385 protein-coding genes, 2 tRNA genes, 1 pseudogene and 2 riboswitches (2 of these 390 only partly in view) are annotated in these 461,373 nt (G+C 71.3%); of the genes and pseudogenes, 223 read left to right on the top strand and 165 right to left on the bottom strand.

What is annotated here, in order from left to right; translation table 11 throughout:
* Positions 1-976: the 3' portion of an oxygenase MpaB family protein gene (locus tag C8K30_RS02420; protein WP_108491271.1), read on the top strand. It extends 206 nt beyond the left edge of the window; the window shows 976 of its 1,182 coding nt (coding positions 207-1,182); its start codon lies beyond the left edge, outside the window; its stop codon occupies positions 974-976.
* Positions 977-1,083: 107 nt separating this feature from the next.
* On the opposite strand, the gene C8K30_RS02415 is transcribed toward C8K30_RS02420, so the two are convergent.
* The 9 genes from C8K30_RS02415 to C8K30_RS02375 form a co-directional block, all read right to left on the bottom strand.
* On the bottom strand, positions 1,084-3,348 hold the full coding sequence (locus C8K30_RS02415; protein ID WP_108491270.1) for a xanthine dehydrogenase family protein molybdopterin-binding subunit: 2,265 nt from the start codon (positions 3,346-3,348) through the stop codon (positions 1,084-1,086).
* Between the two features lie 11 nt (positions 3,349-3,359).
* Complete coding sequence (locus C8K30_RS02410; RefSeq protein WP_108491269.1) at positions 3,360-4,535, bottom strand: XdhC/CoxI family protein; 1,176 nt, start codon at positions 4,533-4,535, stop codon at positions 3,360-3,362.
* Between the two features lie 66 nt (positions 4,536-4,601).
* Entirely contained in the window at positions 4,602-5,579 is a 978-nt protein-coding gene (locus tag C8K30_RS02405) for a xanthine dehydrogenase family protein subunit M (protein WP_108491268.1), read from the bottom strand.
* Positions 5,579-6,199 carry a (2Fe-2S)-binding protein gene (locus tag C8K30_RS02400; RefSeq protein ID WP_108491267.1) on the bottom strand — a complete coding sequence of 207 codons (621 nt, stop codon included), beginning with the start codon at positions 6,197-6,199 and terminating at the stop codon, positions 5,579-5,581. Before C8K30_RS02400 ends, C8K30_RS02405 begins: the two co-directional genes overlap by 1 nt.
* Positions 6,200-6,483: 284 nt before the next feature.
* Positions 6,484-7,992, bottom strand: a complete 1,509-nt coding sequence (locus tag C8K30_RS02395) for an aldehyde dehydrogenase family protein (protein WP_233256929.1) — start codon at positions 7,990-7,992, stop codon at positions 6,484-6,486.
* A gap of 113 nt (positions 7,993-8,105) precedes the next feature.
* On the bottom strand, positions 8,106-9,461 hold the full coding sequence (locus tag C8K30_RS02390) for an MFS transporter (protein ID WP_199230298.1): 1,356 nt from the start codon (positions 9,459-9,461) through the stop codon (positions 8,106-8,108).
* Positions 9,462-9,513: 52 nt separating this feature from the next.
* Complete coding sequence (locus C8K30_RS02385) at positions 9,514-10,458, bottom strand: SDR family oxidoreductase (protein ID WP_108491265.1); 945 nt, start codon at positions 10,456-10,458, stop codon at positions 9,514-9,516.
* A gap of 336 nt (positions 10,459-10,794) precedes the next feature.
* Entirely contained in the window at positions 10,795-12,900 is a 2,106-nt protein-coding gene (locus C8K30_RS02380; protein ID WP_108491264.1) for a translation factor GTPase family protein, read from the bottom strand.
* Between the two features lie 108 nt (positions 12,901-13,008).
* Complete coding sequence (locus C8K30_RS02375; RefSeq protein ID WP_108491263.1) at positions 13,009-13,815, bottom strand: LLM class flavin-dependent oxidoreductase; 807 nt, start codon at positions 13,813-13,815, stop codon at positions 13,009-13,011.
* 243 nt (positions 13,816-14,058) lie between these two features.
* Here C8K30_RS02375 and C8K30_RS02370 point away from each other — a divergent pair, with 243 nt between their 5' ends.
* A complete protein-coding gene (locus C8K30_RS02370; protein ID WP_233256928.1) occupies positions 14,059-14,880 on the top strand; it encodes an alpha/beta hydrolase in 822 nt (273 codons plus the stop codon).
* A gap of 164 nt (positions 14,881-15,044) precedes the next feature.
* On the opposite strand, the gene C8K30_RS02365 is transcribed toward C8K30_RS02370, so the two are convergent.
* The gene (locus tag C8K30_RS02365; protein ID WP_108491261.1) at positions 15,045-16,271 is read right to left on the bottom strand and encodes a tetratricopeptide repeat protein; all 1,227 of its coding nucleotides are present in this window, start codon (positions 16,269-16,271) and stop codon (positions 15,045-15,047) included.
* 113 nt (positions 16,272-16,384) lie between these two features.
* Between C8K30_RS02365 and C8K30_RS02360 the strand changes: the two genes are divergently transcribed.
* Positions 16,385-17,674: an AAA family ATPase gene (locus C8K30_RS02360; protein WP_108491260.1), complete on the top strand. Its 1,290-nt coding sequence runs from the start codon at positions 16,385-16,387 to the stop codon at positions 17,672-17,674.
* Positions 17,675-17,745: 71 nt separating this feature from the next.
* On the opposite strand, the gene C8K30_RS02355 is transcribed toward C8K30_RS02360, so the two are convergent.
* From C8K30_RS02355 to C8K30_RS02335, 5 genes are all read right to left on the bottom strand, one after another.
* Positions 17,746-18,453, bottom strand: a complete 708-nt coding sequence (locus C8K30_RS02355; protein WP_108491259.1) for a phosphatase PAP2 family protein — start codon at positions 18,451-18,453, stop codon at positions 17,746-17,748.
* On the bottom strand, positions 18,453-19,190 hold the full coding sequence (locus C8K30_RS02350; protein ID WP_108491258.1) for a phosphatase PAP2 family protein: 738 nt from the start codon (positions 19,188-19,190) through the stop codon (positions 18,453-18,455). Before C8K30_RS02350 ends, C8K30_RS02355 begins: the two co-directional genes overlap by 1 nt.
* Before the next feature lie 452 nt (positions 19,191-19,642).
* Entirely contained in the window at positions 19,643-20,182 is a 540-nt protein-coding gene (locus C8K30_RS02345) for a hypothetical protein (protein WP_108491257.1), read from the bottom strand.
* 217 nt (positions 20,183-20,399) lie between these two features.
* Positions 20,400-20,666 (bottom strand): DUF1990 family protein, encoded by a 267-nt coding sequence (locus C8K30_RS02340; RefSeq protein ID WP_108491256.1) that lies wholly within the window; start codon positions 20,664-20,666, stop codon positions 20,400-20,402.
* A gap of 127 nt (positions 20,667-20,793) precedes the next feature.
* Positions 20,794-21,804 carry an SGNH/GDSL hydrolase family protein gene (locus C8K30_RS02335; RefSeq protein ID WP_108491255.1) on the bottom strand — a complete coding sequence of 337 codons (1,011 nt, stop codon included), beginning with the start codon at positions 21,802-21,804 and terminating at the stop codon, positions 20,794-20,796.
* Between the two features lie 1,203 nt (positions 21,805-23,007).
* On the opposite strand from C8K30_RS02335, the gene C8K30_RS02330 reads away from it, so the two are divergent.
* On the top strand, positions 23,008-24,150 hold the full coding sequence (locus C8K30_RS02330) for a TIR domain-containing protein (RefSeq protein ID WP_108491254.1): 1,143 nt from the start codon (positions 23,008-23,010) through the stop codon (positions 24,148-24,150).
* Between the two features lie 1,373 nt (positions 24,151-25,523).
* Here the strand turns inward: C8K30_RS02330 and C8K30_RS30185 are convergent.
* The 3 genes from C8K30_RS30185 to C8K30_RS30180 form a co-directional block, all read right to left on the bottom strand.
* Positions 25,524-26,462 (bottom strand): hypothetical protein, encoded by a 939-nt coding sequence (locus C8K30_RS30185; protein WP_146197305.1) that lies wholly within the window; start codon positions 26,460-26,462, stop codon positions 25,524-25,526.
* Positions 26,456-27,757 carry an AAA family ATPase gene (locus C8K30_RS02325; RefSeq protein WP_108491253.1) on the bottom strand — a complete coding sequence of 434 codons (1,302 nt, stop codon included), beginning with the start codon at positions 27,755-27,757 and terminating at the stop codon, positions 26,456-26,458. Before C8K30_RS02325 ends, C8K30_RS30185 begins: the two co-directional genes overlap by 7 nt.
* Positions 27,758-28,099: 342 nt before the next feature.
* Positions 28,100-28,303: a hypothetical protein gene (locus C8K30_RS30180; protein WP_146197304.1), complete on the bottom strand. Its 204-nt coding sequence runs from the start codon at positions 28,301-28,303 to the stop codon at positions 28,100-28,102.
* Between the two features lie 150 nt (positions 28,304-28,453).
* Here C8K30_RS30180 and C8K30_RS02315 point away from each other — a divergent pair, with 150 nt between their 5' ends.
* The 4 genes from C8K30_RS02315 to C8K30_RS02300 are packed head-to-tail and all read left to right on the top strand — an operon-like array spanning position 28,454 to position 30,958.
* On the top strand, positions 28,454-28,684 hold the full coding sequence (locus tag C8K30_RS02315) for a hypothetical protein (protein ID WP_108491251.1): 231 nt from the start codon (positions 28,454-28,456) through the stop codon (positions 28,682-28,684).
* Entirely contained in the window at positions 28,681-29,205 is a 525-nt protein-coding gene (locus C8K30_RS02310; RefSeq protein ID WP_108491250.1) for a DUF6879 family protein, read from the top strand. Before C8K30_RS02315 ends, C8K30_RS02310 begins: the two co-directional genes overlap by 4 nt.
* Positions 29,183-30,067, top strand: coding sequence for a helix-turn-helix transcriptional regulator (locus C8K30_RS02305; protein ID WP_108491249.1), 885 nt, complete (start codon positions 29,183-29,185; stop codon positions 30,065-30,067). The genes C8K30_RS02310 and C8K30_RS02305 overlap by 23 nt, the downstream gene beginning before the upstream one ends.
* Positions 30,068-30,121: 54 nt before the next feature.
* Positions 30,122-30,958, top strand: coding sequence for an HAD family hydrolase (locus C8K30_RS02300; protein ID WP_108491248.1), 837 nt, complete (start codon positions 30,122-30,124; stop codon positions 30,956-30,958).
* 788 nt (positions 30,959-31,746) lie between these two features.
* Here the strand turns inward: C8K30_RS02300 and C8K30_RS02295 are convergent.
* The 3 genes from C8K30_RS02295 to C8K30_RS30605 form a co-directional block, all read right to left on the bottom strand.
* Positions 31,747-31,817: transfer RNA gene (locus C8K30_RS02295), tRNA-Gly, on the bottom strand.
* Between the two features lie 63 nt (positions 31,818-31,880).
* Positions 31,881-32,204, bottom strand: a complete 324-nt coding sequence (locus C8K30_RS02290; RefSeq protein WP_108491247.1) for a hypothetical protein — start codon at positions 32,202-32,204, stop codon at positions 31,881-31,883.
* Positions 32,201-32,377 (bottom strand): hypothetical protein, encoded by a 177-nt coding sequence (locus tag C8K30_RS30605; RefSeq protein ID WP_158280911.1) that lies wholly within the window; start codon positions 32,375-32,377, stop codon positions 32,201-32,203. The genes C8K30_RS02290 and C8K30_RS30605 overlap by 4 nt, the downstream gene beginning before the upstream one ends.
* 417 nt (positions 32,378-32,794) lie before the next feature.
* On the opposite strand from C8K30_RS30605, the gene C8K30_RS02285 reads away from it, so the two are divergent.
* On the top strand, positions 32,795-34,033 hold the full coding sequence (locus tag C8K30_RS02285) for a helix-turn-helix domain-containing protein (RefSeq protein ID WP_108491246.1): 1,239 nt from the start codon (positions 32,795-32,797) through the stop codon (positions 34,031-34,033).
* A 10-nt stretch (positions 34,034-34,043) separates the two neighbouring features.
* On the opposite strand, the gene C8K30_RS02280 is transcribed toward C8K30_RS02285, so the two are convergent.
* Genes C8K30_RS02280 through C8K30_RS02265 form a run of 4 tightly spaced genes read right to left on the bottom strand, consistent with a single transcriptional unit; the run spans position 34,044 to position 39,183 of the window.
* Positions 34,044-34,979, bottom strand: coding sequence for a carbohydrate ABC transporter permease (locus tag C8K30_RS02280; protein WP_233256927.1), 936 nt, complete (start codon positions 34,977-34,979; stop codon positions 34,044-34,046).
* 1 nt (position 34,980) lies between these two features.
* Positions 34,981-35,916, bottom strand: coding sequence for a carbohydrate ABC transporter permease (locus C8K30_RS02275; protein WP_108491245.1), 936 nt, complete (start codon positions 35,914-35,916; stop codon positions 34,981-34,983).
* Entirely contained in the window at positions 35,913-37,226 is a 1,314-nt protein-coding gene (locus tag C8K30_RS02270; protein ID WP_108491244.1) for a sugar ABC transporter substrate-binding protein, read from the bottom strand. The genes C8K30_RS02275 and C8K30_RS02270 overlap by 4 nt, the downstream gene beginning before the upstream one ends.
* Before the next feature lie 28 nt (positions 37,227-37,254).
* Complete coding sequence (locus C8K30_RS02265) at positions 37,255-39,183, bottom strand: glycoside hydrolase family 127 protein (RefSeq protein ID WP_108491243.1); 1,929 nt, start codon at positions 39,181-39,183, stop codon at positions 37,255-37,257.
* Positions 39,184-39,393: 210 nt separating this feature from the next.
* Here C8K30_RS02265 and C8K30_RS02260 point away from each other — a divergent pair, with 210 nt between their 5' ends.
* Entirely contained in the window at positions 39,394-40,482 is a 1,089-nt protein-coding gene (locus tag C8K30_RS02260) for a LacI family DNA-binding transcriptional regulator (protein WP_108491242.1), read from the top strand.
* Between the two features lie 37 nt (positions 40,483-40,519).
* Here the strand turns inward: C8K30_RS02260 and C8K30_RS02255 are convergent, their stop codons facing one another.
* From C8K30_RS02255 to C8K30_RS31650, 3 genes are all read right to left on the bottom strand, one after another.
* Positions 40,520-40,858, bottom strand: coding sequence for a hypothetical protein (locus tag C8K30_RS02255; RefSeq protein ID WP_108491241.1), 339 nt, complete (start codon positions 40,856-40,858; stop codon positions 40,520-40,522).
* A 103-nt stretch (positions 40,859-40,961) separates the two neighbouring features.
* On the bottom strand, positions 40,962-41,525 hold the full coding sequence (locus C8K30_RS02250; protein ID WP_233256926.1) for a hypothetical protein: 564 nt from the start codon (positions 41,523-41,525) through the stop codon (positions 40,962-40,964).
* Between the two features lie 58 nt (positions 41,526-41,583).
* The gene (locus C8K30_RS31650; protein ID WP_158280910.1) at positions 41,584-43,881 is read right to left on the bottom strand and encodes a proprotein convertase P-domain-containing protein; all 2,298 of its coding nucleotides are present in this window, start codon (positions 43,879-43,881) and stop codon (positions 41,584-41,586) included.
* A 256-nt stretch (positions 43,882-44,137) separates the two neighbouring features.
* On the opposite strand from C8K30_RS31650, the gene C8K30_RS02240 reads away from it, so the two are divergent.
* The 3 genes from C8K30_RS02240 (at position 44,138) to C8K30_RS02230 (ending at position 58,825) form a co-directional block, all read left to right on the top strand.
* Complete coding sequence (locus C8K30_RS02240; RefSeq protein ID WP_108491240.1) at positions 44,138-49,891, top strand: LamG domain-containing protein; 5,754 nt, start codon at positions 44,138-44,140, stop codon at positions 49,889-49,891.
* Positions 49,888-55,638, top strand: a complete 5,751-nt coding sequence (locus tag C8K30_RS02235; protein WP_108491239.1) for an RHS repeat-associated core domain-containing protein — start codon at positions 49,888-49,890, stop codon at positions 55,636-55,638. Before C8K30_RS02240 ends, C8K30_RS02235 begins: the two co-directional genes overlap by 4 nt.
* A gap of 391 nt (positions 55,639-56,029) precedes the next feature.
* The gene (locus tag C8K30_RS02230; RefSeq protein WP_108491238.1) at positions 56,030-58,825 is read left to right on the top strand and encodes a BTAD domain-containing putative transcriptional regulator; all 2,796 of its coding nucleotides are present in this window, start codon (positions 56,030-56,032) and stop codon (positions 58,823-58,825) included.
* Positions 58,826-58,846: 21 nt separating this feature from the next.
* Here the strand turns inward: C8K30_RS02230 and C8K30_RS02225 are convergent, their stop codons facing one another.
* From C8K30_RS02225 to C8K30_RS02215, 3 genes are all read right to left on the bottom strand, one after another.
* Entirely contained in the window at positions 58,847-59,305 is a 459-nt protein-coding gene (locus tag C8K30_RS02225) for a methylglyoxal synthase (RefSeq protein WP_108491237.1), read from the bottom strand.
* A gap of 101 nt (positions 59,306-59,406) precedes the next feature.
* Positions 59,407-60,069, bottom strand: a complete 663-nt coding sequence (locus C8K30_RS02220; RefSeq protein ID WP_108491236.1) for a response regulator transcription factor — start codon at positions 60,067-60,069, stop codon at positions 59,407-59,409.
* Positions 60,066-61,229 carry a sensor histidine kinase gene (locus C8K30_RS02215; protein ID WP_158280909.1) on the bottom strand — a complete coding sequence of 388 codons (1,164 nt, stop codon included), beginning with the start codon at positions 61,227-61,229 and terminating at the stop codon, positions 60,066-60,068. Before C8K30_RS02215 ends, C8K30_RS02220 begins: the two co-directional genes overlap by 4 nt.
* A 160-nt stretch (positions 61,230-61,389) precedes the next feature.
* On the opposite strand from C8K30_RS02215, the gene C8K30_RS02210 reads away from it, so the two are divergent.
* The 5 genes from C8K30_RS02210 (at position 61,390) to C8K30_RS02190 (ending at position 66,901) form a co-directional block, all read left to right on the top strand.
* Positions 61,390-63,024 carry a GMC oxidoreductase gene (locus tag C8K30_RS02210; RefSeq protein WP_108491235.1) on the top strand — a complete coding sequence of 545 codons (1,635 nt, stop codon included), beginning with the start codon at positions 61,390-61,392 and terminating at the stop codon, positions 63,022-63,024.
* A 162-nt stretch (positions 63,025-63,186) separates the two neighbouring features.
* Positions 63,187-63,260 (top strand) — tRNA-Pro (locus tag C8K30_RS02205).
* Positions 63,261-63,543: 283 nt separating this feature from the next.
* Positions 63,544-64,296: an IclR family transcriptional regulator gene (locus tag C8K30_RS02200; RefSeq protein ID WP_158280908.1), complete on the top strand. Its 753-nt coding sequence runs from the start codon at positions 63,544-63,546 to the stop codon at positions 64,294-64,296.
* A gap of 408 nt (positions 64,297-64,704) precedes the next feature.
* Positions 64,705-65,676, top strand: coding sequence for a hypothetical protein (locus tag C8K30_RS02195; RefSeq protein WP_108491233.1), 972 nt, complete (start codon positions 64,705-64,707; stop codon positions 65,674-65,676).
* 4 nt (positions 65,677-65,680) lie between these two features.
* Positions 65,681-66,901 (top strand): MFS transporter, encoded by a 1,221-nt coding sequence (locus tag C8K30_RS02190; RefSeq protein ID WP_108491232.1) that lies wholly within the window; start codon positions 65,681-65,683, stop codon positions 66,899-66,901.
* 14 nt (positions 66,902-66,915) lie between these two features.
* Here the strand turns inward: C8K30_RS02190 and C8K30_RS02185 are convergent, their stop codons facing one another.
* Positions 66,916-67,602, bottom strand: a complete 687-nt coding sequence (locus tag C8K30_RS02185) for an AraC family transcriptional regulator (RefSeq protein WP_233256925.1) — start codon at positions 67,600-67,602, stop codon at positions 66,916-66,918.
* Between C8K30_RS02185 and C8K30_RS02180 the strand changes: the two genes are divergently transcribed.
* From C8K30_RS02180 to C8K30_RS02165, 4 genes are all read left to right on the top strand, one after another.
* Positions 67,601-69,394, top strand: a complete 1,794-nt coding sequence (locus tag C8K30_RS02180) for an FAD-dependent oxidoreductase (protein WP_369939140.1) — start codon at positions 67,601-67,603, stop codon at positions 69,392-69,394. The two genes, C8K30_RS02185 and C8K30_RS02180, sit on opposite strands and share 2 nt — an antisense overlap.
* Positions 69,395-69,490: 96 nt before the next feature.
* Positions 69,491-70,813, top strand: a complete 1,323-nt coding sequence (locus tag C8K30_RS02175) for an ABC transporter substrate-binding protein (protein ID WP_158280906.1) — start codon at positions 69,491-69,493, stop codon at positions 70,811-70,813.
* Positions 70,814-70,994: 181 nt separating this feature from the next.
* Entirely contained in the window at positions 70,995-71,846 is an 852-nt protein-coding gene (locus tag C8K30_RS02170; protein ID WP_158280905.1) for a carbohydrate ABC transporter permease, read from the top strand.
* Positions 71,847-71,956: 110 nt separating this feature from the next.
* Positions 71,957-72,694, top strand: a complete 738-nt coding sequence (locus tag C8K30_RS02165; RefSeq protein ID WP_146197302.1) for a carbohydrate ABC transporter permease — start codon at positions 71,957-71,959, stop codon at positions 72,692-72,694.
* On the opposite strand, the gene C8K30_RS31140 is transcribed toward C8K30_RS02165, so the two are convergent.
* On the bottom strand, positions 72,687-73,760 hold the full coding sequence (locus C8K30_RS31140) for an AraC family transcriptional regulator (RefSeq protein WP_108491227.1): 1,074 nt from the start codon (positions 73,758-73,760) through the stop codon (positions 72,687-72,689). The genes C8K30_RS02165 and C8K30_RS31140 overlap by 8 nt on opposite strands.
* 228 nt (positions 73,761-73,988) lie before the next feature.
* Here C8K30_RS31140 and C8K30_RS02155 point away from each other — a divergent pair, with 228 nt between their 5' ends.
* From C8K30_RS02155 to C8K30_RS02140, 5 genes are all read left to right on the top strand, one after another.
* The gene (locus C8K30_RS02155) at positions 73,989-74,549 is read left to right on the top strand and encodes a hypothetical protein (protein WP_108491226.1); all 561 of its coding nucleotides are present in this window, start codon (positions 73,989-73,991) and stop codon (positions 74,547-74,549) included.
* A 25-nt stretch (positions 74,550-74,574) separates the two neighbouring features.
* Entirely contained in the window at positions 74,575-74,706 is a 132-nt protein-coding gene (locus C8K30_RS31585; RefSeq protein ID WP_255415695.1) for a hypothetical protein, read from the top strand.
* Between the two features lie 106 nt (positions 74,707-74,812).
* On the top strand, positions 74,813-75,997 hold the full coding sequence (locus tag C8K30_RS02150; RefSeq protein WP_146197301.1) for an alpha/beta hydrolase: 1,185 nt from the start codon (positions 74,813-74,815) through the stop codon (positions 75,995-75,997).
* Positions 75,998-76,170: 173 nt separating this feature from the next.
* On the top strand, positions 76,171-76,665 hold the full coding sequence (locus C8K30_RS02145) for a YbaK/EbsC family protein (protein ID WP_108491224.1): 495 nt from the start codon (positions 76,171-76,173) through the stop codon (positions 76,663-76,665).
* Positions 76,666-76,891: 226 nt separating this feature from the next.
* Positions 76,892-78,388 carry an FAD-dependent monooxygenase gene (locus C8K30_RS02140; RefSeq protein WP_108491223.1) on the top strand — a complete coding sequence of 499 codons (1,497 nt, stop codon included), beginning with the start codon at positions 76,892-76,894 and terminating at the stop codon, positions 78,386-78,388.
* Between the two features lie 194 nt (positions 78,389-78,582).
* Here the strand turns inward: C8K30_RS02140 and C8K30_RS02135 are convergent, their stop codons facing one another.
* The 6 genes from C8K30_RS02135 to C8K30_RS02110 all read right to left on the bottom strand — a co-directional run bounded on the left by C8K30_RS02135 (position 78,583) and on the right by C8K30_RS02110 (position 85,718).
* On the bottom strand, positions 78,583-79,491 hold the full coding sequence (locus C8K30_RS02135; RefSeq protein WP_108491222.1) for an SMP-30/gluconolactonase/LRE family protein: 909 nt from the start codon (positions 79,489-79,491) through the stop codon (positions 78,583-78,585).
* Between the two features lie 197 nt (positions 79,492-79,688).
* Positions 79,689-80,378: a cysteine hydrolase family protein gene (locus C8K30_RS02130; protein WP_255415694.1), complete on the bottom strand. Its 690-nt coding sequence runs from the start codon at positions 80,376-80,378 to the stop codon at positions 79,689-79,691.
* A complete protein-coding gene (locus C8K30_RS02125; protein WP_108491221.1) occupies positions 80,375-81,799 on the bottom strand; it encodes a cytosine permease in 1,425 nt (474 codons plus the stop codon). Before C8K30_RS02125 ends, C8K30_RS02130 begins: the two co-directional genes overlap by 4 nt.
* 228 nt (positions 81,800-82,027) lie before the next feature.
* Entirely contained in the window at positions 82,028-82,840 is an 813-nt protein-coding gene (locus C8K30_RS02120) for a C40 family peptidase (protein WP_108491220.1), read from the bottom strand.
* Between the two features lies 1 nt (position 82,841).
* Positions 82,842-82,996: riboswitch (cyclic di-AMP (ydaO/yuaA leader) on the bottom strand.
* Positions 82,997-83,200: 204 nt separating this feature from the next.
* Positions 83,201-84,541 carry an FAD-binding oxidoreductase gene (locus C8K30_RS02115; protein WP_108491219.1) on the bottom strand — a complete coding sequence of 447 codons (1,341 nt, stop codon included), beginning with the start codon at positions 84,539-84,541 and terminating at the stop codon, positions 83,201-83,203.
* A gap of 121 nt (positions 84,542-84,662) precedes the next feature.
* Positions 84,663-85,718, bottom strand: a complete 1,056-nt coding sequence (locus C8K30_RS02110; RefSeq protein ID WP_158280904.1) for a substrate-binding domain-containing protein — start codon at positions 85,716-85,718, stop codon at positions 84,663-84,665.
* 85 nt (positions 85,719-85,803) lie between these two features.
* Here C8K30_RS02110 and C8K30_RS02105 point away from each other — a divergent pair, with 85 nt between their 5' ends.
* On the top strand, positions 85,804-86,190 hold the full coding sequence (locus C8K30_RS02105; RefSeq protein ID WP_108491217.1) for a MarR family transcriptional regulator: 387 nt from the start codon (positions 85,804-85,806) through the stop codon (positions 86,188-86,190).
* 76 nt (positions 86,191-86,266) lie between these two features.
* Here the strand turns inward: C8K30_RS02105 and C8K30_RS02100 are convergent, their stop codons facing one another.
* The gene (locus tag C8K30_RS02100) at positions 86,267-86,689 is read right to left on the bottom strand and encodes a helix-turn-helix domain-containing protein (protein WP_108491216.1); all 423 of its coding nucleotides are present in this window, start codon (positions 86,687-86,689) and stop codon (positions 86,267-86,269) included.
* 88 nt (positions 86,690-86,777) lie between these two features.
* On the opposite strand from C8K30_RS02100, the gene C8K30_RS02095 reads away from it, so the two are divergent.
* The gene (locus C8K30_RS02095; RefSeq protein ID WP_108491869.1) at positions 86,778-87,644 is read left to right on the top strand and encodes an NAD(P)H-binding protein; all 867 of its coding nucleotides are present in this window, start codon (positions 86,778-86,780) and stop codon (positions 87,642-87,644) included.
* Between the two features lie 39 nt (positions 87,645-87,683).
* On the opposite strand, the gene C8K30_RS02090 is transcribed toward C8K30_RS02095, so the two are convergent.
* The 13 genes from C8K30_RS02090 to urtA form a co-directional block, all read right to left on the bottom strand.
* Complete coding sequence (locus C8K30_RS02090) at positions 87,684-88,808, bottom strand: high-affinity nickel-transport protein (RefSeq protein WP_108491215.1); 1,125 nt, start codon at positions 88,806-88,808, stop codon at positions 87,684-87,686.
* 87 nt (positions 88,809-88,895) lie between these two features.
* Complete coding sequence (locus tag C8K30_RS02085; protein ID WP_158280903.1) at positions 88,896-89,660, bottom strand: urease accessory protein UreD; 765 nt, start codon at positions 89,658-89,660, stop codon at positions 88,896-88,898.
* Between the two features lie 286 nt (positions 89,661-89,946).
* Positions 89,947-90,639 (bottom strand): urease accessory protein UreG, encoded by a 693-nt coding sequence (ureG, locus tag C8K30_RS02080; RefSeq protein WP_369939132.1) that lies wholly within the window; start codon positions 90,637-90,639, stop codon positions 89,947-89,949.
* Positions 90,621-90,803: a hypothetical protein gene (locus C8K30_RS30885; protein ID WP_199230366.1), complete on the bottom strand. Its 183-nt coding sequence runs from the start codon at positions 90,801-90,803 to the stop codon at positions 90,621-90,623. Before C8K30_RS30885 ends, ureG begins: the two co-directional genes overlap by 19 nt.
* Positions 90,804-90,853: 50 nt before the next feature.
* Entirely contained in the window at positions 90,854-91,624 is a 771-nt protein-coding gene (locus tag C8K30_RS02075; protein WP_233256924.1) for an urease accessory protein UreF, read from the bottom strand.
* A gap of 181 nt (positions 91,625-91,805) precedes the next feature.
* Complete coding sequence (locus C8K30_RS02070; protein ID WP_108491212.1) at positions 91,806-93,506, bottom strand: urease subunit alpha; 1,701 nt, start codon at positions 93,504-93,506, stop codon at positions 91,806-91,808.
* A 157-nt stretch (positions 93,507-93,663) separates the two neighbouring features.
* Positions 93,664-94,032, bottom strand: a complete 369-nt coding sequence (ureB, locus tag C8K30_RS02065) for an urease subunit beta (RefSeq protein ID WP_108491211.1) — start codon at positions 94,030-94,032, stop codon at positions 93,664-93,666.
* 9 nt (positions 94,033-94,041) lie between these two features.
* Positions 94,042-94,344 carry an urease subunit gamma gene (locus C8K30_RS02060; RefSeq protein WP_108491210.1) on the bottom strand — a complete coding sequence of 101 codons (303 nt, stop codon included), beginning with the start codon at positions 94,342-94,344 and terminating at the stop codon, positions 94,042-94,044.
* A 106-nt stretch (positions 94,345-94,450) separates the two neighbouring features.
* Positions 94,451-95,149: an ATP-binding cassette domain-containing protein gene (locus tag C8K30_RS02055; protein ID WP_108491209.1), complete on the bottom strand. Its 699-nt coding sequence runs from the start codon at positions 95,147-95,149 to the stop codon at positions 94,451-94,453.
* Entirely contained in the window at positions 95,149-96,003 is an 855-nt protein-coding gene (gene urtD / locus C8K30_RS02050; RefSeq protein ID WP_108491208.1) for an urea ABC transporter ATP-binding protein UrtD, read from the bottom strand. Before urtD ends, C8K30_RS02055 begins: the two co-directional genes overlap by 1 nt.
* Positions 96,000-97,136, bottom strand: coding sequence for an urea ABC transporter permease subunit UrtC (gene urtC, locus C8K30_RS02045; protein WP_108491207.1), 1,137 nt, complete (start codon positions 97,134-97,136; stop codon positions 96,000-96,002). The genes urtD and urtC overlap by 4 nt, the downstream gene beginning before the upstream one ends.
* Positions 97,133-98,014, bottom strand: a complete 882-nt coding sequence (gene urtB / locus C8K30_RS02040) for an urea ABC transporter permease subunit UrtB (RefSeq protein WP_108491206.1) — start codon at positions 98,012-98,014, stop codon at positions 97,133-97,135. Before urtB ends, urtC begins: the two co-directional genes overlap by 4 nt.
* 28 nt (positions 98,015-98,042) lie before the next feature.
* Positions 98,043-99,311 carry an urea ABC transporter substrate-binding protein gene (urtA, locus tag C8K30_RS02035; protein ID WP_108491205.1) on the bottom strand — a complete coding sequence of 423 codons (1,269 nt, stop codon included), beginning with the start codon at positions 99,309-99,311 and terminating at the stop codon, positions 98,043-98,045.
* 254 nt (positions 99,312-99,565) lie between these two features.
* Between urtA and C8K30_RS02030 the strand changes: the two genes are divergently transcribed.
* Positions 99,566-100,354 (top strand): GNAT family N-acetyltransferase, encoded by a 789-nt coding sequence (locus tag C8K30_RS02030; RefSeq protein WP_108491204.1) that lies wholly within the window; start codon positions 99,566-99,568, stop codon positions 100,352-100,354.
* The gene (menC, locus tag C8K30_RS02025; protein ID WP_108491203.1) at positions 100,351-101,490 is read left to right on the top strand and encodes an o-succinylbenzoate synthase; all 1,140 of its coding nucleotides are present in this window, start codon (positions 100,351-100,353) and stop codon (positions 101,488-101,490) included. Before C8K30_RS02030 ends, menC begins: the two co-directional genes overlap by 4 nt.
* A 247-nt stretch (positions 101,491-101,737) precedes the next feature.
* Here menC and C8K30_RS02020 read toward each other — a convergent pair whose 3' ends face one another.
* From C8K30_RS02020 to C8K30_RS02005, 4 genes are all read right to left on the bottom strand, one after another.
* The gene (locus C8K30_RS02020) at positions 101,738-102,253 is read right to left on the bottom strand and encodes a peptidoglycan-binding protein (protein WP_108491202.1); all 516 of its coding nucleotides are present in this window, start codon (positions 102,251-102,253) and stop codon (positions 101,738-101,740) included.
* A gap of 101 nt (positions 102,254-102,354) precedes the next feature.
* Positions 102,355-103,431 carry an ornithine cyclodeaminase family protein gene (locus tag C8K30_RS31135; protein WP_108491201.1) on the bottom strand — a complete coding sequence of 359 codons (1,077 nt, stop codon included), beginning with the start codon at positions 103,429-103,431 and terminating at the stop codon, positions 102,355-102,357.
* Positions 103,428-104,510, bottom strand: coding sequence for a proline racemase family protein (locus tag C8K30_RS02010; RefSeq protein ID WP_108491200.1), 1,083 nt, complete (start codon positions 104,508-104,510; stop codon positions 103,428-103,430). The genes C8K30_RS31135 and C8K30_RS02010 overlap by 4 nt, the downstream gene beginning before the upstream one ends.
* Complete coding sequence (locus C8K30_RS02005) at positions 104,507-105,046, bottom strand: hypothetical protein (protein ID WP_146197300.1); 540 nt, start codon at positions 105,044-105,046, stop codon at positions 104,507-104,509. Before C8K30_RS02005 ends, C8K30_RS02010 begins: the two co-directional genes overlap by 4 nt.
* Positions 105,047-105,130: 84 nt before the next feature.
* Between C8K30_RS02005 and C8K30_RS02000 the strand changes: the two genes are divergently transcribed.
* The 4 genes from C8K30_RS02000 to C8K30_RS01985 all read left to right on the top strand — a co-directional run bounded on the left by C8K30_RS02000 (position 105,131) and on the right by C8K30_RS01985 (position 111,164).
* The gene (locus tag C8K30_RS02000; protein WP_108491198.1) at positions 105,131-106,729 is read left to right on the top strand and encodes an RNA-guided endonuclease TnpB family protein; all 1,599 of its coding nucleotides are present in this window, start codon (positions 105,131-105,133) and stop codon (positions 106,727-106,729) included.
* A gap of 192 nt (positions 106,730-106,921) precedes the next feature.
* Entirely contained in the window at positions 106,922-109,069 is a 2,148-nt protein-coding gene (locus C8K30_RS01995) for a serine hydrolase domain-containing protein (protein ID WP_108491197.1), read from the top strand.
* A 2-nt stretch (positions 109,070-109,071) separates the two neighbouring features.
* On the top strand, positions 109,072-110,454 hold the full coding sequence (locus tag C8K30_RS01990) for a sensor histidine kinase (RefSeq protein ID WP_108491196.1): 1,383 nt from the start codon (positions 109,072-109,074) through the stop codon (positions 110,452-110,454).
* An 8-nt stretch (positions 110,455-110,462) separates the two neighbouring features.
* Complete coding sequence (locus C8K30_RS01985; RefSeq protein ID WP_233256923.1) at positions 110,463-111,164, top strand: response regulator transcription factor; 702 nt, start codon at positions 110,463-110,465, stop codon at positions 111,162-111,164.
* 69 nt (positions 111,165-111,233) lie between these two features.
* Here the strand turns inward: C8K30_RS01985 and C8K30_RS01980 are convergent, their stop codons facing one another.
* Entirely contained in the window at positions 111,234-112,682 is a 1,449-nt protein-coding gene (locus tag C8K30_RS01980) for an NAD(P)/FAD-dependent oxidoreductase (protein WP_108491867.1), read from the bottom strand.
* Between the two features lie 94 nt (positions 112,683-112,776).
* On the bottom strand, positions 112,777-115,365 hold the full coding sequence (gene cofG, locus C8K30_RS31130) for a 7,8-didemethyl-8-hydroxy-5-deazariboflavin synthase CofG (protein WP_233256922.1): 2,589 nt from the start codon (positions 115,363-115,365) through the stop codon (positions 112,777-112,779).
* A gap of 173 nt (positions 115,366-115,538) precedes the next feature.
* On the opposite strand from cofG, the gene C8K30_RS01965 reads away from it, so the two are divergent.
* A complete protein-coding gene (locus C8K30_RS01965) occupies positions 115,539-117,245 on the top strand; it encodes a WD40 repeat domain-containing protein (RefSeq protein ID WP_108491194.1) in 1,707 nt (568 codons plus the stop codon).
* A gap of 18 nt (positions 117,246-117,263) precedes the next feature.
* Here the strand turns inward: C8K30_RS01965 and C8K30_RS01960 are convergent, their stop codons facing one another.
* A complete protein-coding gene (locus C8K30_RS01960) occupies positions 117,264-117,689 on the bottom strand; it encodes a nuclear transport factor 2 family protein (RefSeq protein ID WP_199230297.1) in 426 nt (141 codons plus the stop codon).
* 58 nt (positions 117,690-117,747) lie between these two features.
* Here C8K30_RS01960 and C8K30_RS01955 point away from each other — a divergent pair, with 58 nt between their 5' ends.
* From C8K30_RS01955 to C8K30_RS01935, 5 genes are all read left to right on the top strand, one after another.
* Complete coding sequence (locus C8K30_RS01955) at positions 117,748-118,179, top strand: MarR family winged helix-turn-helix transcriptional regulator (protein ID WP_108491192.1); 432 nt, start codon at positions 117,748-117,750, stop codon at positions 118,177-118,179.
* A 371-nt stretch (positions 118,180-118,550) separates the two neighbouring features.
* On the top strand, positions 118,551-119,183 hold the full coding sequence (locus tag C8K30_RS01950) for a hypothetical protein (RefSeq protein ID WP_108491191.1): 633 nt from the start codon (positions 118,551-118,553) through the stop codon (positions 119,181-119,183).
* Between the two features lie 39 nt (positions 119,184-119,222).
* Entirely contained in the window at positions 119,223-119,612 is a 390-nt protein-coding gene (locus tag C8K30_RS01945; RefSeq protein ID WP_108491190.1) for a hypothetical protein, read from the top strand.
* A gap of 249 nt (positions 119,613-119,861) precedes the next feature.
* Complete coding sequence (locus C8K30_RS01940) at positions 119,862-121,010, top strand: NAD(P)/FAD-dependent oxidoreductase (RefSeq protein ID WP_108491866.1); 1,149 nt, start codon at positions 119,862-119,864, stop codon at positions 121,008-121,010.
* 159 nt (positions 121,011-121,169) lie between these two features.
* Positions 121,170-122,237, top strand: coding sequence for a glycoside hydrolase family 5 protein (locus tag C8K30_RS01935; protein ID WP_199230296.1), 1,068 nt, complete (start codon positions 121,170-121,172; stop codon positions 122,235-122,237).
* A gap of 78 nt (positions 122,238-122,315) precedes the next feature.
* Here C8K30_RS01935 and C8K30_RS01930 read toward each other — a convergent pair whose 3' ends face one another.
* Genes C8K30_RS01930 through C8K30_RS01915 form a run of 4 tightly spaced genes read right to left on the bottom strand, consistent with a single transcriptional unit; the run spans position 122,316 to position 126,759 of the window.
* The gene (locus tag C8K30_RS01930) at positions 122,316-123,017 is read right to left on the bottom strand and encodes an ABC transporter ATP-binding protein (RefSeq protein ID WP_369939337.1); all 702 of its coding nucleotides are present in this window, start codon (positions 123,015-123,017) and stop codon (positions 122,316-122,318) included.
* Positions 123,018-123,030: 13 nt separating this feature from the next.
* Positions 123,031-124,704 (bottom strand): ATP-binding cassette domain-containing protein, encoded by a 1,674-nt coding sequence (locus C8K30_RS01925; protein WP_108491188.1) that lies wholly within the window; start codon positions 124,702-124,704, stop codon positions 123,031-123,033.
* A complete protein-coding gene (locus tag C8K30_RS01920; RefSeq protein WP_108491187.1) occupies positions 124,704-125,579 on the bottom strand; it encodes a branched-chain amino acid ABC transporter permease in 876 nt (291 codons plus the stop codon). The genes C8K30_RS01925 and C8K30_RS01920 overlap by 1 nt, the downstream gene beginning before the upstream one ends.
* Before the next feature lie 13 nt (positions 125,580-125,592).
* Positions 125,593-126,759, bottom strand: a complete 1,167-nt coding sequence (locus tag C8K30_RS01915) for an ABC transporter substrate-binding protein (RefSeq protein ID WP_108491186.1) — start codon at positions 126,757-126,759, stop codon at positions 125,593-125,595.
* Between the two features lie 162 nt (positions 126,760-126,921).
* Between C8K30_RS01915 and C8K30_RS01910 the strand changes: the two genes are divergently transcribed.
* From C8K30_RS01910 to clpX, 7 genes are all read left to right on the top strand, one after another.
* Positions 126,922-128,226: an ABC transporter substrate-binding protein gene (locus tag C8K30_RS01910; protein ID WP_108491185.1), complete on the top strand. Its 1,305-nt coding sequence runs from the start codon at positions 126,922-126,924 to the stop codon at positions 128,224-128,226.
* Positions 128,223-129,143 (top strand): carbohydrate ABC transporter permease, encoded by a 921-nt coding sequence (locus C8K30_RS01905; RefSeq protein WP_233256921.1) that lies wholly within the window; start codon positions 128,223-128,225, stop codon positions 129,141-129,143. Before C8K30_RS01910 ends, C8K30_RS01905 begins: the two co-directional genes overlap by 4 nt.
* Positions 129,140-129,979: a carbohydrate ABC transporter permease gene (locus C8K30_RS01900; RefSeq protein WP_233256920.1), complete on the top strand. Its 840-nt coding sequence runs from the start codon at positions 129,140-129,142 to the stop codon at positions 129,977-129,979. Before C8K30_RS01905 ends, C8K30_RS01900 begins: the two co-directional genes overlap by 4 nt.
* Positions 129,980-130,225: 246 nt before the next feature.
* Positions 130,226-131,626, top strand: coding sequence for a trigger factor (gene tig / locus C8K30_RS01895; protein ID WP_108491183.1), 1,401 nt, complete (start codon positions 130,226-130,228; stop codon positions 131,624-131,626).
* A gap of 230 nt (positions 131,627-131,856) precedes the next feature.
* The gene (locus C8K30_RS01890) at positions 131,857-132,495 is read left to right on the top strand and encodes an ATP-dependent Clp protease proteolytic subunit (RefSeq protein WP_369939118.1); all 639 of its coding nucleotides are present in this window, start codon (positions 131,857-131,859) and stop codon (positions 132,493-132,495) included.
* A 42-nt stretch (positions 132,496-132,537) separates the two neighbouring features.
* On the top strand, positions 132,538-133,257 hold the full coding sequence (locus C8K30_RS01885; RefSeq protein WP_108491182.1) for an ATP-dependent Clp protease proteolytic subunit: 720 nt from the start codon (positions 132,538-132,540) through the stop codon (positions 133,255-133,257).
* Positions 133,258-133,547: 290 nt separating this feature from the next.
* Positions 133,548-134,837: an ATP-dependent Clp protease ATP-binding subunit ClpX gene (clpX, locus tag C8K30_RS01880; protein ID WP_108491181.1), complete on the top strand. Its 1,290-nt coding sequence runs from the start codon at positions 133,548-133,550 to the stop codon at positions 134,835-134,837.
* 108 nt (positions 134,838-134,945) lie between these two features.
* Here clpX and C8K30_RS01875 read toward each other — a convergent pair whose 3' ends face one another.
* Positions 134,946-136,778, bottom strand: coding sequence for a long-chain fatty acid--CoA ligase (locus C8K30_RS01875; protein ID WP_108491180.1), 1,833 nt, complete (start codon positions 136,776-136,778; stop codon positions 134,946-134,948).
* Between the two features lie 150 nt (positions 136,779-136,928).
* On the opposite strand from C8K30_RS01875, the gene C8K30_RS01870 reads away from it, so the two are divergent.
* The 3 genes from C8K30_RS01870 to C8K30_RS01860 all read left to right on the top strand — a co-directional run bounded on the left by C8K30_RS01870 (position 136,929) and on the right by C8K30_RS01860 (position 139,344).
* Positions 136,929-137,276 carry a chorismate mutase gene (locus tag C8K30_RS01870; RefSeq protein ID WP_233256919.1) on the top strand — a complete coding sequence of 116 codons (348 nt, stop codon included), beginning with the start codon at positions 136,929-136,931 and terminating at the stop codon, positions 137,274-137,276.
* A 204-nt stretch (positions 137,277-137,480) separates the two neighbouring features.
* A complete protein-coding gene (locus C8K30_RS01865; protein ID WP_108491178.1) occupies positions 137,481-138,662 on the top strand; it encodes a Vms1/Ankzf1 family peptidyl-tRNA hydrolase in 1,182 nt (393 codons plus the stop codon).
* Between the two features lie 175 nt (positions 138,663-138,837).
* Positions 138,838-139,344, top strand: a complete 507-nt coding sequence (locus tag C8K30_RS01860; RefSeq protein WP_108491177.1) for a DUF1877 family protein — start codon at positions 138,838-138,840, stop codon at positions 139,342-139,344.
* 216 nt (positions 139,345-139,560) lie between these two features.
* On the opposite strand, the gene valS is transcribed toward C8K30_RS01860, so the two are convergent.
* The 7 genes from valS to C8K30_RS01825 form a co-directional block, all read right to left on the bottom strand.
* The gene (gene valS / locus C8K30_RS01855) at positions 139,561-142,314 is read right to left on the bottom strand and encodes a valine--tRNA ligase (protein WP_233256918.1); all 2,754 of its coding nucleotides are present in this window, start codon (positions 142,312-142,314) and stop codon (positions 139,561-139,563) included.
* A gap of 165 nt (positions 142,315-142,479) precedes the next feature.
* Positions 142,480-143,046 carry a hypothetical protein gene (locus tag C8K30_RS01850; RefSeq protein WP_108491176.1) on the bottom strand — a complete coding sequence of 189 codons (567 nt, stop codon included), beginning with the start codon at positions 143,044-143,046 and terminating at the stop codon, positions 142,480-142,482.
* 276 nt (positions 143,047-143,322) lie between these two features.
* Positions 143,323-144,330 carry an NAD(P)H-binding protein gene (locus tag C8K30_RS01845; RefSeq protein ID WP_199230295.1) on the bottom strand — a complete coding sequence of 336 codons (1,008 nt, stop codon included), beginning with the start codon at positions 144,328-144,330 and terminating at the stop codon, positions 143,323-143,325.
* A gap of 47 nt (positions 144,331-144,377) precedes the next feature.
* Positions 144,378-145,322 (bottom strand): alpha/beta fold hydrolase, encoded by a 945-nt coding sequence (locus C8K30_RS01840; protein ID WP_108491175.1) that lies wholly within the window; start codon positions 145,320-145,322, stop codon positions 144,378-144,380.
* A 47-nt stretch (positions 145,323-145,369) separates the two neighbouring features.
* On the bottom strand, positions 145,370-146,383 hold the full coding sequence (locus C8K30_RS01835) for an NAD(P)/FAD-dependent oxidoreductase (protein WP_108491174.1): 1,014 nt from the start codon (positions 146,381-146,383) through the stop codon (positions 145,370-145,372).
* Between the two features lie 49 nt (positions 146,384-146,432).
* Entirely contained in the window at positions 146,433-147,332 is a 900-nt protein-coding gene (locus C8K30_RS01830) for an alpha/beta fold hydrolase (protein ID WP_108491173.1), read from the bottom strand.
* Positions 147,333-147,437: 105 nt separating this feature from the next.
* A complete protein-coding gene (locus tag C8K30_RS01825; RefSeq protein ID WP_108491172.1) occupies positions 147,438-148,253 on the bottom strand; it encodes an oxidoreductase in 816 nt (271 codons plus the stop codon).
* A gap of 140 nt (positions 148,254-148,393) precedes the next feature.
* On the opposite strand from C8K30_RS01825, the gene C8K30_RS01820 reads away from it, so the two are divergent.
* Positions 148,394-149,017 carry a TetR/AcrR family transcriptional regulator gene (locus C8K30_RS01820; protein WP_108491171.1) on the top strand — a complete coding sequence of 208 codons (624 nt, stop codon included), beginning with the start codon at positions 148,394-148,396 and terminating at the stop codon, positions 149,015-149,017.
* A gap of 46 nt (positions 149,018-149,063) precedes the next feature.
* Here the strand turns inward: C8K30_RS01820 and C8K30_RS30600 are convergent, their stop codons facing one another.
* Both C8K30_RS30600 and C8K30_RS01815 read right to left on the bottom strand, forming a co-directional pair.
* Positions 149,064-149,201: a hypothetical protein gene (locus tag C8K30_RS30600; protein ID WP_158280901.1), complete on the bottom strand. Its 138-nt coding sequence runs from the start codon at positions 149,199-149,201 to the stop codon at positions 149,064-149,066.
* A gap of 324 nt (positions 149,202-149,525) precedes the next feature.
* On the bottom strand, positions 149,526-153,251 hold the full coding sequence (locus tag C8K30_RS01815; protein WP_108491170.1) for an ABC transporter ATP-binding protein: 3,726 nt from the start codon (positions 153,249-153,251) through the stop codon (positions 149,526-149,528).
* Between the two features lie 124 nt (positions 153,252-153,375).
* On the opposite strand from C8K30_RS01815, the gene C8K30_RS01810 reads away from it, so the two are divergent.
* From C8K30_RS01810 to cofE, 4 genes are all read left to right on the top strand, one after another.
* Positions 153,376-154,104 carry a DUF6597 domain-containing transcriptional factor gene (locus tag C8K30_RS01810; RefSeq protein WP_108491860.1) on the top strand — a complete coding sequence of 243 codons (729 nt, stop codon included), beginning with the start codon at positions 153,376-153,378 and terminating at the stop codon, positions 154,102-154,104.
* 10 nt (positions 154,105-154,114) lie between these two features.
* On the top strand, positions 154,115-154,993 hold the full coding sequence (locus tag C8K30_RS01805; RefSeq protein ID WP_108491169.1) for a hypothetical protein: 879 nt from the start codon (positions 154,115-154,117) through the stop codon (positions 154,991-154,993).
* A 140-nt stretch (positions 154,994-155,133) separates the two neighbouring features.
* Positions 155,134-156,126, top strand: a complete 993-nt coding sequence (locus tag C8K30_RS01800; protein WP_255415693.1) for a TIGR03557 family F420-dependent LLM class oxidoreductase — start codon at positions 155,134-155,136, stop codon at positions 156,124-156,126.
* A gap of 42 nt (positions 156,127-156,168) precedes the next feature.
* On the top strand, positions 156,169-156,951 hold the full coding sequence (gene cofE / locus C8K30_RS01795) for a coenzyme F420-0:L-glutamate ligase (RefSeq protein ID WP_108491168.1): 783 nt from the start codon (positions 156,169-156,171) through the stop codon (positions 156,949-156,951).
* A gap of 144 nt (positions 156,952-157,095) precedes the next feature.
* Here the strand turns inward: cofE and C8K30_RS01790 are convergent, their stop codons facing one another.
* From C8K30_RS01790 to C8K30_RS01780, 3 genes are read right to left on the bottom strand one after another with little or no spacing between them, the layout of a single operon-like run.
* Entirely contained in the window at positions 157,096-161,499 is a 4,404-nt protein-coding gene (locus C8K30_RS01790; RefSeq protein ID WP_108491167.1) for an ATP-binding protein, read from the bottom strand.
* Entirely contained in the window at positions 161,496-162,221 is a 726-nt protein-coding gene (locus tag C8K30_RS01785; RefSeq protein WP_233256917.1) for a DUF4194 domain-containing protein, read from the bottom strand. The genes C8K30_RS01790 and C8K30_RS01785 overlap by 4 nt, the downstream gene beginning before the upstream one ends.
* Complete coding sequence (locus C8K30_RS01780; RefSeq protein WP_158280900.1) at positions 162,218-163,645, bottom strand: DUF3375 domain-containing protein; 1,428 nt, start codon at positions 163,643-163,645, stop codon at positions 162,218-162,220. Before C8K30_RS01780 ends, C8K30_RS01785 begins: the two co-directional genes overlap by 4 nt.
* A 269-nt stretch (positions 163,646-163,914) precedes the next feature.
* Here C8K30_RS01780 and C8K30_RS01775 point away from each other — a divergent pair, with 269 nt between their 5' ends.
* The 5 genes from C8K30_RS01775 to C8K30_RS01755 all read left to right on the top strand — a co-directional run bounded on the left by C8K30_RS01775 (position 163,915) and on the right by C8K30_RS01755 (position 167,520).
* Positions 163,915-164,232, top strand: coding sequence for a helix-turn-helix transcriptional regulator (locus tag C8K30_RS01775; RefSeq protein ID WP_108491165.1), 318 nt, complete (start codon positions 163,915-163,917; stop codon positions 164,230-164,232).
* Between the two features lie 190 nt (positions 164,233-164,422).
* Complete coding sequence (locus tag C8K30_RS01770) at positions 164,423-165,106, top strand: YdcF family protein (protein ID WP_108491164.1); 684 nt, start codon at positions 164,423-164,425, stop codon at positions 165,104-165,106.
* Positions 165,107-165,200: 94 nt separating this feature from the next.
* Positions 165,201-165,536 (top strand): DUF1232 domain-containing protein, encoded by a 336-nt coding sequence (locus tag C8K30_RS01765; RefSeq protein ID WP_108491163.1) that lies wholly within the window; start codon positions 165,201-165,203, stop codon positions 165,534-165,536.
* Positions 165,537-165,587: 51 nt separating this feature from the next.
* Complete coding sequence (locus C8K30_RS01760) at positions 165,588-166,856, top strand: NAD(P)/FAD-dependent oxidoreductase (RefSeq protein ID WP_158280898.1); 1,269 nt, start codon at positions 165,588-165,590, stop codon at positions 166,854-166,856.
* A gap of 82 nt (positions 166,857-166,938) precedes the next feature.
* The gene (locus C8K30_RS01755) at positions 166,939-167,520 is read left to right on the top strand and encodes a 1-acyl-sn-glycerol-3-phosphate acyltransferase (protein ID WP_199230293.1); all 582 of its coding nucleotides are present in this window, start codon (positions 166,939-166,941) and stop codon (positions 167,518-167,520) included.
* Between the two features lie 67 nt (positions 167,521-167,587).
* Here C8K30_RS01755 and C8K30_RS01750 read toward each other — a convergent pair whose 3' ends face one another.
* A complete protein-coding gene (locus C8K30_RS01750) occupies positions 167,588-168,301 on the bottom strand; it encodes a TetR/AcrR family transcriptional regulator (RefSeq protein ID WP_108491161.1) in 714 nt (237 codons plus the stop codon).
* Positions 168,302-168,404: 103 nt separating this feature from the next.
* On the opposite strand from C8K30_RS01750, the gene C8K30_RS01745 reads away from it, so the two are divergent.
* The gene (locus C8K30_RS01745) at positions 168,405-168,782 is read left to right on the top strand and encodes a glyoxalase/bleomycin resistance/extradiol dioxygenase family protein (protein WP_108491160.1); all 378 of its coding nucleotides are present in this window, start codon (positions 168,405-168,407) and stop codon (positions 168,780-168,782) included.
* Between the two features lie 65 nt (positions 168,783-168,847).
* On the opposite strand, the gene C8K30_RS01740 is transcribed toward C8K30_RS01745, so the two are convergent.
* The gene (locus C8K30_RS01740) at positions 168,848-169,438 is read right to left on the bottom strand and encodes a hypothetical protein (RefSeq protein ID WP_108491159.1); all 591 of its coding nucleotides are present in this window, start codon (positions 169,436-169,438) and stop codon (positions 168,848-168,850) included.
* A 92-nt stretch (positions 169,439-169,530) separates the two neighbouring features.
* Positions 169,531-170,007, bottom strand: coding sequence for a TIGR03668 family PPOX class F420-dependent oxidoreductase (locus tag C8K30_RS01735; RefSeq protein ID WP_108491158.1), 477 nt, complete (start codon positions 170,005-170,007; stop codon positions 169,531-169,533).
* Between the two features lie 191 nt (positions 170,008-170,198).
* Here C8K30_RS01735 and C8K30_RS01730 point away from each other — a divergent pair, with 191 nt between their 5' ends.
* From C8K30_RS01730 to C8K30_RS01720, 3 genes are read left to right on the top strand one after another with little or no spacing between them, the layout of a single operon-like run.
* Positions 170,199-170,582: a type II toxin-antitoxin system RelE/ParE family toxin gene (locus C8K30_RS01730; protein ID WP_108491157.1), complete on the top strand. Its 384-nt coding sequence runs from the start codon at positions 170,199-170,201 to the stop codon at positions 170,580-170,582.
* Positions 170,569-170,889, top strand: a complete 321-nt coding sequence (locus C8K30_RS01725; RefSeq protein ID WP_108491156.1) for a helix-turn-helix transcriptional regulator — start codon at positions 170,569-170,571, stop codon at positions 170,887-170,889. The genes C8K30_RS01730 and C8K30_RS01725 overlap by 14 nt, the downstream gene beginning before the upstream one ends.
* 35 nt (positions 170,890-170,924) lie before the next feature.
* A complete protein-coding gene (locus C8K30_RS01720) occupies positions 170,925-172,076 on the top strand; it encodes a P1 family peptidase (RefSeq protein ID WP_108491155.1) in 1,152 nt (383 codons plus the stop codon).
* On the opposite strand, the gene C8K30_RS01715 is transcribed toward C8K30_RS01720, so the two are convergent.
* The 3 genes from C8K30_RS01715 to C8K30_RS01705 are packed head-to-tail and all read right to left on the bottom strand — an operon-like array spanning position 172,046 to position 174,497.
* Positions 172,046-172,738 carry an SIMPL domain-containing protein gene (locus tag C8K30_RS01715; RefSeq protein ID WP_108491154.1) on the bottom strand — a complete coding sequence of 231 codons (693 nt, stop codon included), beginning with the start codon at positions 172,736-172,738 and terminating at the stop codon, positions 172,046-172,048. The genes C8K30_RS01720 and C8K30_RS01715 overlap by 31 nt on opposite strands.
* Before the next feature lie 51 nt (positions 172,739-172,789).
* A complete protein-coding gene (locus C8K30_RS01710; RefSeq protein ID WP_158280897.1) occupies positions 172,790-173,890 on the bottom strand; it encodes a winged helix DNA-binding domain-containing protein in 1,101 nt (366 codons plus the stop codon).
* A complete protein-coding gene (locus C8K30_RS01705) occupies positions 173,874-174,497 on the bottom strand; it encodes a DUF4126 domain-containing protein (RefSeq protein WP_108491152.1) in 624 nt (207 codons plus the stop codon). The genes C8K30_RS01710 and C8K30_RS01705 overlap by 17 nt, the downstream gene beginning before the upstream one ends.
* Positions 174,498-174,646: 149 nt before the next feature.
* Here C8K30_RS01705 and C8K30_RS01700 point away from each other — a divergent pair, with 149 nt between their 5' ends.
* The 3 genes from C8K30_RS01700 to C8K30_RS01690 are packed head-to-tail and all read left to right on the top strand — an operon-like array spanning position 174,647 to position 177,193.
* Positions 174,647-175,102, top strand: coding sequence for a DUF1772 domain-containing protein (locus C8K30_RS01700; RefSeq protein WP_108491151.1), 456 nt, complete (start codon positions 174,647-174,649; stop codon positions 175,100-175,102).
* Between the two features lie 41 nt (positions 175,103-175,143).
* Positions 175,144-176,199: a diaminopropionate ammonia-lyase gene (locus C8K30_RS01695; protein WP_108491150.1), complete on the top strand. Its 1,056-nt coding sequence runs from the start codon at positions 175,144-175,146 to the stop codon at positions 176,197-176,199.
* A 37-nt stretch (positions 176,200-176,236) separates the two neighbouring features.
* On the top strand, positions 176,237-177,193 hold the full coding sequence (locus C8K30_RS01690) for a methyltransferase domain-containing protein (protein ID WP_108491149.1): 957 nt from the start codon (positions 176,237-176,239) through the stop codon (positions 177,191-177,193).
* Between the two features lie 15 nt (positions 177,194-177,208).
* Here C8K30_RS01690 and C8K30_RS01685 read toward each other — a convergent pair whose 3' ends face one another.
* The 5 genes from C8K30_RS01685 to C8K30_RS01665 all read right to left on the bottom strand — a co-directional run bounded on the left by C8K30_RS01685 (position 177,209) and on the right by C8K30_RS01665 (position 181,131).
* Positions 177,209-177,988 (bottom strand): hypothetical protein, encoded by a 780-nt coding sequence (locus tag C8K30_RS01685; protein WP_108491148.1) that lies wholly within the window; start codon positions 177,986-177,988, stop codon positions 177,209-177,211.
* Positions 177,989-178,050: 62 nt separating this feature from the next.
* Positions 178,051-178,650, bottom strand: coding sequence for a PIN domain-containing protein (locus C8K30_RS01680; RefSeq protein WP_108491147.1), 600 nt, complete (start codon positions 178,648-178,650; stop codon positions 178,051-178,053).
* A complete protein-coding gene (locus C8K30_RS01675) occupies positions 178,647-179,027 on the bottom strand; it encodes a helix-turn-helix domain-containing protein (protein ID WP_108491146.1) in 381 nt (126 codons plus the stop codon). The genes C8K30_RS01680 and C8K30_RS01675 overlap by 4 nt, the downstream gene beginning before the upstream one ends.
* Positions 179,028-179,105: 78 nt before the next feature.
* Complete coding sequence (locus C8K30_RS01670; protein WP_108491145.1) at positions 179,106-180,392, bottom strand: glycosyltransferase; 1,287 nt, start codon at positions 180,390-180,392, stop codon at positions 179,106-179,108.
* A 79-nt stretch (positions 180,393-180,471) separates the two neighbouring features.
* Positions 180,472-181,131 (bottom strand): TetR/AcrR family transcriptional regulator, encoded by a 660-nt coding sequence (locus tag C8K30_RS01665; protein ID WP_108491144.1) that lies wholly within the window; start codon positions 181,129-181,131, stop codon positions 180,472-180,474.
* Positions 181,132-181,291: 160 nt separating this feature from the next.
* Between C8K30_RS01665 and C8K30_RS01660 the strand changes: the two genes are divergently transcribed.
* Positions 181,292-181,768: a DUF1801 domain-containing protein gene (locus C8K30_RS01660; protein ID WP_108491143.1), complete on the top strand. Its 477-nt coding sequence runs from the start codon at positions 181,292-181,294 to the stop codon at positions 181,766-181,768.
* A 19-nt stretch (positions 181,769-181,787) separates the two neighbouring features.
* Here C8K30_RS01660 and C8K30_RS01655 read toward each other — a convergent pair whose 3' ends face one another.
* Together C8K30_RS01655 and C8K30_RS01650 are read right to left on the bottom strand one after the other, a co-directional pair.
* Entirely contained in the window at positions 181,788-182,381 is a 594-nt protein-coding gene (locus tag C8K30_RS01655; protein ID WP_108491142.1) for an HhH-GPD-type base excision DNA repair protein, read from the bottom strand.
* Between the two features lie 296 nt (positions 182,382-182,677).
* A complete protein-coding gene (locus C8K30_RS01650) occupies positions 182,678-182,926 on the bottom strand; it encodes a hypothetical protein (RefSeq protein WP_108491141.1) in 249 nt (82 codons plus the stop codon).
* Between the two features lie 464 nt (positions 182,927-183,390).
* Here C8K30_RS01650 and C8K30_RS01645 point away from each other — a divergent pair, with 464 nt between their 5' ends.
* Positions 183,391-183,759 carry a helix-turn-helix domain-containing protein gene (locus tag C8K30_RS01645; RefSeq protein WP_108491140.1) on the top strand — a complete coding sequence of 123 codons (369 nt, stop codon included), beginning with the start codon at positions 183,391-183,393 and terminating at the stop codon, positions 183,757-183,759.
* Positions 183,760-183,831: 72 nt separating this feature from the next.
* Here C8K30_RS01645 and C8K30_RS01640 read toward each other — a convergent pair whose 3' ends face one another.
* Together C8K30_RS01640 and C8K30_RS01635 are read right to left on the bottom strand one after the other, a co-directional pair.
* Entirely contained in the window at positions 183,832-184,419 is a 588-nt protein-coding gene (locus C8K30_RS01640; protein ID WP_108491139.1) for a ClpP family protease, read from the bottom strand.
* Complete coding sequence (locus tag C8K30_RS01635; RefSeq protein ID WP_108491138.1) at positions 184,416-185,045, bottom strand: ClpP family protease; 630 nt, start codon at positions 185,043-185,045, stop codon at positions 184,416-184,418. Before C8K30_RS01635 ends, C8K30_RS01640 begins: the two co-directional genes overlap by 4 nt.
* A 99-nt stretch (positions 185,046-185,144) precedes the next feature.
* Between C8K30_RS01635 and C8K30_RS01630 the strand changes: the two genes are divergently transcribed.
* The 3 genes from C8K30_RS01630 to C8K30_RS01620 all read left to right on the top strand — a co-directional run bounded on the left by C8K30_RS01630 (position 185,145) and on the right by C8K30_RS01620 (position 195,462).
* The gene (locus C8K30_RS01630) at positions 185,145-188,330 is read left to right on the top strand and encodes a LamG-like jellyroll fold domain-containing protein (RefSeq protein ID WP_146197299.1); all 3,186 of its coding nucleotides are present in this window, start codon (positions 185,145-185,147) and stop codon (positions 188,328-188,330) included.
* An 80-nt stretch (positions 188,331-188,410) separates the two neighbouring features.
* Positions 188,411-195,082, top strand: coding sequence for an RHS repeat domain-containing protein (locus tag C8K30_RS01625; RefSeq protein WP_146197298.1), 6,672 nt, complete (start codon positions 188,411-188,413; stop codon positions 195,080-195,082).
* A 5-nt stretch (positions 195,083-195,087) separates the two neighbouring features.
* Positions 195,088-195,462 carry a hypothetical protein gene (locus C8K30_RS01620; protein WP_108491135.1) on the top strand — a complete coding sequence of 125 codons (375 nt, stop codon included), beginning with the start codon at positions 195,088-195,090 and terminating at the stop codon, positions 195,460-195,462.
* 297 nt (positions 195,463-195,759) lie between these two features.
* On the opposite strand, the gene C8K30_RS01615 is transcribed toward C8K30_RS01620, so the two are convergent.
* The 8 genes from C8K30_RS01615 to C8K30_RS01580 all read right to left on the bottom strand — a co-directional run bounded on the left by C8K30_RS01615 (position 195,760) and on the right by C8K30_RS01580 (position 202,049).
* Positions 195,760-196,281, bottom strand: a complete 522-nt coding sequence (locus tag C8K30_RS01615) for an alpha/beta hydrolase (RefSeq protein ID WP_108491134.1) — start codon at positions 196,279-196,281, stop codon at positions 195,760-195,762.
* Positions 196,281-197,228, bottom strand: a complete 948-nt coding sequence (locus tag C8K30_RS01610) for a GNAT family N-acetyltransferase (protein WP_158280896.1) — start codon at positions 197,226-197,228, stop codon at positions 196,281-196,283. The genes C8K30_RS01615 and C8K30_RS01610 overlap by 1 nt, the downstream gene beginning before the upstream one ends.
* Before the next feature lie 321 nt (positions 197,229-197,549).
* Positions 197,550-198,038 (bottom strand): GNAT family N-acetyltransferase, encoded by a 489-nt coding sequence (locus C8K30_RS01605; protein ID WP_108491132.1) that lies wholly within the window; start codon positions 198,036-198,038, stop codon positions 197,550-197,552.
* Between the two features lie 19 nt (positions 198,039-198,057).
* Positions 198,058-198,540, bottom strand: a complete 483-nt coding sequence (locus tag C8K30_RS01600; RefSeq protein WP_233256916.1) for a GNAT family N-acetyltransferase — start codon at positions 198,538-198,540, stop codon at positions 198,058-198,060.
* A gap of 81 nt (positions 198,541-198,621) precedes the next feature.
* Positions 198,622-199,017: a nitroreductase family deazaflavin-dependent oxidoreductase gene (locus C8K30_RS01595; protein WP_158280895.1), complete on the bottom strand. Its 396-nt coding sequence runs from the start codon at positions 199,015-199,017 to the stop codon at positions 198,622-198,624.
* 67 nt (positions 199,018-199,084) lie between these two features.
* Entirely contained in the window at positions 199,085-199,957 is an 873-nt protein-coding gene (locus C8K30_RS01590) for an ATP-binding cassette domain-containing protein (RefSeq protein WP_108491856.1), read from the bottom strand.
* 65 nt (positions 199,958-200,022) lie between these two features.
* Positions 200,023-201,048, bottom strand: coding sequence for a putative F420-0 ABC transporter permease subunit (locus C8K30_RS01585; protein WP_108491129.1), 1,026 nt, complete (start codon positions 201,046-201,048; stop codon positions 200,023-200,025).
* Positions 201,045-202,049: a putative F420-0 ABC transporter substrate-binding protein gene (locus tag C8K30_RS01580; RefSeq protein WP_108491128.1), complete on the bottom strand. Its 1,005-nt coding sequence runs from the start codon at positions 202,047-202,049 to the stop codon at positions 201,045-201,047. The genes C8K30_RS01585 and C8K30_RS01580 overlap by 4 nt, the downstream gene beginning before the upstream one ends.
* A 336-nt stretch (positions 202,050-202,385) precedes the next feature.
* Here C8K30_RS01580 and C8K30_RS01575 point away from each other — a divergent pair, with 336 nt between their 5' ends.
* The 15 genes from C8K30_RS01575 to C8K30_RS01500 all read left to right on the top strand — a co-directional run bounded on the left by C8K30_RS01575 (position 202,386) and on the right by C8K30_RS01500 (position 219,122).
* Positions 202,386-203,234 carry a nitrilase-related carbon-nitrogen hydrolase gene (locus tag C8K30_RS01575; protein ID WP_108491127.1) on the top strand — a complete coding sequence of 283 codons (849 nt, stop codon included), beginning with the start codon at positions 202,386-202,388 and terminating at the stop codon, positions 203,232-203,234.
* A gap of 56 nt (positions 203,235-203,290) precedes the next feature.
* A complete protein-coding gene (gene hydA / locus C8K30_RS01570; RefSeq protein WP_108491126.1) occupies positions 203,291-204,721 on the top strand; it encodes a dihydropyrimidinase in 1,431 nt (476 codons plus the stop codon).
* A 40-nt stretch (positions 204,722-204,761) separates the two neighbouring features.
* On the top strand, positions 204,762-205,790 hold the full coding sequence (locus C8K30_RS01565) for a TIGR03842 family LLM class F420-dependent oxidoreductase (RefSeq protein WP_108491125.1): 1,029 nt from the start codon (positions 204,762-204,764) through the stop codon (positions 205,788-205,790).
* Positions 205,787-206,710, top strand: a complete 924-nt coding sequence (locus C8K30_RS01560; protein ID WP_108491124.1) for an ABC transporter permease — start codon at positions 205,787-205,789, stop codon at positions 206,708-206,710. Before C8K30_RS01565 ends, C8K30_RS01560 begins: the two co-directional genes overlap by 4 nt.
* Positions 206,707-207,525 carry an ABC transporter ATP-binding protein gene (locus C8K30_RS01555; protein WP_108491123.1) on the top strand — a complete coding sequence of 273 codons (819 nt, stop codon included), beginning with the start codon at positions 206,707-206,709 and terminating at the stop codon, positions 207,523-207,525. The genes C8K30_RS01560 and C8K30_RS01555 overlap by 4 nt, the downstream gene beginning before the upstream one ends.
* Positions 207,526-207,619: 94 nt before the next feature.
* Entirely contained in the window at positions 207,620-209,488 is a 1,869-nt protein-coding gene (locus C8K30_RS31765) for an ABC transporter substrate-binding protein (RefSeq protein WP_369939099.1), read from the top strand.
* Positions 209,488-210,801 (top strand): aminotransferase class III-fold pyridoxal phosphate-dependent enzyme, encoded by a 1,314-nt coding sequence (locus tag C8K30_RS01540; RefSeq protein WP_108491122.1) that lies wholly within the window; start codon positions 209,488-209,490, stop codon positions 210,799-210,801. Before C8K30_RS31765 ends, C8K30_RS01540 begins: the two co-directional genes overlap by 1 nt.
* 132 nt (positions 210,802-210,933) lie before the next feature.
* Positions 210,934-211,788 carry an ABC transporter permease gene (locus C8K30_RS01535; RefSeq protein WP_233256915.1) on the top strand — a complete coding sequence of 285 codons (855 nt, stop codon included), beginning with the start codon at positions 210,934-210,936 and terminating at the stop codon, positions 211,786-211,788.
* 83 nt (positions 211,789-211,871) lie between these two features.
* A complete protein-coding gene (locus C8K30_RS01530) occupies positions 211,872-212,711 on the top strand; it encodes an ABC transporter ATP-binding protein (RefSeq protein WP_108491854.1) in 840 nt (279 codons plus the stop codon).
* Positions 212,712-212,735: 24 nt separating this feature from the next.
* On the top strand, positions 212,736-214,127 hold the full coding sequence (locus C8K30_RS30870) for an ABC transporter permease (RefSeq protein WP_199230292.1): 1,392 nt from the start codon (positions 212,736-212,738) through the stop codon (positions 214,125-214,127).
* Positions 214,127-215,419 (top strand): ABC transporter substrate-binding protein, encoded by a 1,293-nt coding sequence (locus C8K30_RS01520; RefSeq protein ID WP_108491120.1) that lies wholly within the window; start codon positions 214,127-214,129, stop codon positions 215,417-215,419. The genes C8K30_RS30870 and C8K30_RS01520 overlap by 1 nt, the downstream gene beginning before the upstream one ends.
* A gap of 17 nt (positions 215,420-215,436) precedes the next feature.
* The gene (locus C8K30_RS01515) at positions 215,437-216,309 is read left to right on the top strand and encodes an SDR family oxidoreductase (RefSeq protein ID WP_233256914.1); all 873 of its coding nucleotides are present in this window, start codon (positions 215,437-215,439) and stop codon (positions 216,307-216,309) included.
* A gap of 38 nt (positions 216,310-216,347) precedes the next feature.
* Positions 216,348-216,740 (top strand): hypothetical protein, encoded by a 393-nt coding sequence (locus C8K30_RS01510; protein WP_108491119.1) that lies wholly within the window; start codon positions 216,348-216,350, stop codon positions 216,738-216,740.
* A gap of 5 nt (positions 216,741-216,745) precedes the next feature.
* Positions 216,746-217,411 (top strand): nucleotidyl transferase AbiEii/AbiGii toxin family protein, encoded by a 666-nt coding sequence (locus C8K30_RS01505; RefSeq protein ID WP_233256981.1) that lies wholly within the window; start codon positions 216,746-216,748, stop codon positions 217,409-217,411.
* A gap of 94 nt (positions 217,412-217,505) precedes the next feature.
* A complete protein-coding gene (locus C8K30_RS01500) occupies positions 217,506-219,122 on the top strand; it encodes a molybdopterin-dependent oxidoreductase (RefSeq protein WP_108491117.1) in 1,617 nt (538 codons plus the stop codon).
* A gap of 3 nt (positions 219,123-219,125) precedes the next feature.
* On the opposite strand, the gene C8K30_RS01495 is transcribed toward C8K30_RS01500, so the two are convergent.
* Positions 219,126-219,959, bottom strand: a complete 834-nt coding sequence (locus C8K30_RS01495) for a class I SAM-dependent methyltransferase (protein WP_108491116.1) — start codon at positions 219,957-219,959, stop codon at positions 219,126-219,128.
* Between the two features lie 172 nt (positions 219,960-220,131).
* Here C8K30_RS01495 and C8K30_RS01490 point away from each other — a divergent pair, with 172 nt between their 5' ends.
* Positions 220,132-220,803: a helix-turn-helix domain-containing protein gene (locus C8K30_RS01490; protein ID WP_108491115.1), complete on the top strand. Its 672-nt coding sequence runs from the start codon at positions 220,132-220,134 to the stop codon at positions 220,801-220,803.
* A gap of 73 nt (positions 220,804-220,876) precedes the next feature.
* Here C8K30_RS01490 and C8K30_RS01485 read toward each other — a convergent pair whose 3' ends face one another.
* Positions 220,877-221,329, bottom strand: coding sequence for a MarR family winged helix-turn-helix transcriptional regulator (locus tag C8K30_RS01485; RefSeq protein WP_108491114.1), 453 nt, complete (start codon positions 221,327-221,329; stop codon positions 220,877-220,879).
* Between the two features lie 87 nt (positions 221,330-221,416).
* Positions 221,417-222,064: an FMN-dependent NADH-azoreductase gene (locus C8K30_RS01480; RefSeq protein ID WP_108491113.1), complete on the bottom strand. Its 648-nt coding sequence runs from the start codon at positions 222,062-222,064 to the stop codon at positions 221,417-221,419.
* Positions 222,065-222,298: 234 nt separating this feature from the next.
* Between C8K30_RS01480 and C8K30_RS01475 the strand changes: the two genes are divergently transcribed.
* Positions 222,299-223,705 (top strand): MFS transporter, encoded by a 1,407-nt coding sequence (locus C8K30_RS01475; RefSeq protein WP_108491112.1) that lies wholly within the window; start codon positions 222,299-222,301, stop codon positions 223,703-223,705.
* Here C8K30_RS01475 and C8K30_RS01470 read toward each other — a convergent pair.
* The 4 genes and pseudogenes from C8K30_RS01470 to C8K30_RS01460 all read right to left on the bottom strand — a co-directional run bounded on the left by C8K30_RS01470 (position 223,645) and on the right by C8K30_RS01460 (position 226,410).
* Positions 223,645-224,568, bottom strand: a complete 924-nt coding sequence (locus tag C8K30_RS01470) for a hypothetical protein (RefSeq protein WP_108491111.1) — start codon at positions 224,566-224,568, stop codon at positions 223,645-223,647. The genes C8K30_RS01475 and C8K30_RS01470 overlap by 61 nt on opposite strands.
* Before the next feature lie 54 nt (positions 224,569-224,622).
* A pseudogene (locus C8K30_RS31760) lies at positions 224,623-224,769 on the bottom strand (hypothetical protein); the annotation flags it as partial.
* Positions 224,770-224,914: 145 nt separating this feature from the next.
* Complete coding sequence (locus tag C8K30_RS30595; protein WP_108491110.1) at positions 224,915-225,844, bottom strand: hypothetical protein; 930 nt, start codon at positions 225,842-225,844, stop codon at positions 224,915-224,917.
* Complete coding sequence (locus C8K30_RS01460) at positions 225,841-226,410, bottom strand: SigE family RNA polymerase sigma factor (protein WP_233256913.1); 570 nt, start codon at positions 226,408-226,410, stop codon at positions 225,841-225,843. The genes C8K30_RS30595 and C8K30_RS01460 overlap by 4 nt, the downstream gene beginning before the upstream one ends.
* A 436-nt stretch (positions 226,411-226,846) precedes the next feature.
* Between C8K30_RS01460 and ileS the strand changes: the two genes are divergently transcribed.
* Positions 226,847-230,161: an isoleucine--tRNA ligase gene (ileS, locus tag C8K30_RS01455; RefSeq protein WP_108491108.1), complete on the top strand. Its 3,315-nt coding sequence runs from the start codon at positions 226,847-226,849 to the stop codon at positions 230,159-230,161.
* Between the two features lie 94 nt (positions 230,162-230,255).
* Here the strand turns inward: ileS and C8K30_RS01450 are convergent, their stop codons facing one another.
* The 3 genes from C8K30_RS01450 to C8K30_RS01440 all read right to left on the bottom strand — a co-directional run bounded on the left by C8K30_RS01450 (position 230,256) and on the right by C8K30_RS01440 (position 236,123).
* Positions 230,256-231,605, bottom strand: a complete 1,350-nt coding sequence (locus C8K30_RS01450; protein ID WP_146197297.1) for a hypothetical protein — start codon at positions 231,603-231,605, stop codon at positions 230,256-230,258.
* A 463-nt stretch (positions 231,606-232,068) separates the two neighbouring features.
* Positions 232,069-234,918, bottom strand: coding sequence for an AAA domain-containing protein (locus tag C8K30_RS01445; RefSeq protein ID WP_146197296.1), 2,850 nt, complete (start codon positions 234,916-234,918; stop codon positions 232,069-232,071).
* 239 nt (positions 234,919-235,157) lie between these two features.
* The gene (locus tag C8K30_RS01440) at positions 235,158-236,123 is read right to left on the bottom strand and encodes a hypothetical protein (protein WP_108491105.1); all 966 of its coding nucleotides are present in this window, start codon (positions 236,121-236,123) and stop codon (positions 235,158-235,160) included.
* A gap of 535 nt (positions 236,124-236,658) precedes the next feature.
* On the opposite strand from C8K30_RS01440, the gene C8K30_RS01435 reads away from it, so the two are divergent.
* The 10 genes from C8K30_RS01435 (at position 236,659) to C8K30_RS01390 (ending at position 248,874) form a co-directional block, all read left to right on the top strand.
* Positions 236,659-237,930, top strand: coding sequence for a folylpolyglutamate synthase/dihydrofolate synthase family protein (locus tag C8K30_RS01435; protein WP_199230347.1), 1,272 nt, complete (start codon positions 236,659-236,661; stop codon positions 237,928-237,930).
* A gap of 193 nt (positions 237,931-238,123) precedes the next feature.
* On the top strand, positions 238,124-239,119 hold the full coding sequence (dhaK, locus tag C8K30_RS01430) for a dihydroxyacetone kinase subunit DhaK (RefSeq protein WP_108491104.1): 996 nt from the start codon (positions 238,124-238,126) through the stop codon (positions 239,117-239,119).
* 19 nt (positions 239,120-239,138) lie between these two features.
* The gene (gene dhaL / locus C8K30_RS01425; protein ID WP_108491103.1) at positions 239,139-239,822 is read left to right on the top strand and encodes a dihydroxyacetone kinase subunit DhaL; all 684 of its coding nucleotides are present in this window, start codon (positions 239,139-239,141) and stop codon (positions 239,820-239,822) included.
* A complete protein-coding gene (locus tag C8K30_RS01420; RefSeq protein WP_108491102.1) occupies positions 239,819-240,589 on the top strand; it encodes an HPr family phosphocarrier protein in 771 nt (256 codons plus the stop codon). Before dhaL ends, C8K30_RS01420 begins: the two co-directional genes overlap by 4 nt.
* Positions 240,590-240,647: 58 nt before the next feature.
* The gene (locus tag C8K30_RS01415) at positions 240,648-241,346 is read left to right on the top strand and encodes a TetR/AcrR family transcriptional regulator (RefSeq protein WP_108491101.1); all 699 of its coding nucleotides are present in this window, start codon (positions 240,648-240,650) and stop codon (positions 241,344-241,346) included.
* Between the two features lie 64 nt (positions 241,347-241,410).
* The gene (locus tag C8K30_RS01410; RefSeq protein WP_199230291.1) at positions 241,411-243,102 is read left to right on the top strand and encodes an MDR family MFS transporter; all 1,692 of its coding nucleotides are present in this window, start codon (positions 241,411-241,413) and stop codon (positions 243,100-243,102) included.
* Positions 243,099-243,539 (top strand): DUF4233 domain-containing protein, encoded by a 441-nt coding sequence (locus tag C8K30_RS01405; protein WP_108491100.1) that lies wholly within the window; start codon positions 243,099-243,101, stop codon positions 243,537-243,539. The genes C8K30_RS01410 and C8K30_RS01405 overlap by 4 nt, the downstream gene beginning before the upstream one ends.
* 108 nt (positions 243,540-243,647) lie before the next feature.
* On the top strand, positions 243,648-244,121 hold the full coding sequence (ndk, locus tag C8K30_RS01400) for a nucleoside-diphosphate kinase (RefSeq protein WP_108491099.1): 474 nt from the start codon (positions 243,648-243,650) through the stop codon (positions 244,119-244,121).
* Between the two features lie 178 nt (positions 244,122-244,299).
* Entirely contained in the window at positions 244,300-248,139 is a 3,840-nt protein-coding gene (gene smc, locus C8K30_RS01395) for a chromosome segregation protein SMC (RefSeq protein WP_108491098.1), read from the top strand.
* 198 nt (positions 248,140-248,337) lie between these two features.
* Positions 248,338-248,874 (top strand): hypothetical protein, encoded by a 537-nt coding sequence (locus C8K30_RS01390; RefSeq protein WP_108491097.1) that lies wholly within the window; start codon positions 248,338-248,340, stop codon positions 248,872-248,874.
* Between the two features lie 39 nt (positions 248,875-248,913).
* Here C8K30_RS01390 and C8K30_RS01385 read toward each other — a convergent pair whose 3' ends face one another.
* Genes C8K30_RS01385 through C8K30_RS01370 form a run of 4 tightly spaced genes read right to left on the bottom strand, consistent with a single transcriptional unit; the run spans position 248,914 to position 252,837 of the window.
* Positions 248,914-249,723 carry an ABC transporter ATP-binding protein gene (locus C8K30_RS01385; RefSeq protein ID WP_108491096.1) on the bottom strand — a complete coding sequence of 270 codons (810 nt, stop codon included), beginning with the start codon at positions 249,721-249,723 and terminating at the stop codon, positions 248,914-248,916.
* Positions 249,723-250,775: an iron chelate uptake ABC transporter family permease subunit gene (locus C8K30_RS01380; RefSeq protein WP_108491095.1), complete on the bottom strand. Its 1,053-nt coding sequence runs from the start codon at positions 250,773-250,775 to the stop codon at positions 249,723-249,725. Before C8K30_RS01380 ends, C8K30_RS01385 begins: the two co-directional genes overlap by 1 nt.
* A complete protein-coding gene (locus C8K30_RS01375) occupies positions 250,772-251,791 on the bottom strand; it encodes an iron ABC transporter permease (RefSeq protein WP_108491094.1) in 1,020 nt (339 codons plus the stop codon). The genes C8K30_RS01380 and C8K30_RS01375 overlap by 4 nt, the downstream gene beginning before the upstream one ends.
* Entirely contained in the window at positions 251,788-252,837 is a 1,050-nt protein-coding gene (locus tag C8K30_RS01370) for an iron-siderophore ABC transporter substrate-binding protein (protein ID WP_108491093.1), read from the bottom strand. The genes C8K30_RS01375 and C8K30_RS01370 overlap by 4 nt, the downstream gene beginning before the upstream one ends.
* Positions 252,838-253,029: 192 nt before the next feature.
* Between C8K30_RS01370 and ftsY the strand changes: the two genes are divergently transcribed.
* The 18 genes from ftsY to C8K30_RS01275 all read left to right on the top strand — a co-directional run bounded on the left by ftsY (position 253,030) and on the right by C8K30_RS01275 (position 270,650).
* Entirely contained in the window at positions 253,030-254,190 is a 1,161-nt protein-coding gene (gene ftsY / locus C8K30_RS01365; protein WP_108491092.1) for a signal recognition particle-docking protein FtsY, read from the top strand.
* Positions 254,191-254,477: 287 nt separating this feature from the next.
* Positions 254,478-255,797, top strand: a complete 1,320-nt coding sequence (locus C8K30_RS01360; RefSeq protein ID WP_108491091.1) for an ammonium transporter — start codon at positions 254,478-254,480, stop codon at positions 255,795-255,797.
* A gap of 43 nt (positions 255,798-255,840) precedes the next feature.
* Positions 255,841-256,179 (top strand): P-II family nitrogen regulator, encoded by a 339-nt coding sequence (locus C8K30_RS01355; RefSeq protein WP_108491090.1) that lies wholly within the window; start codon positions 255,841-255,843, stop codon positions 256,177-256,179.
* Positions 256,180-256,199: 20 nt separating this feature from the next.
* Positions 256,200-258,005 carry an HD domain-containing protein gene (locus C8K30_RS01350; RefSeq protein ID WP_108491089.1) on the top strand — a complete coding sequence of 602 codons (1,806 nt, stop codon included), beginning with the start codon at positions 256,200-256,202 and terminating at the stop codon, positions 258,003-258,005.
* Positions 258,006-258,039: 34 nt separating this feature from the next.
* Positions 258,040-259,680 (top strand): signal recognition particle protein, encoded by a 1,641-nt coding sequence (gene ffh, locus C8K30_RS01345; RefSeq protein ID WP_108491850.1) that lies wholly within the window; start codon positions 258,040-258,042, stop codon positions 259,678-259,680.
* A 117-nt stretch (positions 259,681-259,797) separates the two neighbouring features.
* Positions 259,798-260,919, top strand: a complete 1,122-nt coding sequence (locus C8K30_RS01340; protein WP_108491088.1) for an amidohydrolase family protein — start codon at positions 259,798-259,800, stop codon at positions 260,917-260,919.
* Positions 260,920-261,111: 192 nt separating this feature from the next.
* On the top strand, positions 261,112-261,537 hold the full coding sequence (gene rpsP / locus C8K30_RS01335) for a 30S ribosomal protein S16 (RefSeq protein WP_108491087.1): 426 nt from the start codon (positions 261,112-261,114) through the stop codon (positions 261,535-261,537).
* A complete protein-coding gene (locus C8K30_RS01330; protein ID WP_108491086.1) occupies positions 261,537-261,776 on the top strand; it encodes an RNA-binding protein in 240 nt (79 codons plus the stop codon). Before rpsP ends, C8K30_RS01330 begins: the two co-directional genes overlap by 1 nt.
* A gap of 124 nt (positions 261,777-261,900) precedes the next feature.
* Positions 261,901-262,449, top strand: a complete 549-nt coding sequence (gene rimM, locus C8K30_RS01325; RefSeq protein ID WP_108491085.1) for a ribosome maturation factor RimM — start codon at positions 261,901-261,903, stop codon at positions 262,447-262,449.
* A 1-nt stretch (position 262,450) separates the two neighbouring features.
* Positions 262,451-263,239 (top strand): tRNA (guanosine(37)-N1)-methyltransferase TrmD, encoded by a 789-nt coding sequence (gene trmD / locus C8K30_RS01320; protein WP_108491849.1) that lies wholly within the window; start codon positions 262,451-262,453, stop codon positions 263,237-263,239.
* Positions 263,240-263,524: 285 nt separating this feature from the next.
* Positions 263,525-263,872, top strand: a complete 348-nt coding sequence (gene rplS / locus C8K30_RS01315; protein WP_108491084.1) for a 50S ribosomal protein L19 — start codon at positions 263,525-263,527, stop codon at positions 263,870-263,872.
* Between the two features lie 225 nt (positions 263,873-264,097).
* Positions 264,098-264,856, top strand: a complete 759-nt coding sequence (gene lepB, locus C8K30_RS01310) for a signal peptidase I (protein WP_369939334.1) — start codon at positions 264,098-264,100, stop codon at positions 264,854-264,856.
* 4 nt (positions 264,857-264,860) lie between these two features.
* Positions 264,861-265,553, top strand: coding sequence for a ribonuclease HII (locus C8K30_RS01305; protein WP_108491082.1), 693 nt, complete (start codon positions 264,861-264,863; stop codon positions 265,551-265,553).
* Positions 265,554-265,560: 7 nt separating this feature from the next.
* On the top strand, positions 265,561-265,860 hold the full coding sequence (locus tag C8K30_RS01300; RefSeq protein ID WP_020016858.1) for a DUF2469 domain-containing protein: 300 nt from the start codon (positions 265,561-265,563) through the stop codon (positions 265,858-265,860).
* A gap of 201 nt (positions 265,861-266,061) precedes the next feature.
* Entirely contained in the window at positions 266,062-266,493 is a 432-nt protein-coding gene (locus C8K30_RS01295; RefSeq protein WP_108491848.1) for a YraN family protein, read from the top strand.
* Positions 266,493-268,040 (top strand): YifB family Mg chelatase-like AAA ATPase, encoded by a 1,548-nt coding sequence (locus C8K30_RS01290; RefSeq protein ID WP_108491081.1) that lies wholly within the window; start codon positions 266,493-266,495, stop codon positions 268,038-268,040. The genes C8K30_RS01295 and C8K30_RS01290 overlap by 1 nt, the downstream gene beginning before the upstream one ends.
* Positions 268,033-269,493, top strand: coding sequence for a DNA-processing protein DprA (gene dprA, locus C8K30_RS01280; RefSeq protein ID WP_233256911.1), 1,461 nt, complete (start codon positions 268,033-268,035; stop codon positions 269,491-269,493). The genes C8K30_RS01290 and dprA overlap by 8 nt, the downstream gene beginning before the upstream one ends.
* 203 nt (positions 269,494-269,696) lie before the next feature.
* Positions 269,697-270,650 (top strand): tyrosine recombinase XerC, encoded by a 954-nt coding sequence (locus tag C8K30_RS01275; protein WP_233256910.1) that lies wholly within the window; start codon positions 269,697-269,699, stop codon positions 270,648-270,650.
* Between the two features lie 184 nt (positions 270,651-270,834).
* On the opposite strand, the gene C8K30_RS31120 is transcribed toward C8K30_RS01275, so the two are convergent.
* Positions 270,835-271,605, bottom strand: a complete 771-nt coding sequence (locus C8K30_RS31120) for a M23 family metallopeptidase (protein WP_233256909.1) — start codon at positions 271,603-271,605, stop codon at positions 270,835-270,837.
* Between the two features lie 479 nt (positions 271,606-272,084).
* Here C8K30_RS31120 and rpsB point away from each other — a divergent pair, with 479 nt between their 5' ends.
* The 7 genes from rpsB (at position 272,085) to C8K30_RS01235 (ending at position 278,320) form a co-directional block, all read left to right on the top strand.
* Positions 272,085-273,056 carry a 30S ribosomal protein S2 gene (rpsB, locus tag C8K30_RS01265; RefSeq protein ID WP_108491080.1) on the top strand — a complete coding sequence of 324 codons (972 nt, stop codon included), beginning with the start codon at positions 272,085-272,087 and terminating at the stop codon, positions 273,054-273,056.
* Between the two features lie 106 nt (positions 273,057-273,162).
* Positions 273,163-274,002, top strand: a complete 840-nt coding sequence (gene tsf / locus C8K30_RS01260) for a translation elongation factor Ts (RefSeq protein ID WP_108491079.1) — start codon at positions 273,163-273,165, stop codon at positions 274,000-274,002.
* Between the two features lie 285 nt (positions 274,003-274,287).
* Complete coding sequence (gene pyrH, locus C8K30_RS01255) at positions 274,288-275,043, top strand: UMP kinase (RefSeq protein ID WP_108491078.1); 756 nt, start codon at positions 274,288-274,290, stop codon at positions 275,041-275,043.
* Between the two features lie 124 nt (positions 275,044-275,167).
* Positions 275,168-275,725 carry a ribosome recycling factor gene (gene frr / locus C8K30_RS01250; RefSeq protein ID WP_108491844.1) on the top strand — a complete coding sequence of 186 codons (558 nt, stop codon included), beginning with the start codon at positions 275,168-275,170 and terminating at the stop codon, positions 275,723-275,725.
* A 50-nt stretch (positions 275,726-275,775) separates the two neighbouring features.
* Positions 275,776-276,612, top strand: a complete 837-nt coding sequence (locus C8K30_RS01245; RefSeq protein ID WP_233256908.1) for a phosphatidate cytidylyltransferase — start codon at positions 275,776-275,778, stop codon at positions 276,610-276,612.
* A 65-nt stretch (positions 276,613-276,677) separates the two neighbouring features.
* On the top strand, positions 276,678-277,772 hold the full coding sequence (rlmN, locus tag C8K30_RS01240) for a 23S rRNA (adenine(2503)-C(2))-methyltransferase RlmN (RefSeq protein WP_233256979.1): 1,095 nt from the start codon (positions 276,678-276,680) through the stop codon (positions 277,770-277,772).
* 5 nt (positions 277,773-277,777) lie between these two features.
* Positions 277,778-278,320, top strand: a complete 543-nt coding sequence (locus C8K30_RS01235) for a DivIVA domain-containing protein (protein WP_108491075.1) — start codon at positions 277,778-277,780, stop codon at positions 278,318-278,320.
* 106 nt (positions 278,321-278,426) lie between these two features.
* Here the strand turns inward: C8K30_RS01235 and C8K30_RS01230 are convergent, their stop codons facing one another.
* Complete coding sequence (locus C8K30_RS01230; protein WP_108491074.1) at positions 278,427-278,825, bottom strand: MerR family transcriptional regulator; 399 nt, start codon at positions 278,823-278,825, stop codon at positions 278,427-278,429.
* Positions 278,826-278,886: 61 nt separating this feature from the next.
* Here C8K30_RS01230 and C8K30_RS01225 point away from each other — a divergent pair, with 61 nt between their 5' ends.
* Positions 278,887-280,137 (top strand): MFS transporter, encoded by a 1,251-nt coding sequence (locus tag C8K30_RS01225; RefSeq protein ID WP_108491073.1) that lies wholly within the window; start codon positions 278,887-278,889, stop codon positions 280,135-280,137.
* A 99-nt stretch (positions 280,138-280,236) separates the two neighbouring features.
* Here the strand turns inward: C8K30_RS01225 and C8K30_RS01220 are convergent, their stop codons facing one another.
* Positions 280,237-281,550 (bottom strand): hypothetical protein, encoded by a 1,314-nt coding sequence (locus tag C8K30_RS01220; protein ID WP_199230290.1) that lies wholly within the window; start codon positions 281,548-281,550, stop codon positions 280,237-280,239.
* 142 nt (positions 281,551-281,692) lie between these two features.
* On the opposite strand from C8K30_RS01220, the gene C8K30_RS01215 reads away from it, so the two are divergent.
* Positions 281,693-281,965 carry a hypothetical protein gene (locus C8K30_RS01215; protein ID WP_199230289.1) on the top strand — a complete coding sequence of 91 codons (273 nt, stop codon included), beginning with the start codon at positions 281,693-281,695 and terminating at the stop codon, positions 281,963-281,965.
* Here the strand turns inward: C8K30_RS01215 and C8K30_RS01210 are convergent.
* Positions 281,962-283,245, bottom strand: coding sequence for a DUF418 domain-containing protein (locus tag C8K30_RS01210; RefSeq protein ID WP_108491072.1), 1,284 nt, complete (start codon positions 283,243-283,245; stop codon positions 281,962-281,964). The two genes, C8K30_RS01215 and C8K30_RS01210, sit on opposite strands and share 4 nt — an antisense overlap.
* Before the next feature lie 120 nt (positions 283,246-283,365).
* On the opposite strand from C8K30_RS01210, the gene C8K30_RS01205 reads away from it, so the two are divergent.
* Positions 283,366-284,022: a hypothetical protein gene (locus C8K30_RS01205; protein ID WP_108491071.1), complete on the top strand. Its 657-nt coding sequence runs from the start codon at positions 283,366-283,368 to the stop codon at positions 284,020-284,022.
* A gap of 75 nt (positions 284,023-284,097) precedes the next feature.
* On the opposite strand, the gene C8K30_RS01200 is transcribed toward C8K30_RS01205, so the two are convergent.
* On the bottom strand, positions 284,098-287,118 hold the full coding sequence (locus tag C8K30_RS01200; RefSeq protein ID WP_108491070.1) for a hypothetical protein: 3,021 nt from the start codon (positions 287,116-287,118) through the stop codon (positions 284,098-284,100).
* Positions 287,119-287,279: 161 nt separating this feature from the next.
* Here C8K30_RS01200 and C8K30_RS01195 point away from each other — a divergent pair, with 161 nt between their 5' ends.
* Complete coding sequence (locus C8K30_RS01195) at positions 287,280-289,079, top strand: RyR domain-containing protein (RefSeq protein ID WP_108491069.1); 1,800 nt, start codon at positions 287,280-287,282, stop codon at positions 289,077-289,079.
* Between the two features lie 36 nt (positions 289,080-289,115).
* The gene (gene dxr / locus C8K30_RS01190; RefSeq protein WP_108491068.1) at positions 289,116-290,282 is read left to right on the top strand and encodes a 1-deoxy-D-xylulose-5-phosphate reductoisomerase; all 1,167 of its coding nucleotides are present in this window, start codon (positions 289,116-289,118) and stop codon (positions 290,280-290,282) included.
* 130 nt (positions 290,283-290,412) lie between these two features.
* Here the strand turns inward: dxr and thiD are convergent, their stop codons facing one another.
* From thiD to thiM, 3 genes are all read right to left on the bottom strand, one after another.
* Positions 290,413-291,390, bottom strand: coding sequence for a bifunctional hydroxymethylpyrimidine kinase/phosphomethylpyrimidine kinase (gene thiD / locus C8K30_RS01185; protein WP_108491067.1), 978 nt, complete (start codon positions 291,388-291,390; stop codon positions 290,413-290,415).
* Positions 291,387-292,175, bottom strand: coding sequence for a thiamine phosphate synthase (thiE, locus tag C8K30_RS01180; protein WP_108491066.1), 789 nt, complete (start codon positions 292,173-292,175; stop codon positions 291,387-291,389). Before thiE ends, thiD begins: the two co-directional genes overlap by 4 nt.
* A complete protein-coding gene (thiM, locus tag C8K30_RS01175; RefSeq protein ID WP_233256906.1) occupies positions 292,172-293,083 on the bottom strand; it encodes a hydroxyethylthiazole kinase in 912 nt (303 codons plus the stop codon). The genes thiE and thiM overlap by 4 nt, the downstream gene beginning before the upstream one ends.
* Positions 293,073-293,171: riboswitch (TPP riboswitch) on the bottom strand. (Overlaps the previous gene by 11 nt.)
* A 25-nt stretch (positions 293,172-293,196) precedes the next feature.
* Here thiM and C8K30_RS01170 point away from each other — a divergent pair.
* A complete protein-coding gene (locus tag C8K30_RS01170) occupies positions 293,197-294,036 on the top strand; it encodes a DUF1963 domain-containing protein (protein WP_233256905.1) in 840 nt (279 codons plus the stop codon).
* On the opposite strand, the gene C8K30_RS01165 is transcribed toward C8K30_RS01170, so the two are convergent.
* Positions 293,999-294,604 carry a TetR/AcrR family transcriptional regulator gene (locus C8K30_RS01165; RefSeq protein WP_199230287.1) on the bottom strand — a complete coding sequence of 202 codons (606 nt, stop codon included), beginning with the start codon at positions 294,602-294,604 and terminating at the stop codon, positions 293,999-294,001. The two genes, C8K30_RS01170 and C8K30_RS01165, sit on opposite strands and share 38 nt — an antisense overlap.
* Positions 294,605-294,727: 123 nt before the next feature.
* Between C8K30_RS01165 and C8K30_RS01160 the strand changes: the two genes are divergently transcribed.
* Entirely contained in the window at positions 294,728-295,759 is a 1,032-nt protein-coding gene (locus tag C8K30_RS01160) for an aldo/keto reductase (protein WP_108491064.1), read from the top strand.
* Positions 295,760-295,811: 52 nt separating this feature from the next.
* Entirely contained in the window at positions 295,812-296,798 is a 987-nt protein-coding gene (locus tag C8K30_RS01155; RefSeq protein WP_108491063.1) for an SDR family NAD(P)-dependent oxidoreductase, read from the top strand.
* A gap of 185 nt (positions 296,799-296,983) precedes the next feature.
* Here C8K30_RS01155 and C8K30_RS01150 read toward each other — a convergent pair whose 3' ends face one another.
* The gene (locus C8K30_RS01150) at positions 296,984-298,402 is read right to left on the bottom strand and encodes an aspartate aminotransferase family protein (protein WP_108491062.1); all 1,419 of its coding nucleotides are present in this window, start codon (positions 298,400-298,402) and stop codon (positions 296,984-296,986) included.
* Positions 298,399-298,875, bottom strand: a complete 477-nt coding sequence (locus tag C8K30_RS01145) for an Lrp/AsnC family transcriptional regulator (RefSeq protein WP_108491061.1) — start codon at positions 298,873-298,875, stop codon at positions 298,399-298,401. The genes C8K30_RS01150 and C8K30_RS01145 overlap by 4 nt, the downstream gene beginning before the upstream one ends.
* A gap of 165 nt (positions 298,876-299,040) precedes the next feature.
* Here C8K30_RS01145 and C8K30_RS01140 point away from each other — a divergent pair, with 165 nt between their 5' ends.
* The 5 genes from C8K30_RS01140 to C8K30_RS01120 are packed head-to-tail and all read left to right on the top strand — an operon-like array spanning position 299,041 to position 304,734.
* Positions 299,041-300,489 carry a gamma-aminobutyraldehyde dehydrogenase gene (locus tag C8K30_RS01140; RefSeq protein ID WP_108491060.1) on the top strand — a complete coding sequence of 483 codons (1,449 nt, stop codon included), beginning with the start codon at positions 299,041-299,043 and terminating at the stop codon, positions 300,487-300,489.
* A gap of 51 nt (positions 300,490-300,540) precedes the next feature.
* Positions 300,541-301,812, top strand: a complete 1,272-nt coding sequence (locus C8K30_RS01135) for a PotD/PotF family extracellular solute-binding protein (protein ID WP_233256904.1) — start codon at positions 300,541-300,543, stop codon at positions 301,810-301,812.
* Entirely contained in the window at positions 301,809-302,930 is a 1,122-nt protein-coding gene (locus C8K30_RS01130; protein WP_108491058.1) for an ABC transporter ATP-binding protein, read from the top strand. Before C8K30_RS01135 ends, C8K30_RS01130 begins: the two co-directional genes overlap by 4 nt.
* Before the next feature lie 5 nt (positions 302,931-302,935).
* On the top strand, positions 302,936-303,874 hold the full coding sequence (locus C8K30_RS01125) for an ABC transporter permease (RefSeq protein WP_369939332.1): 939 nt from the start codon (positions 302,936-302,938) through the stop codon (positions 303,872-303,874).
* 20 nt (positions 303,875-303,894) lie between these two features.
* Complete coding sequence (locus C8K30_RS01120; RefSeq protein ID WP_108491057.1) at positions 303,895-304,734, top strand: ABC transporter permease; 840 nt, start codon at positions 303,895-303,897, stop codon at positions 304,732-304,734.
* Here C8K30_RS01120 and C8K30_RS01115 read toward each other — a convergent pair.
* Positions 304,712-307,018, bottom strand: a complete 2,307-nt coding sequence (locus C8K30_RS01115) for a hypothetical protein (protein WP_146197295.1) — start codon at positions 307,016-307,018, stop codon at positions 304,712-304,714. The genes C8K30_RS01120 and C8K30_RS01115 overlap by 23 nt on opposite strands.
* Positions 307,019-307,156: 138 nt before the next feature.
* On the opposite strand from C8K30_RS01115, the gene C8K30_RS01110 reads away from it, so the two are divergent.
* The 3 genes from C8K30_RS01110 to C8K30_RS01100 all read left to right on the top strand — a co-directional run bounded on the left by C8K30_RS01110 (position 307,157) and on the right by C8K30_RS01100 (position 310,671).
* On the top strand, positions 307,157-308,479 hold the full coding sequence (locus C8K30_RS01110; protein WP_255415692.1) for an RIP metalloprotease: 1,323 nt from the start codon (positions 307,157-307,159) through the stop codon (positions 308,477-308,479).
* A 72-nt stretch (positions 308,480-308,551) separates the two neighbouring features.
* Positions 308,552-309,694 (top strand): flavodoxin-dependent (E)-4-hydroxy-3-methylbut-2-enyl-diphosphate synthase, encoded by a 1,143-nt coding sequence (ispG, locus tag C8K30_RS01105; RefSeq protein ID WP_108491055.1) that lies wholly within the window; start codon positions 308,552-308,554, stop codon positions 309,692-309,694.
* A 17-nt stretch (positions 309,695-309,711) separates the two neighbouring features.
* A complete protein-coding gene (locus C8K30_RS01100) occupies positions 309,712-310,671 on the top strand; it encodes a DUF4081 domain-containing GNAT family N-acetyltransferase (RefSeq protein WP_108491054.1) in 960 nt (319 codons plus the stop codon).
* Between the two features lie 9 nt (positions 310,672-310,680).
* Here C8K30_RS01100 and C8K30_RS01095 read toward each other — a convergent pair whose 3' ends face one another.
* On the bottom strand, positions 310,681-311,607 hold the full coding sequence (locus C8K30_RS01095) for an Fpg/Nei family DNA glycosylase (RefSeq protein WP_108491053.1): 927 nt from the start codon (positions 311,605-311,607) through the stop codon (positions 310,681-310,683).
* A gap of 99 nt (positions 311,608-311,706) precedes the next feature.
* Between C8K30_RS01095 and C8K30_RS01090 the strand changes: the two genes are divergently transcribed.
* On the top strand, positions 311,707-313,533 hold the full coding sequence (locus C8K30_RS01090) for a proline--tRNA ligase (RefSeq protein WP_233256902.1): 1,827 nt from the start codon (positions 311,707-311,709) through the stop codon (positions 313,531-313,533).
* Positions 313,534-313,609: 76 nt separating this feature from the next.
* On the opposite strand, the gene C8K30_RS01085 is transcribed toward C8K30_RS01090, so the two are convergent.
* The gene (locus C8K30_RS01085; protein ID WP_108491051.1) at positions 313,610-314,575 is read right to left on the bottom strand and encodes a DUF4439 domain-containing protein; all 966 of its coding nucleotides are present in this window, start codon (positions 314,573-314,575) and stop codon (positions 313,610-313,612) included.
* A 290-nt stretch (positions 314,576-314,865) separates the two neighbouring features.
* Between C8K30_RS01085 and rimP the strand changes: the two genes are divergently transcribed.
* From rimP to truB, 6 genes are all read left to right on the top strand, one after another.
* On the top strand, positions 314,866-315,459 hold the full coding sequence (rimP, locus tag C8K30_RS01080; RefSeq protein WP_165919416.1) for a ribosome maturation factor RimP: 594 nt from the start codon (positions 314,866-314,868) through the stop codon (positions 315,457-315,459).
* 1 nt (position 315,460) lies between these two features.
* Entirely contained in the window at positions 315,461-316,510 is a 1,050-nt protein-coding gene (gene nusA, locus C8K30_RS01075; RefSeq protein ID WP_108491050.1) for a transcription termination factor NusA, read from the top strand.
* 90 nt (positions 316,511-316,600) lie between these two features.
* Complete coding sequence (locus C8K30_RS01070; RefSeq protein WP_108491049.1) at positions 316,601-316,873, top strand: YlxR family protein; 273 nt, start codon at positions 316,601-316,603, stop codon at positions 316,871-316,873.
* Positions 316,874-317,050: 177 nt separating this feature from the next.
* Positions 317,051-320,053 (top strand): translation initiation factor IF-2, encoded by a 3,003-nt coding sequence (gene infB, locus C8K30_RS01065; protein ID WP_108491048.1) that lies wholly within the window; start codon positions 317,051-317,053, stop codon positions 320,051-320,053.
* A 90-nt stretch (positions 320,054-320,143) separates the two neighbouring features.
* Complete coding sequence (gene rbfA, locus C8K30_RS01060; protein WP_108491047.1) at positions 320,144-320,584, top strand: 30S ribosome-binding factor RbfA; 441 nt, start codon at positions 320,144-320,146, stop codon at positions 320,582-320,584.
* A gap of 127 nt (positions 320,585-320,711) precedes the next feature.
* The gene (truB, locus tag C8K30_RS01055; RefSeq protein ID WP_108491046.1) at positions 320,712-321,821 is read left to right on the top strand and encodes a tRNA pseudouridine(55) synthase TruB; all 1,110 of its coding nucleotides are present in this window, start codon (positions 320,712-320,714) and stop codon (positions 321,819-321,821) included.
* A gap of 24 nt (positions 321,822-321,845) precedes the next feature.
* Here the strand turns inward: truB and C8K30_RS30175 are convergent, their stop codons facing one another.
* Positions 321,846-323,024 carry an ABC transporter permease gene (locus C8K30_RS30175; RefSeq protein ID WP_158280894.1) on the bottom strand — a complete coding sequence of 393 codons (1,179 nt, stop codon included), beginning with the start codon at positions 323,022-323,024 and terminating at the stop codon, positions 321,846-321,848.
* 118 nt (positions 323,025-323,142) lie between these two features.
* Here C8K30_RS30175 and C8K30_RS30590 point away from each other — a divergent pair, with 118 nt between their 5' ends.
* The 12 genes from C8K30_RS30590 (at position 323,143) to C8K30_RS01000 (ending at position 336,868) form a co-directional block, all read left to right on the top strand.
* Entirely contained in the window at positions 323,143-323,736 is a 594-nt protein-coding gene (locus tag C8K30_RS30590; protein ID WP_158280893.1) for a TetR/AcrR family transcriptional regulator, read from the top strand.
* A 130-nt stretch (positions 323,737-323,866) separates the two neighbouring features.
* On the top strand, positions 323,867-324,886 hold the full coding sequence (locus tag C8K30_RS01045; RefSeq protein ID WP_108491044.1) for a bifunctional riboflavin kinase/FAD synthetase: 1,020 nt from the start codon (positions 323,867-323,869) through the stop codon (positions 324,884-324,886).
* Between the two features lie 66 nt (positions 324,887-324,952).
* On the top strand, positions 324,953-326,386 hold the full coding sequence (locus C8K30_RS01040) for an ATP-binding protein (protein ID WP_108491043.1): 1,434 nt from the start codon (positions 324,953-324,955) through the stop codon (positions 326,384-326,386).
* A 48-nt stretch (positions 326,387-326,434) separates the two neighbouring features.
* Positions 326,435-327,115, top strand: a complete 681-nt coding sequence (locus tag C8K30_RS01035; protein ID WP_108491042.1) for an ABC transporter ATP-binding protein — start codon at positions 326,435-326,437, stop codon at positions 327,113-327,115.
* Positions 327,112-328,644: a DUF6297 family protein gene (locus C8K30_RS30170; RefSeq protein WP_146197293.1), complete on the top strand. Its 1,533-nt coding sequence runs from the start codon at positions 327,112-327,114 to the stop codon at positions 328,642-328,644. The genes C8K30_RS01035 and C8K30_RS30170 overlap by 4 nt, the downstream gene beginning before the upstream one ends.
* Before the next feature lie 98 nt (positions 328,645-328,742).
* Complete coding sequence (locus C8K30_RS01030; protein ID WP_158280892.1) at positions 328,743-330,626, top strand: heme peroxidase family protein; 1,884 nt, start codon at positions 328,743-328,745, stop codon at positions 330,624-330,626.
* 42 nt (positions 330,627-330,668) lie between these two features.
* Complete coding sequence (locus C8K30_RS01025) at positions 330,669-331,166, top strand: hypothetical protein (protein WP_108491040.1); 498 nt, start codon at positions 330,669-330,671, stop codon at positions 331,164-331,166.
* A 189-nt stretch (positions 331,167-331,355) separates the two neighbouring features.
* Positions 331,356-331,625, top strand: coding sequence for a 30S ribosomal protein S15 (rpsO, locus tag C8K30_RS01020; RefSeq protein WP_020016810.1), 270 nt, complete (start codon positions 331,356-331,358; stop codon positions 331,623-331,625).
* A 222-nt stretch (positions 331,626-331,847) separates the two neighbouring features.
* A complete protein-coding gene (locus tag C8K30_RS01015; protein WP_108491039.1) occupies positions 331,848-334,088 on the top strand; it encodes a polyribonucleotide nucleotidyltransferase in 2,241 nt (746 codons plus the stop codon).
* Between the two features lies 1 nt (position 334,089).
* On the top strand, positions 334,090-335,418 hold the full coding sequence (locus C8K30_RS01010; protein ID WP_108491038.1) for a pitrilysin family protein: 1,329 nt from the start codon (positions 334,090-334,092) through the stop codon (positions 335,416-335,418).
* 89 nt (positions 335,419-335,507) lie between these two features.
* The gene (gene dapB, locus C8K30_RS01005) at positions 335,508-336,281 is read left to right on the top strand and encodes a 4-hydroxy-tetrahydrodipicolinate reductase (RefSeq protein WP_108491037.1); all 774 of its coding nucleotides are present in this window, start codon (positions 335,508-335,510) and stop codon (positions 336,279-336,281) included.
* 119 nt (positions 336,282-336,400) lie between these two features.
* Entirely contained in the window at positions 336,401-336,868 is a 468-nt protein-coding gene (locus C8K30_RS01000) for a hypothetical protein (RefSeq protein ID WP_108491837.1), read from the top strand.
* On the opposite strand, the gene C8K30_RS00995 is transcribed toward C8K30_RS01000, so the two are convergent.
* The 7 genes from C8K30_RS00995 to C8K30_RS00965 all read right to left on the bottom strand — a co-directional run bounded on the left by C8K30_RS00995 (position 336,828) and on the right by C8K30_RS00965 (position 342,875).
* Positions 336,828-337,589 (bottom strand): class I SAM-dependent methyltransferase, encoded by a 762-nt coding sequence (locus tag C8K30_RS00995; RefSeq protein WP_108491036.1) that lies wholly within the window; start codon positions 337,587-337,589, stop codon positions 336,828-336,830. The genes C8K30_RS01000 and C8K30_RS00995 overlap by 41 nt on opposite strands.
* A 90-nt stretch (positions 337,590-337,679) precedes the next feature.
* Positions 337,680-338,978, bottom strand: coding sequence for an MFS transporter (locus tag C8K30_RS00990; protein ID WP_108491035.1), 1,299 nt, complete (start codon positions 338,976-338,978; stop codon positions 337,680-337,682).
* A 57-nt stretch (positions 338,979-339,035) separates the two neighbouring features.
* Positions 339,036-339,503, bottom strand: coding sequence for a hypothetical protein (locus C8K30_RS00985; RefSeq protein ID WP_108491034.1), 468 nt, complete (start codon positions 339,501-339,503; stop codon positions 339,036-339,038).
* 100 nt (positions 339,504-339,603) lie between these two features.
* Positions 339,604-340,107, bottom strand: coding sequence for a GNAT family N-acetyltransferase (locus tag C8K30_RS00980; RefSeq protein ID WP_108491033.1), 504 nt, complete (start codon positions 340,105-340,107; stop codon positions 339,604-339,606).
* Positions 340,108-340,135: 28 nt separating this feature from the next.
* Positions 340,136-340,456, bottom strand: a complete 321-nt coding sequence (locus C8K30_RS00975) for an AzlD domain-containing protein (RefSeq protein WP_108491032.1) — start codon at positions 340,454-340,456, stop codon at positions 340,136-340,138.
* The gene (locus C8K30_RS00970) at positions 340,453-341,238 is read right to left on the bottom strand and encodes an AzlC family ABC transporter permease (protein WP_233256901.1); all 786 of its coding nucleotides are present in this window, start codon (positions 341,236-341,238) and stop codon (positions 340,453-340,455) included. Before C8K30_RS00970 ends, C8K30_RS00975 begins: the two co-directional genes overlap by 4 nt.
* A gap of 164 nt (positions 341,239-341,402) precedes the next feature.
* Positions 341,403-342,875 carry an NAD-dependent succinate-semialdehyde dehydrogenase gene (locus C8K30_RS00965; protein WP_108491031.1) on the bottom strand — a complete coding sequence of 491 codons (1,473 nt, stop codon included), beginning with the start codon at positions 342,873-342,875 and terminating at the stop codon, positions 341,403-341,405.
* A 90-nt stretch (positions 342,876-342,965) separates the two neighbouring features.
* On the opposite strand from C8K30_RS00965, the gene rraA reads away from it, so the two are divergent.
* From rraA to C8K30_RS00940, 5 genes are all read left to right on the top strand, one after another.
* Complete coding sequence (rraA, locus tag C8K30_RS00960; RefSeq protein ID WP_108491030.1) at positions 342,966-343,430, top strand: ribonuclease E activity regulator RraA; 465 nt, start codon at positions 342,966-342,968, stop codon at positions 343,428-343,430.
* A gap of 37 nt (positions 343,431-343,467) precedes the next feature.
* Complete coding sequence (gene dapA, locus C8K30_RS00955; protein WP_108491029.1) at positions 343,468-344,439, top strand: 4-hydroxy-tetrahydrodipicolinate synthase; 972 nt, start codon at positions 343,468-343,470, stop codon at positions 344,437-344,439.
* A gap of 34 nt (positions 344,440-344,473) precedes the next feature.
* Positions 344,474-346,159 carry a ribonuclease J gene (locus C8K30_RS00950; protein ID WP_108491028.1) on the top strand — a complete coding sequence of 562 codons (1,686 nt, stop codon included), beginning with the start codon at positions 344,474-344,476 and terminating at the stop codon, positions 346,157-346,159.
* Positions 346,160-346,492: 333 nt separating this feature from the next.
* Positions 346,493-347,233: a DUF4328 domain-containing protein gene (locus C8K30_RS00945; RefSeq protein ID WP_108491027.1), complete on the top strand. Its 741-nt coding sequence runs from the start codon at positions 346,493-346,495 to the stop codon at positions 347,231-347,233.
* Positions 347,234-347,361: 128 nt separating this feature from the next.
* Entirely contained in the window at positions 347,362-348,018 is a 657-nt protein-coding gene (locus C8K30_RS00940) for a DUF998 domain-containing protein (RefSeq protein ID WP_108491026.1), read from the top strand.
* 112 nt (positions 348,019-348,130) lie between these two features.
* Here the strand turns inward: C8K30_RS00940 and C8K30_RS00935 are convergent, their stop codons facing one another.
* Together C8K30_RS00935 and C8K30_RS00930 are read right to left on the bottom strand one after the other, a co-directional pair.
* Positions 348,131-350,449: a hypothetical protein gene (locus tag C8K30_RS00935; RefSeq protein WP_108491025.1), complete on the bottom strand. Its 2,319-nt coding sequence runs from the start codon at positions 350,447-350,449 to the stop codon at positions 348,131-348,133.
* Entirely contained in the window at positions 350,446-352,296 is a 1,851-nt protein-coding gene (locus C8K30_RS00930) for an HSP90 family protein (RefSeq protein ID WP_108491024.1), read from the bottom strand. The genes C8K30_RS00935 and C8K30_RS00930 overlap by 4 nt, the downstream gene beginning before the upstream one ends.
* Positions 352,297-352,451: 155 nt before the next feature.
* On the opposite strand from C8K30_RS00930, the gene C8K30_RS00925 reads away from it, so the two are divergent.
* Together C8K30_RS00925 and add are read left to right on the top strand one after the other, a co-directional pair.
* Entirely contained in the window at positions 352,452-353,120 is a 669-nt protein-coding gene (locus C8K30_RS00925; protein WP_108491023.1) for a DUF4328 domain-containing protein, read from the top strand.
* 32 nt (positions 353,121-353,152) lie between these two features.
* On the top strand, positions 353,153-354,166 hold the full coding sequence (add, locus tag C8K30_RS00920) for an adenosine deaminase (RefSeq protein WP_108491022.1): 1,014 nt from the start codon (positions 353,153-353,155) through the stop codon (positions 354,164-354,166).
* 23 nt (positions 354,167-354,189) lie between these two features.
* Here the strand turns inward: add and C8K30_RS00915 are convergent, their stop codons facing one another.
* Positions 354,190-354,777, bottom strand: a complete 588-nt coding sequence (locus tag C8K30_RS00915; RefSeq protein WP_108491021.1) for a TetR/AcrR family transcriptional regulator — start codon at positions 354,775-354,777, stop codon at positions 354,190-354,192.
* Between the two features lie 92 nt (positions 354,778-354,869).
* Here C8K30_RS00915 and C8K30_RS00910 point away from each other — a divergent pair, with 92 nt between their 5' ends.
* Both C8K30_RS00910 and C8K30_RS00905 read left to right on the top strand, forming a co-directional pair.
* The gene (locus C8K30_RS00910; protein WP_108491020.1) at positions 354,870-355,280 is read left to right on the top strand and encodes a hypothetical protein; all 411 of its coding nucleotides are present in this window, start codon (positions 354,870-354,872) and stop codon (positions 355,278-355,280) included.
* 319 nt (positions 355,281-355,599) lie between these two features.
* Positions 355,600-358,221, top strand: a complete 2,622-nt coding sequence (locus C8K30_RS00905) for a DNA translocase FtsK (RefSeq protein WP_108491019.1) — start codon at positions 355,600-355,602, stop codon at positions 358,219-358,221.
* Between the two features lie 70 nt (positions 358,222-358,291).
* On the opposite strand, the gene C8K30_RS00900 is transcribed toward C8K30_RS00905, so the two are convergent.
* A complete protein-coding gene (locus C8K30_RS00900) occupies positions 358,292-359,554 on the bottom strand; it encodes a CapA family protein (RefSeq protein WP_108491018.1) in 1,263 nt (420 codons plus the stop codon).
* A 92-nt stretch (positions 359,555-359,646) separates the two neighbouring features.
* Here C8K30_RS00900 and pgsA point away from each other — a divergent pair, with 92 nt between their 5' ends.
* The 3 genes from pgsA (at position 359,647) to C8K30_RS00885 (ending at position 361,356) form a co-directional block, all read left to right on the top strand.
* On the top strand, positions 359,647-360,237 hold the full coding sequence (gene pgsA, locus C8K30_RS00895; RefSeq protein WP_108491017.1) for a CDP-diacylglycerol--glycerol-3-phosphate 3-phosphatidyltransferase: 591 nt from the start codon (positions 359,647-359,649) through the stop codon (positions 360,235-360,237).
* Entirely contained in the window at positions 360,234-360,755 is a 522-nt protein-coding gene (locus C8K30_RS00890) for a CinA family protein (RefSeq protein ID WP_108491016.1), read from the top strand. Before pgsA ends, C8K30_RS00890 begins: the two co-directional genes overlap by 4 nt.
* A gap of 247 nt (positions 360,756-361,002) precedes the next feature.
* On the top strand, positions 361,003-361,356 hold the full coding sequence (locus C8K30_RS00885) for a helix-turn-helix domain-containing protein (protein WP_108491015.1): 354 nt from the start codon (positions 361,003-361,005) through the stop codon (positions 361,354-361,356).
* 106 nt (positions 361,357-361,462) lie between these two features.
* On the opposite strand, the gene C8K30_RS00880 is transcribed toward C8K30_RS00885, so the two are convergent.
* Positions 361,463-362,260: a DNA-formamidopyrimidine glycosylase family protein gene (locus C8K30_RS00880; protein WP_108491014.1), complete on the bottom strand. Its 798-nt coding sequence runs from the start codon at positions 362,258-362,260 to the stop codon at positions 361,463-361,465.
* A 211-nt stretch (positions 362,261-362,471) separates the two neighbouring features.
* On the opposite strand from C8K30_RS00880, the gene C8K30_RS00875 reads away from it, so the two are divergent.
* Positions 362,472-363,209 carry a DUF998 domain-containing protein gene (locus C8K30_RS00875; RefSeq protein ID WP_108491013.1) on the top strand — a complete coding sequence of 246 codons (738 nt, stop codon included), beginning with the start codon at positions 362,472-362,474 and terminating at the stop codon, positions 363,207-363,209.
* Here C8K30_RS00875 and C8K30_RS00870 read toward each other — a convergent pair.
* Positions 363,175-368,325 carry a DEAD/DEAH box helicase gene (locus C8K30_RS00870; RefSeq protein ID WP_108491012.1) on the bottom strand — a complete coding sequence of 1,717 codons (5,151 nt, stop codon included), beginning with the start codon at positions 368,323-368,325 and terminating at the stop codon, positions 363,175-363,177. The genes C8K30_RS00875 and C8K30_RS00870 overlap by 35 nt on opposite strands.
* 77 nt (positions 368,326-368,402) lie before the next feature.
* Between C8K30_RS00870 and C8K30_RS00865 the strand changes: the two genes are divergently transcribed.
* The 3 genes from C8K30_RS00865 to C8K30_RS00855 all read left to right on the top strand — a co-directional run bounded on the left by C8K30_RS00865 (position 368,403) and on the right by C8K30_RS00855 (position 370,738).
* Positions 368,403-368,639 carry a DUF3046 domain-containing protein gene (locus C8K30_RS00865; RefSeq protein ID WP_108491011.1) on the top strand — a complete coding sequence of 79 codons (237 nt, stop codon included), beginning with the start codon at positions 368,403-368,405 and terminating at the stop codon, positions 368,637-368,639.
* Between the two features lie 223 nt (positions 368,640-368,862).
* Positions 368,863-370,080: a recombinase RecA gene (gene recA, locus C8K30_RS00860; RefSeq protein WP_108491010.1), complete on the top strand. Its 1,218-nt coding sequence runs from the start codon at positions 368,863-368,865 to the stop codon at positions 370,078-370,080.
* A 34-nt stretch (positions 370,081-370,114) separates the two neighbouring features.
* On the top strand, positions 370,115-370,738 hold the full coding sequence (locus tag C8K30_RS00855; RefSeq protein ID WP_108491009.1) for a regulatory protein RecX: 624 nt from the start codon (positions 370,115-370,117) through the stop codon (positions 370,736-370,738).
* A gap of 230 nt (positions 370,739-370,968) precedes the next feature.
* Here C8K30_RS00855 and C8K30_RS00850 read toward each other — a convergent pair whose 3' ends face one another.
* The 4 genes from C8K30_RS00850 to C8K30_RS00835 all read right to left on the bottom strand — a co-directional run bounded on the left by C8K30_RS00850 (position 370,969) and on the right by C8K30_RS00835 (position 374,439).
* Positions 370,969-371,880, bottom strand: a complete 912-nt coding sequence (locus C8K30_RS00850) for an amino acid ABC transporter permease (protein WP_108491008.1) — start codon at positions 371,878-371,880, stop codon at positions 370,969-370,971.
* Positions 371,877-372,566: an amino acid ABC transporter permease gene (locus tag C8K30_RS00845; RefSeq protein ID WP_108491836.1), complete on the bottom strand. Its 690-nt coding sequence runs from the start codon at positions 372,564-372,566 to the stop codon at positions 371,877-371,879. The genes C8K30_RS00850 and C8K30_RS00845 overlap by 4 nt, the downstream gene beginning before the upstream one ends.
* 136 nt (positions 372,567-372,702) lie before the next feature.
* A complete protein-coding gene (locus C8K30_RS00840; RefSeq protein WP_108491007.1) occupies positions 372,703-373,560 on the bottom strand; it encodes a glutamate ABC transporter substrate-binding protein in 858 nt (285 codons plus the stop codon).
* A gap of 63 nt (positions 373,561-373,623) precedes the next feature.
* Positions 373,624-374,439: an amino acid ABC transporter ATP-binding protein gene (locus C8K30_RS00835; protein WP_233256900.1), complete on the bottom strand. Its 816-nt coding sequence runs from the start codon at positions 374,437-374,439 to the stop codon at positions 373,624-373,626.
* A gap of 137 nt (positions 374,440-374,576) precedes the next feature.
* Between C8K30_RS00835 and miaB the strand changes: the two genes are divergently transcribed.
* The gene (miaB, locus tag C8K30_RS00830) at positions 374,577-376,250 is read left to right on the top strand and encodes a tRNA (N6-isopentenyl adenosine(37)-C2)-methylthiotransferase MiaB (RefSeq protein WP_108491006.1); all 1,674 of its coding nucleotides are present in this window, start codon (positions 374,577-374,579) and stop codon (positions 376,248-376,250) included.
* Positions 376,251-376,361: 111 nt separating this feature from the next.
* Here the strand turns inward: miaB and C8K30_RS00825 are convergent, their stop codons facing one another.
* The 5 genes from C8K30_RS00825 to C8K30_RS00805 all read right to left on the bottom strand — a co-directional run bounded on the left by C8K30_RS00825 (position 376,362) and on the right by C8K30_RS00805 (position 379,591).
* The gene (locus tag C8K30_RS00825; RefSeq protein ID WP_108491005.1) at positions 376,362-376,664 is read right to left on the bottom strand and encodes a hypothetical protein; all 303 of its coding nucleotides are present in this window, start codon (positions 376,662-376,664) and stop codon (positions 376,362-376,364) included.
* Complete coding sequence (locus tag C8K30_RS00820; protein WP_108491004.1) at positions 376,661-377,323, bottom strand: hypothetical protein; 663 nt, start codon at positions 377,321-377,323, stop codon at positions 376,661-376,663. Before C8K30_RS00820 ends, C8K30_RS00825 begins: the two co-directional genes overlap by 4 nt.
* A gap of 73 nt (positions 377,324-377,396) precedes the next feature.
* The gene (locus tag C8K30_RS00815; protein ID WP_108491003.1) at positions 377,397-378,302 is read right to left on the bottom strand and encodes a WXG100 family type VII secretion target; all 906 of its coding nucleotides are present in this window, start codon (positions 378,300-378,302) and stop codon (positions 377,397-377,399) included.
* Positions 378,303-378,416: 114 nt separating this feature from the next.
* Positions 378,417-378,995, bottom strand: coding sequence for a YbjN domain-containing protein (locus C8K30_RS00810; RefSeq protein WP_108491002.1), 579 nt, complete (start codon positions 378,993-378,995; stop codon positions 378,417-378,419).
* Positions 378,992-379,591, bottom strand: a complete 600-nt coding sequence (locus C8K30_RS00805; protein ID WP_233256899.1) for a YbjN domain-containing protein — start codon at positions 379,589-379,591, stop codon at positions 378,992-378,994. The genes C8K30_RS00810 and C8K30_RS00805 overlap by 4 nt, the downstream gene beginning before the upstream one ends.
* A gap of 110 nt (positions 379,592-379,701) precedes the next feature.
* Between C8K30_RS00805 and C8K30_RS00800 the strand changes: the two genes are divergently transcribed.
* From C8K30_RS00800 to dapF, 3 genes are all read left to right on the top strand, one after another.
* Positions 379,702-380,295 (top strand): hypothetical protein, encoded by a 594-nt coding sequence (locus tag C8K30_RS00800; RefSeq protein WP_108491001.1) that lies wholly within the window; start codon positions 379,702-379,704, stop codon positions 380,293-380,295.
* 74 nt (positions 380,296-380,369) lie between these two features.
* Complete coding sequence (miaA, locus tag C8K30_RS00795; RefSeq protein WP_108491000.1) at positions 380,370-381,374, top strand: tRNA (adenosine(37)-N6)-dimethylallyltransferase MiaA; 1,005 nt, start codon at positions 380,370-380,372, stop codon at positions 381,372-381,374.
* Positions 381,371-382,336, top strand: a complete 966-nt coding sequence (gene dapF / locus C8K30_RS00790; protein WP_108490999.1) for a diaminopimelate epimerase — start codon at positions 381,371-381,373, stop codon at positions 382,334-382,336. The genes miaA and dapF overlap by 4 nt, the downstream gene beginning before the upstream one ends.
* A gap of 15 nt (positions 382,337-382,351) precedes the next feature.
* Here dapF and C8K30_RS00785 read toward each other — a convergent pair whose 3' ends face one another.
* On the bottom strand, positions 382,352-382,951 hold the full coding sequence (locus tag C8K30_RS00785) for a class I SAM-dependent methyltransferase (RefSeq protein ID WP_108490998.1): 600 nt from the start codon (positions 382,949-382,951) through the stop codon (positions 382,352-382,354).
* Between the two features lie 53 nt (positions 382,952-383,004).
* Here C8K30_RS00785 and C8K30_RS00780 point away from each other — a divergent pair, with 53 nt between their 5' ends.
* From C8K30_RS00780 to C8K30_RS00740, 9 genes are all read left to right on the top strand, one after another.
* Positions 383,005-383,649, top strand: a complete 645-nt coding sequence (locus C8K30_RS00780; protein WP_108490997.1) for a GNAT family N-acetyltransferase — start codon at positions 383,005-383,007, stop codon at positions 383,647-383,649.
* A gap of 92 nt (positions 383,650-383,741) precedes the next feature.
* A complete protein-coding gene (hflX, locus tag C8K30_RS00775) occupies positions 383,742-385,283 on the top strand; it encodes a GTPase HflX (RefSeq protein ID WP_108490996.1) in 1,542 nt (513 codons plus the stop codon).
* 141 nt (positions 385,284-385,424) lie between these two features.
* Positions 385,425-386,444 carry a LacI family DNA-binding transcriptional regulator gene (locus C8K30_RS00770; protein WP_108490995.1) on the top strand — a complete coding sequence of 340 codons (1,020 nt, stop codon included), beginning with the start codon at positions 385,425-385,427 and terminating at the stop codon, positions 386,442-386,444.
* Positions 386,445-386,497: 53 nt separating this feature from the next.
* Positions 386,498-388,174: a glycoside hydrolase family 13 protein gene (locus C8K30_RS00765; RefSeq protein ID WP_108490994.1), complete on the top strand. Its 1,677-nt coding sequence runs from the start codon at positions 386,498-386,500 to the stop codon at positions 388,172-388,174.
* A gap of 75 nt (positions 388,175-388,249) precedes the next feature.
* Positions 388,250-389,623, top strand: coding sequence for an ABC transporter substrate-binding protein (locus tag C8K30_RS00760; protein ID WP_108490993.1), 1,374 nt, complete (start codon positions 388,250-388,252; stop codon positions 389,621-389,623).
* Between the two features lie 2 nt (positions 389,624-389,625).
* On the top strand, positions 389,626-390,597 hold the full coding sequence (locus C8K30_RS00755; protein ID WP_108490992.1) for a carbohydrate ABC transporter permease: 972 nt from the start codon (positions 389,626-389,628) through the stop codon (positions 390,595-390,597).
* 1 nt (position 390,598) lies between these two features.
* Complete coding sequence (locus C8K30_RS00750) at positions 390,599-391,528, top strand: carbohydrate ABC transporter permease (RefSeq protein ID WP_108490991.1); 930 nt, start codon at positions 390,599-390,601, stop codon at positions 391,526-391,528.
* A 41-nt stretch (positions 391,529-391,569) separates the two neighbouring features.
* Positions 391,570-393,675: an ATP-dependent DNA helicase gene (locus tag C8K30_RS00745; RefSeq protein ID WP_369939062.1), complete on the top strand. Its 2,106-nt coding sequence runs from the start codon at positions 391,570-391,572 to the stop codon at positions 393,673-393,675.
* Positions 393,676-393,752: 77 nt separating this feature from the next.
* A complete protein-coding gene (locus C8K30_RS00740; RefSeq protein ID WP_108490990.1) occupies positions 393,753-394,742 on the top strand; it encodes an L-lactate dehydrogenase in 990 nt (329 codons plus the stop codon).
* Between the two features lie 101 nt (positions 394,743-394,843).
* On the opposite strand, the gene lexA is transcribed toward C8K30_RS00740, so the two are convergent.
* The gene (gene lexA / locus C8K30_RS00735; RefSeq protein ID WP_369939060.1) at positions 394,844-395,659 is read right to left on the bottom strand and encodes a transcriptional repressor LexA; all 816 of its coding nucleotides are present in this window, start codon (positions 395,657-395,659) and stop codon (positions 394,844-394,846) included.
* A 186-nt stretch (positions 395,660-395,845) separates the two neighbouring features.
* Here lexA and C8K30_RS00730 point away from each other — a divergent pair, with 186 nt between their 5' ends.
* The 3 genes from C8K30_RS00730 (at position 395,846) to C8K30_RS30865 (ending at position 397,202) form a co-directional block, all read left to right on the top strand.
* A complete protein-coding gene (locus C8K30_RS00730; protein ID WP_108490989.1) occupies positions 395,846-396,268 on the top strand; it encodes a LysM peptidoglycan-binding domain-containing protein in 423 nt (140 codons plus the stop codon).
* 119 nt (positions 396,269-396,387) lie between these two features.
* On the top strand, positions 396,388-396,858 hold the full coding sequence (nrdR, locus tag C8K30_RS00725) for a transcriptional regulator NrdR (protein ID WP_108490988.1): 471 nt from the start codon (positions 396,388-396,390) through the stop codon (positions 396,856-396,858).
* Between the two features lie 116 nt (positions 396,859-396,974).
* On the top strand, positions 396,975-397,202 hold the full coding sequence (locus C8K30_RS30865; protein WP_233256898.1) for a DUF5302 domain-containing protein: 228 nt from the start codon (positions 396,975-396,977) through the stop codon (positions 397,200-397,202).
* A 213-nt stretch (positions 397,203-397,415) separates the two neighbouring features.
* Here the strand turns inward: C8K30_RS30865 and C8K30_RS00715 are convergent, their stop codons facing one another.
* On the bottom strand, positions 397,416-399,287 hold the full coding sequence (locus C8K30_RS00715; RefSeq protein ID WP_108490986.1) for a glycoside hydrolase family 76 protein: 1,872 nt from the start codon (positions 399,285-399,287) through the stop codon (positions 397,416-397,418).
* Positions 399,288-399,657: 370 nt separating this feature from the next.
* Between C8K30_RS00715 and C8K30_RS00710 the strand changes: the two genes are divergently transcribed.
* Positions 399,658-402,519, top strand: coding sequence for a family 78 glycoside hydrolase catalytic domain (locus C8K30_RS00710; RefSeq protein ID WP_108490985.1), 2,862 nt, complete (start codon positions 399,658-399,660; stop codon positions 402,517-402,519).
* Positions 402,520-402,673: 154 nt separating this feature from the next.
* Here the strand turns inward: C8K30_RS00710 and C8K30_RS00705 are convergent, their stop codons facing one another.
* Both C8K30_RS00705 and C8K30_RS00700 read right to left on the bottom strand, forming a co-directional pair.
* Entirely contained in the window at positions 402,674-405,574 is a 2,901-nt protein-coding gene (locus C8K30_RS00705) for a sugar-binding domain-containing protein (RefSeq protein WP_108490984.1), read from the bottom strand.
* A 44-nt stretch (positions 405,575-405,618) separates the two neighbouring features.
* Positions 405,619-406,236, bottom strand: coding sequence for a TetR/AcrR family transcriptional regulator (locus C8K30_RS00700; RefSeq protein WP_108490983.1), 618 nt, complete (start codon positions 406,234-406,236; stop codon positions 405,619-405,621).
* A 142-nt stretch (positions 406,237-406,378) separates the two neighbouring features.
* Between C8K30_RS00700 and C8K30_RS00695 the strand changes: the two genes are divergently transcribed.
* Positions 406,379-407,284: an SDR family oxidoreductase gene (locus tag C8K30_RS00695; protein WP_108490982.1), complete on the top strand. Its 906-nt coding sequence runs from the start codon at positions 406,379-406,381 to the stop codon at positions 407,282-407,284.
* A 4-nt stretch (positions 407,285-407,288) separates the two neighbouring features.
* Here the strand turns inward: C8K30_RS00695 and C8K30_RS00690 are convergent, their stop codons facing one another.
* Positions 407,289-407,912 (bottom strand): trimeric intracellular cation channel family protein, encoded by a 624-nt coding sequence (locus C8K30_RS00690; protein ID WP_108490981.1) that lies wholly within the window; start codon positions 407,910-407,912, stop codon positions 407,289-407,291.
* 78 nt (positions 407,913-407,990) lie between these two features.
* Complete coding sequence (locus C8K30_RS00685; protein ID WP_108490980.1) at positions 407,991-409,286, bottom strand: cytochrome P450; 1,296 nt, start codon at positions 409,284-409,286, stop codon at positions 407,991-407,993.
* Positions 409,287-409,475: 189 nt separating this feature from the next.
* Here C8K30_RS00685 and C8K30_RS00680 point away from each other — a divergent pair, with 189 nt between their 5' ends.
* The gene (locus C8K30_RS00680; protein WP_158280891.1) at positions 409,476-410,675 is read left to right on the top strand and encodes a sulfotransferase; all 1,200 of its coding nucleotides are present in this window, start codon (positions 409,476-409,478) and stop codon (positions 410,673-410,675) included.
* 108 nt (positions 410,676-410,783) lie between these two features.
* Here C8K30_RS00680 and serA read toward each other — a convergent pair whose 3' ends face one another.
* Both serA and C8K30_RS00670 read right to left on the bottom strand, forming a co-directional pair.
* The gene (serA, locus tag C8K30_RS00675; RefSeq protein ID WP_108490978.1) at positions 410,784-412,022 is read right to left on the bottom strand and encodes a phosphoglycerate dehydrogenase; all 1,239 of its coding nucleotides are present in this window, start codon (positions 412,020-412,022) and stop codon (positions 410,784-410,786) included.
* A gap of 94 nt (positions 412,023-412,116) precedes the next feature.
* Positions 412,117-414,387 carry an AAA family ATPase gene (locus C8K30_RS00670; RefSeq protein ID WP_108490977.1) on the bottom strand — a complete coding sequence of 757 codons (2,271 nt, stop codon included), beginning with the start codon at positions 414,385-414,387 and terminating at the stop codon, positions 412,117-412,119.
* A 121-nt stretch (positions 414,388-414,508) separates the two neighbouring features.
* Here C8K30_RS00670 and C8K30_RS00665 point away from each other — a divergent pair, with 121 nt between their 5' ends.
* The 5 genes from C8K30_RS00665 (at position 414,509) to C8K30_RS00645 (ending at position 419,531) form a co-directional block, all read left to right on the top strand.
* Positions 414,509-415,891 carry a PP2C family protein-serine/threonine phosphatase gene (locus C8K30_RS00665; RefSeq protein WP_233256897.1) on the top strand — a complete coding sequence of 461 codons (1,383 nt, stop codon included), beginning with the start codon at positions 414,509-414,511 and terminating at the stop codon, positions 415,889-415,891.
* On the top strand, positions 415,888-417,537 hold the full coding sequence (locus C8K30_RS00660; protein ID WP_199230286.1) for an ATP-binding protein: 1,650 nt from the start codon (positions 415,888-415,890) through the stop codon (positions 417,535-417,537). Before C8K30_RS00665 ends, C8K30_RS00660 begins: the two co-directional genes overlap by 4 nt.
* Before the next feature lie 106 nt (positions 417,538-417,643).
* A complete protein-coding gene (locus C8K30_RS00655; protein WP_108491829.1) occupies positions 417,644-418,063 on the top strand; it encodes a response regulator in 420 nt (139 codons plus the stop codon).
* A 125-nt stretch (positions 418,064-418,188) separates the two neighbouring features.
* Positions 418,189-419,118 carry a proteasome assembly chaperone family protein gene (locus C8K30_RS00650; protein ID WP_199230285.1) on the top strand — a complete coding sequence of 310 codons (930 nt, stop codon included), beginning with the start codon at positions 418,189-418,191 and terminating at the stop codon, positions 419,116-419,118.
* A gap of 209 nt (positions 419,119-419,327) precedes the next feature.
* Positions 419,328-419,531: a cold-shock protein gene (locus C8K30_RS00645; RefSeq protein WP_020016705.1), complete on the top strand. Its 204-nt coding sequence runs from the start codon at positions 419,328-419,330 to the stop codon at positions 419,529-419,531.
* Between the two features lie 75 nt (positions 419,532-419,606).
* On the opposite strand, the gene C8K30_RS00640 is transcribed toward C8K30_RS00645, so the two are convergent.
* The gene (locus C8K30_RS00640; RefSeq protein WP_233256896.1) at positions 419,607-420,572 is read right to left on the bottom strand and encodes a spermidine synthase; all 966 of its coding nucleotides are present in this window, start codon (positions 420,570-420,572) and stop codon (positions 419,607-419,609) included.
* Positions 420,573-420,673: 101 nt separating this feature from the next.
* Here C8K30_RS00640 and C8K30_RS00635 point away from each other — a divergent pair, with 101 nt between their 5' ends.
* From C8K30_RS00635 to C8K30_RS00625, 3 genes are all read left to right on the top strand, one after another.
* A complete protein-coding gene (locus C8K30_RS00635) occupies positions 420,674-421,144 on the top strand; it encodes an SAV_6107 family HEPN domain-containing protein (protein WP_233256895.1) in 471 nt (156 codons plus the stop codon).
* Positions 421,145-421,243: 99 nt separating this feature from the next.
* Positions 421,244-422,485: a DNA polymerase IV gene (dinB, locus tag C8K30_RS00630; RefSeq protein WP_108490974.1), complete on the top strand. Its 1,242-nt coding sequence runs from the start codon at positions 421,244-421,246 to the stop codon at positions 422,483-422,485.
* A 106-nt stretch (positions 422,486-422,591) separates the two neighbouring features.
* Positions 422,592-423,020, top strand: coding sequence for a DUF3040 domain-containing protein (locus C8K30_RS00625; protein WP_108490973.1), 429 nt, complete (start codon positions 422,592-422,594; stop codon positions 423,018-423,020).
* A gap of 132 nt (positions 423,021-423,152) precedes the next feature.
* On the opposite strand, the gene C8K30_RS00620 is transcribed toward C8K30_RS00625, so the two are convergent.
* Genes C8K30_RS00620 through C8K30_RS00610 form a run of 3 tightly spaced genes read right to left on the bottom strand, consistent with a single transcriptional unit; the run spans position 423,153 to position 427,824 of the window.
* Positions 423,153-425,444: a DUF3488 and transglutaminase-like domain-containing protein gene (locus C8K30_RS00620; RefSeq protein ID WP_108490972.1), complete on the bottom strand. Its 2,292-nt coding sequence runs from the start codon at positions 425,442-425,444 to the stop codon at positions 423,153-423,155.
* Positions 425,441-426,754 (bottom strand): DUF58 domain-containing protein, encoded by a 1,314-nt coding sequence (locus C8K30_RS00615; RefSeq protein ID WP_108490971.1) that lies wholly within the window; start codon positions 426,752-426,754, stop codon positions 425,441-425,443. Before C8K30_RS00615 ends, C8K30_RS00620 begins: the two co-directional genes overlap by 4 nt.
* A 20-nt stretch (positions 426,755-426,774) precedes the next feature.
* Positions 426,775-427,824 (bottom strand): MoxR family ATPase, encoded by a 1,050-nt coding sequence (locus tag C8K30_RS00610; protein ID WP_108490970.1) that lies wholly within the window; start codon positions 427,822-427,824, stop codon positions 426,775-426,777.
* Between the two features lie 400 nt (positions 427,825-428,224).
* Here C8K30_RS00610 and mraZ point away from each other — a divergent pair, with 400 nt between their 5' ends.
* From mraZ to C8K30_RS00590, 4 genes are all read left to right on the top strand, one after another.
* Positions 428,225-428,695: a division/cell wall cluster transcriptional repressor MraZ gene (gene mraZ, locus C8K30_RS00605; RefSeq protein ID WP_108490969.1), complete on the top strand. Its 471-nt coding sequence runs from the start codon at positions 428,225-428,227 to the stop codon at positions 428,693-428,695.
* 185 nt (positions 428,696-428,880) lie between these two features.
* Positions 428,881-429,924 (top strand): 16S rRNA (cytosine(1402)-N(4))-methyltransferase RsmH, encoded by a 1,044-nt coding sequence (gene rsmH / locus C8K30_RS00600; protein WP_108490968.1) that lies wholly within the window; start codon positions 428,881-428,883, stop codon positions 429,922-429,924.
* On the top strand, positions 429,921-430,349 hold the full coding sequence (locus C8K30_RS00595) for a hypothetical protein (protein ID WP_108490967.1): 429 nt from the start codon (positions 429,921-429,923) through the stop codon (positions 430,347-430,349). The genes rsmH and C8K30_RS00595 overlap by 4 nt, the downstream gene beginning before the upstream one ends.
* A complete protein-coding gene (locus tag C8K30_RS00590) occupies positions 430,346-432,445 on the top strand; it encodes a penicillin-binding protein 2 (RefSeq protein ID WP_108490966.1) in 2,100 nt (699 codons plus the stop codon). The genes C8K30_RS00595 and C8K30_RS00590 overlap by 4 nt, the downstream gene beginning before the upstream one ends.
* A 24-nt stretch (positions 432,446-432,469) precedes the next feature.
* Here the strand turns inward: C8K30_RS00590 and C8K30_RS00585 are convergent, their stop codons facing one another.
* A complete protein-coding gene (locus tag C8K30_RS00585; RefSeq protein WP_108490965.1) occupies positions 432,470-433,117 on the bottom strand; it encodes a TetR/AcrR family transcriptional regulator in 648 nt (215 codons plus the stop codon).
* A gap of 91 nt (positions 433,118-433,208) precedes the next feature.
* Here C8K30_RS00585 and C8K30_RS00580 point away from each other — a divergent pair, with 91 nt between their 5' ends.
* The 15 genes from C8K30_RS00580 to ftsW all read left to right on the top strand — a co-directional run.
* Positions 433,209-435,800 carry a beta-glucosidase gene (locus C8K30_RS00580; protein ID WP_108490964.1) on the top strand — a complete coding sequence of 864 codons (2,592 nt, stop codon included), beginning with the start codon at positions 433,209-433,211 and terminating at the stop codon, positions 435,798-435,800.
* Between the two features lie 51 nt (positions 435,801-435,851).
* Positions 435,852-437,525 (top strand): ABC transporter substrate-binding protein, encoded by a 1,674-nt coding sequence (locus C8K30_RS00575; protein ID WP_233256894.1) that lies wholly within the window; start codon positions 435,852-435,854, stop codon positions 437,523-437,525.
* A complete protein-coding gene (locus tag C8K30_RS00570; protein WP_233256893.1) occupies positions 437,525-438,634 on the top strand; it encodes an ABC transporter ATP-binding protein in 1,110 nt (369 codons plus the stop codon). The genes C8K30_RS00575 and C8K30_RS00570 overlap by 1 nt, the downstream gene beginning before the upstream one ends.
* Entirely contained in the window at positions 438,631-439,614 is a 984-nt protein-coding gene (locus C8K30_RS00565; RefSeq protein ID WP_108490963.1) for an ABC transporter permease, read from the top strand. The genes C8K30_RS00570 and C8K30_RS00565 overlap by 4 nt, the downstream gene beginning before the upstream one ends.
* Positions 439,611-440,528, top strand: a complete 918-nt coding sequence (locus C8K30_RS00560) for an ABC transporter permease (protein ID WP_108490962.1) — start codon at positions 439,611-439,613, stop codon at positions 440,526-440,528. The genes C8K30_RS00565 and C8K30_RS00560 overlap by 4 nt, the downstream gene beginning before the upstream one ends.
* Positions 440,525-441,604 (top strand): ABC transporter ATP-binding protein, encoded by a 1,080-nt coding sequence (locus C8K30_RS00555; RefSeq protein WP_108490961.1) that lies wholly within the window; start codon positions 440,525-440,527, stop codon positions 441,602-441,604. The genes C8K30_RS00560 and C8K30_RS00555 overlap by 4 nt, the downstream gene beginning before the upstream one ends.
* A gap of 150 nt (positions 441,605-441,754) precedes the next feature.
* The gene (locus C8K30_RS00550; RefSeq protein ID WP_146197289.1) at positions 441,755-442,096 is read left to right on the top strand and encodes a hypothetical protein; all 342 of its coding nucleotides are present in this window, start codon (positions 441,755-441,757) and stop codon (positions 442,094-442,096) included.
* Between the two features lie 170 nt (positions 442,097-442,266).
* Positions 442,267-445,524, top strand: a complete 3,258-nt coding sequence (locus C8K30_RS00545) for a LamG-like jellyroll fold domain-containing protein (RefSeq protein ID WP_146197288.1) — start codon at positions 442,267-442,269, stop codon at positions 445,522-445,524.
* A 113-nt stretch (positions 445,525-445,637) separates the two neighbouring features.
* The gene (locus C8K30_RS00540) at positions 445,638-454,193 is read left to right on the top strand and encodes an RHS repeat-associated core domain-containing protein (RefSeq protein WP_146197287.1); all 8,556 of its coding nucleotides are present in this window, start codon (positions 445,638-445,640) and stop codon (positions 454,191-454,193) included.
* Positions 454,194-454,268: 75 nt separating this feature from the next.
* Complete coding sequence (locus C8K30_RS00535) at positions 454,269-454,598, top strand: hypothetical protein (protein WP_108490957.1); 330 nt, start codon at positions 454,269-454,271, stop codon at positions 454,596-454,598.
* A gap of 251 nt (positions 454,599-454,849) precedes the next feature.
* Positions 454,850-456,469, top strand: coding sequence for a UDP-N-acetylmuramoyl-L-alanyl-D-glutamate--2,6-diaminopimelate ligase (locus C8K30_RS00530; RefSeq protein ID WP_108490956.1), 1,620 nt, complete (start codon positions 454,850-454,852; stop codon positions 456,467-456,469).
* Complete coding sequence (gene murF / locus C8K30_RS00525) at positions 456,466-457,944, top strand: UDP-N-acetylmuramoyl-tripeptide--D-alanyl-D-alanine ligase (protein ID WP_108490955.1); 1,479 nt, start codon at positions 456,466-456,468, stop codon at positions 457,942-457,944. Before C8K30_RS00530 ends, murF begins: the two co-directional genes overlap by 4 nt.
* Complete coding sequence (gene mraY, locus C8K30_RS00520; RefSeq protein ID WP_108490954.1) at positions 457,941-459,023, top strand: phospho-N-acetylmuramoyl-pentapeptide-transferase; 1,083 nt, start codon at positions 457,941-457,943, stop codon at positions 459,021-459,023. Before murF ends, mraY begins: the two co-directional genes overlap by 4 nt.
* Positions 459,020-460,522 carry a UDP-N-acetylmuramoyl-L-alanine--D-glutamate ligase gene (murD, locus tag C8K30_RS00515; protein ID WP_233256892.1) on the top strand — a complete coding sequence of 501 codons (1,503 nt, stop codon included), beginning with the start codon at positions 459,020-459,022 and terminating at the stop codon, positions 460,520-460,522. Before mraY ends, murD begins: the two co-directional genes overlap by 4 nt.
* Positions 460,523-460,564: 42 nt before the next feature.
* Positions 460,565-461,373: the 5' portion of a putative lipid II flippase FtsW gene (gene ftsW, locus C8K30_RS00510; RefSeq protein ID WP_108490953.1), read on the top strand. The gene runs 424 nt beyond the window's last position; the window shows 809 of its 1,233 coding nt (coding positions 1-809); the start codon lies at positions 460,565-460,567; the stop codon falls past the right edge of the window.

Here is a 461,373-nt window from a genome sequence, read left to right as displayed (position 1 = left end):
GAGCGTGCCGGACGCCCCGCCCGCCGTCGACGCGCTGCTCGCACACACCGAGACCGTGCCCGGCTGGGTCTCGGCGGATCTCCTGGACGAGGGCGACCGGACGGCGCTGGCCGTTCCGCCGCACTGGCGCGGCCTGGCGTTCGCCGGCGGCTCGCTGGCGCACACCTACCGGTCTCCGGCGATCGCCAGACTGCTCGTGGGAACCGGTCGGCTGACGTCGACGGCGCCGCGCCGCCTGGCCGAGACCGGGCTGTGGAACGCCTCGGTGGTCCTGCCTGGCGGCCTGCGCCACGGCGCTCCCGGCTACGTGCAGACCGTGCAGGTCCGGTTGCTGCACGCGCGCGTGCGGGCCTCGGCGATGTCGCACGGTTGGGACGCCGACCGGTGGGGGATCCCGATCAACCAGGCCGACATCGCCCGCACCTGGCTCGACTTCACCGTGGTGCCGTTCACGTTCCTGGAGGGCGTCGGCTACCGGCTCACCGACCAGGAGCAGTCCCGCCTGTACCGGTACTGGTGGTACGTCGGTCACCTGCTGGGCCTCGACGAGGAGCTCTTCCTCGGCATCGAGGACCATGCGCGGGCCGGCGAGCTGCTCGACCTGCTCGACTCGACGTCCGCCGCACCGGACGAGAACAGCCGGGCGCTGGTCGGGGCCCTGTTCGATGCTGCGACGGCCAACCTCGCGTCCGTGCCGCAGTCGCCGATGGACGCGGCGGGCTGGCGCGACCTGCTGAACGCCCTGGCCGGCCGGTACCACGGCGAGGCCGCGCCAGGCCTCGGCATCCCGGAGTCACCCGTCACGCCCGTGCTGCCGCTGCTGGCGGCAGCGGAGGCGAAGGCGCGTCGCTACCAGCTGCAGGTTCCCGGAGCCGTGCAAGAGGCCGTAGGGGAGGGCGCCCGCGCCTTCCGCGGCATCATCGCGGCCCTCGGCGATGGCAGCGCCGCCTACCAGGACCACGCCGCCGCTCGGTGAGCCGGCCGTGCAGGTGAGTCCGGGCGGTGCAGCGCCTCGGGCCGCGCGCGTCCCGCACCACCGAGGAGGGGCACCCGATCGTGATGATCGGGTGCCCCTCCGGATTCCTACAGATGATCGATCAGCTTGTCGAGGGTGATGGGCACGTCGCGTACGCGGATGCCGGTGGCGTTGTAGACGGCGTTCCCGATCGCGGCCGCCGAGCCCACCGTGCCGATCTCGCCGAGGCCGCGGGCGCCGAGGCTTCCGGTCCCGACGTCCTCGCTTCCGTCGCCCAGGGGCCCGGTGAGGACGGGGTCGGGCCGGTCGAGCATGACCACGTCGATGTCGGGGACGTCGGCGTTCACGGGCACGAGGTAGTCGGCCAGCGTGCTGCTCGCCAGGCGCCCGGTGTCGAGCTCCAGGTGGTTCTCCTCGAGCAGGGCGTGGCCGATGCCGAAGATGACGCCGCCGACCAGCTGGCTGCGAGCGGCCTTGGCGTTGATGACCCGGCCGACGTCGGCGACCGTGGTGAACCGGGTGACGCGGGTCTCGCCGGTGAACCGATTGACCCGTACCTCGCAGAAGTGGGCGCCGAAGCTGTGGTGCACGTACCCGGGGACGGGCTGGCCGCCCGGCGCGGACTCCTTGTAGATACCGGGTGACCCGATGGTGGTCAGCAGGCGGCCGAAGGTCAGTGAGTGGCCGAGCCCGTGGAGGATGCCGCGCTCGTAGCGGAGGTCCTCGACCGCCGCTCCGTGCCAGGGCGACCGGTCCGCGGTGACGGCGAGTCGCTTGAGCTCGGCGATGACGTTCCGGGCGGCGTCCACGACCATCGGCACGGTGGCATGCGTGCCGCTGGAGCCGACCGCGGGTGCGCCTGGGGGCAGGAGCGTGTCACCGATCTCCGGGGTGACCCGCTGTACGGGGATGCCGAGAGCGTCGGCGCCGGAGATCGCGACCATGGTCGCAGAGCCGGTGCCGAGGTCCGACGTCGCGGTGGACACCACGGCGGTGTCGTCGTCGAGCAGCCGGACCCGGGCGACGACCCCGGCCCGGCGGTGTGCCGGGTAGATGGCGGTGGCCATGCCGGTGCCGTACAGCCATTGCCCGTCGACGCGGGTGCGGGGCGTGGCGCTGCGGCCGGCCCAGCCGAAGCGTTCCGCTCCGAGGCGGTAGCACTCGTCCAGATGCTTGCTCGACCAGGGCAGGCCCGTGGCGGGGTGGGCGGTGGCCTGGTTGCGCAGGCGCAGCGTCACCGGGTCGACGCCGGTGGCGACGGCCAGCTCGTCCATCGCCGTCTCCAGGGCGAAGGCCCCGGGGGCCTCGTTGGGGCCACGCATCGCCCGGCTCCCGGGGATGTCGAGGACGGCTACCTGTGCGTCGACGTGCAGGTTCGGCGTGCGGTAGAGCGCGTCCGACGTGGAGTGGGCCGGAGTCATGGTGAAGGCGATTGTGGTCGGCCGCTCGGCGACGCTTCGGTGGCTGACCGCGTTGAGCACTCCCTGCCGGGAGGCGCCCAGCCGGACAGTCTGCGTGAGGTGCGAACGGTGGCCGGTCAGGGTGAACATCTGCTCGCGGGTCAGGACCAGCCTGACCGGTCGGCCGAGCTCGCGGGCCGCCGCGGCGGCGAGCGGAGTGTCGCTCCACAGGACGACGCGGGCGCCGAAGCCGCCGCCCACATACCTCGTGATCAGCCGGACGCTCTGCGGCAGGATGCCGAGGCGTTGGGCCATCGCGAGCGCGTACGGCCCGGGGATCTGTGCGCCGGCGTGGATGGTCACCTGGTCGCCGTCCCAGACAGCGAGGATCGCGTGGGGCTCCATCCCGACGTGGTGCTGCACGTTCTGGTGGAACTCGGCCTCCACGACGACGTCGCTTGCGGCCAGCGCCGCGTCGATCGACCCGACGCCGGGAGCCAGGATCTCGAGGCTGCTCGGCGCGCCGCTGATGGTGGGGCCGGCCGGCACGTGCGGCTCGTCCGCGATCGAGGTGCGCGGCGGCTGTGCGTCGTAGGTCACGGTGACCAGCGCCGCGGCGTCGCGTGCCTGCTCGGGGGTCTCGGCGACGACCATGGCTACGGCCTGGCCGTGAAAGCGGACCACGTCGCTCTTCAACGGGAGGTAGTTCTCGGTGAAGCCGGCGGCCTGTCCGGTGACCTCGTACAGTGCCAGGCGGCTCTCCGGCGCCGCGTACACGCGCAGGACACCGGGGGAGGCCAGAGCGGCCGCCGGGTCGATACTGGTGATGGTGCCTCGCGCGATGGTGCTGGTGACGAGGTGGGCGTGGGCGAGGTCGGCGGCGCGGTAGTCACCGGAGTACTCGGCCGCACCGGTGACCTTCAGTCTGCCGTCGACGCGGTCGGTGTCGCGTCCTACCTGGGAACGGGGCATCGTGACTCCTTCTAGCTGCTGTACGTGAGGGGGCGCGGCGACGGGACGCTGCGGTGGATGACGGCGTGGTGGGTGACGCTGTGGTGGATGGGGACCCCGGTGCTCAGTGGTGCGCCGGTGCCGCCGTGCCGGTGGGCGACGATCTCCGCGGCGATCGACAGGGCTGTCTCCTGTGGGGTGCGGGCGCCGAGGTCGAGCCCGATCGGGGAGTGCAGCCGAGCCAGCTCGTGGTCGGCCAGGCCTGCGTCGCGGAGCCGGGTCAGGCGTTCTTCGTGGGTGCGGCGTGAGCCCATGGCTCCGACGTAGGCCACTGGCATGCGCAGGGCGGCGGTCAGGAGCGGGAGATCGAACTTGGGGTCGTGGGTGAGCACGCACACGACGGCGCGGCCGTCCAGCGACCCGGCGTCGGCCTGGGCCTGAAGGTAGCGGTGGGGCCAGTCGACGACGACCTCGGTGCCGGGGAACCGGTCGGGGGTGGCGAACGTGGCTCGGGCGTCGCAGACGGTCACCCGGTACCCGAGGAAGGTGCCGAGCCGAGCAAGCGCGGCGGCGTGGTCGATGGCGCCGAAGACGAGCATCCGTGGGGGCGGTGTGCTGGACTCCACCAGCAGCGTCATGGGCTCCCGGCAGTAGCTGTCGGCCACCCCGATCTCGACGGTGCCCGTCTTCCCCGCGTGCAGCAGGTCGATCGTGTGCGCCTCGGCCACCCGGTCGAGCAGCTCGTCGCCGAGGGACCCCTGCGGCGGCCGGCCCGGGCGCACGACGACGGCCCGCCCGAGGTGGGCGTCCGGGCCGCGCACTACCGTGGCCACGGCCACCGCCTGGCCGCTCGCGGCGTCGGCCAGGGCCGGTTCCAGCTCCGGCTCGGCGTCCGGGTCGTGGTGACGTAGCAGCAGCTCGATGGTCCCGCCACAGGTCAGGCCCACGCCGATCGCGTCGGCGTCGGAGTAGCCGAACCGCAGCGCCTGGGGTTGACGGTCTCCGGCCAGCATCTCCTGGCACGCCTCGTGGACGGCGGCGTCGACGCAGCCGCCGGACACGTTGCCCAGCACCGCGCCGTCGGCGTCGACGACGAGCGACGAGCCGGGCTGTCGGGGCGCGCTGCCGGCCACGCCCGTGACGGTGGCGACCACGAACGGGGTGCGGCTGCGGGTGCGTTCGAGCAGGTCAGCGGCGAGCTCAAGCATGGGCGCCGCCTGACTTGACGCCGTGTGACTCGGCGCCGCCTGACTCGACGCCGTCGGCCCGGTCGCTCATCGGCTCTCCTGCAGCTCGGTCAGGGCCCGGACCAGGGTGCGGCGCAGCAGGGCGGGCTTGAACGCGTTGTGCTCGCGCGGCTGGGCGCCGTCCGCCGCGTGCGTGACGGCGGCCTCGAACGTGGCGGGGGTGGCGGGCCGGCCGGTCAGGGCGCGTTCGACGGCCGTCAGCCGCCAGGGCCTGGTCCCGACGCCGCCCGCGGCGATCCTGGCGTTCGTGATGGTGCGGCCCTGCAGCTCGAGGGCGACGGCCGCCGAGGTGAGCGCGAACTCGTACGACTGCCGGTCGCGCACCTTGAGGTAGAGGGAGCGCGCTGCCCAGGGGGAGCGGGGGACGGTGATGCCGGTGATGAGCTCGTCCGGTCGCAGGACGTTCTCGACGTCGGGCGTGCTGCCCGGCAGGGTGTAGAAGGTGTCCAGCGGCACGCTACGAGTGCCCCGTGGGGAGGCGAGGTGCACCGTCGTGCTCAGCGCCACGAGCGGGACGGCGAGGTCGCTGGGGTGGGTGGCGATGCAGGCGTCGCTCGTGCCGAGGACGGCGTGGCCGCGGTTGATGCCGTCCAGAGCGGAGCAGCCGGAGCCCGGCTCGCGCTTGTTGCACGGGGTCGTGACGTCGCGGAAGTACCCGCAGCGGGTGCGCTGCAGGAGGTTGCCGCCGATGCTCGCCATGTTGCGCAGCTGGGCCGAGGCGCTCAGCTCCAGGGCCTGCGCGATCATCGGGTAGTGCTGCCGCACGGCGGGATGGGCGGCCACGTCGCTCATTCGTTCGAGCGCGCCGATGTGCAGGCCCTTGTGGTCCAGGGTGACGCCGTCCAGCGGGAGCCGGTTGATGTCCACGACCCGTTCCGGGGTGACCACCTCGAGCTTCATCAGGTCGACCAGTGTGGTGCCGCCGGCCAGGAACGCGGTGTCCGGTCCGGCGCCCCGCAGGGCCTCGCGGACGGAGCGGGCCTGGGCGTAGGTGTAGGGCCGCATCAGCGCATCACCTGCTGCGCGTCACGGATCGCGTCGACGATGCGGGGGTAGGCGCTGCACCGGCAGATGTTGCCGGACATGCGCTCGCGGATCTCGTCGTCCGAGTCGGCTCCGCCCTCGTCGTCGACCATGGCGACCGCGGACATGATCTGCCCCGGCGTGCAGAAGCCGCACTGCAGGCCGTCGTGCTCGACGAACGCCTGCTGCATCGGGTGCAGCCGGTCACCGTCGGCGAGGCCCTCGATAGTGGTGACCTCCCGGCCGGTCGTGGTGGCGGCCAGGGTGAGGCAGGACAGCACGCGCCGGCCGTCGACGTGGACGGTGCAGGCCCCGCACTGTCCCCGGTCGCAGCCCTTCTTGGTGCCCTTGAGGTCCAGCCGCTCGCGCAGCGTGTCCAGCAGGGTCGCGCGCGGGTCCACCCGCACCGTGACGGGGCTGCCGTTGACGGCGGCGCGCACCGTCACCTGGGCCACGCCGTCCACGGTGGGCGCCGCGGCGGCTTTCGCCTCGGCCTGCCCGGTCAGCAGCGGCGTCACGGCGGCGGCGACCAGGCCACCGCCCAGGAAGTTCCGTCGGGACACACCCGAACGGCCGGGTCCCGCATCGTGTTCTTGGTTCATCGAGTCTCTCCTGGCTGGTCGCAACTTCGGGCAGGGAAGGACAGCGCCGCGACCATCCGTGTGGTCTCCGGGCTCGTGCTGGTCCCAGGTTGGACACTGGGGCGGGGGACATCCAGGACCTGTCGATCCGAGGCTGAGGCCTTGCCCGGGCGGCGACGCCTCAGGGCGGGCAGACGGCGATCGGGGTCTGGGCGGAGAAGTCGATGGCGGTGGTCACGTGATCGCTGGGCATGACGAGCGGAACCCTTTCGAGGTGTCTGCTGGGCTGGTCGACGGGCCTGGGGTCACGCGCCGTCGTCGGCGAAGACGAGGCCCTTGACCTGCTGGAACTCCTCCAGGCCGTAACGTCCGTGCTCTCGGCCGATGCCCGATCGCTTGTATCCGCCGAACGGGACGTCGGGGTTGAACCCGGCGCCGTTGACGAAGACCTGGCCGGCCTGGAGCTGCCGGGCCACCTCCACGGCTTCGGAGCGGGTGGCCCCCCACACCCCGGCGCACAGCCCGTAGGGCGTCCGGTTCGCCAGGTCGACGGCGTCCTGGACGGTGTCGTAGGCCTGGATCACCAGCACCGGCCCGAAGATCTCCTCGGTCACCAGGGCCGAGTGGGGCGGGACGTCGGAGAAGACCGTCAGCGGCAGGTAGTAGCCGCGGCTCAGCGCCGCCGGGCGGTCCGGACCGCCGGTCAGCAGTCGCAGCCCTTCCTGCTGCCCCTGACGGATGTAGGCCTCCACGTGCTCCTGCTGCGCCTTGGACACCAGCGGCCCGTAGTCGGTGTGCGGGTCGGTGGGATCGCCCACGACGAAGGCGGCCACCGCCTCCCGGACGACGGCCTCGGCCTCGGCCAGGCGGGTGCGGTCCACCAGGATCCGGGTCAGGGCCATGCAGGTCTGCCCGGAATTCAGGAAGCCCGAGCGCAGGGCCTGCTCCAGGGCCGGTTGCAGCACGGCGTCCGGCAGGATCACGGCGGGACTCTTGCCGCCCAGCTCCAGGGACACCTTCTTGACGGTGGCCGCCGCCGCGGTCGCGACCTGGATACCGGCTCGGGTGGAACCGGTGAACGACACCAGGTCGACGTCCGGATGACCGGCGATTCGCGCGCCGACGGCCGCCCCGTCGCCCATGACCATGTTGAACACACCGGGCGGCAGGCCGGCGGCGTCGATCGCCTCGGTCAGGGCGTAGGCCCCGAGCGGCGTGACCTCGCTGGGCTTGTAGACGACGGTGTTCCCGGCGGCCAGCGCCGGCGCGATCTTGGCCGCGCTCTGGTGCAGCGGGCAGTTCCACGGTGTGATCGCGCCGACCACGCCGTACGGCTCGCGCAGGACCGTCGCGCCCAGGATCGTCTCGTCCGGCTCGGACTGCTCGATCAGGTCGGCGGCGGAGGTGAAGAAGTAGATCGGGCTGCCGGCGTGCGCTCGGCGGGACAGGCCGATCGGAGAGCCGACCTCCGCCGTCTCGAGCTGCGCGATCTCCTCGTGCCGGGCGGTCAGCTCGGCCGCAATGGCACGCAGCAGAGCCGCGCGCTCGGACACTGGCGTCCGGGCCCAGCCCGGTGCGGCCAGGCGCGCGGCGTCGACCGCGGCCTCGACGTCGGTGACGTCACCCAGCGTGACCAGCGCCAGGCTCCCCTCGGTGGCCGGGTTGGTCACCACTACCTGCTGAGTGCTGTGCGAGCGCACCCAGCGTCCGTCCACGTAGAACGTGTCCCTGTGGACCGTGCTGCTGTGGACCGTGCTGCTGTGGACCGTGCCGTTGTGGTCGGTGCCCGTGTCGTGCTCGTTCGTCTGCATCATGTTCTCGCTTCCGCTTGCAGGCTGGGCCGCGCCCGGACGAGCGTGTGGTGTCCGGCGCGCCGGTTGCGCAACGCGCGACCGAGGGGGCTGGTGGGCACTGGTCTCTCCGGTGGTCAGGGTCGGCCGAGCAGGCGGTCCGACGGGGCGGGGGTGTCGTGGCCCTCGGCGACGCCGCTCAGCACCTCGGCGGCGGCGAGCTCGTCGCGAGCGGCGAGCTGGTCGAACCCGTTGATCGCGGGATAGACGTAGCGGCCCAGCGTCGCGATGAGGACCGCGCCGACCACGAGAACGCCCATCAGTACGGGGATGACCGGGTCGTAGGAGCCCAGCTCGTCGTAGCTCAGGCCGAGCAGCAGCGGCCCGAAGGCACTGCCGAGGATGAACATGGCCTGGACCGGGCCGATGATCTGGCCGAAGCTGCGGGTGCCGAGGTACCGCGTGACGAGCAGCGCGAGCAGGTCACCCTCGATGCCGAACGCGATGCCGATGAATCCGACCGCGACGGCGGCGGTGGAGAACGGCGGCTCCAGGAAGAACATGCCCGCGATCGGGGCGAGCATCACTATCGGTCCGACGACCGAGCCGTGGACGCGATCGATGATGAGGCCGCCGACGACCCGGCCCACGAGCGATGCGAGGCCGAAGATGACCAGCAGCTGCCCTGCCTGGTCGCTGCTCAGCCCGCGGTCGGTCATCATCGGCACGAGGTGGACCTGCAGGCCGACAACGACGACGCCGACCATGCCCAGCCCGAGCGCGATGCCCCAGAACTGGCGGGTGCGCAGCGCCTCGCCGAAGGTCAGGCCCGGGAGCTGGAGGCTGACGTCCCGGTCCCCGACGTGGGTCTCCTGGACGAGTCGTCCGCGCACGTGCTGCTCGGCGCGGGCCCGCACGAACCGGGTGACCATCGTGACGGAGACCAGGGCGGCGATCAGCGCCAGGTAGCCGTACGCCTGCCGCCACCCGACGCCGTTGATGAGCGCACCGGCCAGCACCGGACCCAGTGCCGCGCCAAGACCGATGATGCCCGTGACGACGCCGACGGCCAGCGCGCGGTTGTTGTCGAACCAGCTCACGACGGCGCGGGTGGCGGGGACCGCCGTCGCGCCCCCGAAGAGCCCGACGAAGAAGCACGGGATGAAGTAGATGGCCTCGACGGGCGGGACCAGGCCGATCGTGGCCATCGAGGCGGCGAACAGCACGAACCCCGGTACGAGGATGTAGCGGGCGGCGTACCGGTCCACGAGCCGGCTGACGATGACCAGGCCGATGACCATCCCGACGGCGGCGACCGAGTAGGCGCCTGTGACGGTCGTGCGGCTGAAGCCGGTGTCCTCGACGATCGGCAGCACGAACAGACCGGTGGTCGCCAGGTACATCTGCGGGCCGACGGCGTTCGCCGTGCCCGCGCCGACGACCACCCACCACGGGCTTCGTCGTCGGACGGCGGGCTGGGGGACAGAACTCATCTGGCTGCTCCTGCGGCTCGGTTCGTGGGGCTCGCGGTTCTCGGCTGCGCGGTCACGTGGTCGGGAAGGCGGTCTTGGTCAGCTCCTCGGAGACCTGCCAGATGTGCGCGGCCTCGGTGAGGCTGCGCAGCGGCCGGTGCATGCGCTGCTCGGCCGGCGCACCGCCCAGGGTGCCGGGGCCGCTCGGGCCGTACAGCGTGCCGGGCTTGGCTGCGGGGTCGGTCGCGGCCATGAGGGCGGGCAGCCCCGCGGTCTCGGCGGTGCCCATCAGGATGCCGTGCTCGGAGAGCCAGCGGATGCGGCGGATGTGGGGTGTGTCGTCGCTGCGGCCGAGTTCGGGGCGGGCGGCCAGCAGGCTGGTGGGCGCGACGCCGGGGTGGGAGAGGTTGCTGGTGATGCCCCACCCACGGGCCTTGCTGCGGCGCTCCAGCTCGAGGCCGAACAGCCCGAACGCGATCTTGGACTGACGGTAGGCGCGCATGACGTCGTACGAGCGCTCCCAGTTCAGGTCGGCCCAGTTGATGGAGCCGCTGGCCGAGGCGACGCTGACCTGGGAGGTCACCCGGGCGCGGCCGTCGCGCAGGAGCGGCAGCAGCTGGGCGACCAGGGCGAAGTGGCCCAGGTGGTTGGTGCCGAGCTGCACCTCGAACCCGTCGACGGTGGTCTGCCGCTGCGGCGGCCGCATGACGCCCGCGTTGTTGATCAGGAGGTGGATCGGGTCGCCCTCCGCGCGCAGCGTGTCGCCCAAGGCCTCCACCGACTCCAGCGACGCCAGGTCGAGGCTGCGCAGCGAGACCTTCGCGCCGGGTGCGACTCGGTTGATCCTGCTGATCGCGGCCTCGCCCTTGGCCGGGTTGCGCACGGGCATGACGACCTCTGCGCCGGCCGCGGCCAGGCGCGCGGCCATGCCCAGGCCCATGCCGTCGCTGGCGCCGGTGACCAGCGCGCGCTTACCGGACAGATCGGGGATGGTGATGTCGATCGGTGTACGTGGCATCGTTCTGCTCCTTGAGGTCGTGGTCTTGGGGTGGGCCGTCCGCGATCGCGGACGGACCCTGCTCCCTGTGCGATCGGGCTTCTGCCCGGGGCCAGCCACTCGGTTGGTGGCCATGGCATCGATCCTTGGCGGACGGCGCAGACCTATCCAGGACCTCCCGATCACAGGCTCGCCAGGTCACGGCTCGGCTCCGTAAGGGGGAACGCGAGGCCTGGACGCGACCGCGCCCCGTCGCACCACGATCACCATCCCTGCGAGCGTGCCCGACGGCGGCCGTGGTGACGCCGCGACGTCGGCCCGCGCCCGGTGGTCGGCCCGCGAGACGGCCGTCGGTGCCTACCTCGTCGGCGAGTCCGCCCGTGCGGCGCTCGGCGCCCGTTCGTAGCCGGCGTGCTCGACAGTGAGCTCGGCTCGGCCGCCGGTCAGGGATCGCAGGTCGAGGACGTACCGGCCGAGCTCCGCCTCCGGCACGGTCGCGACGACGCGCGCCCGGCCGTCGTCGGCCAGCTCGGTAGCGGAGACACGTCCGCGCCGCCCCGACAGGTCGGTGAGGACGGCGCCCTGGTGCTCGGGCTGGACGGTCACGGTCACGGTCGACACGGGCTCGAGCAGCACCGTCCCGGCCTCGGCCAGCGCCGTCCTGATGCCCGCGGCCGCCGCGGTGCGGAACGCCATGTCGGACGAGTCCACCGAGTGCGACTTGCCGTCGTACACCTCGACGCGCAGGTCCACGACGGGGTAGCCCTGTGGCCCTCCGGCGGCCATGGCGTCGTGCGCCCCCTTCTCGACGGCCGAGATGTACTGCCGGGGCACCGAGCCCCCCACCACCGAGTCGACGAACTCGAAGCTGCCCTCGCGCAGCGGCGTCACCCGCAGCTGTACGACGGCGAACTGGCCGTGCCCGCCGGACTGCTTCTTGACCTTGCCCTCCGCCTGCGTGGCCCGCGCGATCGTCTCCCGGTAGGCGACGGGCACGGGCGCGGTCTCGACGTGGACGCCGAACACGCGCGCGAGCCGGTCGACCGCGACGGTGAGGTGCGTGTCCCCGAGGCCGCGCAGCACTGTCGCGTCACCCACGCGGTCGACGACGAGCGTCAGGTCCTCGGCGACGAGCCGGGCCAGCGCCGTCGACATCCGCTCGTCGTCCGACTGCGACGCCGGCACGAGCGTCGCGGCGTACACCGGCTGCCGCCGCGGCGGCAGGGCGGGCCGGGCGCGGCCCGAGGGCCGCGACCAGAGCAGCGTGCCCGACGGCGAGCCGCCCAGCTTCGCGGCGGCACCCACCTCGCCCGCGGACAGGTGATCGACCGGGAGGTGCTCCTTGCCCTGCAGCCGGAACAGGCCGTGGATGCGCTCGTCGGCGCCGGTGGTCGCGTTGCGCAACCGGTCGGAGGTGCGCACGATGCCCGAGAGCACCTTGAGCATCGAGACCTGGCCCACGTAGACGTCGGCCACGGTACGGAAGACGTGCACGAGCGGCTCGCCGGACGGGTCGGCGGCCACCGCGACGGAGCTCCCCGGGGCGCCGTCGTCGTCGGCGGCGCTGTCGCCGTCGTCGCCCGAGCCGACGACGACGCGGCTGTCGCGCTCGGTCGGCGCGGGCGCCAGCTCGCACAGCAGGTCGGCAAGGCGGTCGACGCCGGTGGCGGTCACGCCGGAGGCAACCACCACGGGCACGGCCCTGCCCGCGGCGACCTCGCGCGCGAGGGTGCGCTCGAGGTCGGCCGCGGCCGGCTCCTGTCCCGACAGGTATGCGTCGAGCTGCTCGTCGTCGTGCGACACGAGCTCCTCGGTCACGTCGACGTGCATCCGGTGCTCCTCGTCGACGACGCCGGCCGGCAGGTCCTCGTCGTGGTGTCGCCCGGCGTCGTCGTAGACGAGGGCGTGCTCGCCGAGCACGTCCGCGATGGAGCTGAAGGACTGCTCCTCGCCGAGCGGCAGCTCGACGGGCCAGAGATGCTCGCCGAAGGCCTCGCGCAGCTCGGCGAGCACGCGCCGGAAGTCGGCGCGGGCCCGGTCCTCCTGGGTCACGACGACGAGGCGCGGCACGCCGAGCGCCTCGGCGACCGCCCACGCGCTCCGGGTGCCGGGCTGCACGCCGTCCACCGCGCTGACGACGACGAGCGCGAGGTCCGCGACCGACAGGGCCGTGTCCGCGGCGCCCGCGAAGTCCGGGTGGCCCGGCGCGTCGGCCAGGGTCAGGGTGTTCACGGCGCCGTCGGGACACGTCCAGGTGAGCGTCCCGAGCGCGAGGCCGAGCGAGATGCCTCGGGCGATCTCCTCGGGCTCGTGATCGCTCACCGTGCTGCCGTCCTCCACCCGGCCCGCGCGGGGGATCGCGCCGGCGCGGTGCAGCAGCGCCTCGGTGAGCGTCGTCTTGCCCGCGCCGGAGGCACCTACGATCGCGACGGTCCGGTGGGTGGTTGTTGCTGCCGCGTCCATGAGGCCTCCCGCCGGTGGGTGCTACTGGCCATGATTGCGCGTCGGCGGGCGGGTGGCCAGGTGCTGCACCAGACCGTCGCCAGGTTCACCGCTGCTTGCCCGGCTTGGCTACCGTCCGGAGAGCTCAGCGACGACCGGTGCGAGCCGTTCGGCGAAGTCGGCGCCGAAGACGAAGTAGGAGTAGCCGATCTCCTCTCGCCGCCGCTGGATCTCCTCGGCGGCCGCGTCCGGGTCATCGGGGAGGATGGCCAGCGAGTCCGCCTCGCGCAGCGCAGCCGTGTCGATGTCCGGGGGTGCCATGAACGGCGCGACGGCGTCGCCGACGACGGGCACGTGGAGCGCGAGCTCGATGTCCCGTGTGGCGTGGAACCCGCGTGCCATCGCCGTGACCTCGGCACGGGTGTCACTGGGCATCGCCGCGAAGGTGACGGTGTCGGCGACGTCGGCGGCCAGGGCTTGGGCCTTCGGTCCGCGAACGGCCATCACTACCGGCGTGTGCAGGTCGGGACCGTCCAGGTCTCGCAGCGTCGCCACCGTCTGCTGTACCTGGGCCAACCGCTCTCGCGGCGGGACCTCGGGCATCCCGAGGTCGCGGAGCTCGTTCTCGATCCCCGGCCGGCCGGTGCCGATGCCCATCTCGAAGCGGCCCTCGGTGAGTACTGACAGGGAGTGCGCCTCCCATGCGGTGCTCCAGGCCGGGCGCAGCGGGGAGGCGTACACCCAGGTGCCGACACGCAGGTCCGTCTGTGCCGCTGCGAAGGCGAGCGTCGGTGCGGGTGCGGGCTGCCAGTGCGGGACGTCGGGCATCAGCAGCGTCGAGTAGCCGCTGTCGGCGATCCGGCGCACCCGGTCGCGCCACGAGGGCAGGTCAGTCAGCAGCGGGGTCACGACTCCGAACCGGAACGGTCTGGTCATGCCTGGACTCCTTTGTCCGATTCCGACGGGACGCCTCGGTACGGCCAGGGTGAGCCAGGAGGTCCGCTGCAGGCAAGGCCTTGGGCATGGGCTCGGTCGGCGGACCGTGGGGAGGTACTGACCCTCGCGTCTCTCCGCCACGGCCTGCTCAGCCCAACTCCCGCCGCCCGCTCGCATCCCACCTCGACGTTGCGGGGGCAGACTGATGATGTTCGTGCTGGTCCCGTTTCTTGGGAGGTCGTCGTGCCTGATGAGTCGCGAGTGGAGTTCAAGTCCCTGGACGGCCTGCGGCTCTTCGGTGATGTCGTCGTCCCCGACGAGCCGGCAAGTCTTGGCGTGCTGCTCGTGCATGGGCGAGGGGTGACCCGGCACGAGTCGGGCTTCTTCGACCGAATTGCCGAAGGGCTTGCTGCCGCCGGGATCGCTTCGTTGCGGTTCGACCTGCGCGGTCACGGGGAGTCCGAGGGCACGCAGGAAGACGTCACCCTGGCCGGGTTGCTCAACGACATGCGGGCAGGGTTCGAGGTGCTGAGCGCCCAGACGGGCGTGACGACGACGTCGCTGGTGGGCCAGTCGTTCGCCGGCGGGATCTGCGCGTACTACGCCGCCAAGCGCCCGGCGCAGGTGCAGCGGCTGGTGATGCTGTGCCCGCGGATCGACTACAAGAAGCGCACGATCGACTCGCGCCCGTACTGGGTGGACGACCGTCTCGACGACGAGCACGGCGACAAGCTGACCCGGGACGGGTTCGTGCAGTACTCGGCCTCTTTTCGGCACGGGCGGGCTTTTCTCAACGAGGTGTTCTGGCTGCAGCCGCACACTGCGCTCGGCGAGATCGTTGCGCCGGTCCTGATCGTGCATGGGGACGCGGATACCCAGGTGCCGATCGGGCCGTCGTACGAGGCGATGGAACAGCTCAACGACCGGTCGCGACTCCTCGTGATCGAGGGTGCGGGGCATGGGTTCGCTGTCGCTGGGGACAAGGCCTATCGGCAGCCGCAGACCTTGGCCTGGCAAGGCGAGGTCATCGAGGCGATCACCGGGTGGGTCGCGCCGGGGTCCTGACATCATTTCGCCGGAACTGTCGCCGCGTTGGTGGCCGCAGTAGCTTGTCAGTGCATGGCGCGGAGTCATGCGCGCACACATATCGAGCTTGCGACCAACGCCTCGCCATCGGCCCCCCGGGTGACTGAACCTGTCGAGACCGGCAGGTTCGATCACCGCGTTCCTCAGGCGAAGGCGGTGAACCAGAGGGAAGCGATGCCACCCAGCAGCACTGTCATCACCGCGACGCCCAGGCCGCCGACCCCGGCCAGGGTGCCGGCGAACGCCACCGTGGCGAGGACCGCGGCCACCCCGGCCCCGATAGTCAGCACCTTGACACGTCCGGCTCGGACCGTATGGGCGGAGCCGATGGACATCGCCCACAGGCCCAGCCCGAGAGCAAGGGTCTGGAAGAGGGAAAAGCCCCCTGCCAGGCCCACGGTGAGCACTGCGAGGCCCGCCCCGGCGAAACCGAGGAAGGCATAGGTCGCCAACCGCTCCGGACGGCCCAGGACGTGCCGGTCGCGGCTGAGGAGCAGGACGGTGTTCATCAGCGGCTCGAGGCTCCAGCTGAGCACGACATACGCGAGCACGAGGACGAGCAGGGCGGTCGCCCACGGCTGGTCGTCGAAGGGGCGCAGCAGTCGGGTTAGGACCAGCGGCAAGATGACCATCCCCAGCCGCAGCGCCTTCGGTTGCGCCTGCAACCACATGCTGTACCGCAGCAGGAGGCCGTAGAGCGGGTTACGTGACTTGAGGGAGACGGCGAGCCCGTCGCGGGCGCCGGAGTCCGTGGGGGAGAGGCGCAGTGCGGTCCGGTGCGCCTGAATAGCGGGCGCACCGCCGCCACGACGCAGTGCCAGCAGGCCCTGGACGCGGTGCGCGACGACACTCTCCGGGTCCAGGCGCAAGGCCTCGTGGACCGCAGCCTGAGCCTCGCCGAACCGGTTCATGTCGTACAGCGCGGCGGCCTGCACCGCCGCGGCGTCTGCGTCCTCCGGGTGGAGAGCGCGTGCCCGTGCGACGCTCGCCAGTGCCTCGGCGGGCAGGTTCTGGGCCAGCAGAACGCGGGCCTCCTGGACGTGCAGCCCGGCGAAGTGCGGGGCCAGTCCGAGAGCTCGACGGACAGCCTCGCGCGCTTCGGGCAGGCGTTCGAGCCCAGCGAGGGACGCGGAGAGGATCGAGTAGGCCATCACGTGCTCAGGGGCTGCGCCCACGGCCGCGCGACTGACGTCGTGCGCCTCCTGGTGACGGTCCTGCTCCAGGAGCGCCTGTGCCAGCTGGGTCAGAAGGTCCGGATCATCAGGGGTCGCGGCCAGCGCGATACGGAACTGTTCCTCCGCCTCCCGGCCACGGCCAAGGTCTAGCAAAGCCTGGCCGCGTCGCTCTGCGGCAGCTGCAGTCTCGTTCATACCCACCCCGGCACACAGGTCGCGGCTCGGGTTCGAGCACGAATCAGGCACACGGTAGAGGTTCCGACATGACGGGTCAAAGTCGCCGAAAGCAATCCGGTACCGTTCGGCGAATGACGCATCCGGTGATCGACGCACTGCTCGTCGCGCTGACCGCAGATCCCGCCAATCACGCGGTGCGGGCACACGTCGCGAGACTGTTCGCGGAGGCCGGCCGGCCGGACAAGGCGCTCACGCACGCCACCACCGTGCTGGCAGCAGTACCAGATCACGTCGAGGCGCTGCGCACCGCAGCCGGCGCCGCACGGGCGCTCGGCGACGAGGCGAAGGCGGCGTCCTACGGCCGCCTTGCTGACGCGCTCGCACCGGTGGACCCGCCGATCACCCCGGCCGGCGCAGCGGCGCCGCCATCCCGGACCCCTCTTGCGGGCGCACCGCACACGGCTGCGGCCGCCGTCCCGGACACCGCTGACGAGATCCTCGAACAGTGGTCCGGCAGCGAGCCTGTCGCGGAGCCCGCCATCGGCACCCTAGGGCAGGCAGGGGTCACGCTGGCGGACGTCGGTGGCCTCGCGAGCGTGAAGAAGCGCCTCGATCAGTCGTTCCTCACGCCGCTGCGCAACCCGGAGCTGAGCAGGGAGTTCGGCAAGTCGCTGCGGGGCGGGCTCCTGCTGTGGGGACCGCCCGGGTGCGGCAAGACGTTCATTGCCCGCGCGCTCGCGGGCGAGCTCGGTGCGAGCTTCTACGAGATCGGCCTGAGTGACGTCCTCGACATGTGGATCGGCAGCAGCGAACGCAACCTGCGCGACATCTTCGACACAGCCCGCCGGAACCGGCCGTGTGTCCTGTTCTTCGACGAGATGGACGCGCTGGGCCAGAAGCGGTCGAACCTCCGCGGTGGAGGGTCGGCCATGCGCGGCGTCGTGAACCAGATGCTGTCCGAGCTGGACGGTGCGAGCACGGAGAACGAAGGGCTCTTCGTCCTCGGTGCGAGCAACCACCCGTGGGACATCGACTCAGCGCTGCTCCGGCCGGGACGGTTCGACCGGACCGTGCTGGTGCTGCCGCCGGACGTCGAGAGCCGCGAGGCGATCCTGCGACTGCACCTGCGTGGCCGCCCTGTCGAGCGGCTCGACCTCGCGAAGATCGCGCGGGCGTCGGATGGCATGTCGGGGGCCGACCTCGCGCTGGTGTGCGAGCAGGCGACGGAGACCGCGATGGAGGAGTCGATGGCCGCAGGCCGGGTAGTTCCGATCACGCAGCGTCACCTGCAGGAGGCGGCGAAGTCCGTGCGGCCGAGCATCGGAGAGTGGATGGAGACCGCCAAGAACTACGCGATGTACGGCAACGACGCCGGTGCGTACGACGAGCTCGCTGTTTATCTGAAGAAGCGTCGCCGGTGAGGCTGACCTGCGCGGGAGCGTCCCGATGAGTCGGCACAGCGTCGGCAGCAGAGCTCGCCGGGGACGGGTATTCAGACGCCGCCGTCCTCGACACGACGGGGCGTCCGCCGCAGCCAGTACCACCCGAGCACGACGCACACGAGGCCGTTGAGCACCCCGACGACGACGTCGCTCGGATAGTGCATCCCCCGGTACAGCCGGGAGTAGACGACGAGCAGGGGCAGCACGGACAGCACGATGGTCACGCTCACGCGCAGCCACGGTTGCCCGATCCGCTGGGCCATCAGCGCCAGCGAGACGTAGAGCGCTATCGAGGCGCCGGAGTGGCCGCTTGGGAAGCTCGAGGTAGGCGGCGCCGGGTCGAGCTGCTCCACCTCGGGGCGTTCGGCGCTCACGACAAGCGCCGCCAGCATGAAGACCGCCGCCTGGACGGCGACCGCGATAGCCGGGACCACCGCGTACCACCACTGCCTGGTTCGCCACCAGACGACGCCGGACACGACGACGCAGATCCCGATGATCGTCTCGGTGGTCCCCAACACGCTCCACACCTCCGTGAGGGTGTCGAGGGCCGCCGTGCGCTGCTGGACGAACCATTCGCTGACCGCGGTCTCCCGCTCTCTGAGCCCTGCCAGCGGGCCGGTGAGCAGGAGCCCGAGCCCGACGACGACCGCCCACCACACCGCTGCCGGGACCCCGACACGCAGGCCGAGGTCGCGCCGCACCTCGCGCCCTCCAGGTGCCGACGTGTCGTCCGCCCACCGATCGAGGTCGAGCATCAGGACGCCGTACCGCGCTCGCGGCGCGGCGTCGACCAGTGCCGGTAGGCGAGGTACGACGCCAGCACGAAACCGACCCCGAAGAGAATGCCGGCCAGCACGTCGGAGGGGTAGTGGACGCCGAGCATGACCCGGTCGACCGCTGTGGCGGCAGTGAGCACCGCCGCCCCCGCCACCGCAGCGACCCGCAGGACCCGCGATCTGAGCGACGGCCACACGAGCACCACCAGCGCCGTGGTCATCGCTGCCGTACTCGCGGCGTGCCCCGACGGGAACGAGAAGCCGTCCGCGCTCTCCACCGGGTGGTCCAGCACCGGCCGCGCGCGTCGCACGAGCTCCTTCAGCAGGTTGGACAGCCCCCAGGCCGTAAGGATCGTCGTGAGTGCCCACCACGTGCGCGTGGCATTGCCGGTGCGCCACCAGTAGACGAGGCACAGCGCAGCGACGGGCACCAGCAGGTGCGCCGCGAGGAAGACCCACTGCCAGACGACGAGCGCGCGCAGCAGCTCGGGGTGCGAAGCGGCGAGCGTCGTGCCCGCGGTCACGGCTTGCTCGTCGAGCTGGACGAGCGGCGGCCACTGTTCGCGCACGAGAAGGGCGATGACGACGACGGCGACGCCGGTCGCGACACCAGTCAGCGCAGCGCGTACGAGGGGGCGTGCGCGACCGGCGGTCGCTCGCGCTGCTCCGGCGGTCTGCGGACCGTGCCCGGGACTGCGGTGCAGTGCGGGCCTCATGCCGTCACGCTGCCACAGGGCGCCGCCACTGGCGCGTCGTGACGCGCGTGCCAGAGGCCCTCTGATGGCTGTGCTTCAACCACCTGGTCGAGCACTCAGGACTCTCGCGAGATGCAGCCGTCCCTTGCGCTCGGTGGGTGTGGCCCCGCCGGACGACGGCACCGGGCCTGCTCCGCCTCCGCCGGCCAGGCTGACCGCGATGCTGCTGAGCAGGTACGTCACGACAGCGAAGCCGGCGGACACGGGCAGCCGTGCTCTGCCGAACGATCTGGGATGCAGAGTCCGCCGCCACGACACAAGGCGTCATGTGTCGTAGAGGCCGTCCCACGGCTCGTGGAGCATTCCAGGCCTGGGCCGCATTGAAGGCCGTTGCGGCGGACGATGACTCACTGGAGTCCGCGATTGAGTCCCGACGGCCAGACGACGCCATGCCTTCTCGCCCTTACGACTGATCACGGGCTGAAGTGGCCGATCATGGTTTGTCCGCCGTCGGAGGCTCGCCGGAGGAAGGCAAGAAGCTCGGCATGCAGGGCATGGATCAGTTCCCAGACCTGGTCGACGGTTCCGCCCTGGACCGTGCCGATGGCCTGAAGGCCCTCCAACGGTGTCCAGGTGCCCACCATGTCGAGGTTGGCCCGAGCCAGAGAGTCGAGCCGTTCACGCACGTCGCCGGCCGGACGCGAGAGGGTGGCTGCGAGTGCTGTGACCTCGTCCGGCTGCTTCACGTAGTAGAACTCGCCGACCTGCTCACCCGCGAACCAGCTGTACGGCTCGATGTCGTACGCGGCCTCCAGGTACGGGTTGATCAGGTTCATGTAGTGGTGCTGGTAGCGCAGCATGACGTGCCCGCGCGGGTCGTCCACCGCTGCCGCCTGATCGTCCTTCCACTCCCAGAACTCTCGGTAGCGCGCGTCCGTGTACTCCTCAAGCCATTCCTCGTCCTGCTGAACGAGGTCGGAGTCGACAGGAAACAAAGCGAAGTAGATACCCATCGTCAGGCGCTACCTCCTGGCCGCTGGGCAGGCGTAGTAGGCACATGAAGCGCAGGTTGATTCACGAGCCCAGATCCTACGGTTGGCCACTGACACGGCCCTCGGCGGACACTGCGAGACCTACCGGTACACCGTCCAGGAGAACCCGGCGCAGACCGGATCGTCCGCTCCATCGTCTTCGCCGTCGTGGGTAGCGCTGAGGCCTCGTCGAGTGCGTTCATTGGCTGCTGCGCCGGAGTGCGCTTAAGTACTGGCGGCGATAGACGCGCTGGGCGATCAGGATCAACGGAAAGAGCCCACGCCATGGGCCCCACCCGGCACGCGTGAGAGAGCGCGGCGTGAGGTTCACGTTCCCGTCGTCGTCTCGGTGGACGATGAACGCTTCCTCTCCTGAGACCGGGTGTCCCTCCAAAGTGCCGTAAGCAAGTGCTGCCCGGTGGCCGGTTGAGATCGTTGCGATGATCTCGACATGCTCCGCCTGCACAGCAGAAACGACGCCTTCCGTCAGGCGATGATTCGACCCTCAACAAGCCGCATCATCTCGGGCGAAAGGCGTCGCTTCAGTTAAGCGAGCATCAGACCTCGTTGCTCACGGCGACAGTCAGTGCTGATCACCGCACTTCAGCCCACCAAGCGTCGAAGTCGATGCCCCTTTCCTTCGCCAGCTCTTCCAGACGGGCCTTGGTCGGGGGTTGGAAAAGCTTCGGCTTGATCTTGCGGTCGGTGTTGGCGTACTTCTGCTGGAGCTTCGCCTGCTCCGCAGCACTCGCCTCCGCCTCAGCGACCACTGCGCTGGTCGCCGTGACGCTCGCGCCGGTCAGTACGCCGCTGACCAGCGGCAGGTATCCGTTGGCGTGACCGAGGCGGTTGGGGTGGTAGGACTCCCGGACGGGGTCCGAGAAGCCGTTGATCCACTCGGTCGAGTCGCACACGGCGTGGCCCGTGAACCGACTGACCGGGTTGACGAAGGTGAATCCCTTGGCGGAGGCGGCCGTCGAGGTGACCGAGTTGATGAGCACAACGGCGTTGTTGAGCGCCGTCTCGTCCTCCGGGCTGAAGAAGGTCGCCAGGTTGCAGTCCTCTCCCATGAAGATCTTCGGGTAGCCGACGACGACCACCTTCGCGTTCGGCGCCCTCGTCCTGATGGAGGTGTAGAGCGTGTTGAGTCGGCCCGGGAGGGTGTTGGAGATGAACGTACGTGCCGCGGCGACCGTGCCGGCGCAGTCGCTGGCCCACGCCGGGAGGGCGCACTCGGTGAGCACGTCGGCGAATCCGGCGTCGTTGCCGCCCACCGAGATGGTGACATACCTCGTGCTCGAGCTCAGTGCGCTGAGCTGGCTGTTCGTTACGTCGGCCACGACCGCTCCCGAGCAGGCCCGGAAGTTGAGGCTGTAGCTCTTGGCCGCCGCGGTCAGGCTGGCGTAGGCGTAGGTCGAGCGCAGGCAGTCGGTGCCGTCAGCGATGTAGCTCCTGGTGCCAGTGCCTGACGAATAGGAGTCGCCGAGGGCGACGTAGGACTCGCCGACGGCGTACGACGGCAGGGCTGGCGTCGTCACCAGCCCGACCGTGGCAAGGCTCGTCGCCGCCATGGCGGCGACGATGCGCAAGAGACGTAGCTTCATTGGGCAGCTCCCCTGAAGGTCCGTCGAGCCACTTCAGTTGTGACCCGATCGCTACCTTTATAGGAGATTTCACCCATGTTGCACAATAGCTAGCAAATGAACACCTCAAGATTTCGTCAGCCAAGCGCCATGTCGGTCCCGGGCGCGGCAACCTGCCGCGGGTTCTCTGGTGGCAGCCGGCCGACGAGGACCCGACCCTGCACGAGCCAGAGCTCGCGCGGCCCGGACGGGCCGCAGCTCCTACTGCTCGGTGGCTGGTGGGGGACATGCTTCGAGGTGCGCGCGAAGCACCATGGCTGCGTGACTGCGGATCGGGTGAAGGGGACGTCTTGGCTCCAGGTCCTGACCCGACCTCGCGTGCGACCTAGGGTCAACAACGGCCACTCAGCGCTGCTTCCGGCCCCTCAGAACGCACGAAGCCCAGGTCAGACACACGCTCTGACCTGGGCTTCCGTACTCTGAGCGGGCGACGGTAATCGAACCCGCGTAATTAGTTTGGAAGCCTTGCCGGGTGGCGATCAGATGATGCGGGCCAATCGGCCAAAGGTGGCCGCTGACCTGGACCTATTGTAATGCTGAAGCGGGGTCGTGTGGGGTTGGGACTGGCCCTTATTGGGCCTAACTGGGGCCAGTTTGGCGGAAGTTAGGGCCAATAAGGGCCAGCCTTATGCCGCTCCAACGATGGTCGGCCGTGCATACCTGCCGACTGCCTGGCCAGTGTGTCAAAGGGCTTGTCAGGGCGAACCGGGACGGCCTGATTGAGGTCCCGTGCAGCAAAGGCGCCGCGACCGGATTCGCAGTAGGCGCGCGCACGGTCGCGGCAGCTGTGCAGGGCCCGTTGCCGCGTGCTCTTGGACCCACATGGCGTGTGCCCACCGGACCATCGTCGCTGCCAGCGTGCGGGCCACCTCTCGAGTCGCCGAGCCAGACGTCCAGCCCGAGCGCCGTCCTAGTCACTCCCGGCGCGAGCCGGACGCGGAGCACAGCGCAAATGGTGGCCACCAGCACTCCTCGTTCTCGGGCGAGCCTTGGGTGAAGGTGCGGACCCGACAATAGGATCATTTGTAGCAAGAGAAATAAATCGGCCAGGCCATGTTCGGCCAGTTCATCTGAATAAACCCGACACGCCGACGCATGTGACCGGCACGCCGATGCGTGGGGTGGTATCGCGCGGATACGGCGGATCCGGCGTACCGTCGCATCATGACCGGAAGGGCAAACCAGGGGGCGAAGCCCGCCAGCAAGAGGTCCCGCATCAGTCAATCGGACATTCCATCGATCAGCCTCGAACGTGCGGTTCGGGTTCCCCGCGCTCTGGCTGACAACTACGCTTCGCATGCCACGCGGCCGCTGGATGTCGCCTCGGCTGTCGACATGGCTCCCTCTTCCGGGTCGTTTCGCGTGATGTGTGGTGCCGCGATCGGTTACGGGCTGACGGAAGGCGGTCCGAACGCGCCGGCGATCTCGCTAACAAAGCTGGGTGCTCGTGTAGTGTCCCCGACTGAGGTGGGCGACGACCAGAAGGCACTCCGAGAGGCGGCGCTCCAGCCCACGATCGCGGCTCAGTTCTACACCAAGTACGACGGATCCCCTCTACCGCCCAAGAACATCGCGCAGAACGTTCTGGCCACCTTCTCTGTACCTATGGACCGCACAAACGACGTCTACGACCTCCTAATCGAGAACGCTGAGTTCGTCGGCTTTCTGAAGGCCATCAAGGACCGCCAGTACGTCGACATTGGCGGCTCGGCCCCGTCTCTGGCGTTGCCCGGCGATGAGGATGGCTCCGTAGAGCACCTGCACGACGAAATGGGCGCAACGACACCGACGTCCCCGGTCCAAGACGTGTCGGAGGACGGTACACCTGCTGCTCGGGCACAGACCTCGCCGTCTGTGCCCGATCCTAGAAGGAACGCGATCTTCGTGGGCCACGGCGGCAACAAGAAGCCGATGGAGCAGTTGGTCAAGATCCTTACGGAGTATGGCATCCCCCACAAGGTGGCTGTGGAGGAACCGAACCGTGCCCGCCCAATTCCGTCGAAGGTCGCTGAGACCATGCGGGAGTGCGGCGCGGCCATCCTCGTGTTCACGGCCGACAAGGAGTACTTCGACGCTCAGGGAAGTAGCATCTGGCGTCCGAGCGAGAACGTCTCACACGAACTCGGAGCTGCCTCGGTGCTCTACGGCGAGCGGATTGTCGTCTTTAAAGAAGGTGGGATCGAACTCCCGTCGAACTTCAGCAGCGTCGGCTATATCGAGTTCGAGAAGGATAAGCTCAACGACAAGGGGATTGAGCTCTTCCGTGAACTTGTCAGCATGAAGATTCTCAATATCTCAGTGGGCTGACGGAGACTCATTTCCGACGTCCCGGATCAGGTTTCCACCAAACTTGTGCAAATGGCCGAACGGTTTGAGACTCGCTCCTCGTCGGAGTCCACGCGAAGCGTCGGGAGGCCTCTGTTGCACTCGGCAAGCAAGAATGCGGCCTCGACCGCAGCCACCTGGCCGATGCTGATCAGAGGCTAGAGGAAGCTGCGGACCGCATGGATCGTGTCGGCCTCATCCGGTTCCTTGTTGTCGCGATCGCGCACGACTTGAGTGAAACGAAGCGCCGCCCTGATCGACGATGACCTAGCCGAGAGGGCGTCGGAGCCCTGAACTGCCATTGCCGCATCGGGTACATGAGCCAGCAGCTGCGCTCAGTTGGTTCGGGAAGCTAGTCGTTGACCTGGAACTGAGCTGGGCGCGTCGCCTCGCGATCTTCGGTCGGCGGCAGGGGATCGCTCCGGGTCGGTCTGTAGCCCAGCACCGCCACTCACCGGTCCAAGGCAACATCCCCGCATCGGGGAAGCCTGCCTCGTTCGCATGCCCAGGGGTCTGACCACGTTCACCCCCGGGAGACCAGCCCTGCGTTCCGGCCCCTGACAGCAGCGACACAGGCGGCGAGCAGCGACGACGACGCGCACGCGACGAACGGACACAGCGGCGCGGCTGAATGCGGCTGCGTGGCTGGGGCAGGTGATCAGCGGATCAGTGGACAGCGGGTCCCGCGGACCGCCACGACCAAGGCCACACACCTCTTGCACAAGCTGTGTGCGGTTACGTCCGTACGAAACTTTTGGGATGGACGAATGAGCGACGACAAGAGTTCAGCCGGGCTGGGGGGCGATGGGTTTCGCACGCTTACCGAGCCTCGGGCTGCCGGCTCTCGCGTGGGAACCTCTGGCGTGTGTCCTCGATGCGGGAACCCTATCCCAGTAAGGGCGACGGGACGGCCCGCGAGATGGTGCTCGCAACGGTGTCGGCGCGCCGCATACGAAGAACGTCGGGCAGCAGCCGCCGGAGCCATCGCCGTCGATGTCGTGGAAACCGTCACGACGACCGAACACGGGCTCGATGAGTGCGTCAGGCGGGTGCAGGCTTCTCCTGTAGCGGCACGCAAGGTACTGACTCACCTGGCCAAGCTGTTGGCAGAGGATGGTCTGCGTGACCCGAGGTGGGCATCGACGGTGGACTCTGCGGTAATCCTGGTGCGTGCAGTCGGGGCCAGCCGCCGGACCTCCGCTCGTTTCCGTCCGCGGGGATACGTCAAGCCAGGTTGGTAGAGAACATCACTGCGATCGGCGTCTCCGCATGGTGCTCAAGACCGGCACGGCACGTGTCATTCAAACGTGCAGCAGGCCCACATGCCCAACGGTTCGGGTAGACGTCGAGAGACTCTAGTTCAATGTACCGAAATCAACGTACTTTAGGCCAATGTGAATTCCACGGAGATGGAGCCGCTTAAGGACGTCCCACTCTTCGCTAGCAAATGAGGAACCAACCCGAATCGACCGAGCTATCTCCTGCTCGGAAATGCTAGTGCCAACTACAAGCGTCAGAATACTCGCGAGAAATGAGTGAAACGTGTGCCCGCCACTGTAGCGCCGTATCATGCATTTATCGCAACCCGTCTTGTGATGCATTCTGCACATCTTTGATTCACCCAGGGCGGCAATCTGGTGAACTTTCGTGATGTTGTCCTTGTTCCAGCTAAGTGCATCGGCGAGCTCGTCAATGATAGTTGCGACACTCGGTATCGATAAGTCGCTAACCCAACGACTAGAGCTCGTCAGATCGGACAGTTCAATCTTCCGCCGGTGTCCGTCGGTGACGGATAGGCGTAAAGGTAGATCGGGTATGGATCGAGCTGCATCCGCCGCAACGCCGAACGTCCCAGACAATCCCATGGCAAAGTCAATGAGGCGGGCAGTAAAAACTTCGGACTCGCGGCGTGATTCAAACATTGGGCCTACGTAGTCCAGTACTGCGTGTCGTAGCCCGCCGCCAAGGACTGCGGTATCAATGTCAAGATCACGGTGTTGTGAGATGACAATGTCCTCGCGCGTGCGCCATTTTGATTCGACCTCGCCGTCACAGTCGACAACGAACGTGCACGATGCTAGTTCCCGCGCATTGAGATGGTCGAGACTTCCTAGGATTATGTCCTTGCCGTGCGCCGGGACGACGCGGACGCTCGGGTCGATGTATCGCACTATCATCTGAATGTCCGACTTTCCCTCGACGACGAGGATGGGTGTCGGCTTGCGGAGCCCTCTGACACGCATCCGTATTGCTTGACCCAACTCGGCACCTGAACGGTACTTGAGAGCTACCATTCGGCATCAACAGCTTCGTCGAGGGATCGCTCAAGGTCCGGAGAGCCTGCCAGGATTGCTGGCGAGTGAGTGGCGAGTAGAAAGCGCGCGCCTGATGGCCTTCCAAGTTTGGTTAGGTCGCGCAATAGTGTGTCCTGCCACAGCACGTGAAGCGATATTTCGGGCTCATCCACTAGAACAAGAGTCTCTCGGTCGGTCTTGAAGAGAATCTCATAAGCCAACACCGTCATCTGCTGCTCGCCCGAACTAAGTTGGCGTGGAGTGACAATCTGGGCACCGGGAAGCTCGAACCTGAAACCACTGCGCCGGTCTATCGTTAGGATTTTCGGATAGAATCTCTCGTCCAAAAATTCCTTGAACGTAGAAAGCCTTGTCTCGAGATTGTCAAGGACGGCAAATTTTTCCATGTTGGATTCAAGTACTGCGTGGACGACTCGACGCGTGTTTGAATCCTCGAGAGCCTCGGCCGACACATTAAGCGGAAGGCTTCGACGATCGTCTAGAAGCCCCACTTGACTGAGAGCTAATCGCCGGTTTTCCGTGATTTCCAGCAACCGTTCGAGCGTTGCCCGTTCGATATCGCGACGACGCGTCATTGCCGTGATTAGGCGTTCAGGAAGTTCGCGGTCCAGGCGCTGTGAGTGGCTACCGTACTCTGACGAAGCTCTCCGGATCCGATCAGCAATATTTCGCGATGCTGCGTCGACGGCGAAGCGTGTACTGGTGCGTGCCTGTCGCGCTGAAGCGTATCGCTGATACTGAGACGCTTCGGCCGTGGACTCAGTGGATATGATGCGCTGATCGCTGACGAACAGAACCTTAATTCTGCTGAGTAGGTTACTAGCCCACTCTGGCTGTTTGTTGGTGATGGACTTTGGATTGCCGTGGATGAGCGCGTTACGGGCTCGCATGATCTCGTCGCGGTCGATGCCCATTTGCAGGCCCGCTTCAAGTATCTCATCAGCGGCAACCTGTATGGAGCCACCGGACTCATCGAGGATATCCAGCGCCCAGGTCGGGATATCGCCGTCGGCATCACTTGAGAAGCGGTAGTGACTGTCCCCCCAAGTGACTGTTCTGGTGTCGGACCCTCGCCGAGTAAGTAATACTAGATCCGCACCACCTTCAAATTCGAGACGAAATTCGCGAACCGGGGCCTGGCGTAGCTCATTAACTCGAAGCTGGGAGAGAGCCGCTGTTAAGCGAAGGATGGTTGATTTTCCGCTGCCATTGGCTCCGGTCAGGACCGTGGGACGCTCCGGGTCAAGGTCGATCACCCCATCCTTCGTTCCCATGAGGCCACGATAAACGATGCGGCGTATTCTCAACGGTACTGGCTTCTTGGCGTTGCTGGTCAATTTTTAACCGATCTGGCGCGTCGAATTTTGCTGTGGGCGTCTTATTTGGCGTCCGAGTTCCTGATAAATGCACGGACTGCTGGAGAGGTTGATGTGGTTAGTTCGACGATGTTAGAGGATCCTCGCGGTTTCATGTTGTGATGCCACGCGGGTTCACCCTTTGATCACCCTCAGGCGGTCGGGCCAGTACATGCATGCTCATGGGTATACGGGTTGGCTGTGATCTGAAGGTTGGTCGCTGGACCTTGCTCGTGCGCCCGGGTGACATACGCCGATGTCTCAGATCGGTCCGCAAGCCTCGCGGACAAGTTCGCCTTCCATACCGCCGACCTGCCGATCGACGGGATCGCCGGCAGATTGCTCAAGGCGTCCTTGAGGCACGGGTTTGAGTTCTTCCCCTGCAGCAGGGTCAGGTCCGAACTTGACCTGATCCTGCTCGACATCGGCCAGCCCGCGGGACCGGTTCTGCTCTTGGGCAGACACGGCGCAACGGTATGCCGGTCGACGCGGGACGGCTCGACGAGTGCGTGAACGGGGTTGCGTGACATCACAGGGAGCCTTGACGGGCCACTGTGAGCCGGGCGACCCTTGACGGGCAGTCCACCCCGTTTTCGAGCAAATGGAGATGCCACCATGCGCGCACGCTTCCTGGGCAAGGACCCGCAGTCAGGCAAGGACGGTTCGCCTACGCTGTTCGCCACCGACCGCACGGACCGTGAGACGTTCCTGGTGCAGGGCTGGAAGGTGACCGACAGCGCCGCCCTGTCCGACGTCGGTACGGTGCCGGGCCACGAGGACATCGTCGAGGTGCCCGTCGAGATCTTGGAGATGTACTTGGAGCACAAGGCGAAGCAGGCTCAGTGACGGACCTAATACCGATCGGTCCCGAGTGGCGAAATCTGTTCGAGACGTTCGAGCACACGGCATTTCGGCTGGAAGTGCGCGAGGCTTACAACGTCCCGAGCGAGCATGAACCAATGCGCCGATTCCTTGCGGGTGATGCAAATCCTGATTGGCTGAGCGATTGGCTGGTTGACATTCGCAAGGATACCGACGACGGCAAGGTGTACCGCCGTGTTCGCGTCGTATCGCTTCCGCTCTCGGATTACAGCCGGTTCGGTCTTGCCTTCTCCAATTACAACAACGACGCGGGCGAAGATATCCGCTATCTCCTCCGCGACAACGCCAACGAGCTACCCACGTTCGACTACTGGCTGTTCGATTCTCGGACGGCTGCCAAGATGCACTTTGGCGACCAGGACAACCTCCTGGGGTTCGAGCTGATTGAAGAGCCGGCTGTTGTGGTCGAACTTAACTACTGGCGTGACGCCGCATGGCATCGCGCGATGACGAGAGACGAATTTGCCTCGCAACACCTCAAGTAGCGGTGATGTCAACGACGCACGGAACGAGCTGGCCGGGCGTCTGCGAGAGCTGCGGCGAGCCTCTGGCCTGACTGGTCAGGGGCTCGCTGTCTCGCTGTCCTGGCAGCCGTCCAAGGTCTCCAAGATCGAGCACGCCAAGCAGACGCCGTCGGACGACGACATCCGCGCATGGTGTGGCGCCTGCGATGCTGAGCACGAGACAGAGGGTCTGCTGGCTGCCCTCCACACGCTTGAGACGCGGCACGCAGAGTGGCGCCGGGTGCTCAAGGGTGGGCTGGCGTCGTTCCAGGACAAGCATGCGCGCTCTGAGGAACAGGCCCGACTCTTCCGGGCGTTCTGCCCTGTGTACATTCCAGGATTGATGCAGACCCCGGAGTATGCCCGATCCCGATTCATCGAGAGTGCGCGACAGTTCGGGAACGTTCAGGACATCGGAGCTGCGGTAGAGGCCCGTATGCGGCGGCAGGAGATCCTGAGCGACACATCGAAGAAGTTCCGCTTCATTCTCACCGAGGCGACTCTGCTCTACACGCTGTGCCCTCCAGACGTCATGCTCGGGCAGATTGGCCGGATCATTTCGCTGTCAATGCTCCCCAACGTCCGCCTCGGCATCATCCCGTTTGAAACATTCTGCGCGGTAGCACCACAGCACGGGTTCTGGGTTCAAGACAAAGACCTGGTGACCATCGAGACCTTCTCGGCAGAGCTCAACCTTGCCCAGCCGCCCGAGGTGGAGTTCTACACGAAGGTGTTTGAGACCTTGGCCGTGTCGGCCGACTACGACCGGAAGGCGCGGGCGCTGCTCGACCGGGCGCTAGAGACCGTGGCCGAGCGGCTCGGGAGCGAGTCCGAGCAATTCTGAGCAAGTTGCTCGCGCGATGGCGTGACCGCCTCTAGCGTCCTGCGCGTGACTTCAATGACTGCACAGCAACTCTTGCGGGCCGCCGACGCCACTGCGCCGTTGCTCGTGGCGTGCGACATTGACGGGACGTTGGTCCGCACCGGATCACCGGCCACGCAAGCCGTGCGCGAAGCGGTATCGGCTGTGCGCGGCGCTGGTCATCACGTCGTGCTGTCTACCGGTCGCTCGCTCGCTGGTGCGCTCCCTGTCGCCCGGGAGCTCGGGCTCGATGATGCGTGGTTGGTGGCGTCGAACGGGGCCACGACGGCGCAACTGTCGGGCGGCTCCTACGCCGTGGTGGAGTGCCTGCCGGTACATGCCGAGAGTGCCGTACGCGTGGCAGCTCGACTGCAACCGAACGTGCGCATCGCGGCCGAGGCTGTGGGCGTCGGCTATCGCGTGAGCGGGGCATTCCCTAGGGGCGAACTCAACGGCAGACAGGAGGGCGTTGCCCGCCTGGCGGATCTCTGGGCCTCGCCAACGCCCCGGCTGGCGATCCTCGGGCCGGACGCGGCGCGGCTGGTACCCGCCCTGAGCGCGCTCGGTTTGACAGCACTACTGACACGGCCGGATTGGGTGGACGTCACCCCACCGAACGTCTCTAAGGCAACGGCGCTTGAGAAGGTGCGTGAACGCCTGGGCGTCGAGGACTGCCGCACTGTCGCAATTGGCGACGGTGAGAACGACATTGAGATGTTGGTGTGGGCGGGGGAGGGGTACGCGATGGGCCATGCTCCCGCGCCTGTGCTGGCTGTGGCCGATGTCGTTACCGGCACGATTGACGACGACGGCGCGGCAACCGCGCTCCGTGGGCTCCTGGTGTCGTCCGCACAGGCGGGGCCAACGGCATGAGTGCGCCTGGCCGGGAAGAGGACTTTGCTGCCGACGAGCCGTGTACTTGGGAGCCTGAGGCTGAGCCGACCAACTGTGAGCCCAAGCCCTGGGAGCTCCCGGGTGGGCGTGGCTTCACGTGGGAAGTGTCCTACGACGACGGCAGGAGCTGGCAACGCTAACGCACATGGTTCGTCAGAGGCGGCCGTGACGGGCTCCGTCGTGTCGAGGGTGATGTTCTGTACCCACCCCGCGATTCCGCCTCTGCGACGAGCGCTCGCTTGTACCGTTTCGTCATGACATCGACGGTGTGTGGCTGGTGCGGCGTCCACTCGAATATGACACCTCACGGACCTGAGGTGGTACAAACGTCGAGCTATGTCGATCACCAGAAGATCAATGCTGCTTTTATGTGCGACCACTGCCGTCAACTGAGCATTGGGGCCTGGGCCCGCGACGTGGAATTCGAGCGATCGGACTCGTGGCCGGAAGATGAAAGGATCCGATCGGACGGCGCACACCGTCGGGTCCGGTGTATCTGGCTTCCCAGCGGCCGGGCGTGCGCTGCCGGACGTTGCCGTAGGAGCGGCGGCTGTTACGACGGTTGCGTGGGGACATGCTTCGAGGTGCGCGCGAGGCTCCACGGGCGCGACCCTGAGGATCGGGTGAAGCGGACATCTTGGCTCCAGGTCCTGACCCCGTCGCGAGCGACTTAGGGTCAATAAGGGCCACTCGGCGCCGCTTCCAGCCCTCCAGAATGCACGAAGCCCAGGTCAGAAACTTATCCTGACCTGGGCTTCCGCACTCTGAGCGGGCGACGGGAATCGAACCCGCGTAATTAGTTTGGAAGACTAGAGCTCTACCATTGAGCTACGCCCGCACGGCCGTGCTCGACACACGGCGCAGGCCACACCTTAGCAAATGTCGGGCGGCGCTCACCCCGTCACCGACCCGGCGACCAGGAGGCGGAAGAAGTGGCTCCGAGCAGCACGCATCGGATGCCGTGCCGCCCGAGCTCGGCGGCCAGGCGTGCGTGGGCGCCGGCGAGCCGGGACCTGCCGAGGAGGACCACGACACCGGCGCCGAGCCGGCGGGCGGCGTCCGCGATCTGGCTGATCGTGAGCCGGTCACGGTAGTCGTGCAGCACGTCCGCCAGCGCCAGGCCCTCGGCCTCGACATACCGGGCCACCTCCGCATGCCGCCGCTGCACCACGAGGTCGTCGGCACCAGAGACGAGTCCGATGGCGACCGGCCGCGGCGCGTTCATCGGTCCGCGTCGACGGCACGAACCTCGAACTCGAAGCCCGCGCCGAAGAGGTAGCTGGCCGTGGTGCGTGCTTCGCGGCTGTTTCGGATGTCGTGCAACCGTGCGTTGAGGTAGACGGTCGGCAGCTCGTACTCGCCGTTCGGGGTGACGCGGCGTGCGGTGACTTCCCACATCGTTCCTGGTTCCCTTGCTCAGTGCGGATATCAGTGCGGATATCAGTGCGGATAGACGTTGCGCGCATGGCGCTTTGCCGTGGTGAGCTCGTGCTGCACGGCGCGCCACACCACGGCGCCCAGCGCCATCACGAGGGCCGCGAGGACGAGCGTTGTCATCGGAGTTCACCCGCGCGGGTCAGGTCGTCGGAGTCGCTGTGCTCCATCACGTCCGGCTCGTGGTCTCGAGGTCCCATCACATTTCCCTGGTGCAAGTGCGTCGGTGCTCTGGCTGGTCGGCGGGCCGCTAGTGGGTCACGGCCTGTCACGGCCCGCCGATGCGAAACGACGTTATGGGCCGGGCGCAGGTGGCGGCTGCTACAGCCGTAGCAGTTCTGGTCCCTGTTCGTTGCGCCACCGGCGGCCTATCGTGAAGTGATGACAGGGGATGCGGACCTGTTGCGTGGCGTGGGAGCGGCGATCGCCGCCCACCGTCGTGCCGTCGGCGTGACCCAGCTTTCGCTCGCCGAGCAGATCGGCAGGTCCGTCCAGTGGGTCTCCGCCGTCGAGCAGGGCCGCCGGCACGCCGAGCGGCTCACCGACCTGGTCCGGATCGCCTCGGTCATCGGCTGCACCGTCGACGACCTGATCGGCAGGCCGCTGGACACGCTGACACCTCGCACCGACCCGTCGCAGGACGAGACCGAGACCGCTGCCGCGCTCCGTCAGGTCATCATGCGCTCGGCCGGACCGGTCCCGGTCATCGACCCGGCGCCCGACCTGGCCGATGTGGCGGCACGCGTCGACCAGGCCTGGAAGGTCTGGCACGAGTCGCCGTCCGCGCACCGTGCGGTCGGCGCGATTCTCCCCGCGCTCGTGGCAGACGCTCACGCGGCCCGCGCGACGTCGTCGGACCGGGTGGGCGGTGCGCGCACCCTGGCGGGTGCCTACCAGATCGCGCGGCAGTGGCTGCACCACGTCCCGTCCGGAGACCTGGCCTGGGTCGTGTCCGACCGCGCGGCCCACCTGGCCCGCGAGGCGGACGACCCGTACCTCATCGCGTTGTCCGCCTGGGCGTTGTCGGGCACGTACCGGAGCGCCGGCCACCAGGACGAGGCGACCCGGATCTGCCTGGTCGCCGCCGACGAGCTCCGCGCCCGCATCGACCCGGCCAACCCGCGCAGGGACCTCCTGGGCGCGTACGGGATGCTGCACCTGGCGGCGGCGGTCGGCGCCGCACAGTCCGAGCAGGACGGCCGCGCCTGGGCGTTGCACCGCGTCGCCCAGGACACCGCCGACGCCCTCGGGCGCGACTACTACGACCCGTGGACGAAGTTCGGCTCCGGGAACGTCGACATCCACGCCGTGGCGATGAGCGCCGTGCTCGGGCGGCCGGACGACGTCGTCGAGCTGTCGGCCCGCCTCGACCTGAACAACGTGCCGAGCGTGGAGCGCAGGTCGGCCGCGCTGATCTCGGTGGCCCGCGGGTTTGTGCGGCGCGGCGAGGACGAGTCCGCCGCGCTGGTCCTGCTGGATGCCGAGCGGGTCTCCGCCGACGGCGTCCACGACTCCACGATCGTCCGTGAGCTGCTGCGCGAGCTGATCGTTCGCGACCGCGCCCGCGCCCGCCCGCACGTACGCGGCCTCGCCCGCCGCGGCGGCCTGCTCGCGACCTGACCCCGGGCCGTCACCCCTTCACCGACCCCGACGCGAGCCCCGCCACGTAGTACCGCTGGAGCGCCACGTACAGGATCACGCAGGGGATCATCGCGATGACCGCCCCCGCGGCCAGCAGCCCGAAGTTCACCTGCCCGTACGCCCCCTGCTGCAGGTTCACCAGCGACACCGGCAGCGTGTAGAGGTTCTGGTCGGTGAGGAACGTCAGCGCCCCGAGGAACTCCGTCCAGGACGCGAGGAACGCGTACAGCGCGGCGGTAGCAGTCCCGGGAATCACCAGAGGCCGCAGCACCGAGACGAGGATCCGGATGGTCCCCGCGCCGTCCACGTGGGCGGAGTCCTCCAGCTCGGCCGGCACCGCCGCGAACGTGTTGCGCATGACGAAGATGCCGAACGGCAGGTTCACCGTCGTGTAGAAGAGCACGAGGCCGAACAGGCTGTCCGTGAGCCCCATGACGTTCATCTGCAGGTAGAGCGGCGTGAGGATCGCCTGGAACGGGATCATCAGGGTGACCAGCACGAGCCCGAAGAGCACCGCGCGCCCCCGGAACGGGAACTTGGCGAACCCGTACCCGGCAAAGGTGGCGAGCACGGCAGTGAGCACGGCGGTGGACACGGAGACGATCGCCGAGTTCAGGATGCCGCGCCACACCTCCGGCTGGTCGACCACCGCCTGGAAGTTGACCCAGGACAGGTCGAAGAACCGCGAATCGGGGGCCGCGACGATGACGTCGCCCGGCTGCCCGGCCCGCACGAACGCGATCACGAGCGGCACCAGGAACACCAGCGCCGCGAGGGTCCCGCCGACCACGTAGAGCGTGCGCTTGGCGCGGGTGTCCCGCTCCGGCCCGCGGTGGTCCGGCCCCGGCGCGGCACCGGAAGCCCCGGAAGGACGCCGTCCGACGACGCCGCGACGCGGCACTGCGGGCTCCGTGACGGTAGCCATGTCAGCTCCTCTCCCGCAGCAGCCAGAACTGGGCCGCGGTGACCAGACCGGTGATGACGACGAGGACGAGCGACATGGCCGTCGCGGCCCCGAGCTGGAGCTGCACGAACGCCCGGCGGTAGATGGCCATCACTATCGTCGTCGTGTCCGAACCTGGCCCGCCCTGGGTCAGGATGTAGAACTGCGTGAACGCGAGGAACGAGCCGATCACCGACAGGATCACCGTCATGGCGATGGTCCGGCGCAGCATCGGCACCGTGATCGACCACTCGCGCTGCCACCACGAGGCGCCGTCGATCTCCGCCGACTCGTAGACCTCGCGCGGGATGCCCTGCATCCCGGACATGAGCAGCACCATGGTCAGGCCCGACGCGGCCCACACGACCATGACGCACAGCAGCCCGGTGGCGAGCGGCCCGTCGACGAGCCACGCCGTCGAACCGTCGGTGATCCCGAGCCACTTGAGCACCACGTTGACCATGCCGCTGTTGGGCTGCGCCTCCAGCAGCATGAGGAAGCTCAGCGTCGTCAGGCCGATGACGAACGGGACGAAGAAGATGGTGCGCAGCAGCGTCGCGCCCCGCCGGTTGGACCGGACGAGCACCGCCAGCCCGTACCCGAGCAGCAGGATCGGTAGCGTCACGATCGACGTGTACAGCAGCGTGTAGCCGAGGGCGTCCCAGAACGTCGGGTCGGCGAGGACCGACGCGTAGTTGTCGAGCCCGATGTAGCGGTACGGCCCGATGAGCGGGAAGTTCGTCAGCGAGATGTAGACCGCCACGACGAGCGGCACGAACACGAAGACGACGACGAGCGCGACCGCCGGCGTGACGAGCGCCAGCCCGGTGCGCGACGGATGGGTGAGGGTGCCGGCCCTTCGGCCCTCCCCGGACTGCCGGCCCCGCGCCGGCCGCGGGTCCTGCACCGCGGCGCTCATGCCTGGGCCTGCCTCAGGATGCGGTCGTACGTGGTCTGGGCCTCCTGCATCGCTGCATCGACCTCCCCGTCGAAGACTGCAGAGCGGAACATGCGCAACCACGGCCCGTCCTGCTGGTTGTAGATCAGGTTGTAGGCGAGCGTTGTCGGCGCGTAGCCACTGGTCAGCGACTCCAGCGGCGGCACCGCCAGCGGATAGCTCTCCGCGAACTCCGGCGTCGCGACGTCGGACCTCACGGGCGAGAAGAACCCCTCGGGCATACGCGCCTGCTGCTGCACGTCGAGCGCGAACCGGATGAACTCCCACGCCGCCGAGGCGTTCTCGGCGCCGTTGGGGATGCACAGGTTGTCGCCGCCGTCGAAGAAGCTGCGGCCGCCGTCGGGCCCGGGCAGGAGGACCACCTGGGAGCGGGCCAGCAGCTCCGGGTCCGCATTGGGCACGACGACGCCGTAGCCGGCGGGGAACATGCCGATCCGTCCGGCGACGTAGTCCGCGGACCAGCGCGAGGCGTCGTCGGCGAAGCTGCCGGGCGGCACGAGCTCCTCCGCCCACAGCGTGTGCTCCAGCTCGAGCGTGCGGCGCAGCGGGTCGTTGCCGACGATGTCGCCGCGCTGGTCGCCGACCTCGCCCGCGATCAGGTCGCGCCCCGTCGCCCAGACGTGGGGCTGGACGGTGAAGCCGAGCGCCCCCGAGGAGTTGCCCGGGTAGGTCCAGCCGTAGACGCCGTCGTCCAGGCCGGTGATGGCGCGGGCGGCCTCCAGGATGCCGTCGAAGTCCGCGGTGGACCGCTCCAGGTCGAGCCCGGCGCGCTCGAACAGCTCGGTGTTGCAGAACAGCACGGAGAAGTCCCCGATGAACGGCACCCCGTAGTAGCGGCCGTCCCGGGTGCTGAGCGCGAGGTGCCCGGGGCTCAGGGCGTCCCCGATGCCGAGCTCCTCGATGAGGGGCGTGAGGTCCGTGAACGCGTCGCGGTACGCGAACAGGGTCGAGTTGATGTCGTCGCAGTCGACGACGTCGGGCACGTGCCCGCCGCGGATCGCCGTGGCGAGCTTGGTGACGTACTGCCCGCCCGGGATGGGCGTGACCGTCACCCGGATGCGGTCCTGGGCCTGGTGGAACGCGTCGACGACGGCCTGCGTGCCGTTCACCGTCTCCGACCTGCACCACAGGTTCAGCGTGCCGGTCGCGTTCTCGCCGAACCCGGGGGCCGTGATGTCGGCCGGCCGCAGCGTGCCGCCGCAGCCGGCAAGCACGGCGGCCGCGGTCGCCGTGCCGGCCAGCGTGAGCAGCTGGCGTCTGGTGAGCTCCATTGCTCTCCTTCCCTGCGCTTTGTGGGTTTTAGAGCACCGGGACCCAGACCCGCATCGGCTGCGGGCCGCGGTTGGCCCAGGCGTAGTAGGGGATGGCGGTCAGCGCGACCTCGCGCGCCGGCCCGGGGGCCGACGTCGGCGTGGCCGGCGCGTAGGGCGACGTCGCGTCCGGATCGGGCCCGGGGACGACGGCGCCGCGTGCCCGCACGACCGTCACGCCGCCGAGCAGGTCCGGGCGGAACTCGTCGGACAGCGAGCCGGCGACGTCGAACCGCAGGTCGTCGACCACTGCGCCGTCCTCCTGGTCGGGCTGCTCCAGCGCGTACACCAGGGGGCCGCGCTCGATCGCGACGCTGCCGCGGACGGCGTCGACCCGGGGGTCGGCGACCGTGAGGCGCGGGGTGAGGGGCAGGTCGAGCACCACCGTGTCGCCGGGCGCGAACCGGCGGGTGACCCGGGCGTACGTGCCGGCTGCGACGGGGTCGCCGTCGAGCGTGGCGCCGTCCGCCCAGGCGGGGACCCGCAGGGCGAGGGTCGCCTCGCCTTCGGGCGCCTCCTCGAGGTGGAGCGCGATGCGGCCCTCGTCCGGGTAGCGGGTGTCGACGCGCAGCCGCAGGGTGCCGCCGGTCAGCGGGGCGGTCACGGTGCCCGGGGCGTACTGGTGCAGCTGCAGGCCGGAGGCGTCGGTGGTGGCCAGGTAGCCGGTGAGGCTGGAGACCGTGCGCATGATGTTGGGCGGGCAGCACGCGCAGTCGAACCAGCCGAGGCGGCCGTTCGCCGGGCTGCGGTCGCCCTCGGCGTGGGCGTCGCCGCGGAGCTGGAGCGGGTTCACGTAGAAGTACTCGGTGCCGCCGAGCGATACGCCGGCGAGGAACCCGTTGAGGAGCATCCGCTCGATCTGGTCGCCGTACCGGGCCTCGCCCGTGGCCAGCAGCATCCGCCACGCCCACTGCACGCCGCCGATCGCCGCGCACGTCTCGGCGTAGGCGCGGTCGGGCGGCAGCTCGAACGGGTCGCCGAACGACTCGCCCTCCCAGCGCGATCCGAGCCCGCCGGTCACGTACTGCTTCTCGCGCTCCATCGAGCGGTACTGGGTCTCCAGCGCGGCGAGCAGCTCGGCGTCGCCGGTCTCGATGGCGACGTCGGCGGCGCCCGCCCCCAGGTACACCGCGCGCACGGCGTGGCCCTCGACGGTGGTGGCGCCGCGCACCGGCACCCGGTCGGAGTAGTACGTTGGCCCGTGGCCGTGGGCCTCGATGATGCCGGTGCCGCGGGCCTCGACAAACCACCGCGCGAGGTCCAGGTAGGCCCGCGTGCCCGTCTCCCGGTACAGCTCGACCAGCCCCATCTCGACCACGGGGTGGCCGTCGACCTCGCGGAGCTGCCCGTCGCCGTCGCCGAACGTCGCCACCAGGTGGTCGGCGAGCCGGACGGCGACGTCGAGCAGGTCGTGGTGGCCGGTCCCGCGGACCTGGGCGACCGCTGCCTGGAAGAGGTGCCCGGCGCAGTACAGCTCGTGGCTCCAGGGCAGGTCGCTGTACCGGGGCACGTTCCGGAGCATCGGGACGGAGTCGAGGTAGCCGTCGTCCGCCTGCGCGGCCGCGAGCAGGGCCGTGACGCGCAGCTGGTCGGCGAGGAGCTGCTCGTCCGGCTCGCGGGCGTACTCCCAGGCGGCGGCCTCCAGCCACTTGTGCACGTCCGAGTCGGCGAAGATCGGGCCGATCGCCTCGCCCTCCGCCTGGCCCGCCGCGATCTCCAGGTTGCGCAGGTTGCCGGCCTTCCCGAGCTGTTCGAGGCCGACGGGAATCGCGGCGGACCGGTTGACGTCGGCGGTGCGGCGCCACAGGCCCGCGTCCACGGTGACCCGCCCGGGGGCGAGGGGCCGGAGCGTGATCCGGGCGTCACTGGTGGGCTCGGCAGGTCCGCGCGTCGTACCGCTGGGCGTCAGGGTCGTCATCGATCGCTCCTTCAGGACGGAAACAAGGAATCCGATTTCCCGATCGTACGGATCGGTGTCGCGAGCGTCAAAGGTCTGGGCGAAACTGTGCGGAAACTGAGTGATGAACTGGGGGAAGAGGTACGATGACGCTCGTTCCGCCGGGCGGGACATGGCGGTCGTGCCGGCGGAAACCGGCGTAGAAGGAAACGGAATCAGGGAGGTTGGCACGTGACGGACCGGGGAGCGGTAGTGCGGATCACGGACGTGGCCGCCCTCGCGGGCGTCTCGCCGAGCACGGTGTCCAAGGCGCTCAACGACACCGGCTCCCTGCGGGAGAGCACGCGCGCGCGGGTCCGGGAGGCGGCGGACCGGCTCGGCTTCGTACCCGACGCCACCGCGCGCTCCCTGTCGGCGCGGCGCAGCTTCACCGTGGGCCTCCTGAGCACGGACTCCGCCGGCCGGTTCTCGCTGCCCGTCGTCCTCGGCGCGGAGAACGCGCTGGTCGGCGGCGCCCTGTCGGCGCTGCTCGCCACCGCACGCCACGACCCGGTGCGCGAGCAGCACCACGTGCGCGCGCTCGTGGCCCGGCGGGTCGACGGGATCATCGTCACCGGCCGCACCACCGAGCCGCGCGAGCCCATCCGGGTCCCGATGCCCGTGGTCTACGCGTTCGCGCCGTCCACCGACTCCGACGACGCCTCGGTGGTGCCCGACGACGCCGCCGGGATGCGGCTCCTCGTCGAGCACCTCGCCGGGCTCGGCCGCCGTCGGATCGCCTACGTGGGCGGGCGCGCCGAGCAGGCGGCGTCGGTGGTGCGGCACGACACGCTGGTGGCGGAGCTCGCGGCCCGCGGCCTGGAGCTGGCGGCCCCGCCTCTGTACGGGGACTGGTCGGAGCAGTGGGGCCGCCGCGCGGTGGACGTTCTCCTGGGCCATCGTCGAGATCTGGTGGTGGCGCCCAGATCTGGTGGTGCGCCACCAGATCTCGACCCCGGACACCAGATCTCGACTGCTGGCCCGGGGGCGGTTGATGCCATTGTGTTTGCGTCCGATCAGGTCGCGCGGGGTGGGTGTGATCGGTTGCGGGAGCTCGGGCTGCGGGTGCCCGACGATGTTGCCGTGACCGGGTACGACGACTGGGAGGTCATGTCGCTGGCTAGCCGGCCGCCGCTGACCACCGTGGACATGCGGCTCGAGCGGCTCGGCCAGCGCGCCGCGGAGCTCCTGATCGCGGCGATCGACGGGGACCCCGCGCACGGCGTCGAGCGGCTCGCGCCGCGCCTGGTCGTCCGCGCCTCGACGCTCGGCGACGGGTAGGGCGGCTCGACCCCGGTCCCGTGCGAACGGCCGGGAGTCAGGCCGCTTGGCCGGCCGGTCGCGGCGGAGGTAGCGAGTCATGGTCCGGTGGCCGGTCATCCGGCCGGACGGCGCCCAGCGCGCGCATCAGTGCGGCGTGCGTGCAGCCCTCCTCGCGGTCGGCCTGCAGCGCGGTCATCACCTGGTCGGCCGCCAGGCGTACGGAGATGTTGGCCGTGCAGGCGGCGTCGAGCAGGATCTGCGCGGCCTGGTCGTCGTCGACGCGTCGTGCCACGACGATCACGCTCTTGGCCCGCTCGATCATTGCCTCGCCGATGAAGGCGCGGTCCACGGTGTGGTCTGCCCGACCGTTCTTGAACTGATCGACGGATGGCACACGAACCTCCCAGGCCCCCCGCGCGGACCTGGAGCCACTTCATGACTCCGCATCTTCCACGATAGGACGTATCGGGATACATGGACAGGCTCTAACGGGCGAACTAGTGCAGCGACAGCTTCAGCCCGATCATGGCGACCCCCAGCAGCCCGGCGATCGCTGTCGCTGCCAGACGCCTGCCGCCCGTCATCCCGCCGGTTGTGCTCATGCGCCAGCCCACGACCAGCAGCAGCACGAGGTTGACGACGAGGGCGACGTCGACCGCGACCGAGGTCGGTACCTGCAGCAGCGCTTCCGCCAGCAGCACCACAGCGGGGACCGCGCAGGCGGTGACGATCGGCAGCCCCTCGGCGGCCACGGCGCGACGCTCGGGCGCGCGCAGCGGTCGGCGCGCCAGGGTCCGAGCGGCGATCAGGTGCGCGTACGTCTCGGCGCACCAGTAGACGAGAAGGGTGCCGCCCAGCAGCAGCGCGATCCGGACGAGCCCGCCGTCCTCGGGGGCGGCGGCGAGGACCGAGCCGGTGATGACCAGCCCGTACAGGTATGCCGAGCGCTGCTCGTACGACTTGTCCGGCGCGTCGTCCGGGTCGATACGGCGTGGGTCCGGCTCGTCGGTCCGCACCGTGAGGGGCTCCGCTTCGTCGCGGCAGAACAGGGAACTGCTCACGTTACGAACGGCACGCACGTGGGCACCTCACCCGAAAGAGGTGAGGCCCGCGGCCGGGTCAGGGTCTGAGGGACCATCCGGTGAGGGTCCCGGTGTCGCCGGCCGCGGTGTCCTGGACGCGCAGGTTCCAGGTGCCGTCCACGGGTTCGGCGGCCAGGTCGACGACGAACGTCTGGTGCACGTCGTCGGCGGCGCCGCCGGTCTTGTCGAGGAGCGGGTAGGTGGTGCCGTCGGGCGCGATCAGGCGCACGACGAGGTCGCCGCGGTAGGTGTGGGTGATGTCGACCTGGACCTGCGCCGACGCCGAGGCGTTGCGGGGGCAGCTCGACAGCGTGATCGGGCTGTTGATCGTGGCGTTGTCCGGGATCGGGAGGTCGGCGGTGTTCTCGCCGTCGCACACCGGCGGCGGGCTGCTCGGCGGGTCGAGGTGGAGGGTCCACGAGTCGATGTACCCGGTGTCGCCGGTCTGGGTGTCGCGCACGCGCAGCCGCCAGGGGCCGTTGGCGGTCTCGTCCGAGAGGTCGACCGGGTAGGTGGTGTCGATGTTGTCGGCCCCGCCGCCGGTGCCGCCGTGGAGCCGGTAGCTCGCGCCGCCCGGGGCGATCAGGTCGACGTAGAGGTCGCCGACGTAGGTGTGGGCTATCGCGACGTCGACCTGGGCGGCAGCGCTGGGGATCGCGGCGCAGCCGGTGACGGACACGACCGACTCGACGGTTCCGTTGTCCCTGATGGGTACGTCGCTGCCGTTGGTCTGGGTGCAGCCCGGCGGGCCCGCCACGGTGAGGCGGTAGGTGGCGGCGTGCCACGTGGCACCGCGCGCGCGGACCTGGACCGAGTAGGTCCCCGGTGGAGCCGACGGCGCGGCGGTCAGGGTGAGCGTGGACACGTGGCCCGAGGTGATCGCGGCCGGCTCGAACGACGCCGTCACGCCGGACGGAAGGCCACGCGCGGTGAGGGCGACCTGCTGCGGGTCGCCGAGCGTCGTGCTGGTCGAGACTGTGGTCGTGGCCGACGATCCCGCCTGGACGATCCCCTCGGCGGGGTCGAGCGAGACCGCGAAGTCCCGCGTCGGCGGCGGCACGTTCCCCGTGTACAGCAGCAGGTTCGGCGAGCCGGCGCCGGCTCCGGAGACGACGCCGGGGGTGGCGGCGTCGAGCACGGCGGCCGAGACCTGGGCCGGGGTGCGGGCGGGATCCGCGGCGAGGTACAGGGCGGCGGCGCCGGTCACGTGGGGTGCGGCCATCGAGGTGCCGTTGATCGTGTTGGTGGCGGTGTCGGTGTCGTACCAGGCCGAGGTGATCGACGAGCCGGGCGCGAACAGGTCGAGGCAGGCGCCGATGTTCGAGTAGGTGGCCTTGGCGTCGGCGCTGGTGGTGGCGCCGACGGTGAGCGCGGCGGGCGTGGACGCGGGGGAGCGGGTGCAGGCGTCGGCGCTGGTCTCGTTGCCGGCCGCCACCGCGTAGGTGATCCCGTCGGCGATCGAGGCGGACACCGCATCGTTCACGGCCTGGGAGAAGCCGCCCCCGAGCGACACGTTGGCCACTGCCGGCTCGCCCGGCTGATGGTGGGCAGTTACCCAGTCGAGGCCCGCGATCACGTCCTCGGACGTGCCGTCGCCCGCGCAGTCCAGCACCCGGACCCCGACCAGGGCGACGTCCTTGGCGATGCCGTGGTCCTCCCCGCCGATCGTGCCGGCGACGTGGGTGCCGTGGCCGTTGCAGTCGGCGGCGTCGGCGTCGTCGTCCACGACGTCGGTCCCGGAGACCGCGCGGTCCTCGAAGTCCTGGTGGCTGACCCGGATCCCGGTGTCGACGACGTAGGCGGTGACCCCGGCGCCGGTGTTCGGGTAGCCGTAGGAGGAGTCCAGGGGCAGCGCGCGCTGGTCGGACCGGTCCAGGCCCCAGCTCGGGGTCGGCGACTGGGTGTCCGCGACGCGCATCCGCTGGTTGGCCTCGACGTAGGCGACCGAAGGATCCTGGCTGAGCCGGCGGGCGTCGGCGGGCGACATGGTCACGCTGAAGCCCAGGAGAGTGTGCTCGAACGTGCTCCGGAGCGTGCCGGAGAACTCCTTCGCCAGCCCTCTGGCCTCGGCGTTGAGGCTCGACCGGGCGGCGGCGGCGTCGAGCACGACTATGTACTCGCCTGGGATCGCACCTGGGCTCCGCTCACCGAGGATCGTCCCGGTTGGTGCGGCCTGCGCTGTCTGCGCGGGCACGGCCTGCGCGGGCGCGGCGCCCGGGTCCGCGAGCGCGGGCAGTGCGACGGACGCCAAGCAGACGACGGCGGTGGCGAGCCGCGACACCCGCCGCGACACCCGCCCCCAGGGATGGACCTGCTGTTCGACCGGCCGACTCATGGTTGCCTCCCAGATCGCGAAGTTGCCTCCCGGATCGCGGATCACCGTAGGTCGCCGGACCCCGGCTCGGGACGGTGCCGGCGCGCCTCGCGCGGGTGATTCGGCCGTCGTCGAAATGAGAGCGATCTGTTAGCCCTCCCGCCGATGCTCGCCTGTGTGGGTCCGGCTGAGGGGCCGGGCGACGACGAAGGGTTGGGCGATGCGTTCACGTACGGGCTCCGGGTCGAGCATGAGGGCTGCCGGTCGGTCGACGCCGATGTCACGCGCCCTGTCGCGCCGCGCGCTCGCGGCAGCGGTCTCGCTGGTCGTTGCCGTGCCGCTGGGCGCCGGCGCGCTCATCACCCCTGCTCAGGCCGAGGACCTGGGCGCCGGCGCGGCCGCGGAGACGGCTGCGGGGACGACGTCGGAGGCGCTGCCCGAGGTGTCCGCCGCGCCGTCCGCCCCCGATCTGACCGCGCCGACGCGCGAGGAGCGCGCGCAGCAGAAGGCGTCCGCCGCCGCGCAGGCCACCGGGCGGCGGGTCGAGGCGCCCGAGCTGCGGACCGAGGTGCAGACCGTCTTCGCGGAGCCCGACGGGCAGATGGTCGTGGAGATCAACTCGTCCCCGATCCGTACCAAGGCCGAGGACGGGACGTGGCAGAAGATCGACGCGGACGGGGGCGTCGGGATCCTTCGGGACCACACGGCGGACAAGTACGGCTGGGCGACGGTGCTCTCGGGACTGCCCGACTTCAAGGGGTGGAACACGAGCGGCGAGCCGCCGCTCGCGCAGGTCGGCAGGTGCTGGTCCGGGTGGGGCGCGTGCGGCATGCGGAACATCGGCGTCGCCTGGACGTACTGGCGGTTCGACACGAGCTTCCTGGCCGGCAAGGAGGTGGTCGACGCGGACCTGAACGCAGTGGTGGAGTACAGCCCCGACTGCAACGCGACCGCTCGGTACCACCACGTGCACAAGGCGACGTCGGACCCGGGGTCCGAGACGACGTGGGGCAACAAGCCCGGCTGGGAGCCCTCCTACGTCGACATGCTGGCGCCCAAGGTGAACGCGGACTACGGGTGCGGCGGGGCCAAGACGGCGGCGGCCGACGTCACGTCGCGGGTGAACCGCGGTGGGTACACCTCGTTCCTGGTGTCCCCGGCGAACGACGACGACAACATCGAGCACTCGCCGTGGTGGCGCAAGTACAACAACAACGCGAAGCTGATCGCCCGCTTCAACACGGTGCCGAGCGCCCCGACGGGGATGACCACCGACCCGCCGCTGCGGACGCCCTGCACCTGGTGCGCCGGGGTGCCGTACCTCAGCGACTCGAGCGTGAGCCTCAAGGCGACGCTGAGCGACCCGGACGGCGACGCGCTGCAGAGCGTCTGGCGGTACACGAGCAACGGGCAGACCACCGACTACGTCAGCCCGAACGCCGCCCAGTCGGGGGCCGTGCACTCGCGGCCGGTCACGACCGCCGAGAACGCCGTCAACACCGTGACCTGGCAGGTGAACGGCCGCGACTGGAACAACAACGGGCCGGTCGGGGTGGGGCCGAGGTTCGTGGTCGACCGCAAGGCGCCCACCGCTCCGGTGGTCGACGACTACCTGTACACCGACGAGAACCGGTGGCACGGCGGGGAGGGCGTCGAGGGCCGGTTCGACTTCAAGGCGTGCACCCCCGCGCTCCTGGCGGCGGGGCGCTGCTCGAACATCACCGGCGACGACGACGTCGACCACTACCTGTGGGGCTGGACCGACCCCCCGGCCAACAAGATCGACGCCGACGCGCTCGGCGGTGACGCCACGGTCTGGACGACGCCGCCCGGCGACGGCCCGCGGTCGTTCTTCGTGCAGGCTGTCGACCGCGCGGGGAACAAGAGCGCGACGGTGAGCCGGCACCTGCGGGTGCGGCCCGGCAACGGCGCCTACGCGGACTGGTCGCTGGACGGCACGGGCAAGGACCGCGCCTACCTGGGCGACCGCGACATGGTCCTGCACGACGGCGCCACGTACGACGACGGCGCGATCAACCAGGGTCTGTTGCTCGACGGGAGCAAGGGGCACGCCAGCGCACCGAACGCCGTCCGGACGGACGCGAGCTTCTCCGTGTCGGCCTGGGTCCGGCTCGACGACACGACCGGCGCACGCGCCGCGGTGAGCCAGGACGGCACCAGGTTCCCGGGCTTCGTGCTGTGGCAACGGCCGGACGAGGACGGCGACGCGGAGCAGGAGGGCGGCCGCTGGGCGTTCGGCATGGCGTGCTCGGACGCGGAGTACAAGGGCACGTCCATCGCCGACTCGACCGAACCGTCCGAGGCCGGCGTGCCGACCCACCTCACCGGGACCTACGACGCGCGCACGCGGAAGCTGACGCTCTACGTCGACGGCGAGAAGGCCGGCGAGGTGACCCGCGGCGCCGCGTGCCCGGACTGGGACGCGAACGGCGACGTCCAGATCGGCCGGACGATGTGGGACGGCGCCGCGGCGGCGGACCACTGGAAGGGCCTGGTGGACGAGGTCAAGCTCTACGAGCGCGTGCTGACGCCCGCCGAGGTCAAGGCGGCGGTGGCCGGCGCGAACGTGCAGGTGGCCCAGTGGAAGTTCGAGGACAAGCCCGGGAGCAGCACCACGCTGAACAGCGTTCCTGGCGGCCAGGCGGGTGTGCTGCACCAGGACGCGTACTTCTGCGGCGACTGCGACGCGGACGGGGCCGAGGACCCGAGCGTCGCCGAGGGCGCCGTCGGCCAGGCGGTGCACGTCGGCGGGGCCGACGGGGAGGTGGTCTCGTCCGACGGGCCGGTCGTGACCACCAACCGGAGCTACTCGGTGGGCGGCCACGTCCGGCTGGACCCGGCGGCGGTCGCGGACCTGGCGGTCGGCGACCGGGTGGTCGCCCTGTCGCAGGACGGCACCAACCGCAGCGGGTTCACCGTGTCGTACGTGAAGACCAGTGCGACGGCGGGGCAGTGGGAGTTCGCCACCTATGGCGAGGACGCGCAGGACGCGGCGGCCGACGCCGTGATCCGCGCGGACGCGGCGGAGCCCACTGCGTGGACGCACCTGTTCGCCGTGCACGACGGCGCGAACCGGGCGATCAGGCTGTACGTGAACGGGAGCCTGGCGGGGACGCCGAAGGACCGGCCGCACACGGAGTTCGCGGCGAGCGGCTCGTTCGTGATGGGCCGGGGGCTGAACGGGACGCCGTCGTCGCGGTGGAACGGCGCCGTCGACGAGGTCCGGGCGTTCACCAGGGCCCTGAGCGCCGACGAGGTCCAGGCGATAGTGGTGCGCGACGACGTCGCCGTCGGGCGCTGGCAGCTCGACGGGGACGCGACCAACGCGACCGGGCATGCCCTGGACGGGACGGCGCACTGCGACGGCACCACTGCCGCGGCCGACTGCTGGTGGGGTCCCGGGCAGACCGATCTGCCCGAGGACGGCGACGACCGGGCGCTGACCGGCGACGGGAACGACTGGGTCTCGGCGCCACACGCGGTGGACACGACCAAGAGCTTCGCGGTGACGGCGTGGGCACGCATCGACGACCTGAACGGCACCTCGACCATCGTGTCCCAGGACGGGCGGACCACCAGCGCGTTCCAGCTCGTCAAGCTGTCCAGCGGGAAGTGGGGGTTCCAGCGGCCGCCCACCGACGGCGCCGGTACGCCCTACCTGGTGGAGGGGCCGCTCGCGCAGGACAACGTGTGGACGCACCTGGCGGGCGTGTACGACGCGGCGGCCAGGACCATCACCCTCTACGTCAACGGGGAGGCCACCGGCACCGCCGCGGCCCCGGTGGCGTGGGATCACCCGGCGGGCGAGCTGCAGATCGGCGCGGCCCTAGGCTCGGGCAACCGGCAGAACCGGGTGCTCGGGTCGGTCGACGACGTCACCGCGTACGGCAGGGTGCTTTTCCCGGACGAGGTCCGCGACCTGGCCGGACGGGACCTGAGCCTGCGGCACAACTGGCGACTGGACGAGGGCCAGGGCACCAGCGCGGCGGACGCCGTGGGCGGCAGCGCGGCCGTCGCCCCGAGCACGGCGCAGGTCGGCTGGACCGACGGCGTGGTCGGGAACGCGCTCGAGCTGGACGGCGAGGACGACTACCTCTCGGCCTCCGACCTCGACCTTCGTACGGACGGGTCGTTCACCGTCTCCGCCGTCGTCCAGCTCGACCGTTCCGCGGCCTGCACGCCGGACGAGGGAGAGGAGGACGAGGACGCACCCGACCCGGGCGAGTGCGTCCGCACGGCGGTGAGCCTGGACGGCGTGTCGGGCGGTGACAGCCGCGTGCGGCTCGGCTACGACGGCGGACCCACCGCCGTGCATACCACCGGTGACTGGGTCTTCGAGATGTCCAACCAGGACGGGACTACTGTCGCCTCGGTCGGGCTGTTCCGGTGCGACCCGAACAACCCGGACCCCGACGCCCCGTGCGACTTCGACCGGCCGGTGCACCTGACGGGCATCTTCCATGCCCCGACGGGCCGGATCTGGCTCGTCGTCGACGCGGTGCGCATGAGCGAGGGGTTCGGGGTCGAGGCGTGGCAGTCACCCGGCGACCTCCAGATCGGCCGCGGCCGCGACGGGTCGGGCAACCCCGCGGAGTACTTCCCGGGTGTGGTCGACGACGTGCGGGCCTACACCGGCGCGTTCAACGACACGCGGGTCAAGGAGCTGCACGCGTTCTACGCCTCGGGCGGACTCCTGGACCCGGTGCCGACGGAGCCCCCGGAGCCGACCCACCAGTGGAAGCTCGACGAGGCGGACGGCACCGCGGTGGCGGTCGACGCCGTCGGGGAGCTGGACGCGACCATGCACGACGCCGCCGCCACCGACGTCATCGGCGGCAGGCACGGCCGGGCGCGCACCTTCGACGGCGTGGACGGCTACGCGACCGCCGAGGGGCCCGTGCCCGCCGCCGGGGAGGAGTACGCGGCGTCGGCCTGGGTCTATCCGCTGTCGGCGAGCGACAGCACCGGATGGGAGGCCGTCGTGAGCGCCGGGCACAACTTCGTGATCGCGCGGGCCGGCAACCGGTGGGGCGGCGTCATCGCGTCGCGGGGCGCCGACGGCGCGACCGTCACCAAGGCCGTCTACTCCGACGAGACCGTGCGGGTCGGTCACTGGACGCATCTCGCGCTGGTCTACGTCCCGAACCTGGGCCAGCTGCGCCTGTACGTGAACGGCCGCATGTCCGAGCTCGTGCCCGGCGTCGACTCCGTCGCGGCGTCCGGCGACTTCCGGATCGGAGCCCATCAGGGCGACGCGAGCCATGGGTTCACCCTGCCCTTCAAGGGCCACATCGACGACGTCCGCACCTTCGACGAGGTCCTGCCCGATCCCAAGGTGGCCGCCGTCTACAACGACGTCTGGGACCCGTCGCTCGGAAGGTGGACGTTCGACGACGACACGGTGACCGACACCTCCTGGCGCGCCAACCCGACCACCACCAACGGCGCCGTCGGGTTCGTCGACGGCCGGTTCGGCCGCGCGCTCTCCCTGAACGCCACCAGCCCCGGGTTCGCGCAGGCCACCTACCCCGGCGCGACGACGTACGGGAGCATCACGGTCGCCGCGCGCGTGCGGGTCACCGACAGCGCGGGCGTGCAGACGGTCGCGTCGCAGGACGGGGCCAGGATGAGCGACTTCACGCTGCAGTACGACGGCGACATCGGGCGCTGGTCGTTCGGCGGCTGGACCACCGACTCCGACGACGCCGTCTTCGCGCGGGCCTACTCGGGGCCGCCGGCGGCGATCGGCAAGTGGACGCACCTGGTGGGGGTGTACGACCACCCGGCCAGACAGCTGCGGCTGTACATGGACGGCGCCCTGGTCGGCATCCAGGACGGCGTGACCCTCTCCGCGGCGCAACGCCGCATGGCGATCGGCCGCGGCCAGCTGCGCGCGGCCAACACGGAGTTCTTCACGGGCGACATCGACCAGGTCGACACCTGGATGGGCGCCCTGTCCGCACAGGAGATCGCGGACCTCGCTGCACAGACCGAAGGAGACGAGTCATGACCTGGCACACCGGCCGCGAACAGCGGACCTCCCGTCGGCGATGGACCGCGACGATCCCGGTGGCGGCGCTGGTCGCCTCGCTCCTGGTGGTGACCCAGACGCCGCAGGAGGCGTTCGCGGACACACCGGGCGGCCTGGGCGGCATGCCCTCGGTACCGGTCGTAGCGGCGGACGCCATGGAAGCCCCGGCGTCCGACGACTCGACCGCCGATGCGCTGAGCGGGGCACAGGACCCCGGCAGCGAGGTGTCGGACGGCGGCGGGCGGCCGACGGCGACGCCCCTGTCGCCGTCCGCCACCTGGGACGTGTCGAAGCAGACCGGCGACTTCACGTGGTCCTACCCGCTGCGCGTCCCGCCCGTCCCCGGCGGCCTCGAGCCGAGCCTGGCGCTGGGCTACGCGTCGTCGGCCGTGGACGGCCGCACGAGCGCGACGAACAACCAGCCGTCCTGGGTGGGCGACGGCTGGGGCCTGGGGGAGAGCTTCGTCGAGCGCACGTACGGCGGGTGCATGCAGGACAAGGAGGGCAGCCGCGGGCCCAAGAACGGGTTCGACAACGTCGGCGACCTGTGCTGGCGCGGCGACAACGCCACCTCGGTGTTCGACGGCGGTGGCGGGCTGATGATTCGCGCCGGCGGCGACAGCTGGAAGCTAAAGAGCGACGACTACACCCGGGTGCAGCAGATCGGGACGCCGGACGCAGGCCAGCAGGACGGCGAGGGGTGGAAGATCACCGCCACCGACGGCACCCAGTACTTCTTCGGGTCGCGGCCGACGTCGAACTCCGTGTGGAAGGTCCGGGTGTACGGCGACGACAGCGGTGAGCCGTGCTACGACGCGGCGTCGTTCAAGGCGTCGCGGTGCGACCAGGCCTGGCGGTGGAACCTGGACAAGGTGGTGGACCGCAACGGGAACACGATGCTCTACGACTACACCAAGGAGACCAACCGATACGGCGACTTCAACGACGGCGACAAGGCGGTCACCTACGACCGTGGCGGGTGGCTGAACCAGATCCAGTACGGGCTGCACGCGACTGCGTCGAGCACCCCCGCCGCGACGGTGGAGTTCGGCACTGCCAACCGGTGCATCCCGGGTATCCCGGCGGCGGAGTGCAGCACCAGCAAGCACCAGAACTGGCCGGACACCCCGCTGGACCAGCTCTGCGAGGGCGCTACCTGCGCGGAGAAGTGGTCGCCCACGTTCTGGACCGGGCAGCGCCTGGACACGGTGACGACGAAGGTCCGCAAGGGCGGTGAGCTGGTTGCCGTCGACCGGTGGAAGCTCGAGCAGTCCTACCCCAGCCCGGGTGACGGCAGCGCGGGAGCCGCGCTCTGGCTCAAGTCGATCGAGCACACGGGCCTGATCGGCGGCGGTTCGGGCGCCACGCTGCCCAAGGTCACCTTCGAGGGCGCGCAGATGGCCAACCGGGTGGTGACCGACAACCAGACGCCGATCAACCGATACCGGATCACGAGCGTCGTCTCCGAGGCGGGCGGCGTCATCAGCGTCACCTATGCCCCCGCCAACTGCCTGGACGACGCCGGCCACGTCCCCGCGAACGCGCACACCAACGAGCGCCGGTGCTACCCGGCGACCTGGGCCGACGAGACGCACGCGGAGCAGACCGCCTGGTTCAACAAGTACGTGGTCTCCGGGCTGGTGATCGGCGACCTGATCAGCTCCAGCATCGAGCAGCAGATCCAGTACAGGTACGACGGCGCCGCGTGGCACTACGACACCAGCGAGTTCACGCCGCCGGACAAGAAGGACTGGAACGAGTTCCGCGGCTTCTCCCACGTCACCACGATCATGGGCGACTCGGGGGACGAGGCCGGGCCGCAGACGCGCACCGACACGTACTACTACCGGGGCATGGACCAGGACCGGCTGAACAAGGAGGGCGGCCGGCGCTCGGTCGTGTTCGACGACTCCGAGGGCGACCCCCACACCGACCACGACTGGTTGGTCGGGTTCGAGCGCGAGTCGGTCACCCGCAACGGCATCGAGGACGGCTCGCCGGTCGTGACCAAGTCGCTCACGGACCCGGTCTGGCGCGGGCCTACCGCCGAACGCGGCGAGCTCAAGGCGTACTTCGTCGGCACGGGCACGGAGCGCACGTTCACGCCGAAGGACTCCGGTGGAGAGGTCGAGACCAGGAAGGTCACCACCTACGGGCCGCATGGGCAGCCGGCAACGGTCGACGACCAGGGAGACCCGTCGACGGCGAGCGACGACCTGTGCACCACCACTGCTTACGGCGTCAACGAGAGCGCCTGGCTCGTGTCGTTCCCCGTGCGCGTCCAGACGGTCGCGGTGGGCTGCGGCACGACGCCGTCGTACCCCGAGCACGCCGTCTCGGACCTGCGCACCAGGTACGACGGGCAGGGTGACGGGGTAGCGCCGTCGAGCGGCAACCCCACCCTGGTGGAGAAGGCGGTCCGGTACGAGGCCGGCAGCCCGGTCTACGAGACCCAGTCGACGTCGTCGTACGACGTGCACGGGCGCGTGACGCAGACGGCGGACGCCCTGAACCGGGCGACCACCACCGCCTACACGCCCGTGACCGGCGGGCCGACGACGGCCACGGTGGTGACCAACGCCAAGGGTCATGCCACCACTACGAGCCTGGAGGTCAGCGACGGGCAGCCGGTCAAGGTGACCGACCCGAACGGTCTGGTGGCCGAGAACGCCTACGACGCTCTCGGGCGGCTGATCAAGGTGTGGGGCACCGACCGCCTCCGGACCAAGTACCCGAACGCGCCGTCGGCGACCTTCGACTACGCGATCAGCCGTGACGCGCCGACCGTGGTGACCGCACGACGTCTCGGCCCGAACTCCAACGACGCGCGACCCCAGTACATCGAGGCGCGCACCATCTACGACGGCAACTATCGCGTGCGGCAGGAGCAGGCCCCGGCGGCGGGCGGCGGGCGGCTGCTGACGGACCACCGGTACGACACTCAGGGCCGCCAGTACATCGTCACCAACCCGTTCTTCAACGACGAGCCGGTCGACTCGCGCCTGTGGCGTGCGGCCGACTCGGAGTCGCTGGGGCAGAACGTCACCAAGTACGACGCGGCCAGCCGGCCGGTCGAGGCGGCGTTCCAGGCCAACACCGAGACCGAGTGGAAGACCCTTACCCGGTATGGCGGCGACCGGACGTACGTCACGCCGCCCGAGGGCGGGACGCCCACCATGACCGTCACGGACGCGCGCGGCAGGGTCACGTCGCTGCACCAGTTCGAGGGCGACACGCCCACGGGTGACGCCGACATCACCCGGTACGAGTACACCCCCGTCGGGAAGCTGGAGACGGTGACCGACGAGGCCGGGAGCGAGTGGGGCTACGAGTACAACCTGGCAGGGCAGAAGGTGCGCAGCGACGACCCGTCAGCGGGCGTGACGGAGTCTGTGTTCGACGCGGCCGGCCAGCTCGTGCGGACCACCGACTCCCGCGGCCAGGTGCTCGACTACGAGTACGACGTGCTGGGCCGCAAGACGTACGTGCGCGACGGCAGCGATGCCGACGCGGTCCTGGCGAGGTGGACCTACGACAGCACGCGCCTGGTGCGGCCCGACGGCACGGCAACCGTCGCGAAGGGCAGGCCGACGTCGGCGATCCGGCCGGACTCCGAGGGCAACACCATCACCTCGAAGGTCAACTCCTACACCACGACCTATCAGACCAAGCAGACCCTGCTGACCATCCCGCAGTCCGAGGGCCTCCTCGGTGCCGGCAACGGCGGCCCCCGGACGTACGCCACCGAGTACACCTACAACCCGGACGGCAGCCTGAAGAGCGAGATCCTGCCCGCGATCGGTGACCTGGGGCAGGAGGAGATCTTCCACACCTACGACGACGCCGGCCGCCCTTCGATGACCTATGGCGGGGCCGACGGCGCCGGGGGGACCACCTACTACGCCTCCTGCTCCACGTACACGCGCCTGGGCGAGATGCAGCGCGTCCAGCTCGGCGGCGTGCCCAACTTCGACGACCAGCAGAACGACTGCGCCACCGAGTTCGACGAGTCCGAGCGGCGTGCCTGGATCACCACGTACTACGACGAGTACACCCGTCGCGTGGACCGCACGGTGGTCGACGGCGAGGTGCCTCGCCCCGAGCAGGCGGACCTGGCCTACGAGTACGACGACGCGGGCAACGTGCTCTCGATCACCGACACCCCGGGTGAGCTGGCGACCGACCGGCAGTGCTTCGAGTACGACCACTTGCGTCGGCTGACGGAGGCCTGGACCCCGGGTACGTCCTGCGACGACGAAGCCAGCGTGACTGACCTTTCGGGGCCGGCGGCGTACTGGCAGTCGTTCACGTACGACGCGTCCGGCAACCGCCTCACGAAGGTGGACCACGCCCTCAAGGGGGATGTCACCGAGCGGTACGAGTACCCGGAGGCGGGGGCCGAGCAGAGGAACGTGGTCGAGTCGGCCGAGACGATGTCGGCCGACGGGACCCAGATCTCGCTGGACGAGTACGCCTACGACGACGCCGGCAACACCATCCAGCGCGGTGACCAGCGGCTCGAGTGGGACCAGCTCGGCAAGGTCAAGTCCGTCACCGAGGGCGGCCAGGTCACCTCGTTCGTCTACGGGGCCGACGGCGACCGCCTGATCCGGCACGCGCCCGACGTCTCCACGCTGTACCTGCCGGGCCAGGAGCTGCGGGCGGACGAGGCAACGGGCGAGCTTACGGCGACGCGCTACTACACCCACGCCGGCCAGCCCGTCGCCGTGCGTACCGACAGCACCCTGACCTGGACCGCGAGCGACCATCACGGGACGGCGCAGGTCGCCATCAACGCGGTGACGATGGCGACGTCCGTGCGGCGGATGGACCCGTTCGGGATGCCGCGTGGTGAGCAGCCGGCCGAGTGGCCGAGCGAGAAGGGGTTCGTCGGAGGAACTCTCGATGCCGACATCGGGCTGACTCATCTCGGTGCCCGGGAGTACGACAACGAGCTCGGCCGTTTCATCTCGGTTGATCCGGTCATCGATCACAATGACATGCAGCAGATGAACGGATACGCGTACTCGAACAACAATCCGACGTCCGCGTCCGATTCCGATGGGCTGTTCTTCGGCTGGTTCGCGGCGATTCAGAAGATCATCAAGACGGTTAAGTCTGCCTTCAAGCCGAAGTCGTCCTGGAAGCCGCCGCTGGGCGGTCCGGGATTCGAGGGGAAGAATGGCCCTAAGAAGACGAAGGCTCCTAAGGTAGTGCGAGGGATCGAGCCAGAGCGTGTTGTGGGCAACGACTGCGGCCTTTTCACGTACATGTTCTTTGAGTCCAGTTGCTACTCGGTGCAGCCGGCTCGGCCGTACACAGATATCTCTCAGGGTGATCCGCGACTGGCATACGAGCAGGTCGGCGTAGGAGTCGTCATGTGGGACGAGCAGCAGAACACCTGGACTTTTGAGGAAAGCTCGAGTCGGTCCACCACTGTGGCCGTGACGGCTTCGGGTAAATTGCTCGGAAGCAACTTTGAGACTTCGGTATCTGCGACTCAGGAGCTCTCCTGGTCCAGCGGCAAGAATATTCCTAGTGAACCGTGCCCTGGAGAATGTTCCGGTCGGCAGCGATATGTCCCCGCTGTCGAGTACAGCGTGCAGACATATAAGCGCTACTACGAGAACGGAGAGGTTGTGACGTACGACGTTCGAGTGCCTCACAGCCTGATCTTCGTTCACGAGTCCACGTACAACAAGAGCCCTCTCAACGGGGGGAGATAGGTTCTGCTCACTACAGCAGCGTGCTCCGAAGCGCTGCCGTCAGTACCGATAGCCGAGCCGGTCCAGCCACCTCGCCACGCAGAGGTTGCTGGGCCGGCTCTGCCGGTTCACCACATCGTTCAGATCTGAGCCAGGCTGTCGTTGACGGCGACGGATCAGAGGGGCCAGGTGCAAAGTCCGTTTCAATCAAGCAGTTGTGCATGTTCCAGCGCCGTTGAGCATGCGCAACTGCTTGCTCGAAGCGGACCAACCCGGGCTGCTGGCCGAGCGCCGAGCGGGTGATTCCCACCGATGATGTTCGGGCCTGCGCGAATTAGGTGACCCTTGGTCAGCCACAGGGTCACACTTCCTGAAGGTCTCCTGAGCCGGAGACGGAAGGAGCGTGAGCCGGATGGACTTCGGAGTGCTGGGGGAGCTGGGCGTCGTCGCCGACACCGGTCCGATCACCATCGGCTCCCCCAAGTCGCGGACGGCGCTCGCGCTGCTCGTCCTCAGGCGCGGCGCCGTCGTGCAGGGAACCGAGATCGCTGATGCCCTCTGGGGCCGCACGGCGCCGTCGAACGCCCGGAAGTCGACGCACGTGGTGATGAACAGGCTGCGCAAGGCGCTCGGGCCGCTGGGCGACGTCGTCCGCACGCGCGCGGACGGCTACCTGCTCGACGTGCCCCACGACAGCACCGACGTCGGCCGGTTCACGAGCTGGCTGGACACGGCGGCGAACGCCCGGGACAAGGGGAGCGGCGATGAGCTCGCCGCGCTCGACCGTGCCCTCGACCAGTGGCGCGGCGACCCCCTCTCCGACGTGCCGAGCGACCTCCTGGATACCGAACGGACCCGCCTGACCGAACAGCGCCTGACGGCGATCGAGCGGCAGCACGACCTGCTGATCACGGCGGGCAGGCCCGCGGACATCGCCCTGCTCCAGGACCTGTGCGAGCGCTATCCCTTCCGGGAGGGCATCTGGTTCCAGCTCATCCGGGGCCTGAGCGAGTCCGGCCGCCGGTCGGAGGCGCTGAACGCCTTCGACCGGCTGCGAGTCCACCTCGCCGCCGAGCTGGGGGTGGAGCCCGGCGCGCGTCTGCGGGAGCTGCACTCGCTGGTCCTCGACGCCGAGGACCCGATGGGCGGCGCGGTGCGCCTGGGGGTGCTGCGGGCTCCGCCCGTCGTGCCCCGTCAGGTTCCGCACGTGGCCGGGTTCGTGGGGCGCGACGAGGAGCAGGAACGACTGGACGCCCTGGTGCCCGGGAGCGCCAGGACCGGCACGTCGGACACCGCGGTCGTCGTCATCTCGGGCCAGCCCGGCGTCGGCAAGACGGCGCTCACCGCGTGGTGGGCCCGCCGGACGGCGGACCGGTTCGCCGACGGTCAGCTCTGGCTCGACCTGCGGGGGAGCCGCCCGGGCGCGGTCATGTCGGCCGACGAGGCGCTGCAGCATCTCCTGGTCTCGCTCGGGGAGCAGCCGTCGGAGACGCCGGGCACGGCCGAGGAACGGGCCGCTCGCTACCAGACGCTGACCGATGGGCGCCGCCTGCTCGTCGTCCTGGACGACGCCGCGAACAGCGAGCAGGTGCGCCCGCTGCTGCCGGGTTCCCCGGGGTCGATGGTCCTGGTGACCAGCCGTTACCGCCTGGACGGCCTGGTGGCCCGCGAGGCGGCGACGGGCATCGGGCTCGACGTCCTGCCCGCCACCGACGCACGCCGGCTCCTGATGCGCCGCCTCGGGACCGCGCCGTCGGGCGACGAGGCGACGTTGCTGGACGAGATCGCCGGCCACTGCGGGCGGCTTCCGCTGGCTCTGGCCATCGTCGCGGCTCGGGCGGCCCGACGGCGCCAGGTCGACCTCGGCTCCGTGGTGACCGAGCTCCGGTCCGGCCGCCCCGGGCTGGACCAGTTCACCGTGGGGGAGGACACGTCCAACCTGCGCACCGTGTACTCCTGGTCGTACGAGTCCCTGTCGGTACCCGCGGCCCGGCTCTTCCGCCTGCTCGGGGTGCATCCGACGTCGGACCTGTCGATCGAGGCGGCCGCGAGCCTCGCGGGGCTGCCGATCGAGCACGCGAGCCGGCGAGTGTCGGAGCTGGAGTCCGCGCACCTGGTCGCGGTCCTGGACGGCGGCCGGATCGAGCTGCACGATCTGCTGCACGCCTACGCCGGGGAGCTCAACGCGGGTCTGGACAACAGGCAGGCGGTCCGCCGGCTGCTCGACCACTACGCCCGCACGGCGCGCACGAGCGTGGAGCGGCTGGGCGTGCGGCCCGCGACGCTGGCCGGAGCGTCCGACGGACCGCGCGACGTCCGGGGCGTCACCGTCCCGCCGATCGGCTCCGGCCCCGAGGCCCAACGCTGGTTCGCCGCGGAGCACGCCAACCTCGTCGCCGTCGTGCGGCAGGCTGGAGACCTGCGGCACGACGCCGAGTGCGTCCGGATCGGCGTGCTCGCCACGGAGCTCCAGGAGTGGAACGGGCAGTGGGGCGAAGTGACCCGCACCCAGGCCGTCGTCCTCGCGGCTGCCCTGCGGGGCGGGATGCGCGACGTCGCCGCACGAGCCGAGTTCCACCTGGGCAAGGCCGCCTACCGCCAGGGCGACCGCCGACGGGCCTACGCCCACTTCCTGCGTGCGGAGGTGCGGAACCGCGAGCTCGGGCACTCCGCGGGCAGCGCCGAGGTGCACCTCGGTCTCGGCGCCGTGGCCGAGTCCCAGGAGCGGTGGGACGAGGCGCTCGAGCACGACCGTCAGGCGCTCGAGCACGTCAGGACCATGGGCGACCGCATGGGCGAGACGCGCGCCCTGAACGCCATCGGCTGGGACCTCGCGCACCTCGGGGAGCTCGACACGGCGGTGGTCTGGTGCGAGGAGGCGCTCCGGCTGGCCGAGCGGATCGACGACCAGCGTGCCGCGGCGGCGTCCTGGGACAGCCTCGGCTACTGCAGGGCGCAGGCGGGTGATCGCAGAGGAGCGTTGCGCGCATACCAGCGCGCGGTGGGGATCAGGAACGGGATCGGCTACCGGAACGGGATCGCCAAGGGGTACCGGGCGATGGGCGACCTCCACGCGGAGCTCGGCGACAAGAACGCCGCCGAGCGCGCGTGGCGGGCATCCCTGCAGCTCCTCGACCGATCCGCGCCGCTCGCGGCCGACGCCGAGCGGGAGCGGCTGGTGCAGGTCTACGGGGTCACCGGCCTGTGAGGCGACCGGCGGCGCGGGGCCTCAGGCAGGGGTCTCGGCGGTCCGGTCCCAGTCGCGTGGCGTGAGGTCGGGACGGCGGTGCTCGTAGTCGCTCGCCAGGAGCGGGGACGAGATGATCATGTCCGCCGTGGCCACGTTGCAGGCCATCGGGACGTTCCAGACGGCGCCGATCCGCAGCAGCGCCTTGACGTCCGGGTCGTGCGGCTGGGCCTCCAGCGGGTCCCAGAAGAAGATCAGCATGTCGAGGGTGCCCTCGGCGATCCGGGCGCCGATCTGCTGGTCCCCGCCGACCGGGCCGGAGAGGAACCGGTGCACGGGCAGGCCGAGCTCGTACTCGAGCATCGTCCCGGTGGTGCCGGTCGCGTAGAGCTCGTGCTCGGCCAGCGTGTCCCGGTTGTACTCGGCCCAGCGCAGCAGCTCGACCTTCATGTTGTCGTGCGCGACCAGCGCGATGTGACGTGGCTTGACGGCCGGGTTCATGGGACAACCTCCGTTGCTGCGGGACCGGTACCCTGCCTGCCCCGTCACAAGCGTCCCCTCGAGTATCGGACGGCGCGGGTGCGATGTCACCGCCAGGCGCGTCACCCGGCCAGGCCCGCCTGGTAGGCGAAGACGACCAGCTGGGCCCGGTCCCGGGCCCCGAGCTTCATCATCGAGCGGTTCGCGTGCGTCTTGACCGTGAAGGGCGACAGGAAGAGCCGGGCCGCGATCTCGTCGTTGGTCAGGCCGGAAGCTATCGCGGCGACGATCTCTCGCTCACGGGGAGTGAGCGCGTCGAACCGTGCCACCATCGCCGGATCCACCGGTGCGGGTGGCGGCTCCTTCGCGACGTGCCCGATGAGCGCGGCGGCGGCAGCGGCGGACAGGGCGCCCCCGCCGGCCACGACCTCCCGGATGCCGGCCGCCAGCTCCTGCGGGCCGACGCCCTTGTTGAGGAAGCCGTTCGCGCCCGCCCGGAGTGCGGCGAGCACGTTCTCGTCCTGGTCGAAGGTGGTCAGCACCACTATCGGCAGGTCGGCGGCGGCGACCTGGCTCCTGATCCGCCGGGTCGCCTCGACCCCGTCGATGCCGGGCATGCGGATGTCCATCAGGACGACGTCGACCTCCAGACCGTCGAGCATCGACAGCACGGCCAGACCGTCCGGGGCCTCGGCCACCACCTCGAGGTCCGGGAAGCTGCCCAGGACCGCCTTGAGCCCGACCCGGATCATCTCCTGGTCGTCGACGACGAGAACACGAGTCATGCGACCGCACCCCCGCTCAGCCGCATCGTCGCGGTGATCCGGAAGCTCACGGTCTGTGCGTCCACGGTCAGCTTGCCGCCCACCGACTGCACACGCTCGCGCATGCCGACCAGGCCATACCCTCGCCCGGGCGAGCTCGCCCCTGCCTCGGCGACGCGGTTGGACACCTGGACGGTCAGGATCGGCCCGTCGATCGCCAGCTCGACGGTGGCAGGGCCGGCGCCGTGGCGCTGCGCGTTGGTCAGGGCCTCCTGCACGACCCGGAACGCGGCGGCGCTGACCGCGGGGTCCACGCCGGGCGGGACCGGGGCGAGGGTCGTCCGCACGTCGAGTCCGACGGCGCGGAACGAGTCGACGAGCTCGGGGACGCGGCCGATCCCCGGCGGGGGTTTGAGACTCTCCTCGTCCGGAGCCACCCGCAGCACGTCGAGGATGCGCTGGGTCTCCAGGAGGATGGACTGCACGCCCTGGCGCGCCGACGTCAGCGCCGTCCGGCTCCCGTCGGCGTCGTCCGGGAGGGCTACCTCGGCCATGCCCAGCTGCATGCTCAGCACCGCCACCTCGCTCCCGATCACGTCGTGCAGGTCTCTCGCGATGCGCATTCGCTCCTCCGCGACGCTCTGGCTCACCTCGATGTCCCGGGTCGCGATGGCGTCGATCGCCCGCTGCTCCATCGCCTCGAGGTAGCGCACCTGCCCCCGGGTCGCGCTCCCGGTCCCGGCGGCGGCCAGGGCGAGCGACCCGGCCACGAGCGCCTCCGGGTCCCCGAGGCCACCGCCGAACATGGCGACGGCGAGATAGTTCGCACCCGCCACTACCGGGGCCGCGATCCGTGCCGACAGACCCCGCAGCGTCAGATACAGCAGCGCGAACACCGTGATGGTCCAGGTCAGCAGCGGGGCCACCTGGAGGACGGTGGCCACTAGAGGCGAGGCGGCGATCACGAGCAGACCCGGAGTCGGCCTCCGCCGTCCGACAGCCACGCCGATCACCGCGACGAGCGGCCCCACCGCTACGGCGAGGGAGTAGCCCTGGACCAGAAGGACCACGACGCCGCACGCGGCGGCCACCCCGATCAGGATCAGCAGGGCCTGCTCCAACACGCCCACACGCCGAAACCACAACGGGCGGCGGGACGGGACGGTCGGTGTGGAAGTCACGCCCCATTGTCTCGGAGCCGGCTGCTTTCCACGTACTGCATCCGCAGTACAAGGACGAGTCCATCCGGACGATTCGGGGGAGCGGCAGACCTTGCGATCTTGGTGCCAGGACGAGCTGAGCCGGCCCGCCCGACCCGATACCAAGTCCCGAGGAGACACCATGTCCGAGACCACCGGAGCAGTTCCCCACACCACCCATCGCGAGCGGGCCGTCGTCGTCGGCTCAGGGTTCGGCGGCGGGGTGACCGCGCTTCGTCTCTGCGAGGCGGGGATCCCGACCCTGCTCATCGAGCGCGGCATGCGGTGGGAGACCGGCCCGAACGCGACCACCTTCGCCCGGTTCTCGAACATGGACAACCGGTCCGCCTGGCTGACCGACCACAGCGTCATCCGCAACATCGACAGGACCTGGGCGCCCTACGCCGGCGTGCTCGAGGAGGTCAAGGGCGACGGCATGACCGTCACCTGCGGCGCCGCGCTCGGCGGTGGCTCGGTCATGTACCACGGGATGACGCTGCAGCCGTCGCGTGCGGACTTCGCGGCCTCGATGCCGCTCGCCGCCCACCTCTACGACGAGCTCGACGAGTGGGCCTACCCCACCGTCGCACGCATGCTCGGCGTCTCCACCGTGCCCGACGACGTCCTCGCCTCCGACCCCTACGCCTCGTCGCGGGCCTTCCTCGACGCCGCACCCGACGCGGGCCTCGATCCGTTCCACGTGCCGCTGCCCGTCGACTGGGAGTACGTGCGCGGCGAGCTCGACGGCCGCTACGAACCGACCTACACCACCAGCGACCTCGCCTTCGGCGTCAACAACGGCGGCAAGAAGTCGATCGACGTCACGTACCTGAGCGCCGCGGAGGCGACAGGCAACCTCCGCATCGAGACCCTGCACGTCGTTCGCGACCTCGCCCGCAACGACGAGGGGCTCTGGGAGCTCTACATCGACCGGATCGACACCGACGGCACGGTCCTGGAGCACAAGACCATCGTCGCGGACGCGGTCTTCCTGAACGCCGGGTCGACCGGGACCACGAGGCTCCTGGTCAAGGCGAAGGCCAAGGGTCTCGTCCCCGACCTGCCCGACGCCGTCGGCACCCAGTGGGGCAACAACGGCGACCGCATCTACGCCTGGATCGGGATGGACGCCGACATCGGAACCGTGCAGGGCGGACCCGCCTGCGCCGGTGGCCGCGACACCAGCAGCCCCATCCCGTTCGCGGTCATCCACGCCGGATCCCCCGAGCAGCCGCCGGGGATGAAGATGATGACCGTCGTCGGGTTCGGGATCGTCGACGCCGCCGGCACCTGGACCTACGACGAGGCCGACGACGACGCCCACCTGACCTGGCCCGCCAGCGGCGACGCGGACCTGCAGGCGGTGATCGGCGACTACATGAACCGGATCGCCGAGGTGGGCGGAGGCAGGATGATCGACACCGACGCGAAGGCGCCGGGCACCTGGCACGCGCTCGGCGGCGTCCCGATGGGAGACGCCGTCGATCTCTACGGGCGGGTCCACGGAAACCCTGGGCTCTACGTGCTCGACGGCGCCCGCATCCCCGGCTCGACCGGTGCGTGCAACCCGTCGATGACTATCGCGGCGCTGGCGGAGCACAGCATGGCGGAGATCATCCGCACCGACCTGAGCACGTGGTCCGACTCGCGCGGTCCGTCTCGCTACCCCCGCGGAATCACCGTCGCGGACATCAAGGCTTGGCGAGCGGAGTGGTCGGAGCCCAGGCGGCAGGCCCGCGCCGCCGCGCGGGAGTTCGTCAGGTCCCGACTGGGCTGAGTCGCGGCCGGTGGGTTGAGGATCCTGGCTGGGACTCGACACACCCGTCCGTCAACGGTCCAGAAACGCCCGGCGTTCGGCTGCATCAATCGGATACACTCGGCAACGTCCATCCGGGAGGCCCCCGGCAAGACCTCGGAGACCTGGGGTTTCGCGGACCGACGGGCTGTGGCGCAGCTTGGTAGCGCATCTGCTTTGGGAGCAGAGGGTCGCTGGTTCGAATCCAGTCAGCCCGACGTTGTGATGTCGCAGGACATCGGAATGGCCTGAACCTACGGATCGTAGGTTCAGGCCATTCGTCATTTGCGGGCTGGTCCGGGTGAAATGGTTTCTCATGGCGGAAATCCGGAGGTGTGAAACCCTATGAAAAAATGCTCCGGGCGAACGACGATGAGGGGTTCGCAGCAACAACCCCATGAGTGACAATCCCCAGTGTTGCTACTGCTGTTGTCTGGAGCGATATCGTTGTCTGCCTCGGACCCGACCGGCGCCTCTCCCGGCCTCCGCAGCCCGGATCGGGTGCTGCGGCTGATCGAGCACCTCAGCCGCAGTCCCCAGGGGCTCACCGCCAAGCAGCTCGCCCGTCGCACGGGCATTCCGGTGAAGACGGTCTACCACCATCTGAAGACGATCATCGACCGCCGGTGGGCCTGGCGCGGCGAGGACGGCCGCCACTACTTCCTCCCGGACGTCCTTGGCCCCGTCACCGACGTGACCGTACGTCTCGACCAGGTCCAGCCGGTTCTCGAACGGCTGGCGGCCAACACCGGATGCGGGGTATTCCTGACCTCGCTCCGCGATGAGCGGCTGACCGTGGTCGCCTACAGCGAGATCGCCGGGGCCCCGCGCCTGGACGACTTCGCAGAGGGTCTGCCCGAGGCGGCCCATGCCACCGCCGGGGGGCAGGCGCTGCTTGCCGCGATGCCCTCCAGTCACCGCCACCGCTACCTGAAGGCGTCCGGGCTGCGGCCCTTCACCGGGCAGACCGTCCGCAGCGAGGACGAGCTCGACGACGAGCTCCGTCTCGCCGCTGAGACAGGGGTCTACACCGAGTACGGCCAGTGTCGCAGCGACGTCACATGCTCCGCGGTGATCGTGCGGGCCGGACCGCGCACGTCCGACAACCTCGCGCTGGCCATCGCGATGCGCATCGACCTGCCCAAGGACACGCGGCGCGGCGTCGACCGGCTCCTGCTGCTGGCCGTGGCCGACCTGGTACCGATTCTGGGACCTGCGCTCACGCCCGAGGAAATGTCGCGCACCTGGGATTGAGCGCCATGAAGAGGCTCCTTATCATGGCGGAAACGGTGTCGCCACCGGAATTTATAGGATTTATAAATGCCGCGTCCGTGCTCTGCCGCTGCAATTAACGGCCACAAGATCAGCGCGCAGCGTATAGGCGAGCGCACACTTCACCAATAACATTTCAAATATGCTGGCTCGCCCTGCAACCCGGCACGGCCTGTAACCAGGCGTACTGCGGGAGGCGGCCGGCGACAGCGGGGCCAATGCCCCCGCTTCCGAATCGGAAGCCCCATCCCGGCGGCCCCGGCCTGCCCATGAACGGAAGGTCTCAAAGTGTATGTGACGCGCGCCAGAAAACAGTTCGAGGAAGTATCTCTCGGCCTCGACGTCGGGGGCATCGGGTCCTCGTCCCAGCCTGCTGGAAAGAGCTCCTCGATGAGGAGCATCTCCGAGCTCACGGAACTTCTCAAGGACTCACCCGTCGTCGCGGTGTGCGAGAGCAACAGCATGCGCAACGTCGGTGACCACTGGTCCGCGGTGGGCCGGACGGTCGAGTGGGTCCAGCGTTTCGGCGAGACGATCAGCCTGTACGAGGCGGCCTCCCTTCAGGACCTGGGCAAGTACTCGCCCCTCCAGGGAAAGCTCGTCGTCGTCGGCGGGAGCGGCCTGGTCGGGCCCGGAAGGTTCGAGTCCTGTGTGGAGTCGATCTTCAGCCAGCGGCCGGCAGCGGTGGCGCTGTGGGGCATCGGCCACAACTTCCAGGAGGGCGTCCATCTCGATCCGACGACGGGGTGGCGCAGGCGCGTGCTGAAGGACGGCGTCACCAGGCTCTGGCCGGAGTGGCTCGCCAAGGCCGATGTGGTGGGTGTCCGTGACTGGGACGCGGGCATGCCGTGGGTGCCGTGCGCCAGCTGCATGCTGCCGGCGTTCGAGGTGCTGCGCGAGCGTGAACCCGAGCACGAGTTCGTTGTCCTCAACCACTACGAACGGGGCATAGACACGACCGAGGCGCTTGCCTCGGGAGTCGAGTTCGAGCACATCACGAACAACACCGAGGACATCTTCGAGACGCTGACGCGGCTCTCGTCGGCGAAGGTCGTGGTGTCGAACTCCTACCACGCCCTCTACTGGGCGATGATGCTCGGCCGCGGTGCGGTTGCGGTCGCGCCGAACTCCACCCGGTTCCACGGGTTCCGGTGGCCGATCTCGTACGCCGGCCAGGCCGACTGGCTCAGCGCGGTCGAGGACGCACAGCCGGCTCCCATGGCGCTCGAGCAGGCACGGGAAGCGAACGTCGAGTTCTCGCAGAGGGTGCTCCAGAAAGCACGCAGTCTTGGCCTCATCGACCCGCGGGAGGAGATCGATCCGGCCGCTGGGGTTCGGATCGAAGCGCTGACGGCTCTCTGAGTCCGTGTCCGAGTGGTTACGGCTGCTGGGCGACCGGACACTGCGGTGGTACTGGCTGGGACGGATCCTGTCCCTGGTCGCTGCTTCCGTGGTTCTGGTCGCCACGCCGACAGCCGTCTACCAGCTGACCTCCTCAGCGCTGTGGGTCTCGGCGCTGGTCGCCGTCCACGGCATTCCCTACCTGGTGCTCGGTCCGGTCGCCGGAGCCGTCGCCGACCGGAACGACCGGTCGCTCATACTCCGGACCTGCGAGCTGATCATCGCGCTGGCGATAGCCACCTTGCCGGTCGCGGCGGCATTCGACCGGCTCACGCCGGTGCACATCGTCATCGCGGTGGCCGTCGCGCGTACGGCCTTCGTCTTCGCGGATGCGGCCAACTTCGGACTGGTGCCGGCGTTGGCGCCTCCGGGCCGCCTCGCCGCGGTGACGGCGCTGCTGTTCGCGACGAGCAGCGTCGTGGAGATGGTGGGGCCCGGGCTCGTCGGCGCCATGTCGGCGTTCCTGCCCGGTTCGTTCACCATGGCCCTGGGCGCCTCGGCCTCGGTGCTGGCGTATCTCTGCTTCCGCTTCGGGCGCCTTCCGAGCGGAAGCGCGGTCCGGGAGGTGCCACCGGGCATGTACCGCGCCATTCTCGACGGCGCGCGCTGGCTGGTCTCGCATCCACGGGTGCGGTCGACCATCGCGCTCGGCGTGGCGGTCACGGTCAGCCAGGGCGTGTTCGTGTCCCAAGTGGTCCCCTGGGCCGTGCGACGGCTCGATGTTCCGGCCGACGGCGGCACCATCGGGCTGCTGTTCTCGGCCTGGGCCGTCGGCGGCTTGGTGGCCACCGTCGTCGTCCCCGCGCTGACGCGCACGAGGGGCGAGCGGTCCGTCGCGTTCGCGGGCATGTGGGTCGCGGCGGCCGGTGCGATCGGCTGCGCGTTCGCGACGGTGGTACCGCTGGCGCTGGCCATGACGGCCGTCTGGGGCTCGGGCTATCTCTCGGTCGTGCTGGCGACTGTCGTGTGGCGTCAGCTCAGCACTCCCGATCGGCTCAGGTCACGCGTGAACACGGCGGCCCGCATGGCCGCCTACGGCATCGGCTACCCGCTGGGCGGGCTGCTGGGAGGGTGGGTGACCACCCTCTTCGGGCCGCAGGTGGCGATGGGCGGGGTGGGGATCGTCGTCGTCGGTGTCGCCGTGCTCGCTCTGCGTGGGATGCGGGGGACGCGCGGACGGGCGTGAGCCGTCATGGATGGTCAGTTTCGTGAGGTGGACGTTCGCAGCTCCGTGGGCGACAGGCCGGTCATCTCCTTGACCTTCCGGGAGAAGTGGAAGCTGGTCTTGAACCCGCAGCGGGCGGCGACGGAACCGACCGGAAGGCCGGTGGAGGTCAGGAGCTCGATGCCGACGGAGATGCGGCGGTCCCAGAGATAGCGGATCGGCGTGGTGTCCATGTGGGCACGGAACATCCGAACGAGATGAGCTGGGGTGACCGACGCGAACTGAGCGATGTCGGTGAGCGTGATCGACTGGTCGAGGTGCTTGTGGATGTACAGGCGGGCGTCCTCCACCGATCCCGGCAGCGCGGCGGGAAGGTTCCTGAACTCGGCTATGAAGCGCCACAGCAGGGCCGTCGCGAGCGCGTCCACCAGCGCTCCGTCGGCGGTGAGCCGGGTCTGCTCCGTGGTGACGGCCTCGCGGGCCAGGTAGGTCAGGGCGGACGAGAGCGGCCTGGTGGGCCGGAGCGAGTCGAGCCAGGTGCGCATCTGTGCGGTCGAGTGCTCCATCTGCCCCCGGACCAGCGTCTCGCTGGTGTCGAGGTGCTCGTCGAACCGGATCTCCTCGGTGTGGCCCGGCAGGAGGAGGCATATCTCCCCGGCCGACACATGACGGGGAGCGGCGTCGTCGAGGCGCAGGTCCATCGAGCCCGAATGGATCAGCATGAGCTGGATCTCCTGCTGGCGGCGAGGCCCGATTCTGGAACCGGCGGGCTGCGTCAAATGTCTTGCGGTGGCGTCCGCGATACGAAGGCGGCGCGAGCTGGCATCAAACTGGGACACACGCCAGTGTATTGCAGTCATGTCATTAATGCGCAAATCCTGGTGTCATATTTGTATGCATGAAATTGAGACGCAGCTACTCGTGGTCGGTGGCGGTGTAGGCGGCGTCATGGCCGCCGTAACCGCGGCCCGCCGCGGTATTCGCGTGACACTCACCGAGACTACCGATTGGCTGGGCGGCGTCTTGACCGCTCAGGGGGTCCCACCCGACGAACATTTCTGGATCGAACAATTTGGCAGCACCGCGACATACCGCGACTATCGAAATTCCGTTCGCGAGTACTACCGACGGCATTACCCCCTGACCGACGCCGCGTCGCGACGGCGCGCGTTCAATCCCGGCGGTGCGAAGGTCTCCGATCTCTGCCACGAGCCTCGGGTCACGGTGGCCGTGCTCGAGAACCTGGTCGCGCCGCTGCGGGGCTCGGGGCAGCTGCGCCTCCTCATGGAGCACGAACCCGTCGCCGCCGAGACCGACGGCGACCGCATCACGGCGGTGACGGTGCGCAGCAGGCGAACCGGCGCGTCGACGACGATCTCGGCCGAGTGGGTGATCGACGCGAGCGAGACCGGCGAAGTGCTGCCGCTGGCCGGCGTCGAGTACGTGACCGGCACCGAGGCGCGAGCCGAGACCGGTGAACCGCATGCCGCCGAGGTCGCCGACCCGCTCAACATGCAGCCGGTGTCGGTGTGCTTCGTGCTCGACCACCAGCCCGAAGAGGATCACACCATCGACAGGCCGGAGGGCTACGGCCTGTACAAGGCGGACCGCACCGTCGACTGGCCGAACGGTCAGCTCTCGCTGACCGCGCCGCACCCGAAGACGCGCAAGCCGGTCCAGCATCAGTTCTGGCCGAATCCCGACGACGACCCGACGGCGATCCGACCTGACTACGCGGACCAGCGGGTGGGTTCGATGGACCGCAACCTCTGGACGTTCCGCCGGATCGCGGCCAGGGCGAACTTCCGGCCGGGGGCCTATCCGAGCGACCTCACCCTGGTCAACTGGCCGCAGATCGACTATTGGGGTGGGCCGGTCTTCGACCATCCGGACGCCGACGCGCACGTGCGCGCCGCACGGGAGCTGAGCCGCTCGTTCCTGTACTGGCTGCAGACCGAGGCGCCCCGACCAGACGGCGGCACCGGATGGCCGGGCCTGCGCCTGCGGGGCGACGTCCTCGGCGACGCCGACGACGGTCTGGCGAAGACGCCGTACATCAGGGAGTCCCGCCGCATCCGCGCCGAGCACACCATCGTGGAACAAGAGCTCTCCCTCGCGGTGCGGGGCGCCGCCGGCGCCGTCTCGTACCCGGACAGCGTCGGTGTGGGGATGTACCGGATCGACCTGCATCCCTCCACCGGGGGAGACCCGTACATCGACATCGGATGCTGCCCGTTCGAGCTGCCGCTGGGTGCACTGGTGCCGATCCGAGTCGAGAACCTGCTTCCGGGCGCGAAGAACATCGGCACCACGCACATCACGAACGGTGCCTACCGCATGCCGCTCATGGAATGGAACATCGGCGAGGTCACCGGCCACCTGATCGCGTTCTGCGCGCAGCACAAGGCGACGCCGCGTCAGGTCCGAGCCGACGAGGAGCTGCTGGCCGATTTCTTGCGGGAGATCGAAGAGGCCGGCGTCGAGCGGCACTGGCCGCGGATCGCAGGCTACTGACGGGAAGTGGCCGTCGTCGAAGGCGACGACGCCCTTCATCCACAAAGAGCGATCATCGAAGGAGATGATGTCATGGTCAAGGCCAGAAGGACGACAGTGGCAACCGTTTCGGCAGCCGCGATTCTCGCGGCGGTCGCGGGATGCAGCTCCGGTCCGGGCACGTCCGACTCGGACACGTCCGGCTCGGGTGAGGTAGTGGTGACCTGCGCGACGTGTCAGGAGAGCCCGACCGACCCGTTCCTGCAGTACAACTACGAGGCGGCGCAACGGTTCAACGAGGAGTTCGCTGGGGACTACCGGATCGAGACCATCGAGAACCCGAACGCGGGCTCCGGTGACGACCGGCTGCAGTACTACCAGCGGCTCGCCCTCGCCGATGATCTGCCTGATCTGTTCCAGCTCAACTCCGGCGAGATCAAGGCGATGCAGGAGACCGGCAAGCTCCACGACTTCACGTCGAGCCTGGACGCCGACGGCGACTGGGCGGCGAGCTTCCACGACCAGGCGTTCGACGCGCTGACGGGCTCTGAAGGCCAGATCTGGGCGATCCCGCAGCAGCGCGACGCGATCGGGATCTACTACAACTCGGCCCTGCTCGAGGCCGCCGGATACGACCAGTTCCCGGAGACCTGGGACGACTTCGAGGATCTGGCCGCAGAGCTGAAGCAGCAGGGCAAGATCGCCCTCGCGCTGGACGGCGACTGGGCGACGAAGCTGATGTGGGCCAACCTGATCGGGACCCAGCCCGGCGGAGCCGAGTTCCTCGGCGAGAAGATCGTCGAGCTGGACGACTGGGGGGACGACCCCACGGTGGTGCAGGCGACCGAGCGCCTCCGCGACTGGCACACCGAGGGTTACGTGAACAGTGACGCGTTCTCCGGCGACTTCCAGAGCGCGGCCGCCCCGTACCTGACCGAAGAGGCGGCGACGGTGCCCAACGGACCGTGGTTCGTCAATACCAACCTCAAGACGACCGGTGCGGCCGAGGGCCTGTACGAGAACACGGGCTACGCCCCGGCACCAGGCTGGACCGATGACGGCCAGGGCTCGGTCATCGTCTCTGGCGCAGGATGGGTCTCCGGTACGACTGACGAACGAGAGCTCGAAGCGGTCGACGCGTTCGTCAAGTTCATGACGTCCGAGGACGAGGTGCTCGCGCAGGCGCAGGAGACGGGCGCCAACCCGCCGGTGCAGGTCGATGCAACGGCGACCGCTGCCGCAGACCTGGAACCGCTGGCGACGGGACTGATCGAGCAGGCCGTCGACCTGAAGTACAGCTACCCGCACGCGCGCGTGCACGGACCAGCGGGACTCGACACGTCGTGGAAGAACCTGTGGCCCGCATACGTGAAGGGCGACATGGACACCGACGAGTTCCTGCAGCGCCTGACCGAAGACTCCGCGTCGAGTGCGCAGTAGGCGGCTGACGATGAGTGCTTTCACGAAGCACCGGCCGCCGCGCTCCGCCTCCAGGAAGAGGCGGGCCGCGGCGGCCGAGCCGGCGGGGCCCGGCGGGCAGGTGAGGGACGGCGGGCGGGCGAGGCGGCGAAACCACAGGCGGCCCGCCAAGCCGGTCGCGGGGACGAGGATCCCGCGGGGCATGCGCGGGCCGGTCGCAGTGTCGCTGCTGCCCGGGCTCCTGCTGTTCGGCACGTTCTTCCTGGTGCCGGTCTTCGTGCTGGTGGCAACGGCGTTCGCCCGTTGGGGCGGGCTGGACTTCGCGTGGGTGGGGCTCGACAACTACCGGCAGATGTTCGACGACCCGGTGTTCTTCAAGGCAATGGTCAACACGCTGTTCTACGCCGCGGCGTCGGTGTTCATCCAGGTCCCGTTGGGCGTCGGCGTCGGCATGGTGCTCGCGCTACGACCACGCGGGTGGAAGGCGCTGCGAACGATCATCTTCATACCGTTCGTGATCTCGGGCGCGGCCTACGCCCTCATCTTCTCCATGTTCTACAACCCGAGAGCGGGGCTGCTGAACAACGCCCTCGGCGCGCTGGGGCTTCCCGGCGACAGAGACTGGCTCTTCGACACGGCGACGGCCCGGTGGGCCGTGGCGGGGACCTTCGTGTTCGTCATCGGTTTTGTCGTGGTGCTGGTCATGGCCGAGATCGCGTCGATCCCGACGGAGATGTACGAGGCGGCCTCGGTCGACGGGGCCTCGACATGGCAGCAGCTCACGCGGATCACCCTGCCGCTGCTGCGCAACGTCATCGGGACGGCGATCCTCATCCGGCTGCTCGTGGACATCGGCATGTTCGACCTGGTGTACATCCTGACGGCCGGAGGGCCGGACGACGCGACGGCAACGCTGGCGCTGTACGCGTACCGGGCATATCTGAACGGCGAGTGGGGCTACGCCAACGCGGTGGGCTCGGTGATCATCGTCATCGGCCTCGTACTGATCGTCACCGTCCGGCGCACATTTCGAATCGGGGAGCGGGCACTGTGATCGATTCTGGAACTGTCACCATTCGGCGTCGGTCTGCGTGGACGAACACCCTCATCTATGGATTCCTGGGCATTGTTGCGCTGCTGGCTCTGACACCGACGGTGTGGGTCATGCTGTCGAGCTTCAAGACCGGGGAACAGATCTTTACCGGGAACGGGTTCTGGCCCTCGCCGTTCACGACGCAGGGCTTCGTCGATGCATTTACCCAGATCCATTTGCATGAGTACATGTTGAACACGCTCCTGTACGCGGGGCTCGGAACGGTCGGTGCTCTTGCGTCGGCGTTTCTGGCGGCCTATCCGCTGGCGCGGTTCTCGTTTCGCGGGCGCAACGCACTCGTGGCGTTGTTCTCCTTGGCGCTGGCGCTGCCCCTGGTCGGTCTGGCGACCCCGGTGTTCTTCGTGGTGCGGGCGCTGGGGCTGTTCGACTCGCAGATCGGGATGGTGATCGTCTACTCGGCGCTGCAGTTCCCGTTCACGTTCGTCGTGCTGCGGGCCTTCCTCCTCGCGACGCCGCCCGAGCTGGAGGAGGCCGCGATGATCGACGGCGCCGGATACTTCACGACGCTGTTCCGCGTGGTGCTGCCGTTGACGCGGCCCGCGCTGGCGACCGTGGCGGTCGTGGCGTTCGTGAACATCTGGAACGAGTTCTTCTTCGCCAACCTCCTGCTGGTGTCCGAGGAGAACCGGAACGTCCAGCTCGTGCTGGCCGGCTTCAAGTCGCAGTTCGGGTTCAACGTCACCGGGGCCGTGGCCGGGGCCACGCTGGTGATGCTGGTGCCGATCTGCCTCTTCCTGATCCTGCAGCGCCAGGTGATCGCCGGCCTCACCGCCGGAGCCGTCAAGTAGGGGGAGCCGCATCGGTCGGGCTGGCCTCACGGCAGCGCTGCAGCGTCATCGACGGTAGCTCGCCGAAGCGCTGTCGGTACCCGGCGGCGAACCGCCCCAGGTTGGTGAACCCGAGCCGGGAGGCGACCTCGGTGACCGTCGTGGTCTCCGCGTCGGGGTCGGCGGCCCGGAGCTCGATCCAGGCGCGTCGCAGCCGGATCTGCCGCTGATACTCCATGGGCGTGGTGCCCAGCCACCGGCGAAAGCCGTCGTACAGCGCCCGGGTACTCGTGTTGGCTGCTCGTGCCAGCTCGGGCGCCGTCCAGGTGCGGTGCGGAAGCCGTTCGATCAGATCGGTCGCGCGGATCAGCCATTCGGGGCCGATCGCCGGTGGCTTCTCCCACAGCTTGCTCGAATAGTTGTGCGGCATGGCGAGCAGCAGGCCGACTATCAGTCCTCGTTCGGCCGCGGAGGCCGCGGCGGGATGGCGGAGCATCGGCGTCGACGAGTCGAGGTCCTCGACAAGGTTGTCGACGGCGGACCACCAGCCGGCCGCCGGCATGTCCCAGACGTTGACGACGGGCTCGAAACGCAGGGGGACGCCCGGTTCGGTGTCGATCCACGTCTCAAGCTCCGCTTCCAGAGCGGTGCGGTCGACGGCGATCATCATCATGACGCTCCCCGACGGCCACCTGATGCGGATGGGCTTGCCGGGCGTGGACACCACTGCGGTCCCGGGCCGAACCGCTACCGACTGCGTGCCGATGGTGAAGGTCGCTCGTCCGACCAGTGAGTGGGCGACGATGAACGAGGCATCGGACCGCTCGGCGACGAGTTCGACGTCGGCCCCGTAGGCAAGGACGGTGATGCTCACCGCGCGAATCTGAGCATTGCGGATCGAGGCGTCGAAATGGCAAGCGTCACCTTCGAAGCGCAGTTCGTGCGGCAAGATGGCCCGGGATACCCCTTCACGAGCAATCTTGGGATCGGTGGTTCTGAAGATCTGGTGCTCGGCGAGCGGGATGGGGTATTTGGAAAATACTTCTTCCAATGTTCTTTCATCTTCTTGGGACTCGATTCCTGGCATAGGATCAATAGTCACCGGCCAATTGTCGGCCGTGCCGCTGCCCGGCGGCAATGATTACGCGGACGGAAATATCAAGATTGTGAGAACGATCAGGCCGGTTCCTGCGGTCTGTGCGGTGCCAGATCGCCCGTTGCGCCGCGTCTTCCGCCGATGTCGTGTCGGCCCGGTCCCGCGGCGGGTCGAAACCAGCGGCTCAGGGCAAAAGGTCCGTTATGGAATGCTTGCCGGATGGATGTACTGCTGGCCCAGCTTCCCGCGATGATGGGTGTCCTGATCGGTGTGGTCGGGACGCTCGCCACCACGGCTCTCACCGACGCGGCGCGCTGGCGGCGCGAGCAGCGGGTGCGGTTCGACGAGCGGCTCCTCGACGTGAGCGCGGAGTACGCCGCGGCGATCCGGGAGATAGTCCAGACCCTCGCCAGCGTGACGGCGTACGTGCGGCCGGGTGACAAGTCGCCGTCGCTCACCCCTGAAGAAGGCAAGTCGATCCTGGATGCCGCCAACCGCAGAAGGATGCTCGCGTGGGAGTCGCTGTGCCTGGTGGCGGACGACGCCACCGTCAAGGCCGGGGGCGAGCTGTGGTCGGCGGCGGGCCGGCTGGAGTACGCGGTCCGAGACCTCGCGGCGTTCAGCCCCGACGACTGGGAACCGCTCGACAGGGTCGTGCGGGCCCAGCAGCGGGAGTTCTACCAGGCAGTGCGGACGAACCTCGCCATCGGGCCGCTGGGCGTGCCGGTCAGCCGGTACGAGCACGCTGGGGCCAGGAAGAAGTCCGGCCCGACCGGGTAGGGCCGCGACGAGCCGATGGAGCGCGATGCGTGAGCTGGAGCAGGAGACGGTCGATGCGGCGCAAGGGCTGCGCGAGGGGCCGGTAAGCGCGCCTCCCGGGACCGAGGAGCTACTGGACCGGTTCCGCGAGCGGGCCTCCGGCCAGGAAAGCCGATGACAACCCCGGCTTTTCCGGCGGCCGCGGTCAGGGGCTTCCCGGGCTTGTCCCTGGAACCCTCCGAGATCCCTTGGCCTGCGGCTTTGCAGGGTGAAACATCCCAGCCATGAAGACACCCAGACGCGTGGCCCGGTCAGCTCTCGTCACGACGACGCTCCTGGCCTGCGCCGCAGTGGCAGTGCCCAGCACGGCAGTTGCCGGCCCCGCGGCAATCGGCCCGACGGCGTCCGCTCCGTCGTCGGCCGCCGACGACCCGATCCTCTCCCTGCCCGAGCCGACGGGCCCGTTCCCCGTCGGCCTGACCCCGATCCGCCTCGTCGACGAGGAGCGCGCGGATCCGTGGGTGCCCGAGGCGCGCCGCGAGCTCATGGTGTCCGTCTGGTACCCGGCGGTGCCGCACGGTGAGCCCGCGCCGTACACGACGGAGGCGGTCTCCGCGGCGGTCATCAACAGCGCGCGTCTTCCCGTGTCACCCGACATCCTGACGACCGTCGACACTCACTCCTACGACCGGGCCCCCGCGCTGCCCGGTCGGCGTTCGCTCGTAGTGCTTTCGCCCGGTGCCGGTCTCAGCCGCGAGTCGCTGACCGCGCTCGCCGAGGAGCTCGCCTCTCGGGGGTACGTCGTGGCCGGCGTCGACCACACGTACGAGGCCCGTGCGGTGGAGTTCCCGGACGGCCGGGTTGCCGGGTGCTTGCTCTGCGAGCGCGACCCCAGCGCGGAGCTCGGCGAGTGGGTCTCGCGGGGGCGCTCCGCCGACATCAGCTTCGTGCTCGACGAGCTCACCGAGGGCCGGCTCTGGCGGCACGCGCCGACGATCGACGCGCGGCACATCGCCGTCGTCGGCCACTCGCTCGGTGGCTCGTCCGCCGCGGCCACGATCGTCGGCGACCCCCGCGTGGACGCCGGGATCAACATGGACGGCACGTTCCAGGTGGACTTCCCCGAGGCCGGGATGGACCGGCCGTTCCTCATGCTGGGCAGCGGCTCGCACGAGCCGGGTGCCGGCGACGAGCCGGACTGGCCCGACAACTTCGCCCGTTTGGGGGCGACGAGCCAGTGGCTGCAGGTTCCGACCGCGAACCACGGGTCGTTCACGGACCAGCTGATGTTCCTCGACCAGCTCGGAGTGCCGCTGCCCGGTGGGCCGGGCACCGTTGGTGGCGCGCGCGGCGTCGAGATCACCAACGCCTACGTGGGCGCGTTCCTGGACCGGCACCTGCGGGGCATGGACGCGCCCCTGCTGGACGGCCCGTCCGACGCATACCCGGAGGTCGAGTTCCGGGGCTGAGCACGCGCCGGTCGGTCGCTCGCTGAGATCGGCCCGTTGCTCGACAGCGCTGCTGCCCAGTGACTCGGCCCATCCGTCCCGCACGTTCTGGGCCTGATCACTGGGCAGAAGCGCACTATCGTTCGCCACTAATAGTCCTGACTCGGGACCGTCGAACTGCCTAGGATCGCCGCATGTCGAACCAGGTCCCCGCAGCTAGCCACCCCGCCGTCGAGAAGGTCACCGCCGCGCTGGCGGAGGCGGGCGCCACCGGCCAGGTCCGCTGGCTGGACGACGCCGCGACCACCGCCGCGCTGGCCGCCGAACATCTCGGCATCGGCGTGGGCCAGATCGCGAACTCCCTGGTCTTCCTGTTCGACGGCACGCCCACCCTCGTCCTGACCTCCGGCGCGCACCGCGTGGACACGGCGTGGCTGGGGGAGCGGGTGGGCGCAACCATCACGCGGGCGTCGAAGGAGCAGGTCAAGGAGGCGACGGGCCAGGTGATCGGTGGCGTCGCACCCGTGGGGCACCCGGCACCCGTGCCGACCTACATCGACACCGCGCTCGCCGCGCACGACGAGGTGTGGGCTGCCGCCGGCCACGCCAAGACCGTGTTCCCGACGACGTTCGACGAGCTGGTCCGGATCACGGGCGGCACGCCGACGGCGGTGGCGCCGGAGGTTTGATCGGCCGCCGTTCGCAAACGCCGCGGCCAGCGCCTGAGCCGCTGCTGAACCCAGTTTGATCGATCGTCTCCGATCGGGCGCTGGAGTGGCACCGAGCTCGACGTTTCTCGACCACCTCCCGAGGCAGTGGGATCCAGACGTGGTGTCAACCAGGGTTGACATCGGGTTTACGTGTCAACCATAGTTGACGCGTCAGTGCGTTGGATCTCGGCCGCCCGGAGGCGTCATGAACACACCCGCCCGCAGCACCGACGTCGCGGTGATCGGGGCAGGCCCGACCGGGCTCTTCCTGGCCGGCGAGCTGGCCGCCAACGGCGTGAGCGTCACGGTGATCGAGCGCGCCCTCGAGCCGGACCGGCTGCCGCGCGCGAACGGCGTCGTCGGCGACGCGGTCCGCCTGCTCGACGAGCGCGGCCTCTACCGGGGGCTCGCCCGGAACGACCACAGCCTGCGCGGCATGCTGCACCGCATCGGCACGGGGAACTTCGGCAGGCATCCGCGCCCGGCGCCCGTGTTCAGCTACGCCGGCTTCCGCCTGCCGCTGCACCGCGTGCGGCGGGACAGCCCGGTGTACGTGCTGCCGGTGCCGCAGCGGGTGCTCGAGCTCGCTCTCGAACGCCGCGCCGTCGAGCAGGGCGCGGTGCTGCGGCGGGGGCAGGAGCTGCGGTCCTTCGTGCAGGACGACGACGGCGTGCACGTCGAGATCGCCGCCCCGGACGGCGCCGACCGGCTCTCCGCCGCGTACCTCGTGGGCTGCGACGGGGCGCACAGCACGGTGCGCAAGAGCGCCGGCATCGACCTTCCGGGTGCGACGCTCGACGGCGCGGTGTCGCGCCTCGCGCACGTGACGATCCCGCGGGAAGAGCTCACGCTGAACGGCGGCCTGCGCAGCCCTGACGGTCGAGCGCTGCGGCCGTTCGTGCCGCACCGCACGGCGCGGGGAGTGCTCACCTTCGGCTCGTTCGGCACGGGCCTGACGACGATGAGCACCCTGGAGTGGGGAGCCGACGTACCCGACGACGACGTCCCGCTGACCATCGAGGAGATGCGCGAGAGCGTCGGCCGGGTTGTCGGACGTCCTGTCGATCTCCGGCCGCCGCACGGCCCCGGCCCGCACCAGCTCCGCCGCATGAGCAGCAGGAACGCCCGCGTCGCCGCGACCTTCCGGGCCGGGCGAGTGTTTCTCGCGGGCGACGCCGCACATGTCTTCACCGGCTACGGTGCGTCGGCGCTCAACGCGGGACTGCTCGACGCCGCCGACCTGGCCGGGAGGCTCGTCGCCGCGGTCCGAGGCGCCGCCGGGACCGGGACGGCTACCGTCGGCGGTGGCGCCGCCAGCAGTGGCTCGGTTGGCGGCGGCTCGGTCGGGTGTGGCGCCGCTGGCAGCGGCGTGGTCGGCGGTGGCGCGGCCAGCAGTGGCGCCGCCAGCAGCGGCGTCGTCGGCAATGGCGTCGTCAGCAGCGGCACGGCCAGCAACGGCACGGCCGGCAGTGGCGTCACCGTCGACGAGGCCCTCGACGAGTACGACGCCGTCCGACGCCGCCAGGCGCTGCGGACGGTCCAGCACAGTGCGATCCAGGAGAGCCTGCTCGCGCCCGGCGACGAGGTCACTGCCTGGCGCGAGGAGTTCGCCGCCCGCCTGACCGATCGGCAGTTCCTCGCAACCCTGGCGGACGAGTTGGCCGGCCGGCCGACGGCACCGCGCCCCGCGAGTCACCCTTGAGCTGACGCCTGGCCGTTCAAAAGGTCCGCTACCACCAAGCAGTTGGGCATGCTTTCTCGCCGTCGAGCATGCCGAACTGCTTGGTCGAAGAGGACTTCCGTGAGATCGGCAGATTGCACCGGGGGCGTCACCGCGGAAGGCGGGAGTGTTACGTCGGAAGGGCCGGGGGCGTCGCCGCGGAAGGGCCGGGGGAGTCATCGCGGGAGGCTGGTCTTGGTCCCCGTCGTGGTGACCCGGATCGAGAGCAGCAGGTTGGTCGCCGTCACGAACAGGGTGTTGCGCTTCGGGCCGCCGAAGGTGAGGTTTGAGCAGACCTCGGGCAGCAGCAGCTTGCCGAGCAGGGTGCCGTCGGGGTCGAAGCAGTGCAGGCCGTCGCCGGCGGCGACCCAGAGCCGGCCCGCGTCGTCGACCCGCACGCCGTCGAAGGTGCCGGCGTCGCAGGTGGCGAGCACCTCGCCGCCGGACAGCAAGAGGTCGGGTCCGACGTCGAAGCGCCGCAGGTGCTTGCGCTCGCTGTCGGTGACGTAGAGGGTTCGCTCGTCGGCGGAGAAGGCCAGGCCGTTGGGGCCGGCGAAGTCGTCGGCGACCCGGGTGACGGATCCGTCCGGCGTCCAGCGGTAGACGTGGCAGCCGTCGATCTCGGGGGTGGCGCGGAACCCCTCGTAGTCGCTCTGGATGCCGTAGCTCGGGTCGGTGAACCACACGCTCCCGTCGCTGTGCTCGACCAGGTCGTTGGGGCTGTTGAACCGCTGGCCCCGCCAGTGGTCGGCCAGCGTGGTCAGGGTGCCGTCGGGCTCGGTGCGCGTCACCGACCGGGAGCCGTGCTCGCACTGGAGCATCCGGCCCGCGCGGTCGATCGTGCGGCCGTTGGCATAACCGCCCGGGCCACGCCAGACGCCGACACCGCCGGTGGCCTCGTCCCAGGCGAGGACCCGGTCGTTGGGGATGTCGCTGAACAGCACCGTGCGCCAGGCGGGCGAGTAGGCCGGCCCTTCGAGCCAGCTGCCCTCGTCGAAGAGCACCTCGGCGAACGTGTCCCCGCGGACGGGGGCGAACCGCTCGTCTTGGCGCTCCCACTGGGCGCGGATCCTGGTCACGGTCACGTCTGGCTCCTTCGGTCCGGCTGGTCACCCACGGGACATGGGCGGGGACATCAGCGCGCTTGATGCTGATCGTGGCGGACGGACCCGGGTCACCGGCGCGCGGGTGGTGCGGTTGCCGAGCGTCCAGGTGCTCGGGTGGGGGAGCGACCTATCGAAACGGCACTGCGCGCTCCGCCGAGGCGTTCACGACGCCGGGGTCAGCCGGCACCGAGCATCTCGGCGACCGTCGTCACCTCGATCAGCGGCGCGTAGAGGCGCATGATCTCCAGCGCGCGCTGGTGGTTCTCCGGGGTCGAGCCCGCGCAGGCGTCCTCGACCACGAGCACCCGCCGGCCGGCGTCGGCGGCGGCGAGCGTCGTCGAGATCACGCAGCAGTCGGTGGCCACGCCCGCGAGCACCAGCTCGCCGCTCCCGCGGGTGGCGGCGTCCAGCTCCGGGCCCCACTTGCCGAACGTCGTGCGCGTGACGACCGGTGCCCCGGAGGCCACGACGTCGGCGAGGTCTGTGATCTCGTACAGCGGGTCGTTCTCGGGTACGAGCGCGAACGGCCACTGGTCGAAGTAGGCGCGCCAGGCGCCGTCGGGCACGGCGGGGGCTACGTACCTGGTGAGGACCGTGCGGCCGGCGAAAGCGGGGAGCAGGCGGCAGGTCCCGGCGAGCGCGGTCGGGTAGTCGGGGGAGGCCCAAGGGCTCGGCGGGCGGGCGAAGACGTCCTGCATGTCGATCACGACGAGGGCGGCGTCCGGTCCGGGCGGCACGATGGCGGCCGCGCCCGGCGCGACATCCGGCCCGACGCCGGTGTCGCGCTGGACGGCGTCCGCGCCGCCGACCGTGGGCGGTACGTGGGCGGCCGCTCCGCCGTCGGCCCGTGTCCCGCCGTCGGTCATCGTTCCTCCTGGCGGCGCACCGCGCGGGCGCTCAGCAGGAGCGTCCCGGCGAAGCCGAGGACCAGGGCGACGAGCACGCCGAGGTTGGCGCCCGCCCAGGCGCCGTCGACCCCGCCGATCGGGCCCAGCAGGTAGCCCTGCCAACCCAGCCACGGCGCGTAGGTGTTGGTCACCAGTCCCCAGCCGACGGCGGTGCCGACCACGACGAGGAGCACGGCGGCCCAGTTCACCGATCCGTAGCGGCCGGACGCGGAGTACAGGTCGGCGTCGGTGTAGTCGCGGCGGCGCAGCAGGATGTCGGCGAGCAGGACGCCGCACCAGGCGGCGATCGGCACACCCAGCGTGATGAGGAAGCCCTGGAAGGGGCCGATGAAGGAGTCGGCTACGAACACGACGTAGATCGCGCCGACGACCATGAGCGCGCCGTCGATGGCGGCCGCGACCCAGCGCGGCGCGGGCAGCCCCAGGGACAGCAGCGCGAGCCCGGAGGAGTAGATGTCCAGGGCGGCGCCGCCGATCAGCCCGGCCAGCGCGACCACCACGAACGGGATGAGGAACCAGGTGGGCAGGATCGTGGACAGGGCCCCGATCGGGTCGGCGCCGATCGCCTCGTTCAGCACGGGGTCGGAGCCCGCGAGCAGCAGGCCGAACACGAGCAGGACGACCGGGGCCAGCGAGGCGCCCAGGGTGGTCCACCCGACGATGCCGCGCCCGGAGGCGGAGCGGGGCAGGTAGCGCGAGTAGTCGGCGGCCATGTTGACCCAGCCCAGCCCGAAGCCGGTCATCATGAAGACGAGCCCGCCGATCACCTGCGGGCTGCCGCCGGCGGGGATCGCGGCGACCGTGGCCCAGTCGATGTGGTCGAGCACCAGCACGATGTAGACGACGGTGAGCACGGCCGTCAGCACCGTGATGACGACCTGCAGCCGCATCACGAGGTCGAACCCGAAGACGCCGGCGGTGACCACGATGCCCGCGACCACCACCAGGGCAATGATCTTGGTGACCGTGCCGCCGCCCCAGCCCAGCTCCCCGAGCACGGTGGACGTCGCGAGCGTGGCCAGCGCGACGAGCACCGTCTCCCAGCCGACCGTGAGGATCCACGACAGCAGGGACGGCAGCTTGTTGCCCCGCACGCCGAACGCGGCCCGGGACAGCACCATGGTGGGCGCCGAGCCGCGCTTCCCGGCCAGCGAGATGAACCCGCAGAACAGGAACGACACCACGATGCCGATCGTGCCGACCACGACGGCCTGCCAGAACGACACGGCGAACCCCAGCAGGTAGGAGCCGTATCCCAGCCCGAGCACCGACACGTTGGCCCCGAACCACGGCCAGAACAGGTTGCGTGGCGACCCGCGACGCTCGGTCTCGTCGATGGTGTTCAGGGCATTGGTCTCGACGCTCGCGGGGGCGCTCATGGTGGCGATCCTGCCACTCGGACCCGCGTGGCGGCGAGGGCCGCGATTGGCTGCGCCTGCCCGGCCGTTCCTGATTCTGGTTCAGCAGGCGCCAGAGGGCCGGAACTGCGGGTGGCATGGACGCCTCGAGCCTGCTGAACCACAGTCAGTTCCCCCACGGCGGGCGAAGGGCCCCGCACCGGTAGTGGTGCGGGGCCCTTCGGGGTCGGGCGTGGTCCTGCGGGAGCGTCAGACGACGCGGATGAAGGTCGGGCTGTCCTGCCAGATCTCGTCGTAGCGCACGGTCTCGCCGGGGACCGGCGCCTCGACCTGCATGCCGTCGCCCGCGTAGATGGCGATGTGGCCGGGGGTCCAGATGAGGTCGCCCGGCTGGGCCTCGGCCGCGGAGACGACGGTACCGGCGTAGCGCTGCTCGGAGGAGGTGCGCGGCAGGTCGATGCCGACCTGCGCGTAGACGTAGGACGTGAACCCGGAGCAGTCGAACCCGGCGGGGGTCGAGCCGGCCCAGACGTAGGGCACGCCGAGGTACTGCATGGCGATGTCGACGATCGCGGAGCCGGAGGCGGACGCCGGGGCGGCCTCCTCCGCGGGCTCCTCGGCGACGGCCGTCGCCGTGACCTCCTCCTCGGCGGGCTCGGCCTCGACGACGGGCTCGGGCTCGGGCTCCGGCTCCGGCTCGGGTGCCGGCGTCACCTTGATGGTCCCGGTCTCGATGGTGAGCTTGGCGTCGGCGGCAACCTTCACGGCCGGTGCCGTGTCGACCTTTGCCGTGGTCAGCTCCGCCTTTGCCACCTCCTGCGTGGCCTTCTTCGCCGCGTCGAGCGTCACGGCGTCGAGCTCGGCAGTGGTGGCATCGGGTTCGGCAACCGGGGCGGCGCTCGCGGGACCGGCGAGCAGGGAGACGATCAGTCCCGAGCCGGCCGCGACGATCGCGCTGCGGCGGGCGGTGGTGGAGAGGCCGCGCGCGGCGGCGCGGGTGAGCGGGGTGAACGGGGTGATGGTGTGGGCAGCACGATGGCGCCCGGGCGTGCGAGTAGTCACGTCGGTTTCTCCCGACGCCTGCGAGGTGAGCTGTCGGATTCGGATCGGAGAATGACCCGGCCGCGTACTACCTGTGCGGCTTCACCCCAAGGGCACCGGATGGTGCCCAATTACTTGGTTCCCCCGTCCCTGTCATCTGTTCGGTGCAGTTCTCGCGGCGGTGACAGGGCTCGGCGTCCGCCTCGAGTGCCCACGGACTACCCGCGAGCGGGACCGACCGTAACCCGGATCGGCGAGAAAGTCACAATCGCATCACGGACGCAGAGTCGGCCGATGCGAGGCTTGACCGGATTGTCCGTCATGAGATAAGCGAAGCGGGCGCCGTCCCGGCAGCGGACGGCGCCCGCCTGCCAGGGCCGGCTACTCGGGCCGAACGTTGTGGTTGTGGGCGAACAGGTTGGTGGGGTCGTAGTGCCCCTTGACCGCCGCGAGCCGCCGGTACGTGTCCGCCGGGTAGACGGCGGCCACGTCCTCCTCGGTGGCCGTTGTGAGGAAGTTCGCATACGCGCCGTCGAGATGCGGCGCGAGCCTGCCCCAGATCGCGGCCAGGTGCGGCCGGACGGTCGCCAGGACCGGCTCCGGGCCCCCGGCGAACGTGGTGACCATCAGCTCCGCCCGGCGGTGGGCGTAGGCGGTGGCACCACTCGGGACCCGGGACACGGCTCCGCCGACGCTGCGGATCGAGATCGACGGCGAGCCCTGCGACGTCCCGGCCTCGGCCAGGATCCGCAGGACGTCGGGCACGGACTCCGTGTCGACGAACCCGGAGTGGGCGAGCACCCGGATTCCGGGCGGCGGGGTCGCGCCCTCCACGAGGACGTCCGCGTAGGCCGTCAGCGCGACGTCGTCGTCGACGACGGTCCCGAGCCGGCGGATCGGGTCGAGTGCCTGGGCCGCGAGCTCCGGGTCGTCGCCGTCGAACACGACGTGGATCTCGACCGGTGCCTCGGGGCCGCCCGCGAACGGGTTGGCGAGGTTCGCGATGGACGTGAGCTCCTCCGGGGCGGTGCGCAGGTGGTCCGCCCAGCCCCGCAGCACCTCGGGCGCCTGAGACGCCGGGAAGGTGACCTTGCCGAAGAAGACGTCGGTCGTCGGGTGCGCCACGAAGTCGAAGGCGGTCACGATCCCGAAGTTGCCGCCGCCACCGCGGATCGCCCAGAACAGCTCGGGGTTCTCGTCCGCGCTCGCGGCCACGACCCCGCCGTCGGCCGTGACCACCTCCGCCGCGACCACGTTGTCCAGGGCCAGGCCGTACTTCCTGACCTTCCAGCCGATGCCGCCGCTCAGCGTCAGCCCGCCGACGCCGACGCTCCTGGTGTCGCCCGAGGAGATCGCGAGGCCGTGCGGGGCCAGCGCCGCCGCGACCTCACCCCAGACGGCGCCGCCGCCGATCCGCACGACGTGCCGTTCGTCGTCGACGATCTCGACGCCGGCGAGCTGGCTCAGGTCGATCACAACGCCGCCGTCGTTGGTGCCGAAGCCCGGAAAGCTGTGGCCGCCGCCGCGGACGGACAGCGGGAGCTCCGAGCCGACGGCGAACCCGACGGCCGCCTGCACGTCCCCGACGGTCTTGGGGCGCAGGACGTAGGCAGGGCTGCCCGATACCAGCTTCGCGCGGCCGACCGACTCGTACTCGGCCCCGCCGGGTTCGATGATGTCGCCGCCGAAGTCGCGGCGCAGGGTTTCCAGAGCTGAAGACATGACGTTCCTTCCACAGGGGGTGGTGCTGCGTGCCGCACCGAACGAAGTCATGACTCCCCGGACCCGGCCGGTGTGACAGCGTGCCGATGTGACCGAGGCCATACGGCGGCGGAACGGGGACCTACAGCTCGCCCATGAGGTCGAAGTCGAATCCCTCGGCGCGCGCGAGGTAGAGGCGGTGCTCCGCGTGGTTGCCCTGGAACCGCATCGGTCCGCGCGGCCCCTCGTACACGACGCCGTCCACCGAGCGGTCGGTCGCGGCCACGGCCGCGCTCCCGGCCCGTTCGACGATCGTGCGCAGCGCGAAGATCCCCTCGTAGCAGGCCTCCGCCGCGGCCCCGACGGCGGGGGCATGCACGCCGTGGTGGGCGGTGTAGCGCCCGATCAGATCGAGCGCCTCGCCCGTCGCCAGGCTCCGGAACCAGCCGCCCGTCGAGAAGAGGTTGGCGGTTCCGCGCACGCCGCTGCCCATGAGCATGTTCTCCTCCATGAGCGTGCTCAGGCGGACCATCCGCTCGTCCAGGCCCTCCCGGGCGAACGCCCGGTTGAACCGGACCGCGTTCTGCCCGACCATCAGCATCAGCACGCCGTCGGCGCCCGAGGCCTCGATGTCGTGCACGACGCCGGCGAGCTGCGCTGCGCTCGCGCCCTGCTCGTTCAGGAACCGGGCGCCCGCGAACTGGACCCCGAGGGAGGCGACCTGCGTGGACAGCACCTGGAACGTGCGCCGCGGCCAGGCGTAGTCGTCCCCCACGACGTACCAGCTGCGCACGCCGAGCTCCGCCCGGAGCCGCGAGATGGCGGGGAAGAGCTGGGCCGAGGGGACCTCTCCCGTGACGTAGAGGCCGGGCCGGGTCTCCGCGCCCTCGTACGCGGCCGGGTAGACGTAGGGCACCCGCCGCTGCACCAGCGGCACGACGGCGTTGCGCACCGCCGAGGTGTGCCAGCCGGTCAGCGCGTGGATGCTGCCGGCGGTCAGCGCCCTGGCCACCTGACGCCGCAGGACCGGGAGCTGCTGGCCCGCGTCGAGGAACTCGGCGCGCACCGGGCGGCTGAGGATCCCGCCGGTCGCGTTCATCTCGGCCACGGCCAGCTCGGTGACGGCCTGGCACGACGGGCCGTAGATGCCGCCGGGGCCCTGGAAGTGCAGGAGGGCACCGATGACGAAGTCCGACATGACGCCCCGTCCCGGTGATGGGCCCTTTCTGGGCTCGGCCTGTGTTGGCGGGTAGTGTACGAGCACACAGGAAGGGCACGCGATCATGCGGACTGCTGGTGAGACGGTCACGGCCAAGCCCCACGACGACGTGGATGACGCGATGGCTGCTGTGCTGCTGCGCGAGTCCGTCCTGGCCGCCCGGCGGGCCGCCCGGAACGCGGCAGGGGCGCTCGGCCCGGAGGGCTACACGCTCGACGAGTGGCTGGTCCTGGACGTCCTGGGCGCGGGCGACGGCCTGACGATGTCGCAGCTGCGCGAGGCGGTGCTCGCCGACAAGGCGACGCTCGGCCGCCGGGTCGACGATCTCCTGACCAAGGCCCTCGTCTACCGCGAGGTCGACGGCCTGGACCGCCGCGTGATCCGCGTCTACCTCTCGTCCCGCGGCCGGGACGTCCTCGCACGCCTGACGGCGCGGCTGGCGCAGGGCTAGCTGCCGACGGCCCGGGCCACCAGGTTGGTTGCGGGTTCCTCCGGGGGCACGCCGGGCGAGGCGACGGCGGTCGCCGTCACCGGATGTCGTGGTCGGGGTGAGCCCGGTCGTACTGGTGCCGCGCCTCGGCGATGACTGCTCGGTGGGCGAGTGACCAGCCGGCGAGCGCTTCGACGAGGTGGGTCAGGCTGGCCCCGGTCTCGGTCAGCCGGTAGTCGACCTGGGCCGGCACGGTCGCGTACACGGTGCGGAGGACGAGTCCGTCGCGCTCCAGCCTGCGCACGGTGAGGGTGAGCATGCGCTGCGAGATGCCGTCGATCGCGCGTTGCAGCTCCCGGAAGCGGCGTGGCCCACCGGCGAGCTCCACGACCACGAGTACCGACCACTTGTCGCCGATGCGGTCCAGCACGTCGCGGATCCCGCAGTCCGGGTGACCGTCGTAGCCGCAGGGATCGAGGTCGGCGGGTGCGGCGGTTACCTCGGTGTGCGTGGGTGACATCAAACTGCCTCCTTGTGGGCCCTGCATCGGCGAATCAGGATCAAGCGTAGTTACCAAAGAGAACCACGACGGGAGACGTGTGACCGACATGATCTTGGTGACCGGAGCGAACGGAAACCTCGGCTCGGCCACGCTGGCTGCGCTGCGTGCGCGCGGCGCGATCGCGACAGGGGGCAGCCGCAACCCGAGCGAAGGGATGCGGCGGCTCGACTTCGACGACCGGGCCGGTCTGGACCTTGCCGGTGTCTCGACGCTGGTCCTGGTCTCAGCCGGCTATGCCGAGGACGACCAGGTCGTCGAGCGGCACACGGCAGTCCTGGACGCTGCCGCCCGGGACGGCGTCCGGCACGTCATCTACACGAGCCTGACCGGCGCGGGCGACCACCTCGGTTTCGCGGCGGCGCACCGTGCGACCGAACGGCTCGTGCGCGCCTGCGGCCTGCCGTGGACCATCCTGCGCAACGGCCTGTACGCCGAGCTCGTCGGCGGTCTGCTGATGTGGGCCGACGACGGGATGGAGTCCGCGTTCGGGGACGGGGCCGTGGCCGCGGTCGCCCGTGCGGACCTCGCCGAGGCCGCGGCGGTCGTCGCAGCGGATCCGGCACGCCACAGCGGGCGTGTCTACGAGCTGACCGGCACACCGATCACGACGGCGGACGTCGCCGGCCGGCTAGGAGTCACGCACCGGTCCATCGGACTGGGTGAGTACCGGCGCAGGCTCCTCGACGACATGCCTGGGTTGCTGCCGTTCCAGCCGCCCATGCTCGTCTCGATCGCGACCGCCGTCCGGCACGGCTTCCTGGACGGCGCCGACTCCGACCTCGCTGCCGTCCTCGGGCGCCCGGTCTCCGACCCACTGGCCACGGCCGCGGCGGCCGCCGGTGCCATGAGGCCCGGGCCCGGCCGGACTGCCGCGGGGGGTGGTCTGCCGGCTCCGACCGAGGCGCTTCGATGACTGGCGAACGCTGCCGGGAGGTGCTCGCGCTGGTCGCACTCAGCGGCTCGATCGGACGCCGGCGATCGAGCCGGCGCCCCAGATCAGCAGCAGCACCACGGTGAGCACGACGCCGTAGGGCTCGAGGCTCACGGAGGCTCCCGGCATCCAGCCGAGCCAGGGGGCGTGCTCAACAGCGACCTGCACCAGCGTCACCAGGCCGATCCCAAGCGCGGCCAGCGCCGACACCCCCGTGACGACCACGTCGTAGCGCACCAGCGCGCGTACGGGGGCGCCGGCGCCGGACGAGCTCGTGCCGCCGGTCCCGGCCCGCGCATAGACACGCCGGGCCACGGCGCCCTGGGCCGAGTCCAGCAGCGACATGCCCGCGGCGAACAGCACCGCGAGCGGCAGCGCTGAGTACCACGCGACCTGGCCGACGGCGGCGGACGCCGTGATCGCCAGCAGGCCGATCTCCGTAGCCGTGTCGAACCCGAGCCCGAACACCAGCCCGACGACGTACATCCGGGCCGGCCGGTCCGTGGACCACTCGAACCGGCGCAGCACCCAGGTGACGGGGCCGCCGGCGTGGTGCGTGTGGGCTCCTGGGGCGGTGGTTCTTGGAGCGGCGCTTCCCGGAGCGGCAGTCCTCGGGGCGACGGTTCCTGGGGCGGCGGTTCCTGGGGCGCCGCCGGCCCGCGCGCGCAGCGCGGTGCGCAGCATGGCGATGTTGACGGCCGCGATCACGAGCAGGAACGTCCCCGAGACCAGCGGCCCCCAGACGCCGGTGGCCCGGCGCAGCGGCGACGACTCGTCGTCGAGCAGCGGAGCCAGAGCGTGCACGCCGAGCGCGAGGAGCAGAGCGGCGCCGAGGACCACCGTCGAGTGCCCCAGCGAGAACCAGAGCCCGACCCCGCGTGCGTCCCGGTCTGTGCGGACCAGCCTGCGCGTCGTGTTGTCGATGGTCGCGATGTGGTCGGCGTCGAACGCGTGGCGCAGCCCCAGCGCGTACGCCGCCAGCCCGATCGCCACGGTGATCGCCCCGGTACCGCCGTCCGCCGCCAGGGTCGCGGCCAGTCCACCGATCCCGACGACGTGCAGCGCCACGACGACAGGCACCGTCGCGCCCCGGCGCTCGCGGCGGGCCGGCAGGTCGGGAAGCTGGTCGGTATGCGTGCTGGTCATCTGTCCTCCAGGGTGTGTTCGCCCGGCCGGGCTCCTGACTGTGGTTCAGCAGGCTCAGCAGAGCCATTTCTTTGGGTTTTCCGGCTGTTATTGGCCTGCTGAACCAAAGTCAGGAGCCAGGTCGAGGGGGCTGAGGTGGGTGGCGGGGCCCAGCCAGCGGGTCAGGGTTCCGCCGCGGTCCAGGCGGAGCGTGACCGCGCCGTCGAGGTCCGGCGCCGGCGCAGGGCGGTCGGGCCCGCCGGGGCCGTCGAAGCTGTCGGGCCCGCCGCGGCCGTCGGAGCTGTCAGGGCCGCCGGGGCCGCCGGGGTCGCCGGGGCCGTCGGGGGGACTTCCACGCACGTCGGTGACGGTGTCGATCACCGCGTGGTCGCCGAGGACGCCGGGTACCGGGTGGTCGCCCGCGGCGGTCAGCTCCTCGACCAGGATCGGGCCGACGTCGTCGGCGACGTCGGTGCGCAGGGTGATCCGGCCGCCGCACTCGCCGGACCGGCCCAGCACCACGGTCTCCCGCAGGGTGAGGCGGGCGTCGGTGGCGAGCCGCGCTGTCGTGGTGCGGCGCACGTCGGCGCCGCTCGCCACGACGAACGGGAGCCCCGCCCAGGTCAGGCCCGCCCCCGGCCCGAGGCGGATGTCGGCGTCCCATCGGCAGGCTTTCCCGTCGCCGTCGTACGCCACGGTCCCGCCGACGTCGGTCAGCGTGAGCGCGCACCCGGGGTCCACCCGCACGCTGACGATGACGTGGTCGCCGCCGAGCAGCATGGCGCCGCCCGCGACGAGCGCGACCTCCGCGCGCGTCCCGTCGCGGGCGACGAGGCGCGCTGCCAGCAGGCCGTCGGAGGTCCGGACACGCACGGGTGCACCGAACCCCGTCGGGCGTTCGACCGCAACCCGGGTCACTCGCGGGGTCGACGGCGCCCGCGGAACCGCAGTCGTTGGGCTCCCGTCCGGCACTTCCGGCAATGCGTCCGGGTCTGGTGCGTCCGGCAATGCGTCGAGGTCTGGTGCCTCCGGCAATGCGTTCGAGTCCGGCGCGTCCGGCAACGCGTCCGGGTCCGGCGCATCCGGCATGGGCGCGTCCGGCATAAGCGCATCCGGCAACGCGTCCGGCATGGGCGGGCCTGTGCTCAGCATCTGCTGGTCAGTGGGCGTGGGAGTGGTCGTGCGAGTGGTCCCCGTCGTCGTGGCTGTGCACGTAGCCTCCGCCGTCCTCGTCCGCGTGGAAGTGCGGCGCCATGGGGCCCGGGTCCTGGGCGACGTGCGCGCCCGCGCGGAAGCTGGCCAGCACGCCGAGCACCCAGGCGCGCAGCTCGGCGACCGAGGCGTCGTCGCTGCGGGAGAGCGCCACGACGGCGCGGTTCTCGCGCGCCGCGGATGCATCGGCGACCATCCGGTCGACGTCTACGCCCACGTGCGGCGCGAGGTCGGTCTTGTTCACCACGAGCAGGTCGGCGCGGCCGATCCCGGGACCGCCCTTGCGGGCGACGTCGCCGCCGCCTGCGACGTCGAGCACGAAGATCTGGGCGTCGACGAGCGCGGGGGAGAAGGTGGCCGTGAGGTTGTCCCCGCCCGACTCGATGATCACGAGGTCCAGCGGGTCGAAGTCGCGCTCCAGGTCCTCGGTGGCCAGCAGGTTCGCCGTGACGTCGTCGCGGATCGCGGTGTGCGGGCAGGCGCCGGTCTCCACCGCGCGGATGCGCTCGGGCTCGAGCACGCCCGCCGAGCGCAGGAACCGCGCGTCCTCGTCGGTGTAGATGTCATTGGTGATTACGCCGATACGCAGCTCGGCGCCGAGGGCCCGGCAGACCGTTGCGATCAGGGAGGACTTGCCCACGCCGACGGGCCCGGCGACTCCCAGGCGGAGGGCGCGCGCGGCGGGGGCACGGCCGTCGTCGAGCACAAGGTCAGGTGCAGGTGCAGGTGCAGGTGCATGAGCTGGCGCAGGTGCAGGTGCAGGTGCAGGTGCAGGAGCTGGCGCAGGAACGGGAGCGGGAGCAAGCGCACGAATATGAGCGGGAGCGGGAGCGGACACGGGATCAACGGCGGAATCAGGCACGGAACAACCTTTGGCTCAGGAGGGCGTGGGCCTGTGCCCAGCCCTCGGTCTGCGGGGAACCGGAGGCCGGGATGTCCTCCGGAGTGGTGCACGCCGCGACGCGCAGCACGTGCTGCTCCGCCGCGGCGCAGGCTTCGAGGACCCAGCGCGCGGGCGTGACCGGGTCGAGCGGTTCGAGCTTGAGCAGGGCGGACGCCGCCGTCTGGGCGTCGTCGTAGACGGTGAGGCGCACGGTGTCGGCGGCGGGCAGGCCCGTCGCCGCGGCGACAGCGCCCAGCACAACCGCTCGGGGGAGTGGCCCGTGGGCCGCGTCGTGCGCGACCAGCGCCCGCACGGCGGGCGCATCCGCCCACAGCGTGCGCGCGAGCCGCAGGTACCCGCGCCCGAGCAGGCGGGCGGCGTCGCGCAGCGCGGGCGCGGGCGTCCGTGCCGCCCAGGCGCGGACGACGTCGGCGAGGTCGAAGGCGCCGGCGGGCCGGACGCCGTCGGGCACCCCGCGCGGCTCCCCGACGGCGGTCCCGCCGGGCGTCCCGCGCGGCTCCCCGACGGCGGTCCCGGCGAGCAGCCGCGCCGTCACGACGGCGGTGCCGGCCTCCACGAGGCTCACCGTGGTCGCCCGCCCGAACAGCCAGGCGGGCACCTCGCTGGTGGGCATGCCGCCCAGCAGCGCGGGCTCGAGGCTCGCCGAGTGCGCGTGCCCGCCGCTGGGCAGGCGCGCGTCCGCGAGCAGCATCGCCACCGAGAGCGCGTGGGCTGAGGTCACGCGCCACCTCGAGGTCCAGCGCCGGAAGGCCGGGGCGTGGTGTGGCCGAACCGCAAGTTGGTGACGATCCCACCCACCGAACCGCAAGTTGATAGTGCGCCGTCTGGCCGAACCGCAACGACACGCCGGTGCCACGCCGCACGTCGGCATGTCGTTGCGGTTCGGCGACCCTGAACGTTCATCAGAACATCGAGTAGAGCTGGGCGAGCGGCAGGCGGACGGCTGGGGCGGGCTCGACGAGGTCGCCGTCCACGCGGATCTCGAACGTGTCCGGCCGGATGTCGATCCGGGGCAGGGCGTCGTTGTTGCGCATGTCCGCCTTCCCGACGTCGCGGGTGGGCGCGACGGCGGCCAGCTCCCGCCGCAGCCCGAGCCGGTCCGCGAGCCCGTCCTCGATCGCGGCCGGGGCGACGAACGCGAGCGAGAGGTCGGCAGCTATCGCGTCCCCGAACGCGGGACGCTGCAGCACCGGCTGCGGCGTCGGGATGGACGCGTTCGGGTCGCCCAGCGCGGCCCAGGCGATCACGCCGCCCTTGAGCACGACGTCGGGCCGGACGCCGAAGAACCGCGGGTCCCACAGGACGAGGTCCGCGAGCTTGCCGGGCTCCACCGAGCCCACGTGGGCGTCGATGCCCTGCCCGATCGCCGGGTTGATCGTGTACTTGGCGACGTAGCGGCGCGCGCGCTCGTTGTCGGCGGGCTCCGAGCTCCCCAGCGGGCCGCGGCGGTGCTTCATCACGTGCGCCACCTGCCACGTGCGGGTGATCACCTCGCCGATGCGGCCCATGGCCTGCGCGTCGGACGACGTGACGGACAGCGCGCCCATGTCGTGGAGCACGTCCTCGGCGGCGATCGTCGTCGCGCGGATGCGGGACTCGGCGAACGCCAGGTCCTCCGGGACCGCCGGGCTCAGGTGGTGGCAGACCATGAGCATGTCGAGGTGCTCGGCCACAGTGTTCACCGTGTGCGGCAGGGTCGGGTTGGTCGAGCCCGGGATGACGTGCGGCAGCCCGGCGATCGTCAGGATGTCGGGCGCGTGCCCGCCGCCCGCGCCCTCGACGTGGAAGGCGTGGATCGAGCGGCCGCCGATGGCGTCGATCGTCGACTGCACGAACCCCGCCTCGTTGAGCGAGTCCGAGTGCAGGGCGACCTGCAGGCCCCACTCCTGTGCGGCGCCCAGGGCCGCGTCGAGCGCGGCCGGGGTGGCGCCCCAGTCCTCGTGGATCTTGTAGCCGCCCGCGCCGGCCAGGGCCTGCTCCGCCAGGGCGTCGGCGCTGACGGTGTTGCCCTTGCCGAGCAGCAGCACGTTGACCGGCACGGGGTCGAGGGCGCGCAGGATGTGCCGCAGGTGCCCCGCCCCCGTCACGGTCGTGGCCTTGGAGCCCTCGGACGGACCGGTTCCGCCGCCCGCGACCGTCGTGATGCCCGTGGCCAGCGCCTCGTGCAGCTGCGACGGCGAGAGCAGGTGGACGTGCGCGTCGAAGGCCCCGGCCGTGAGGATCCTGCCCTCGCCGGAGATGACGTCGGTCGACGGCCCGATGACCAGGTCGGGGTGGACGCCGTCGGCGACGTCCGGGTTGCCCGACCGGCCCAGGGCGACGATGCGCCCGTCGCGCACCCCGACGTCGGCCCGGACCACGCCCCACCAGTCCAGGACGACGGCGTTGGTGATCACCGTGTCCAGGGCGCCCTCCGCGCGGGTGCGGGTCGACTGCGCCATCGACTCCCGGATCGACTTGCCCCCGCCGAACACCGCCTCCTCGCCGCCGGCCGTGCGGTCCTCGGTGACCTCGATCCACAGGTCGGTGTCGCCGAGGCGCACCTGGTCGCCGACCGTCGGGCCGTACAGCGCGGCGTACCGCTCGCGATCCACCCACGCCATCAGCGTTCTCCCTGCTCGTTCGCGACAGCCCTGGCCGACTGCAGACTTTGCCCACGCTCGGCCGACGACTGCAGACTCGGTCGCGGTTTGCGGCCCACCAGCCGCAACCAGGTCTGCAGTCGGCATCCAGGGCCGCGTCCAGGTCTGCAGTCGGCCATCAGCGTTCCTCCTGCTCGTTCGCGACCGGGCCCAGTGCGCCGCCGTCGGTCTTGCCGCGCTGGAGCCCGGGCACGCGACGCGCCCCGCGGATCGTCACGGCGTCGACCTGGCGGCTCGCGCCGGGCTCGAACCGCTGGGAGGTGCCGGAGGGCACGTCGAGCCGGAACCCGTGCGCAGCCTCGCGGTCGAACTCCAGCGCGCCGTTGGCGTCGGGCAGGTGCAGGTGGGAGCCGATCTGGACGGGCCGGTCGCCGGTGTTCAGGACGACGAGGCGCAGGCGCTCGTGCGGCGCGCGGTCGGCGTTGATCTCGATGCGGCCCGGGGCTACGCGGATCGCACCCGGCCCGGTGGACGTGTGGGCTGACATGTGGACCTCCTACTGGACCGGGTGGTGCAGGGTGACGAGCTTGCGACCGTCGGGGAACGTGGCCTCGACCTGGACGTCCACGAGCATCTCCGCGACGCCGTCCATCACCTGCTCGCGGACGAGGACCTCGCGGCCGGTGTCCATGAGCGTCGCGACGTCGGCGCCCTCGCGGGCCCGCTCGATGACCCAGCAGGACAGGAGCGCCACCGACTCCGGGTAGTTGAGCCGCACGCCGCGCGCCAGGCGGTCGCGCGCGACCATCCCGGCGGTGGCCAGCAGCAGCTTCTCGACATCACCAGGCGTCAACCGCACACCCCCACCCCCTCCAAGGCTTGGTTGTGGGCGCGATCGTTGCGCCCAAAACGGACGGATAGTCGCAACCGTCGCGCCCACAACCAAGAGGCGGCGGTTTGGGCGGTCATAGGGTCAGCGCCTTGCGGGCGTCCGCGGCGGCGTCCGCCCCGCCGCCCTGCCCCCGGTGGGCGATGCGGCCGGAGGTGAGCACGGCGAACTCGGCGGCGTGCTCCACGGCGTAGCCGATGTGCTGCTCGACCAGCAGCACGGACAGGCTTTCTGCGGCGGTGAGCGCCGAGATCGCGTCGTAGATCTCGGTGACGACGTTGGGCTGGATGCCCTCGACCGGCTCGTCGAGGACGAGCAGGCGCGGCCCCGTGACCAGCGCCCGCGCGATCGCGAGCTGCTGGCGCTGCCCGCCGGACAGCAGCCCGGCCTGGCGTCCGAGCAGGTCGCGCAGCGCGGGGAAGAGGTCGAGCGCCTCGTCCGTCCGACGTCGGCCCGTGCGCCCGTGCGCGTCGGCGACCACCTGCAGGTTCTCCCGCGCGCTGAGCTGCCCGAACGACTGCTGGCCCTGCGGCACGTAGGCGATGCCGCGCCGCACCCGTTTGTGGGGCGCGAGCGCCGTGACGTCCTCGCCGGCGAGCCGCACCGACCCGGCGCGCAGGGGCAGCAGGCCGAGCACGGCCCGCAGCAGGGTCGTCTTGCCCGCGCCGTTGTGGCCCAGGACGGCGGTCAGCGCCCCGTCGGGGACTGCCAGGTCGACGCCGTGCACCACCGTCGTCCGCCCGTAGCCCGTGGTCACGCCGCTCAGCTCCAGCATCACGGGAGGTCTCCTTCTGTAGTGGCGGGCCCGGCCGGCGCGCCGAGGTAGACCTCGACGACGGCGGGGTCGTTCTGCACCTCGTTCACCGTGCCCTCGGCCAGCACGCGCCCCTGGTGCATCACCGTCACGGAGTCGGCGAAGGAGCGCAGGAACTCCATGTCGTGCTCGACGACGACCACCACCCGCTGCGACCCGATCCGGCGCAGCAGCTGCCCGGTCTCCTCGCGCTCGGCGTGGGTCATCCCGGCCACCGGCTCGTCCAGCAGCAGCAGGTGGGCGTCCTGGACGAGCAGCATCCCGATCTCCAGCCACTGCTTCTGGCCGTGCGCGAGCACCCCGGCCGGCACGTCGCGCAGCGCCGTCAGCCCCACGGTCTCCAGCGCGTGCTCGACCGCCTCCGGCGTCCCCCGACGGCGGCGCAGCAGCGTCAGGGGCCTACGCCGCGCGCCCGCGGCGATGTCGAGGTTCTGCAGCACGGTCAGCTCCTCGAACACGCTCGCCGTCTGGAACGTGCGCCCGACGCCGGCGCGGGCGATGCGGTGCGTGCTGCGCCCGAGCAGCTCCGTCCGCCCGAAGGCGACCGACCCCGTCGCCCGGACCAGCCCGGTCACCGCGTCGATGAGCGTCGTCTTGCCCGCGCCGTTCGGGCCGATCAGGAACCGCAGGTCGCCCTGCGTGACCGTGAGGTCGACGTCGCGCACCGCGACGAAGCCGTCGAACTCGACGCGGAGCCCGCGCACCTCCAGGTAGTCGTGCCGAAAACGGGAGGTGTCGGTCCCGAGCAGCGCCTCGGCCGCGGCCAGGTCGATCTCGGTCTCCGGCGGCTGCGCCGTTGCTGGCGTGTCACTCATGCCGGGCTCCTCTCCGGAACCAGTTCGGGGCCGGGCCCCGCATCGGGCGCCGCGTCGCCAGGCGCCGCCTCCCCAGGAGGCGCGGCGGCACGACGACGGCGCAGCTTCCCGGCGACCGACGCGAGACCGCCGGGCAGGAACGCGATGACGAGGATGAACAGCGCGCCCTGGAAGTAGATCCAGCCCGACGGGAACTGCTCGGAGATCGAGGTCTGCGCCCAGCTGACCGCTATCGAACCGAGCACCGGGCCGAGCAGGGTCGCGCGCCCGCCGATCGCCACCCCGATGAGGAAGCCGATGGACGGCACCACGCCGACGTCGGCCGGCGAGATGATCCCCGCGATCGGGACGAACAGCGCGCCGCCGACCGCGGCCATCACCGCCGCGACCACGTACGCGACCACCTTCACCAGGGCGGGGTCGTAACCGAGGAACCGCACGCGGTCCTCCTGGTCGCGCACGGCCACCAGCAGCTCGCCGAACCGGGAGACGGTCAGCCAGCGCACCACGGCCACCATCACGAGCAGGACGCCGGCCGCGATCAGGTAGAGCATCTGCTTGTTGACCGGGTCGGCCAGGTCGTAGCCGAAGAACGCGCGGAACCCGTTGAGCCCGTTGGTCCCGCCGGTGGTCTGCTGCTGCCCGATGAGCAGGATCGCGAATGCCGCCGCAAGCGCCTGGGACAGGATCGCGAAGTAAGCGCCCCGCACCCGGCGGGTGAACACGGCCCAGCCGAGCAGCGCGGCGAGGGCCGCCGGGACGAGCAGGACCAGCAGGATCGCCGAGACCGGTGACCGCAGCGGCTCCCACCAGCCCGGCACCTGCCCCGTGCCGTACAGGAGCATGAAGTCGGGGACGCCGCCCGGGCCGGCGTCGGCCAGCTTGAGATGCATGGCCATCAGGTAGGCGCCGAGGCCGAAGTAGACCCCCTGGCCCAGGGTGAGCAGCCCGCCGCGGCCCCACGCCAGGCCGATCCCTACCGCGACCATGGCGAGGCAGAGGAACTTGGCGAGCAGGTCGAGGCGGAACGGGCTGAGCACGGCGGGTGCCAGGAGCAGGAGGGCGGCTGCGAGGGCGAACGCCGCGAGGGTCCGGGCGCGGCCGGGTCGCAGCAGGGCGGTGAGGACGGTCATGCGAGGCTCCTCGTCCGGACCGAGACCAGCCCCTGGGGTCGTAGCTGGAGGAAGGCGACGATCGCGACGAACACGAGCACCTTGGCGACCGAGGCCGTCGTCGAGTACTCGAAGAACGCCTGCATCAGGCCGAGCGCCATCGCTGCGATCACGGTGCCCTTGATCTGGCCGATGCCGCCGGCCACGACGACCAGGAACGCGTCGACTATGTAGTTGGTCCCGAGCGTCGGCCCGACCGAGCCGAGCAGCGTGAGCGCGACGCCCGCGATACCGGCGAGCCCGGAGCCGATGAAGAACGTGACCCGGTCGGTGGCGCGCGACGAGATGCCGGACGCCTCGGCCAGGTCGCGGTTCTGCACGACGGCGCGGATCCGCCGGCCGAGCGGCGTGGCCCGCAGGGCCAGTGCCAGGGCGACCACGCACACGGCGGCGAGCGCCAGGATGAACAGGCGGGTCCTGGGCAGCGCGAGCCCGCCGATCTCGACGGCGCCCGACAGCCACGCCGGGGCGCTGACGTCCACGTTGGGCGCGCCGAACACGTCCCGCGCGACCTGCTGGAGCACGAGCGCGACACCCCAGGTGACGAGCAGCGTGTCCAGCGGCCGCCGGTACATCCGGTGGATCAGCGTCGCCTCCAAGAGCAGGCCGAGCAGGCCGCCGACGACGAAGCCGAGCGGGAGCGCGACCAGAAGGCTCACGCCGGCGTCGCCGACGACTCCCTGGACGACGAACGCCGTGTAGGCGCCCGCCATCATGAACTCGCCGTGGGCCATGTTGATGACACCCATCTGGCCGAAGGTCAGGGAGAGGCCCAGGGCGGCGAGCAGGAGGACGGAGCCGAGGCTGAGTCCGGCGAAGAGCTGGGCGATGATGTCCATCGAGGGTCCGTTTCGTCTCGGGCCCTGGTCAGGACAGGCCGTCGGCCCAGTCGTAGCCCTCGAGGTACGGGTCGGGCTCGATGGGCTCCTCGGAGCTCCACTCGGTGTGGATCAGGCCGTCCGCGCCGATCTTTCCGATGAGGGCGGTCTTGGCGATGTGGTGGTTGTCGCCGTTCACCACGACCTTGCCCTCGGGCGCGTCGTAGGTGGCTCCGTCGGCCGCGGCGGTGACGTCGTCGACGGCGAACGAGCCGGCCTTCTCGACCATCTCCTTCCAGAGGTAGAGCGAGGTGTAGGCGGCCTCCATCGGGTCGGAGGTGGGCCGGTCCTCGCCGTACTCGGCCTTGAAGGCCTCGACGAACGCCGTGTTCTCGGGGCTGTCGACGGTCTGGTAGTAGTTCCAGGCGGTGAGCTGGCCCTCGATGTTCTCGACGCCGATGCCGCCGACCTCCTCCTCGGCGATCGACACCGAGACGACGGGCATGTCGTCGGCGGACATCCCGGCGTTGTTGTACTCCTTGAAGAACGCCACGTTGGAGTCGCCGTTGAGCGTGTTGAACACGGCGTCGGCGTCGGCGGACTTCACCTTGTTGACGATCGTGGAGAAGTCGGTGTGGCCGAGCGGCGCGTATTCCTCGCCGACGATCTCGATGTCGTGGGCCTCGGCGTAGGCGTTGATGATCTTGTTCGCCGTGCGCGGGAAGACGTAGTCCGAGCCGACCAGGAACAGGGACTTGGTGCCCTGCTCGACGAGGTAGTCGAGGGCGGGCACGATCTGCTGGTTGGTCGTGGCGCCGGTGTAGAAGATGTTCGGCGAGGACTCCAGGCCCTCGTACTGCACCGGGTAGAACAGCAGGGAGTCCTGCGCCTCGAACACCGGCAGCATCGCCTTGCGCGAGGCCGACGTCCAGCCGCCGAACACGGCGGCGACGCAGTCGCTGGTGATGAGCTTGCCGGCCTTCTCGGCGAAGACGGTGGGCTCGGACTGGCCGTCCTCCGAGACGATCTCGAGCTGCTTGCCGAGCACTCCGCCGTCGGCGTTGATCTCCTCGGCGGCGAGCTCGAGGGCGTCGTGGACGGTCTGCTCGGAGATCGCCATCGTGCCCGAGAGCGAGTTGAGGAAGCCGATCTTGACCGTGTCACCCGACGTGTCGACGCAGCTCTCGGCCGAGGCCGACGGGGCACCCCCGGCGTCGACCCGCGCTCCGCAGGCGCTCAGGGCGAAGACGCAGAGGGCGGCGAGTGAGACGGTGCTCAGACGCGTCGCGCCGTTGCGCGACGTGGACCGTAGACGCATGGGGGATGCTCCGTTTCGTGGCCGTCGGCCCGGTGTGGGCCGACCGGTTAGGTTCAAATGAACCTAAGTGGACGTAGATGTCGCTCCAGTTCTTCCGCTGTAACTTTCCTGTTTCCCGGCGGCCCCTCGTGTTTCGGCGGGCGTACGCCAGCGCTGCGCTCCCGCTTCCGAGACCTTGTGCTCTAGCGTGACGACATGGCACTCCTGAAGACCGTCCCGACCTGGCCTCATCTGTACGTGGAGGGCGAGGCCGCATGGTGAGCGACGACGTCGTCGTCCAGGCGGCCCGGGATGCCGACGCCGCTGCCCGCGCGGCCGGGGTGACGGTCCGGGAGGTGTCGGAGGTGGACGAGCTGGCCGTCGTCGGCGACCTGTTCACGGACGTCTGGGGCAAGCCGGAGGTCACCACCGAGCTGCTGCGCGCGTTCAGCAAGACGGGGAGCTACGTGGGCGGCGCGTTCCGCGACGGCACCCTGGTGGGCGCGTGCGTGGCGTTCCATTCGGCACCGCAGCAGCGCTCGCTGCACAGCCACGTCGCGGCTGTGACGCCCGGGACCGGCGGGCGCGGGGTCGGCTTCGCGCTCAAGGTGCATCAGCGCGCGTGGGCGCTCGCGCTGGGCCTCGACGAGATCGCCTGGACCTACGACCCGCTGATAGCGCGCAACGCGCACTTCAACATCACCAAGCTCGCGGCCCGGCCCGCCGAGTACCTGCCGAACTTCTACGGGCGCGTGTCCGACGCCATCAACGGCGGCGAGGACAGCGACCGGGTCCTGGTCCGCTGGGACCTGCGCGCGCCGGAGGTCGCCGCCGCGTGCGCCCCCGGTCGAGAGGGCGCGGCGGACGCCGTCGGCCCGGACGCCGTCGTGCCCGTACCCGCCGACATCGAAGGGCTGCGCGCCACCGATCCCGCCGCGGCCCACGACTGGCGGCTGCGACTGCGCGAGAGCCTGGGGCCGTACCTCGCGGCCGGTACCGTCGTCGGCTTCGACCGCGAGCGCGGCTACCTCATCCACGCCCCGATCGAAGGAGCCCGCCCGTGAAGCTGCAGGGAGTCGAGCTGCGCAGGATCACCATGCCGCTCGTGGCGCCGTTCCGGACGTCGTTCGGCACGGAGCACGAGCGCGACGTCCTCCTGCTGCGCGCCGTGACCGACGGCGCCGAGGGCTGGGGCGAGTGCGTGGCCATGGCCGAGCCGCTGTACTCCTCGGAGTACGCGGACGCCGCCGCCGACGTGCTGCGGCGGTTCCTGCTACCCGCCCTCTCGCGGCATCAGGAGTCCGCTCGGCGGCCCGGCGGTCCGGGCGGCATCGCTGCGTCCGACGTCGGACATGCGCTCGCGCCCATCAAGGGACACCGCATGTCGAAGGCGGCCCTGGAGATGGCGGTGCTCGACGCCGAGCTGCGCACCCTGGGCCGGTCGTTCGCCGGCGAGCTGGGCGCCGTCGTCGACCGCGTGCCGAGCGGCGTGTCCGTTGGCATCCACGACACGATCCCCGCGCTGCTCGACGCCGTCGACGGTTACCTCTCCGATGGATACCAGCGGATCAAGCTGAAGATCGAGCCCGGCTGGGACGTCGAGCCCGTACGGGCCGTGCGGGAGCGGTTCGGCGACGGCGTGCTGCTGCAGGTCGACGCCAACACCGCGTACACCCTGGGCGACGCGCGGCACCTGGCGCGCCTCGACCCGTTCGACCTGCTGCTCATCGAGCAGCCGCTCGAGGAGGAGGACGTGCTGGGCCACGCCGAGCTGGCGCGCCGCATCCAGACGCCCGTGTGCCTGGACGAGTCCATCGTCTCCGCCCAGACCGCCGCCGCCGCGATCACGCTCGGCGCCTGCTCGATCATCAACATCAAGCCCGGCCGCGTGGGCGGATACCTGGAGGCCCGGCGCATCCACGACCTCGCCGTCGCGCACGGTGTTGCCGTCTGGTGCGGCGGCATGCTGGAGACCGGGCTCGGGCGGGCGGCCAACGCGGCGCTCGCGGCCCTGCCAGGATTCACGCTGCCGGGCGACATCTCGGGGTCCGACCGGTTCTACCGCACCGACATCACCGAACCGTTCGTGCTCGACGACGGCCACATCGCCGTGCCAGCCGGCCCCGGCCTGGGCGTGGCGCCGCTCCCGGACCTGCTCGACAAGTTCACGACGTCCACGGAGTGGGTGTCGGTGGGGTAGCTGCGATCCGCAGCGGACGAGGTGTTCGACCCAGCGGTTCGAGTGCCGAACCTACGTGTCTGCCGGCGGTCACTCCGGTGCGACCCGCAACCTAAACGTCCGGGCGGTCGCCGAACCGATGGATGTTGGTCCATCGAGCGCTCGGTGGACCAACATCCATCGGTTCGACGCCCTCTACGGCGGGTAGGTTGCGGGTCGGGGGTGGGGAGTTAAGGCTTCGGTGGTCGCTCCGAGGGGGAGGCGGGGGTCAGCAGCTGTTGGAGCCGTACGCCGCGTAGCGATGGGCGCTGTCGCCCTCGTGCCACCAGAAGTGGCGGCCCTGGGTGTTGCGGTAGACCGTGAAGTTGGAGCTCGTGCCGTCGTAGACGGCCCTCGCGCTGCCGTCGGTGTACTCCACCACCTGCGTGAACTTGTTGTCGGCCTTGCCCCAGGTGTTCGGGCCGGCCTTGCCGTCGTCCGCGAGGTCGCTGTACCGCGCCTGGAAGTTCTCCGTAGCCGCCTTCGTGTTGGAGCCGAAGTGCCCGTCGATGCCGGACGCGCTGAGCAGCCCCTCCGCGCGCAGCACCTGCTGCCACAGGCAGGTCGCGGTGGAGGACGAGTAGGAAGTGGTCGAGACGGTGCCCTCGTCTCCCCAGTCGTCGGCCATGCTGCCTGCGCCGCTGACCCAGCCGTCGTTCGTGTTGGCCGACGCCGGCGCGGCGGTCGCCAGCATTCCGCCGGCCAGGACGAGGCCGGTGAAGGCGGCGATGGTTCCGGTCGCCATCTTTCTGATTCGCACTGGGTGCTCCCGTCGTCGTGTAGGCCACACATGTGACCGAGCACTACTCAACTCCGGAAGGGTCTCGCTGAGAACGACCTTGCATCTCAGTGCAAACGTGCTCCCGCGAGCACTTCCTCGGCCACAACCAGGTCCTCCCAGGACATGCCGGTGCTCTTGAAGACGAGCGGCCGCGCCGGGTCCGGATGGACGGCGCCCGTGACGACGTCGCGCATCGGGACCAGGTCCTGGGTCCGCAGCGCGCCGTCGGCGATGGCCAGCACGACGTCGCCCGCCTCGCGCAGGGCGGCGCCGGGATCCTCGACGACGACGGTGGCGCGGGCGAGCAGCCCGGCCGGAAGCTCCCGGGCGTCGGGCTCGTGCGAGCCCACCGCGATCACGATCGCCGTGTCCGCGATCAGGGCGGCGTCGAACAGCGGCTCGCGCGCCGACGTCGCGCACACGACGACGTCGGCGGTGCGGAGCGCGGCGTCGGACTCCTCGCTGCCGAGCCGGACGATCTGCGCGCCGTCGATCGGGGTGACCCGGCCCGGGTTCCGGACGAGTTGGGTGACCGGGGCGAGTTCCCGGCGTCCTCGCAGGACGTCAGCGAGGGTCGCGACGTGCCCGTGCGCCTGCGGGCCGGAGCCGATCACGGCCACGCCCAGCGGATCCAGCAACGGCTCCTGTCCCGGCGCTGGACCTGCCTCTGGACCCGGCGCTGGACCCGGCGCTAGACCCGGCTTTGGACCTGCTTCTGCACCCGGGTCCAGATCCGGACCCGGACCCGGCGCTGGACCCGGCTTCGCGAGGAGGCGGTCCAGGACCGCCGCGACTGAGACGGCGGGCGTGCGCAGCGTGGTCAGCGTGATGCCGTCGAGCATCGCGACGACGCCCAGCGTGGCGGCGTCGAGCAGCAGGTACGAGCCCTGGATTCGGGGGAGACCCAGATCCGGGTTGGCGGGGGCGACCGTAGCCAGCTTGATCCCGACGTGCGCCAGGTCGCCGCCGCCGTCCGACGGCATGAGCAGGAGCTGACCGGCGTCCAGCGGGACTGCCTGGCGGGGCAGGTCGGCGGCCGGGTCCAGGCCGCGGGTCAGCGCGGATCGGATGGCGACGACGGCGTCGGCGGGTGGGCACGCGGCGGCGACCGCCGCGGCGTCCAGGACGAGGGGCGCGCTCATCGGAGCACGAACCCGGGCACGAGGGGGTCGGCGTCGTCGACCACGAAGCGGTGCTCGCCCGTGCGGTACGCCATGCCGGTGACCTGGGGTATCACCGCGGGGAGGTCGCCGACGCGGGTCGTGCCGACGATCGTGCCGGTGAACTCCGAGCCGACTATCGACTCGTGCCGGAGGATCGCGCCGCCGACGCCGACCCGGCCGTCGTCGGCCAGGACGGCAAGCCGGGCGGCCGTGCCGGAGCCGCAGGGGGAGCGGTCGACCTGGCCGTCGGCGAAGACCGTCACGTTGCGCTGGTGCACCGTGTTGCTGTTGCCGGGGCCGAAACCGGGACCGTCGTTGACGCCGGGGCCGCTGCCGGGGTCGCCGCCGCCCGGTTCGCCCACTTCCTCGTACAGGATCGTGCCGTACACGCCGCTCAGGCGCGGGTCGGTGGGATGGACCGCCAGGCCGCCCGCGTCCAGCGTGCGCTTGATCTCGCGCCCCACCGCGATGAGGTCCCCGTAGCTCGCCGGGTCCACCGACAGGCCGAGGGTCGTCGCGTCCACGCTCGCGTAGATCGCGCCCCCGTAGACCAGGGTCGCCGACGCCTCGCCCCGCGGCGTCGGCACCGGCAGGTCGCGGGCCAGCACATAGCTGGGGACGTTGACGAAGTCGACGGCGACCGTGCGCCCGGCTGCGCGGTGCACCCGAGCGGTGACCCGGCCCGAGGGGACGTCCACGACCACGTCGGCGACGCCGTCGTCGGGCGCCGCCACCAGGCCGGTGTCCACGGCCCAGGCGCCGAGGGCGATCGTGCCGTGCCCGCACGCCGTCGAGAACCCGTCCTTGTGCCAGAAGAGGACGCCGAGGTGGGCGCCGGCGTCGTCCGGCGGGACGATGAACCCGCCGTACATGTCCGCGTGGCCGCGCGGCTCCGAGCACAGCGTCTGCCGCAGCGCCTGGGCCGCCGTGCTCGTCACCGCGCGGGCCCGGCGGTCGGCCACCGAGTCGCCCGGCAGCGGCACGGGCACGTCCGCCACGATCCGGAACGGCTCGCCCGCGGTGTGGTAGTCGGTGGTGTCGATGGTCTGCGTGATCACACCGGCTCGTTCCGGGCGGCGCGCCTAGCCTCGTCCCGGGCCTTCTTGGCCGCCTCCCGCTTGGCCTTGTTCGCCGCGTCCTTCTCCGGGTCCTCGTACAGGTCGGTCAGTCCGATCGCCGCGAAGAACGTGGTCACGAGGGTCACGAGGGTGGCGATGACCCAGAGCGTCCACTGCAGGACGGGCAAGGCATGTGCCAGCGAACCGAGGAACCAGATGCCCCAGGCCACGCCGCCGCCCACCAGGACGGTGAAGATGGCAAAGCCCACCTTGCCCCCGTCGAGCTTCCGCCGCTCGCGCCGCTCGGCACCGGTCGAGACCACCCGGCGCGCGGTCCGGACGGCCAGCTCGTTGACCGCGTCCTCCAGCGCCGCCTTGCCCTCGCCTGTCGGCATCTCGTTGTGGATGCTGACTAGGCGGTGCAGCCGGCGCTCGCTGCCGGGCAGCACACCGATGAACGAGACGATCGCTGACACGAGGGCGCCGATCGCAGGAAGGCCGACTGACAGTATCGACACCATTTCCGAGGTGATCACGGCGTGAGCCTACGGCGTGTTTCGGAATTGGTTGTGGTTCGGTGGTGGGTGGCGGGTTCTTCCCAGACGTAGAACAGGTGTGCGATGTCGTGGTGGGTGGATGGCAGGATGGCCCGCATGCCCAGGCACACGTCGTTCCGGTTCTGCCTCGACCCGTCGGTCGAGCAGGAACGTGTGCTGTCCCGGCACGTGGGCGCGGCAAGGTTCGCGTTCAACCAGGCCCTGCGCCTGCACAAGGACGCGCGTACGGCTGCCCGCCGTGGGCAGAGCGCGAACTCGCTACCCGAGGTCGGTGACGTCTCTGGTGCTGTTCGCGTGCCGTGGACGGGGTTCGATCTGATCAACGCGTTCAACGCCTGGAAGAGGTCGGAGGCGGCCGGGCGCCGGTTCCTCGTCGACCCGACCGGGACGGCCAGGGTGGAGGTGACGGGTCTGGTCTGGCAGGACCGGGTGCTGGCGCAGGTGTTCGAGGAAGCCTGCGTGGACCTGGGTCGCGGGCTGAAGGCGTCCACCGACTCCCGCACCGGTGCCCGGAAGGGACCGAAGGTCGGGTCCCCACGGTTCAAGAGGAAGAACCCGACGGGTGGGTCGTTCCGGATCCGGAACAAGACCAACAGTGGGCGCGCCAGCATTCGCCTCGGGGACGGGGATCGTCTCCGGTCGGTGCGCCTGCCGAAGATCGGTGTCCTGCGCATGCGGGAATGCACCCGGCGGTTGCGTCGAATGATCGCCACCGGCCGGGCCCGGATCCTCTCGGTGACGGTGTCCCGGGGTGCGAACCGGTGGTGGATCTCCATCACCGTCGAGGCCGCCGACCTGCACCCCGCACACCAACATCCCGAAGCGCGGCACACGCCCCAACCCGTCGAGACCGACGAGGCAGAGATCAGGGATGGCCGCACCCAGCCCACCCGGCACGGCGGGAAGGGTTGGGTGGGGGTAGATCGTGGTCTGCACGTCCTGGCCGTCGCCGGCACCCGCGACGGTGTCGAGGTCCTGCGGGTCACCAACCAGCGCGCCTTCCGGCGCGGGCTGCCACGTCTGCGTCGCCTGTCCAAGGCGGTGTCCCGCAAGAAGAAGGGATCGAAGAACCGCAAGAAGGCTGTCGTGCGTCTGGGACGGCAACATGCCCGGATCCGTGACCGTCGTCGCCATGTGCTGCATCAGGTGTCCAACCAGTTGGTCAAGAACCACGCCCGGCTGGTCCTGGAAGACCTGAACATCACCGGCATGACAAGGAACCGCAAGCTGTCGCGCGCCATCTCGGATGCTGCGTGGGGCGAGCTCGCTCGGCAGATCACCTACAAGCAGGCCTGGCGCCACGGGCAGGTCCTGCTCGCGGACCGGTGGTACCCGTCGTCCAAGACCTGCTCTGCCTGCGGCACCCTGCGCAAGGACCTGACCCTCAAGGACCGCGTCTTCGAGTGCTGGTCGTGCGGGCATGTGATGGACCGGGATCTGAATGCCGCCGTCAATCTCGCCGCCTGGGCCGAGAACCACACCCCTACCGCCGAAGACACAGGCGTTGCGGGGCGTGGTGCTGCCCGGGTCGGGGACCGTCAAGCAGCCGGCCCCGTCAAGAACGCCCACCGACAGGACACCCCCACCCACCCTGACGCCCCGCGTCTCGGTGGCAAGGGACTGGATGACGTGGGAACCAATCAGACCGCACCCGCGGCCTGAACCATGGACGCCCGAGAAGGGCGGTGTTTCACAAGCCATCCGACTTCTGAAGCACGCTGTCCACCAAAGGTCGTAGATCGAGTGCATGCTCGCGGGCGATGTGGCGGAGCGGGCATCTCGACAGGCTTGGGTCGTCCGGAAGAAAGGCCTCCGGACCAGCCCGAACACCTGCCGAGCGCGAGGAGCGCGACGATGTTCCCGTCCCACGACCAGACATCCCTCAACCGGCCCGACGGCGGCCCGTTCGACGTCCGCGGCCCGCTGACCCGCCGTGCCAGACCCGGCCGCTCCACCCCCCGCGGCCGATGCGCCGCCGCGGCGCTCGCCGCCCTGGGGGTCCTTGCCGTCACCGTCGCGGCCGGCGCACCGGCGTCCGCCGCGGTGCCGGCCAACGCCTCGACCGCGGTCTCGGCCGCCGACGAACCCGCGCCGCCCCCGCCCATCTCCGCCCCGGCCGGCGAGCACGCCCCGGTGCAGCCCGACGTCGACGCCTGGCTCGACGGTCTGCTGCCGGCCGCGCTGGAGAGCGCGGGCATCGCCGGCGCCGTCGTCTCCGTGGTGGACGACGGCGAGATCGTCACCACCCGCGGCTTCGGCTACGCGGACACGGGGACGACGGGCGGCGAGGCCGTGCCGGTCGATGCCGAGCGCACCCTGTTCCGCCCGGGCTCCGTGTCGAAGCTGTTCACCGCGACCGCCGTGATGCAGCTCGTCGAGAGCGGCGACGTCGACCTGGACACCGATGTCGCCGAGTATCTCGACTTCGACGTCCCGCGCCGGTTCGACGAGCCGATCACGCTCCGGAACCTGCTCAGCCACACCGCCGGGTTCGAGGAGGTGATCGACGGCCTCATCGGCTCGGGCGACGCGTCGCCGGTCCTGCGCGACTCCCTCGCCGCCGACCCGCCGGAGCAGGTCTACGAGCCCGGCACCGTCCCCGCGTACTCGAACTACGGCAACGCGCTCGCCGGCTACATCGTCCAGCGGGTCAGCGGCGTGCCGTTCGAGGAGTACGTCCGGCGTCACATCCTGGAGCCCGCCCGGATGACGTCGTCGACCTTCGAGCAGCCGCTGCCGGACGGGCTGAGCGGCCGGATGTCGCGGGGGTACACCACGTCGTCCGCGGCCCCCGGGCCGTTCGAGATCGTCGGTGCGCCGCCCGCCGGGGCGCTCACCGCGTCCGCGCCCGACATGGCGCGGTTCATGCTGGCCCAGCTCGGCGAGCCCGGTACCGGGTCGCTGCTCGAACCCGAGACGCTCGACCTGATGCACGCCCCCGCGCTCGACGAGAGCACGCTGGGCAACCTCGCCGCGAGCCCCCGGATGACGCTCGGGTTCTTCGACGAGAGCCGCAACGGCCGCTGGATCATCGGCCACGGCGGCGACACGCAGTACTTCCACTCCCACCTGCAGCTCTACCCGGAGGAGCGCGCGGGGATCTTCGTCTCCCTCAACAGCACGGGCAACACCGCCTACGCCACGCTCGCCCTGCGCGAGGCAGTGCTGCAGGGCTTCGCCGACCGGTACTTCCCCGCGGTCACGGCCTCCGGTTCGGGGGCGGGCACGGGGGACGACGCCGCGGCGTCGGGCACCGTCGAGGCGACCGCGAAGGAGCACGCGGCGATCGCCGAGGGCAGCTACGTGGCATCCCGCGGCATGCAGAGCACGTTCCTGGCGGCGCTCGACGTCTTCAGCACCACGCAGGTCACGGCCCGGGAGGACGGCCGCCTGCTGATCACGCCCGGTCCCGGCAGCGCTTCGCCCGCCCTGTACGAGGAGGTCGGGCCCTGGGTCTGGCGCGAGGTCGGCGGCCAGCGCACCATCGCGATGCGGGTCGCCGACGACAAGGTCGAGGCCATCGGGTGGGAGAGCGCGTTCGCCCTGCTGCCGTCCCAGCCGCAGCGACTCCCGGCCCTGGTCTACCCGGTGCTCGGAGCGTCTGCCCTGATCCTCCTGGTGACCGTCGTCGCGTGGCCGGTCGGCGCGATCCGCCGTCGGATCCGGAGGCAGTCCCTGCCGGAGGGCACCGGCCGCGTGACGCGCATCCTGACGAAGATCGCGGCGCTCTGCACGGTGCTCGCCCTCGTCGGCTGGACCACCACGGTCATCACCGTGATGAGCCTCCAGGACGTCCCGGAGCTCTCCCTGCGCCAGCTTCAGGTGCTCCAGGGCATCGGCGTGCTGGGGCTGATCCCGGCCGCCGTGCAGGTGGTCGGAGCCGTCCGCCACCGCCACGGCTGGCGGCGGGTCCTCGGCACCGCGCTCGTGGTGCTCGCGCTGGCCGGAATCGCCTGGCTCGCCATCGACCTCCGCCTGCTCGCGCCGTCGGTATCGTACTGACGATGGCCACGACGGACGGCTCCACGGTGTTCGACGACGCCCCCATCCCGCAGCGGGTCAGCCGGCTGGACGCGCTGCTCGACCGGCTCGGCCTGACCAGCGTCCTGGCGCGCGACGGCCTCCTGGCGGCGTTCGTGCTGCTCCTGACGCTCGGCCTGCTGCTGGTGCTGTTCCAGTTCGTGCTGGAGGCGGAGGGGCTGGTCGTCAGCCCGGCGCAGGCAGTGGTGATCACGGTCGCCGCGTGCGCGCAGACGCTGCCGCTCGTGCTGCGCCGGGTCCGCCCGGTGCTCTGCCTGGGCCTCGTCGTCGCCTGCCAGGTGGTCGTCGTCGCGGCGTCTCCGCCGGATCTGTCGGTGGGCGGCGTACCGGTGATCATCGCCGCCTACACCGTCGGCACGCTGCTGCCGGCCCGCCGGGCCCTGGCGATCACTGGCGTGGCGGTGCCGGTCGGGGCGCTCGTGGCGGGGGTGGTCGCCCTCGTCTCCGGCGGCCGACTGCTGCTGCCGGTGCTCACCCACCTGGCCGCGGGCATCGTGCTGTACCTGGTCAGCGCGCTCGTCGGCGGGGCGGTGGCGACCCGCCGCAGCTACCTCGAGCTGGTTCGCCTCCGGGCGGCGGAGCTGGTCCGGACGCAGCAGGCGACCACGCAGGCGGCGATCTTCGCCGAACGGTCGCGCATGGCGCGCGAGCTGCACGACGTCGCGGCGCACCACCTGTCCGGCCTGGTCGTGCAGGCCGCCGCCGTCGAGCGGCAGATCGACAGCGACCCGGAGGCCGCCAAGAAGGGCACCGCGTGGATCCGGGGGCAGGGCAAGGAGACCCTCGACAGCCTCCGCCTGATCGTCGGCGTGCTCCGGGAACGTCCGGGCTCCGGGTTCGGCGAGGACGCGCACGACGCGCCGCCGCCCGGGCTCGGCGCGCTCGACGAGCTGGTCCGGACGGCGCGCACCCTCGGCGACTCGGTGGACCTGGTCCGCGAGGGCCGGCCGCGACAGCTCGCCCCCATCGCCGACGCCGCGTTCTACCGGGTGGCCCAGGAGTCGCTCTCGAACGCCCGCCAGCACGCGCCCGGGGCGCCGGTGCGGATGGCGGTGCGGTTCGGGGAGCGGGAGGTCGCGCTGGAAGTGGTCAACGTGGCCGCCGTCGGCGCCGCTGCCGGTTCGGCGCGAGGGCCGGCGCGGCAGGGCATGGGCCTGATCGGGATGGGCGAGCGGGCGCACCTGGTGGGCGCGACGCTCACCACCGGTGCCCCGCCGTCCGGCGGGTGGCGGGTGCTGCTCACGCTCCCGCTCCACCACGAGCCCGCGGGTACCGTGTCGGCAGCGGGGGCACCCGCGGTGCCCGCCGAACGGGGAGCCGCACTCGCCGAGGGGGGACAGGATTGATCAGGGTCATGCTCGTCGACGACCAGGCGGTGGTCCGGGCCGGATTCCGGTTCCTCCTCGAACAGGCCGACGACATCGAGGTGGTCGCGGAAGCCTCGAACGGACCGGCGGCGGTCGAGCTCGCCCGCCGGCACAGCCCCGACGTCGTCTGCATGGACGTGTGCATGCCGGGCGGCGACGGCCTCGCCGCGACGCGGGAGATCGTCTCGGGCGTCTCGGGCGTCTCGGGCGTCTCGAGCGACTCGGGTGGGCCGGGTGGTTCTGGTGCGTCCGGTGGGACGACGCCGGTGGTGCTGGTCGTGACCACCTTCGACCTCGACGAGTACGTGTTCGGGGCGCTGGAGGCGGGCGCCGGCGGGTTCATCCTCAAGGACTGCGAGCCCGAGGAGCTGATCGACGCCGTCCGCCGGCTCGCCGACGGGCACGGCCTCATCGACCAGGCGGTCACCCACCGGGTGATCACCGAGTTCGCCCGCCGCAAGGCCCCGCCCCGGCCGACGTCGGACGCCGCGGCGCAGCTCACGGCCCGCGAGGCCGAGATCGTGCGGCAGCTGGCCCGCGGGCTGTCGAACGCCGAGATCGCGCAGGAGCTCGTCGTCGAGACGAGCACGGTGAAGTCCCACCTCGGCCGCGCGATGGCCAAGGTGGGCACCCGCGACCGCCTGCAGACGGTGGTGTGGGCCTACCAGAACGGCCTGGCCCCGGGCTGACGTCGTCGTCCCACGATGACCATGCGCCTGCTGCCACGATGGGGTGCTTCCCCGGTAGCAGGCGCATGGTCATCTTCGCGGGGCGCCCACGGCGCAGTCGTCCGGGGCGAACGGGGTGGGGTCGAAGACGGCGAAGCGCTCGCGGTACTCCGCCGCCCGCCCGGGCCACAGGAGCGTGAGGCGGCCCGAGCGTTCGTCCACGTACCAGCTCCGGCACCCGCCGCGCAGCCACACCGTCCCCGCCGCGCGCCGGTCCACCTCCCGCGTGTACGCGGCCTCCGCCTCCGCGGACACCTCCAGGGGCCCGCCGTCCGCGTCGAGGTGGTCGAGCGCGCCGAGCACGTAGCCGACCTGCGCCTCGATCACCTCAAGGGCCGAGTGATGGCCGAGACCGGCGTTGGGGCCGTCCAGCACGAACAGGTTCGGGAAGCCGTGCACGACCGTGGAGGCGTGGCTGGTCATGCCGTCGGCCCAGTGCTCGGCGAGCGTCTGCCCGCCGCGGCCCGTCACGAGGTGGGCGAACGGCGGGCGGGTGGTCTCGAACCCCGTGGCCAGCACCAGCACGTCCACCTCGTACCGGGCGCCCGACGCCGCGACCAGCACCGATCCCTCGACAGCGACCGGGGCGCTCGGCTCGAGCGTGACGTGCGGCTGCTGCAGCGTCGGGTACCAGTCGTCGCTGAACAGCGCACGCTTGCAGCCCACCGCGTAGTCCGGGGTGAGCACCGCCCGCAGCGCCGGGTCCGGCACCTGGGCTCGCAGGTGAGCCTCCGCGCGCTCCCGCAGCGCGGCCTCCGCGGCCGTGCCGGCCACCCGCGCGTCGAACAGCCGGTCCGCCTCCTCCGCGAGCGCGGCGCGGTCGGGCTGGGCCTCGCCGGGCGCGTAGGCCCGGTCGCCGCGTGGCAGCACCCACGGCGGCGTGCGCTGCAGCACGACGACGGACGCCGCCCGCCGGGCCACCTCCGGCACGAGCTGGACGGCGCTCGCGCCGGTCCCGACCACGCCGACCCGCAGGCCCGCGGGCAGGTCCCGGTCCCATCGCACGGAGTGGAACACGCGGCCCGGGAACGTGCCGAGCCCCGGTATCTCGGGCACGCGGGGCTCGCTGAGCCGGCCGACGGCGGTGACCAGCACCCGCGAGGTCAGCGGCCCGCGGGACGTCGTCAGGTGCCACGCGGCCTCGTTCTCGTTCCATCGCGCGCCGGTGAGCTCGGTGCCGAATCGCAGGTGCGGGGCCAGCCCCTCGGACCGCGCGACATCCCGGACGTACTGGTGGATCTCGGCGCCCGGCGCGAACACCCGTGACCAGGCGGGCTGCGGCAGGAACGAGTACGAGTACAGGGCGCTCGGGATGTCGCACGCCACGCCCGGGTAGACGTTGTCGCGCCAGGTGCCGCCGACGTCGTCGGCCCGCTCCAGGATCTTGAAGCCGGTGCGCCCGGCGCGCCGCAGCCGGGCGCCGAGCCCTATCCCGGCGAGGCCCGCGCCCACTACCGCTACGTCTACGTCGGTGTTCATGTTCGGGTTCATGTCCGTGGCCACGTCGGGGTCTGCGGCGTTGCCGGGGCATGCGGCTGCGCCGGCTGCGCCAACGTGCCGGGCTGCGCGTCCCTCACCCCACCTGCTCGTATGTAGTCGTGCGCTGCCGCACCGGCCGGCCCAGCTCGGCGGCGAGCCGCGTCACGTCCGCCACGGACAGCTCTCGTCCCTGTTCGGGCCCGGCGTTCGGGTCCAGGACGCCGTCGAGCAGCACGCCGCCCAGGTCGTCGGCGCCGCCCGCGAGCACAAGCTGCGCCCCGCGCATTCCGAGCTTGGTCCACGCGGCCTGCACGTGGTCGATCCGCCCGGCGAGCATCAGCCGCGCCACCGCGTGCAGGGCGCGGCTCTCGCGCAGGGTCGTCACGCGCGCGCCGGGCACCAGTACCGGCGACTCCGACGGCAGCCACGGCATCGGGATCAGCTCCGTGAACCCGCCGGTCGCCTCCTGCACACCGGCCAGCGCCCGCAGGTGCCGCACCTGGTCGCGCGCCGACTCGACGTGCCCGTACACGATCGTCGCGGTGGACCGCAGGCCCGCGGTATGGGCTGCGGTGACGAGCTCGACCCAGCGCTCGGCGGGGACATCCGTCCCGCCGGTGAGCCTTGCCCTGATCCGGTCGTCCAGGATCCGCGCGCCCGTGCCCGGCACCGTGTCGACGCCGGCCTCGCGCAGCTCCACCAGCCAGTCCGCCAGGGGCAGGCCCGCGCGGGCTGCGCCGTCGGCCAGCTCGGCGGGGCGGAACGCGTGCAGGTGCAGACCCGGCCCGCCCCGCTTCACCGCGCGGGCCAGGTCGAGATAGCCGTCGGCGCCGGACGCCGCAGGCGGCGCCCCCTGCGCGCACACCTCGGTCGCGCCCAGCGCGGCGGCCTCCGCCGCCAGCTCGGCCACCTGCTCGGGCCGCAGGCCCAGCGACGCGTCGATGTTCCGGTTCACCGCGTACGTCACCGGGTCGCCGGTCCGCTCGTGGCGGACCTGGTTTGCGAGCGCCGCGAGCTCTTCGAGGTCGGCGCCGTCCGCGCCCAGCAGCTCGACCCAGGCGGCGTCGTCGAGGCCCGCGGGGTCGGCGTCGGCATCGGCGAGCAGCCCCGCCAGCCTGCCCGACGACGTCGCGCGGCCCGGGTGCACCGGGCTGCCCGACGACGTCGCGCGACCCGCGTGCACCGGGCCGGCCGGGTCGTGGCGCACCGGGGTGGCCCCGTCCGCCGTCGGCTCCGGACCTGGGCGTACGGCCGCCGTCGGCCCGGGGCCTAAGGCGGGGCCACGGACCGAGCCGACGGTGGAGGCGGGGCCCCGGGACGAGCCGACGGTGGAGGTGGGGCCCCGGGACGAGGCGACGGCGGAGACGGGGCTCGGACCCGAGGCCGGGAACTCGCCCAGGAGCGCGTCGTGGCGGGCCAGGCCGTAGTCGTCCGCGAGGGCCAGGACCCGCTCGCGCAGCCGGTCGTCGAGCCACTCCGCCCCATCGCGCGCCTCGCGCAGGTAGTGCGGGTGCGCGGTGAGGCGCTCGCGCAGCGTGTACCCGCCCTCGGCGGTGAGCCGGGCCAGGTCCTCGATGTGCGGCCAGGGCCGCTCGGGGTTGACGTGGTCCGGGGTGAGCGGGCTGACGCCGCCCCAGTCGTCGATGCCGGCGCGGACCAGGAGCTGGAGCTCAGCGGCGTCGGTCAGGTTGGGCGGCGCCTGCACCCGCATCCGCGGGCCGAGCAGCACGCGGGTCACGGCGACGGCGGCCGCGTACTCCTGGGTCTCCAGGTCCTCGGCGCCCATCATCGCCGTGGCCGACTTGGCGCGGAAGTTCTGCACGATCACCTCTTGGATGTGCCCGTCCCGGGCGTGCGCGTCGCGCAGCGCCAGGATCGAGTCCACACGCTCGGCGTAGTTCTCGCCGATGCCGAGCAGCACGCCGGTGGTGAAGGGGATACGGGAGCGGCCGGCGTCGTCGATCACGCGCAGCCGCAGGGCCGGGTCCTTGTCGGGGGAGCCGAAGTGCGCCTGGCCCTTCTCGGTCCACAACCGCTCCGAGGTGGTCTCCAGCATCATGCCCATCGACGGGCCGACGGGCTTGAGCCGCTGGAGCTCCGCCCACGACATCACGCCGGGGTTGAGGTGGGGGAGCAGCCCCGTCTCGTCGAGGATCAGGCGGGCCATGTGCCCCACGTAGTCGAGCGTCGAGGCGTAGCCGTGGTCGTCGAGCCACTGGCGGGCGACCGGCCAGCGGTTCTCCGGGCGGTCGCCGAGGGTGAGCAGGGCCTCCTTGCAGCCCAGCGCCGCACCCTGCCGCGCCACCTCCAGCACTTCCTCGGCCTCCATGTACGGCGAGATGCCGGCCTTGGCGAGCTTGCCCGGCGTCTGGACGAAGATGCAGTAGTGGCACCGGTCCTGGCACAGGTGCGTCAGCGGGACGAACACCTTGCGCGAGTACGTGATGACGCCGGGCCGGCCCGCCTCCGCCAGGCCGACGTCGCGCATTGCGCCCGCCACGGCGAGGAGCCGGTTCAGGTCGGCGCCGCGAGCGTGCAGCAGCACCTCGGCATCCGCCCGGTCGGGCACGCTGCCGCCGCCCTCCTCCAGCCGGTCGAGGGCAGCCTCCAGGACAGGACGGTCCGGGGCCGGCGGCTGGTCGGCGTCGCGCGAAGGCATGCGCAGGGTCAGGGGAACTGTCATGAGCCCACCTCGGGTGCAGGAACCGGATCGGGATGGTCCGGAGGGGACGGGCCGACACTATGTCATCGTGCGGTGCCGCCATCGACGTTATCCACAGGCCACGCGTCGCCGGGGGCGGCCGCGTGCAGCACCCAGGCGTGGCAGTGTCAGTGCTCGCCAGTAGCCTCGCCGCCATGAACCCGACCTTCATCGATCCCGCGGTGCTCGCCGTGGCCGACGCCGCCACGCTGGAGTCCCTCCTGACCGAAGCGGACTGGACCTCCTTCGTCCCCGAACGGGACCTGCCCGCACTGCGGGATCGGCTGACCACGCTCGAACAGGACCACGGCGTCACCCCGGCGCACCGGCTCGCCACGGACGGCGTCCGCGCTCGTGGCACGACGCTGAGTCATCCCGCCGTGCACCGTTCGGAGATCACCGCATTCGGGCTGAGCCCGTCCGGCAGCCACCTGGCCACCGCCGAATGGGGTGCGGGCGAGCGCGGCATCGTGCAGATCTGGGAGGTCGCGACCGGGCGCTGCGTCAACGCCCTGCCGTGGGTCGACGGCGGCGTAGGCATGTGGGGCGTCGCACGGGCGGTGCAGTGGTCTGCCGACGGCCTGCACCTGGGCATGGCGTTCCGGACCAACGCGGTGGGGGTCTGGGACCCGTTCCGCGGGTCCTCGGATCGGCACTCGTTCGAGGCGTCGGAACCACGGGCCGAGGCCCAGGTGACCGACGGCGCCGACAGCCCGCCGGCGTGGGCGCTGCACCCCGACGGCCGCAGCGCCTACGTCGCATCGGGTGGGACTGGCGCTCCCGGCGTGCAGGGATGCATCCCGCCGCTGGACAGCGGCGTCCTCTACTGGCGCTACGACGAGCCCGAGCCGGGGCCCCTGGCCAAGGGCCCCCTGCCGCCGGAGATCCAGGAGGCAGTCGGCGCAGAGCTCGTGATCGACCGATCGCCCACCTGGTCCGCCGATGGAACCCGGCTGTACCTCACCAACCGGTCCGAGGTGGCCGTCGTCGACGTCGCGACGGGTGACCCGCTCTGGATCGCCCGGATCGACTGGCTGGCCGCGTGGAGCCCCGACCAGCGCTTCGTGGCGCACCTTGACGAGGGCCTGCTGCAGTTCCGCGACGCGACCGACGGCCGCCTGATCAGCGAGCCTGTGCCCGACGTCGGGTCACGCTTCAACATGTCCCTGCACTCGGCCCTGCGCGGTTCGGCCGCCCGGTTCGCGGCAGTGCGGTGCACGAGAGCGGCCGAGCCCGGTGTCGAGATCTTCGACGGCGGGCAGCTCACCTACCGGGTCGCGGTCACCCCCGCAAGGACTCCCGACGTCTCGGACTTCGCGACCTGGGCCTGGGCGCCGTCCGGCGACCGGGGCGCCGTGCTGACGGAGTCGGGGGACATCGAGATCTGGTCGCTGGGCGACGGCGTGCCGCAGCGGCAGCGCTCGCTGGCTGCCCCGGCCGGAACGCTGGGTGTGCTGTGGGGCGCCGGCGACGTGGTTGTCGCGACGGGAAAGGAAACCCTGCGCTTCTGGCGAGCCGACACCGGCGAGACGGTGGGCGACTACGACTTCCTGCGGGAGGCGGACGCCGAGCTGCCGATCCACGAAGACTTCGTCTACAACCAGTTCGATGGCAGCATCGTCGCGCTCGACCGGGAGACCTGGTGCCTGCCCGTCGAGCCGGACATGGCGATCGCCCCGCCCGAGCGTCGCGCCGACGTCGAGGCGCACCTTGCCTGGGTCGTCGATCGGCGCTTCGCCTGGCCGTTGAGCTGGGGCCGGTTCGACATCTGGCCGGATGCGCAGACCGTTCTGGCCAAGGCCCGAACCCTGTCTCCGGACGTGGGGGTGCTGCGGACCGCGGTCAGGGAGCTGACCGGGTGAGTCAGGCCGGGAGCTCCGTCACCCGCCCAGTGGCTCCCGCCGCGCGAGCACCTTGCGGTAGCTGATCCGCCAGCCGTCCACGCCCCGCGTGACCGTGTCTTCGTAGGTCACGCTGCCGGTCGTGCCATCGGCGTTGACGCCGATCCCCTTCGAGCGGGCGTGCACCGTCGCGTCGTCGACCGCCGTGAGCACGACGTTCGTGACGTGGTGCCCCACGGGGTTGCCCGGGCCGAGGGCCCGCGCCGCCTCGCGGACGGCCGTGATCCCGTGCAGCGGCTCCGAGCCGAGGTCGGACACGTCGTAGACCGAGTTGGCGGTGAGTACCTCGTCGAGCCGGTCCAGCTCGCCGGCGTCGACCAGGTGCCCGTGCATCGCAAGCAGCTCGTGGATCGCCAGACGGTCGTCAACGGTGAGGGCGGTCATGCCGGTCGCTCGTGTTGTCATGTCAACACCCTCCGCTCAGTCTGTTGTCATGTCAACGGTTGGTAGTGTGCGAAACCTGATGACCGAGCTGACCAGCGACGAGATCCGCCTCTGGCGCGCCTGGACAAGTGCCTCCGAGGTGTCCCGGCGCCGCATTGCCGACGACGTCGGTGCCGCCACGGGGCTGTCCGCTTCCGACTTCGGCGTGCTCAGTCGGCTCGTACACCTCGGCGAGGGAACCCTGCGGCAGAACGAGCTCGCTGCATCCATGGACTGGCACCGCAGTCGGCTGTCCCACCAGCTCTCCCGCATGGAGCAGCGCGGGCAGGTATCTCGTTCGTCGGCGGGCGGGGGCATGGTGGTCACCATCACGGACGCCGGGCGTGCTGCCATCGATGCCGCGCGTCCCGTCCATGCGGAAGCCGTACGCAAGCACTTGTCCGGCCTGGTCCCCGAAGGGCAGTTCGACGCCTTCGTCGATGCCCTCGAACGGATTGCTGAAGGGGCCTGACCTGGCGGCAGCCTGTCGAACCCGGCCCGCCCTTAGCCCGCGCGAGCGGCAAGTCAGAGGCCGAAAATGGCCAATGTTCGTTGCTCATATGCAACGTTGCAGGTCCTTGCGGGCGCTCATGGGTTGCTGAGCCCACAGGGTCGGTTTCTGCCGCGCGGATGCGTGAAGCCGTGGCTAGCCTGGAGGTGCTGCACCCCTTGGTGAGCAGCACCAACGGATTCACGACCCAACCCCGGGAAAGACGTAACCCCGGCGATTTAGCCCAAGGGCTAGGGATCGTTCCGGGGTCTTCAGGGTCAAATTTACGGGAGCTGGTGTGCTTGTCAAGCGCAACGACGGGATCGGTACGGGCGTGGGACTACAGGGTTGTCATGGACCTGGTGACGCGGGAGCGGATGGGCTCGTACCTGAGCGCGGTGCACGGGGACCTGGAACTCGCCTTCGCCCGATACGGGTGGAACATCGAGGCGTCGGCCAGTGTCATCGGGTTGTCGTCGGTGGTTGAGGTCGTGGTTCGCAATGCAATCGATCGTGAACTCACCGCCTGGGCTGAACGGGTCCACGGGGTGGGTGCGAGTTGGTTCGACCAGGCTCCGCTTGATCCGAAGGGGCGCCGGGACCTGGAGAACGCTCGGAGCCGGGCAACGCAGCATGGACGCAACCGGGAGATCCACGGCAAGGTGATCGCTGAGCTGTCTCTCGGATTCTGGCGTTACCTTGTCGAGTCGAGGTATCACACTTCCCTCTGGGTTCCGGCTGTCCACCGGGCTTTCTCAGATGGGCCGAAAGACCTCCGCCTCCGCCGTGGGCAGGTTGCTCTCCAGATGCAGCAGCTTCAATTCGTGCGGAATCGCGCCGCTCATCATGAGCCGATTCATCGCAGGGATCTGAACAAGGACATGACGGCTGCCGAGGGGCTCATGCGCTGGGTTTCACCTGATGCCGCCGCATGGATGGCAGCCGTGTGCTCGCTGCGCGAGGTCATTGCTCGTAAGCCGCGCTGAGCGTGGCGTTTGGCGCCGGATATCCAGGAGAATCTTCTGATGCGGATCATCCAGCTCCCCGCCCGGGAGATCTCTTGGTTCGGCAGCCACGGCGTCGACATGGACTTCCTGCCCCAGGTGTTCGACGCCGAGCGCACCACGGTGAACATCGCCCGGATCGTCGCGGGCGGCGCGCTGGGGGAGCATCCGGCGACGACGCTCCAGGTCTTCGCCGTTCTCGCGGGCGACGGGGTGGTTACCTCGAAGGGCGTGGACGGAGACGCCGACGAGCGCTGGGAGATCCAGCCCGGCCAGGCCGCGATCTGGGAGACGGGCGAGATCCACGAGACGACGGCGACCACCGACCTGCTCGCAGCGATCGTCGAGACCGGTGCCGGTGAGCTGGTGTTCCGCGAGCAAGAGGTGCTGTTCGGGTCCTCGCTGGGCTGAGCGGTCGCACTGGGAAAGGCGTAACCCCGGCGATGTGGCTGAGCCAGGGATCGTTCCGGGGTTTTCATGAACAACCCTACGGGTGTGACGGGATCCGCGCGCGGGAGATGGGTTACACGGTGGTCGCGGCGGGGCTGGATCGAGCGTCCAATGACGTAACCCCGGCGATGCAGCCAATGGCCAAAGAGCGTTCCGGAGGCCGGGCGAAAGAGACAGGTGCTCACCGCCGACCCCACTACGCTCCACCTCATGGCTTCCACCGTGTACGTCATCGGCGCCGGACCCGCCGGCCTGGCCGCAGCAGCCGCCCTCAAGTCCAGGGGTGTAGATGCCACGGTCCTCGAGAAGTCGGAGCACGTCGGCAACGCCTGGCGGAACCACTACGACCGCCTCCACCTGCACACCACCCGCGGCCTCTCGAAGCTGCCCGGCCTCGCGATCCCGCGTGAGTTCGGCCGCTGGGTCGCCCGGGACGACGTCGTCCGCTACCTCGAGGCGTACGCCGCCCACCACGACCTGCGGATCGAGCACGGCGTCGAGGTCACGCGCCTCGATCGCGAGGGCCGCGAGGGCCCCGAGAACCGCGAGAACGAGGGCCGCACCTGGACGGTCACGACCGGCGAGGGCACGCGCACGGCCGACGCCGTCGTCGTCGCCACCGGCTACAACCACACGCCGCACCTGCCGGACTGGCCCGGCCTGGACGGGTTCATCGGACAGGTCGTGCACGCGAGCCGGTACCGCAACCCGGCCCCGTACGCGGGACAGGACGTGCTGGTCGTGGGCGTGGGCAACACGGGCGCCGAGATCGCGCAGGACCTCGCCGAGAACGGCGCCGCGAGCGTCCGCCTCGCGGTCCGGACGGCGCCGCACATCGTGCCGCGCAACCAGGGCCCGTGGGCCGCGCAGTACACCGGCCTGCTGGTGCGCCACCTCCCGACCGCCCTGGTCGACGCCATAAGCGTCCCCGTCCGCAAGGCCAGCTTCCCGGACCTGTCCCACCTCGGGCTGCCGATCCCTGAGGTGGGCCTGGCCACCCGTGTCGCCCAGGGCGCCATCCCGGTGCAGGACGTCGGCCTGGTCGCCGCGGTCCAGGCCGGTGCCGTCCAGGTGGTCGGCTCGATCGAGCGGTTCGACGGCGCCGAGGTGGTCCTGGCCGACGGCGCCCGCCTCACCCCCGACGTCGTGCTCGCCGCGACCGGCTACCGCCGCGCGCTGGAACCGGTGGTCGGACACCTGGGCGTGCTCGGCGCCCACGGCAAGCCGATCGCGACGAACGGCCGCCCGGCGGCCCCGGGCCTGTACTTCACGGGCTTCACCAATCCGATCAGCGGCATGTTCCTGGAGATGGCGGCGGACGCCCGCCGGATCGCACGGAACCTGACCGGCGGCCGCTGAGGACACGAGGCCCCATTGCGGCCGGCCTCCGTCAACTCATGGTGTGGAAATCCCCCATTTCACCCGACCGCGCATCTTGCTAGCGTCTCCGGGACCAGCAGGCGAGGCAGCGTAGCCGCGACCTGCTCCGGCTCATCGACGAACTGAGGTGGTTCCATCATGGTCTCCCGCCGCGCCCCGATCATCGTCGCAGTTGCCACAGCCGCGATGCTGGCGCTAGGAACGGCTCTCGTTCCCCTGCTGCCGCCCACGGCTGTCGCCACCGCCTCGCCGCCGGCGTCCGAACCCGAGCTGGAGGCCGCCACCCCCGTCGCGGCGAACGGTCAGCTCAGCGTGTGCGGCACCGGTCTGTGCAACGAGCAGGGCGCGCAGGTTCAGCTGCGTGGCATGAGCACGCACGGCACCCAGTGGTACTCCCAGTGCGTGACCGACGCCTCGCTCGACACCCTCGCGAACGACTGGGGTGCCGACGTCATGCGGATCTCCACCTACGTGCAGGAAGACGGCTACGAGACCGATCCGGAGCACTTCACCGCCCTGGTGAACGACTACATCGACAAGCTCACGGCGCGTGGTCTGTATGCCATCGTCGACTGGCACATGCTCGATCCGGGCGACCCCAACTTCAACCTGGAGCGCGCCAAGACGTTCTTCACCGCCGTCGCCGAGCGGAACAACGGCAAGAACAACATCATCTACGAGGTCGCGAACGAGCCCAACGGGGTGTCGTGGCAGGCCATCAAGAGCTACCACGAGCAGATCGTCCCCGTGATCCGCGCCAAGGACCCCGACGCCGTCGTCCTGCTGGGTACCCCGGCGTGGTCCTCGCTGGGCATCTCTGACGGCTCGGACGAGTCCGAGGTGGTGAACAACCTGGTCGGCGCCTCGAACGTGATGTACACGTTCCACTTCTATGCCGCGTCGCACGGGCAGGAGTACCTGGACGCGCTCTCCCGCGCCGCGGACCGGATCCCCATGTTCATCACGGAGTTCGGGACCCAGAACTACGCGGGTGAGGGTGCCAACGACTTCGCCATGGCGCAGCGGTACCTCGACCTCGCGGCGTCGAAGAAGATCAGCTGGGTGAACTGGAACTTCTCGGACGACCACCGGTCAGGAGCGGTCTTCACGGAGGGAAGCTGCGACAGCGGCTCCTTCGGCACCGGGAACCTCAAGGAGGCCGGGCTCTGGATCCGTGACCAGATCCGCACGCCGGACGACTTCTAGGTCGCGCACGGGTACGCGGTCACCGTCTCGCTCGTGCGCGAGACGGTGACCGCGTCGCCACCCACTCGTCCGACGGGACTAGGCAGTTCCCAGGTACGCCCGCACCACGTCGTCGTCGGCCAGCAGCTCCGCGGCCGGGCCCGAGCGAACCACCTCGCCGGTGCGCAGCACGTATCCATAGGAGGCCGCGCGCAGGGCGCGGCGGGCGTTCTGCTCGACGAGCACGACGGTGGTCCCGGCTTCCCCGATCTGTGTCACGACGTCGAACACCTCGTTCACCACGAGCGGCGCCAGGCCCATGGACGGCTCGTCCAGGAGCAGCAGCGTCGGCTCGGCGACCAGGGCCCGGGCGATGGCGAGCATCTGCTGCTCGCCGCCGGAGAGCGTGCCCGCGGGCAGGTCGCGCCGCTCGGCCAGCACCCCGAACCGCTGGTACATCTCGTCGATCGTGCGGGCCGCGGCGCGGCCGCGGTGCCAGCCGCCCATGGCGAGGTTCTCGGCCACGGTCAGGGTGGCGAGGATCTGGCGGCCCTCCGGCACCTGGACCAGGCCGCGCGCGACCAGCCGGTGCGCGGGGGCGCGGGTGATGTCCGTCCCGCGGAACCGGACGCGGCCGCCGTGCGGGCGCACGATGCCGGACACCGCGTTGATGATGGTCGACTTCCCGGCGCCGTTCGCCCCCACCAGCGTCACGAGCGACCCCTCGGATACCTGGAACGACACGTCGCGCACGGCCTCGACCCGGCCGTAGCGGACGGAGAGACTCTCCACCTCGAGCAGTGGTTCGGTCATGTCAGGCCTCCGTCCCGAGATACGCCTCGACCACCCGGGGGTCGGCGGCGACGTCCGTCGGCGCGCCCGAGGCGATGACCTCGCCGAAGTCGAGCACCACCACCCGGTCGCAGATCTGCCGCACCAGGCCGACGTTGTGCTCGATGAGCAGCACGGCGAGGCCGTCGTCGGCCAGCGATCGGATGAGCCGGGCGAGCTCGCCGGCCTCCACCTGGTTCATCCCGGCGGCGGGCTCGTCCAGGACGATCAGGCTCGGGTCGGCCGCCAGCGCGCGGGCGATCTCCAGCCGCCGCTGGTCGCCGTAGGAGAGGGCGTTGGCGCGGGTCGTGGCCGCGTCCAGCATCCCGACGCGGCGCAGGCACCGGGCGGCGTGCGCGAGCGCGGCGCGCTCGTCGCGGCGCGCCGAGGGCAGCCAGAGCAGCCGCCGGACCAGGGTCGGCCGGATGACCAGGTGCCCGCCCACCAGCACGTTCTCGAGCGCAGAGAGCCGGCCGAAGAGCTTGGAGTGCTGGAACGTACGGCTCACGCCGGCGGCAGCCACGCGATGGACGGGGGCGCGCCCGGCGGTCACGCCGAGCACGGTGGCCTCGCCCGACGACGGCGCCACGAGCCCGCTGACCATGTTCACGAGCGTCGTCTTTCCCGCGCCGTTGGGCCCGATCAGGCCGAGCAGCTCGCCGCTGCGGATCTCCAGGTGGACGCCGCGCACCGCGTGCACGCCGCCGTAGTCCTTGCTCAGCCCGGCCAGCCGGACGACGACGTCGCCGCGCGGCGCGTGCTCGCGCGTGCGCAGCTCCGGATGGTCGGCATCGAGGTCGCCGTCCCCGGAGATGTCCGGCACCCGGATCCGGCGGGGCACCCAGCCGGCGAGGCCGCCGGGCAGGAACAGGATGACGACGAGCAGCAGCAGGCCCGCGACGAACGGCCGGATCCAGCCGGCCTCGACACCCAGGGCGCGCTGGACCTCGGGGATGACGGTGAGGAACGCGCTGCCCACCACGGGGCCGACGAACACGGTGGTGCCGCCCACCATTGCGGTGACCAGGCCGTCGATGGCCGCGGTGAACCCGAAGTCGGCGGGACTGACCAGGCGCACGGTGTACGCCCACAGGACGCCGTAGAGCCCGGCGACAGCGCCCGCGGTGCCGAACGCCCCCAGACGGTGCCGGCCGACGTCGATGCCCATCGCGCCGGCGGCGAGCTCGTCCTCGCGGATGGCCTCCAGGGCCCGGCCGTACCGGGTGGGCCCGGACCGCCAGAACCAGTAGGCGACCACGGCCAGCACGATCCAGGCGATCGCGGGCGTGACGATCTTGGGCACCGACATGCCCTGCGCGCCCCCGGTCCACTCGGCGTTGAGCGCGAAGATCCGTACGGCTTCGGCGAACCCGAGGGTGGCGATCGCGAGGAAGACGCCCCGCAGGTGCATGGTCGGCAGCCCGAGCACGATGGCGGCCGCCGCGCCCGCCGTCGTGCCGATGACCAGGGCGACCAGCAGGGCGGGGAGGTCCCCGACAACGGCGGGGTCCGGTGCCAGGAGCACGGAGGTGTAGGCCGCGACCGACGCGAAGCCGGCCTGGCCCAGGCTGAGCTGGCCGGCGTAGAGCACCGCGTAGAACGAGAAGGCGAAGATCGCGCCGAGCGCGATGAACGTGACGGTGGACTCGGTGAGCATCAGACCTGCCGGGCCCGACGTCCGCCGAACAGGCCCTGCGGCCGCAGCAGCAGAATCCCGAACAGCAGGGCGAACGCGATCAGGTCGCGCCAGGCCGAGCCCAGGTACTGCACCGCGAACACCTCGGCCACCCCGAGCAGGAGCCCGCCCACGAGCGCGCCAGGCAGCGAGCCCATGCCGCCCACCACGATGATCGCGAGGCCCTTGAGCTCGATGGCGGACCCCATGGTGAGCTGCGCCGAGTTCACGTTCATCGCGAACAGCGCGCCCGCCACCGCACCCAGCGCCGCAGAGATCGCGAAGGTCGTAGCGGTGACCCGGTCCACGTTCACGCCGAGCACGCGTGCCGCCGTCGGGTTCTCCGCGACGGCCCGCATCCCGCGGCCGAGCCGGCTGCGGGCGACGAGCCAGGTCAGCCCCACCACGAGGGCGAGACAGACCGCCACGATGACCACCTGCAGCAGCGTGACCTGGGCACCGAGCACGTCGAACCGGGTCGCCGGGAACGCATCGGCGGGGAAGCGCCGGGTCTCGGCGCCGTACCGCCACTGGAGCAGCGCGATCAGCATCCCCGCCACCGCTATCGAGGAGATCAGGCCGGCGAAGTGGGCGTCGGGCCGCCCCTTGAGCGGCCGGAACGCCACCCGCTCCACGATCAGGCCGAGCAGCGCGCCCACGACCGCCACCGCGGGCAGGGCCGCCCAGAAGGGCAGCCCGCCCACCGTGACCAGCTCGATGCCGATGAAGGCCGACGCCGCGAACACCGCCGGGTGGGCGAGGTTCAGCCGGTCGAGAATGCCGAACACGAGCGCGAAGCCGACGGCGAAGAGCGCGTAGATCGAGCCGATGAAGATCCCGTTGAGCAGCTGCTGCATGGCGGTCGGGCGATCAGTCGAGGACGGCGAACTGGCCGTCCTCGACGACCTGGACCACTGCCTCGTGCTCGGCGTCCCGCTCGTCGTTGATGGTCAGCTCACCCAGGACGGTTGCTGCGCCCTCGATACCCCCAAGGCCCTCCTTGATGGCGTCCCGCTCGCCGGAGCACGACGCGCGCACCGCGGCGTCGACCAGCATGAGACCCGTGTACGCCTGGGCGGCGAACTGGTCCGGCTGCGCCCCGTACTTCTCCTCGAAGTCGGCGAGGAACGCCGTGTTCTCCGGGTTGTCCGACGACGAGTTCCAGGCGGCGCCGACGACCACACCCTCGGCGGCGTCCCCGGCGTCCGCCATCAGCTTGGGGTTGTTGAAGCCGTTGCCGCCGACGATCGGCACGTCGATGCCGAGCTCGCGCGCCTGGGTGACCAGCGGGATCGCGGCCTCGATGAGGCTCGAGACCACCAGGGCGTCCGGGTCCGCCGCCTTGGCCTCGGTGAGCAGGGCGCGGAAGTCGGTGTCGGCCACCGAGAAGGTCAGGGTGTCGGCCACCTCGATGCCCTCCGCGTCCAGCGCGCCGGCGAACACCTCGCCCCCGGCCTCGGCGAGCGCGTCGTCGTTGGCGTGCATGACCACCACCTTCTCCAGGCCGTACTCGGCCTTCGCGGCGGCCACGGTCTGCGGGATCACCTGGGACTCGGTGAGCGAGTCGCGGAAGATGTACTCGCCCTGCGCCGTGATGCCGTCCACCGTGTTGGAGATGGCGAGCACCGGGACGCCCTCGTCCTGCGCGATCGGCTGCGCCTGGAACGCCGCGGTGGACAGCGTCGGGCCGATGATCACGCTCGCGCCGTCGGCGGCCGTGAGCTGCTCGAAGACCGCGATGCCCTGCTTGGGGTCGGTCTGGTCGTCCTCCACCGTCAGCTCGTACTCGACCCCGCCCTTGGCGTTGAGCTGCTCGGCCGCGAGCTCCAGACCTTTCTGCTGGGACTCGCCGTAGCTGGCGGCCGCGCCCGTGAGGCTGAGCGCTGCACCCACCGGCACGGGCGACGCGATAGTGCAGTCGTCGCCGGTGCCCTCACCGACGAGGCTGCCGCCGCTCCCGCCACCCTCCGAGGCGCAGGCGGTGAGCGCGACCGTCAGGACGGTGGCTGCGAGCAGAGCCGGACCACGGTGAGCCATGCGAGTCTCCAGGTCTTGACGACAGCGTCAGTTCAGGGGAAGAGATGGGCGAACGAGCCAGTGGCGGGGGAAATTCTGGCACGCGTGGGTGAATTGAGACACGACATTTCGCCAAGCCGCAAATGCTTGACACTTCGCCCCCTGACCGGAAGCGTCCGGCGCATGAACCGCAGAACGACCTTCGCCGCAGTCACCACCGCCCTCGTGGCACTGACGCTGAGCGCCTGCGCGCCGTCGTCGGACAGCCCGGAGCCCGGGACGGCCGCGGGGGAGGGGTGCGACGGCGAGGCCGTAGCCCTCGACGTGTGGTCCTGGCGCACCGAGGACGTCAAGACGTACGAGAAGATCTTCGACGCCTTCGAGGCGGCCAACCCGTGCATCACGGTGAACTTCCAGGCCCACCTCAACACCGAGTACGACCAGATCCTGCGCACCGGCCTGACCGGCTCGGACGGCCCCGACATCGCGCAGGTGCGGTCCTACGGCCTGCTCCAGCCGCTCGTCGAGGGCGGCAACCTGGAGCCGCTGGAGGACCTCGTCCCGGCGCTCGCCGACTTCGACGAGGCCATCCTCGACGGCTCGCGCGGCCGGGAGGACGGCGCGGTCTACGGCGTGCCGCTGGCCACCCAGACCATCCAGGTCTACTACAACACCGCGATCTTCGAGGAGCACGGCCTTCAGGAGCCCGAGACCTGGGACGACTTCATCGCGCTCAACGACACGCTCCTCGAGCACGACGTCACGCCGCTCGCCGTCGGCGCGCGCGACGGGTGGTTCGTGCCCACGGTGCACGACGCCCTCACCTCCGCCCAGTACGGCGGCGCCGACTTCCAGCAGGCCCTGCGCGACGGCGACACCGACTTCACCGACCCGGCCTACGTCGACTCGATCCAGACGCTCAAGGACCTGCAGAAGTACATGCCCGACGACGTGACCGGCGTGCCGTACACGGACGCGCAGGTCCTGTTCACCTCCGAGCAGGCCGCGATGTTCGCCGGCGGCTCGTACGAGCTCGCGTTCTTCCAGGACGCCAACCCTGACCTCGACCTCGGCGTCTTCCAGGTGCCCCCGCCGCCCGGCTCGGCCCTGGACCACCCGGTCACCGCCGGGTACGCGGACGGCAGCTGGGGCATGTCGGCCACCACCGAGCACCCCGAGGAGGCCGAGACACTGCTGAACTGGCTGGCCACGCCGGAGTTCGGGCAGCTCGTCGCCGACGAGCTCAAGCAGTTCTCGCCGATCCCCGGGGTCGAGTTCTCCGACCCGCTCCAGCAGGAGATGTGGGACCTGTACCAGGCGAACCCGGCGCCGTACCTGCTGCTCGTGGACTACCGCTACGGCGACCCCGTCGGCACGGACCTGATGGGTGAGGCGGGGCAGAAGCTGTTCCTCGGCGACACCGACGCCAAGGGTGCCGCGGAGATCATTCAGGACGGCCTGTCGGCCTGGTGGACGCCGGGCGAGTGAGCCGCCGTCGCACAGCGGCGCTGCCCACGTCCGTCGCACTCCTGTTCCTGCTGCCCGCCGCGGCGCTGTTCGCCGTCTTCGTGCTGTACCCGATGGCGACGGCGCTGACCTACTCGCTGTTCTCCTGGCGCGGCACCGCGCAGGAGGCGTTCGTGGGGCTGGACAACTTCGTCGCGCTGTTCACCACGGAGCCCTACCGCAGCCAGCTGCCGCGCGCGTTCGGGCACAACGCGCTCCTGTTCGCCGGGGCGATGGTCGTGCAGAACTCGGTGGGCCTCCTGCTGGCGTACGCGCTGCACAAGAGGGGCAGGCTGCGCCGGCTGTTCCAGGTGCTCTACACGATGCCGTACCTCGTGTCGCCGCTGGTCGTCGGCTACCTCTGGTCGCTGCTGCTCTCGCCGCTGTTCGGCCCGGTGAACGCTGCGCTGCGCGCCGTCGGCCTGGAGTCCGTGGCCCAGCCCTGGCTGGGCGACCCCGACACCGCCCTGTGGGTGGTGGTGCTGGTCACGGCGTGGCAGTGGGTCGGGTTCCCGCTCCTGATCTACGGCGCCGCGCTCGGGTCGCTCGATCCGGCGATGGAGGAGGCCGCGATGCTCGACGGCGCGAGCTCCCGCCAGCGGTTCTGGTACGTCACCCTGCCCATGCTGATGCCGGTGATCGGCACGGTGAGCGTGCTGACGTTCATCTTCTCCATGGAGGCGTTCCCGATCCCGTACGCCCTCGGCGGGTCCAGCGGCAGCCCGGCCGGCGCCACCGACGTCATGTCGCTCCTCTTCTACCGCACCGCGTTCCACTCGGGTGCCTCCAACGCGATAGGCATCTCGTCGGCGGTCGCGATCGTGTTGTTCGTCGTGATCGTCGGGGTGTCGGTGCTGTTCACGCAGTGGTTCCGCCGCGTGGAACGGAGGCTGACGTGAAGCGCTCCGGCGCCGCCCGCGCAGTGGCCGGCCGGGCCACCGTTAACGTCGTGCTGTGGGGCTACGCCGTCGTCGCGCTGGTGCCCCTGCTGATCATGGTCTGGAACTCGTTCCGGACCGACCAGGAGCTGGTGGCAGAGCCGCTCGGGCTGCCGGTCAGCCCGTCGCTGGACGCGTACCGCGAGGCCTGGGTCGAGGCGTCGTTCTCCACCTACTTCCTCAACTCCGTGCTGGTCACCACGGCGTCGGTAGCCCTGTCGACGGCGGTGTCGCTGCTGGCGGCGTACGCATTGGCACGGTCGCGCTCGCGGCTGATGGGCGTGATCGAGCAGGTCTTCGTGTCCGGCCTGATGATGCCCGTGTACCTCATGATCGTGCCGATCTTCTACCTGCTCGACACGATCGGGCTCGCCTCGACCCGGACCGGCCTGATCCTGGTCTACGCGGCGGTCTCGGTCCCGTTCTCGGTGTTCGTGCTGGCCACGTTCCTGCGGCAGCTGCCGGAAGAGCTGGAGGACGCCGCCCGGATCGACGGCGCGGGCCCGCTGCGCACGTTCTGGTCCGTGCTGCTGCCGCTCGTGCGGCCCGCGGTGGCCACCGTGGTGGTCTTCCGCTTCGTGCCGATCTGGAACGACTTCTTCTACCCGCTCATCCTCGTGCGCGACCGCACCCAGTACACGCTGCCGGTGGGTCTGACCACCTTCTTCGGGGAGTACCAGACCTCCTGGTCCACCCTGTTCGCTGGCCTGGTCATCGCGACGCTGCCGCTGGTGGTGCTGTTCCTCGTCGCGACCCGGCAGATCGTCGCGGGACTCACGGCCGGGATGGGTCGCTGACGGCAGCACGACGCCGATCGTCGCGCGACGACTTGCCGATCGTCGCGCGACGCCGAAGGCTGTGCGGCATGCCACCCGTTTGCATTCGGCGCCCGTGGTCGTGGGGCGTACCATTGACGGGTTGCCCGTGCGTCTGTCGCACACGGCTGTCAGCGAGCAGCTGCAACTGAGTTGAGCATCCCCGCGCCACCCCGGGACGCAGTACGCCGGCGTGCGCGCACCCCCGACATTCTGGAGACCATCGAAGTGAAGAGCGCCGTCGAGACCTTGGAGCCCACCAAGGTCAAGCTGACCGTCGAGGTGGACTACGACGAGCTCAAGCCGAGCATCGATCACGCCTACGAGCACATCGCGGAGCAGGTGAACATCCCCGGCTTCCGCAAGGGCAAGGTCCCCCCGCGGATCATCGACCAGCGGGTCGGCTGGGGCGCCGTGATCGAGCACGCCGTGAACGACGGGCTCTCCGGCTTCTACCGTGACGCGCTCGGCGAGACCGACCTGCGTCCGCTCGCCCAGCCCGAGATCGACGTGACCGACGTCCCGGCGAAGGCCGGCGAGGGCCAGCTGAAGTTCACGGCCGAGGTCGAGGTGCGCCCCGAGATCGTGATCCCGGAGCTCGCCGACGTCGACCTGACCGTCGACTCCACGACCGTCACCGACGAGGACGTCGCGGAGCGGATGGACGCCCTGCGCGAGCGCTTCGGCACGCTGGTGGGCGTGGACCGTCCGGCCGTCGAGGGCGACTACATCGTCATCGACCTGAAGGCCGTCATCGGTGCCGAGGAGGTCGACTCCGTCTCGGGCGTCTCGTACCAGATCGGCTCCGGCAACATGCTCGAGGGGCTCGACGAGGCCCTGACCGGCCTGTCCGCCGGCGAGACCACCACCTTCAAGGCGCCGCTGGCCGGCGGCGACCACGAGGGCCAGGAGGCGGACGTGACCGTCACCGCGACGTCGGTCAAGCAGCGCGACCTGCCCGAGGTGGACGACGACTTCGCCCAGCTCGCCTCCGAGTTCGACACGATCGACGAGCTCAAGGCCGACCTCACCACGCAGGTCGCCGGCATCAAGACCTCCAACCAGGCCGTCACCGCCCGTGACGCGCTCATGGAGAAGCTGCTCGAGACCGTCGAGGTCCCCGTGCCGACCGGCGTGGTCGAGGCCGAGGTGCACCGTCACCTCGAGTCCGAGAGCCGCCTGGAGGACGACGAGCACCGCGCCGAGGTCACCGAGGACGCCACCAAGGCGATCAAGAACCAGATCCTGCTCGACACCCTCGCCGAGAAGCTCAAGGTGCAGGTGAGCCAGGGCGAGCTCGTCGAGTACCTGGTGAGCGCCTCGCAGCAGTACGGCATGGAGCCGAGCGAGTTCATCAAGACCCTCGAGCAGGGCGGCCAGATCCCCGCCATGGTCGGCGAGGTCGCCCGCTCGAAGGCCCTTGCGGTCGCACTGCGCCAGATCGAGGTCAAGGACTCCGACGGCAACGTCGTGGACCTGAGCGAGTACATCGGCTCGGACGAGAACGACGAGGCCCAGGCGGCGCTCAACGACGCCGTGGCGCAGGCCCAGGCGGCCGGTGACGCCGAGGTCGAGGCGCCCGAGGCCGGTGTCGAGACGCCGGAGACGTCGGAGCCCGCGAAGGCCTGACGGACACCCGGCCCGAGCGGGCCGGAGCATGACGCGCGACGGCGGTCCGCACCCTCCGCGCGAGGCTGCGGACCGCCGTCTGCGTTCCCCAGACTTCGCCGTGGGCAGCACCGGTGCGCTGTAGGCGAAACGGCCGCCGAATCAGGAGTTCTGGCGGGCTGAGGCACGTTAGGGTCGAGCGACACGACGTCGTAGGACGTGGTCCAAAGACGAGAGTCAGAACCGAGGAGATGGACGTGAACGATCTGCTGCGGATGGATGCTGGGCCGGTAGCGCGGACGGAGGGTGCTGGCTTCGGGCTCAACGACTCCATCTACAACCGGCTGCTCAAGGAGCGCATCATCTGGCTGGGGTCGGAGGTGCGCGACGAGAACGCGAACGCGATCAGCGCGCAGATGATGCTTCTCGCGGCCGAGGACCCCGACAAGGACATCTGGCTGTACATCAACTCGCCCGGCGGCTCCATCACGGCCGGCATGGCGATCTACGACACCATGCAGTGGGTGAAGCCGGACGTCGCGACCGTTGCGATGGGCATGGCGGCCTCCATGGGTCAGTTCCTGCTGTCGTCGGGCGCCAAGGGCAAGCGGTACGCCACGCCCCACGCCCGCGTGATGATGCACCAGCCCTCGGGCGGCATCGGTGGCACGGCCACCGACGTGCGCATCAACGCGCAGCTCATCATGCACATGAAGAAGGTCCTTGCCGAGCTGACGGCCGAGCAGACCGGGCAGCCGCTCGACACGATCATCAAGGACAACGACCGCGACAACTGGTTCACCGCGCCCGAGGCGCTGGAGTACGGCTTCATCGACCACGTCGTGGAGAACGCCGCGTCGGTCTCCGGCGGCGGCGGCATGGACAGCTGACCGCCCCGATACGCATTCAGATCTTTTCAAGAGGAGACCATCGTGAGTCCTGAAGCCCAGTTCGTCGCAGCCGCAGAGCGCCTGGCCGGCGCACGTGCCCAGTCGGGCATGGGGCTGCCGTTCGCCACCGCCGGCGCCATGCCGTCCGCGCGCTACGTGCTCCCGCAGTTCGAGGAGCGCACCGCGTACGGCTTCAAGCGCCAGGACCCGTACACCAAGCTGTTCGAGGACCGGATCATCTTCCTGGGCGTCCAGGTCGACGACGCGTCCGCGGACGACGTCATGGCCCAGCTGCTGGTCCTGGAGACCCAGGACCCGGACCGCGACGTGATGATGTACATCAACTCGCCCGGTGGCTCGTTCACGGCCATGACGGCGCTGTACGACACGATGCAGTTCATCAAGCCGCAGATCCAGACCGTGTGCCTGGGTCAGGCGGCGTCGGCCGCGGCGGTCCTGCTGGCCGCGGGCCAGCCCGGCAAGCGCCTGGCGCTGCCGAACTCGCGCGTGCTGATCCACCAGCCCGCGATGGAGGGTGGCGGCTACGCGCAGGCCTCGGACATCGAGATCCACGCGAACGAGCTCATCCGCATGCGCGAATGGCTCGAGCTGACGCTCGCGTTCCACAGCGGCAAGACGCAGGAGCAGGTGCGCGAGGACATCGAGCGCGACAAGATCCTGACCGCCGCCCAGGCCAAGGAGTACGGCCTGGTCGACGAGGTGCTCGAGTCGCGCAAGCCGGTAGTGGTCGTGACGAACTGACCGCTTCGGTCAAGTCCGTCGAGACCCGCCGGTTCCCGGCGCCGGGGCCGTGCCACCAATACCGGTGGACGACGAGCCCCGGCGTCGGGCATTGTGGGACACGCCGCGCAGAACCTGACAAAATTGTCATGATCTGGTGAAAATCGGTCGGGCGACCCGCCGGGCCGCCCGGCTGACAACAGGCCACTGGTGGTGTGGAATGGATCTGAGACCGCTCGACGTTGCGGACGTGCTGGGCCAGCCGGCCTGTGCGGGAATCCGCGAGGGTGCACAAGGCGAGGAGACAGGTAGTGGCGCGAATCGGTGACGGCGCGGAACTGCTGAAGTGCAACTTCTGCGGTAAGTCGCAGAAGCAGGTGAAGAAGCTGATCGCCGGGCCGGGCGTGTACATCTGCGACGAGTGCATCGAGCTGTGCAACGAGATCATCGAGGAAGAGCTCGGTGAGGCTGCGGAGCTCGGTCTGACAGAGTTGCCCAAGCCCCGCGAGATCTTCGACTTCCTCGAGCAGTACATCATCGGCCAGGACCCCGCCAAGCGCGCCCTGGCCGTTGCCGTCTACAACCACTACAAGCGGATCCAGGCGGGCGAGGCGGGTCGGTCGATCAGCCCCGACGACCAGGACCCGGTCGAGATCGCCAAGTCGAACATCCTGCTCATCGGCCCGACGGGCACGGGCAAGACCTACCTGGCGCAGACGCTCGCCAAGATGCTCAACGTGCCGTTCGCCATCGCGGACGCGACCGCCCTCACCGAGGCCGGCTACGTGGGCGAGGACGTCGAGAACATCCTGCTCAAGCTCATCCAGGCCGCTGACTATGACGTCAAGAAGGCCGAGACGGGCATCATCTACATCGACGAGGTCGACAAGGTGGCCCGCAAGGCCGAGAACCCGTCGATCACGCGCGACGTGTCCGGCGAGGGCGTGCAGCAGGCGCTCCTGAAGATCATCGAGGGCACCACGGCGTCGGTGCCGCCGCAGGGTGGGCGCAAGCACCCGCACCAGGAGTTCATCCAGATCGACACGACGAACGTGCTGTTCATCGTGGCCGGCGCGTTCGCGGGGCTGGACGACATCGTGGCCGCCCGCTCCCGCAAGCGCGGCATCGGGTTCAGCGCCCCCATGCCGTCCATCGTGGAGGACGAGGACCTCTTCGCCGAGGTGCGGCCCGAGGACCTGCAGAAGTACGGCCTGATCCCCGAGTTCATCGGCCGGCTGCCCGTCATCGCGTCGGTCTCGTCGCTCGACCGCGACGCGCTGGTGCGGATCCTCACGGAGCCCAAGAACGCGCTCGTGAAGCAGTACAAGCGCATGTTCGAGATCGACGGCGTGGAGCTGGAGTTCGACGAGGAGGCCGTCGGCGCGATCGCCGAGCAGGCCCTCCTCCGCGGCACCGGGGCGCGCGGCCTGCGGGCCATCCTCGAAGAGGTGCTCCAGCAGGTCATGTTCGACGTGCCGAGCCGCGACGACGTCGAGCGCGTGGTCATCACCCGCTCTGTCGTGCTCGACAACGTGAACCCGACGGTGGTCCCGCGCAAGAGCCCGGTCCGAGGCCGTCAGCCGCGCGAGAAGAGCGCCTGACCGTAGCGAGAGACAGAACGGGGGCCGGAGCGCTGATCAGCGCTCCGGCCCCGTTTCTGTCCCGGCCTCACGTCGGCAGGGGTCCTGCTCCGGCAGGTTCGGGATATGTCAGTGGGTCGCCGCCGGCTGGGTGTTCGGCAGCGTGGCGCCGTACAGGGCGTCGATGATGTCCGCGAAGTCGGCGAGCACCTTGGCGCGCTTCACCTTGATGGACGGCGTGAGGTAGCCGTTCGCCTCGGTGAAGTCGATGTCGAGCACCGTGATCTTGCGGATCGACTCCGCCTTGGAGACCGCCTCGTTCGCGTGGGCGACGGCCTTGTCGAGCTCGGCCAGGACCCGCTCGTGCATGCGGGCCTGGTCCACCGTCAGCTTGGGCAGGCCGTTCGCGGCGCACCAGCCGGGCAGCATCTCGGCGTCGAGCGTGACGAGGGCGCCGATGAAGGGGCGCTGGTCGCCGACCACCACGACCTGGCTCACGATCGGGTGGGCGCGCATCCGGTCCTCGAGCACGGCCGGGGCGACGTTCTTGCCGGCGGCCGTCACGATGATCTCCTTCTTGCGCCCCGTGATGCGCAGGTGGCCGTGCTCGTCGATGCGGCCGAGGTCACCGGTCCGGAACCAGCCGTCGACGAAGGCCTCGGCGGTCAGCTTCGGCTCGTTCCGGTAGCCGCGGAAGATGTGCGGTCCGCGCAGCAGCACCTCGCCGTCGTCGGCGATTTTGATGCCCGTGCCGAAGAAGGCCGGGCCCACGGAGCCGATCACAATCTGGTTCGGCCGGTTGACCGCCGTCGGGGCGGTGGTCTCCGTGAGGCCGTAGCCCTCCAGGATGGTCACGCACGCACCGCGGAAGAAGTGGCCGAGGCGTTCGCCGAGCGGCGCCCCGCCCGAGACCGCCCACTTGAGCTGGCCGCCCATCGTCGCCTTGAGCTTGCTGAAGACCAGCCGGTCGGCGATCGCGTGCTTCGCCTTGAGCGTGCGCCCGGGGCCCGACGGCGCGTCCAGGGCTCGCGAGTAGTCCTCCGCGACCCGGGCGGACCAGGCGAAGATCTTCGCCTTGAGGCCCGACGACGCCCTCTGCTCCGCGCTGTTGTAGACCTTCTCGAACACGCGCGGCACGGCCAGGAGATAGGTCGGGCGGAACGAGCCGAGGTCGCCGACGAGGTTCTTGATGTCCGGGGCGTGGCCCAGCACCGCGTTGCCCGCGATCGTCGCTACCTCGACGAAGCGCGCGAACACGTGCGCGAGCGGCAGGAACAGGAGCGTGCGGGCGTTCTCGGCCTGGAGCAGCTCGGGGATGCCGACGGCGGCGTTCATCGTCAGGTGCGCGAAGTTGCCGTGCGTGAGCTCGACGCCCTTGGGACGGCCGGTCGAACCGGAGGTGTAGATGATGGTCGCCAGGTCGTCGCGCCGGACGGCGTCGCGCCGCTCGGCCACGATGCCGGCGGAGAGGTTGGTGCCCGCCAGACGCAGGCCGAACACGGCGTCGTCGTCGATGAGGAGGACGTCCTCGAGCGTGGGCAGTTGGGAGCGCACCCGGGCGACGACGTCGGCGTGCGCGGCGGACTCGACGACGGCGAGGCGGACGTCGGCGTCGGACAGGATCCACTGGACCTGCTCCGCCGACGACGTCTCGTAGACCGGCACGGCCACTGCGCCGGCCGCCCAGATCGCGAAGTCGAGCAGCGTCCACTCGTACCGGGTGCGCGACATGATCGCCACGCGGTCGCCGGCGCCGATGCCACGGGCCACGAGGCCGCGGGCGACGGCGAGGACCTCGTCCTCGAACTGGCGCGCAGACACCTTGATCCACGGGCCGTCGGGTGAGTCACGCCGCTCGATGAGCGCCTCGTCTCCGGAGCGGGCCACCCGGTCCGCGAGGATCGTGTTGATGCTGGTGCCCTCTGGCACCTCCACCAAGGCCGGCGACGTGACGAGTGTCATCTGCTGCTCTCCGTTGAAGTCTTGAAGAGGTGAAGCCTCAGTTCCGAGCCTTCACCAAGTTGCGTGCCTGCTCGGCAGACTGTAGCCGATCCACGTCGCAGGTCGGAACAGCCTTCGCCCGTGGTGGCCTCGGGCGGATAACCTCTTCTTGTGTCTGACAACGAACCGACCAGCGCTCCTGTGCCGTCCGAGATCCTCCGGCTCCGCGGGAGCATCGACAACATCGACGCAGCACTGGTGCATCTGCTGGCCGAGCGGTTCAAGATGACGCGGCGGGTGGGGGAGCTCAAGGCCGTGGGCGGCCTGCCCCCGGCGGACCCGTCGCGCGACCAGGAGCAGATCGACCGGCTCACGAGCATCGCCGAGGAGTCCGGTCTGGACCCCGAGTTCGCCGTGCAGTTCCGCCAGTTCATCGTCAGCGAGGTGATCCGCCACCACGAGCTGATCGCCGCGCAGCACAAGGGCGACAACCTGCCTGAGGTCGATACGTACGCTTGAAGAGGTTGACCAACGATTGGCGTGGCTTTACCTGCTCAGGGCGGGCCGCCGACGTCGGCTAGAAGTATTTCTTGTGCAGGTCACAGCTATTTCCGGCACAGGGGTGGCGTCCGCCCGCGATCCGTCGTTTCCTGGAGGGAACGCCGGGGCGGGGTCCTGCGGTAGGGCATCATCTCGACCTCGGCGGGAGACGCGGAGGTGCGTATGAAGATCGACTGGCTCAAACCCCTCCTCGGCCACCCGGGCCCCTTTGCGACCGTATATCTGGACGCGACGCTGTCCGAGCAGGCTGCCGACCGCGACGTCGAGGGCCGCTGGAACGCGGTCCGCAAGGAGCTGGCGCGGCAGAAGGCCCCGGAGGCCGTGCTGGACGCGATCGAAGAGGCGGTGCTACGACCCGCGAGGGTCCCGGGACCGCACGGCCGGGTCGTCATCGCCGACGACACGGGCGTGCTGGTGGATCGCGTGGTGAACAACCCGCCCGCCATTACGTCGAGCTCGTGGGCCGTGGTGCCCGCGCTGCTGCAGGCCGCGCTGGCCGCCGACGAGTCCGTGGAGGTGCTCAAGGTGGCCGTGGACCGGCAGGGCGCGGACTTCCTCCGCGCGGGGCCGGGCGGCAAGGTGCACAGCACGTTCGAGGCGCCGCACGACGAGATCGCGAAGACCGGGTCCACGGGGGTCAAGCGCGCGCGCATCGAGTCCCGCGCCGAGGACTCGTGGGGCCGCAACGCGGATGCCGTCGCCGCCGAGATCGAGCGCCAGGTGGCGGAGACCAGGCCCGAGCTGGTGGTGCTCACGGGGGACAAACGGGCGGTTCCGCTCGCGCGTGCCGCGCTGAGCGCGCCGACGGCGGAGAAGGTGGTCGAGGTATCCGGTGGCGGCCGTGGCGGAGGCGTGCACGAGGGTGCGTTCGCCGAGCGCGTCTCCGAGGCGCTCGACTCCTACCGGGAGCGGCGGCGGGAACGTGTCCTGGCGGAGCTGCGGCGCGAGCTCGGCCGCGAGTCGAACGCCGTGACCTCGGTGGACGACGTCGTCGCGGTGCTCTCCCGCGGGCAGGTCAAGGAGCTCGTGCTGGCGGAGGAGTTCGGCGCCACCGGCACCGGACCCACGAACGGCCGGAAGCTCTGGATCGGTCCGGACCCGATGCACATCGCGGCGTCCCGGTCCGACCTCGAGGCGATAGGGGTGACCGAGCGGCTGGAGGAGCTGCCCGCCACGGTCGCCCTCCTGCGCGCCGCGGTGGGGCAGGACGCCGGCCTGACGTTCGCGCCCGAGGGCTCGGTGGAGCTGATGGACGGCGTCGCCGCGACCCTGCGCTGGCGCGACGACGGCACGCCCACCGAGGCACTCGCGAGCATGTCGGGCGACGATCGCCGGCTGCACTGACCTGCCCACGTGAATTCGATGTGAATTCTGAGCCGCTGCACGGGACTAAAGGCGCCCAGAACGGACGCCAGCCTGGATGGAATTTCCGATTTACCGTGTATGAGAAATTGTTGCGCCAGAATGTGTCCGTTTTGCCCATACACACGGAAACGCATTATCGGTACGGTCTCGGGCCATGGGGATGATTCATTGTGAGTACGCGCGGCTTGCCGCCGACGACTTCGACAAGGCACGTAGAGATCTGACCTGGGCGCTCGAGCACATCGACGAGCTCGCCGGCGAATGGGTGCAGATGGACCTTCCGGCACAGGAGGCGAGGTACTTCAGCATCGGCACCGTGTGGGGCCCGCTCCACACGGCGCTGCTGGCGCACGGCGGGATGCCGGTGGACCCGGTGCAGGGCGGTGCCGAGCTGGCGTCCACCGACGGGATCACACCGGTGCGCTACCTGGGCCCGGAGGACGTGGAGAAGGCCGCCGCGTTCCTGGTGGGCACGTCGTTCGCCACCCTGGCGCCGCTCGCCGTCGCCGCCCACGTGTGCGACGAGGACGTCTGCCCGGATCCGGGCGAGCACGCCACGGAGACCGATCCCGAGCGCCTGGGGGCGGCGTACGGCGAGCTCACCGCGTTCTACGGTGCCGCGGCCGAGGCGGGCGACGCGGTCGTGCTGATGCTCAACTGACCGAGCTCGCAGAGGTCCGCCACGACCAAGCGGTTGAGCATGCATTCTCGCGCTGGAGCAAGCCCAACTACTTGGTCGTGACGGACATCCTTGAACAAAGAACTGGGGCGGTGGTGCCGATCGGCACTACCGCCCCAGCTCTGTCTCGCTACGGTTCTGCCTTGGCGAGGGAGCGGGCTCAGCCCTTGTTATGGGGCGGAGCCTCGGCCGGCTCGTTCAGCCCTTGTTACGGGGCGGGGCCTCGCCCAGCTCGCTCGACGTCACGACCATGCCGCCCTGGACCGCCTGGTCGCCCTGGCCCTCCGTGGCGGCCACGAGATCGAGCGGGCCGGTGACCCGCCCGGCGGCCTTGATGTCCTCGACCGCGGTCTCGACCGCGGCCAGGGAGCCGGCCGGTACGGCCAGCGACGCGGCCACGATGGGCGTCCGCATCGATGCCTTGGCCTCGGACTTCACCTTGCGCAGTGCCGCAAGGGCGTGCCCGGCCGCAGCGAGGTCGGCTGGGTCGGCGGTGCCGCCGGCCACCCGCAGCGGCTCCGCGACGGGCCAGGCCGCGCGGTGCACGGAACCCTCGCGCCACCAGGACCAGACCTCTTCCGTGGCGAACGGGAGGTAGGGCGCCAGGAGGCGCAGCATGGTGTCGAGCGCGATGGCCAGGGCGGTGCGGGCCGACGTCGTCTCCGGGGAGATGCTCGCCGAGTCGGCACCCGCGCCATACGCACGGTCCTTGACGAGCTCGAGGTAGTCGTCGCAGAACGTCCAGAAGAACGTCTCGGTGAGCTCGAGCGCGCGGGTGTGGTCGTACGCCTCGAGCGCCGCCGTCGCCTGCTCGACGACGCCGGCCAGGCCCGCGAGCATCGACCGGTCCAGCGACACCGTGACCGCTGCCGGGTCGAGGGCGATCTCGCTGCCCGCGCCGCCGCCGAACGACAGCGCGAACTTCGAGGCGTTGAGGACCTTGATCGCCAGGCGGCGACCGATCTTCATCTGGCCCACCTCGAACGCCGCGTCCGTACCCAGGCGAGCCGAGGCCGCCCAGTACCGCACCGCGTCCGAGCCGTGCTCCACGAGCAGGTCCATCGGCGTGACGACGTTGCCCTTGGACTTCGACATCTTCTTGCGGTCCGGGTCGAGGATCCAGCCGCTGATCGTCGCGTTCTTCCAGGGCAGCACCTTGTTCTCCAGGTGCGAGCGCACCACCGTGGAGAACAGCCAGGTGCGGATGATGTCCTGGCCCTGCGGGCGCAGGTCCATCGGGTAGACGCGCTCGAACAGGTCGTTGTCGCGCTCCCAGCCGCCCACGATCTGCGGCGTCAGGGACGAGGTCGCCCAGGTGTCCATGACGTCCGCGTCACCCACGAAGCCGCCGGCCTGGCCGCGCTGCTCCTCGGTGTAGCCCGCGGGCGCCTGCGACGTCGGGTCGACGGGCAGAGCCTCCTCGGCCGGGACGATCGGGTGGTCGTAGTCCACCTCGCCCGAAGCGTCGACCGGGTACCAGAGCGGGATCGCGACACCGAAGAAGCGCTGCCGGCTGACCAGCCAGTCGCCGTTGAGGCCGTTGACCCAGTTCTGGTACCGCACCCGCATGAAGTCGGGGTGGAAGTCGAGCTCCTTGCCGCGGCCCAGCAGCTCCTCGCGAAGCGCCTGGTCGCGGCCGCCGTTGCGGATGTACCACTGGCGCGAGGTCACGATCTCGAGGGGCTTGTCACCCTTCTCGAAGAAGTTGGCCTTGCGCTGGGTCGCCACGGGCTCGCTCGGCATGTCGCCCGAGGCGGTGAGCGCCTCGACGATGGCCTTGCGGGCGCTGAAGGTCGTCTTGCCCGCGACCTCGGCCTCGAACAGCTCGGCGCCCGGACCGCCCGTGAGCCACTCCGGCAGCTCGCGCGTGATGCGGCCGTCGCGGTTGATGATCGAGCGCGTCGGAAGCTGCAGCTCGCGCCACCACTGCACGTCGGTGAGGTCACCGAAGGTGCAGCACATCGCGATGCCGGCGCCCTTGTCGGGCTCCGCCAGGTGGTGCGCCAGGACCGGGATCTCGACCCCGAACAGCGGGGACGTCACGGTGGTGCCGAACAGGTGCTGGTAGCGCTCGTCGTCCGGGTGCGCGATGAGCGCGACCGCCGCCGGGATCAGCTCGGGGCGCGTGGTCTCGATGTAGACGGGCTCGCCGTCGGGCTTGTGGAAGGCGACCTTGTGGAAGTGCCCGGGGTAGTCGCGGGCCTCCAGCTCGGCCTGGGCCACGGCGGTCTGGAACGTGACGTCCCACAGGCCCGGGGCCTCGGCCTGGTAGGCCTCGCCGCGCTGGAAGTTACGGACGAACGCCCTCTGCGCCGTGGCGCGCGAGGAGTCCCCGATGGTCTGGTACGTCTGGGCCCAGTCCACGGAGACGCCGAGGCGCCGCCAGAGCTCCTCGAACTGCTTCTCGTCCTCGGCCGTGAGCCGCTCGCAGAGCTCGACGAAGTTGCGCCGGCTGACCGGGACCTGGTCGGCGGCCTTGACGTTCTTGTCGGTGCCCTCGAACGGCGGCGTGAAGTCGGGGTCGTAGGGCAGCGACAGGTCGACGCGCACGCCGTAGTAGTTCTGCACGCGACGCTCGGTGGGCAGCCCGTTGTCGTCCCAGCCCATGGGGTAGAAGACCTCGAGGCCGCGCATGCGCTTGTAACGCGCCACGATGTCGGTGTGCGTGTAGCTGAACACGTGCCCCACGTGCAGGGAGCCCGACGCCGTGGGCGGCGGGGTGTCGATCGAGTAGATCTCGGCACGGGTCTTGGTGCGGTCGAAGGCGAAGGTCTGCTCGGCGGTCCAGCGCTCGTCGAACTTGACCTCGAGGCCGTCCGTGCTGACCTTGTCCGGTACCTCCTTGACCACCGCGCGGACGACGTCGACACCGGCTACCGAGGCGGCCGGAGAGTCGTGGGCGGGTGTGGTCTTGGCCGGGTCCGTCGGCCCGGAGGAGGCAGGAATGCTCATGCGCACCAGTGTCCCAGATTCGAGCAAGTTGAAGTGCACGTTTTCCACAGGGCGCCGCGGGCGTCGTGAACCGCCCCCGGAACCTTGCTCGACGTGTCCAGACCCTGGCGCTCCGGTCAGAGGTACAGGTCGCCTTCAGCGACCCGAGGGCCTGGCACATGGAGGTCAGCCGGCGTCCGTGAGCGCTTGCGCCAGGGTGGTGTCGTTGCAGGTGTCGCTGGTGACCGGGCCGTCGATGGAGAGCTCGACCCGGGCGTCCTGCTGCTCCGGCGACGACTGGCCGCCGCCCTTGAGCTCGACGGTCCAGCCGGTGGGGGCAACGGTCTCGACCCAGACGTCGCCGCCGTGCTCGGAGTGCTGCGGGTCGGACATCGGCTCCATGCCGTGCTCGGCGAGCACCGTGTCGAGCGATGCGGCGAGGGAGGTGAGCAGACCCTCGGCGTCGTCGATGGTGCCGGTCCCGTTGGCGCTCCTCACGTAGAGGAAGCACAGTCCGTCGTTCTGCTCGGCGATCGACGGGTAGTCGGCCATGGACTCCGCCCAGGTGAGCTCGCGCCCGTCCGGAGCCTTCTGCAGGGCGACGATGGCGTCGTCGTACAGGTCCGTGTAGCTGGCCAGGGCGTCGCCGATGGGCGGGGCCTGCTCCGTGGGGCCGTCCGGTGTGCAACCGGTGAGCGCCGCGGCCGTGAGCAGGGCCGCCAGGGTGGCGGGGACGGTCCGGGATGTGCGCACGGGGTACTCCTTGACGGGTGATGGGCTGCTTGCCCGGGATCGGCCCGGACGCTACCAGCGGCCGCACCGGCCGAGGAGGGGGAGCACTACCCATGTTCGAGATTCCGGCCCGGGCGGTACTTTCCTGATGGCGTCGCCGGACGGCGTGCCCGGCGTCGGCACGGGAGGAACCCGTGTCGGACCAGATCTACGGTGCGTCTTGTTGACCGCAGAGGCGCCCGTCGTGTGCTGTGCGGGTGGGCCTGTGCTCGGGGTTCGTCGTCTGCACCGGTGCGCTCAGCGGTTCGGAGCAACCGCCAGTTCGCGCAGGTTGGTGTTGTTCTGCAGTGCCCATCGCATGGTCCGCGGTGGGCGCCCGAGCAGGGTTTCCAGCTGGTCGGTGAGGACGTCGTACCGCCCGCCGGCGATCAGACTGGTCTGGATCCTCAGGTGCTCAGCCACGTGCCGGGCCGCAGCCGGATCGCCCAGGGACTCCTGCAGGACGGTCTCGTCAATGAAGGCCTCGTTCCAGGCCTCCAGTTCCTCAGGGATGTAGACGACCTGGCGTCCCAGCACGGCTGCGTAGTCCTCAGCGAAGCCGTACATGTCCTTCAGTTCCGGGCCGGTGAGCTCGTAGGACTTCGAGATGTGCGGAGCGGGGTCGACCAGCACCTTCACGGACACCTCTGCCAGGTCGTGAACGGCGATGGGCGCGAGCCGCTGGTTGCCGAAGGGCAGGCGCAGTTCACCGTTGCTCAGCGAGCCCAGCAGCATCCAGGTCAGATGGGGGTTCTCGGCGAACAGGGTCGAACGCACGTTGACGGTCGGGATGCCGGACCAATCCAGCACCCGCTCGCCGATCCAGTGCGCCCGCTGCTGCGGTGACCAGTCCGTGACCAGTCCGCCGAGCCAAGAACGCCGCTCCTCATCCGGTGTGGTCATCTTCTCGAGCGTCATGTACGACTGCTCGTAGTTGGACAGGTGCACGAAGGCCTCGATGTCGCCCTGGGCTCGCGCCGCCGCGGCCATCAAGGTGAGGGCATCGGCGTAGTACGGCTGCGGGGTCATGCTGAAGAAGATGCGCTTGACACCCTTCAGCGCGGCGGCCACGTCCGCGAGTTTGAGCAGGTCGCCGACGAAGACCTCGGCCCCGGCCTCGCGCAGCGACTGCGCGCGTTCGTCGTCCCGTCGCACGAACGCGCGCACCGGGTGGCCCTGTTCGAGCAGCATGTCGACCATCAACCTGCTCACGCCACCGACCTGGCCGCCGGCGCCAGTGATCAGAATGGGATTGCGCTCCGTCATTGTTGTAACTCCATCTGGTTGGGGTGAGTTGTAGTCGGAGGACGGGTTCAGGTGTGCGCGGGCGTCGTCTGCAGGAACAGGTCGAGCAGTGCCAGCAGCGTCTCCGGAGCGTCCTCGGTCGGGAAGTGGCCGGCGCCCGGGATCTCGACCACAGGTGCGTCGGGGTAGCTGAGCTTGAACGCCGGGATCACGTACTTGGGCAGCAGTGCGGTGTCCCGCATCCCGACCGCCAGCATTGCCGGCAGGCCTCGCAGCGCGGCGACAGCTTCCATGGGCGGCGGGCCGGGCGGCGGGCCCTGCGGGCCCTCCAGGACCTGCCGTGGGAACGCGATGACACCGCGGGACTCCGCCGGGGTCGGGAAGGGGCTGGAGTACGCGCGGATCCAGGTCGGCGTGGCGATCTCCGGCCGGGCGACATGCTGCAGGTCGATCATCAGGTGGGCGATGGTGTGACCCGCGTTTCCGAGGATCTGCTCGAACGAACCGTCCGAGAGCGCCGACTGGGCCCACTGGAACCACCGGCTCTCGGCGCCGTTGGCCTTCATCAGATCCTCGATGCCCTCGGCGAGAGGCAGCACGGTGTTCACCGCGAAGATCCGCGAGATCCGGCTGGGATTACGCAATGCGAACCCGGTGCCGATGGGGCCGCCCCAATCACGGACCACCAGGGTGATGTCCGTGACGTCGAGCGTGTCGACGAGCAACGATTCGAGATTCAGGATGTGTTCGCTCGCGTCGTATGTGCGGTCCTGCGGTGTCTCGCTCTTGCCGAAGCCCATGTGGTCGGGAACGACCACCCGATGGTGACGTGACAGCGGCCCGATCAGGTGGCGCCACTCGTAGCCCCACGTGGGCTCGCCGTGCAGCATGACGATCGTCTGATCGGGCCGTTCGGGACCCTCGTCGACGTAGTGCTGGCGGAAGCCGGCCGCCTCGTTGAAGCGGGCGGGATACGGCCACGTACCGTCGAACGTCTCTTCAGCAGCAATCATGGGATCTCGTGCCTTCCGGGGAGTGGGTGGTTTCGACGCCGGCGCGTTCAGAAGTCAGCTGTCGGACTCGGTCCAGCCCCGTGCAGGGCCGCGTCGGTGTCCGCTATGGCCAGCATCCTGTTGATGTCGGCCCCGGCCAGTGCGCCGGCCGCCGCGGAGGCCCCGACCTGGGCGACCAGATCGGTGGCGTTGCCGGCCACCCACACACCCGGCACCTCGGTGATGCCGGCCACGCCGGAGGCGAAACTGCGGCCCTTGTTCGGCAGGTCCTGCACCGGCAGGCTCAGCCCTTCCAGGCCCTGGGCGCGGATCTGCAGCTGCGCGAGGACCGCGAGGACGCGGCGGGCCACGACCTGGCCGTCGGCCAGGCGCACCCCGGCGAGGGCACCGTCCTCGTCGTTGACGACCTCGGTGACCGGGGTGTCGATGATGCGGATGCCGCGGGCAGCGAAGCGGGCGCGGCTGTCCTCGTCCAGGTCAGTGCCGTGGGTGAAGTAGGTCAGGTCCTCGGTCAGCTGACGGTACAGAAACGCGTGGGCGATGGAGACCGGGCCGGTGGCGAGGATACCGATGGGCTCGTCGCGCACCTCCCAGCCGTGGCAGTACGGGCAGTGCACCACGCTGTGCCCCCAGTGCTCGGCGAGCCCGGGCACCTCCGGCAGCACATCCGTGAGGCCGGTCGCCACCAGGATGCGGCGGGCGGTGATGCTGCGGCCGTCGGCCAGGGTGACGGTGAACCGCAGGTCGCCGTCCGCTGACGGGGCGGCAGGCTCGGCCGAGACCACCTCGCCGACCACGACGCGTCCGCCGTACTGGCGCACCTGCTCCCGGCCCCGTCGAAGAATCTCGGACGGCGGCGTACCGTCCAGGGCGAGGAGGCCGTGCACGGCCTCCGCGGGCGCGTTGCGCGGGGAGCCGCTGTCGATCACGACGACCGAGCGGCGGGAGCGGGCAAGGATCAGTGCACCGTTCAGCCCCGCGGCGCCCCCGCCGATCACCACCGCGTCGATGGTCCCCTCGGCCAGTGCGTCGCTCGCGTACGGAGCAGCCGTCACAGCCATGGTCTCCTGCCTTTCCTTATCGGTCATGGTTCGATCAGTCATGGTTCGGTCAGCCCTTCGAGTTCTGGGTGGCCGATCCCGGTGGTCTCGCCGTGAGGGTCGCGTGATCCTCGGCCCATGCCGCGATCCGTTCCGCGATCGCCTCGGGGGCCTCGATGTGCAGGAAGTGACCGACGTCGGGGACGACCTCCATCGCGTGCGGGGCGGCGAACCGATGGCGGTCGTCGACCTGCGGGGGGAGGATGCAGTCGTCGTCGGCACCGTGGAGGTGCAGCAGGGGCACCTCGATCGGCTGAGACAGGCGGCGCGCCGCCTTGAGCATGCCGGGTCGCATCATCTCCCGGTAGTACTTGATGGGCGCGGGCATGCTCACCCGCAGGTGCTCGTGCAGTTCCGCCTGCAGAGCTGGATCGAGCGAGAAGCCCGGTGACCACTGACGCCAGAGGCGGTCGATGAGGGCGAGATCGCGGGCGCTGGCCATCCAGCCGCTTCCCGGCAGCTGGAAGAGCGCCATGTACCAGCTCCGGCGTAGCTGAGCGGGGCGCGGCCGGCTCAGGAACGTGAGTGGGTGGGGGATGGCGAGCGCGACCGCGCGTTCGATCCGCTCCGGCGCGGTGACGACGGCATCGTAGGTGATCATGGCGCCCCAGTCGTGGCCGACCAGCTCCACGGCTCGCCCCGGAGACCAGCGGTCGATCAGCGCGAGCACGTCGCCGGTCAGGGATGCGAAGTCGAACGGCCCCGCGGTCGGGGACGGCGCGTAACCGCGAAGCCAGGGTGCGACGACGCGACGTCCGCGGCGGGCGAGCTCGGCAAGGAAGGGCTTCGCGGTCGGCGGATGGTCCGGGAAGCCATGCAGGACGACCGTCGGTTGACCATCGGGATCACCACCCTGCAGCGCGTGAAAGGTGCCGTGTGGCAGGTCGAAAGTGACGTGTTCAAATTCCATGGGTGTCAGCCTTTTCCAAGAGCGGTCGGACGACAGATGCTGATGTTGGCCTCAGCGTCTCTGGTTTCGGACATGTGCGCCTCAGGCGCCGAGTGTGCTGCGGGGTCAGCCGGCCAGTCGGTTGAGCTTGCGGATCTGTGTGTCGAAGGTGCGCGAGGGCACGATCCGGCGCAGGAGGCTGACGCGTGCCGCCATCGAGCCGGCGGTGTACCGGAGCTTGGGCTTGGCGTCGGTGGCGGCCGCGACGATCACCTTCGCGACCACGTCCGGGCCGTCGGCGTTGTGCACGGCCGTGGCCAGGACGTCTCGGGAGACCTCCCGTTGTGCGGCGTAGATCGGCAGGGGCGAGTCGGGTGCCAGGCTGCTCGCCTCGAAGCTCGTGTTTGTGTAGGCCGGCTCGACGAGCAGCATCCGGACGCCGTGCTCGCGAAGCTCGTGGTCGACGGACTCGGAGTAGCCCTCGACCGCATGCTTGGTGGCGGCGTAGATGGCCGTGAACGGGGCTGGGATCAGACCGAGTACCGAGGAGACGTTGACCACGCGGCCACTGCCCTGGGCGCGCATGTGGGGCAGCACTGCGTTGGTCATCCGCATCAGGCCGAAGACGTTGATGTCGAAGACGTCCTTGGTCTGGTTGATCGAGCTCTCTTCGCCGGCGCCGACCGCGCCCACGCCTGCGTTGTTGACCAGGACGTCGATCCGACCGAACCGCTCGATCACCTCCTCGACCAGGGAGCGGACCGACTCGTCGCTGGCCACGTCGAGATCGAGGAACGTCACCCCGGCGAGCGGCTCGGCGTTCGCCGCGTTGCGGCTCGTGCCGACCACCGCGAAGCCGGCGTCCACGAGGGCGAGCGCTGCCGCCCGCCCGATCCCGGAGGAGGCGCCCGTCACGAGGGCCACCGGGGGAGCTTTCTGCATGCTGATTCCTTCGGTTGCGGGCATGACTTCGTCGTGCCCAGTTGCGGGGTCGCCAGGACGGTTTTGTACTGACCTGTCAGAAACGTAGGCGGTTCTGTACTGAGTTGTCAAATACGGCGGGTCGGCCCTACCTTCTATGTATGGCAAGACCACGAAGCTTCGATCACGACCACGTCCTCCATGCCGCCGAACGGCAGTTCCGCGCCGCGGGCTACAACGGCACGAGCGTCGACGACATCAGCGCCGCCACCGGCCTGGGCCGCGGCAGCCTCTATGCCACGTTCGACGGCAAGCACGGCGTGCTGCTGCAGGCGATGGCCGGCTACTTCGCCCGGCTGGGGCAGGGTGCGCCGAGGGCGCTAGCCGGACCGGACGAAGGCGCCCTGGAACGACTGCACGGGTACTTGCTCCGCGCCGTCCATGGGGTGCCACTCGCCGCCGACGTACCCCCCGCGTCTGACCGGACGGCGGCGACCTGCTTCGCCGCCAAGATGGCCCTGGAGATCGGCGCCTCCGACCCCGAGGTGCAACGCCTGGCCAACGACTGCTTCTCCGTGGTCCGGACGGCGGTGGCCGAGTGTGTGCGAGCGGCGCAGCGCAACGGCGACATCGACCCCGACGCGGATCCCGACGACCTTGCGTATCTTCTGCTGACCGTCATCCGCGGGAGCGATGTCGTAGGCGCGTACGGCCACAGTCCCGCCCGCCTGACCTCGATCGCGGAGAGCGCGTTCGCAATGTTGCCTCGCCCGCGCCACCCCTGAGAAGGGCACGACCGGCCTCGTTGCGGAGGTGTCTGATGCGGTCCGCTCACTTCGACGCCGCGGAGGCGCGACCCGTAGGTTGACGCGCCGCCGGGCGGTCGTCCGAGCGGTTGGCGAAGAACTGCGCCCGCATCCAGTCGAGTTGCTCCACCGCATGCGCGGTGTCGCCGGGCTTGAACTGCACGATCAGACGCCGAACGCCTCGCAGCCAGCAGATAGTGGAACTGCGGCCGCCGCTCCGCCAACTCGGACCGCGTTTGCAGGAGTCCGTGCCAGTGCTCTGCCTCGGCGCCCTCCTGGAGCTGGGTGCCATCCCAGCGAATGCGGGCAGCGGTACGGACCCCCGCTGGGCGTCGACGAGTCGGCGGCTGACCAAGCTCAAGTCGGGAAGCCAGCGCCGTGAGCCGAGTTCTACCGGCGGTGCCGGTGAATAACGCTCCAACGCGAACGAGACAGGCGCTGTTAGTGCAGAGAAGACATCGAGGAGCCCGGACCCACCAGGCCCGGGTCAGCCGGCCAGGTGGGACCAGCGCCGCTCCAGGTCCCGCCAGTGCCCGACGGCGGCCACGTGCCCGCCGTCGAGCACGACCACCCGGTCGGCCGTCGCCAGGGTCGCCGCACGCGACGTCGTGCCCAGCACCGTGGTGCCCGCGGCTCGCAGGCCCGACCACACCTCGGCCTCGGTGACGGCGTTGAGGGCGGACGACACGTCGTCCACGAGGAGCAGGTCGGAGCCCGTGGCCAGTGCCCGGGCCAGACCGAGCCGTTGGACCTGACCGCCCGAGAGCCGCAGGCCCCGGTGCCCCACGAGCGTGCCGGTGCCGCCGGCCTCGGCGACGTCGCGGTCGAGCCCGGCGGACGCAACGGGACCGGCGACGGGGCGGTCGTGGTCGAGGCGCACGTTGTCCGCGACGGTCCCCGACACGACGTGCGGCACCTGTGCCACGTGCGCGACCCGGGGCGGGCGCAGGAACGTCTCCGGGTCGGCGACTTCGGTGCCGTTCCAGGTCAGCCGCCCGCCGACGTCGACGAGGCCCGACAGGGCGCCGAGCAGGGACGACTTGCCGGACCCGACGCGCCCCACCACCAGTACCAGCTCGCCGCGCCGCACCGTGAGGTCCACGCCCGCGACCCCCACCGTGCCGTCGTCGTGCGTGGCGCTGAAGCCGTCGAGGCGCAGCTCACGCAGGGCGCCCGGTGCAACGGTCTCGTCGGCCGGGGGCGTCCTCGGCGGGATCGTGGTGCCGGCGAACAGGTCCACGTCGCGGGGAACGTCGGCGAGGCGGTCCGTGCCCGCGTACCGGGAGGTGACCTCGACCCAGCGACGGGCGGACGCGGAGCTCGTGACGAGGTCGCCCAGCGAGTACCCGATCCAGCTGAACGTGCCGATCGAGGTGCTGACCAGGAGCGTGGTGCCCAGCGACCACGTGCCGTTCAGGTGCAGGGTCCAGGCGAGGACCGTCGCGGCCCGGCTCAGCACGGACGGGGCGAGTCCCACCAGGAAGTCGGTCTGCTCCTCGCGCAGCGAGGCCTGCACCCGGCGTCCGTCCACGCGGGCTACCTGGGCGAGCACGCCGTCGGTAGCGGCCGCGAGCTTGACGGTGCGTACGGCGTCGAGGGCGGATCCGAGCAGCCGGCCCAGCTCGGCCGCAGAGTCACCTGCCTTCCGCGCTGCGGCGGCGACGGAACGGCTGCCCAGGACCTGGGCGGCGAACATCACGCCCGCCATGCCCAGCCCGATCGCGCCGGCCAGCAGGCTTCCGCTCAGCAGCACGAGCAGCGCCAGGGTGAGCGGGGCGGTGAGGAGCTTGCGCCAGGCCTGGGTGTGGCCGGTGAGCCGGTACTCCTCCTGGACCCGGGCGGCGATCTCACCGGGGGCGTCGCGGGCGGTGCGCCGCTGCGCGGTCTGCCCGCGCAGGACTGTGAGGTGCAGCCGCAGCCGTGAGTCGGCCCACCAGCGCACGCTGGTGAGCCGGACCGTGAGCGGGAGCAGCGTGTTGGCCACCACCGCCGCCAGGACTGCGCACGCCAGCAGCCAGGGCGCGGAGCCGTGCTCCAGGTCCACGACGAGCGTCGCCCACAGCCACCCGACCACCAGGCCCGTCGAGGTGAGGTAGTCCGTCACCTCCCAGACGACGGCCGGGATGAGCAGGCCGGCCGGGCGGGCGCGCAGCGTGCTCCACACGGCGCGCACCATCGACCTGCGGCGCGGCGCTGCCGCGGCCTTGGCTCCCGGTGCCGACCGCTCGACGCCGGTCCGGGCGGCCTGCACGGACAGGTCCCCACCGCCGTGGTCGTGCTTTTCGGGGCCCACTGCTCCGGATCCGGGCGCGGCGCGGCCGGACTCGGCGGAGCGGGGATCGGCGGAGCGGAGCAAGGCGGGGCGGGGTTCGGCGGAACTGGGCGCGGCCGCCACTACTTCGGTAGCCGACTCCGCGTCCCCGTTCACCAGTCCCGCCGCGGCGACGAGCCGGGCGAAGTGGCCGTCGGACGCCGCCAGCCGGTCCCAGCGTCCGTGCTCGACCAGGCGGCCGCCGTCGAGCACGGCCACGGTGTCGGCGTGCCGCGCGGTGGACAGCCGGTGCGCGACGACTATCGCCGTCCGCCCGGCCAGTAGCTTCTGCGCGGCCAGGGTGACCCGCTCCGCCGTCGCGGGGTCCATGCGGGCGGTGGCCTCGTCGAGCACGACCACCTCGACGTCACGCACCAGGAGCCGCGCGAAGGCGACGAGCTGCTCCTCCCCGGCCGACAGGGTGACGCCGTCGGACCCCAGGCGGGTGTCCAGGCCGTCCGGCAGGGAGGCGACCCAGGCGCGCAGGCCGAGCGCGTCCATCGCCTGCTCGACCCGCTCCGCCGGGACGGGCGCCCAGAGCTTGATGTTGTCTGCGAGCGTGGCGGCGAGGATCTCGGTGCGCTGCCCGACGACGCCGACCCGTGCGCGCAGCTCGTGCACGTCCAGCCCGGTGATGTCCCGGCCGCTCAGGAACACGCTCCCCGGCGGCGGTTCCACGGCGCGGGACAGCATCTTGGTGAGCGTCGTCTTGCCCGACCCCGTCCGTCCCACCAGGGCGCACGTGCCGCCCGCCGGGATGGTCAGGGACAGCGGGCCGAGGGCAAAGCCGCCATCGTAGGTGAAGGTCAGGTCGCGCAGTTCGACGTCGACACCGGCGGACCTGCCGGAGCCGACCGGGTCGGAGCCGGCCGGGTCGGAGCCGGCCAGGTTGGACCCGCCTGCCCGGCCGGGGAAGGGCGCACCGCCGTCCGGCTCCTGGGACGCGGCCAGCAGGTCCCGCACGCGCTGGAACGTGCCGATCGCCTCCTCGACCCGCGGCAGGAGGCGGCCGAGCACGTCCACCCGGCCGACGAACCCGGTGACGAGCAGCCACAGCGTGACCAGCCGGGCGACGTCCAGCGTGCCGCCCGTAACGGCCCACACCCCGCCCACCAGGATCGCGCCCACCAGGGCGTCCAGCGGCAGCTCCGTGCGCAGCCGCACGCGCGAGAACGCCATCGACCACTCCTCCCGGAGCCGGATCTGACGCGCGGCCAGCTCGGCGTAGCGGCGCAGCGCATACCGCTGGCCATGGGCGGTGCGCAGGTCGTCCCGGGCGGTGACGGCCTCCTCGAGCTGTGCCAGGTGGTCCGAGACAGCCTCGGCGCCGCGCCGGCTCAGGTCGCGCAAGGGCCGCGCCGACCGGCGGGCGAACACGAGCACCGCGGCCGCCACCAGCGGGAACGCCACCCACGCCGGCCACCACACCAGGCCGGCGGCCACCCACCCGACCACCAGGCTGATCGCCGCCTGACCGAGGGTGATGCCGATACCGCTGATCGCGCGCGTAAGCCGCGCGGGGTCGCCGTTGACCCGGTCCAGGAGCTCGCCCACCGCCTGCTCCTCGAGCGCGGGAAGGGGCTGGCCCAGGGCAGCGGCAGCGAGGTCGGAGCGGAGCCTGGCCTCCGCGCGGGCCACCGCGCGCTGCACCACGAGCCACGTCACGGCGTCCAGCACGACGACGGCGCCGCTCACCGCCGCGAGCACGATCAGCGTGTCCCGAGCCGGGTCCGCTGCCATCCGCCCGGTGACCACCGCGGCGTACGACGACGCCGCGGCGGCCAGCAGCGCGGCCGGGACCGCGACCGCGGCGACGCGCAGGGCGCGGCGGCGCCACGAGGTGTGGCGCTGGTCGCCGGGTAGGTGGGTTCTGCGGCTCGGTCGAGCCGGTACGTGGGGCACGGCTCGACTCTGCCACTGGTCTCTGACACTCGACCGGCCCCTCCGTGAGGACGCACGGGTCACTCGACTGGCTCGTACCTCTGACACGAGTCGAGTGTCGGTGGCTCCGCGTAGCGTGGCTGACGTGACCCCCTACCGTGAGCTCGCGCCCCCGACCGGCCTGCTGCCGGTCGTGGCCTGCCTGTGGGAGCACGACGTGCCGCCCGGCCACGAGCAGCGGATCATCCCGGACGGCTGCGTGGACCTGGTCCGGCTCGACGGCGAGCTGGTGGTCGTCGGCGCCGACACCGGCCCGGTCGTCGCGGCACCCCGCGGCGCACCGGCGTCGCGCACCAGCGGCATCCGGCTCCGGCCCGGCGCGGCCGGCGCCGTCCTGGGCATCCCGGCGTCCGAGGTGCGGGACCTGCGCGTGCCTCTCGCCGAGGTGTGGCCCGACGTCGGCCCCGCGCTCGCCGACGCGCTCAGCGCAGCGGACCCGGCCGGGCGCCTGGACCTCCTCGCGCGCACGGTGCTGCAGCGCAAGGCTGAGCGCGACGGGCTCGTCGCCACGGCCGCGCGGCGCCTCGGAGTGCCCGGGTCGCGGATCTCCGGCGTCGCCGAGGACCTGGGTGTGAGCGAGCGGCACCTGCACCGCCGCACCGTGGACGCCGTCGGCTACGGGCCAAAGATGCTGGGGCGTGTGGCCCGGCTGCGGCGGCTGATCGGACTGTCCTCGGGCACACCGACATCCCTCGCGGACCGCGCCGCGGCGGCCGGGTACGCGAGCCAGGCGCACATGTCCGACGAGGTGCGCCGACTCACGGGCCTCACACCCGTCCGATTTCTGGAAGACGCCACCCTGACCGCCGCCTAGCGTCGAAGGCATGAGCACAACAACGAGCATCAACATCGAAGCCGCAAGGCGGTTCATCTACGACGACGCACGACTGCTGGAGCGACACCGCCTCGCGGCGCTGTTCGACGACGCACCAAGCAAACGTGTCCTGGACGCCCTGCGTCCTTACCGGAACGACGACGGCGGCTGGGGCCACGCCCTCGAGCCCGACCAGCGCGCGCCCAGCAGCCAGGTCTCGGCCGCACTGTCCGCGCTGGAGGTGCTCGCCGAGCTGGGCACCGCCGCCGACCCCGCGGTCACGCCGCTGGTCACCGAGACGGCCGACTGGCTGGCCTCCGTCGCGCTGCCCGACGGTCGGGTGCCGCACGTGCTGGCGTCCGGCGCCGGCTACCCGGCCGCGCCGTGGATGTCGGAACCGAGCGACGACGGGCTGCTCACCTTCGCGATCGCCGCACACCTGTGGGAGCTGGGCGTGAACCACCCCTTCCTCGACGCCGCGACGGCCTGGTGCTGGGGACAGGTGGGTGGCGAGGACCCCGTGGGCGGCTACACGGTCATGTTCGCGCTCGCCTTCCTCGACGCCGTGCCCGAGCCGGACCGCGTGGCGGCCGCCGTCGAACGGCTGCGGCCAGCCTTGCACGAGGACGGGACGATCCCCGTCGGAGGCGGGATCGACGACGAGAGGCTCAGGCCCCTCCAGCTCTCCACGAGTCCGGGCGCGCCCAGCCGGGCGCTGTTCTCCGACGCCCAGATCTCGGCGGAGCTCGACCGGCTGGAGCGCGAGCAGCTCGACGACGGCGGCTGGGACTTCGACTTCCTGCACTGGTCTCCGGGCCAGACCGTCGAGTGGCGCGGCATCGTCACCCTCGGCGCGCTGCAGACCCTCCGCTTGCACGGACGCCTCTGAACCCACCGCGAGACACAGGTTTCCGTTTGTTGTGAGCGTGATCGTTGCGACTATGCGTCCGTCTTAGGCGCAACGATCACGCCCACAACAAGCACAGCGGGCACGTGGGGCCATCCGCACAGGGCCGTAGGCTGTTCCGCGTGGTGACCATCGGCTATGCCGCGATGCTCGAACAGTTCGCGCCCCGCGAGGCGGTGGAGCTGACGGCGCTCGCGGAGGCCCACGGCTTCTCCGGCGTCATGGCCGCCGACCACTTCCAGCCCTGGACCCCGCAGCAGGGCCAGGCGGGCTTCGTGTGGAACGTCCTCGCGGCTGCCGCGGAGCACACGACGGGCGACCTCGGGCCGGTGACGGCGCCGACCTTCCGGTGGCACCCGGCCGTGGTGGCCCAGGCGTCGGCGACGCTCGCGGCGATGAACCCGGGCCGGCACTGGCTCGGCGTCGGCTCGGGGGAGGCGCTCAACGAGCACGTGGTGGGCGGCTACTGGCCCGAGGCGCCCGAGCGGATCAACCGCATGTTCGAGGCGGTCGAGATCATCAAGAAGCTCTTCGTCGGGTCCCTGGCCGGGCGCGACGTCAAGCACGCAGGCACGTACTTCAAGCTGGAGTCGACGCGGCTGTGGACCATGCCGGAGGTGGCGCCCGAGATCCTGGTCGCGACGGCGGGTCCGGTCACCGCGCGCCGCGCCGGGCGGACGGCGGACGGGCTGATCACGCAGGCCGCGCCCCTGGAGCGGATGTCGTCCCTGCTGACCCGGTTCGCGGACGGCGCCCGCGAGTCCGGCCGCGACCCGGCGCGGATGCCCAAGGCGCTCCAGCTCCACCTCTCCTGGGCGCCCACTCACGACGAGGCGGTCGCCAACGCCCTGACCGAGTGGCCGGTCGGCGGCATGCGGTTCCCGCGGTCCGACATCCGCTCGCCGCACGACTTCGCGCAGCTCGCCCGGATGGTGCGCCCCGAGGACTTCGAGGGTCGCGTGCTGATCTCCGCCGACCCGGACGAGCACCGCGCGTCGATCCAGCGGTACGTGGACCTCGGGTTCGACCGCATCTACCTGCACAACGTGGGTCGCAACCAGCGCGAATGGATCGAGACGTTCGGCCGAGAGGTGCTCCCGAAGCTCGTGCGGTGAGCGGACGTGAGCCCGGCCGCGCCGCGATGTGAGGATGGTCCCGTGGAACGACTCAGCGTCTGGGCCCCCGACGGGCTGCCCGAGATCACCCCCGGCGACGACCTCGGCGAGCTGATCGCCGGCCTCCTGGCAGGCCAGGAGGAGCAGGACCGGCCGCGCGACGGCGACGTCGTCGTCGTCACCTCGAAGATCGTGTCCAAGGCCGAGGGGCGGGTGGTGGCCGCCGTCGACCGCGAGCAGGCCATCACCGACGAGACCGTCCGGGTGGTCGCCCGGCGGGAGCGCCCGGGGCTGCCGCCGCTGCGGATCGTCGAGAACAAGCTCGGCCTGGTGATGGCCGCCGCGGGCGTCGACGCGAGCAACACCCCGGAAGGCACCGTCCTGCTGCTCCCCGTCGACCCGGACGTCTCGGCCCGCATGATCCGCGCCGCGCTCGCCCACCGGCTGGGCCTGCGGCGGATCGGCGTCGTCGTCACCGACACGGCCGGCCGCCCCTGGCGGGACGCCCTCGTGGACATCGCGATCGGTTGCGCCGGGATCACCCCGACCGACGACCTGCGCGGCAGCACCGACAGCCACGGGCGCCCGCTCAACGTCACGGTCACCGCCGTCGTCGACGAGATCGCCGCGGCGTCCGAGCTGGTGCGCGGCAAGTCGACCGGCCGCGCCGTCGCCGTCGTGCGGGGCATGGGCAGGCACGTCACCGACGAGGACGGCCCGGGCGCCCGCGTCCTGGTGCGCGGTAGCGCGGACGACATGTTCCGCGAGGGCTCGGCCGAGGCCTACGCCCGCGGCTTCGCGGCGGGCCAGGCGGACGGCGCCTGACGACCTCGGGCTCGCGGATGTCAGACAGTGCCACTGACTCGCGGTGCCGCGGACGGCGAGTCAGCGGGCTGGTCGGACCGTGCCACTGACTCGGCGTTCTCGTTACGGCGAGTCAGTGGCATGGTCCTGATTTGGTGCAGTGGGCTACAGCGAGGGGCGGCGTGAGGTCATTCGCGCCACCGGTGAGGTGCCGTCAGGCTCCTGGGTGGTCACGGTGACGGACCAGTCCGGCTCCGGCTCGTTGTCCTCGGTGGTGTCTGACGCCGGGGTCGGCTCGTGGGCCGGTGTGCCACCGGTCGCGGGCGGTCGGTCGTCGACCGACGCGGCACTGGCCGTGGTCCCCTCATCCGGGTTCCCGGTGCTGGCTGCTCCGGTACCGGCGGGCCGAGCATCTGCCGGTGCCGGTGCCGGTGCCGGTGCCGGTGCTGGTGCCGGGCCCGACGACGGCGGCGCTGGTGCCGACGGAGGAGGCGGCACCGCCGGAATCCCGCGCGGTGGGGTGACGGAACCGGCGTCGCTGGCCGTGGCGGCAGAGGCAGGCGACGCGGGTGAGGGCGAGCCTGGTGAGGCGGGCGCCGCAGCATGGCCCGGCGCCGGAACGTCCGGCGCCGGAACGCCCGGCGCCGGAGCGCCCGGTGCCGGAACACTGGGTGTAGGAGCGCTGGGCGCCGGAACACTGGGTGTGGGGGCGCTGAGCGCAGGGGCGGGCGGGGTCGCGGCACTTCTCGGTGCAGGCGCCGCGGCTGCCGTCTGGTTCGCCGACAAAGCTGCCTGAGCCGGGGCGGGCAGCGTCTGTACCGGAACGACCGGCGTCTGTACCGGAGCGACCGGCGTCTGTCCGGTAGCGACGGGGGGTTTCGCGGCGCTCGGCGCCGAAGCCGCCGGAGCAGCGCCACTCGGCGCCGGAGCCGCCGGAGCAGCGCTACTCGGCGCCGGAGCTGCAGCAGTCGCTTGAGCAGGCGCCGGAGCAGCAGTCGCCGGAGCCGCGGCCCCCGCCGTCGGAGCCGCAGCCCCCGTCGGAGCCGCCTGCAAAGACACCCCCGCACCCGCTGCCGTCACAGCCCCCGCACGCGGCCCCGGCCCGCCTGCCGCACCACCGCCCGCCCCGCCCCGGGTCGCCGAGGGGACGGGCTCGACGTCGGGCAGCGGGGTCTCCAGCAGGACCACGTCCACGCGCGACTCCCGCATCTCCCGGCAGGTCGCCAGGCCGATGCCGCCCACGTAGTCCTCGAGGGTCTGCAGCAGCTTGAGCGGCGTGGCCAGGATCATGTGGAACCCGAACGCGGCGAACGTGTCCATCGCGGTGCGGGTGAACGCCGTGTCGGCCTTGTCGAAGGCCTCGTCCAGCAGGATCGTGCCGTAGGCGGGCGTCGCCGAGTCGGACGCCCCGGCGAGCTGGTACCGCAGCGCCGCGGCCAGGCAGAACACCACGAGCTTCTGGCGCTGGCCGCCGGAGAGGCCGGCTGAGGAGTCGTGCACGGCCAGGGCGATGCCGCCCGCGGTGACCTCGACGCCCGTGAAGTGCACGTGCCGCCGTGTGTCCAGGCACAGGGCCCGCCAGGCGCGGTCGGCGGGGTCGCTGGACCCGAGCCGGCGTACCAGCCGCTCCAGCACCTCGTACTCCGGCTCGGTGTCGCCGGTGAGCGCGTCGAGCGTCGCGAGGAACTCCTCCACTGCGGCGGGGCGGCGCTCCTTGACGCGGATCTCCAGGTACCGGTCGGTGTCGAACGGGGAGCGGCGCAGGGACGTGTTCACCCCGACGATCCGCTCGCGGATGGCGGCGGGCGCCTGCCGGATCTCGGCGGCGAGCTTGCGCAGTGCGCGTCGCGCCTGGTCGGTGAGGAGGTCGGAGAACCGGGCCTCCTGCTCCGGCAGGCGGGACGTGCGGATGCGCTCCAGCACCTCCAGATACCGGGACCGGTCGCCGACCTGCGCGGTGAGGTCACGCGTGATGGCGGGCCAGCGGCGGCGGAACTCGGAGAGCAGCCCGACGATCTCCCGCTCGGCCGCGCCCGAGGTGCGCAGCCCGGCCTCGCGCTCCGCGTCCAGCGTCCGGGACACGGTGAGCGAGACGTCGTCGATCACCTCGTGCGTCACCGTCTTGCGGACCGCTGCATACCGCTTCTCCAGCTCCGTGCGGTGCGCGAGCGGGATGGCGTTGGTCGGTGCGTCGCCGAGCTCGGCGACCACGCGCTCCAGGGAGCGGCGGTGGGCGCGGGCCTCGGCGAGCGTGTCGGCGGCCACGGCGGCGGCGGCCCGGGCGTGGTCCAGGCGGGTCTCGGCCGCCGCGACGTCCTGCGACGCCTGCAGCAGGTCCATCGTGCCGTCCAGCAGCCGGTCGAACGACGCCTGCGCGTCGGTCAGGTCGGCCTCGGCAGTCTCGATGTCGACCTCGCGCCACTCGCGGCGGGCCACGTGCCGCAGCGTGAGCTGACGGCGCACGGCCTCGCGCTGCTCGGCGACGGCGTCGGCCACGGCGTTGTCGGCTTCCGCGAGGCGGGCCTGCGTCTCGCGCGCGAGCTCCAGGAGCTGGTCGAGCCGGTCGTCGGCGTCCCAGCCGAGCGCCCAGTCCTCGACACCGGGCAGCACCGGCTGCTCGATCTCTTCCGGCCCGTGCTTGATCAGGCCCTCGCGGGTCACGGCGCGCTCGTGCAGGTCGAGCCCGGCGGGCTCGTCGACGCACAGGTAGTCGTACTGCTCGGACAGGCGGCGGTGCAGCCAGCCCGACGCCGGGCCGTCCTTGACCTCGACCTTGTGCACCAGCGACGAGTCGTCGGTGGACCGGGGCGCGTCGTTGCGCACGCCGACCACGCGGTAGCGCAGGCCGGGCCCGGCCTCGACGGCGCCCGCGACGGCGGCCCGGTGCGCCGGCGGGACCAGCACGAGCGTCGCCAGCGGCCGCAGGATCTCCTCGATCACGGGGCGCCAGCCGGCGTCGTCCTCCCGGACACGTAGCAGCTCGGCCGCGAACGGCAGCACGGAGACGTCGAGCCCGGCGGCCTCGGCCACGGCCCTGCGGGCCGCCGCCAGCTCGGCCGGGACGTTCGTCTGGGTCTGCCGCACGGCCTGGATCCGTCCGGCGACGGCCTCGTGCCGGTGCCCGACGGCGGAGCGCGCCGCCAGCACCTCCCGGATGTTCCCGTCGAGCGCCTCGGGCGCGCGCGACCGGCCGACCGTGGCGATCGCGCCCGTGGCCACCGAAGGCAGCGCGCCCGTGGTGACCGCCGGGACCTCGCCCGTCGGGACGGCGGGCACCTGCCCCGTCGAGACGGTCGCGATGGCGCCGGTCAGCGTCGGCACCGCGCCGGTGGCCGGCGGCCTGGAGCCACCCAGCTCCCACCGGGCCTTCTCCTTGAGCGCCGCGAACTCCGCGAACGTCTCGGGCATGTTCATGCCGACGGACTGGAGGTCGGTGGAGAGCTCGCCACGTCGCGTGCGGACCAGGGCGGCGATCTCGCCGGCCCGCTGCAGCCGGTCGGCCTGCGTGGCGAGCGCCTGCCCGCCGCGGGCGCCCAGCACGTTCACGGCCTGCTGGTGCGTGTTCGCCGCGACGTCGACCTCGGTGTCAGCGGCCTTGCGGTGATGCTGCGCCCGCTCCTCCGCCGCGCGCGCCTCCGCCAGCGCCCCGTGCGCCAGGTCGAGCTTCCACGCATCCTTGAACGTCTCCAGCGACCCGCGCAGGGTCGCCGCGCGCACACCGGCCGCCGAGCCGTCGTCGTACGTCTTGGTCAGGGCCGCGAGGCGGCCCAGGTGCTCGATCTGCCGGCGGGAGGTCTCGATGTCGGCGTACGCGCGGGCCACGTCCGCGAACTGGTGCACGGCCTGGGCCGAGAGCTCGAACGTGCCGGGCTCGTCGAGCATGTGCCCGCGGAACAGGTCGTCCAGGCTGCCCAGGTTCTTCGCCGACTGCGTGCGGTGCAGCAGCACCAGCGCCTGCTCCGAGCCGATCCCCAGGGCCTGGGTGAACGCCGCGGCGAACGGCCCGTGCCGCTCGCTCACCGTCGCGGCGGGCCACGCAGCGGTCACGCCCGCGACGTCGGGCCCGGAGCGGACGAACCGCTCGAAGTCCAGCAGACCCACGTCTTCCGGCACCACGACGTGCAGCAGGGCCGGCGTCGACGAGCCTCGCGTGAGGTGGAACAGGCGCACCAGGGTCACGGTGCCGTCGGGGGCGTCCGTGCCGTTCGAGTACCGCAGCAGGATGCCCGACCAGGTCGCGCCCTGGCGCAGGTGGTCGGCAACGACCTCGCCCGTGCTCTCGTCCGTGCGGTGCCGCCACGCGCCGCGCACGTACGAGACGACGTCCCGGTCGCCCGCCTCGCGCTCGGTGGCGCCCGTCCCGGCCGCCGCCACGTTGAACCGCAGGTGCTCCGGCGGGGTCAGGACCGCGGCGACGGCGTCGACCAGCGACGACTTGCCCGAGCCCGAATGGCCCGTGAGGAGGAACCCCTCACGCGGCACCGGCACGACGTGGTGCCCGGAGAACGTGCCCCAGTTGACCAGCTCGACGCGCGAGAGGCGCCACTGTCCGGCGTGCGGGGTCTTCATGCGCTCTCCTTCGCAAGTCGGGCGTACTCGGCGCTCAGCGCCGCCACCTGGTCCGCCCCGAACACGGTCCGCAGCACGGGGGAGACCGTGCACCGGTCCCCGCTGAGCGGCTCCAGCATGCCCGACTCGATCAGCCGGGCCCACGTCGCGTCCAGCTGTCGGCTGAAGTCCATGGGCGAACCACCGCCGCGCCGCCGGTACATCGCGAGGTGGTCGGCCGCCTCGTCGCGGCTGACCGCCACGCGCCCGTCCGCCGAGTCCAGCAGCAGGGCGCGCAGGTGCAGCAGCAGCGCCGTGTCGAGGAACGTCAGCGCCACCTCGCGCACCACCTGCGGAGCGTCCGGGGCCGGCACGTCCCGCAGGAACGCGACCTGCGCGTCGGCGTCGACAACCAGATCGAGGTACTGGTCGGCGAGGCGCTCGCGGACGACGTCCTCGTGGGCCAGGAGCGCGCGCCACGTGTCCGCATCGGGCTCGGCGGCCAGGTAGGGACCCCGCACGAGCCGGGCCAGCGCGAGGCGCGCGGGCGCGGGCAGCGTGCCGTGGTCGCCCGGCCAGAGGCGGGTGCCTGCCTCCCCGCCGGCGCCTTGGCCGTCGGTGATTCCCGTGCCCGACGGCGCGGACGACGCACCGCCGCCGGCCGGTCGTCCGGGGCGTGCGGTGCGGAGGTCTGCCGGGTCGGGCCTGGTCACGCCGGATCCTGTCACGTCGGGTTCGGTCACGGGACATGCTCCTCGAACTGGTGCTGGGGAAGTACGGCTCGCCGCGCGACGCCGCGCGAGGATCGCCAGTTCACGTCTTCGCGGTTGCCCGTGGGCACACCGTTCTGCTCGGCGAGCGCCAGCAGGCCGACCACGCTCGCGGCGCCCTGGGTGGCGGGGTGCGCGGCGAGCACGGAGGCAACGGTGGCGCGGCCGACACTCTCGACCCGCTCGTTCACGTGCCCGCGCAGCTCGTCCACGTCGATCTCGGAGTCGCGGGCCATGGCGCGCAGCGCGGTGAGCGAGACGACCCGGGCCGGCAGGGCCGGGTCGGCGGGCGGCGCCTCGGCGTCCTCCCCGCCGGGGTTGTGCGGTGCGAGGCCGCCGACCGACCGGGGCGCCACCGTGCCGAGGGGCAGGGTGAGGCGCATCTCGGCGCCGGGCTCGACGTCGGGCGCAGCGGCGAGGGCGGCGTCCTGCGCCTCTCCGATCAGGCGGCGCAGCGCGCGCTCGACCGGGAGCTCGCCGGACCGCACCATGCGCTGCAGCGCGCGGCGCAGCACGGCCATGGTGTCGGTGAGCTCGTCGGCGGCGTCCTGCAGCGTGGGCAGCAGCCGGCGCAGCGCGGACGCCTCGCCGGGCGCCAGGTGGACGGTGTCGAGCACGCGGCCGACGTCGTCCTGCGCCGCGTGCTCCGCCTGCCGCAGCAGGTCGCGGAACGCGACCAGGCCGCGCCCCGCCTCGGACTCGGCGAGGTGGTCGACGCCGCGATAGATGTCGTCGAGGAACGTGTCGCGCGAGCCGTCGGACTCCAGGAGCCGGCGCCGCAGCTCGCGGTCCGTGCGCTCCAGCTCGGTGCGCACCCGGGCCAGGTCGGCGGGGATGTCGCCGGCGAGGGCGAGGACCTCGCGGGCGCGCTCGGCGGCGACGTCCGGCGGCAGGGCCTCGGAGTCGCCGCGGCGGGCGCGTTCGATCTTGGCGTCGAGGGCGGCGCGCTGCTCCAGCAGGGCGGCGAGGCGGGCCTCCGGGTCGGGGTCGGCCTCGTCGGCCAGCCGGTGCAGGCCGTCGAGCACCGCGCCGAGGCGCGACGGCGTCACGGCGGGGTGGGGCCTCCTCAGGCGGGAGACGAAGCGGATGGCGAGCAGGGCGCCGTCGGACAGCTCGACCGTCTCGACGCCGGGCTCGCCGGCCGCCTGCGGGGCGCGGCGGCGCACGAGCACGCCCTCGTCGATCCACTCGGAGACATAGAAGTAGCCCGAGTAGGGCAGCTCGAAGCCCGCGCGGCGCAGCTCGGGCACGTCGTCGTCGATCCGGTCGGCGAGCTGCTCCACGGGCAGCCGACGGCGGGACGCGCCGAGGTTGCGGTCCAGCAGGACGACGGCGGCCGCGGCGTTCCTCGACCGCAGCAGCACCCACGCGGGGTGTTCCTGCAGGAGAGCGCGCACGGCGCGCGCCGCCTGGCCACGGCGACCTGACCCTTGCCCGGCGGCCTGCCGGGGAACGGCAGCGTCACCCGGTGAGCTCGCAGTACCCATGGGGGCTGAGAGTAGTAGGCCAACGTGTCGGCGCGGCACCCCCGGAGGAAACATGGCGACACATGGTCTGTCGCTGAGCCGCGACGGCCATAGACGTATAGAGTCAGGTCTCACAGGGCTTGCCGGAAAACAGATCTTCACTTTCCGGCGAGTCCTGTCGTGCGTCATGGCACGTTTCGATGGCCGAGCATCGACGGGAGGGCACCTTGCTCACGACCGCAGCCCAGATCATTATCAGGATCAGAGCCGAGCGAGAGCTCAGCATGAGTTCGCTGGCCGTGCTCGCGGGCGTCCCCACGTCGACGATCAGCCGCATCGAGTCGGGGCAGATCGAGCCCACGCTGGGAATGATCCGCCGCATCGCCCTGGGCGCCGGCTACCACCTGCACCTGCAGTACTACGACCTGTTCTCGGGCAAGCTCGAGGACGACGCGGTCCAGGTGAGCGCCGCCGAGAGGACGGGTAATGGGGAGGGCGACGAGGAATCCGAGCGCTAGGGAGGGTTCGCCGGTGTCCGCTACCTTGTCTACGTATGGGATGTCTGCGCGGGGGGCGCGAGCGCGCAGGGGGACGGCGCGGGGGGCGCGTTCCCCCGGTCTGTGACATTGCACCCAATTCTGCTGGATTCCGGGCACGCGCTCTCACTCAGGTTGTGCCGCTGATTCCTCTGAGCAATATGGTCGTCATATGCCGAACGTCATGATCCCCGCCGAAGTGCGGGAGGACGTAGAGACACTGTGGGCGTTCCACGACCTGCAGCACGAGCCGCGGCCGGTCGACGTCTGCATCGGTCTGGGCGGTCACGACCTGGGCGTGGCCGACTACACGGCCGACCTCTACCTCGAAGGGCTGTTCCGGCAGATCGTCTTCACCGGGGCGAACGCACCCACCACCGTCGACGCCTTCCCCGAGGGTGAGGCGTTCGGCTACCGCGACCACGCGATCGCCCGTGGCGTGCCCGCCGACGCCGTGCTCGTCGAGCCGGCCGCCACCAACACGAGCGAGAACCTGGAGCTGAGCCGCAAGCTGCTCGCCGAGCACCAGGTCGAGCCGTCCTCCGTGCTGCTCGTCTCGCACCCCTACCAGCAGCGACGCGCGTTCGCGACGTGCCGGGTGGTGTGGCCCGAGGTCGACGTGCTGTGCGTGTCCCGGCCCCTGGCGCTCGACGCCTATCTGGAGGCGATCGGCGACGCCGACCGGGTCGTCGACATGCTCGTCGGCGAGACGCAGCGCCTCACGCTGTACGCCGAGCTCGGGTTCATCTCGCACGAGGAGGACGTGCCGGGCGACGTCCTGGGCGCCTTCGACCGGCTCGTGACCGCCGGCTACACGTCGAGGCTGGTGGAGGACCGCCGTCCGATCGACGTGTGATCCGCGCGTCTCGTGGCGTCTGAGGTAGATGTTACGAACCGGTCTTCTGGGACATCCCTGGCGGAGTCGCCCCGTTCTCCGTTACGTTCCGGGCATGCGCGAGGAAAACAAGAGGGGCAAGGATCCCAGGAAGTTCACCTGGCAGGAGATCCTCACGTTCGTCGCGGGTGCCGGATATGTGGCCAGCCCGATCGACCTCCTTTCGGAAGGTGTGCTGGGGCCGCTGGGCCTCGGCGACGACGCGGTGGCGATCATCATCGCCGGCGTCACCCTGTTCAAGGCGGTGCAGCGGTTCCGGCAGCACCGCACCGTGCAGGGCACGGCCGGGGACACGACGCCGGGCGGCCCCGGGTCGGGGCCGACCACGCCGGGCAAGACCGTGCCGGGTACCGCCGAGGACGTGACACCAGACCACAAGCCAAGGCGCTGACGACGGCGCCTGCCTTGGCTCCTTGGTCCGGGCAGGTTTAGTGTCGACGGCGTGACCAGCAACGACGCACCCCGAGTGCTCATAGTGGGGGGCGGCCCCACGGGTGCCGCGACGGCGGTCGCGCTGCGGCGCGAGGTGCCAGGCGCGCACGTGACGCTGGTCGACAAGGCGACGTTCCCGCGGGACAAGACCTGCGGCGACGGGCTCGGCCCGGGTGCCCGCAGGGTGCTGGACGGGCTCGGCCTGTCGAGCCTGCTGGAGCCGTTCCACATGCCGATGTCGGTGGCGATCAGCGGGCCGGGCGGGGTCGAGGCGCTCGCGCGCGGCCCGCTCATGGAGGGCCGTGACCTCGCCGGATACGTCACGCCGCGGCTCGTCCTGGACGACCTGCTGCTCGGCGCGGCGCGCTCCGCCGGCGCGGAGGTCCGCGAGGGCGTGTCGTTCGAGGGCATGGCGCCGGCCGAGGGCGGGGCGGACGGCGGCGCGCGGGTCACCCTGTCCGACGGCGAGGCCACGTTCGACCTCGTGGTCGGGGCCGACGGCGCCTACTCCGGGGTGCGGCGCGCCATGGGCATCGAGCGCCCGTCGATGCGGCACACCCACATCGCCATGCGCGCGTACGGGAAGGTCACCCATCCGGACAAGCCCGTGAGCGACACCCTCCGGTTCGACTTCCTGGAGTCGCTCCTGCCGGTCTACGGCTGGGTCTTCCCGCTGCCCGACGACGGCGCGAACCTCGGCGTCGGCATCCCGGTGGACCATCTCAAGCGGCAGACCGAACGGCACGGCCGCAAGCTGCGCGACTTCTTCGACCTGTACGTCGAGGACCTGGAACGCCGGGGCTTCGAGGTGTCCGGGCTGGAGCGGGTCGCCGCGCACCAGCTGCCGCACGCCGCAGCCCGCACGCCGATGACGGCGCGGGGCCACGCCGCGGTGCTGCTCGGGGACGCGGCCGCGACGATCAACCCGCTGAGCGGCGAGGGGATCTTCTACGGCATGGCCGCGGGAGTGCAGCTCGCCGAGCATCTCGGGGCGCTGGAGCGGGCGGGCGAGACCTGGCGGGGCGAGCGGTTGCCCGGCGCCCTGGCCGGGTTCGAGCGGGCGCACCGGCATCGGTTCGGGCGGCATTACCGCGAGTGCTACCTGGCGCAGCAGCTCATGCGCTCCAAGCTCTGGGCGGGCATCGCGACCAGGGCCGTCGCCGCCGACGAGCGCGCGATGGCGCACGTGGCGCTCATGCTGTTCGACGAGCAGTCGGCGGGCTCGCGCGGCCTGCTGCGCCTGGCGGCGCACAGCGTGCGCCCGCTGCTGCGCCGCTGAGCGGGATGCTGGGCCGGAACGGCCGGGCGGTGGCACTCGTTAGGATCGTTGCACCTGATCCACCCTGAACTCGAGGACGACGATGTCACGCACCATCCGCCGGGCCCTTGCACGACTGATCTGGGCCGGCACCGGCTACCGGCTGCGCTCGGAGCCGGCCCCGACCCGGCCCACGGTGTTCATCGGGGCGCCGCACACGTCCAACAAGGACTTCTTCCTCATGTTGGCCATCGCGTTCGAGATGGACCTCAAGATCCGGTTCCTCATCAAGGACTCCTGGTTCAAGGGGCCGATGGCCGGCCTCATGCGATCGCTGGGCGGCATCCCCGTGGACCGGAACGACCCGGCCAGCATCGTCGACGAGATCCTCGCGGCCGTCGGGCGGGGCGAGGAGTTCCACCTGGTGGTGACGCCGGAGGGCACGCGCGGCGCCGGGTCGGGCTACTGGAAGTCGGGGTTCTACCGCATCGCGCTCAAGGCGGGCTTCCCGGTCACGCTCGGCTACGTCGACGGTGTCGCCAAGGTGGCCGGCCTCGGTCCGAGCATCGAGCTCACCGGCGACGTCCGCGCCGACATGGACGTGATCCGCGCGTTCTACCAGGACAAGTCGGGCGTAAAGCCTGCCAACCGCACAGAACCCCGCCTCCGCTCGGAATCCCCCTGACTCGTTGAGTGCTGGATATTTGCCCTTCTGACGGCCTGAACGGGGCGAAGATCCAGCACTCAACTGGTCACTTCGGGTTCAGGGAGTCCAGGACTCTTGCCAGGCCGAACTCCCAGGCGTGGGTCGGGCTGGCGGGGGCGTTCATCGCCTCGCCGGCGGCGCTCCCCACGCGCTGGGCGAGCTGATGGTCGTCGCCGAGATACTCCGCGAGCCGCCCGGCCCACCGCGCCCAGATCTCCGGCATCTCGTCGGCCCGCGGGTCGGGGCGCTGCGCCCGGGCGGACGCGCGGACGAAGTCCAGCACGAAGGTGAGGGCAGCGTCGCGGGCGACGTCGTCCAGGGGTAGCGGGTCCAGGGCGTGCAGCTCGTGGTCGTACTTGGCGATGGTGCCGGGGCCGAACGCAGTGCGGTCGTCGTCGATCTCCAGCAGCCACGGGTGCTCGCGGTGCAGGGCGAGGTTCGCGTCGGCGACGCGGCGCACCCGGGTGCGCCAGCCCGCGTTCCCATAGGTGGGCAGCGGCATGCGCGCGTACGCGGCGTCGGCCATCAGGACGAGCAGGTCGTCGCGGCCGTTCACGTGCGTGTAGACGGACATGGCGGAGACGCCGAGGGCGTCGCCGAGGCGCCGGACCGTGACGGCGGCGAGGCCCTCGGCGTCGGCCAGGGCGCGGGCGGCGTCGACGACGGCGCCCGTCGTGACGCGGGACCGGGGCCCGCGCGCGCCGCCCTGCGGGGCGGCCGGGTGATCGCGCCAGAGCAGGTCGATCAGCTCACGAGGCATGGGTCTCCAGAATCGGGGTGACGGGCCGGGAACATTCTGCAATCATCTTACGTTGTACGCCGTACAAGGTTCTGATGCGTGAAGTTCTCTGCGAGGAGTCAGCTTGAAGATCACCGGTACCGCCCTGTCCCTCAACGTGACCGACGTCGCCGCGTCGGCCGAGTTCGCCAAGCAGCACCTCGGCTTCACCGAGGCCATGTCGGACGACGGATTCGTGTCTCTCGAGCACGCCACGGCCGGCCTCAACATCGTGTTCCTGCGGGTCGGCCTGGGCACCTTCAAGCCCGAGCGCATCGCCGGCCCCGCGGGCCAGGGGATGCTCATAGCGTTCGTCGTGGACGACCTCGACAGCGAGTTCGCCCGCATCTCCGCCGCCGGGGTGGAGGTTGTCACGCCGCCCGAGACCGAGCCCTGGGGCGAGCGCTACTGCCAGTTCGCCGACCCCAACGGGATCGTGTGGCAGCTCGTCCAGTGGGTGTGAGAATGCCGTCCGGAAAGCCAACAGTGCTCTGGGCCCCTCGGGCTTAGAGCACTGTTCGACGGCGCTCAGACTCCTGCGAAATCAAACGAGTCGAGCATGCGGGCCGCCCGGTCCCGAATGCGTTCGCTGTCGTCATGTGCGGCGACATCTCGAAGTAGCGCCCGATACTCAGGCCAGGGCGTGTACGAGGTTGCCCAGATGGAAAGGTCTCGCAGCCGCTCATCGGAATGTTGAAGGCCGTCCCGGACGCGGTCGTAGACGGGCTGGTCGAACTCCAGGGGGGCGCTGAGCGCGAGCCTGATCAGCGCCCTCCCCGTCTCGTCGAAGCCCGCTCCTCGATCCATCTCTTCGAGGAGCTGCGCGCGGGACCACGAGTCCAGGTCTCGTTCGATCATGGTGATCAGCGACTCGGCTACGTTCCTCGTCGCGCCGACGACAAATGCATAGCTGTTCTGGGTGACCTCATCCTCACAGAAATGCACCTCCAGCGAGGCTTTCCCCGCCTCGAACACGAATTCCCTGGGTGCGTTCTTCGTGACGCCGGCGGGAATCTCCGCGATGAGCTGCCATTCGCGCTCGCGACCGTAGACGACGATCTCGTGCAGGGCGGGATGATCGACGAAAACTACGCGCCGGGTCGTATGTCTGCGGGTCATTCAAAAATCCCTCGGGCTACTTGATAGTGGCACCACCAGTGCGCTAAGACATGCCGCGCCGGGCAGCCTAGTGCACCGGGTTCGCGCCCGGCTCACCCGTGCGCCCAGCCGGACCACCGGGTGACGCGCACCCTGATCAGCGGGCCGTCCGGCCGGCGCTCGCGGTACTGCGGGTACCGCGCGGCGAGTGCGTCGAGCGCTGCCGCGCGGGGCTCGCCGTCGTGCTCCACGGTGGCGACGCCGTCGGCCCGTACCCACCAGAGGTGCGCCCAGTCGTCGTCGTACCGGTCCACGAGGAAGGCGACGTGCGGATTCTCCGCGATGTTGCGCAGGCGCTTCAGGTCGCGCGTGGTCTTGGGCTTGTGGTCGACGGCGACCACCAGCTCGTCGCCTGCCGGTGCGCCGGCTCCGGCGTCGGCCGCTGCGCCGTCCGTGGCGCTGCTCGCGCCTTCGACCAGGGCGAACGTCACCGGCACGAGCTGCGGCACGCCGTCGGCGTCGGCCGTAGCGAGGTAGGCGTGCCGGGCGGCAGCGAACCGGGAGCGGCAGGCGTCGGTATCGAGGCGCACGGTGTCATTCTGCCCAGCGGCGATCGTTGGCAGCTTGCCGGCTGGTCGACGGTCCCGATGTGCCGTTGCGTATATGCAACAAACGATGGCAAGCGCTGCGGAAGGCCATGAAGCCTGGAAGGCTGGGTTGGAGGTGGGCGTTGCCTTGAGCCCGATCTGAATCAAGGATATTCTTAAGAGAGGAACTCGCCTTGGCATGGGAGATCCTGATCACGGACAGCGTCGAGACATTTCTCGATGAGTTGTACGAGTCAGATCGCGAGACGCATCGATTGGTGAACGACGCGATCCAGGTCCTGGAGGACAACGGTCCGATGGAGGGGCGTCCACTCGTGGACAGCATCGTGGGATCGACGATCTCCAACCTCAAGGAACTGCGGCCCCCATCCAGAGGTCGTACTGAGGTCCGAGTGCTGTTCTGCTTCGATCCGTGGCGGTCGGCGATTCTGCTTGTTGCCGGCGATAAGGCCGGGCGGTGGAGCCGGTGGTACGTCGAAGCGATTTCGAGAGCCGAGCGGCTCTACGCCGTGTACCTGGATGAGCGTGAGAGGGAGGCTGCAGATGGACGGCGTTAAGCGCTGGCGAGACACCCGGCACCGAGACCTGGCGGTCGAGACGGCCGGTGGTGAGGCGGCTTTCAATGACGGTGTGCGGAAGCTTCTCGATGAATCGCGTGGCTGGCGCCTCGCCGAGATGCGTCTGAAGCGAGGCATGACACAGGCGGACGTGGCGTCGCAGATGGGTATCTCCGTCGCGCGCGTGTCTCAGATCGAGGCGGGCGATGTGTCGACCCAGGACGTGTTGCGGCGGTACATCACTGCGCTCGGAGGCACGCTGCACCTCGTGGCTGACTTCGGCGACGAACAGCTCAAGGTGAGCTGAGTCGTCAGTCCGGACCGATCACCGATGCTGTAGGCATGACTGACAACAACCGACGGCCTCGGCGCGCGCGCGATCTCGGGATCGTTGTGGGCGCACTGCCCACCGGGCCCTTGAACGCGATCACCGACGTGCCCGGCGTGCGGGTGGGGCACACCACCATCGTGGACGCGCCACGCCTCCACACCGGAGTTACGGCGATCGTCCCCGACGCCCTCGGCCCGGACCGGCGCAGCCTGCCGTGCGGGCTGTTCGTCGGGAACGGGTTCGGCAAGCTGGTCGGCGCCACGCAGGTGGCCGAGCTCGGCGCCATCGAGACGCCGATCCTCCTGACCGCGACCCTCAGCGCGTTCCGGGCCGCGGATGCCCTGGTCACGCACGTGCTCGCCAGCCCGGGCCACGAGGAGACGCGCACGCTCAACCCCGTGGTGGGCGAGACCAACGACGGCCGCCTCAGCGACATTCGCGCCCGTCCTGTCACGGAGGCGCACGTGCTCGCCGCCCTCGACGGCGCGACGCCCGGCCTGCCCGACGAGGGCTGCGTCGGCGCCGGGACGGGGACCATGGCGCTCGGGTTCAAGGGCGGGATCGGCACGTCGTCGCGCGAGGTCGGCGGCCGGACGGTGGGTGTCCTGGTGCAGTCCAACTTCTCGGGCACGCTGACCGTGCGTGGCGTCCCGATCGTGGCCGACGGCGGATCAGCAGCCATCGCGGAATCGCCGGTGACCGAGCCCGCGCCGGACGCTGCTCGGCCCCAGCCGGAAGGCAACTCCTGCATGATCGTGGTCGCCACCGACGCGCCGCTGGACGCGCGCCAGCTCGGCCGGGTCGCGCGGCGGGCCGTGTTCGCGATGGCGCGGGTTGGCTCGGACTTCACGAGCGGCAGCGGCGACTATGCACTGGCGTTCAGCACGCACGGTGCGCCGCCGTCGGGTAGCACGCCGGGCGCGCCGCCGTCGGGCAGCGGGCAGGACGCGGCCGCGGGCAGCGTGGACGACGGCGACCTGGACCCGGTCTTCGCCGCGACGATGGACGCGGTGGAGGAGGCCCTGCTGAACTCGCTGCTGACGGCGACCACGACCGTGGGGCACCGCGGCACGGCGACCGCCGTGCCCCACGACCTGGTGCTCGGCCGCCTGCGCGCGGCCGGCGTGCTGCCTCAGCCCTCGACGACGGGGCCGGTCTCGTAGTCGGCGGACAGCGTGATCTCGACGTCGATGTCCCGCGGCTGGAGCTCGACGCGCGGGCCGCCGCCGGGCTCGGCCGGACCGGCCATACCGGCGCGCATGGCGTACATCGGGGCATTGCCGCCGCCGTTGCCGCCTCCGCGCAGGCCCGCTTCGTAGATCGCGACGGGCGCCACCGGGCCGAGGCCCAGGGCGTCCGCGTACGACTGAGCGCGTACCGCCGTCTCCTCGGCGGCCTCGATCCGGGCCTCGGCCTGGAGCGACTTGCGCGTCTCGTCCGTCAGGGTCCAGGAGACCCAGTCGATGTCGACGCCCTCGACGTCCATGATGTCTGCGAGCCAGGTCGACAGGACCTCGAAGTCGCTGAACGTGACCGACAGCCGCGCCGAAGCGCGGAACCGCCGGATCCGCTGCTTGCCTCCCGACTCGGAGCTCTTGACCCGGTCGTCGTAGACGTACGAGTGCACGGACGCCGAGTCCCACCGCTCCGCGGCCCCCGCGGAGACGTGCGCCTTGGCCTGCTCCACGAGGATCGCGTGGGTCCTGGCGACCTGCTCGACGACGTCGTTGCGGAGCGTGCCCGAGAACGCGACGTGCAGGTTGACGGTGCCGCGTTCCGCCGGATGGGTGCGCTTGGCCTGGCCTTCGACAGCGATGCGAGTCATATGCGGAGTCTGCCGACTACGCCGGGGCCCGCGCCACCCCTGAGCCGAGCGTCAGCCGATCGTGCCCTTGCCCACCGTGCCGCGGGTCAGTGTGGGTTCGAGCCCGCAGAACTCTCCGTAGCGCGCGGCCTCGGCCTCGATGGCTGCCCACAGTGCGCCGGTCGGCTCCTCGGTGAGCTCGACGGTGATCTCCACGGTGCTGGCTCGCAGGATCCGCGACCATCCGCCGGCGAGCATCCCGTCCAGCATCACGAGGCCCATGTACAGCCAGCGGCTCGGCACGCCGTCGCCGGTCAGGGCGGGCCAGCTCTTGAAGTCATGGCAGAAGAACTCGTCGAACACCGACAGCAGGCGGACGGTTCCTGCCGGGGCGGGCTCGGGCAGGTCGCCGTCGGTCCAGAGGGTCATACCGGAGAGCTCGTGGCGGGTGAGCCCGGCGTCGGCCACCGCGGCGCGGGCCGCGGCCTTGGTGAGGGAGCCCCACCAGGCGACGTCGTCCGCGCGGCACGGGCCGTGCCCGCGCACGTACGCGCGGGCCAGGTGGATGCGAGCCTCGTCCTCGTCCCAGGCCTTCTGCTCCGGCAGCAGCCGGTAGGTGGCCTGCTTGCCCCGCATCGGGCCGCTCGCCACGAGCAGGTCGAGCTCCGCGTGCATCATGACCTGGCCCAGGTGCCAGCTGTCCAGCGGTGCGCCCTCGGCCTCCGCGAGCACGACGCCGATCTCCTTGCGGGTGAGCGGGCCGTGCGCCAGCGCGTCGGCGAGCACCGCGTGCCGGCGGGGGAGCAGCGAGTAGTCGAAGCCTCGCGGCCGCTCCGCCGAGGCCATCAGCCGGCGAATCCGGGGAGCGGTGGCGGTCATGAGCGGAGCCAGATCCTCGGGCACCACGTAGTGCCAGGTGGGGCGCAGGATGTGGGTGCGCAGCACCGACCCGTCGGCCAGGGCGGCCTGCACCTCCGCGAGCGTGGCCGGGGTGGCCAGCCGCTGTGCGACGCCCCATGCGGAGGAGTGCAGCTCCTGCGACTGGACGGCGCCGAGCCGGGCGACGACGCCGGGCACGGCACCGTCGTCGGCGCTCGACGGGTCCAGCGCGCCCAGGCCCACCGAGGTGAGCCGGGCCCGCTGGATCGCGTGCATGTCAGACGTAGTAGGCATCCGAGCCACCATGCCCCGCGGCCCGGGCGCGACGATGCTTCGCAAGGCTTCGGATCAGCATGATCACCCCGACCACGAACAGGATCATGACCGGGATGATCGCGAGCGGGGCCAGGACGGACAGGAATCCGAGGCCGATGCTCGTGGCATCCTCCGCCACGCTCACCACCGGCGCGGCGGTGCCGCCCGAGACGGTGTTGGCGACGACACGCCCGCCCGCCTTCGCAGCGTGTGTGCCGAGGGCGAGGATGATGCCCGACACGATCGGGATCCACTGGCCCGACTGCACGAATGCGCTCGGGTCGGTGACCGTCGCCGTCTCCGACATCGAGCCCGCGCCGAACGCGATGCCGCCGGCCGTGGGTCGGATGACCGTCTGCACCACGTCGTTGATGGAGTCCAGCACTGGGATCTTGTCGGCGATGAACTCGAGCACCAGGAGCACGGTCAGGATCGCCAGGACCCAGCCGTTCTCCAGCCACGCCCAGCCGCTGGGCAGCGTCACGAGGTCCGTGAAGCGCGAGAGCACGCCGAGGAAGATGAGTGGGATCCAGGCGTTGAGGCCCGCCGACAAAGCGAGTCCGGTTCCGGTGGCAAGTTCGAGCATGACTCGAAGTGTTCCACGGCACACCGACACTCCGGGGGCCGAAAGCGCCCGGTGTGCCCGATCCGTTATCCGGGGCCCCTTGCATCCGGACCCGTTCGTGCAAGAGTGGCTGGTGTTCACCGCAATGGTGCGCTGACCTGGAGGCTCGGATGGTCTGGACGATTTTCGCCGTGGCATCGGTGGTGCTGCTCGGGCTCTCCGCGGGGGTGTTCTACGCGTTCTCCTCGTTCATCATGAGCGGCCTCGCCCGCGCCTCCGACGACGCCGCCGGGGCCGGGATGACCGGCATCAACGAGACCGCGCTGCTCCCAGCCTTCATGAGCGTGTTCTTCGGCGCCCTCCTCGTCCCGGCCGCAACGGGCATCTGGGGCCTCGTCTCCGGGCGCGACGGCGGCGCCTGGGTTCTCGCGGCCGCCGCGGTCTACCTGGTCGGCACCTTCGGCGTGACGATGGCCCTGAACGTGCCCCTCAACAACCGCCTCCTCGCGGCCCACGACAAGGCTGCCGGGTGGCGCGCCTACTGGCGCCCCTGGACGGCCTGGAACCACCTGCGCACGCTCGCTGGCGTCGTCGCGACGGCGCTCGCGGCGATCGGGCTGGTCTGACCGGTCGGAGTCCCGGCGGGTCGTCGGGGACAATCGACCACATGCCCGCCATCGACTTTCACCGCACGCTGCCCGGATACGCGCCGACACCGCTACGTGACGTGCCACGGCTCGCGGCGGAGCTCGGTGTCGGGCGGGTGCTGGTCAAGGAGGAGTCGAGCCGGCTCGGGCTGCCGGCGTTCAAGGTGCTCGGCGCGTCCTACGCGATCGCGCGCACCCTGGGGGAGCGGTTCGGCCTGGACGCCGTCACGCTGGCCGCGGTCCGCGACGCAGTGCGCGGCACCGCGGTGCGGCTGTACGCCGCGACCGACGGGAACCACGGCCGTGCCGTGGCCCGCGTCGCCTCGCTGGTCGGCGCCGCCGCGACGATCTACTACCCGCAGGGCATCACGGAGGTCGCCAAGAAGGCGATCGCGTCCGAGGGCGCCCAGGCGGTCGAGGTCGACGGCGGCTACGACGACGTCGTGGCCCGCGCCGCTGCCGACGCCGGCGCGGACCCGGCGTCGATCCTGGTGCAGGACACGTCCTGGGCGGGGTACACCGACATCCCGCAGTGGATCGTCGACGGCTACTCGACGCTGTGCCTCGAGGCCGACGAGCAGCTCTCCGCCCTGGGCCTCGACGCGCCAGACCTGGTCGTGGTCCCGGTCGGCGTCGGCTCGTTCGCCCAGGCCGTGGTGAGCCACTACCGCGGAGCGGGGGCCGACGGCGCCACGCTGCTCGCCGTCGAGCCCGACCGTGCCGCGGGGCTGGTCGCCTCGCTGCGCGCGGGCAAGCCGGTCACGGCGCCGACCGGCGACACGATCATGACCGGCCTCAACTGCGGCACCGTCTCCGGGCTCGCGTGGCCCGTGCTGCGGGACGGACTCGACGGCGCGGTCACCGTCTCCGACGACCAGGCGGCCGCCGCCGTCGACGACCTGGCGCGGTTCGGCGTCGACTCCGGGCCGTGCGGTGCGGCGACCCTCGCTGCGGCCCGCCTGGTGCTGGGGCAGGCCGGGTGGCGCGACGCGATCGGCCTGCGGCCCGACGCCGTCGTGCTGCTCCTGTCGACCGAGGGCCGGGCCGCGAACCCGGTCCCGGAGGACCGCGTCTAGCCCGGCTTGCCCCATCATCGCTGCCAGGAGTGTGCCAGTGCCCGTTTCTCTTCCCGCTGCTCTCGACCCGATCCTTCCGCTGCTGCGGTGCCCGTCGTGCGGCGCGGAGCTGTCGCCCGCCGCCGGTGCGCTGCGCTGCCCGCGCCGCCACTCCTTCGACGTCGCCCGTCACGGCTACGTCAGCCTGCTGACCGGCACACGGGCGACCAGCGGCGACGACGGGCCGATGGCGCGGGCCCGCAGGGAGTTCCTGGCCGCCGGCCGGTACGAGCCCATCCGCGCCGCTGTTTCTGACCTCGCCACGGAGGCGGATCTCTCCACCGGTGCGGACCTCGTGTCCGGCGCGGGCCTTGTGTCCGGCGCGGGCCTTGTGTCCGGCGCAGACCTCACGTCCGGCGCGTTGTCCGCGTCCGGCGTCGGACGGCGGCCTGCCACGGTCGTCGACGTCGGCTGCGGCACCGGCTACTACCTCGCCGGCGTGCTCGACGCGCTGCCCGCCGCCGTCGGCCTCGGGCTGGACACCTCGGCGCACGCGCTGCGGGCGGCGGCCAAGGCACACGAGCGAGCCGCTGCCGCGACCTGGGACGTCTTCCGGCCGTTCCCGATCGCGTCGGAGCAGGTCGACGTGGTGCTGGACGTGTTCGCCCCGCGCAACCCGGCCGAGTTCCACCGGGTGCTGCGCCCGGGCGGCGTCCTGGTCGTCGTGCGGCCCTTCGGCGGGCACCTGGCCGAGCTGCGCCGCCAGGTCACGCAGATGGTTGCCGTCGACCCGGACAAGGAGCAGCGCCTGCACCAGGCGCTGGACCCGTACTTCGAGACCGCGCGCACCCAGCGCGTCGAGTACACGACGCCCGTGACGCCCCAGGAGGCTGTCGACCTGGTGCTGATGACGCCGAGCGCCCGCCACGTGACAGAGGCGGAGCTGCACGACGACGGAGAGCTGCCCGATCAGGTCACGGTATCGGTGCTGGCCACGGCCTACCGGCGCCGGTGACCGCCGGGCAGCGGGTCAGCCGCCGGCGAGGGCGACCCCGTAGTACGCGACGGTCGAGTACCTGGCACCACTGACGGGCAGCCCGGCGGGCAGCAGGGTGCCCGTCAGCTCGGGAACGGGGACGCTGTCCCAGGAGACGCTCGCGCCGTCGCGATGCTCATCGAGATCGACTCGGCTCGTCTCCGCGCCGTCCACGTAGGTGCTAAAGCTGAGCTCGCCCATCCCGCCCTCGGAGAGCGTGAGCCACTGGTCGCACGCCCAGCGGATCTCGTCGGGGTCGGTCGCGATGAAGGTCAGGGTGTAGACCATGGACCCGCCTCCGCCCTCGTCCTCCAGCGCGTAGAAGCTGTAGGGCGCGGTGACGACGGACTCGGTATCGCGGGTGTCGAGGAGCTCTGCCAGCCTGTCGAGGCCGGGCCCGGCGGGGGCAGGCGGACCTGCTGCGAGGATCCGCGCGTGCAGGTCTCTCACTTCGGTCTGCAACTGTTCGATGGTGGACTCGTCCTTGCCGTCGGCCGCCATGCCATCGGGATTGTTGGCCCAGTAGTTCTCCCAGTGGGAGACCTGCGCGGCCAGGCGTCCGGCCAGCAGCGTCAGCGCCTCGACGTCGTCGGGCCGCGCTGCTACGGCGGCGCGCAGCCAGCGCTCCTCGGGGAACTCCGGCTCGCCGTCGCCGGGCTCCGCGGGGTCCGTGACGGTCAGGGACAGCAGCCGCCCAAGCTCCCGGGCGGCGTCAGGCTCGCCGGTCTCCGCGGCGGAGCGGAGCCGGGCGATCTTCTCGTCGATATTCACCATGGTGCGGGACGCTACCGCCCGCCACCGACACGATCGGTTCCGCCGTCGGCCGGCGCCGTCCGTCAGTCGAGGGGCTCGAGGATGCGGGCCATCAGCTCGGCGGTGGCCGGGGCTCCGGCTCGCCGTAGCGCAGCGACGGTCGACGCGTCTGTAGCGCCTGGCAGGCGGGCGACGGCGGTGTCATGTACGAGGTGCATCTCGTCCGGCTTGTCGCGCACGAGCCACGACAAGAGCAGGTCGGGGTGCATGACGTTGGCGCCGAGGCGAGCGACCACGTCGGTGGGGAAATCCTTGAGGTTGCTGGTGCACAGCACCTGAGCTTCGGCCGCGACTGCGGCCGCCAAGACGTGTCGGTCGTCCTCGTCGGGCAGGTCAAGCTCGGCGACCTCGGACAGTGCCTCGGCAGTGATGGCGACCTGAGCGTACGGAAAGGCGTTGTTCATCGCCTTGATCAGTCGTTGGCTGGACTCGGCGGTGAACGACGCCACGTTGGCTTGCAGATGCTCGGTCATCTCGTCCAAGATCTCTGCGCTCCAGGTGATGAAGATCAGCTCCTGGTCAGCCGCATACAGCAGATAGTCACGAAGGACCCGCGAGTACAGCACGTTCGCGTCTGTCAGGACGACCCGGACAGGTCGGGCTGCGGTGCCGGGGTGGCTCACTCGGTCAGGCCCAGCTCGTTCTGCAGGTCGGCCAGCTCGGCCAGGGCCGGCGCGCGGCGCGAGCGCTCTGCGGCCCGGAACGCCTGGATCGACACGACCGGGATGCGGTGGTGGGTGCCGACCTTCCGGAACTCGAGCGCGCCCTGGTCCATCAGGCGGCGGACCTGTGGCCGGGACACTCCCAGCATCGCGGCGGCCTGAGCTGGGGTGGCCTCGTCTTCGTTCTGAGAGACCACCAGACGCCCCTGTGCACGTGCGTCCATGAGCTGAGCCAAGAGCTCGGCGGTCGACCGGGACACGGACACCCGCACCTCGTCGCCGCCCTGCTCCAGGGCACGGTGCAGCGCAGCCGCATCACGTGCCAGTAGGTCGCTCATGGCCCGACTCCTATCTGCTCCAACTGCAATATCTGCTCCAACTGTAAATAGCTACTGCCGTTGAGGCAAGAGACGTGCTCAGCGCGCCACCCGCGCCGGGGCCGTGCGCAGGTACTCCGTGAACAGCTCCGCCGTCCGGCCGATGCCGTCCTCCTGCTGCAGCCTCACCCTGAGGTCGGCCGCCCGCTCGCGCATCGCCTCGTCGGTGGTGGCCTGGGTGATCGCAGCGGTGAGCCGGTCGGCGTCCAGCTTCTTGATCGAGATGGGCTCTGGCCCGACACCGAGCTCGGCGACCCGGTGGCCCCAGTTGAACTGGTCCACCGCCACCGGCGTGATGATCGTCGGGATGCCGGCGCGCAGGCCGGCCGCCGTCGTCCCGGCGCCGCCGTGGTGGACCGCCGCCGCGAGGCGGGGGAACAGCCAGTCGTACGGGGCCGAGTCGATCCGCAGCACGTGGTCGGGGAGCTCGCGGTCGAGGCCGAGCTTGGCCCAGCCGCCGATCAGGATGCCCCGGCGTCCGGTGCGGTCCAACGCCTCCAGGAACGCGTCGACCAGCCGGCTCGGGTGGCCCGTAGGGACACTGCCGAGGCCGAACGAGACGGGCGGTTCGCCGTCATCGAGGAACTGCGCGAGGTCCGCTGGCGGTTCCCAGCCGGCCGGAGCGCTGGTCGGCAGGTATCCGGTGACGTGGATCCGCGGGTGCCAGTCGGCCGGGCGCGGCAGGACGAGCGGGCTGTACGCGTAGTACAGCGGCATGCCCTGCCGGTCATGGAGCACGCGCGCGTTCGTCCGCAGCGGCGGCAGGCCGAGGATCTCGCGGCGCTGGCGGTTCACCCCGGGGCGCTGCATCATGCGCCAGATCATCTGGTCGGCGCCCCACCAGCCGGCCCGGTCCAGCAGGGCGCCGCGGCTGCGCCCCTGGCCGAGGAAGAAGTTCGGGAACTCCCGGGTGGGCGTGACCGGGAAGAACTGGAGGTCGGCGCACGGGATACCTAGCTTCTCGGCCACGCTGTAGCCGTACAGCGACGTCGGACCCTTGTAGAGCATGGCCTCGCTGTTCTTCGTCACGCGCCAGATGTCGCTGATGACCTGCGGGAGGTACTCCTTGCGGGCCTTCGCGCCGTAGGCCATGAACTTGAGCATGTTGCCCGACTCCACGAGCTCGACGAGCTCGGGGTTGTCCGCGTACGACGGCAGCGGCGGGCCGAACGACTCGAAGTCCGCGCCGTACGACGCGGCGAGGCCCGCGAAGTCCGGCGAGCCGACGACGGTGGGGTGGTGCCCCAGCTCGCGGAGCGCGAGGGCCAGGCCGAACAGCGGCTCGACGTCGCCGCGCGAGCCCGCGGTGAGGATCGTGATCTGCATGGGAGTCCTTCCTCGAGGTTGTGTCTCAGGACCTATCGATGGTCGAGCTCGCCGAGCTGTAGGGCGTGGCGGGCTCGGCCTACGTGGTGGTGTTCTTCTTGTCGAGCAGGCCGTCGATGAGCGCCATGGCGGCCTCGGTGTCCGGGTCGTCCGGCGTCAGCATCCGGTCGATCATCTCGGTGACGGTGTCGATCAGGGCCTCGGGGGACGGGCTGTCCGGGCGGTCCTGGTGGTCCTGGATGGCGCGCATGATCGCGGCGGTCAGGGCCTCCAGGACGACGGCGACCGACGCGAGGTCGACACCCTGCCGGACGACGCCTGCCTGCTGCTGCATGTCGAGGAAGTCGCCGAGGAACCCCGGCCCCGCTGGACCCGGCATGGTGGCGTCCGGGTCTCGCAGATAGCGGCCGAACACGTCGCGGTCCCGGGTGGCGATCGCGGTCAGCAGCGGGTCGCGGGCCACGAGCCGGAAGCCCGCCCGGTAGATGCTCGCCGGCGTTCCCGGCGTCGGCTCGTCGCGTAGCCCCTTGCGCCAGCCGACGGCGTAGTCGGCCAGCGCTCGCTTCGCCACGGCGTCGACGAGCTCGCGCTTCGAGGCGAAGTGCCGGTAGACGATCGTCCGGCTCAGGTCGGCCGCCTCGGCGACGTCGACCATGGTGAGCTTGTCGTACCCGCGGCTCAGCAGCAGCCCGACGGCGGCGTCGAGCAGCGCGTCCCGGCGTCTGCTGCTGTCGACCATGGTTCTCTCCCGACTGTGACACTGCGACGATAACTGTCACAGTGTTTCGCCGGGGCATGCCGTAGTCAAGCCCGATGGTCAGGAATCGAGAAGCCTGATGCGCACACGGCATCTAGCGTGAAAGCACTGTCACCGAGACGCGATCGAGGGAGCAACGGCTATGGGCACGGCTGGCGACGGCGGGAAGAACAAGAGCGGCTCGTCCGCGGAGGGTTTCTCCGAGCAGGAGCGTGCGGCGATCAAGTCGCGGGCCGCGGAGCTGAGGGCGGAAGCCCGGCGTGGTCGTGGCGCGGAGAAGGCGGTGGCCGACGAGGCGGCAGTGCTCGCGAAGATCGCCGAGATGCCGGAGTCGGACCGTGTGCTCGCCGAGCGCGTGCACGCCGTCGTGACCGGTGCCGCCCCTGGGCTGGCTCCGAAGCTGTACTACGGGCAGCCGGGCTATGCCAGCAACGGGAAGGTGGTGTGCTTCTTCCGGAGCGGGCAGATGGACAAGGAGCGCTATTCGACGTTCGGGTTCAGCGCGGAAGCGAACCTAGACGACAGGAGCGGTCTGTGGCCGACGTCGTACGCGTTGACCGAGCTGAACGACGAGACCGAGAAGGCGCTCGCGGCGCTGGTCGAGCAGGCCGTGCGCTAGCGTCGCGCCGTCCGCACGGTCAGCCGGCGTTCTTGGCCGCGGCCTTCTGGGCCTTCTTGAACGCGCGGACCTCGAGCAGCGCCTCGGCGCTGGTCACGTCGGCGATCGAGCGGTGCGAGCCCTCCTCGCCGAACTCGCCCGCCGCCTCGCGCCAGCCCTCCGGCTGGACGCCGCGCTGCTTGCCGAGCAGGGCGAGGAAGATCTTGGCCTTGCGCTCCCCGTAGCCGGGCAGGGCGTTGAGCCGCTTGAGCACCTCACGGCCGGTCGGGGCGCCGCCGTCGGCGCCGGGAGCGGTCCAGATCTTCGCGGCGTCGCCGTCGTACTCGTCGACGATCGTGTGCGCGAGCTCCAGCACGCGGCCGGCCATGGACCGGCCGTAGCGGTGGATCGCCGGGGGAGTGGTCGCCATCGTCACGAACTCGTCGGGGTCGGCGTCGGCGATCGCGCGCACGTCGAAGGTGCCCATGCGGTCGCGGATCTTGCCTGGGCCGGCGAAGGCGTGCTCCATCGGGAACTGCTGATCTAGCAGCATCCCGACGAGCAGGGCGAACGGGTCGTCGCTCAGCAGTCGGTCCGTGTCGGGGTCGCCGGTGATCCAGAGCTCGGTAGCCATGTCTCCATCTTGCCTGATCGGGTGCTCGCCGTTGCTCTGGAGCGAGCACCAGTGACTCGCCGAGACTGGGCGAACTGAGGCACGGCCGGTGCCTAGCCGGGCAGACAGCGATCATGCCGTCCCTACACAGCGAACACTCCTAACTGTCTACAGGTGAGGTGATTCTGTATACGTTCGAGAGGTCGGTGATGGTGCCTTCGGCGATGCTGACGCTTGGCGACGGCTGCTGCTCGCCGTGTCCGCACCCGTGCGGCACTGGCATTGCAGGGCTGGGCCGAGCGGAATGGATGCGACGGCTACGACCTGTTGGTGTAGATCGCGATGCTCTCGTCGCCGTCTACGGAGCCGAATCGTCCGGAGTCCTTGGTCAGCCGGCCGCAGCGGCAGGTCTCGTCGAGGTGGGGGTCGAGACTGACCAGATCGTTGCATCGACTGCAGCGCCCGAACATGTCAGGGTGCATGGCCCAGTCAAGTGTTGCGCCCGTAGCGGCAGGCCCCCAGCCCAGAAAGCGATAGCCGCCGATCTCACTGACCTTGCGCTCCATGGTTAAGCGATGCTCCTGTCGGGCTCGATCGCCGATCGGAGTGCGATTGGGCTTGTACCGAGTTCCTGGTCAGCCTCCCGCAGGCCCGTGAACTGTAGCAATATGCCCCTCCGTCTCCTACGGGGCTGTTGGTGGTCGCTCCTACCCAGGCGAACGGGGTCGAGCTGACGACACGAGGGCGGTTCAGACGGCGGCGCAGGTCGGCCATCGCGAACGGCAACTGCTCCGGCGGCAGCTCGTTCACGAGGTCGTACAGGTCGCTCCGATCGACGCTCATAGGCCAAGGCTAGGACGAGAGTTGCCTGGTGCGCCGATGCATACGACGGCGTGTGCACGGACGGGGCGCGCCTAGCAGGTCTGTCTGTTCCATAGGCTTGGTAGCCACGTTTCCCTATTGCCCAATCAGGCCGCTGCTCTCAGCAGAACCGCCACCGCCCGTCGGACGGGCGGTTCTACTCTCAGGCATGGCCGAAACCGTTCCGCCTCCGCGCCCAGGGCGCGACGGGGTGCCCCAGGGGGCTGGCACCCCGTCGTCGACGACGAAACGAGAGCCGCTGTGGCGGCACATGGTTGGTGAACGCCTGAGGCATCTGCGTCACGTGCGAGGCGAGACCCTTGACCGGACCGCACGTCGCGCCGGGATCTCACCGCAGTACCTCTCGGAGATCGAGCGTGGCGTCAAGGAGCCGTCGAGCGAGATGATCGCTGCGATCACGGGCGCGCTGGATGTCACGTTGGTCGATCTGGTCCTCGCTGTCGCCGATCGCCTGGTCATCGTTCGCGGGACCTCGCAGCAGCCGACCTGCAAGGCGGCCTTCGCGCTGGCGGCGTAGGTCACGGACCGTCCGGCCCGTGACCTACGCGCCGTTATCGCTCGGCGTCGTGCCCCACATCGTCCCTCGGTGTCATCGCTGGTCGATCACGTGGTCCAGGAGGCCGTAGTCACGCGCGGCGCCGGCGGTGAAGATGCGGTCGCGATCGGTGTCGGCGCGGAGCGTGTCGATGCTCTGCCCCGTGTGCTGGGAGAGCGCAGCCTCCATGTCCGCACGGATACGAACGACCTCGTCGGCCTGCAGGATCAGGTCCGGGATCGCGCCGCGGCCCTGCGCTGCGGGCTGGTGCAGGATGACCCGTGCGTGCGGGAGCGCCGCCCGCTTTGCCTCGGCACCAGCCGCGAGGAGCACTGCGCCGACCGCGACGGCCTGCCCGACGCACGTGGTCGACACCTGGGGCCGGATGTAGCGCATGGTGTCGTAGATCGCCATCCCGGCGCTCGGGTCTCCGCCCTCGCAGTTGACGTAGAGCTGGATGTCACTGTCCGGGTTGCTGGACTCCAGGTGGATCAGCTGTGCGATCAGGGCGTTGGCGACGCCGGAGTCGATCGCGGTGCCCAGGTAGATGATCCGTTCGCTGAGAAGCTGCGAGTAGACGTCCATGATCCGCTCGCCGCGTGGGTGCGCTGCGATGACGTTCGGGATGGTGTAGCTGCTCATCGTGCATTCCCCTCGGCTGCCGTGGTGAATCCTGTCCGTTCGCGATCGCGCGGCCTGATGCCCTCGAAGCTCTGCACGATCGTGTCGATGAACCCGAACTCGCGAGCCTCGTCGGCCGTGTACCAGTGGTCGTGCAGCGAGTCCTCGAAGATCCGCTCGATCGGCTGCCCGGTGTCCTCGGAGATGAGCCGCAAGACGGTGTCGCGGGTGTGTCGAAGGTCGTCCGCCTGCAGCTCGATGTCGACGGCGGTGCCCGCGATCCCCGCGGACCCCTGGTGCATCAGGACCCGTGCGTTCGGCAGTGCACGGCGTTTGCCGGGAGTTCCCGCCGAGAGGAGGAACTGCCCCGCGCTGTAGGCGATGCCCAGCACGAGCGTCGACACATCGTTGGGGATGGTCCGCATGATGTCGCGGATGGCCAGCATCGCCGGCACCGATCCGCCCGGGGAATGGATCCACAGGTCGATGTCGGACGACGGGTCCTCGGTGGCCAGCGCGATCAGCTGCGTCATCAGGAGCGTTCCGTTGTCGTCATCCAGCGGTCCGTCGAGGACTAGGACGCGGCGCTCGTAGAGCTCGCGCCGTGAGCTTTCGCCGAACGTCGGCACCTTGGTTGATTCAGTCATGACCCCACCGTGCATCCCGGAGCGGGCCCCAGGGGGCCGGATCTGCCGACAGCAGCACTGCTCTGAGCAGCGGGCGCGGAGCGAGTTCACCCGGGTGAAGTGCGCGAAAAAACGGTATCGAAACGATTTTACGACTTGTCCGACTCGGTAGGTTCTGGCCGTCTTGGTTCCGCGATCCTGGCGGCGCCTTTGTCAACTGTGGGAGCACCTATGGCAGTGGTGGCTATGTCGAGGCCTGCGGGTGGGCGTCTGCGACGGGCGGCAGCGGTGGCGCTTTGCGCGACCTTGTCGTTCGGTGCTTCGGTGAGCGTGCCGGCGGCCGTGGTGGAGCCCGCCGCGGCGATCCCGGCGTCGGCCGAGGCGGACTGCGCGGCTCTCGAGGCGGGCTCGGTCGGGGAGGCAGAGGCGCTCGCTGCCGAGTGTGGCACCGATGTCACGGTGACCGACTCGCTGACTCCCTGGCAGACGGCGGTGGTGGAGGCTGCCACGGGCGACGTCGCGGTCGAGACGGCGGTGTCGGCAGTTCGCCAGGACTCGGACGGTGATGGGGCATGGGCGCCCGTCGACGTCCGGGTAGCCACGACCCCGGACGCTGCCACGGGGATGCTTGCCGTCACCGGTGGTGTGGAGCCGATCTGGCTGAACCCGGGCGGTGCAGCGGGTGCGGACCTGCCGCTGGCGATCATCGGGCCCGACGGCGATCAGGTGCGGATGTTCTCGGGGTCGCTGCCGATCACGGGAGCAGTCGCCGTAGAAGGCGACCGCGTGTCGTACGACCTAGGTGAGGGGATATCGCTGGTCGCTTCGCTGAACGGTCAGGGCACCTCGGTGACGCCGGTCGTGCGGCTGGAGGACGCCGCCGCGCTGGAGACCTTGGCCGCCCGGACGGGCGACCCGGTGGGCGAAGTGGGGCTCGACTTCCCGCTGGAGACGTCCGTGGGCCTGACCCTGCAGGAGAACGAGGGCGGGTTCGAGATCGTGAAGTCGGACGGGACGCCGCGGTTCACCTCGGGTCCCGCCCTGATGTGGGACAGCGCTGGTGGCGACCAAGCCGGTGCGGGTGCGGGTGCCGCGACGGCCCGGGTCGTGGTTGAGGACGACACGCAGGATCGGGTGGAGCAGCCGGTCCTGGGCGACAACGTCGCCGCGATGGAGGTGCAGCTCTCCGACGACGCCTTCACGGTTGTGGCGGACGGCGCAGCGCTGACCGCGCCGGGCAGCGTCGCGCCCTACTACCTCGACCCGGAGATGGGCGCGCACACCCCGGCTCGCTACGCGATGGTGCAAAGCCACTGGCCGACCACGGCGACGTTCAACTACGAGGGTTCTGAGGGTTTGGGCTTCTGCAACCCGAGCTGGGACGCTCGGTGCGCTGGCGTGGAGAACACCGAGCGGCTGCTGTTCGAGTTCTTCTCCCTGGACAACAACGGCACCTACCTCGCTGAGCTCGACGGCGCCGACATCGTCGAGGCTGAGTTCGGCGTGGCCGGGACTACGAGCTGGGACTGCTCTGACAGGCAGGTCAACGCTTATGCGACGGGCCGGATCAGCAGTGCGACGACGTGGAACAACCAGCCCGACTGGGGTCCGGTGCAGGACACCTGGACGGGGACGCACCGGGCCGGGTGCTCGAGCGGTCGGGCGGAGTTCGACTTCACGACCAGGGCCAAGGTCCAGGCGAATGCGGACGAGTCGTGGATCGCGATCGGGCTGCAGGCTGCGAACGAGTCGAGCATGACCTGGTGGAAGCAGTACCAGGGCGACTCCGGAGCGCTGCGGATCAGCTACGACCGGCCGCCGCTGGCGCCGAGCGAGTCCGCGATGGACATCAAGAACGACGAGGGCGGCGCATCGCCGGACTATGACTGCTACCAGGGCGAGAATCGGCCGGTGCTCCGCACCAACAGGCCGACGCTGGAGGCACGGACCAGTGACCCGGACGGTACCCAGGTGTACCTCCAGTTCCGGGTGGTGGCCCTGACGGGTGAACAGGTGTGGCAGTCGAGTTGGCGAGGCCCCGTGGGGCCGGGCGTGGACGCTACCGCGACGGTGACTCCTGGTGTGGTGGTCAACAAGGAGTACCGCTGGCAGGCGCGGGCCAAGTCCGAGGACTCGATCGTCGAGACCACCAGGGTGCTTTCGTGGGATGAGGTCCCGTCGTGCCGGTTCCGAGTTGATGGGACCAACCCGAACGACCCGAAGATCACCAGTTCGAACTACCCGACTGGGGTCGTGTCGGGCGGTGTGGGCACGGACATCAAGTTCACGTTGTCGCCTAACGGGTCCAGCGACGTCGTCAAGTTCAAGTACGGCCTGAACACATCCGATCCGTCGAAAGAGGTGGCTGTCGACCCGGGCCACTCCTCGCAGGTCTTGGAATTGCCGGTGACGCGAGCTGGCCACAACTACCTTGCTGCGGAGGCCTGGGACTCTTCGGGGCGCTCCTCGGGCATCACCTTCTATGACTTCTACGTATCCTTCCCGCATGCCACCGGAGCCTGGTGGTTCAACGACATCGGTTGGCAGACCACACCGCCGCTGGTGGCAACCAACTCGCTGCCCGGTTCCGGGACCGGAGGCCTCACCAGAACCTCGACGGTGGGTTGGGACTGGGGCCATCGGGGCGTTGGCGCGACGTACCCGCCTGAATCCACACCCGAGACCGGTGGTGTGCCCGACGGCGCTCTCGTGTTCGATGAAGCCGGTGACGTGGCCAGGTCCCCAGGACCGGTGGTTGGGGTGGACCAGTCGTTCTCGATCTCGGCGTTCCTGCGTCCGAGCGAGGTGACGGGCTCGGCCGCCGCGATCACCCAGGAGGGAGAGCACATCGGGAGCTTCCACCTGGGTCTGTCGACATCGTCGTTATGCCCGACGGTGCCCGATCCGTGCTGGGCGTTCTGGATGGTGGAGAAGGATGAGCCGAGCGGGGACAACGTGATCGCCTTTGTGGACGTGCCCGTGACGGTGGGCGAGTGGGCCAGCGTGGTGGGCGTGCATGACGCGGCCACCAACAAGATCTACGCCTACGCCTGCCCTGCCGGCCCTAACAGTCAGCACGTCGTCACTCGCTCCGACCCGGCGAAAGACCCGTCAGTCATACCGGCTTGGACCGCCGACGGTCAGCTGCGCCTCGGTTCCGGGGTGAAAGACGGCGTCCCGATGTGGCGGTTCAAGGGCGCGATCGACGAGGTCCGTGTGTATGAGAACCAGGTGCTCGGCGTAGGCCCCGAGGACGACGAGACCGCGAAGCTCCAGCGGATCTGCTCCGGGAAGCAAACCCCGTGATCCGAGGGTGCACCAGAAGGCCCAGCGGCGGCAGCAAGTTGTCAGTGGTTCTTTCGACAGCGATTCCAGGGGAGACGTCCTTGAGCAGGAGCAGTGCCAGGATGCGGGCAGCGGTACGCAGGGTGCGACTGAGCGTGGTGGCCGGGACGATCGCCGTCACGCTGGTGGGTTCGGGAACGGTTCCTGCCTACGCAGCCGGAGCTTATGACGACCGTTCGGGCTGGACCGATCAGCAGCGGATCGACCACGGTCAGGACATGCAGGACCCCGCGCTCGCCTCTGAGGAGACGTCAATTCCAGCAACTGACGTTGACCCGGATGCCCCCGAGCCTGAGGCGACGGGCTATGAGGACACCCCGGAGGCCCGAGTCGAGGCCGCGCCGGTGGTGTGGCCTGCTGCGGGCGAGGTCACCCTGACGCTGCCGGACCAGGCAGCCGATGCTGCCGAAGGCCAGGCGGGCGGGCTCCCGGTCCAGATCGAGTCGGTCGCTGCCGAGCAGGCCAGCAGCAAGACGGCGGCCGCCCGCAGCGCTGCTGCGGCGGGCGGCGATGTCCACGTGGAGCACGAGTCGCGGTCGGTCGCGACGCAGGTCGGAGCCATCGGCGGCGTGATCACGCTGGATCACGTCGAATCGGCTGGGTCCGCCGCGCGCACTGGCACTTCTGCTGCCCCTACTGCGGCGACTGATGAGAGCACTCGCGTGCGGGTGGGTGTGGATGTCTCGTTCCTCGCCGACGCCGGCGCGGACCTGGTCTCCCGACTGACGCTGGTGCAGCTGCCGCAGTGCGCCTTGAGCACGCCTGAGCTGGAGGAGTGCCAGGCGCGAGTCCCGATCGAGGGTGTCGAGCTGGACGACCAGCGCAGCAGCGACGCGACGTCGGGCGGGATCATCCTGTCCGGTGAGGTCGACGTCCCTGCTGAAGACTCAGCGGACGCCGCGGCGCTCTCGACTGTCGACACCACCTCCGCGACGGGCCCGACGGTTGTGGCTCTGCTTGCCGAGGAGGAGGGCCCGAACGGGGACTGGGCCGCGTCGTCGCTGTCATCGTCGGCTTCGTGGGATGTTTCCGAGCAGACCGGTGGCTTTACCTGGTCCTACCCGATGCGGACACCTCCGGTGCCGGGTGGGCTCTCGCCGGAACTGTCCCTGGCTTACTCGTCGGCGTCGCTGGACGGCAAGGTCGCCTCCAGCAACACCCAGTCCTCTCAGGTCGGTGACGGCTGGGAGGCGAACGTCTCGGGGTACGTGGAGCGCAAGTACGTGCCGTGCATGGAGGACCAGCAGGACCAGAACAGTGTGCCGCCGAACAACGCGACGCGTGACACGGGCGACCTGTGCTGGAAGAGCAACAACGCGACGCTCGTGTTCAACGGCAGCGCTACCGAGCTGGTGCGCGACGGCGCGAGCAACACGTGGCGCCCGAAGAACGACGACAACACCAAAGTCACCCGCGCCACCGGCGGCTGGGGCGAGGGCGAGGACGGGACCAGTACCGGAGAGCACTGGGTCGTCACCACCGATGACGGCACCAAGTACTACTTCGGGCGGGGCAGCAGCTCGAAAGCGCTGGGCTCGGTCTTCTATGCGCGCGTATACGGCAACCACGACGGCGAGCCGTGCCACGCGACCACGTTCTCGGGCTCGGCCTGCACGATGGGCTGGCGGTGGATGCTCGACTACGTCGAGGACACGCGCGGCAACTCGATGACCTACACGTACAACCGCGAGGTCAACCGGTACGGGCACAACAACAACGGTGGCGTCACGCAGTACATCACCGGTGGCCGCTTGGCCTCGATCGAGTACGGCACGTTGGCCGGCTCGACGGCCGCAGCCCCGGCTCGCGTGGCGTTCTCCTACGACGAGCGGTGCATCCCGACCAGCACGTTCACGTGCGCGGCGGAGGACCGGACCGTGGAGCATGGCTCGCACTGGCCCGATCTGCCCCTAGACCAGGTGTGCACCTCGAGCACGACTTGCCCAGACGTGCAGAGCCAGGTCTTCTTCGACCGGTTCCGCATGACAGGGATCACCACCCAGATCCGGTCTAACGGCACCCTGATGGGTGTCGACAAGTGGGGTCTGACCCAGACGATGCCGACGGTGAGCGACTCGATGCCGACCGTGTGGCTGGACAAGCTCACTCACACGGGCCTGGGCGGCAACAACGACGATGCCGACGACATCGCTCTGCCTGCGGTCACGTTCACGAGTGAGCAGCTGCAGAACCGGGTCAACGGCATCGGCACGGACGGCGCCACTGCGATGACGCGGCTGCGCGTGGCCACGATCCTGTCAGAGTCGGGCGGCGTCATAGGCCTCGACTACTCGGAGACGGAGTGTTCTCCCACGAACCTTCCGGCCAATCCGTGGACCAACACCAAGCGATGCATGCCGGTGTTCTTTACCCCGCCGGGCGTTGAGACAGCCACGGAGCAGTACTTCCATCACTACCGGGTCGAGCGGATGACGGAGTCGGCGGGCTCGGCGATCGGTGGCACGCCGGTGACCACGGACTTCGTCTACACCGGTGGTCCGGCGTGGCACTACGACGACAACGAGCTGGTCAAGCCGAAAGAACGTACCTGGGGTGAGCTGCGCGGGTACTCCCGCGTGGACGTGTACACCGGCGATACGGGCGATGCGAACGCGCCGCGGCTGCGCACGGCGTATCGGTACTTCCGCGGGATGAACGGTGACAGGGGCGACCGGCTTGGCAACACCGTCAAGGCAGAGAAGGTCGACGAGATCGACGACCTGGACCAGTACGCAGGCATGGTGCGTGAGGAGATCACCTATCAGGACGCCGAGGGCTCAACCCAGGTCTCCTCGACGGTGAGCACGCCGTGGCGATCGTCCTCGACCGCGACGGATCCGGTCGACAGCACCAACAAGGCGTTTCACACCGGGGTCAGTTCCGTGGTGACTACCACGCGTGCGCCGGAACGGACCAGCGGTCAGATGGTCACCCAGGTCAACAACGAGTTCGACTCCTTTGGCCGGCTGCGCAAGGCGTCTGACCGGGGTGACACCAGCACGACAGGCGACGAGACCTGCACGACCACCACGTACCTGCTTGACACCAACACGAGTCCGTCAGTGCTGGAATCCAACCAGCTGACGCTGGTGGAGCAGCAAGAAGTCGTTGGTGTGCGGTGCGACCAGACTCCCACCTTGCCGGACCAGGCGGTCTCCGACGTGCGGTACGCGTACGACGGCAAGGACCTCGGGGAGGCCCCGTCGCGAGGCCTGGTCACCCGCGTGGAGGAGGTGGACCACTACGAAGGAACCACACCGAAGTACCTGGCTACTACGACGGCCTACGAGCCTGTCGGGACCGGGTACGCACGACCTTTGCGTGTCACCGATCCCAAGCTCCGGGTCACCGAGACGGCCTATGTGGACACCGCCGCCGGGTTGAACACGCGCACGACCGTGAAGAGCCCGGACCCGGACGGTACTGGCGCACTTACGGCGCACGAGACGATTACCGAGGTGGACCCGGCCTGGGGCTCTCCGGTCAAGGTCACCGACCCGAATGGCAAAGTCACCTCCGGCACGTACGACGTGTTGGGGAGGCTCAAGCAGGTCTGGGAGCCGGGCCGCCCACAGGCCACCGCCACCCCGAACACGAAGTACGCGTACTGGGTGCGCACCACGGGCATGAACGCCGTGATCACCGAGACGCTGAACCATGATGCGTCCGCATACACGAAGTCGACCCAGATCTTCGACGGGCTGCTCCGCACCATCCAGACCCAGGCGCCCTCGGCGTCCGTCCACGAGCCTGGGCGCGTGCTGACTGACACAATCTACGACTCGCGAAACCTGCCGATCAAGACGAACGATGGCTGGTTCAACACCAACCCGCCGGTCACGACACTCGCCCGCCCCGACGGGGCCGTTCCGGCGCGCACGGTCACCCAGTTCGATGGTGCCGGGCGCGCGGTGGACGAGACGTTCTACGTGGGTGAGGACAACGCGCCTGACACCGACGGAAACTACGACCCGACCTGGACCACGACCACGACCTACGCGGGTGACCGCGTGCACGTGAACCCACCGGTGGGCGGTACCCCGACCTCCACGATCAACGACGCTCGAGGCAACACGGTCGAGCTGCGCCAGTACGAGGGCGCTACCCACACCGGCACCTCCCACAACACCAAGTACAAGTACGACCACGCGAACCGCTTGGAGACGGTGACCGACGACGCGGGCAACGAGTGGTCCTACGAGTACGACCTCCGCGGGCGGCAGACCAGCACGACCGACCCCGACAAGGGCACCACGGAGACCACCTATGACGAGGTGGGCAACGTCCTGACCACGACGGACGCCCGCAACCAGATCCTGGGGTACACCTACGACGCCCTGGACCGGAAGCTCACGCAGCGGGCGGGCGGCACCGACGGCACGGTGCGCGCCAAGTGGGCTTACGACACCGTCCAGAAGGGTCAGCTCACCTCCAGCACTCGCGTGGAGGCCGGCGCCGACTACACCACCACGATCACCGGGTACTCCAACGACTACCAGCCGACCGGCCAGAAGGTAACCCTGCCGCCGAACGTGGCGTCGCTAGGCAGCCTGGCGGGCACCTCGTACACAACGGGCTACACCTACACCCAGGATGGCCGTCCGAACGAGACCATGATCCCGGCGGCGGCACAGCTGCCGGCCGAGACGACACAGGTGGGCTACAACGACGCGAACCAGCCGAGCCGGTTGTCCGGAGCGGGAAGTTTTGGCATCTATGTGGCGGCCATAACGTACTCGCCGTTCGGTGAGGTCACGTACATGGACCTGGGTGCTGCGTTCACGTACCAGCACTATCTGATCTACGAGAAGGGCACACGTCGTCTGGTCAGGACGACGCAGTCTGCGGAGCAGTCCGATGGCAGCATCGACTCGCTGGTCGATGCCGCCTATGCCTGGGACGACGCCGGGAACCTGACCTCGGTCAAGGACGTGCCCGACGCGGCGAACGGTGGCCAGCCGGCTGACCGGCAGTGCTACCGATACGACTGGGCGCGCCGCCTGACCCAGGCGTGGACGCCGTCCAACGGGGACTGTGTGGCGTCCCCGACGTCTTCGACGGTGTTGGGCGGGGGCGCGCCGTACTGGAACACCTACAACTACGACGCGATCGGTAACCGGACCCGGGCCGTGACCCGGACGGCTGTTTCGGGTGGTACAGCGTCGTCGTCGACGACCTCGACCTACGCCTACCCGACCTCAGGGGCGGGGGTGGAGCGGCCGCACGCGGTCACCGGGGTGACGGCGACCGGTGCCGGGGTCGGGACCTCGTCGTTCGCCTACGACGACTCCGGGAACATGACCGGACGCACCGTCGCCGGGCAGGCCGCACAGGCACTGACGTGGGACGCCGAGGGGGAGCTCGCCAGTGTCGCGTCCGACCAGAACGGTGACGGAACCGTCTCTGAGGTGGAGACCGCTGACGGGGACAAGTACGTATACACCGCCGATGGTGAGCGGCTGATCCGGCACCAGACCGGCGAGCAGGGGGCCACGACCACGGTCTACCTGCCCGGCGGGCAAGAGTTGGTGCTGGACCGCACTACTGGTCAGACCAAGGCGACCCGGTACTACGCGATCGGTGGCAAGACCATCGCGATGCGGATCGGGATGCTGACCGACCAGATCATCACGATCGTGCCCGACCACCACAACACCGGTCAGGCGCAGATCACCAACCTCAACAACACCACCACCCGCAAGTACACCGACCCGTTCGGAGTCGTGCGCGGGGCGTCCGGCGCTGAGGATGGGTGGAACGGGGACCACGCATTCCTCGACAAGCCCCTGGATGCCACCGGGCTGACCGCTGTCGGGGCGCGGATGTACGACACCGCGTTGGGCCGGTTCATCAGCGTGGACCCAGTCATGGACCTGACTGATCCGCAGCAGTGGAACGCGTACTCCTACTCCAACAACAACCCCACCACTTTGTCGGACCCGGACGGCCTGGAGCCGCGCCCCATTCATGAGCGCAGCGACGACGGCAGCAGCTGCGCCGGCTTCGGCCATAACAACTGCGGGGGCGGCGGGTCCGGCCCCGGTGGCTGTGGATCAATGTGCCCTTCCGATCCTCCCGTTGACCCTCCGACGGACGACGGGACCTATGAGTATCACCAGGGTCTATATGACTCACCACCTGTACGGCCCGTGCACACCTACGGATACACAATCATGGCCGGGCTGTTCTCGCCGCAAACCGAGCAAACCCTCGGGGCGGCAGCCTGGGTCAGCCCATTCCCTGACGCCGCACAGTTGGGTCTGTACCTGGCCTGCATCCAAAAGGGCTGCACCGTCTACGAAGACGCCACCGGCGGAGCCGCATGGGCAGCTGCAGGCATTGCCCTCCCGGGTGGCAACTTCGCCAAGAAGAGTGACGAGGTAGCCGAGGGGGCTGGTGCGCTCGTCAAGTACGACGCTGACTTTGCCCTTGGGCAGATCACACAGGGCGGTCGAGCGACGTCATCGCAGCTCGACGAGTTCGGCGCATCGCAAGGATGGGCGCGTAGTCAGACTGCGAATGGCCCATTAAAGTACCGTGACGAGAACGGCGTTGTCCGGCTCACGATCAAGCGTGGGAGCCCTAACGCTCCGGGCAGTGGCGACCCTCACGTCGAGATGCGAAACGCGGCGGGCAATCGGGTGGATCCCTACGGGAAAGAGGTAACTAGGAAGAGCCTCGGAAACCACACTCCAATCGTTTGGGACTGGTGACAGGAATGGGAAACTACACGACTATCCCAGGGTTCGAGAGCGTATATCTCGAAGACAGTTGGGTCTTGGGTATACGGGCCGAGCCCGAGCACGTGTCGTTCGAAATGGAGGTTGTGCTCAACCCATCGCACGCTGCCTACACGCCGCCAGTACCGGGAGAGCAGTACTGCTATCGGCGAGCGGTGATTCGCTTCGATCGGGTTGAAGCGCTGAGTTGGACCGGCCAGGGCGTCGTGCTCCCTGCTGTTGACGCGACAGGAGTGCAGGACTTCGGTTCGATCGACCGGTTCGAGGCGGGACCAGGTGAGTATGTGCTGGAGGGCGACTTTGGCCGTGTCGGGATCAAATCCTCCGGGCCGACCCTGGAACTGCTGTCGTGACTTGGCGACTGCTCGGAGGTTCAGTTGTGGGATTAGCGCTTTCCTGTTGCGACCTGCTGAATAGGTACTCTCCGGGAGCTCTACGAAACAGCCATTTCGAGCGAGTGCGCAGTTATCAGCGTCCTGGCCTATCCATGATGAACCTGGCGATCTACCGACAGATGTAGGCGGTGTCGGTGAACACGGCCAGCTACGGATTGATCTCGCGGCTCGCATGGATGTGATCGACCCAGCCCACCTCTTCCGGGGCCCGCCGGTAGTGCCGTGACGTACCGACCGCCGCCAGGGGGCGGCAGGTCAGGGAACCAGCCGGTCCACGATCTCCAGCGTGTCCCCGGTGAAGTGCCCGTCGTCGCGCACCACCAGCGTCCCGCCCAGCCGGTCGAACATCGCCCGCCCCTGGTCGGCGTCGCAGCCGAACTCGTCCGTCATGGAGTTCAGGAACACGAGGTCCCGGGCGTGCGACCGGATCGCATCCCAGTCGTAGGAGTGCTGGAGCACCGGCTCGGGCCCGGGGTTCGGGTTGGTCGAGTAGCCCGCCACGAGCACGGCCTGCGCCACGGTGACGTCGAGGTGCTCCAGGAGCGCCAGCAGCAGCGCCGCCCCGCCCGAGTGCCCCACCAGCACCATGTCCTCGGAGAACGTGTGCGCCGCGAGCACCTTGGGCAGGAACGTCGCGATGGGCTCGACGTTGATGCCGGGGTGGTGCGGCGTCTCGACGTCGTACCCGCGCGCCCGCAGTCGGTCCGCGAGCCACGGGTACCAGATCCAACCCGGCTGGGCGTTGGTCCCGTGGAAGATGATCGCCCCGCGCCCCATCAGCTCTCCCTCGAAGCGAGAGTCGCAGCAGGAACCCCCGAGGGGTCAACCACCAGGTTCACCTGGTCGAGCACCGGCTCGAACCCGATCGCCGCGTACGTCCGGTTCGACACCGGGTTGTCCCGGTCGGTGTAGAGGCAGACCCGGTGCCCGGCGTCGAGCACCCGTTGGGCCACCTCGGCGACGAGCGCCCGGGCGTACCCGCGCCCACGGTGCTCGGCGGGCGTATAGACGGGCCCGATCCGGACCACACCGAACGACGGCGGCCGCGCGCCAGTCAGGTGCACCACCTCGCCGTCGACGTCCCACAGCCACACATCGCCGTCCTCGATCCGTTGCCGGGCGTCGCCGATCCGCAGCGGCTCGGCGTCCGGCGCACGACCGGCCTGGACGTCGGCCTCCGCGTGGAACACGTCGAACCACGCGGTGACCACGTCCAGGTCGTCGAGCGTCGCGAGGCGTGCGCGGCCCGACGGTGCCGGGGCCGGCGCGACGATCCGCGTCGCCTCCCAGAGCCGGTCCGGCCGACCCTCGTGCACGGTCCCGCCCATCGCCCGCAGCGTCTCCTCGGTGAAGGCCCGGACCGCGGCGCTCGAACCGTTCGCCGAGGTCAGGGGCGCCTCGCCGGCCCGGTCCGTACGGTCGAGGGCGGCACGGGCCAGCAGCCGCGCCGCATCGTCGGGCAGGGCAGGCACCCAGACCGTGTGCGGCGGCTCGGCCATGGTGCGCATCGACACTCCCACTACGACGCCGCTCGCGTCCCGCACGACCGCCCACCACATCGGATACTCGGGACGCGGCCGGCCCGATGCGAACAACCGCGCGGCCTTGTGTGTCACTGACGCGACGACGCTCAAGACCACCGGCTCAGCGGCCAGCAGGTCACCGGCGACGTCCAGGACGGCCGCGGGATCGTCAAAGAACTGGACGCTGTGTGCGCTGCTCATGGCGGCATCGTGGCACGCCCGGCGCGATCCGATCGAGAGGTTTCCCGCGGGGCCGAGCCGAGTCGAGGTGTTGGACAGCCGGCATCGGATTGCCGGACGCCAGCGAACCGCAACTTGCCCGCCCATCGATCGGCCGGCCGCGCGCCGAACCGCAAGCTACTTGCCGATCCACGCTCGCCGAACCGCAAGCTAATCGTCGTCGAAGGCGTCCAACCGAACGTTGCGCTTGCTCGGCGGCTCGGATGGACTCGCACCTTGCGGCTCGGCCCATCAACCGACGACCAACTTGCGGTTCGGCGGCGGCCACGCCACCCGCCGGCCTCAGCGGACCAGCCGGACCTCCAGCACGTTCGTGTCGGGGTCGGTGGCCGTGACGCCGTCGGGCAGGAATCCCGCGCGCTGGAGGAACTTGCGTGCCCGCGGGCTGGACGCGAACGTCCACAGCTGGGCCGGGGTGCCGGGCGGGAGGGCGTTCTCCAGCAGGGCGTGGCCGACGTTGGTGCCGTGGAAGTCCGGGTCGACGTACAGCTCGTGCAGCTCGATGGCCCGGGCCGGCGGGTGGCCCAGGTGCGGCCCGGATGGGTTCTTCATCGCGAAACCGACGATCTTCTCGCCCACCTCGGCGACGAGTGCCTTGTTGCCGGCGGCGAGGACACGCATCCAGCCCTCCGTGCGGGTGCCGAGCGTCTCGGTCTCCCAGTGCTCGGGCGGGAGGAGCTCGCCGTACACCGCGCGCCGGGTGGTCCAGTGCACCGCGGCGATACCGACGGCGTCGTCCGGGGTCGAGGCGCGGATATGGAAGTCAGACATGAGTGGAACGGTAACCCGACTACCTGACCATGCGTACCTCGGCGAGGTCAGCGGTGCTCGCGTCGACGACCCGGGCACCCTCCATGACGAACCCGTTGCGCTCGTAGAAGCGGCGGGCCCGCGGGTTGTCCTCCGCCACCCACAGCTGCGCCCCGGTCCCGGGCGGCACGACGGCGTCCAGCAGCGCCTGCCCGACGCCGGTCCCGTGGTACGCCGCCAGGACGTAGAGCAGGTAGAGCTGGCGGTCGCGAACAGGCAGGACGTCCTCCTGCTCGACAGCGTCGCCGGACATCGCGATGCCCACCACCTCGCCGTCGGCGTCGGCGATGACGGGCGCCGCGCCGTTCGAGAGCCACCGCTCCCATGTCGTGGTGCGGCGCTCGAGCGTGGCCGTGGCCCAGAACTCGGGAGGGAGGATCGCCCCGTAGGTCGAGACCCAGGTCGTGTGGTGCACCCGGGCGACCGCGGCGGCATCAGACAGGGTGGCTGTGCGCAAGATCACGACGCGAAACATACTCCCGCGCCGAGGCACCCAATGACACGCGACCAACCACGATCAGGCCACGGCGTCGGACGACGGCGATCAGGCCGGGTGCAGCGTCCCGACCAGGCACTCCTCGATGCCGACAGCCGACAGGAGCATCGACGGCACCGCCGAGAGCCACCCGACTGCGTCGTCCGCGGGCACGAGCCGCACGTCCTTCACCAGGAACTCGGAACCGCCGCGCGTCAGCCGCACCGTCCCGGCGCTCATCGTGTTGCGGGCCCAGTCGGTGCCCGAGCCCCACGGCAGCGGAATCACCGCCACGATCTCCTGCTCGGGCCGGGCCGCGAACGCGACCAGGGGAGTGGTGTACTCCTTGCCGGACTTGCGTCCCGCGTGGTGCAGCACCACCCACGGCGGGATGCGTCCGGCGACGCGGAGCACCCACGGGTTGAGAACCTTGCCTGCCTGGACGACGAACTCTGGAGCGGCCATGGCCCCCATCATCGTTCAGGCGCGAGCATCCGTCAGCCCGGGACACGAATGAGTCCGGGCCTCGACCTCAGCCCTGCTCGAAGGCCAGTACCGGACGCCCCGTGCGCGGGTGCGGCAGCACGTCCAGGCGCACGCCGTAGACCGGCTCCAGCACCGCCGGGACGAGCACGTCGTCGACCGGCCCCGCCGCGACGACCCGGCCGTGGTCGAGCAGCACCAGGTGGTCGCAGGTCGAGGCGGCGAGGTTGAGGTCGTGCAGGGCGGCGACGACGGTCACGCCGTCCGCCGCGAGGTCGCGCAGCACCCGCATGGCTTGCAGCTGGGCGGCGATGTCCAGGTGGTTGGTCGGCTCGTCGAGCAGGAGCAGGCGCGGCTGCTGCGCCAGGGCGCGCGCCATGTGCACGCGCTGGCGCTCGCCGCCCGACAGGGTGCCGACCTCGCGGTCCGCGAGCTCCTTGGCGCCCGCCGCCTCGAGGGCCGCGTGCGCGGCCGCGCGGTCCGCGTCCGAGTCGCCCGCCAGCAGGGAGCGGTGCGGGATCCGGCCCAGCAGCACGGCGTCCAGCACGGACAGCGGCAGGTCGGTGGTGGCGTCCTGCTCGACGAGGGCGAGCACGCGGGCGCGCTCGCGGCGAGGCATCGCGCCCAGGTCGGCCCCGCCGAACGTCGTCTCCGTCGGCGAGACCGACACCGACGCCGGCGACGCGGACGGCCCGGTGGCGGACGGCGCTGCGGCGGACTGCTCGGCCGCCGCCGACGTCGCGCCCGACGGCGACACCGCACGCCCCGCGGCCTGCACTCCTGCCAGGACTCGCAGCAGCGTGGACTTGCCCGACCCGTTCGGGCCGAGCAGCCCGGTGACGGCGCCCGCCGGGGTGAGCACAGCGACACCGTCCAGGATCAGTCGCCCGTCGATCTCCCAGGAGACCCGCCGGGCCGCCAGCCCCGCTCGCTGAGTGCTGGGTACTTGTTCGGTCGGGGCGCCCTCCCCCAACAGATGTCCAGCACTCAACGGCGGTTTCCCTTCCAGAGGAGGAACGCGAAGACAGGGGCGCCGATCGCCGCCGTGACGATCCCGACCGGCAGCTCGCGCGGCTCGAAGATGGTGCGGGCCAGGGTGTCGGCCCAGACCAGGAACGAGGCACCGGCCAGCGCCGACAGCGGCAGCAGCAGCCGGTGCCGCGCGCCCGTGAACAGCCGCACCGCGTGCGGCAGGATCAGCCCGACGAACCCGATGGACCCGCTCTGCGACACGAGCGCCCCGGTCAGCAGGGCGACGCCGATCAGCAGGACCCACCGGGCCCGGTTCACGGGGACGCCGAGGGCGGCGGCCGCAGTGTCCCCGAACGTGAACGCGTCGAGCACGGAGCCGGTCAGCGCGAGCAGCGTGCCGAGCACCAGGACGGCGCCGCCGGCGATCGCCACGGAGGTCCAGGTGGCCGAAGCGACCGAGCCCATCAGCCACGACAGCACCTCGCGGAACGCGTCGCCCTTGGCCGACCAGAAGATCACGAACGACACGGCCGCCGCGCAGAGCTGGCTGATCGCGAGCCCGGCCAGCACCGTGCGGGTGGGCGTGATCGCGCCGAGCGCGCCGGCCAGGGCGAGCGCGAGGGCGAGCGCCCCGACCGCCCCGGCGAACGCCGCGACCGGTAGCAGCAGCGGGACACCCGCCAGCAGCACCAGCACCGCGCCCAGCGACGCGCCCGACGACAGCCCCAGCAGGTACGGGTCGGCGAGCGGGTTGCGCGTCAGCGACTGCATCACCGCGCCGCACAGCGCGAGCCCCGCGCCGACGGCGGCCGCGGTGAGGATCCGGGGCATCCGCAGCTGCCACACCATGCCGTCGCGCAGCGCAGAAAGCGGCTCCAGGCCGAGGAAGCCGTCAACCCCCAGGTGGGTCGCGAGCGACCGGCCCACCTCGGGCAGGGCCAGGTCCGCCGGCCCGATGGTCACCGCGACGCCGACGCTCAGCACGAGGACGAGCGCCGCGGCGGGCAGGGCGAGCCCCGACAGGCTCGACGTCCGGCTCACAGGTCGAGGTCCGCCAGCTGGTCCACCACCGAGGCCACGGCATCCACGTTCCGCACGCCGGCCTCGGTCGCCGGGAACGGCACCACCACGTAGCGACCTTCCTTGACCGCGGTCATCTCACGGGTGGCCGGGTTGGACTCCAGCGTCTCGATCTTCGCGTCCGCGGGGTTCCACGCGGCGTCGACCAGCACGAGCACGTCGGGGTCCGCCTCGACCACGTTCTCCCAGCCCAGCGAGGTCCAGGTGTCGTGGACGTCGGCCGAGACGTTGGTCAGCCCGGCCGCGTCCATGATCATCTGGGGCGCGCCGATGCCCGCGCCCACGTACGGGGTGTCATCGCCCGAGGACCACCACAGCGCCGTCAGGCCGCGGTCGTCGGGCTCGATCGCGTCGAGCGCCGCGCGCTGCTCCTCGACGAGCGCGGCCGCGGCGTCGTCGGCGGCGAACAGGGAGCCGACCTCCTCGATCTCCGCGAACACCGTGTCGAAGGTGAGCGGGTCGGGCATGTACCCGTCCTCCTTGCAGGCGGCGGGGGAGACGTAGGTGGCGACGCCGAGCTTGGCGAGGGTCTCGCGGTCGCCCGCGGTCTCCGCCGTCAGGTTGGACTCCCAGCCGGCGTAGACGAGGTCGGGCTCCAGCTCGAGCGTGGCCTCGGAGCCCGGCGCCTCGGTGGCGAACGGCTCCTCGACGGCGGGCACGGTCTCCAGCGAGTCCGGCACGGGCCCGTCGAGGAACGCCGAGCCGACGATCCGGTCGCCCAGGCCGAGCGCCAGCAGCATCTCCGTGGTGGACGACTTGATGGTCACCACCCGCTCGGGCGGCGCCTCGACCTGGGTCTCGAAGCCGCAGTTGTCGAGGGTGACGGGATAGCTGCCCGACGGCGGCGTCGCGCCCCCGGCGTCGGCCGCACCGGAGGCGGTGGCCGAGCAGGCGGCGAGGGCGAGCGCCGCGGCGGCGGCAATCACGGGCAGGGCAAATTGACGGACGCGGCGGGGGTTCACGCGATGGCTCCAGGGGTCGTCGAACAGCCCACAGCCTGAGCAGCCATGGGTGAGCAGCGACGCGCCATCTCGCGTCCAGGCGGGAAGCGGCTCACACTGAGAGCCACGTCAACGAGCCAAAGCAGGCTCGCGACCCGCCGTCACGATACACCGGCCGGATTCGACCTGGCCCGCGGATTCGCTGTGAGCGTCGCCGCGCGATCCGGGTCCCGTCCGAACGGCTGTGTCAACCGGCGCGCGGTTCGGAACAGTTGTCACGTCCCGGAAACGGATAGGTGCTCGCAGCCGAAACAGGTCCCGGCTTTGCTGATCACCTGCTGAGGCGAGGGAGTTCGAATGAGCACCATCCGAGTTGCGTTCACACAGGCCCGCTGGACCGGCGACAAGGAGTCCATGATCGCCCTCCACGAGGGCTGGGCCCGCGAGGCGGCGAGCCAGGGCGCCCAGGTGATCGCCTTCCAGGAGCTGTTCTACGGCCCGTACTTCGGGATCACGCAGGACCCGGCCTACTACCGGTACGCCGAGCCGGCCGACGGCCCGACGGTCGAGCGGTTCGCGGCGCTCGCGGCCGAGCTGGGCATCGTCATGGTGCTGCCGATCTACGAGGAGGCCCAGCCGGGCGTCCTGTACAACACGGCGGTGGTGGTCGACGCCGACGGCACCGTGCTCGGCAGCTACCGCAAGCACCACATCCCGAACCTCGACAAGTTCTGGGAGAAGTTCTACTTCCGGCCCGGCAACCTGGGCTTCCCGGTCTTCGACACCGCCGTCGGCAAGATCGGCGTCTACATCTGCTACGACCGGCACTTCCCCGAGGGCTGGCGCGAGCTGGCGCTGAACGGCGCGCAGATCGTCTTCAACCCCAACGCGACCAAGCCCGGGCTGTCCAACCGGCTCTGGGAGATCGAGCAGCCGGCCGCCGCGGTCGCCAACGGCTACTTCGTCGTGGCGAACAACCGGGTGGGCCTGGAGGACAACGAGTACGGCGACGAGGCGGTGAACTTCTACGGGTCCTCGTACGCCGTCGGGCCGGACGGGAAGTACGTGGGGGAGATCGCTTCCTCGACCCAGGACGAGCTGGTGGTGCGTGACCTCGACCTCGACCAGGTGCGCGAGGTCCGCGAGCGGTGGCAGTTCTTCCGCGACCGTCGTCCGGACGCCTACACCGCCATCACCGCGCCGTAGCGCGAGGACGCGCCAGAGCGAACCGGACGAACCCTGCACACCCACATGGAGGCACGATGACGACACTCATCACCGGCGGAACGGTCGTGAACGCGACCGGCACGGTCGAGGCGGACGTGCTGATCGACGGCGAGACGGTAGTGGCCGTCGTCGCCCCTGGAAGCACCGCCCTGGGGGCGGACCTGGCGGCGACCGCGGACCGCGTGATCGACGCGACCGGCAAGTACGTGGTGCCCGGCGGTATCGACGCGCACACCCACATGGAGCTGCCGTTCGGCGGCACCGCCGCCAGCGACACGTTCGAGACGGGCACCACCGCCGCGGCGTGGGGCGGCACCACCTCGATAGTCGACTTCGCGGTGCAGCGGCAGGGCGAGCGCGTGCAGGACGGCCTCGAGGCCTGGCACAAGCGCGCGGCCGGCAACTGCGCCATCGACTACTCGTTCCACCAGATCGTCGGCGGGGTGGACGACGACGCGCTCGCCGCGATGCGCACCCTCGTCGACGAGGGCGTCACGAGCTACAAGATGTTCATGGCCTACCCCGGCGTCTTCTACGCCGACGACGCCCAGATCCTGCGCGCCATGCAGGTGGCCCGCGACGAGGGCCTGCTGACGATGATGCACGCCGAGAACGGCCCGGCGATCGACGTCCTGGCCGGCCAGCTCGTGGCGGCGGGCAAGACGGATCCGTACTACCACGGGCTCGCACGGCCCTGGCAGATGGAGGAGGAGGCGACGCACCGGGCGATCATGCTGGCCGACCTCACGGGCGCGCCCCTGTACGTGGTGCACGTCAGCGCCAAGCAGGCGGTCGCCCAGCTCGCGGCCGCCCGCGACGCGGGCAAGAACGTGTTCGGCGAGACCTGCCCGCAGTACCTGTACCTGTCGCTGGAGGAGCAGCTCGGGGCGTCGAGCGAGGAGTTCGGCACGTTCGAGGGCGCGAAGTGGGTGTGCTCCACCCCGTTGCGCGCGCGGGCGGAGGGACACCAGGACGCGATGTGGCAGGCACTGCGCACCAACGACCTGCAGGTGGTCTCCACGGACCACTGCCCGTTCTGCATGAAGGACCAGAAGGAGCTGGGCCGGGGCGACTTCCGGGCCATCCCGAACGGGATCGGCTCCGTGGAGCACCGCATGGACCTGCTCTACCAGGGCGTGGTGACGGGGCGGATCTCGCTCGAACGCTGGGTCGAGCTGTGCTCGGTGACCCCGGCCCGCATGTTCGGCATGTACGGCACCAAGGGCGTGATCCAGCCAGGGGCCGACGCCGACATCGTCGTGTACGACCCCGCGGGGCTCACCACCCTCGGCGTCAGGACGCACCACATGAACATGGACCACTCGGCGTGGGAGGGCTTCGAGGTGGACGGGCACGTCGACGTCGTCCTCTCGCGCGGCGAGGTGGTCGTGGACGACGGCGGGTTCCACGGCCGGGCCGGTCACGGCCGGTTCGTCAAGCGCGGGCTGAGCCAGTACCTGGTCTGACGGCCTCGACAGGCTCGACCGCCGGTAGCAAGGGAGAACTATGGACTTCGGGATAGTGCTGCAGAACGACCCGCCCGCCGCCCGGGTGGTCGACCTGGCCCGCCAGGCGGAGGACCAGGGCTTCGACTACGTGTGGACGTTCGACTCGCACCTGCTGTGGCAGGAGCCGTTCGTGATCTACCCGGCGATCCTGGCGGCCACCCAGCGGGTGATCGTGGGCCCGATGGTGACCAACCCGGCGACACGCGACTCGACGGTGCTCGCCTCGATGTTCGCCACGCTCAACGACACGTACGGCAACCGGACGATCTGCGGCATCGGCCGAGGGGACTCAGCCGTGCGCACGCTGCACGGACGGCCGGCCAGCCTGGCGACCCTCCGGGAGTCGGTGGCCGTGATCAAGGACCTCGGGAACTCCCGGGAGGCCGACGTCAACGGCAGCCCGGTGCGGTTCGCCTGGTCGCACGGCTCCCAGCTCGACGTGTGGGTGGCGGCATACGGGCCCCGGGCGCTCACGCTGGCCGGCGAGGTGGGCGACGGATACATCCTCCAGCTCGCCGACCCGGACATCGCTGCGTGGATGATCGGCGCCGTCCGCGAGGCGGCGGAGGCCGCGGGCCGGGATCCCGAGGCGCTGAAGTTCTGCGTGGCCGCGCCCGCGTACGTGGGCGACGACAAGCCGCACATGCGCGACCAGGTGCGCTGGTTCGGCGGCATGGTCGGCAACCACGTGGCGGAGATCGTGGCGCGGTACGGGGCGGACCCGAGCGGCGGCGCGCACATTCCCGCCGCGCTCACCGACTACATCGAGGGCCGCAAGGGCTACGACTACGCCGAGCACGGCCGGGCCGGCAACACCCACGCGGAGTTCGTGCCCGACGACGTCGTGGACCGGTTCTGCCTGGTCGGCACCCCGGACGAGCACATCGCCCGGCTCAAGGAGCTCGAGGCCCTCGGCTGCGACCAGTTCGCTGTCTACCTGCAGCACGACGGCAAGGAGGAGACCCTGCGGGCCTACGGCGAGACGATCATCCCCGCCATGCAGGGCCACCCGGTGGCGGCCGGATGAGCCCCTCCCGCCGGTCGAGCCCGCCCCGTCGGTCGAGCCCGCCGCGCCGCCTGTCGCGATCGCTCGCCGGCACGGCCGGCGTGCTCGCCCTGGCCGCGGCCTGGGAGGCGTACAAGGCCCTGGTGCCCGACGACGGCTGGGTGCTCGGCGAGGTCCGCGTGCTGCCCCGCACCACCGACGTCGCGATGCCGCACCTGTGGGACATGGCCGCCCGCGCCGCCGAGCCGCTGACCTCCGCGCCCGACTCTCCGCCGCTGTGGCTCGCGACCCTGCAGGGCGCGGGGTTCACGCTCGGCGTCTCGGCGGTGGGCTGGGTGGTCGGGGTGACGTTCGGCCTGCTCGTGGCGGTGCTCATGGCGCGGTTCGTGCCGGCGCGCGCCGGCCTGCTGCCCTGGGTGGTGCTGAGCCAGACGGTGCCCCTCATCGCCATCGCGCCCCTGGTCAAGCGGTGGGGCGCGCAGCTGGAGATCGGCACGTTCGACTGGCAGGACTGGATGTCGGTGGCCGTGATCGCGTCCTACCTGGCGTTCTTCCCGGTCTCGGTCGGGGCACTGCGCGGGTTCACGTCCCCGGACGCCGCCGCCGACGGCGTCCGGCTCGACCTGTTCCGCGCCTACGGCGTCGGCTGGTGGACGACGTTCTGGCGGCTGCGGGCGCCGTCGTCCGTCCCGTACCTGCTGCCCGCGCTGCGGCTGGCCGCCGCGAACGCGGTGGTCGGGACGGTCGTGGCGGAGGTGTCGACGGGGCTGCGGGGCGGGCTCGGCCGGATGATCGTCGAGTTCGGCGCCTCCGCGAGCGCGGACCCGGCCAAGCAGTGGTCGCCCATCGCGGGCGCCGTGCTCGTGGGGCTCGCGGCGACGGGGCTGGTGGCGCTGGTCGCCCTGGGCCTGCGCCGGTATCAGTCAGGAGATGTGGCATGACGGCGGTGGTCGTGTCCGGCGCGGGCCGGGTGTTCGACGGCGGTTCCGGCGCCGGGACGGTGGCCCTGACCGACGTGGACCTCACGGTCGGCGAGGGCGAGCTGGTGTCCCTGATCGGTCCGTCGGGGTGCGGCAAGTCGACGCTGCTGCGTCTGATCGCGGACCTGGACGCCCCGACGTCGGGCAGCGTCGCGGTGTTTGGCAAGACGGCGGAGCGGGCGCGCAAGGACCAGGACTACGGGATCGCGTTCCAGCAGGCCGGCCTGCTGCCGTGGCGGTCGGTGCGGGCCAACGTGGAGCTGCCGATGCAGCTGCGGGGCGCGGGCGGTCTGTCGGGCCGCGCGGAGCGGGCGGCCCGGTCGGCGGAGCTGCTCGCGCTGGTCGGGCTCACGGACTTCGCCGACCACCGGCCGCACCAGCTCTCGGGCGGGATGCAGCAACGGGTGGCGATCGCGCGGGCGCTGGCCCGCAGCCCGCGGCTGCTGCTGATGGACGAGCCGTTCGGCGCGCTCGACGAGATGACGCGCGAGCGGCTGCAGGACGAGCTGCTGCGGATCCGGGCCGCCACCGGGGCGGCGGTCGTCTTCGTGACGCACTCGATAGCGGAGGCCGTGTACCTCTCGGACCGCGTGGTGGTCATGTCGCCCCGGCCCGGCCGGGTGGTGGCGACCCTCGACGTGCCGCTGGGCGGCCCGGCCGACCGGGTCGCGCGCGGCATCGGGCTGCGTGAGGACCCGGCGTACTTCGAGCGGGTCTCGGCCGTGCGCGAGGTGCTGCACTCGGGCGACGCGGCGTCCGACCGGGTGTCGTCGTGAACCGCGCCCGTCGTGGTTGGGGGTGCGACCGGTGCGACATCGCGCCCGGTTCGGGAGCAACGATCGCGCCCACAGCCAAGAGGGGGAGGGGGCGGTGAGGGGTCGGTGGCTCGGGCTGGGTGCGCCCGTCGTCGTCGGCGTGCTGGCCGTAGCGCTCTGGCAGGCGGTCGTGACCGGGCTGGGGATCGAGCCGTTCGTGATCCCGGCGCCGTCGGACATCGCCGCCGAGCTCGCCGCCAACCTCGGCGTCGTCACGGACGCGGCCCTGGCGACGGCGGCCAACGCCCTGCTCGGCCTCGTGCTCGGGACGCTCCTCGCCCTGGTCGGCGCGGGGATCTCGGCGGCGTGGCGCCTCGTCGCCGACGCAGCGAACCCGCTGGTCACGGCCACCGCCGTCGTGCCGATCGTGTGCCTGGCGCCCGTCTTCTACACGATGTTCGGCACCGACGCGCAGACCACGCGCGTCGTCGTCGCGGCGATCGCCGTGTTCGTCCCGGTGTACATCAACACGCTGCGCGGGCTGCGCACCGTCGAGCCCGTGCACCGGGACCTGATGCGCTCCTACGCCGCGACGCCCTGGGAGGCCACGCGGCACGTCACCCTGCCCGGCGCGCTGCCCTTCTTCTTCACCGGGCTGCGGGTCGCGTCCTCGCTCGCCGTCATCTCCGCGCTGGTCGCCGAGTACTTCGGCGGGCCCGTCGACGGCCTCGGCAAGGCCATCACCTCGGCCGTCTCCTCCAGCCGCTACGCCCTGGCCTGGGCGTACGTGCTGGGCGCCGTCGCCACGGGACTCGTCTTCTATGCCGTCACCGCTTTGATCGAGAGGAACACAATGCATCGCAAGAACGTGCTGCGCGCGTCACTGGGCCTGGCCACGACCGTCGCTCTCGCCGGCTGCGCCGCGTCGTCCGCCGAACCGGAGGCCGACGGCCTCACGCCCGTCACCCTGCAGCTGCAGTGGGTGGCCCAGGCGCAGTTCGCCGGGTACTACGCCGCCGTCGACCAGGGCTACTACGCGGACGAGGGCCTGGACGTCACCATCCAGGAGGCCGGCACGGACACCGTGCCGATCGACGTGCTCGCCGCCGGCGACGCCGACTACGCGATCTCCTGGGTGCCGAAGGTGCTCGGGTCCATCGAGCAGGGCACCGAGGTGACCGACGTCGCCCAGGTGTTCGAGCGGTCGGGCACGCTGCAGGTCGCGTTCAAGGACGCCGGGATCACCGAGCCCGCCGACCTCGCGGGCAAGAAGGTGGGCTCCTGGGGCTACGGCAACGAGTGGGAGCTGTTCGCCGGCATGCAGGACGCCGGGATCAAGACCCCCGACGACGTCGAGCTGGTGCAGCAGGCGTTCGACATGAACGGGTTCCTCGCCGGCGACATCGACGCCGCCCAGGCCATGACCTACAACGAGTACGCCCAGATCCTGGAGACCGTGAACCCTGAGACGGGCGAGCTGTACCAGCCCGAGGACCTCGAGGTCATCGACTGGAACGACTACGGGACGGCAATGCTCCAGGACGCCATCTGGGCCGACGCCGGACGCCTGGCCGACGACCAGGAGTACGAGGACACCACCGTCAAGTTCGTCAAGGCATCCCTGAAGGGCTGGGCGTACGTCCGCGACAACCCCGAGGAGGCGGCCGGGATCGTCACCGCGGCGGGCTCCACCCTCGGCACCTCGCACCAGCTCTGGCAGACCAACGAGGTGAACAAGCTGATCTGGCCCTCCACCAGCGGCATCGGCACCGTCAACGCCGACCAGTGGGACCAGACCGTCGAGATCGCGATGGGCACCGAGAACGAGACGGGCGCGACCGTGATCACCGCCGAGCCGCCCGCCACCGCGTACACCAACGAGTACGTCGAGGAGGCGCTCGCGCAGCTCGAGGAGGAGGGCGTGGACGTGGCGGGCACGGACTTCCAGCCCCTCGACGTCGAGCTCACTGAGGGCGGCAGCTGATGGCCGACGACGACTCCCTCGCCATCGCCGCGGCCCGTGACCTGCTGATCCAGTCCTGGTCGCCCAGCTCCGCCGCGCCGACGTTCTCGATCGCCGGCGGCTCCGGGTCCCGGGTGTGGAACCACGCGGGGCAGGAGTGGCTCGACATGTCGTCGATGCTGGTCAACACCAACATCGGGCACCAGCACCCGCGCGTCGTCGAGGCGATAGCGCGCCAGGCGCGCGAGCTGGTGACGGCGTCCCCGGCGCTCGCGGTGCGCGTGCGGGGCGAGGCCGCCGAGCGGGTGCTCGCCCGCGCGCCGTTTGATGGAGGCGGCAAGGTGTTCTTCACGAACGCCGGGGCGGACGCCATCGAGAACGCGATCCGCATGGCGCGCGTGCACACGGGCCGGGACAAGGTCGTGTCGATGTACCGGTCGTACCACGGCAACACGGGCGCCGCGATCGTCGCCACGGGGGACCGGCGGCGGGTGCCGAACGAGTACGCGACCGGGCACGTGCACGCCTTCGGGCCGTACCTGTACCGGTCGGAGTTCTGGTCGGCGTCGGTCGAGGAGGAGTGCGAGCGGGCGCTGCACCACCTGGAGCGCATGATCCAGGCGGAGCTGCCGGACACCGTCGCGGCGATCCTGCTGGAGACCGTCCCCGGGACGGCCGGCATCCTCGTGCCGCCACCCGGCTACCTCGCGGGCGTGCGGCGGATCGCGGACCGGTACGGGATCGTGCTGATCCTGGACGAGGTGATGGCCGGGTTCGGCCGCACGGGCTCGTGGCTCGCCCTGGACCAGCACGACGTTCGCCCCGACCTGGTCGTCTTCGCCAAGGGCGTGAACTCCGGGTACGTGCCAGCGGGCGGGGTGCTGGTGTCGCCAGAGGTCGCGGCGACCTTCGAGGAGCGTGCCTTCCCCGGGGGGCTCACCTACTCGGGGCACCCGCTCGCCATGGCGTCGATTGTCGCGACGCTGGACACGATGGCCGACGAAGGGATCGTCGAGAACGCCGCGCGCGTCGGGGCCGAGGTGCTCGGTCCGGGGCTTGCCGCGATCGCGGAGGCGAACCCGCTGGTCGGGGAGGTGCGCGGTCTCGGCGTCTTCTGGGCGGTCGAGCTCGTCGCGGACCCCGTGACGAAGGAGCCGCTCGGCGCGGCCGCGATGGCGGCGATCAAGAAGGCCCTGCTCGACGGCGGCGTGCTGCCCTTCGTCGCCGACAACCGGGTGCACGTGGTCCCGCCGTGCGTCATCACCCCGGACGAGGCCCGGGAGGGCCTGTCGGTGCTCGACTCGGTCCTGGCGGCCGCGGCGACCGGCCACTGAGGTCTCCCGGCACCACCCCCGCAGATCACAACTGGGCCACGAAGCCCGGCGACCCACTGTGCCCACTTCACCACAACTGGTATTAATCGGGCGGGTGAAATCTGGGGGTGGCCCGATGGGTGAGGTGTCTGAGTGCTAGGGCGCGCGATGGCGGGCGCCGCCGGTGTACTGCTGCTCGGTTTCGGCTGGGAGGGGTACAAGGCCGCGGCGCCCGATGACGGTCTGGTCCTGGGCGGAGTGCGGGTCCTGCCGCGGACCACCGATGCGGCGATGCCGCACCTGTGGGACCTGGCGGCAAGCGCGGGCGAGCCGGTCAGCAGCGCGGCCGGTGCACCGCCGCTGTGGCTCGTGACGCTGCGCGGCGCCGGGTCCTCGCTGGTGCTGGCAACGGCCGGCTGGGTGTGCGGCGTGCTGGTCGGGCTGCTGCTCGCCGTCGTCATGGCCCGCCTGGCCCGGGCTCGCGCGGTGCTGCTGCCGTGGGTGGTGCTGAGCCAGGTGGTGCCCCTGATCGCGGTCGCGCCGCTGGTCGCGCGGCCCGACTCGGCGGACGGGCAGCCGTGGGTGCCGGTCGTGGCCATCGCGTCGTACCTGGCGTTCTTCCCGGTGTCGATCGGTGCCCTGCGCGGGTTCACCGCCCCCGACGACGACCGCGGCGGCCTGTACGTGGACCTGTTCCGGTCGTTCGGCGTCGGCTGGTGGTCGGGGTTCTGGCGGCTGCGGCTGCCGGCGTCGGTCCCGTACCTGCTGCCCGCGCTGCGGCTGGCCGCGGCGAACGCCGTGGCCGGGACCATCGTCGCGGAGGTCTACACGGGCCTGCCGGGAGGCCTGGGTCGTCTGATCGTCGACTTCGGCGCGTCGGCCGCCGCCGATCCCGCCCGGCAGTGGTCGCCGCTGCTCGGCGCGATCCTGGTCGGGCTGGCGACGACGCTGGTCCTGGCGGGCGCTGCGACCGGCCTGCGGCGGTACCGGCCAGGGGAGGCGCGGTGAGCCGGGGCGCGAGCGAGGACCTGGAACCGGACGCGAACCCGGGGGGCGGACCGGCAGTGGCGCCGGACGTAGGTCAGGCAGCGGTGCCGGACGCCGGTCCCGACACCAGCCCACTACCCGAGGCGCCTGCCGCGGTCGAGGTGCGGGGCGCGACCCGCGAGTTCCCGGCCGACGCCGGATCGACGTCCGCGCTGGCAGGTGTGGACCTGGCGGTCGGTGAGGGGGAGCTGGTGTCCCTGATCGGTCCGTCGGGCTGCGGCAAGTCGACGCTGCTGCGCCTGATCGCGGACCTCGACACCCCGACGTCGGGCACCGTTGCCGTGTTCGGCAAGACGCCCGCCCAGGCCCGGGCGGACCAGGACTACGGGATCGTGTTCCAGGAGGCGGGCCTCCTGCCCTGGCGCTCCGTGCAGGCGAATGTCGAGCTGCCGATGCAGCTCCACGGCGAGCCCGCCGTGACCCGGCGCACGCGGGCCCAGAGCCTGCTGGCGCTCGTGGGCCTGGCCGACTTCGCAGGGCACCGCCCGCACCAGCTCTCGGGCGGGATGCAGCAGCGGGTGGCGATCGCGCGGGCCCTGGCCCGCAGTCCTCGGCTGCTGCTGATGGACGAGCCCTTCGGCGCGCTCGACGAGCTGACGCGCGAGCGGATGCAGACCGAGCTGCTGAACCTCCGCGCGGCCACGGGCGCGGCGGTGGTGTTCGTGACGCACTCGATCCAGGAGGCCGTCTACCTGTCGGACCGGGTGGTGGTGCTGTCGCCGCGGCCCGGCCGTGTGGTCGACACGGTCGAGGTGGCCCTCGGCGATCCCGCCGAACGCGCGCAGAGCGGCGGTGCGTTGCGGGGGGACCGGGCGTTCTTCGAGCTGACGTCGGCGGTCCGGGAGGCGCTGCACGCGTCTGGCCGAGCAACTGCAACTACCTGACGGACTGAGCAAGGGGGTGGCGCCATGATCTCGTGGCGCGAGGTGGGCCGGCTGGACCTGGTGCGGGACGAGCGATGGAACGTCAGCCGGGACGCCGGCTGGCGGGGGGAGGCGTGGCGGGAGGCGCGTCCCGACGTCAGCCGTGATGCGGGCTGGCGGGGGGAGGCGTGGCGGGAGGCGCGTCCCGACATCAGCCGTGATGCGGGCTGGCGTGGGGCGGTGTGGCGGGAGGCGCGTCCCGACGTCAGTCGGGATGCGGGCTGGCGTGGGGCGGTGTGGCGGGAGGCGCGTCCCGTCGTCAGCCGGGATGCCGGCTGGCGGGGAGCGGTCTGGCGGAGCAGCGTGCCGGACGTCAGCCGGGATGCCGGTCAGCGGGGAGCGGTCTGGCAGGACACGGTGCCGGACGTCAGCCGAGACGTCGGCTGGCGGGCGGCGGCCTGGCGTGAGGTACGGCCGGAGGGGCTCTGGTCGGGCACGGCGGACCTGGTGCGCGACCTTCGCCGCTGGCTTGAGGAGCTGCCCGATCGCGCCGTGCTCGTCGGGGGACCGACAGCGGCGTGGCTGGTCCTTGTCCTCGTGTGGCAGACGGCGACGACGCTCGGCGGCGTCGAGGCGTACGTCGTGCCGCGGCCGACGGAGATCGTGGCCGAGCTCTTCGGCAACCTCGGCGCCGTCGTGCCCGCCGCGCTGTCCACGGCCCGCAACGCGGTGCTGGGCCTCCTGGTGGGCGTCACCCTCGCCCTTGCCGGCGCGGCCCTCACGGCGGCCAGCCACCTGCTCGACGACATGACGTCGCCGCTGGTCACCGCCGCCGCGGCCGTCCCGGTCGTGAGCCTGGCTCCCGTCGCCTACGGGATGTACGGCACGGACTCGGAGGGGGCGCGGGTGGCGGTCGCCGCCGTCGCCGTCCTGGTGCCCGTCTACCTGAACACGCTGCGCGGGCTGCGGACGGTGGAGCCCGTGCACCGCGACCTCCTGCGGTCCTACGCGGCGACGCCGTGGCAGGCCACGCGCACCGTGCTCCTGCCGGGGGCCCTGCCGTTCTTCTTCACCGGGCTGCGGGTCGCCTCGGCGCTCGCCGTGGTGTCGGCGCTGGTCGCCGAGTGCTTCGGCGGTCCGGCTACCGGGCTCGGCACCGCGATCACCTCGGCCGCCGCGTCCAGCCACCACGGCCTCGCCTGGGCCTACGTGCTGAGCGCGATGGTCGTGGGCCTCGCGTTCCACCTGGTGGTCGGCCAGGTCGAGAAGCTGCCCGAGACCCGGATCCTGTTCCGGGCGGCGTTCGCCCAGCGGCCCGCCGCGCGCGAGGCCGACAGCGTGCTCGACCTCCCGTTCGTCACGTCCCGGCCGACGGCGCCCGCGCCGTCGGCGGCGTCATCGGTGCAGGGTCGTGTCGCGAACGCGGCGGCCGCCTGATGCGCACCGGAGAACCGCACCTCGGAGAGCCGCACCTCGGAGAGCCGCACACCGGAGAAGCACACACCGGAGAAGCACACACCGGAGCGGAACGCATCCGAGACCCGCACACCGGAGGAACGGCCGCGCGTCGCGTACACCTCGGCACGGCGGCGACAGTCGCAGGGGCCCTGGTCCTGGCCGGCTGCGCGGGTGCCGCCCCGGCGTCGGGCCCAGAAGCCGACGGCAGGCCCGCCGACGGCGACGACCTGACGCCCGTGACCCTGCAGCTCTCCTGGGTGCGGCAGGCGCAGTTCGCCGGCTACGTCGTGGCCGAGGAGCTCGGCTTCTACGCCGACGAGGGCCTCGACGTGACGCTCCAGGAGGCGGGTACCACGACGGTCCCTGTCGAGGTCCTGGCCCGGGCCGGAGCCGACTACGCCGTCTCCCCGGTGCCGCGCGCGCTCGGGTCGATCGAGCAGGGCGCGCGGGTCACGAACGTGGCGCAGGTGTTCGAGCGATCGGGCACGGTGCAGGTCACGGCCATGGGCCAGGGCCTCGACGCGCCCGCCGACCTGGCGGGCAAGAAGGTAGGCGTCTGGGGCGACGGCAACGAGTGGGAGCTGTTCGCGGGGCTCCAGGCCGCGGGGGTCGACGTCGCCCACGACGTCGAGCTGGTGCGCCAGGCCGCCGACCTGACCGCCTTCGTGGCCGGCGACGTCGACGCCGCGCAGGCCACCACCTACAACGAGGTCGCCCAGCTGCTGGAGACCGTCAACCCAGCGACGGGTGACCTGTACCAGCCGGACGAGCTGGAGACGATCGACTGGAACCACACCGGCTCGGCAATGCTCCAGGACGCGATCTGGGCGGACACCACACGCCTGGAGGACGACCCGGCCTACGAGGACACCACCGTGGCGTTCCTCACGGCGTCGCTCAAGGGCTGGGTCTACGCACGCGACCACCCGGAGCATGCCGCGGCGGTCGTCGCGGGCTCGGCGTCCGCGTCCGGGTCGGCGCTGGGCCCCTCGCACCAGTACTGGCAGACCAACGAGGTCAACCGGCTGATCTGGCCGTCCACGCGGGGCATCGGCGTCATCGACCCCGGCGACTGGGACGACACGGTGGAGGCCGCGCTGACCACGCGGAACCCGGCGGGAGACACCCTCCTGACCGAGGCGCCGCCCGCCTCGTCCTTCACCAACCGCTACGCCCGCGTGGCGCGGGCCAACCTCGCCGAGGAGGGCCTCGACGTGATGGGGGAGAGCTTCGAGCCCCGCATGATCGAGCCGACGGCGGGCGGCGGCTGAGGCATTACAGTGCGGCCATGAGCGACAGCACCGCCCCCGAGACAGCCACCCCGACCGGCGCCGAGATTCGTTCCGTGACCGGTTCCGGGACCAGCACCGTGACCGGTTCCGGAACGGGATCGGAGACCAGGCCGGCCCGACGCGCTCTGGTGACCGGGGCGTCGTCGGGCATCGGTGCCGCGACCGCGCGCCGGCTGCGCGCCGACGGCTGGGACGTCGTGGCCGCCGCCCGCCGCGCGGACCGGTTGGCGGCGCTCGCCGCGGAGACTGGCTGCGAGGTCTACGCCGTCGACCTGACCGACGACGACGCCGTGGCCGCCCTCGCGAACCACCTCGCCGCCACCGGCGGGCTCGACGCCGTGGTGAACAACGCGGGCGGCGCGTTCGGCCTGGACCGGGTGGAGGACTCCGACGTGGACAGCTGGCGCCGCATGTACGAGATCAACGTGCTCGGTACGCTGCGCGTCACCAAGGCGGTGCTGCCCCTGCTGCGCAAGGCGGGCGCGACCAAGGGGGTCGCCGACGTCGTGAACGTGACCTCGACCGCCGCCCAGAACGCTTACGAGGGCGGCGCCGGGTACACGGGCGCCAAGCACGCGGAGCACATGCTGTCGCAGACGCTGCGGTGGGAGATCGCGGGCGAGCCCGTCCGGGTCATCGAGGTGGCGCCGGGCGCCGTGGCGACGGAGGAGTTCTCGCTGGTCCGGTTCGGCGGCGACGCCGAGCGGGCCGCCGCCGTCTACGAGGGGTACACGCCCCTGGTGGCCGACGACATCGCCGACACCATCGCCTGGGCGATGTCCCGTCCGGACCACGTCAACATCGACCTGGTGACGGTCCGGCCGCGCGCGCAGGCCCACAACTCGAAGATCGTGCGAACCGGGGTGTGAGGCAGGCCACAGTGGCAGAGATCAGACACAATGAGGGCATGGACACCAGCCCACCGGCACCGCCTGCCGCAACGTCGTCCCGCTCCGGCGTGGAGGTCGAGGACCTGGCGTTGTATCGGGCAAAGTTTCAACGACGGCTGCCCGCCTCGCTCGACATGCTCCGGGGTCCGTCCGGCGGGATGGTGGTGCTGCCACAGCATGTTGCCTGGTCGGGGATGACGTCGTACGCCCTGGACAAGCCGCGGCAGCGCATGAGTCTGTACCGGATCGTTCTGCACGAAGGTCTCCACGACGATCTTCTGGTCTATCTCAACCGAGACCTGCTTCTTGAGCTCTGGCCGGTTCTCCGTAGGCTCGTCGGTCGAACAGTACGTGGTGTGTGGGAGGACGCGTTTCCGCAGCTCGCTGCCCGCGCTCAGGCGGCGGCGTGACGGACATGCCGGAGCTGCATGCGCGGCTCCTGGCAGATGTCATCGAGCTCGGCTCTCCGTACCCGCTTGTTCTCACCGGCGGCTATGCCGTGCGCATGCATCGGCTTGTGAGCCGCCCCAGCCAGGACCTCGATGTGGCGACCGAGAACCCGGCACCGATGACCGACATCGCGGATGCGCTTCGAGCGGGCCTTGAGCAACGAGGATGGCGCGTGCGCTCCCTGGAGACTGCGCCATTGTCCGCCCGTTTCACCGTGACCGACCCAGCAACCCTGGAGGAGTGCGAGGTCGATGTACTCAAGGAGGTCTTCTGGCGACCGCCCGTCCAGAGCCCCTACGGCCCCGTCCTCGCTGAGGAAGACGTCATCGGAACAAAGGTTCGTGCGCTGGCAGACCGAGGTGCTCCCCGCGACCTGATAGACGTGTTCGCAGCGTCGCAACGCTGGACCACCGCCGATCTTGAGGAGTTCGGTCACCGGCACGCTCGCGGCCGCTTCGATCAGGAGGACCTTCAGTCCATTCTCGCGGGCGCCGAGTGGATCGACGACGAGGCTTTTGCCGCCTACGGGCTGGACTCCGGAGTGATCGAGGCGTTGCGGTCCTGGGCCGTTGGTTGGGCTGACGACCTCGCGGTCCGGCACATGGATCAGTCGGGCGATCCGACGTCTTGATCGGATCAGGCTCTGCGGCGCAAGCTCGTTACGGTGAGGTGACAGGTCGGCCCCGGCAAGGTGAGTTCGATCGCTCCCGTGCCAGGCTGAGCCTATGACTCAGGCAACCGAGAGCCCCGCGAGCCCGCGGGCCGACCGCTCACCGCACGACGCCGGCTGGGCCGCCCTCGCAGGCGTCATCGCCGGTGCCGCGGGGCTGGCCGTCGCGGAGCTCGTGGCCGCTCTCGTCGCGCCCGGCTCGAGCACCCTGTTCGCGGGCGGCGCGGCCGTCGTCGACGCCGTGCCCGGGTGGCTCAAGGACTTCGCCGTGCAGTGGTTCGGCACCAACGACAAGGCGGTGCTGCTCGGGTCGATGGGCGTCGTGCTGGCCGTGGGGGCCGGGCTGGCGGGCTGGCTGGAGCTGCGCCGTCCGCCGTCGGGGGCGGTGCTGATCGGCGTGGTCGGCGTGGTCGGGGCGATCGTCGCGGTGCTGCGGCCCGACGCGACGGCGCTGTGGGCGCTGCCCAGCCTCGTCGGCATCGGCGGCGCCGTGCTCCTGCTGCGCGCGGCCGTGGCGCGGCTGCGACCCGTGCCGGACCGGGCTGCGGAATCGGGCGGGGCGCCGTGGGGAGAGGCGGCCACGGACGGGGCGCCGTCGAGCGGCACTTTCGACCGGCGCGGGTTCCTGGCCGTCACCGGGATCGCGGCGGGCGTGGCGGTCCTGGCGCTGGCGGGCTCCCGCGTGCTGTCCGCGGGTTCGGCGGCGGTGACCGCGGTGCGCGAGACGATCCGCCTGCCCGCCCCGCGCACCAAGGCGCCCGCGGTGCCGGCGGGCGCCGACCTGGAGCTCGACGGCCTGGCCCCGTACATCACGCCGAACCCGGACTTCTACCGCATCGACACCGCGCTGCTGGTGCCGCAGCTGGACCCCAAGGACTGGTCGCTCGAGGTGCACGGCATGGTGGACGAGCCGTTCACGATCACCTGGGACGAGCTCCTCGCGCTGCCGCTCGAGGAGCACCACGTGACGCTGGCCTGCGTGAGCAACACGGTGGGCGGCGACCTCATCGGCAACGCCCTGTGGCTGGGCTACCCCATCCGCGCCCTGCTGGAGCGGGCCAAGCCGCAGGCGGGCGCCGACATGGTGCTCTCCCGGAGCGACGACGGGTTCACCGCCGGCACGCCGCTGGAGGTGCTGCAGGACCCGGACCGCGACAGCCTGCTCGCGATCGGCATGAACGGCGAGCCGCTGCCCGTGGAGCACGGCTTCCCCGCGCGGCTCGTCGTGCCGGGCCTGTACGGGTACGTCTCGGCCACCAAGTGGGTGACGTCGCTCGAGGTCACCACCTTCGCCGCCGACCAGGGCTACTGGACCCCACGCGGCTGGTCCGCGCTGGGACCCATCAAGGTCCAGTCGCGCATCGACGTGCCCCGCGGCTCGGCGGCGGCCGGCACGGTGACCGTGGCCGGGATCGCCTGGGCGCAGCACACGGGCATCGGCGCCGTCGAGGTCCGGGCCGACGACGGCGACTGGGTCAGCGCCGAGCTCGCCGAGACGGTGGGCTCGGACACGTGGCGCCAGTGGCGGGTGTCGATCGACCTGGCCGCGGGCGACCACACGCTCACGGTCCGGGCCACCGACGCCGACGGCCTGGTCCAGACCGAGGCCGAGGCTCCGCCTGCCCCGGACGGAGCCACGGGCTGGCACACGGTGACGGTGTCGGTGGGCTGACCCTCAGCTCCGCGTCGCCGTGAGCAGCAGGTACTCCCAGCCCATCGCGCCGTCGGCGTCCTGGAACCGGGCGGCCAGGTCCAGGAGCGCGTCGTCGAGCTCGGCGGTGCGGTCGGCGTCGTCGGCGATGTTGCGGTAGACCGCGATGGTGGGGCCGTAGACGGCCTTGAAGAAGTCGCGGAACTCCGCGCCCGAGGCGAACCGGGAGACGGGCAGCGAACGCACCTCGGCGTCCACTGTGGTGACGCGGTCGCCGAGCAGCGCGCGCACGTGCTCCTCGTCGCCCCACAGGGGCGGCGGCTGAGCGCCGGGCGGCGGAGCGGGCGCGAACGGCTTCATGGCCGCGAACATCTGGCCGATGAATCCGGCCGGCGTCCAGGCGATGAGCCCGATCGTCCCGCCGGGGCGGGTCACGCGGACCAGCTCGTCGGCCGCGGTCTGGTGGAACGGGGCGAACATGACCCCGACGCAGGACAGCACCGTGTCGAACGCCCCGTCGTCGTAGGAGAGCGCGTGGGCGTCGGCCTCGTCCCACGTGAGCTCGGCGCCGCTGGCCGCGGCGGCGGCCCGTCCGGCGTCGAACAGCTCGGGTGTGAGGTCAGAGGCGATGACGTCGGCGCCCGCGAGGGCGGCGGGGATTGCGGCGTTGCCGGACCCCGCCCCGACGTCGAGCACCCGGTCGCCCGGCCGCACGCCGGCGGCCTCGACCAGGACCGGCCCCAGGGCGGGGATGACCTCGGTGGCGACCGCAGGGTAGTCGCCGAGCGCCCACAGGGCGCGATGCTTGGCGCGGACGGCGGTGAGGACGTCGGGCGGGACGATCACGGTGTCGGACATGGGACTGCTCCTCGGCTGGACGGCTGGAAGTGCTGGGAGTCTCACTGTCCGCCGGGAAGGCACGCGCCCTCCAGTGCCGCATCTGTACCGGGTGAGGTTCACGATCTGTACTGGTCGCTGGTCGCGACCGGGCGTTGACTGGGGACTGCGGGGGGACGTACGAGGAGACGCCATGACGACCTACGGCCAGTTCTGCCCGGTGGCCAAGGCCATGGAGGTGCTCGACGAGCGGTGGACCATCCTGGTGGTCCGCGAGCTGCTGGCGGGCAGCACCCGGTTCAACGAGCTGCGCCGCGGCAACCCGAAGATGTCGCCGGCGCTGCTCGCCAAGCGCCTCCGCAGCCTGGAGCGCGCCGGCGTGGTGCGGCGCTTCGATGCGAACGGCCACCCCGCGTACCTGCTCACGCGAGCGGGCGAGGAGCTGCGGCCGCTCGTGGAGGGCCTGGGCGCCTGGGGCACGCGCTGGGTCGGCGGGCTCGGCGAGGCCGACCTGGACCCGCACCTGCTCATGTGGGACATGCGACGCACGGTGCCGGTGTCCGCCTGGCCGCGCGAGCGCACGGTCGTCGCGTTCCGGCTCGACGGCGTCCCTACGCCCGTCGCGCGCTGGTGGCTCGTCGTGCGCGACGGCGAGGCCGACGTCTGCGACTACGACCCCGGCTTCGAGGCGACGGTCACGGTGTCGGCCGCGCTGCGCACGCTGGTCCGGGTCTGGCGGGGCGACCTGTCGTGGCAGGTCGCGCTGCGCGGGGAGGCCGTGAGCCTGGACGGGCCGCCCGAGGCGCGCCGGGAGCTGCCTGTGTGGCTGGGACAGTCGGCCCTGGCGGCCGTGCCGCGGCCGTAACGCGGCCCCTGACGCGCCTCGGCAGGCGGGCCGTGCCCGGGTCAGCCTCGGTGCGGCGCCCGACCACGGCCGGTCAGCAGAACGGAGCTGATGCGGCAGACGTGGCGGCCACGAGCAGCTCGTGGAGCTGCTCGCGCTGCTTCGGGGAGAGGGGCTCGAAGACCTCGTCCTCGACGGCCGCGAGAGCGGTCTCCGCCTGGCAGAGCACCTGGAAGCCCTCGTCCGTCAGGGAGACGACGTGCCGGCGCCGGTCCTCCGCCGAGCGCCGCCGCTCGGCCAGGCCCCTGCCCTCCAGCTCGTTGAGCAGGCCGACGATGTTGGTGCTGTCGAGCACGAGCGACGTCGCGAGGTCGCGCTGCGTGATGTCGCCGCGGTCGCGGAGCACGGTGAGGGCGACGAGATGCCGGGTGCGCAGGCCGAGCGGCGTCAGCGCCGTCTCCGTACGACGACGGAGGTGGCGTGCCAGGTAGTCGATGAGCGCACCCGACCGCCGAACGGCCTGATCCAGCACCTGCGGCTCATCCACGGCATCTCCTTCGTCGTCGCGACCCCGCGCAGCCACTCTACGGGAGCGCGGGGTCGCGACGTGGGGAATTACCGGCGAGCGACCGGCTCAGGCGTTCGCGACCGCCGGCGCCCAGAGCTCGTCGATGGCTGCCTCGGCCTGCCGGCGGCTCTCCTCGTACATCGGCACCAGCTCGGCCATCGCGGGGTTCACCGGAGCGAGCGTGAGCTCGGTGGTGATGAAGCGCGGCTCGAGCCCGGTCAGCGCCACGCCGTGCGGGAGCCAGGCCGTGGCGTGGTCCCAGCCGTGGCGCGGCGCACCCTCGGCGTACCCGCCGCCGCGCGAGACGATCACGACGAAGTCGCGGCCGCCCAGCAGACCCTCGCGGGTCTCGGGATCGATGGAGAGCCCGGGCACGATCAGGTGGTCCACCCACGACTTCACGGCGCTCGGCGCGCCGTAGTTGTAGATCGGCAGGCCGAGCAGGACGGTGTCGGCGGCCGCGACCTCGCCGACGAGCTCCGTGATCAGGGCCCACGACTCCGCCTGGGCCGGGGTGTGCTGGTCCGGCGGAAGGCCGCGGCTGAGGTTCGCGGCGCTGTCGAAGTGCGGCACCGGGTCGGCGCCGAGGTCGCGGTAGGTCACGACGCCGTCGGGGTGCGCGGCGCGCCAGGCGCTCGCGGCACGGGCGGTGAGCTGCCTGCTGATCGAGCCCTCGCCCTGGATGCTCGCGTCGATGTGCAGCAGTGTTGCCATGGTCGGGTCCTCCTGGAGGTCTGTCAGGTCCGGCCGATACGGCCTCCAGCGTCAATCGTTTGTGCAGCACAGAGTATTTCCCAAGCGCATGTGATCTGGGTCACGTGCCGGTTGGGGTGCGACCCGGGGCGACGGTCGATGACTTCCGGTGGCCCCCGTCGTCGACCTGGAGAACGATGAAGTTGCGAACCACGACCTTGACCTCAACCAATGTTGAGGCGCTGGAGTAACCCCATGAGCAACGAAGCCTCGCAGGCCGCCGTCGACCCCCCGCGCCTGCATCTCTCCGACCCCACCGTGCGCACGTTCGTGAAGCTGCTGGTGAACGTGCTGGTCGTGGGCGTCATCAACTTCACCGTGTGGTTCGCCATCACGTTCTTCGTGTTCCTGCAGACCCGGTCGGTCTTCGCGACGGGCGTCATCGCCGGCCTCTTCCTCGTGTCCATGGTCGCCACGGGCGTGTGGTTCGGCAGCCTCGTGGACCACCACCGCAAGAAGACGGTGATGCAGGCGTCCGCGCTGGTCTCGATCGTCTTCTACGCGGCGTGCCTCGTCATCTACCTCCTCACCCCGGCCGAGGAGTGGACGAACCCGGGCAGCGTGCGGCTCTGGAGCCTCATCGTGCTGCTCATGTGCGGCGTGATCGCGGGCAACCTCCGCTCGATCGCGCTCCCGACGGTGGTCACGGCGCTCTTCGACGAGACCCTCCGCGACCGCGCGAACGGCCTGGTCGGAACCGTCCTCGGCATCTCGTTCCTCGTGACGTCGGTGATCAGCGGCCTGCTCGTCGCCTTCGACGGGATGCGGACGTGCCTGATCCTCGCCATCGGCGTCCTCGCCGTGGCGCTGGTGCACATGCACTTCATCAAGGTCCCCGAGTCGCTGTCGCATGCGGCGGCCGAGGGTGAGCCGCGCAAGGTCGACCTGCGCGGCACCATGAAGGTGGTGGGGTCCATCCCCGGCATGTGGGCGCTGATCGCGTTCACCGCGCTGAACAACCTGCTGGGCGGCGCGTTCATGGCGCTGATGGACGCCTACGGGCTCTCCATGATGTCCGTACAGGCGTGGGGCTTCGTCTGGGGCGGGCTCAGCGCCCTGATGATCCTGGCCGGCCTGCTCATCGCGCGCACGGGACTCGGATCCAACCCGGTGCGCACCATCCTGCTCGTCAACATGGCGCTGTGGGCCGTCACCGTCGTCTTCCCGATGCGGGCCTCCGTGGTCTGGCTGGTGGCGGGGCTGGCGGTGTACATGATGGCCATGCCGTACGTCGAGGCGTCCGAGCAGACGGTGCTGCAGAAGGTCGTGCCCTACGAGCGCCAGGGCCGGGTGTTCGGGTTCGCGCAGTCGCTGGAGCAGGCCGCCTCCCCGCTCACGGCGTTCCTCATCAGCCCGCTCACCCAGTTCTTCTTCATCCCGTTCATGCGCGAGGGCGGTACGGGTGCCCGCTGGATCGGCGACTGGTTCGGCACGGGCGACGCCCGGGGGATCGCGCTGGTGTTCGTCCTGATCGCGGTGCTGGGGCTCTTGCTGACGGGATATGCGCTGTCGAGCAAGTACTACCGGCTGCTGAGCCGGCGCTACCGCGAGGCCCCGGACGCCGCCACTGAGGGCACACCACCGTCCGCGGCCGCCGTCTGACCGCGAACTGACCACGCGGTTACTGCGGAATCTCGGCCATATTCCGCAGTAACCGCATGGTCAATCTTCGCCGGGGCCCGACGGCGGCGGGACTCGCGTGGCGGGAGCCTGCGGGCCGGCTGCCAGTGCTCCCGGCGCAGGACCTGGGCGACCTCGCCCACGAAGTGTCCACCGCTCACATGGCTCGGGAAGAACCGCAGGATGATGTTCTGCCCCTCGCCGAGCAGTCCGTTCTGCCGGGTCGCGTCGCGCTGCACCTGGCGCTCGGCGCCGTGGAACTCCTGTGAGTCGATCTCGACGATCAGCCAGCGGCCGTTGCCCAGGTGCCAGACCATGTCGGCCCGGCCCAGGAAGCGTCCCCGGGTGTCGAAGAAGTCCCGCTGCAGGTCGTCGGGCGCGACCCCGGCGTCGACGCATGCCAGGCGGGCGTGGCTCTCCGGCGGCGACTCGGCCCGCCCGTTGGCCAGCGGCAGCCAGGCGATCACCTTCGCCGAGCCCTTGTGGTGCCGGAGCCGACGTCGGATCACGTCGAGCTGCTCGACCTGAAGAAGCCTCTGGTGCAGGGCGCTGTCGAGGCACGCGATCGCCTGTTCGCGCGTGAGTGCGGGCAAGGCCTGGACGAAAGCGTCGACCAGCGCGACGACCAGCCGGCCATGGATCTCGACGATCCCCGTTCGCGGGGCGTACTGCCGGAAGACGATCCCGTCGCGGGCCTTCCGGAAGGAGCCCTTCGGCAGGGCCGCTTCCGGCACGAGCCGGCGCGGCAGGCCCTTGACCCCGTGCAGCATCAGCGCGCACGCGCCGACGGCGATCGCCCGCCGGTTGGCCAGCAGTGCGGACCAGACGGATCGTAGCCGGTCCACGTCGTAGGAATGCAGATGACCTGGGACCTCGCCCGTGTCAAAGACCCCGCGGGTCACTCGCCGCCACTCACCCCGGGCGACCAGCTCGCTCCGCCGCGATGCCCCGACGCCGGTCGCGTCGCACTGCTCAGCGGAAACGAGGCCGGCCTGTTGTAGCGCCAGCCGGATCAGCTTCTTAGCTATGGGTTTTCTATTCGCCACATCATCAATTACACCGTGTGATACTGCTTGATGATGCTTGTTATCCACAGGCTCCGAAGTTGATCATGCGGTTGCTCCGGGATCCCACATGGAATCCCGGAGCAACCGCGTGACTAACTTCTACGTGGGCGGCGGGTGGCCCGGGTCAGTTCAAGCTCAGCGAGTTCCGGAATCCCTCGATGAGGTCGCCGTTGCCCTCGGGCAGAGTCATCGTGATGATGTACCTGCCGGGACCGTCGGCGCGGTGGACGAGGATCCGGACGGGCTCGACCGCCCCGTCGCCCGCAGGCATGGCCGTGATCTCGCGTAGCTCCTCGCTGGTCCCGTCCTCGATGGTTGCCACGGTTGCCCCGGGCAGCTCGAACGACGTCGCGGCGCTGCCCGGGGTCTGGGTCAGGCCGCCCGACTTCGCGTCGTAGAACTCGTAGTCGGGAGTGACGTAGGCGATCCGGAAGAACGGCGGCGAGTCCGGGTCAACGCTGCTGTGCCACATGTCGGACGTCACGCCGGGCTCGTCCTGGACCGGCCCGCTGGTCACGATCTCGGCCGGCAGGGCGTAGGTGAGGCCCTCCAGCTCGTGCACCTCCCACCCGGTCGGGTCGCCGGATGCCGGATCCGGTGACGATTCCGCCGCGGCCCGCAGGGCCTTGGCCCGCGTCTCCGCCTCCGCTGCCTCTGCCTGCAGTTCCTCCGTCCGCAGCTCACCTTTCGCTGCCGCCGCCGCTGCCCGCAGCTCCTCCGCCCGCAGTGCCTCCGCGTCCGCCTCTGCCAGCAGTGCCTCCGCCTCCGCCGACACGCCCGGCGTTACCGACGACGTCTCCGAGCCCGGGAGCAGCACGCCGCCCGTCGTCGGGCCGCCGAACGCGAACGCGGCGCCCGCCACGACCGCTGCGGTGGCCAGACCGCCGCCGGTCACGAGGACCGCGCGGCGGGTGCGCGTGCGGCGGATGGCGACGCGGGACATGTCCTGCGGGTTGGCCGGGGTCGGAGGCACGACGCCGGTGCTGACCTCGCGCACGTGCGCCATCCAGCTCTCGTCGACGGGCTCGGTGGTGGGGTGGCTGTTCTTGGTCATGCGTCCTGTCCTTCCTTAAGCAGAGTGCGTAGGCGGGCCAGGCCGCGTGCGCCTTGGGACTTCACGTTGCCGACGCTGACGCCGAGCTCCTTGGCGACGTCGGCCTCCGACCGGTCGAGCAGGTGGCGCAGCACGACCACGCGACGCTGGCTCGGCCCGAGGTGCCGCAGCGCCCGCACGAGGCGCTCGCGCTCCGCGACCTGGGCGCCGCTGTCGGTGCCGGGGCCCCGGCTCACCTCCTGCGCGACGGCGACGTCCTCCGGCGACTGCAGCACCTCGCGGCGCGTGCGCCGCCACCCGTCGATGCGGGCGGTGGCCAGCACCCGCCGGGCGTACGCGAACGGGTAGCCGTCCTTGAGCCGGGACCAGCGTCGGTAGGTGCGCTCCAGGGCGATCTGGGTGAGGTCGTGGGCGCGGTGGTCGTCGCCGCACAGCAGGTAGGCGATCCGGTGCAGCGCCGCGGTGTTCTCGACGGCGAAGAGCCGGAACTGCTCCTCGGCGGACAGGCCGGTGCGGACCACTGAGAACTCGGGCGCCGCGGAGGGGGCACCGTCATGGTCTGGCACGGGGTCAGCCTGCCAGGAGGTGTCGAGCGCGGTGCCGGCAGGTGGGCCGATCGCTTGGCTGATTGCGTTCATGTCCTTAAGGACGTGCGCCAGGTACGGGGAGGTTGCACACCGAGGAGTGCGATCCGCACACGGAACAGTGCACCCCGCACTTTTCCGGTTGCCGCGGCCCGGTACGATTGCCTCACAGGCATCGACCCGGCCATCACCGGTGAGCCTCCGGAAGAACAGGTGACCCCACCGCCGTCGGGCAGCGGGGGAGCCTCAGTAGAACCGGACGGGTAGGCCCGTCACAGCCGTCAACGAGCGGACGCTCGCCCCCGGCGAGCGTCAAGCGGGGTGGTACCGCGGCGCACCCAGGTGCGGCGTCCTCGCAGCAGAGCACCAAAAGAAGTCCACCTGCTGCCGAACCGCTGAACCGCGAGGACCCATCAAAATGGCCTATCCGCTGCACCGTCCCAGCGACGCCGAAAACCCCGTGCCCGCGTCACCCAGCCTGCCCGACCTCGAGCGCGACGTCCTCGCGTACTGGGAGCAGGACGACACCTTCCGCGCGTCGGTCGACGCCCGCCCGGCCGGCGAGAACGGCAGCAACGAGTTCGTCTTCTACGACGGCCCGCCGTTCGCGAACGGCCTGCCCCACTACGGCCACCTGCTGACCGGGTACGCGAAGGACGTCGTGCCCCGCTACCGGACCATGCGCGGGCAGCGCGTCGAGCGCCGCTTCGGCTGGGACACGCACGGCCTGCCGGCGGAGCTGGAGGCGATGAACCAGCTCGGCATCAAGACCAAGGACGAGATCGTCGAGCTCGGCATCGACAAGTTCAACGAGGCCTGCCGCTCCAGCGTGCTCAAGTACACCGACGAGTGGCGCACGTACGTGACGCGCCAGGCCCGCTGGGTGGACTTCGACAACGACTACAAGACCCTGAACCCGACGTTCATGGAGAGCGTCATCTGGGCCTTCAAGTCGCTGTTCGACAAGGGCCTGATCTACGAGGGCTTCCGCGTGCTGCCCTACTGCTGGAACGACCAGACGCCGCTGAGCAACCACGAGCTGCGCATGGACGACGACGTGTACCAGCAGCGGCAGGACCCGTCCGTCACGGTCGGCTTCCGGGTCACGGAGGTGCCCGACGGCGGCGAGGTGCTCCGCGCGGGCGACCACCTGCTGATCTGGACCACCACGCCGTGGACCCTGCCGTCCAACCTGCTCGTCATGGTGGGGCCAGACGTCGACTACGCGGTGGTCGAGTCGTCCTTCACCGGCACGCCGCAGCGCTACGTCCTGGCGGAGGCCCGCGTGGACGCGTACGCGCGGGAGCTGACGGACGAGGGTGCGGAGGCGCCCAGCGTCGTCGGGCGGCTCAAGGGGAGCGACCTGCTGGGCGCTGCCTACGAGCCCCCGTTCTCGTACTTCGAGGGGCACACCGGCGCCCACCGCGTGGTCGAGGCCGACTTCGTCACCACCACCGACGGCACGGGCCTGGTGCACAACGCCGGCGCCTTCGGTGAGGAGGACAAGCAGGTCAGCGACCGCGAGGGCGTGGAGCCGGTTATCCCCGTGGGCGCCGACGGGCGCTTCACCTTCCCCGTGGAGGAGTACGCGGGCCTGCAGGTCTTCGACGCGAACGCGCCGATCATCGACCACCTCAAGGCCCGCACGCGCGGTGCGGCAGACGACGAGGCGGGGCGGACGACGTCGGGCACGGTGCTGCTGCGCCGCGAGCAGTACGCGCACTCGTACCCGCACTGCTGGCGCTGCCGTCAGCCGCTGATCTACATGGGCGTGTCCTCGTGGTTCGTCGAGGTGACGAAGTTCAAGGACCGCATGGTCGAGCTGAACGAGCAGATCACCTGGGTGCCGGACCACATCAAGCAGGGCCAGTTCGGCAAGTGGCTGGAGAACGCCCGCGACTGGTCGATCACGCGCAACCGGTTCTGGGGCTCGCCCGTGCCGGTGTGGAAGTCGGACAACCCCGCCTACCCGCGGATCGACGTCTACGGGTCGTTCGAGGAGCTCGAGCGTGACTTCGGGCGCCTGCCGCGCGACAAGGACGGCAACCCGGACCTGCACCGCCCGTTCGTCGACGAGCTGACGCGGCCCAACCCGGACGATCCGTCCGGGGCCTCGACCATGCGAAGGGTCGAGGACGTCCTGGACGTCTGGTTCGACTCCGGCTCCATGCCGTACGCGCAGGTGCACTACCCGTTCGAGAACGCCGACTGGTTCGAGCACCACTACCCGGGCGACTTCATCGTCGAGTACATCGGGCAGACGCGCGGCTGGTTCTACACGCTGCACGTGCTGGCCACGTCGCTGTTCGACCGGCCGGCCTTCCAGACGGCGCTGTCGCACGGCATCGTGCTGGGCTCCGACGGGCGCAAGATGTCGAAGTCGCTGAAGAACTACCCGGACGTCAACGAGGTCTTCGACCGCGACGGCTCCGACGCGATGCGCTGGTTCCTCATGGCGTCGCCGATCCTGCGCGGCGGCAACCTCGTGGTCACGGAGGAGGGGATCCGCGACGCGGTGCGCCAGGTGCTGCTGCCGCTGTGGAGCACGTACTACTTCTTCACGCTGTACGCCAACGCCGCCTCGGACGGCGCGGGCTACGCCGCGCAGCCCCTGACGGCGGAGCGGGTGGCCGCGCTGCCCGTCATGGACCGCTACCTGCTGGCGCGCACGCGCGGGCTGGTCGCGGACGTGACCGAGCAGCTCGACGGGTACGACATCGCGGGCGCCTGCGACTCGGTGCGCCAGTACCTGGACGCCCTGACCAACTGGTACGTGCGCACTCAGCGCGACCGGTTCTGGGCGGAGGACGCCGACGCGTTCGACACCCTGTCCACCGCGCTCGAGGTGCTGTGCCGGGTGATGGCGCCGCTGGCGCCGCTGCTCACGGAGGAGGTCTGGCGCGGCCTGACCGGCGAGCGCTCGGTGCACCTGGCGGAGTGGCCGTCGATCGCCGCGCCCGAGGGCGCGACGATGCGCTGCGCGGAGGCGGACGTGCTGGTGGCCGACGACGCGCTCGTGGCCGCCGTCGAGTCCGCGCGGGCCGTGGTGTCGCAGACGCTGGCGCTGCGCAAGGCGAACAAGCTGCGCGTGCGGCAGCCGCTGCGGTCGCTCGTCGTGGCCGTGGCAGACCCGGACGGCGTCGCGCCGTTCGCCGGGCTGCTGGAGACGGAGCTGAACGTCAAGGAGGTGCGCCTCGTCGCGTTCTCGCCCGAGGTGGCCGCCGACTACGGCATCACCGAGCGTCTCGCCGTCAATGCCCGGGCCGCGGGCCCGCGCCTCGGGCGCGGGGTGCAGGCAGTGATCAAGGCGGCGAAGTCCGGCGCGTGGTCCAAGTCCGACGCCGGCGCAGTGGTGGTCGCGACGGCCGACGGCGACGTCGAACTGCTCGAGACCGAGTACGAGCTGACGACCGTTGTGGGCGGCGAGTCCGCGGAGTCGGCCGACGTCGCGGCCGCCGTGCTCGCGGGCGGCGGCTTCGTGGTGCTCGACCTCGAGCTCGACGACGCGCTGCGCGCCGAGGGTTACGCCCGCGACGTCGTGCGGGATGTGCAGGACGCGCGCAAGGCGGCGGGTCTGCAGGTCGCCGACCGGATCGCGCTGGACCTGACGGTGCCGGCCGAGTGGGTCGCGGCCGTCGAGGAGCACCGCGAGCTGGTGTCGCGCGAGACGCTGGCGACGAGCCTCGCGGTGACCGCGGGCGCCGAGCGCGCGGTGGCGGTGACGAAGGCCTGACCGGCCGGCTCCGTTGAGTGCTGGCTGTTTGCCGGGTCTCCCGGCTCGGGGCAACGGATAGCCAGCACTCAACGGAGCCACCGGGCGGCCCGTGTCAGTTGTCGATGCGGGCGTTCCAGTGGTTCAGGATGTCCACCATCGGGATGCCGTAGACGTACGAGAAGCACTGGGTGGGCACCGAGGTGCTTCCGCAGCTGCGGCGGTTCGAGCCGCCGTCGATCATCCCGCGGGCGTACGCCTGGCCGTTGATGACTATGTACATCGGGCCGCCGCTGTCGCCGCCGCCCACCACGACACCGCCGTCGTCGCGGCTCGCCCGGAACCCGTGGCACGTGCGGTTGCCGCAGGTCCAGGCGACGTCGGTGGCGCGGATCTTCGCCCCGCAGTGCTCGCCGGTGACCGCTCCGGAGGAGCAGATGTTCTGCCCGACGGCGGGCTGGTGCACCGCCGCCACCGGGAACCGGTAGCGCGAGTTGACGCTGGACGCGTTCCACGGGCCGCCGAACACGGCGCCTGCCGTCTCGGGGTTGCCGACCGGGTCGATGAGCTCGGCGTCGATGCCTGCCGCGCGGTTGGCGACAGTGCCCAGCCGCTGGCCGATGCCGTCGCGGACCAGGGAGCCGACCCCCGCGTTGCAGTGCGCGGCGCTGACGATCTTGTGGTTGCCGGCGGCGGTGACTATCGAGAAGCCGGTCGTGCAGTAGTCCGAGCCGCTGGTCGTGGCCATCGCCCCGCCGGCGGTCCAGGGGGCGGCGTCGTTGCGACGGCTGGCGGCGGTGGGCTGGACGCCATCGTCGACGAGCTCGACCCGGACCGGGACGCCTGCCTCTTCTTCGAGGCTCTGGGCCAGGCTGGTTGTGCGGGCGGCGGCCGTCTCGCTGGCGCCTGTCTTGCTGGCGCCCGTCTCGCTGGCGACGGTAGACCCCGCCTCGCGGGCGAGGGCCGAGTCGCGGCTGACCTCGACGACCAGGCTCGCGTAGTCCTCGGCCGGGAACGCGGCGACCACTGCGTCAGGGCCGTGCGCCGCGCGCTGGCTGTCCAGCAGCCGGGTGCTCGCGGCGTGCAGGTCCGCCTCGCTGAGCGGCGTCCGCTCGACGTCGACGGTCACACCGTCAGGCACCTTCGTCTCCAGCGCACTGACCGACGCCGGAGCGTCGCCCTTCCAGGAGACGGTCACCTTCGCGGCGTCGTAGTCGACGGCGACCCCGGCATAGCCGGGCTTCTCGGCAAGGGCGGTGGCAGCCCCGGCGGCGTGGTCGACGGCGGACACCGTGGCCGCCTGGACCTGATCGGACTGGCTGGTGGAGTCACCGGCCGCTGCTGGCGCGGAGGCGGCGGGCGCGGAGGTGGCTGGCGCGGAGGCCGCGGCCGGTGCGGAGAGCGCCGCGGCCAGCGCCACGGCCCCGACGACGATCGCGCGCTGCACCGAGCTCTTTCGTCTCATGCTGTCGTTTCCCCCTCGACGGACCGTGCGCCTCACGTCTGACGCCGCGGTGACATCGTTCTTCACAGGGTGAAATGCCGCAACACGGTACGTGGTGCGGGCGGGGGCGGGCGTGTTGCGCTTCGTGCGGGCGTGGGCCGGGAAGAAGTCCGCCGCGACCAAGCGATTGCGCATGCATTCCGGCACTGGAGCATGCGCAAAGGCTTGGTGGAAAGAGACCTTGGGCGCACAACTCTTGTCGGAGACGCTTGCGGAACCAGGGGGTATTAGTACTGTTGGGAGTGCGATGGGCAATAGCCCTGAGAAGTGAGCCCGGGAGCCCGCCCGATTAGGCGGGTAGCCCGGGCTTCGCGCTGTCTACGACCGTGCCGGCGGCAAGGCATGGCGTCTCAGGGGAGCCCACCGAGGACAGAGGAGTTGTCGCGACGGACGACAACGGGCGTCTCGAAGTCAGAGCAACGGATCAGGTCTCGAATTCCGGGACCGGGAGAGCGGTAGCGGATCGGAGCGCCTTCTCGAGGCGGTGCCGGATGCGGTCGGGTTCACCGCTGTCGCTGGTTACCAGCCGTAGCAAAGGCAGGCCGATCCGGTCGAGCATCTCGTTCTTGATCTTGTCCCGCTCGACCTGCTTTGGGTCGATCATGTGGTTGTGGCCGTCCACCTCGACGGCGAGCACCGGCCGGAGCGTGATCCGGTTGTACACCACGAAGTCGACCGACGAGCGGCGCCGGAACGAGTTCTGCCGCGCTGTCAGTTCGGCCACCAGCCCAGGGTCACGCGCGAGATGAGCCAGCCGGACCTGGCGGGCGACCTTCAGGCTGCTGTACTGATCCTCGCCCGCGAGGATCTCGCGCAGCTGTGTCTCTGCGGCGTTCTCCGAGAGGTATCTGGAGGGACCCTTGACCTTCCGGGCGAACGCTTCGAGGCGGAGCGAGTACTCGCGGTAGAGCAGGTCGAAGATGGAGACGAGTTCCGACTGCACAACGTTGTTCGGGTCCTGGTACCGGATGTAGTCCAGCAGCTCCCTGACGTGCCGTGTCCGGGGCAACATAGCGTGGTTGGTGACCACCACGAGCCGCTCTGCCGCGCGGGAGACCGCGACATTGACGAGGTTCGGGTTGTCCAGGAACTTGGCGCTGATGTGCCCCTGCTTGGACTCGTCGAGAACGGTAGTGAGGATCATGGTCGGCTTCTCACGGCCCTGGTACTTGTGCACCGTGTCGACCTCGATGCCGACGTCGTCGATGGTCGCCGTGACCTGGTCGACCTGCCGCCGGAACGGGGTGACGACGCCGACGCTGCCCGGCCCGCTGCGTTGTTGTTCCCGGGGGAGCACCTCTCCGGCTATCACCTGCGCCTCCCGCACGTTGTAGCTGCTGCCGTCGGCGAGCCTTCGCGTGTGGTTTCCCTCGACCGTCGGCCGTATCGCTAGGCTCCGAGCACTACGCTTGTGCTCGGTCATGGGGATGAGCTTGTCGTCGTAGAACTTGCGGTTGCAGAAGTCGATGATCGCCGGGTCGCAGCGGTAGTGCTCGCGCAGCATGCGGCGGGGAACCCTGCGGGGCTTACCGGCGTCCGAGCCCATGATGCCGAGCACGGACGACAGGATGTTGTGCCGGTCGTAGTCGTAGACCAGCGCCGGCGCGGTCAGCCCGTTGGTGGCTTGCTTCGCGGGGATGTGCGGCAGCTGCTTCTCGTCGCCGACCACGACCACGCGGCGCGCGCACGAGAGGGCCAGCACCGCGGACGGCAGGTCCACCTGGGATGCCTCGTCGATGATGAGGTAGTCGAGCAGGTACCCAGGACGGACACATCTGCGCAGGGACTGGCAGGTGCTGAGGATCACGGGATAGTCGACGACGAACTGCTCGAACGTGCCCGGCTCGGTGAAATCTCGGGCGCTGTACGTTGCGGTGCCCCGTCGGTAGCGTTCCGCGAGCGCGGTGCGCAGGGCAGCCTGGGACAGCTCGCGGTGCCGTTCGACGCGCCCGTCGAAGTCGTTGAGTTCCAACGCGCCCTGCGCGTTCTCGGCGGCGTGTTCAAGCTCGGCGATCTTCTTGTCGTAGTAGGCCAGCTGCAGGGCGAGCACGTTCTCGACGTCGTCTGGGTCGACCTGGTCCGGGACCCCGAACTGGAGGTAGCGCCTGACCTGTCCCATGAGGCGGCGCAGGCGGTTCTTCGGCACGGGCGCGAGCTCGGACTCCGCGAGAAATCGCAGAATCTTCTCGGACGATCTGCGCAGCAGCGGAAACTGCGAGAGATCGGGCAGCTCGTGCTGCTCGACGTGCCGGTGAAAGTGGCGGCGTTCAGTGCGGAAGGCGGCAGCCTGTGCGCGATGCTCCGCGCACTGCCGTTCGACCCGTTGCAGCCCGTGAATTTGCCTGCCCAGGTCGGCCAGCTCCGCCTCGTCCGGACGCTGCTGCGCGGAACGGTCGAGAAAGCTCGGGATCTCGGCGTTGCGCGCAGCCTGGCTCGCAAAGAACGCATCGCGCTTCTCCCGCCGCCCAAGGTCGGCGACTACGACGCCGAAGCCCTCCCTGGTCAGCTTCTCGCGGACATTCTCGACAGCTGCGTTGGCGTGGGACACGATCCCGACGGTGCTGCCAGGCTCGCGCACGATGTTCGCCACGAGGCTCAGGATCGACTGGGTCTTTCCGGTACCGGGTGGCCCGTCGATCACGGAGACCGGGTGGGCAAGCGCGGTTTCGACAGCCTCACGCTGGCTGATGTTGGTACCGAACGGAAAGATCAGTTCGCCGCCCGCATCAGTGGACCGTTTGCGTGGCTTGAGCAGGTCGCCAGTGAGGAAGCGCGCGAGCGCGCTGTCCGGGTGGACGTCGCTGAGATCCTTGAAGGTCTTGTGCAGCGGCGCATCAGGCGGCATGTGAGCGACGACGTCGCGCAGGTACCTGAGGACGTCCCGCGGAGCGGTCTCGGCCACCGGGCTGCTGGTGCCGAATCGCACGGTGTGCTCAGCGTAGGTATCGAACCTGTTGTGGCCGTCGTCGGTCCGGAACACTCGGATCCAGGCGCCGTCGTGCGGGGTGGTGAACCGGTAGAGGTCGATCACGTTCTCCTGCAGGCAACCTTCGGCGATCACCTGCGTGTCGGCTGGCAGATCGATCCGTTCGGGGACCTCCAGGAATACGATCCGGCGGCGGTTGTACGGGAGCGGCTTCGGCCCCTTTAGGGTCACGATGACGTAGTTCCCATCGATGCGGTAGTTGCGCAGGTCGTCGCCGTCGCGGGTGAATCCTGGTCCCTCATCTGCCTTCCTCCTGATGAGGATGCCCTGCACGCGCGGATCGATCATCGTCAGCCACACCCCTCACCAGAGCCCCACCAGCAACCAGGACGAACAACTGCAACGTATCCGCGGGTTCCGGATGTGGCATTCACGGCGGTGATACTTTCTCGCGGGTGCATCCGCAATTGTCGACCGCGAGGTCGCAGCTGCTTGAGGCTCGGTGGCCCCACGTTGATGGGATTGCGCCGGTCCTGCGTCAGGCCAACGGTGGTGTGAACCCCATCTCGGTCTCGACGTCCACGACGTCAGCCGTGAAGCTGCGTCGCGCGCCGAGTGCTCAACCGAAGCCGGCTCAGGCCGAGCACGGCCGTTGCTACCGCACCGCATGCCAGGAGCCACCAGTTCGGGTCGTTCAGGGCGGCACCGGCAAGTGCAAGGCTCGCGACCGGGATCACGAGACTGTTGAGGTTGCGCGCGAGGACCGAGCGTGTGCTGCGTCTGACCGACACCACGGCGGCGCCGGGAAGCCCCATCACGAACCGCAGAGCGGTCGGGACGCGGATCGCCAAGTGGATCGGCATCGCGGTGGCGAATCCGGGCTTGGACCGGTCGTGGGGCATCGAGGGTCGTTCCGCCGCAGGTGTGTCGTGATCCGCTACGACCGCAACTTCAACCTCTGACGTGCCCCATCGGAGAACGACCATGTCACCTGATCGAAGGCCGAGACGGGTCAGGGCCACCTCTTGGAGCGCCACGACGTGCCCGTGCTCGTCGTCCGGATGCGCGGGCACTACTCGCATCAGCTGCTCCGGGGCACCAAAGGTCCAACGCAGGACCATCTCGGTGGCGAACCTGAGGTGGGTGCGAATCCGCCACGCGACTGCTGCGCCACGTGTCGAGGCCTGACGGACGGGCGGTTCGCCATGCTGAGGACGGAGGATCGCCACGGGTGCTGTTCTCGAGGCCTGAGCGGCCGCCGGTTCGGTGATGGCTCTCAGATGGTTCGATATGCGAACCGTTCCCGGTCGGACATGGTCGCGTGGGACGAGGTTGACCCATGCGGCAACGCCGTTGCGCACCAGCACGTGGCGGTTGTGCGGGTCGTCGAAGTCGCTCCGTGACACCTGAACCTCGGTGTTGTCAGGCAGGTCGTGCACGAGAGGCAGTACCGGCTTGCACAGGACAGCTCTGGGCACAGCCACGGACACGGTTCGTGTCTCCAGGTCGTCGACGTCGTGCAGGTCGAGGCTCTCGAGCAGGAGGCGAGTCATCCAAGCTCGTCTCGCGACCCTCGTCGCGGTGTCACCCACGAGATCGTCAGCCGATCCGCTCTCCTGGGGCGCCGACTCCCAAGCATGCTCGCTCCACGCCCAGGCGTCAGCTCGGCGCTCTCCGTGATGGACCTGGACCGGCACCGGACCCGACGCGGCCCCCAGGACGTTGTCGGTCAGGATGACGATCGGAATCGAGGACGGCAACCCGGAGCGGGCGGCGGCGACCACGGTGCTCTGTGACTGAGAAGGACCAGGACCGGGCATGCGATCTCCTCACAGCGTGCGGCGCGTGGACCGAACACTACTGGCGCGCACGCAGCCGTCGTCGGGCCCGGATGCGGTCTTGCGGCCCGCGGAAACATATCCTCGGTACGTGGCCGACTCCCTGAACAAGACCCTCCGCGACGGATCCAGCAATCGCCGCGGTACCAGCCGCGGCGCCGAGAACGCGGACCCCGCCGTCCAAGAGGCACTGAACCGGGTCTACAAGGAGATCCTGTCCCGGCAGCCCGAGCACGACATCGACCCCACCATGGCCCGCGTCGAGCGCGTCCTGGAGCTGCTCGGCGACCCGCACCGCGCCTACCGGACCGTCCACATCACCGGGACCAACGGCAAGTCCTCCACGGCCCGCATGGTCGAGCGCCTGGTGCGCGAGCACGGCCTGCGTACCGGCCGGTTCACGTCCCCGCACCTGACGAGCGTCACCGAGCGCATCGCCGTCGACGGCGAGCCCCTCACCCAGGAACGGTTCGTCGAGGTGTTCGAGGACGTCGCGCCCTACATCGGCGTCGCCGACCGCGAGTCCCAGGAGCAGGGCGGCCCGCCCCTGAGCTTCTTCGAGGTGCTCACCGTCATGGCCTTCGCCGCATTCGCCGACGCGCCCGTCGACATAGCGATCATCGAGGTCGGCATGGGCGGCCGGTGGGACTCCACCAACGTCGTCGACGGCGAGGTCGCCGTCATCACGCCCATAGCCATGGACCACGAGCGCTGGCTCGGCTCCACGCTCGACGAGATTGCCACCGAGAAGGCGGGAATCATCAAGGACGGCGCCGTCGCCGTGATCGCGGAGCAGCGCGACGACGCCCTCGAACCGATCCTCGCGCGCGCCCGGTCGGTCAACGCCCACCTGATCCGCGAGGGCGTGGACCTCGAGGTCATGGACCGGCGCATCGCCGTCGGCGGACAGCTCATCGACCTGCGCACGCCCGCGGGCGTCTACACCGAGATCTTCCTGCCCTTGCACGGGGCGCACCAGGCGCACAACGCCCTGCTGGCGCTCGCGGCCACGGAGGCCCTGCTCAGCGGCGGCCGCGCTCTGGGTGCGGAGATCGTCGAGGTGGCGTTCGGCGACGTCGACGCGCCGGGTCGCCTCGAGCTGGTGCGCTCCAGCCCCACGGTGCTGGTCGACGTCGCGCACAACCCCGCGGGGGCGGAGGCCCTGGTGGACGCGCTGGAGGAGTCGTTCAACCTGGGGCACATCGTCGCCGTCCTGGCCATGATGGCCGACAAGGACTCCGAGGGGCTCCTGTCCGTCCTGGAGCCGACGGTCGCGGAGATCGTGGTCACCCGGAACTCGTCGGACCGGTCCGCAGACCCGGAGGACCTGGCCGAGGTGGCGCGCGAGGTCTTCGGGGAGGAACGCGTGCACGTGGCCGGCCGGCTGGACGAGGCGCTGCAGATCGCGACGGACCTGGCCGAGGCCGACGACAAGCACGGCAGCGGCGTCGGTACGGGCGTGCTCGTCACCGGTTCGGTGGTGACGGTCGCGGACACCCGCATCCTGGTCGGCCGCGGCTGACCGACCAGCAGTTCCACCCGGGAGTTCCACCCGGCAGTCCCACCCGACAGGGTGAGACTGCCGGGTGAGACCCGGGGGCCGGGCGGCCAAGTGCTGTACGACCCGGCCCGGCGTGGTGTTACATGAACCCCATGGGGCTTGTCCGCAGGCCCGGCGCCGTCGCCGGGCCGCACAGCCCCGCGAGGAGGTCGCCGTGAAGAAGCTGCTGAACGATCCCGCCGATGCCGTAGCCGACTCCCTGGCCGGTTTCGCGCTCGCCCACGCCGAGCTGGTCCAGGTCAGTACGTCGCCCGTCTTCGTCAGCCGGACCGGAGGTGCGGTGACCGGCAAGGTGGGGCTGGTCAGCGGCGGCGGGTCGGGGCACGAGCCGCTGCACGCGGGCTTCGTGGGCGACGGCATGCTCGACGCCGCCGTCCCGGGCGCCGTGTTCACGTCCCCGACGCCGGACCAGATCCTGCCCGCCATCCAGGCGGCCGACGGCGGTTCCGGCGTGCTGACGATCGTCAAGAACTACACGGGTGACGTGCTCAACTTCGAGACCGCGGTGGAGCTGGCCGAGGCCGAGGACATCGAGGTCGCGTCGGTGCTCGTGAACGACGACGTCGCCGTCGAGGACTCGCTCTACACCGCCGGCCGGCGCGGGGTGGCCGGAACGCTCGCCGTCGAGAAGATCGCGGGCGCGGCCGCCGCCCGGGGCGCCGACCTCGCCAGCGTGGCCGACATCGCCAAGCGCGTCATCGCGAACGTGCGGACCATGGGGGTGGCGCTGGCGGCGCCCACGGTGCCGCACGTCGGTCGGCCGAGCTTCGACCTGTCCGAGGGCGAGATCGAGGTGGGGATCGGGATCCACGGCGAGCCCGGCCGCCACCGGGTGCCCGCTGCCAGCGCCGACGCGGTGACGGAGATGCTTCTGACGCCGGTCGCCGACGACCTCGCCCTCGCCGGCGGCGAGCGAGTGTTGCTGTTCGTCAACGGTATGGGCGGCACCCCGCTGTCCGAGCTCTACGTGGTCTATGGTCGAGCGCGGCACCTTCTCGAGGAGCGCGGCGTTACGGTCTCCCGGTCGCTGGTGGGCAACTACGTGACGTCCCTCGAGATGCAGGGAGCATCCGTCACCGTCCTCCGTCTGGACGACGAGCTGGAAGCCCTCTGGGACGCGCCGGTGAACACTGCAGCACTCCGGTGGTGAGACAGGAAGGGTTCAAGACATGGCGTTGGACGCGGACTGGGCGGAGCGATGGGTTCGCCGCACGGCGGACGCGATCGCGGACGCGAAGGACGAGCTCACCGAGCTCGACCGGCAGATCGGCGACGGCGACCACGGCGAGAACATGCATCGCGGCTTCCGGGCGGTGGTGGCGCGGTTCGACGACGCCGCGGCCGAGCGCGGGACCCCTGACGAGCGGACCGTCGGCGACGTGCTGAAGCTCGTGGCGACCACGCTGATGTCCACGGTGGGCGGCGCGTCGGGCCCGCTGTACGGCACGGCGTACCTGCGGGCGGCCAAGGTGTCGGGCCGCCCCCAGATCGACCCGCCCGCGGTCGTTGCCGTGCTGGAGGCCGCGCTCGAGGGGGTGGCCTCGCGCGGCAAGGCGACGGTGGGGGAGAAGACCATGGTCGACGCCTGGCAGGCGGCGGTCGACGCGGCCGAGGCCGCGGCGCGCGGCGGCGGCTCGGAGGTGGACGTCCTGCGGGCGGCGGCCGAGGCCGCGGACAAGGCCGCGACGGGCACGATCCCGATGGTCGCGACCAAGGGCCGCGCGTCCTATCTCGGCGAGCGCAGCGCGGGGCACGAGGACCCGGGTGCGCGCTCCACCGCACTTGTCCTGGGCGCGGCGATGGCCGCAGCCCTCGCCGGGCCTGCGCCGGCCGACCCGCGCAGCGCGGCATGACGGCGCGGGTCGCGCTCGTCCTCGTCTCGCACTCCGCCGAGCTGGCTCGCGGGGCGGCGGAGCTCGCGGGCCAGATGGCACCCGACGTCCTGGTCCGCGGGGTGGGCGGCGGTCCCGACGGCGGGCTGGGCACCTCGCTCGACGCCATCCAGAAGAACCTCGCGGAGGTCCTGGCGACCCTGGCCGACGCGGCGCGGGCCGACGGCGCAGGGGACAGCGGCGCACCCGTCGGCAGGGCGCCCGACGGCGGCGGCGTCGTCGTGCTCGGAGACCTCGGGTCGTCGGTGCTCACTGTCGAGTCGGCGCTGGAGCTGGACGAGTCCCTTGCCGAGCGGGTGGTGCTGGCGCGTGCGCCGTTCGTCGAGGGCGCGGTCGCCGCGGCCGTGACGGCGCACGGCGGGGCGGACCTGGACACGGTGCTGGCGTCGGCGAACGCGTCGGCGCGGATGTTCGCGGCGATCGAGGCGGCGCAGTCACCCGAGGCGAGCGGGGCGGCGTCGGCCGGGGAGACCGGCGGTTCGCGCACCGTGACCGTGCGCAACCCCCTCGGCCTGCACGCGCGGCCCGCGGCGCTGGTGTCGCGCAAGGTGGCCGAGCTGGGCGCTGCCGTGACGATCGACGGCGTGGACGCCTCCAGCGTGCTCCAGCTCATGGCCCTCGGCGCCACCCAGGGGCGTGAGCTGCGCGTGGAGGCCACCGGGGACGGGGCGGCGGAGGCGGTGGCGACAGTCGTGGCGATGATCGAGTCCGGCTTCGGCGAGGTGTGACCGCGGTCTCATCTTTTTGCAGTTGATGAAATTTTGCGTGGGGTGCAAGAATTGAGACATGGCCCCCACCTCATCGCGCGAGACCGTCGCGCCCGCTGACGCCGCACCGCGCCCGGACCTGCGCGAGCTCGCGTCCGCGCTGGAGGGGACGCCCGCGGAGCAGGGGCTGCGCGAGCGCAAGAAGCTCGCTCGACGTGCGGCCCTGATCGACGCCGCGCAGCAGCTGGTCGCCGAGCACGGGCTCGACGCCGTGACCGTCGAGATGATCAGTGCCGAGGCCGGGGTCTCGGCCCGCACCTTCTTCAACTACTTCGAGTCCAAGGACGACGCGGTGCTCGGCGCGGAGGACACCGGTCTGTCGGAGGACGTCGTGCGGACGTTCGTCGACGGCGGTCCCACCGGCAAGCTGCTGACCGACCTCCGGGTGCTGGTCGCCTCCCTGCTCGCGCCGGCCGGTGAGGCCCACGACCGGGTGGTGCGGGCCATGGACCTCATGCAGCAGGAGCCGCGCCTGCTCCAGCGGCACGTCGTCTGGATGGACCGGCACAAGACCCGGCTCGGCGAGCTCTTCGAGGCCCGCCGCGCGACCGCCCCGTTCAGCGCGAGCCCCGAGCTGCTCACAATGCTCGTCCTGCTCCTCATCCGCACCGCGCTCGTCGCCTGGGAGCACGCCGGGTACACCGGCAACCCGGCCGACCATCTGCCCGACGCCGTCGCGCAGCTCATCGACATCGTCTCCGCCGACCTCGAGTCCTGAACTCCCTCTTCCCGCCGGCTCCTTCCGCTCTTCAGCACGACTGATCCCCAGAAAGGCATCATTCATGAGTCACGCCGTCACCACGGCGCCGGACAGGCCGCTGGTAGTCCTCAACCAGCGCACGATCTGGCTGATCTTCGGGGCCCTGATGGCCTCGATGTTCCTGTCCTCCCTGGACCAGACCATCGTCGGCACCGCCATGCCCACCATCGTGGGCGAGCTGAACGGCGTGGAGCACCAGGGCTGGGTCATCACCGCCTACATCCTGGCGATCGCCATCGCGATGCCGCTCTACGGCAAGTTCGGCGACCTGTACGGGCGGCGCTGGCCGTTCCTCGTGGCGGTCGGCCTGTTCGTCGTCGCCTCCCTCGGTGGCGGCATGGCGCAGTCGTTCGAGTCCCTCGTGGCCTGGCGTGCCGTGCAGGGCCTGGGCGGCGGTGGCCTGATGATCCTGGCGCAGGCGATCATCGCGGACATCATCCCGGCGTCCGACCGCGGTAAGTACATGGGCCCCATGGGCGCCCTGTTCGGCATCTCCGCCGTCGCCGGCCCGCTGCTCGGCGGCTGGCTCACCGACGGCCCCGGCTGGCGCTGGACGTTCTGGATCAACGTGCCGATCGGTGTCGCGGCGTGGGTCATCGCCTACTTCGCGCTGAAGCTGCCCTCGCACCGCTCCGACAAGCCCACCGACTGGGGCGGCATCCTCACCATGGCGCTGGGCACCACCGGCGTCGTGCTGCTGACGAGCTGGCAGTCGCTCGGCAACGACGGCTACGACTGGTCCGACCCGATGCTGCTCGGCCTGCTGCTCGGCACCGTGGTCATGGTCGGCCTGTTCGTGCTCATCGAGAACCGGGTGTCGGAGCCGCTCATCCCGCTGCGGCTGTTCAAGAACCGGACGTTCACCATCACCACGCTCATCGGCCTGGTGCTCGGCATGGGCATGTTCTCCGCCATGTCGATGCTGCCGACGTTCCTGCAGATGTCGAGCGGCGCGGGCGTCACCGAGTCCGGCCTGCTGATGCTCCCGATGATGGCCGGCGTCATGCTGACCTCGATCGTGTCCGGCATCGCGATCTCCAGGACGGGCCGCTACAAGATGTTCCCGGTGGCCGGCCTCGCGATCACGATCATCGGCATGATCTGGCTGACGCAGATCGAGGGCGAGATGTCCCTGTGGCTGTTCGGCGCCATGATCTTCGTCCTCGGCGCGGGCATGGGCCTCGTCATGCAGACGATCGTGCTCGCGGTGCAGAACTCCGTCGACCCGCACGAGCTGGGCACGGCGACGTCGTCGAACAACTTCTTCCGGGAGATCGGCGCCGCGGTGGGCACCGCCGCGTTCACCACGGTGTTCACGTCGCGTCTCACGGACAACCTGGAGGGCGTCTTCGCTGGCCTCCCGGAGGGCGCCGCGCCCGCCGGCGGCGGTTCCGGCCTGACGCCGCAGATCGTGGACCAGCTCCCCGAGCCGCTGCGCTCCGGCGTGGTCGACGCGTTCGCGAGCTCCCTCGCGCCGGCCTTCTGGTACCTGGTGCCGCTGGTCGTCGTCGGCCTGGTGCTCGCGCTGTTCCTCAAGGAGGTCAAGCTGTCCAACGAGGCCGGGATGGTGGCACGCGGCGAGGCCGTCATGGAGGACAAGGCGGCCCCGGAGGACGGGGGCAAGGTGGTCCTGGAGGACGGGGGCAAGGCGGTCCTGGAGGACGGGGGTAAGGCGGTCCCGGACGCCGAGGAGACGGATATCCTGAGCCGGTGAGCAAGGACCAACCCGCCCCCGGCGACCGCATCAAGCCCAAGAAGTCAGCGCTGGTGCAGTTCACGTCCACCACGCTGCTGCTCGAGGTGTTCCTCGTGCTGTTCGCGACGATGGTGGTGTGGGCCCTGCGCGACTCCGAGTTCGGGCGCGGACCGCTGCGCATCGAGTCGAGCGCGGCGATCTGGGTGCTGGGCGGCGTCCTGGCCCTTGTGCTCCTGGTCCTGTCGCGGGCCCAGGGGTCGGCCGCCGGCCGGGCGGCGGGCTCGGTGGCTCAGGTGCCGATGCTCGCGATGGGCCTGCTGGTGCCGATGATGTACCTGGTCGGCGGGGTCTTCGTGGTGCTGTGGATCTACGCGCTGCGCCTCGGCTCGCGCGTCGACCGGGAGCGGGCGGAGTACGACGCCGCGCACCCGGAGACGGCCCCCAACGTCGACTGACGTCCTGTGCCGGACGCCCAGGTCACTCACGTGGCCTGGGCGTCTGGCGTGTTCCGGGCGGGGAGCCCGGCGTCATCCGGAGGCTTCCGGCCCGGATAAGGTTGCGTCATGACCGACGTCGCAGAGAAGACCCTGCCCACGGAGGCCTCGACGCAGCCCGTGGCCGAGCGCACCCTCGTCCTCGTCAAGCCGGACGGCGTCCGCCGCGGCCTGTCCGGCGAGATCCTGCGCCGCATCGAGACCAAGGGCTACACGCTGCGTGCCGTGGAGCTCAAGCACGCCACGACGGAGCTGCTCGCAGCGCACTACGCCGAGCACCAGGGCAAGCCGTTCTACGCCCCCCTGGTCGAGTTCATGATGTCGGGCCCGGTCCTGGCCGTCGTGGCCGAGGGCGAGGGCGTCATTCCCGGCTTCCGCTCCCTGGCGGGCGCCACCAACCCGACCGACGCCGCACCCGGCACGATCCGCGGCGACCTGGGCCGCGACTGGGGCACCAAGGTGCAGCAGAACCTGGTGCACGGCTCCGACTCGACGGACTCGGCCGCCCGCGAGATCGCGCTCTGGTTCCCCGAGCTGGTCTGACCGGCCCCCCGAGTCCGTCCGCCGAAGTAGAACTGTGGCGAGATAGAACCACAGCGAGGTAGAACTCCAGCACCGCCGGTGTTCTGTCTCGCCACAGTTCTGTCTCGCCACAGCTCTCTTCGGCGTCCGACGGCGGTACGTCCGACGTTCAGACCGTGTTCACAGTTAGGCTCACCCAGTGCACCTCAAGACGCTCACGCTCCGGGGCTTCAAGTCCTTCGCGTCGGCGACCACCCTCGAGCTCGAGCCGGGCATCACCTGCGTGGTGGGCCCCAACGGCTCCGGCAAGTCCAACGTGGTCGACGCGCTCTCCTGGGTCATGGGCGAGCAAGGTGCCAAGTCGCTGCGCGGCGGCAAGATGGACGACGTCATCTTCGCCGGCACGTCCGGCCGCGCCCCGCTGGGTCGCGCCGAGGTGGCCCTGACCATCGACAACACCGACGGCGCGCTGCCGATCGACTACACCGAGGTCACGATCTCCCGCACGCTGTTCCGCAGCGGCGGTTCCGAGTACGCGATCAACGGGAACAGCTGCCGCCTGCTGGACATCCAGGAGCTCCTGAGCGACTCCGGCATCGGGCGCGAGATGCACGTCGTCGTGGGGCAGGGGCAGCTCGACGCCGTCCTGCGCGCGACGCCCGAGGAGCGCCGCGGCTTCATCGAAGAGGCGGCGGGCGTCCTCAAGCACCGCAAGCGCAAGGAGAAGGCGCTCCGCAAGCTCGAGTCGATGCAGGGCAACCTCGCGCGGCTGGGTGACCTGACCGCCGAGCTGCGGCGGCAGCTCGGCCCGCTCGGCCGGCAGGCCGAGGCGGCCCGCAAGGCGCAGACCGTGCAGCGCGACCTGCGCGACGCGAAGTCCCGCCTGCTCGCCGACGACCTGGCCCAGCTCACCGCTCAGCTCGAGCAGGAAAGCGCGGACGAGCGGTCCCTCAAGCAGCGGCAGGCCGAGACCGAGGCGGCGCTGGGGGAGGCGCGGGGGATGCTGGCCCGCCTGGAGGCGGCGACGTCGGCGGAGTCGCAGCAGGTCAGCCAGGCGAGCGACACCGTCTTCGCGCTGTCCCAGACGCGGGAGCGCCTGCGCAGCCTGCAGTCCCTGGCCGGGGAGCGGGCCCGCCTGCTGGGCACGGCCGAGCCCGCGCACCAGGGCCAGGACCCCGACGACCTCGAGGCGCAGGCCGCACGCGCCCGCGCGAGCGAGGAGGAGCTGACCGCCGAGGTCGCCATCGCGCGCGAGACCGTCGAGTCCGCCGTCGACGTCCGGGCGGAGGCCGAGGCAGCCGCGCAGGCCGCCGAGCGTTCGCACGCCGCGCTGCTGCGTGCCGCAGCGGACCGCCGTGAGGGCCTCGCCCGCCTGGCCGGCCAGGTCGCCGCGCGCCGCAGCCGCGTCGAGGCCGCGCAGTCGGAGCTCGACCGGCTGCGCGACGCCCTGCTCGAGGCCGAGCAGCGCGTGGAGGAGTCCTCGCGCGAGCTCGGGGCGCTCGAGACGGAGGTCGGCGGGGTCGAGGGCGGCGAGGAAGGGCTCGACGTCGCGCACGAGGCGGCGTCCGAGGTGCTCGAGCTGGCGAAGGCCGAGGTCAGGCACCTCCAGGAGCAGGTGACGACGGCGCAGCGGGACCGCAGCTCCGCGGCCGCGAAGGTCGAGGCGCTCGAGCTGAGCCTGGACCGCAAGGACGGTGCGGGCACGCTCCTGGCCGCCGACCAGGCGGGAGTCCTGGGCTCGGTGGCGGCCCTGCTGGGCATCGAGGCGGGCTTCGAGGACGCGGTCGCGGCCGCGCTCGGCCCGGTGGCGGACGCCGTCGCCGTCGCGGGCGTCGACGAGGCCGTGGACGCGCTGCGCCTGCTCCGTGACGAGGATGCCGGCCGGGCGAGCCTGGTCGTGGGCTCGGACCGGACGGCGCACGACGGCGCTGCCGCCCGCCCGTCCGTGAGCCTGCCCGCGGGTGCCCGCTGGGCCACCGACGTGGTCCAGGTGGCTGGCCCGGCGTCGGCCGCCCTGCTGACGATCCTGCGCGACGTCGTGGTGGTGGACGATCTCGCCCGCGCCCGTGCCCTGGTGCGCGACCAGCCGGTGGTAGCGGTGACCCGGGCCGGCGACCTGCTGGGCGCCACCCGCGCCTGGGGCGGGTCGGCGGCCGCGCCCAGCGTGCTGCACCTGCAGTCGGCGCTGGACGAGGCGAAGGCTGCCCGCGACGAGGCGGCGGCCCAGGAGACGGACGGGTCGGCGCACCTGGAGCGCGCACGGGCCGAGCGCACGTCGGCGCAGGAGCGGTACGACGAGACGCTCGCCCGGCTCGGGGAGGCGGACGCCGCGCGCGCGGCCGCAGCCGAGCAGCTCGGATCGCTCGGCGCCGCCGCGCGCGCCGCCCGGGCCGAGGCCGACCGGCACCGCGCCGCGCTGGAGCAGGCGCAGTCGCGCCGCGCCGAGGACGAGATCGAGCTCGAGGCCCTCGTCGAGCGCATGACTATCGCCGAGGAGGAGCCCTCCGACGACGAGGGATCGGTCGACGAGGTGCAGGCCGAGCGCGACGAGGCGGCCGCGGCCGCCTCGGCAGCACGCGCCCGCGAGACCGAGGCCCGGCTGGCGCTGCGCACCGCCGAGGAGCGCGCCCGCGCCGTGTCGGGCCGCGCGCAGGCGCTGGCGGCGTCGGCGGAGCAGGAACGCGAGGCCCGCGCCCGGGCGGCCGAGCGCGAGGAGTCGCGCCGTCGCGACGCGTCGCGCGCGACGCTGGTGCAGCAGGCCGTAGCGGTGGCGCTCGAGGCGATCGGGCGGTCGCTGGACCGGGCGGCGGCCGAGAAGGCCGCTGCCGAGGAGGCCCGCGCCGCGGGCTCGGAGCAGCTGGTGGCCGTGCGGGGGAGCGTGGAGTCGCTGACGGGCGAGCTGCGCGAGCTCACCGACGTCGCGCACCGCGACGAGGTCGCCAGGGCGCAGCAGCTGCTGCGCCTGGAGCAGCTCCAGACGCGCGCGAGTGAGGAGCTGGGTACGGACCCGGACGTGCTCATGGAGGAGTTCGGCCCGCACCAGCCGGTCCCCGTCTACGAGGGCGAGGCGACGGTGCGCGACCGCAAGCGGCGCGCGGTGGTGGAGCGCGACGAAGAGGGCAACCCGATCCGGTACGAGGGCGACCCCGCGCTGCCGCGTGGCGCCGCGGCGCGCGAAGACGCGCTCATCGCCCGGACGCGCGCCCTGCACGAGGCAGGGCTCCGGCCCGACGACCCGGCGGCCACCGCCGTGATCGTCGCGGCGGCCGGCGCCGAGCCGGAGGACGGCCCGGCCGGGGACGAGGACGCTGCCGCAACGGACGAGGAGACGGCCCCCGGGCCGCCCAAGCCGGACCGGATGATCCCGTACGTCCGCGAGGAGCAGGAGGCCCGGCTGGCGAAGGCCGAGCGGGCGCTGTCGCGGATCGGCGCCGTGAACCCGCTGGCGCTGGAGGAGTTCGCGGCCCTGGAGGAGCGGCACCAGTTCCTCGTGGACCAGCTCGCGGACCTGAAGAAGTCGCGCGAGGACCTGCTCCAGATCGTCGACGACATCGACGAGCGCGTGCAGCAGGTGTTCGCCGAGGCGTTCCAGGACACCGCCGCGAAGTTCCTCGAGATCTTCCCCCGGCTGTTCCCCGGCGGCGAGGGCAAGCTGACGCTCACCGAGCCGGAGAACCTGCTCACGACCGGCATCGAGGTCGAGGCGCGCCCAGCGGGCAAGAAGGTCAAGCGCCTCTCGCTGCTCTCCGGCGGTGAGCGCTCGCTGGCGGCAGTTGCGTTCCTCGTGTCGATCTTCAAGGCGCGGCCCAGCCCGTTCTACATCATGGACGAGGTCGAGGCGGCGCTCGACGACGTGAACCTCGGCCGCCTCATCGAGATCTTCAAGGAGCTGCAGAAGGACAGCCAGCTCATCGTGATCACGCACCAGAAGCGCACGATGGAGGTGGCCGACGCCCTCTACGGCGTCACCATGCGGGGCGACGGCGTCACGACGCTGATCAGCCAGCGCATGGGTGACCGGGAGGCGGTCACCGCCTGAGCCGGAGATGCAGCGCAGGGTGCGGGCCGAGGGACGAGGCGCGCGCCCGAAGCGATGCGGCGAGAGGGTGATTTTTCGTCCTCCGGAGCCAGGAACCTCCAGGTGTGAGGGATTTCTCCTGTTGCCGGCGCGCGTGTTGCGCGGCGTGTCGTGCGCCTCTGTGCGGCACGACCGGACCAGACGCGACACAATAGGGCTATGTGGTGGTCGGTCATTCTGCTCGTCGTGTGCCTGGTGTTGGCGGTAGTTGTCTTCGTCGTCGCCAGTCAGATGGACGCGCCCTCGAGCAGCAGCACCGAGGAGTTCTCGTTCGTCCAGTGGTTCCGGTCCGGCCTCGCTCGTCTTCGCGGTAACACCAAGGGACGCAGGGACGGTCGCCGGCGCGGCGCGTCCGCCGTCGCGACGCATGCAGTGGGCGCCCCGTCGGTATGGGTCGGCAAGCCTCCCGTGGTCAAGCCGGACCTCTCCCCGGTGGACATGGGGATGTCCGAGTTCTTCGCCGCGACCATCGAGTCCAAGCCCGGCTACGTGGACGCCGAGGAGCTGACCGACGTCCTGAACCGGGCCCGGGACCAGGCGCAGAAGACGCTGCACGTGCCGCTCGGCACCGTGCCGCTGCGGCCGGCCAACCTCGTTCCCGGCCAGCTGCGGGCGGTCCGCCCGGTGCGGTCCGTGCAGCAGGTCGCGCAGGAGCCGCCCGCGGCCGAGGAAGGCCCGGCCCAGGCCGCGAGCTAGGGCGCCGCGGCGGTCCGGCCGGTCAGGCGGTCCGACCGCTCAGCTCGGCACCGTGCGGTGGGACACGATCACCGGCGTACCGCTCAGCGGGTCGGTGAGGATCGACGCCTCGACGGAGAACACGTCGCGCAGCAGGTCCGCGGTCACCACCTCGGCGGGCGGGCCCTCCGCGACGATCTCGCCGTCGCGCATCGCGACGATGTGGTGCGCGTACCGGCACGCGAGGTTCAGGTCGTGCAGCACCATGACGACGGTCCGGCCGCGGTCCCGGTTGAGCGTTGCGACGAGCTCCAGGACGTCCAGCTGATGGGCCATGTCGAGGTACGTGGTCGGTTCGTCCAGGAGGAGCAGGTCGGTCCGCTGGGCGACCGCCATCGCGATCCAGGCCCGCTGGCGCTGCCCGCCGGACAGCTCGTCCACGTCCCGCCCGGCGAGGTCCTCCGTGCCGGTGGCGCGCAGCGCGTCCGTCACGGCCTCCGTGTCGGCCTTGCCCCACTGGTGCCACCAGCTCTGGTGCGGGTGGCGCCCGCGGGAGACGAGGTCGCGCACGGTGATGCCCTCGGGCGAGACGGGCGACTGGGGGAGCATGCCCATGACCCGCGCCACCTCGCGGGTGGGCCGCTCGGCGATCGCCCTGCCGTCCAGCAGCACCGTGCCGCTCGCCGGCGGCATGAGGCGCGCGAGGCCGCGGAGCAGGGTGGACTTGCCGCAGGCGTTGGGCCCGACGATGACGGTGACCTGCTGGTCCGGGACGTCGAGGGACAGCTCCCGCACGACGGTCCGGTCGCCGTACGCCAGGGTGACGGCGTCCGCCCGCAGGCGGGCGTCGGACGCGATGGCCGTGTTCATCAGGGGGTCCCTCTCGTGGAGCGGCGACGCTGCAGCAGGTACAGCAGGTAGGGCGCGCCGACCAGGGCGGTCAGCACGCCGACGGGGAGCTGGAAGGGCAGCGCGGTGCGCGCGATCGTGTCCGCGACCAGCACGAGCGACGCGCCGGCGGCGCCCGCCAGGATCGGCGGGATGTCGGGGACGGCGGCGAGCCGGCGGGCCACCTGCCCGGCGACGAGGGCGACGAACGCGACGGGCCCGGCGGCCGAGGTGGCGAGCGCCGCGAGGCACACCGCGATCACCAGCAGGGCGGTGCGGGAACGTCCGGGCCGGACGCCCCACCCGGCCACCACCTCGTCCTCGAAGAGCAGCGCACGGTTGGTATGGGCCAGCACGAGCGCCGCGGGCAGCAGCACGGCCACGCCGACCAGGACCGGCATCGCCTCGCCCCAGCCGCGCGCGTTCAGGCTTCCGGTGAGCCAGGCCGCCGAGCGCTGCGCGTCGTAGACGTCGATGCGCGTCAGCAGGAACTGCGTAAGGGCGGTCAGCGCGGCGGACAGCGCGATGCCGACCAGGAGGATCCGGCGGCCCTGCAGGGCGCCGTCGCGGGCGAGCAGCGCGATCAGGCCCGCCGCGGCGAGGCCGCCCGCGAGGGCGGCGGCCGGGATCGGGACGACGCCGACGGGGCCGCCCAGGGAGCCGACGGCGATGACCGCCACCACCGCCACCGAGGCGCCCGCGCTGATGCCCAGCACGTCGGGGCTGGCCAGCGGGTTGCGCAGCACGCTCTGGCTCAGCCCGCCGGCGACGCCGAAGGCGGTGCCGACGGCCAGGGCCAGCACCACCCGGGGGAGCCTGACCTCGAGCACCGCATAGACCGTGTTCTCCGGTCCGCGCCCGTTGAGCGCCTCCCACAGGGCGGCGGGGGCAGTGGGCTCGTCGCCCAGGCTCAGGGCGACCGCGGACGCGACCGCAAGGACCAGCAGGGTCCCGAGCACGGCGACGACCACCCGCCGCCGCGGCCGGGGCCGGGGCAGCAGCGAGCGTGCGGTGCGCGTCGGTGCGGCGATCACTGGGAACGCTCCTTCGCACGCCGCGTCAGCCAGATGAAGAAGGGCGTGCCGAGCAGCGCGGTGACGACGCCGACCTGCACCTCGGCCGGGCGCGCGACGAGGCGGCCGACGACGTCGGCCGTCACCAGCAGCAGGGGACCCAGCACAGCCGAGACGGCGAGCACGCGGCGCACGTCGGTGCCCACCAGGGCCCGCGCGATGTGCGGGATGACGAGTCCCACGAAGGCGATCGGCCCGGCCAGCGCCACCGCGGTCCCCGACAGCAGCACGACCGCCGCGCCCGCCAGCAGCCGGGTGCGCAGGACGGCGACGCCGAGGGCCGCAGCGGTGTCGTCGCCGAGGGCCAGGGCGTTGAGCGAACCGGAGACGACGATCGCCAGGATCGCGCCCGCCACGGCCGGCACCGCGGCCGGCAGGAGGACGGCGGGGTCGGGCAGGTTCAGCGCGCCCACCACCCAGAACCGGTACTGGTCCATGGTCGAGGCGCTGAGCAGCACTGTCGCCGAGACGGCGGCGCCGAGGAAGGCCGTCAGGGCCATCCCGGCCAGCGTCATGTTCACGGGCGTGAGCCCTTCGGGCGAACGGCTCGCGAACAGGTACACGGCCACCGTGGCCAGCGCCGCGCCGGCCAGGGCCAGCAGCACGCGGGGCAGGCCCGCGCCGAGGCCGAGGAAGACGCTGCCCGCGACCACGGCCACGGCGCCGCCGGCGGAGATGCCCAGCAGGCCCGGGTCGGCCAGCGGGTTGCGGGTGACCGCCTGCGCGAGCACCCCGGCGACGCCGAGGGCTACGCCGACGAGGAGGCCGAGCAGGGTCCGGGGCAGCCGCAGCTCCCAGATGACGGTCGAGGCGATGCCCTCATGACCCAGCAGGCCGGCGAGGGTCTCGGCCGGCGACAGGACCCGGGTGCCCACGGTGACGCTGGCCAGCGTCGCTACGACGAGCAGGACGAGCGCGACCAGCAGGACCGCGGCGACCGCGGTCTCGCCGCGCGCCGCGGTGCGGGACGCGCTCAACGCTGGTCGGCGGCGATGGCTTCCAGGTCGTCGAGGACCAGCCCGGCCCCCGCCACACCCAGACCCAGGTACCAGGTCTCGTCCGGCACCTCGCGCACGACGCCGCCGTCGACCACCGCGGGGACCTGGTCCCACAGGGGACCGTCGACGACGGCTGCCTGCTCGGTGGAGTCCGGCTCGCCGTAGGTGCCCCACAGCAGCCAGTCGCCCTCGGCGAGCGTGATCTCCTCCGCCGAGATCTCCACGGCGAGGTCGGCGATGTCCTCCGTCTCCGGCCGGGGCAGGCCGGCGTCGGCGAGGATGATGCCGACGAACGAGTCGTTGGCGTACAGCCGGATCTGGCCCGCCATGAAGCGCAGCATGGAGATGGTCGGTGCCTCGCCACCGTTCGCCTCGACGACCTCCGCGCCGACCTCTTCCGCGCGCTCCTCGTAGGCGTCCAGCAGCTCCTGCGCGCGCTCCTCCTCGCCCACGGCCGCCGCGTTGAGCAGGAAGTTATCCTTCCACAGCACGCCGGGGCGCGGGGACAGCACGGTCGGCGCGATCTCCTGCAGGCTGCGCTTGAGGCCGTCGTCGTCGATGCGCAGCGACGTGCCGAGGATCAGGTCCGGCTCGAGGTTCTTGATCTGCTCGAGGTCCAGGGCGTCGTACGGGCCCAGGTCGACGGCGTCGCCGACGTCCAGGTAGTCGGGCGCCATCCCGACGTCGGCCGGGTGGGCGATGCTGACCGGCTCGATGCCCAGCGAGATCATGTTGTCGAGCTCACCGGTGTCGAGCACGATGACGCGCTCCGGGCGGGCGGGGATCTCGGTCTCGCCCACCTCCTCGTTCGCCACGAGGTTGCGCACCGAGCGCGGGAACTCGCCCGGCGCGGCGTCGGTGCCGAGCTGGGCGGCGAGCTCACGGACGTCGTCGAACCCCTCCTGGCCGGTGGCGACGTTGGACTTGTTGTCGCCGGTGCCGGACTCGTCCGCCGCGCCGCAGCCGGTGAGCAGGACGGCGCCCAGGACGAGGGCAGCGACGGACGCGGAGACTGCGCGGGGCATGGTTGTTCCTCTGTGTTCTCGGTGGTGGTGGCGCACGGCCGTGGGTCTGAGCCGGCGCGGTCGTCGCGCTCGGGTCTCGCGGCTACGTCACCCTACACTTGGAGATTAGGCGACCCTAACCCCGGCCCCTGTGCGGCGGGCGACAGGGACGGGGCTCGCACGCCGCCGTCCGCGAGATGAAAGAATCTGGGCGTGAACGAGCTTCCCTGGATCGAGATCATCTCCGCCGTAGTCGTCCTCGCGGGCGGCGGCGGCATCGCCGGCCTCCTGGTAGCCCGACGCCGGAGGCGAACCCAGGACCAGGGGGACGCCCGGGCGACGGTCGAGCCCGGATCGACGGTCGAGCCTGTCGAGGCCCCGTCGGTCGAGCCCGCCGAGACTCCGGTCTCGACGGCGCCGGCCCTCGAACACCCGGCGCCCACCGCCGGCCGCCTGGTGCGCCTGCGTGACCGCCTCGCCCGGTCGGGCTCGCCGCTGGGCGCGCGGCTCCTCTCGGTCCTGTCGAGGGACTCGCTCACGGAGAACGACTGGGACGAGATCGAGGAGGAGCTCCTCCTCGCCGACGTCGGTGCGGGCCCCACCACGGAGCTGCTGGACGCGCTGCGCACCAAGGTCCGCGTGCTGGGCGTGCGCGAGCCCGCCGCGGTGCGCGACCTGCTGCGCTCCGAGCTGGTGGCGCTCCTGCAGCCCGAGCTGGACCGGACGCTGAAGACCGAGCCCACCACCGCGGAGGACGGCACTCACCTGCCCGCCGTGACCCTCGTGGTGGGCGTGAACGGCACGGGCAAGACGACGACGGTCGGCAAGCTGGCCCGGGTCCTGGTGGCGGACGGCCGCAGCGTGGTGCTCGGCGCCGCCGACACGTTCCGGGCCGCGGCGGCGGACCAGCTCACCACCTGGGGCAACCGGGTGGGCGTCCAGACGGTGCGCTCGGACCGCGAGGGCGCGGACCCGGCGTCGGTGGCGTTCGAGGCGGTCGCGCGTGGGCGGGACGACAAGACCGACGTCGTGCTCGTGGACACCGCGGGGCGCCTGCAGAACAAGGCCGGCCTCATGGACGAGCTCGGCAAGATCGTGCGGGTGGCGAGCAAGGTCGCCGCGCCGAGCGAGGTGCTGCTGGTGCTGGACGCGACCACTGGCCAGAACGGGCTCTCGCAGGCCCGCGTCTTCGCTGAGGTCGCCGGCGTCACGGGCATCGTCCTGACCAAGCTGGACGGGACCGCCAAGGGCGGGATCGTGGTGCAGGTGCAACGGGAGCTTGGTGTGCCGGTCAAGCTCATCGGCCTCGGTGAGGGCCCGGACGACCTGGCGCCGTTCGACGTCGACGACTTCGTGGACGGAATTCTTGGCTGAAGAATTGACCGACTTTAGTCAGAAATTGGTACGCACTGGCTTTGTGTCCAATATATGAGAAGATGCCAGCGCAAGCGTGGCCGCACATATGGATACCGCGAAATCACGATCAGATCACGGTTCGCTAAGAAATTTCGCCCAAAAGTAGTCGTGAAATAAGACGTTTACATGCTTCCCGTCTGCGTCACGTAACCGTAACCTCGGTGCAGGTCACGCGTAACGGCTTCCCGCGACGGTAGTCGCGGTGGGCCGAGTCAACAGGACCGGTCCGGGGAGAGAGGCATCTGATGGAAGAGTTTGTTCTGGACAGTGGAAACACTGCCTGGATGATCACCGCCTCCTCGCTCGTGCTGCTGATGACGCCTGGCCTGGCGTTCTTCTACGGCGGCATGGTGCGCGGGAAGAGCGTCCTCAACATGATGATGATGAGCTTCAGCTCGATCGGCGTCGTCGGTCTGATCTGGGTGCTCTACGGCTACTCGCTGACCTTCGGCAGCGACCTCGGTGGCATCATCGGCAACCCCGCCGAGTTCTTCGGCCTCGCGATCACGGACGCCGACTCGCTCATGGGTGCGTACGGCGTTCCGGCCACCGTCGCGGCGGGCTACCAGGCCACGTTCGCGATCATCACCGTCGCCCTCATCTCCGGCGCCATCGCGGACCGCGTCAAGTTCGGCACCTGGCTCGTCTTCGCCGCCCTCTGGGTGACGCTGGTCTACAGCCCGATCGCGCACATGGTGTGGGGTGGCGGCCTCCTCGGCGCCGACGGCCCGATCGCCTCGGCCCTGTCGGTCCCGATCGACTTCGCCGGTGGCACCGTGGTGCACATCAACGCCGGTGCCGCGGGCCTGGCGCTCGCGCTGATCATCGGCAAGCGCAAGGGCTTCGGCACCGAGGCCATGCGTCCGCACAACCTGCCGTTCGTCATGCTCGGCGCCGCCCTCCTGTGGTTCGGCTGGTTCGGCTTCAACGCCGGCTCCGAGTTCGCCGCCGACGGCACCGCCGGCCGCGCCTGGCTGAACACCCTCGTCGCGACCGGTGTCGCGATGCTGGCCTGGATGGCCACGGAGAAGTTCCGTGACGGTGCGCCGACCACCCTCGGTGCCGCTTCCGGCGTCGTCGCGGGCCTGGTCGCCATCACCCCGGCGGCCGCCGCGGTCGACACCTACGGCTCGATCGCCATCGGCCTCGTCGCCGGCATCCTCTGCGCCCTCGCCGTCGGCCTGAAGTACAAGTTCGGCTACGACGACTCGCTCGACGTGGTCGGCGTGCACCTGGTCGGTGGCCTCGTCGGCACCGTGCTCATCGGTCTGTTCGCCACCGGCGACGAAGCGGCCGTCGCGTCCTACGGCACCTGGTACCCGGAGGGCGCGCTCAACGGCCTGTTCTACGGCGGTGGCGTCACGCAGCTCATCACCCAGATCGTCGCCGCGCTGATCGCCGTCGTGTTCAGCTTCGTCGTCACCGCGATCATCGGGTACGCCCTCAAGGCCATCATGGGCTGGCGCATCTCCGAGGAGGCCGAGGTCAGCGGCATCGACCTCGCCGTCCACGGCGAGACGGCGTACGAGGCAGCCACCGGCTCCACCATCACCGAGGTGCGCTGACCGTGACTACGGTGCAGCAACCGACTCTTAGGGAGGTACGCGCATGAAGCTCGTCACGGGTGTCATCCAGCCCCACCGTCTCGACGACGTGAAGACGGCGTTGGAGGGTGCGGGGGTTCGCGGTATGACCGTGAGCGAGGCCAGCGGCTACGGCCGTCAGAAGGGCCACACCGAGGTCTACCGCGGTGCCGAGTACACGGTCGACCTGGTGCCCAAGGTCCGCATCGAGGTGCTCGTCACGGACGAGGACGTCGCCGCGGTGACCGACGCGCTCGTCGGCGCTGCCCAGACCGGCAAGATCGGTGACGGCAAGGTGTGGGTCGTGTCGGTCGACGACGTGGCCCGCGTCCGCACCGGCGAGCACGGCGACGCCGCCCTCTGACCGGGAGTGCTCGACGACGCATGACAAGTGACCCGGTGCCTGAGGGCGCCCGGGAGCAGGCGGAGGCCCCGCACCCCACGGACGGGGTGCGGGGCCTCCGCGACGAACTCCTCGATCTTGCCGCGGGCCTCACGGGCCCGGGCCGCTCGGGCCTGGCCCGGCGGTCCGCCGTGGGCCAGCGGGTCACCGACCGCCTGGGCGCCCTGTTCGCCGAGGCGACCAAGGATGTCGACCCGTCGGGCATCGCCCTGGCGGCCGTCGGGAGCCTCGGCCGTGGCGAGCTCGGCCCGCTGAGCGACCTCGACCTGGTGCTCGTGCACGACGGGCGTACCCACAGCCCCGAAGCGCTGCAGCAGGTGGCCGAGCGCCTCTGGTACCCGCTGTGGGACTCGGGCGTGGACATCGACCACGCGGTGCGGTCCCTGAGCCAGTCCCGGCAGGTGGCGGCGAGCGACCTCCCGGCGGTGATCGGCTGGCTGAGCGTGCGGGCGGTGGCGGGCGACGCCGTCGTCGTGCACCGGGCGGCGTCGGCAGTGCTGACCGACTGGCGCGCCGCCGCGCGGCGGCGCCTGCCCGAGCTCATCTCGTCCACGCGCGACCGCGCGCAGCGCGCGGGGGAGCTCGCCTACCTGATCGAGCCCGACCTCAAGGAGGCGCGCGGCGGCATGCGGGACGCGGTCCTGCTGTCCGCGCTGGCCGCCACCTGGCTCACCGACCGTCCGCACGGCGCGGTGGACGGCGCGTACACGCACCTGCTCGACGTCCGCGACACCCTGCAGGTCGTCACCCGGCGGCGCACCAGCCGCCTCCTGCTGGCGGACCTCGAGGAGGTCGCCGAGCGCACCGGGTACGACGACGGGGACGAGCTGCTGGCGAGCCTCGCGGAGTCGGGCCGGGTCATCTCCTACGCGCTCGACATGACCGTCCGCCGCGCCCGGCAGGCGCTGTCCCGCCCGGTGGGCGTGGGCAAGCCGATGATGGTGCGCGGACGGCGCACGCCGCCGCGCCTCCGCTCGGTGGGCGACGGCCTGGTGGAGCACGACGGCGAGCTCGTGCTCGGCGTCGGGACCCGGCCGGCGTCGGACGCGCTGCTGCCCCTGCGAGCCGCCGCGACGGCGGCCCGGACGGGGCTCGTGCTGTCGCCCGTGACCATCCGGAGCCTGGAGCAGAGCCCGCCCCTGCCCGAGCCGTGGCCGCCGGCCGCGCGCGAGAGCCTGCTCTCGCTGCTCGCCGCCGGACAGGCGCAGGTCCCCGTGTGGGAGGCGCTCGACCTCGCCGGGGTGGTCACCTCCTGGATCCCCGAGTGGGCGGACGTGCGCAACCGGCCGCAGCGCGCGGCGATCCACCGGCACACGGTGGACCGGCACCTCGTCGAGACGGCGTCGGTGGCGGCCCGGCTGCGACGTCGGCTGGCCGACCCGTCGACGGGCCCCGGGCACGGCTCCGGCGACCTGCTGCTCCTGTCCGCGCTGCTGCACGACATCGGCAAGGTGCGTGGCGCGGCCGACCATTCGGCGGAGGGCGCCCGGCTGGTGCCGGGCGTCCTGGCCCGCGCGGGCTTCCCGTCCCGGGTGGTCGACGACGTCACGCTGCTCGTGCGCCACCACCTCACGCTCGCCGACCTGGCCACCACCGCCGACCCGGACGACCCGGCCACGGTGGCGACCCTGCTGGAGGCGGTGGACCACCGGCGTGACCTGCTCGAGGTGCTGCGCGCGCTGACGGAGGCGGACACCACGTCGCTGGGGCCGAAGGCCTGGACGGGCTGGCGGCAGCAGCTCGTGGACGGGCTCACGGAGCGGGCCCGGGCTCAGTTGCCCGGATGAACGTGTGGTGACCCATCTCGATTAGGCTGTGCCCGTGTTCAATTCCCTGTCCGACCGGCTTACCTCGACGTTCAAGAACCTGCGCACGCGGGGCCGTCTCTCCGAGGCGGACATCGACGCGACCGTGCGGGAGATCCGCCGCGCCCTCCTCGACGCCGACGTCGCGGTACCCGTGGTGCGCGAGTTCACCGGCGCGGTGCGCGAGCGCGCGCTGTCGTCCGAGGTCTCGGGTGCGCTGAACCCGGCGCAGCAGGTCGTCAAGATCGTCAACGAGGAGCTCGTCGACATCCTCGGCGGGGCGACGCGCCCGCTCACGCTGGCCAAGACTCCGCCAACGGTCATCATGCTCGCGGGTCTGCAGGGTGCCGGTAAGACGACGCTGGCCGGAAAGCTCGCGCACGCCCTGAAGGGGCAGGGCCACACGCCGGTGCTGGTCGCCGCCGACCTGCAGCGCCCCAACGCGGTGACCCAGCTGTCCGTGGTGGCCGAGCGCGCCGGCGTCCCGGTCTTCGCGCCGCACCCGGGCAACACGTCGGAGGCGGACGACCCCGCGGCCGACGCGCCCCTGATCGGCGACCCGGTCGGCGTCGCCCGGGACGGCGTCGCGTACGCCAAGGAGCGCCAGCACGACGTCGTGATCGTGGACACCGCGGGCCGCCTCGGCATCGACGAGGTGCTGATGCGGCAGGCGTCGGACATTCGCGCCGCGGTGAACCCGGACGAGGTCCTGTTCGTCATCGACGCGATGATCGGCCAGGACGCGGTGAACACCGCCAAGGCCTTCGCCGACGGCGTCGACTTCACCGGCGTGGTGCTCTCGAAGCTGGACGGTGACGCCCGCGGTGGTGCCGCGCTCTCGGTAGCCAAGGTCACCGGCCGGCCCATCATGTTCGCGTCCACGGGCGAGAAGCTGACGGACTTCGAGGTCTTCCACCCCGACCGCATGGCGAGCCGCATCCTCGACATGGGTGACGTGCTCACCCTCATCGAGCAGGCCGAGAAGGCGTTCGACGCCGGCGAGGCCGAGAAGATGGCGCAGAAGCTGGCCAGCGGCCAGGACTTCACGCTGGCCGACTTCCTGGTGCAGATGCAGCAGCTGAAGAACATGGGCTCGATGAAGAAGATGCTCGGCATGATGCCGGGCATGGCCCAGATGCGCGACCAGCTCGACCAGTTCGACGAGCGCGAGGTGGGTCGCATCGAGGCGATCATCCACTCGATGACGCCGACCGAGCGCGACAACCCGAAGATCATCAACGGCTCGCGCCGGGCCCGTATCGCCAAGGGCTCCGGCACCACGACGACGGCCATCAACCAGCTCCTGGAGCGGTTCGAGAACGCCCAGAAGATGATGCGGCAGATGTCCAAGGGCGGCGGCATGGGCCCCGGCGGGATGCCCATGATGCCCGGCGGCCCCGGTATGGGTATGGGCAAGAAGTCCCGTGGCAAGACGCAGCCGCCGAAGAAGGGCAAGAAGGGCAAGTCCGGGAACCCGGCCAAGCGGGCCCAGCAGGAGAAGGAAGCCATGCAGCGCGCCCTGGGCGGTGGACCCGCCGCCGCGCCGGCCGCGCCCGCCGGGTCGGCGTTCGGTATGGCCCCGAAGAAGAACGACGAGGCGCCGGACCTGAGCAGCATCGAGCTGCCGCCGGGCCTGGAGAAGTTCCTGGGGCGGTGAGGTCGGCCGGCGGGGCCGGCTTGCGGGGCCGACCGGTGGTCGGCCGGGGCGTGGACCGGCGATGTCCGCCGGGGCAGGGCGAGTCCACAGGGTGAGTCGGGAGAGCGAGGGAGCCGGATGTCTGCGCTGGGAGGTCCGACCGCGGCGATCCGCGGACGCATCCTGCTGGGTGACGACCGCGAGGCCGAGGAGATCTGGGTCCGCGGTGGTCGCGTCAGCCTGACCCGCCCGTCGGCGCAGGGCACCAACATGCAGGTGCTGGAGGGCTGGGCGGTGCCCGGCCTGGTCGACGTGCACTGCCACATCGGGCTCGCGGCCGACGGCGCGGTGTCCGAGGACGAGGCCGAGAAGCAGGCAGTGGCGGACCGCGACGCCGGGGTGCTGCTGATCCGCGATGCCGGCTCGCCGCTGGACACCGCGTGGGTGCACCGGCGCGGCGACCTGCCGCACCTGCTGCGGGCGGGCATGCACCTGGCGCTCCCCAAGCGGTACCTCCGTAACTACGGGCTCGAGCTCGAGTCCCCGGACCAGCTCCCGCAGGCGGTGCGCACGCAGGCCCGCCGCGGCGACGGCTGGGTCAAGCTCGTGGGCGACTGGATCGACCGCACGCTCGGGGCCGACGCCGACCTGCGTCCCCTGTGGCCCGACGACGTGCTCGCCGAGGCGGTCGCCGTGGCGCACGCCGAGGCGGCGCGCGTGACGGTGCACGCCTTCGCGACGGAGACCATCGACGGCCTGCTGGCGGCCGGGGTGGACTGCATCGAGCACGGCACCGGAATGACGGCCGACCACATGGACGTGGCCGCCGAGCGGGGCATCGCCGTCACGCCCACGCTGCTGCAGGTGGGGCAGTTCGAGAACATCGCGGCCCAGGCCGACGGCAAGTACCCGGTGTACGCGGAGCGGATGCGCGCCATGTACGCGCGCCGGTACCAGCAGGTGCGTGACCTGTACGAGGCAGGTGTGCGGCTCCTGGTCGGGACGGACGCGGGCGGGACCATCTCGCACGGCCGCATCGCTGACGAGTGCGTCGAGCTGGTCGCCGCCGGGATCCCGGCGGCGGAGGTCGTGGCGATGGCGTCCTGGCGCGCTCGCGACTACCTGGGCTTCGGGGCCGTCGTCGAGGGGTCCAGCGCGGACCTCGTGGTGTACCCGGCGGACCCGCGCGAGGACATCGAGGTGCTGCGGCACCCCACCGCCGTCGTGCTGCGCGGCGTGATCTACCCGACCGCCGGCTGACCCCGCCCGCTGACCCTGGGCGGTGTGACGCACACGCGGTTGGTGGCGCCCCGCGCCGTCTGGCACAATATGCAGGTACTCGGCGTGCCCGGGCCCCTCTCACCCGGCCAGGCTGCGTCTCGGTCCCACCCACTGCTTCACCCCACGTCGCGGTGCTCGGACCATCCCATCAGAACCAGGAGAGACCACTTCGTGGCTGTCAAGATTCGTCTCAAGCGCCTCGGCAAGATCCGGGCCCCGTACTACCGTGTCGTCGTCGCCGACTCGCGCACCAAGCGCGACGGTCGCGTGATCGAGGAGATCGGCAAGTACCACCCGACCGAGGAGCCGTCGCTCATCGAGATCAAGTCAGAGCGCGCACAGTACTGGCTCGGTGTCGGCGCGCAGCCGACCGAGCAGGTCGCCGCCCTGCTCAAGGTGACCGGTGACTGGCAGAAGTTCAAGGGCCTGCCGGGTGCCGAGGGCACCCTGCGGGTCAAGGGCGAGAAGGCCGGCGCGGCCGCCGCTATCGAGGCCGTGAACGCCGACGCCGAGAAGGCCAAGGCCAAGGCCGCCGAGAAGGCTGCCGCTGCCGCCGCCGAGGCTCCGGCTGCGCCGGCCGAGGGCGACGAGGCCTGATGCTCTCGGAGGCCCTCGAGCACCTGGTGCGCGGCATCGTGGACAACCCGGAAGACGTCCGCGTCTCCGCGAAGACGCTGCGCCGTGGTGACCTGCTCGAGGTCCGCGTGCACCCCGACGACCTCGGCCGAGTCATCGGCCGGGGCGGTCGCACGGCGCGCGCTCTGCGCACCGTGATCGGTGCGCTCGCCACCGAGGGCCCGGTGCGGGTCGACGTCGTGGACGTCGACCGGCGCTGAGCGTCCCGTACTCAGCACGACGACGAGGCCCGGTCCGAACTCGGACCGGGCCTTGCTCATCTCCGGGGGGCCGGACCCGCTGGTCGAGCCGGTCGAGACCCCCACTTCATCTTCGAGGAGAGACATGCAGCTCACCGTGGCCCGCGTCAGCAAGGCGCACGGGCTCAAGGGCGAGGTTGCCCTCGACCTGCGCACGGACGACCCGGAGACCCGGCTCGCGATCGGCGAGCGGCTCGAGACCGTGCCGGCCGGCGTCGGGCCGCTGACGGTGACGCACTCGCGCGAGCACCAGGGGCGGTGGCTCGTCACGTTCGCCGAGGTCACCGGCCGGAACGCGGCGGAGGAGCTGCGGGGGACCGAGCTTGTGGTCGAGGCGGGCGACTCCGACGAGGAGGACGCCTGGTACCCGCACGAGCTCGAGGGCCTGCGCGTCGAGCTCACCGACGGCACGGTGGTGGGCAAGGTCGTCACCCTGGAGTACCAGCCGGCCCACGAGGCGCTGCTGATCGAGGAGAGCCTGCCCGACGGCGGGACGGCCCGCACGCTGGTCCCGTTCGTCATGGCGATCGTGCCGGTGGTCGACGTCGCGGGCGGTCGCGTGGTGCTGACCCCGCCCGGTGGGCTGCTGGCGCGGGACGCGGACGCCGCCGTCGTCGACCGGGAAGACGACTGACGTGCGCGTCGACGTCGTCTCGATCTTCCCGGACTACCTGTCCGTGCTCGACCTGTCGCTCGTGGGCAAGGCGCGGCAGCGCGGCCTGCTGGACCTGCGCGTGCATGACCTGCGCGACTGGACCACCGACCGGCACCGCACCGTCGACGACACCCCGTTCGGCGGGGGAGCGGGCATGGTCATGCGCCCGGACGTGTGGGGTCTGGCGATCGACGAGGTGCTGGATGGCGCCGCCGGCGCGCACCTGATCGTGCCGACGCCGTCGGGCGAGGTGTTCACCCAGCGGCACGCCGAGAGCCTCGCGTCGGCCGACCAGCTCGTGTTCGCGTGCGGACGGTACGAGGGGATCGACGCGCGTGTCGCCGAGCACTACCGGGACGCCGGCGTCACCGTGCACGAGCTGTCGATCGGCGACTACGTGCTCAACGGCGGTGAGGTCGCCTCGCTCGTCATGATCGAGGCCGTGGCGCGGCTGATCCCCGGGATGGTCGGCAACCCGGACTCGCTGGTGGAGGAGTCGCACGGGGCCGCCGGGCTGCTGGAGTACCCGGTGTACACGAAGCCGCCGTCGTGGGCGGACCTCGAGATCCCCGAGGTGCTGCTGTCGGGGCACCACGCGAAGATCGAGCGCTGGCGCCGGGACCGCGCGCTGGAGCGGACGGCGCAGCGGCGGCCGGACATGATCGCCGCGCTCCCCGTTGCGAGCCTGGACAAGCACGACCTGGCGCTGCTCGCGGAGCTCGGTTGGGTGCCGGATCCGGGCGATGACGGGAAGCTGACGCGAGCCTGAGCGCGCTTGAGCGCCCGGCTGAGGTCAGACTCGCTCGGGGCGTCGGCCTGGGCGTTTGTGTGTCCCCACACACACGTGTGCCGCCCGCACATGCGTGTGGGTAGAATGAGCCGCTGGTGCGTCGCCGGTCAGGTCTCTGCCACAGGGGACGACCGGGGCGGGCAACCGCCCCCGACCGGGTCAAGCCGCACCGCCATCCACACCCTTTCGGGACCCTGACGGCCGTCCGGCCGGGGCAGGGCCCACGAGATTCGCGTCTGACCTGTGGCAGGCCCGGAGAGAACAATGCAGAAGCTCGACATGATCGACGCAGCCTCGCTGCGGTCCGACATCCCGGAGTTCCGTGCCGGTGACACCGTCAAGGTCAACGTCAAGGTCGTCGAGGGCAACCGCTCTCGTGTCCAGGCGTTCCAGGGCGTCGTGATCTCCCGCCACGGCGGCGGGATCGGCGAGACGTTCGCTGTCCGCAAGGTCAGCTTCGGGGTGGGCGTGGAGCGCAAGTTCCCGCTGCACGCGCCGACCATCGAGTCCATCGAGCTCGTCACCCGCGGTGACGTGCGTCGTGCGAAGCTGTACTACCTGCGCGAGCTGCGCGGCAAGAAGGCGAAGATCCGCGAGAAGCGCGAGAACTGAGGCGCCGAGCGCTCCAGCACGCAAGCGGCACCGGCCGCCGTCCTCCGCATCGAGGGCGGCGGCCGGCGCCGTACCCGCGCAGGTCTGTGCGGATATTCGACGGGGTCCGTGTTCGCCCGCCAGACCATTTCGCAGCGGGCGCTCCAAGGTGACAGAGTTACCCTCGTGACGAGTTTCGACCGGGTGGCTCCGCCCACCCCTATCGATGGGACGCCCTTGAGCGAAGTGGATCCGTGGGGAAACGGTGGGGCGCATCGTCGGGGTGGGGCCGCGCACGGTCGTGAGCCGCGAAAGCAGCAGTCGGGCTTCCTCGCGATGCTCAAGGAGATCGCGATCATCGTGGTCAGCGCGCTGATCCTGTCGTGGCTCATCAAGACGCTGCTGGTGCAGCCGTTCTACATCCCGAGCGCGTCCATGGAGGACACGCTGACGGAGGGCGACCGCGTCATGGCGTCGCGCCTGACGCCCGGCCCGTTCGACCTGGAGCGCGGGGACATCGTCGTCTTCGTGGACCCGGGCGACTGGCTGCCGCCCTACATGCCGCCGGAGCGTGGCCCGGTCGGCGACGCGGCGGTGTCGTTCCTGACGACGGTGGGCCTGCTGCCGCAGGACACCGGCGACCACCTCATCAAGCGCCTGATCGGCCTGCCTGGTGACAAGGTCGTGTGCTGCGACGCCGAGGGACGCGTGTCGGTGAACGGCACACCGATCGACGAGACGTACATCAAGCCCGGGTCGATCCCGAGCCAGGACCCGTTCGAGGTCACGGTGCCCGAGGACATGCTGTGGGTCATGGGTGACAACCGCCAGAACTCGCAGGACTCGCGGTACAACCGTGGCAAGCCGGGCGGCGGGTTCGTGCCCGTCGAGAACGTCGTGGGCACGGCGTTCGCCACCGTGTGGCCGCTGGACCGGCTGGACTGGCACAGCCGTCCGGACGACGTCTTCGGTGCGGTCCCCGACTCGCCTCCAGCGGGGAAGTAGGGCGGTGCGCAAGGTGCCCACGCTGCGACAGGAACGGGCTCTCCTCGCCTCCGGCGCCCGCCTCGTGGCGGGGATGGACGAGGTGGGGCGCGGGGCCCTCGCGGGCCCCGTCAGCGTGGGCGTCGTGGTGGTCGACGCCGCCACGCGCACCGGGCCCAAGGGCGTGGCCGACTCGAAGCTGCTGACGCCGAACGCGCGCGAGGCGATCGCGCCCGCCGTGCGGCGCTGGGCCGTGGCCTGGGGTGTGGGCCACGCGGGCCCGGCCGAGATCGACGAGCACGGCATCATCGCCGCGCTCCGGCTGGCCGGACGGCGCGCGCTCGCGCAGGTGCGGCTGGTGTGCGGCGACGTCGACGTCGTCGTGCTGGACGGCAAGCACAACTGGCTCTCGACCCCGGCGCTCGACCTGTTCGAGGCAGCGGACGCCGCCCCCGGCGACGGAGCCCCGGAGCCCGCGGTGCGGACGCTGATCAAGGCCGACATGACCTGCACGTCCGTGGCCGCCGCCAGCGTACTGGCCAAGGTGGAGCGCGACGCGATCCTGGTCGAGCTGGCGCAGCGGCACCCGGAGTACGCGTGGGACCAGAACAAGGGCTACAGCGCGAAGGCGCACATGGACGCCCTCGGGCTGCACGGGCCCACGCCACAGCACCGCAGGTCCTGGAACCTGCCCGGAACCCCGGCGTCGGTGGGATGATGTCGTCGTGAGCGCCGAAGACCTCGAGAACTACGAGACGGAGATGGAGCTAGCGCTCTATCGCGAGTACCGCGACGTGGTGGGCCTGTTCGCCTATGTGGTGGAGACCGAACGCCGGTTCTACCTGGCCAACCAGGTGGACCTGCAGGTGCGGTCCGCCGCGGGCGAGGTGTACTTCGAGCTGCGGCTCGGCGATGCCTGGGTGTGGGACGTCTACCGCTCGGCGCGTTTCGTGAAGTCGGTGCGCGTGGTGACGTTCAAGGACGTGAACGTCGAGGAGCTGGCGAAGGCCGAGCTGGCGCTCTGACGCCGTCCTTCCGGCTGGGCCGGGCGTAGGCGTACACAGTCGGGCTGAAATTACCTGAGGGTCGGCACAGACCCTCTCGGCGAGATTCCAACGGTTCGTGCGCGACGCCGGGCCTGTGGATCGTCGATCCGTGCACAGGTGAGCCGGCGGCGCCGTCGGCGGGCCCCTTCGTGACCAAGGCTGGTCACGGAGGTGGACGCGATGGCGAAGAAAGACGGCGTGGGCCGGTACGGCGAGCGGGTAGCCCTGCGGCACGTGGAGGCACGTGGCTGGCAGGTGCTCGACACCAACTGGCGCGGCAAGGACGGAGAGCTCGACATCGTCGCGCTCGACGGCGACGTGCTGGTGGTGGTCGAGGTCAAGACGCGGTCGAGCCTGGGCTTCGGGCATCCCGCGGAGGCGGTCACGCCGCGCAAGCTGGCGCGCATCAAGCGGCTGACGGGGCAGTGGCTCACCGTCTTCCGGGAGCGCCTGGCCGCGGCGCGGCTGCGGGAGGAGACGGCGTCGGGCAGCCCGGTGCCGGTGCTGCCGGACGTGCGCACGCGCTTCGGCGCGATCCGCATCGACGTGGTGGCGGTGACGCTGCAGGAGCAGGGGCCCGCCGTCGTCGAGCACCTCGAGGCGGTGGCCTGATGGGGATAGCGACCACGCGAGCGGTGTCGCTCGTCGGGATGCAGGGGCACGTGGTGGAGGTGCAGGCGCACCTGGCGGCGTCGGTCCCGGGGTTCACGCTGGTGGGGCTGCCGGACGCCGCCCTGAGCGAGTCACGCGATCGGGTGCGGGCGGCGGTGACCTCCACGGGGCTGCCGTGGCCGGTCAAGAAGATCACCGTGAACCTGTCGCCGGCCTCGCTGCGCAAGCAGGGCAGCGCGTACGACCTCGCTATCGCGGTGGCGATCCTCGCGGGGGCCGAGGGGCCGGCGTCGGCAGGGCTGAGCAGGGTGGGCCTGGACCGGGTGGTGCACCTGGGCGAGCTCGGGCTCGACGGGCGCATCCAGCCGGTACGCGGCGTGCTGCCGACGGTCGCGGCGGCCGTGGACGCGGGATACCCGGACGTCGTGGTGGCGGCCGGCGACCTCGACGAGGCGCGGCTGGTGCCGGGCGCCCGGGTCGTGGGCGCGGCGAGCCTGGCCGAGGTGGTGGCGCTGCACGGCGGCCCGCCGGAGCTGGTGCGCGAGGTGGTGGCCGTGCAGCCGACCCGCTCCGCGCTGCCCGCGCGCCTCCCGGGCGACCTGGCCGACGTCGTGGGACAGGAGCGCCCGCGCGCGGCCCTGGAGGTGGCGGCCGCCGGCGGTCACCACCTGCTGCTCGTCGGCCCGCCGGGTGCGGGCAAGACGATGCTGGCCTCCCGCCTGCCGGGGATCCTCCCCGATCTCACCGACCGGGAGGCCGTCGAGGTCACCGCCGTGCACTCCGTCGCGGGTACGTTCGACCCGGGCGGGGGACTGATCCGTCGGCCCCCGTTCGAGGACCCGCACCACACCGCCACGCAGGCGGCGGTGGTGGGCGGCGGGTCCGGTGTGCCGCGCCCGGGGGCGGTGTCGCGGGCGCACCGCGGAGTTCTCTTTCTGGACGAAGCGCCAGAATTCGGAAGCAAGGTTTTGGAGACGCTGCGCCAGCCGCTGGAACAGGGCGAGCTGGTGATCCACCGGTCGGGCGGCGCGGCGCGCTACCCGGCCCGGTTCCAGCTCGTCATGGCGGCCAACCCGTGCCCGTGCGGGCTCGCCATCGGCAAGGGGCTGGAGTGCACGTGCTCGCCCGCTGCGCGGCGCCGCTACTTCGCGCGGCTGTCCGGACCGCTGCTGGACCGGGTGGACGTGCAGGTGGAGGTCCAGCCGGTCGACCGGGTCGAGCGGATGGAGGGCACGTCCGAGCCGACGTCGGTCGTGGCCGGCCGGGTGCTCGCCGCGCGTGAGGCCGCGCGGGCCCGGCTGGTCGACACACCGTGGTCGACCAACGCGGAGATGCCGGGGCGGTTCCTGCGCGACCTGCTCAGGCCGCGCCCCGGTCTGCTCGACCCGATCGAGCGGGCGATGACCGACGGCCGGCTCAGCCTGCGCGGCGTGGACCGGGTGCTACGGATCGCCTGGACCATCGCAGATCTCGCGGGGCGCGGATCGCCCACCGGGGCCGACGTCGGGAACGCGCTGCTGCTGCGTACGGGAGGCAACCATGGCTGAGTCGCTCTTCGAGCTACCCCGCACGGCCCTGAGCTTCGACCCGGAGGACCCGGTGCTGGCGCGGGCCGCTTGGAGCCGGATCGCCGAGCCCGGGGATCCGGTGGCCGGCGCGCTGGTGGGGCATCTCGGGCCCGTCGGTGCGCTCGACTGGCTGGTCGACGCTGCTCGGGCGCCCGAGCGGGCCGGTGCCGCGCTCCGGCGGATCGGCGGCGGTGGCGTGCCGGCTTCAGGGGCGGGTCGGGGTGTGGGCTCGGGTGTTGGCTCCGGGCGTGGCGCTGGCGCTGGCGCTGGCACTGGCACTGGCACTGGCGTTGGCCCTGGCCCTGGCCCTGGCCCTGGCCCTGGCCCTGGCTCGGGTTCGGGCTCGGGTTCTGGTTCGGGTTCCGGCTTCGGCGCGGACTGGGGTACGGCCCGCCGGACCGACGCGCCGGGCCACGTGCTCGGGCCGGCCGCCGAGGGGCCATCAGCCTTCGGGGCACGCGCCGCCGGCCTGGTGGTCGCCGCCGTGCGGCGCTGGGCGCCCCGGCTCGAACGGCTCGATCCCGAGGGTGAGCTCGCTGTGCTTGCCCGATACGGCGGCACGTTCCTGACCCCGGACGACCCACGCTGGCCGACGGCGCTCGCCGAGCTCGGTGCCACCGCGCCCCTGTCGCTGTGGGTGCGCGGTGACCCTGACCTGGCCCGGCTGGCGGCGCGCTCGGTGTCCCTTGTGGGCTCGCGCGCCTGCACCGACTACGGCATCCGCGTGACGCGGGCCCTGGCGTGCGGGCTGGCCGACCGCGGGTTCACCGTCGTCTCCGGCGGCGCCAACGGGATCGACGCGGAGGCGCACCGGGGCGCACTGGTATCGGGGACGCGGACCGTGGCGTTCCTGGCGGGCGGAGTCGACCGGCTCTACCCCGCGAGCAACACCGACCTGCTGCGGCGGACCATCGAGCAGGGCGCCCTGGTGAGCGAGGTGCCGCCCGGGTCGGTGCCGGGCAAGCAGCGGTTCCTCAAGCGGAACCGGCTGATCGCCTCGTTCACGGCGGGCACGGTAGTGGTCGAGGCAGCGTTGCGTTCCGGCGCGCTGTCCACGGCCAACCACGCGGTGTCGCTGCTGCGCCCGCTGGGTGCGGTGCCGGGCCCGGTCACGTCGATGGCCTCCGCCGGCTGCCACGAGCTGCTACGCAGCGGTGCCGCCGTGTGTGTCACCGACGCCGCCGAGGCCGCCGAGCTGGCCGGGGACATGGGCGAGACAGCGCCGCAGCGGAGGGGCGAGACGAGGCTCGGCGACGACCTCGACGCGGCGGGCAAGGCGGTGCTCGACGCCCTGCCCGTCCGGAAGCCGGCGCACGAACGGTCGATCGCCCGTGCCGCAGGGCTCGCGCTCGGCGACGCGACGGGTGCGCTCGGGCTGCTGGAGCTGATGGGCCTCGCCGAGCAGAAGGACGGCGGCTGGCGCAGGCGCTGACCGGTGGTGCGCGCACTGATCGGTGGTGCACGTCCTGACCGTTGGCGCGCGCCACCGACCGGGTTGGCGCGGCGGCCGCACCGCTAGCGAGCTTGCTGGTCAGCCGGCGGGGTCGAGCACGAGCTTGCCGACGCTGCCGCGCGAGCGTAGCTGGGCGGCGCGCCTTCTTCACCGCGCGGGAGGCGAGCGGCACACTGGCAAACGTGGACCTTACCGACCTGTCCGGCTTGCCTCGGCTGCCCGAGCAGTTTTCCGGCGCCGTGTCCCGGTTCGCCAGCTACCTCCACGCGCAGCGCGGGCACTCCGCCCACACTCGGCGTGCCTACGTGGCCGACGTGACCGACCTTCTCCGGTACGCGATGCGGCACGGCAGCACGCGTCTCGACGCGATCGACCTCACGCTGCTTCGCGGGTGGCTCGCGTCCCAGTCGGAGCGAGGGCTCGCGCGCTCCACGCTCGCCCGCCGGGGTGCCTCCGCTCGCGCGTTCCTGCGCTGGGCGCACCGCTCCGGGCTGGTGCCCGTCGACCCCTCGGCCCGCCTCGCGAGCCCCAAGGTGCCGCGCACCCTGCCCACCGTGCTCGACGTGGACGCGGCCAGTCGCCTGCTCGACGGCGCGCGAGCGGCCGCGGACGACGCCGACGAGGCGGCCCGGCCGGCGGCCCTGCGGTCGTGGGTCGCCGCGGAGCTGCTGTACGGCGCGGGAATCCGCGTGGGTGAGCTGGTGTCGGTCGACGTCGGGCACGTCGACTCGCGAGACCGGCTCGTGCGGGTGCTCGGCAAGGGCGGCAAGGAGCGGGTGGTCCCGTTCGGCATCCCGGCGGCGCGCTCGGTGGACGCCTGGCTGACCGACGGCCGGCCCGCGTTCATGACAGCCACCACCGGCGACGCCTTTCTCGTGGGAGAGCGCGGCGGACGCTGGGGCCAGCGCCAGGTGCGCGAGGCCGTGCACCGCCTCGCGGCCCAGGCCGGGGTCGACGACATCGCGCCGCACGCACTACGGCACTCCGCCGCGACCCACCTGCTCCAGGGCGGCTCCGACCTGCGGGCCGTGCAGGAGGTGCTGGGCCACGCGAACCTCGCGACCACCCAGCGCTACACCCACGTGGACGCCGAGCGCCTGCGCAGCGTCTACGCCCAGGCATTCCCCCGCGCCTGACCCCCGAGCCGCCAAACCCCTCCACCGCCCAGCTGGAGTGGCCGGGGGCCCGGCGGCCGAATCGCAAGGTACCCGTCCATCCGGCGGCCGATTGACACGCAAGTTGCAGCTCGGGTCGTCCAGTGGACTTCTAGGTTGCGGTTCGACGGCGGAGTGGCCGATCGAGCCTCCTGATCGGGCCGTGTCAGCGGTCCGGCAGCAGCACGATCGGCGGGCGGTCCAGCAGGGACAGCGGGTCGATGTAGCGCTCGCCCCGTCGCACTCCCCAGTGCACGCAGGATTGGGGCGCGCAGTGGTTCGGCGTCGCGCCGTCGGCTGGATCGCCGGTTCCGCCCTCGACGACGCCGATCACCGAACCCGCGGCGACTGCCGCCCCGACCGGCACGGATGCGGCGACCGGCTCCAGGCTCGTACGCAGCCCGTCGGGATGGGTGACCACCACGACCCCGCGCCGTGCGACCTGTCCGACGAACGTCACGACACCCGGACCGGGGGACAGCACGCGCGAGCCCTTCGGGGCGGTCAGGTCCACGCCGCGATGTCCCGCGCCCCACTCCTTCTCGGGCGGGTCGAACATGCGCACCACGCCGGACGGCGGGTCCACCCCGGGGACCGGCGGCACGTAACCGGTCCCGGGGGCATCGGTCCACGGGGACTGGGCGCCGCCGTCCGAGACAAGTTGGCCGCCGCCGTCGTCCGAGACGAGCCGGACGTCGACACCCGCACGGACGGCGACGTCGGGCCCGGAGCGCACCGCGGCGGCGGGCGCGGTCGCCGCCAGGGTGACGAGCACGACGGTGAGCAGCGCGATTATGACCACGGTCGTCGAGATTCGGCCGAGGTCGGGGGCCGGGCGAAGGGCCGGGCGTGCCGCCGGGCGAGCGGCCCGGCGAGCGGCCGGGCCCGAGGCTCGGCGGAGGGCTCGGCCGGGGGAGCGGTTCGGGAGGGTCGTCATGCCATGAGCATCGCCCCGAGCGCACGGCGCCGTCAGGCGTCGGAAGCCCACCTGTGCACAGATACGCTCAAGTCCCTCCTGTGGTCGCGCTCGCTGCCTGCTGCCGCCGTTGCGAGGGTCTCCCGGGTGGCGCGACGAGTCCCAGAATCCGGCCCGGACAGCGGCCTCAGCGGGAGCGTGCGACATCACAGTCGCGGCGCAGCGCGTGGGTCCTCGCCGCAGGGGCAGGTCGGGTAGACTTCAACCCGCGACCGGCATGCGTTCCCCAGGGAGGCGCCTGGTCGACATCGCGCGTCACATCAAGTCGCGTCCGGCAGTGGTCCGGCCCAAGGGTCGGCGTCGGCACGGCGTGGCGCCAGGGGCACCTTCACAGCGGAGGTGCCGGCAACCGAACCGCGGCCCGGGCTTTGAGCTTGGTGTCGCCTGAAATGCGTGCGGAGCTCCCGGGTCGATCCCGGACCGCACCGAAAGGACGTGTCATGGCCGTCGTGTCCATGCGCCAGCTCCTCGAGAGCGGTGTCCACTTCGGACACCAGACCCGCCGTTGGAACCCGAAGATGAAGCGGTTCATCTTCACGGAGCGCAACGGCATCTACATCGTCGACCTGCAGCAGTCGCTGCACTTCATCGACACCGCCTACGACTTCGTCAAGGAGACGGTCGCCCACGGCGGTTCGATCCTCTTCGTCGGCACCAAGAAGCAGGCACAGGAGCCGGTGGCCGAGCAGGCCGCCCGCGTCGGGATGCCGTACGTGAACCACCGCTGGCTCGGTGGCATGCTCACGAACTTCACCACCGTGCACAAGCGCCTTCAGCGGATGAAGGAGCTCGAGGAGATCGACTTCGACGACGTGGCGGCCTCGGGCCTCACGAAGAAGGAGCTCCTGGTGCTGCGCCGCGAGAAGGACAAGCTCGCGCGCACCCTCGGCGGTATCCGTGACATGGCCAAGGTTCCCTCGGCCGTCTGGATCGTCGACACGAACAAGGAGCACCTCGCGGTGGACGAGGCCCGCAAGCTGGGCATCCCCGTCGTGGCGATCCTCGACACCAACTGCGACCCCGACATGGTCGACTACGCGATCCCGGGCAACGACGACGCGATCCGCTCCGTCACGCTGCTCACCCGCGTGATCGCGGACGCCGCGGCCGAGGGCCTCATGCAGCGCCACTCGGGCAACAAGACCGGTGCCGAGGCCGAGGCCGCCGCCGAGCCCCTGGCCGAGTGGGAGCGCGAGCTCCTGGCCGGCGCCGAGGGCACCGTCGAGACCCCGGCCGAGTCCGCCGAGGGCACCGTCACCGAGGCCGCCGCCGAGGCTGCCGCGGCCGCGACCCCGGCAGCTCCCGCCGAGGTCATCGAGGCCGCGGAGGTCGCCGAGGCCGCTCCGGCCGCAGCCCCCGAGGCTGCCGCTGAGGTCGCTCCGGAGGCCGCCGAGGCCGAGACCGAGAAGTGACGCACTGCGCCGGCCGGGTTCGCATCGCGTCGACCCGGCCGGCGCGCCGCTTCTGAAGGTCGCATGACCTCCCACGAACAACACGACTGTACGGAGGACCAGAACAATGGCGAACTACACCGCCGCTGACATCAAGGCGCTGCGTGAGCGGACCGGCGCCGGCATGCTCGACGTCAAGAAGGCCCTGGACGCGGCCGACGGCGACGCCGAGAAGGCCATCGAGATCATCCGCACCAAGGGCCTGGCCCGCGCCGCCAAGCGCGAGGGCAACGCCACGTCCGAGGGCCTCGTCGCCGTCAAGGTCGAGGACACCGCGGCCGGCCAGGCCGCCACGATGATCGAGCTGAACGCAGAGACGGACTTCGTCGTCAAGAACGAGAAGTTCATCGCTCTGGCCGAGGCCGTCCTGGAGGCCGCTGCGGCCGCCGGTGCAACCGACGAGGTCGCGGCCGCGTCCGCCCCCGCCGCGGAGGGCACCGTCGCCGACCTCATCGCCGCACAGGGTGCGACGCTGGGCGAGAAGATCGTCCTGCGCCGCGTCGCACGCGTCGAGGGCCTCAAGGTCACGACCTACCTGCACAAGACGGCCAAGGACCTGCCGCCGTCGATCGGTGTCCTCGTCGTCACCGACGAGGCGGGCGAGGCTGTCGCCAAGGACATCGCGCAGCACGTCGCGGCGATGGCCCCGAAGTACCTCACGCGTGAGGACGTCCCGGCGGACGTCGTCGAGAAGGAGCGGGCGATCGCTCTGGAGACCTCGAAGAACGAGGGCAAGCCGGAGGCGGCGCTGCCCAAGATCGTCGAGGGTCGGCTGAACGGCTTCTTCAAGGAGGTCGCCCTGATCGACCAGCCGCTGGCCAAGGACCCGAAGACCACGGTCGGCAAGCACATCGCCGCCGTGAACGGCTCCCTGACCGCGTTCGTGCGTTTCCGCGTCGGTTCCTGACGCAGCTTGTACGGCCCGGCTCGCGCTTCGGCGCGGGCCGGGCCGACGCATACGCGGGCCGGTTCCGTCCGACGGGGCGGCTCGCACGCCACGCTCCCCCAGGAGCGCGGCGCGGCTTCGATACTTTCGGTGCGGTGTAGAGCCCGGTCGGCTCCACCTCGCACCAGGGGTCTCGAGGCCGGCCCGGACGCCTCTGCCCCGGAGCAGAGGTGCGTTGCCCGCGAGTCGGGCAGTATTCCGGGAGGGCCAGTGTCCCGGCAGTGACGATCGAAGGGTGACGGACCAGTGAGCGACGAGGCGACCCAGAACTTCGCGGTGGACGCAGAGGGCAAGCCGGCCCGGCGCGTCCTCCTGAAGCTGTCGGGCGAGGCGTTCGGCGGCGGGAGCGTCGGGCTCGATGCCGACGTCGTCCGGCGCATGGCCAAGGAGATCGGCGTGGCCGTCCGCGACGGCGTGCAGGTGGCGATCGTCGTCGGCGGCGGGAACTTCTTCCGCGGCGCCGAGCTGAGCGTGGCCGGCATGGACCGGGCCCGCGCGGACTACATGGGCATGCTCGGCACGGTCATGAACTGCCTCGCCCTGCAGGACTTCCTGGAGCAGGCGGGCGTCAAGACGCGGGTGCAGACCGCCATCACGATGGGCCAGGTCGCCGAGCCGTACATCCCGCTGCGCGCGATCCGGCACCTGGAGAAGGGCCGCGTGGTCATCTTCGGCGCGGGAGCCGGCATGCCGTACTTCTCGACCGACACCGTGGCGGTGCAGCGTGCCCTGGAGACCGGCTGCGAGCAGGTGGTCATGGGCAAGAACGGGGTCGACGGCGTGTACGACTCCGACCCGCGCCGCAACCCGGACGCGAAGAAGCTCGACCACCTGACCTACACCGACGCGCTCGTGAACCGGCTCGGCGTCATGGACGACACGGCGCTGGCCATGTGCCGCGACAACGACGTCCAGATGCGGGTCTTCGGCATGGAGGGCGAGGGCAACGTCACCCGCGCGCTTGCGGGCGAGCCGATCGGCACGCTGATCACCACCCGCTGACCCGCCCTGCGCTGACCCCCGCGTGACCCGGCGAGTCCCGGGAAACGCGCGATCCTTTAGATAGCCGGGCCAAGTGTCCGTAGAGTGGCCCCGGCACCACCCGTAGACGAATGAAGGAGCAGTGGTGATCGACGAGACCCTCCTCGAAGCCGAGGAAAAGATGGAGAAGGCGATCGAGGTCGCCAAGGAGGACTTCGCGGGTATCCGCACCGGTCGCGCCAACGCGGGGATGTTCAGCAAGATCACCGTCGACTACTACGGCGCGCCCACGCCGCTGCAGCAGCTGGCGTCGTTCAACATCCCGGACGCGCGCACGGTCATGGTCGCCCCGTTCGACAAGACCTCGCTGCCCGCTGTCGAGAAGGCGCTGCGCGACTCGGACCTGGGCGTTAACCCTGCGACCGACGGCAACGTCGTCCGCATCGTGCTGCCCTCGCTCACCGAGGAGCGCCGTCGCGACTACGTGAAGCTCGCCAAGTCGAAGGCCGAGGACTCGCGCGTCTCGGTGCGCAACATCCGGCGCAAGGCCAAGGAGACGCTGGACCGCATCGTCAAGGACGGCGAGGCCGGCGAGGACGAGGTCGTGCGCGCGGAGAAGGAGCTGGACAAGCTCACCAAGAGCCACGTCGATGTCATCGACCAGCTGCTCTCCAGCAAGGAGAGCGAGCTGCTCGAGGTCTGATGTCCGCACCGCCTCTAGACAGAACAGAGCGAGACAATGCGCACACCGACGTGAGCCTGGAACCCGCACCTGCCGCGAAGGAGTCGCGCGCCGGCCGTAACCTGCCCGCCGCGATCCTCGTCGGCCTCGGCATGCTCGCCATCGTCGGCACGTCGCTGTACTGGCGACCCGAACCGTTCGTCCTGTTCGTGGTCGTCCTCATGTGGGCGGGGCTCTGGGAGCTGCGTCAGGCGTTCGCGCGCCGCGCCCTGCACCTGCCCATGGTCCCGCTGTTCGTCGGGGCAGCGGGCATAGTCATCTCCGCGTACCGGGGCGGCCCGGAGGCGCTCTTCGTCGCCTTCGTGCTGACGGTCGCCGCGACGGTGGTCTGGCGGGCGCTCGACGGCTCCGGCCTCGGCGCCGTGCGGGACTCCGCGGCGGCCGTCTTCGCCGCCGCCTATCTCCCGTTCCTGGCCGGCTTCGTGGTGCTCATCCTGTCGCAGCCCGACGGCGAGATCCGCGTGGTGCTGTTCGTCCTCCTGGCGGTCGCCAACGACACCGGCGGCTACATCGCAGGCGTCATGCTGGGCCGGCACCCGCTGGCGCCGACGGTGAGCCCCAAGAAGTCGTGGGAGGGCCTGGTCGGCTCGATAGTGCTGGCCACGGCGGTGGGCGTGCTCGGAGCGGTGTACGGGCTGGGCGAGAGCCCAGTGCTCGGCGTCGCGCTCGGGGTCATGACCGCCATCACTGCGACTGTGGGCGATCTCGCGGAATCGCTCCTGAAGCGTGACCTAGAATTGAAGGACATGGGCTCATTGCTCCCGGGGCACGGGGGCGTGCTGGACCGTCTCGACTCGATGCTGATCACAGCGCCCTTCGTCTATCTTGTGCTCTCGGTGGTTGCCTGATGAAAACTTCCCTCGCCCAGCCGACCGTCCGGCCGTCGGACGAGACTCCTGCGATCCCGCTGCAGATGGCGCCGAAGCGCCGCGGCAAGCCGCCGAAGCACTTCGCGGACCTCTCTCCCGAGGAGCGCGTGGCCTCCGTCGTCGAGGCGGGGGAGCCGGCGTTCCGGGCCAAGCAGCTCGCGACGCACTACTTCACGCACTTCACGAGCGACGCGGCGCAGATGACGGACCTCCCGGCAAAGTCCCGGGAGGCCCTCGCCGCCACGATGTTCCCGCAGCTGATGCGCCCCACGCGCAAGCTGGAGGCAGACGGCGGCACCACGGTCAAGACGCTGTGGCACCTGTTCGACGAGGCCAAGGTCGAGTCAGTCCTGATGCGCTACCCGCAGCGCACCACGCTGTGCGTCTCCAGCCAGGCCGGCTGCGGCATGGCCTGCCCGTTCTGTGCAACGGGCCAGCTGGGCCTGACCCGCAACCTGTCGACGGCGGAGATCCTGGAGCAGGTCCGCGCCGCGTTCCGCTCGCTCGCCGAGGGCGAGATCCCCGGCGGCGTCACCCGGCTGAACAACCTGGTGTTCATGGGTATGGGCGAGCCGCTGGCCAACTACAAGGCTGTGATCGAGACGGTGCGGACGCTGGTGGCGCCGCAGCCGGAGGGCTTCGGCATGTCGGCCCGCAACATCACCGTCTCGACGGTCGGCCTGGTCCCGGCCATGCAGAAGCTCACCAAGGAGGGCATCCCGGTGACGCTCGCGCTGTCGCTGCACGCGCCCGACGACGACCTGCGCTCCGAGCTGGTGCCGATCAACACGCGCTGGAGCGTGGACGAGACGCTGGACACGGCACGGAAGTACTTCGAGGTCACCGGGCGTCGCGTGTCCATCGAGTACGCGCTGATCAAGGACATGAACGACCACGCATGGCGCGCGGACCTGCTGGGCGAGAAGCTCAACGCGCGCGGTCGCGGGTGGGTGCACGTGAACCCGATCCCGCTCAACCCGACCCCCGGCTCGATCTGGACCGCGAGCGACCGGGATGTCGAGGACGAGTTTGTGGCACGATTGCGCGGTCACGGGATCCCGACCACGATCCGTGATACTCGCGGGAGCGATATCGACGGGGCCTGCGGGCAGCTGGCGGCGGAGGAGGACGACGAGTGAGTGGGATGTTCAACAGCGTTCCCAAGATGCGTACCGGATATGACAAGGACGAGGTCGACGAGTTCTTCGAGCATGCCCGCCAGGCGTACGAGGGACGTACTGCGGACCGGTTGACGAGTGCCGACATCCAGGCGTCGACCTTCGACCTGACCCGCGGCGGGTACAACACCCACGAGGTAGATGCGGCGCTCGACCGGCTCGAGGCGGCGTTCATCGCCAGGCAGCGCGCGGAGTACGCGGCCGCGCACGGCCAGCAGGCGTGGATGAACGCGCTCGCCGAGCGCGCGCGTTCCCTGTACGGGCGGCTGGGCCGGCCCGACGGCGACAAGTTCGCGCCCGCCGACCGGGGCTCGCAGGGCTACGACAAGGACGACGTCGACGACCTGTGCGACCGGCTCATCGGGTACTTCGACCGCCAGGAGCCGCTGACCGCCGGTGACATCCGGTCGGCCACGTTCGGCCGGGCCCGTGGCCCGGAGGCCTACGACGAGGCCTCGGTGGACGCATTCCTGAGCCGCGCGGTGGAGGTGCTGCTCGGGGTCGAGTGACTCCGTGCCGAAGTAGAACCAGGGCGAAGTAGAGCGGGAGTCGGGGCGCTGACCAGCGCCTCGACCTCAGTTCTATCTCGCCCTGGTTCTACCTCGGGACAGCGGGTCAGCCGACGGCGGTCGCGGGCTCCAGCTCCTCCCGCAGCAGCACCTCGTTCCGGGTGGCCGTCAGGAAGCCGCGGATCGCGTCCCGGCTCCGGGTGAGGCAGTCGATGCGCGCCTGGACGCCCACCAGCTCGGTCGCGAGCTGCTCGGCGACCTCGCGCGGGCAGGTCGGATCCTTGCGGTCCGCGGCGTCCTCGGCGTCGAGGAGAACCTTGACCAGCCGCGTCGGGATGCCGGCCTGGACCAGGCCTGCCACGCGCGACACCCGCTCCACGTGGGCCTCGGTGTAGGTGCGGTACCCGTTGGGTGCGCGGTCCGCCTCGAGCAGGTCCTGCTGCTCGTAGTACCGGACGAGACGGGTCGTCACGCCCGTCCGCGCGGCGAGCTCACCGATCTTCATGACACAACCTCCGAGCAGGCGCTTGACATTGACACTGGTGTCAAACTTTAGCGTTGCCGACATGGAGACAACAGGCAATTCCCCAGTAGCCGAAGTGGTCGTCGATCCGCCGTCGGGCAACGACCCCGGGACGGCGCCCGCCGACGTCCTGCCGTGGCCCTCGCTGCTCGTGCTCGGCGCCGGGACGCTGTTCATGGTCACCGCCGAGATGCTGCCCACGGCCGTGCTCGAACAGATGAGCGCCGGCCTCGGCGTCGCGGAGTCGAGCACGGGGCTGCTCGTCTCGGTGTGGGCGGCCGTCGTCGTGGTGCTGAGCTTCCCGCTCGTCCGGCTGACGCGCCGGTGGGACCGCCGCGCCGTGATCGCCGGCGGCCTGGCCGTCCTCGCGCTGTCGTCGGCGCTCACGGCCCTCGCCCCGACCTACCAGGTGGCGGTGGGTGCGCGGGTCGTCGGTGCGGCCGCCGTCGGGCTGCTGTGGGCGACGACCAACGCTCACGTCGCCGACCTGGTCGCCGACCGCCTGCTCGGCCGCGCCATCGCCGTGGTGCTCGGCGGGGCGACCCTCGGGATGGTGGTGGGCACGCCGCTGGCGCGGCTCGTGGCCGACGCGGCCGGCTGGCGTGCCGCCTTCTGGGCCCTCGCGGTCCTGAGCCTCCTGAGCGCGGTGGCGGTCCGCCTGGTCGTCGCCCGCGCGGCAGTGCCAGGCGGCACGACGGCGGACGGCGCCGCGGCCGCCTCCGGGAGCGGCGCCGTCGCACCGCAGCGGGGCCTGGGACGGCTGCTGGCGGTGACCGGGCTCGTCGCGCTGGTGCTGGTGGGCCACTACGGCGCGTACACGTACATCACCCGCCTGACCGAGGCGCCCGCGCAGGCCCTGCCGGGCGGGATGAGCACCCTGCTGCTGGCGTTCGGGCTCGCCTCGGCGGCGGGGGTCGCGCTGGCGGGCCGGCTCGGTGACCGGAGCGGACCGGCCCTCGTGGTGAGCGTTGCCGCGACCGCGCTGACCGTGCTGAGCCTGGGCGTCGTGGACGTGAGCCCGCTGCTGGGAGTCGCCGTGGTCGTGGCCTGGGGCGTCGTGTCGGGCGGTATGCCGCCCTTCGCGCAGACGCTGATCCTGCGTCTGGCCGGGCCCGAGCGGCGCTCGTTCGCCGGGGCGCTCATCCCGGTGGTGTTCAACGGCGGCATCGCCGTCGGGGCGGGGCTGGCGTCGGCCGTCGTCGCGTCGTCGGGCGTGACGGCGCTCCCGCTGCTGGCGGCGGTGGTGATCGGCGTGGCGGCGCTGGCCCTCGCTGCGACGATCCGCCGCGCGTGACGGCTCACCGCGCGTGACGCCCCGCTCGCGCGCGGAGCCCAGACATGTCGGACGTGCAGGTCACGTGACTTGTACGTCCGACATGTCGGCGCGCCAGGGTCAGCAGGCGGGGGCCACCGGGTCGTCGGAGCCCGTGTTGACGTACGCGTCCGCGATCCAGTTGTTCGGCCCGATCCGGTCCCACACGTTGCTGGTGCCGTAGGTCCCGGTCACGGTGGTGCCGGTAGCCGTGCACTCGATCACGACGTTCGCGTAGTTGCCCGCCTGCCCGACGGCGGCGGTGCCGGTGCCGGGCCCGGAGCGCACCGTGAGCGGCCCGCCGCTGGTGCGGACGATGCCCCGCGGGCCGGTCCCGGTCCACAGGTAGGTGACGTTGGTCCAGGCGTTGTTGGTCAGCCCGACGGCGTCCCAGAAGGTGCCGTCCGCGAGGTCGATCCCGGCCGGGTTGAGGACCTCACGGCCGTACCCGTCGAGCCCGCCGTTGTAGTTGTCCTGGTAGGCGGCCTGCGCCTCCGGCTTGCCCTGCGGCAGGTCGGTCCAGGACTGGCGCGTCCCGGCCGGGTTCCAGTAGTCGTCGGTGATGTTCCACGGGCCGACGTCCCACACCGGGGCGTACGCGCAGCGGCCGGTGCTCGGGGCGCAGACCCGCACCGAGTAGCTGCCCGAGTTGTTCGACGACAGCCCGCGCCGCGACGGCAGGGCGACGAAGTGGTCGCGCGACGTGATGACGTGGCCGTTCGCGGTGGTCCCGCCCACGAGGCCCTCACGGGTCGCGAAGATCGAGTACGTCCGCTCGCCGGACATCGGTTCGGCCGCCACCTCCTGGAGGGACCGGGACCGGTCGGCCTGGGGCGTCAGCGTCACCTCCCGCACGGTCGGGCTCGTGTCGCTGTCGCCCACGAGCGTGACGCGGGCCTGGACGGTCTCGGACGCCGTCGGAAGCGGGGAACCGGCAGGGACCCACTCGGTCCAGGCGTCGGGTCCCTGGTCGGCGAGCCGGCCGCGGACATCGACCAGCACGGACGTGCCGGCCGGCGCGGTGGCGTCGACGTCGGCGGCCACGTCGCTCGCGGGGGAGCCGAGGGCCACCGGCTCGGCGACGAGCTGGCCGGAGGCCTCCTGGAGCGCGGGCGAGCCCGCGCCGGCCTCCGCATCGGCGGACGAGACGGCGGAGGTGCCGCTGGCCGGGGCGGCGTCGTCGAGACGGAGCGCCCCGCCGGAGTGCCGCACCCCGGCGTCGTCGGTGGTGAGGGTGTCGAGGTCGACGGACCAGGCCTGCGCGGCGAGGCTCGGTCGGGAACCGGTGCTGGGAGCGACCGCCGCGACGGCGGTGCCCGAGACGATCAGGAGGGAGCAGGTGGTGGCGGTCAGGAGCGCGGCACGGCTTCGGGTCTTGCGTACCTGGGTCTGCATGGCCTGAATCTAGGGGGTGGGGTATTTCACCCGCCATAGGAAGCGGGTGAAATAACGGAACTTCCGCTGCCGCACCGTGCGGCGGCCGCGTGGTGCATGATCAGGGGAGTACCCAGCAGCAGCGACGAGCAAGGAGAACCACGTGTCCGAGTTCCTGGCCGACCGGCCCGGCAAGTACGACCTCGACGGCGACGGCATCACGGACGTCGAGGTCGCAGACACCGACGGCGACGGCGTGGTGGACGCCCAGTTCGAGGACTACGACGCCGACGGCGTACCCGACGTCGAGCTGCACGACACCGATGGTGACGGGCGGCCCGACGTCGTCGTGGAGACCGCCGGCGGGACGTCGACGATCTCCGTGGACATCGACGGCGACGGCGAGGACGACGCCGTCGACTCGTTCCCGGCCTAGGCCGGTTCGGGAGCTCGCACGGGCCGGCCGTAGACCAGCCGGCGCAGCGCCACCTCGGCCGGGCCGCGGCGGCCCGTGCGTTCCTGCCAGACGGCGAACGCCACGGTGACCGCCCAGACGCCCACGGCGTACAGCAGCATGGTCGACGAGGTGAGGTGCTCGCCGAGCCCGAGGCCCCACGCGGTCAGGATCGGCGCGCACAGCACGGACTGCATCAGGTAGGAGGTCAGCGACCGCTTGCCCACGGCCTGCACCGCTCCGGCGAACGGCCCGTCCGTGACGAACAGGTTGTTCGACGGCGCGCCGCTCCGGCGCAGCGCGACCCGGTGGCCCACCAGGGCGAACAGCGCGACGTAGCCCAGGCCGCCGAAGAAGCCCGTCAGGATCTGTACCGGGTAGAAGACCCAGGCGGCGTGGTCGGGCACGGCGAGGACGCCGACGTGGTCGAGCGCGGACGGCAGCGGACCGAGCCAGCCGATGGCGATGCCGACCACCGCCACCCGGCGCAGCAGGGGGAGGTGCTCGCCCGGGTTCTCCAGGATGCGGCGCCGGCCGGCCCAGAATGCGAGCAGCAGCATCATCGGGACCACGAGCATGAGCACGCCCTGGGCGACCGTGCCGATCGACCAGTACCCGAGCCGCTCGACGATCGAGCCGAGGTACGACGTCGCCGACATCGTCGCGTCCGACGAGGCGAAGCTGGTCGCGATGCTCTGCGCCGTGGCGTCGTCCGCGGGGAGCTGCGCCACGAGCCAGGCGCCGACGACGGCGAACACTGTGCCGATCGTCAGCAGCCCGCCGAGCACCCACGTCCACACGATGAGGGTGACGTCCTTGGCCTGGAAGAAGAGCCACACCATGAGCAGGCCGGCCAGGCCGTACGCGCCGAGCACGTCGCCCATCCAGAGCAGCGCGGCGTGCACGAACCCGAACGCGAGCAGCAGCCAGTTCCGCTTCTGCAGCAGGCGCCGGGCCGCGGCCTCCGAGGTACCGGAGGACACCTGGCGGTTGTAGAGCTGCATCATGCCGTAGCCGAACAGGAACGCGAACATCGGGTACGTCCGCAGGTCAACGGTGGTGATGATGAGGAAGTCGGCCACCTTGTCGACCGCCGAGCCGTCGACCGGGTGCGAGGCACCGACGCTCATCTCGCTGCCCCACAGGTAGTAGGGCGTGTTCGCGATGGCGATCAGCAGGAGCATGAACCCGCGGGCGAGATCGGGCGCGGGTGATCGCTCCGAGGCCTGGACGGGTCCCCGGGTGAGGGTGGTGGTCGACATGGGTACATCACAACAGCACGGGGCCGGGCCCGCGAGGAAAGCACGCCGCACGGCAGTTGCCGCATACCGGACTGATCGCCCGTTCTGGTAGTTTCGTCGCACCGTGGACAGGAGGAACGAGTGAGCACGGACGCACTGCCGGAGCAGGCACAGGCGGCGCAGGTCACCGCAGTAGCAGCAGGGGAGACGACACCAGAGGCGACGCCACAGGCGGCGCTGGACGTCGTCGAGCAGGACGCGAGCCCGGCGCAGGTCCCGAGCCCGGCGCAGGACCCGGTGCAGGAAGAGAAGCCGGAGCGCGAGGAGAACCTCGAGACGCGCACCGCCGCTCGGTTGCACGAGCTGGTGGTCTCGGGCGCGGAGAAGCTGCCCGGCGAGACCGGCAGCACCGTGTCGCGGCTGGCCGTGGCGCTGCTGTCGTTCGGCAGCCAGGCCGCGGCGAAGGACCAGGACAAGCCCACCACCGCGCTCATGGGCGAGGCGGTCGGGCTGTTCCGCAGCCTCGACGACGACGACCCGGGCAAGCAGCGCGCCGCCCTCGAGCACGCGCTGGAGACGTTCACGACGTCGGCGATCGGCGGCAAGGAGCGCACGCAGGTGCTCGAGGTCGCCGAGGAGGCGATGAGCCTGTGGGCCAAGCTGCGCGGGACGTCGTCGGACCTCGCGAAGACCGACGCCGCGGCCTCGATGCGCTCGCTCACCAGCGTGCTGCGCAAGGAAGGCCGCGACGACGAGGCGGACGAGACGGAGAACGAGGCCAAGCGCCTGGAGGCGTGAGCCCGTCTCGTCGAGTGCGGGGTTGTTTGTCGGGTCGATCGCACGAGACCCGACGAACAACCCCGCACTCAACACTCAGGAGCTGGCGGGGCAGGTCGGCTCGTCGGTCAGCTCGACGCCGTCCGGCATGTCGTCCGCGGTCGGTTGCCGGCCCGCCATCGCGCAGGCCCGGGCGATCATCTGGTCGTCCGAGAAGGTCCACGCCGTCGTGACGCCGTGGTCCTGGACCACGAGGAGCTGGCCGGCGCCGGCGTACACGTCGCTCGGCGCGACCTGACCACCCGGCGCGTAGAGGCGGGTCGCGAGCTCGCCGACCTTCTGGCCGGTCTCGATGTCGAAGAACGCCAGCGCCGGGCCGTGGTCCCGGGCCACGAGGTTCGGCCCCGGCAGCACTGCCATCACGTCGCCGTAGGTGCCGGTGAGGTCGAGCGCCTCGGGCCCGTCCGGCCCGGAGACGGTGCGCAGGCGCACCGTCGAGTCCAGGCCGAGCGTGACGAGCTGTTCGGGCAGGGACGTGTCCTCGGCGCTGCTGCGCGCGCCGATCATGTGCACCTGCGCCACGCTGCTGCCGCGCACCGTCCAGACGCCCGTCTCGCCCCGCGCCGCCGCGTCGAGATCGGCGACCCGGAGCGAGAAGTCGCGGGGTGCGACGGCGACCCGGCTCGCGTCGTCCGCGACCGCCACCCGGCCGGGCTCCGCCCACTCCGACGCGAGGCGCGGCGTCGTGCCGAGCGGCCCGGGCACGTACAGGGCCCGCTCCTCGAGCCCCGCGTCGAGCAGGTGGAGGCCGGAGCACGCGTCGACCAGCAGGATGTCGTCCCGCGTGCGCTTCGCGCTCACGATGGTGGCGCAGGCCGGGTCGCCCTGGTCGAGGCCGGGCGCGACGAGGTCGCGGAACCCGGCCTCGTACCCGGCCGCCGTCCCGCCCTGGGTCCGGTAGGCGTTGCCGTCCGGCGTGATGAGCAGGAGCCGGCTCCGATCGAGCCAGACCGGCAGCAGCGGCCGGCCGGCGTCCTTGCTGTCGGCCGGCAGGTCCACCGTGCCGAGGCCGTGGATCGTGACGGTGCCGTCCGACCAGGACGCGGCGGTGCTCGCCGGCTGCGCCGGCTCGCCGCGGTAGGTGGCCAGGACCGCTGTCGGGCCGCCCTCGCCGGCGGGCGGTCCGACGCCGGCCGCCGCCGCGCCCGCCGCGCTCGGCAGGGGCACGTCCCCGTGCGTGTCGGCGGTGCTCCACAGCGCGATGCGGCCGTCCGACGCCGCCACCACCCGGTCGACACCGACCAGGACCGGCGGGCCGGGCCGCCGGATACCGGACAGGTGCCAGGTGCGGTGCTCCTCGGGGTCGCCGGAGATCTCGCACGCGACCAGCCCGTTGTCCGTGGCGACCAGGGCGCGGGTGGTGGCGTCGTCGATCGCCACCACCGCCGGGTTCGACCAGGCGCGCGGGACCGGACAGGCCGCCGACCGCACCGAGCCGTCGGCCCAGTGGTGCACGGTCACCGAGGTGCCGTCCGCGCCGGAGCTCAGGGTCGCCCAGTCGCGCAGGGACGGCGACGGGACGCCGCCCTCGGGCAGGTCGACCGGCCCGGCCTCGGTCAGCTCCAGGGTGTCGAGGCTGCGGATCTCGAGGACGCCCGTCGCGGCGTCGGCCACGGCGAGGGTGCGGCTGGAGCCGACGGCGAGCGACGTGACCGCCAGGCTCGTGTCCACCTTGCTGCGGAACGCGAGGCGCTGCTCGGCAGGGCGCTGCGAACCGTCGTCGGACTCCAGGACGGCGAGGTCCCGGCCCTCGAGGTTGATGCTGCCGAGCCGGTTCCGCCCGGTCTCGGCGTCGTGCCATGCGACGAGCAGCGTGTCGCCGCTCGGCGTGACCGCTACCGCTGTCGTGCCCGGCAGTTCGAGGTGCGTCTGCCGGCTGGTGCCGCCCTCGGGCAGCGGCCCGAAGCGGCCGAGCGTCACGCCGAGGTCGTCCACCGCGGCGACCACCGTGCCGTCGGCGCTCCCGGCCACGACGGGTCCCGCGCCCTCGGACCCGGTCACCGTCCCGAACGGGGTGCGGTCGCCGCGCAGGACGGTGGGGTCGCCGTCGTCCGGGTTCCACCGCACGAGGTCGCCGGTGTCGGTCCGGCCGACGACGCCGGTGCTGGTCGGGGCGACGTCGGCGAGCTCGGTCTCCTCCGGCACGTCAACGGTGCGCAGCAGGTACGGGTCCGCGGGCTCGTTCGCCGTGACCGCGTTGAACAGCGCGGTCCGGGTCTGCCCGTCCCGGAGCCGGTCGACCGCCTCGACCGCCAGCAGCTGGGCCTTCGCGGGGTCGTCCTGGTGCACGACGTGCGACGTCGCGCTGAGCAGGTGGGCGGCGTTGGCGTTCACGGCCTCGTTCGCGCGGTTCGCCTCCCGCTGCGCGTACCCGAACGCGCCGCCGACCAGGACCAGCAGCACCACGAGGGCCGCGATCGCGAGGCGGCTGCGCAGACCCGCCGAGCTCTGGCGGGCGATGTGGGCGCTGAGGATCTCCTCGGTGCTGACGTCGGGGCCGCGCAGCGGGGCGACCAGCTCGGCGAGCGCCGTCGCCCGGTCCGGGTGGTGCCGCCAGAAGCGGCGCCGGCGCAGCCGGGTCAGGTCGGTCCACTTGGGCTCGTGGTCGATCCGCTCGGCCAGCGGGGCGGGCAGCGCCGTGGTGCTGATGGTGTCGATCTTGTTCGTCGTCTGGTTCCAGACGATCCTGCCGCTGGTCAGTGCGACCAGGAGCGTCTCGGGCTCGCGGTTGTCGAGCCACCAGGCCACCTCCTCGGCCACGAAGTGGGAGCTGGCGGCGCCCTCGGAGGCGAGCAGGATGAGGTAGTCGGAGCGTTCGAGCTTGCGCTTGATGGAGTCCCAGAGGCTGGGGTTGTTCGCCAGGCCGGTCCGATCCAGAAAGATGCGCAGGTCGCGGACGCCGTCGCGGCTGTCGAAGTCGAGGAGCTGCGCGTGGAACGCGGGCGCGAACTCGCCGTCGGAGTCGCGGCTGTACGACAGGAAGGCGTCGTACCCGTCGGTGCGTGGCGCGGGGCGTGCCCGGTTGGTGCGAAGGAAGCGGCCTCTCCGGTCGGTCATCCTTGCCCCCACAGCCTTTCCTCGGCGAATGTCGCGGACCGGGAGAAACATATCCCCGGTGTGTAGTGTCGCCGCTGGTCATGACGCTAGTCACCTTTAAGGTGAAATGCACGGTCAGTCCCTGGTCACGGACCGGGCGGCACAGGTGAGAAAGGCACAAGATGGCGGCACCGGAGCTGGTCGTCCCCAGCGGCGGACCCAGGCGGCTGCGGGTGCGCAGGCCGTGGGTGCGCGCGGGCTTCACCGCATTGTTCGGCGTGGCGTTCGGGCTGGGGCTCTGGGGCTTCGCGCTCTACCGGACCTCCCCGGACTTCGTGTGGGGCACCACCGGGTGGGACGTCGTCTACTACTCCGTCCAGCTCTTCGTGCTCGGCGCCGAGGCCACCAACGACGGCGGAGACATGCCCTGGCAGCTCCAGGCGGCACGCTTCCTCGCCCCGGTCGCCACCGGCTACGCCGTGTTCGAGGCCGTGCGCTCGCTGTTCGCCGACCAGTTCGTGCTGATGCGCACCCGCCGGCTGCGGGGGCACGCCGTCGTCGTCGGCCGCACGCCCGCCGCCGACCTCATCGCCGCGGCGCTCGCGGCCCGGGGCGCGGTGGTCGCACGCACGACGACGGGCGACGCCGAGTCGCTGCGCAGCGCGGGGATCTCGGGCGCCGCCGTGCTCTACGCCTGCGAGGCCGAGGACGACGAGCCCGGCGTCAACGTGCTCACCGTGGCCGTGGCCAACCGCGCGGACCGGGACCCCGCCCTGCCCGGCCTGCGGCTGAACGCGCACGTCAGCGACCCGGAGCTCGCGCTGGCCCTGCAGGCGCGGCACCTGAGCCACCCGCAGCCGGGCGTGGACTTCTTCACGCTGGGCGAGCTCGTCGCCCGCTCGCTGGCCCGGCGCGACCAGACCGTCGCGCGCGGCGCCGCCCCGCACATCTCCGTCGTCGGGCACGGTACGTTCGGCCGGGCGCTCGTGGTGGCGTTCGCGCGCCTGCGGAGCGTCGAGATCGCGTCCGGCGGCGAGCCCCTCACGGTCACCCTGGTGGGGTCGGGCGCGCGGGAGTCCGCCGCGGCGCTGCGCGCCCGCTGGCCCAGCGTGCGCGCGGCGTGCCGGCTCGTCCCGGTCGACACGTTCGCCGAGGTGCGGGCGGTCGGCAGCCCCCAGCGGGTCTACGTCTGCCACGACGACGACGGCGAGGCGCTCCGGGAGGCGCTGCGCGACAGCGACCTCTGGCGCGCGAGCGAGGGCGCCGTCGTGCTCTGCCTCAACCGCCTGGCGGGGCTGGGCGGGCTGTTCGGCACCCACGACGACGCGATCCTCGACGACCTCGGCGGCCGGCTCGACGTCGTCGAACCGGGCACGCTGCTGCGCAGGGCGACGATGCCCGGTGTGCTGGTGCACGAGGACGTCTACGACCTGATGGCCGTCTCGGCGCACCTGACCTACCTGCGCAACCAGCGCTCTCGCGGTGTGGCCTGGCAGAGCACACCTGCCATGGTCTCGTGGGTTGAGCTGTCCGAGGACCTGCGGGCCGCGAACCGCGCGCAGGTGCGCGCCATCCCCGAACGGCTCCGCCAGATGGGCTGCACCGTCGCGCCCGCCGGCGACGCCGAGCACGGCCGGATCCCCGAACCCGTGGTGGACGCGCGGGCGGCGGACGAGCACGAGCGCTGGATGGCGGAGAAGACCGCCGCCGACTGGACCTACGGGCCGGAGCGCGACGACGCCCGGCGCCTGCACCCGGACCTGCGGCCCTGGGCGGACCTGTCCGAGCCGGACCGGGAGAAGGACCGCGCGGCGATCCGTGCGATCCCGGTGATCCTGGCGGACTTCGGCCTGCACGTCGTCCCGCTCGACGACGACGCCGGATGGGAGGCCGCAGGCGAGCCCGTGCCCGACCCGCGCGGCGTGGTCCGGGGCTGGCGGATGTTCGGCCGCGGCCGGGCCGAGCAGCCGGAGGAGGGCTGACGCCGGGCAGCCCGCGCGGGCTGACAGGATGGGGCCATGCGAAGCGTCACCCTCCTCGGCTCCACCGGCTCCATCGGCACGCAGGCCATCGACGTCATCGGGCGCAACCCCGACCGGTTCCGCGTGGACGCGCTGTCCGCCGGCGGTGCCGACCTGCCGCTCCTCGCGCGGCAGGCGGCCACCCTCGGCGTCCGCGCGGTCGCGGTGGCCGACGCCGCCGCGCGGCCCGCGCTGACCACCCTCCTGCGGGAGGCCGGGGCCGACGGCGTCGAGGTGCTCGCCGGGCCCGACGCCGCGACCGAGCTGGCCGGCCGGGGGAGCGACGTCGTGCTCAACGGCATCACCGGGTCGGTGGGCCTGCGTCCCACCCTGGCGGCGCTGGAGTCCGGCTCGACGCTGGCGCTCGCGAACAAGGAGTCGCTCGTGGTGGGCGGCGCCCTGGTCAAGGCGGCGGTGCGGCGCGAGGGCCAGATCGTGCCGGTCGACTCGGAGCACTCGGCCATCGCGCAGTCGCTGCGTTCGGGGTCCGCCGCCGAGGTCCGCAAGCTCGTGGTGACCGCGAGCGGCGGGCCGTTCCGCGGCCGGTCGCGTGCCGAGCTGCGGGACGTGACGCCCGCGCAGGCGCTGCGGCACCCGAACTTCGCGATGGGGCGTGTGGTCACCACCAACTCCGCGACCCTGGTGAACAAGGGCCTCGAGGTGATCGAGGCGCACCTGCTGTTCGACCTGCCGTTCAGTGCCATCGACGTAGTGGTGCACCCGCAGCAGCTGATCCACTCGATGGTCGAGTTCGTCGACGGCTCCACCATCGCGCAGGCCGGGCCGCCGCGGATGCTCGTGCCGATCGCGCTCGGCCTGTCCTGGCCGGACCGCTTGCCCGACGTCGACGTGGCGATCGACTGGACCCAGGCCGCCACCTGGGAGTTCGCGCCCCTGGACGACGACGCCTTCCCCGCCGTCCGCCTGGCCCGCCAGGTGGGCGAGGCCGGCGGCACCCACCCCGCGGTCTACAACGCCGCGAACGAGGTGTGCGTGGACGCGTTCCACGACGGCACCATCGGCTTCCTCGACATCGTCGACACCGTGGCCGCCGTGGTGGAGGAGCACACGACGACCGGGGCGGGCGACGCGGCATCGGTCGAGGGCGTCCTGGAGGCCGACGCCTGGGCCCGAGCCCGCGCGGCGGAGATCCTCAAGTCCTGACCGTCCGTCCGGGACCCGTGCAATGTGCTGCGTCCCGGCAGGGGCGTAGTGCCAGGAGTGGCTTGGGGGAAACAGTTGCTCTGCGGAGTGTGTTGCTGTCAGTAGACAACGTCTACTGACAGCAAAAGACCTAGCCCGCGGAGTAGTTACCCGGAGCCTGACCATCCGGCTGCGGCGTCGGCCGCCGTCCGCGCGCGGCGTGGTCGTGATCGACCGGGCCGTGCCCGTGCCACGGACCCGGCGTTGTCCCGGTACCACCGATGACCAGGCCGTCCGCGGCGCGGAGGGTCTCGGTCAGGTAGTCCTTCGCTGCGCGCACTGCGGGCTCCCAGCCGCCGCGCACGGGCCGCAGGACGGCGCACGCCGAGCTGAGCGTGCAGCCCGTGCCGTGCGTATTACGAGTGGGGATCCGTGGGGCGGTCAGGGCGACGACGCCGTCCGGCGCGCCGCTCGCTCCGAGGCCCGGACCTGCGAGGTGGTCGACCGACTCGGCCGTCCCCAGGTGTCCGCCCTTGACCAGGGCGAACCGTGCGCCGAGCTTCAGCAGCGCGCGCGCCTGGCCGGCCGCCTCGACGTCGTCCCTGGCCTGCTTGACGCCGAGCAGCACGGCGGCCTCGGGCAGGTTCGGCGTGACGAGGTCGGCGAGGGGCAGCAGCTCGTCACGCAGCACGGCCTCGGCGTCGGCCGTCAGGAGGCGGTCGCCCGACGTCGCGACCATCACCGGGTCGAGCACCACGAACGGCGCACTCCCCGCGGCCCGCAGGTCGCGCAGGGCCGCCGCGATGGCCCGGGCGACGGCGGCGTCCGTGGTCATGCCGATCTTCACGGTGTCCACCGCGACGTCGGCGAACAGGGTCTCGAGCTGCGCGCTCACCATGTCGGCCGGTACCGGTAGCACCCGGGTCACGCCGGTCGTGGACTGCGCGGTCAGGCCCGTGAGCACCGCGCAGCCGTAGCCGCCGAGGGCCGCGAAGGTCTTCAGGTCGGCCTGGATCCCGGCGCCGCCGGACGGGTCGGAACCGGCGATCGTCAGCGCCACCACGGGATGGCCGGGCGGGCGGGCACGCAGAGCGACGTCGGGCGCATCGCCGGGCAGAAGTGCACTCATGAGGCGCGTCCCGTCGTCGTGCGAGACCGGCCGCTCGATCGCCCGCTTGGGCGGCCGGCCGCGTGAGCGCCGGGTCGGTCGCCCGTGTGGGCGTCGGGTCGGTCGCCCGCGCGGACGTCGGAGCGGTCGCCCGCGCGGACGATGTCCCAGGCGTGCGCGATCTCCCGCGCGGCACCCGCCGGGTCGAGCCTGCCGCACACCGCGGAGACGACGGCGCTCCCCGCCGCCCCGGCGTCGTGCAGGGCAGGGACGTCAGCGGCTCGCAGGCCGCCGATCGCCACGCACGGGAGCTCCGTGGCGGCCGCGACGATCGCGAGCCGGGCGAAGCCGATCGCCGGGCGGGCGTCGGTCTTGGACAGGGTGGGCCGCACCGGTCCGACGCCGAGCAGGTCGACGGTGCCGGGCGGGAGGTCCGCGGTGGCCCGCGCCTCCTCGGGAGTGCTGACGCTCAGCCCGAGGTGTCTTTCGGGGCCCAGCAGCCGCCGTGCGGAGACCGGGTCCAGGTCGCTCTGCCCCACGTGGGCGCCGTCGGCCCCGACCGCGAGCGCTACGTCCACCCGGTCGTCGACGACGAGCGGCACCCCACGAGGCCGGAGCAGGGCGACCAGCGCGCGTCCGAGGTCCACGAGCTCGCGGGTGGTCGCTCCGGGGTCCCGCAGCTGGACGGCGGTCACGCCGCCCGTCACCGCCGCGTCCACGGTCGCGACGACGCCGGCGGGGCCGCCGCACTGCTGCGTGTCGGTGACGAGGTAGACGGACGGGTCGAGGCGCAGCCGGGCGGTCATACGTCGGCCCGCGCGGACTCGTGCGTGCCCGCGGCGCCGGGCCCGGTGGTGGACCTGTTGCTGGGCCCGGTGGTGAACCCGGTGGTGAACCCGGCGCCGGACCGGGCCGCGGCTTCGTTCACGATGCCGGCGCCGTACCCGACCGCCTCCGGGTCGACGTCGAAGACCCGGTCGACCAGCTCGACCGCGAAGCTGCCGGGCGTCGCCGAGGCGGTGAGGTCGGCGGCGACGCACAGCCACGCCGTCGCGGCGACGGCGGCGAGCAAGCGGTCCTCGGTGACGGCGGCGCAGGCCGCGACCAGGGCGCCGAGCGAGCACCCGACCCCCGTGACCCGCGTCATCAGGGGAGTGCCCGCGCTCACGCGCACGACCCGCTCGCCGTCGGTGATCAGGTCGGACGCACCGCTGACGGCGATCACCGCGCCCGACGACCGGGCGAGGTCGAGCGCGACGCCCCGCACGCCGTCGGGCGTGTCCAGGGAGTCGACGCCCCGGCCGCCGGAACCGCCGGCAAGCGCCTGGACCTCGGACGCGTTGCCGCGCACGACGGCGGGGCCGCGCGCGAAGAGCTCGGCCGCGAGCCGGGTGCGCAGCGGCAGCGCGCCGATGGCGACGGGGTCGAGCACCCACGGCACGCCCGCGGCGGTCGCGCCGTCGACGGCGGCCCGCATGCCGTCCGCCTGGATGCCCTCGACGGTGCCGAGGTTGATCAGCAGGCCGCCCGCGGCGCCGGCCATGACCGGTGCCTCCTCGGGGTCGGCGACCATGGCCGGCGCCGCACCGGCGGCGAGCAGGATGTTGGCGGTGAAGTTGGTGACCACGACGTTGGTCACGCAGTGCACCAGGGGAGCGGTGGTGCGCACCGCGGTGACTACCGACGCGACGGCGTCGGGCAGGACGGAGCCCATGAGGCGTTCCCTTCGCTAGCACTACCTAGATCAGGTTCCACGGGTGCATCTCAGCCAGGCTCTGGTCCTGGCGCCCCGCGCCATGTGGGGCCCACCTTAGACAGGTTGGGGCGGTGTTCGGAACCGGGCTGGTCGTGGTTCTCTGCTGTAATCGGCTTATGGACAACGAGGGTGTTTTGGCCGAGATTCGGGCGATGTGCGTCGGGCACCTCGGCGAAGACCTGGGAGCTCGGCTCGCCGCGTTGGCCAAGCCCGCGTTTGCCCTCGGGCGCGCTAGCGACGACGCGCCGCAGACCGGCCGGTGCCACGTCGGCGGCCCCGCACTGCTGGAGCCGGGAACGCGGTGGCCCGAGACCGGGGGAGGCCGTCCGCTCGGCCTGGTCGCAGTGCTGGACACCGACGAGCTCGCACCATGGCTCGACGACCAGCTGCCCACGCGGCTCGGTGTGGTCAACGTGTTCCGGTTTCAGCCGGACGAGTTCCAGATCGTGCTGGCCGACCCGGCACGCGCCATCGAGGTCGCGGCTCCGGAACCCGCCCAGGTGCTTGACCGGCAACCGCTGAACGCCACCCCCATCGTCACCCTGCCGTCGTTGGTGGGGGAGTCCTACGACCCGATCCTGAAGTCGTTCGACTTCCGGGCGCTACCCGACCTCGATGACGGTGACGGACGAGGACTTCGTTCCCACGAGCGGTTCGCTGAGGCCTGGGTCGACTACTGCTGGGAGAAGTTCAGGTGCCGGCCCGGAGACGCTCAGGCGTTCGGCTGGCCATACATCGACCAATGGGTAGGAAGACGGGACGACGACTACGCACATCTCCTCACGCTTCCGGACCACCTGTGGGATGCCGAGGATCACGACGGCGGATTCGAGCGTGTCATGGTCTCTCCTGACGACCTGCGGGCCGGCAGGTTCACGGGCGTCGGCTACGAACAGGATGGTCTTCACTGACCCCGTGCTGCAGCCCGTCGACGAGCAGGTCGAGCATGCGCCCACCGTGGTTCGGCTCCTCGTCGTGCATGGGCAGGCACAGCTTGGAGACGGCGTACAGGAGGTCCTTGGGGCTGGCGACAGCGCGGATCTCGCCGGCGTCGACCGCGGCGTCGACGAGCGAGCCGACGGAGGGGCCCAGCCGCCCGATGAAGTAGGCGGGCAGGGCGTCGAATGCCGGGTCGCCCGAGTGCAGGGCCGAGGCGAGCCCGCGCTTGGTCGCCAGGAACTCCGTGTACCGGTGGAGCCACTTCTCGAGCGCCACGACCGGCTCGTACTTCTCCGCGAGGACGGGGGCCGCGTCGGCGCAGGCGTCCACCTCGTTCTGGAACACGGCCTTGACCAGGTCCGAGCGCTTGGGGAAGTGCCGGTACAGCGTCCCGACGCCGACCCCGGCGACGTCGGCGATCTCCTTCGCGGGCGCGTCGACGCCCGACGTGCCGAAGACGGCCTTGGCGGCGTCGAGCAGCGCGTCGATGTTGCGCTGCGCGTCTGCGCGCAGCGGCCGCGACGCTGTGTTCTGGGTCACTTCTCTCCGATCGCTTGCTAACCGGAACGCCTTTCCATATAGTTCTGGAAGAGCGTTCCGCTTAGTTCCAGAGTACGGCATCGCGACGGCGCTCACCAGACCTCTCGACCCCAGGAGGGCCCCATGCAGTACCGCAGCCTCGGCCGGACCGGCATCAAGGTCAGCCCCTACGCGCTCGGCGCGATGATGTTCGGCGCGGTCGGCAACCCCGACCACGAAGACTCGATCAAGATCATCCACAGGGCGCTCGACGCGGGCATCAACTTCATCGACACGGCCGACGCGTACTCCCACGGCGAGTCCGAGGAGATAGTGGGCAAGGCGCTCAAGGGGCGGCGCGACGACGTCGTGCTCGCCACCAAGGTGCACCTGCCCATGAGCGACGACCCCAACCACCGCGGCAACTCCCGCCGCTGGATCATCGCCGAGGTCGAGAACTCCCTGCGCCGCCTGGGCACCGACTACATCGACCTGTACCAGATCCACCGGCCCGACCCCGAGACCGACGTCGAGGACACGCTGGCGGCGCTGACCTACCTCATCAACTCCGGCAAGGTGCGGGCCATCGGCTCGTCCACCATGCCCGCCGCCGACATCGTCCAGGCGCAGTGGGTCGCCGAGCGGCGCGGCCTGGAGCGCTTCCGCACCGAGCAGCCCCCGTACTCGATCCTGAACCGCGGCATCGAGCGCGACGTCCTGCCGGTCGCGCAGCAGTACGGCATGGGCACCCTCGTGTGGAGCCCGCTGGCGGGCGGCATGCTCACCGGCAGGTACCGCAAGGGTCAGGGCAACGACACTCACCGGGCGCAGTTCGGCTTCGCGCACCTGCGCGACGAGCGCCGCCTCGACGTCGTCGAGCAGCTCATCCCCGTCGCGCAGGACGCCGGGATCCCGCTGAACCACCTCGCGATGGCGTTCGCCATCGCCCACCCGGGCGTCACGTCCGCGATCATCGGACCGCGGACGATGGACCAGCTCGACAGTGCGCTCGCCGGCGCGGAGGTGGTGCTGAGCGACGAGATCCTCGACCGGATCGACGCCATCGTGCCGCCGGGTACCGACGTCAGTCGCCTCGACATGGCCTACGACCCGCCGGCCATCCAGCACGCGCCGCTGCGCCGTCGGCCCGCGGAGGAGCGGGCGGCGGCTGCCTGACGACGCACCGCGGCGCCCCGCGCCACCGTCCCACCGCGCGAAAGGAACCGTCATGACCCACAGGCAGCACCACCCCATCGGTACCGGATTCACCGCCGCCTCGACGGTCGACGACGTCCTCGCGGGCATCGACCTGACCGGCGAGAACGTCATCGTCACGGGCGGCCACTCCGGCCTCGGCCTGGTGGCCACCCGGGCGCTGTCTAAGGCTGGCGCCTCGGTCACCGTCGGCTCGCGTGATACGGACCGTGCCGCCGCCGCGGTGGCCGGGATCGAACGAGTCGAGGTCGCGCGACTGGATCTCATAGACCCGGCGTCGATCGATACGTTCGTCGCGAAGTACCTGGAATCCGGCCGCCCCCTGCACATCCTGATCAACAACGCGGGCTACCCGGCCCCCGCCCAGATCGTGCGAGACGCGCGCGGCTACGAGGCGCAGTTCGCGACCAACCACCTCGGCCACTTCCAGCTCACCCTTGGCCTGCACCCCGCACTCAAGGCGGCCGACGGTGCCCGGGTGGTCAACACGACCTCGGGCGCCCAGCGGATGTCCGACATCCTGTGGGACGACCCGAACTTCACCGGCGGCGGCTACGACCCCAACCTCGCCTACGCCCAGTCCAAGACCGCGAACGTGCTGTTCACGGTCGAGCTGGACCGGCGGTGGGCCGACGAGGGCATCCGCGCCTTCGCGGCCCACCCGGGCGTCATCGCCACGACGTCGTTCAACAGCTCGGTGGGTGTGGATGCGCAGCGCGCCATGGGTCTGATCGACGACGCCGGCCGGCCGATCATCGACCCAGAGCACGGGAAGAAGACCGAGGAGCAGGGGGCCGCCACCATCGTGTTCGGCGCCACCAGCCCGCTGCTGTCCGACGTCGGCGGCGTGTACCTGAACAACAGCGACATCTCACAGCTGAACGACAACCAGCCGGCGCCCACCGCGCGGGAGGTCACGGCCGACGTCGTGTCCCACTCGATCGACCCGAGCTCGGCCGAACGGCTGTGGGACCTGAGCGAGCAGCTGCTGAAGGTCTAGTGGCCGCGCGAGCCAGTCGCCGAACCGCAACACAGTGGTCGGTCGAGGGCGTCGAGCCGCAAGTCACCTGTCGATCGAGCGGGTGATGCGTGATCAACAATCGGCTCGGCCCCCTGATGTGCGATCAACCTGCGGTTCGGTCGCCCGATCGGTGACCAACCTGCGGTTCGGCGCCGCCGCTCAACTCACAGCTTCGTCCACGCCTCGCTCAGCACCCCCCGCAGGATCTGCTCGATCTCGTTGAACTCCGCCGGCCCGGTCGTGAGCGGCGGCGCGAGCTGCACAACGGGGTCGCCGCGATCGTCGGCCCGGCAGTAAAGGCCGGCCTCGAACAGCGCCGGGGTGAGGAACCCGCGCAGCAGGCGCTCCGCCTCGTCGTCGGAGAAGGTCTCCCGGGTGTCCTTGTCCTTGACGAGCTCGATCCCGTAGAAGTACCCGGCGCCGCGTACGTCGCCGACGATCGGCAGGTCGTACAGCTTCTCCAGGGTCGACCGGAGGACCGGCGCATTCTCCTTGACGCGCCCGGTCAGGTTCTCGGACTCGAAGATGTCGAGGTTCGCCATGGAGACCGCCGCCGACACCGGGTGCCCGCCGAAGGTGTACCCGTGCGCGAAGCTCGTGGACCCGGTCGCGAACGGCTCGAAGATCTTGTCGCTGACGATGCACGCGCCGATCGGGGAGTAGCCCGACGACATGCCCTTGGCGCACGTGATCATGTCGGGCACGTAGCCGAAGTCGTCGCACGCGAAGATCGACCCGATGCGGCCGAACGCGCAGATGACCTCGTCCGAGACCAGAAGGACGTCGTACTTGTCGCAGATCTCGCGTACCCGCTCGAAGTACCCGGGCGGCGGCGGGAAGCACCCGCCCGCGTTCTGCACCGGCTCGAGGAAGACGGCGGCCACCGAGTCGGGCCCCTCCATCTCTATCAGCGTCTCGATCTGGTCCGCGGCCCAGCGGCCGAACGCCTTCGGGTCGTCGCGCAGATCCTCGGCCGCCCGGTAGATGTTGGTGTTGGGCACCTTGTGCGCGCCCGGCACCAGGGGCTCGTACGGCTCCTTGAGGCCCGGCAGGCCCGTCACGGACAGGGCGCCGTGCGTGGTGCCGTGGTAGGCGATGGACCGGGAGATTACCTTGTACTTGCCCGGCTTGCCCTGCAGCTTCCAGTACTGCTTGGCCAGCTTGAACGCCGTCTCCACCGCCTCGGACCCGCCAGTCGTGAAGAAGACGCGGTTCAGGTCGCCGGGCGCGTGGTGGGCGAGCCGCTCGGCCAGGTCGATGGCCGGCGGATGCGCGAACGACCACAGCGGGAAGAAGGCGAGCTCGCCCGCCTGTTTGGCCGCGGCCTCGGCGAGCACCCGGCGGCCGTGCCCGGCCTGGACCACGAACAGCCCCGAGAGCCCGTCGATGTACTTGCGGCCCTGCGCGTCCCATACGTGGTGGCCCTCGCCGCGCACCAGCGTGGGCACGCCGGCGTCCCACGCGGACTGCCGCGTGAAGTGTCCCCAGAGGTGACGGCGGGCGGCGTCGTCCCGCGCGGTCCCGCGCGGCGTGAGATTCGGCCCGACGGCGGAGGGGGCGGCGGGCGTAGAGATTTCAGTCATCGTGTTCCCCAGTTGTAGAGCTGTTTACGGAGCTTGAGATAGACGAAGGTCTCTGTGGTCAGCACACCAGGAAGCGAGCGGATCTGCCTGTTGACGATCTCGAGCAGCTGGTCGTCGTCCTCGCAGACCACCTCGACGAGCAGGTCGAACCCGCCCGCTGTGATCACCACATAGTCGACGCCCTCGACGTCGGCCAGGCTGTCGGCGAGGTCCTCGATGTCCCCGCTGGCCTTGATGCCGATCATCGCCTGGCGGGCGAAACCCACCTGGAGCGGGTCGGTGACGGCGACGATCTGCACCACGCCGTGGTCCACCAGCCGCTGCACGCGCTGGCGCACCGCGGCCTCGGACAGGCCAACGGCCTGGGCGATCGCAGCGTACGAGCGTCGGCCGTCGGCCTGAAGCTGCTCGATGATCGCCTTCGCGGCGTCGTCGAGCACCGGCGCCGAGCTGGTGGCTGGGGAGCGGGGCATGGCTGAATGTTGACCATGAGAGGGCGCTGAACGCAAGCAGATCCGTCGTGAGAAACATTCCGGACCACTGAATCCGCAACAGTTTACCGCCGGGTAACACGGATTCCTTTGTTGTGCGCACGTCGGTCCCCTACGGTCCTGACCACGTCGAGACCGAGGAGGACCGTGAGCACCACGACCGGCACGGAAGCCAAGACCGAGCTGCTCAACCTGGTGGGCGGGCAGCGGACCCCCGCGGCCGACGGCGACACGCTCACCGTCGTGGACCCGAGCACGGGCGAGGGCTACGCGACCTCGCCGAACAGCGGCGAGCAGGACGTCTCCGCCGCCTACGCCGCGGCGGACCGGGCGTTCGCGGAGTGGCGGCACACCACGCCCGCGGAGCGGCAGCTCGCCCTCCTCAAGATCGCCGACACCATCGAGGCACGTGCGGGGGAGCTCGTGGCGGCGGAGAGCCGCAACACGGGCAAGCCGCTGCACCTCACCGCCACCGACGAGGTGCCGCCGTGCGCCGACCAGTTCCGCTTCTTCGCGGGCGCGGCCCGGATCCTGGAGGGCATGGCCGCCGGGGAGTACCTGGAGGGCCACACGTCGTGGATCCGTCGCGAGCCGGTGGGCGTCGTCGGCCAGGTGACGCCGTGGAACTACCCGCTGATGATGGCCGTGTGGAAGATCGCCCCGGCCCTGGCCGCGGGCAACACGATCGTCCTCAAACCATCGGACACCACGCCGGTCTCCACGCTGCTGCTGGCCGAGATCGTCAACGAGCATGTGCCGGCCGGCGTCTTCAACGTCATCTGTGGCGACCGCGAGACCGGCCGTGCCCTGGTGTCGCACGCGCGTCCCGACATGGTCGCCATCACCGGCTCGGTCCGGGCGGGCATGGAGGTGGCGCGGGCGGCGTCGTCCGACGTCAAGCGCGTGCACCTCGAGCTCGGCGGCAAGGCGCCGGTGGTCGTGTTCGGCGACGCCGACATCGCGGCCGCCGCCGAGGGCATCGCCGGCGCCGGCTTCTACAACGCAGGCCAGGACTGCACGGCGGCCTCGCGCGTGCTGGTGCACGAGTCGGTGGCCGCGGACTTCACCGCGGCACTGGCGGAGCAGGCCGCCGCGACCAGGACGGGCCTGCCCGACGACGAGACCGCCGACTTCGGGCCGGTCAACAACCCGCACCAGCTCGACCGCGTGCTCGGCTTCGTGGACCGCCTGCCCGCGCACGCGCAGGTGGTGGCCGGCGGCAACCGGCTCGGCACCACTGGTTACTTCCACGAGCCCACCGTCGTCGCGGGCCTGCAGCAGGACGACGAGGCCGTGCAGACCGAGATCTTCGGCCCGGTCATCACGGTCCAGACGTTCTCCGACGAGGCAGACGCGGTCGCCAAGGCGAACGACGTCGCCTACGGCCTGGCCAGCTCGGTCTGGACCGCCGACCACGGCACGGCCATGCGGGTGTCGCGCGCCCTGGACTTCGGCTGCGTGTGGATCAACACCCACATCCCCTTCGTCGCCGAGATGCCGCACGGCGGCTTCAAGCACTCCGGGTACGGCAAGGACCTGTCGATGTACGGGTTCGAGGACTACACCCGCGTCAAGCACGTGATGAGTGCGTTCTGAGCCGGCCCTGAACCAGCACCGAGCAACCCAGCGAGCCCCCGAGGAGCACCCGTGAGCAACCCCCGACGTCGTCCCCCGGCGGACCCCATGGTCCGCGCCCTGATCCAGCAGGCCCGCGGCGCTGCCGCGGCCCGCCGAGCCTCGGCCGGGAGCGCCGGCCTGTCGCGCCGCCAGTTCCTGACTGTTGGCGCGGGGGTGGCGGGCACCGCCGCCCTCCTGGCGGCCTGCGGCACGGGAGGCGCGCCGGGCGCGTCCTCCAGCGCCGCGCCGAGCCCGGCCGCCGACGTGTCCGACGCAGAGAAGCTCGTCCGCTGGGCCAACTGGACCCTGTACCTGGACCAGAACGACGCCGGCACCGAGTACCCGACCCTGAACGCCTTCACGAAGCAGACGGGCATCGACGTCGAGTACCTGGAGGACATCGAGGACAACGACACCTTCTACGGCAAGGTGTCGGGGCAGCTCGCGAACGGCGACGACATCGGCTACGACATCGTGACGCCGACCGACTGGATGGCCGGCCGCATGATCCGGCTCGGCTACGCCCAGGAGCTGGACCTGGCCAACATCCCGAACGCGGCCAACCTGGTGTCCACGCTGCGCGACGTCGACTACGACGAGGGCCGCAAGCACGCCCTGACGTGGCAGTCGGGCTTCGGCGGCCTGGCCTGGGACAAGGCGAAGGTGCCTGGCGGGATGCAGAGCCTCGACGACCTCTGGAAGCCGGAGCTGGCGGGCAAGGTCGAGGTGCTGTCCGAGATGCACGACACCATCGGGCTGATCATGCTCAGCCAGGGCGTGGACCCGGCGGGCGACTGGGGCGACGCGGAGTACGACGCCGCCATCGAGCTCCTGCGCGAGAAGATCACCTCGGGCCACATCCGCCAGGTCAAGGGCAACTCGTACACGCAGGACCTGGTGTCGGGGGACTGCTGGGCCTGCATCGGCTGGTCCGGCGACATCACGGGGCTCAACTACGAGGCCGACAACCGGTTCGACTTCGTGGTCCCCGAGGCCGGCGGCACGCTCTGGAGCGACGAGATGCTGATCCCGGTCGGCGCCACGCACAAGAAGAACGCCGAGACGCTCATGAACTACTACTACGAGCCCGAGGTCGCCGCCCAGGTGGCGGCATGGGTCAACTACGTGACCCCCGTCGACGGCGCCAGGGAGGTCATGGAGAAGTCCGACCCGGAGCTTGCCGCCGACACCAACATCTTCCCGGACGACGAGACCCTGGCGAAGGTGCACGTGTTCCGCACGCTCACCCCGGCCGAGGAGACCAAGTACAACGGCCAGTACCTCGAGGTCATCGGGGCATGAGGTCGCCACACACGGCGAGCCTCGAGCTGTGGGGCGTGCGCAAGGAGTTCGGCAGCTTCACCGCCGTCGAATCCCTCGACCTGACCGTCCCCGAGGGCTCGTTCTTCGCGCTGCTCGGCCCGTCCGGCTGCGGCAAGACCACCACGCTGCGGATGGTCGCCGGGCTGGAGCAGCCGACGTCGGGCGTCATCTCGATCGGCGGGCGGGACGTGACCGGCACCGCGGCGCACCGCCGCCCGGTCAACACGGTCTTCCAGTCCTACGCGCTGTTCCCGCACCTGACGGTGCTGGACAACGTCGCGTTCGGGCTGAAGCGCAAGCGGGTGCCAGACGCGCGGGCCAAGGCCCGGGCCGGGCTCGAGACCGTGCAGCTCGCGCACCTCGGCGACCGCAGGCCGAACCAGCTCTCCGGCGGCCAGCAGCAGCGCGTCGCCCTGGCTCGCGCCCTCGTGAACAGCCCGTCCGTGCTGCTCCTGGACGAGCCGCTCGGCGCGCTCGACCTCGCCCTGCGGCGCGAGATGCAGCTCGAGCTCAAGCGCATCCAGGCGGACGCGGGCATCACGTTCGTGCACGTGACGCACGACCAGGAGGAGGCCATGACCATGGCCGACACCGTCGCCGTCATGAACGAGGGCCGCGTCGAGCAGCTCGGCCCGCCCGCCGAGCTCTACGAGCTGCCCAGCACCGCCTTCGTGGCGAACTTCCTGGGGCGCTCCAACCTCGTGACCGGCTCGGTGGTGGACGTCGGCGAGGTGCTCGGCGTCGACGTCGCCGGTACGCGCCTCCGGGTGCCGGTGGGGCGGGTCTCGGCGGGTTCGACCGGCGTCGGCGCCGTCGTGCAGCTCGGCGTGCGTCCCGAGAAGGTGCGGATAGTGGCGAACGGCAGCGAGCCGACGTCGGGCAGCAACGTGCTGGGGCCGGGCAAGGTGACCGACGTGTCGTTCACGGGCGTCTCCACTCAGTACCAGGTCGACCTCGGGGACCTGGGCGTGCACGAGGTCTTCGCACAGAACTCCTCGGGCGCGCCCGAGGTGCGTGTGGGCGACGCCGTCCGCCTGGCCTGGGACGTGGACCACACGTTCGGCCTCGCCGGGGAACCTGCCAGGAGCGGTCAGTGACCACGGTGGCCCCGGGCCCGGCCATCGGCGTCGCGGCCCCAGGGACGGGCGCTCCAGGCACGGGCGCGGAGGACGTCGCGGCCCGGCGCGCCGGCGCCGCTGGCGTCGGCCTCATGCTCCCGGGCACGCTGTACCTGGTCGCCTTCTTCGTGATCCCAGTCTTCGCGCTCCTGGCGACGTCGCTCTACGTGCCGGTCCCCGGGGGCGACGTCGGCCAGTTCATGCCGGCCTTCCACTGGCAGAACTACGTGACAGCGCTCGCCGACTTCTGGCAGCCGCTCGCGCGCTCCTTCTGGTTCGCGCTGCTGGCCACGGCGGGGGCGCTCGCGGTCGGCTACCCGATCGCATACCTGATCGCCGTGCGCGGCCGGGGCAGGCCGCTGCTGCAGGGCATGCTGCTCGTGCTGGTCGTGGCGCCGTTCTTCACGTCGTTCGTGCTGCGCACCATCGCGTGGAAGCAGATCCTGGCCGACGACGGGTACGTGGTCCAGGCACTGCACTGGCTCCACGTGCTGCCGCCGGACGGGCGGCTGACGGCGACGTCGTTCGCCGTCGTCGTCTCGCTGACGCACAACTTCGTGCCGTTCATGGCGCTGCCGATCTACGCATCCCTGGAGCGGCTCGACCCGCGCCTGGTGGAGGCGGGCGGCGACCTGTACGCCGGGCCGTGGACGACGTTCCGCACGGTCACCCTCCCGCTGTCCATGCCGGGCGTGGTCTCCGGGACGTTGCTCACGTTCATCCCGGCGGCCGGCGACTACGTGTCCGCCTCGCTGCTGGGCAACTCGACCAACACGGCGATGATCGGCCAGGTCATCGACACGCGGTTCTTCCGGCTGCTCGACTACCCGACCGCCGCGTCGCTGTCGGTGGTGCTGATGGCCGCCATCGCGGTGCTCGTGGGGCTCTACGTGCGCCGGACGGGGACGGAGGACCTGCTGTGACTCGACCGGTGACTCGACCCGTGACTCGACCTGCGACTCGACCTGCGACCGGGCGGCTCAACCGCCGGCTGGCCGGCGCACTGATCCCCGCCTACTGCGCGCTGGCGTTCGTGTTCCTGCTCGCGCCCAGCGTCTACACCGTCCTGTACTCGTTCAACGACGGCGGCCGGCGCAACCTCGTGTGGCAGGGCTTCACGCTCGACAACTGGCGCAACCCCTGCGGGGCGCCCCAGGTGTGCGAGGCGTTCGCGAACTCGCTGCAGGTGGGTCTGCTGTCCACGCTGTTCGCCACCACGCTCGGCACGCTCGTAGCGATAGCTCTGGTGCGCTACCGGTTCCGCGGGCGGGCGCTGGCCAACCTGCTGATCTTCCTGCCCATGTCCACCCCCGAGGTCGTGCTGGGCGCGGCCCTCCTGTCCCAGTTCCTCACGCTGCAGCTGCAGCTCGGGTTCTGGACAGTGGTGCTCGCGCACGTCATGTTCAACATCTCGTTCGTCGTGGTGGCGGTCAAGGCGCGCGTGCAGTCCATGGACCCGCGCCTGGAGGAGGCCGCCGCCGATCTGTACGCCTCGCCCTGGCAGGCCTTCTGGAAGGTGACGTTCCCGCTGCTCGTGCCGGGCATCGCGGCCGCGGCGGCGCTCGCGTTCAGCCTGAGCTTCGACGACTTCATCATCACCAACTTCAACTCCGGCTCCTTCACCACGTTCCCGAAGTTCGTGTACGTCTCGGCGGCGCGCGGCATCCCGGCGCAGGCCAACGTGATCGGCACGGCGATGTTCGTGGCGGCGCTGGCCGTGGTGATCGGTGCGCAGGTGGTGGCGGCGCTCCGCCGTCGGGTCAGCGGCGCCGGGTCCAGTTGAACACCGCCCAGCCCGTGACCAGGGCGCCGACGGTGACCAGGGCCGTGGCCGCTACCGCCTGGACCCCGTTGAGCAGCCCGGCGTCCATGGCCACCTGGACGGTGCCGATGAGGGCGTAGACGCCGGCGAACACGGTGATGGCGGACAGCGTGCCGTCCATCAGCCGACGGCGCCCGCGCTCGCGCTGCGCCTCCGCCGCCCGCTCGCGGTCGCCGTGCAGGCGTTCGAGGGCGGCCAGCCGGGCGGCGATGGGCTCCTGGAGCAGCTCCCGCAACCGCTCGGTGACGACGGCGGCCTGCTGCTCGAAGTGCGACGCCTGCAGCAGCTGGTTCAGCATCCGGGACTCCAGGGCGGAGGCCAGGAACGTGGGGGACGTGATGGTGGTCAGGGTCGTGCGGACCTCCGAGGCGAACTCGTGCAGCCGGAGCTGCTCGCGGGTGAGCCGCTCCTTGCGGTCGGCGAGGTCGGCGCCGTTGTTGACGTCGTGGTCGGCGAGCATGGCCGCGACGATCCGCAGGTGGTCCGCGAGGGTGGCGTTCCAGGCGCTGAACAGCCCGTTGAGGCTGGCCACGAACTCGGCGAGCGAGCCGTACTGGGAGATCTTGAAGTGGGCGGTGCCGACCAGGGCGACGGTGGTGGAGTTGGTGGCCACGGCCACGACGTCGCCCAGGTGCCGCACGCCTTCCAGCAGCACCGGGTTGCGCTGGCGCAGGGTCCAGTCGCACAGCGTCGCGGTGCCGTAGGAGACCGGCTGCAGCAGCACCTGCGAGCCGAACGCGGCCAGCAGCTCGTCCCCCATGGAGACGGGCGTGCGCTCCGTCGCCGGCGCGGCCGGGCCGCGTCCCCTGCTCGCCTCGTAGACGGTGGTGACCACGTGGGCGCGGCCCTGGGCGATCTCGGTGCCCTCGCGGACCAGGTCGGCGGTGGCGCGCTGGAGCAGGTCGGCGAGGTCGAAGAGGCGCTCGGGCGGGAGCGCGCCACCCGGGTCGACATCGACGGGCGGGCCGTCCGGCGTGATCCAGCGCACCCGGATGTCGGCGTGCAGGTTGGACAGGCGGAACCGGGCGTCGCGGACCTGCTGCGGCGACTGGTCGCGCGCCGAGTACCGGAACCGCACGTAGTGGTTGCCGAACTCGGTGAACCGCACGTCGCAGGACAGCTCCTCGATGAGCGTCCCGTCGGGTTGTTCGAGGCGCACGTTCGGCATCGACAGCGACACCCCGCCGTACGGGCGTGCGGCCCGGTCGACGCTGGCCCAGACGTCGTCCATCTTGAGGCGCCCGCGTACCGCGAAGGCCTGGACACCGAGCAGCTCGGGCCGCTCGTCGCGGTCCGCGATGCTCCGGATGGCCGCGACCGCCGTGGCCGGGCTGACGTCCCGCAGCCCGAACGGGTAGATGTAGACCGTCCTGAGCCGGTCGAGCGTGAGCCAGGTCGCGTCGAGGTTGCGGTGCAGCTCCGCCAGGTGCATCCGGTAGGAGCGCAGCTCGCTGGCCAGGATGTAGTTGAGGTGCCGGTCGGTCTCCGCGGCGCGCAGGCCGTCGAGCGCGGGGCCGAGCCGCGACGGCTTGCCCGCCATCGCGTCGTCGGCCGCCCGGGCGGCCTCGGCCAGCGCGCGGAAGTACCGGATGCGGGTCACCGCCTGCGGCACCAGGATGCGGCGGAACGGGGAGGTCGGGTCGGGGATCGCCCGGGCCGCCTGCAGCAGCTCGGCGCACCGCTCGCCGGCCCGGCCGGCGGCGTCGGCCAGCCGGGCCAGGTCGCCCGCGCTGCGGGCGGCGGACGTGTGCATCTGGGTGATGAGAGTGCGCAGCAGCACGGCGACGGCGTCGCCCTCGGCCCGGCAGACGTCGTCCGGGGCGCTGTCGCGGCACGTCTCCCAGGTCTCGACGAAGGCGCGCAGCGGGACGATGATGCGGCCGTGCCGGAAGGTGTACTGCAGGGCGTCGCTCGCCTGCGACCACAGGTAGATGCCGAGCAGGGCGGCGGCGCGGGGCTGCGCGGCCACGGCGGTCAGCGTGGCCGCCGTCTCGGGGCCGCGCGGGTCGCCGGGCACGGGGTGTCGTCGGTTCGGCGCCTCGCCGTCGTCGCCCATGTTCCAGCGTGAGGCGGCCCAGATCGCGCTGACGTCCACGCCGATCTCGCGCAGCTGCCGCGCCACCCGGGAGTCGCCGTCCGCACCGGGCCACGCTTCGGTCTGGAACATCGAGGCGAGGCTCTCCACGAGGGACGTGGGGCCGTGCGCGTGCAGCTCCCGAAACCCAGGGACAGACGAAACCGACATGTCGACAGGTTAATGATCAGTAACCAATGTTTCAACGAATCATCATGATTCGGCAGAAAGTGAACGTCGGGCGCCCGTCGCGGGGGAGGACGCGCGCGGCCTTCCGGGCTGTCAGAGAGGTGCCGTAGTCTCGGTTCCGTGAGCATCGTTCCGCACATCGTTGGTGTGCTCGTCCTCCTGGTGGGCGTCCTTGTCTCGGTCGGTCTGCACGAGCTCGGGCACATGATTCCCGCCAAGAAGTTCGGCGTGCGCGTGAGTCAGTACATGGTGGGCTTCGGTCCCACGGTCTGGTCGCGGACCAAGGGGGAGACCGAGTACGGCATCAAGGCGATCCCGCTCGGCGGGTTCGTGCGCCTCGTGGGCATGATGCCGCCCGCCCCCGCGGGCACGCGGCGTGGCACCGGCTTCTGGAGCGAGCTCGTCGCGGACGCGCGCGACGCGTCCGTAGCGGAGGTGCGTCCCGGCGAGGAGCACCGCGCCTTCTACAACCTGTCGACGCCCAAGAAGCTCGTCGTCATGTTCGGCGGGCCGTTCATGAACCTCGTGATCGCCACGTTCCTCATGGGCGTCATCCTGGTCGGCTACGGCCTGCCCGCGGTCTCGACCACCGTCGCCCAGCTGTCGGAGTGCGTGCCGGCGTCGGTCACGTCCACCGCGACGGGGGACGACTGCGAGGGGCAGCCGCCCGCGCCCGCCGCCGCGGCCGGGCTGGAGCCGGGTGACGAGGTGGTCTCCTTCGGCGGTACCGAGGTGACCGGCTGGCAGCAGCTGGTCGGCCTCATCAACGAGTCCGCGGGGCGCGAGTCCCAGATAGTGGTGCTGCGCGACGGCGAGCGGGTGACGCTGGACGTCACCCCCGCGACCACCGAGCGCCCGGTGGTGGACGAGCAGGGCGCGGCGGTCCTCGGGGCCGACGGCGAGCCGCTCGTCGAGCCGGGCGGTTTCGTCGGCTTCTCCCCGCTCCAGGTGCGCGAGCAGCAGCCCCTGTCGCGCGTCCTGCCCGAGGTCGGCAACATGACCTGGCAGACGGCGACCATGGTGGCGACGCTCCCGGTCCGCGTGGCCGACGCCGCCACCCAGGCCTTCACGTCCGAGGAGCGCTCGCAGGACTCCGTGCAGTCCGTGGTGGGCGTCGCGCGGATCAGCGGCGAGATCATGGCCCTGGACGAGGAGATCATCGACCGGGTGATGATCTACCTGAGCCTGCTCGCGAGCCTCAACATCGCGCTGTTCGTCTTCAACATGATCCCGTTCCTGCCGCTCGACGGCGGGCACCTGGTCAACGCCCTCTACGAGGGCGGCAAGCGCACGGTCGCCCGGATCCGCGGGGCGGCGGTGCTGCCCGGCCCGGCCGACGTCGCACGCATGACACCCGTGGCCTATGTGGTCTTCCTGATCCTGCTTGGTGTGGGTGGCATCCTCATCGTGGCGGACCTGGTGGATCCGGTGCGGATCACGTGACGCCAGACACGATGTGCGTTTCGCACCTTCTGAAGCGTGGATACTGATCCTGTGAGCGCAATCAGCCTCGGCATGCCCGCAGCACCTCCGCCGGTTCTCGCCCCCCGCCGAAAGACCCGCAAGATCAAGGTCGGCAAGGTGGAGGTGGGCGGTGACGCACCGGTGAGCGTGCAGTCCATGACCACCACGCCCACCACCGACATCAACGCGACCCTCCAGCAGATCGCGGAGCTCACGACGGCAGGCTGCGACATCGTGCGCGTCGCCGTCCCGACCTCCGACGACGCCGAGGCGCTGCCGATCATCGCGAAGAAGTCCCAGATCCCCGTGATCGCGGACATCCACTTCCAGCCGAAGTACGTCTTCCAGGCGATCGACGCCGGCTGTGCCGCCGTCCGCGTCAACCCGGGCAACATCCGTAAGTTCGACGACCAGGTCAAGCAGATCGCCCAGGCCGCGAAGGACGCCGGGATCTCGATCCGCATCGGCGTCAACGCGGGCTCGCTCGACAAGCGCCTGCTGGCCAAGTACGGCAAGGCCACCCCCGAGGCCCTGGTCGAGTCCGCCGTGTGGGAGGCGAGCCTCTTCGAGGAGCACGACTTCCACGACTTCAAGATCTCGGTCAAGCACAACGACCCGGTCATCATGGTCGCGGCCTACGAGCTGCTCTCCGAGCGCGGCGACTGGCCACTGCACCTCGGCGTCACCGAGGCGGGCCCGGCGTTCCAGGGCACCATCAAGTCGGCCACCGCGTTCGGTGCCTTGCTGAGCAAGGGCATCGGCGACACGATCCGCGTCTCCCTGTCGGCCCCGCCGGTGGAGGAGGTCAAGGTCGGCAACCAGATCCTGCAGTCCCTGAACCTGCGCCCGCGCAAGCTCGAGATCGTGTCCTGCCCGTCCTGCGGCCGCGCCCAGGTCGACGTGTACACGCTGGCCGAGAAGGTCACCGCAGGCCTGGAGGGCATGACCGTCCCGTTGCGCGTCGCCGTCATGGGCTGCGTGGTGAACGGCCCGGGCGAGGCCCGCGAGGCCGACCTCGGTGTGGCCTCCGGCAACGGCAAGGGCCAGATCTTCGTCAAGGGCGAGGTCATCAAGACCGTCCCCGAGTCGATGATCGTCGAGACGCTCATCGAAGAGGCGATGCGGATCGCGGATGAGATGCCCTCGCCGGAGAATGAAGCACAGGCCGGTTCACCGGTCGTCTCGGTCGGCTGACTCGAACGGAGCAAGGCATGGCCCGCTGGCGCACCCCGGTTCCCACCGGAGCGCGCCCCGACGGGCCGCCAGAACCGGGCGAACGCGACATTCTGGCGCGCCGTAATCGCGAGGCTGTCGCGCGGGCGCTGACCCGCACGGACCTGGTGCAGGCGCTCGCGGTCTGCGCCGTCGACCCGGTCTCGTCCGTGCTCGCCACCGCGCGTCTGGAGATCGCGGCGCGCTCCGGCTTCGGTGCCGCGGCGGGCCAGGCCTGGGGCTTTCCCGCCGTCGGGCCGCTCGAGGCGGTGTGCTGGGCCGGTGCCAACCTGGTGCCCGTGATCCCGATCGCCGATCCGGACCGGCGCGCCGAGGCGATCAGCGCCTTCGCGACCGTGGCGCGCGTGCACGGGCGGCGGTCGTCGTCGATCGTGGGGGAGCAGTGGGCGGCGCTCGCGCTCTGGGAGCGGCTGTCGCCGCACTGGCCCCCGGCCCGCGAGGTGCGCGCCGACCAGCCGTCCATGGCCATCGGGACCGCGCCCTCGCTGCCGCCCGAGCCCACCGTTCGCCGCTCGGTCCCCGCCGAGCTGGACATCGTGCTCCCGGCCTGCGTGCGCATGTTCACGGAGGAGGTCGGCTACTCGCCGGTCGCCTCGGGCGGGTCCGCCTACGCGGAGCGCGTGCGGTCGCTCATCACGGAGGGGCGCTCGTTCATCCGTCTCGTGCCCGACGTCGGCGGGCAGCCCGCCATCGCGTTCAAGGCCGAGCTCGGCGCGGTGGCCGGCGGCGTCGCCCAGGTGCAGGGCGTCTGGGTGGAGCCCGCGTTCCGCGGCCGGGGCTGGTCGGAGTCGGGCATGGCAGCGGTAGTCACCGCGACGCGCGCGTCGGTCGCGCCCGTCGTGTCCCTGTACGTGAACGCCTACAACGAGCGGGCCGTGGCGGCCTACCGGCGGGTGGGTTTCGAGCAGGTGGGCACGTTCGCGACCGTGCTGTTCTGACCTGCTCGCTCACCGCAGCAGCTTGGACATCCTGCGGTCCGCCAGGGGTTTGCCGCCCGTCTGGCACGTGGGGCAGTACTGCATGGACCGGTCCGCGAAGGACACCTCGTGCACCGTGTCACCGCACGGCGTCCCGTTCCACCCCGGGCACGGCAGGCCCGAACGGCCGTGCACGCGCATCCCGGCGCGCTTGGCATCCTTGAGCTCCTTGGCAGGCTTGCCCGACGCCGCCGCGATCGCCTCCGTGAGCACGTCGCCGATCGCGGTGTGCAACCGGGCGGTCTCCTCGGGCGTGAACGACCCGGTCAGCTTGTACGGGCTGAACCGGCTCACGAGCAGGATCTCGTCGCTGTAGGCGTTGCCGATGCCCGCGATGGCGTGCTGGTCCCGCAGCAGGCCCTTGACCTGCTGGTTCTTCGCGGACAGGAGGCCGGCCAGGATCTCTGTCGTGAACTCCGGGGCGAGCGGTTCCACGCCGAGGGACGCGATCATCTCGATCTCGGCGGGGTCGTGGACGACGTGCACCGCGAGCCGTTTGCGGGTGCCCGCCTCGGTCAGGTCGAACCCGGAGCCGTCGTCGAGCCGCACCCGCAGCGCGAGGATCGCGCCCCGGCTGGAACCGCCGAGGGACGGCCGCACCGGCTTGGTGGACAGCGCGTCCGACCAACGCACCCATCCGCCCCGCGAGAGGTGGAAGACCAGGTGGAGCGGGGCGTCGTCGGGCACCGGGTTGTCGGACGAGGCCGAGACCACGAGGTCCAGCCACTTGCCGTGCCGGGCGACGTCCGTCACCTCGCCCCCGGAGAGCGCGGCAGGCGGCGGGTCGAAGGTCTTGAGCGCGGCGATCGAGCCGACCTCCACCGCGCTGACCGTGCGCCCAGCGGTCCGCGCGCGCAGAAAGTCGGCGAGCGCGGCGACCTCGGGCAGCTCTGGCATGGCCCCATCCTGCGAGACTTCCGGATTCTCGGCAAGGCTTGACGGAGCCACCCGGAATTCCGGCGAGCCGCAGCCGCCCTCGCGGATAGGCTGTGCCCCATGTCTTCCGCACGCCTCACTCAGGGCGACGTTCTGCGCATGTCGTCCCTCTTCGTCCGTACCCTGCGCGAGGACCCGGCCGAGGCCGAGGTCGCCAGCCACAAGCTCCTCGTGCGGGCCGGGTACATCCGCCGGGCCGCCCCGGGCATCTACTCGTGGCTGCCGCTCGGCCTGCGCGTGCTGGCCAAGATCGAGGCGATCGTCCGCGAGGAGATGGTCGCGATCGGCGGCCAGGAGGTGCACTTCCCGGCGCTGCTGCCGCGGGAGCCCTACGAGGCGACCGGCCGCTGGGAGGAGTACGGCGCCGGCCTGTTCCGGCTCCAGGACCGCAAGGGCGGCGACTACCTCCTCGCGCCCACGCACGAGGAGATGTTCGCGCTCCTGGTCAAGGACCTGTACTCGTCGTACAAGGACCTGCCGGTCACGCTCTTCCAGATCCAGACCAAGTACCGCGACGAGGCGCGCCCCCGGGCCGGCCTGATCCGCGGGCGCGAGTTCATCATGAAGGACTCCTACTCCTTCGACGTCAAGGACGAGGGCCTGGACGTCAGCTACCAGAAGCACCGCGAGGCGTACGAGAAGATCTTCACGCGCCTGGGCCTGGAGTACGTGATCGTCTCCGCCATGTCGGGCGCCATGGGTGGCTCCCGCTCCGAGGAGTTCCTGAGCCCGTCCCCGATCGGCGAGGACACCTACGTGCGCTCCGCCGGCGGCTACGCCGCCAACGTGGAGGCCGTGGTCACGCCCGTCCCCGAGGCCATCCCGTACGACGACGCCCCCGCGGCGCACGTCGAGGACACCCCCGACACCCCCACGATCGCCACCCTCGTCGCCGTCGCGAACGAGAAGTTCCCGCGCCCCGACCGGCCCTGGACCGCCGCCGACACCCTGAAGAACGTGGTGCTCGCCCTGGTCCAGCCCGACGGGACCCGCGAGCTGCTCGTGGTCGGCCTGCCCGGCGACCGCGAGGTCGACCTCAAGCGCATCGAGGCCGCGCTGACGCCCGCCGAGCCCGAGGCCGCCACCGAGGAGGACTTCAAGAAGTTCCCGCAGCTGGTCAAGGGCTACATCGGCCCGCAGGCACTCGGCCCCCAGGGCGAGCAGATCGAGGTGGCCGACGGCGAGAAGGTCCCCGCGATCCGCTACCTCCTCGACCCCCGCGTGGTGCCCGGCACCCGCTGGATCACCGGCGCCAACGAGCCCGGCAAGCACGTGTTCGACCTCGTCGCCGGCCGTGACTTCACCGCCGACGGCACCGTCGAGGCCGCCGAGGTGCGCGCCGGCGACCCGGCTCCCGACGGCTCCGGCCCGCTGGAGCTCGCCCGCGGCATCGAGATGGGCCACATCTTCCAGCTCGGCCGCAAGTACGCCGAGGCCCTGGGCCTGGTCGTGCTCGACGAGAACGGCAAGCAGGCCGTGGTCACCATGGGCTCCTACGGCGTCGGCGTCACGCGGGCGCTCGCCGCGCTCGCCGAGGCCAACCACGACGAGCTCGGCCTGGCCTGGCCCGCCCACGTCGCCCCCGTGCACGTGCACCTGATCGCGACGGGCAAGGGCACCGAGGTGTATGAGGCCGCCGAGTCGATCGCGACCGAGCTCGCCGCCCGCGGCGTCGAGGTCCTCTACGACGACCGGCCCACCAAGGTCTCGCCGGGCGTGAAGTTCAAGGACGCCGAGCTGCTCGGTGCGCCGCTCGTCGTCGTGGTGGGCAAGGGCCTGGCCGACGGCCTGGTCGAGGTCAAGCCGCGCGCCGGCGAGGCGGAGCAGTTCCCCGTGGCCGACGTCGTGGACGCGGTGGCGGGGCGGGTCGAGGCCCTGCTCGCGTAGCCCCGGACAGGTTGTGGGCGGGATCGTTGTGGCTGTGCCCGCTCCAGGCGCAGCGATCACGCCCACAACCAAGGTGTCAGGCGCGCTCCGGCAGGCCCGGGAACGGCACTGCGGGGGCGCCCCACTGGGCGGCGGCCAGGGTGGTCTCGGTCAGGAGCGCGACGAGGATCGCGCGGGTCCCCGGTTCGGCGATGCCGACCAGCGTGGCGTAGTTCTGCGCCAGGTCGAGCTCGAGGTCGCGGGCGAGGTCCGTCGTGGTCGTGTCCGACCCGGGCACCGCGTAGGCGACGCGGCGCGGGTCCTGGTCGGTGTTGTCGATCCCGGCCACGAGCGCCCAGGCCTGGGCGCGTGCGCGGTGCACCTGCGCACGCTCGTACGCCCGGGTGCGGACCGTGCCGTCGGCCTGCGCCGCGCGCACCTCGAGCGCGTACCCGGCAGAGTCCTCGGCCAGGATCAGGGCACTCAGGTCCTCGGCCGACAGCCCGGTGGGGACGACGGCAGGTTCGGAACCGGCCGACGCCGGAGTCGCCGAGGCCTCGTCGGCCTCGCTCGGTTCGGCGCCGGGCTCGGCGGGCTCGGGAATCTGGGTGGAGGGGAGCGCGGGGCCCTCGGCGCCGGTGAGCTGCGCGAGGCTTCTCGCGTACTGCGTCTGCGACGTCGAGATCGAGGCGAGCAGCCGGCCCAGCGGCCCGAGCTGCGCCTGGTCGGCGGCGGCCCGGGTGCGGGTGGCGGCGTCGCGCAGCGACGTGACGACGGCGCGGGGCGTCTGCGCCAGGGTGCTCGCCGAGGGGGACGCGTCGGACTGTTCGGACAGGATGTCGCCCAGGCCGGAGTCGTACTCGCCCCCGAGCTGCTCCGCCTGCTCGATCGCGACCTCGGCGATGACGGTGAGCTCGGCCTCGATGTCCGCCCGGATCCCGTTGGACGCCGCGGCAGCCGTGGCCTGTTCGGCCACCAGCAGCGCGTCGGCGACGGCGGTGCGCCGGACCACCTCGGCCGCGTCCGGCACCGGCTCGGTCGGCGGCGGTGTCTCGAGCCGCAACCCGCAACCTGAGAGAATGATCGCGCAGGTCAGAGCCAGCGCGGTCACGCCTGACCGGCGTCGGGTGCGGGCCGTGCGGCCAAAGGGGTTCATCGTGGCCGATGATGCCATGTTCCGGAACCCGATTCGTGCCCGACCGATTGCGGTCGGGTCACGGACATCACGTTCTACGCGAAGTGCCGAGGTCCGGCGCTTCGTTACGCTTGACGCAGACAACAACAGCACATCGGTCGAACCGTTCCGGCTCGAACCGTGCCCCCGCACGTGGGGGAGCCGACGGGAGGCAGTCGATGACACAGCAGGCGGATGCGGTCCGCGAGGTCGTGGGACCGGTGGTCGAGGCCGCTGGGCTCCACCTCGAGGAGGTGAGCGCCACCCGGGCAGGCAGCAAGTCGGTCGTCCGGATCACCGTCGACCTGCCGGACGACGTCGTGGGCAGTCTGGACTCCGACGCCCTCGGCGACGCGTCACGCGTCATCTCCGCGGCGCTGGACACGGACGACGTCGTGCGCGGCGCGTACACGCTCGAGGTCTCGACGCCGGGCACGTCCCGGCCGCTGACCGAGCTGCGGCACTTCAAGCGCGCTCGGACCCGCCTGGTGACGCTCAGGCTGACCGACGGCGGCCGCGCCGAGGGCCGGCTGACCGACGTGCTCGCCGACGGCGACGGGAACGTCCTGGTGCTCGACGACGACCGGCGGATCCCGCTGGGCGACGTCGTCCGCGGCAAGGTCGAGGTCGAGCTGAAACGGCTCGACGACGCCCAGGATGCCGAGGCTCCGGAACTGGGCGAGAGTGCAGGTGAAGACACCTCCGAGTACTCGGACGGTGCCGGTACGGACAACACGACCGAGGGTCACCCCGGCCGCAACGAGGAAGGCTGACATGGACATCGACATGACCACGCTCCGGATGCTGGAGCGCGAGAGGGACCTCAGCCTGGACGTCCTCGTCGCGGCCATCGAGCAGGCGCTGCTCTCGGCCTACCACCGCACTCCCGACGCCTACAACCGGGCTCGCGTCGAGGTGGACCGCTCGTCGGGCCACGTCACGGTGTGGGCGCGCGAGGAGCTGCCCGGGGCAGAGGACCCCGAGGACCCGGAGACTCGCACCGCCGTGGAGTTCGGGCCCGAGTTCGACCACACGCCGCAGGACTTCGGCCGCATCGCGACCGCGACGGCCCGCCAGGTGATCGTCCAGCGGCTGCGCGACGCCGAGGACGACCAGGTCCTGGGCACCTTCCGCGGCAAGGAGGGCGAGGTCCTGGCCGGCGTCATCCAGCAGGGCCGCGACCCGCGCGTCGTGCTGGTGGACGTGGGTGGCACCGAGGCGGTGCTGCCGCCGCACGAGCAGGTGCCCACCGAGGAGTACGTGCACGGCGAGCGGCTGCGCGCCTACGTGGTCGAGGTCAGCCGCGGAATGAAGGGTCCCCAGATCACGTTGAGCCGTACGCACCCGAACCTCGTGCGCAAGCTCTTCGAGCTCGAGGTCCCGGAGATCGCGGACGGCTCGGTGGAGATCACCGCCATCGCCCGCGAGGCGGGGCACCGCACCAAGATGGCCGTGCGGTCCCGGGTGTCCGGGCTCAACGCCAAGGGCGCGTGCATCGGCCCGATGGGCGCCCGCGTGCGCGCGGTGATGGCCGAGCTGCACGGCGAGAAGATCGACATCGTGGACCACAGCGACGACCCCGCCGCGTTCGTGGCGAGCGCACTGTCGCCGGCACGTGTGTCGTCAGTCACAGTGGTCGACGCCGACGCGCGTGCCGCGCGGGCGATCGTGCCCGACTACCAGCTGTCCCTCGCGATCGGAAAAGAGGGGCAGAACGCGCGTCTCGCCGCGAAGCTGACGGGTTGGCGCATCGACATCCGCTCGGACGAGGCAGCGGACGCCGACGCAGGTGGCGCGGCCGCCGACGCGCAGGGCGGCCGGTAACGCCCGGTGGGTCGGCGCGGTAGACTGTCTGAGTCTGGGCCACGTGCCCGTCTTTCGACCTGCCTCGCACCTGATTCGGGCCAACCCGTCATGGGTCCGGTGCGCACGTGCGTCGGATGCCGGGGGCGCGACCAGCGGTCTGCACTCCTGCGTCTGGTGCTGGGCTCTTCGGTAGATGATGACGTGGCCCAGCCACGGCGCATCATCGTCGATGTCCGTGCCTGCCTGCCGGGTCGCGGTGCCTGGGTCCACCCGGAGCCGCAGTGCCTGGAGCTCGCTGAGCGTCGCAGGGCCGTACCGCGCGCACTGCGCGTCGACGGGCCTCTCGACCTCGGCGAGGTACGAGCACACCTCGGCCAGTGAGTGCATCAACCGCAGGACTGTTCCGACCGGACGCAACCGTGCGTCGGGCCGAATTATGCGATTCGTCGACAAGGAAGCGGGTCAGACGCCGATGGGCACCCGATGAGCCCCCAGCGATGAGTACTCAGTACTAACGGTGGTCCTCCCTGTCCCGGGACGGACCGAGACAGGAGAGTTGTGGCTAAAGTCCGCGTCTACGAGCTCGCTAAGGAGCTCGGAGTGGAAAGCAAGACCCTGCTTGGCGAGCTGAAGTCGGCAGGCGAGTACGTTCGCTCGGCGTCGTCGACGCTCGAGCCGCCCGTCGTGCGGCGCATGCGCGACAAGTTCCCCGCCGGTGGCGCTGCCGGCCCGTCCGACAAGGACGCAGCGGCGAAGTCTCCCGCGAAGAGCGCGCCGAAGCCCGCCGCGAAGCCCGCGGTCCGGAAGCCGGCCGAGCCGGCTCCCGCGCCTACCCCGGCTCCGGCACCCAAGACAGAGGCTGCGCCCGCACCGGCGCCTGCCCCGGCACCGAGCCCTGCGCCGGAGGCACCCGCCCCGGCACCGGCTCCGGCACCCGAGCAGACCCCGCTGGCGCCTGCGGCGTCGGCCACGCCTACCGCGGCTCCCAAGCCCGGTGCACCGAAGCCCGCCGCTGCCGCGCCCAAGCCTGGCGCGCCGAAGCCGGCCGCCGCAGCGCCCTCGGGCGCACGTCCGGGGCGCGACGGCGGCCGTGGCGGCCGTCCCGGCGGCGGCAACCCGCGTCCGGGCAACAACCCCTTCGCGACCAGCCAGGGCATGCCCCGTCCCGGTGGCGGCCGTGGCGCTCGCCCGGCGGCGGGCGGCAGCGACCGTCCGGGTGGCGACCGTCCCGGTGGCGGTAACCCGCGTCCGGGCAACAACCCGTTCGCGACCAGCCAGGGCATGCCGCGTCCGGGGCAGCGCCCCGAGCGCACCGATGCCCCCAGCGGCGAGCGCTCGGGCGGTCCTCGCCCGGGTGGCCCGCGTCCCTCCGCGCCCCGTCCCGGTGGTAGCGGTGGCGCCGGCCCGCGCCCGAACCCCGGCATGATGCCGGGCAAGACCAACATGCCGCGTCCGGGCGACCGTCCGGCCCCGGGTGGCGGTCGTGGCCGCCCCGGTGGCGGCGGCGGTGGCCGTCCCGGTCCTGGTGGCGCCGGCGGTGCCGGTGCAGGCGCTCCGGGTCGTCCCGGTGGCGGCGGCGGTGGCGGCTTCGGCGGCCCGCGTCGTGGTGCCGGCGGTCGTGGTGCGACGCAGGGTGCCTTCGGGCGCGCCGGCGGCAAGCCGGTCCGCGGGCGTAAGTCGCGTCGGGCGAAGCGCCAGGAGTTCGAGGCCATGCAGGCCCCGTCGCTCGGTGGCGTGCAGGTCCCTCGCGGCAACGGCAACACCGTCGTCCGGCTGCGCCACGGCGCGTCGCTGAACGACTTCGCCGACAAGATCGACGCGAACCCCGCGGCGCTCGTGACCGTCCTGTTCCACCTGGGCGAGATGGCCACGGCCACGCAGTCGCTCGACGAGGACACGTTCGGCACGCTGGCCACCGAGCTCGGCTACCAGATCGAGATGGTCTCGGCCGAGGAGGAGGACCGCGAGCTGCTCGGGTCGTTCGACATCGACCTGGAGGCCGAGGAGGCCGACGAGTCCGACGACGACCTCGCCATCCGTCCGCCGGTCGTGACCGTCATGGGTCACGTCGACCACGGTAAGACGAAGCTGCTGGACGCGATCCGCAAGTCGGACGTGGTGGCGGGCGAGCACGGCGGGATCACGCAGCACATCGGTGCGTACCAGATCACGCACGAGCACGAGGGCACCGAGCGTGCCATCACGTTCATCGACACCCCGGGCCACGAGGCGTTCACCGCCATGCGTGCCCGTGGTGCGCAGGTCACGGACATTGCGATCCTCGTGGTCGCGGCCGACGACGGCGTGATGCCGCAGACGGTCGAGGCCGTGAACCACGCGCAGGCAGCTGGTGTGCCGATCGTGGTGGCGGTCAACAAGATCGACGTCGAGGGTGCGAACCCGGCGAAGGTGCGTCAGCAGCTCACCGAGTACAACCTGGTGGCCGAGGAGTACGGCGGCGACACGATGTTCGTCGACGTCGCGGCGAAGCCGGGCATCGGTATCGACAACCTCATCGAGGCCGTCCTGCTGACCGCTGACGCGGCTCTGGACCTGCGGGCCAACCCGTCGAAGGACGCGCGCGGTGTCGCGATCGAGGCGAACCTCGACAAGGGTCGCGGTCCGGTGGCGACGGTGCTGGTCCAGTCCGGCACGCTGCACGTCGGCGACGCGATCGTCGCGGGCACGGCCTACGGCCGCGTCCGTGCGATGTTCGACGAGCACGGCAACTCGGTCGAGGCGGCCACCCCGGCTCGCCCGGTCCAGGTGCTGGGTCTCACCAGCGTCCCGGGCGCCGGCGACACGTTCCTCGTGGCGCCGGACGACCGCACCGCCCGCCAGATCGCCGAGAAGCGTCAGGCGGCGGAGCGCGCAGCGACGCTGGCCAAGCGCCGCAAGCGGATCAGCCTCGAGGACTTCGACTCCGAGCTCAAGAAGGGCAAGGTCGAGAGCCTCAACCTCATCCTCAAGGGCGACGTGTCCGGTGCCGTCGAGGCACTGGAGGACGCGCTGCTCAAGATCGATGTGGGCGAGGAGGTCGAGCTGCGCGTCATCCACCGTGGTGTGGGTGCGATCACGCAGAACGACGTCAACCTGGCCACGGTCGACAGCGCCGTGATCATCGGCTTCAACGTGAAGTACGGCGAGCGCGTCGAGGAGCTGGCGGAGCGCGAAGGCGTGGACGTCAAGTTCTACTCGGTCATCTACCAGGCGATCGAGGACGTCGAGGCGGCCCTCAAGGGCATGCTCAAGCCGGAGTACGAGGAGGTCCAGCTCGGGACCGCGGAGATCCGCCAGGTCTTCCGTTCCTCGAAGTTCGGCAACATCGCCGGTTCGGTGGTCCGCTCGGGCACCATCCGCCGCAACTCGAAGGCGCGTGTGCTCCGCAACGGCACGGTGGTGGGCGACAACCTCACGATCGAGTCGCTGCGTCGCGAGAAGGACGACGTCACTGAGGTCCGCGAGGGCTTCGAGTGCGGTATCGGTCTCGGGTCGTTCAACGACGTCACCGAGGGCGACACCATCGAGACGTTCGAGATGCGCGAGAAGCCGCGCGACTGACGCTGATGGCTCATTGAGTGCGGGGCATCCGCCCGGCCGGCTCGTCCGGACCGGGCGGATGCCCCGCACTCACGCTGAAAGGACTAATTCATGGTCGACAATCCGCGGGCGCGTAAGCTCGCCGACCGCATCAAGGTGATCGTCGCGCAGATGATCGACACGCGGATCAAGGATCCGCGGCTCGGTTTCATGACGGTCACGGACGTCCGGGTGACCGGTGACCTGCAGAACGCCTCGGTGTTCTACACGGTCTACGGCTCGGACGAGGAGCGGGCGGACACCGCCGCGGCGCTCAAGAGCGCCACGGGCCTGATCCGCTCGGAGGTGGGCAAGCAGACGGGTATCCGCCTGACGCCCACCCTCGAGTTCCACCTCGACTCCGTCCCGGACACGGCCGCAAACCTCGACGCCGCGCTCATCGAGGCCCGCAAGCGCGACGCCGAGCTCGAGGCGCTGCGTGCCGGGGCCCGGTACGCGGGCGACGAGGACCCGTACAAGAAGCCGCGCGAGGACGACGCCGAGGTCGAGTGACCTCGGACCCCACGCTCGCGCACGACATCGACGCCGCCCGCCGCCTGACCCGGACGTTCACGCCCCGGTCAGGCCGGGCGGCGTCGTGCGCCGCGCGTCGCGTCCGACACGCGGGATACTGATACCCATGACTTCGCCCACCTCGCACGCCCCGGTGCGCCGTCCGACGGCCGCCGACGGGTTCGTCGTCGTCGACAAGCCCGAGGGCTGGACCAGCCACGACGTCGTCGGGCGGATGCGACGCCTGGCCGGGACCCGCAAGGTCGGCCACGCCGGGACGCTGGACCCGATGGCGACGGGCGTGCTCGTGCTCGGGATCGGCAGGGCGACCCGCCTGCTCACCTACGTGGTGGGCGCGGACAAGGACTACGACGCCACGATCCGGCTCGGCGTGGCCACGACCACCGACGACGCCGAGGGCGTGATCGCCTCCGTGGCTGACCCGGACGCCGTCGGGCGGGTGGACCGGGCCGCGCTGGACGCCGCGATCGCGGACCTCACGGGCGACATCCTGCAGGTCCCCACGTCGGTGTCCGCGATCAAGGTGGACGGCAAGCGCGCGTACGCGCGCGTCCGGGCAGGGGAGGAGGTCGCGCTGCAGGCGCGACCGGTCACGGTGTCCCGGTTCGACGTCCTGGACGTGCGCCCGGGGACGACGGCGGTGCCGGACGGCGACCCGGCCGACACCTACGTCGACGGTCCAGTGGCCGACGATCCGACGGGCGCCGGTCCCTCAGACCCAAGCTCCGCCGCGCGGCCAGGCGTGGCGCCCACCGCAGCGGAACCGGGGAACGGCCCCACCCGGGACGTGCCCGTCGTCGACGTCGACGTGCGCGTGACTGTCTCCTCCGGGACCTACGTACGCGCCCTGGCGCGCGACCTCGGCGCCGCGCTCGGCACCGGCGGGCACCTGACGATGCTGCGCCGCACCCGGGTGGGCGGCTACGACCTGGCGGGTGCCCGCACGCTGGAGCAGCTGGAGGCCCAGGCCGACGCCGACGGCACGCTCGCCACGCTCCCGCTGGCAGACGCGGCCCGCGGCACCTTCCCGGTGCGTGAGCTCGACGAGGTGGAGGTGCGCGCGCTCGGCTACGGCCAGTGGGTGGAGCCGTCGGGGCGCTCCGACGTGGTGGCGGCGCTGTCGCCGTCAGGCGTGCTGGTGGCGCTGCTGGAGGACACGAAGCGCCGCGGCGAGAACCTCGCCAAGCCGGTGCTGGTGCTCGCGCCGGCGACCTGAGCCGGCCCGGGCACCAGCACCGGGTCAGGCCGGATCGGGCAGTACCGCGGCTCGGCGTGCGCTGCCGGTCGCGCGCGCGTGGCCCACGAGCGAGAGCAGCACGCCCGCCGCGGTCCAGACGGCCAGTGCCAGCCACGCCTGGGACGCGTCGGCGTCGGGGAAGTAGGAGACGTCGCGCAGCAGCGTCGCGCTGGCGCCCGGCGGCAGCCACTGGCCGATCGCCCCCCAGTGCCAGGGCAGGAACTCGGTGGGCATCGCGGCGCCCGAGATCGGGTTGCCGACCAGCATCATGATCACCGGTCCCAGGGCGATGCCGGGGCGCCCGAGGACCGCAACGAACCCGGTGATGGGGGCAGCGATGGCGGCGATCGCCAGGATCAGGGCGCCGGCCTCGAGCAGCCAGTCGCCCTGGAGCGAGCCGAACCAGAAGTGCAGGATCCCCACGAGGAGCGCGCCGCCGACCACCGAGTAGACGGTGACGGCGAGCACGCGGCGCAGGGCGCCGGACACGGCGATCGAGATGCCGATGCCGCCGATCATGCCGCCCAGCAGCAGCGGGAAGAGGGCGGCGGTGAAGCCGGTCCCGCGCGGGTCGTCGGCGGACAGAGGGACCACGTCGGTCACCGTGACCTGCGGGACCTCGGGGATCTCCGGCGCCTCGGCCTCGCCAGACGGCGGCGCCTGCGGCTGCTCGCCCTGCGCCGCTGCCTCGAGCGCCTCCTGGACCGCGGTCCGGACCGCCTCGGCGGCCTGGGCCTGCGCTGACGCGAGCGCCTCGGCGATCGCGGCGTCGGCCTGCGCCTGGATGCCCTGCTGCATCTGGGCGCCCAGCTGCGTCATGAGCTGGTGGGTGACACCGCTGGCCGCCGACGCGGTGAGGATCTCCGGCGCCTCGCCCGCCGCGACGTCGCCCAGCACGATGCCGCCGTAGACCTCGCGGGTCTCTATGGCCTCGACAGCTGCGTCTCGGTCGTCCACCTCGATCAGGTCGACGGCGCCGGGCTGCTGCTCGGTGAGGGTGTCGCGGAGGGTCGCGACGGCGTTGTCGGACCCGACGACGGCGACCGGCAGGTCCTTCGGCTCCGACGTGACCGCCGGCCACGAGAAGGCGAGCACGAACACGGTGAGGACGAGGGTGAGCGCGACGGCGATGCCGATCACGCGGCCTGCAGGGGTGTGCGGCGCTGGTGCGTCCTGGGACATGGGGGGATGCTCCGTCTCAATAAAAACGAACGCTCGTTCTTTATGGAGAACCATGCTCCGCGACCGTATGCTTGTCAATCGCCCCGGGCGCCGACCCGGGCCTGACGGGAGGTGGCCGGTGCCGAAGATCAGTGACGCTCGTCGGGACGCCCGCCGTAACCAGATCCTTGAGGCCGCCCAGCGTGCGTTCGCGGCCAAGGGCTACCAGCACACCTCGATGGCCGAGGTGATCGCTGAGGCAGAGCTGTCGACCGGCGCCGTCTACGGCTACTTCGACGGCAAGCGCGACCTGTTCGCGGCGGTGGCCAAGCAGGTACTGGGCCGTCGGAACGCGGACCTCGTCGCGGCGGCGGCCGACGGCAGCCCGCCCGCCCCTGCGGAGGTGCTGGAGATCGTGCTCGACGGCACACGCTCCGAGGGCCTTGACCTGCGGCTCCTGGTGCAGCTGTGGGGCGAGGCGACGGTGGACCCCGAGATGCGAGACGTGGTGAACGCCGGGGTCAAGGTCCTTGGGGGCGCCTTCAGGGCGGCCCTGCGACGCTGGTTCGAAGTGCATCCGGAGCACGCACCCGACGGTGCCGACGTGGCCGCGGAGAACCTGGTGCCGGTGCTCATGGGCATGGGGCAGGGGTTCATCTTCCAGTCGGCCATGCTCGACGGCTTCGACTCTCGGGCATATCTGGACGGCGCGCGGCGGATCCTGCCGCACTGACCGCCCGGAACCGCCGTCGCGCCGAGCGTAGGGCATCCCCGGGCTCCGGCTAGGCTTGACGACTGGTGCGGGACGTCGCGTGTGAGCGACCGTTGCACCCGCGCCACCCGATTCATGAGGAGCTACCCGCGTGCAGCTGTGGACGGACCTGGAACAGGTTCCCCCGGGATTCGGGCCATCAGTGGTGACGATCGGCAACTTCGACGGCGTCCACCGCGGCCACCAGGCGGTGCTCGACCGCATCCTCCGGCTCGCCCGGAGCGACGCGGCCAGCGCCGTCGCTGTGACGTTCCATCCGCACCCGTCGGCGGTACACCGACCTGACGCGGCGCCTGAGCTGATCACTGGCCTGGAGGACCGGCTGGCGCTCATGGAGCGCACGGGCCTCGACGCGACCCTGCTGGTGAACTACACCCTCGACTTCGCGGCCCAGACGCCCGAGGAGTTCGTCGCCCGGTACCTCGTGGACGGCCTCGGCGCCCGCACCGTGGTGGTGGGGCACGACGTGCGCTTCGGCAAGCAGAACGCCGGCACGCTGGCCACGATGGTCGAGCTCGGCGGGCAGCACGGGTTCGAGGTCGTCGCCATCGAGGACGTGGGGGACTCGGGTGCCGAGGGCGACGGGCACCAGCGCTGGTCGTCGACGGCGGTGCGCGCGCTGCTCGCGGAGGGCGACGTCGACCAGGCCGCCGACGTGCTGGGCCGCCCGCACCTCGTGCGCGGCACCGTCGTGCACGGCGATGCCCGGGGCCGTGAGATGGGCTTCCCGACCGCCAATCTGGGTGACATCACCGGGCTCGTCCCGGCCGACGGCGTCTACGCCGGCTGGCTGCGTCGCGGCACGGCCGCGACCTGCGCGAGCCTCGCCCGGCCCGAGCGCGACCGGGCAGCGGTGTCCGGAGCTGGGCTGGGGCAGGAGGAGATCCTGCCCGCCGCGATCTCCGTCGGCACCAACCCGACGTTCGACGGCGTGGAGCGCCGCGTCGAGGCGTACGTGCTGGACCGCACCGACCTCGACCTGTACGACCAGACGGTCGCGCTCGAGTTCGTGGCCCACCTGCGGCCCACGCTCCGGTTCGACGGCATGGAGCCGCTCATCGCCCAGATGAACGACGACGTGGCGCGCGCCCGGAAGATCCTGCGGCCGTAGGGCGAAGATGTGCCCGGTAAACTAAGATTGGATCTTAGTAAGATTCAATCTTAGTTTGGGGCAAGGGTGCAGTTTCACGGACGTGACTCGGATCTGCGGCGTCTCAACGGCCTGCTGGACGGTATCGAGACAGGAGCGGGGACCACGCGTGGCAGGGCCCTGATCGTGACCGGCCGCCGCCGCGTCGGTAAGTCGCGCCTCGCGCAGGAGTTCTGCGATCGCACCGGTCGCGAGTACGTCGTGTTCCAGGCGACGCGGGGACGCAATCCGATGGCCGAGCGGCGAGAGTTCCTCGCGACGCTCACTCAGTCGAGCCTGCAGGCCCCCGCCTTGTTCGCGCACCTGAGCCCGCCGGACTGGAACGGCACTCTGCGCGCGCTCGCCGAGCTCCTGCCGGACGACAGGCCCACGGTCGTCGTTCTTGACGAAGTCCCTTGGCTGGTCCAGCAAGATGCCGAGTTCGAAGGAGCGCTCCAGACCGTCTGGGATCAATACCTGTCGCGCAAGCCCGTGCTGCTGCTCCTCATCGGCAGCGACCTGTCGGTCATGGAAGCGCTGCAGACCTACGGCCGACCGTTCTTCGGGCGGGCGACCAAGATCGACATCGCGCCGCTGAACGTGGCTGACGTCCAGATGATGGCGGGCCTGGATGCGGCGGACGCGATCGACGCTCACCTGATCACCGGTGGTTTTCCCGAGATCGTCCAGACCTGGGCGCCCGGCATGTCGCGAGTGGAATTTCTCCGCGGGGCGCTCGACGTTCCGCTCTCACCGCTTCTTGTTGCCGGCGAGCTCTCCCTGCTCGGTGAGTTCCCGGAGTCTTCGCGCAGCAGGGCCATCCTGGAAGCGATCGGTGACGGCGAGCGGACGTTCTCTGCCATCGCTGCCGCAGCAGGGAGCTCGGGATCTTTGCCGGCCGGCACCCTGAACCCGCTGCTCAGGACACTGGAGGCCAAGCGGATCGTCGAGACCGACTTCCCGCTGTCGACGTCGTCGGACACGAAGAACAAGCGGTATCGCCTCGGTGACCCCTACCTGCACTTCTGGCTTGCATTTCTCCGCCGGGCGATTCCTCTCGTCGAACGCGGGCGTGGGGACGTGGCTCTCGATCGGATCGAGCGGTCGTGGACCACATGGCGTGGCCGGGCCGTGGAGCCGCTCGTCCGGGAGTCGTTGATGCGGCTCCTGCTGGACTCCGAATGGCCGGAGGTCGAGGCGGTCGGCGGCTGGTGGAACCGGCAGAACAATCCCGAGGTCGATCTGGTGGGCGTGGACCGCACTCCTACGGCACGAAAGGTCGAGTTCATCGGATCGGTGAAGTGGTACGAGGCCGACACCTTCGGAACGCATGAGTTCGACGATCTCGCCCGAGCGCGCGGCGCCGTACCGGGAACCGACTCCGACACGCCGCTTGTCGCAGTCGCCCGGAGCGGCTTCGAGGCCGGGCTTCCCCTGGCCGCGCGCTGGGGGCCGGACGAGATCGTCGGGGCCTGGCGATGAAGTTCATCGCGCGGGAGATCTTCCGGCAGCTGGCGCGTTGAGGTGGACATGACGTTCCTCGAGCTGTCCGATCTGGTCGTCGGGTACGGCGGCAACGCCGTCTGCGCGCCCGTCAGCCTCACGCTGGGCGCGGGCGACATCGTCGCGGTGATCGGCGCCAACGGCACCGGCAAGTCGACCCTCCTGCGCACGGTGCTCGGCCTGCAGGAGCCGCTGTCCGGGAAGGCCAGCGCCTTCGGCCGGGTCGTGGACGAGCGGGAGCGGCAGTTCCGCGCACGCGTCGCCGGCGTGCTGGACGACGACGCGTTCTTTCCGGGCGTGACCGTCCGCGAGCACCTCGTGCTCACCGCCCGCGGCCACGGCGTGCCCGAAGCGGGCGCCGTCACCGACCGCGTGCTCGACCACGTGGGCATCGCCGGGCACGGCAGTGCCATGCCGCACACCCTGTCGTCCGGGCAGCGCCGCCGGTTCCTGCTGGCGAGCGCCCTGGTGCGGCCGCGGGACCTGCTCGTGCTCGACGAGCCGGAGCAGCGACTCGACACCGCCATGCGCGCACGGCTCGGCGACACGCTGCGTGCGGAGGCCGACGCAGGCACGGCGGTCCTGTTCGCCACGCACGACGACCGGCTCCTCGCCGCGACCGGTGCGAGCGCGCTGCACCTGTCGGACGACGACGCCGTGCTGCTGCGGCCGTCCGACGCGCCCGGTGTGCTGGCGGGCTTCCGGTGACGGGCGAGGCTGCCGATGCCGGGATCGACGACGCCGCGCCAGGGCGCCCGCGGCTCGTCGGCGTCGACGACGAACGCTTCACCGGCGCCGAGCTGCGTCGTCTGACCGCGCGGGTCCGGGCGCACAACCTGCCGACCGATCCGGGCCGGGTGGCGTTGGACGTCGGCGAGGTGGTGATCTCGCTCGCGCTCGTCGCGCTGTACGTGTGGGGGTTCGGCGCCCCCGTGCGGGAGCTGCTCGAGTCCGACGCCACCCGGTTCGGGCTCGGGCCTGGCCTGGTCCAGGCCCTGGTGCTCGCCCTCGCGGTGGTCGCGGGCGCGGTGCTCGCGCTGCGTCTGGGGCCGGCGGGCCTGCCTGCCGCCGGGGTGCGCTGGTGGGTCCCGACCCCGGCCGACCGGGCTGGGCTGGTCTCGCCCTCTGTGGTCCGCTCGGTGCTCGTCGGGGTCGGCGCGGGGCTGGTCGTGGGCGGTGTGCCCGCGGCCTTCGTGGGTGTCGGCCTCGCCGGGATCGCTGCGGACGCCGCGCTCGGCGGGTCGCTCGGGCTCGTCGTCGTAGCGGGGGCGGGCGTGCTGCAGGTGACGGGCGGGGCGTCGGGCAGCTGGCTGGGCAGGGTGCTCGAAGTCCTGCTCGCTGCGGTGCCGGTGGCCGGCCTCGGCCTCGCGCTGTGGGCCCCCGCATGGGGCGCCTGGGCCGTGCCGTGGGACGTGCCCGCGGCGCTGGGCGTGGCCGGTGGCGTCGCCCTCGTGGCCTGGGCGAGACGCCTGGACCGGCTCCGGGCCGGCGAGCTGCGCGCCCGCGCGTCGGCGACCATGCAGGCCTCGGCGGCCCTGCTCTCGCTCGACGGCGGCGGCGTGACCCGGGCCCTGGGCGCGGGGCCGACGGCGTCGCGCGCCTTCCGCTGGGTGCCGGGGACCGCGCGCGGCCCGGTCAGTGCTCTGCTGGCGGCCGACGCCACCCTCCTGTTGCGCTCGCCCGCCGCCCTCGCCGGACTGGTCGCGCTGGCCGCCGCCGGGGCCGTGGCCGTGCAGGTGCCCGTGCTCTCCGCCGGGATCGGGCTGTGGGCGGTCCTCGCCTGCGTGGGGTACGCCGGGGCGCTCTCGGGCGCCGGAGGGCTACGGGCGGCGGGGGAGAACCCGCGCCTGGACTCCCTGGTGCCGCTGGGCGCCCGGACCACGCGCGCCGTCCGCACGGTATGGCCGGTGCTGGCCGCCGTCGTCGTGCTGGTGCTTGTCGCGGTGGTGAGCGGCGGTGGGCAGTGGATCGCGGTGGCCGCCCCCGCCGCCGTCGTGCTCGGGGCGGCTGCGGTCCGGGCGGCCTACCGCGGGCCGGTGCCGTGGGACGTGCCGATGAGCGCCACGCCGGCCGGGGCCTTCCCGACGGGGCTGGTGCTGCACCAGCTGAAGGGGCCGGACGTGGCGCTGCTCGGCACCATCCCGCTCGCGTGGGCGGTGGTGTCGGGCGTGACGCCGGGGCTCGTCGTCGCGCAGGTGACGGCCGCTGTTCTGGCCGTGTACCGCGCCTCCCGCTGACTCCGCCGGGGGATTCACCCACGCGAATCGGTACGCGGCCGCGGCTCGCGCCCCTCCGTGTCAGGTGGATGACCTTCACCCCAGCGAAGGAGTTACCAATGGTCCAGAATCCGAACGGGGGCGGCAGCCTGGCGCAGTCGCCGGCCGGCCGCACGGTTCGTCGTATCGGGCACGGCGGTGTGTTCGTGCCCGCCGACGTCAACGTGAACGCTCAGGCGGTCTCGCGCGACAGCACGGCGACGCTCATGCCGCGCACCGAGGAAGCGGTGCGTCGCGACCTGCGCGAGCGCCGGTTCGACGCGACGACGTCGTTCGACTACCTGCTGCGCAACCTGGCCGAGAACTTCCCTGATGGGCATCTGCCCGATGGCGAGCACCTCGATGCGACCCGGGCCGCTCTAGTGCGGCTCGGCGCCGGCATGATCGAGTCGGCGCCGGGACCTGCGCCGGCTCCTGGAGCGCCGCCGGCGCCCCCGCGCGACTCCACGATCCCGTCGATCTACACCTATTGGGGTCAGTTCATCGACCACGACATCACGCTCAATACGAACGGCCCCGACGACGGCACCGGACCGCACGGCGACCAGGCCCTCGGCGACATCGTGAGCGAGCCGTTCCGTGCGTTCGAGCCGGACGACGTCCGGAGCAGTCTGCACAACGGGCGCGTCCCGCTGCTCGATCTCGACAGCCTGTACGGCTCGGGCCCGCGGTTCGAGGGCGAGAAGGACCGCGGCACCACCCGGAGCGAGGCCGCTTACGTGCCCGGCTCGGCCAAGCTGCGGCTCGGCCGGATCGGCACCGACCCCATCGGGCCGTTCTCGCTCGTGGCACCCGGTGACGACCCGCAGCGCGACCTGCCGCGCAGCGCGGAGCCGGGCAGCGAGCGCATGCCGCTGATCCCGGACAGCCGCAACGACGAAAACCTCGTGGTGGCGCAGTTCCACGTGGCGATGATCCGGTTCCACAACGCCGTCGTGGACTGGGTGGCCCAGCACGAGCCGTGGTCCGCCACGACCGAGCGCGAGCTGTTCGACCGCGCGCAGCAGCTCGTCCGGTTCCACTACCAGTGGCTGGTGGTGCACGACTACCTGCGTACCCTCACCAAGCCCGGTGTGCTCGACTCCGTCCTGGCCACGGGGCCGAGGCTGTTCCGGCCCGCGCGCCGGGTGGCGATGCCGCTGGAGTTCGCAGTGGCGGCGTTCCGGTTCGGGCACTCGATGGTGCGCGGCGCCTACGACTTCAACGTCAACTTCACGGGGAACGGTCCCGGCGGGGTGGCGAGGCTCGAGGATCTGTTCCGGTTCACCGGCAACGGTGGGCTCGCGCCCGAGGGCCTGGGCCCGTTCCCCGCCCTGCCGTCGAACTGGCCCGTCGAGTGGCCCCGGCTCACTGACAAGGGCGACCCCCTGACGTTCCGCATGGCTCGCAAGATCGACCCGTTCCTGGCGGACGGCCTCGGCGATCTGCTCAACGAGGGCAACTCGGCCCCCGAACCCATCAAGGAGTTGCTCAAGCATCTCGCGAAGCGCAACCTGCTGCGCGGGTACATGCTGGCGATCCCTACGGGGGAGGCGGTGGCCCAGGAGCTGCGGGTCCGTCCGCTCACTCCGGAGCAGCTCCGGCAGAACGCGTCGCCCGAGGTGGTGGCGGCGCTCGACGACCTCGACGGCACGCCCCTGTGGTACTACGTGCTCAAGGAGGCCGAGGTCCAGGGCAACGGCAACTTCCTGGGCGAGGTCGGCAGCCGCATCCTCGTGGAGACGTTCCTTTACCTGCTGCGGCTGGACGACGAGTCGTTCATGCGCCGCCCCGGTCGCGACTGGACGCCGGCCTACGGCGTCCGGTTCGAGGACCGGCGCCTCATCACGACGATCCCGGACCTCCTGGCGTTCGCGGGAGTCTTCCCGATCGGCCGGGACGCCGCCGGAGAGCCGGAGTTCCGCCGCGCCGGCGACGGCTACGCGGGGCACGACGGGGCGTGAGGCCCGCACCGGCGCAACGCATCCAACTGGTACGTTGCGCCGGTGACGGCTGAGTCGTGGCGCCCCGACATCGAGTTGGAGATGCTCCCCGGACGGTCGGTCCATGACTGGGACCGGATCCTCCGGAGGCTGTATCGCATCGGCGTTCCCGGGCTGCTCGTGTTCATCGGCCTGGCTGGCAGCATGGTGGCGCTTTCTCAGTTCGATGGCCTCAGGTACGGGCCGTGGATCTGGTGGGTCGCCGGGATCGTCGGGCTTCCGTCGTGGCTTGCGGGAGGCGTCATGATCGTGGGTGGGCGCATGGTCCTCCCCCTGCGAGCAAACTGCGCGGATTCGGAGCGGGCTCTCGGTTACTCGACGGCGAAGTACGAACCCAACTTCATGGTGACGCCACCTGAGGTCGACTACGTCGACAGCGAGACCGGGCGGGTCGTAAAGCTGGCTCGCGAGCCGTGGCTCACTGAGGACGAGTATTCGGACCGGCTGAGCCAGATCCGTGCTTCATATGGAGACCCGAGCGTTCACCGCAGGGGGCGTTGAGAAGGCGCAGGAGCGGAGCTCAAGATGTTCCTCGGCGTGTGCGGGTGACGTCACAGCTTGCGGGGCGGCCGTCGTCGGGCGGCAGGGCCCAGCACTGGTAATGTTGTATCGCCGTCAGAACGGCCGCGGATCCAGAGCGCCCCGGTGAATGAGTCCCGGAGCACCGCGCAACAACACCGAAGGAGAGCCATGCCGCTCGACACTGCCACCAAGCAGCAGATCATTTCCGAGTACGGAACCAAGCCGGGCGACTCGGGTTCGCCGGAGGTGCAGATCGCGCTCCTCACGCAGCGCATCAAGGACCTGACCGAGCACCTGAAGGAGCACAAGCACGACCACCACAGCCGTCGTGGTCTGCTGCTCCTCGTGGGCCAGCGCCGTCGTCTCCAGGGTTACCTCAAGGGGATCGACATCGAGCGCTACCGCGCACTGGTCGACAAGCTCGGCCTGCGCCGCTGACCATCCCACCTCCCAGCCCGGCCCCCATGCGGGGGCCGGGCTGGTCTGGTGAGATGCTGTAGCAGTACAACAGCTTGACCACGCCGCCCGTGACCTCGTCCGGTCCTCGGTAGTGGCTTCCCGAACGCCCCGCTCGCGAGCGGGGGTTCGGTAGGCCTCGATCGATGACCGCCAGGCACGGGGGCGTTCCAAGAGAACACACCCAACAGAAGGAGGGCACCCGTGGAGGGTCCCGAGATCCAGTTCGCCGAGGCCGTTATCGACAACGGTCGCTTCGGCACCCGTACCGTCCGGTTCGAGACCGGACGCCTCGCCAAGCAGGCCGCCGGCGCAGTCGCCGCGTACCTCGACGGCGAGACCATGCTGCTGTCGACCACCGCGGCCGGCAAGCACCCCAAGGACCAGTTCGACTTCTTCCCGCTGACGGTGGACGTCGAGGAGCGGATGTACGCCGCGGGCCGTATCCCCGGCTCGTTCTTCCGCCGCGAGGGCCGCCCGTCGACCGACGCGATCCTGACCTGCCGCCTGACCGACCGTCCGCTGCGCCCCCTGTTCGTCAAGGGCCTGCGCAACGAGGTCCAGATCGTCATCACGGTCATGGCGCTGCACCCCGACGACGCGTACGACACGCTGGCGATCAACGCCGCGTCGGCGTCGACCCAGATCTCCGGCCTGCCGTTCGACGGCCCGGTCGGCGCGGTCCGCATCGCGCTGGTCGACGGCCAGTGGGTCGCGTTCCCCAAGTACTCCGACAAGGAGCGCGCGGTCTTCGACATGGTCGTGGCCGGCCGTGTCGTCGGTGACGACGTCGCGATCGCCATGATCGAGGCCGAGGCCACCGACAACGCCTGGACCCTCATCAAGAACGAGGGTGTCGCGGCTCCGAACGAGGCGGTCGTCGCCGAGGGCATCGAGGCGGCCAAGCCGTTCATCAAGGCCCTGTGCGACGCTCAGGCAGCGCTCGCCGCGCAGTCCGCCAAGGAGACGCAGGAGTTCCCGCTCTTCCCGGACTACCAGGACGACGCCTTCGCCGCCGTCGAGGCGGCCGTGGCCGCGCCGACGCGCGACGCGCTCACCGTCGCGGACAAGCAGCAGCGCGAGAACACCCTCGACGAGATCAAGGCCGGCCTGCATGAGCAGCTCGACGCCCAGTTCGAGGGTCGCGAGAAGGAGCTGTCGGCTGCCTTCCGCTCGCTGCAGAAGAAGCTCGTCCGTCAGCGCGTGCTGACCGACGGCGTCCGCATCGACGGCCGCGGGCTCGCGGACATCCGCACCCTCTCGGCCGAGGTCGAGGTGCTGCCCCGCGTGCACGGCTCCGCCATCTTCGAGCGCGGCGAGACCCAGATCCTGGGTGTCACCACGCTGAACATGCTCCGCATGGAGCAGCAGATCGACTCGCTCGGTCCGGAGACGCGCAAGCGCTACATGCACAACTACAACTTCCCGCCGTACTCGACCGGTGAGACGGGCCGCGTGGGCAGCCCGAAGCGCCGCGAGATCGGCCACGGCGCGCTCGCCGAGCGTGCCCTGGTCCCGGTCCTGCCGAGCCGCGAGGAGTTCCCGTACGCGATCCGCCAGGTGTCCGAGGCTCTCGGCTCGAACGGTTCGACCTCCATGGGTTCCGTGTGCGCGAGCACGCTGTCCCTGCTGAACGCCGGTGTGCCGCTGCGCGCGGCGGTCGCCGGTATCGCGATGGGCCTCGTGTCCGACACCGTGGACGGCGAGACCCGCTACGCCGCGATGACGGACATCCTGGGCGCCGAGGACGCGTTCGGCGACATGGACTTCAAGGTCGCCGGTACCAAGGAGTTCGTCACCGCCATCCAGCTCGACACCAAGCTCGACGGCATCCCCGCCTCGGTGCTGGCCGCCGCGCTGGGCCAGGCCCGCGACGCCCGCCTGACCATCCTCGAGGTGCTCGACGAGGCGATCGACACGCCCGACGAGATGTCCCCGAACGCCCCGCGCGTCATCACGGTGAAGGTCCCCGTCGACAAGATCGGCGAGGTCATCGGGCCGAAGGGCAAGATGATCAACCAGATCCAGGAGGAGACGGGCGCGGACATCTCCATCGAGGACGACGGCACGGTCTACATCGGTGCCACCGACGGCCCTTCGGCCGAGGCCGCCCGCGCGGCGATCAACGCGATCGCCAACCCGCACGTCCCCGAGGTGGGCGAGCGGTTCGTCGGAACCGTCGTCAAGACGACGTCGTTCGGCGCCTTCATCTCGCTCTCCCCGGGCAAGGACGGTCTGCTGCACATCAGCCAGATCCGCAAGCTCGTGGGCGGCAAGCGCGTCGAGAACGTCGACGACGTCCTGTCCATCGGCCAGAAGGTCCAGGTCGAGATCGGCGAGATCGACCCGCGGGGCAAGCTGTCGCTGGTCGCCGTCACCGACGAGGAGGCGTCCGCCGACGCCGCCGAGCCGGCCGCCGAGGCCACCGCACCCGCGGACGCCTGACATGACTTGGCACCTGCCGCTCGTCCCCGCGGGCGAGCCCGGTGCCGAGCTGACCGCCGGGCAGGACGGGGCGACGATTCGTCGCTCCGTCCTGCCCGGCGGTGTCCGTGTACTCACCGAGCACATGCCGGGCCAGCGCTCGGCGACGGTGGGTGCGTGGATCGGCGTCGGCTCGCGGGACGAGACAGACGGACACTTCGGCTCTACGCACTTCCTGGAGCACCTGCTCTTCAAGGGGACCGCCCGGCGGTCCGCGATGGACATCGCCGAGGCGTTCGACGCCGTCGGCGGTGAGGCGAACGCGGCCACCGGCAAGGAGCACACCTGCTACTACGCGCGGGTGCTGGACTCCGACCTGCCGATGGCGGTCGACGTCATCTCCGACATGGTCACGTCGGCGCGCCTGGACACCGACGAGCTCGAGACCGAGCGCGGCGTCATCCTCGAAGAGCTCGCGATGAACGACGACGACCCGACCGACGTCGTGCACGAGCAGTTCTCCGCCGTCGTCCTGGGCGACCACGCGCTGGGCCGCCCCATCGGCGGCACGCCCGAGACGATCAACGCCGTCCCGCGCGACGCCGTCTGGGACCACTACCGCTGGAACTACCGGCCGGAGACCCTCGTGGTCACGGCCGCGGGCGGGATCGACCACGACAAGCTCGTGCAGCAGGTCACCCAGGCGCTGTCGGACGGCGGCTGGGAGCTCGACGCCGCGACCGCACCGCGCGACCGCCGGGCCACCGACGAGGACCGGGCCGGCGTGCCCGAAGCGGGTGTGGAGCTGACCGTCAAGCGGCCGGTCGAGCAGGCCAACATCATCGTGGGCTCAACGGGCATCTCTGCCACTGACGACCGGCGCTTCGCGCTGTCGGTGCTGAACGCCGTGCTGGGCGGCGGCATGTCGTCGCGGTTGTTCCAGGAGATCCGCGAGAAGCGGGGCCTGGCGTACTCCACGTACTCGTTCGCGTCCGCCCACGGCGGCCTCGGCACGTTCGGCCTGTACGCGGGCTGTGCGGCCGCGAAGGCGGACCAGGTCACCGAGCTGCTCGTCGAGGAGCTCGAGAAGCTCGCGAACGACGGCATCACCGAGGCCGAGCTCAAGCGCTCCGTGGGCCAGCTCTCCGGCGGCACGGTGCTCGGGCTGGAGGACTCCGGGTCACGGATGAGCCGCCTGGGCAAGGCCGAGCTCGTGTACGGCGACCTGCTGTCGCTGGCCGAGTCGCTGGAGCGCATCCAGGCGGTCACGTCCGCGGAGGTCCAGGCCCTGGCCCAGGACCTGGCCGCCCGCCCCCGCTCGGTGGTCCGCGTAGGCCCGTTCGACAACTGAACCGCACCGCTGAGTGCGGGATCTTCGCCCTTCTGGCACACGAAAAAGGGCGAAGATCCAGCACTCACCGAGGAACTAGGGTGTAGATCGTGAGTGACATCAAGGTGGCCGTGCTCGGCGCCACCGGGCGCATGGGCACGCAGGCCTGCGCCGCGGTCGAGGCTGCCGACGGGCTCCAGCTCGTCGCCCGGCTCGGGCGCGGCGACGCCGTCTCCGCCGAGACCCTCGCCGGGGCCGACGTCGCCGTGGACTTCACCGTCCCGGCCGTCACCGAGGCCAACGTGCACGCCGTGCTCGACGCCGGCGCGCACGCCGTGGTCGGCACCACGGGCTGGGACGACGGCGCCCGCGCCCGCGTCTCGGCGCACCTCGCCGAGCTGTCGCCCCGGGGGCAGGGCGGCAAGAAGTCGCTCGGCGTGCTCATCGCCCCGAACTTCGGGCTCTCGGCGGTGCTCGCGATGACCTTCGCCGCGAAGGCCGCACGGTACTTCGAGTCCGCTGAGGTCATCGAGCTGCACCACCCGAACAAGGTGGACGCGCCGTCGGGCACCGCGCGGCACACCGCCGCGGCGATCGCCTCGGCGCGCGCCGAGGCCGGGCGCGGGCCTTCGCCCGATGCCACCGAGGTGGGCTGGGAGGCTCGCGGGGCCGACGTCGACGGCGTGCGCGTGCACGCCGTGCGGCTGCGCGGGCTCGTGGCACACGAGGAGATCCTGTTCGGCAACGAGGGGGAGCAGCTCGTGATCCGGCAGGACTCGTTCGACCGGGCCTCGTTCATGCCGGGTGTGCTGCTCGCGATCCGCTCCGTGGTGTCCCGCCCCGGGCTGACCGTCGGCCTCGAGCACGTGCTGGACCTGTCGTGAGCGAGCCGCGGGCCGACGGCGCCGACCACCCGGGCGAGCGCCAGCCCGGCAGCCCGGGCGAGCGTCAGCCCGACCGTTCGAAGGACCTTCCGGGCGAGCCTCCGGCGTCGGGCCGGAAGCTGCCCAAGGGCCTGCCCGGCGCGCTGGCCGTGACCGCCCTCCTCGCGCTGTACGTCTGGCAGATCGCCGGGCGCGGCATCGCGATGGCGCGCACCGGCGAGCCGGTGCTCATCGCCATCGGTCTGGCCGTCCTGATCATCCCGCTGCTGGTCATCGGGCTGATCGTGCGGGAGTACCGGCTGGCGGCGACCGTGCAGATCATGGCCGACACGCTGTTCGCCGAGGGCGACCTCCCTGTGGATGACCTGCCGCGGTCGCCCGGCGGCCGCATCGACCGGTCCGCGGCGGACGAGGCGTTCGAGCCGCGCCGGGCCGCGGTCGAGGCCGCCCCCGAGGACTGGCGCGCCTGGTATCACCTGGCGTTCGCCTACGATGCCGCGGGCGACCGCCGCCGCGCCCGCGAGGCACTGCGCAAGGCCGCCGCGCTCAGCCGGTCCGCGCGACGACGGCCCACGCGGTCGCCGTGACGTCGAACGGCCCGTCGGGGAGCAGCCGCCGGCAGCGCTCCTCGAGTGCCCGCCGGGAGTCCGGCTCCAGACCGGCCACATAGTCGCCGGGCGGTCCGACGAGGAGCGTGTACGGGTGCCACCACTCGTCGAAGCCGGTGTATGACGACACGACGGTGAGCTCGGCGGACCTGAGGGTGGTCAGACCGGCCGCCCGGAACAGCTCGGCAAGGTGTCCCTCGCGGGCACCCGCCGGGTCCGACTCGTCGGTCGCGGCGGGGTCGAGATCCCGGACGGCCCCCCAGAACACCGACTGCGGCGCCCGGCCGCCGTGGAAATCCCAGATGTTCGCGGCGACCTGGCCGCCCGGCCTGGTCACCCGCGCCATCTCCTGGAGGCCCGCGACCGGGTCGCTCATGAAGTGCACCACGAGCTGTGCCGCCGAGAGATCTACGCTGTCGTCGTCGAAGGGCAGGTTCTCGGCGGTTCCCAGGCGCACGTCGGCACCCGCACAGCGCGCACGGACGGCCTCGATGAACGACGTCGACGGATCGACCGCGGCGACCGCATGGGCGCCGAGCCTGGCGACCAGCCGCTCGGTCAGGGCGCCCGGGCCGCACCCGACGTCGAGCGCTCGCTGACCGGGCCGTATGCCGACCAGCTCGGCGAACTGGTCCGCCAGTGGCTCCGCGTACCTGCCCATGAACTGCGCGTAAGCGCCGGCGGCGACGTCGAAGGCCATGGGACGACGGTAGACCTGCCCGCGTGACGCCGCGCGAGGTCCCGTGGGTGCTCCGGTCCGGAACCGCTCCGCCCGAGCATCGGCCTCGCGTCAGGCGTGCCCGGACGTCGGGACTGCGTCCGCGTCCGGGTGTGTCGGCACCCAGCGCACCGCCACCAGCACGAGCCCGACGACGAGCAGCACCGACGTGAGCATGAACGGGTAGGTGCGGTCGATCCCGGAGAGCCAGCCGGAGATCCAGCCGAACGGCGCCGCCGCGAGCATGATGCACGTGCGCTGGAGCGCCATCACGCGCGAGCGCTCGGCCTCGTCCACGTGCAGTGCGACGAGCGACTCCGAGAGCATGAACAGCATGCCCGCACCGAAGCTGTCCAGCAGCAGGCACAGGCCGAGGAACGCGTACGTCGTCGCCGTCGCGGCGCCGTCGGACGCGGGGATCGCGACCAGCACCACCTGCCCGGCGAGGTGGACCCCGAACCCCCAGAACGTGGCGCGCCTGAGGTCGACGGCGGTGGTCAGGAGCGGGATGAGCGTGAAGAAGAAGACCACCGACAGCACCGAGCGGACCATCGGGAAGAACGGCAGCAGCGCGTCCGGCACGTGCAGGTGCTGGCTGACCACCACCTGCCAGAACGTGCCGTTGACGAGCGTGACCGCCGCCGTCAGTGCGGCGATGGCCAGCGCGAGGAGCGACCCGCGCGAGCGCAGCAGCAGCCCGAGCGCGCCGCGGTACCCCGCCAGCAGGTGCCAGACACTCTGCCCGCGGGTGGCGGCCATGCGGACGCGGCCCTGCCGGGTCTCCCTCGACCACAGGTAGAGCCAGACGATCTTCGCCGTCATCACGACCGCGGCGTTGACGTACAGGATGCGGACCGCGGGCTCCAGCCCGAGCTGGGCGACCAGGATGGCGGCCAGCGGCGCGAACAGGGCGGAGCAGTCGGCCGCGACCTTGACCAGGGAGTAGATCTTGGTGATCTGGCCCCGCTCGGCGTCCTCGACCATGAGGCAGTCCCACGAGTTCTGCGTGACCTGCAGGGCGCCGTTGACCAGTGACGCCGCGAGGAAGAACCAGAAGTTCTCCGCGAACGCCCACAGCAGGCACGGGATCACCCAGGCGATCACGTCGAACCATGCGGTCGTGGCGCGCCGGCCGAGGCGGTCGGTGATGATCCCGCCGGCCAGCCCGAAGCCGACCTGGGAGATCATGGCGATCGTCGCGAGGAACCCGATCTGCTCGTCGTGCAGGCCCAGGGCCAGCATGAACACCGACGCGTACGGCAGCACCAGGGCCATGGACAGCCCCCACAGCGGCTCCGTCCACACGCAGGCGCGAGGGTTGCCACGGAGCTCGACAAAGGTCCGCCAGAGCGGGCTGCGGGTGCGGGTCACCGGGAAAGTGAAGCACCTCCGCGACCCGGTCGCGCCACTTTTTGCCGGTGCTCGCAATCAGTCCGTGAGGCTCGTCCAGCAGTACAGGGCGTGCCCCTGGTCGGCCGCGCGGGCGGCGAGGGCCGCGAGCGGCAGCAGGGCCGCCGCGAGGTTGCGCGGGGGAGCTGTGGGCGTCGCGGTGTCGGACCACTTGCGCGCCGCCTCGGCGAGGCGGGTCGGGCCGGCGGAGGCGAGGTCGTCGACCAGGATCTGCGAGACCGTGACGATCCACGGGCCCTCGTCGCCCCCGCTGCACACGAGCGTCCCGTGCCGCGGGTGCGCCGTGACCTCCCCGTACGGCCTCCCGGACAGCACGCCCGCGAGCCCGCCGAGCATGACGAACGGGTCGACGGAGGGCACCTCCACCGCGTCGAAGCGTGGCAGGTCGGTGTGCTGGTCGGGCTCGGACGGCCCGCCGAGCGTGTGGAGCGCCGTCGCGGCCACCTCATCGGTGGGAGCGGCGAAGTACTCCGTGCGAATCCCCATGACGTGATGGTCGCAAGACCGTGTCACGGGACTGTCACACGGGCGTGAAACCTGGAGTTCGCCTGCCGAACACGGCGGGCCGCCGCGTTACGCGCCGGTATCAGATCTGGGCGGACCAGCGGTGCTCGACGACCTCGCGGACGCCCGTCGCGAGCGTGCGGCTGCGGCCGTCCTCGCCGAGCCCGCTGGCCTTCAGGAACGCGGCGCGCGCCGAGTCGTCGACCAGCGCCCACGTGGTGACGGTGTCGGAACCGTCCGCGCGGAGGCGGTCGACGGCGGCCGCCAGCAGGCGCGACCCGTGTCCGCCGCGCTGCGACCCGGGCAGGACCTCGAGCGACAGCACCTGACCGGGCGCGACTGCGGCAAACCCGACGACCTTGGGCCCGTCGAGCGCGACCAGCACGGCGAAGCCCGGGCCGGGCGGCGAGCTGATCGCAGAGGACCAGCGATCCCGCATCGCGGGCACGTCGAGCGCGTCGACGACGCCCTCGCCCAGGACGCCGGTCGCGCGCCAGGAGGCGACCTGCACGTCGGTCACGGCGGACTCGTCGCCGGCGACGGCGGGGCGGACGGAAACGTCAGCGGTCTCGCGAAACAGGGCCACCCGACAACCCTAACGGCACGGTGCCGGGTCAGCCCCAGCCAAGGGCGCGGAGGCCTGCGGCCGTGCCTGCCGCCAGCACCACGACCACGATGAACGGCGCCCGCAGCGCCAGCGCGAGGGCCGCGACCGCCAGGGCGGGCACGCGCGCGTCCACGGTGAGCGTGCGGCCGTCGGCGAAGCCCTGGACCACCACGAGCGACACGAGCAGCGCCACCGTCACGAGCGTGGTGACGCGCGAGACGCGCTCGGACGCGAGCCAGGACCGCGGGATCAGGTGCCCGCCGAGCTTGAGCGCGAAGCAGGCCAGCGACGCGACCAGCACGGTGGTCCAGAGGGCTGCGGTCGTCATCGGACGGGCTCCCGGTCGGTCTCGTTCCCGAGTTCTTCGGCAGGTTCGTCAGCAGGTTCGACGGCGAGCTCGTCGGCGGGTTCGTCAGTCGAGGCGACGGCGGACGACGTCGGCGCGACCAGCCCCACGACTATCGCGACGGCGGCCGCCGCGAGCACCGGGATGCCCGGCGGGACGAACGGGATCAGCACGGCGGTGGCCGCGACGGCGAGCCCCGCCACGAGCTGGGCGCGCCGCGGCGCGAGCCGGGGCCAGACGAGGGCGAGGAACGCGGCGGCCGCGGCGGCGTCGAGCCCCCAGGCTCGCGGGTCGCCGAGCGCGTCGCCGGCGAGCGCGCCGAGCAGCACGAAGGCGTTCCAGAGCACGAAGACGCCGATCCCGGTGACCCAGAACCCCACGCGGGCCGCGGCCGGTTCGGGCTGGGCGACAGCGACCGCAGTCGACTCGTCGATCGTCACCTGCGCGGCGGCGAGTCGGCGCCAGCCGCGCACCTGGAGCAGCGGCGAGACCACTGCGCCGTACAGCGTGTTGCGCAGGCCGAGCAGGGTGGCGGTGGCGATCGCCGCGACGGGCGTTCCCGCAGCGCCGATGACGCCGATCAGGGCGAACTGCGAGCCGCCGGAGAACATGAGCAGGCTCAGGGCCATCGTCGGGCCGAGGCCGACACCCGCCGCGACCGACAGGGCGCCGAACGAGATGCCGTACAGGCCGGTCGCCACCGCGACGCTCACGCCCTGGCGGGCGGCGGCGCGGGCCGCCGGGTCGGTGGGGAGGACGTTCACGCCGTGAGGCTACGTGGTCACTGGCCCGGTCCGGCGCGCCGCCCGAGGGCCGGACGGGCGGGGCGGCTCGTCCGGGCGGCTCACTCGGGCAGGCCGGACGGGCGGCTCACCCAGGCGGGCCGGACACGGGCAGGGCGCTCACCCGGGCCGCGCCCGGAACCGGGCTAAAGCGCCACGTACACGGTCTCCTGGTATTCCTCCATGCCCGCCTCGGCGCCCTCGCGGCCCAGGCCGGAGGCCTTGACGCCGCCGAACGGCGCGCTCGCGTCGGACACCAGGCCGCGGTTGATGCCGATCATCCCGGCCTCGATCTCGTCCATCGCGCGCTGGGCCCGGGCGAGCGAGGTCGTGTACGCGTAGGCGGCCAGGCCGAACGGGGTGCCGTTGGCCAGCTCGTACGCCTCGTCGTCGGACCCGAAGGCCACTATCGGGGCGACCGGGCCGAAGATCTCCTCGGTCACGACCCGCGCGTCGCTGCTGACGCCGGTGAGCACCGTGGGCTCGAAGAAGTGGCCGGGGCCGTCGAGGCGCGCGCCCCCGGTGAGGACCTGGGCGCCGTGCGCGACGGCGTCGTCCACCAGGCCGGACACCCGCTCCACCGCCGCCTCGTTGATGAGGGGGCCCACCCGGGTGCCGGGTTGCGTGCCGGGGCCGGTGGGCAGCTCGCCCACCGCGTCGGCGAACTTCTCCGCGAAGATGCGCGCGACGGCGTCGTGCACCAGGAAGCGGTTGGCCGCCACGCAGGACTGGCCGGAGTTGCGCAGCTTCGCGATCAGCGCGCCCTGGACGGCGGCGTCGATGTCGGCGTCCTCGAACACGACGAACGGTGCGTTGCCGCCCAGCTCCATCGAGGCGCGCAGCACGTTCTTCGAGGCCTGGGCCAGCAGGATCTGGCCCACGCGGGTGGAGCCGGTGAACGAGACCTTGCGCAGACGCGGGTCGTCGAACAGCGGCCCGGTGACCGGGCCCGCCTGCGTGGTCGGGACCACGTTGACGATGCCCTTCGGCAGGCCGCGCGCCTCGGCCTCGGAGCGGATGATCTCCGCGACCAGGAGGGTGGTCATGGGGGTGAGCTCGGCCGGCTTGACCACCACCGTGCACCCGGCGGCGAGCGCAGGGGCGATCTTGCGGGTCGCCATGGCGATGGGGAAGTTCCAGGGCGTGATCAGCAGGGACGGCCCCACGGGCCGACGGCTCACGTACTGCTTGTTGCCGCCCGACGGCGCCGTGCGCACCAGGCCGTCGGCGCGTACCGCCTGCTCGGCGAACCAGCGCAGGAACTCGGCGCCGTAGACGACCTCGGCGCGCGCCTCGGCCAGGGGCTTGCCGGCCTCCGCGGTGATGAGCGCGGCGATGTCGTCGGCGCGGGCGACGAGGCGGGCGAAGACGGCCCGCAGCAGCTCGGAGCGCTCGCGCGGCGGCACGGCGCGCCAGGCGGGGGCGGCGGCGTGCGCGGCGTCGAGGGCGCGTACGGCGTCGGCGGGCGTGGCGTCGGAGACGTCGAAGATGGGCTCGGCGGTAGCCGGGTCGGTGACCTCGAACGTGGCGCGGTCCGCCGCGGGACCCCAGTGCCCGTCGACGAGAATGCCGGTGGGCAGGTGCGCCACGAGTGCGGGGGAGAGCGTCGTCGCCGTCATAGTCCGAGTATCCACGCAGGCGCAAGCGCGTCCGCGCCCGTCGCGCAACCGAGTATCGTCTGGCGCACGCCAACGAGACGGGGGATCACCATGACCGCGACTGCCGACCTGTACGACGAGCACGGCGAGGCGCTGGCCTCGCTCCCCGTGCAGCTACGCGACTTCGGCGGGATCCGTGCTTTCTCGGGTCTCGTGCGCACCGTGCGGTGCCACGAGGACAACGGCATCGTCAAGGCGGTGACGCAGACGCCCGGCGACGGCGCGGTCCTGGTGGTCGACGGCGGCGGCTCGCTGCGCAGCGCCCTGATGGGCGACCTCATCGCTGCCGCCGCGATCGAGAACGGCTGGGCCGGCGCGATCATCTACGGCGCGATCCGCGACTCGGTGGCGCTCGGCGGGCTGCAGCTCGGCGTGAAGGCGCTGGGCACCAATCCGCGCAAGTCGTCGAAGGCGGGCGCCGGCGTGATGGACGAGGCCGTCGAGATCGGCGGCGTCGTCTTCCGGCCGGGCGCCACCGTGTACGCGGACGAGGACGGCGTGCTGGTGGAGCGGTGAACCCGGTATCGGGGCGGTAAACGGTACGGTAGGACCCATGGTTCTTCCCACTGTTCCCGCGCGCCCGTTCGGCGCGGTCCTGACTGCGATGGTCACCCCGATGACGCCCGACGGCGCCGTGGACCTGAAGGCAGCGGTGAAGCTGGCGAAGAAGCTGGTCGACGACGGCAACGACGGCCTCGTCCTGTCCGGCACCACCGGCGAGTCCCCGGTGACGCACGCCCCCGAGAAGGCGGAGCTCGTCACCGCGGTCGTCGAGGCCGTGGGCGACCGCGCGGCGGTCCTTGCGGGCGCCGGGTCGAACGACACCGTGCACGCGATCCGCATGGCCGAGCAGGCCGCGGAGTCCGGCGCGGACGGCCTGCTCGTCGTCTCCCCCTACTACTCGCGGCCCAGCCAGGAGGGCCTGTACCAGCACATCACCGCCGTCGCCGACGCCACGGACCTCCCGGTGATGCTGTACGACGTTCCGGGCCGCACGGCGGTGCGCATCGCGCCGGAGACGTACCTGCGCCTCGCGCAGCACCCCCGGATCATCGCGAACAAGGACGCGACCGGCGACGTCTACGGCGGCGGAAAGCTCGCCGCGAGCACCGGCCTGGCCTGGTACTCCGGCGACGACGGGCTGCTGCTGCCGTTCCTGAGCGTCGGCGGTGCGGGTATCGTGTCCGTGTCGGCCCACGTGGTCGGCGCACACTTCGCGGAGACGGTCCGCCGGTTCGACGCCGGCGACATCGCCGGAGCGATCGAGGTCTACCGCACCACCACCGGCGTCATCGACGCGATGAACGGCGCGGGCGCCCAGGCCGTGATGGCCAAGGCGGCGCTCGAGATCCTCGGCGTCACGGACAACCGGTTCCTGCGTCTGCCGAACGTCGCGGCGTCGGACGACGAGGTAGTCGCCCTGCGCGCGGTGCTGGCGGAGGCCGGCCTGCTGCGCGGCGACGACACCGCGCACCTTCCCGAGGTGAGCGAGCTCGCGGAGGCGAGCTCCGCCGTCGGGCACTGAAACTTTTCTGTTGGAACGAGGCCTTGGAGGCCACGTGAGTCATCCTCACCCTGAACTGTCCCTACCCCCTGCGCTGCCCGAAGGCGGCCTGCGAGTGGTCGCCCTCGGCGGCCTGGGCGAGGTGGGACGCAACATGGCAGTACTGGAGCACGCCGGAAGGCTGCTCATCATCGACTGCGGCGTCCTCTTCCCCGAGGACAACCAGCCCGGCGTGGACCTGATCCTGCCGGACTTCGACTACATCAAGGACCGTCTCGACGACATCGAGGCGATAGTCCTGACGCACGGCCACGAGGACCACATCGGTGCCGTGCCGTACCTGCTGCGGCTCCGTCAGGACATCCCGCTGGTCGGCTCGCGCCTGACGCTCGCGTTCATCGAGGCGAAGCTCAAGGAGCACCGCATCAAGCCCTACACCCTCGAGGTGAAGGAAGGGCAGCGCGAGAAGCTCGGCATCTTCGACTGCGAGTTCGTCGCGGTCAACCACTCCATCCCGGACGCGCTCGCCGTGGCGGTCACGACCGCCGCGGGCACCGTGCTGCACACCGGTGACTTCAAGATGGACCAGCTGCCGCTCGACGGCCGCATCACCGACCTGCGCGCCTTCGCCCGCCTCGGCGAGAAGGGCGTGGACCTCTTCATGGTGGACTCCACCAACGCCGAGGTGCCCGGCTTCGTGACGCCCGAGGCCGAGATCGGGCCGGTGCTCGACAACGTCTTCGCGCACGCGGACAAGCGGATCATCGTCGCGTCCTTCTCGTCGCACGTGCACCGCGTGCAGCAGGTGCTGCGCGCCGCGCACGCCCACGGTCGCCGCGTCGCGCTCGTGGGGCGCTCCATGGTGCGCAACATGGGCATCGCCGCCGACCTCGGCTACCTCGACGTGCCGCCGGGCGTGCTGATCGACCTGAAGAAGGCCGACTCGCTGCCCGACGACCAGATCGTCTACATGTCGACCGGCTCGCAGGGCGAGCCCATGGCCGCGCTGTCGCGCATGGCCAACGGCGACCACAAGGTGCAGGTCGAGTTCGGCGACACCGTGATCCTCGCGTCGTCGCTGATCCCCGGCAACGAGAACGCCGTGTTCCGCATCATCAACGGACTCACCCGCCTCGGCGCGCGCGTCGTGCACGGCGGCAACGCCAAGGTGCACGTCTCCGGGCACGCCTCGGCCGGCGAGCTCACGTACTGCTACAACATCCTCAAGCCCAAGAACGTCATGCCGGTGCACGGCGAGGTGCGCCACCTCGTGGCCAACGGGGCGCTCGCGGTCCGGACCGGCGTGCCGGCCGACCGGGTGGTGCTCGCCGAGGACGGCGTGGTGGTCGACCTGGTGGACGGCAAGGCCTCAGTGGTCGGCGCCGTGCCGTGCGGGTACGTGTACGTCGACGGGTCGTCGGTCGGCGAGATCACCGACGCCGAGCTCAAGGACCGTGTGGTCCTCGGGCAGGAGGGCTTCGTGTCCGTCTTTGCGGTCATCGACACGGCCACGGGCAAGGTGCTCGCGCCGCCGCAGGTGCTCGCGCGGGGCATGGCCGAGGACGCCTCGGTGTTCGACAAGGTGATGCCGGAGGTCACCGCGGCGCTGGAGAACGCGATCGCGGGCGGGGCCACGGACACTCACCAGCTGCAGCAGATCATGCGCCGCACCATCGGGCGCTACGTGGCGACGCGGCTGCGCCGCAAGCCGATGATCGTGCCGGTGGTCGTGGAGGCGTAACCGACGCCGGGTTGCCCAGGCAGGGTGGCCCTCGCACACGAGGACGGGGTGGTGTCCCTGATCGAACCGGTCAGGGACACCACCCCGTCCTCACATGACCGGACACCACTCACGGCGGCATCGCCGGGTGGCGAATCCAACACACTGCACGCCATCGTCCGCGTGTCGCGTGCAGTGTGTAGGGGTGGGACGCTCGACGCCTGGTGAACCGGCGGAACGTGGCGTAGGCAGCGAGCGGATCAGCCGCTGCCTAAATCACCCGCCATTTGGTGAAACCCGGTCGTCTTGCACGGCTAGCGTTCGGGTGTTCCCCAGCATGGAGAGGCACCGCCGATGACGCAGTCCCACGATCCGTTCGCCCCGCCCGCCGGATCGACGCCGACCGCCGCGCCGCCCACCCCGCAGTACACGTACGGTGCACCGCTGTACACGGTGCCGCCGCTGAAGGCTCACGCGGGACTCGGAGTAGCCAGCATCGTTCTCGCCGTGACCTGGACTGTCGTGCAGGTGACTCAGACGGCGCTCGCGCCGCAGGCCGCGGACGCCTTCGCAGACGCGGCGGACCTCGGGCTGAGCCCCATTGAGTCAGCGTTCACCGCTTACGACATGGTTGGCACGCTCGTCTTGCCGGTCGCTCTCGCCGCGTACGCCGTCTCCGGTCTGTGGTTGTACAAGAGCAGGATGTCGGCCCAGGGCGCGAACCCGTCCTTCGTCCACGAGCGAGGGAAGGTCTGGGCCTGGCTCGGGTGGGCGGTCCCGGTCGTCAACCTGTGGTTCCCGTACCAGGTAGTCCGCGACGTGCGACGAGCGACGTCTCCTCGGCCGGCCACCGGGATCGGCTGGTGGTGGGCCGCGTGGCTGGTCGGTTACTTCGTCGGAGAATCGGCAGACAAGACCTCGTCGCGCACCTCGGCGGGCCTGACCGAGCTGGCGTCGAACGTCGTGGTGCCGCTCGAGGTCGTGTCGAGCATCGGCATGGTCGTCGCACTGGTGCTGTGGGTTCGCATCGTTCGCGAGGTCACCGCCTGGCAGCGGGAGCGCCTCCTCGTGCAGGATGGCGCGAACTCGGACTGAGGTACACGTCGACTGAGGTACATGTCTCCGCGCGGGCAGCGTGCAGCCGCTCAGTTTGCCGGGTCGAGGCCGTCTACCCCCGCAGGCCGCCGGCATCGGGTCCGGCGGGACAGCACTCGGAGGACGAGATGGCGCAGGAGACGGAGTTCGACACGGCTGCCGCGGTGACGCGGTCGATGCTCGGCTGGGGTGTGGTCGCGGGGCCGTTCTACCTGGTCGTCGGGTTGGTCCTGGCGCTCACCCGGGAGGGGTTCGACTTCACGCGGCACCCGCTCAGCGTGCTCATGCTGGGTGAGGGTGGCTGGATGCAGATCACCAACCTGGCCCTGAGCGGCGTGATGGTGCTGGTGGCGGGCATCGGCATGGTTCGCGCGGGAGCCCGCGGCACGGGGATCGGAGTCGGGATCTACGGCGCGGCGATGGTCGCGAGCGCGATCTTCCCGCCCGACCCGATGCCCGGGTTCCCGCCCGGTCAGGACGGTGCGACGACCCCGGGGATCTCCGGCATCCTGCACCTCGCGTTCGGGGGCATCGGGTTCATCGCGTTCGCGGTGGCGGCGTTCCTGCTCGGCGGGTGGCTCACCCGGCAGGGCGAGCGCGGGCGCGCGGCCTGGTCACGGGTCGCGGGCGTCGTGATCCTCGTGGGATTTATCGGGGGCGCCGCCCTGGGGCCCGCCGGGATGGGCGGCCTGTGGCTGGCGGTAGTGGTCGGGTTCGCCTGGCTGCTGCTCGCGTCGATCAGGCTGTACCGGGCGGTGCCGCACCCGGTCGTGGCGCGCCGCTGACCGAGAACCGACGACGGCGACCCCGAGCCGTTTGTTGTGGGCGTGATCGTTACGACCACTTGCCCGTCTTAGGCGCAACGATCACGCCCACAACAGAGGCAGAGGCGGGGGGTCAGGCGGTTACCTGGTCGCGGATCCAGCCCGCGTGGCCGCTGAAGGCGCTGAGCTCGTCGTCGCCCTCGATCTTCGCCTCCACGGCCAGGACGAGCTCCAGCCCGCGGGCCGTGCTGCCCGCCTCGACCGCCAGCTCGGCGGCCAGGAGGGCGCTGCGACACCAGCGCGCCACGTCGTCGGACTCCCGCAGGAGCGACTCGGCGCGGCTCGCCAGCTCGCACGCCTCCTCCAGGGCGCCGTCGTAGAGCCCACGGAAGCGGCCGGTCTCCAGGTCCTCCTCGGCGATGACGTGGGCATGCTGGCCGAGCGTCTCCGGCAGCTCCACCCGCAGCTCCGCGAGCTCGTCGGGTTCGGTCGCATCGGCGAGCGCGGCCTCGCACGCGCGGGTGGCTCCGGTCATGATCCGGCTCGCCTCGGCGGCGTCGCGGTTCCGGACGGCCCACGCCCACGCCCTGGTGGCGCGGATCTGGCGCGGCGCGTCGCCGACCTCGGCCCACAGGTCTGCGGCCCGCTCGTACGCCAGCTCTGCCGACACCTTCTCGCCGGCCTTGTCCAGGGCCTCCGCGGCGAGGTTGGCGAGCACCGCATGGTCGGTCTGCTCCGGCCAGTGCTGCGCGATCTGCGCGGCGGCGAGCCACTGCTTGGCGGCCTCCGCGGGCTCGTGCCTCGCCGTCGCGCAGTCGCCGAGCCACCAGCGGACCTGCACCAGAGTGCCTTCGCCGTGCGCCTCGGGGGAGGGATCCAGGTCGGGCAGGGCCTGCTCCAGCACGGGCGCCGCCTCCGCGAACCTGCCGCCGGCCATCAGATGACCACCCAGCCGGGTCCGGGCTACCGCGGCCGAGCTCCGGTCGCCCAGGTCGGCCCAGGCCACCGCTTCGAACGCGTGGTGCACGGCACCGGGCAGGTCGTCGTCGGCGGCCAGGAGCTCGGAGAGCTGCAGGTGCGCGGCCGCGCGCCATCCAGGGGACGCGGCGTCGCCGGCGCGGTCGATTGCTTCCGAGATCGCCGACCGCATTCCCGCCAGAACCTCGGCCTCCCTGGCACTGCTGTACCCGTCGAGCACCTCGCGGACGGTGGTGGGCATCTCGTCGGCGTCCGCCGCTTCGGTCTCGCCCGGCTGCCCGACGGCGGAGCCCGCCTCGGTCCGCAGGTCACCCTCGGCGCCGTCCTCGGTGCCACCCTCGGGAGCGGCCTCGGCCGCAGGCAGCACCGCGCGCAGGCCCAGCGGGAGCCGGTCCAGGAGCGGCGCGGCGTCCAGGCGGGCCCGGACTCGCTCGCTAACCGCCGTCGTGCCGTTGCGCGTGTCGAACCGGCCGGCCAGGGTGAGCGCTTCGGCTCGGGCGTGCCCGGCCAGCTCGGCGGCGGTCCACGTGCGGCCGGCCGGGCCGGTGACCGGGAGGTCGCCCCGGCCGAGCGCGACCAGCCGGTCCATGAGGAGCGCGGCCACCGCGTAGTAGCCCATGCGGGGCTCGGGCTCGCCGTCGGCCTGGAAGTAGGCGGGCGTGTCGGCGAGGAGCTCGAGCCCGCGCGCCTCGTTGCCCGTCAGTGCGCAGAACTCGATGTGCCTGGCCACCGACGGCATCAGGCTCTCCGAGCCCTTGACCATGGGGTAGCCGCGCATATGGTTCGTCCGGGCGTCGTCGAGCCGGCCGAGCCGCACCAGGGGGAGCAGCGAGCGTGCCAGCGTGCGATGCGGCTCCTCGGCGCAGGTCAGCCGGCCGTCGAGGACGGGTCCCCAGTGCTCGACCGCCTTCCTGTCGTCGCCGCCGTCGGAGTGGAACTCGCCCTGCCGGGCGGTCTCGCAGGCGTGGCAGTCCGCCATCTCGCCGCGCGCAGCGGCGAGCCAGCCGTCGAACGCCCGCCGCGCCCGCTCGGCGTCGCCCACATGGTCGGCGATGTAGAACTCGGACATCCGCACGGCCCGCTCGGTGTGTCCGGCCAGCCGGTAGCGGCGGTCCATCTCCAGGAGCCAGTTCTCGATGGCGGCCAGCGACACCTGGGGCAGGTCGAGCATGCCGGTCGTCATCCACTTGAAGTCCCAGAACAGGGAGCGGGTGCTGGACGGGTCGAAGACGCTCGGGTCCTGGTCCCACAACCGCAGCACGCGGGCGAACGGGACGAGCGCCTTGTGCCGGTCCGCGCTGAACTCGTAGGCGTTGATCAGGTGGAAGATGGCCCTGATCTCCGCCTGCGGCCCGATCTGCACCGCCTGGTCGAGGATGCTCTCGGCGGCGGCCGCCCTCGAGGTGCCGTGCGGGCGCTGGGTGTTCTCCCAGATCGCCACCTGGAGCGTCGCGAGGTTGATGATCTCGGTCATCGGTCGGTCTCCTGGGTGTTGTCAGGCCGGTCGTCGGGTGCCGCCGGGAGGGTGGGAGCGGCCCACTCCAGCAGCTCGCCGAACGCGCGGTTCACGAGCGCCTGGTCCACCGGCCGCAGGGGCCGCCGCGCCTGGAGCAGCGACTGCCCGTAGAGGGCCTCGACGGCGACGCCCGCCAGGTCGGCGTCGGGCAGCCCGGCGATGCGCCGCACCAGCGGGTTGAGGTGGTTCAGCACGAGCCGGGCGCGCGGCGCCTCGTCGCGCAGGGAGCCGAGGATGCCGGCCCAGAGGTCGTCGGCCTGGCCCTCGGCGTCGGCGCGGGCGCGCTCGTGCCGGGTGGAACGGTCGTCCAGGTGGACCGCCGCCAGGGACGCCGGATGGAACGCGCGCACCACGACGTCGCAGTCCAGCGGGTCGAGCCGCGCCCGGGCGGTCGCCAGGAACGGCGCGAGCTCCAGCTCGGCCGCCGGGTCCAGGTGATCGAGGTGCGCGGTCACCACCGACGCGTCGAGCTCCTCGACTGCGACGTCGGGCCGGGCCAGCGGGAGCGCCTCGACGAGCGCCGCGTCGTAGGTGTAGCCGCCGTTGACGACGGCCATGCCCTGCGCCGCGGCGATGGCCGAGACCTGCCGGAACTCGTCGACCGTGCGCGTGAAGTGCACGGTCCGGTGCCGCCGGGCGAGGTCGTCGAGCGTGAGCTCTCCCTCCGACGTCTCGAAGGGCAGCCAGGGCAGCATGGTGCGCAGGACGTCGTCGTCGTGCAGCGCGAGCGCCTTGACCCCCAGGTGATGCACGGCGAGGAAGCGCCGCAGGCGCTCCGGCGACGTGGTCGCGAGCTGCGCGAGCCAGTCGCGAACCCGGTCGCCGAGTGCCTCGCGGACCGCCGCGAGCGTCTCGTCCTCGTAGAGCTGTTCGCGGCTGGCCGTTGGCCGCAGGGAGTCGGTGTCCAGCACGCACCGCACGAAGAACGCCCAGTCGGGCAGCAGGGTCTCGGCGCGGTCGGTGAGCAGCATGCCCTTGAGGTGCACGCGGTGCCCGCCGCGCTGCGCCGGGCTGACGACGCCGGGCAGCACGTAGGCGACGCCGCGGATGCCGACCAGCGGCAGGTCCAGCTCGATCGAGTCGAGCGGCGCGAAGCCGAACGTGTCCTGACAGTAGGCGGACAGTGCGGTGGCCCGCGCCGTCGGGCTGGTGTGCTCGGCCTCCCACGGGGGCCGCCGGCCGGTGATCCGCTCGTCGCCCACGCGCACGTCGTAGGGCAGGAGCGCCCCGAAGCCGGCGGCGAGGTCGGCCACGGTGGACGCCTCGAACCACTGCTCGCTGCCGCGACGGGCCGTGAGGTGGACGGTCGTCCCCGGCTCGGGGTGCTCGGCCGGCTCCAGGGTGCGGACCGTGTAGGAGCCGTCACCGCGGGCGATCCACTCCACGGGCAGCGCATCGGACACGCGCGCCGAGCGGCTCACCACCCGGATGGTCTCGGCCACGACGAAACAGGCCAGCAGGCCGATGCCGAACTGGCCGAGGAACTCCTTGCGGGCCTCCTGGAGGCCGTCGCGCTTGGAGCTGCGCCCGATAGTGGCCAGGAGCTGGTGCACCTCGGGCTCGCTCAGGCCGATGCCCGAGTCGGTGACCCGCAGCGCCGAACCGGTGGCCCGGATGCGCACCGTGCCGGGAGCGCCGGGGTCGATGGCGCGCCGCGCGGTGATCGCGTCGATGCCGTTCTGGAGCAGCTCGCGCACGTAGACGCGCGGGCTCGCGTACAGGTGCTGGGACAACAGGTCGACCAACCCGCGGAGGTCGACCTGGAACGTGTGCGGTGATTCCGTCGAGGTCTCTTGCGTCGTCATGGTGGGCGAAATGCTAGTGGCGCACTCTGACACTCCCCAGCAAAGTGTGGCTCGTGCACGCGACCTCGACGAGGCGTCGCGGGTTCACCCACAACTGGTGGGTTCCGGACATTGCGGTGGTGAGTACGGTGGCTGGAACACCCCGGAGGCCATAGATGTCCTATCCGCGCAGTCCCAGGCACGCCGGCACCACCGGGCAGCACCGCGTGTTGCCCGGGGACGCCCGTCCACCGCACCGCCACCAGCCCCGCAAGCCCCTGCCCGAGCCGCCGGGCGGGCTGGCCGTCGCGGTCGTCGTGGTCGCGTGCTGCCTCCTCTTCGTCGAGCTGGTCGAGCTGGCGATCCTGTTCGTCGCCGCGAGCCGCGGCGAGGCCGGGGGCGCCTTCGGTGCGGGTGGGTTCGACCCCAACGGCGTCGCCCTGACGGGCCTGTTCCTGGTCGCCGCCTACCTCGTCGTCTGCTCCTGGCTGCAGGCCGGCCGCAAGTTCGCCGAGGCAGCGAACCCCGCCGCGACGTTCGCGCACGGTGCGGTCTGGACGTGGCTCGGCTGGTGGGTGCCGGTCGTCTTCCTCTGGTTCCCGCACGACGTGGTCCGGGACCTCCGGAACGCCGTGGTACCCGACGGCGACCGCCGGGCCCACCTCGGCTGGTGGTGGGTCCTCTGGCTGCTGGCGGGTGTGCGCATCTACACCCCGGCCTCGGGCGACGTCCAGGTGATCACCCGGTCCGTGGCCGCGATCGCGCTGGTGTTCGCGTTCGTGCAGTGGGTCCGGATCGTCCGCGAGATCACGAGGGCCCAGGAGAAGCTCTCCGGGCTCGGCTGAGAGCCCCGCCGACGGGGAAGTAGCCTGCCCCCATGACCACTCCCGCACCGTCGTCGCGCCCGCCGCGGGCGGAGCTGCACCTGCACATCGAGGGCACGCTGGAACCGGACCTGGCGTTCGAGCTGGCGGCCCGCAACGGCGTCGGGCTGCCGTATCCCGACCCGGCGAGCCTGCGCGCCGCCTACGAGTTCGAGGACCTGCAGTCGTTCCTCGACCTGTACTCCGCGAACATGGCGGTGCTCCGCACGGAGGCCGACTTCGCCGACCTGACCCGCGCCTACCTCACGCGGGCCGCCCGGGCCGGGGTGCGGCACGCGGAGATCAGCTTCGACCCGCAGGCCCACCTCGTCCGCGGAGTGCCGCTCGAGGCGGTCGTCGGCGGCATCGCCGGCGTCCTGGAGCGCAGCGAGGCCGACCACGGCATCTCGACCCTGCTCATCGCCGCGTTCCACCGCGACCGGGACCCTGCCGACGCCCTCGACGTCCTGGAGCGGCTGCTCGCGATGCGCGCGCCGATAGCAGGAGTGGGGCTGGACAACGCGGAGGTCGGCAACCCGGCGGCGCCCTTCGCGGACGTCTACGCGCGCGCCGAGGCGGCCGGCCTGCGGCGCACCGCGCACGCGGGGGAGGAGGGCCCGGCCGCGAACATCCGGGACGCGCTCGACCTCCTGCACGCCGAGCGGATCGACCACGGCATCGCCGTCGTCCAGGACCCAGACCTCGTCGCGCGCGTCGTGGCGCAGCAGATCCCGTTCACGCTCTGCCCCGTGTCGAACGTACGGCTGCGCGCGGTCCCGGCCCTGGCCGAGCACCCGCTGCCCGCGATGATCGAGGCGGGCATGCTCGTCAGCATCAACTCCGACGACCCGCCGTACTTCGGCGCCTACGTGGACGACGTCGACGACGCCGTCACCGCGGCCCTCGGCCTCACCCGCGACCAGCGGGCGGCGCTCGCGGCGGCGTCGTTCCGCGGGTCGTTCCTGCCCCCGGAGCGGGTCGCTGGGTACCTGGCCGACGTCGAGGCCTGGCGCGCGGCAGGCGCCTGAGCCGGGATCCACCTCGCCCAGCGTCAGTGGCTGAGCAGGGCGGACGCCACCGTCCGCGCGGCCTGATCGAACGCGGCCTCTCGCGCGTCCTGGTCGCCGGGCAGCAGCCCCGCGAGCTCGAGCGACACCAGCCCGTGCACCAGCCCCCACAGCCCGACGGCGGCGCTCTGCACATGCTCGTCCGGCGCGCCGTCGAGCGCCCGGGCGACGGCGTCGTGCAGCACGCGGAACGTAGGGCGGTCGACGGCGGAGGCCGGCTCGCCGTCCGTGGGTGACACGCCGCGGTAGAACATGACGCGGTAGAAGTGCGGGTCCGCCAGGGCGAACGTCCGGTAGGCGCGGCCCAGGTCGCGCAGGTCCGTCGCCGGGTCGTCGCTCTGCCCGACGGCGCCGAGGTGCTCCGCGAACCGGCGGAACCCCTCGTCGCTGACCGCCTCGACCAGCGCCTCGCGCGAGCCGAACAGCGCGTAGACCGCCGACGCGCTGGTCCCGGCCTCGGCGGCGACCTTGCGCACGGTGACGGCGCCCTCGCCGTCGGACGAGATCACCTGGGAGGTGACCTCGAGGAGGCGGGTGCGCAGGGCGTCGTCGTGCAGTCTCGGTCGGGCCATGCCGTGAGTGTAGAAGTCTTGACGCGAGTTTGCGAACAGTGTTTGATAACACTGTTACGAAACCACGGACGATCAAGCCGCAGGAGGACGTCGTGCTCGAGCTCTCGGACCCGGCCCGCATCACCGCGGGCATAGTGCTGCTGACCGTTGTGGGGATCGAGTCCGGCGGGCTCTTCCTGCTCAAGGTCTTCGGCGGCCGGATGGCGACGACCGACCTGCAGAAGAGCTTCTACCGGGCGGGCCACGCCCACGCGGGTGTGCTGGTGATCCTGGGCCTGCTCTGCGTGCTGCTGGCGGAGGCGACGAACCTGACCGGGTTCGCGCACTGGCTCGCCGCCACCGGCGTGCTGTGGGCGGCGATCCTGATGCCGGCGGGATTCTTCTTCTCCGCCATGGGGGAGGGGCGCACCACCCCTGGCCGCGCGGTCGTGCTGCTTCCGGTCGGCGCGGTGGCCCTTGGCGCGGGAGTGGTGATGCTGGCGATCGGGCTGCTCATGGCGTGAGCAGACTGAAGATCGGATTTTCAGTCTGGGCGCGCAAAGCGACAAACCGGACAACGGCCCGGTCCAGGACACACCGCGAGGGGTCCTGGGCCGGGCCGTCGTCGCCGGATACGGTGGCGACATCATGGCGACCCGCACGTCGGCCCGGCGAGGTTCCGGGAAGAGCTCCGGGCAGGGCGCGAAGAGCGCCAAGCCCAGGGCCGCAGCGTCGAAGCGATCGACTCAGCGCCGGGGGGCTACCCGCCCGGCGCCGAAGGGTGCGTCCGCACCGTCCCGTCCGCCTTGGCCGGTCCGGGCGATCCGCGGGCTGTGGATGGGCATGGCGCACGCCGTCGGCGGCGCCACCCGCGCGGCCGGGCCGCGGTCGGTGCCGGACTCGTCGGACGGGGGCGTGCAGGGCGTGGAGCAGCAGGGAGGGCAGGAACTGGAACCGGACCACCGGCGCGACGGCGTCGGCTTCGCACTTCTCGCCGTGGCGGTGATCGTCGCGGCGCGCGAGTGGTGGGGAATCGACGGCCCCTTCGGCGACGGCGTGCACGCGGTGGTCGCGGGCACGCTCGGCGTCGCGGGCGTGGCCCTGCCCGTGCTGCTCATGTGGCTCGCCTTCCGCGTCATGCGGCACCCGGAGCGCACCCAGCAGAACGGCCGCGTGGCGATCGGGCTCAGCTTCCTGGTCGTGGCCACGTGCTCGCTGGTGCACATCAGCGCCGGCCTGCCCTCGCCCGCGGACGGCTTCACCCCGGTGCAGGACGCCGGTGGTGTGATCGGCTTTCTCTTCGCTACCCCGGTCGTCACCGGGCTGACCCAGTGGTTCGCGATCCCGCTGTACGTGCTGGCCGGGTTCTTCGGCATCCTCATCGTCACGGCCACACCGGTGCACCGGATCCCCGCGCGCCTGCGCGGCCTGTACGACCGGCTCACCGGCAACCACCGCGAGCCCGTCGCGACCACCGAGGACGGGCTCGCCCTGGCCGACGGCGTCTCGGCGCACGACGGCACGCCGGAGACCAAGCGCCGCAAGCGTCGCACCAAGCAGGAGATCGCCGCCGAGAAGGAGCGTCTGGCCGGGTTCGTGGGCGACGAGGCCTTCGAGAAGGCCGCCGAGGTGGAGGCCGCGGAGCGCGCGGCGAAGGCCGGCAAGCTGACCACGCAGCGCATCCCGACGAGCGAGTCCGCCGGCAAGGTGACGGGCGCCCCCGCCATCGGTCCCGGTGTGCTCGCGCCGAACGGCGAGCGGACGCCGTCGGGCAAGGACGACGGGCCCAAGCCGCCGCGCGCCGGCGAGCCGATCCCGCGGGGCGTGCAGCCCATGCTGGAGGGTGACACGGTCTACCTGCTCCCCGACGAGGACGTGCTCGTGCAGGGGCCGCCGCACAAGGCCCGCTCGGCCGCGAACGACCGGGTCGTCGAGTCGCTGACGGGCGTGTTCGAGCAGTTCGGCGTCGACGCGAAGGTCACCGGCTTCAGCCGCGGTCCCACGGTGACGCGGTACGAGGTCGAGGTGGGCGCCAAGACCAAGGTCGAGCGCATCACCTCGCTGTCCAACAACATCGCGTATGCGGTGGCGAGCGCGGACGTGCGCATCCTGTCGCCCATCCCGGGCAAGTCGGCGATCGGCATCGAGATCCCGAACTCCGACCGCGAGACCGTCGTGCTGGGCGACGTGCTGCGCTCCGGCGCGGCGCGGCGCACCGAGCACCCGATGGTGATGGGCGTGGGCAAGGACGTCGAGGGCGGCTACGTGGTGGCGAACCTCGCGAAGATGCCGCACATCCTCGTGGCCGGCGCCACCGGCGCCGGCAAGTCGAGCTTCATCAACTCGATGATCACCTCGATCCTGATGCGGTCCACGCCGGAGCAGGTGCGCCTCATCCTGGTGGACCCCAAGCGCGTCGAGCTCACGATCTACGAGGGCATCCCCCACCTGATCACGCCGATCATCACCAGCCCCAAGAAGGCCGCCGAGGCCCTCGACTGGGTGGTGCGCGAGATGGATGCCCGGTACGACGACCTGGCGATGTTCGGCTACAAGCACATCGACGACTTCAACGCCGCCGTCCGGGCCGGCAAGGTCAAGCCGCAGCCGGGCTCCGAGCGCAAGATCGCGCCCTACCCGTACCTGCTCGTGGTGGTCGACGAGCTCGCGGACCTCATGATGGTCGCCCCGCGCGACGTCGAGGCCTCGATCCAGCGCATCACGCAGCTCGCGCGTGCCGCCGGCATCCACCTGGTGCTGGCCACCCAGCGCCCGTCGGTCGACGTCGTGACCGGCCTCATCAAGGCGAACGTGCCCTCCCGGCTCGCCTTCGCGACGTCGTCGGTCACCGACTCTCGCGTCGTGCTCGACCAGCCGGGCGCCGAGAAGCTCATCGGCCAGGGTGACGCGCTGTTCCTGCCCATGGGCGCGGCCAAGCCGATGCGTGTCCAGGGCGCGTGGGTCACCGAGTCCGAGGTGCACCAGGTCGTCGAGCACGTGAAGAGCCAGCTCAAGCCCGTCTACCGTGCGGACGTCGCCGCGCCGGCGGCGGCCAGGAAGCAGGTCGACGAGGACATCGGCGACGACCTCGACCTGCTGCTGCAGGCCACCGAGCTCGTGGTCACCACCCAGTTCGGGTCCACCTCCATGCTGCAGCGCAAGCTCCGCGTGGGCTTCGCCAAGGCGGGGCGGCTCATGGACCTCCTGGAGTCGCGGGAGATCGTGGGGCCCTCGGAGGGCTCCAAGGCGCGCGACGTGCTCGTGGCCGCCGACGACCTGCCCTCCGCGCTCGCGCTCATCCGCGGCGAGCAGCCCGCCCAGGTCTTCGACCAGGCGGCGCCCGACGACGACGGCGCGGACTCCGGGGCGTCGTACGACGGCGACGACCAGTACGCCGAGGGCACGGACGGCCACATGCCGCCCGTCGCCACGGACTACCACGACGACGCCGAGGCCGTGCGCTGACCCGTCGGACTTCTCGCACGTTGCCGGACGCTCAGGCCACCGAAGGTGACCTGAGCGTCGGCATGTGGCGTCAGCTCCGCGGGACCACCCGAGGCGGCTTGCCCGTGGGACTCGGCGGCCTGCCTTGCTCGTCCGCGGCATCCCCTGCCGCATCCTGCGCGATCTGGAGACGCTCCTGGAGCTCGGCGACGGTGAGCTGCCCGTCGCCCGGGTGCGCGAGCGCTTCGCGCGTGCTCCGCAGCCGGTGTCCGGCGGCGAGGTCGACGGTCGTCGCCGCCCACCGCACGTCCTCGACGTGGGCGGGCTCGTCCGGCGGCTGCACGATGTCCGCGATCAGCAGCAGCCCGACCGCGGACGCCGTCCCGCAGCAGTCCGGTCCCTGGTTGGAGATGAGGTTGCTCAGGCCGTAGGCCACCCACATCCCGTCGCCCTCCGGGCCGCCGCGCAGGCGCTCGACCGGCTGCGGGACGTGGGCGTGATGACCGATCACCAGGTCCACCTGCCGGGAGCGAGCCAGAGCCCGTGTGGTGTCCCGCTGGTGCGGGGTGGGCTCGGTGACGTACTCGACGCCGTCGTGCAGGCTGACCACCACGAGGTCCGCGCCCGCGGCCCGGGCCGCCTTGGCCTGCCGGACGATGCGCTTGGTGTCGATGAGATCCACCGACCAGTCGCCGCGGGGCGGGCTGAACCCGTTCAGCCCGTACGCCGCCGCCAGGTGGGCGATCGTGACGATCCGGCCGCTCCGGCGCAGCTCGTAGTACTGGGCGCCGAGCGACTCGTGCTGGTCGCGCGCGGTACCGACATGGCCCATCCCGGCGCGGTCGAGCGCATCGAGGGTCGCTGCGACACCGTCGTACCCGGCATCGGCCGCGTGGTTCGACGCCGTCGAGCAGCCGTCCCAGCCCTGCTCGCCCAGGTCGCGGACCAGCTCCTTGGGCGCGCGGAACACGGGGTAGCCCGACGGCAGCGTGCCCGGCGGCGCGACCGGCACCTCCAGGTGGCACAGGGCCAGGTCCGCGCCTGCGACCCAGGGATCGATACCCGCCAGCAGCGGCGAGTAGTCGATGCCGGACGGTCCGGTCGCGGAGTCGTTGAGCGGGTCGTGGGGCAGGACGTCGCCCGCGGCGAGCAGGGTGAGCTCGGCGTCCTGCTCGAGCGGGTCCGGGGCGATGTCGACGGGCGGTGCCGCCGACGTCCCCGGCGAGGAGGCGGTGCTCGTGGGGGTCGTCGCCGTGGCCGGGCGGGGGTTCAGCGTGCAGCCCGCGGCAGCGGTGACGAGGGCGCAGGTCAGTGCCGTGGACGCGAGGAGCCGCGGGACGCGGACGGTGGTCACTTGCGGATGTTATGGCAGGCCGACCGGCGGGGCGACCTGGCGGTACGCGCCGGCCGGTCCGGGTGCGGGTGAACCGCAGCTAGGCTTGAGCAATGGTCAACGATGCACCGTCACCGTGGAACATCGCGAATTTCGTGACGATGATCCGCATCGCCATGGTCCCGTTCTTCGCCTGGGCACTTCTCGCCGAGGGCGGTGACGACACCACGTGGCGACTGGTGGCCACGGCGATCTTCGTGGTCGCGGCGGTGTCGGACAAGGTGGACGGCTACCTCGCCCGGTCACGCGGTCTCATCACCGACCTTGGCAAGCTGCTCGACCCGATCGCGGACAAGCTGCTCGTGGGCACGGCCCTGATCCTGCTCTGGATCCCGCTCGGTGAGCTGCCGTGGTGGATCCCGGTGGTGATCCTCGTGCGTGAGCTCGGCATCACGTTCATGCGCATGGGCATGCTCAAGTACGAGGTGATGCCGGCGTCGCGGGGCGGCAAGCTCAAGACGGTGCTGCAGTCCGTGGCGATCTCGATGTTCCTGCTGCCGCGTGACGGCTTCGAGTGGTTCACGGTGATCGCCTGGGTAGTGCTCATGGCGGCGTTCGTGCTGACGGTCGTGACGGGCGTCGAGTACGTGTACCAGGGCTGGAAGATCCGCCAGGTTGCGCGGAGCAAGGCGTCCACCCCGTGACGGCCTCCCGGCTGCTGGCCGCGGCGGCCGCCCGGGGGTGGACCCTCGGGGTGGCGGAGTCGCTCACCGGTGGGCTCGTCACGGCCTCGCTCGTGTCGGTCCCCGGCGCGTCGAGGGTGGTGCGCGGCGGCGTCGTCGCCTATGCCACGGATCTGAAGGCCGGGCTGCTCGGTGTGGACGCGGACCTGCTCGCCGAGCGAGGGGCCGTCGACGAGGCCGTCGCCGCCCAGATGGCGGCGGGCGTGCGTGTGGCGACGGGCGCCGACGTCGGCCTCGCCACGACCGGTGTCGCAGGACCAGAACCTCAGGATGGTCAAGCCCCGGGTGTGGTGTTCGTCGCAGTGAGTACCCCGGTAGCGTCCGAGGTGCACCGCCTGGACCTCGACGGAGACCGGTCCCAGGTGATCGGTGACGCCGCTCGCGGGGTGCTCGAGCTGGCATTGCTGCTCGTCAGCGAGCCGTCGGGTGAAAATCACGACTCCGACCCCACCATGTTTCCTGAAGTTACAGACAAGTGAAACTTCTTGGCTTAATCTTGCACAGGGCTTGACGTAGGCGCACTTCGGGAACAAGGCTCATATCAGCAACGTTGGTCCCGGTGTGATCACGAACAGGCCGACCACCCGGAGCCGGCGTAAGAACTCTTCGAGTGCGGGGTACGGTAGAACGAACTCCGCTCACGGGGGACGCACCACACGCAAGGCACGTCCGGTCCAGGCAGGGCAGGGCGTGAGTTCAGGGACAGGCACTGAGAGGGGGCGCGAGATGGTCGTACTACGGCGAGAAATCGGAGACGTGCTGCGTGACACGCGGCAGCGTCAGGGGCGCACCCTGCGCGAGGTGTCCTCGGCGGCGCGAGTGTCGCTGGGCTACCTCAGCGAGGTGGAGCGTGGACAGAAGGAGGCGTCGTCCGAGCTTCTCGGTTCCATCTGCGAGGCGCTCGACGTGCCGCTGTCCTTGGTGCTGCGTGAGGTGAGCGACCGCGTGGCGGTGGCCGAAGGATTCCAGATCCCTGACACGATCCCGGCGGACTTCGTGGCCGGGCTGCTGGCCAGGGGAGGCGACCGGACCGCAGCGCGGCGGGAGGTCGAGCAGTCGGACCTGGCACCGGTCGGCTGAGCCGACAGGCACGAAGTACTGCAGCAAGACAGCACCAGGGCGGGACCAGAACCGGAAGATCGGTTCTGGTCCCGCCCTGGTGCTGCCCCGTTTACCTCAGGTCGGCCTACCTCGGGTCGGGTGCCTGGCAGGACGGGCACCAGAACACGGGGCGCTCGTACGGCTTCTCGTTCGCCGAGCCGACGCTGATCGGGGTGCCGCACCGGTGGCAGGGCCGGCCGGCCCTGCCGTGCGCGTGCATCTCGACGGCGCCCAGGCCGCGGGCGCGCCCGACGGTGACGCTGCGCTCCATGAGCCTGCGGGCGGTGCGGAGCAGGTCGTCGCGTTCCCCCCGGGACAGCGAGCCGGCCGGCTCCCACGGCCACAGGCGTCGCGCGAACAGCGACTCGGCCATCCAGATGGTGCCGATGCCCGCGACCGTGCGCTGGTCCAGCAGGGCGGCGCACAGCGGCCGCTCGGGCTCCCGGACGAGGCGCGCGGCGGCGTCGGCCAGACCTGTGGTGGGGAAGTCGTCGCCGAGCACGTCCGGGCCCAGGCCGTTGAGGATGCGGTGCTCGTCGTGCGTGCGCAGCAGGTCGAGCATCCCGAGGTGCCATCCGGTGGCCGTCCAGGCGTCCGTCGCGAGCACGGCGCGGATGGCCGGGTGCCTGGCCGACGCGTCGCGGGAGCCCGTACGGTGGACCTTCCAGAGACCTTCCATGCGCAGGTGCGTGTGCAGGGTGCGGCCGTCGTCGAGCCGGGTGAGCAGATGCTTGCCGTACGCGCTGGTCTCCAGCACCGTGGCGCCGGTCAGGTTCGCGGCCCCGGCGCTGGGCCAGCGCAGCTCCGCACGTACGAGTGGCAGGCCGCGCAGCGCTGCGGTGAGGCGCTCGGCGGTGAGGCGCAGGACATCCCCCTCGGGCACGAATGCTCCCCTCGTCGTGAGGCTACAGCGTAGTGCGCGCCCCGCCCTGGATTGTCGCGCAACCGGCATATCACCCACCCGACACGGCCCGGTCCGGCTTGCGCCCGGACGGGCCGTCCGTGCCCTATCAGGGATTGCCCGCAGAAAGATCAGGGAACGATCAGGGGTAGAATTGGTGACTTGCGCGCGTTCGGTCCACGATCCTTGACACATGAACGTTGTTGCCAATGACCTGGGGAGATACACCGACGTGCCCGCCACTTCAGTAGTCCCGCGCAGTGCGCGGACAGCGAGCTGGTTCGGTGCGACCGCCGCGCTGACGATAGTCGCCGCACACTTTATCGGGGCGGCCGTCGACCCGGTGCTCGATCCGATCAGCTGGTACGCCTTCACGCCCGGCGGCGGTGAGCTCATCCTGGCAGGCGGCGTGACGCTGGCCGTGCTCGGGCTGATCCTCACGGCCCGGATGTACCGCTCCGGGCTGGCGGTCGGTCCGATTCCCGCGGCCGCCATGATCGTCTTCGCCATCGCGATGGTGCTCGTCGGCGCGTTCCCCACCGACCCGCCGGGTAGTCCGGCGACGTTCTCCGCGACGGTCCACCGGTACAGCGCGGCAACGGCGTTCTGCGTGCTCCCGGCCGTCGGCCTGAGCCTGCAGCGTTCGATCCGCCAACCGCGGACCGGGCGACCGCGAGGGCTGCGGACGTTCGCGTGGGTCCTGGGCGTCCTGGTCGCGGTCTTTCTCGTGGTGCACCTGTCGCTGGTCTCCGTCGGCTCCGGGATCGTGGCGTTCGGCCTCATCGAGCGGGTGGGGTTCGCCGTCATGATCGGGTACCTGATCCTGCTCGCCCTCACCATCGATGCCGAGGCGCCCAGGCACGAGGCCGTCGAGGTGGCCGAACCTGCCCTCCTGCTCAGCGGGTCGAGATCCGCAGACCTCGCGGCGTGATCGCGAAGCCCGCCTCGACGAGCGCCCGCGCCACCGGATGATGCCGTGCCGCCTCGAGCGCGGGCACCCCGTCGACCCGCTGAACCACCAGCCGCCCGAGCCGGCCCTCGCGGACGGTCCGGGCGAGCGCAGCGGCGGCGGACGCGAGCCGTGCCGGGCTCTGCGTGAACGACAGCACCGTGCGGCCACCCCGCTCCACGAACAGGGCGAGGTCGCCGTGGGTGAGGACCACGACCGCCCCGGCCTTGCGGCCGGGCCGGTGGGCCGTGACGGGTCTGGCGTCGGGCGTGCCGTCCGACGCCGGTCCGCCGCCCTGTGCCGTGCTCGCGGTGCCGAGCTCGGGGGTGCCGGGTGCGTTGCCCGGTCTGCCGTCCGGCGCAGGGCCCGCAGGCCAGGCGAGGGCCGCGCCGTAGGGGTTGGCGGGATCCATCGCGGCGAGCACGACGGCGCCGCCCGTGCTGCCCGCGCCGGTGGCGGTCGCCACGGCCGCCGTCCGCTCCGCGACCTCCAGCTCCGCCTCGACGATCCGCGTGCGGTCCTGCGCGTCGACCCGCAGCCGGTCCACGGCGCCGGGCAGGGCGAACTGCGAGCCGCCCAGGTGCTCCACGAAGTACCCGCGGCGCACCGCGCCGCGTTCCTCCAGGCCGGACAGCACGCGGTACACGTCGCGGTAGCCGGCCCCGACGCCCTCGGCCGCGGCGGCGGACCTGGTGAGCACACCGTGGCGTTCGAGCAGCACCTGCGTCAGGGCGTGAGCGCGCAGCGTCGGGTCGGCCTCGCGCATCGGCAGGGCGGCCCAGCGGCCCCCGCCGCCCGTGGTCGAGGTACCCGCCCGGAGGGCCGAGGCGGGGCGCCCCGGCGACACGGCGAACCGGGACCGCCGCACCGGCCGGGCCCGCGCGGCGGTGCGGGGCGCACGGTGGGCCCCGGCGCCGCTGACCCGCTCGCGGAGCGCGCCCAGCCCGTCGTTGGTGACCTGGCCGGCCCAGACGAGGTCCCACAGCACCTCGAGCACCGCGTCCGGCTCGGCGGTGGTGAGCTCGGCGACCCGCGGCAGGAAGAAGCCGCCCGACCCGGTAAGCAGGTCCAGCACCGCGCGGTGGAGGTCTGAGTCGAGCGGGCTCTCCTCCTCGACCGGTTCGAGCGGGGCGAGGGTGAGGGGGGCGCCGTCGGCCAGGTGGAGCGAGACCAGCCCGTCCCCGCCGCCCGACCCGGGCAGGCGGGAGTGCCCCGCCCACAGCACCTCGCCCGTGACCGTCAGCTCGTCGAGCAGGGCGGGGGAGTAGTCGGCCACCCGGGCGGGCAGCACCAGGGTCTCCAGGGCCGACGCCGGGACCGCAGCGCCCGCGAGCTGCTCGATCGCCTGCACCAGCCCGTCCGCACCCCGCAACAGCCCCGTGGACACGTTCTGCCAGCGGGGTAGGAAGGCGCCGAGGGCCTCCTGCTCCACGGGCTCCACCTCGGCCCGCAGGACCGCCAGCGACCGTCGCCGCAGCAGGCGCAGCACCCCGGGGTCGCACCATTCGTCGCCGGTGCCGCCGAGCGCTCCGGGGCGCAGCCGCCCGCGGGCGAGCGCGCCGTCCGCCTCGAGGCGGGCCAGCCCGTGCGCGACGATCGCGACGCCCAGCCCGAAGCGCTGGGCCGGCGCCGCCGCGCCGAACGGCCCGTGCGTGCGGGCGTGGCGGCGCAGCAGGTCGCCGAGCGGGTCCGGAACGGGCTCGGTGAACGTCTCCGGGATGCCGACGGGCAGCGCCACGCCGAGCGCGTCACGCAGCCGGCCGGCGTCCTCGGCGACCGCCCACTGCTCCACGTCGGCGAACCGGACACGGATGACGCGGCGGGTCGCCTCCAGGTCGTCGAGCCAGTGCGCGACGGCGTGGCGGGCCTCTTCGCGGGTGCGCGCCTCCAGGGCGTCGAGCGGGTGCGGTCCCGTGCGCCGCAGGAGGTCCCACAGGCCCTCGGCGTCGCGGGCCTGCCGGTCCGGTGCGAGTCCGGCGAGCTCAGCCTCCGTGCGCTCCACCGCGCCCGGGTCCAGGAGGTCCGCCAGGTCGGCGGAACCCTGCTCGCCGAGCAGCTCGGCGAGCAGCTCCGGGTCGAGCGACAGGGCGGCCGCGCGGCGCTCGGCAAGCGGCGCGTCGCCGTCGTACAGGAACTGGGCCGTGTAGCCGAACAGGAGCGACTGCGCGAACGGCGAGGGCGTCGGTGTCGTGACCTCCACGACCCGGACGCCGCCCTGTCCGATCTCGCGCATGAGGTCGGACAGGGCTGCGACGTCGAAGTCGTCCTGCAGGCACTCGCGGGCCGCCTCCAGCACTATCGGGAAGTCCGGGAACTGGCTGGCCACCTCCAGGAGCTGGGCCGACCGCTGGCGCTGCTGCCACAGGGGCTGCCGCTTGTCCGGCCGGCGCCGGGGCAGCAGCAGGGCGCGCGCGGCCGCCTCACGGAACCGCGCGGCGAACATGACCGAGGACCCCAGCTCGTCGCGAACGGCAGCGAGCACCTCGTCCGGGTCCAGCAGCAGGTCCTCGAGCGTGACCCTGCCCGGGACGTGCTGCGGGTGCGCCTCGCCGTCGAGCGCCCCGAAGCCTGTCTGGGTGTCGGTCCCGTCGAGGGTCGTGGCGCCCGGTGCGCTGCCGTCCGCGCCCGCGTCCCACGGGTCGCCGTCCCAGCCGCCGCCCGAGTCGGGCAGCCGCAGCACGATCCCGTCGTCCGAGTGCATGGCGGCCACGTCCAGGCCGAAGCGCGCCCGCAGCCGCGCGGAGATCACCAGGGCCCACGGCGCGTGCACGCGCGCCCCGAGCGGCGAGTGGATCACCACGCGCCAGTCGCCCAGCTCGTCACGGAACCGCTCGACCACGACCGTCCGGTCGTCGGGCACGCGGCCCGTGCCCAGCCGCTGCTCGGTGAGGTAGGCGGCGAGGTTGTCCGCGGCCCAGTCGTCGAGCCCGGCATCGCGCAGGTGCTTGCGCCCGGCGTCGACGTCGGCGGCCAGGGCGGCGTCGGCCTCGCGGACGAACGCGCCCACCGCGCGCCCGAGCTCGGCCGGGCGGCCGGGGGCGTCACCCTTCCAGAAAGGGAGGCGACCGGGCAGGCCGGGCGCCGGGGTGACCAGCACCCGGTCGGTGGTGATCTCCTCGATACGCCACGTGCTCGACCCCAGCGTGAACGTGTCGCCCACCCGGGACTCGTAGACCATCTCCTCGTCGAGCTCGCCCACGCGCTTGCCGCCACGGTTGCGGTTGGCGCTGCCGGACCCGCCCGTCACGCTGTCGGTGAGCGTGCCGCCGTCGGGCGCCTCCGTGGCGAGGAAGACGCCGTAGGCGCCCTTGTCCGGGATGGTGCCGCCGCTCGTGGCGGCCAGCCGGAGCGCGCCGGGCCGGCCGTGCAGCATGCCCGTGGCGCGATCCCAGGTGATGCGGGCGCGCAGCTCGGCGAAGTCCTCGCTGGGGTAGCGGCCCGCGAGCATGTCGAGCACTGCGCGCCACGTGGCGTCGCCGAGGTGCGCGAACGGCGCGGCGCGGCGGACGAGGGCGAGCAGCTCGGCCTCGTTCCAGTCGTCGACGGCGAGCGTCGCCACCACCTGCTGCGCCAGGACGTCCAGCGGGTTGGCCGGGACGTGCAGGTGCTCGATGTCGCCCGTGCGCATGCGCTGCGCGATGACGGTCGCCGGCACGAGGTCGCCCCGGTACATCGGGAAGACCACGCCCTTGGACACCGCACCCACCTGGTGCCCCGCGCGGCCGATGCGCTGCAGCCCGCTCGCGACCGACGGTGGTGCCCCGACCTGCACCACGAGGTCCACCGCGCCCATGTCGATGCCGAGCTCCAGGGAGGACGTCGCGACAACGGCGGGCAGCCGGCCCTCCTTGAGCTCCGTCTCGGTGCGGGTGCGCTCCGCGCGGCTCATCGACCCGTGGTGGGCGCGCGCCAGGACGATCTCGCCCTGGCCCGGCACCGCCTCGGGCATGCCGCGTTCGCCCGGCACGGGCCGGGGGATGCCGGCGCTGGTGCCTGACTGGCCGGGCACCAGCGCGGCCCAGGTGCTGGCCGGGTCGGCGACGTCGAGCCCCTGCCGCTGCGCCCACACCTCGTTCATGCGGGCGGTCAGCCGCTCGGCGCCGCGCCGGTTGTTGGTGAAGACGATGGTGGAGGTGTGGTCGGCCACGAGGTCGACAACGCGCTCCTCGACGTGCGGCCAGACCGAGGCCTTGCGCAGCGGCCGCGTGGCCTCGCCCGAGAGGTCGATCTCGTCGTCGCCGGTGCCCGGGCCTCCGCCACCCGCGGGGCCGGCGTCGCCGCCCGGCCCGGGCGCGGTGGCGCCGGACGGGTCGAGGTCGGGTGCGCTGCCGAGGTCCGCGAGGTCGGGGACGGGCACGACGACGTCGATGGCCCACTCCTTGTGCGACGGCGGCTGCACGACCTCGACCTCGCGTGCCGAGGAGTCGTCCCGCCCGCCGCCGAGGAACCGCGCGACGGCCTCGACCGGGCGCACGGTGGCGGACAGGCCGATCCGCTGTGCGGGCCGGTCGAGCAGGGCGTCGAGGCGCTCCAGGCTCAGGGCGAGGTGGGCGCCACGTTTGGTGCCGGCGACGGCGTGGATCTCGTCGAGCACAACGGTCTCGACGCCCGCGAGCCCGGCGCGGGCCGACGAGGTGAGGATGAGGAAGAGGGACTCCGGCGTGGTGACCAGGATGTCCGGCGGGCGGGTGGCGAACGAGCGCCGCTCGCTGGCGGGCGTGTCACCCGTGCGCATGCCGACCGTGACGTCGGGGACCTCGATGCCGTCCCGGGCCGCGGCCTGCCTGATGCCTGTCAGCGGGGAGCGCAGGTTGCGCTGGACATCCGCGGCCAGGGCCTTGAGCGGCGACACGTACAGCACGCGGCAGCGGCGCGCTCGCTCCTCGGGCACGGGAACCGACATGATCCGGTCGATCGACCAGAGGAACGCCGCGAGCGTCTTGCCCGACCCGGTCGGCGCGACCACCAGCGCGTGCTGGTCGCGCGCGACGGCGTCCCACGCGCCCGCCTGGGCGGCGGTGGGCTGGGCGAACGCGCCGGTGAACCACGTGCGGGTGGCGGGTCCGAACCGGGAGAGCGGGTCGACGGGCGTGGGCATGGACCCATTCTGTCTCCGACCACTGACACGAGCCGGGGCGCGCTCGGCGCCCTTGTGCGGACACGTAGGGTTGACGAGTGCGCGAACGGGATTTCTGGCAGCTGATCGACGAGGTCTTCGGGCCCGCCTACGGGCGCGTTCTCGCGCGCGAGCAGGTGCTGCCCACGCTCGACGGCCGCACCCCGGCGGTCGCCCTGGACGACGGCGACGAGCCGCGCGACGTGTGGCACGCGCTGTGCGACGCGCTGGACGTGCCCGACGCCGAGCGGTGGGGCAAGGACAAGTACCGGCAGGCTCCGCCGCCGCGCCGCTGAGCCCAGCGGGCCCAGCGAGATGTCCGGCGACACACCGGTGTGTCGTGGCTTGTCTCGAACAGGCGTTCGGCTAGACTTTGACCACAGGCACGGATTTCGGAACGTCGTCCACAGGCGGCGGCCGGAGCAGGCGTTCGTGTCAGTGGCTCCGCGTACGGTCGGCACGACGTACAGAGCCATCCACGCCGGCGCACAGAGCGCCCCGAGAACGAAGGTGTTGCACATGCCCGCACCAGCAGATCGCGACAAGGCCCTCGAAGCGGCCCTCGCTCAGATCGACCGCAGCTTCGGCAAGGGCTCGGTCATGCGCCTCGGCGACGAGATCCGCGCGCCCATCGAGGTGATCCCGACCGGTTCGATCGCTCTCGACGTGGCGCTCGGTATCGGCGGCCTGCCCCGTGGCCGCGTCATCGAGGTGTACGGCCCGGAGTCCTCGGGCAAGACGACCATCGCGCTGCACGCGGTGGCCAGCGCGCAGCGCCAGGGTGGCATCGCGGCATTCATCGACGCCGAGCACGCGCTGGACCCGGACTACGCCAAGAAGCTCGGCGTCGACACCGACGCCCTCCTGGTCTCACAGCCGGACACCGGCGAGCAGGCGCTGGAGATCACGGACATGCTGATCCGCTCCGGCGCGCTCGACATCATCGTGATCGACTCCGTCGCCGCACTGACACCCAAGGCCGAGATCGAGGGCGAGATGGGTGACAGCCACGTGGGCCTGCAGGCTCGCCTCATGTCGCAGGCCCTGCGCAAGATCACGGGCGCGCTCAGCTCGTCCGGGACCACCGCCATCTTCATCAACCAGCTGCGCGAGAAGATCGGCGTGTTCTTCGGCTCGCCCGAGACCACCACCGGTGGCAAGGCGCTGAAGTTCTACGCGTCGATCCGCCTCGACATCCGCCGCATCGAGACCCTCAAGGAGGGTACGGACGCCGTCGGCAACCGCACCCGGGTGAAGGTCGTCAAGAACAAGATGGCTCCGCCGTTCAAGCAGGCGGAGTTCGACATCCTGTACGGCCACGGCATCTCCCGCGAGGGTGGGCTCATCGACATGGGCGTGGAGCACGGTTTCGTGCGCAAGTCCGGCTCGTGGTTCACCTACGAGGGCGACCAGCTCGGCCAGGGCAAGGAGAACGCGCGGGCCTTCCTGCGTGACAACCCCGACCTGGCCAACGACATCGAGAAGCGCGTCAAGGAGAAGCTGGGCGTGGGACCGAAGGTCGACGCGCCGGCGGACGCGGTCGCGGAGGTCCCTGCTGCTGCGGCTACCGAGACCGCGCCGGCCGCGGGCACCGTCGCGGCGGCGAGCTCGTCCTCCCGGACGACCACCACGGCGAAGGCCACCAGGTCGACGACCACGCGCTCGAAGGCCACCAAGCCGGCGGTGTCGAAGACCGCTGCCAAGGCGGAGGCGGCCGCCGAGAAGGCGCCGTTCTGACGTGCAGTACGGTGATCCAGCGGATGGTCCCGGCGTGGGGAAGCGTCGGGGCCATCCGGCCGCCCGAAAGGGCGGCTTCGGGCGTCGGGACAGCGCCGAACAAGCACCCCGGCGAACCGTCGCGGAGCGCATGGAGGCCGGCGAGATCAGCCGGGACGACGCCGTCGAGAAGGCCCGCGAGGTAGTCCTCCGTATCCTGACGGCCGCGCAGCGGTCCCGCCGCGAGCTCGAGCAGTCGCTGGCCCGCAAGGGGTACCCGGAGGACGTCGTCGTGCAGGTGCTCGACCGATTCGACGAGGTGGGCCTGGTGGACGACGCGACCTACGCGGAGACCATCGTCCGCACCCGGCACGCCGAGCGGGGGCTCGCTCGCCGCGGTATCGCCGCGGAGCTGCGCCGGCGGGGCATCGACGAGGACACGGCCACCGATGCGCTGGACCAGCTCGACCCCGACGACGAGCGGGTAGCGGGCGCGAAGCTGGCCACCAAGCTGATCACGCGCACGCGCAGCCTCGACCGGCAGGTGCGGGTACGCCGCGCCGTCGGCTCGCTCGCCCGGAAGGGCTACGCGCCCGGGCTGGCGTTCGAGCTCGTCCGCGACGCGCTCGCCGCGGAGGGCGAGGAGACGGACGATCTGATGGGTGTCGACATCGACTGAGCCGCCGCGCACCCCGGATCGGGGCGAAAACGCGCCGCACTCGGACACCCGCGTCACGCCAGAGCCACGTCACTCCAGAGCCACGTCACTCCAGAGCCGCGTCACGCCAGAGCCGCGTCACGCCAGAGCCGCGTCACGCCAGAGCCGCGTCACGCCAGAGCCGCGTCACGCCAGAGGCGCTCCAGCACAAGTGCTGGAGCGCCTCTGGCGCAGCTGTCGGCGGTAGCCCGTCAGACGCCGCCGCCGCCACCCGCTCCCGGACCCGGGCCGCCACCGACGAACCCGCCGACCGCGGTCGGGTTGCCGATGCCGGTGCCCTCGACCGTTTCCCCCGCCGTGCGGCTGGACAGCAGCCTTGCGAGCCGGTGCGCCGCGACGGTGAGCAACCAGTTGATCAGGATGAACACGATCGCCACGACGACCAGCGCCTGCAGCGGGTTCTGCTCCTTGGCCGAGAGGATCTGGGCCGACCGGAGCAGCTCGGAGTACAGGATGAACTGGCCGAGCGCCGAGTCCTTGAGGACCACCACGAGCTGAGACACCATCGCAGGGAGCATGGCGACCAGAGCCTGCGGAAGCTGGACCGAGCGGAGCGTCTGCCCGGGAGTCAGACCAATCGCCAGCCCTGCCTCGCCCTGCCCCTTCGGCAGGTTCCCGACCCCGGCCCGGACCAGCTCCGCGATGACGGAGCCGTTGTACAGGACGAGGGCCACCACCACCGCGGCGAACGGCCGGTCGGCGATCCACTGCGCCTGCGCCGAGAAGAACATGTAGAAGAAGATCATCATGAGCAGCACGGGCACCGCGCGGAAGAACTCCACGACCACGCCGGAGATCCACCGGACCGCACGGTTGCGCGACAGGCGTCCGACGCCGAAGACGATGCCGAACACGACTGCGCCCACCGTGGCGAACATCGCCGAGCGGAGCGTGTTCTGCAGGCCCGGCAGGTAGTAGAACTGCCAGGCCTCGGCGGAGACGGCGTTCTGCCAGAGCGACGGCTCGAACTGGCCCTTGGCGGCCAGGACCGAGACCAACCAGCCCAGTCCGGCGAGCACCGCGAGGGCGGCGACGACGTTGCCGACGGCGGACACGGCCCGGCCGCGGGGGCCCGGGGCGTCGAAGAGGACGGACGCGCTCATCGCTTCACCGCCAGTCGCTGGGACAGCCAGGTGGTGCCCACGCCGATCGGGATCACCAGGATCACGTAGCCGATGGCAAAGGTCAGGAAGATCGCGACCATGAGGTCGGGTCGGAACTCGATCATGGTCCTCATCAGCGACGACGTCTCCGTGGCGACCGAGGCCGCGGCGGCAACGGTCGAGTTCTTCAGCAGCGCGATGAGCGTGTTGCCGAGCGGCGCGATGGCCCCGCGGAACGCCTGCGGGAAGATCACCAGGCGTGCCGCCGGCAGGAACGAGAGGCCGATGGCACGCGCGGCCTCGGCCTGTCCCACCGGCACCGTGTTCACGCCGGACCGGATGGCCTCGCAGACGAACGCGGCGTGATAGACCGACAGGCCGATCACCGCGAACCAGAAGAACGTGGTCTCGAGATCGTCCGACAGCTTGAGCCCGAGCTGCGAGAACACCACCAGGTACATGAACGTGAGGATGATCGTCAGCGGCGTGTTCCGGAAGACGGTCACGTAGGCGGTGCCGGCCCACTGGAGCGATGGGATCGGGGAGATGCGCATCAGCGCGAGCACGGAGCCGAGGAGCAGGGACAGGATTGCGGCCCAGAACGTGAGCTGGATATTGACCCAGAACGCGCCAAGGACGTCGTACCGGGCGAAGAGCTCGGCGAACCCGGCGAGGAAGTCGTCCACGGTCACCTTTCAGGAGGGATGGTCAAGGGCGTAGCGGCACGGGCCGACGACGCCGGACGTGCCCGACGCCGGACCGGCAGCCGCACGGAGAGGCGGGCGGTCCGGCGTCGGGCCCGGTGATCAGAAGGTCAGCAGGTCACTCGCAGGCGTCGACCGTCGGCGGGTTCAGGTCGGCGTCCGGCGTGTAGCCGGTGCCCTCGGTGTTCGTGGTCACCAGCTCCTCCCAGGTGCCGTCCTCGATCATCTTGGTGATCGCGGCGTTGACCTCCTCGCAGGTCTCCGTGCTGCCGTCGGGCAGACCCACGCCGTAGCGCTCCTCGGAGAAGGGCGCGCCGACGACCTTGAACTTGCCGGCGTTCTCCTCGGTGGCGGCCAGGCCGGCCAGGATGATGTCGTCAGTGGTGACGGCGTCGACCGCGCCCGAGGCGAGGGCGGTGGCGCACTCGGCGTAGCCGCCGCGCTCCACGAGCTGCACGCCCTCGGCGTAGTCCGTCTTGATGTTCTCTGCCGAGGTCGACCCGGTGACCGAGCAGAGGTTCTTGCCCTCGAGGGTCTCCGGGCCGGTGATGTCGGTGTTGTCGGCCGCGACGAGCAGGTCCTGGCCGGCGACGAAGTACGGGCCGGCGAAGTCGATGAGCTCCTTGCGCTCGTCGTTGATCGAGTAGGTGGCGAAGATCATGTCGACGTCGCCGTTCTGCAGCGCCGTCTCGCGGTTGGCCGAGATGGTCTCGACGAACTCGATCTGGTCCTCGGAGTAGCCGAGCTCGTTCGCGACGTAGCGGGCGACGTCGGTGTCGAAGCCCGTGAACGTGTCGCCGTCCTGCAGGCCCAGGCCCGGCTGGTCGTACTTGATGCCGATGCGGATGGTGTCGCCGCCCGCGGTGGCGGTGTCTTCGCCCGCCGGCTCGCCGCCGACCTCGGCGCCGCCACATGCGGAAAGTGCCAGAGTGGAGGCCGCCGCCATTGCCAGCAGCCCCATGGTGTGCTTGCGCATGATTCCCCTTCGGTAGTGCGGGATCCGGTACGGAACCCTTGGCTGGGATCAGTCAGTGAAAGTTCAGTGGGTGAGGATCTTGGAGAGGAAGTCGCGGGCCCGGTCGCTCTTGGGCGCGGTGAAGAACTCCTCCGGCGGAGCCTCCTCGACGATCTGGCCGTCCGCCATGAAGACCACGCGGTGCGCGGCCTTGCGGGCGAAGCCCATCTCGTGGGTGACGACGATCATGGTCATGCCCTCCTCGGCGAGTGCGACCATGACGTCGAGCACCTCGTTGATCATCTCGGGGTCGAGGGCGGACGTCGGCTCGTCGAAGAGCATGACCTTGGGGTGCATCGCCAGGGCGCGCGCGATCGCCACACGCTGCTGCTGCCCGCCCGACAGCTGGGCGGGCATCTTGCGCGCCTGGTTGCCCACGCCCACCCGCTCCAGGAGGGTCATGGCCTCGGCCTCGGCGGCCTTCTTGGACAGACCGCGCACCTTGCGCGGCCCGAGCGTCACGTTGTCGATGACGGTCTTGTGCGCGAAGAGGTTGAACGACTGGAAGACCATGCCGACCTCTGCGCGCAGCTGCGCCAGGGCCTTGCCCTCCTCGGGCAAGGTCTGGCCGTCGATGGCGATGGAGCCGTCGTCGATGGTCTCCAGGCGGTTGATCGCCCGGCACAGCGTCGACTTGCCGGAGCCCGACGGGCCGATCACGACCAGCACCTCGCCCTTGCGGACGGTGAGGTCGATGTCCTGCAAGACGTGCAGTGCACCGAAGTGCTTGTTCACGTGCTCCAGCTCTACGAGGGGCGCCCCGAGGACGCGGTCCGACGTCGGAGCGTCCGCGGTGTCGTCGGCCGCCGGTTGGCCGGTGGTCGAGGTGCTCTGGTCCATTCCTTGAACCTAACGATCCGATGTTTCAACGGCCAAGTCGACCGGTCATCCCAGCACAACGTTTCGGTAACAGATGCCCGCTATGGGCGTGAACCGCATTGTTCGGCGCGAGCCCACGGGGTCGTAAGATCGACGGGATGTCCACGACCGCCCTCCCCCCAGCCCCGCTCGACGCCGCCGCGACCGACACCGCCGTCCGCGACCACGCGCCCGAGCTGCCGCCGCGCACCTACCTGGTGCGCACCCTCGGCTGCCAGATGAACGTGCACGACTCGGAGCACATGGCCGGCATGCTCGAACAGGCCGGCTACACCCGCGCGTCCAGCCAGGACGAGGCCGCGAACGCCGCCGACGTCGTCGTGATCAACACGTGCGCCGTGCGCGAGAACGCCGCCAACAAGCTGTACGGGAACCTCGGCCAGCTCGCGGGCATCAAGGCCACGCGCCCGGGCATGCAGATCGCCGTCGGCGGGTGCCTGGCCCAGAAGGACCGCGGCGACATCGTCGCGAAGGCGCCGTGGGTCGACGTCGTCTTCGGCACGCACAACCTGGACGCCCTGCCGGTGCTGCTGGAGCGCGCCCGGCACAACGAGGCGGCACAGGTCGAGATCGCGGAGTCGCTGCAGGTCTTCCCGTCCACGCTGCCGACCAGGCGCGAGTCCGTCTACGCCGGCTGGGTCAGCATCTCGGTGGGCTGCAACAACACCTGCACCTTCTGCATAGTGCCGCACCTGCGCGGCAAGGAGCGCGACCGCCGGCCGGGGGAGATCCTCGCCGAGGTCGAGGCGCTCGTGGCCGCCGGGGCCATCGAGGTGACGCTGCTGGGGCAGAACGTGAACAGCTACGGCGTCGAGTTCGGCGACCGCGGGGCGTTCGCCAAGCTGCTGCGTGCCTGCGGCCGGATCGAGGGCCTGGAGCGCGTCCGGTTCACGTCCCCGCACCCGGCCGCGTTCACCGACGACGTCATCGCCGCCATGGCCGAGACGCCGAACGTGATGCCGCAGCTGCACATGCCGCTCCAGTCCGGCTCCGACCGGATCCTGCGCGCGATGCGCCGCTCGTACCGCTCGGAGAAGTTCCTCGGCATCCTCGACCGCGTCCGCGCCGCCATGCCCGACGCCTCGATCACCACCGACATCATCGTCGGCTTCCCGGGCGAGACCGAGGAGGACTTCCTCGAGACCATGCGCGTGGTCGAGGCGTCCCGGTTCAGCTCGGCGTTCAGCTTCCAGTACTCGCCGCGCCCCGGCACGCCGGCCGCGACGATGGACGACCAGCTGCCCAAGGAGGTCGTGCAGGAGCGGTTCGAGCGCCTGCTCGCCCTGCAGGAGCGCATCGGCGGCGAAGAGGCGGGGCGGCAGGTCGGGCGCACGCTCGAGGTCCTCGTCGCTGAGGGCTCCGGCCGGAAGGACGGTGCCAGGCACCGCCTGTCGGGGCGCGCCGCGGACAACCGCCTGGTGCACTTCGCGCTGCCCGACGGCGCCCCGGCCGGCTCGGGCACGCACCTCGCCGACACCGACCTCACGCAGGCGCCGACCAGCCTCGACGACCCGCGCCTGTCCGACGTCGTGCCCGCGGGCGTACCGCGTCCCGGCGACATGGTGACCGTGACCGTGACGAAGGCCGCCCCGCACCACCTGATCGCCGACCCCGCAGCGGCCGGACCGCTGACGGTGCGCCGCACGCGCTCGGGCGACGCCTGGGCGGCCCGTGAGAAGGCGCGCCTGGGCGGGGGAGAGGACGAGCACTCGCACGGCACGCCCGCGCCGTCGGGCCCGGTCTCGCTGGGCCTGCCGACCCTGCGCCGCTGACGCCCGCGTTCCTGGACCGCCGAGGCCACGTTCCTGCGCCGCTGACGCCGCAGCGCGGCGCCGCTGACGCCGCGGCGCCGGCGCCGCGCCGCGGGAGCCGGCGCCGCGAGGTCAGCCGTCCTGCGAGCCCTGCTCCAGGTGGCGGGCCCTGGCCCGCTGCGCGAGTGCGACCGGCAGGCAGCACGCACCGGCGACGACGCACAGGATCACGAAGACCCACGGGAAACCGTCGCCCGCGTTGAACCCGCGATAGTTGTTCTGGTAGTTCCCCGCCTGGGCGACCCACCACGCGAACCAGGTGAGCCCGGCTCCGGCCCACATCACCACGGCGAAGAACACCCACATCACCGCGAGGCGGCGCGCCTTGGCGGGGTCGCCTCCGTCGGACCAGCGGTCCTTGGACGGTGCGGTCACGCGAGTGCCTTGGCCAGGACCGCGAACGTGGGGTCCGCCTCGACCGGGACGGGCTTGGGGAGGCGTTCCACCGGGCCGCTGGAGATCTCCCAGGCCTTGTCCTCGCCGATCCGGACGGCTGCGGCGCGGTCGCCGGCCGGTGCTCCGGCCTGCGCGATGACCTTGATGCTCCCCGCGAACGGCAGGGTCGTGATGTCCTTGAAGGTGGCGCGGACGTAGCGCGAGGCGACGTCGATCAGACGGTCGTTGGCGGGCACGGGCAGCGCCTGCCAGATGCCGTACGGCTTGGGCTCGATCAGGGCGGCGCCGTCGGGCGACTTGACCAGGAGCGCGACGTGGTTGGTCTCGCCGGACACGCCGGCGGCCTCGATCCACTCGGTGGCGCGGTTCAGGACCGCGGCCAGCGCGAGGACGGGGCCCTGCGGGGTGAGCACCCCGGCGTCGTCGACGGTGGCCATCTTCCGCACGATCAGCGAGCTGAGGCCCGCACCGAGGAGCGGTGAGCCCTCGGGGACCTCGGGCAGGCGCAGCGACTCCCGCGTCTTCTTGGCCGAGGCGTCGTCGCCCAGCGACAACAGGCTGAGGAGCTCGAAGCCGGTCAGCTCGATCGCCTGGTCCGCACGGCGGCCGGGGCCTCCTGTGGTGTCCTGCTCAGTCATCGGTTCCTCCTCGTCGGGCCGGACGGCCGCAATTCTTTCAGGTCAAGGCCGGTGCTCGTGGACCGGGGGTTCGTCACCACGGTAAGAGGTCCGCCGCACCGTCGATGAGGTCGCCGCCCGCGTCGAGGACGTCGCCCGCCAGCTCGCCCGCGCCGTCGGCGATGTCCCCGGCCGTGTCCCCGACCCAGCCTGCGGCGTCGGACGCTGCGTTCCAGGCGCCCTCGGTGATGTTGCCGTCCACGAGGAGGTCGGTGACGGCCCAGGCCGCGCCCGCACCCAGGATCGCCCAGCCGACGGGGTTGGAGACCAGGCCGGCCGCGACGAGCAGACCGCCGACGCCGAGCCCGGCGCTGATGGCGCCGTCGCCCGCCATCCAGTAGTCACCCGAGCCGATGCCCTGGCCCAGCTGGAACGCACCGAACGCGACCGACCCCCAGGCGAAGGCCTTGCCCGCGGTGCCGATGGCTCCGCCCCAGCCACCCGGGAGGGCGTCGGCGACACCCCAGATGCCTTGGCCCCAGCGCGCCCCGAGCTCGATGCCGTTGTGGAGCAGACCACCGACGGTGGCCGCCCAGTTGGCGCCTCCGACGACGTCAAGGACCGTCTGGGCCCAGTTCCCGTCGTCGCCGCCCCCGGACGTGGGGGCGGTGCCGGAAGCCGAGGCACCGGCAAAGGCACCGGCGCCGCTGCCGGCCGCACCGCCGCCCGCGTAGTCGTTGCTCGTCTGCTCCTGGGCGTCCGCGTTGCGCTCGACCGCGGTCTTCGCCTCGGCGAGACCGGTCGCGGCCACGCGGATCGACGGCGCGTGATCGCCGTCCCACTCCTCGCGGAACTGGTCGCCGCCGGGCCCCAGCCACGCCACGCTCGACAGCACGGACGTGACCTCGCTGATGGTGTTGTCGAGCGACTGCGATGCCGCGTCGAGCTCCCGTGCGAGGGCGCGCAGCTGTTCGAGGTCGGCACCCCACATCTCACCCATTGGTTCTCCTACCCGCTCGTCCGGCCGTCAACTGGTCAGAACCGTACCTGGCCTGCGACAACAGAACGACAAAGGGGAATGGGGAGAGGTCCCCATCGGGTTCGTACGGCGATGCTACTTCTCGTCCGACGACGGCTCGTCCGCTGACGGCTCGTCGGGCGGCGGCGCCAGCGACGCGACAGTGGAGAAGAACTGGCTGGCCGTGACCAGCCCGCACGACACGGTCTGGGCGAGCTGGTCCTCGGTGGCACCGTGCTCGAAGTCCACCGACACCTCGGCGTACAGGGCGAGCCCCGCGCCTTCCTCACGCGTGTAGACCTTGGGCCAGATGCGCTCGCGGTTCCAGTCGTTCGCGGCCTGCAGCACCGCCAGGCGCGCGCCGGCCGGCAGTGCACCGGCCCAGCGGCCGCGCACCTGCAGGATCTCGTCGTGCTCGCCGAGCAGCAGGAACCAGAACCGGTTGCCGTCCCAGGTTCCGGTGACGTCGCCGTCGTCGTCGATACGGAACCGGTAGCCGCGACGGGAGAGGTCGTCGCCGACGCGCTGCGTGCTCAGCGGCCGCGGCTTCTCGACCTGAACGTTCGCGAGCGTGCGGGTCTGCGTGCCGGACGTGCGCCGCGCGGCCGGCGGCCGCGGGTTGAGCAGTCGGGCGAGCCAGCGGCCGGCGCCGCCCCCGCTCCGCGGCGGGCTCATGGCGCGGACCTCAGCGGGTCGGGGAACGTCTGGTCGAGATGCTCGAAGAACATGGACCCGGTGGTCAGCCCGCACTGCAGCAGCTGGTCCAGCTGGTCCTCCGTGACGCCGTGCTCCAGGTCGACCGTGACCTCGGTGTAGACGAGCACTGCCCCGTTGTCGCGCACGCGGACGTACGTCTTGGGCCAGATGCGCTCGGCGTTCCACTCGTTGCAGAGCTCGAGGATCTCCTCGAGCCGCTCGATCGTGAGGTCCCGGTGCCACTGCCCGCGCACCTGCAGCACCTCGGAGCTCTCGCCGACCATGAGGAAGTAGAACAGCCAGCCGTGCCACAGCCCGCCGACGTCGCCCTCGGAGTCCACGAAGTAGCTGAACCCGTTCTCGCCCAGCCACTCGACGACACGGTCGCGAGTCAGCGGTTCAGGAATGGAGGATGGATCGTCGAGACCGCCCGTGAGCTCCCGGAGCAGCACCCCTTCGACCTGTGCCCGCAGCTCGTCGTCGTCGAGTTCCCTGGGCTCGGGCTGTTGCGGGCTGGTGGCCGCACGGTCGCCGTCGCCCGCCGTGTTCCGGCGTCGTGACCCGAAGAACCTCACCAGCCCACAGTACCCGCCAGACCCGTTCTCCCGCTGCGCCCTTCGGGCGGAAAGCGGGTGGAATCGTCCAGGAACCGCCTGCGGCCGCGCCTGGTGCTACTTTCACGATCGTGCGCGCCGTGATCCTGCCTGCGACCCCGCTGCTCGTGCCGGGCCTCGTCCCGGGCCTGGGGGCCGACCCGCTCGCGCGCGTCCGCGGCGCAGTGGCGGCCGCCCTGGCGGGGCTCACCGCCGGCGGCCGGGTACCGCTGGTCCTGGCGCACGGCACCGCGCACCGGCGGGGCCGGATGCGCCCGTCGCTGGCGGGTTCCGGCATCGGTGACCGCTGGCTGCCCGACGCCGGGGCGGGCGGACCCTGGGCGGACAGCGAGCTCCCGGCCGCGGGCACCGGCGCCTCCGTGGCGCTGCTGGCGCTCGCGGACGTGCTCGGCACACGAGCCGCGGACGTCGAGACGCTGGAGGTCCCGCCGGGCGGGGCCGAGCCGGATGCCGGGTCCGTCGACCTGCTGCGTCAAGCCGACTGCCTGGTGGTCGCAGGCGGGGGAGCACCAGGCGGGCTGGACAGCGGCCCCGACGCACTGACGGACGGTATCCGGGCCGTGCTGCGCGCCGCGGGGGCCGACGCCTGGGCCGCGGAGGTCCAGGCCTTCGGCCAGTCGCACGAGCACCTGCCGCCGGAGTACCGGGTGACCGTCCTGTCGTAAGGCTCTTCCGGGGCCGGCCCGGCGTCCGCCGACGCATCGGCCCGCGCATCGGCGTCGGCCCGTAAAGTGGCCGCGTGATCGTCGTCGCCGTCGTGGGGCCCACCGCCACCGGGAAGTCGGACCTCGCGCTCGACCTGGCCCAGGCGCTGGGCGCCACTCCCGTGGCCCCCGCCACCACCGTCGACGCCGAGATCGTCAACGCCGACGCCTACCAGCTCTACCGCGGCATGGACGTCGGCACGGCCAAGGTGCCCCCGGCCGAGCGGCGCGGGATCGTGCACCACCAGCTCGACGTGCTGGACCCGGCGCAGGACGCGTCGGTGGCCCGGTACCAGGAGGCGGCGCGCGCCGACCTGGACGCGATCGCCGGGCGCGGCGCGCGCGCCGTCGTCGTCGGCGGGTCGGGGCTGTACGTCCGGGCGCTACTGGACCAGATGGACTTTCCCGGGACGGACCCGGCCGTCCGGGAACGGCTCGAGGCGCGGGCCGAGGCCGAGGGCCGGCGCGCCCTGCACGCCGAGCTGGCGCGGCTGGACCCGCAGGCCGCCGACAGCATCGGCCCGCACAACACGCGCCGCATCGTGCGCGCGCTGGAGGTCATCGAGATCACCGGCCGCCCGTACACGGCCAACCTGCCGCGCCAGGAGTACGTGCGCCCCGCGGTGCAGATCGGGCTGGACTGCTCCCGCGAGGTGCTGGACCAGCGGGTCGCCGGCCGCGTGGACCGGATGTGGGACGGCGGCCTCGTCGAGGAGGTGCGCGCCCTCGCGAGCCCCGAGCAGGGCGGCACCGGATCCGGCCTGGGCGTGACCGCTGCCCGCGCCGTCGGCTACGCGGAGGTGCTCGCCTGGTGGCGCGGCGAGTACACGGAGCCGGAGGCCAGGGAGGCGATCACCGCGAACACACGGCGCCTGGCCCGCAAGCAGATGGGCTGGTTCGGGCGCGACCCGCGCGTGCACTGGCTCGACGCCGCCTCGCCGCACCTGCTCGACGACGCGCTCGCGATCGTGGCCGCCGCCGACGCCGGGACGCTGCCGGTTGCCGGGACCGAGCCGGTGCGCCGTAGCCTGGGATCATGACGCAGCCCGCGACCAGCCCTGTGCCCTCCGTCCCGACGCCCGGCACCCTCGCCTTCACCAAGGGGCACGGCACGCAGAACGACTTCGTGCTGATCGCGGACCCCGAGGGGCTGCTCGACCTCGGCCCGGACGACGTGCGCCGGCTCGCCGACCGCCGCGCCGGGATCGGCGGCGACGGCGTCATCCGGCTCGCGCCGACCGCGGCCCTCGCCCGCGCGGGCGAGAAGGCCGCCCAGGAGGCCCTGGCACAGGACCCGACGGCCGAGTGGTTCATGGACTACCACAACGCCGACGGCTCGGTCGCCGAGATGTGCGGCAACGGCGTCCGCGTCTTCGCGGCGTTCGCGGAGCAGGAGGGGCTCGCCGACCTGTCCGCCGGCCCGCTCAGCCTCGGCACGCGCGCCGGCGTCAAGCGCGTGACCAAGGAGGCGAACGGCTGGTACGCCGTCGACATGGGCCGCTGGTTCCTGCCCGGCGGCGAGGCCGCGGCCGCCGACGGGTACGACGCCGGGGTGGCCGTCCGCGGCTGGACCGCGCCCCGCCCGGCCCTGAGCGTCGACCTCGGCAACCCGCACACCGTGGTCGCCCTCGCGAGCGTCGACGAGCTCGAGTCGCTGGAGCTCTTCCACGCCCCCGAGGTCGCGCCCCCGCCGCCGCACGGCACCAACGTCGAGCTCGTGGTGCCGCTCGGCGAGGAGGAGGGGCCCGACGGCGTCGTCGGCCGCCTGCGTATGCGGGTGCACGAGCGCGGCGTGGGCGAGACGCCGTCGTGCGGCACTGGCGCCTGCGCCGCGGCGCTCGCGGTACGCACCTGGCAGGGCGGGTCGTCCGGCGACGGCGCCCCCGACACGTGGATCGTCGAGGTGCCGGGCGGCGAGGTGCGGGTTCGCGTCCTGCCGGGCGGCAACGTCGAGCTCGCGGGACCCGCGGAGCTGGTCTACTCCGGCCAGGTCGCCCTCTAGCCACCGCTGGACGGGTCAGCCCGCGACCCGCAGGACGCGGAACCCCTTGGACGACGCCTCCCGGTCCACCTGAAGGCCCAGGGCGTCGGTGATCCAGCGCGCGAGCGAGTCGGAGCCCAGGTTCTTCTGCACCACCAGCCACGCGTCCGCGCCGTCCGCCAGCCGGGGCAGCCAGCGCGTCAGGAGGTCGTGCAGGGCCTGCTTGCCCACGCGGATCGGCGGGTTGGACCAGCACGCGTCGAACTCGAGGCCGTCGGGCACGTCGTCGGGCAGGGCCGCGCGGACGTTGGCCAGGCCGAGCCGCTCGGCATTGCGGCGCACCAGGTCGAGGGCGCGCTCGTTGACGTCGACCGCCCACACCGTGGCGTGCGGCGCCTCCAGCGCCAGGCGGATCGTGATCGGCCCCCAGCCGCACCCCAGGTCGAGCAGGTTGCCCGACGGCGGAGGCGCCGGCGCCCGGTCCAGCAGCACCGCCGTGCCCTTGTCGACCCCGCCGGGCGAGAAGACACCGGATGCGACCTCGACCTCCAGCTCGCGACCGGCGAGGTTGACGATACGAGTGCGGCGCTCGTCGTCCGAGGCAGGCTGGGCGGTGAAGTAGTGGTCGGTGGACACGCGCACGATCCTAGGCGCTTGCCGCTCGTCGCGACCGGTGCCAGCCTGCGGGCATGGAGATCGTTCCGGCCACCGCCGACCGGTGGGACGACGTGCAGGCGGTGTTCGGCACGCGCGGCGGCGCCCACCACTGCCAGTGCCAGCGCATCCGGCTGGGCGACCGCGCCTGGTGGTACATGCCCGTCGAGGAGCGCGCCCACCACCTGCGGGAGCAGCTCGACGCGGGGCCGGCCGGTGACGCCGCACCAGATGCCGCGGACGCCGCACCGGACGCCGACGAGGCGGGCGGCATAGCGCCGACGTCGGGCGCCCTGATCGCCTACGTCGACGGTGAGCCCGCCGGGTGGGTGGCGGTGGCGCCCCGCACCGAGTTCGTCCGGTACCGCGGCAGCCAGGTCCCGTGGGCGGGCCGGCACGAGGACAAGGACGACGACGGTGTGTGGGCGGTCACCTGCTTCGCCGTCCGCGTCGGCTACCGCAAGCAGGGCCTGATGTACGAGCTGGCGGCGGCCGCCGTCGGGCACGCGCGGGAGCGCGGCGCCGAGGCGGTCGAGGGGTACCCGATAGTGCCCGGCCCGGGGCAGGAGGTCTCCTGGGGCGAGGTCAACGTCGGCACGCCCGGCCCGTTCGCGGCAGCGGGTCTGACGGAGGTCAGCAGGCCGACGAAGCGGCGTCGCGTGATGCGGCTGGACTTCTGAGCCGTGCCGGTGGGGAAAGACATAGCCGCGGGACTTTCGGCCGTGGGACCCTTGTTGTACAGAGGCAAGAACCATCGAGAGTTAGGTAGTACATGACCCACACCCCGACAGAGCCCGAGCTCCCCGCAGAGGAGACGCCCGAACTCAGCGCAGCCCAGGCAGACGCCCAGGCGATCGCGAACGATGTCGTGGCACGGGTTCTCGCTCGGGCGGGGACCGCACGTGCCGACGGCGACACGGTGCACACCGTGGCCGACGGCGACCAGCTGGACCTCGAGGAGCGCACCGCCCTGCGCCGCGTGGCCGGCCTGTCGACCGAGCTCGAGGACGTCACCGAGGTCGAGTACCGGCAGCTGCGCCTGGAGAAGGTGGTGCTCGTCGGCCTGTTCTCGGGTGGCGAGCACGCGGCCCGCGACGCCGAGATCTCGCTGCGCGAGCTCGCCGCACTGGCCGAGACGGCAGGCTCCCAGGTGCTGGACGGCATGCTGCAGCGCCGGCAGAAGCCCGACCCGGGCACGTACCTGGGGTCCGGCAAGGCCCTTGAGCTGGCCGAGGTGGTCCTGGCGACGGGTGCCGACACCGTGATCGTCGACAGCGAGCTCGCGCCCTCCCAGCGCCGCGCGCTGGAGGACGTGGTGAAGGTGAAGGTCGTCGACCGGACGGCCCTGATCCTGGACATCTTCGCGCAGCACGCGAAGTCCCGTGAGGGCAAGGCGCAGGTCGAGCTCGCGCAGCTCGAGTACCTGCTGCCGCGCCTGCGCGGCTGGGGCGAGTCGATGTCCCGCCAGGCCGGTGGCCAGGTGGGCGGCGCGGGCGCCGGCATGGGCTCGCGCGGTCCCGGTGAGACCAAGATCGAGCTGGACCGGCGGCGCATCCGCGACCGGATGGCCAAGCTGCGGCGCGAGATCACCGCGATGAAGCCGGCGCGCGAGACCAAGCGGCTGAGCCGCAAGCGCAACGCGATCCCGGCGGTCGCCATTGCGGGCTACACGAACGCGGGCAAGTCCTCGCTGCTCAACGCGCTGACCGGCGCGGGCGTGCTGGTCCAGAACGCGCTGTTCGCCACGCTGGACCCGACGGTCCGCCGCACCAAGACCGAGGACGGGCGCGTCTACACCTTCACGGACACGGTCGGGTTCGTGCGGCACCTGCCGCACCAGCTCGTCGAGGCGTTCCGGTCCACGCTGGAGGAGGTCGGCGACGCCGACATCCTGCTGCACGTGGTCGACGCGTCCCACCCGGACCCGGAGGGGCAGATCGCCGCGGTGCGCGAGGTGCTGTCCGAGATCCCGGCGTTCGAGGACGTCCACGAGATCGTGGTGCTGAACAAGGCCGACATCGCCGACCCGACGGTCGTGGGCCGGATCCAGCGGCGCGAGCGGCACACCGCCGTCGTCTCCGCGCACTCCGGCGAGGGCATCGCCGAGCTGCGCGCCCGGATCGCGGCCGAGCTGCCGCGCCCGGGTATCGAGATCGACCTCGTGGTCCCGTACGAGCGGGGCGACCTGGTGCACCGCGTGCACGAGCACGGTGACATCGACCTGACCGAGCACGTCGCCACGGGTACCCACCTGCGCGGCCGCGTGGACGAGCAGCTCGCCACGGAGCTGCGGCAGGTCGCCGTCGCGTCCTGACCTCGGCCGCACCCGAACGTCTCAGGCGCACAGGTCACGGAAGGCGACCTGTGCGCCTGGCGCGTCCGAGCGACGCAAGCCGCTTGCAGGACTGCGCAAGTCCTGCAAGCGGTTTGCGTGATCCGTACTAGGATCGACGTCATGTCGAGACGGCTGGCGGACGTGGCGAAAAAGGTAGGCGTGAGCGAGGCGACGGTCAGTCGCGTCCTCAACGGAAAGCCCGGGGTGTCCCAGGGCACCCGGGACGCCGTGCTCACGGCCCTCGACGTGCTGGGCTACGAACGGCCCACCAAGCTGCGGGGCAGCCGCGGCAAGCTCGTCGGGCTGGTCCTGCCGGAGCTCGTCAACCCGATCTTCCCCGCGTTCGCGGAGGTGATCGGCGGCGCGCTGGCGCAGCACGGGTTCACCCCCGTGCTCTGCACCCGCACGGCCGGCGGCGTCACCGAGGCCGAGTACATCGACCTGCTGCTCCAGCAGCAGGTCTCCGGCGTGATCTTCGCGGGCGGCTTCTACGCCGAGCGCGAGGCCGACCACGCGCACTACCGGCGGCTGGAGGACCTCGGGCTGCCCGTGGTCCTCATGAACGCCTCGATCGAGGACCTTGCCTTCCCGCGCGTCGCCTGCGACGACCTCGTGGCGATGGAGCAGGCGCTGGGCCACGTCACGTCGCTGGGGCACCAGCGGGTCGGCCTGTTGCTCGGCCCGGCCGACCACGTGCCGTCGGAGCGCAAGCTGGCCGCCGCGCAGCGGTTCGCGAAGCGGCGCGACCTGAAGCTCGGCGCCGAGCTGGTTGCGCACTCGCAGTACTCGCTGGAGAGCGGCCAGGCCGCGGCCAACCGCCTCATCGAGGCCGGAGCCACGGCGATCGTCTGCGCCAGCGACCCGCTCGCCCTCGGCGCGATCCGGGCGGTGCGCCGGGTCGGCCTGTCGTGCCCGGCGGACGTGTCGGTGGTCGGCTACGACGACTCCGCGCTGATGAACTCCACCGACCCGGCCCTGACCACCGTGCGCCAGCCGATCGAGCCGATGGGCCGGGCCGCCGTCGACCTGCTCGCGGCGCTCATCGACGGCAGCGACGTGCCGCGCGACGAGCTGCTCTTCGAGCCCGAGCTCGTGGTCCGCGCCTCTACGGCTGCTGTGAAGGTTGTCGCGAATCGATAACCTTGCTGTCAAGTTCTTGCGCGACTGTTGTCATGTGACTTACGGTTCACGGCATGACGACGACGTCCGAGCCGGCAGTGGAACCGCGCCCCGCCGCACCCGAGTGGTGGCGCAGCGCCGTGATCTACCAGATCTACCCCCGCAGCTTCGCGGACGGCGACGGCGACGGCACCGGTGACCTCGCCGGCGTCCGCTCCCGGCTGGGTTACCTTCGCGACCTGGGCGTCGACGCCATCTGGTACACGCCCTGGTACGCCTCGCCCCTGGCGGACGGCGGCTACGACGTGCGCGACTACCGCCGGATCGACCCGGCGTTCGGCACGCTGGACGACGCCGAGGCGCTGATCGCCGAGGCGGGCGAGCTGGGCATCCGCACCATCGTCGACGTCGTCCCCAACCACATCTCCGCGGAGCACGAGTGGTTCCGCGCAGCGCTGGCGGCCGGCCCGGGCTCGCCCGAGCGTGAGCGGTTCTGGTTCCACGACGGCAAGGGCGCCGACGGCGCGCAGATGCCCACCGGCTGGGTGTCGAGCTTCCAAGGCCAGACCTGGACCCGCACCACGGACCCGGACGGCACGCCCGGCCAGTGGTACCTGCACCTGTTCACCCCCGAGCAGCCGGACCTCAACTGGAACCACCCCGACGTCCGGCAGGAGCACGAGGACGTCCTGCGGTTCTGGTTCGACCGCGGCGCGGCGGGCATCCGGATCGACTCGGCGGCGCTCATCGTCAAGGACCCGGAGCTGCCGGAGGTCCCGGAGACGGCGGGCCCGGGGGAGCACCCCCACCTGGACCGCGACGAGATCCACGACATCTACCGCGGCTGGCGCCGCGTGGCGGACTCCTACCCGGAGCCCCGCGTGCTGGTCGGCGAGGTGTGGCTCGCGGACCACGAGCGGTTCGCCCAGTACCTGCGCCCCGACGAGATGCACACGGCGTTCAACTTCGACTTCATGGCGCGCCCCTGGGACGCCAAGGAGCTGCGCGAGTCGATCCGGACCACGCTCGAGGCGCACGCCCCCGTCGGGGCGCCGGCCACGTGGGTCCTGTCGAACCACGACGTCACCCGCCCCGTGACGCGGTACGGCCGCGAGGACTCGTCGTTCGACTTCGCCGCCAAGCGGTTCGGCACGCCGTCCGACCTGGAGCTCGGTACCCGCCGCGCGCGGGCAGCGGCCCTGCTGGTCGCCGCGCTGCCCGGCGCCATGTACGTCTACCAGGGCGACGAGCTCGGCCTGCCCGAGGCGGACGTGCCCCGCGCGGCAATCCAGGACCCCATGCACTTCCGGTCCGAGGGCGTCGACCCCGGCCGGGACGGCTGCCGCGTCCCCCTCCCGTGGACCCGCACGGGCTCCAGCCTCGGCTTCGGGCCCGACGGCGGCGGGGCGCCCTGGCTGCCCCAGCCGGCCTCCTGGCGGGACCGGTCGGTCGAGGCGCAGCACGGCGACCCGGACTCGATGCTGAGCCTCTACCGCCGGGCGCTGCACCTGCGGCGCGACCTTCCGGCGCTGCACGCCGAGGCGCTGGCGTGGCTCGACCTCGCCCTCGATCTCGACACCCAGGGGGACGACGTCCTCGCGTTCACCCGCGGCGTGGGCTTCGCCTGCGTCGTCAACCTCGGGGCGGCCCCCGTCCCCCTGCCCGCCGGGGCCACGGTGCTCCTGGCGAGCGGTCCCGTCGACGGCGCCGTCGGGCCGGACACCGCTGTCTGGCTCCGCCTGCCGTCCTGATCTCCGGCACTACCTGCACCAGATGTGCTTCCCCCAGAAGTGCCGTCCCACCGGCACAAGACCCAAGGAGTGACAATGAAGTCAGCACAGAAGCGCGCGGCGTTCGCCCTGGTGGGCGTCCTGTCGCTCGCGGGAACCCTGACGGCCTGCGGCTCGTCCGAGGACCCCGCCGCGGAGCCGACGGGCCCGGTGACCATCGAGGTCTCCATCGACGCAGGCCTCGAGCAGGCCGCCATCGACGCGTTCGACGAGCGCATCGCGCAGTTCGAGGAGGCCAACCCGGACATCCAGGTGGAGACCAAGGAGTTCACCTGGTCCGGCACGACGTTCGCCGCCGAGCTGGCGGGCGGCACGCTGCCCGACGTCTTCCCGATCCCGTTCACCGACGGCCGCGCCCTCATCGAGCGCGGGCAGATCGCCGACGTCAGCGACCTGGTGGCCGAGCTGCCCTATGCGGACCAGTTCAACCCCACCATCGCCGCGGCGGGCCAGGACGCGGACGGCGCGATGTGGGCCGTGCCGATCGCCGCCTACAACCAGGGTCTGCACTACAACCGCAGGCTCTTCGAGGAGGCCGGCCTCGACCCGGACAACCCGCCCGCGACGTGGGACGAGGTCCGCGCGGCGGCCAAGACCATCGCGGACGAGACGGGCCAGGCCGGCTACGCCCACATGACGCAGAGCAACACCGGCGGGTGGATCCTCACCACCGAGACCTATGCGCTGGGCGGCCGCATCGTCGAGGGTGAGGGTGAGGAGGCGACCGCCACCGTCGACAACGACGCGACGGTCGAGGCCCTGGAGATGCTGCGGGAGATGCGCTGGGAGGACAACTCCATGGGCGCGAGCTTCCTGTACGACTGGGGCACCATCAACCAGGACTTCGCCGCCGGCAAGATCGGCATGTACGTCTCGGGCGGCGCCAACTACCCCAACCTGTTCACGCAGAACCAGATGGACCCGGAGGAGTACGGCGTCACGGTGCTGCCCCTGGAGGGCGACGACTCCGGCACGCTCGGCGGCGGCACGCTCGCCGCGGTGAGCTCGGCGGCGTCGGCGGCCGAGCAGGCGGCGGCGGTGAAGTGGATCGACTTCTACTACATCTCCAAGCTGACCGACCAGGAGCAGGCGGTCGCCGAGGCCGAGGTCGCCGCCGAGACCGACCAGCCCGTCGGCGCGCCCGCGCTGCCGATCTTCGACCGCGAGACGTACGAGCAGCAGCAGAGCTGGATCAAGGACCTGGTCAACGTCCCGCTGGAGAACTTCGCACCGATGACCGACCAGATGTTCGACCAGCCGGTCATCCCCGAGCCCGCCGTCGCCACCCAGGACGTGTACGCGGCGCTCGACCCGGTGGTCCAGGCCGTGCTGACGGACGAGAACGCGGACATCGACGCGCTCCTCGCCGACGCGCAGACCCAGGTCCAGGGACTCCTCGACCGCGGCTGACCATGACCACTCTGTCAAGCCCGCTCCGGACGACGACGCCGGCCCAGCCGCCGTCGTCGTCCGGACCCCGCCGGCGCGCCCGCCGCACGCCCCGGGACTGGCTGCGCGACGGCGGCCTGAGCACCCTGATCATCGCGCTGCCGATGATCCTGGTGTTCGGGGTCTTCTCCTGGTTCCCCATCGGACGGGCGCTCGTCATGAGCGTCCAGGAGACCAACCTCGTCACCACCCCCGAGTTCGTGGGGCTCGACAACTTCGTGTTCGTGCTGCAGGACCCGCTCCTGGGCAAGGCCGTTGCGAACACGCTGTGGTTCGCGCTGCTCGCGCTGGTCTTCGGCTATCCGCTGCCGCTGGCCGCCGCGGTCCTGATGAGCGAGGTGCGGCGCATGCGGGGCCTGTTCTCGGCGCTCGCGTACCTGCCCGTCGTCGTGCCGCCCGTCGTGGCCGTGCTGCTGTGGAAGTTCTTCTACGACCCCTCCGGCACCGGCGTGTTCAACACCATCGCCGGCTGGGTGGGCCTCGGCCCGTACCCGTGGCTCCAGGACGCGTCCAGCGCCATGCCGTCCCTGGTCCTCGAGGCGACCTGGGCGGCCGCCGGCGGGACCGTCATCATCTACCTCGCCGCCCTCGTCGGGGTACGGACCGAGCTCTACGAGGCGGCCGAGGTGGACGGCGCGGGCGTGTGGCGCAAGATCTGGCACGTGACCCTGCCGCAGCTGCGGGGCGTCCTGTTCATCACGCTGATCCTGCAGGTCATCGGCACCTCCCAGGTGTTCCTGGAGCCGTTCCTGTTCACCGGCGGCGGCCCCAACAACGCGACCCTCACGATCCTCATGCTGATCTACGACTACGCGTTCGGGAGCAGCCTCGGCGGCAACTACGGGGCCGCGACCGCCCTGAGCCTGATGCTCGCGGGAGTCCTGGCCGTCCTGTCCGCGATCTACTTCCGCGTGACCCGACCCTGGAGCAGCTGACATGGCAGCGAACAACCGGACGACGGCGCTCGCCCGCCGGCGCACCGAGCCGGCCGTCGAGCGGGGCATCGTGTCGTCCCACGACCGGCGCCGGCCGAGCGTGCGGGGCAGCCTCGGGGCGCTGCAGGGCGGCCTGCTGGTCACCCTCGTCCTCGTCGGGCTCGGGCCGATCCTCTGGCTCGCGAAGGCCGCGGTCACGCCGACGCAGGACACCCTGCGCGAGCCGCTCGGCCTGTTTCCCACCGGGGTCGACTGGGCCAACCTCTCGACCGCGTGGAGCCGCGCCGAGATCGACCACTACTTCGTCAACACCCTGATCGTCGCGGTCGGTGCTTGGTTCTTCCAGCTGCTGGTCGCGACGACGGGCGGCTACGTGCTGTCCGTGCTGCGGCCGCGGTACGGCAACGTGATCTTCGGCCTCGTGCTGGCGACGCTCTTCGTGCCGTCCGTCGTGCTGCTGGTGCCGCTGTACCTGACCATCCTCGACGTGCCGATCGTGCACGTCAGCCTCCTCAACACGTTCTGGGCGGTCTGGCTGCCGATGGGCGCCAGCGCGTTCAACGTGCTGCTCGTCAAGCGGTTCTTCGACGGCCTCCCGCGCGAGATCTTCGAGGCCGCCCGCGTCGACGGCGCGGGCCCCTTCCGGCTGCTGTGGAGCATCGTGCTGCCGATGTCGAAACCCATCCTCGGCGTCGTCTCCGTGTTCGCCGTGATCGCCGCGTGGAAGGACTACCTCTGGCCGCTGCTGGTGCTGCCGGACCCGGAGAACCAGCCGCTGTCCGTCCGGCTGCCCGCCATCGCCCCCTACCTGGAGCTCGACGTGTTCCTCGCGGCGCTCGCGATCTCCACGGTGCTGCCGATCGCACTGTTCCTCGCGTTCCAGCGGCTGTTCCTCAGCGGCGCGGGTCTGGGCGGAGCGGTCAAGGGGTAGGGCCGAGCGGGCTCCGAAACCCTGTGGACGACGTGGGGTGGATGTCGGAGGTCCGGCCTAGGATCGAGCGTGTGACCAGCCTTCCCGACGCACCCGCAGCCAGCACCGATTCCACGGAGATACCCGAGGTCGAGGAGCTGCTCGACCTCGCCGTCGGACAGCTGGGTGGCGGGCGCAGAGAGGGCCAGCACCGCATGGCCGTCGCGGTCGGCGAGGCCATCGACAAGGGTGAGCACCTGCTCGTCCAGGCGGGCACCGGCACAGGCAAGTCGCTCGGCTACCTCGTGCCCGCCGTCCGGCACGCGGTGGCCGCGGGGAGCAAGGTCATCATCTCGACCGCGACCCTCGCCCTGCAGCGCCAGGTCATCACCCGCGACCTGCCGCTCGTGGCGAAGGCGGTGACGCCGCAGCTGCCCCGCGAGCCGCGCATCGCGCTGCTCAAGGGCTGGCACAACTACCTGTGCGTGCACAAGATCGGCGGCGGGTACCCCGCGGACGAGCCCACGCTCTTCGACCTGCCCGGCGGCGAGGACCACCCACGCACGGAGGACACGAGCGGCTCCGGCGGCGCTCGCGGCCGGCGCAAGGACGACGGCGCCTCGCTCGCCGACCACGTCCGCCGGCTGCACGAGTGGGCGGGCGAGACGGACTCCGGCGACCGCGACGACCTGGTGCCGGGTGTGCCGGAGCGGGCATGGCGCCAGGTGTCGGTGACGAGGCTGGAGTGCCTGGGCGGCAAGTGCCCGATGCTCGCCGAGTGCTTCCCGGACAAGGCGCGAGCCGCCGCCCGCGACGCGGACGTGGTGGTCACCAACCACGCGATGCTCGGCATAGCGGCTACGGGCAGCCCCGGCGTGCTCCCCGAGCACGACGTCGTCGTGGTGGACGAGGCGCACGAGCTCACGGACCGCGTGACGTCGTCGGCCACCGTGGACCTGTCCATGGCGTCCGTGGAGAACGCGGCCCGGCTCGCCCGCCGGCACGCGGGCACCAACACCGACGCCCTCGACAAGGCGGCCCAGGACCTCGGGACCCTGCTGGTCACGGCCCCGGCCGAGCGGTTCCCGGACGGACTGCCGGACACGCTGCGGACGGCGGTCGGTGGTGTACGGGACGCCGCGCGCGAGGTGCTGAGCACGCTCAAGGCGGATCCGAACGACGCCAAGGGGAAGGACGCCGGCCAGCCCGACCCGGGGCTGAAGATGGCGCAGGGCGCCATGCTCCAGCTCTTCGAGACCGCCGAGCGCATGGCGTCCGAGGACACGACGGCCGACGTCCTGTGGTGCTCGCGCCCGGACAACGCCTGGGGCGGGTTCGGTGACAGCGTGACGCGGCTGCACGCGGCGCCGCTGCACGTGGCAGGCCTGATCCGCACGCACCTGCTGGGCGAGTCGACCGGCGTGTTCACGTCGGCAACGCTGGCGCTGGGCGGCACGTTCGACGCGGTCGCCGGAACGCTCGGGCTGAAGGGCGAGGACGCCCCGCCGTGGCAGGGCCTCGACGCGGGCAGCCCGTTCGACTACCCGCGCCAGGGCATCCTCTACATCGCGCGGCACCTGCCGGCTCCCGGCCGCGAACCGACCACGGAGGCGCAGCTCGACGAGATCGCCGAGCTCATCACGGCCGCGGGTGGTCGCACGCTCGGCCTGTTCTCGTCCCGGCGCGCGGCGAACGCCGCGGCGGAGGCCATGCGCGAGCGGCTGGACTTCCCGATCCTGGCGCAGGGCGACGACCAGCTGCCCACCCTCGTGCGCGAGTTCGCCGAGGACCCGGCCACGTGCCTGTTCGGCACGCTGTCCCTGTGGCAGGGCGTCGACGTGCCCGGACCGTCGTGCCAGCTTGTGCTCATCGACCGCATCCCGTTCCCGCGTCCGGACGACCCGGTCAAGGCGGCGCGCGCCCGCGCCGTCGAGCAGGCGGGCGGCAACGGGTTCATGGCGGTGTCCGCGCAGCACGCGGCGCTGCTGCTCGCGCAGGGCGCGGGCCGACTGGTGCGCAGCATGGACGACCGCGGCGTCGTGGCCGTCCTGGACCCCCGGCTCGCGACCGCGCGGTACGCGTCGTTCCTCACCCGGTCGATGCCCGGGTTCTGGCCCACGACCGACCCGAAGCTGGTCCGCGCCGCGCTCGCCAGGCTCGACACCTAGCCCCTGGCGCACGGCGACGGCGCACAGCCCACGCCGCATAACCCACGCCGTACAGCCCCGGCACATAGCCTGAGGGCATGGCAGCCCTTTCGGACATTCAGGCCGCGCAGCCCTCCGGCTCCCGGACCACCAAGCTCGCGGTCGTGGGCGCCGGGGCCGTGGGATCCACGCTCGCGTTCGCCGCGCTCACCCGCGGCTCGGCGCGCACCATCGCCCTGCTCGACGTGAACAGGGAGAAGGTCGAGGCCGAGGTGCTCGACCTGCAGCACGGCCTGATGTTCACGTCCCAGGCGCACGTGACCGGCTCGGACGACGTAGCGGTCTGCGAGGGTGCCGACGTCGTGGTCGTGACCGCCGGGGCGAAGCAGAAGCCCGGCCAGAGCCGGATCGACCTCGCCGAGGGGACCATCGGGCTGATGCGCAAGATCCTGCCCGGCCTGGTCGACGTCGCGCCGGACGCGACGTACCTGATGGTGACCAACCCCGTGGACGTGGTGACCTACGCGGCGCTCAAGATCTCGGGCCTGCCACGCGAGCAGATCTTCGGCAGCGGCACGGTGCTGGACTCGTCCAGGCTGCGCGTCGGTCTCGCCGAGCGCTGCGGGGTGGCCGTCGGAAACGTGCACGCGTACATCGCCGGCGAGCACGGCGACTCGGAGATCGCGCTCTGGAGCTCCGCCTCGATCGGCGGCGTCCCGCTGCTCGACTGGGAGCCCGTGGGCGGCGCCCGGCCGATCGACGCCTCGGTCCGCGCGGAGGTGCACCACGAGGTGGTCGACTCGGCCTACCGGATCATCGCGGGCAAGGGCGCCACCAACTACGCCGTCGGCCTGGCCGCCACCCGCATCATCGAGGCGGTCCTCAAGGACGAGCGCCGGATCATGCCGGTGTCCTCGCTGCTGGACGACTACTACGGCATCAGCGACGTGTGCCTGTCCGTGCCGTCCCTCGTGGACCGGCGCGGCGTCACGGACAACGTGCGGGTCCCGATGTCCGACGACGAGCTGGCCGGCCTACGTGCCTCGGCCGAGAGCGTCCGGGCGGTCCAGAAGCGCTTCGGGTTCTAGCCGGCGGGACCGCGCCCGATGGGTCTGGCCAGGCTCGCCCATCGGTCGCATCTCGACGGGCTCGACCGATGGTCGAGCCCGTCGAGACCCTGTCGAACCCCTTACAGGCTGCGCAGGACCGCGACCACGCGGCCCAGGATCTGGGCCTCGTCGCCCGGGATGGGCTCGTAGGCCGGGTTCTGCGGCAGCAGGAGCACGTGCCCGTCGGTCTGCTTGAACGTCTTGACCGTGGCCTCGCCGTCGATCATGGCCGCGACGATCTCGCCCTGCTCGGCGACGTTCTGCTGCCGCACCACCACCCAGTCCCCGTCGCAGATCGCGGCGTCGACCATCGAGTCGCCCGCGACCTTGAGGAGGAACAGCTCGCCGTCACCCACGAGCTGGCGGGGGAGCGGGAACACGTCCTCGACGACCTGCTCGGCGAGGATCGGGCCACCGGCCGCGATCCGGCCGACCAGCGGCACGTACGACGGCGGCGGGGTGCTGGCGTCGTCGGGCACCGAACCGCCCCAGTGGACCTGGCCGCTGCGTCGCGGCTCCGGCCAGTGGATCTCGCCGCGGGTCGGCTTGTCGACCTGCTCCGCCATGGGCTCGACGAGCTCCATCGCGCGCGGCCGGTTCGGGTCGCGCCGCAGGAAGCCCTTCTTCTCGAGCATCTGGAGCTGGTGCTTGACGCTCGACGGGCTGGCCAGCCCGACGGCCTCGCCGATCTCACGCATCGAGGGCGGGTAGCCCCGCGTCTCGAACGACTGTCGAATCGTGTCCAGCACGAGGCGCTGCCGCTCGGTGAGGCGGTCTGCCGGCGAGATCGCGTGCACGTCGGCGACCGCCCCGTCGCCTGGCGCGTCCAGCGTGGCGACACCCGAGAGTGCCGTGTCGACGGCTCTCGTGTCGCTGGTCCCGTCCCGTCCCGTCATGCCCGTGCCCCTCCCGTTCAGACAAATGTTCTCCTATGCGCTACCCACTCTAGATCACAAACTCGCTCGGCTCAAACGAATGTTCGAGCGTGTCTCGACATCGACGGTGTCCCGTGCTACACAATGGTACGTGCGTTCGACGAACGCGTGTATGAAGAATTCGAGACACTCTCGTCAGGAGGGGCCATGGGGGACGTGATCCCGCTGCGGCAGTACACCCCGACCTACGGACAGGCGTTTGCGCCGGCGTCCGGACCGGTCGCCGTCCCGGCGTACCGGCGGACGGAGCCGCGAACGCTCGCCGACCGGCTGGGGCTGGCCGGGCTGCGGCTCACGCGGCGTGGCCGCGTCGTGCTGGTGCTGCTGGCGGTGCTCCTGGTCGCGCCGATGGCGACGTGGGGTGCGACGGCCGTCGCCAGCTCCCCGGGCGAGCCGACCGAGGTCCGGGTGCACGCGGTGCAGCCGGGGGAGACCCTCTGGAGCTTCGCCCAGCAGGTGGCGGAGCCGGGCGAGGACGTGCGGCACGCCGTCGCGCGGCTGCAGGACCTGAACGAGATGTCGTCGGGCACGCTGCGTGTCGGAGAGCTCCTTCTGCTCCCCAAGGAGTGACGAGAGGCCACAAATCGCCGTCAAATGTTGCGGCGATGTTGCATGGGGGTGGTTTGCCCGCTTACGGTCGGGGCGCGACCGGATGCCTCCGGTCCGTGGTCGACCACGCAGGAGTGAGCATGCACTGCCCGTTCTGTCGCCACGCCGACTCGCGCGTGGTGGACTCGCGGACCGCCGACGACGGCCTGTCGATCCGGCGCCGACGGCAGTGCCCCAACTGCAACCGGCGGTTCACGACCGTCGAGACCGCGAGCCTCTCCGTGGTCAAGCGCTCCGGCGCCACCGAGCCCTTCAGCCGCGACAAGGTCGCGGCGGGCGTACGCAAGGCGTGCCAGGGGCGCCCCGTGAGCGAGGACGACCTCGCGATCCTGGCCCAGCGCGTCGAGGAGACCCTGCGGAGCAACGGCAGCGCGGAGATCGACGCGTACGAGGTGGGCCTCGCGATCCTCGGCCCCCTGCGCGAGCTCGACGAGGTGGCCTACCTCCGGTTCGCGAGCGTCTACCAGGCGTTCGACTCGCTCGAGGACTTCGAGAGCGCCATCACCTCGCTGCGCGCGGAACGCGCCGAGCGGGCGGCCGCGCAGGCATAGCGCCCCCGACGCCACGAGGATTCGTAAAACTTTGGCACCCCGGCGCTCAGTGGTGCAGGCTGGGGCGGACGACGGACCCGATCGAGGGACCCCCGAAACAGGAGGAGGTGATCGGTGTGACGGACGACAAGCCCAATGCCGAGGAGGCCGAGGCTCAGACCGTTGAGGAGCCCAAGGCCGCGACTGCGCCGAGCATGGATGCGAAGGCGCGGTTCAAGGAGGCGCTGGACCGCAAGAACGCAGCGCGACAGCGCACGTCCGCGGGCGATGTGAACACCGGCGCGGTACACGGTTCGGAGACGACCGGCCCCGTGCAGAAGATGTTCCGCCGCAAGTCCGGCTGAGCCTTCCAGGCCGAGGCCGTCGACTGGGTATCTGACCTGGTCGGCGGCCTTTGTGGTTCTCGTGAGGGCGCCTGGAGAAGGGACGGGCGACCAGGGATGACACGGTTCATGACACAGTCGGAGCCCACGAACGACCATCAGCGCAATGGGTACGCACTGTCGTCGGTGCCGCTGCCACAACAAGATCGGCCGGCACCTGCTGTTCGCCGTTCGTCAGCCCGCCGCGGCGGTCAGCGCTCCCAGCGCGCTGGCCTGCGTGCGCCAGTCGGTCGGGTTGGGGTCGGCGCCGGCCCAGCGCTGGCCGAGGGCGTTGAGGGAGCTGCGGTCCTGCGCCCACAGGGTGTCGGCCTGTTTCTGGATATAGCTCCGGTAGGTACTGGAACCGGTGGCCTGCGCGAGGCTGGCGAAGTTCCGCATGAAGATGCCCTTGAACTGCTTCTGGTTGTCGTCGCAGGACGCCGAGCCGATGTCGCAGGACTCGGTGAGCACCCCGTCCCGGGTCAGCGTCGGGCTGCTGATCGCGGCGTCGGCCAGGGTCCGCGCATGGGTCAGCAGCGATTCGTCCCCGGTCGCCCTCCACAGCTCGGTGAAGCCGCCGATGGCCAGTCCCTGGTTGTAGCTCCACACGGTGCTGCCGTTGTTGGCGCAGGTCGAGGTCAACCCGTCGTTCACCAGTCCTGAGGAATTGATCATCCCGCTGGCCTCGTACCAGGCGGCGGACGTCTTGGCCCGCTGGAGCCACATGGTGTCGCCCGGGATCCGCTGGTGCAGCGCGGTGGTCAGCCAGAGGTACTGCCCGTTCGTCACGGCGTTCTTGTACGTCCGCTCGCGGTCCCACCACACGCCACCGCCGCAGGTGCTGGGATCCCAGTACTGGTGCACGTAACTGGTGATGGTGACGGCCTCGTCGAGGTAGCGGGAGTCGCCGGTGTAGTCGTACGCGTCGAGCCAGGCGATGGCCCACCAGCCCGCGTCGTCGATGGCCCGGCTGATGAAGTGGCCCTCGATCGCGTCCGAGCTGCGCACACCGGCGGGGAAGACGCCCCTGTTCTGGTCGAAGGTGCGCGCGATGGCCCAGTCGTAGTCGTGCGTGCCGGTGGTCCTCGCGAAGTCGATGAGGGAGGTGAGCGTGGCGGCGGAGTTCCACCAGCTGCTCGGCCACCAGCCGTTGTAGGGGTCGTACGAGGACATCAGAGCGTCCGCTGCACCGCGCGCCCTCGTCGGCGCCGGCCTGACCCACGCGGTGCAGCTGCCCTCGTTGTGGCCGGCCTCCCGTCCGCAGGCGCGGACCGCGCCGCCGTAGAGGAGGCCCCGCGGGTCGCGCGTGGCGTACATCGCGGTGCGGGTGGCGGTGGCCCCGGACGGTGTGCTGGTACGGCCGAGCGAGGAGCCGTCCGGCCAGGTCGAGCCGCCGTCCCAGGAGCGGTCCAGCCAGACCTCGTCGCCGGGGCCGCCGGCTTCGATGCTCGCCCAGGCCATGGAGTTCTGCTGGTCGACGTGGAGCCGGATCGTGCGGCCGTAGAGGGTGGTCGACGGCACCGGCTGGTCGTCGCCGGCTGCCTGACCGGCGCCGGTGCCGTCGCAGAGCGTGTCGCAGACGGTGGGGTAGACCCAGTCCGTGCAGCCGACGGCGGCGGCGTCGCCGCAGGCCCGGACCAGGCCGCGTCGGTGGTTGCGGGGATCGGTGATGTTGTACATCAGCGTCCTGGTGCCGGTCCAGGTTTCCGGGATGCTCGCCTTGCCGAGCAGTCCTTCCCAGGTGGTGCCGCCGTCCCAGGAGCGGTCCAGCCACACCGAGTCGCCGGGTACTCCGGCGTCGATACTGGCCCAGGCCATGTTGTCCGCGTCGGAGACGTGCAGCTCGATGCGGCGGCCGTTGAGGTTCTTGACCGGTACCGGGAAGCTCTCCTGCCGGGCCTGCGAGGGGTCCAGCGCGTCACAGGCCAGCACGCACACCTGGGCGGCGGCGGTGGCGGCGGTCGCGGGCGTCGCGACCGGGACCAGTGCCGCGAACGCGAGGACGGCCGTCAGCAGGAAGCCGAGAAGCCGGGATCTGACAGCGCTGTCAGAGTTTCGGAGAGACACCGGAATCGCCTCGATCTCAGGATGGGGACGCTGGTTGGCGGGCTGACTTGGGGCTGACGGCTCTCATCGAGCCGGGCGGGAATCGAGCACTGGCACACACCTGTCTCCGAGGGAGTAAAGCGGCTCGGTCAGTCCCTGTCAACGGTTCCGACGGGAGCCTTACAAAGACGGTCGCGAAGGGTTGACACCCGGATTCCGTACGCCCATCATCGGTGGACCTTCGCAAGTTGAAGCGTTTCAGAGAGTCGCCGTCCTGCGTCACACCGTTGTGCCGCCGTTCTGAGTCCGCGCACCTGATCCGGAGGTTTCCATGCGTTGCCGTCCCACACCGAGCAGATCGCCAGGTCGGCTCTCCTCGCTCGGCCTTGCCATGGTCGCGGTCGCCGTGCTGGCCGCAGGTCCCATGCTGTCCGCCGACGCCGCGCCGTCCGCCGACGCCGCCCCGCCGGCGTCCGCGGCGACCTCGACGAACGCAACGAGCGGCGGCGAGGCGGCCCTCGCCGCCGAGAACTACTCGCCGACCTCCCGCATCCTCAAGCCGACCGCCGTCTACCGGACGACCGGGAGCGTCGCGAACCCGCAGAACGTCCTCAGCGGGCAGCCGACGCGGATCACCGGTGCGCAGTCGGCCATCACCCTCGACTTCGGCAAAGAGGTCGGCGGCATGGCGACGTTGTCATTCGGCACCACCAGCGACAGCGGCCAGCGGGTCGGCCTGGCCTTCAGCGAGTCGTCCCTGTACGTGGGCAACAACAGCGACCGGAGCAGCGGCCGCGACGGCGAGGACGGGGCCCTCTACGCCACGGCCTCCGCCAACGGCACCTACACGATGCCCACGGCGAGACAGCGTGGCGGCTTCCGCTACCTCACCGTCTTCCTGGACACCTCGGGCTGGGTGGACCTCAGGGACGTGAGCCTCAACTTCACGGCGGATCCGGGGAAGGCCAACCCGGCCGACTACGCCAACTACTTCTCCTCCAGCGACGACCTGCTCAACCGCATCTGGTACGCGGGGGCGTACACCGTGCAGCTCAACACGATCGCGTCCGACCAGGGCCGTGCCTGGCCCCCGCCGGCCTCGGAGTGGGACAACGGCGCCACCGTCGGTGTGGGTAGCTCCGTCCTGGTCGACGGGGCCAAGCGCGACCGTACGGTGTGGCCCGGCGACCTGGGCATCGCCGTACCCACGCAGTACGCGTACTCCAACGACCTCGTCTCGACCCGCAACGCGCTCACCACGATGTACGACGCGCAGTCGGCGGAGGGTGAGATCCCCTGGTCGGGCCCGCCGTTCAACCTCACCGGCTCGGACACCTACCACACCTGGACGCTGCTGGGCACGGCCTCGTACTACACCTACACGGCCGACCGGGCGTGGCTGGACTCCGAATGGGCCGACTACACCCGCGGGATGGCCTTCATCATCAACAAGATCGACGGCAACAACCTGCTCAACGTGACCCGAACCCAGGACTGGGCCCGAGCAGGCCAGGGCGGCGAGAACATCTCCGCCAACGCGCTGTTGTACGCCGCACTCAAGGGCGGCGTCACCCTGGCCACGGTCAAGGGTGACAGTGCGCTCGCCGCGAGCTGGAACGCGAGGGCGGACGCCATCAAGGCCGCGGCCAACTCCCGCCTGTGGGACCCGGCGAAGGGCATGTACAAGGACAACCCGACCAGTGGCCTGTATCCGCAGGACGGCAACTCGCTCGCTGTCTGGTACGGGTTGACCGACTCCGCGGCCAAGTCGAAGAGCATCATCGCGGGGCTCGGGAAGAACTGGGGCGCGTACGGACCCACCACCCCGGAATGGGGCAGCAACGTATCGCCGTTCGCGGGTGGCATGGAGCTGAACGCCCGCTTCACGGCCAATGACGACTACGGCGCCCTGGAACAGATCCGCCGCACCTGGGGCCACATGCTGAACAGTGACATCGGCACCAGGAGCACCTTCTGGGAGGGCATCAAGGCCGACGGCGGCCTCGCCTACGGCGGTTCGTTCATGAGCCTGGCCCATGGCTGGTCCAGCGCGCCCACCTCCGCGCTCACCTTCGACGTGCTCGGCACCGCACCGGAGACGGCGACCGGCGCGTACCGCTTCGTCCCGCACCCCGGCGATCTGACCAGCGCCGAGGGCCGCATCACCATGCCCCAGGGTGCCATCAACGCGTCCTGGTCCCGCGACCCGGCCGCCGGCACCTTCTCGGCGCGCCTTGCCAGCCCGTCCGGCACCACCGGTCGCATCGGCGTCCCGAAGTTCGGCGGCGGCAACATCTCGGTGTCCGTGAACGGCACAGTCGTCTGGAGCAACGGAACTTTCACCCCCGTCTCCGGAATCACCGGCGCGAGCCAGGACGACACCTACGTCTACCTCACCGGTGTCGCCCCGGGCAGCTACACCGTGAACGCCACCGGACTGGGCAATCCTGCTCCGCCTCCCGAACCGGGTACCGGCGAGCTGCGCGCGGGCTTCACCCGGTGCGCGGGCGAGGGCGGCACGTGCTCCTTCAGCGGCACCCGCTCGGTGGCCTACGGGGCCGGGACATACACGTACCGGACGGCGACCAACGGCACCGCCTGCACGAACGCCTCCTTCGGTGACGACCCGGCGTCGAATCTCGTCAAGTCCTGCTACGTCGCCGACGCGGGTGGTCCGCCCGGATACACCGTCTGCGCAGCCGAGGGGGACAACTGCTTGGTTCCCGGCTACAACCGTGACGTGGCGTACGGCGCCAACGGCAGCTTCGCCCACCAGGTCGCCAACGGCTCCGTCGCCTGTACCAATGCCCACTTCGGCGATCCCATCGACGGCGTCGCCAAGTCCTGCTACCTGCCGCCCGACGGAGGCCCGCCGGGCGGTTGGACCAAGTGCGCGTCCCAGAACGGGACCTGCCCGGCCGCGGCGGGACAGCCGGTGATGTACGGCGCCTACGGAGCGTTCACCAGGATCACGGCGAACGGTGACACCGCGTGCACCGACGCCACGTTCGGCGACCCGATCCCCGGGGAGTCGAAGTCCTGCTACACCGCAACCGGTGGTCCGGTCGGCTATGCCACGACCTGCTCGAGCGAAGGCGGGACGTGCACCTTCAGCGGAGTGCAGACCGTCGCCTACGGCGCCAGGGGCAGCTTCGTGTACAGGTCGTTCACCGGCAGCGCCGGCTGCACGACGGCGGCATTCGGCACCGATCCGCTGCCGGGAGTGAGCAAGACCTGCTACCTGACCCCCTGAGGAATGCTGGGACAGCCCCGTCGATGTGCCGGGGCTGTCCCGGGCCGTCGCACAGCGCGTGGTCGCCGCCTCCTTGGACCTCCGCGGTGTTGCGCCGGGCCACTGCCTTGGCGGTCTCGCTCACGCTGGTCACGGACATGACAGCACTCGGCCGTCAGCGGAGCACGCTCCGCAGCTCCGCCGGCTCGACGGACTCCGCGGGGGAGAAGTCGGCGCTGGCCAGGTAGCTCAGGAGGCTGCGCCGGAACTGGCGCGCGGCGAGCCGGTCCTCGCCGGGGTCGAGATTGAGCGAGCTCACCATGAGCCGCCCGCGTCCGATCCTCGCCTCGAACAGCGCCCCGAGCCGGCGTGCCTCGAACCAGGTGTCGATCGGCTGGACGAGGGGCCGGAGCCGTGCGGGGAGCCGGTCGAGCAGCATCGCCCTGGCGCCGTGCAGCAGCTCCCACCACTGCCAGTCGGTGAATCCCTCAGTGGGAAAGTGCCGGAACGCCGGGTGCTGGGGGTCGTGCAGCACACCGAGGGTGTGGGGCGCCTGGCCCTGGGTCCAGGCGGTGTTCCAGAAGACCGTCGTGAATCCCAGCGCGACGTCGTTCCCCACGTCCTCGGGGCCGAGCTCGAGCAGCACGGTCTCGCCGGCGGTTGCCCGTTCGATCGCCTCCTCGATCTCGGTCGTCACCAGCACCGCGTCCCAGGGCGCGACCTCCCCTGCACCGTCCTCGGCAAGGCCCACCGGGTACACCCACAGGTCCCAGTCGTTCTCGTACCGGGCCCCGGCGCCGTCGTCCACCGTGACCACCAGGGTCAGCTGCGCCGGCTCGGTGCTGTGGCCCGCGGGGACACGCACCGGACCGAACCGGGTGCCGTTGCCGACCGGGATGGGTGCGTGCCGCGCGACGGTTCCGCTCTGCAGGTCCGCGCCGTCGCTGTCGCGGATGCTCCAGCGCACCTCGGCGTCGAGCGGCGTCGGGCCGAAGTGGGCGACCTGCACCTCGAACCGGATCTCCTGGTCCGCGCGCCAGACTCTCCGGGGCAGGCGCGCCAGGGGAACCGTCGGGCCGCAGAACCGGGCGAACCGCTCCGGGGTGATGTAGCCCTTCGACTCCCAGAAGGGGTTCAGCACCCCGACGAGCGCGGTGCCTTGGCCCGGGAAGTCGCTGAGGCCCAGCAGGTGGAACCCGCCGAAGCCCTCGGTGCGCAGTGCCGCCTCGATCTCTTCCTTGTAGCAGAGCGCCTGGAGCCTGCCCGAGGCGTACAGGAACGCGTCCGCCTGGTCGGCCATGCCCGCCTCGTCGAGGAAGTCCGCGAAGATGCCGAAGTTCCTCGGCTCCATGAGGCCCGTGTACTTCGGCATCTCCGTGAAGTCGGGGTAGGCGCACCACTGGCCGATCTCGTGGCTGACGATCGGGCGCGGCCGCGATTCCACCCACTCGCGGTAGTCGGACTCGGTCTCCGGCGGGCGGCCGTTCAGCCGCGAGTCCAGGCCCTCGCCCCAGCGGTGCGCGCGGGGGTCCGGGATGTTGTCGTAGTCGTTCTCGGACAGGGCCGGCCAGCCGGCGCCGCTGGTGTAAAGCCGCCGGGGGTCGTAGGTCCGCCAGGTGTTCACCCAGGTCGCGAGGAGCTCCGCGTCACGGCCGCCCGGCTCGTTCCCGTGGGCCATCATGATGAACGAGGGGTGGTTGCCGTAGGCGTGCAGGATGCGCCGCGTCTCCTCGAACAGGAACGCGTCCACCGGGCCCGACTCGCCGAGCGCAGCGCCCTGGTTGGCCCAGATCGGGCCCTCCGCCTGGAGGTAGAAGCCGGCCTCGTCCGCGGCAACGAATGCCGCCTCCGGCGGGCACCAGGAGTGGAAGCGCAGCAGGTTCAGCCCGTGCGCCTGGCAGACCGAGATTATGCGCCGCCAGGAGCCGACGTCGGTCGGCGGGTAGCCCGTGAGCGGGAAGACGCACGACTCCAGGGTGCCGCGGATGAACGTCCTGCGGCCGTTGATGGTCACCTGGGTCCCGTCCACCCCCACCTCGCGGAGGCCGAACACGGTGCGGACGGCGTGGCGGTGCTCGTGCCCGCGGACGTCGGTGACCAGCTCGACCGTCAGCTCGTAGAGCGCCGGCTGGAACTCGTCCCAGGTCATCGCGTCGTCGCCGAGCGGGTACTCCAGGTCGACGTGTGCTCCGGCCGAGGTCAGGCCCCGTTCGCCGAGGTCACGACCGTACTCGGCCTCGAAGCCGGCGGTCACGGGCTCGACCTCGTGGGTGCCCGGGACGTTGAAGCGCCGTGCCGAGACGCGCACGGCGCCCACGCCGGTACCGGCGGTGCCCGCGGCGATGTCCACCTTCACCCGGGCGGACCTGGTCGCGACGTCCGGCACGACCCGCACCCGGCTGATGGTCACCGCCGGCATCGCGGTGAGCGAGAGCGCGCCGACGATACCGTTCCAGTTTCCCTGGGTGTGGTCGGAGACGCTGTGCGCGTTCGGGCCGACGTCGACCACCGTTCGGTTGTCCACGCGGATCGTGAGCAGGTGGCGCCCGGGGGACAGGCGGCCGAGGTCGAAGCGGTGGGCGGTGGTCAGGCTGCGCTCCGACCCGGCTCGATGCTCGTCCAGCCAGACCGTGGACTCCCAGTGGACGCGCTCGAGGGACAGGACCACGTCGCGCTGCGCCCAGCCTTCCGGTATCTCCACCTCGCGCTGGAACCACGCGGCGCCGCGGTAGTACACGCGCGGCTGGAGCCAGAACGGCACGGCGATGTTGTCCGGCTCGCGGTACGGGGCGTAGCGGTCTTCGGTGAAGTAGGAGCGGTCGACGACGCCGCCGGTCCACGGGGTGCCGACCCGGACCGGTTCGCCGACTCCCTGGTGCTGCACCGAGCCGGGAAGCGCGACGCTCAGCGGCTCGCCCGGCAGGTCCGACCGGAACCACTGCTCGAGCTCGCCACGGGCGTCCGGGTCGAGGACGCAGCGCCACTGCCCCGACAGATCGAGGGACCAGTCCTCGTCCGGCGAGGTGTCTGGGGCGGGTCGTGCGGGGTACGCGGGTCCGGACTCGGCGGTGAGCATGGCTCGACCCTAGGTCGGGTCAGGCGGCCGCTGAAGGGACGATGCTACGCACCTGCCTGGATATTCCTCTGGCTCCCGCGGCTGCTCCCGCCGCTCTCGCCCCCGGCCAGGCCGCGCAGCTCGGCCAGCAACGAGAGCCCGATGTCCGTGAGCGAGCGCTCCTCGCCCTCGCGGATCCACTGGGCGAACGCGATGCCGAACACCATGCCTGCCGACTCCGCGGCGAGGGTCGCCGCCGGTTCCGCGACGCCCCGCGCGCGCAGCGCGTCCCCGATCGTCGTCGCGAGCCCCGACAGCTTGTGCCGCTCTCGCTCCTGCAGTGCCGGGTTCTTGTCGATGACCGACTGCCGGAGCCGGGAGTGGTCGCGCCGCTCGCCGGGAAAGAGCTCCCCGGCCGACTCCAGCGCCGCGGCGACGAGCTCCATCGGCGCAGCGTCCTCCGGCGCCGCGGTGATGCCACCGAGGAACGCTTCTGTGAGGAGGTCCTGACCGCTGAACAGGACCTCGCGCTTGTCGCTGAAGTGGCGGAAGAAGGTGCGCTCGGTGAGCCCGACGGCCTGGGCGATGTCCGCGGCGGTCGTCTGCTCGTAGCCGCGGCTCGCGAAGAGGTCGAGGGCCGCAGCCTGCAGCCGTTCCCTCGTACCGGGCTGCCATCGGACCATGCCGCCGAGTATAGGTGATGACAGTGGCTGACGTGGAGCGTACAGTCATGTCTGTGGCTGACATCAGTCACTGACATCACCGCAGGCATGACCACGGGTTGTGACCGCTGGGATGACCACGACATCAACGGAAAGAATCATCATGCGCATCTTCGTCACCGGGGCCTCCGGCTGGATCGGGTCGAGCGCAGTCGACGAGCTGCTCGCCGACGGCCACGCCATCACCGCCATCGCCAGGTCCGACGCGTCCGCCTCCGCGCTCGAGGCGAAGGGGGTCAGCGTCCAGCGCGGCGACCTGGACGACCTCGACGGCCTCCGGCGCGGCGCGGACAGCGCCGAGGCGGTGCTGCACCTCGCGAACAAGCACGACTTCTCGAACCCTGCCGTGTCGAACGCCGCCGAGCGGGCCGCCGTGCAGACCATCAGCGACACGCTCGCCGGGACGGGCCGCCCGTTCCTGCTCGCGTCAGGGGTTGCCGGGCTCGCGGCCGGCCGGCCGGGCACCGAGGACGACCCGTCCCCGGCCCACGGCCCCGAGTCGCCCCGCGGCGGCGCCGAGAACCTCGCGCTCGAGTACGTCGATCGCGGAGTGCACGTGGTCAGCCTGCGGTTCGCGCCGACGGTCCACGGCGCCGGCGACCACGGGTTCATCGCCGCCATCGCCGCGGCCGCGAGGCGCCACGGCGTCTCCGGCTACCCGGGCGACGGCGCCAACCGCTGGGCCGCCGTGCACCGGTCCGACGCCGGGCGGCTGGTCGCCCTCGGCCTGGCCAAGGCCCCGGCCGGTGCGCGCCTGCACGCCGTCGCCGAGGAGGGCGTCACCACCCGGGAGATCGCCGAGGCGCTCGGCCGTGCGCTCGACCTGCCGGTGGCCTCGATAGCGCCCGACGACGTCCCGGGGCACTTCGGCTGGATCGGCACGTTCTTCGGCATGGACCTGCCCGCGACGAGCGCGGCGACGCAGCAGCTGCTCGGCTGGACGCCGTCCGGCCCGACGCTGGTCGAGGACATCGACGCCGGCGCCTACTCGGCGCACCCGGCGGGTTAGGGCGTCACGGGGCGCGGTGGCCGCCGGCGGGTGGTGCGGTCCAGCGGTAGCGCAGGGAGACCATCCGCAGGCCGAACACCAGCACGGCGATCACCGTGCCCGTGGCGAGGCTGAACCAGTCCGCCCACGAGGCAAGGCTCGTCAGGCCCGCCCCGAGCAGCGCCGGGATGGCGTACAGCCCGCGTGCGCGGAAGACCTGCGGCACGTCGTTGGCGACGACGTCGCGGATGACGCCCCCGCCCACCGCGGTGATCAGGCCCAGGATCGCGGCCGCCGCCGGGTTCATGCCCGCGGTGAGCGCGACGAGCGTGCCCGTGACCGAGAAGAGCGCCATCCCGGCGGCGTCGAACGTGAGCAGGGCGTTGTGGAAGCGCTGCACGGCGTGCGCGAAGAAGTACACGACTACGGCGGCGACCACGGGTGGCACGAGGTAGATCGGCGAGTCGAACGCGCGCGGCACGCCGTCGGCGAGGACGACGTCGCGCAGGATCCCGCCGCCGAGACCGACGCAGGTGCCGAGCATGAGCGAGCCGACGATGTCGAAGTGCCGGCGGACGGCGAGCAGCGAGCCCGACACGGCGAAGAAGAAGACGCCCAGGAGGTCCACGACGAGCTGGGTCAGGGCCACGTCCGGCTCCTTTCGGCTGGATCGCTCACTTCCAGGGCCGTCGTGCCCCGTGCTCGCATCCTGTGCGGTGCGGCGGTCTCACGGCGAGACCGCCGTCGTGCCCGGGGGCCAGGCGGCCGGGCGGGGCACCTCACGCGGGGAGGCGAACGTCACCGGCAGCCGCGCGGGGAAGCGCATCCATGGGCTGGTCGCCCACTCGACCTGGTCCGGGTCGCCGTCGAGCGTGACCTGCAGGCGGTGCAGCAGCTCCGTGACCGCGATGCGCGCGATGACGCGGCCCAGGCGCGGCGCGGGGCACCGGTGTGCGCCCGCGCCGAAGGACAGGTACGCGCGGTTGCCGACGGTCTCCCACGGGTCCGCGGCGTGGACCAGGGGGTCGTGGTTGGCGGCGTGCACGGCGACCACCACTGCCTCCCCGCGCTCGACCAGCTTGTCGCCGATCGTCACGTCGTGCACCGCGAACCGGGGCATGAGGTTGGGGTTGGTCGTGGAGCGCCACAGCACCTCGTCCAGCACGTCGTCGATGTGCAGCCGGCCCCCGGAGACCCTGCCGGAGAACCGTGGGTCGCGCAGGATCAGCGCGAGGGTCTGCGCCACCAGGGCGAGCAGCGACTCGGTCGCCGCGGCCGTGATGGCGGTGAGGGTCTGCGCCCGCTCCGTGTCGTCGTGGAAGCTGCCGTGCACGGCCAGCATCCCGGCGATGTCCCGGGTGCCGTGTGCGCGGCTGTGGGTGATGTGCCCGCTGACGATCTCCTTGAGCTCGTCGGTCAGGGCGCGGGCGTCCGCGCCGGCCTCGAAGATGGCGCGCGTGATCTCCTGCAGGCGCTGCGCCTGCCCGGGCTCGAGCCCGTCGAGCTCGGACATGACGAGGAACGGGACGACGGCGGCGTACTCGGCGACGAGGTCGGCCCGCCCGCGGTCCTCGAACCGGTCGATGAGCTTCCCGCACAGCCGGCGGGTGATCGCCGCCGCGCGGGCCTCGTCGATCCGGTCCAGGGCGTCGTCGACGGGCGGCCGGAGGCGCGCGTGCTTGGCGCCGTCGGCGTCGAACAGGGTGGGCTTCGGTTGCCGGGAGAGCACGAGGTGCAGGGCCGACTGCGGGCCGAGCAGACCCTCGTCGTGGCCGCGCCAGATCGACGGGTCCTTGATGAAGGTGCGGTCGTCGCGCAGCACGCCGACGGCCGCTGCATGCCCCAGCACCAGCCACGCCGGTACGCCCGGCTCCAGGTCCACCGGCGCGGCGGAGCCCCACCGCTGCCGCAGCCCCTCGTACACCGCGTTCGAGTCGGCGGCGGACGTGGTCTCCACGAGCTGGGTCCGGTCGGCGACGTCGCGCAGCCTCACCAGCGGGTCCGACGGCGGTCGTGCGGTCACGATTCCCCTCTCGTCGGCGACCAGGGTCCGGCCAGGTGATGCCGGGTGCAGGCCTTCGGTCGTGATCGTAGACGCGTGCTCCGGATCCGCCAACGGTCGGGTCGCGATCGGGTCGTGGGCCAGTTATCAGCCGGGTCGGCCGGGCCGATCGCTTGTCGCTGCCTGAAGGTTGTCGGCAGGATGTGCGCCATGCCCCAGGCCACGCCGCTGCTCCGGCTCCTCAACGTGCTGTTCGCCCCGGGCCTGCGGACCCGCAAGGACCCCGACGCCGTCTTCGAGCGACTGCTCCGGGAGGTGCAGCGCGGCCGCGTCCCCCTCGGCGCCGACGACCTCGCCGCGCTCGACGGCCTCCGCCTGCTGCTCGCCGACCATGCCGCCAACCCCGACCTGAGCGCCTTCGGCTGGATGAGCACCCAGGACCAGATCCGCGAGCGGCTGAACAACCGCGCGATCGTCCGCGACATCCAGGCGAGCCACCCCGAGGTGCGGGACGAGCCGGTGACGGCGCCCGTGTTCGTCGTCGGGCTGCCGCGCACCGGGACCACGCTGACGTACAACCTGATCGCCCGCCACCCCGGCAACCGGGGCCCGAAGCTGTGGGAGATGACCAACCTGGGCCTCCCGCGTGCCACGGCCGAGCGCGAGCGGCTGATCGCGCAGGTTCGCAAGCGGTTCGCGGTGGTGGGGAAGGTGAGCCCCGCGTGGGCCCACCTGCACCCGCTGATCGCCGACAGCGAGGAGGAGGACTTCATGCTGCGCGCCCACACCGAGATGTACGCCACGTGGGGGCCCGCGCCGCGCTACCTGGACCACGTCGCGGACGCCGACCTCACCGACGACTTCCTGTTCCTGCGCGACGCCCTGCAGATCATCGCGGCCGGCGAGGCGCCGGAGCGCTGGGTGCTCAAGCACCCGATGGACCTGTGGCGGATGCCGGAGATCCTGCGCGCCTTCCCGGGTGCGCGGTTCGTCTGGACGCACCGCGCGCCGGGGGCCGCCGTCGCCTCGGGCTGTTCCATGGCCGAGGCGACGCACACGATGTACATCAAGCCCGGCCGCATCGACCTGGACCGGATCGGCAGCGAGTGGCTCGGGATCTCGGCCGCCGGCGTCGAGCGCGCGATCGGGCTGCGCGAGCAGCTCCCCGACGACGCGGTGATCGACGTCGTCTACGACGACCTGCTCGCCGACCCCGCGACGGTGATGCGCGGGGTGTTCGACCGCCTGGACCTGGCCTGGGGCGGGGCCGACGACGCCAACCTGGCCGCGGCCCTCGACCGGACGGGCCACCGCCCGCACGCCTACACCCTGGAGCGCTACGGCTTGACCGAGCCCCAGGTAGCGGAAGCCTTCGCGGCGTACAAGATCCCGGCGTCCGCGCTCGGCTGACCGCACCGCCGTCGGGCGAAGGGCTCGCGCGAGAACGACCTGGGGTACCGACTCCGCACGGAATCGGCACCCAGGTCGTTCTCGCGGCGGACCGCAGTCCGCGGCCGGTCAGCGGGCCGCGGGACCCGGGGGGAACTCCGGGCGCTCGAAGGCGTCGCGGATCCGCAGCCGGATGGTCGTGTCCAGGGCCTGGAGCTTCTTGGACGCGCCCCGCTCGGTCACGTCCGAGATGTCGGTGACCACGTAGCCGATATCGCCCCGGGTGGCGAGCATCTGGCCCTCGATGTTGGCGCCGTGGTCGGCGAAGATCTGGTTCACGGTGGCGAGCACGCCGGGCACGTTGCGGTGCAGCAGCTTGATGCGGCCCACGCCCGTGTGCTCGAGCTGGAGGTTCGGCAGGTTGACGCTGAGCATCGTGGAGCCGGTGGTCACGTAGTCGCCGAGCTTCTTGGCCACGAACTGGCCGATCGACTCCTGCGCCTCCTCGGTGGACCCGCCCACGTGCGGGGTGAGGATCACGTTGGGCAGGCCGCGCAGCACCGACTCGAAGGCGTCGCCGCGCTTCTTGGGCTCCTCCGGGAAGACGTCGACGGCGGCCCCCGACAGGTGCCCGGACCGGATGTGCTCCGCCAGCGACTCGACGTCGACCACGAACCCGCGGCACAGGTTGAGGAAGATCGCGCCGGGCTTCATCCGGGCGAACTGCTTCTCGCCGAACAGGCCGGCGTTCCCGGAGCGCCCGTCCACGTGCAGCGTCACGATGTCGGCGGTCTCGAGCAGCTCGTCGAGCGTCTCGGCACGGCGGGCGTTGCCGAGCGCGAGCTTCTCCGCGGTGTCGAAGAAGACGACGGACATGCCGAGGTTCTCGGCGAGCACGGACAGCTGCGAGCCGATGTTGCCGTAGCCGACGATGCCGAGGGTGCGGCCGCGCACCTCGTGCGAGCCCTCGGCGGACTTGTCCCAGACGCCGTCGTGCAGGGCGCGGTCGCGCTCCGTCATGCGGCGGGTCAGCGAGATGATCTCGGCGATCGCGAGCTCCACCACGGAACGGGTGTTGGAGAACGGCGCGTTGAACACGGCGACGCCACGGTTCGCCGCGGCGGTGAGGTTGATCTGGTTGGTGCCGATGCTGAAGGCGCCCACGCCGACCAGGCCGGTCGCCTCGGACAGCACCCGGGCCGTCACCTCGGTCTTGGACCGGATGCCCAGGAGGGCGACGCCGTCGAGCGCGGCGATCAGCTCGTCCTCGTCGAGGGCTCCCTTGCGGTAGTCGACCTCGTACCCGGCCGACTCGAGGATCGGGACGGAGGTGGGGTGGACGTTCTCGAGGAGAAGGGCTCGCTGCACGGACCCATGGTGCGCCAGGGGGACCGGAAGCAACAAACGGATGAGCCCCATGTCCCGCCTGCTGGGACGGCGGGCCGCCGGCGGCAGGCGGGCGTCAGAACCCTTCGGGCAGGTCGCGCGCGTGCAGCACGACGAGGCGTTGCGTCGGGCGGGTCATCGCGACGTAGAGGTCGCTCGTCCCGCCAGGCCCCTCCGCGATCGCTGCCGGCTCCACGAGCACCACGGCGTCGAACTCCAGGCCCTTGGTCTGGCGCGGCGCGAGCACGGTCACCTGCGCGTCCTCGGGGCGCTGCGCGGCGAGGCGGGCGGCTTCCTCGGCGCCGACGGCGGAGGCCAGCCCCCCGGCGACGGCGTCGGCCAGCCGCGCGACGCTGCCCGACGGCGCGACGACGGCCACGCGGCCGGCGTCGGGACCCACGAGCTCCTTGACGAGGCCGAGGGCCTCGGCGACCACCGTGCCGTCCTCCGGCCGGGCGTCCGGGCCCGGCGGGGTGCGGACGACGGTGAGGGACCCCTCTACGTCGCGCGCGGCGCGCAGCTCCGAGACCGGCAGCTCGGCGGCCCGCGCCACCCGCTGGGCGGTGTCGGCGACGGTCGACGGCGTGCGGTAGGACACGGTGAGCTCGGCGAGCCGCCACCCGTCGCGCAGCAGCGGGGTGAGCATGCGGTCCCAGTTCCGCGCGCCGGCCGCGGACGACGTCTGGGCGACGTCACCGACGATGGTCATCGATCGGGTCGGTACCCGGCGCACCAGCGACCGCCAGGCCATGGGGGAGAGCTCCTGCGCCTCGTCGACCACCACGTGGCCGTACGTCCACGCGCGGTCGCCGGCGGCGCGCTCCGCCGTCGTCAGGGACGGGCCGCTCGCGGCGAAGCGGGAGGCGAGCGTCTCGGCGTCGACCAGGCCGTCGCCGGCGCCCGTCGAGGACAGCACGCTGCGCGCGTACTCGACCTCACGGGCCTGCTCGGCCTCGCGGTTGCGGGCCTCGGCCAGCGCCACGGAGTCGTCCTCGCCGAGCAGCTCGTACGCCTCGTCCAGGATCGGCACGTCGGACTCCGTCCACGGCGCACCCGGCTCCCGGAACAGGAGGCGGCGCTCGCGCGCGGTCAGCTCCGGTGCGGCCTCGGCCAGCCGGTGCGGCTTGGCGTAAAGGTCCCTGACGAGCCGCTCCGGCGTGATCGGCAGCCAAGCGAGGTTGAGCGCCACGCGGACGTCGCGGTCCGAGCGCAGGTCCTCGAACACCGCCGAGCGGTCCTCGCCCGCCAGGGGTGCGTCCGTGAAGTCGCGGTACTGGTCGGTCAGGCGGTCGAGCATGTCGCGCACGAACGCCCCGCGCGCCAGGTTGTGCGGCTTGTGCGTGCGGCGGGCGCGAGCTATCGCGTCGGCGACGTCGCGGGGCCGGATCACGAACTCGTGCCCGTCGATCCGCACCGGGACCTCCCGCTCCGGCACGCGCTCGCGCGCCCGCACGGCCCGGCGGACCACCTTGCGCCACAGGAGCAGACCCTTGAGCCGGGCCACCTGCCCCTCGTCGACGGCGGTCGCCCGGATCCCGGGAATCAGGTCGCCGACCGTCGTGGAGACCACGCCGGTCTCACCGAGCGACGGGAGCACCTGGTCGATGTACCGCAGGAACGAGCTGGAGGGGCCCACGACGAGCACGCCGGAGCGCTCCAGCAGGCGCCGGTGCGCGTACAGGAGGTAGGCGGCGCGGTGCAGCGCCACCGCCGTCTTACCCGTGCCCGGGCCGCCCTGGACCACCAGCGCCCCCGACAGGTCGGAGCGGATGATGCGGTCCTGCTCGGCCTGGATGGTGGCGACGATGTCCGTCATCCGGCCCGTACGGCCCTGGGCCATCGCCGCCAGCAGCGCGCCCTCGCCGGACAGCGCGTCGGGGTCGATCTCCGTGTCGAGGTCCAGGACCTCGTCCTCCAGGCCGGTGACCGAACGGCCCTTGGTCACCAGGTGGCGCCGGCGCCGGACGTCGCCCGGGTGCAGGGCCGTGGCCCGGTAGAACGTCTCGGCCGCAGGGGCGCGCCAGTCGGTCAGCATCGAGCGGTGCTCGGCGTCGGTCAGGCCGATGCGCCCGACGTACCGGGTCACGGTGCCGTCGGCGGACCCGTCCGAGAGGTCCAGACGGCCGAAGACCAGCCGGTCCTCGACGGCGTCGAGCTGCGCCGCGCGGTCCTCGTAGAGCGTGGCGAACGCGTCGCGCTCGCTGCGGTTCTGGTGCGTGCCCGTAGCGCCCGCCAGTCGGACGTCCCGCAGGCGGTTCGCGGTGGTGCCGCGCAGGGTGTCCAAGCGGATGTACATCGTGTCGACGACTGCCTGCTCGTGGGCGAGCTCGCCCGCGATTCCCGTCACGCCTTACCTCCGTGTTCCACCAGCGAAAAAGCTTCGGCCGCAAACAACCGGCCGACCATTATCGCGCACCAGTCGGCCTGTCCGCTGACACGGCGTCATCTCGCTGGATAGGATCGCCGCCATGGCACTGGGCGGGGCAGGAGCTGCGAGGCCCGGAGGAGGGTCCGGATCCGAGGCGCGCCCGTCCGGGATCGACGGCCCGATCTCGGTGCTCCTCGTCGAGGACGACGACGCCGACGCGTTCCTCGTGAGCGAGCTGCTCGCCGACGCCGACGTGGAAGCCGACCTCCGGGCCGACCTGCACCGCGCCCGCTCCGTCGACGAGGCCCTCGGGGTCCTGTCGATGGTGGCGGTGGACTGCCTGCTGCTCGACCTGGGCCTGCCCGACGCCGAGGGGCTGGGCGCCCTGCGCCGCATCATGGACGGCATCGAGGTGCTGCCGGTGCAGCCCGCCGTCGTCGTGCTGACCGGGAACACGGCGCACGACCTGGGCGCCGCCGCCGTCGCCAACGGGGCCGACGACTACCTGGTCAAGGGCGACGTGGACGGCGACGGGCTTGCCCGCTGCCTGCGCTACGCGACTCTGCGGCGGCGGTCCGCCGCCCAGCAGATCGCGCTGTTCCGCAGCGAGGTGCGCGCGGCCGAGACCACGCGGCTGGAGCGCGCGCTGCTGCCCAAGGAGCTGGTCACCGACGAGCGGGTCTCCGTGATGGTGGGCTACCTGCCCGGGGGCAACGGCCTGCTCGGCGGCGACTTCTTCGACACGGTCGAGCGCCCCGACGGCACCCTCGTCACGGTCATCGGCGACGTCGCGGGGCACGGCCCCGACGAGGCGGCGCTCGGCGCCGCGATGCGGACGGCATGGCGCACCCTCGTGCTGGCGGACACCCCCGCCGACGCCGTCCTGCCGCTCCTGGAGCGGGTGCTCCTCGCGGAGCGCGGCCGGCCCGAGGTGTTCGTCACCATCTGCCAGGCGGTGATCTCGCCGGACCGCAAGCACATGGACGTCTACCTCGCCGGACACCTCCCGCCGCTGCTCGTGGTCCCGCAGACGTCGGCCGGATCGGCGGTGCTCGTCACCCATCACTGCGAGGAGCTGCCCTCCTCGGACCGCGGCCGCGCCCTGGGCATCCCCGTCGCGGGCAGCTGGACCGCGCACCGCGTCCGCCTGCCGGAGGTATGGACCGCCGTGCTCTACACGGACGGGCTCGTGGAGGCCGCGGTCGGCGTCGACCCCGACGGCACGCCGATCCTCCCGCCCAGCGCGCACGGACGCATGCCGCGCCTCGGCGCGCACGGCCTGCGCAGCGTCGTGGAGCACGAGATGGACAAGGGGACCGACGAGGTCGTGACCCGGGTGCTGCGCCGGGTCCGCGCGCTGCACGGCGGTCCCCTGGTCGACGACGCAGCGCTGCTCTTCGTCGGCTGGGCCGGCGCCGGTGCCACCGGCCCGGGGGAGCGGACGTCGACCCTGGCCGACTCGGTGGAGTGGTCGCGGGCATGACGCTCGTGCCGGACGAGCACCGGTTCACCGGTGTGTCCATGCGTCGCCGTCTCGCGCGGCTCCTCGGCGCGGTGGCGGCCATGCTCGTGCTGGCGCTCGCGGTGGCGGTGCTCGCCCTGGTCCAGTCCCGCGGCTTGGACGCCCGGGCCGACGGCCCGTACTACCGGGCCGTGGTCGACGGCGAGCGGGCGTCCCTGGCGCTGGGCGACGCCGAGGCGTCGCTGCGCGCGTACCGGGCGACGTGCGACGCCGCCGCGCTCGAGCCCTGGACCCGGGCCGTCGGGTCGAGCGGCCGCATCATGCTCCTGGCCGACGTCGAACGGCGCGAGCTCGCGGCCGACGCCGAGGTGGCGCTGGCCTACAAGGAGGCGATGCGGCTCACCGACGCCTGGTTCGACGAGTACGCGGAACCCGTGATAGCCGCCGTGGAGGCGGCGCCGGCCGGCCAGATCGACTGCCGCATGGAGCTGCTCGGCACCGCTCCGCCGGCCGCCGAGGGCGACGCCCTGTACGAGAGCGCGCGCGCCGCCGTCGTGCAGTACCTGGCCGCGCTGAGCACGCAGCGGGACGAGATAGTGGCCACCCGCGCGGTCTGGGAGCAGCTGCTCCTCGGTGCGGTGGCGACGCTGGTGCTCGTCGTGGTGCTGATGGGCACGATGATGTGGCTCGCGCTGGAGACCTGGGTGATCCGGCCGCTCACCACGCTGACGGCCGGCGTGCGCGTGGTGAGCAGTGGTGTCCTCGGGCGCGAGATCCGGCCCGTCGGTGCGGGCGAGGTAGCCCTGCTCGCCATGCACGTGGAGACGATGCGCCGCGAGCTCGTGCACCAGGTGGAGGAGATCCGGCTGTCGCACCAGGAGGTCGAGAACGCGCACGGCCTGCTCAGCGAGCAGGCGCGCGAGCTGGAGCGGTCCAACCGCGACCTCGAGCAGTTCGCCTACGTGGCCTCGCACGACCTGCAGGAGCCGCTGCGCAAGGTCGCGAGCTTCACGCAGCTCCTGCAGAAGCGGTACGGCGGGTCGCTCGACGAGCGCGCCGACCAGTACATCGACTTCGCCGTGGACGGCGCCAAGCGCATGCAGCGGCTCATCCAGGACCTCCTGAGCTTCTCCCGCGTGGGCCGAACCGGCGTGCCGCGCGAGGACGTGGAGCTGGAGGGGGTGCTGACGGCCGCGCTGTCCGAGCTCTCCGACCGGGTGGCGGAGACGGGCGCCGAGATCGTCCACGACCCGATGCCGACCGTGCACGGCGAGCGTGCGCTGCTGCAGCAGCTGTTCGTGAACCTGGTCGGCAACTCGCTGAAGTTCCGCGACCCCGACCGGACGCCGGCCGTGCGGATCGAGGTGCGGAGCATGCGTGCGCACTGGGAGATCTCGGTCGTGGACAACGGCATCGGCATCGACGCCCAGTACGCGGAGCGGGTGTTCGTCATCTTCCAGCGGCTGCATCCGCGCGAGGAGTACGCGGGCACCGGCATCGGCCTCTCGCTGGTCAAGCGGATCGTGGAGTACCACAAGGGTCGCATCTGGATCGAGCCCGCGGCGGGCGGCGGCACCATCGTGCGGTTCACCCTGGCCCGGCGCCAGGGGCAGCCCGGCCCGGGGCGCCTTTCGACCGAACGCGCGCAGTCGACTACGCTTCAATGAGGCGGCCTGACCAGGGCCGACGATGGGTCGCGACGAAGGGGCCCGTCGCTGCCGACTCCAGGGGACAGGTACGGACCGGGTGGTCAACGTGAGCGGTCAGAAGGTGATGGAGATCCTCCTCGTGGAGGACGACCCGGGCGACGTCCTGATGACCCGGGAGGCGTTCGAGGATCACCGTGTCGCGAACAACGTGTCGGTGGTCGGCGACGGCGTGAGCGCGCTCGAGTTCCTGCGCAAGCAGGGGCAGTACGCGAAGGTGCCGACGCCGGACCTGGTGCTGCTCGACCTCAACCTGCCGAAGATGGACGGCATGGAGGTGCTCGCCGTGGCGAAGGGCGACCCCATGCTGCGGCACATCCCCGTGGTGGTGCTCACCACGTCGGATGCCCAGGAGGACGTCGTGGGCTCGTACTCGCTGCACGCGAACGCGTACGTGACCAAGCCGGTGGACTTCGACCGGTTCATCGACGTGGTCCGCCAGATCGACGAGTTCTTCGTGTCCGTGGTGCGCCTGCCGGGTCGGTGAGCAGTGTGCCCGCGACGCTGAGGGCGTAACGGGAAGACACCCGGCCCTCGTAGCGTTGGACCTGAGCAGATAACCCGGTCGTATCGGGTGATCGGGAAAGTACTCCGACGAGCGAGGGAGCGCACGTGCTTGACCCCCAGGGCATCTACGACGTCGACGAAGCAGCGGTCGAGCGCACGCTGGGTCGCAGCGTGCCCGGAAGTGCCGATGGACCCGTCCTGCTGCACGCCGTGCGCGGATTCGTGGACGCAGGCAGCGCGGGCGACATCGCCGTCGAGCACCTCGTCGACGAGTTTCGCGTCGAGCGCCTGGTGACGTTCGACGTCGACCAGCTGCTCGACTACCGCTCCAAGCGAGCGACCATGACGTTCGACTCCGACCGCTGGGCCGACTACCAGGCCCCGTACCTTGCGATCGACCATGTGACCGACGCCGAGGGCACCGGTTTTCTGCTGCTTCACGGCGCCGAGCCGGACCTGCAGTGGGAACGGGTGGTAGCCGGGGTGATCCAGCTGGTCGAGCGGTTCGGCGTGAGCCTCGTGGTCGGCATCCAGGGCATCCCGATGGGGCTGCCGCACACGCGCCCGCTGTCGCTGACGGCGCACGCGACGCGGCCCGGCCTCGTCGACGACTACACGTCGTGGTTCGGCAGCGTGAAGGTGCCGGGCTCGCTGGCCGCCCTCCTCGAGTACCGGCTCGGTGAGGCCGGGCACGACGCGCTCGGCTTCACGGTCCACGTGCCGCACTACCTCTCGCAGTCACAGTACCCGCCGGCGACGGTCGTGGCGCTGCACCACACGGAGCGGGCCACGGGGCTCGACCTGGCGATCCCCGCCCTCGAGGAGGCCGCCACCGACGCGAAGATCGAGGTGGAGAAGCAGGTCGCGGAGTCGGCCGAGGTCGCAGCCGTGGTGAAGGCGCTGGAGGAGCAGTACGACGCGTTCGCGCGCTCCGTCGGCCGCCCGAGCCTGCTCGCGGAGACCACTCCGATCCCCAGCGCGGAGGAGCTCGGGGCGGAGTTCGAGCGGTTCCTCGCCCAGCAGAACGGCGACTGAGGGGCAGCTGACAGCCCGGTGTGTCATAGCTGCGGCAGAAATGTGCCCGTTCCGTGGCACATTTGAGTGGTCCATGCCACACTGGCGCACGTTGCAGTGACGTACCAAGGCCACGTCCGCCGTGTCGTGAGCAAGCGGGGAAAGCATTGCGGCACGGGGGCGGGCAACGGGCCCGCCGCCGGATCCCGGACGGAAGGTCGAAGGACAGCATGGCGCAGGGTTCTGTGAAGTGGTTCAACGCGGAGAAGGGGTACGGGTTCATCGCCCAGGACGGCGGCGGCGCCGACGTCTTCGTGCACTACTCCGCGATCCAGTCGAACGGGTACCGGTCTCTCGAGGAGGCCCAGCGGGTCGAGTTCGAGATCACGCAGGGCCCCAAGGGTCCGCAGGCGGAAGCGGTCGTCCCGCTCTGAGTTACCTGTGAGAAGGGCCGTGCTCCCCTCGGGGAGCGCGGCCCTTTTCATGCCCGGGGGTCGTGCCCTGACGCCTCAGGGGGCGGGAGTCTCCAGCGGCGCCGCCGTGCCGGCGAACGCCGCGGCGTCGTCGCCCGCGAGGAGCGTGGCAGGCACCGCGAGGGTGCGTAGGGCGCGGCCCAGGCGGGGGTCGCGCAGGTCCACGGTCTCGACGTCGGCGTCGGGCCGTACGGTGGCCTGTGCGGGCTCCTGGGGGTCTTCCTGGGCTGCGTCCCGTGGCGGGTCCTCGGGCAGCTCACGGACGGCCGCGAGGACCAGGTTCCCGTAGCGGCGCCCCTTGAGGATCGCGGGCTCGGCGACGGCGGCGAGCCGGCCCTGTGCCGTGGCGTCGGGCCCGAACGCCTCGGCGAGGCTCGCGACCTCGCGTCGCGCCGTGGTCAGCGGCGGCTTGTCGGCGCAGTTCACCAGGAGGACGCCGCCAGGGCGGAGCACTCGGCGAGCCTCGGCGGCGAACCCCGTGCCGACGAGGTGCGCTGGTGTGCGGTCGCCGGCGAAGACGTCCCGGACGACCACGTCGTAGGAGGCGTCGCGCGCCGCGGCGAGGGTGTGCCCCGCGTCGTCGGCGCGCAGGCGCAGCAGGGGCGAGCGCGGCAGGGCGAACCACTCGCGGACGAGCTCGAGGAGGCGGGGGTCGAGGTCGACGCCGAGCTGGCGCGAGCCGGGCCGCTCGTGCTCCACGTGCCGGGCGAAGGCGCTGCCGGCCGCGCCGAGGTGCAGCACCCGCAGCGGCCCGGGCGGCAGCAGGGCCACGAAGGCGGCCATCTGCTGCATGTACTCGAAGTCGAGGAAACCGGGGTCGGCGAGGTCGAGGCTGGAGCTCGGCACGCCGTTGACGTGCAACGTCACTCGCTGCGGGAAGTCGGGGTCGCGAACCACCTCGGCGGTGCCCGTGCTGATCGGCACGGGGCCGACCGGCAGCTCGGCGGGGAGTGTCAGTGGTGCGGAGGAGGATGGGCGGCGTCGGGCGGAGCGGCGGGCCATGAGGACAGTGTCTCCCGGACCGGCGGTGCGCTTGACAGGGATAGAACGTATGTTCGATAGTGTCGCACAAGGGGTTCGATCGGAGGTTCGAGATGGGCACCATGCAGTCTCAGAGCGGGCGGGACGTGGTCTCTGCGCGCACGTTTGTGCCGCACGCCGTTCCGCCGGGCGTCAGCGCACTGCTCCGCAAGGCGGACGCGGAGCTGGCCGAGGCGGCGCGTTCCGCCGACCCCGGTGACCGGTTCGTGCACGCGCACCTCGCGGCGATCCGCTCGGCTGCCGCGGTCGTGGCGCTGCGCGGGCGTCCGTCGGCGCGCTCCGGCGCGCGGACGGTGTGGGACATGCTTGCGCACGCCGAGCCGGACCTCGCGGCCTGGTCTGGGTACTTCGCGTCCGGGGCGCCTCTGCGGGCGGCCGTGGACGCCGGTCGCCCGGAGCAGGTGGAGCCCGCGCGAGCGGACGAGCTGCTCGCGTGCGCGGAAGACTTCCGGGACGAGGTCGCCATGCTCGTGGACCCCCAGGCGGGGTTCTCGACGCAGCAGCGCCTGACCCTGGTGCCCGAGGCGTCGTGACCGGAGCGTGTGCGGCCGGAGTGGGGTCTGCCCCGGCCGTGCGACCCTCGGAGCGCTGGGTGGACAAGCGCTGAGCAACAGCAAGAACGGAGCACGTTCGTGAGCAAGGGGCCGCGGTCAGCGGCGGCAAGACGTGACTGGGGGTCGGACGAGTCCGGCTGCTCGGTGCTGCACCTGGACATGGACGCGTTCTTCGCGTCCTGCGAGCTGGCCCGGCGGCCGGAGCTGCGGGGCCTGCCGGTGATCGTCGGCGGGCAGGAGCGCGGGGTGGTCCTGGCGGCTACCTACGAGGCGCGCGCGTTCGGCATCCGGTCCGCGATGCCGATGACGCGGGCGCGCCTGCTGTGCCCGCAGGCCATCGTGGTCCGGCCCGACCACGGCCTCTACCACGACGTGTCGCGCTCGGTGATGGGCATGCTGCAGGAGGTCACGCCGCTCGTCGAGCAGATCAGCGTGGACGAGGCGTTCCTGGACGTGAGCGGCGCCCGGCGGCGGCTGGGCCCGCCCACGGCGATCGGGGCCGAGCTGCGCCGTCGGATCGAGGCCGAGCACGGCGTGACGGCGTCGGTCGGCATCGCACGGAACAAGTTCGTGGCGAAGCTGGCGTCGACGCACTCCAAGCCGGACGGGCTGATGCTCGTGCCCGTTGAGGCCACCGTGGACTTCCTGCACACGCTGCCCGTCGGCGCCCTGTGGGGAGTGGGGGAGAAGACCGAGCAGGCCCTGGCCGCATGGGGGATCACCACCGTCGCGGAGCTGGCGCACACGGACCTGCCGAGCCTGCAGGCGGCTGTCGGCCGGGTCAGCGGCGCGCACCTGCACGACCTCTCGTGGGGGCGGGACCCGCGTCCCGTCGTGCCCGAGCACCGCGAGCACAGCATCGGTGCCGAGACCACCTTCGGCACGGACCAGGACGACACGGTGGCGGTCGGCCGGCGGGTGCTGGAGCTGTCCGACCGGGTGGCGGCCCGGCTGCGGCACCAGGGTGTGCTGGCGCGCACGGTGTCCGTGAAGGTGCGCTCCAGCGACTTCGCCACCTTCACCCGGTCGCGCACGCTGGACGGGCCCACGGACGTCGCGCGGGACATCTACCTCGTCGCGCGGGAGCTCGTCGCGGGCGTCGATCTGGGGGGTCTCGCGGTACGGCTCGTCGGCGTGCGGGGTGAAAATCTCCAGCAGCGAGACGGCTCGGTGCACCAGCCGACGCTCGAAGAGGCCGTCGATCCACGCTCCGGAGCGCAGCGAGAGGCTGAACTTGCGCTCGACGCGGTGCGTGAGAAGTTCGGGAAAACAGCGATCGACCTGGGTGTACATCACAAGAACGGCACGCATCATTACTGATCTGCCCGTATAGTCGCTGGTATGCCCGGGATGTCGACTACCAACGGCGGCCGGGTCGTCCTATCCTGGAAGGGACACTGTTCCTTTGCGAGATCCGGGGGTCTCGATGCCTCTGTCCGAGTACGAGCAGCGGGTGCTGGAGCAGATGGAGCGCGCTCTGACGTCAGACGACCCGCGGCTGGCGAACACGCTCCAGTCCACAGGTCGCGGTAACGCGCTCCGTTATGTGCTGTCCGGGGCCGGCGTTGTCGTCGGTCTGCTTCTTCTTGTCGTCGGTGCAGCGACGTCGCGTACCTGGCTCGGGGCCATCGGCTTCGTGCTGATGTTTGCGGGTGTGGTCTTCGCATTCCTCGGACCGCGCAAGAAGCAGCAGGAGGGCCCGGTCGGCGTCGTTGGAGAAGACGGCACGGTCCAGCCGCCGCAGGGGGGAGCACGCAAGCCCCGCAAGCGGCAGGGCGGTGGTGGCCGTTCCGGCGGCTTCCTCGCCCGTCTCGAAGAGCGCTGGGAGAACCGGCGCAACCAGGGCGGTCGCTAGCCGACCAACCGACCTCGGTGGTCCTGGCCGGACTGCCGGCACATGTGCGTGACAGGCACAGGTAAGTGACTGACACAGCTACATGACAGGAGCCGGGCCCCAGTGGGGCCCGGCTCCTGTCTGTCCTGACGGTCAGGGTTTGCCGGTCAGGACGGCGGTGAGGTCGGTCGTCACCGTTTGCATGAGCTCTTCCAGCTCGGCGGGTGTCGGCGGTGTCGAGTCGCGGGCGTAGCGCTCGTCCTCCGCGGCGTCGGCCAGGGCGGTGAGGCGCTCCGCGACGTCGTCGGGCAGGGGTGTGCCCGTGCGGGTGCGCACCTCGTCCGCGATGACCGCTGGTGCGCGGCGCAGCGTGACCGACGGGCCGAGCCGCACCTCCTGCTCGGCGAGCAGTGCCAGGACGCGGGTCCAGGCGCGCTCCGGGTCGAGCACCTCGGCCTCGGTGCGGCGCCGCAGCAGCAGCCATGCGGCCCCGCCGAGCACGCCGAGGGCGACGGCCACCGCGACCACCCAGGCCCAGCCGGGCAGGGTCCGGTCCGACACCTCGTTGCTTGACGACGCGTCCGCCGTGGCGCCCGCGTCGGACTGCTCGGGCCGCTGGGTCGGCTGCCGCGTGGGCACCTCGTTGGCGCGGGTGGGCGTGGGCGACGAGCTCGGCGCGCTGCCCGCGCTCGGGTTCGCGTACGAGGGGAGGGGACCCGTCTGGACCTGCGGCGTCGGCTCGAACCGGACCCACCCGACGGACGGGAAGTAGATCTCGGGCCATGCGTGCGAGTCCTGGCCCGTGACCCGGAAGCTGCCGTTGCCGTCGGGCCGGCCGGGCAGCCAGCCGACGCCGATGCGGGCGGGGATGTCGAGGCTGCGGGCCATCACCATCATCGAGAGGGCGTACTGGGTGCAGTACCCCTCCTTGTTCTGCAGGAAGTCCCACACGGTGTCCGACGAGCCCCGGTAGTCGGCGTCCGGGTTGTAGACGAACCCCTCACCCGACCGCAGGTGGTTCTGCAGCGCGACCGCCGCGTCGAAGCGGGTGGGTGCGTCACCCGCGATCTCCTCGGCGTAGGCGGCGATGTCGTCCCGGTGCTCGGTGTCCGGCACCTCGATGTAGCCGGCCGACCGGGGATCCCCCGAGGTCGGGGCGGCACGCAGCAGCTCCGGGGTGAGCCGACGGTCGACGATCTGGACGCTGTACGGGGCGCCGGGCTCGGTGCCGTCGCCGCTGCGCACCTCGTCGCGGATCGCGTCGTAGGCCCAGTCGCCGCTGATGTCGACCGAGCGGGGCTCGAGCGGCAGCGGTAGCTCGGCGCCGTTGAGCTGTCCGATCCGGAGGTCCATTCGGCGGCCCTCGCCGACGGCGTCCTCGCCGGGAGGCGCGAGGATCGTGGTCGAGTCGAAGTCCGCCAGGCCGCCGGTGGGCACGTTCCGGTTGGTCTGGACGCCGTCGAACGCCGTGAGGGTCATGACGCGCAGGGGGCCGGTCGGGTCGCCGTCGGCCATCGTGTACGTCAGGACGGTGTTGGAGGAACGAGCGCTCAGGGGCTGGCGCATGTCGAGCTCGGAGGACAGCTCGACCGTGTTCGACGGCGTGGAGATGAGCTGGTTCCACGTCCCGGCCAGCGCGGGCAGCGCGGCCATGCCGGTGGCGACGCCGAGCGAGGCGGCCGCGACCGCCACGGACGTCAGCGCCGTGATCCCGGACCGGAACCGCTGGGCGCGGCGTACCGCCGCGGAGTCGGACTCGCTGTGCCGGCCGGGTGTCACACCCACCGGGTCGACCGTGAGCAGCAGCAGCATCGCGGTGACGCTGATGACGAAGACCTGCCACTGCACCTCGCCGACGAGCGTGAGGGGCGGCGTCCACAGGAGCAGCAGCGGCACGCCGGCGAAGCCGGGCATCCGGGCGCCGGCGAGCGAGTCCACCACGAGCAGCACGAGCAATGTGCCGCCCACGGCGACCATGCTGATGGCCGGCCCGGGGTCCACCGGCGCCACCTGCGTGCTCATGAGCTCGGTGGCCTGCCGGAACCGTTCGAGGACCTGCTCCACGGAGTCCGGCCCCACGAACGGCTCGAAGCGCTGCCCCGGCCCGCCGTAGCGGGCGAGGACGAACCACACGGCGACCAGGAAGCCGGCCGCCGTCGCGACGAACGAGGCGCCGCCCGCCGCGCGGTCGGCGGCCCGGTCCGCGCTCGGCCCCTGGCCCGCCGCCCGGCGGGTGGCGGCGCGGTCGACGGCGGTGCGCAGCAGCAGGTACCGCACTACACAGCTGGTGGTCGACACGAGGACGACGCCGGTGGTGCCGGCGGTGAGCCATGGCCCGGGGTCGACGACGAGAGTGAGCGCGTGCATGGACGCGATGACGGCGATCGCGACGAGGATGCCGGACGTGACGGTGCGGACCAGCGGTCCGCGGTGGGCGGGGATCACGGGGCACGCTCCGCGAGCAGGGCCCAGGCGCGTTCCGGGTCGGTGCGGGCCTCGGAGGTGCTGACGTGCCAGCCGGACGCGCGCAGCTCGGCGGCGGTCTGGTCCAGCTCGTGCTGGAACCCGGCGCCGCGGGGAGCGACCAGGAGCGCCCAGCACGTGCCCTCCGCGCCGAGGGCGGCGAGGTCGTGGCGGGCGTCGGGCGCGTGCGGGCCGAGCACCGCGACGACTATCTCGCCGGGGGTCCGGGCGAGCCGGAGCGCACGTGCCGTGGTGCTCGTGGCGTGCTGTCCTTCGGCGGCGCCGCGGTGCCCGCGGATGTCCACGCAGGCGTCGAGCAGCGCGGGCCGGCTGGCGCGCGTGGTCGCGAACCGGACGCCCTCGACGCTGGGAGCCACGCTCGTGGGCACCAGGCGAGCCGGGTGGCCGGCGTCGAGGAACGAGGTGGCGATGGACGCGGCGAGCTCGACCGCCCACTCGCCGTCGTCCACGGCAGCGGGGCGGCGCGGGCTCCCGGACTCCTGCCAGTGCGGCAGGAGCGAGCGGTCGAGCAGGACGGTCACCGGGCGCACGCCGGCGCTCTCGTCGGCACGGACCATGAGCTGGCCCCGGCGGGCGGCGCTCGCCCAGTGGACGCGGCGCGGGTCGTCGCCCGCGACGTACTCGCGCAGCACGGAGTCGTCGGTCGACTGGAGGCGTGCGCCCGTGGCGGAGTGGTCGACATCGCCCACCGACCGCGTGCGCACGGCGAGCTCGACGGTGCGGGGCCACACGGGTACGTGCGTCGCGCTGCCGAGGGGCTGGGTGGCGCGGACCAGGCCGAACACATCGGTCCGGGTGGTCAGCAGCGGACCCAGCGACCAGCGCCCGCGGCGCGTCGGGGTCAGGGAGTAGTGCACGGTGATCCGGTCGGCCCGCGCCGAAACCCGCGCCCGGATGCCCTGGTGCCCGGCGAGCTCGTGCGCCGCCTGCTCGGAGAGGCGCAGCCGGGACAACCGTTCGTATGCCGCGCCGGTGGCCTGGTGCGCGGCGACCAGGAGGCTGACCTCCGCCGTCCGGTCGCGGACGACGGGGTTCGGGGTCACGGCACGCGTCACGTGCAGGGCACCGCGTCCGGACTCGAGCCGCTGGGCACCGATGACCACCCAGGCCACCGCAACGGCGATCAGCGCAGCCGCGCCCAGCCCGACGAGGTCGGGCAGGGTGAGCACCAGTCCGAGGGGGATCAGCACGCCGCCCACGCAGGCGGCTCCGATGCCACGGGGGGTCAGCCGGACCCGGCTGATCCGTGCGAGCGTGTCACGCCACTTCATGAGCTGGTCGCCCCGGCCGCTCAGAACTGACGCCGGTCGGCGGGCTCGAGAGCCGGCACCGGCGTGCGCTGCACTATCTCGTCCACGAGCGTCTCCGGCGTGACCCCGCCGAGCCGGGCCTCGGTCGTGACGATGAGGCGGTGGGCCAGCACGGGCCGGGCGAGCCGCTGGATGTCGTCGGGCAGCACGTGGTCCCGCCCCGTCATGGCGGCGATGGCCTTGGCGGCCCGCAGGAGCTGGAGCGACGCTCGGGGCGAGGCGCCCAGCCGCAGCCCGGGGTGCTCGCGCGTGGCCCCGACCAGACCCACCACGTACCGCTTGACCGACGGCGACGCGTACAGCGACCGGACCAGCTGCGAGAACCGCAGCATCGAGCGTCCGTCGGTGACGGGCTGCAGGTGCGCCAGCGGCGTGCTGGCCTCCTGCCGGTCGAGCATGAGGATCTCGGCGTTGATGTCGGGGTAGCCCACCGTGATGCGGGCCATGAAGCGGTCGCGCTGTGCCTCGGGCAGGGGGTAGGTGCCCTCCATCTCGACCGGGTTCTGCGTGGCGACCACGAGGAACGGCCGGGGGAGCTGGTGGGTGGTGCCGTCGACGGTGGTCTGGCCCTCCTCCATGCACTCCAGCAGCGCGGACTGCGTCTTCGGGGAGGCGCGGTTGATCTCGTCGCCGATCACGATGTTGCTGAACACCGGGCCGGGCCGGAACTCGAACTCGTGGCTGCCGGTCCGGAAGATGTTGACGCCGGTGAGGTCGCTCGGCAGCAGGTCGGGGGTGAACTGGATGCGGCCCACGTGGCAGTCGATGCTGCGGGCGATCGCCTTGGCCAGCGTCGTCTTGCCGACACCGGGCACGTCCTCGACGAGCAGGTGGCCCTCGGCCAGCAGGACGGCGAGGGTGATGTCGGCCAGCCCCGGCCGGCCCGTCACGACGGACTCGACGGCTCCGCGGACGCGCGCCATGGTCTCCACCAGCTCGTCGAGCGCGCCGGGTCCTGGCGCTGCCTGCGGGGCGGCCGCCCCGCCGAAGTGAGGATCCGCTAGGCCGGGCGCGGCGGGTTCCGTGTGCACAGGGGGAGACCTCCATCAGGCCGAGTTGTCAGGCCGGTTTCTGGTGCGTGGACGCACCGTTCGGACGCCGGGCGGGTGAGGGTGGGCCCGGCTGGTCCAGCCTAGTAGAGATGTAAAGCACTCTGTTGGGTGGATCACGCGGTCTCCACACATCCGAGAACTCGTTTCGCCCCACCGAATCAGCCGGTTACCAGCCCGGGGACCCTTGTCCCCGCGTGGCCTGGAGCCGGGTACTCCGACATTCCGCGCCACGCCGGACATGGATTTACTCCACCTGCTCTTTACCTCTTTGACCTGCGCATTGAGGGCTGCTGGGCAGTTCTCCCCACGGTTTTTCCGAGTGTGGTGGTGGAAAGTGGAGTAGCGTGGAGTGTGCGGGAGCGAGAGGAGGTGCTGGCCCATGGCTGCTACGGCAGAAGATTTCGCGGGTCTGGGCCTGCTCCTCGGTACGTACACCCCGAAGCTCGACGAGAAGGGCCGCCTGATCCTTCCCGCCAAGTTCCGGGGGCGTCTGTCCAGCGGTCTGGTCATGACCAAAGGGCAGGAGCGGTGCCTCTTTCTTCTCCCGATGGACGAGTTTCAGCAGATCTACACCCAGATCCGGCAGGCGCCGGTGACGAGCAAAGCAGCACGGGACTACACGCGAAACTTCCTCGCGGGAGCCAGCGACGAAGTCCCGGACAAGCAGGGCCGGGTCTCCATCCCGATCCACCTGCGCGAGTACGCCGGCCTGGACCGCGAAGTCGTGGTGATCGGGGTCGGCACCCGCGTGGAGGTGTGGGACGCGCAGGCCTGGGCCACATATCAGGAACAGACCGAGCCCGACTACATCGACCAGGCCGAGGAGATCTTCCCCGGGCTGAGCTTTTAGGACAGGCGAGCAGGCGGCCGTACGGCCAGGCCTCCTCCCGCAGGATCCGGCGCACTTCCCCGCCGCCGGAACCGTGCGGAGGGAGACCTGACCGGACGGCCTGTCTCGACAGGGCCGGCCGATTCCTGGCAGGGCTATAGCACCAGGCGGTAACAGCAGGGCACGACGCAGGAGAGGAGACACCGATGAACGCGACCGACAACCGTCCCGGCACCAGCAGCGACGCCGCCGATCGTCACCTCCCGGTGTTGCTCCAGCGCTGCGTGGACCTGCTCGCCCCGGCCCTCGCGGAGCCCGGCTCGGTCCTGGTGGACTGCACGCTCGGCATGGGCGGCCACACCGAGGCCGTCCTGGAGCAGCTCCCGGCGGCGCGCGTGATCGGCATCGACCGGGACCCGCAGGCCCTCGCGCTCGCGGGCGCCCGGCTGGCCCGGTTCGGCGACCGGTTCACGCCCGTGCACGCCGTCTACGACGAGATCGGCGACGTGGTCGGCGAGCACGCCGGCGGCGCCGTCCAGGGCGTGCTCATGGACCTCGGGGTGTCCTCGCTGCAGCTCGACGAGGCGGAGCGCGGCTTCGCGTACGCGCAGGACGCGCCGCTCGACATGCGCATGGACTCCACGCAGGACCTGACGGCGGCCGACGTGCTCAACACGTACGACGAGCGCGACCTCGCGCGGATCCTGCGGGAGTACGGCGAGGAGCGGTTCGCGGGCAAGATCGCGCGAGCCGTCGTCCGGCGTCGGGCGGAGCGGGAGTGGGACCGCAGCGGCGAGCTCGTCGACCTGCTGCGCGCCGTCATCCCCGCTGCGACCCGCAAGACGGGCGGCCACCCGGCCAAGCGCACGTTCCAGGCCCTGCGGATCGAGGTGAACGGTGAGCTCGAGGTGCTCGAGCGCGCCGTGCCCGCCGCGATCGAGGCGCTGGCGGTGGGCGGCCGGATCGTCGTGGAGTCGTACCAGTCGCTGGAGGACCGGATCGTCAAGCGCGCGATAGCGCAGGGCACGACGTCGTCCGCGCCGTCCGGCCTGCCCGTCGAGCCGGAGACGCACAGGCCCTATCTCGAGGCGCTCACCCGGGGCGCGGAGGAGGCCGACGCAGAGGAGCTGGAGCGCAACCCGCGCTCGGCGTCGGTCAGGCTGCGCGCCGCACGGCGCCTGCGCCCCACACCCGAGCACCTGTTGAACCGCACGACCAAGCACCACACAGCGAAGGAGGACCGCCGATGAGTGCCACGACTGCCGCGACGGCCCGCGCCGCCCGTCCGGCCGAGCTGCCCCGCACCCGCCGGGCACCGCTGACCGCGATCTCCGGGGGTGCCGCCCAGCGCGGACGCCGCCTGGACGTCGTCCGCGCGCCGCTGCACGCGAAGAGCCGGGTGCCGTTCTTCGTGCTGTGCGCCACCCTGATGGTGGTGTCCCTCGTGGCGGTGCTCGTGCTGAACACCACGCTCGCGCGCGGTTCCTACGAGATGTCGCAGCTGCAGGGCGACGTCGCGCAGACCGCTCAGGACGTGCAGGGGCTCCAGGAGGACCTGAGCGCGGCCGAGACGGACCTGCCGGCCAAGGCCCGCAGCCTCGGCATGGTGCCCGCGGAGAACCCGACGATGGTCAGTATCCGTACCGGCAAGGTGGTGAAGGGTACGGACCAGTGACGGGTCCGACGTCTGGCTCGGGCCGGCAGCGCACTCCTTCGGGGCGCGCTGCCGGCTCCCGTTCTGCGCAGCCGCGTCAGGCCCAGCCTGCCCGCGGTCAGGGCAAGTCCCGGCAGGCACCGGCCCCGCAGCGCGAGCAGGGCGGCGCGCAGCCGAAGAAGTCTCGGTCGGGCGGGTCCCAGCCGCAGGGCAAGCCTCAGCCCAAGAAGGCCCAGCCCAAGAAGGCCCAGCCCCGTGCGACCAGCACGCGGCTGGGCTTTCAGGCGCCCGAGGATGCTCGGAAGGCCGCGCCCCGTCCCGCCCGGTCCCGGGTGGCGCGGCCGCTGCCGCCCCGGCCGGGTCGGCCGGAGGTGCGGCAGCGCTGGATCGTCGGCCTGGCGGCCGTGGTGGTGCTCGTCTTCCTGGTGCGGCTCGTCCACGTGCAGCTCATCGAGGGGCCGAGCCTCGCCGCGCAGGCCGAGGCGGCACGTACGGCGACCGCCGTGACCCCGGCGCACCGGGGCGACATCACTGACGCCAACGGGGTGGTGCTCGCGACCTCGGTGGACCGGTACACGGTGGTCGGCGACCCCAAGGCGATCAAGGACTTCCGCGGCACGGCCCGGGGGATGGACGCCGAGGGGGAGAAGATCGAGAACGGCGCCCTGGGCATCGCCCAGCTGCTCGCGCCGATCCTCGACATACCGAAGAACGAGCTCGCGGCGCAGCTCGTGGGCGACTCCCGCTACAAGGTGCTCGCGAAGAACGTGGTGCCACAGGTGCAGCGCGCCATCGCCGGCCTGGAGATCCGGGCGTACATCCGGACCGACCTCACGTCGCGGCGCACCTACCCGTCGGGCGCGGTGGCGGGCTCGCTGGTCGGCTTCGTGAACGACGAGCAGACCGGGCAGGCCGGCATCGAGGCCGCGTACGACGACCTGCTGTCGGGCACTGCCGGCTCGGACACGTACGAGCGCAGCCTCGACGGCCTGCGCATCCCGGCCGCGGGGCAGGAGTCGGTCCCGGCGGTGCCGGGTGACGACGTCCAGCTCTCGCTGGTGCACGACGTCCAGTGGAAGTCGCAGGACGCGATCGACGAGGCGGTGCGCACCTCGGGCTCGGAGTACGGCATCGTGATCGTGCAGGACGTGCGCACGGGCGAGATCGTCGCGCTCGCGGACTCGGGCGCGGTGGACCCGAACGACCGGTCGACGGCGGCCGTCGCGGGCGGGTCGCGCGCAGTGAAGGACGTCTTCGACCCGGGCTCGACGGGCAAGGTGGTCACCATGGCCGCGGCGCTGGAGGGCGGCTACTGGAACCCGAACAGCCGGTTCACCGTGCCGGACACGTTCACGACGCCGAACGGGCAGACGTTCCACGACTCGCACGACCACCCGGTGCAGCGGCTGACCCTGACGGGCGTGCTGGCGCAGTCGTCCAACACGGGCACGGTGCAGGTCGGGGAGAAGATCCCGATCCAGACCCGGCAGGACTTCCTGGAGAAGTTCGGGTTCGGGCAGCCGACGGGCCTCGGTCTGCCGGGCGAGTCGGTCGGCATCATGCCGCCCGCCGACGTCGCGGACTGGGATGGCCGCACGCAGTACACGGTGCTGTTCGGGCAGGGTCTGTCCGTCAACGCCATGCAGGCCACCAGCGTGTTCTCGACGGTCGCGAACGGGGGCGTGCGGATGACGCCGACGCTCTTCGAGGGCTCGACCAGCCCGGACGGCACCAGGACGCCGGCCGAGCGGGAGTCGGGGAAGAGGGTGATCTCGGAGAAGACCGCGGACACCCTGCTGAAGATGATGGAGACCGTCACCGAGGACGGCGGTACGGGCGTCAACGCCGTCGTGCCGGGCTACCGGGTGGCGGGCAAGACCGGTACCGCGCAGATGCCGGCCGGCAACGGCTGGACGTACATGGCGTCGTTCATCGGCGTCGCACCGGCCGACGACCCGCGGTACACCGTCGCCATCTTCCTCAAGAGCCCGCACAGCTCGATCTTCGGCGGTGAGGTCGCCGCCCCGGTGTTCAGCGACGTCATGGGGTTCACGCTGCAGAAGATGGACGTGCCGCCGAGCAGGACCGAGCACCGGCGGCTCGAGACGGAGTGGTAGCCCGGGCGGCCTGGCCCGCGCGGATCAGGGGTTCGTGATCCGCACGGTGCTGCCGAGGGTGGCCGTCAGGATCGACTCGATAGCGAATCCGGTGGCCGCGGCGAGATCGACGGCCTCCGGGTCGAGCAGCCACTGCAGCTGAAGGCCGTCCATGACGGCGATCACTGCCGCGGCGGCGCGCTCGGGCTCGCCCTCGGGCAGGGTGACGGAGCGCTCGTCGGCCAGCTCGCGCACGGCCTGGGAGATCTCGCCGCGCAGCACGGCGAACCGCTCGGCGACCCAGGTGGACGCCGGGTGGCCGTCGGTCACCGACTCCCCGGTGAGCACGGCGTAGGCCTGCACGATGCCGCGCCGGCCGGCGTTCTGGCGCGCGGTGGTGACCAGGTGGCGGAACAGGTCCATGCCGCCCGGGATGTGTTGTCCCTCCAGATCCTGCACGTCCACACGGTCGCGGTACTCGAGCACCTCCCACAGCAGCTTGTCCTTGCTGCCGAAGTGGTGCAGCACTCCGGCGTGGGTGATGCCGACCTGGGCGGCGACGTCGACGAGCGAGCCCTGGTGATAGCCCTTGGACCCGAACACCCGCGTGGCGGCGGCAAGGATCTCCTCCCGCCGCTGGGCGCGGGTGGGTCGCTTGGCCCTCGGGGCCGACTGCTCTGTCGTGTCTGGCATGCCCTCACGATACAGAAGTTTGCGGGCTTACTAACCAGTAAGTAAGTGTGGTTGAATGCGGGCAGCCGTCCGACGCTGAACGGAGAAACACTTGTCATCGCAGACCATCACCACGGAGCCCGAGCTGCTCCGCCTCCTCGACGAGCTCACCGCCGAGGAGAAGGTCTCGCTCGTCGTGGGTGCCTCCATGTGGGCGACCACGGCGGTGCCCCGGCTCGGGCTGGAGCCGGTGGTGATGTCCGACGGCCCGGTCGGCGTGCGCGGCCCGGCCGGCGGGACGTCGGCGATGTTCCCCGCGCCCTCCGCGCTGGCCGCCACGTGGGACCTGGACCTGGCCCGCCGCTCGGGCGTGCTGTTCGCCGCCGAGGCGCGGCGCCACGGCGTCGACGTCGTGCTCGCCCCGCAGGTGAACCTGCAGCGCACCCCGGTGGGCGGCAGGCACTTCGAGTGCTACTCCGAGGACCCGCACCTGACGGCCGAGATCGCGGTGGCGCTCGTGGGCGCCGCGCAGGGCCACGGCGTCGGCATGTGCGTCAAGCACTACGTCGCCAACGACTCCGAGACCGAGCGCACCCGGTACATCGCGCGCCTGGACGAGCGGACGCTGCGCGAGACCTACCTGGCGCCCTTCGAGCGGCTGGTGCACGAGGTCAACCCCTGGTCGGTAATGGGTGCCTACAACGGCGCCGACATCGGGGGCGTCTCCGCCCCGCTGCTGGAGCACCGGCCGCTGGTGGTCGACCTGCTCAAGGAGGAGTGGGGCTACGACGGCCTGTTCGTCAGCGACTGGGTGGCCACCCAGTCCGTGGCGCCCGCCGTGCGCGGCGGGCTCGACCTGCAGATGCCCGGGCCGGACGGCCCGTGGGGCGACGGCCTGCTCGACGCCGTCCGCTCCGGCGAGGTGGCCGAGTCGGAGCTCGACGACAAGGTGCTGCGCCTGCTGCGCCTCGCCCGCCGCACGGGGCACCTCACGCTCCCGGATACCGCCGCGCCGGGCCCCGACGCCAACGGTGCGGGCGCGAACATCGCGCCCAGAACGGGACAGGAATCAGCAACGATCCCGCCGACGACGTCGGGTGGTCTCCTGCGGGAGCTCGCCGCCCGCTCCGTCGTCGTGCTGAAGGACGACGTCGGGCTGGTGCCGCTGGTGCACGACGGGACCCGGCCGTTGCGCGTCGCGCTGCTCGGCCCCGCGGCCGTCGAGCCGTTCTTCCAGGGCGGCGGCTCGTCGTTCGTCAACCCCGACCGCCTCACCTACCCCGCCGACGAGCTGCGCGCCGCGCTGCCGCAGGGCTCCGAGGTGACGCTGCTGGCCGGCGCCCGGGCCCTGCACAACCCGCCGGAGCTCGACGTCGACCGGTGCACCGACCCGGTCACCGGCGAGCCAGGGCTGCACGTGACGCTGCTCGCCGCCGACGGCAGCACGCTCGAGGAGTACACGGCCCACGAGTGGACCGGCTGGCTGCACGACGTGCGGCCCGACGCCGACGCCGTCCGCCTGCGCGCCGAGGTCCGCCTCGACGAGCCGGGCGCGCACGAGCTGGGCGTCGGCACCGTCGGCGTGCACCGGGTGGGCATCGACGGCGCCGAGATCGCCGCGGGCAGCACCCGCGTGGACGAGGGCATCGTGCTGTCCTCGGGGCACAACCACCCGATCGCGGCGCTCGCCACCGCGCACGGCACCGCCGTCGTCGACGTGACCCTGCAGGTGGTGCACGCCGTGGGCTACGGGCACTTCGTGCGCGCCGCCCTGGTGCACCGGCTGCCCGGCCCGTCGGCCGAGGAGGAGCTGGCCCGGGCGGTCGAGGCCGCCGCGGCCGCCGACGTCGCCGTGGTGCTGATCGGCACCACCGCCGAGGTCGAGTCCGAGGGCTACGACCGCCCCGACCTGAACCTGCCCGGCAACCAGGACGAGCTCGTGCGCCGCGTCGTGGCGGCCAACCCGCGCACCGTCGTCGTCGTCAATGCCGGCGCGCCCGTGCTGCTGCCGTGGCTGCACGACGTGCCGACGGTGCTGTGGGGCTGGCTGCCGGGGCAGGAGGCCGGCACGGCGCTCGCCGACGTGCTGACCGGAGCCACCGAGCCGTCCGGCCGCCTGCCGTGGACGCTCCCCGCGCGGTTCGAGGACGTCCCCGTGCCGCACGCGCGGCCCGTGGACGGCGTCGTCGACTACGCCGAGGGGACCGACGTCGGCTACCGGGCCTGGGAGCGGCGGCTCGCGGCCGGGCCGGCCGGCGCCGCGCCGGACGCCCCGGTGCCCGCCGCGCCGTTCGGGCACGGCCTGGGCTGGACCAGCTGGGAGTACGAGGACGCCGTCCTCGCCCGGGGCGAGGCCCACGACGCCCCCGCGACCCTGACCGTGTACGTGACCGTCCGGAACACCGGCCCGCGCGCGGGCCGCGAGGTGATCCAGGTCTACCTCGAGGCGCCCGGCGGCGGCCTGAGCCGCCCCGTGCGGTGGCTCGGCGGGTTCGCGGTGGCGGACGTGCCGGCCATGGGCAGCGCGACGGTCCGCGTACCCGTCCCGGCCCGGGCGCTGCAGGTCTGGGACCCGCAGGCCAAGGGCTGGACCACGCCGCCGGGCACCTACCGGCTGCGTACCGGCAGGTCGGTGGCGGACCTGCGACTGAGCAACGAGCTGACCGTCCGGCCCGGGGACTTTCCCGGCGCCGGAACCAAGTGAATACATAACCATCTGTCCCGCACCTGTGGGATCTGTGCAAGGAGGCACACCGTGAGGATTCACAAGCACGTCGCCGTTGCGGCGGCCGCGGCAGCCGTCGCGCTGCTGGCCACGGCCTGCAGCGGCGGAGGCGGTGGCGGCACCGCCACCCAGGCCGGCGGCGGAGAGACCCTGACCGTCGGCATGCCGAACGGCGTCCAGACGGAGAACCACAGCCCGTTCGCCACGGGCTCGTCCGCGCTCTCGCTGGGCTACGCGTTCACGATCTACGAGCCGCTGATGATGCGCAACCAGGCCCGGCCGTCCGAGGAGCCGGAGCCCTGGCTCGCCGAGAGCGTCGAGTGGAACGAGGACTTCACCGAGGCGGTCATCACGCCCCGCGAGGGCGTCACCTGGTCGGACGGCGAGGAGTTCACGGCCGACGACGTCGCGTTCTCCATCCAGCTCCGCAAGGACTTCGAGGCGCTCAACACCGGCGCCCTGCCCTACGACAAGATCGAGACCGACGGCACCACCGTGACCGTCTCGTTCACCGCCGGGCAGTTCGTCAACCAGTCCAAGCTGTACGACCTGGTCATGGTGCCCGAGCACATCTGGGCCGACGTCGAGGACCCGACCACCGACACCAACCCCGACCCCGTGGGTACCGGCCCGTACACGCTGAAGTCCTGGACGCCGCAGGCCGCCACCGTCGTGGCCCGCGACGACTACTGGGGCGGCCAGCCGGCGGTCCCGGAGATCCGGTACTCGTCCTACAACGACAACAACGCCCTCACGACGGCCCTGACCACCGGTGAGGCGCAGTGGGGCTGGACGTTCATCGCCGACTTCGAGAACGTCTACATCGCCCAGGACCCCGAGCACTACAACCAGTACGCCGCGGGCGCGCTCGGCATCGACGTGCTCTACCTGAACAACGAGACCAAGCCGTTCGACGACAAGGCGTTCCGGCAGGCGCTGAACATGGTGATCGACCGCCAGGAGCTCGTCGACGTCGCGACGTCCGGCGTCAACCCCGCGCTGACCAGCGTCACCGGCATGCCGATGCCCGCCGGTGAGCCGTTCCTCGCCGAGGACTATGTCGGCGAGGAGTACGCGGTCGACGTCGAGGGCGCCCGCGCCCTCCTGGAGGACGCCGGCTACACCTGGGAGGGCGAGCAGCTCGTCGACCCCGACGGCGAGGACGTCACCTTCGAGCTGGTCAACCCGGCCGGCTGGAACGACTACCTGACCGCGCTGGACCTCATCAAGAACTCGGCCGCCGAGCTCGGCGTCACCGCCACGGTCAACCCCGTCAACCAGGACGGCTGGTTCGCCGACATCATCCCGCCGGGCGACTTCCAGGCCACGCTGCACTGGACCGACGGCGGCGCCACCCCCTGGGACATGTACGCCGACATCATGGACGGCGCGCAGTACGTGAAGGCGGGCGAGCCGGCCACCTGGAACTTCGGCCGGTTCCAGAACGACGACGTGACCACGGCGCTCGCCGACTACGCGTCGGCGACCGACGACGCCACGCGCACCGAGGCGCTCGCGACGATCCAGCGGGTCTTCGTCGAGGAGGTGCCGGGCATCGCCATCTGGACCCGCCCGGCCACCGCGCAGTACTCGACGCAGAACTACGTGGGCTGGCCCTCCGAGGAGGACCCGTACAACCAGCCGCAGCCCACCGGGGTGCAGGCCGCCCAGATCCTGATGAACCTCGAGCCTGCGGAAGGCTGATGAGCCAGAGCACACCGGTGCTGGCCGCGCACGGCCTCACCAAGCACTTCCGGGCGGGCGGACGCCGCATCAACGGGCGCCCGCCCGCCCGGGCGATCCACGCCGTGGACGGCGTGGACCTCGAGCTCCACCGCGGCCAGGTGCTGGCCGTGGTGGGGGAGTCGGGCTCCGGCAAGTCCACGGTGGCCCGGCTGCTGGCCGGGCTGATCCCGATCACGGACGGCCAGGTGCTGCTGGACGGGGCCGACGCACGGGCGCACGGCCGCCGGGCGTTCCGCGCGTACGTGCGACGCGTGCAGATGATCTTCCAGGACCCGTTCGCTTCCCTGAACCCCGTGCACCCGGTGCGCTACACGCTGACCCGGGCGCTGCGGCTGCACCGGCGCCAGTCCATCGGGGGCAAGCTCCGGGGCAAGGAGCTGGAGGCAGCCCTGACCGAGCTGCTGGAGCGTGTGCACCTCACGCCCGCAGCACGGTACGTCGACTCCTACCCGCACGAGCTGTCGGGCGGGCAGCGACAGCGCATCGCCATCGCGCGGGCGCTCGCCGCCGACCCCGAGGTGCTGCTCGCGGACGAGCCCGTCTCGATGCTGGACGTCTCGATCCGCCTGGGCATCCTCAACCTCCTGGCGGACCTGCGCGACCGGCTCGGCATCGCCGTCCTGTATATCACCCACGACATCGCCTCGGCGCGGTACTTCGCCGACCGGACCACCGTGCTGTACGCGGGGCAGGTCATGGAGACCGGCGACAGCGAGTCGGTCACCCAGGAGCCGCTGCACCCCTACACGCGCCTGCTGGTGGCCTCCGCGCCCGACCCCGACGACCTGGCGGGCGCCGGGGCTGCGGCCGTGCGGGACCAGGGGACCGGCGGCGAGCCGCCGAGCCTCGTCGACCCGCCGCCCGGGTGCCGCTTCGCCCCGCGCTGCCCGTACGCGACCGACCTGTGCCGGCGCGAGACGCCGGAGCTGATCGAGGTCTCGGCCGGGCGGGCGGCCGCCTGCTGGGGATACAGCGACCGGGACGACCGGCCCTTGGTTCCGGCCGGCGGCAGCGGCTCGCCGTCCGACGTCGGCCGGACCGCCCGCAACGGGGAGGCGGCCGCATGAGGTTCCTGCTACGGAGGGTCGCGTTCTACGCGCTGACGGCGTGGGCCGCGATCACCATCAACTTCTTCATCCCGCGCATGCTGCCCGGCGACCCGGTGACGGCCCTGCTGGGCCGCATGCAGGGCCGCATCGACAGCAATGCGGAGCACTCGCTGCGGGTGCTGTTCGGTCTGGACCAGGACACCACCATGTGGCAGCAGTACGTCGACTACTGGGGCCTGCTCCTGCGCGGCGACCTTGGCCTGTCGTTCACGCACTTCCCGACCCCGGTGGCCGACATCGTCAACCAGTCGCTGCCGTGGACGGTGGGGCTGGTCGGCGTCGCCACGATCATCGCGTTCGTGATCGGCTCGCTCATCGGCACGTTCCTCGGCTGGCGCCGCGGGACGTGGGCCGACGGGCTGCTGCCCGTGGCGACGTTCTTCCAGGCCGTGCCGTACTTCTGGCTCGGGCTGATCACCATCGCGGTGCTGTCCGTGAACCTGGGCTGGTTCCCGTCCAGCGGCAGCTACGACCGCGGCCTGGTGCCCGCGTTCTCGGGCGAGTTCATCGGCTCGGTCATCTACTACGGATTCCTGCCGGCCCTCACGGTCGTGCTCTCGTCCGTGGCGGGCTGGGTGCTCGGCATGCGCAACATGATGGTGACGGTCTCCTCGGAGGACTACGTCACCGTGGCGCACGCCAAGGGCCTGCCGGAACGCGAAGTCATGCTCGGCTACGCGGCTCGCAACGCAGTGCTGCCGCAGGTCTCCAGCTTCGCGCTGTCCCTCGGCTTCGTGGTCGGCGGCACGCTGATCATGGAGATGGTCTTCTCCTACCAGGGCATCGGCTACACGCTCTACCAGGCGGTCTCCACGCACGACTACCCGCTGATGCAGGGCTGCTTCCTGGTCATCACGCTGTCCGTCCTGGTGGCGAACATGGTGGCCGACCTCGCCTACGCCCTGCTCGACCCCCGCACCCGGACGGAGGACCGATGAACAACCGGCTGATGTTCCTGCGCAACGGCAAGGTGATCACGGGCCTGGTCATCCTCGGCTTCTTCACGCTGCTCGCGCTGCTGGGCCCGTGGATCGCGCCGTACGACCCGAACCAGGTGAGCGACGCGCTGCTCAGCCCGCCGTCCGCCGCGCACTGGCTCGGCACCGACCACACGGGCCGCGACATCCTGTCGCAGCTCGTCGTCGGCACCCGCGGCGTGCTGGTCGTGGGCCTGGTCGCCGGGGTGAGCGCCACCGTCGTGGGTGTGCTCATCGGCGTGACCGCCGGGTTCGTCGGCGGTGTGGGCGACGAGTCGCTCTCCGCGCTCTCGAACATGTTCCTGGTCATCCCTCAGCTGCCGCTGATCATCCTGATTGCCGCGCAGCTGCCCTCGGCGGGCGGGCTCACCGTCGCGCTGGTCATCGGGGCGACCGGCTGGGCCTGGGGCGCGCGCGTGCTGCGGGCCCAGACGCTGTCGCTGCGCAAGCGCGACTTCGTGGAGGCGGCCCGGGCCAACGGGGAGCGCACCTGGCGCCTCGTGCTCGCCGAGGTGATGCCCAACCTGACGGCTGTGATCGCCTCCGGGTTCGTGGGCACCGTTACCTTCGCCGTGCTGTCTCAGGTCACCCTGTCGTTCATCGGCATCACGCCGGTCAGCGAGTGGAACTGGGGCACCATCCTGTTCTGGGCGCAGAACAACCTCGCGTTGCAGCGTGGCGCGTGGTGGTGGTTCGTGCCGGCCGGGGCGTGCATCGCGCTGCTCGGCATGGCCCTGACGCTGGTCAACTTCGGCATCGACGAGATCGTCAACCCCCGCCTGCGGTCCACCGGCCTGCATGCGCGCTCGCTGCGCCGCCGGGGCATCCGGCCGCGCGTGGGGTTCACCCCGGTGGTGCGGGAGGCACGGTCATGAGCCAGACGGACACGAGCAGGCAGACCGGCACGCGGCCGACGGCGCCGACGTCGGACCCCGTCCTGGAGATTCGGAACCTGAGCGTCGACTACGGGTTCGGCGACGACCCCACGCACGTGCTTCGGGAGGTCTCGCTCACCCTGAACCGGGGCGAGGTGCTCGGGCTGGCGGGGGAGTCGGGCTGTGGCAAGTCGACCCTCGCCTACGCGGCGACGCGGCTCCTGCCGCCGCCCGGCCTCATCACGGGCGGCGAGGTGTGGCTCACGGGCCGCGACGGCAAGCGCGCGGACCTGCTCTCGCTGTCCGACGCCGACCTGCGGGCCGCCCGCTGGCGCGACATCGCCATCGTGTTCCAGGGCGCCATGAGCTCGCTCAACCCGGTGTTCCGGGTCGAGCGGCAGCTCATCGACGGGATCCTGGCGCACCGGCCCGGGATGCGACGCGCGGAGGCGCGGGAGCGGGCTGCCGAGCTGCTGCGGCTCGTCGGCATCTCGGCCGACCGGCTGCGGGCCTATCCGCACCAGCTCTCCGGCGGCATGCGGCAGCGCGTCATGATCGCGATGGCCCTCGCGCTGGAGCCGCAGGTGCTCATCATGGACGAGCCCACGACGGCGCTCGACGTGGTGATGCAGCGCCAGATCCTCGAGCAGGTGATGGAGCTGCGCGAGCGGCTGGGCTTCTCGGTGGTGCTCATCACGCACGACGTGTCGCTGCTCGTCGAGGTCGCCGACCGGATCGCCGTCATGTACGCGGGCGAGATCGTGGAGACGGCGGTGGCCCGGGACGTCTACGCGAAGCCGCGGCACCCGTACTCGGCGGGGCTGCTCGGGTCGTTCCCTCCGCTGCACGGGCCGCGGCGGGAGCTCACCGGCATCCCGGGTGCGCCGCCCGACCTGTCCAAGCGCCCGCCGGGCTGCCCGTTCGCGCCCCGGTGCCCGCACGCCATGGACGTGTGCCGTACTGAGCTGCCCGTGCTGGGACGGACGGCGCAGGCAGAGGAGGGGCGCCTGGTGGCGTGCCACCTGCACACCTCGGGACTGGTGGACGGCGAGCTGCCGGACCTGGTGGCGCGGTAGCGAGTGCCACCGCCGGGACCGATCGGCGGAAGGTGCTGGTCCGCAGTGTGTTGCCGTGAGTAGACATCGTCTACTCACGGCAACACACCTGCGCAAACAGGGTCGTGTAAACGGTGCCGCCCGGCCCCCGGCCGCCGCTAGCCTGACGTCATGCTCGAGACTCCCTTGTTCTGGCTCGTGATCCCGCTGGGCGCGCTGCTCGCGGTGATCTTCGGCGGCGTGCTTATCAGGCGCCTGCAGAAGAAGCTCCGTGAGCCGCTCTTCCCGAGCATCCCGGAGCCGACGGGCGGGGGAGCCAGCCGTGCGGAACCGACGGGCTGGGCAGCCGGCACCTCGTTCGAGCAGGGAGCCGGGGAGACTCGTGAGGACTTCGTCCGGCGGCACCGCCACCGGCCGGGCGTCGTTGCCGACGGCGTGACCCTGGTGGACCTGTACGACCGGATCAGGCGGCTCGAGCATCGCATTGCCGCGCTCGAGGGCGACCGGGACTGAAAGAGCTGACCACCTGAGCCTCGGCTGTGCGGCCGCCATGGGTGCCAGTTGCGCGATGGGCATCGACTGGCGGCTCTCCGTGAGGTAGCTCGAAATATCACCCCCCGGTTGGTAGAAGATCACCCGCTAATTGGTAAAGCGTTTTCTTTCTCGCCCATAACCTCCTTCCTGTGGACATTCCGGACGTGGGTGGTGCGCGGCGAATGGCGGCGACAGCGTGGGTGCGTGCGGCGCGGGGGATCCGGTCGCGTGCCGGTGGTGTCGTAGCCGCGGTGACGGCGTTGGTGGTCCTCGCGTCAGGAGCGTCGGCGCTTGTCGCGACCGGGGCCGCGGACGGCGTGCTGTCCGCGATGAGCCTGGACGACGAGCCTGTCCTGGACTGCCCGGTCGAAGAGCCTTCGATGTCGGAGGCCCTGGCGACGGCCGCCCGGTGCGGGCACGAGGTCGAGGCACTGGACGAGAAGAGTCCGTGGCAGGCGTACTTCGGCCAGCCGTCGGGCCAGGTGCGGCTGGAGATCGGGAGCAGCGCGGACGCGTCCGACGCGGATGGTGACGGGACGTTCGAGCCTATCGAGACCGCGGTGGCCGAGGACGAGGCCGGCCGCCTGAGCCCTGCCGCTCCCGCGGTGGCCATGAGCTTCTCGGCGGGCGGCAACGACGCCGACACGGAGCCGGACGTGCTGGCGCGAATGACCTCCGCGGACGGTCAGGTCGTGGACGTCGAGGCGCCTTTCGAGCTGACCGACCCGGTCGTGGAGGGCAACCGGATCGTGTACCCGGACGTCATGTCCACGGGCGGTGAGCCGTCCGGAGTTGACCTGGTCGTCGCGGTGAACGCCGACGGGTCGGGCTTCAGTCAGGTGCTGCGCATCGCGGATGAGGCGGCGGCACGCAACCCGCAGGTTACGGACCTTGATGCCGACCTGGGTCTGGGCGTGAGCGCCAAGGACGCCACCGGTGCGGACCTGGACGTCGCGCGTGAGCACGGTGCGTTCACCGTCACGGATCCGGACGCAGCCGAGCTGGACGCAGATGGGGGAGACCCGGAGGTGTTCCGGTCGTCCCGCCCGCTGATCTGGACCTCCGAGGAGCCCGCGGACCAAGCGGCAAGCGCGACTGCCGACGTAGAGCGGGCGGCTTCTTCCGATATTGAAGCCAGTCCGTCCGCATCGACCGCGTCCGGCCAGACGGACCCGCTGGCCGGCCCTCTGACTCCTGACGCGGTGGTCGAGCTCCCCACGGATGGCGGCGAGGGGGCCGAGGACGATGCGGTCGGGGCCGCGATCGAGACCGCGGCAGAGGACGAGTCGACGGCGTTCCCGATGTTCGCGGCGCTGGCCGTGTCCGGAACCCTGTCCGAGGTCACTGCTGTGCGCAGTGCCTGGCCGGACAGTGCTTCTTCCTACCAGTTCGACGGCGACGCCGGCGTCGGTCGGTGCCTGGCGCCGGACCCATACGCCGGGTACCAGTGCGGCCTGTCCAGCACGCACCGGGTTCTGTACGAGTTCGGCGGCCTGGGCGGCGTGGGGAGCCTGGCGTCGTCGGACGTCACGAAGGCGGTCTTCAACATCAACGCCACCTTCTCGTACAACTGCGACAAGACGGGCGTCTGGGTCTACCAGGCTGGCTCGAACGCCGTCAGCAACGCGACGACTTGGAACAACCGTGGTTCGTGGTCGACCAGGCTTGCTTCCGCACTGGTGACACACCGGTCGGACTGTGCCGGCATGGTCCGGTCGGTTGGGTTCGACGTCACGGCGGGCGCGAAGAAGGTCGCGTCGTCGAACTGGTCGTCGCTCACCCTGGGCGTGCGGTCGGCGAACGAGTCCACGATGGTCGGCTGGAAGCGGTACATCGGCCGGAACGACGGCAACGGCAGCACCAGCCCGCGGGCGACGCTGTCGGTCACGTACAACCGAGCTCCCGGCATCCCGTCGAGCCTGACGACGTGGCACAGCAAGGAGGACTACTCCTGCAAGACCGGGACGGACCGTCCGGTGCTGCGCACGACCATGCCGAGGCTGTCGGCCTTCATCCGCGACCCTGACGGGAACGCGACCAAGGCTCGGTTCCAGATCTGGCGGGTCACCAGCGATATCCAGGTGTGGGGCGCCTATATGTCGTCCTATCTGCCCTCGGCACGCACGCACAAGATCCAGGTGCCGGACAACGAGCTGTTCTCCAACGTCGTCTACAAGTGGCGTGTCCTGGCCAAGGACTCCAGCGGGCGAGAGGGCTCGTGGTCGAAGTGGTGCGAGTTCACCGTGGACATCACCAAGCCTGAGATACCGAACATCTACCCCGTGACCAGCGGCGCGGGCGTGGAGGCGGTGTACACCAACGAGAACATCGAGGCCGGCGGCATCGGGCTGACCGGCAAGTTCCGGTTCGGCTGGGCGGGCTCCACGGACGTGGTCCGGTTCCAGTACGGGTTCACCGACCCGGCGACGCCGAAGGCGGTCCCGACGTCCTCTACGGGCACAGCGGTGGTGTCCTTTACCCCGACCAAGCCGGGCCCGGCGACCGTGTACGTGCGGTCGGTCGACCGCGCGGGCAACATCTCGGACCCGAGGGCGTACTTCATCGACATCGCCGCCCCACAGGAGTCGCACATCTGGCGGATGGACGAAGGTACCGGTACCAGTGTCGCGGACGGTGCTTGGGTCACGGTGAAGGAACCCCTGACGATCAAGGACGACGGCGTGGGCACCGCGCCGACCTGGACAGCCGGCCCCCACGAGTTGTTCGGATCCCGGGTCGGCGACAAGGCGATCTCTCTGGACGGCGTGGACGACCGGGCCGCCACTGTCGCGGCGGGGATCGATACGACGAAGAGCTTCGTCGTATCGGCGCACGTGCGGCTCCCGCAGGATGCGGACCTGACCGGGCACGACGTGGCGATCTCGCAGAACGGCACGGTCCTGTCGCCGTTCGCGCTCATGTGGTGGGGGTCGTGCAGGGCGGACGGCGGCTGTTGGTCGTTCAATCTGTACCAGACAGACGCGGCCGGTTCGGGGATCGTGCGTGCCACGCAGTCCTCCGCCGTGACCTATACCCCAGGCGAGTGGGTGCATTTGACCGGGGCTTGGAACGAGGACACCGGGAAGGCGTCGTTGTGGGTGTGCCCGATCGGTACGCCGGAGAAGCCTGCACCCGCCAACCCGATCCGGAGCGACTCCACCGCGACCATCTCTTCGATGTGGCGCGCGACGGGTGCCACCGTCATCGGGCGGGGCAAGTCGAACGGCGAATCAGCTCACTTCTTCGACGGTGAGATCGACAACGTGCGCGTGTTCGAGGGAACGGTCATCGCCGAGAACAAGGTCCGGCGGCTGTGCCAGGGCGCGGACAGCACCGACTTCCTGACCGGCATCCCGGCGCTCGACCCGACGGTGGGCGACAAGTCGGTCGAGGAGTCGGGCCAGTGACCCTGCGAGCGACAGGCGGGGACGTGCGGGAACTGACGAGCCAGATGGGAACAAGAGTGACTGGGTTTGGTGGGCAGGTGCGCGGCGGTGTGGCCACGGCGACCGTCAGGACGGTGCGGACGATCAGGTCCGTGTGGCGAGCCGGGGCGCGGCGTGCCGGTGTCGTCACGGTCGCGAGCGGCCTGGTGTTCGCCCTTGTGGCCCAGCCTGCCCTGGCCGTCGGTCCCCTCGTGGGAGCCGAGTGCCAGGCGGTGGCGGCGGCGGATCAGGACAGCGCGCTCGAGCTCGCACAAGCCTGCGGGCAGGACGTCGAGATCACCTCGGCACGGTCACCCTGGTCGACGTTCACGGCGACCGAGGACGGGACCGTGACCCAGGAGGTCACCACCGTGGCATCCCGTACCGCAGTCAGCGGTGCGTGGGGACCGGTCTCGAACCGGATCGTCGACGCGGACCCTGCGGACGGGGTGCTCTCCGTCGCGGCACCGGTCTATCCGATCACGCTGTCCGACGGAACGGCCGGGGTGCCGCTCGCGACGATCAACAGCAACGGGCACACCCTGACCTACGACAGCCCGTTCGACCTGACCGAGCCCGTCATCGACGGGGACTCGGTGACCTACCCGGCGGTTGCCGGCAAGGGCACCGACCTGGTCGTCACGATCAACCCGGACGGTACGGGCATCTCCACGGCCTTGCGCCTGGCCGATCGTGCTGCCGCCAAGCGCGCGGACAGGAAGCTCGGTCTGGACGAGCTCACCTTTCCCGTCACGACCTCGGCAGGGCTGACGGTCACGCAGAGCGCTGCGGGTGGTTTCGACGTCGTCGATGCCTTCGGACAGCCGATCTTCCGCGCGCCGAAGCCGAAGATGTGGGACTCCGCGGCCTCCGGCGCGGCAGGCCAGGACGCTGGTGCGTCAGGGTTGTTCAGCTCTTCCGGTGTATCGGCAGCCGACGACGGACAGGGTGCGGCCGGGCCTTCAATTCCCGCCCGCTGGGACCAGGTCAGCGGCGAGGACGCTGGTGACCCGAAGGCCCGCGCCACGGCTCCGCTCCACGGTGATCAGCAGCTGTCGATGCCGGTGGACCTGGTCCCGGCCAAAGCGCGCCACAACACCGACGTGTCGACGAACGCGACGTCAGACGCCGCAGCTGCCGGAATCGACACCCTGGGTGCCTCCGCACCGGGCGTGGACCTGACCGGCGGCGGACTGTCCGTGGGCGGCGACTCCCTGGACGCGTCGGGTGGCTTCGGTGCCGCCGACGCCACCGAGCCTGCGACGGTCGGGGTGCGGATCCGTCCCGACCGCGACTTCCTGCTCTCGGACCCGGACACGGTCTTTCCCGCGCTGATCGACCCCACCGTGACCTCCGCGGGGAACGAGTGGCTCATGGTGCACGAGGGCACTCCGGACGCCACCAGTGGGTACATGTTCGAGGGCAACCAGGGCTTGGGGCTGTGCGATGTCGGGGTGGCCGCCTCCTGCCTCGAGACGGTCAAGTTCCGGCTGGGCTGGCAGTTCACCGGGCTCGACCACCTCGGGCTGCTCGAGCCCGACGCGATCACCTCGGCCACGTTCAGCGTCTACGGCGACGACAGCTGGGACTGCACCGCGCGCACTGTGCGGCTGTTCAGCACCAGGCCGATCGACGCCGCGTCTACCTGGGACTCCTGGGCCTCTGTGCCGTTCGGGACGGAGCTGTCGCGGAAGACGGTGGCGCACAAGCCTTCGTGCGACAACGCCGGATGGGTCGACCTCGACGCCACGGCGGGGGTGAAGGGCCTGGCCGAGACCGACACCGGCACGCTCAGCCTGGGCCTCGCGGCCCTGAACGAGTCCGACATGACGCTGGGGTGGAAGCGGTACCGCCACGACGGCAAGCTGACCATCGAGTACGAGCCCCCGGCCGCCTCCGCGGACGCCGAGGGCACGGATCTGGCAGCGCGTACGGAGAACCTGGACCCCGCCGAGGAGGCGGCTGACGAAGCTGTGCCGGCTGCGGCGACGCCGACCCCGGTGCCATTGACCGCACCGCCGGAGCCGGCGGAGGATCCAGCTCTCGTCCCGCTGCAGGACGCACCTGAGGCGGCCGAGGCCACGGTGCCCGTGCCGGAGGCCCTCACACCGGTGGGCGAGGCGACTCTGGGCGGGCTCGACCTGGCGGTCGGTGCTCCGGCGCCCGCCGAAGGCGCGCCCGAGGCCGCGTCGGAGGTGCACGTCGAGGTCGCTGACCAGGCCACCGCCATCAGCGCGGGGATCGCCGGTGTGCTCCTGGACGTCACGGACACCACTGCCGCTGCCCCGCCGGAGACCGGCGTGCGGCAGGTGCAGGTCCAGGTGGACTACGACGAATTCACCGACCTCGCGGGCGCTGACTGGTCCGGGCGGCTCGGCGTCGTCCGGATCCCGGCCTGTCATGCCACGACTCCGGACCTGGAGGAATGCTCACCCACCCCGGTCGACTCAACAAACGACTCTGAGGCCGGGACCGTGACGGCGACCCTCGACCTGGCTGCGGCCGGGGCGTCGGCCGCCGTCGCCGAAGAGTCGGAGAAGTCCGGACAGGCGGCGAAGAGCACGGCCGCCGCGGATGCTGAGGTGAGTGCGCTCGCGTCGGGCCCTGGTGCCGGCGACACGTTCGCCGTCACGGCAGGCACCAGCTCGGGGGCCGGGGACTGGGGTGCGACCCCGCTCTCGTCGGCGTCGTCCTGGTCGGTCAGCGGCGGCACGGGTTCGCTGGGGTGGTCGTACCCGATCCAGGTCCCGGCCCCCGGCGCGGGACCCTCGCCGGAGCTCGCGCTCGGCTACTCGAGCGCCTCCCTGGATGGGCGCGTGTCCAGCACGAACAACCAGTCGTCGTGGGTCGGCGACGGGTGGGATATGACCAGCGGCTTCGTCGAGCGCCGGTACGTGCCCTGTGCCCAGGACCGCGACGAGGCGCGTGGCGAAGAGCCGAACAACACCTCTCGCAAGACGGGTGACCTGTGCTGGGACAGCGACAACGCGTTCCTGGTGTTCAACGGCACATCCTCGGCGCTGGTGAAGGACGACGTCGCGGCCACGACCGGTGCGATCGAGTGGCGTCCGGAGACCGACGACGGAACGCTCGTCCAGCAGTACGGTCGTCCCACCGGAGCCGACGCGAAGACCGACGCCGGGTGGGCCGGCGAGTACTGGAAGGTCACCACGACCGACGGCACCACGTACTCCTTTGGCAAGGACGAGCGGTACTCCGGAGACACGCTGGCGCAGAACTCCCGGTGGACCGTCCCGGTGTACTCCAACCACCCGGACGAGCCCGGGTACAAGACCGCGTTCGCGGAGTCCGGCAGGCAGATGGGGTGGCGGTTCAACCTCGACTATGTCCGCGACACGTCGGACAACACGATGACCTACCGGTACGCGAGCGAGACCAACCGGTACGGCGCGAACAACAACACGGGCGCCACGCGCAGCTACACCCGCGGCGGGACGCTGGACTGGATCAGCTACGGCACCCGCGCCGGATCCGAACCGGACACGGTCAACGGGCCCGCCAATCCGTATGTGGTGGACTTCTCGGTCGCGGAGCGCTGCCTGGCTGCATCGACGGATTGTGAGACCGGTGACCGCCAGGCCGGCGCGGTGCGCTGGCACGACACGCCCGTCGACCTGGAGTGCACATCGACCACCCATTGCCCGGACGTCCGGAGCCCCGCGTTCTTCTCGACCAAGCGCCTCACGAGCGTAGTGACGAAGGTGAACGTCGACGGGACGCTGACGGCGAAGGACACGGTCGCGCTCACGCAGAAGTGGCGCGACCCGGGCGATGGCACGGGCCGGATCCTATGGCTGGACGCGATCAAGCGCACCGCGAACGGTCTTAGCAGCTCGACGTCGGACGACGTGGTCTTCGACCCGATCAGGTTCGACGGGGAGGGGCAGCTGCCCGGGCGGGTCGCGGACACGGTCTCGGACGGCCTGCCGGTGATGAATCGCATCCGGGTCACGGGGATCACCACCGAGACCGGCGCGACGATCGCCATCGAGTACACCCCGAAGCAGTGCACCGCCGGTACACATCCAGCGGTCGCGCAGGGCTACATCCCGATCGCGGACCAGTCGGCGAACGAGTCGCGGTGCTTCCCGGTGGTGTGGCACCCGTGGGGCATGCCCAAGGCCCGCAGCGAGTACTTCCACTCCTACATGGTGTCCAAGGTGACCCAGTCGCCGGGCGAGAGCGGGGCGCTGAGCGGCTCGGTCGTCACCTCGTACGCGTACCAGGACGGCATCGAGTGGGCACGGATCGACGATCCGCTGACGCCGAAGAAGGACCGCACCTTCTCGGTCAACCGCGGATACAAGACCGTGACGACAACGACGGGGTCGGGTTCGGTCGCCGCGAAGACCAGGACCCAGTACCTGCAGGGCACGGGTGCAGTGCTCGACCTGCCCGTGGACTCGATCACCACCCGCCACGTCACGGACCACGAACGGTTCGCCGGGATGCCGGTGGTGAGCACCGTGCTGAACGGCGACACCGACGTCTCCAAGACGATCACGGTCCCTGAGGCGACGCAGACGGCGAGCACGGGTAGCGCGGCCGACGACGACCTACTGGTCGCCACCCGCACCACCCGCATGGACACGTACGCCGCGTCGTACACCGGCGACGGTTCGCTGGAGTACGTGACCCGCACCGATACGCGGTACGACGCGAACGGGCAGGTCACCCAGGTCGACGACTTCGGTGCGTTCTCAGAGACGGCCGAGGACAACATCACCTCGGACAACCTGTGCACCCGCACGACCTACCTGGTCAGCAACAACCACGTGGTGGTGCCCAAGGAGACCGAGACGGTCAGCGTGAGCTGTGCCGGGACGGCGTCCAGGCCGGCCGACCTGGTCGGGGCGTCGCAGATCAGCTACGACGGGCTCGCATATGGCACTGTCCCGACCAGGGGCCTGCCGACGAGCGTGAAGACGAACGATGCGAGCGGCGTCTTCGGTAGCGAGTCTCCGGTGGTGGGTACTGCCTATGACAGCCGGGGCCGGGCGACGAGCTCTACCGACCCGCTGGGGCGGGTGTCCAAGACGGCGTACACCGAGGCCAACGGTGTGACTACCCAGGTGGTCACGACCACCCCGGACCCCGATGGGGCAGGCGACGGCGATGGTGACGGCGTCACCTTGACCGAGCACGACTCCACCACTGTGCTGCACCCGCTCCTGGGTGTGCCGACCACGGTAAAGGACACCAACGACAGGCCCACAACAGCGACGTACGACGCCGCCGGCCGCCTGCTCTCGGTGACGTACCCGGACCGGGAGGGCAAGTCGGCGAACGTCACCTACGCGTACTCGACGTCGCGCAACGGCGTGAACGCCGTGACCACCAAGATGCTGGCCGCGGACGGCTCCGGCTATCACGCGTCGGTCGCGCTGTACGACGGGCTGCTTCGTCCGGTCCAGACGCAGACGGAGTCCCTGGACGGGGACGACGAAGCGACCAACGGCCGGATCATCACCGACACGGAGTACGACGCGAACGGCCGGGTCTCGTTCGTGACCTCGGGCTGGTTCGCGACCGGCAACCCGAGCACCACCCTGGTGGGCGCGGCCGTGGAACCGGACGCCACCACGGTCTACACGTACGACGGCTTGGGCCGGGTCCGGACCGAGGTCTTGTTCACGGGCACCCCCGCGAACCCGGCCTACGAGCAGTGGCGCACCACCACGCACTACGACGGCGCCACGACCACCGTGGTGCCTCCGGACGGCGCGACCCCGACCCAGTCGGTGGTCGACGCTCGAGGGCGGACGGTCGAGATGAGCCAGTTCCTGCGCGACCCGGTCGACGAGGCGGGGGTGCGCACGCTGGCCGGTGTCCTCGACCTGGAGGAGCAGACCACCACCTACCGATACAAGGCAGGGCGGCTGTCCAAGGTGCTGGACACCGAGGACAACACCTGGACCTACACGTACGACAAGCTCGGCCGGCAGACCGAGGCCATAGATCCTGACGCCGGGAAGACGGTCACGGCGTACGACGTCGCAGGCCAGGTCACATCGGTGACGAACGCCGCGGGTCAGAAGCTGTTCTACGCCTACGACCAGCTGGGGCGCCGCACGACGGTGCGGCAGGCCACCGCCACCGGCACGGTTCGCGCCAGGTGGACGTACGACGTTCTGACGTCCTACGCCGGCGCGAACGCGGGGCAAGTTGTCCAGGGCCAGGTCACGAGCTCTACCAGAGTTGCGGGCTCTGCGGACGGGGACGGCGATTTCGTTACGGCCGTGACCGGGTTCGACAAGGCTTACCGCCCGACCGGCACGGCGACCGTCATTCCGGACACCACCGCGATGGCCGGTCTGACAGGGACCTACGAGCAGAAGGCCACCTACACCGCGGACGGGCAGCTCGCCTCGACCACGTATCCCGCCGCAGGTGGGTTGCGCAAGGAGACCGTGACCACCCAGTACGACGACGACACGAGTGTCGCTGAGTGGATGGGTGGTGGTTTCGGGTGGGGTGCCTATGTCGCTAGCAGCCGCACCGACGTGTACGGCAGGTTGTCCTTTCTCGACCTGGGTAACACTTACGGCACTGTCGTGTCCTACGGGTACGAGATCGGTACGAGTCGGCTGCAGAGCGTGAAGCTGGACCGCGAACGGATCGGTGGTACCGAGCTCGATCTCACCTACTCGTACGACGAAGCTGGGAACGTGCTCTCGGTCAAGGACCGACCCACGTCCACGGGGCGGGCCGCAGACCGGCAGTGCTACGAATACGACGCGCTGCGCCGCCTGACCGAGGCGTGGACCCCTGCCTCCGGCAACTGCGGGCTGGCGAGGTCGATCCCGGCACTCGGTGGGGCTGCGCCGTACTGGTCCTCGTTCGAGTACGACTCGCTGGGCAACCGCACCTACGAGACCTACCGGACCCGTGGCGCGGCGGGCGACGTCGATGGTGGGCAGACAACCACGCGGGACTACTCCTACGAGGGCACGCGAGACCTGAACGCGGACGGTGACACCACCGACGTGGGCGAGTTCGCTGGGCCGCACGCGGTCACGTCGATCACGACGGACGGGCCGGGCGGGACCTCGGGGACGTCGTTCACGTACGACAACGCGGGCCGGACGCTGACCCAGACCCAGGACAGCGACTACCTGACCACCGCTGTGTCCCTGGGGTGGGATCAGGAGAGCGAGCTGGCTTCCACCAGCACCGCCACAACCGTGTATGCGGAACCCGAGCCCGGCTCTGGGGACGACGACACGGATGGCGACCAGTCTTCTGGTATCGGGCCTGACCGTGGCACCGGCACGACGACGACTGCCGGCGGTCGGAACCTGTACTCCGCTGAAGGGGACCGTCTCGTGCGGACTGCTCCGGACGGGTCGGTCACGGTGTATCTCGGTGGGCAGGAGATCACCAAGGCCGCCAACGGCACGGTCACCGCGGCGCGGTACTACAGCTTCGCCGGGCAGACCGTGGCGATGCGGACCGCGAACGGGCTCGGCGGTGTCACGTCGCTGATCAACGACCCGCACGGCACCCCGCTGGCGTCGGTGCACAACACCAACTGGACCACCACGAGCGTGGACAAGCACTACACGCTGCCATTCGGTGAGCAGCGGGGTGGGGTCTCGGCGCCGGGTGACCACGAGTTCCTGGGCAAGGTCCGCGACGAGTCCACGGGCCTGACGTTGGTGGGAGCCCGCTGGTACGACGAGACCATTGGCAGGTTCCTAAGTGTGGACCCGGTCATGGACCTGACCGACCCGGAGCAGTGGAACGGGTACTCCTACGGCAACAACAACCCCACTACATATTGGGACCCCGACGGCCTTGAGCCGCGCCCTTGGCACCAGGACGGCGTGGGCTTCAGCGACTCAAGTTCCCAGGATTACCTTCGCGGCGAACGCTCTAGCGGTGGCGGGACGGCGCCCCCGGCCGGACCTGGTCCCGAAGACGTTGTTGACAACACCACCATCGACTGGTGCAAGGTACTTCTCCTCTGCCCGGGCGAAGAAGAGCCACTTCACTACCCAGGCTTGTTGGACGAATTCGACGCCGGAGCAGACCGGCAGTGGCTCAAGATGATTGATGGCCTCGACGCCTTTACCGGTCAGTACTTGGCATGTGTGTTCGATCTACTGGCCGAATGTGACGAGTACGCCTCCATGCTCGTCGGAATGCCCCAGGCAACTGTCGAGGGCACCAAGGCCGACGCGCAAGAAATTGGCGGTGCCTTCGCTGCGGGAGACGTTGCCGAAGGCGCTGGCCTTGCAAGCGTCGCCATCGTCAGCGCTGTCAGCGTCAAGGGAACGGGGAGGGGCGCGGGGCTTGTGCGGGTCGGAGATTTTGCGTCTCGTGAGCTCGCTTTCAAGCACTACTCCAAGCATGTCTTGGGCGTTGTTCTCGGCCCGAATGGTTCAGCGAGGCCAAAGCCTGGAGGTGCTGACATGCCTGAACTGGGCTCATTCACTCAGTATCGTGCCGCCGCGCGTGATTTGATGGGTGGAAGCTTGCCGGATGGTGTCATGGAGAAGACACGAGGAACCGATGTTTTGCGGGTCGACCCGAGGACAGGATACTTTGGTGTGCGGTCACAGGACGGAACTATCCGAACTTTCTTCAGACCGGATGGCGATCCCGTGCAGTATTACTTGGGCCAGTAAAGGAGGTCATGTATGCGATTAGATGATTCTTTTAGAAGGGTTGTGGCTCCGACGGGTCGGAGGTCAAATTGGTCAATGCTCGGATTCGTCGAAGCTTGGCAGACTCTCGTGGATGAGGTCGAGGCTGGTTACGGCGGAGACCTTTACGAGTATGAGGCGGAACTGTTGGTGCGCGAAGATCTGGAACGCGCGATGGTCAGTTCTGAGTTGGCGTCGGTGGATGGGTGGGCTTCAATTGGCGCGCAGATCTTGGTTGCGGACTCGCAATTTCGGGAGCTTCTTGGTCCCGTTGTTCGTGAGGGTTCTCCGTGGTGGAAGGCCCGCGTGCCGGCTCGTGCCGGTGCTGAGTTTGCGGCGGACGTTCAGCGGATATATGGCGTCACCATCGAGGCGTCTGATGAATGAGTCCTAAATCTCTTGATCTGTCATGGAGGGTGTGATTCATTGTGGGAAAATCTGTTAGTGGAATGATATGCGCGCGTTCGAGCTAATCGGTTGATGTCGCTGGCCAGAAATTCCTCATAATGGCCTGGCTGCCCCATCCGCGGGTGATGTCGTACAACGGGTGGCGGGTGATACCGGACCACCCCACAACCACCACCCAAGGCCCACACCCAGGACGAGACCCACCCCCGCGAGACGGTAGGTTCTTCTCCGTGACATCCCCGATCGACCGGATCCGACCGGCCGCCACGACAGCGCGCCAGGTCTCGGACCTCGCCGTCGCCTTCGGCCTCACCATCGCCCCAGGTCACGCCGCTGACGCCACGGTCACCTGCGTCGCCTCGGACAACCGGGTCGCGCAGCCGGGGGACCTCTTCGTGGCCCTGCCCGGCGCCCGCGCGCACGGTGCGCAGTTCGCCGCGGACGCCGTCGGGCGCGGGGCCACCGCGATCCTCACGGACGCGCGCGGGGCCGAGCTGATCGGGGCCGGCAGCACCACCCCGGTGCTCGTCGCCGAGGACCCCCGCGGCATCCTCGGCCAGGTCGCCGCCTGGGTGCTGGGCAACCCCGCCGAGGACCTGATGACCTTCGGCATCACCGGCACCAACGGCAAGACCACCACGACCTACCAGCTCGACCACCTGCTGCGGGCGCTGGGCTGGATCGGCGGCCTGATCGGCACCGTCGAGACGCGCTCCGGGGACCGGGTCATCGCCAGCACGCTCACCACGCCCGAGGCCGCCGACCTCCAGGCGCTGCTCGCCGCGATGCGCGAGGACCACGTACGCACCCTGGCCATGGAGGTCTCCTCCCACGCCCTGGCGCAGCACCGCGTGGACGGCATCGTCTTCGGCGTCGCCGGGTTCACCAACCTGACCCAGGACCACCTGGACTTCCACGGCGACTTCGAGTCCTACTTCGCCACCAAGTCCGACCTGTTCACACCCGCCCGCGCCCGCCGCGGCGTCGTCACCGTCGACGACGCCTGGGGCGACCGCATGGCGAACGAGGCCCAGATCCCGGTCGCGACGCTCACCACCCTGCCGGGCAAGGCCGCCGACTGGGTCGTGACCGACGTCGCGCCGCACGGCACCGGGTCCGCCTTCACGCTGACGCATCACGACGGGCGCACGCTGCGCACCTCCACCTCGCTGCCGGGCGGCTACAACGTGGCCAACGCGGCCCTCGCTGTCGCGATGGTGCTGGAGGGCGGCTCGGACATCCGCGACGTCACCGACGCGCTGGCGGCCGCCGACGGCCTGAGCGCCACGGTGCCCGGCCGCATGGAGGTGCTGGCCACGGCCCCGCGCGTGGTCGTGGACTTCGCGCACAACACCGAGGCCCTGGAGCTCTCCCTCGCGGCCCTGCGCCCGACGACGGCGGGCCGGCTCGCCGTCGTCTTCGGCGCCACGGGCGACCGCGACCCCGGCAAGCGCCCCTTCATGGGCGCGGCGGCGGTGCGCGGCGCCGACGTCGTCTACGTCACGGACGACGACCCGCACGACGAGGACCCCGCCAAGGTGCGGACCGAGGTCCTGGCCGGGACCGGCGTCGCCGCGCCGGGCGGCACCGTCGAGACCGTGGACGACGACGGCTCGCGTACCGTTGAGGTCCACGAGGTCGCCCCGCGCGCGGATGCCATCCGCACCGCGATCCTCGCGGCCGGCCCGGACGACACCGTGCTGGTGGCAGGCCGCGGGCACGAGACCGTCCAGGAGATCGCGGGCGTGGACCACGTGCTCGACGACCGCGTCGAGGCGCGCGCCGCGCTGGCGGCCCGGAGCGGGCAGAGCCAGCAGGACCCCACGCAGGAGAGGACGACACAGGCATGATCGAGCTGACTGCGGCACAGGTCGCCGCAGCCACCGGCGGGCGGCTGCACGCCGACCCGGACGTGACGGTCACCGGGACGGTGATCGTCGACTCGCGCCAGGCCGGCCCAGGTGCGCTCTTCGTGGCGCTGCCGGGCGAGCGGGTCGACGGGCACGACTTCGCGGCCACCGCGGTCGAGTCCGGCGCCGCACTCGTGCTCGCGGCCCGTGAGCTGGATGGACTGCCGACCGTCGTCGTCGACGACCCGCGGGCGGCCCTGGGCGAGCTCGCCCGGTACGTCCTCGCGAAGGTCCGCGGCGGAGCCGACGGCGGCACGCCCGGCGTCCCGAAGGTCGTGGCCGTCACCGGCTCGGTCGGCAAGACCACCACCAAGGACCTGCTCGGCCAGCTCCTCGCCCCGGAGGCGGGCGAGGGCGAGAACGCGATCATCGTCCCCAAGGGCTCGTTCAACAACGAGATCGGCCTGCCGCTGACGGTCCTGCGCGTCACCGCCGCCACGCGCTACCTGGTGCTCGAGATGGGCGCGGACCGGGTGGGCAACATCGCCTACCTCACGCGCATCGCGCCGCCCGACGTCGGCGTCGTGCTGGCTGTCGGCGTCGCGCACGTCGGCTACTTCGGCAGCGTCGAGGCCATCGCGAAGACCAAGGCCGAGATGGTCTCCGGCGTCGTGGACGGCGGCTCGGTGGTGCTCAACGCCGACGACCTGCGGGTCGCCGCCATGGCGGGCCAGGTAGCCCCCGGCACCACCCTGCAGACGTTCGGCACCATCCCGACCGCCGACGTCCGCGCCGAGGACATCTCCGTCGACGGCGCCGGCCGGGCGAGCTTCACGCTCCGCGTCGCCCGCCTCGGCGGTGCCGACGGGGCCGGCGAGCAGCGCGCCGACGTCGCGCTCCAGCTCGTCGGGCCGCACCACGTGAGCAACGCGCTGGCGGCCGCGACAGTCGCGCTACGCCTCGGGGTGTCCGTGCCGGACGTCGCGGAGCGGCTCTCGGCGGCCACCGCCCGCAGCCCGCACCGGATGGCCGTCACCGAGCGGCCCGACGGCGTCACCGTGATCGACGACGCGTACAACGCGAACCCGGACTCGATGAAGGCCGGCCTGCGCACGCTCGCCGTCATGGCCGGCCGGACACGCCGCTCGGTCGCCGTGCTCGGCGAGATGCGCGAGCTCGGCGACGGCGCGCGCGCCGCGCACGACGAGATCGGCCGCCTCGTGGTGCGTCTGAACATCAAGCAGCTCGTGGTGGTGGGCGACGGCGCCTACCACATCCACGAGGGAGCCATGCAGGAGGGGTCCTGGGGATCGGAGTCGATCTTCGTGCCCGACCTGGACGCCGCCCGCACGCTGCTGGACGAGTCGCTCGAGCCCGGTGACGTCGTGCTCGTCAAGTCGTCGCACGACTCCGGGCTCTGGGAGCTCGGGGACCACCTGTCGATGGTCAAGACCACAGAGGACAACAACAAGTGATCGCGATCCTGGTCAGCGCCGCAGTGGCGCTGCTCGTCGCCCTGCTGGGCACGCCGGTCTTCATCCGGTTCCTGGTCCACAAGAACTACGGCCAGTTCGTCCGGCAGGACGGCCCCACCGGGCACTTCATCAAGCGTGGCACGCCCCAGATGGGCGGCGTCGTCATCATCGCGGCGACCATGTTCGGCGTCGCGGCGTCGATGCTCGTGTCCGGCCGGCTGCCGAGCGTCTCGGCGCTGCTCGCGCTCTACCTCATGGCGGGCCTGGGCCTGATCGGCTTCCTCGACGACTTCACCAAGATCCGCAAGCAGCGGTCCCTCGGCCTGACCCCGCGCGCCAAGCTGATCGGCCAGGGCATCGTCGGCATCTCGTTCGCCGTGCTCGCGCTGCAGTTCCCCAACGAGAACTCGCGCACCCCGGCCTCCACCAAGATCTCGTTTCTGCGCGACACCGAGTTCGACCTGGCGTTCGCCGGCGCGACCGTCGGCCTCATCCTCTTCGTGATCTGGGCCAACCTCCTCGTGTCGGCGTGGTCCAACGCGGTCAACATCACCGACGGTCTTGACGGCCTGGCCACCGGCGTCTCGATCATCACGTTCGGCGCGTACGTGCTGGTCGGCATCTGGCAGCTCAACCAGTCCTGCCAGTTCGTCGCCACAGCGGGACCGCGCTGCTACGAGGTGCGCGACCCGCAGGACCTCGCCATCGTCGCCGCCGCCGTGACCGGCGCGTGCGTCGGCTTCCTGTGGTGGAACGCCAACCCCGCCAAGATCTTCATGGGCGACACCGGCTCGCTCGCCCTGGGCGGCGCCCTGGCCGGCCTGTCGATCCTGAGCCGCACGGAGCTGCTGGCCGTGATCATCGGCGGCCTGTTCGTGCTCGTCGTCTCGTCCGTGGTGATCCAGGTCAGCTCCTTCAAGCTCACGGGCAGGCGGGTGTTCAAGATGACGCCGCTGCACCATCACTTCGAGCTCTCCGGATGGGGCGAGGTCACCATCGTCATCCGGTTCTGGCTGATCGCCGGCCTGTTCGCGGGCCTGGGCATGGGCATCTTCTACGCCGAGTGGGTCGCCTCGTGACCGAGGCTCCCGGCCTCGACCCGTCCGGCGACTCCTCCGGCGACGCGTACGGGACGGTCGAGCCCCGCGTCCCCCTGTCCGACGCCCGCGTCGTCCTGGCGGGCCTCGGCGTCACCGGACGCTCGCTCCAGCGTGTGCTGGCACCCCGAGTGGCCGACCTGGTCACGGTCGACGACAAGGCCGACGACGCCGACCACCGCGGCCTCGACGCCGACGCCGCGGCGGCCGTGCTGGCCCAGGCCGACCTCCTGGTCGCCTCGCCGGGCTTCGCACCGCACCACCCCGTGATCGCGGCGGCGCTCGCCGCGGGCGTGCCCGTGTGGAGCGAGGTCGAGCTCGCGTGGCGCCTGCGTGTCGACCGCCTGGGCACGGACCGGCCCGCCCAGTGGCTCGGCATCACCGGGTCCAACGGCAAGACCACCACCGTCGAGATGCTGGCCGCGATCCTGCGGGCGGCGGGCCTGCGCACCGCCGCCGTCGGGAACGTCGGCCGGTCCCTCGTGGAGGCGGCCCTCGACCCCACGCTCGACGTCGTGGCGGTGGAGCTGTCGAGCTTCCAGCTCCACTTCACGCACACGATGTCGCTGGAGGCGGGCGCCGTCCTGAACGTCTCGCCCGACCACCTCGACTGGCACGGCACGATCGACGCCTACACCCGCGACAAGGGCCGCATCTACGAACGCGTCCAGGTGGCGTGCGTCTACAACGTGGCGGACCCGAAGACCGAGGAACTGGTGCGCGAGGCGGACGTCGTCGAGGGCGCGCGCGCCGTCGGCTTCGTGGCCGGCACCCCGAGCCCCGGCGACCTCGGTCTGGTCGACGACGTCCTGGTGGACCGCGCCTTCCACGCCGCCGACGACGACCCCGACCGCCGCAAGAGCGCCGCGGAGCTCGGCACCCTCGCCGACCTGAAGCAGCTGGGCGACCACAACGGCGTCGTGCCGACGCACATCGTGGCGGACGCCCTGGCCGCCGCCGCCCTGGCCCGCGCGCACGGCGTGCCCGCGGCCGCCGTCCGCGACGGGCTGCGGTCCTTCGGTCCCAGCGACCACCGCATCCAGCGCGTGGCGGAGGCGGCAGGCGTCACGTACGTGAACGACTCGAAGGCGACGAACACCCACTCCGCCGCTGCGTCGCTGGCGGGCTTCGCCCACGGCACGGTTGTGTGGATCGCGGGCGGCCTGGCCAAGGGCGCCACGTTCGACGAGCTCGTGTCGTCCCGTGCAGACCGGATGCGCGCCGCCGTCGTCATCGGTGCCGACCCCCGCCCGCTGGCTGACACGCTGGCCCGACACGCGCCGCAGATCCCGGTCGTCGTGATCGATCCCGGTGACACTGAGACGGTGATGCGGCGGGCGGTCGACGCGGCGCGGGACCTGGCACAGCCAGGGGACACCGTGCTGCTGGCCCCGGCGGGCGCGTCGCAGGACCAGTTCGTCTCGTACGCCCAGCGCGGCGAGGAGTTCGTACACGTGGTGCGTGAGCTCACCACTCGTTGAGCCGCTCGGTGAGCTGCTCGCTGAGCCGCGGGAGGGGTAGGGATGGCCACGACGAGCACGAGCCGCAGCGCTCCCGAGCGCCCGTGGCTCGGCCAGTGGAACTCGACGGTGACCAGCTACTACCTCTTGGTGGGCACCACGGGCCTGCTGACCGTGATCGGGCTGATCATGGTGCTGTCCAGCTCGACGGTGACGTCTATCGCCGAGGGCGAGTCCCCGTACGCGGCGTTCCTGGTCCAGGCGCAGTACGCGCTGATGGGGCTGCCCGTGCTCCTGGTCGCCGCGCACCTGCCGGTCCGCTGGTACAAGCGGCTCGCGCTGCCCGGGCTCGTCGTGGCCCTGGTGCTGCTCGTCGCGGTGATCTTCCTGGGCGAGATCAGGAACGGCCAGCAGAACTGGCTGTCGCTGGGCCCGTTCTCGTTCCAGCCGTCGGAGCTGGCCAAGCTCGCGCTCGCCGTCTGGCTCGGCACCGTGCTGGGCCGCAAGCAGGCGCTGCTGGGCAGCTGGTCCCACGCGATCCTCCCGGCGGTCCCGGGCGCCGTGGTGGTCCTCGGGCTGGTGCTCGGCGGGGGAGACCTGGGCACGGCGCTCGTGATGGGCCTGCTGGTGGCGGGGGCCTTCTTCGTGGCCGGCGTGCCGATGTCCCTGATGGGGCTCGGCGGCGCGCTCGCGGCGTTCGTCGTGGGGTACGTGTTCATCGTGCAGCAGTCCTCCGGGGACCGGCTGCGGCGCATCATCGCGACGTACGGCGCCGAGTGCGACACGTCGTCGGAGTGCTACCAGTCGCTGCACGGACTGTTCGGGCTGGGCACCGGCGGGCTGTGGGGCGTGGGCCTGGGCGGGAGCCGCGA

Source organism: Promicromonospora sp. AC04 (assembly GCF_003058225.1).
Taxonomy (GTDB): Bacteria; Actinomycetota; Actinomycetes; order Actinomycetales; family Cellulomonadaceae; genus Promicromonospora.
The sequence above is the reverse complement of the archived record's forward strand: the minus strand, read 5'-3'. Positions and strand labels throughout refer to the sequence as shown.

Coding starts and splice junctions, on each gene's coding strand:
- C8K30_RS02415 (WP_108491270.1), bottom strand. CDS start 3,348: ATGCCCCGTTCCCAGGTAGGACGCGACACCGACCGCGTCGACGGCAGA.
- C8K30_RS02410 (WP_108491269.1), bottom strand. CDS start 4,535: ATGCTTGAGCTCGCCGCTGACCTGCTCGAACGCACCCGCAGCCGCACC.
- C8K30_RS02405 (WP_108491268.1), bottom strand. CDS start 5,579: ATGCGGCCCTACACCTACGCCCAGGCCCGCTCCGTCCGCGAGGCCCTG.
- C8K30_RS02400 (WP_108491267.1), bottom strand. CDS start 6,199: ATGAACCAAGAACACGATGCGGGACCCGGCCGTTCGGGTGTGTCCCGA.
- C8K30_RS02395 (WP_233256929.1), bottom strand. CDS start 7,992: ATGATGCAGACGAACGAGCACGACACGGGCACCGACCACAACGGCACG.
- C8K30_RS02390 (WP_199230298.1), bottom strand. CDS start 9,461: ATGAGTTCTGTCCCCCAGCCCGCCGTCCGACGACGAAGCCCGTGGTGG.
- C8K30_RS02385 (WP_108491265.1), bottom strand. CDS start 10,458: ATGCCACGTACACCGATCGACATCACCATCCCCGATCTGTCCGGTAAG.
- C8K30_RS02380 (WP_108491264.1), bottom strand. CDS start 12,900: ATGGACGCGGCAGCAACAACCACCCACCGGACCGTCGCGATCGTAGGT.
- C8K30_RS02375 (WP_108491263.1), bottom strand. CDS start 13,815: ATGACCAGACCGTTCCGGTTCGGAGTCGTGACCCCGCTGCTGACTGAC.
- C8K30_RS02365 (WP_108491261.1), bottom strand. CDS start 16,271: ATGAACGAGACTGCAGCTGCCGCAGAGCGACGCGGCCAGGCTTTGCTA.
- C8K30_RS02360 (WP_108491260.1), top strand. CDS start 16,385: ATGACGCATCCGGTGATCGACGCACTGCTCGTCGCGCTGACCGCAGAT.
- C8K30_RS02355 (WP_108491259.1), bottom strand. CDS start 18,453: ATGCTCGACCTCGATCGGTGGGCGGACGACACGTCGGCACCTGGAGGG.
- C8K30_RS02350 (WP_108491258.1), bottom strand. CDS start 19,190: ATGAGGCCCGCACTGCACCGCAGTCCCGGGCACGGTCCGCAGACCGCC.
- C8K30_RS02345 (WP_108491257.1), bottom strand. CDS start 20,182: ATGGGTATCTACTTCGCTTTGTTTCCTGTCGACTCCGACCTCGTTCAG.
- C8K30_RS02335 (WP_108491255.1), bottom strand. CDS start 21,804: ATGAAGCTACGTCTCTTGCGCATCGTCGCCGCCATGGCGGCGACGAGC.
- C8K30_RS02330 (WP_108491254.1), top strand. CDS start 23,008: ATGACCGGAAGGGCAAACCAGGGGGCGAAGCCCGCCAGCAAGAGGTCC.
- C8K30_RS30185 (WP_146197305.1), bottom strand. CDS start 26,462: ATGGTAGCTCTCAAGTACCGTTCAGGTGCCGAGTTGGGTCAAGCAATA.
- C8K30_RS02325 (WP_108491253.1), bottom strand. CDS start 27,757: ATGGGAACGAAGGATGGGGTGATCGACCTTGACCCGGAGCGTCCCACG.
- C8K30_RS02315 (WP_108491251.1), top strand. CDS start 28,454: ATGCGCGCACGCTTCCTGGGCAAGGACCCGCAGTCAGGCAAGGACGGT.
- C8K30_RS02300 (WP_108491248.1), top strand. CDS start 30,122: ATGACTGCACAGCAACTCTTGCGGGCCGCCGACGCCACTGCGCCGTTG.
- C8K30_RS02290 (WP_108491247.1), bottom strand. CDS start 32,204: ATGAACGCGCCGCGGCCGGTCGCCATCGGACTCGTCTCTGGTGCCGAC.
- C8K30_RS30605 (WP_158280911.1), bottom strand. CDS start 32,377: ATGTGGGAAGTCACCGCACGCCGCGTCACCCCGAACGGCGAGTACGAG.
- C8K30_RS02285 (WP_108491246.1), top strand. CDS start 32,795: ATGACAGGGGATGCGGACCTGTTGCGTGGCGTGGGAGCGGCGATCGCC.
- C8K30_RS02280 (WP_233256927.1), bottom strand. CDS start 34,979: ATGGCTACCGTCACGGAGCCCGCAGTGCCGCGTCGCGGCGTCGTCGGA.
- C8K30_RS02275 (WP_108491245.1), bottom strand. CDS start 35,916: ATGAGCGCCGCGGTGCAGGACCCGCGGCCGGCGCGGGGCCGGCAGTCC.
- C8K30_RS02270 (WP_108491244.1), bottom strand. CDS start 37,226: ATGGAGCTCACCAGACGCCAGCTGCTCACGCTGGCCGGCACGGCGACC.
- C8K30_RS02265 (WP_108491243.1), bottom strand. CDS start 39,183: ATGACGACCCTGACGCCCAGCGGTACGACGCGCGGACCTGCCGAGCCC.
- C8K30_RS31650 (WP_158280910.1), bottom strand. CDS start 43,881: ATGAGTCGGCCGGTCGAACAGCAGGTCCATCCCTGGGGGCGGGTGTCG.
- C8K30_RS02240 (WP_108491240.1), top strand. CDS start 44,138: ATGTCACGCGCCCTGTCGCGCCGCGCGCTCGCGGCAGCGGTCTCGCTG.
- C8K30_RS02235 (WP_108491239.1), top strand. CDS start 49,888: ATGACCTGGCACACCGGCCGCGAACAGCGGACCTCCCGTCGGCGATGG.
- C8K30_RS02230 (WP_108491238.1), top strand. CDS start 56,030: ATGGACTTCGGAGTGCTGGGGGAGCTGGGCGTCGTCGCCGACACCGGT.
- C8K30_RS02225 (WP_108491237.1), bottom strand. CDS start 59,305: ATGAACCCGGCCGTCAAGCCACGTCACATCGCGCTGGTCGCGCACGAC.
- C8K30_RS02220 (WP_108491236.1), bottom strand. CDS start 60,069: ATGACTCGTGTTCTCGTCGTCGACGACCAGGAGATGATCCGGGTCGGG.
- C8K30_RS02210 (WP_108491235.1), top strand. CDS start 61,390: ATGTCCGAGACCACCGGAGCAGTTCCCCACACCACCCATCGCGAGCGG.
- C8K30_RS02195 (WP_108491233.1), top strand. CDS start 64,705: ATGAGGAGCATCTCCGAGCTCACGGAACTTCTCAAGGACTCACCCGTC.
- C8K30_RS02180 (WP_369939140.1), top strand. CDS start 67,601: ATGAGCTGGATCTCCTGCTGGCGGCGAGGCCCGATTCTGGAACCGGCG.
- C8K30_RS02185 (WP_233256925.1), bottom strand. CDS start 67,602: ATGCTGATCCATTCGGGCTCGATGGACCTGCGCCTCGACGACGCCGCT.
- C8K30_RS02170 (WP_158280905.1), top strand. CDS start 70,995: ATGCGCGGGCCGGTCGCAGTGTCGCTGCTGCCCGGGCTCCTGCTGTTC.
- C8K30_RS02165 (WP_146197302.1), top strand. CDS start 71,957: ATGCTGTCGAGCTTCAAGACCGGGGAACAGATCTTTACCGGGAACGGG.
- C8K30_RS31140 (WP_108491227.1), bottom strand. CDS start 73,760: ATGCCAGGAATCGAGTCCCAAGAAGATGAAAGAACATTGGAAGAAGTA.
- C8K30_RS02155 (WP_108491226.1), top strand. CDS start 73,989: ATGGATGTACTGCTGGCCCAGCTTCCCGCGATGATGGGTGTCCTGATC.
- C8K30_RS31585 (WP_255415695.1), top strand. CDS start 74,575: ATGCGTGAGCTGGAGCAGGAGACGGTCGATGCGGCGCAAGGGCTGCGC.
- C8K30_RS02150 (WP_146197301.1), top strand. CDS start 74,813: ATGAAGACACCCAGACGCGTGGCCCGGTCAGCTCTCGTCACGACGACG.
- C8K30_RS02145 (WP_108491224.1), top strand. CDS start 76,171: ATGTCGAACCAGGTCCCCGCAGCTAGCCACCCCGCCGTCGAGAAGGTC.
- C8K30_RS02140 (WP_108491223.1), top strand. CDS start 76,892: ATGAACACACCCGCCCGCAGCACCGACGTCGCGGTGATCGGGGCAGGC.
- C8K30_RS02130 (WP_255415694.1), bottom strand. CDS start 80,378: ATGACCGACGGCGGGACACGGGCCGACGGCGGAGCGGCCGCCCACGTA.
- C8K30_RS02125 (WP_108491221.1), bottom strand. CDS start 81,799: ATGAGCGCCCCCGCGAGCGTCGAGACCAATGCCCTGAACACCATCGAC.
- C8K30_RS02115 (WP_108491219.1), bottom strand. CDS start 84,541: ATGTCTTCAGCTCTGGAAACCCTGCGCCGCGACTTCGGCGGCGACATC.
- C8K30_RS02110 (WP_158280904.1), bottom strand. CDS start 85,718: ATGTCGGACTTCGTCATCGGTGCCCTCCTGCACTTCCAGGGCCCCGGC.
- C8K30_RS02105 (WP_108491217.1), top strand. CDS start 85,804: ATGCGGACTGCTGGTGAGACGGTCACGGCCAAGCCCCACGACGACGTG.
- C8K30_RS02100 (WP_108491216.1), bottom strand. CDS start 86,689: ATGTCACCCACGCACACCGAGGTAACCGCCGCACCCGCCGACCTCGAT.
- C8K30_RS02095 (WP_108491869.1), top strand. CDS start 86,778: ATGATCTTGGTGACCGGAGCGAACGGAAACCTCGGCTCGGCCACGCTG.
- C8K30_RS02090 (WP_108491215.1), bottom strand. CDS start 88,808: ATGACCAGCACGCATACCGACCAGCTTCCCGACCTGCCGGCCCGCCGC.
- C8K30_RS02070 (WP_108491212.1), bottom strand. CDS start 93,506: ATGGCGTGGGTGGATCGCGAGCGGTACGCCGCGCTGTACGGCCCGACG.
- ureB (WP_108491211.1), bottom strand. CDS start 94,032: ATGTCAGCCCACACGTCCACCGGGCCGGGTGCGATCCGCGTAGCCCCG.
- C8K30_RS02055 (WP_108491209.1), bottom strand. CDS start 95,149: ATGCTGGAGCTGAGCGGCGTGACCACGGGCTACGGGCGGACGACGGTG.
- urtD (WP_108491208.1), bottom strand. CDS start 96,003: ATGAGTGACACGCCAGCAACGGCGCAGCCGCCGGAGACCGAGATCGAC.
- urtC (WP_108491207.1), bottom strand. CDS start 97,136: ATGACCGTCCTCACCGCCCTGCTGCGACCCGGCCGCGCCCGGACCCTC.
- urtB (WP_108491206.1), bottom strand. CDS start 98,014: ATGGACATCATCGCCCAGCTCTTCGCCGGACTCAGCCTCGGCTCCGTC.
- urtA (WP_108491205.1), bottom strand. CDS start 99,311: ATGCGTCTACGGTCCACGTCGCGCAACGGCGCGACGCGTCTGAGCACC.
- C8K30_RS02030 (WP_108491204.1), top strand. CDS start 99,566: ATGGTGAGCGACGACGTCGTCGTCCAGGCGGCCCGGGATGCCGACGCC.
- C8K30_RS02020 (WP_108491202.1), bottom strand. CDS start 102,253: ATGGCGACCGGAACCATCGCCGCCTTCACCGGCCTCGTCCTGGCCGGC.
- C8K30_RS31135 (WP_108491201.1), bottom strand. CDS start 103,431: ATGAGCGCGCCCCTCGTCCTGGACGCCGCGGCGGTCGCCGCCGCGTGC.
- C8K30_RS02000 (WP_108491198.1), top strand. CDS start 105,131: ATGTCGTGGTGGGTGGATGGCAGGATGGCCCGCATGCCCAGGCACACG.
- C8K30_RS01995 (WP_108491197.1), top strand. CDS start 106,922: ATGTTCCCGTCCCACGACCAGACATCCCTCAACCGGCCCGACGGCGGC.
- C8K30_RS01990 (WP_108491196.1), top strand. CDS start 109,072: ATGGCCACGACGGACGGCTCCACGGTGTTCGACGACGCCCCCATCCCG.
- C8K30_RS01985 (WP_233256923.1), top strand. CDS start 110,463: ATGCTCGTCGACGACCAGGCGGTGGTCCGGGCCGGATTCCGGTTCCTC.
- C8K30_RS01980 (WP_108491867.1), bottom strand. CDS start 112,682: ATGAACACCGACGTAGACGTAGCGGTAGTGGGCGCGGGCCTCGCCGGG.
- cofG (WP_233256922.1), bottom strand. CDS start 115,365: ATGACAGTTCCCCTGACCCTGCGCATGCCTTCGCGCGACGCCGACCAG.
- C8K30_RS01965 (WP_108491194.1), top strand. CDS start 115,539: ATGAACCCGACCTTCATCGATCCCGCGGTGCTCGCCGTGGCCGACGCC.
- C8K30_RS01960 (WP_199230297.1), bottom strand. CDS start 117,689: ATGACAACACGAGCGACCGGCATGACCGCCCTCACCGTTGACGACCGT.
- C8K30_RS01955 (WP_108491192.1), top strand. CDS start 117,748: ATGACCGAGCTGACCAGCGACGAGATCCGCCTCTGGCGCGCCTGGACA.
- C8K30_RS01950 (WP_108491191.1), top strand. CDS start 118,551: ATGGACCTGGTGACGCGGGAGCGGATGGGCTCGTACCTGAGCGCGGTG.
- C8K30_RS01945 (WP_108491190.1), top strand. CDS start 119,223: ATGCGGATCATCCAGCTCCCCGCCCGGGAGATCTCTTGGTTCGGCAGC.
- C8K30_RS01940 (WP_108491866.1), top strand. CDS start 119,862: ATGGCTTCCACCGTGTACGTCATCGGCGCCGGACCCGCCGGCCTGGCC.
- C8K30_RS01935 (WP_199230296.1), top strand. CDS start 121,170: ATGGTCTCCCGCCGCGCCCCGATCATCGTCGCAGTTGCCACAGCCGCG.
- C8K30_RS01925 (WP_108491188.1), bottom strand. CDS start 124,704: ATGCTCACCGAGTCCACCGTCACGTTCATCGCGCTCGGCGCGATCTTC.
- C8K30_RS01920 (WP_108491187.1), bottom strand. CDS start 125,579: ATGCAGCAGCTGCTCAACGGGATCTTCATCGGCTCGATCTACGCGCTC.
- C8K30_RS01915 (WP_108491186.1), bottom strand. CDS start 126,759: ATGGCTCACCGTGGTCCGGCTCTGCTCGCAGCCACCGTCCTGACGGTC.
- C8K30_RS01910 (WP_108491185.1), top strand. CDS start 126,922: ATGAACCGCAGAACGACCTTCGCCGCAGTCACCACCGCCCTCGTGGCA.
- C8K30_RS01890 (WP_369939118.1), top strand. CDS start 131,857: ATGGACGTGAACGATCTGCTGCGGATGGATGCTGGGCCGGTAGCGCGG.
- C8K30_RS01875 (WP_108491180.1), bottom strand. CDS start 136,778: ATGACACTCGTCACGTCGCCGGCCTTGGTGGAGGTGCCAGAGGGCACC.
- C8K30_RS01865 (WP_108491178.1), top strand. CDS start 137,481: ATGAAGATCGACTGGCTCAAACCCCTCCTCGGCCACCCGGGCCCCTTT.
- C8K30_RS01860 (WP_108491177.1), top strand. CDS start 138,838: ATGGGGATGATTCATTGTGAGTACGCGCGGCTTGCCGCCGACGACTTC.
- valS (WP_233256918.1), bottom strand. CDS start 142,314: ATGAGCATTCCTGCCTCCTCCGGGCCGACGGACCCGGCCAAGACCACA.
- C8K30_RS01845 (WP_199230295.1), bottom strand. CDS start 144,330: ATGACGGAGCGCAATCCCATTCTGATCACTGGCGCCGGCGGCCAGGTC.
- C8K30_RS01840 (WP_108491175.1), bottom strand. CDS start 145,322: ATGATTGCTGCTGAAGAGACGTTCGACGGTACGTGGCCGTATCCCGCC.
- C8K30_RS01835 (WP_108491174.1), bottom strand. CDS start 146,383: ATGGCTGTGACGGCTGCTCCGTACGCGAGCGACGCACTGGCCGAGGGG.
- C8K30_RS01830 (WP_108491173.1), bottom strand. CDS start 147,332: ATGGAATTTGAACACGTCACTTTCGACCTGCCACACGGCACCTTTCAC.
- C8K30_RS01825 (WP_108491172.1), bottom strand. CDS start 148,253: ATGCAGAAAGCTCCCCCGGTGGCCCTCGTGACGGGCGCCTCCTCCGGG.
- C8K30_RS01820 (WP_108491171.1), top strand. CDS start 148,394: ATGGCAAGACCACGAAGCTTCGATCACGACCACGTCCTCCATGCCGCC.
- C8K30_RS01805 (WP_108491169.1), top strand. CDS start 154,115: ATGAGCACAACAACGAGCATCAACATCGAAGCCGCAAGGCGGTTCATC.
- C8K30_RS01790 (WP_108491167.1), bottom strand. CDS start 161,499: ATGAAGACCCCGCACGCCGGACAGTGGCGCCTCTCGCGCGTCGAGCTG.
- C8K30_RS01775 (WP_108491165.1), top strand. CDS start 163,915: ATGGCCGAGCATCGACGGGAGGGCACCTTGCTCACGACCGCAGCCCAG.
- C8K30_RS01770 (WP_108491164.1), top strand. CDS start 164,423: ATGCCGAACGTCATGATCCCCGCCGAAGTGCGGGAGGACGTAGAGACA.
- C8K30_RS01765 (WP_108491163.1), top strand. CDS start 165,201: ATGCGCGAGGAAAACAAGAGGGGCAAGGATCCCAGGAAGTTCACCTGG.
- C8K30_RS01755 (WP_199230293.1), top strand. CDS start 166,939: ATGTCACGCACCATCCGCCGGGCCCTTGCACGACTGATCTGGGCCGGC.
- C8K30_RS01750 (WP_108491161.1), bottom strand. CDS start 168,301: ATGCCTCGTGAGCTGATCGACCTGCTCTGGCGCGATCACCCGGCCGCC.
- C8K30_RS01740 (WP_108491159.1), bottom strand. CDS start 169,438: ATGACCCGCAGACATACGACCCGGCGCGTAGTTTTCGTCGATCATCCC.
- C8K30_RS01725 (WP_108491156.1), top strand. CDS start 170,569: ATGGACGGCGTTAAGCGCTGGCGAGACACCCGGCACCGAGACCTGGCG.
- C8K30_RS01720 (WP_108491155.1), top strand. CDS start 170,925: ATGACTGACAACAACCGACGGCCTCGGCGCGCGCGCGATCTCGGGATC.
- C8K30_RS01715 (WP_108491154.1), bottom strand. CDS start 172,738: ATGACTCGCATCGCTGTCGAAGGCCAGGCCAAGCGCACCCATCCGGCG.
- C8K30_RS01710 (WP_158280897.1), bottom strand. CDS start 173,890: ATGCCTACTACGTCTGACATGCACGCGATCCAGCGGGCCCGGCTCACC.
- C8K30_RS01705 (WP_108491152.1), bottom strand. CDS start 174,497: ATGCTCGAACTTGCCACCGGAACCGGACTCGCTTTGTCGGCGGGCCTC.
- C8K30_RS01700 (WP_108491151.1), top strand. CDS start 174,647: ATGGTCTGGACGATTTTCGCCGTGGCATCGGTGGTGCTGCTCGGGCTC.
- C8K30_RS01695 (WP_108491150.1), top strand. CDS start 175,144: ATGCCCGCCATCGACTTTCACCGCACGCTGCCCGGATACGCGCCGACA.
- C8K30_RS01685 (WP_108491148.1), bottom strand. CDS start 177,988: ATGGTGAATATCGACGAGAAGATCGCCCGGCTCCGCTCCGCCGCGGAG.
- C8K30_RS01675 (WP_108491146.1), bottom strand. CDS start 179,027: ATGAGCGACCTACTGGCACGTGATGCGGCTGCGCTGCACCGTGCCCTG.
- C8K30_RS01670 (WP_108491145.1), bottom strand. CDS start 180,392: ATGCAGATCACGATCCTCACCGCGGGCTCGCGCGGCGACGTCGAGCCG.
- C8K30_RS01665 (WP_108491144.1), bottom strand. CDS start 181,131: ATGGTCGACAGCAGCAGACGCCGGGACGCGCTGCTCGACGCCGCCGTC.
- C8K30_RS01660 (WP_108491143.1), top strand. CDS start 181,292: ATGGGCACGGCTGGCGACGGCGGGAAGAACAAGAGCGGCTCGTCCGCG.
- C8K30_RS01655 (WP_108491142.1), bottom strand. CDS start 182,381: ATGGCTACCGAGCTCTGGATCACCGGCGACCCCGACACGGACCGACTG.
- C8K30_RS01650 (WP_108491141.1), bottom strand. CDS start 182,926: ATGGAGCGCAAGGTCAGTGAGATCGGCGGCTATCGCTTTCTGGGCTGG.
- C8K30_RS01645 (WP_108491140.1), top strand. CDS start 183,391: ATGGCCGAAACCGTTCCGCCTCCGCGCCCAGGGCGCGACGGGGTGCCC.
- C8K30_RS01640 (WP_108491139.1), bottom strand. CDS start 184,419: ATGAGCAGCTACACCATCCCGAACGTCATCGCAGCGCACCCACGCGGC.
- C8K30_RS01635 (WP_108491138.1), bottom strand. CDS start 185,045: ATGACTGAATCAACCAAGGTGCCGACGTTCGGCGAAAGCTCACGGCGC.
- C8K30_RS01620 (WP_108491135.1), top strand. CDS start 195,088: ATGGGAAACTACACGACTATCCCAGGGTTCGAGAGCGTATATCTCGAA.
- C8K30_RS01615 (WP_108491134.1), bottom strand. CDS start 196,281: ATGGGGCGCGGGGCGATCATCTTCCACGGGACCAACGCCCAGCCGGGT.
- C8K30_RS01610 (WP_158280896.1), bottom strand. CDS start 197,228: ATGAGCAGCGCACACAGCGTCCAGTTCTTTGACGATCCCGCGGCCGTC.
- C8K30_RS01605 (WP_108491132.1), bottom strand. CDS start 198,038: ATGTCTGACTTCCATATCCGCGCCTCGACCCCGGACGACGCCGTCGGT.
- C8K30_RS01595 (WP_158280895.1), bottom strand. CDS start 199,017: ATGGCCGCTCCAGAGTTCGTCGTCCAGGCAGGCAAGGTTCTCAACCCG.
- C8K30_RS01575 (WP_108491127.1), top strand. CDS start 202,386: ATGAGCACCATCCGAGTTGCGTTCACACAGGCCCGCTGGACCGGCGAC.
- hydA (WP_108491126.1), top strand. CDS start 203,291: ATGACGACACTCATCACCGGCGGAACGGTCGTGAACGCGACCGGCACG.
- C8K30_RS01565 (WP_108491125.1), top strand. CDS start 204,762: ATGGACTTCGGGATAGTGCTGCAGAACGACCCGCCCGCCGCCCGGGTG.
- C8K30_RS01560 (WP_108491124.1), top strand. CDS start 205,787: ATGAGCCCCTCCCGCCGGTCGAGCCCGCCCCGTCGGTCGAGCCCGCCG.
- C8K30_RS01555 (WP_108491123.1), top strand. CDS start 206,707: ATGACGGCGGTGGTCGTGTCCGGCGCGGGCCGGGTGTTCGACGGCGGT.
- C8K30_RS01540 (WP_108491122.1), top strand. CDS start 209,488: ATGGCCGACGACGACTCCCTCGCCATCGCCGCGGCCCGTGACCTGCTG.
- C8K30_RS30870 (WP_199230292.1), top strand. CDS start 212,736: ATGATCTCGTGGCGCGAGGTGGGCCGGCTGGACCTGGTGCGGGACGAG.
- C8K30_RS01520 (WP_108491120.1), top strand. CDS start 214,127: ATGCGCACCGGAGAACCGCACCTCGGAGAGCCGCACCTCGGAGAGCCG.
- C8K30_RS01515 (WP_233256914.1), top strand. CDS start 215,437: ATGAGCGACAGCACCGCCCCCGAGACAGCCACCCCGACCGGCGCCGAG.
- C8K30_RS01510 (WP_108491119.1), top strand. CDS start 216,348: ATGGACACCAGCCCACCGGCACCGCCTGCCGCAACGTCGTCCCGCTCC.
- C8K30_RS01505 (WP_233256981.1), top strand. CDS start 216,746: ATGCCGGAGCTGCATGCGCGGCTCCTGGCAGATGTCATCGAGCTCGGC.
- C8K30_RS01500 (WP_108491117.1), top strand. CDS start 217,506: ATGACTCAGGCAACCGAGAGCCCCGCGAGCCCGCGGGCCGACCGCTCA.
- C8K30_RS01495 (WP_108491116.1), bottom strand. CDS start 219,959: ATGTCCGACACCGTGATCGTCCCGCCCGACGTCCTCACCGCCGTCCGC.
- C8K30_RS01490 (WP_108491115.1), top strand. CDS start 220,132: ATGACGACCTACGGCCAGTTCTGCCCGGTGGCCAAGGCCATGGAGGTG.
- C8K30_RS01480 (WP_108491113.1), bottom strand. CDS start 222,064: ATGGCAACACTGCTGCACATCGACGCGAGCATCCAGGGCGAGGGCTCG.
- C8K30_RS01475 (WP_108491112.1), top strand. CDS start 222,299: ATGAGCAACGAAGCCTCGCAGGCCGCCGTCGACCCCCCGCGCCTGCAT.
- C8K30_RS30595 (WP_108491110.1), bottom strand. CDS start 225,844: ATGACCAAGAACAGCCACCCCACCACCGAGCCCGTCGACGAGAGCTGG.
- ileS (WP_108491108.1), top strand. CDS start 226,847: ATGGCCTATCCGCTGCACCGTCCCAGCGACGCCGAAAACCCCGTGCCC.
- C8K30_RS01450 (WP_146197297.1), bottom strand. CDS start 231,605: ATGAGACGAAAGAGCTCGGTGCAGCGCGCGATCGTCGTCGGGGCCGTG.
- C8K30_RS01445 (WP_146197296.1), bottom strand. CDS start 234,918: ATGATCGATCCGCGCGTGCAGGGCATCCTCATCAGGAGGAAGGCAGAT.
- C8K30_RS01440 (WP_108491105.1), bottom strand. CDS start 236,123: ATGACTCGCCTCCTGCTCGAGAGCCTCGACCTGCACGACGTCGACGAC.
- C8K30_RS01435 (WP_199230347.1), top strand. CDS start 236,659: ATGGCCCGCGTCGAGCGCGTCCTGGAGCTGCTCGGCGACCCGCACCGC.
- dhaL (WP_108491103.1), top strand. CDS start 239,139: ATGGCGTTGGACGCGGACTGGGCGGAGCGATGGGTTCGCCGCACGGCG.
- C8K30_RS01420 (WP_108491102.1), top strand. CDS start 239,819: ATGACGGCGCGGGTCGCGCTCGTCCTCGTCTCGCACTCCGCCGAGCTG.
- C8K30_RS01415 (WP_108491101.1), top strand. CDS start 240,648: ATGGCCCCCACCTCATCGCGCGAGACCGTCGCGCCCGCTGACGCCGCA.
- C8K30_RS01410 (WP_199230291.1), top strand. CDS start 241,411: ATGAGTCACGCCGTCACCACGGCGCCGGACAGGCCGCTGGTAGTCCTC.
- ndk (WP_108491099.1), top strand. CDS start 243,648: ATGACCGACGTCGCAGAGAAGACCCTGCCCACGGAGGCCTCGACGCAG.
- C8K30_RS01390 (WP_108491097.1), top strand. CDS start 248,338: ATGTGGTGGTCGGTCATTCTGCTCGTCGTGTGCCTGGTGTTGGCGGTA.
- C8K30_RS01385 (WP_108491096.1), bottom strand. CDS start 249,723: ATGAACACGGCCATCGCGTCCGACGCCCGCCTGCGGGCGGACGCCGTC.
- C8K30_RS01370 (WP_108491093.1), bottom strand. CDS start 252,837: ATGCCCCGCGCAGTCTCCGCGTCCGTCGCTGCCCTCGTCCTGGGCGCC.
- C8K30_RS01360 (WP_108491091.1), top strand. CDS start 254,478: ATGGAAGAGTTTGTTCTGGACAGTGGAAACACTGCCTGGATGATCACC.
- C8K30_RS01355 (WP_108491090.1), top strand. CDS start 255,841: ATGAAGCTCGTCACGGGTGTCATCCAGCCCCACCGTCTCGACGACGTG.
- C8K30_RS01350 (WP_108491089.1), top strand. CDS start 256,200: ATGACAAGTGACCCGGTGCCTGAGGGCGCCCGGGAGCAGGCGGAGGCC.
- C8K30_RS01340 (WP_108491088.1), top strand. CDS start 259,798: ATGTCTGCGCTGGGAGGTCCGACCGCGGCGATCCGCGGACGCATCCTG.
- C8K30_RS01330 (WP_108491086.1), top strand. CDS start 261,537: ATGCTCTCGGAGGCCCTCGAGCACCTGGTGCGCGGCATCGTGGACAAC.
- rimM (WP_108491085.1), top strand. CDS start 261,901: ATGCAGCTCACCGTGGCCCGCGTCAGCAAGGCGCACGGGCTCAAGGGC.
- rplS (WP_108491084.1), top strand. CDS start 263,525: ATGCAGAAGCTCGACATGATCGACGCAGCCTCGCTGCGGTCCGACATC.
- C8K30_RS01295 (WP_108491848.1), top strand. CDS start 266,062: ATGGCGAAGAAAGACGGCGTGGGCCGGTACGGCGAGCGGGTAGCCCTG.
- C8K30_RS01290 (WP_108491081.1), top strand. CDS start 266,493: ATGGGGATAGCGACCACGCGAGCGGTGTCGCTCGTCGGGATGCAGGGG.
- dprA (WP_233256911.1), top strand. CDS start 268,033: ATGGCTGAGTCGCTCTTCGAGCTACCCCGCACGGCCCTGAGCTTCGAC.
- C8K30_RS31120 (WP_233256909.1), bottom strand. CDS start 271,605: ATGACGACCCTCCCGAACCGCTCCCCCGGCCGAGCCCTCCGCCGAGCC.
- rpsB (WP_108491080.1), top strand. CDS start 272,085: ATGGCCGTCGTGTCCATGCGCCAGCTCCTCGAGAGCGGTGTCCACTTC.
- tsf (WP_108491079.1), top strand. CDS start 273,163: ATGGCGAACTACACCGCCGCTGACATCAAGGCGCTGCGTGAGCGGACC.
- rlmN (WP_233256979.1), top strand. CDS start 276,678: ATGGCGCCGAAGCGCCGCGGCAAGCCGCCGAAGCACTTCGCGGACCTC.
- C8K30_RS01235 (WP_108491075.1), top strand. CDS start 277,778: ATGTTCAACAGCGTTCCCAAGATGCGTACCGGATATGACAAGGACGAG.
- C8K30_RS01230 (WP_108491074.1), bottom strand. CDS start 278,825: ATGAAGATCGGTGAGCTCGCCGCGCGGACGGGCGTGACGACCCGTCTC.
- C8K30_RS01225 (WP_108491073.1), top strand. CDS start 278,887: ATGGAGACAACAGGCAATTCCCCAGTAGCCGAAGTGGTCGTCGATCCG.
- C8K30_RS01220 (WP_199230290.1), bottom strand. CDS start 281,550: ATGCAGACCCAGGTACGCAAGACCCGAAGCCGTGCCGCGCTCCTGACC.
- C8K30_RS01210 (WP_108491072.1), bottom strand. CDS start 283,245: ATGTCGACCACCACCCTCACCCGGGGACCCGTCCAGGCCTCGGAGCGA.
- C8K30_RS01200 (WP_108491070.1), bottom strand. CDS start 287,118: ATGACCGACCGGAGAGGCCGCTTCCTTCGCACCAACCGGGCACGCCCC.
- C8K30_RS01195 (WP_108491069.1), top strand. CDS start 287,280: ATGGCGGCACCGGAGCTGGTCGTCCCCAGCGGCGGACCCAGGCGGCTG.
- dxr (WP_108491068.1), top strand. CDS start 289,116: ATGCGAAGCGTCACCCTCCTCGGCTCCACCGGCTCCATCGGCACGCAG.
- thiD (WP_108491067.1), bottom strand. CDS start 291,390: ATGAGTGCACTTCTGCCCGGCGATGCGCCCGACGTCGCTCTGCGTGCC.
- thiE (WP_108491066.1), bottom strand. CDS start 292,175: ATGACCGCCCGGCTGCGCCTCGACCCGTCCGTCTACCTCGTCACCGAC.
- thiM (WP_233256906.1), bottom strand. CDS start 293,083: ATGGGCTCCGTCCTGCCCGACGCCGTCGCGTCGGTAGTCACCGCGGTG.
- C8K30_RS01160 (WP_108491064.1), top strand. CDS start 294,728: ATGCAGTACCGCAGCCTCGGCCGGACCGGCATCAAGGTCAGCCCCTAC.
- C8K30_RS01155 (WP_108491063.1), top strand. CDS start 295,812: ATGACCCACAGGCAGCACCACCCCATCGGTACCGGATTCACCGCCGCC.
- C8K30_RS01150 (WP_108491062.1), bottom strand. CDS start 298,402: ATGACTGAAATCTCTACGCCCGCCGCCCCCTCCGCCGTCGGGCCGAAT.
- C8K30_RS01145 (WP_108491061.1), bottom strand. CDS start 298,875: ATGCCCCGCTCCCCAGCCACCAGCTCGGCGCCGGTGCTCGACGACGCC.
- C8K30_RS01130 (WP_108491058.1), top strand. CDS start 301,809: ATGAGGTCGCCACACACGGCGAGCCTCGAGCTGTGGGGCGTGCGCAAG.
- C8K30_RS01115 (WP_146197295.1), bottom strand. CDS start 307,018: ATGTCGGTTTCGTCTGTCCCTGGGTTTCGGGAGCTGCACGCGCACGGC.
- ispG (WP_108491055.1), top strand. CDS start 308,552: ATGCCCGCAGCACCTCCGCCGGTTCTCGCCCCCCGCCGAAAGACCCGC.
- C8K30_RS01100 (WP_108491054.1), top strand. CDS start 309,712: ATGGCCCGCTGGCGCACCCCGGTTCCCACCGGAGCGCGCCCCGACGGG.
- C8K30_RS01095 (WP_108491053.1), bottom strand. CDS start 311,607: ATGCCAGAGCTGCCCGAGGTCGCCGCGCTCGCCGACTTTCTGCGCGCG.
- C8K30_RS01090 (WP_233256902.1), top strand. CDS start 311,707: ATGTCTTCCGCACGCCTCACTCAGGGCGACGTTCTGCGCATGTCGTCC.
- rimP (WP_165919416.1), top strand. CDS start 314,866: ATGACACAGCAGGCGGATGCGGTCCGCGAGGTCGTGGGACCGGTGGTC.
- nusA (WP_108491050.1), top strand. CDS start 315,461: ATGGACATCGACATGACCACGCTCCGGATGCTGGAGCGCGAGAGGGAC.
- C8K30_RS01070 (WP_108491049.1), top strand. CDS start 316,601: ATGGGTCCGGTGCGCACGTGCGTCGGATGCCGGGGGCGCGACCAGCGG.
- rbfA (WP_108491047.1), top strand. CDS start 320,144: ATGGTCGACAATCCGCGGGCGCGTAAGCTCGCCGACCGCATCAAGGTG.
- truB (WP_108491046.1), top strand. CDS start 320,712: ATGACTTCGCCCACCTCGCACGCCCCGGTGCGCCGTCCGACGGCCGCC.
- C8K30_RS30175 (WP_158280894.1), bottom strand. CDS start 323,024: ATGTCCCAGGACGCACCAGCGCCGCACACCCCTGCAGGCCGCGTGATC.
- C8K30_RS01035 (WP_108491042.1), top strand. CDS start 326,435: ATGACGTTCCTCGAGCTGTCCGATCTGGTCGTCGGGTACGGCGGCAAC.
- C8K30_RS01030 (WP_158280892.1), top strand. CDS start 328,743: ATGGTCCAGAATCCGAACGGGGGCGGCAGCCTGGCGCAGTCGCCGGCC.
- rpsO (WP_020016810.1), top strand. CDS start 331,356: ATGCCGCTCGACACTGCCACCAAGCAGCAGATCATTTCCGAGTACGGA.
- C8K30_RS01010 (WP_108491038.1), top strand. CDS start 334,090: ATGACTTGGCACCTGCCGCTCGTCCCCGCGGGCGAGCCCGGTGCCGAG.
- C8K30_RS00995 (WP_108491036.1), bottom strand. CDS start 337,589: ATGGCCTTCGACGTCGCCGCCGGCGCTTACGCGCAGTTCATGGGCAGG.
- C8K30_RS00985 (WP_108491034.1), bottom strand. CDS start 339,503: ATGGGGATTCGCACGGAGTACTTCGCCGCTCCCACCGATGAGGTGGCC.
- C8K30_RS00975 (WP_108491032.1), bottom strand. CDS start 340,456: ATGACGACCGCAGCCCTCTGGACCACCGTGCTGGTCGCGTCGCTGGCC.
- C8K30_RS00965 (WP_108491031.1), bottom strand. CDS start 342,875: ATGACGGCGACGACGCTCTCCCCCGCACTCGTGGCGCACCTGCCCACC.
- rraA (WP_108491030.1), top strand. CDS start 342,966: ATGACCGCGACTGCCGACCTGTACGACGAGCACGGCGAGGCGCTGGCC.
- dapA (WP_108491029.1), top strand. CDS start 343,468: ATGGTTCTTCCCACTGTTCCCGCGCGCCCGTTCGGCGCGGTCCTGACT.
- C8K30_RS00945 (WP_108491027.1), top strand. CDS start 346,493: ATGACGCAGTCCCACGATCCGTTCGCCCCGCCCGCCGGATCGACGCCG.
- C8K30_RS00940 (WP_108491026.1), top strand. CDS start 347,362: ATGGCGCAGGAGACGGAGTTCGACACGGCTGCCGCGGTGACGCGGTCG.
- C8K30_RS00935 (WP_108491025.1), bottom strand. CDS start 350,449: ATGACCGAGATCATCAACCTCGCGACGCTCCAGGTGGCGATCTGGGAG.
- C8K30_RS00930 (WP_108491024.1), bottom strand. CDS start 352,296: ATGACGACGCAAGAGACCTCGACGGAATCACCGCACACGTTCCAGGTC.
- C8K30_RS00925 (WP_108491023.1), top strand. CDS start 352,452: ATGTCCTATCCGCGCAGTCCCAGGCACGCCGGCACCACCGGGCAGCAC.
- add (WP_108491022.1), top strand. CDS start 353,153: ATGACCACTCCCGCACCGTCGTCGCGCCCGCCGCGGGCGGAGCTGCAC.
- C8K30_RS00915 (WP_108491021.1), bottom strand. CDS start 354,777: ATGGCCCGACCGAGACTGCACGACGACGCCCTGCGCACCCGCCTCCTC.
- C8K30_RS00905 (WP_108491019.1), top strand. CDS start 355,600: ATGGCGCACGCCGTCGGCGGCGCCACCCGCGCGGCCGGGCCGCGGTCG.
- pgsA (WP_108491017.1), top strand. CDS start 359,647: ATGGTCAACGATGCACCGTCACCGTGGAACATCGCGAATTTCGTGACG.
- C8K30_RS00885 (WP_108491015.1), top strand. CDS start 361,003: ATGGTCGTACTACGGCGAGAAATCGGAGACGTGCTGCGTGACACGCGG.
- C8K30_RS00875 (WP_108491013.1), top strand. CDS start 362,472: ATGAACGTTGTTGCCAATGACCTGGGGAGATACACCGACGTGCCCGCC.
- C8K30_RS00870 (WP_108491012.1), bottom strand. CDS start 368,325: ATGCCCACGCCCGTCGACCCGCTCTCCCGGTTCGGACCCGCCACCCGC.
- recA (WP_108491010.1), top strand. CDS start 368,863: ATGCCCGCACCAGCAGATCGCGACAAGGCCCTCGAAGCGGCCCTCGCT.
- C8K30_RS00850 (WP_108491008.1), bottom strand. CDS start 371,880: ATGAGCGCGTCCGTCCTCTTCGACGCCCCGGGCCCCCGCGGCCGGGCC.
- C8K30_RS00840 (WP_108491007.1), bottom strand. CDS start 373,560: ATGCGCAAGCACACCATGGGGCTGCTGGCAATGGCGGCGGCCTCCACT.
- C8K30_RS00835 (WP_233256900.1), bottom strand. CDS start 374,439: ATGGACCAGAGCACCTCGACCACCGGCCAACCGGCGGCCGACGACACC.
- miaB (WP_108491006.1), top strand. CDS start 374,577: ATGTCCACGACCGCCCTCCCCCCAGCCCCGCTCGACGCCGCCGCGACC.
- C8K30_RS00820 (WP_108491004.1), bottom strand. CDS start 377,323: ATGACTGAGCAGGACACCACAGGAGGCCCCGGCCGCCGTGCGGACCAG.
- C8K30_RS00815 (WP_108491003.1), bottom strand. CDS start 378,302: ATGGGTGAGATGTGGGGTGCCGACCTCGAACAGCTGCGCGCCCTCGCA.
- C8K30_RS00810 (WP_108491002.1), bottom strand. CDS start 378,995: ATGAGCCCGCCGCGGAGCGGGGGCGGCGCCGGCCGCTGGCTCGCCCGA.
- dapF (WP_108490999.1), top strand. CDS start 381,371: ATGACGCAGCCCGCGACCAGCCCTGTGCCCTCCGTCCCGACGCCCGGC.
- C8K30_RS00780 (WP_108490997.1), top strand. CDS start 383,005: ATGGAGATCGTTCCGGCCACCGCCGACCGGTGGGACGACGTGCAGGCG.
- hflX (WP_108490996.1), top strand. CDS start 383,742: ATGACCCACACCCCGACAGAGCCCGAGCTCCCCGCAGAGGAGACGCCC.
- C8K30_RS00770 (WP_108490995.1), top strand. CDS start 385,425: ATGTCGAGACGGCTGGCGGACGTGGCGAAAAAGGTAGGCGTGAGCGAG.
- C8K30_RS00765 (WP_108490994.1), top strand. CDS start 386,498: ATGACGACGACGTCCGAGCCGGCAGTGGAACCGCGCCCCGCCGCACCC.
- C8K30_RS00760 (WP_108490993.1), top strand. CDS start 388,250: ATGAAGTCAGCACAGAAGCGCGCGGCGTTCGCCCTGGTGGGCGTCCTG.
- C8K30_RS00755 (WP_108490992.1), top strand. CDS start 389,626: ATGACCACTCTGTCAAGCCCGCTCCGGACGACGACGCCGGCCCAGCCG.
- C8K30_RS00750 (WP_108490991.1), top strand. CDS start 390,599: ATGGCAGCGAACAACCGGACGACGGCGCTCGCCCGCCGGCGCACCGAG.
- C8K30_RS00745 (WP_369939062.1), top strand. CDS start 391,570: ATGTCGGAGGTCCGGCCTAGGATCGAGCGTGTGACCAGCCTTCCCGAC.
- C8K30_RS00740 (WP_108490990.1), top strand. CDS start 393,753: ATGGCAGCCCTTTCGGACATTCAGGCCGCGCAGCCCTCCGGCTCCCGG.
- lexA (WP_369939060.1), bottom strand. CDS start 395,659: ATGACGGGACGGGACGGGACCAGCGACACGAGAGCCGTCGACACGGCA.
- C8K30_RS00730 (WP_108490989.1), top strand. CDS start 395,846: ATGGGGGACGTGATCCCGCTGCGGCAGTACACCCCGACCTACGGACAG.
- nrdR (WP_108490988.1), top strand. CDS start 396,388: ATGCACTGCCCGTTCTGTCGCCACGCCGACTCGCGCGTGGTGGACTCG.
- C8K30_RS00710 (WP_108490985.1), top strand. CDS start 399,658: ATGGTCGCGGTCGCCGTGCTGGCCGCAGGTCCCATGCTGTCCGCCGAC.
- C8K30_RS00705 (WP_108490984.1), bottom strand. CDS start 405,574: ATGCTCACCGCCGAGTCCGGACCCGCGTACCCCGCACGACCCGCCCCA.
- C8K30_RS00700 (WP_108490983.1), bottom strand. CDS start 406,236: ATGGTCCGATGGCAGCCCGGTACGAGGGAACGGCTGCAGGCTGCGGCC.
- C8K30_RS00695 (WP_108490982.1), top strand. CDS start 406,379: ATGCGCATCTTCGTCACCGGGGCCTCCGGCTGGATCGGGTCGAGCGCA.
- C8K30_RS00680 (WP_158280891.1), top strand. CDS start 409,476: ATGCCCCAGGCCACGCCGCTGCTCCGGCTCCTCAACGTGCTGTTCGCC.
- C8K30_RS00665 (WP_233256897.1), top strand. CDS start 414,509: ATGGCACTGGGCGGGGCAGGAGCTGCGAGGCCCGGAGGAGGGTCCGGA.
- C8K30_RS00660 (WP_199230286.1), top strand. CDS start 415,888: ATGACGCTCGTGCCGGACGAGCACCGGTTCACCGGTGTGTCCATGCGT.
- C8K30_RS00655 (WP_108491829.1), top strand. CDS start 417,644: ATGGAGATCCTCCTCGTGGAGGACGACCCGGGCGACGTCCTGATGACC.
- C8K30_RS00645 (WP_020016705.1), top strand. CDS start 419,328: ATGGCGCAGGGTTCTGTGAAGTGGTTCAACGCGGAGAAGGGGTACGGG.
- C8K30_RS00640 (WP_233256896.1), bottom strand. CDS start 420,572: ATGGCCCGCCGCTCCGCCCGACGCCGCCCATCCTCCTCCGCACCACTG.
- C8K30_RS00635 (WP_233256895.1), top strand. CDS start 420,674: ATGCAGTCTCAGAGCGGGCGGGACGTGGTCTCTGCGCGCACGTTTGTG.
- C8K30_RS00625 (WP_108490973.1), top strand. CDS start 422,592: ATGCCTCTGTCCGAGTACGAGCAGCGGGTGCTGGAGCAGATGGAGCGC.
- C8K30_RS00615 (WP_108490971.1), bottom strand. CDS start 426,754: ATGAAGTGGCGTGACACGCTCGCACGGATCAGCCGGGTCCGGCTGACC.
- mraZ (WP_108490969.1), top strand. CDS start 428,225: ATGGCTGCTACGGCAGAAGATTTCGCGGGTCTGGGCCTGCTCCTCGGT.
- rsmH (WP_108490968.1), top strand. CDS start 428,881: ATGAACGCGACCGACAACCGTCCCGGCACCAGCAGCGACGCCGCCGAT.
- C8K30_RS00595 (WP_108490967.1), top strand. CDS start 429,921: ATGAGTGCCACGACTGCCGCGACGGCCCGCGCCGCCCGTCCGGCCGAG.
- C8K30_RS00585 (WP_108490965.1), bottom strand. CDS start 433,117: ATGCCAGACACGACAGAGCAGTCGGCCCCGAGGGCCAAGCGACCCACC.
- C8K30_RS00570 (WP_233256893.1), top strand. CDS start 437,525: ATGAGCCAGAGCACACCGGTGCTGGCCGCGCACGGCCTCACCAAGCAC.
- C8K30_RS00565 (WP_108490963.1), top strand. CDS start 438,631: ATGAGGTTCCTGCTACGGAGGGTCGCGTTCTACGCGCTGACGGCGTGG.
- C8K30_RS00560 (WP_108490962.1), top strand. CDS start 439,611: ATGAACAACCGGCTGATGTTCCTGCGCAACGGCAAGGTGATCACGGGC.
- C8K30_RS00555 (WP_108490961.1), top strand. CDS start 440,525: ATGAGCCAGACGGACACGAGCAGGCAGACCGGCACGCGGCCGACGGCG.
- C8K30_RS00550 (WP_146197289.1), top strand. CDS start 441,755: ATGCTCGAGACTCCCTTGTTCTGGCTCGTGATCCCGCTGGGCGCGCTG.
- C8K30_RS00535 (WP_108490957.1), top strand. CDS start 454,269: ATGCTCGGATTCGTCGAAGCTTGGCAGACTCTCGTGGATGAGGTCGAG.
- murF (WP_108490955.1), top strand. CDS start 456,466: ATGATCGAGCTGACTGCGGCACAGGTCGCCGCAGCCACCGGCGGGCGG.